Below are 454325 nucleotides of genomic sequence, written 5' to 3'. Positions count from 1 at the left end.
TGAAACCAGCGGCGAGCGCGACCAAGGAGCCGCTCCCAGGCCAGCGCAACTGAACATCCCCCACCCTTGTGGCGAGGGGATTTATTTATCCCCGCTGGGTTGCGAAGCGCCCCCATAGCTGACACCTCGAGGTGACTGAGCTGTTCTGGGGACTGCTGCGCAGTCCAACGGGGATAAATCCCCTCGCCACAATAACCTTCGCTCACCAGTCGCCGGGGGGCACGATTACTGCTGAGTCTCCTGCTCGGTGAACAGATCACTGAACAACATGCTCGACAGGTAGCGCTCACCCGAATCCGGCAGGATCACCACAATGGTCTTGCCTTGCATTTCCGGCTTTTCCGCCAGGCGCACGGCTACAGCCATCGCCGCGCCACAGGAAATGCCGCACAGGATTCCCTCCTCCTGCATCAGGCGCAGGGCCATGGCCTTGGACTCCTCATCCGTAACCCGCTCGACCTGATCGACGATCGACAGATCGAGGTTTTTCGGCACGAAACCGGCACCGATCCCCTGGATCTTGTGGGGGCTGGGCTTGATCTCGTCCCCCGCCATCGCCTGGGTGATCACCGGCGAAACCACAGGCTCCACCGCCACCGACAGAATCGGTTTGCCGCAGGTGTTCTTGATGTATCGCGAAACCCCGGTAATGGTCCCGCCGGTGCCGACGCCCGCCACCAGCACATCCACAGCGCCGTCGGTGTCGTTCCAGATTTCCGGGCCGGTGGTTTTTTCATGAATGGCCGGGTTGGCCGGGTTATCGAACTGCTGCGGCATGAAGTATTTGGCAGGGTCGCTGGCGAGGATTTCGGCCGCTTTTTCGATGGCACCCTTCATGCCCTTGGCCGGATCGGTGAGCACCAGCTCCGCGCCCAAGGCCTTGAGTACCTTGCGCCGCTCGATGCTCATGGAGGCCGGCATGGTCAACATCAGCTTATAGCCGCGGGCGGCGGCCACGAACGCCAGACCGATCCCGGTGTTGCCGGAAGTCGGCTCGACGATGGTCATGCCGGACTTGAGCTTGCCCGAGCTTTCGGCGTCCCAGATCATGCTGGCGCCGATCCGGCACTTGACCGAGTAACCTGGGTTGCGCCCTTCGATCTTGGCCAGGATGGTCACGCCACGCGGGGCAATGCGATTGATCTGCACCAGTGGCGTATTGCCGATGGAATGGGCGTTGTCAGCGAATATGCGGCTCATGACTGGGTCCTTAATGCAGCGGGGATTTAGCGCTTAAAGGTATGCCTGTTGCCCATGGGCGTCCAGTTGCACCGAACGTTCCAGTTGTTACAACAGTCAATGTTTTAACAACGCGGGAGACTGACTGAAATGAAGCGTCGATACAGCTGGCCACTGTGGACTTTCGCCGCCATCGTTGCGGTGCTGGTGGCCCTGCATTTCACCTTGCCGTTCCTGGTGCGCGACTACCTGAACGACAAACTGGCCGACATGGGTGACTACCGCGGCCAAGTGACCGATGTGGACCTGGCGCTCTGGCGCGGGGCCTACCGGATCAACGGCCTGGAGATCGTCAAGGTCGACGGCAAGGTTCCTGTGCCATTTGTCGAGGCGCCACTGATCGACCTGTCGGTCAGCTGGCATTCGCTGTGGTACGACCATGCGGTGGTGGCCGAGGCGGAGTTCGTCCGTCCCGAAGTGAATTTCGTCGACGGCGGAGCCGACCGGCAGAACTCCCAGACCGGTCGGGGCACCAACTGGCGCGAGCAACTGAGCAAGCTGCTGCCCATTACCTTCAACGAAGTGCGAATCCGGGACGGCAAGGTGACATTTCGCAACTTCAACTCCAAGCCGCCCGTTAACCTGCGGGCTACCGACGTCAATGCCAGCTTCTATAACCTGACCAACGTGGTCGACACCGAAGGCAAGCGCGACGCCCGTTTCGAGGGCAAGGCCCTGGTGGCCGAACATGCGCCGCTGGAGGTGCAGGCGACCTTCGACCCGTTGAGCGACTTCGAGGATTTCGACTTCCGCTTGCGCGCCAGGGACATCGAACTCAAGCGCCTCAACGATTTCGCCGCGGCCTATGGCAAATTCGATTTCAATGCCGGCCATGGCGATCTGGTGGTGGAGGCAGAAGCCGAGAACGCCCAGCTCAGCGGCTACATCAAACCGCTGTTGCGCGACGTTGACGTGTTCGACTGGCAGCAGGATGTGGAAAACGAAAAAAAGAACATCTTCCGTTCGGTCTGGGAGGCCTTGGTGGGCGCGGGCGAAACGGCCCTGAAGAACCAGCGCAAGAACCAGTTTGCCACCCGGGTGGAGCTCAGCGGCAATGTCCATCAGCAGGACATCAGCGCCTTCGAAGCCTTCCTGCAGATCCTGCGCAACGGTTTCGTCCAGGCCTTCAATGCCCGGTATGAGCAGCCGCCGCCGTCGGCCGACTGAGTCAACATGTGACGCTCCATTCAGAGACTGAATACAGCGTCTGCGTTCACAGTCGGCGGGGCACCGCGTTATAGTCGGGCACGACATTTATTTCGCGCGCCCCGCCTCGTCAGGCCGGCGTCACGTTCGAGGAAATTACAGATGAAGTTCGAAGGCACCAGCGCCTACGTGGCCACCGATGACCTGAAGCTGGCCGTCAACGCCGCCATCACTCTGGAACGTCCCTTGCTGGTCAAGGGCGAACCGGGCACCGGCAAGACCATGCTGGCCGAACAACTGGCTGAATCCTTCGGCGCGCGCCTGATCACCTGGCACATCAAGTCCACCACCAAGGCCCATCAAGGCCTCTACGAGTACGATGCGGTCAGCCGCCTGCGGGACTCGCAGTTGGGCGTGGACAAGGTGCACGACGTGCGCAACTACCTGAAGAAGGGCAAGCTCTGGGAAGCGTTCGAGTCCGAAGAGCGGGTGATTCTGCTGATCGACGAGATCGACAAGGCCGACATTGAATTCCCCAACGACCTGCTGCAAGAACTCGACAAGATGGAGTTCTACGTCTACGAGACCGATGAAACCATCAAGGCCAAACAGCGGCCGATCATCATCATTACCTCCAACAACGAAAAGGAACTGCCGGACGCCTTCCTGCGCCGCTGCTTCTTCCACTACATCGCCTTCCCCGACCGCGTCACCCTGCAGAAAATCGTCGACGTGCATTACCCGGATATCAAGAAAGACCTGGTCAGCGAAGCGCTCGACGTGTTCTTCGACGTGCGCAAGGTGCCGGGCCTGAAGAAAAAACCTTCCACCTCCGAACTGGTGGACTGGCTCAAGCTGCTGATGGCCGACAACATCGGCGAAGCGGTGCTGCGCGAGCGCGACCCAACCAAGGCCATTCCGCCTCTGGCCGGTGCCCTGGTCAAGAATGAACAGGACGTGCAACTGCTCGAGCGCCTGGCGTTCATGAGCCGCCGTGGCACCCGCTGAACCCTCTTCGTTTTAACAAGAGCGAGGGCGATTGCCATGCTGCTTAACCTGTTCAATGAAATGCGCGCCGCCAAGGTGCCGGTGTCGGTGCGTGAACTGCTGGACCTGATCAACGCCCTGAAACAGCGGGTGATCTTCGCCGACATGGACGAGTTCTATTACCTATCCCGGGCGATCCTGGTGAAGGATGAACGGCATTTCGATAAATTCGACCGGGCGTTCGCCGCCTACTTCAATGGCCTGGAGAAACTCGATGATCATCTCCAGGCGCTGATTCCCGAAGACTGGCTGCGCAAGGAGTTCGAGCGCTCGCTGACCGACGAAGAGCGGGCGCAGATCCAGTCCCTGGGCGGCCTGGACAAGCTGATCGAGGAGTTCAAGAAACGCCTGGAAGAACAGAAGGAACGCCATGCCGGCGGCAACAAATGGATCGGCACCGGCGGCACCAGCCCGTTCGGCTCCGGCGGTTTCAACCCCGAAGGTATCCGCGTCGGTGACGCCGGCAAGCGCCAGGGCAAAGCCGTAAAGGTCTGGGACCAGCGCGAGTACAAGAATCTGGACGACCAGGTGGAACTGGGCACCCGTAATATCAAGGTCGCCCTGCGCCGCCTGCGCAAGTTTGCCCGCCAGGGGGCCGCCGAAGAACTGGACATCGATGGCACTATCGACCACACCGCCCGGGACGCCGGCCTTCTGAATATCCAGATGCGCCCGGAGCGACGCAACACCGTCAAGTTGCTGTTGTTGTTCGACATCGGCGGCTCGATGGATGCCCACGTAAAAATCTGCGAAGAACTGTTCTCGGCCTGCAAGACCGAGTTCAAGCACCTGGAGTATTTCTACTTCCACAACTTCGTCTATGAATCAGTGTGGAAAAACAACCTGCGCCGCACTTCCGAACGCACCTCGACCCAAGACTTGCTGCACAAGTATGGCGCCGATTACAAAGTGATCTTCATCGGCGACGCCGCCATGGCCCCGTATGAAATCACCCAGGCCGGCGGCAGCGTCGAGCACTGGAACGAAGAACCGGGGTATGTCTGGATGCAGCGCTTTATGGAGAAGTACAAGAAGCTCATCTGGATCAATCCATACCCGAAGGACACCTGGGGCTACACTGCCTCGACCAACATCGTGCGCGAACTGGTGGAGGACCGCATGTTCCCGCTGACCTTGCGAGGGCTGGAAGAAGGGATGCGGTTTCTTTCCAAGTAAGATTTTTTCCGCCCTTTAGGGCCTCATCGCGAGCAGGCTCGCTCCCACAGGGTCTCGAGTCCAATGTGGGAGCGAGCCTGCTCGCGATGCTTTCAGCCTCCGAGCGATGTTACAGCCCGCGCAAATCGCGCTCTTCAATCGGCCGGCTCTGGCGCAGACGCCTGCCGCCCAGTACCACCCAGTCGATCAGGCGGAACAAGCACTCCAGGCCAAACGACAGCAACATGGCGCCACTGAGGCCCCAGATCATAGCCTCGGGGGTCAGGAGGATCTGGTAGCTGTAGCCGTTCCAGGTTTCCTTGCGAATTTCCGGGTCAGCGGCCAGGGCCACTTGCAGCAAACGGATGTACCACGGCCCCTGCATCGCCTGAAATTGCTTGTCCAACGCCTGCTGACGGACGAGCAAGGTGTTCAGGCTGTCGGCATCACTGCGAAAGATCGGGTCTTCGCTGGCACGGTAGTGAGCCACCAGCGCTTGCATGTCGCCCTTGAAAAACTGGTTGGCGGTGCCCTGGAAGCCTCGCAACCCGGTCTGCGCTTCGATCAGGTGCGCCTCGACCCGCTTGGCGTAATCGCTGATGAAACCAGGCACCTGCACCCCCACCAACAGGCCTACCGCGAACAACACCAGCCGTAGATAACTGAGCAACATAATCGTGACGTCCTTAATCGGTCTGGCCATGGCTGACGCATTCGCCGCGCCGCCACAGGCTCCATTGGCCCGGTTCGTAGCGGGTCCAGGTTTCGTTTTCAGTCAAGGGTTCGGTGGCAATTACCGTGACCACGTCATTGGGCGTGGTTTCGGCGTGGAAATCCACGATCACGTCCACATCCTTGAGCCGCGCCGGGCCGAACGGCGCGCGACGGGTGATATGGACCAGTTTGGTCGAGCAAAAGCAGAACAGCCAGTCACCATCGCTGAGCATGCAATTGAACACGCCCTTGCTGCGGTATTCGGTGCAGGCCTGGATCAACGACGGCAACAGTTGCTCCACCTCCACCGGTTCCGGGAACGCCTGGCGCACGCGATTGAGCAAATCGCAGAACGCCGCCTCGCTGTCGGTATCGCCCACCGGACGATAGAAGCTTGCGCCCGGCTGGAAATCGGCGAGCTGGCCATTGTGAGCGAAGCACCAGTTGCGGCCCCACAACTCACGTACGAACGGGTGGGTGTTGGACAGGCAGACCTTGCCGACATTGGCCTGGCGAATGTGCCCGATCACCACTTCGCTCTTGATGGGATAGCGCTGCACCAGGTTCGCCACTTCCGACTCGCTGCTGGCGGCCGGGTCCTGGAACAGGCGCAGGCCACGACCTTCATAGAAGGCAATGCCCCAGCCGTCCCGGTGCGGTCCGGTCTTGCCGCCACGCTGCATCAGCCCGGTGAAGCTGAACACGATATCGGTCGGCACGTTGGCGCTCATGCCCAGTAACTCACACATGCTCGGACCCTCGCTTCAATGGGACAAGCCTGGCTACAGCCGCGGTTCGATGCGCGAACGCTGAGGGTTGCTCGGTACTGGCGGGCGACCGTAACGGTCATCACCCGCCACGCCGAACGGCTGCTCATCCTGTAGTTCATCGGCCGCGGCGGCGGCTTTGGCGGCAGCGGCTTTTTCCTTGCGAGCGCTGGCTGCACGCTCGATGGGGAAGCGGATCAGCACGAAGATCAAATAAAGACCAAAGACGATCATGCCGTACATGAACAGATCGGATACCGCACGCCAGGCGTTGTTGCCGACCTTGAACAGCACGTCCAGGGCAACGATGGCCAGGGCCGGAGCAACCTGTTCCTTCACGGGGTCGACGATAGTGGGGCTGAACAGCAACACCGCCATCAACAGACGCAGCGGCTCGCGCAACCAGCGCCAGATCCAGCGGGTCATGCGCATCCATACCAGCAGGCAGCCCAGGGCGGCGAAGGCATAGAGGCCCCAGGCGATCAGATAGTCGTTCTCGGTCATGGTGTCCATGGCAAGGCAGGCAAATAGGCGCTTATAGTAACGGCTTTTCGCTCGTCAGGCTGCCCCGGCGTCTGTCGAGTGGTCTGTGCCGCAGTATCTGTCGGTTAATTTCTGCCGCCGCAGGTGGCTGACCGAACTAACCACACCGGCCATCAGTCCCTATTTCGTACAACGTTCGAGAGCCTTTCATGCCCCTATCTGCCCACGTTTGCAACGCCCCGATTGCCCGCAGGGACCCCGGTGTTGATCCCTACGCCTGGCTGCAGGAGCGCGACACCGACGCCGTGCTCGACTACCTCAAGGCTGAAAACAGCTATCAGGACGCGCAACTGGCTGACCAGGCCGAACTGCGCGAAACCCTGTTCCAGGAAATCAAGGGCCGGATCCTGGAGACGGATCTGTCCCTGCCTTCGCCTTGGGGTCCGTACCTGTATTACACCCGCACCACGGCCGGGGACGAATACCCACGTCACTACCGCTGCCCGCGTCCGGTGGACGACAGCCTGACGGTGGATGAAAGCCGCGAGCAATTGTTGCTGGACCCTAACGTGCTGGCTGGCGGCGGTTTCTTTTCCCTGGGTGCCTTCAGCATCAGCCCCGACCACCAGCGTCTGGCTTACAGCCTGGACACCACTGGCGACGAGATTTACACCCTGTTCGTCAAAGAGCTGGCCAATGATAAAGTCAGTGAACTGTCCTTTGAGGATTGCGACGGCAGCATGACCTGGGCCAATGACAGCCTGACGCTGTTCTTTGGTGAGCTGGATGACACCCATCGCCCGCACAAACTTTGGCGCTATCGCCTGGACGGAACGGCGGCCGAAGAAGTGTTTCATGAGCCGGACGGACGTTTTTTCCTGCATTGCTACCGTTCGAGCTCGGAAAAACAGTTGATCCTGTCCCTGGGCAGCAAAACCACCAGTGAAGTCTGGGTCCTGGACGCCACCCAGCCAGACCAGCCTTTCACCTGCCTGGCGCCACGGGTGGAAGACCATGAATACGACGTCGACCATGGTTTGCTCGACGGTCAGTGGAGCTGGTTGATCCGCAGCAACCGCGACGGGATCAACTTCGCGCTGTACCAGGCTGCCGACACGGGCCTGGCGCCGACCGAGGCCGACTGGCAGAACCTGATTCCCCACAGCGACACGGTGATGATCGACGGCCTGAGCCTGAACGCCGGCGCCATGACCCTGAGCCTGCGTGAAGGCGGCCTGCCCATCATCGAAGTTCACCCACAGGGTTTGCCAGCGTATCGGGTGCAACTGCCGGACGCGGCCTACAGCCTGCATGTGCAGAACAGCCTGGAGTTCGTCAGCCCCCGCATTCGCTTGCGCTACGAGGCGCTGAACCGTCCGGCACAGATTCGCCAGCTGGACCTGGCCAGCGGCGAACAGGTCGTACTCAAGCAAACCCCGGTCCTGGGTCCATTCGATGCCGATGACTACGTGAGCCAGCGGCTGTGGGCGACCGCACCGGACGGCACGCAGGTGCCCATCAGCCTGGTGGTCAAGCGCCAGGCCCTCGGCCAGCCGGTGCCGCTGTACCTGTATGGCTACGGCGCCTATGGCGAGAGCCTCGATCCGTGGTTTTCCCATGGGCGGCTGAGCCTGCTCGATCGCGGCGTGGCGTTTGCCATTGCCCATGTGCGTGGTGGCGGTGAGCTAGGGGAAGCCTGGTATCGCGCCGGCAAGCAGGAGCACAAACACAACACCTTCAGCGACTTCATCGCCTGCGCCGAGCATTTGATCGCCAATGGCGTCACCCGCGCCGATCAACTGGCGATCAGCGGCGGCAGTGCCGGTGGTTTGTTGATCGGTGCGGTGCTCAATCAACGCCCGGATCTGTTCAAGGTCGCGATTGCCGAAGTGCCGTTCGTCGATGTGCTTAACACCATGCTCGACCCGGACTTGCCGCTGACCGTCACCGAATACGACGAGTGGGGTAATCCCGAGGAGCCCGCCGTCTATGATCGGATCAGAGCCTATGCCCCGTACGAAAACGTCAGCGCCCAGGCGTATCCGGCGCTGCTGGTGATCGCCGGTTACAACGACAGCCGCGTGCAGTATTGGGAAGCAGCCAAATGGGTGGCGAAATTGCGCGCCACCAAGACCGATGACAACCCCTTGCTGCTCAAGACCGAACTGGGCGCCGGCCACGGCGGAATGAGCGGGCGCTACCAGGGGTTACGTGACGTAGCCCTCGAATATGCATTTGTTTTGAAGGTTTTGGGGTTGGTCTGAGGAACTCCGTGGGATGGCCGGGTCTTAGCTGCATGCGCAGGGCTCTGATACCACCATCCTTTGTGGGAGCGAGCCTTGCTCCCACAAAGGAATCGCCTTACATCCAAGCCCTTGCAACCGCCCCAGACACAAGAAAAAGACCGTGACAACATGTCAGAACCGACCTTACTGAACAACGAAATCCGCGACTGGCTGATGGACTGCGGCCTGTTCGACCAGTTGCAGCCTGTCGACTTCGCCGCGGCGTCGGGCTACTTCAGCATCAGCGCCATTGCCCAAGGGGAAGCGATTTTCCGCGAGGGCGATGCCGGCAGCTTCATGTGCATCATCCACTCAGGGCAAGTGGCCGTGCAGAAAACCGGCCCCGACGGTCAACCCGTCACCATCGCCACGCTGCGCAGCGGCCGGGCATTCGGGGAAATGGCGGTGCTGGACGGAGAACGGCGCTCGGCCAGTTGCATCGCCGCCAGTGATTGCCAATTGCTGAACCTGGGCAAGGATTCCCTGGAAAAAATGCTCAACGATGCACCGAAGATCGCCGCCAAGATCATCCGCGCCCTCGCCGTTTCCCTGTCCAAGCGCCTGCGCATGGCCGATGGGCAGTTGTTGTCGCAGCAGGTCTGACTCGCTCTATCAGTTGAAATGCAGAACCTGTGGGAGCGAGCTTGCTCGCGATAGCGTCGGATCAGCCAACATCAATGTTGACTGGTTTATCGCTATCGCGAGCAGGCTCGCTCCCACAAGTTTTTTGCCATTCAGTGATCTCATTAACAAGCATTGGGCCTACCCCCCCGGCGACTTGGCCTTCGGTGGTTTCGGCTCCATGCCCGGTATCGGCTGGTCCTTGGGTGGCTTGGGCATTTCGATTGGCGGCAGCAACGGCGGTCCGCTTCCGGGGCTGGGCGTGGGTACGCCGCTGGGCGTGACCGGCGGGTATGGCATCGGTGTAGGGGTGCCGGGCGAACCGGGAATGCTCGGTGGGCTCACCGGAATCGTGGGCTGCTGGGCCTGCACCCAACTTATCGAGAGCGCTGCCAGGGCAATGGCCGTTAGAATGGTGCGCTTCATCAATGGCTCCGTGGCGATTGTCTGTCTTCAGGCTAGTCCTTACCGCGCCGCTTTGCCCTTCCTTTGCATGAGACATCCATGAAACGTTTCGTTCTACTGGACACCACCCCCATCCCTGACAACGGCGGTGCCCTTTGCCTGTTCGAGTACGGCGACGACTTCGTCATCAAGATCCAGGGCGGTGACGGTGGGCAGTTGATGAATACGCGCATGCATGGCTCCGAAGACGCCCTGGCAGAGATCCCTTGCCGCAAGGTGGCCGGCCGTCCCGGCTCGCGCGTACTGATCGGTGGCCTCGGCATGGGTTTCACGCTGGCCTCGGCGCTCAAGCACCTGGGCAAAAATGCCGAAGTGGTGGTGGCCGAACTGGTGCCCGGCGTGGTGGAGTGGAACCGTGGCCCTTTGGGCGAAAAGGCCGGTCGCCCACTGTCGGACCCGCGTACCGTGATCCGCATGGAAGATGTGGCCAAGGTGCTGCAAGCCGAACCCCAGGGCTTCGACGCCATCATGCTGGACGTCGACAACGGCCCCGAAGGCCTGACGCAGAAAGCCAACAGCTGGCTGTATTCAGCCGGCGGCCTGGCCGCCTGCGCCAAGGCCCTGCGGTCCAAGGGTGTGCTGGCAGTATGGTCGGCCAGCGCCGACCGGCAGTTTTCCGACAAACTGAAAAAGGCCGGCTTCAAGGCCGAAGAGGTGCAAGTCTTCGCCCACGGCAACAAAGGCACCCGCCACACCATCTGGATTGCCGAGAAGCTCAAGGGCTGAGCTAAACTCTGTTCAACCGTCATCAGTCTTTTTTTCAAAGGTGAACCCATGAGTTCGTCAACGCCACCGTCCAACACCGCCAAGCTGGATCGCATCCTCGCCGATGCCCAGCGTGACCGGGAAATGGGTTACCGCGACAAAGCCCTGAAAATGTACCCCCACGTCTGTGGCCGCTGCGCCCGTGAGTTTTCCGGCAAGCGCCTGAGTGAACTGACTGTTCACCACCGCGACCACAACCATGACAACAACCCGCAGGACGGTTCCAACTGGGAACTGCTGTGTCTGTACTGCCACGACAACGAACACTCGCGTTACACCGACCAGCAATATTTCGGCGACGGCTCCCTGAGCACCCCGAAAATCGCCAAGGCGACCCACAACCCGTTCGCCGCACTGGCCGGGTTGATGAAAAAGGACGAGTAGCCAGCCATTTGTGGCGAGAGGATTTATGTGGGAGCGAGCCTGCTCGCGATGGCGATCAAACGATCACCATCAATCTACAAGCTGCCCCCCCTCTTCCAATCCCCGTATAATCGCGCCTTTTCCCCAAAGGCACCCCGCCCGTGGCCAACAAACGCTACAGCTGCATCGGTCTGTTCAACCCCAAGTCTCCGGAAAACGTCGGTTCGGTCATGCGCGCCGCCGGCTGCTACGGCGTGGCATCGGTGTTCTACACCGGCAAACGCTATGAGCGCGCCGCAGACTTCGTCACTGACACCAAGAAAGTCCACTACGACATCCCGTTGATCGGCATCGACGACCTGAAAAAAATCCTGCCCCTGGGCTGTGTGCCAGTGGCCGTGGAACTGGTCGACGGTGCTCGTCCCTTGCCCGAATACACTCACCCGGACCGGGCGCTGTATATCTTCGGCCCGGAAGATGGCTCGCTGGATAAAGACATCCGTGACTGGTGCGAAGACGTGGTGTACATCCCCACCACCGGTTGCATGAACCTGGCGGCCACGGTCAACGTCGTGTTGTACGACCGCATGGCCAAAGGCAATAACACCCGTTCGGGGCCGCAATTCCGCTGATCGGTGCGCAATTGGATTGAACAAGGGAATCGCTCGGGCAGTCAGTTTTATACCAACCCCACACTGGAGACAGATCATGAGCGATAACAACCCGTTCGAGCCGATTGAGACCACCCCTTTCCAATCTCATCCGCCGCAAAACGTGCATGGCTGGGAACGCATTGGCTCATTGGCCGGCGGAGTCCTGATGATGGGCAAGGGCTTGCGCCGTGGCGGCGTGATCGGTTTGGCCCAACTGGCGATCGGCGGCATGGCCCTGGCACGCGGCATCACCGGGCACTGCTCGGCCAAGACGTTGCTGGAAAAGAATCGTCAGAACCTGCACCACGCCCGTGCCCGCATCGAGCAGGCCGGTGATGAGCTGAGCCGCATGAAGGCCAGCGCCGAGGCCGCGACCAGCACGGCTACAGTGACGGGGAATGATTCGTTGAGTTCGCCGAAGGTTGGGCTTTGATTTTACTGGCTGATGGCCCCATCGCGGGCAAGCCTTGCTCCCACATTTTGAGTGCAACGCTGGTCAATGTGGGAGCGAGCCTGCTCGCGATAGCGGTATTACTGAAGTAACCGGGTATCCAGCACAGTAGAACTCTCCCCCAGAACGCTCTCGCTGAGCTGGACAAACTCCTGGGTATCAACCGTCTCCAGACGCATGGCGGCGTGCAGCACGTCATCGAGCGAGCGCTTGTTGCGGGTTTTCAAACGAATCTCGCGGTCCAGCTCCTGCAACAGCAACACCGCCTTGGCCACCGTCGCCGGGCGGACCTGCTCGCCACGCAAGGTGCTGACGCCTTTGCTGTCCCGAGCCAACCGGTCGTTCAGGCTCTGGTAGCGCTCATCACTCATGCCGCCCGCCCGACGCAGCAATTCGATGGCGTAATACTCGGCCAGCCCTTCGCTGATCCAGTCACTGCGCTCACGATCGTTGACCCGCGCCAGCATCTGCACCAACTCGCGCAACAACGGGCTATTGCCGCGTTCGCTGACCAGCGGCGGACGACTGTGCAGATAAATCGATTCATGCCCGGCCTGGGCGCCACGCCACATCGGATCTGACGCGCCGATGATCAGCAGCTTGCCGGGATGACGCGGCACCAGCGCCTGCACCTGCGGCCAGACGAACGTCAGCAGCGTCAGCACATCCATCCGGCGCATACCCTGGCCTTGGGGCGAAGCCACCGTCACCTCGGTCTCTCCCAGGCGTGTGCGACGGCTGCCGAGTTTGCCGGCGAGCATCCAGCCGGTGGGACGATCGAACAGCCGCGCGGGGTTGTCGATGCGAAAGCGTTGCTTGCCGATGCGCGGCCAGGCCGTTTCGATGCTTTTCCAGCCGTCGGGCAGTTCAAATTGCAAACGTGACACCAGCTCAGTGCCATCCTGCTGATCCAACTTGGCCGGCGGCACAAGATCGTCGCCACGCAGAAGCCCCCATCCCGGGGTCATACGGGTTTCAAACGTACCGTTCTTGCGAGTATTACTGATGCGCACGCGATAGCTCAGGCTCGCCTTGTCGGCACTGGGACGCCAAACGCCGCGTGTGTCCTTGCCCGGGATGAGCTGCCATTGACCGTCGGCCTTGAAGTGGCTGTAGCGGCTGCCATCGCCGAGGTCGAAGTCCAGGCTGCGCACTGCCGAACCCCGCGCCAGGGTCAGGCGCACTTCGGCCTGATCGCTTTGCGGCAACAGATGCACGTGATAATCCAGATCGACTTTCTGCGCCGCCCACAGCGGCCCGCACACCGCCCACAGCCCGGCTGCGAGCATCCTTTTCAATCCTGCTGCCATGGGTTCTCCCTGATGGTGCGATGCCCGGCATTCAGCCGGCGCGAAAAATCAGATGATCTTCCCAATCGTCCTCGGGCACGCTGCCTTCGGCCAGCATGCGCCCGGATTGGGAAATGCGTTCGTGGTGCACGGCATCGCGATCGCCACAGACCAGGTGGTGCCATAACGGCAGATCCTTGCCCTCACTGACCAGGCGATAACCGCAGGTCGGTGGCAACCATTTGAACTCATCGGCCTTGCCCGGTGTGAGCTGGATGCAATCGGGAACAAAGTCGCGGCGCCGGGAATAGTCGGTGCACTGGCAGGTTTTCAAGTCCAGCAATTTGCAAGCGATGCGCGTGTAGTAGACGCTGTTGTCGTCTTCGTCTTCGAGTTTTTGCAGGCAGCACAGGCCACAGCCGTCACACAGCGATTCCCATTCCTGCGCATCAAGCTGATCGAGGGTTTTACGTATCCAGAACGGTTCGACTTTGGCGGCCATGGCTCAAGCAATCAGCATCAGATGGTGAAAAGGCCGTCAGTCTAGTGCCGGGGCCTCTTCAGGCCAAGCATGGGCGACTGTCGGTAGGGCGTTGTGTTGGCGAAGTCCGTAAATGGATTGGCCGAGAACACCGATGGGGTGACCGCTGAAGATCACTGTGGGAGCGAGCCTGCTCGCGATAGCGCCGGATCAGCCAGCATTGATGCCGACTGGCAAACCGCTATCGCGAGCAGGCTCGCTCCCACAAGTTGATTGGCTCGGTCTAATATCCCCGATCGAAATCCACTTCCCCGCGCAAGGTTTCGCCGGCCTGGTAGGCCCGCAGGTTTTCCAGGAACAACTGCACCATCATCGCCGGCGACGTCGGTGCCGAGCTATGGCCGGTCAGCAGCAGGCCCCAGGCCGTCCAGAAAGGATGCCGCTGTGGCAACGGCTCCTGGCGGCAAACGTCAATGACCGCGCCGGCCAGATGCCCTTCCTTCAAGGCTTGCACCAGATCGGCATCGACCACGGCCACGCCGCGTCCGACATTGATGAACAGCCCGGTGGGTTTGAATTGCCTGAACAGCGTCGCGTCGTATATATCGTGGGTGTCCGGCGTGTTGGGCAGCAGGTTGATCACATAATCCACCTCCCCCACCATGCGCGGCAGATCCTTCAGCGCCCCGACCTCAATGAACGGCGCCAGCTCCCGGGCTTCGCTGGCAATGCCATACAGCTGCACACCAAACGGCAGCAGGAACTGCGCTACCCGCTGGCCGATATCGCCGGTCCCAACGATCAGTGCCTTGCGCCCGGCCAGACTCTGGCCCTGACGGTTGTCCCACTTGCGCTCGACCTGGCTGACCAGCCGCGCCAGCACCTCGCGCTCATGACCGAGCATATAGGTAAGGACGTACTCGGCCATCACCTGGCCGAAAATGCCCACCGCACGGGTCAGGCGATAATCACGCGTCAAGCCCTCGGCCAGCAGCGGCGTGATGCCCGCCCAGGTCGATTGCAGCCACTGGGGCTGATGGCCTTGACGCAACAGGGTGGCCAGCAGATCGGGCTGGCCCAGCCAGACCGGGCAGTCGGCGGCCAGTCGCGACAGTTCGGCGGAGTCGCCACTGGTCAGGACTTGGATATCGGGTGCAGCCTGTCGCAGAAGCTGGGCGTACACCGCGTGATCGTGTTCGGCAATCAGAACGCGCATGGATCAAACCTTTCAAAAACTATGCAGACGACCGCCGACAGAGTGTCGCTCCATCCTTGCGGCCATCGCCAATAAACCATTCCAGTGTTTCAAGAGGCCCGGGAAAGGTGCCTCGGGGTACCGTCAGACCGGGTCGTTGCGTCGCAGCAACTCTTCCGGCAGATGCTCGATGTATTCGTCTTCAGCCGGTGGCATCTGCAAGTGATAACCCTGGGTATCGAGGTTTTCCAGCACCAGGTTGATGTCCTCCCGGGACAGCTTGCGCTCGGGGCTCAGCACCAGGTCAAAGGCATGGATCGCCTTGCCAAAGGCAGCCATCAGGGGCTCGGGCACACGCTCCAGGGCATCGCTTTTGAGCACATACAGGTACATCTCGTTTTTCTTCGAGCTTCGGTAGATCGAGCAGATACGTTTCAAGGCTGTTCTCCGGCGGTGGCCAGGCTGTCGAGCAGCGCCTGGCCCATCAATTCGCGGCGCCAGCCACGCAGCGAATCGGGCAATTGGTAAGGGCCCTCGGGAAAGCCGCTCTTGATCAGCGCCTCGAGGGTTTTCTTGCGCAGCATCAGTTCAGGGGCGATTCCCAGGCGCTCGGCCTCAACCTGCCCCAGTGCCCGCAGACGCTTGACCAGCGCCGAAGCCTCAATGGGCAAGGGCTCGGCCACGGCTGGCGGCCATTGTTCGGGCGGCACGCTGGCGGCGCGTTTGATCAGCTCCAGCAGGAACTCGCCGTCCTGGCGCACGGTACGCGGGTGCATGTCTTCGATTTTCGCCAGCGCACCGAGGTTATCCGGCTGAGTGCGGGCCAGGGGCCACAGCGAATGCTCGCGAATGACCCGGTTACGCGGCAGGTCACGAGCCCGCGCTTCCCGCTCGCGCCAGGCGCATAGCTCGCGCAGCACGGCCAGTTGGGCACGGGAAAGTTTCCAGGCCAGCTTGGCCTCGCGATAAACCTCATAGGGGTCGACTTCGCGACGCAGGTTGGCCACCAGCTCGGCGCCATCCTCCAGGACCCAGGCGTATTTTTCGTCAGAAAGCTTCGGGCGTAGCTGTACGAAAACTTCCGCCAGATGCACTGCATCTTCAGCGGCGTAGCTGATCTGCGTTTCCGACAGGGGTCTTTGCAACCAATCAGAGCGGGTTTCGCCCTTGGGCAAGTCGATGCCCAACACGTCCTGTACCAGCCGGGAATAACCCATGGAAAAACCCAGGTTCAGGTAGGCGGCGGCCAATTGAGTGTCGAACAGCGGCGCAGGCAGGCTGCCGGTCAAGCGCAGCAGCACTTCAAGGTCTTCGCTGCAGGCGTGCAGCACCTTGAGCACTGCCGGGTTCTCCAGCAACGCGGCCAGGGGCTTCCAGTTGTCGATGGTCAAGGGGTCGATCAGATAGGCACGCTCGCCGTCGCCGATCTGCAACAAACCGGCAATGGGATAAAACGTGTCGACCCGCATGAATTCAGTGTCGAGGGCGACGAATGGCAACTGCTGCCATTGGGCGCAAAACTGACCGAGGCTATCGTTGTCGCGAATCCAGTGAATATCGATGGCCACACGGCTCTCCCTTGAAGAATGGCGCGCAGTATATATCGCCGTCAGCGATTGCGAGCATCCATAGAGCGGGAGCCTGAGAGAAATCGCCTGCGCGAAGGCAAGAATAGTCCTACATCGGGAATTAACCGGCCTTGCACAACGCATAAACCCGCGTCAGCGCAAACCCGGGCAGAAAATCCTGGTACCACAGCAGGGTGAAACCGGCCTGGCGGAACTCGGCTTCAACTTCAGCCTTGTCCGCCAGGCCGCGGTGCGGCGCAGGTCCGATGTTGAGGCGACCTTCAATTTGCACCGACACAATCACCGTGTCACGGCTGACCCGATGAAATTCGCGCAACAGCGCCAGCCGATGCTCACTGGCCTTGACGTGCCGAAACAGTTGCAGACACAAAATACAGTCCACAGCGTTAGCCGACAGGCCGAGGGTGAATGCCGAACTGGGAAAGGTCGTGACCCGCTCCAGCAACGCGCCGCCATGGTGGGTGCGGGCGTGATCGAGCATGTCTGGCGAGGGGTCCGCCGCCAGGATCACCCGGTTGGCATGTTCGGCCAGCACCGGCCAGAACCGGCCCGCGCCACAGGTCACATCCAGCACCAGCCCCGGTTCACCGGCGGCTTTCAAGGCATTGCGGACCAATTGCTCGTCACGCCAGAACGCCAGGCGCAGTCGCCTGGGCGCCGCTTGACGGCAAATGCGCGCGTGTTCCCGGTCATGATGCCTGGCGAACTCGATCTCTACGGGGGATGGGGGTTGCCCAGACATACCAACCGCTCTTGGGAAAGATGAATAGGAACAGGCTAACCACCCGTACGTGAAAAAAAAGTCGAGGCGCTCACTGCCGGGCCAATACCCCGTCAATGACCGCGCCACGGCAACCGGCAAACAGGTCCAGGTCCCGGTTGTAGACCTTGCTGTTGACTTCCAGCAGCCCGAGCATCGAATGAAACAGATTGTCCTGGCTCAAGGGCTTGTCCCGGCTCAGTTGCAGGCAATGGGTGTCGACGGAGAAGGACTTCTGATAGCTGTCGGAAAACCAGGCCAGCATCGCCACGTGTTTCTGTTGTTCCGGGGCGAGCATGTAGGGCGTGCCATGGAGAAACAGGTTGTACTCGCCCAGGGACTCGCCGTGGTCGGACAGGTACAGCATCGCTGTGTCGACCTTGTCCTGATTGGCCCGCAGCAGGTCGATCAGGGTCGATAACACATGGTCGGTGTACACCAGCGTGTTGTCGTAGCCGTTGACGATGCTCTGGCGGCTGCAATTGTTCAGCGCATTGCTTTGGCACACTGGGGTGAAATGTTCGTATTGCTTGGGATAGCGCTTGAAATACTCCGGCCCGTGACTGCCCATTTGGTGGAGCACCAGCACGGTGTCCTTGTCGAGGGTGTCGATGAAATGCTGCAGGCCCTGGAGCAGAATTTCGTCGCGACACTCACTGTTGGCGCACAGGGCCGGGTCTTTGAGATTGCTGACATCCTGCACAGTGACCCGGTCGCAAGTGCCTTTACAGCCCGACTGATTGTCACGCCAGATCACCTCCAGCCCGGCGCGCTTGAGCACATCGAGCAGGCCTTCTTCGTTCCTGGCCTTGCTGGCGTCGTAGTTCTTGCGGCCCATGTTGGAAAACATACACGGCACCGATACCGCGGTTTCCGTACCGCAGGAGTGCACATCAGTGAAGGCGATCAGGCCGGCTTCTTGATTGAGTTGCGGCGTGGTATCGCGGTTATAGCCCAGAATGCCGAAGTTCTCGGCACGGGCGCTCTCCCCCACCACCAGTACGGTCAGGGACTTGCGGGCATGTGTTTGCCAGACCGGATTACGACTCGCATCCTCACCCAAGGTGATGAAGGGCTGTTTGGCCGACGCGACCTGTTCACGCAAGTACCCGATCGACGCACCGATGTAGTTGCTCGGTACCACCATCAAATGCAATTCATGATGATTGCGAAACAATGAAGACAACCCTTGGTAATTGGCCAGGGCGACCATGCCGATCACCGCCGCCGACACCCCACTCACCACTAACTTGCTTAACAGTTCTTTGGGCCAGCGGCGATAGCTGATCGGCGTTTTAAATAACAACCAGGACGGCAACACGCCTAATAAACCGAGGTAGGCAAACAACTTTAACGACAGTAAATCACGCACCTCTGTGGCATTGGTTTCAGCAAAGTTACGAAACATCCCGGCATCGATCAGCACGCCATACTGAGCCATGAAGTACGCCACACCGGCGCTGATCAGAAAAAGCAACATCAGCACAGGCTTGAGCAGCCCACGGAACGCTACCAGTGTCAGCACCAGGTTGAAGGCGAACAACACCAGCACCGCAAACGCCACGCCGATCAGCACGCCCCCGCCGTCACCTGCCGTAATGGTATGCAGGTGCTGCCAGAGCACAACGTTGAAGCCCACTAATAAAAAGACACTGGCGACCAGCGTCACCCACTCGGGGCGCACGGGTTTAATGGTCAGCATGAGGTTTTAAAGTTTCCTGGAAGTTGCGCTAGGGAAAGCAAATACCGCAGGAAAGTTTGAAAAACTACTGTGCTACGGCAACACAAACTTTAGGCAGGGCACTATCAATTTTTCGTGAAAAAGTTGCCATTAAATAATTTTTCAAGTAGCAAGCCGCACGTCCGATCCGACGTGCAGCTTGTGGCTCAGTTCAAGCCTGATGGATGTACCAACGCCAGTCCTGCTCTCCGACCTCGCCCATGAACTGACGGTATTCGGCGCGTTTGACCGCCAGGTACACCCTGAGGAACTCATCGCCGAAGGCTTGCCTGGCCCAGGTCGAGGCTTCAAGCGTGCGCAAGGTGGTGAGCCAGTCGGTGGGCAGCAATTCGCTCGCCTGGGCATAGCCGTTGCCCGCCACTGGCGCACCGGGATCGCACTGTTCACGAATGCCGCGATGGATGCCGGCCAGTATCGCGGCGGCGGCCAGGTACGGGTTGGCGTCGGCACCACAAATACGATGTTCGATATGCCGCGAAAATGCTGGCCCGCCCGGTATCCTCAGGCTCACGGTGCGATTGTCCACGCCCCAGGTTGCCGCCAGCGGCGCGTAGCTGTTGCTCTGGAAGCGTCGGTAGGAATTGGCGTTCGGGCAGAACATCAGCAGTGAGTCGAGCAACGTGTCGAGCATCCCGCCCACCGCATGACGCAGCAGCGGCGTGCCATCGGCGGCTTCGCTGGCAAATAGGTTATGGCCCTCGCTATCCGCCAGGCTGACGTGCATGTGCATGCCCGAACCTGCCAGTTCCGCGAAAGGCTTGGCCATGAAACACGCCTGCATGCCGTGTTTATGCGCCACGCCTTTGACCAGACGTTTGTAGCGCACCGCCTCATCCATGGCCTGCAAGGCATCGGTGCGGTGTTCGAGGGTGATTTCCACCTGGCCCGGCGCGTATTCGGAAATGGCCGTTCGAGCCGGGATCCCCTGCGACTTGCAGGCGGAATAGAGGTCCGCCAGGAACGGTTCGATCTGTTCCAGCTCGCGCAAGCCATAGACCTGCGTGGCACCGGGTCGGCCGCCATCAGCGTCCCGCGCCGGTTGCGGCCGGCCCTGGCTGTCGCGCTGCGCGTCCAACAGATAGAACTCCAGCTCCGCCGCCATCACCGGGTAATAGCCATCGGCCTGCAAAGCGTCGATCACTTGGCTGAGCAAATAACGCGGATCGGCGATGGTCGCGGGCATGCCTTCCTGAGGATGCATGCTGACCTGCACTGCCGCAGTGGGGATCAGCCGCCAGGGCATTCGCTGCAAGCTGCCGCTGATGGGATAAGCCCGGCAATCGATGTCGCCAACATCCCACACCAGCCCGGAGTTTTCCACATCGTCGCCATTGATGGTCAACCCGAGAATGGTACTGGGCAAGGGCCGCCCACTTTCGTAAAGCGCCAGCAACTCATCCCGGTGCAGCAGTTTGCCCCGAGGCACACCGTTGCTGTCGAGAATAAACAGCTCGAACAGCTCAATATCCGGATTTTGCTCCAGGAACGCCTGGGCTTGATGCAGGGGGGCAAAAGAGAGGTGGGCAGAACTCATGAGAACGCTCGTATTTTCATGTCGGACGGGCGACAAAGCACCGTCAGCCTGTGCTCGCGATCAACGAACACTGTTTAGGATCAACAGGAAATACAAGTATCTGGAGGACGGGCGTGGCGACAATGCCAGAGTGCCCAAAAAGCCAGTTCAGAGGGTAGCGCACACAGCGTGGGAGAGACCCCGGACATAAACCTGCCCACCGGCCCCATTGCGGCGAATGAAGGGTATTGGATTGCTGCGGGCCAACCGTCCATAAAAGACATCACAGGAAACACACCCTGGCAGAGTCCCACGTCACCAAAGCCGGTTAAACCTTGATTTGATGGAGCTTGGATCGCAACGAGCTAAACAATCGGCCAGAGAATCGAATGCTGAACGATCCGTCGTGTTCATTACATTATCTGTCCCACTCGCGACCGTGAAACCGCTCGCCTGGCATTCTCCTGGGACGATCGTTCCGTTAGGATCAAAGGTCTGGTTTGCGCAAGATCCGCGCAAGGAGCACAGAGAGAGACAGAACGGATGCTGAACAGTAACTCCCTCAGAAAACTCGATATGCAAGACCTCATGGTGTTTAACGCTGTGTACGAGCAAAGCAGCGTCACCGGTGTATCCGAGGCGTTGTGTGTCAGCCAGTCAACGGTCAGCTACTGCCTCAAGAAACTGCGGACCTGTTTCGACGACGAGTTGTTCATCAACACCCGCACTGGCATGCGCCCCACTTATAAAGCCGAGGGCATGTACAAGCATGTGCGCGCCATCTTGCAGAGTATCAACCTGTGCCATGCCGGTGCGGCCACGGTTGATCCCACCCGGCAAACCATCAAGCGCCTGAAGGCTTGTCGGGATTCACCTTGAAACGCCGTGCAGCCAAGCCGCTGATAGCACCTGGCTGCGCGAGCGGATCGTCAAGACGCGAAGCACCTGCCCCTCAGGCGCCGACGACAGCCTTGGCATAGGGGCCTCGGTCGATGTCGAGGATTTCCACGCACAGTTGCACGGAAACGTCAGCCGGCCATTCGCCCACCTCCTGGATCACCTCCAACAGTTTTTCGGCCAACTGCTTCTTGACCTCTGGCGAACGGCCGCTCAACAAGGCCAGCTTCACGTGCACGAAACCGCGCTTTTCAAAAAGGGTGCCCACCAGGAAATTCTCGATTTTCACAGCCCGGCTTTTGATGTCCGACTCGGCAGCGAACTGACCGGAGGCCACCAGCGTATTATTCAGACGCAGCAGTACGACACCCTCGTCAAACTTGGGCAGGTTGGCGGTGTACTCCATGTGCAGGTGAGGCATGTGTTCGACTCCTGTTCGAAAATATAACGATGTGGTTTCAGCCGTCGCAACCATACCTCGACTTTACTTGGCTGACGCAGGTTTTTGTTTCGCGCAGCGGAATTTGCACCGCGCCGGCGCGCTCACGCATGAACGCTTCCAGCCGTATCAGCGTTTCGAAAAACAGCCTCAAATTGTGCATTCAGCGCTGCGCAAAAAACCTTGAAGCACACGATAAAGACGTCCGGCTTAATTCACCGTCAGAGACTTCAGCCCCAACGCCATGACTCGCTCGTCGCTCCCCAACCCCAGCGCCTTGGGACTGACCGCGTCGGGTAGATGAAACTGCACACGCACCTGCCCATCTGCGGCAATCGCTTCGCGGATGGCCGGGCTCAATGACAGCTCCAGGGTGTTCTCCTGCATGCGGGTCAGTTGCGTCGACAGGGCCGGAACGCCATTGATCGAGACCTCGATTCTCTGCCTGGTATGCAGGGGCTGTACGAACGCCGCCGCTTCGATCGAGAGGGCGCGGGCCTCAGGGGGTACACGCAATACAAGCTCTGCCTGAGCACCTTCCGACCAGGTACCCCAATCTTCGACGCGCCCCCAGCCGCTGACCAACATCGCGTTTATTCGGTTGAACACCTGGCGCTCACCTGGCTTGACCTGCACGTCCAGCGTCTCCTGCGCTATCGGTGGGCATTGAGTACAGGTCTTCCATCCCGGTGCCAGCACCACGAGGCCATCAAGACGGGTCAGCAGATCGGTCTGGCGATTAACGGTTTTGATCGCTTCGAGCGCGGTGCGGCTGTCGAGAATGTAGAGGGAATCCGCTTCATACTGACCGGTAGCGAGCATTTGGCCAGCGTGCCGTTGAGCGTGTTCGATCTCCCGAGTGCCCATCCGCCCCAAGTACACGCTATCGGTTTCCAGACCATGGTTCTGGGCGTATTGGCTGATCAACAGCCAGTTGTCCGGCTGATTCTGCGGCAACAACGACCGGACCTTGGCGTAGTGATTTGCCGCGCTGGCCCAAAACGGGTCGGCCAGGGGCGTCGGCCAGCTCGCGGCGGTCGGCATCATCCGGCTCTTGCGCAGGCCTGCCCACCCGCTGCGGGTATCCAGAACCTGCACCACCAGGGCCACGGCCAGCAGACACACCGCAGCTCGTGGCTTATTGCCTCGGACCACCAAAAAGATCAGCGTAAACACGAGAATGTAGAACACCGGCCAGAACATTCTACCGGCCGCGCGAAAGACGTTCGCCAACTGCTCGATGGTTTTCGGCAACCAGTAATGCACATCCAGCATGCCAATACCGAGCTTGTTGGTCAGTGAAAAAAGCGTCAGCCCGATCAGCGCCAACAGCAATAGAGGTCTGCGACGCACGGCCTCCGCCAGGCCGGTGTTGCCTTGCAGCAGTGCCACGCCGGCGCAGATGGCCAGCATCAGCACCCCCAACCCCAGGTAATTGAAACCCTCGTAGTCCCCGGGTCCCTGGGGCATGTCGCGCAATACGTATGACCAGCCACTGGGGTTCACCACCGACAAGAGATTCAGACGATACAAGCCAAAACCACCCGCCACGGTCCCGCCGCCCACACTGAAATAACCCGCTTGCCAGCAGCAGAATGCGACCAGCAGAAACAGACCGGCCAGCTCAATCAAGGCATTGCGCCGGGGTAACCGACCCTTGATGGCTTTGCTGGCCAGATCAGCCAGCCAGATCAATGCCACCATCGCCAACAGATAGGCATGCACCAGCGCCGTCGCGGCCAATAGCACGCCCCAGGCCAGGCGTCGCTTTTGCAGACCGGGCCGCAACGCCAGGTACAGCGCCGCCAGGATCAGGAAATGCCCGGACAAGGAAAGATGCCCTCCCATGCGCAGAAACATCGGGGGCGAAAACACGAACAACCCGGCCCCCAACAACCTGATCCAGACCGAAGGCGTCAGCAGCCCCACCAGCTTCCAGGCAAACCAGGCCTGCAGGACAAAACACGCCAGCAGCCACAGCCCGAAATACTGGAACGTCTCGGGAAGCCAAGCATTGAAGGGCTTGAATATGAACGCCAGCAGCGGGTTGGAATCGGAAAAAATGATCCCGTTGGCCAACTCCAAGCCATAGGAAGGGTTCATGCCCAACGGAAAGGTCCAGGGCGAATCACGGAAAAACGCCCATCCCAGATAATGAGTCGCCGCATCGCCCTCCCCCAGCCAGGCGATATTCGTCGGGTTCAACACCCGAGGGCCGATGACCATCAGAAACGCCAGCACGCCCAGCAATACGGGCAACAGGGAAACCAGATAACGCTCGCCACGAACGGTCATCGATACGTCCAGAAATTATGCAAGATGAAGGTAAACACCGGGATGATCAGCGCCACGGCAGCAATGCCCGCCAGGTAATTCAGCCCCGCGCTCTGCGCCACCCAGGCCACCAGCATCGCCAGCCAGAATCCGCCGATCGACACCACCACGAAACGGCCGAGCGTGCGGCCATGCAATCGGCTGGAGAAACTCCAAAGCGTGTTGATCAGGTAAGACACCACGGTTGCCACCACAAACGCAAAACCGTTGGCCAACGGCGGGCTGGCCAGGATCAGGTGCACAAACAACACGGCAGCCAACACATGCACAGCGGTCACGAACAAGCCCGTCATGGCGAACCGCAGCCCACGTCGCAGCAACGGCGACCGCGTCCAGATCATGGTTTTTGTGCCAGACAGAACACCGTCAGGCCGGCCACGCGATTGGCGCCCATAAACGCAAGCTCCAGGCTGCACAGCGACTTCAACACGCCATTGACCAGCGGATGATGCCGAGTGAGCGAGCTGGCCGGCGCGCCGGACGTGTTGCGTTGCAACAGGCGCACGGCGGCGGCGATTGGAAACACCAGGCCGAAATAGTAAGCGCTTTTGTGCACCTGCAAACCCGCCTGGGCCACGACCCCCTCCAGTTGCCCGAGGGTGTAACGACGCTTGTGTTCCAGAAACACATCATGCCCGCTCCAGAGAAACTGGAACGCCGGCACGGTGATCAGGAAGCGGGTGCCAGAGGGCACCTTGTCGACATAAGCCTTGAGCAGGCCCACGTCATCGTCCACGTGTTCCAACACATCCATCAACAACACCAGATCCGCGTCCAGCGCGTCGATGGCGCGCCGGTAGTGGACGGGTTTGCCGGCGGTGCTGGCATCGGAGTCGGCCGGGTAACTGATGTCCACGCACCAGGCCCGGGCCGTCTCGGTATGGGACAACAAGTGATGGGAAAAAAAGCCCGATCCGGCCCCCACATCCAGCAGTGTTTTGGCCGATGTGCCTTTGAGCATGTGGAGCATGGCGCGCGCCTTGGAACGATAGTACCAATGCTGCCCGATATCGGGCCCCAGGATGTCGGTTTCCTTGAGATCCATTGTCAGTCCTTGGCGTCATAGATGCGCCGTACCAGAAAAACCGGTCGGCGTTTGGATTCGATATAGGTCCGGCCCAGGTATTCACCCAGTACGCCGATGCCGATCAGTTGCAACCCGCCCAGGAACGTGACGGCCACCATCAGGGAGGCGTAGCCTGGCAGATCGACCCCGGAAATCAGCGTCCGTAGCACAATGAACACCGCAAACGAAAAGGACACCAGCGAGACGCTAAGCCCCAGGTAGGTCCAGATACGCAGCGGTTCGGTGCTGAAACTGGTGATGCCCTCCAGGGCAAAGTTCCACAGACGCCAGCCGTTGAATTTGCTTTCACCGGCCGCACGCTCGGGCCTGACGTAATCCACGACGGTGGTTCGAAATCCTACCCAGGCAAACAAGCCCTTCATGAAGCGTCGGGACTCGGGCAGGCTCTGCAGCGCATCGACCACACAACGATCCATCAGCCGAAAATCACCGACATTTTCCGGTAGCTTGTGGTCGGCGATTTTATTGTGCAGCCGATAGAACCCGTTGGCGGAAACCTGTTTGGCCCAAGAGTCGGAGTCACGGTTTATGCGATGGCCCAGTACCACCTCGGCACCGTTGCGCCAGTGGGCGATCATTTGCAGGATCACCTCGGGCGGGTCCTGCAGGTCGACGTCGATCGGCACCACCGCCTGGCCACGAGCCGCTTGCAGACCGGCACTCAGCGCCGCTTCCTTGCCGAAATTGCGGCTCAGGTCGACGATCCGGATGCGCGGGTCGGCTCGCTGTTTTTCCAGCAACAGCACCAATGTTTCGTCGACACTGCCGTCATTGACGAACACCAGTTCCAGGGTCACCAGCGGCTCGTTCGCAAAAACCCGATCGACTCTGGCGATAAACAAATCTATGGACTGGACTTCGTTGAAAACTGGAATGACAAGCGAAAGCGCTAGACATCCTTGCAGATCCGCTCCTGGATATTCAGTCACTTGATGGCTCTTTTTCTTATAGGTTTTTCCAGTCCCATCGGGCTCCCAGCCCCCGGGTTCCCCGGACCGGACGTCAATGACAAACGTCTGAATCGGAATGTATTAAGCAGGACCGCACAAGGCAACGCAAGAACGAAACCGGAACTTTATCCAGCCCCGCGCCCCCAAGATGACCTGTTTCCTGAAAAGGGTCGCCGGAGCAAATCCGAATCCACATCGGCAATATTTGATAACGAATGGAAACGAATTTCCCATAGCCAAAACTATCAGCTTGGCTAGGCTTGGAGCGACATGTGCAAAGCATGTCTTGAATGAATTAATCGCAGGGAGCGAACCGATGTATTTTGAGATCTACAGGCAGACCCGAGGCACCCAGAGCACTGGAAAAGGCCAATGGCGGTGGCGCTTGAGAGCCGGCAACCACGAAACCATCGCCAGCGGCGAATCCTATGTGAACAAGGCTGACTGCCTTCACGTCATCGGGCTGATCAAGAGTGCCCAGGGTGAGACACCCGTGAAAGAAATCTGAAACAGCGACGCACTGTACGACCAGTAAGCCGCCCTGCGTAACGAGCAGCTTTCTGCGTCCTGAAGAATCCGGGTCTCGCTTTTTACTGCGCCAAGGCATATCAGACAGGTATCGTGTGCAGACAAAAGCGAGAGGCCGGTCTAAATGACTCAATCGAATCGTGATCGCGACTGGCTGGTGCGGGCTCCTGAATCGCGGAAAATGGAACGCATCGAAGCCTATTTCAGTGGCCATGGTTACACCACCCACCGGCATGACACCTACGCCATCGGCGTCACGCTTTGCGGTGTTCAGAGCTTCAACTACCGCCATAGAAAACGCCATAGCCAGCCCGGCGGAACCATCGTCCTGCACCCGGACGAAGTTCACGATGGCGAAGCAGGCACGAGCGACGGCTTTCGTTACCGGATGTTCTATGTAGAGCCCTCCGTGATCCAGCAAGTGCTGGGCGGCAAACCCTTGCCCTTCATCGAAGGAGGTTTGTCGAACGATCCTCACCTCAATGTGGCTACGCGCAGATTGTTGCGCTGCATGGATCATCCACTCGATCCGCTGGAAGAGGAGGACGGCATCTACGATGTGGCCCAGGCACTGGACAGCGCAGCGGGTAACCGGCGTGGGCGGCGATTGATCGACTACTCGGCGGCAGAGCGCGCACGACTGTTCATTCATGATGCCCTTGACCAGCCCATCAGTCTGGATGATCTGGTCCAAGCCAGTGGCCGGGATCGATGGAGCCTGTCCCGGGACTTTCGAGCGCTGTACGGCACCAGCCCCTATCGGTATATCAACCAGCGACGCCTGAATAAAGCCCGTCGCCTGGTTATCCAGGGCATGCCATTGAGTGAAGCGGCCCTGGCGTGCGGTTTTTTCGATCAGAGCCACATGACCCGGTTACATAGCCAGGCTTTCGGCATTTCACCAGCACGCTGGCTGAAAATGCTGCGCTGACGTCGGGCGCCAGCCCCCACAAAAGCTGCACAATCATCCAATACCTGCTCAGGCTCAGGCAGTAAGGTCGCGCTCACCCCCTTCACAAGACGAGCATTCCCCATGAGCACTCACTACTCCCCCATCAATTTCGCTCAGAAATACACACTCTTCCAGGAACAGTGGGCCCCGAAAGTCGTGGCCGAAATGAACGACTACCAGTTCAAGATCGTCCGGCTCGAAGGTGACTTCGTCTGGCATACCCACGCCGATACCGATGAAACCTTCATCGTGCTGGAAGGCGAGCTTCGCATTGATTTTCGCGACGGCGCGGTGACGATTGGCCCAGGCGAGATGTACGTGGTGAAAAAAGGTGTCGAGCACAAGCCAAGCGCCGCACTGGAAGTGAAATTGCTGTTGATCGAACCTCGCGGTGTCATTAACACGGGCGATGAAACCAATGAGCGAACAGCGGTGAATGATGTCTGGATCTGACGTCGCCCCGTGACGTAACCGATGCCAGGAGGTCAATCGTACTCAGCCTCCTGATGATCACCCAACAGGCGCCGTTGGCGAGGTGTCGCGGCGGCCAGCACAGCAGGGTTGAATTGCCAGTACAGATAAGGCGAGAACTTCTGCGCGATCATCCGCCGGCCATAGTGAACCTGCAGCATATAACGTGAACGATCGACGCTGCGGTTCTCGCTGCCGGCATGCCACAACTCGCTACGCAGCACCAGCACATCCCCCGCCCGGCACAATACCGGTTGCGCGACGCGCCCTTGCCATTGCGTTTCGCCCGCCACGGGCGCCCGCCCCGCCCGATGACTGCCGGGAATGACGCAGGTGGGGCTCAGTTCGGCATTGATGTCATCGAGGTAAAACTGTGCGGTGAAAATCTGCATCGGCAACTCGAAAGCTGGATCGGCCAGAAGCTGAGGTGGCAATGCCATTGCCAGGTAATCCAGGTGCAACGGGGCGCCGACAAAACCGGGATGGCACCGCCAGGCAGTCTGCCCAATGATGTGGCAATCATCCCCCAGAGCCGCCTCGGCCAGCTCGATCACCCCTTCCATATCGAGAAACGGCAACCAGAACGGATCGCGATTGAACACGCATTTGTAGTGATCGATCACGCCGCTGTAGTCCCAGTGCTGAGGCTTGAGGCGATCGATTGCATGGCGCAGGTCGGTGATTTGCGCGGTGCTCAACACCGCAGGCATCAGGACGAAACCGTCCTGATGCAGGGCTCGCAAGCGCTCGCCGGTGAGCGCCGCCAAGGCTGGGAGGGTGGCCACCATCGCGCCTGGACTCAGGTGCGAAAACGGCCGGTCAACTCCGCCAATGTCCTCGACAGCCCGGAAAGCTGCTGGCTGGCATGCATGCTCTGGGCAGAGTTCTGCGCCGCTTCGTTGGACAGGTCGCGGATGTCGGAGATGTTGCGGGCGATTTCCTCAGTGACACTGCTCTGCTCTTCGCAAGCGTTGGCGATCTGCGCGGCCATATCGTTGATCCGCTGTATGGAACCGCCCGTGCCGCTGAGCACCTGATCGACACTCGCTGCCCGCTCGACGCTGTCACGGGCCTTGGTGCTACCGACGTGCATGGCTTGAACGGCCTTGGCGACACCCGACTGCAAGCGCTCGATACGGACCTGGATATCCTTGGTCGAATCCTGGGTCCGCGCCGCCAGCGCCCTGACTTCGTCAGCCACGACCGCAAAACCGCGGCCTTGCTCGCCGGCTCGCGCAGCCTCGATGGCGGCGTTCAGTGCAAGCAGATTGGTCTGTTCAGCGATGCCACGGATCACCTCGAGGACCGCGCCGATACTGGAGGTTTCCTGGGCCAAGGCCTCGATGGTTCCCGACGCGCTTTCCACTTCCTGGGCCAGTTGGCGGATCGATTCGATGGTGCTGCTGACAACGTCGGCACCATCACGGGACTGACTGGTGGCCTGTTGTGCAGCATCCGAGGCATTCAGCGCGTTGTGGGCGACTTCATGCACGGCGGCGCTCATCTGGGTCGCGGCGGTGCTGACCTGATCGAGTGCCGCATGCTCGCTGCTGATCAATTGGTCATTGGTCGCAGCCATGCTGGCCATGGCGCGTGCCGCGGCATCGACCTCTCCGGTCACCCGGCCCACCTCGGCGATCAGCGGCTGCAGTTTGTCGAGAAAGCGGTTGAATGCGCTGCCGAGCTGGCCCAGCTCGTCAGCCGAACGAACCTCAAGACGCGCCTTCAAATCACCGCCACCCTCTGCAATCTGCTCGACGCGGCTGAGCAAACGACGCATAGGACGCAGCACGACCATTGGCAAGGCAACAACGACCAGAATGCAGCCAAGCAGACCGATCAACAGAATGCCGCCCTGATGCACCCCCACTTCCTCGCCATTTTCTATCGCCGCGTCTCCCTCGCGGTGGGACGCCTGGTCTTCCAGCTCGCCAAGTTTGTCGATGGGATCACGCATGGCCTCGAACAGGCGTTCGCCGTCACCAAAACTCAGTTTGCTGGCCGCCTCCATATCCCCCACGGACAGCTCCATTACGCGCCTCGAAACCTGCTTCCACTTTACAAAAGCGTCATTGAACTGACTGACCAACGCCAGCGCCTCGGCACCGGGCTGCATCGCGGCATATTGCTGCACGCGATCATAAGCCTGCTTCGCATTCTCCTCATGACTGGCGCTCAGCGCTGTCAGATGCTCGTCCGCATGACCATCGAGCAGACTACGCTCGGCAACAAAAGCCTGGTAAAGATCGCGATCGGCATTGAGCAGCAAGCTGATGGCCGGCAAGTAACGCTTGGTCAGCTGTGTGCTGGACGCCGTCACCTGGTCGATGCCTCGCATGCCTGACCACCCCATCAACACCAACAACAGCGCCAGAAAAGCAATCGGCAGGGTAATTTTCCAGCGAAAGCCCAGGTCGGCAAAGAACCGCATCATGGGGGGCACTCCTTCTATGGGGGTTAGCCTTCTTATCGGCAGGCATGCCTTGAGCTATAGACCATTAGTCTGATTGACACAAAGCTTTCGGCCTGGAAGACACTGTGGTTATGCAGGTCGTGGAGGGGGTTGGCCGGGATCGAAAAAGGTGGGGAGACGCAATTGCTGCGGGGACTTTTCTGACATTTCCCGGCCACATAATTCAGGGAATCTTCTTACGCATCATCTGATTGATAATTTCTACAGAAGGGCCCTATAGTCCAAGCGTCGTTCGTAGGAGCGGCTTGGGTTTGGCGACCCATGACAAATATGCAGGAACCTCTCGCGGATTGCGGAACGCTACCGTGCGCAATATGCTGCTTTTCGGTAGCTGTGCGTGGGAGATCTTCGGATCTGCCGGTTTTTCTATTTGTCCGGTTCGCCAACCCGCGTACAGCTACCACCTTATTCGTTTGGCGACGATTAAGAAGGTCCTCAATCAAATGGAATTTAAAAAATGAATAGATACATGGCTCTTACCAGTAATGCCGACGATCAACCCCTCTTCGTCGATACCTCTGCGCCTTTGCACATACTGCTTGACACGGCGGGCTATAGAATTCGCGCAGTTACCCAGCTTTTAGAGAACCTCGCAATGCGCGGGGACATTCCCAGCGACTCGGTAATCCTTCAGGACTTTGCACAGCTGTGCTGTATCCCCTTGAGAGATGGCTGTGACGTGCTCGATGTCATAGCCCGACGATTGGATGCAGAGCCGGCCTAGTTCAAAGGGCCCCTGACGGGGCCCATTTCGTCGAAACGAGCATGGTTCGATGACACTGAAACCCTCCGGTTTGCCCGGACTCGATTAATCACATAAGCTGATCAGCATGAATACACACACCTCGGAGGCTCCGATGGCTACCACAAAAAAAGTCGAGAAAGCGCGCAGAAAAGTCACTCACGAAGAGCTGACATTTCTTGACGTTCGACAAGCTGCACGTGATGGTCAGAAAGTGTTCGATAATTTTGTAATCACTGGCAAGCTTCCTATTACAAAGTAGGCGTGGATGCCAGCCGTTAAAATTTCCGCACTTTTTGAACAAACACAGAACTGGAAAAATATTGCCGCACACTTTTATAACTACAAGGTGTGCGGCGAGCTTCCGGCTATCTTTGGCAGAGATGAACAGCTCGATCTGAGCGATATGTGTCACATCATTTGGCGAGCACTGCAGAAACACAAGCTCGTTGGACTCAAATCGGCCGCCAGTACTACCGCACAGCCCTAACAGAAGACCCTGACAACGACTTCTGGCTTATCTATGCCTATGATGATTTCAAAGATGCGTACCTAATGCTGACGATCATTGGACCAGATGCTCACAATCGGAAGGAATGGGGATCGTTTTTACGTACGGTTCATAGCGACATTGTGGAACCTTGGATCGTAGAAAAAATCATTTTTCCCGACCTAGATGAGTGACGCCGCATAGCTCTAATCAAAAATGGCTCACCATGAGTATTTGACCAGCCCTCGGACCTTTAGCATCGGACGACATCATAGCGAGCCTTTTGGCCCTAAAAATGCCCTACCCCCAGAAACGAAAAAGCCCCTGAAATGTTCAACCATTTCAGGGGCTTAGTCGTATTCAATAATGGCGGAGAGATAGGGATTTGAACCCTAGGTACTGTCGCCAGTACAACGGATTTCGAATCCGTCCCGTTCGGCCACTCCGGCATCTCTCCAGTGGCGCGCATCATACCAGCACATTCGCCGGAAGCGAACCCCCGGGCGAAATTTTTTCCGTGCTATCAGATGCTTGCGTCGATTACAGCGGCACGCCCAGACGCTGGGCAACTTCTTCGTAGGCTTCGATGACATCACCCAGACCCTGGCGGAAGCGGTCCTTGTCCATCTTCTTCTTGGTGTCCTTGTCCCAGAGGCGGCAGCCGTCCGGGCTGAATTCGTCACCCAGGACGATGGAGCCATCGCTGAACACACCGAATTCAAGCTTGAAGTCCACCAGCAGCAGACCGGCGTCGTCGAACAGCTTGGTCAGCACCTCGTTGACCTTGAGGGACAACTCCTTCATGCGCGCCAGTTGCTCGGCGGTGCCCCAACCGAACGCCACAACGTGGGATTCATTGATGAACGGGTCGCCCTTGGCGTCGTCCTTCAGGAACAGCTCGAAGGTGTATGGGTTGAGCTTCATGCCCTCTTCCACGCCCAGGCGCTTGACCAGGCTGCCGGCGGCGTAGTTACGCACGACGCATTCGACCGGGATCATGTCCAGCTTCTTGACCAGGCATTCGTTGTCGCCCAGCAACTTGTCGAACTGAGTCGGCACGCCAGCGGCTTCGAGCTTCTGCATGATGAAGGCGTTGAACTTGTTGTTCACCATGCCTTTGCGGTCCAGCTGTTCGATGCGCTTGCCGTCGAACGCCGAGGTGTCGTTGCGAAACAGCAGGATCAAGCGGTCTGCGTCGTCGGTCTTGTAAACCGATTTGGCTTTGCCGCGGTAGAGTTCTTCACGTTTTTCCATGATGGGCTCCGCTTGCTAAGTAGATGGGCTAGGCGATATGTCGCCAGTCGAGCCCTGAATCTTGATCGGCCAGTTGCAGCCAGTCCGGGTCGCACCCTAGGGTGTCGACGAAACATTGCCGGGCCAGCTGCGGCAGGTTGTTCTTGCTGCTCAGATGGGCCAGGACCAGGTGTTGCAGGCCTTGCCAGCCCAACTCGGCCACCAGGAACGCCGCCTGGTGGTTGTTCAAATGTCCGTGTTCCCCGCCTACCCGCTGCTTGAGAAAGTACGGGTAGTACCCGCGCGCCAGCATGTCACGGCAATGGTTGGACTCGATCATCAATGCATCGAGATCCCGGTAGCTGTCCATCACCCTGTCGCAATACGAACCCAGGTCGGTCAGCAACCCAAAGCGCCGCTCACCGTCGCTGAACACATACTGCGTTGGCTCCCGGGCGTCGTGCGCCACGCTGACCACACTGACTTCCAGAGCACCAATGCGCAGTTGCTCGCCACCGGCGACGAAGCCAGCAGGTTCGATGGGCTTACGCAGCCCCTCCAGTGTTCCACGGCTCAGGTACACCGGCAGATTGTAGCGCCGAGACAGCAAACCCACGCCATGCACGTGGTCGGCATGTTCGTGGGTTACGAGTATCGCGCTCAATTGCGCCGGGTGCACACCCAGGCGCAACAGGCGTTTCTCGGTTTCTCGCAAAGAGAAACCACAATCGACCAGCACATACGTGCCGGCGCTGGCTATCAGCGTGCCGTTCCCTTGGCTACCGCTGCCGAGAACGGCAAAACGCATCGGATCAGCCCAGGTTGTCCTGAATCACGCTCAATACCTTGCGGGCCACATCGGCCGGCGCCACGGTGTTGATGTTTTTCTCGACGGTCACCTGAACGTTGTCACCCACCTTGCTCAGGCGAACCTGATAACGCTCGGCACGGGCTTCAATTTCTTCCTTGTCCGGCGCGCTGCCGAACAGACCGCTGAAGAAGCCAGGCTTCTCATCTTTCTTCTCGGCCTTTTCGGCGAGGTTGATGTAGTACAGGCCCAGGCTGCGGTTGATGTCTTCAACCCGCCACTCACCTTGTTCCAGCGCACGACCTACGCTCGACCAGGCGCGATCCAGGTCGGAGCCGACGTTGAGCACCGGGTTGCCGCTGCCGTCTTCGCTCAGGCTGACGCGGCTCGGGACGTCGAAGTCCCGGGATGCAAGCATCGAAACCGAACCGCCCTGTTCTGCGGTACGGCTCATGCTGGCGAGCATGTCGTCCACCAGCGCAGCGTCCAGGCCGGTGTTGACCGAACGGTTGGTGAAGGCCACATCAGCGGTGCTGCCGGCAGGGCGTTCAGCGCTGACCACGTAGATTTCACTGGTGTTGCGCTGCACGCCCGGCTCGATGCGAACCCGCACGCGGCTTTCGCTGTCGGCACCGACACCGGCGGCGCTCAGGCGCTTGGCCATGGCGGCGGACAGCTCATCGGCACGTTGCCAGGTCGTGGTGAATTCGCCCGTTTGCGGGCGCTGCTCGTCCAGGCGGAAACCGTTGTCCTGGAAGAACTGGATCGCCACGGGCCAGACTTCGGCCGGTGGATGCTGGGCCATGACCCAGCTTGAATCGCCACTCTTCTGCAGGGTGTAGTCGCTGGCATCGGCCATGGCCGACAGCGGCTGCGGACGGGGGACGATGTATTCGCCCTTGACGCTGTCGTCGGCCACATTACGCGGGATCGGCAACAGCGGATCCAGACGTTTGGCGACATTGACATCGGGAGGCAGTTGCATCGGTGCAGTCTGTTGCGCTTCCAGGTAATCGCTACCACGGTCGCGGAAGTAACCTTCCGGGCCCCAGACCCATCCGCAGCCACTGGTGCTGGAGATAATCAAGGCAAGTGCGGAAAGTCCGGCCATTCGCTTCATGCGTTGTACTTCCTCAATTAAACCAGGACGCCCGACTGGCGCATGGCCTGCCGAAGCGGTTCGTGACAGGCTTCGCTCAGCCAGGTGAGCGGCAGGCGGATGCCTTGATGCATCAGGCCCATTTCAACCAAAGCCCACTTCACCGGAATCGGGTTGGCTTCGATGAACAGATCCTTGTGCAACGGCATCAGTTTTTCGTTGATTGCCCGCGCGGTCTCGGCGTCGCCCTTGAGCGCAGCCTCGCACAGGTCGGCCATTTCGCGCGGAGCGACGTTGGCGGTGACGGAGATATTGCCCTTGCCACCCAGCAGGATCAGCTCGACCGCGGTCGGATCATCGCCGGACAGCACGATGAAGTCATCACTCACGCCAGCGAGGATGGCCTTGGCGCGGTCCAGGTCGCCGGTGGCTTCCTTGATACCGATGATGTTCGGCACGGTGGAGAGGCGAATCACGGTCTCGGCCTGCATGTCGCAGGAAGTGCGGCCGGGAACGTTGTAGAGGATCTGCGGGATGTCGACCGCTTCGGCAATGTGCTTGAAGTGCTGGTACAAGCCTTCCTGGGTTGGCTTGTTGTAGTACGGCACGACCAGCAGGCACGCGTCGGCACCGGCTTCCTTGGCGTTGCGGGTCAGCTCGACGGCTTCGCGGGTCGAGTTGGCGCCGGTACCGGCGATAACAGGAATCTGGCCAGCGACCTGCTTGACCACGGCACGGATGACTTCGATGTGCTCGTTGACATCGAGGGTTGCCGATTCGCCAGTGGTACCGACGGCGACAATGGCATGGGTGCCGTTTTCAAGGTGGAAGTCCACGAGTTTGCTGAGGCTGGCCCAGTCAAGACGCCCTTGTGCATCCATGGGTGTGACCAGTGCCACCATACTGCCCGCAATCATGAAACCGCTCCTGCCGGAAAAAGAGAGCGGTAATGGTACTGGCGCCAAGATGCTTGTACAAGCGAACTACCATTCCCCTTGGCGATGGTTTTCGCTACCCTTCAGGCTTTGATCGGTACCGATAAGCTCATACGCCGGTTCCCAGCCTCCGTTATTCGTCGCCACAAGCCCCATTCCTGCGTTTGTCCTGCCGCATTCCCGCCGTCCCGGAATGCAGCGCAACCCCAGGCACAGGGCTTGAGTCGTTCGTTTATCCCGGTCTGTCGCCGTGCCGAGCTGCAAAAGTGCCGACCGCTCATCGCTTTAGGAATGCTGCATGTCCACCCCCACAGTCCGCGAACAATTCCTTGTTATCAGTGCCCTTGGCGCCAACCCCATGGAGCTGACTAACGTCCTGTGCCGCGCCAGCCATGAAAATCGCTGCGCCGTCGTAACTTCACGCCTGACCCGTCATGGCGAATGCAGTGCGCTCGTGCTTGAGATTTCCGGCAGCTGGGACGCCCTGGCCCGCCTGGAAGCGAGCCTGCCGGTGCTGGCCAAGAAACACGCCTTCACCGTCAACGTGGTGCGCAGCGCCGCCCTGGAGAACCGCCCCCAGGCCCTGCCCTACGTGGCGTATGTGAGTTCGGCCTATCGCCCGGACATCATCAACGAGCTGTGCCAGTTCTTCATGGACCACCATGTCGAGCTGGAAAACCTGACCTGCGACACCTACCAGGCCCCGCAGACGGGCGGCACCATGCTCAATGCCACGTTCACCGTGACACTGCCGGCCGGCACCCAGATCAGTTGGCTGCGCGATCAGTTCCTGGATTTCGCCGACGCGATGAACCTCGATGCCCTGATCGAACCGTGGCGCCCCCAAAACCCAATGTAAGGAAGCGTTCATGGCCGTTGCCATCGACCAACCGGTTACCGATTTCCAGGCGCCCGCCACCAGCGGGCACACCGTCAGCCTCGCGGCCCTTAAAGGCAAGCAGGTGGTGATTTACTTCTATCCCAAGGACAGCACCCCGGGGTGTACCACCGAAGGCCAGGGTTTTCGTGACCAGTACGCCCAGTTCCAGGCTGCCAACACCGAAGTGTTCGGCGTATCGCGCGATAGCCTCAAGTCCCACGAGAACTTCAAGTGCAAGCAGGAGTTTCCGTTCGAGCTGATCAGCGACAAGGACGAAGCCGTCTGCCAGCTGTTCGACGTGATCAAGCTGAAAAAGCTCTATGGCAAGGAATACCTGGGCGTTGATCGCAGCACGTTCCTGATCGACAAAGATGGCGTGCTACGCCAGGAATGGCGCGGCGTGAAGGTGCCCGGGCATGTGGATGCGGTGTTGGCGGCGGCGCAGGCTCTGAACAAGGCCTGAAGTTTTTTCTGTCTGTCCTGACGCTATCGCGAGCAAGCTCGCTCCCACAGGATTGATGAACACCATAAATCCCCTGTGGGAGCGAGCTTGCTCGCGATGGGGCCATCAGCATCACCTGATTAATCAAGCTAAAGCAACGGCGCCACCACCGGCTCACGGCTCGGCCACGCATCCAGCACAGCCTTGAACAGTGTTGCCAGGGGAATGGCAAAGAACACGCCCCAAAACCCCCACAGCCCGCCAAACAGCAATACCGCGCAGATGATCACCACCGGATGCAGGTTCACCGCCTCGGAGAACAGCAGCGGCACCAGCACGTTGCCATCAAGCGCCTGGATGATCCCGTAGACGGCCATCAGATAAATGAACTGATCGCTCCATCCCCATTGGAACAGCGCGATCAACGCCACGGGCACGGTCACCACCACGGTCCCGACATACGGCACCACCACCGAAATGCCCACCAGCAGCGCCAGCAATGCCGCGTAATTGAGCCCCAGGGCGACGAAGCCGATGTAGGTCACGCCGCCGCAGATGAAAATCTCGATGACTTTTCCGCGAATGTAGTTGGCGATCTGGCGATTCATTTCCTGGGCCACCCGGGTGATCAGCGCCCGCTCGCGAGGCAGATAGCCACGGACCCAGCGCCCGATCATTTCCCGATCCTTGAGAAAGAAAAACACCAGGATCGGCACCAGCACCAGGTAGATCATGATGTTCACCAGAAGCGGCAGGCTGGACAAAGAAAACGTCAGCGCCCACTGGCCGAACTTGCCGATCTGGCCGCGCACCACCTCTATGGCCTGCAGTACCTGTTCATCGGACACCAGATGCGGATAGCGCTCCGGCAACAGCAACAACAGCGACTGCCATTTGACGAGCATCCCGGGCAATTCGTTGAACAAGGTCACCAACTGATGCCAGAGCAGCGGCATGATCACGACGACGAACACCACCAACAACCCCATGAATAGGGCGAACACCAGCCCTACCGCCATGGCGCCAGGCAGCCGCATCCGTTCCAGTGTCATGACCAGCCCCTGCATCAGGTACGCCAGCACCATCCCTGCCAGCACCGGCGCGAGCATGCCGCCCAGCGTGAGGACTGCCGTGAAGGCCAGGAACAGCAACACTGCCAGCACCACCGCCTCTTCGTCGGAGAAGTAGCGCTGGATCCAGTCGCGTAACACTTTGAACATTAAAAATCCTTAAGGGCCGCTGTTGATTTTCAGGCTTTCTTCAGCCAATAACGGTATACGCCGTTGTCGTCTTCTTCACGCAGCAGCGTATGACCGGCCAGTCGGGCAAAGGTGCGAAAATCGCGCTGGGAGCCCGCATCCGTTGCGGTCACCTTGAGCACTGCGCCGCTGGCCAGGCGATTGAGTTCCAGCTTGGCCTTGAGCAGTGGTAACGGACAATTCAGGCCGCTGGCGTCCAGTTCGGCATCGGGGGCTACAGCATCGGTCATCGGTTCACTCCGCAACAGGTCGTTGAGCGACTTAGAATATCTGGTCCCGGGCCTGGTGTCCGGCTACAGTAGGGTCTTTGTCGACTAAGGCTTCGTGCATGACATTTCTGCGCCCCACCCTGCTGACGCTCGCTTGCCTGCTTGCCTCACCGGGCTTCGCCGACGACCTGCCGTCACTTGGCGACGCCAGTTCTGCCATCGTCTCGCCGCAACAGGAGCACCAGTTGGGTCGCGCCTGGCTGGCCTTGCTGCGCAGTCAGGTCTCACAGCTCAACGATCCACAGCTCAAGGACTACGTCGAGTCCAGCGTTTACAAACTGGTGGAGACCAGCCAGGTCAACGACCGACGCCTGGAATTCATCCTGATCAACAGCCCGCAGCTCAACGCTTTCGCCGCACCCGGCGGAATCGTCGGGGTCAACGGTGGACTGTTCCTCAATGCGCAGACCGAAGGTGAATACGCCTCGGTCATGGCCCACGAACTGGCGCACTTGTCGCAACGCCACTTTGCCCGGGGCGTCGAAGCCCAACAACGCATGCAGGTGCCGATGATGGCAGCGCTGCTGGCCGGCATCGTGATCGCCGCCGCCGGTGGGGGTGACGCCGGGATCGCGGCCATTGCCGGCACCCAGGCGGCAGCCATCCAGGAACAACGGCGTTTCTCTCGCCAGAACGAACAGGAAGCCGACCGCATCGGCATCCAGAACCTGGAAAAGGCCGGCTATGATCCGCGGTCCATGCCGACCATGTTCGAACGATTGATGCGCCAGTACCGTTTCGACGCCAGGCCCCCTGAATTCCTACTGACTCACCCAGTGACCGAGTCCCGAATCGCCGACACCCGCAACCGTGCCGAACAGGCAAGGCCAGGTGGCATCGAAGACAGCATGCGTTATCAATTGATTCGCGCACGGGTCAAGTTGATCTACGAAGAAACTCCGGGGCTGGGCGCCAAGCGCTTCCGGGCGCAGCTGGATGAAAATCCGAAGAACGACGTGGCCCGCTATGGCTTGGCGATCGCGCAGATCAAGGGTGGCCAGTTGAATGAGGCCCGGGAAAACCTCAAGCAGCTACTGGCCAAATCGCCCAACGAGATCATCTATAACCTGGCCCAGGTCGATCTGGATATCACCAGCAACAAGCTGCCAGACGCTCAGGCTCGCGTCGACCGGATGCTGACCCAGTACCCGGGCAACTATCCGCTGAATCAGGTGCGCGTCGACTTGCTGCTCAAGCAGAACCGCCCCGCCGACGCAGAGAAGGCTCTGGAGAACCTGCTCAAGACTCGTCCAGACGATCCGGATGTCTGGTACATGGTGGCAGAGACCCGCGGACTGTCGGGCAACATCATCGGCCTGCACCAGGCCCGCGCCGAATACTTCGCCCTGGTGGGCGACTACCGCCAGGCCATCCAGCAACTGGACTTCGCCAAACGGCGCGCGGGCAGCAATTTCCCGCTGTCGTCACGCATCGACGCCAGGCAGCGCGAGCTCATGGAACAGGAGCGCATGGTCAAGGACATGATGGGCTGAGTCTTTTCGGACACAAAAAAACCGCCTCTTTCGAGGCGGTTTTTTTTGGGGACAGCTAAGCGATCACTCGGCCAGCTTGAAGGTAATGAAACTCGCACGGCCCTGACGCAGAACCCGCATCGAGACTGAACGATTCTTCGGCAACGCCTTGGCGATGTCGGTGAACTCCTTGGCCGAACCGATTGCCTGGTTGTTCAGGTGAGTGATGATGTCGCCTGGTTGCAGGCCGATCATGGCCGCAGGCCCCTCCTGCACCTCCTTGATCACTACACCACCTTGCAGCTCCAGGGTCCGTTTTTGCTCTGGCGTAAGCTCCGCCACAGCCACGCCCAGACGATTGCTGCTACGTTCCACGCCTGACTTGGCCAGCGAGTCCAGCTCCTTGCCTTCCTCAGGGATGGCGCCGACGGTCAATTCGACGTTTGTGCGCTTGCCTTCGCGAATCACTTCCAGATTAGCCTTGGAACCGGCCTTGAGGGCGCCCACCAGATGTGGCAAGTCAGCGGACATGACGATCGGCTGGCCATTCATGCTCAGGATCACGTCGCCCACTTGCAGGCCACCCTTGGCAGCCGGACCACCCTCCTGAATCTGCGCCACCAGCGCACCGGCTGGTTTCTCCAGGCCGAACGACTCGGCCAGGTCCTTGTTCACTTCCTGAATGACCACGCCCAACCAGCCGCGGCTGACCTTGCCTTCGGTTTTCAGCTGATTGGACACGTCCATGGCGACGTCGATCGGAATCGCGAAGGACACGCCCATGAAGCCGCCCGAACGGGTATATATCTGGGAGTTGATCCCCACGACTTCACCGTCGAGGTTGAACAACGGCCCACCGGAGTTGCCTGGGTTGATCGGCACGTCGGTCTGGATGAACGGCACGTAGTTTTCGTTTGGCAGGCTGCGACCGATGGCGCTGACGATGCCCTGGGTTACGGTATGGTCGAAGCCAAACGGCGAACCGATGGCCACGACCCACTGGCCGGCTTTCAGGTTCTGGGATTTGCCCAGCTTGAGCACGGGCAGATCTTTCCCTTCGATCTTCAGCAACGCCACGTCAGAACGCGGGTCAGTGCCGATCAGCTTGGCCTTGAGCTCACTGCGGTCTGCCAGGCGCACCAGGATCTCGTCGGCATCGGCAATCACGTGGTTATTGGTCAGGATGTAACCGTCGGGCGAAATAATGAAACCCGAGCCCAGGGACTGCGCTTCACGCTGACGGCCACCGCCGGGCGAACGCGGTTGCGGCATCCCGCGTTCGAAGAACTCGCGCAACATCGGCGGCAAACCTTCCAGGTCCGGCATCTGCTGATCCATCACCCGGCGTTCCGGCAGTTTCTGGGTGGTACTGATGTTCACCACCGCAGGCGAGGCTTGCTCGACCAGCTCAGTGAAGTCAGGCAATTCGACCGCCATAGCGGGAACGGCCTGACCGAGCACAAGCACAGTGGCAAAGATGGAAAGATAGGTTTTCAAGCGTGGTATCGACATACGGCTCCCGTTACGACGAGCGTGGTTAAGCGATATGGAGCAAGAAATACCAGAGGAAGATACGCCGGTATTTTTGTTCCGCAAACAGGCAAGGCCAGAGCCGAGCGGCTCTGACCTATAGAAAAAAAATTGAAGTTTTGCAAATGAAAATACTGACAGAAAGTTTCGGCATTTCGATCAAGTCCCGACGCTGTAAGCCTCTTGCCCAATCGAACCACCCTGGCAGCTATTGAGTCGCCGTGGCATCGGAACGCATGGAGAGCGCGATCCGTTCCGCTGTGCCGATGGGAATTTCGCCGACCACCGTGACCATCATTTCGCCCTGGGGAGTCGTGAGTCGACGCGAAACAGCTGCTGTCGGGCCGAGCTGCGTACGCGTGTCGGTGACGGTCGCGCCGTTCAACGGTTCCAGAAACACCGAGAAACGAGCCAAGCCATCATCGTACATCAGGCTATTGACCTGAACGTTGGTTTCCGGATCCTTTCTCAGCGCACTGCTGGTCAGTTCGAAGCCCGGCGGAAGCCAGTCCGAACGCCATGCAGTTTTCGCCATGGCACTTTTAGCTGGGGTCTGCGCTACTACCTTGCATTCGGCAGTGGCTTGCAGATCAGCGTCGGACGGTGCCGTGATATTCAAACGTGTGAACTGGAAACGCTCGAGCAGCTGGCCCTTGTCATTGAGCAACAGAGACTTGAGCGGCAGGCCGGTCTCTCGGTCCAGATGCAGTTCGAAACCATAACGATGCTGGTCCTTGGGCGTCAGCGCCACAATCACCGCAGGGCGCCCGGCCACGCGCGACTTGCCAATGACGGCAAGATCATACCAATTCTTGAGTTTTTGCGGATCGAGCGCACGTGCCGTGCCTTCAGGCGTATTCCCCACCCCAGCGATCAAGGAGCCGCTTACGCATTGAGTACGTCCATCAATGCGCAGGACTTCCTGTGCCGACCCATCGAGCTGGAGTAACCGCTCGCGGACTTTGCCATCCTGGACACGATGCCAGATGTTATGGGTAGAAAAACTACCGTTACGCTCGTAAACGAAAGTGCCCTGGAAGCTTTGCTGTTGCTCGGCCTGACTCAGACGATTAAGCCAGTCCTGAGCTTCACCGGCATAGGCTGGGATAACGCACCAGCCACCCAACAGAAGCGAAAATAGAGGTATGGCGCGCAATGGTCCTCCTTAGCGGTTTTCCAGACTGGCTGCACGGGCGTAAGGCAGCGCGCTTTCAGTACCTTTCAGGGCTGCTTCCTGGGCATGCTGACGCAGGTAGTTGGGCAGACGCTGATCATGCCAGCCTGGTTGGCCTTGCAGCACACCGTTGGCCATTGGACCGGCGACTTCCGAGCTTTCGCTATAACCGGCCAACACTGCCGGGCCCTTGACCTGTGGAGCGGCCAAGCCAGGCTGATTGGACTGCTGGGCCATTTGCACACCGGCGATCTCATCCTGGTTGTAGAGGCGAACCCCGGCCAGCACGGCCACCGTAACCGAAGCGGCAACCGCAAGACGACCCAGGCTGCGCCAAGGGCTGCGGGAGGCTTTGGCCGGAACAGCTTCATCAGCCAGAGCAGCAGATACAGCCGCAGCGATGTCCAGACGCGGAAGCAGCAGGTCCTTGTGCATGACAGCCCGGGCGATCTGGTAACGAGCCCAGGTCTCACGGGTTTCAACATCGTCGAAGGCATTGAGTACCCGACGCAATTCCAATTCGTCCGCTTCGTTATCCATCACTGCGGACAGCGATTCCTGCAGGGCTTCACGACTCATGGCGTTCCTCTCTTGGCTGTCGCCGCTGTCTCAGTTTTCCTGCAACAAAGGTTGCAGGGCTTTATCGATGGCCTCCCGAGCGCGGAAAATCCGGGAGCGCACGGTACCCACCGGACACTGCATGACGCTGGCAATGTCCTCGTAACTCAGACCGTCGAATTCACGTAAAGTTAGAGCCGTACGCAAATCTTCGGGCAGTTGCTGGATGGTCCGATGGACAGTGCCTTCGATCTCATCCCGCAGCAACGCTCGTTCCGGTGATTCAAGATCCTTGAGGCCGTGATCGCCATCATAGAACTCTGCATCTTCAGAACTCACATCGCTATCCGGCGGCCGGCGGCCGCGTGAAACCAGATAGTTTTTCGCCGTGTTAATGGCGATGCGGTAAAGCCACGTGTAAAACGCGCTATCTCCGCGAAAATTACCAAGCGCACGGTAAGCCTTGATGAAGGCTTCCTGAGCAACATCCTGGGCTTCATGGGTGTCGTGCACAAAACGCACGATCAACCCGAGAATTTTGTGCTGGTATTTCAGCACTAGCAGATCGAAAGCTCGCTTGTCGCCGCGTTGAACGCGCTCGACCAGTTGCTGATCCTCTTCCTGGGTTAGCATGAACACTCCTCGATAAGCTCGAAGGAGGCTTGCATTACTAATCGACCGGGCTTGCAACCATAGACTCGGGCTTTTCGCAAAAGTTCTCCCCTCCAAGCAAGTTTCCGGCGCGCTCTGATCCGGCACGCACGAAAAACGCAGCACGAGATTCCCCGGCTGCGCGAATAATCTGTCGCCGGGCCTGTCGGCAAAGATTCAAATCCTAATCTTGCACCAACCCGACGCTGTTCCCTTTTGCAGACAACCGTCTATTGAACCCAGTCGCTCGGCAAAAGTTCCAACTATTTATAGCCTTGTGTGTGGAACATCGAGCAACCCTGACGAGATAAACAGCCTTTCATCCTCGAAACGGTCGCCTTGTCGCCCATCCACCAAAATCGTGATCCGACGAAGCGTCACCATTGTGTCATTCTGGTTTCACATTGCCATGAATACGCCGCTATTGTGCCGATCCCCCTCTCTATATACTAGTGGGCTGCATGGCTGCCTGACCCATTGAAATGGAAGTCTTGCGCCAACCCCGACCCGGGTCGTTTTGAGCGGAAACCTTTCAAATGAGCCAACAGTTCCAACACGATGTTCTGGTAATCGGCAGCGGCGCCGCCGGATTGAGCCTGGCGTTGACACTGCCTGAGCATCTGCGCATCGCAGTACTGAGCAAAGGCGACCTGGCCAACGGTTCGACATTCTGGGCCCAGGGTGGCGTCGCGGCCGTGCTGGATGACACCGACACTATTGAATCGCATGTCGATGACACCCTCAATGCCGGGGGCGGCCTGTGCAATCCAGAAGCCGTGCGTTTCACCGTCGAACACAGCAGGGAAGCCATACAGTGGCTGATCGACCAGGGCGTCCCCTTCACGCGTGACGAGCAATCCGGTACCGAAGACGGTGGTTTCGAGTTTCACCTGACCCGCGAGGGCGGTCACAGCCATCGGCGCATCATTCACGCTGCCGATGCCACCGGTGCGGCGATTTTCAAGACGTTGCTGGCCCAAGCCCGCCAGCGGCCCAATATCGAGCTTCTGGAACAACGCGTCGCGGTCGATCTGATTACCGAAAAACGCTTGGGTCTGGACGGTGATCGGTGCCTGGGTGCCTACGTGCTCAACCGTGGCACCGGGGAGGTCGACACCTACGGCGCCCGCTTCGTGATCCTGGCCTCCGGCGGTGCCGCGAAAGTCTACCTTTACACCAGCAACCCCGACGGCGCATGCGGGGACGGCATTGCCATGGCCTGGCGTTCAGGCTGCCGGGTGGCGAACCTGGAGTTCAATCAGTTCCACCCCACATGCCTCTACCATCCGTTGGCCAAGAGCTTCCTGATCACCGAGGCCCTGCGCGGCGAAGGTGCTCACCTGAAACTTCCTAACGGCGAGCGTTTCATGCAGCGCTTCGATTCCCGTGCCGAACTGGCGCCCCGGGATATCGTCGCCCGGGCCATTGACCACGAAATGAAGCGCCTGGGCATCGACTGCGTCTACCTGGACATCAGCCACAAGCCCGAAGCGTTCATCAAGAGCCATTTCCCCACGGTGTACGAGCGTTGCCTGGAATTTTCCATCGACATCACCAAGCAACCGATTCCGGTGGTACCAGCGGCGCATTACACCTGCGGCGGGGTGATGGTCGACCAACAGGGGCGCACTGACGTACCGGGCCTGTATGCCATTGGCGAAACCAGCTTCACCGGCCTGCATGGCGCCAACCGCATGGCCAGCAACTCGTTGCTGGAATGTTTCGTCTACGCCCGCTCGGCGGCAGCGGACATTCTTGAGCAATTGCCACAGATCGCCGCCCCATCCGCCCTGCCCTCGTGGGACGCCAGCCAGGTCACCGACTCGGACGAAGATGTGATCATCGCTCACAACTGGGACGAACTGCGGCGCTTCATGTGGGACTACGTCGGCATCGTGCGCACCAACAAACGCCTGCAACGGGCGCAGCATCGGGTGCGGCTGTTGCTGGATGAAATCGATGAGTTCTACAGCAACTACAAGGTCAGCCGCGACCTGATCGAGTTGCGCAACCTGGCCCAGGTCGCTGAACTGATGATCCGCTCAGCCATGGAACGCAAGGAAAGCCGCGGGCTGCACTACACGCTCGACTACCCGGGCCTGCTGCCCGAAGCGTTGGACACTATCCTGGTGCCGCCCACCTACGCCGGCTGAACTTGAGCCGAACCCGCAGGCGCCGATGCAGATCCGGCGCCAGCGCATCGCGAGGCACACACAGCGAGCGGACCCACCACTCCCCCCGCAGGCGAAAACGCAGCACGATAATCATCGGCAATGCCAGGCTGTCAGGGCGCAATTGCACCGCCTGCCAGCCAGATGCCCTGTTCCACAGCTGCCAGCCATCGGCGTCACGACGCAACCGGCAAAAAGCCTGCCGGTGGGTCAACAATAGATGCCGCGGTAGCGTCCAGGCACCATGGGCCAGGCACAGCAGCACGCCGAGGCTGATTAACCAGAACGGGACGGACAACAGCAACAACGAACCCAAGGCAAAGGCCTGGGCCAGGAGATAGGCCGCCAGCAGTTGCCCGGAAGCCTGCCAGCGGCATTCAAAGCGATTACTTGGGCTGGACACGGTCCAGAATCATCCGAACCATGCGCTGCAGCTCCGGGTCTTCGGATTCGCTGCGTTCCATGAACCAGCCGAACATGTCCTGATCCTCGCACTCGAGCAGACGCACGTAGCACGCACGGTCGACGTCGTTAAGGTGGGGATAAACTTCTTTCACGAACGGCACCAGCAACACGTCAAGCTCAAGCATGCCGCGGCGGCTGTGCCAGTAAAGGCGATTCAGTTCAACATCTTCGACCATGGAGCGCTCCTCAAATAGAGCGCAAGTATACAGGCCCCGCCGCGATGGAACAGACGGCTCGGGTCAGGCACCACCGATCCTTTGTGAACTACCCATTTCAAGGGCGCCCCCTTATGATGTCCACCAGACTTTTTACCCTGCGATGACCCATGGCTGATTCCGCTTTTTTCTGCACCCTGTCCCACGAAGGCGTTCTCGCGGTCCGCGGCGTGGACGCTGGCAAATTCCTGCAAGGCCAATTGACCTGCAACCTCAACTACCTGAGCGACAGCCGGGCCAGCCTCGGTGCCCGCTGCACCCAGAAGGGCCGGATGCAATCGAGTTTCCGCATCCTGCTCGAGGGCGATGGTGTACTGATGGCAATGGCCAGCGAATTGCTCGAACCGCAACTGGCGGACCTGAAAAAGTATGCCGTGTTCTCCAAATCCAGACTGACCGATGAAAGCACCGCCTGGGCTCGCTTCGGCCTGGAGAACGCCGACACGGCGCTCGCAGCCTTGGGCCTTGAGCTGCCGGCCGAGACCGACAGCGTCGTTCGTCATGATTGCCTGATTGCCATTCGCGTCTCTCCAAACCGCGCCGAACTTTGGGCGCCCGCCGAACAGGCCGACCCGCTGTCAGCCCGGCTGCGCGAACAGTTGACCGAGGGCGAGCTGAACCAGTGGCTGCTGGGTCAGATCCGCGCCGGGATCGGCCAGGTCATGCCGGCTACCCGCGAACTGTTCATTCCGCAGATGCTCAATCTGCAAGCCGTTGGCGGCGTGAGCTTCAAGAAAGGTTGCTACACCGGCCAGGAAATCGTCGCCCGCATGCAGTACCTGGGCAAACTCAAGCGGCGCCTGTATCGGCTGCAAATGGATGCCGGTGAACTGCCCGAGCCTGGCACCCCCTTATTTTCACCCACGCACGGCAGCTCTATCGGTGAAGTGGTGATGGCCGCTCACGCCGAACGAAACATTGAACTGCTGGCAGTGGTACAGGCCGAAGCTGCAGTAGATGACAATTTGCACCTCGGCGCGCTGGAAGGCCCGGGCCTGCAATTGCTCGACCTGCCTTACGAACTGGACCGCGACCGCGAAATCCAGCGCTGATCGCAGCATTTTGTCGTAATACCCTAGAGAAACGAAATGAGCGATTTGGCGGATAAGGTCCAACGGGATTTGGTGGAGGCCATCGATAACGATGACCTGGTTCTGCCAACATTACCGGAAGTGGCCCTGCAGATTCGCCGGGCCGCCGAAGACCCGGAAATCAGCGTCAGCAACCTGAGCAAGGTGATTGGTCGTGACACGGCGCTTTCGGCGCGCCTGATAAAAGTGGTCAACAGCCCACTGCTGCGTGCGACCCAGGAAGTCACTGACCTGCACACAGCCATCACCCGGCTGGGGGTCAACTACAGCAGCAACCTGGCCATCGGCCTGGTCATGGAGCAGATTTTCCATGCCCGTTCCGAAGTGGTGGAACAGAAGATGCGCGAAGTCTGGCGTAAAAGCCTGGAAATCGCCGGTGTCTGCTATGCGTTGTGCCGGATCTATACGCAACTCAAACCCGATCAGGCCGCGCTGGGTGGGCTGGTGCATCAGATCGGCGTACTGCCGATTCTCACCTACGCCGAAGACAACAATGAATTGCTGTCTGACCCGGTCAGTCTCAATCACGTTATCGAGACGATTCACCCGGTGCTGGGAGACAAGTTGCTCAGTGTTTGGGAGTTTCCAGAAAGACTGGTGAAGCTGCCGGGGCTGTATCTGGACTTCACCCGAGATTCGAAGCAACTCGATTACGTCGACCTGGTGCAGGTTGCTGCGTTGTATTGCTACAAGGACTCCGACCACCCCCTGGGCAGGATCGATGCCTTCGGGGTACCGGCCTTCAATAAGCTGGGCATCGACCCGGAAAACAAAGCCCGGTGCGCGGAGATCGAAGAAGCGCGGTCGATGTTTTACTAGAACGTCCGGAGGCAAGAAACGTTTTTGTGGCGAGGGAGCTTGCTCCCGCTGGGCCGCGAAGCGGCCCCATCAGCGTGCGACTGCTGCGCAGTCGAGCGGGAGCAAGCTCCCTCGCCACAAGATAGTGTTCGACTCTCAATCTGAACCGGGGATAAAGCTCACCCTAACTTTCAAACCACCCTCCTGCCCATCATGCAGCGTGATTTGCGCCAGGTGCGCACGGCAGATTTCACCGACGATCGCCAACCCCAGGCCCGAACCGGCCACTTGCTGATTGCGTCGATAGAAGCGCTCGAACACGCGGTCTCGCTCATGCGGCGGGATGCCCGGCCCATCGTCCTCGACCTCAAGCACCGCAGGCGCTGTGACCCGCAGGATCACATTGCCGCCCGATGGGGTATGGGCCAGGGCGTTGTCCACCAGGTTGCTCAACAACTCGTTCAACAAGGTCGGCTCACCTCGCAGCCATACCGGTTCGTCGGCTTCCAAAGCCAACGCCACGCCACGGGCATGGGCCAACGGGGCCATGGCCATACCCAGCTCCCGTGCCAATTGGCTGAGATCAAGCAACTGCGCGCCGCCCTCGGCGATGGCCCGGGCACCATTTTCGACACGTGCCAGGGACAGCAACTGATTCGCCAGATGGGTCAACCGATCCGTGCCCTGGGCCGCGGTTTCCAGGGTTTCACGCCAGATTGCCGGCTCGCTGGCGCGCAGCCCCAGCTCAAGCCGAGCCTTCAGCGCAGCCAAAGGCGTGCGCAGTTCATGGGCGGCGTCGGCGATGAATTGCGCCTGACGCTCGAATTGCCCGCGAAGACGCTCGGTGAAATGGTTGAGGGCCCGCACCAGTGGCCAGAGTTCATGCTGGACCTCCACCAGGGGCAATGGCCGCAAATCATCCGGCTGACGTTCCTCCACCGCCGTGCGCAAGCGCTCCAGGGGGCGCAAGGCGGCACTGACGGCGAACCACACCATCAGCAGCGCGCCCACCGCCAGCATACCCAGGCGCAACAGTGTGTCGGCCATCAAGCCGCGGGCCATGCTGATCCGAGCCTCTTCGGTTTCCGCCACGCGAATCTCCGCCATGCCATTCATGTTCGGTTCACTCACCGCCTTGAGCAGGCTCACCACCCGCACATCCTGCCCCTGATAGCTGGCGTTATAAAAGCGCGCCAGGGCCGGGTAATCGTCGGTACGCGGCGTACCGGGCGGTGGACCTGGGAGGTTTTCGTAGCCGGAAATCAGCTTCTGGTGGATGTCATTGACCTGGTAGTAAATACGCCCGGCGCTGTCGTAGGCAAAGGTATCCAGGGCCACGTAAGGCACATCCGCGCTGAGGCTGCCGTCGCGTTGCGACAGGCCGGCGGCGATGGTCCGGGCCGAGGCCAATAGCGTGCGATCGTAGGCCGTGTCCGCGGCTTCGCGACCGTTCCAATAGGCACTCAGGCCACTGGCGAGCATCAGTACCACCAACAGCAGTGCGAGGTTCCAGAGCAGCCGCCAACGCAAACTGTCGGGCTTATGCATCGCGGGTTTCCAGCAGGTAGCCCAGGCCACGGAATGTCACGATCGCCACGGCATGACCGTCGAGTTTCTTGCGCAGGCGGTGGACGTAGATTTCGATGGCATCGGGGCTGGCCTCTTCGTCCAGGCCGAACACCTGGGCCGCAAGCTGCTCCTTGCTCATCACCCGCCCTGGTCGGGCGATCAAGGCTTCCAGCACGGCCTGCTCGCGGGAAGTCAGGGTCAGCAATTCGTCGTCGAGGGTGAAGCGGCGGGTGTCCAGGTCATAAATCAACCCACCACAGCGCTGCTGGCGTTCGCCACCCAATACGCTACGGCGCAACAGTGCCTTTACCCGAGCTTCCAGCTCGGTGAGTTCGAACGGCTTGGCCAGGTAATCGTCAGCGCCCAGGTTCAGGCCATGGACCCGGTCCTTGACGTCGCTACGGGCGGTCAGCATCAACACCGGCAAGGTCTTGCCACGGGCCCGCAGCCGGGCCAGCACCTCGAAACCGTCCATGCGTGGCAGCCCTACATCGAGAATCGCGACCGCGTACTCCTCGCTGCTCAAAGCCAGGTCGGCCGCCACCCCGTCGTGCAGCACATCCACGGTCAAACCGGTGCTCTTGAGCGCCTGGGCTACACTTTCGGCCAGCTGGAGATGGTCTTCGACGAGCAGGACACGCATTGGATTTCACCTCGATTCAGGGATGGTCGGCACCATTCTGTGGCGCGGAGTTTACAGCCGCATCCACCTCTGTGAAGCCAAAAACATCGTGAAAGCTTTTGAAAGGTTAGCGAAAGGTTGGCCGGTTACAGTCCTCCAACGGCCAGTTTCGACTGCCGGTCGCGAGGCACCTCGCGAACGAAAAACGCCCCGAAGCGTTTTCGCCAAATAAGAACAATAGAGCGGAGTATTCACCATGCTGTCCATACAGCCCCAGGCCCCGACGCCTGCTCGCCCTTCCCGCCTCAACCAGATCGCCTTCACTTGCGCCACCGCTTTCGCCGGTCTTGCACCGTCGTCGCTGTGCGTCTACGCCACGTGACCTATCGCTCCTGATGGCCCGCTGTCGATTCCCGAAGGGTCCGGCAACGGCAAATGTGCAACACACAACAACAACTCCTGTGGAGACAAAAATGAACCTATCACTGCGTAAAGTAGCCCTGGCCGCTGGTTGCCTGATGTTCGCCGGGCAATTGCTCGCCGAACCCAAGCGTCCGGAATGCATCGCCCCGGCCGCGCCTGGCGGCGGTTTTGACCTGACGTGCAAACTGGCCCAAAGCGCCCTGGTGAACGAAAAACTGCTGACCAAACCGATGCGTGTGACCTACATGCCCGGCGGCGTCGGTGCAGTGGCCTACAACGCAGTGGTCGCTCAGCGCCCGGCCGACGCCGGCACGCTGGTGGCCTGGTCCAGTGGCTCGCTGCTGAACCTGGCCCAAGGCAAATTCGGGCGTTTCGACGAAAACGCCGTTCGCTGGTTGGCAGCCGTTGGCACCAGCTATGGCGCCATCGCGGTCAAGAGCGATTCGCCCTATAAGAACCTCGATGATCTGGTACAGGCACTGAAGAAAGATCCAGGTTCCGTGGTCATCGGTTCCGGCGGCACCGTGGGCAGCCAGGACTGGATGCAAACTGCGCTGATCGCCAAGGCCGCCGGTATCGATCCGCGCAAACTGCGCTACGTGGCGCTCGAAGGCGGTGGCGAGATCGCAACGGCCCTGCTGGGCGGCCATATTCAGGTAGGCAGTACGGACATCTCCGACTCCATGCCACACATCCAGAGCGGCGACATGCGCCTGCTGGCAGTGTTCGCCGAGAAGCGCCTGGATGAGCCGGAAATGAAAGACATCCCGACCGCTCGCGAACAAGGCTACGAGATCGTCTGGCCAGTGGTTCGTGGCTTCTACCTCGGGCCGAAGGTCAGTGATGAAGACTACGCCTGGTGGAAAAACGCATTCGACAAGCTGCTGGCTTCCGAAGACTTCGCCAAGCTGCGTGACCAGCGCGAACTGTTTCCGTTCGCCATGACCGGTCCGGAACTGGACACCTACGTGAAGAAGCAAGTGGCCGACTACAAGATGCTGGCCAAAGAGTTTGGCCTGGTCCAGTAATCGCCTCTGTTCTCGCGGCGGCGCCTGCATCACTGCGGCGCCGCCCAGGAGTTAGTCATGCTCATCCAACGTATTTTCGCTTCAGTGCTGCTGCTGGTTTGCGTCGGCCTCGCGCTGATGGCCTGGCCCTACCAGGCAGCCTTTTCCTATGAACCGGTCGGGCCGCGCGCCTTCCCCTTGCTGATGATCGGGCTGCTGAGCCTGGCCCTGCTTTATATGGTGTTTCGTCCGACGCCCATCGTGCACAGCGACGAAGATCCGCAACTGGATCGCGAGACCCTGCAGAAAATCGGCATCTGCGTAGTGCTGCTGCTGATATTCGCCGGGACCTTCGAACCCCTGGGTTTCATCCTCGCCAGCATTGTGGTCGGGGTTCCGATGGCGCGCCTGTATGGCGGTCGTTGGGTGCCGAGCGTGGTGATCATCAGCCTGATGGCCATCGGTCTCTATCTGTTGTTCGACAAGCTGATGGACGTGCCGCTGCCCCTGGGCCTGCTCGACGTCCTGGAGAATTGATATGGATACCCTGAATTATCTCGGCCAGGGTTTTGGCGTTGCACTGACCCCCTACAACCTCGTTACCGCCCTGAGCGGCACCCTGATCGGCACCGTGGTCGGCCTGCTGCCGGGCCTGGGCCCGATCAATGGCGTGGCGTTGCTGATCCCGATTGCATTCGCCCTCGGTCTGCCACCGGAGTCGGCCCTGATCCTGCTGGCGGCCGTATACCTGGGTTGCGAATACGGCGGACGAATCAGCTCGATCCTGCTCAACATCCCGGGTGAAGCCTCCACCGTCATGACCACCCTGGACGGTTACCCGATGGCCCGCAAAGGCATGGCCGGCGTCGCCCTTTCGCTGTCGGCATGGAGCTCGTTCATCGGTGCATTCATTGCCACCTGTGGCATGGTGCTGTTCGCCCCGCTGCTGGCCAAATGGGCGATTGCCTTCGGACCGGCGGAATATTTCGTGCTGATGGTGTTCGCCATTGTCTGTCTCGGCGGCATGGCCGGAGACCGCCCGCTCAAGACCTTCATTGCGGCGCTGATCGGGCTGTTCCTGTCCTGCGTCGGGATTGACGCCAACAGCGGCGTATACCGTTTCACCGGTGACAACATCCACTTGACCGACGGCATCCAGTTCGTCGTGCTGGTGCTGGGCCTGTTCTCCATCAGTGAAATTCTGTTGCTGCTGGAAAAGACCCATCGCGGCCAGGAAGCAGTGAAAGCCACCGGGCGGATGATGTTCAACGTCAAGGAAGCGGCATCGGTGTTCTGGGTGAACGTGCGATGCGGCGTGCTTGGCTTCGTCATGGGCGTGTTGCCAGGCGCTGGTGCGACCCTGGCCAGTGCCGTGGCGTACATGACGGAAAAACGCATCGCCGGTGCAGACGGTACGTTTGGCCAGGGCGACAAGCGAGGCCTCGCTGCTCCGGAAACCGCCATCGGCGGCGCCGCCTGCGGTGCGTTGGTACCGATGCTGACCCTGGGTGTTCCGGGTTCCGGCACCACGGCGGTGATGATCGGCGCACTGTCGCTGTACAACATCACTCCGGGTCCGCTGCTGTTCCAGCAACAACCTGACATCGTCTGGGGCCTGATCGCCTCGTTGTTCGTCGCCAACATCATGCTGGTGATCCTCAACATCCCGATGATCCGCGTCTTCACCCGTATCCTGGCCGTGCCGAACTGGGCATTGGTACCGGTCATCGCGATCATCACCGGGATCGGCGTCTACGCGGTGCATGCCACCACGTTCGACCTGTTCCTGATGATCGGCATCGGCATCTTCGGTTACATCCTGCGCAAGCTGGACTTCCCGTTGTCGCCGGTCCTGTTGGGCTTCATCCTCGGTGGCCTGATGGAACAGAACCTGCGTCGTGCGCTGTCGATTTCCAACGGTGCGCTGGAAATCCTCTGGTCGAGCCCGATCACCCTGGGTTGCTGGGTATTGACCGTCATCATGCTGCTGATGCCATTGCTGCGGATCTGGCGCCGTCGCTCGGCTCAACGTCGCGCCCTGGCCAATGTCTAAAGCAACACTCAGACAATGGTGGGGAACACCGCTGGTCGGTCTGGCCGGCGGTTATCTGGCCAGCCTGATCGGCTGGCCTTTGCCCTGGATGGTTGGCTCGTTACTGGCGATCATCCTGGTGCGCTGCCTCACACCGTGGCAACTGATGGAAATCCCTGGCGGCCGTAAATGCGGCCAGTGGGTGGTCGGCATCGGTATCGGCCTGCACTTCACCCCGGTGGTGATGGAGCAGGTGCTGAGCCATTTTGGCCTGATCTTCTTCGGCGCGCTGATCACCAGCGTGTCCAGCGTGGTGAGTGTGTGGCTGATGCGCCGCACCGGCGAAGACCGCGCCACCGCTTTTTTCTCCAGCATGCCGGGCGGTTCCGGCGAGATGGTCAACCTCGGTGCCCGCAATGGCGCCGACCTGAGCCGCGTCGCTGCCGGCCAGAGCCTGCGGGTACTGGTGGTGGTGCTGTGCGTACCGGCCGCTTTCAAATACTTGCTCGGCGAAGGCGCCCCGGTGCAGCACGCTGCCACGGTGGACTGGCTGTGGCTGGCGCTGCTGTTCCCGGCGGGCGCCCTGCTCGCCTGGGGCTGGGAGCGTTTGCGCCAACCCAACCCGTGGCTGTTCGGACCGTTGCTGGTGAGTGCGGCGGTGAGCATCGGCTGGGATCTGCACATCGGCCTGCCCGACGGTGGCAGCCAGATCGGCCAGTGGCTGATCGGCAGCGGATTGGGTTGTCATTTCAACCGGCAGTTCTTCCGCCGCGCGCCGTCGTTCATGGGACGTACGCTGATCGGCACGGTGTTGACGATGCTGATCGCAACCCTCGCGGCCCTGGGCCTGAGCACGCTGACCCACCTGGACTTGCGGTCACTGACCTTGGGCATGATGCCCGGCGGTATTGCGGAAATGAGCCTAACGGCGGAGACGCTGCAACTGTCGGTACCGCTGGTGACGGCGTTGCAGGTGATGCGACTGCTGTTTGTGCTGTTTCTGGCGGAGCCGTTGTTCAGGTATTGGATTCGCAAGCCGGGTTCGGTCTGATCGTCCGCGGCGCCTTCATCGCGAGCAGGCTCGCTCCCACAGGATATTGCGGCGTACACAAATCAGTGTGGGAGCGAGCCTGCTCGCGATGGGGCCCGTCAGTTGGGCGCATTAAACCGGCGGCAACCGCCAATCAATCGGCGCTTCGCCCTGTTGCTCAAGAAACTTGTTGGCCCGACTGAAATGCCCGCACCCCAGGAAACCGCGGTAAGCCGACAGCGGCGACGGGTGGACGGAGGTCAGCACCAAGTGTTTGGTGGCATCAATCAGCTTCTGCTTGCCTTGGGCATGAGCGCCCCACAGTAGAAAGACCAAATGCGGCTGGTGCTCACTGACCACTTCAATGACCCGATCAGTAAAGTGCTGCCATCCCTTGCCCGCGTGGGAATTGGCATTGGCACGCTCCACGGTCATGGTGGTGTTGAGCAGCAACACCCCCTGGTCGGCCCAACTTTGCAGGTAGCCGTGATTCGGGATGTCGATATTCAGGTCGCGCTTCAATTCCTTGTAGATGTTCACCAGCGAGGGCGGCGCCGGCACGCCCGGCTGCACTGAAAAGCACAAACCATGAGCCTGGCCTGGGCCGTGGTAAGGGTCCTGGCCGAGGATCACGACCTTGACCTTGTCCAGCGGCGTGGAGTTGAGGGCATTGAAAATCAACGATGCCGGTGGGTAAATTTCCTTGCCGGCGGCGTACTCCCGACGCAGAAATTCACGCAACTCTGCCATATAGGGCTGGTCGAACTCGGCACGCAGGGCGTGCTTCCAGCTCGGTTCGAGTTTGATACGGTCGTCAGCAGTCATGGTTGCACCCGGTAAAAACAATGGGCGCACCCTAGGAAAGCCTACATGGCTTGTCAATTGATCTGACGCAGAACCGGCACTTTCCTACGCAGCGGTCATACTGATCATTCAAATTTCTGATCGAGGTCACGATGAATCTGCACTTCGAAGAACTCACCGGCATCAATGGCGCCCGTATCGGCATCGCCACCTTGGATGCTGAAAAATCCCTGAATGCCCTCTCCTTGCCGATGATCAACGCCCTGCGCGATCGTCTCGACGCCTGGGCCAGAGAACCGCAAATCGTCTGTGTATTGTTGCGCGGCAACGGCGCCAAGGCGTTTTGCGCCGGCGGCGAAGTGCGCAGCCTGGTAGAGGCCTGCCGCGCTCAACCAGGTGAAGTACCGCCCTTGGCGGCGCAATTTTTTGCCGCGGAGTACCGACTGGACTTCAACCTGCACACTTTTCCCAAACCCTTGGTGTGCTGGGGCCATGGCTACGTGCTTGGCGGCGGCATGGGGCTGTTGCAAGGCGCGAATATTCGGATCGTCACACCGAGCACGCGCCTGGCGATGCCGGAAATCAGCATCGGCCTGTACCCGGATGTCGGCGCCAGTTGGTTCCTGTCGCGGCTGCCCGGCAAGCTTGGCCTGTTCCTGGGCCTGACGGGCGCCCATATGAATGCCCGGGACGCCATTGACCTGGGTCTGGCCGACCGTTTCCTGTTGGATGAACAACAGGACGATCTGATCGAAGGCCTGCTGCAACTCAATTGGCAGGAACAGACGCCCATGCAGCTCAACAGCTTGCTCAAGGCCTTGCAACAGGAAGCCGTCGCCCAATTACCCGAGGCGCAATGGCTACCGCGCCGGCAGAAAATCGACGAATGGCTGGATGTCAGCGATGTACGTTGCGCCTGGAAAACCCTCAGCCTGCTGGTGGACCATTCAGACCCATTGATCGCCCGGGCGGCCAAGACCATGACCGAAGGCTGCCCGCTGACTGCTCATCTGGTCTGGGAACAGATCGCCCGAGCCCGGCATTTGTCATTGGCAAGTGTGTTGCGCATGGAATACACCTTGAGCCTCAACTGCTGCCGACACCCTGAATTCAGCGAGGGCGTGCGGGCGCGGCTGATCGACAAAGACCACAAGCCCCGCTGGCACTGGCCGGACATCAACCATGTCCCCGCAGCAGCGGTCGAGGCGCATTTTCACAAGGCCTGGGAAGGGCGGCATCCGCTGGCGGATTTGTCTAACGAGTAAAGAACCTGGGTGGCACACCCGTGAGAGTGACATTCAGTGAGAGCCACATCTGTGGGAGCAAAGCTTGCTCGCGATAGCGGTATGCCAGTCACCGGGAAGCTAACTGATCCCCTGTCATCGCGAGCAAGCTTTGCTCCCACAAGTGTTATCCCATCGGGTTTGTTACAGGCACAAAAAAGCGGCGCTCAATGCGCCGCTTTTTGCTGCCGATGAATCAGCGGTGGTTACGCCGTCCATCATGATCACCGCGTCCCCGATGATCACGTCCGCCTCGACCACGACGGTCGTCATTCCAGCCGCCCCGGTTATGGCCGTCCCAGCCGCCCCGGTGTGGATGAGACCGGTATGCCGTGCGCGGTGGCGAGTAGTAGCGCGGGCCATGTTGGTAGTAGCGCGGCGCCGAGTAATAGCGTGGTGCCGAGTAATACCGCGGTGCGTAATAGCCGCGCGGTGCCGAGTAGTAGCTCCCGCCACCGTAATAGACCGGCGCCGGTGAGGTGTAGACCTCGGAACGGTAGTAGCTTGAGCCTCCGTCGTAAGGAACACATGCCGAAAGTGTCAAACCCAGAAACGCAATGAGCAGAAGTCGTCGATACATGGCGGCCTCCTGGACCGCTAATGAGCCACATCAGCGACGCTGGCGGGCGGCAGTCATCTATTGGGTGACTGACGATTAATCTGACAGCGAAATCCGAATCTGGTGCGCCACGGCAATAAGTTGAAACATGTGCTCCGTGCCTCATCCCGGTGCGGCAAAGCACCACAACCATGCACAAACCCACTGGCGACGCCGCGCTGTTCTCCCCCCACCCGCTTTGGACCGGGCCTTTACGCTACTTGGCACGGCTCTCGCTTTAACAAACTCCGTGCAGGAGTCATCACAGGTTCGCGGCACCACAATTTGCAATGGCTGACTAGGGTTCCGGCTCGCCTCTGGCGAGTGGCTGGTCCGAGAGTTGGCGACCTCCAGTTGAGGTTACACGGCGGGACAAAAGCCCGGGAGACAAGCCACCGTTCGCGGTGCCGCGTTGCTCCTGTCCGCCCTTGATCAACTGGAGAACCACCATGCTCAAGCTTCGTCTTTGCGCCCTGCTCCTCGCTACGTTCTCGGCCCTCGTAAGCCCCTCGTCCCCTGCCGCGCAAAAAGACCATTTCAGCGTCTGCTGGACCATTTACGCCGGATGGATGCCCTGGGAGTACGCCGGCAGCCAAGGCATTGTCGATAAATGGGCGAAAAAATACGGCATCACCATTGATGTCGTGCAGCTCAACGACTACGTCGAATCCATCAACCAATACACCGCCGGTCAGTTCGACGGCTGCACCATGACCAACATGGACGCCTTGACCATTCCCGCCGCCGGCGGCGTGGACAGCACCGCGCTGATCGTCAGCGATTTTTCCAACGGCAATGACGGCATCGTGCTCAAGGGTGACGGCAAGAAAGTCGCCGACCTCAAGGGCATGGACGTCAACCTGGTGGAGTTGTCGGTCTCCCATTACCTGCTGGCCCGCGCCCTGGACTCGGTCGGTCTGACCGAGAAAGACCTGAAAGTCGTCAACACCTCCGATGCCGATATCTCCGCGGCCTTCAATACCGACCAGGTCAAGGCCGTCACCACCTGGAACCCGATGCTCTCGGACATCAAGGCCCAGCCCGGCGTGAGCGAGGTGTTCAATTCCAGCCAGATCCCGGGGGAGATCATGGACATGATGGTGGTCAACACCCAGACCCTGCAGGACAACCCGGCCCTGGGCAAAGCATTGACCGGTGCCTGGTTTGAAGTGGTGGCGCTGATGGATGCAAAAAACGCCGCCAGCAAGACCGCACTCGAACACATGGCCAAAGCCTCGGGCACCGATCTGGCCGGATTCCAATCGCAACTGGACACCACCAAGCTGTTCGCCACGCCCAAGGAGGCCCTGAGCTTCGCCACCAGTGAGCAACTGCCTGCGACCATGCGCAAGGTCGCCGAGTTTTCGTTCCAGCACGGTTTGCTCGGCGAAGGCGCCAAGGACACCAACGCAGTCGGCATGACGTTTGCCAATGGCGTGACCAGCGGCGACAAGGCCAACCTCAAGCTGCGCTTTGACCCGACCTACGTGCAGCTGGCCGCCGACGCCAAGCTGTAAACCGGAGGAGCTGGCATGCGCCTGATCAACCGCTATCCGGATCGCCCCAGCCGCCTGTTGTTGGTGATCCTGCCCTTCGCGCTGGTGCTGTTCGCCTACTTCATGGGCTCGGCCGAACGGTTGACGGACAACCCCAACGACAAGCTGCTGCCCAGCGCAGTGCAGATGGCCGATGCAGTCAAACGCCTGGCCTTCACCGCTGACGTGCGCAGTGGCGATTACCTGCTCTGGCAAGACACCGCATCGAGCCTGCGCAGACTGGCAATCGGCCTGGGCATCAGCGCCTTGGCCGGCCTGTGCCTGGGCATCGCCGCCGGCACGCTGCCGCTGTTCGGCGCGCCGCTGTCGCCGTTGCTCACCGTGCTGTCGATGGTGCCTCCCTTGGCGATCCTGCCCATTCTGTTCATCGTCTTCGGTCTGGGAGAATTGTCGAAAGTGATGCTGATCGTCATTGGCATCACCCCGTGTCTGGCCCGGGACCTGGAACAGCGCGCCCGGGAAATTCCGCCCGAGCTGCTGATCAAGGCCCAGACCCTCGGCGCTTCGACCTGGACCCTGATGCTGCGGGTGGTGCTGCCGCAATTGCTGCCACGCCTGTTGATTTCCCTGCGGCTGATGCTCGGTTCGGCCTGGCTGTTTCTGATCGCCGCCGAAGCCATCGCCTCCACCGATGGGCTGGGCTATCGGATTTTCCTGGTGCGCCGGTACCTGGCGATGGATGTGATCTTGCCGTACGTGGTGTGGATCACCTTGCTCGCCTGGCTGATGGACTGGGGTCTCAAGCACCTGACCCGGCGAGCGTTCCCCTGGTATGAGGGGGCGAAGGCATGAGCTTCATCAAGGTCAATAACGTCTGGCAGCAGTACGCCGATCAGGTGGTGCTCGAACGCTTGAACCTGAGCGTCGCCGAAGGCGAGTTCTGCACGCTGGTGGGGGCGTCGGGTTGTGGCAAATCAACCTTTCTGCGGCTGCTCTTGGGCCAGGAGCGCGCCAGTCGCGGGCAGATTCTGCTGGACGGTGAGCCTCTGGCCGGTGAGCCGGATGCCAGCCGTGGCGTGGTGTTCCAGCGTTACTCAGTGTTCCCGCATCTGACGGTGCTGAACAACGTTGCCCTGGGCCTGGAACTGCCGCGCTCGCCGCTGCTGGGACGCCTGTTCGGCAGCGCCAAACGCCAGGCCCGTGAAGAGGCCGCGCATCTGCTGAACAAGGTCGGCCTCGGCCATGCACTGGACAAATACCCGGCGCAGTTGTCCGGGGGCATGCAGCAGCGGCTGGCCATCGCCCAGGCGCTGATCATGAAACCCCGTGTATTGCTGCTGGACGAGCCCTTCGGCGCACTCGATCCAGGCATTCGCAAAGACATGCACGCCCTGTTGCTGGAGCTGTGGCGCGAAACCCGCTTGACGGTGTTCATGGTCACCCATGACCTGTCCGAAGGATTCAGCCTCGGCACCCGCCTGCTGGTGTTCGACAAGGTTCGCGTCGATCCCCATGCCCCCGGCGCCTATGGCGCGCGCATCACCTACGACATTCCACTGAACAGCGACCGCCGCACCGCCCGTGCCGCCGTCGACGCCCTGCCCGCCGAACTGGCCGGCGCATTGCGTATCGCTTGAAAGGAGTTTTCCCATGACCGATTCAACCCAATTGTTTGCTCCCTTCGCCGAAGAGCTGCTGCCCGGTGGCGGCCACCGTTCCTTCGTGCTCAAGCGCGGTCAACTGCTGCGCCTGACCGATCTGCGCGGCGGGGCCAACGTGAGCCTGACGCTGCTCAATGCCAATGAGAAAACCGAGCGCCTGAACCTGCCCGACAGCCTCAAATGCCAACACACCGCCAAACTCACCACCGGCCATTGCCTGTACTCGGACATGGGCCGGGTGCTGGCGGCGATCACCGCCGACACGTGCGGCTGGAGCGATAGCCTAGGCGGTGTGCTCTGCGCCAAGGAAGTGGCTGAAAAATACGGCCAGGGCCGCTATCAGGAACTGCGTAACGGGTTCTTCCGCAACGGCACCGACAACCTGTTGGTGGAGCTGGGCAAATGGGGGTTGGGCCTGTCCGACCTGCTGATGACCCTCAACCTGTTCAGCCGGGTCGATGTCGACGAGGCCGGCAACTTTCACTTCGTTGAAGACCATTCCAAGGCCGGCGATTACATCGAGCTCTACGCGCCGATGGATACCCTGGTGGTGCTGACTGCGCTGCAACACCCAATGGACCCGAACCCGCAATACGCCCCGCAACCGCTCAAGCTCAGCTGGATGAACGCCGAGCCCAGCGTGGCCGAGCACTGCCGCAACTCGCGCCCGGAAAACCAGCGCGGCTTCATCAATACCGACCGCCTGTTCGCCTGAGGATCGCTGCCATGTCACTTGCCATCGCCACCCTGCAAAAGCAGCCCGACGCCGCCATCTACCGCGCCACCATCCCCGCCGGGGAACCCTGGCTGGTGGAGGTCAAGGCCGGCCAGACCCTGCGCATCCTCGACCTGGAAGGCAACCAGGCGGTCGATACGCTGTTCTACAGCCTGGCCAATCCCAAGGAACGCTACGACGTGCAGCGCACCCTGCGCCGGCAGAACGGCGTGTACCTGAGCACCGGGAGCGTGCTGTATTCCAACCTCGGCCGGCCCATGCTGACCATCGTTGAAGACACCTGCGGGCGCCACGACACCCTCGGTGGCGCCTGCGCCCAGGAAAGCAACACCGTGCGCTACGCCCTGGAAAAACGCTACATGCACAGCTGCCGCGACAACTACCTGCGGGCCTGCGCCCACGACGGTCGTCTGGGCAAGGGCGACATCGGACCGAACATCAACTTCTTCATGAACGTGCCGGTCACCGCCGACGGCGGCCTGACGTTCGAGGACGGGATTTCGGCGCCCGGCAAATACGTCGACCTGCGGGCCGAGATGGACGTGATCGTCCTGATCTCCAACTGCCCGCAACTGAACAACCCGTGCAACGCCTACAACCCCACGCCAGCGGAGCTTTTGATATGGAACTGAAACTCACCCGCCTGCGCCGCTGGCTGTTTGCCTTGTGCCAGAGCCGGTCGGGGCAGTGCATCAAATAACGCCCTGATCCCCTGTGGGAGCGAGCTTGCTCGCGATAGCGATCTGTCAGGTACATCAAGGTTGGATGAGCCGCCGCTATCGCGAGCAAGCTCGCTCCCACAGGGTCTAGCGGTGTTATTTAAGGAAGGTTTCGCTCACGGGGACGACCCCGGCGGCCATCGAAAACTGCGGGACGGCCCGCATCCCAGTTCAGGCTGACAGTCATGCCTGAGGGGGTTACGCCATGTTCAAAAAAATCCTCATCGCCAACCGTGGCGCCATTGCCTGCCGGATCCTGCGGACCCTGCGTGAGCTGAAGGTCGAAGGCGTCGCGGTGTATTCCCAGGCCGATGCGGCCAGCTTGCATATCCTGCAGGCCGACGAAGCCCACTGCCTGGGCGAAGGTGCGGCAGCGGGTACGTATCTGGCGGTGGACAAGCTGCTGGCAATCGCCAAAAGCAGCGGCGCGACGGCGATCCATCCCGGCTACGGCTTTCTCTCGGAAAACGCCGCCTTCGCGCAGGCCTGCGAGGCCGCCGGCATCGCTTTCATCGGCCCGACGCCAGAGCAACTGCGTGTGTTCGGCCTCAAGCACACCGCCCGCGACCTGGCTCGCCGGCACGGCGTGCCACTGCTCGAAGGCAGCGAACTGCTCGACAGCCTCGACGCCGCGCTACTGGCCGCCAACCAGGTCGGCTATCCGGTCATGCTCAAAAGCACCGCCGGGGGCGGTGGCATCGGCATGCGTGTCTGTCGCGATGCCGCCGAGTTGAGCGAGTCATTCGAAGCGGTCAAACGCCTGGGCCAGAACAACTTCAGCGATGCCGGCGTGTTCATCGAGAAGTACATCGAGCGGGCTCGACATCTTGAGGTTCAGGTATTCGGCGACGGCCAGGGCCAGGTGATCGCACTGGGCGTGCGCGACTGCTCGGTGCAGCGGCGCAACCAGAAAGTCATCGAAGAAACCCCTGCGCCCAACTTGCCCGAAGGTATGGCCGAGGAGCTCTGCGCAGCGGCGATCCAACTGGCCCAGGCGGTCAACTACCGCAGCGCCGGCACCGTGGAGTTCGTGTTCGACAGTGACGCCGGGCGCTTTTACTTTCTGGAAGTGAACACCCGCCTGCAAGTGGAGCACGGCGTCACCGAACAAGTGTGGAACATCGACCTGGTGCGCTGGATGGTGCAACTGGCCGCCGGGGACCTGCCACCCCTGAGCGAGTTGAGCCAGGGGTTGCGAGCCCAGGGCCATGCGATTCAGGCGCGCGTGTATGCCGAGGATCCAGGCCGGGACTTCCAGCCGAGCCCGGGGCTACTGACCGCTGTGCAATGGCCGCCAGCCGACGGCAGACAACTGCGCATCGACACCTGGGTCGAGGCCGGCTGCCAGATTCCATCCTACTTCGACCCGATGATCGCCAAAGTCATTCGTTGGGCGCCGACCCGTGAGCAGGCACGCCTGGGCTTGCATCAAGCGCTGAATGAAAGCCTGTTGTACGGCGTGGAAACCAACCGCGACTACCTGCAACAGATTCTCCTCGATTCACCCTTTGCCAGCGGCCAGCCCTGGACTCGCTGCCTTGAGGCGCTGGTCTATCGCGCCCACACTTTTGAAGTGCTCAGCCCCGGCACCCAGACCAGCATTCAGGACTACCCCGGCCGACTCGGCTATTGGGCGGTGGGTGTTCCGCCATCGGGACCGATGGACAGCCACTCGTTGCGCCTGGGCAATCGCCTGCTGGGCAATGAAGAAGGCGCCGCGGCGCTGGAAATCACCATGAGCGGACCGTTGCTGCGTTTCAACTGCGCTGCCAGGGTGGCCGTGACCGGCGCGGCCATTGCGCTGACCCTCGATGGCGAAGCTGTGCCGATGAACACTGCCCTGTCGATTCCTGCCGGTTCCACGTTGGCGATCGGCACCATCGCCGGCGCCGGGGCGCGCAGTTACTTGTGCCTGCAAGGCGGCGTGCAAGTGCCGGATTACCTGGGCAGTAAAAGCACCTTCACCCTCGGCCAGTTCGGCGGCCATGGGGGGCGGGCCTTGTGTACCGGCGACGTGTTGCACCTGGCGCCCCTGGATGAGCGCGCGACCGTGGCGCACACGAGCGAACCCACTCTGGAGCTGCCCGACGTGCGCCAGATCCGCGTGATTTACGGCCCCCATGGCGCGCCGGAATACTTCACCGAGCGCTACATCCACACCTTCTTCGACACGGCCTGGGAAGTGCATTTCAACTCCAGCCGAACCGGCGTGCGCCTGATCGGGCCGAAACCCGAATGGGTACGCGCCGACGGCGGCGAGGCCGGCCTGCACCCCTCCAACATCCATGACAACCCGTATGCCATCGGCGCCGTGGACTTCACCGGCGACATGCCCGTCATCCTCGGGCCCGACGGCCCGAGCCTGGGTGGTTTCGTCTGCCCGGTGACGGTGATCGAGGCGGATCTCTGGCAACTGGGGCAACTGAAGGCCGGGGACAGGGTGCGGTTCGTGCCGGTGGATATATCGACCGCCCGCTCACTGACCGTGAAATGGGATCAATGTGGGAGCGAGCCTGCTCGCGATGAAGTGGATGCGGTGTCTGATCTGGCCCCATCGCGAGCAGGCTCGCTCCCACAGGGGTTTGGGTCGCCAGTGGTGTTGGATATCGGTCAGGACGATACCCGTCTGGTGGCGAGATTGGCCGGCGACACGCACCTGCTGCTTGAGATAGGCGCTCCCGAACTGGATCTGGTGCTGCGTTTTCGCGCCCATGCCTTGATGCAGGCGCTGGAGCACAAACAGTTGCCCGGCGTAATCGACCTCACGCCGGGCATTCGTTCGTTGCAAGTGCATTACCAACCCGAACAACTGCCGCTGGCCGAACTACTGCAAATCCTCAGCGGTGAATGGGACGCGGTGTGCGCCGCGCAGGATCTGCAGGTGCCGTCACGCATCGTGCATCTGCCGCTGTCCTGGGACGATCCGGCTTGCCAGCTGGCCATCGAAAAATACATGACCACGGTGCGCAAGGACGCGCCCTGGTGCCCGAGCAATCTGGAGTTCATCCGCCGTATCAACGACCTGCCCAACCTCGACGCAGTGCAACGCACGGTGTTCGACGCCAGCTACCTGGTGATGGGCCTTGGGGATGTCTACCTCGGCGCGCCGGTCGCCACGCCACTGGACCCTCGGCATCGGCTGGTGACCACCAAATACAATCCGGCCCGCACCTGGACTGCGGAAAACTCGGTGGGCATCGGCGGCGCGTACATGTGTGTGTATGGCATGGAAGGCCCAGGTGGATATCAGTTCGTCGGGCGCACGTTGCAGATGTGGAATCGTTATCGCGAGGTCGCCGCATTCGACGGCAAACCCTGGCTGTTGCGGTTCTTCGACCAGATCCGCTTCTACCCGGTCAGCGCCGATGAACTGCTGCGCATCCGCCGGGACTTCCCGCTGGGCCGCTTCGACCTGAACATCGAACACGGTCAACTCAACCTTGCTGATTACCAGCGCTTCCTGGCGCAGGAGGCGGACAGCATCGCCGCGTTCCGAGCGCAGCAACAAGGCGCCTTCAATGCCGAGCGCGAGCGCTGGATCGCCAGTGGCCAGGCACACTTCGACAGCGAAGAACCGGCACCCGCGCCCAGCGAAGATTCGCTGCTGAGCGAAGATCAACTCAGTGTCGATAGCCACATCGCTGGCAATCTCTGGCAGGTCCAGGTGCAGGTGGATGCTCGGGTCAGCGCGGGTGACGTACTGGTGATTCTGGAGTCGATGAAGATGGAGATCCCACTCCTCGCCCCCGTGTCCGGAGTGGTGCGCCAGATTCGTGTACAGCCCGGCTCGGCGGTGCGCGCCGGACAACGTGTGGTGGTGCTGGAACGTGACTGAACTCAATCAAAGGATTAATGCCATGACCCCGTCTTTACGCCTGGACGATTTGCGCGACGCCTACCGCAGCGGCGAACTTATACCTCGGAATTTACTGTTGAGCCTGCGGGAAAAAGCCGCGGCGCTGAACCCTGACTACCACCTGTTCATCCACCTGCTGACGCCCGAGGAGCTGGAACCTTACCTCGTCGCGCTGGAGGGCCAGGATCTGGAAAACCTGCCGCTGTATGGCGTGCCGTTCGCGATCAAGGACAACATCGACCTGGCAGGTATTCCCACCACGGCCGCCTGCCCGGCGTTCAGCTACGTGCCGCAACGTTCGGCCACCCTTGTCGAGCAGCTACTGGCCTTGGGCGCGATTCCTCTGGGCAAGACCAATCTCGACCAGTTCGCCACCGGGCTCAACGGCACCCGCTCGCCTTACGGTGCCTGTCGCAATAGCGTGCTGCCCGACTATCCGGCCGGCGGTTCAAGCGCCGGCTCATCACTGGCGGTGGCCCTGGGTGTGGCAAGTTTTGCCCTGGGCACCGATACCGCTGGTTCGGGTCGGGTGCCGGCGGCGCTGAACAATCTGCTGGGTTTGAAGGCCACCAAAGGATTGATTTCCACGGCGGGTGTGGTGCCGGCCTGTCGCACGCTGGACTGCGTCACGACCTTCACCGCAACGGCGCGGGAAGCCAGCCAGTTACTGGCGCTGACAGCCCGTCTCGACCCACGCGATGAGTACAGCCGCCGCAACCCGCAGTGGAACGACGGCTCAGCGTTCGGCGCGCCACGCAGCTTTCGCTTCGGCGTGCCTCGTCGGCAAGACCTGGCTTTTTTCGGCTGCCACGAAGGTCCACAACTGTTTCAAGCGGCCATCGAGCGCCTCAAGGGCCTGGGCGGCGAAGCGGTGGAACTGGACCTGTCCCCGTTTCTGGAAGCCGCCCGGCTCCTTTATGAAGGGCCTTGGGTGGCTGAGCGCTACAGCGTTGCCGGGGAGTTGATGGAGCGCGAGCCCGACGCCGTACTGCCAGTTATCCGCGCCGTGTTGGCGAAAGCGCCTACCGTGGATGGCGTACAAACCTTCCGTGCCCAGTACCGTTTGCAAGTGCTCAAAGCCCAATGCGATCGCGTCATGGAAACGCTCGATTGCGTCCTCACCCCGACCATCGGTCGCCCGGTGACCCTCGCCGAACTGGCCGCCGAACCGGTGCTGCGCAACTCGGAGCTGGGTTACTACACCAACTTCATGAACCTGCTGGACTACGCTGCCGTCGCTGTTCCCAGCGCATTCATGGCTAACGGCTTGCCTTGGGGCGTGACGCTGTTCGGTCGGGCCTTCACCGATCAATACCTGTTAAGCGTCGCCGACGCCTTGCAGCGCCAGCAAGCGCCGGCCGTGCCAGCGCCGGCCAACCCGGCTCGCCATGACCGGGCGCGGCTGGTGGTGTGCGGGGCGCATCTGGACGGTTTGGCACTGAACTGGCAGCTCCAGCAACGCGGAGCCCGTCTGGTCGAGGCCACCCACAGCTCAGCCGATTACCGTCTCTACGCACTGGCCGGTGGCCCGCCTCTGCGCCCCGGCATGCTGCGGGTCAGTGAAGACGGCGTGGCCATCGAGGTGGAGGTTTGGGAATTGCCGAGCAGCGAACTCGGTTCGTTCCTGACCGGCATCCCCGCGCCGCTTGGGCTGGGCAAGGTACAACTGGCCGACGGCCGCTGGGAAAGCGGATTCATTTGTGAGCCGTATGGTTTGACGGACGCGCAGGACATCAGCCATTTGGGGGGATGGCGGGCTTACCTTAATACCCGTCAATAAACATAACCCTGTGGCGAGGGGATAAATCCTCTTGCCACAATTTACAAACCTGCAAATCCGAGCACCTTTTCCTACAAGGCCACTAAACTGATTTCATTGGGTCTGCGCCAAGGAAATCGCCATGTCGCTCCGTTCGCCGTTGTATTCCCAGCGCAAGCCGCTCCTGCTCGTGGTGGGGCTGCTCGGTACGGGTTTCCTGGTCATTGCATTGCTGGGCTATTACGCCGCCCATACCTCGGTACGCGACAACATTCTAAAAACGCTCTACTTGAATCTGCTGATCGGCGTACTCGTGACCCTGGCTGTCCTGGCAATCCTCTATCGGCTAATTGACAGCTACCAACGCCGCATCGACGCCCAGGCGACCCTCGACAGCCTGACTGAACTTCCCAACCGCCGTGGCTTCGACCTGTTGGCGGTACAAGCCCTGCACGAAGCCCAACGTGAACCCCAACCCCTGGCGGCGCTGCTGCTGGAACTGGACGAGTTCAAGCGACTGGACTCCACCCATGGTCACATCGCCAGCGACCAGTTGTTGACCGGGTTCGCTCGCGACTTGACCGACAGCCTGCGGCATTCGGACATCGTGTGTCGCTGGAGTGGCGAGACGTTTATTGTGCTGCTCAAGGACACCGACGGGCAGAACGGTCTGAAGATCGCTGAGAAAATTCGTCAACGGATCGAACAACAACGTTATTTCTGCAGTGGCAAAGAGCTGCGGGTCACCGTCAGCATCGGCCTCACCACCTTGCAGGACGAAGACACCTTGCACAGCCTACTGTCGCGGACCGATCATGCGCTGCAACGCGCCCGGCAAACCGGGAACAACCGAACCTGTGTACAGATGCCTCACTCCAGCTATGAATAAACCTGACCTGTGCCCGGCCTGTGGCGCCAGCAATGACTGCACCCTGGCCGACCCGCGAACCGCCGACCGCGCCTGCTGGTGTTACGGCGTGAGCATCGACCCGGCCGTGCTTGAAGCATTGCCGGCCGAGCTGCGCGATCAGTCCTGCCTGTGCCCACGTTGCGCCCAGGTCGAAACCCAGTTGCGGGCCAAGCCGCAGCCGATCGCGTAAGATGCCCGCCCTTCGCTCTCTTGCCTGACCTGCCCCATGCGCCTTGACCGCTTCCTCAGTAATCTGCCGCGTTTCAATCGCCAACAAGTCCGGTTATTGTTGGTGGAACGCCGAGTGCGGATCGACGGGCAGATCATCAGCGACCCTCATGCACAGGTGCGCGAATTCAGCCGGGTCGAAGTCGATGAACAGGTGCTGCAAGCCGGTCGCCCACCCCGATATTTCATGCTGCACAAACCGCCCGGTTGCGTCAGCGCCACCCGCGACCCGCAACACCCCACCGTGCTGGACCTGCTGGATGAGCCAGACAAGGACGACCTGCACATCGCCGGGCGGCTGGACTTCAACACCACCGGGCTGATGCTGATCACCAATGACGGCAGTTGGTCACGGCGCCTGACCCAACCGCAGACCAAACTGCCCAAGGTCTATTACGTCGAGACCGAGCAACTCATCACCGCCGAATACGCCGTTACCTTCGCGCGCGGGCTGTACTTCGCTTTCGAAAACCTCACCACCCAGCCTGCGGAACTGCTCCTGCTGGGGCCAAGATCGGCGCGACTGAGCATCGTTGAAGGCCGCTATCACCAGGTCAAACGCATGTTCGGCCACTTCGACAACAAGGTGTTGCGCCTGCACCGTGAACGCATGGGACCGCTGCTGCTGGACGCCGAGCTTGAGCCAGGCCAATACCGCGCCCTGAGCCCTGAAGAGATCCAGCTGATCTGATCGTATGACCGCTCGGCAGAAGTGTCGGACAATTGTCAAACAACACTTGCGCGACGGCCGGTCCACTGCTTGAATCAAACCGTCGGCCGAAATGTGACCGATGAGTCACCACATACTTCCAAGAAACTTTTTGCCGGCCGGAGCCTCCTCGGGTTCCTTCTTAACTCCGGCAAACTGCCCGCCATAACAATACCCGTCGACCGGCTTTCGTGGATCGACATGGGCCTTATCTTTCAGGCGTATGCCTACCTGTCACATTGCTCGTGCAATCTCATTGCGCGCATACCCGCTTGCCAGGAGTCTTATGACATGAGGCCAGAAATCGCTGTGCTGGATATACAGGGTCAGTATCGGGTTTACACGGAGTTCTATCGCGCAGACGCCGCGCAAAAGACCATCATCCTGGTCAACGGCTCGATGGCCACCACCGCGTCGTTCGCACAGACCGCCAAAAACCTCTACCCGCAATTCAACGTCGTGCTGTACGACCAACCCTATGCGGGCAAGTCCAAGCCCCACAACCGCCATGAAAAAATGCTGACCAAAGAGATCGAAGGCCAGATCCTCCTGGAGTTGATCGATCACTTTGCCGCAGAGCATGTGCTGTCTTTTTCCTGGGGCGGCGCCGCCACCCTCACCGCCTTGGCCCAGCGTCCACGGCGCATCGAAAAAGCGGTGATCAGCTCGTTCTCCCCAGTGCTCAATGCACCGATGCGCGACTACCTGGAACGCGGCGTGGATTACCTGGGCAGCCTGGACGGCGACCGCGTGGGACACCTGGTCAACAGCACCATCGGCAAACACTTGCCGCCGCTGTTCAAGCGCTTCAACTATCGCCACGTCAGCAGCCTGGCCGAGCACGAATATGGGCAGATGCATTTCCACATCAACGACGTGCTCCACAGCGACCGGTTGTGCTACGTCAACGCGGCGAAAAAAATCAACGTGCCGGTGCTGTTCCTGAACGGCGAATGGGACGAATACACCTCAGCCAGCGATGCCAAGGTTTTCGCCGACCACGTGCAGCACAGCACCTTCAGCACGCTGCAAGCCACGGGGCATTTCCTGGACATGGAACACAAAGCCGCCTGCCGCGACAGCCGTGATGCCCTGCTGGGTTTCCTCAAGCAGCCCCATCAAGAAAGCCGGCCGCGCTACAACTACGTGCAGGACTACCATGCCCTGGCTATGTGAAACCGAGTCCTCGCGAGCAAGCCCCGCTCTGCCCCAACAGACACGGGGCTTGCCCGCGAACGACCGCTCTGGTTTGAGGTTTGCGTAGACGCATCACCGCTGCGCCCGTAAAGAAAAACTTCAAATCCGCGTCCACATCTGGTACAAAGTCAGCCGCTCTGAGCGGGTGTCGTATAATGGCATTACTCCAGCTTCCCAAGCTGATAACGAGGGTTCGATTCCCTTCACCCGCTCCAATCGAATTCTGGTCTCACGTCGCGTGGTTTTGGCGGGGGATATGAAAAAACCGGCTCTTGGTGGCCGGTTTTTTTTCGTCCGCAGTTTGTTGGGCTCCGCCCTTAAAGCACAGTGCTTGCAGTAATACCGACCCAGGATGAGAGCGAAGAAAACTCGACCTGTTTAATTTTCGTAAACACATCCGGCGAAGACACGTTTAAATACATTCCACGTTACGCCCTAGAGGCTACGAGACCTTGCGTCCTTACTTACGCGTGCGTCAGAATCCGCCGGCTTGTGCGCTTTCCCCCCGGCCCCTATCGTTTACCTGCCACTGCCCATCAGTGGTCGGGTTTAGTCGCTCGGTCGGTTTTAGTAAAGTGCATGAGTACCATTCAGTCAGGTCATTCTATTCCTGTACTTGATGGTGGTTGTGCGCAGGGCGCCCTTGGGCGCGCCGGGTTTGCTAATTCCACCGGTCGACTAACCTGCGTACAGCCGCCACCCTCTTTTAGTCGAGAACGGTTGCGGCCCCAACTCTGGAATTAGACATATGTTCAAGGTTACCCCCAACCCCCCGGATATCGACTCGGTACTCTACGGCGACTCTCTCGACCCTGAAAAGTTGAAAGAGGCGGCAGACCGCGCACTCAAGCACTACCTGAACCCGGGGGCGCCGAAAACGCAGATACGGCCCCGCAAGCCCAGCACGATTTTCACCATCGACGCAGCGGTGGATGACGAAACGTTGCTCGTTGAGGCGTGCGAATCCTTGGCATCCGCCAGCGTGATGGTCAGCGACCTCACCGACTTGACGGACGGCCCACGACGCCAAACGATGCTGGTGCTGCAGCGGGTCATCATGTTGGGTGAGTTAGCGGTCAATCGAGTACTGGATAACCACAAGCCTGGCTAGTCGCCAGGGATTGTTGTGGGGGCACTTACGCCCCCCAACAGTTATTCAGTCCAGCAACGAAGCCTGTTTGAGCAATTCGAAAAGCCCTTCAGGAACTAGCGCAGACGTAGCGGTGAAGCTGGAACCCAGGCACCACGTGGCTTTGAACGAATCACCATTGGTTTCATGACCGTCTAACCAAGATCGCTCATAGACGTCTACATCATCAAACCTTGCATCGTAGACCTGGACTATTTCGTGTCCTGGCTTGCCTGCGTAGGTGAAAATGCTTTCCAAAGTGCCAATCAATCGAACATCACTGATCGAAAGAGCCAGTTCTTCCTGCACTTCACGAACGATGGCATCGATACCTCGTTCGCCGAACTCAATGCCGCCGCCAATAGGGCGAAAAAGGGTTCGCTGTTCAACGGAGTCATAGAATTGGTTAACCAGAATTTTTCCGTGATGATGAAAGATACAGAGCGCGAGGGCACGAATGCGTGGTTCTGACATGAGTAAAATTCCCTTTTGACTTGATGAGCTGACGGCACTGGATTCCCCCAACGTGACGCATGAAATCCAGTAGCAGTGAGATCGCGACCCACAATACTCAATGTGCGAACAGACATTCTAAGCGGAGCCTGGCTGCCAATTATGAGGAAGCAGCTCGCCCATTTCACTTGTCCCCGTGTGTAAGCGCGAAATCAATCGCTGGCTCGAACTGGCCGACAAAGCCAGTGGCTGATCAGCGTCACAACACCCACCACCAGACCCGCCAGCAACGCGCCACCCGCCGCAGGTTGCGCGCAGCAGGCACCTCAAAGCGTCGATAGGCTGGTGAGCGGTAATATGACGGGCGGACAGTTTGCCGATTTCCCTCTGCTATATAGTTTGTCGACGATGGCTGTCCGGCGCGAAAGGCCGTAATCGGCCAAGAGGAGCCCTTCGTGAGAATCCGCTTCCGACCCTAAGCGGGTAAATCGCTAGAACGGATGTTCGAATCGATTCGCTGAATTTCCGCCTCGCTCATCACTCGCCAATCATTTGGCAAAATACCGTACTCGAACTCAGCGCTTTCCAGTGCCTCATCCAATCCAAGTATCAAGTGGTCGCCTTCAATCTGGAGTTTTCCGTAGTCCTCAAAACGTATTAGCAGATACACCGGGTCATCGTCTTTTACCTCCAGGCCGAAAAGCACGATAGCGGTAACGTCAGGCCGGAAATCACTGACTGTCCTTACATAAGCAAACAGATGGCTTGTGGGCTGGGGCATGGCGTCGGCTGCATTTAATTGATGATGGGTTACGGCATTCTATACGACCGCTTCTGGCCGGTTAGCGACCGCTCTAGTTAGCCATCCTTGTCCTTCCACACATGGACGACATGTCATGAACATCATCGCTACCCGCAGCCGTCAGCCCTGGAACAAAGGAAAATTGGTCGGGCAAAAAACCCCACTCCGACTGAGAGATATCTGGGCCACCCGAGCAAGGCTTCAAATTGCAGAAAGAACTCGGGATCTGGCTCTCTTCGATCTGGCCATCGACAGCAAGCTTCGAGCCTGCGACTTAACCAAGCTCTGCGTGCGCGACGTCGCCCATGGCGACCACATATCATCACGAGCCATGGTGATGCAGCAGAAAACGCAGCGGCCAGTGCAGTTCGAGATCACTGAGCAAACACGGCCTGCTGTCGCGGCCTGGATACATCAGGCCCAGCTACGCAGCGAGGACTGCCTTTGTCCTAGCCGGCTGTATACCTCAGACCACCTATCCACTCGTCAATACTCTCGTATCGTGAAATGCTGGGTGAAAGCCGTTGGCCTTGATCCAGCCATGTATGGCACTCACACAATGAAACGTACGAAGGCATCACTGATTTATCGCAGGCCCAAGAACCTGCGGGCGGTTCAACTGCTGCTCGGCCATACGAAGCTGGAGAGCACCGTTCGATATCTGGGGATTGAGGTCGATGACGCCCTAGAGATGGCGGAACAGACCGCGGTTTGATCATGTATAGCGACGGTCGAAGTCAGACCGTCGCTCACCGGCCAGAAGCGATCACTGGACAGTTTGCCCCTGGAAAAGTAGCGTGCAATCTAAATGACACTAGTTGGAGTTCCCTCGTGGTTTCTATGGACGTTCTGGAAGAAGTTAGAGGCCGGCTACGCCGTGCAGAAGACGAGCACGATGTGAAAATACTTTTAGCTGTTGAATCAGGAAGTCGTGCTTGGGGGTTCGCCTCTCCCAACAGCGACTATGACGCACGCTTCATCTATGTGAATAAACCTGAGTGGTATCTCTCTGTCGGTCTTGAGGAGCAGCGCGACGTCATCGAATACCCCATCATTGACGACATGGACATCAATGGCTGGGATCTACGAAAGGCACTTAGGCTATTTTGGAAGTCCAATCCAGGCTTTGTTGAGTGGATACAATCGCCCATCATCTACGAGCATATCGGTTCCTTTCACAGTCGCGCCAAGGAGTTACTGCCGCAGGTGTATTCGGTAGAAAGCGGCATCTACCATTATCGCAGCATGGCTAAAACCAACTACAGGGGGTACTTGCAGGCACCTTATGTCCCTTTGAAAAAATACTTTTATGTACTGCGTCCTTTGTTATCGATACGGTGGCTAGAGCAGTTTGAAACGCCTGCTCCTATAGAGTTTGACAAGCTGCGCGGTGTCATCGAAAGGGAGCCCGAATTCCAGCGGACCATTGATGACTTGCTTGCCGTCAAGCGTGAGTCTCCAGAAATGGGGTTATCGCCTCAGATCACGCCCATCCAGCAATTCATTGAGCGTGAGCTCAATAGACTCGAATCCATTAAGCCGACCCGTAGCGAACGTAAAGAAGTTGAACCATTGCTTTCCGAACTTTTTCGCTCGGTGCTCAAAGAAACTTGGGGATGATATGTTGTGCAGGAACACCTTGTAGAAGCCAGGTGAGTCCGCCTACATAGATAAATGATGTCCGCTTTGGGTCGATTCTGTTGAAAAAGTCGGTTTGCCCAAAATGCTCGAATATTAATGGGTGAAAACACCTTTTTTGCACGCTGCTACGTGAAATCCGAGTCCTGAACCTTCTACGCAAAACACAGATTTCAATCTCAGGCGCGTACTTTTCTACCGTGGGAACCGAAGCCGACTTTTTCAACAGAATCGGCCGGTTAGCGACAACCTGACTTCGACCGTCGCCATGCATGGTCATATCTCAGTTTGTTCCGCCATCTCCAGGGCGTCATCGACCTCAATCCCCAGATATCGAACGGTGCTCTCCAGCTTCGTATGGCCGAGCAGCAGCTGAACCGCCCGCAAGTTCTTCGTCCTGCGATAGATGAGCGATGCCTTCGTACGTCTCATCGTGTGAGTGCCATACATGGCTGGTTCAAGGCCAACGGCTTTCACCCATTTTTTTTTGCCGATACGAGCGTATTGACGAGTGGATAGATGGTTTGAGGTATGTAGCCGGCTAGGAAAAAGGCAGTCTTCGCTGCGTAGATGGGCCTGATGTATCCAGGCCGTGAGAGCGGACCGTGTTTGCTCAGTGATCTCGAACTGCACTGGCCGCTGCGTTTTCTGCTGCATCACCATGGCTCGTGATGATACGTACTCGCCATGGGCAACGTCGCGCACGCCGAGCTTGGTTAAATCGCAAGCTCGAAGCTTGCTGTCGATGGCCAGATCGAAGAGAGCCAGATCCGGAGTTTTTTCTGCAATTTGAAGCCTTACTCGGATGGCCCAGATATCTCTCAGTCGTAGCGGGGTTTCTGCACGACCAATTTACCTTTGTTCCAGGGCTGACGGTTGCAGGTTGCAGGTTGCGATGATGGACGCAGGGTTTATTCAATTTCCGTCAATCAACACGCCGACTTCAGCAACACCCTCCCCCATTGAAATACCTTGCAACTCTTGCCTGATTGAGAAATCCCACGCGCTTTTCTAAATTTTTTCCCACAACGCCGGGCCCCTCTGACAGCGAATCGCTGCCATGTCGGAGTTGCAGTTTGTACAACTTCGACACTGAGAGGAGGGGCTTATGACTGCCCTGGAACCGTTCTTTTTTGCCGAGTTTCTCGGCACCGCTACTTGGTTGTGGCTCGTTTTTATCAGCATCGTTATCAGCCTGTTGGTCTTCGACCTCGGGGTGCTACACCGTGAGCATCGAGAAATCGGCGTTCGTGAAAGCCTGCTGCTGTCTGCTGGCTATATCACGGCCAGCTTGCTGTTTGGGCTCTGGGTCTGGCAGGTCAAGGGCGGTGATGCCGGGATGGATTTCTACACAGGCTTTCTGATCGAGAAATCGTTGTCGATGGACAACGTATTTCTTATGGCGATGATCTTCAGCTTTCTCTCAATCCCGCGTAAGTATCAGCACGAGGTGCTGTTCTGGGGCATTCTCGGTGTGATAGTGCTGCGCGCGATCATGATTGGCCTAGGTGCGGCGCTGATCGCCGAGTTCAGCTGGATTCTCTATGTGTTCGGCATCTTCCTGCTGTTGACCGGGGCCAAGATGCTGTTCAGCAAGATCGATGACCATCCGGACCTTAGTGAAAACCTGCTGGTGAAGTTCCTGCGCAAGCACATGCGGGTGACCGATCGCTTGCATGAAGGGCGCTTCTTCGTCCGCCAGGCGGATGCCAGTGGGAAGTCCGTGCTCTGGGTGACGCCGTTGTTCCTGGCCCTGGTGCTGATTGAATGTGCCGACTTGGTGTTCGCTGTGGACAGCGTGCCGGCGATCTTTGCCATCACCCAGGATCCCTTCATCGTCTACACCTCTAACATCTTCGCCATCCTTGGCCTGCGTGCGTTGTATTTCGCTCTGGCGGCGATGATTCACCGCTTCGCCTATCTCAAGTACGCCCTGGCGCTTGTGCTGGTGTTTATCGGCGGCAAGATCTTCCTGGTCGGCATCATCGGCAAGATTGCGCCGGTGATTTCCCTAAGCGTGACCCTGGCTTTGCTGCTGGGCGGTGTGCTGCTATCGCTTTGGAAAACCCGCGACCAGGCCTCTGCCCGCTCGCAGGTTTAGATCCAAACAGGTGGCGGCGCTACACGAAAACAATAAACCCGGCGCGAGGGCCGGGTTTGGGGAGTGCGTGCCAGTTACGCTTGCATGACAAATGCAGCTCCAACGTTACGTTCGCGAACGCGATGGGCGAGAATCCGAAAATATCAGCCTCCCGGTAAATGACCCGTTCACGTCAGCCCCCGCTAACAAGCAGAAAATGGGTTGACGAACGTGGCAATTCTCTCTAGATTCATCCCCATCGAAGCGACTGACCAGATGAGATTGAGCGCTTCCCAGCGACGTAAGTCGTAATCGCGCAAGGCGGTTCGTAAGTGGTGTCTGGATCTGCTTTACCGAATACGAAAAAGACGCCTGCGGCGTCTTTTTTCGTTTCTGTCTCTAACGTTTGGTCGATGTTGGCTGCCGCATGTGGATCTTGCCGCACAGCAATATAAAGCCCATCCGGCCCAGTAATCGAGGCGGTTTGTCGGTTTGGTGATAGGCGCTTTCAACGACAAGGTTCAGGTCCTGAGGCTTATCCTTGGCAGCCCGACGTATCTCAAAAAACACGTGATAGGGTCCGTTCGGGTCTACGATCGTCATTGAGTACGCCCAGTTGCGAAAATATCAACCGCCCCCCGGCAAATGCCCCAACGGCAGGGCCCCGGGAGTCTTCACCGTATGAATCGCAAAATTACTCCGGATGTCACTCACCCCCGGCAACTTCAGTAGCCGCCCAGTGAGAAAACGGTCGTAGGCCCGCAAGTCCGGCACCACCACTTGCAACAGAAAGTCCGATTCGCCTGAGACCAGAAACGCTGAAATCACCTCCGGCAACGCCGTGACCGCTTGGCGAAACGCTTCGGCCTGTTCGTCGTTGTGCCGTTCAACCTTGACGCCGACAAAGATCGTCAACCCAAGTCCTACTTCATCACGGTCGAGGATGGCTTGGTAACCGCGAATGACGCCGGCTTCTTCCAGCATCCGCACGCGGCGCAGGCATGGCGACGCGGACAGGCCGATTTCCTCCGCCAGTTGCACGTTGCTCAAGCGGCCGTCGCGTTGCAGCGCGGCGAGGATTTTGCGATCGAAGGCGTCCAGTTTCATGAATTGGTAGTTCCCGATTGAACTTCACGATTACTTGGCAGGTTATGCCAATTCCATAAGCTTTAGAAGCTGACTTCGCAACCACCTGCCCTGCCCGTCAGCCCTAGACTGGCCCTACCGAAATCGTCGATATGCAGGGGGATGGTGTGGCAGAGCTCTGGTTGTTTTTGATGGCGTTGATGGTGGTGTATCTGTTGCCCGGCCCGGACATGATCCTGCTGCTGCAAACCGGCGCTCGTCAGGGTAAAGGTGCGGCGCTGGCGACAGCAGTGGGTCTGGGGATCGCTCGGGGGTGTCACGTCGCGCTGGCAGCGTTGGGGCTTTCGGCGTTGTTCAAGACCGCGCCCTGGACCTTTGACGTGGTGCGCCTGGCCGGTGCCGCGTACTTGCTATGGATTGGTTTTCAATGCCTGCGCACTTCGTTGTTGCCCAGCTTTGAAGGGGCCGGCGTTGAGGCAGGAAGACGACAGTGGCACCAGGCGATTCGACGCGGGTTGTTGACCAACCTGCTCAATCCCAAAGCGCTGCTGTTTTGCTCGGTGTTGTTGCCGCAGTTCATCGACCCACAGGACGGGCCAGTGCTTGGGCAGTTTGCAACCCTCGGCCTGGTGTTGGTCTGCGTCGGCTTGCTGTTTGACAGCACCTATGCGCTGGTGGGCGTGGCGCTCGGTCGCTGGCTCCAGCGCTCTCCTTCGGCCCAGCGTATGCAGCAGTGGTTGTTCGGGAGTCTTTTGATTGGGTTTGCTGTGCGGCTGACGTTTGTGCAGCAGTCGTAGTGCGGATGCATTTCGTTGTTCTTCACATCCAGAAATAACCCTAACGCGGCTTCTAGACTGGATTGCGATGACTGCGCTTGCTTACACTCGGTGGTTATAGTGTTGATCATCAGAGCAAGGTGGGTATAGTACCCACCACGCACACCACGCGGAGGTGATGCCCTCCCGGAGAACGATTGACATGCTTTACCCGATTGCAATTTCCATGGGCGATGAGAAGCACGCCTGGGGTGTAGAAATACCGGATATTCCGGGTTGTTTTTCTGCTGGAGATGACCTGGACGATGCCATGGCGATGGCCCGCGAGGCGATTGAAGGGCACTTCGAGATTCTGGCTGAGGACGGCTCGCCGATTCCATCGGCCAATACAGTCACCTTGCATGCGGCCAATGCGAAATACGCAGGTTGCACCTGGGCGCTGGTGGATATTGATGTGACCAAATATCTGGGCAAGGCGCAGAAGCTCAACATCACCTTGCCTGGCTATCTGCTGAACCGTATTGACGAATACGTGCTGCACCATCCTGAAGAAAAAAGCCGTTCCGGGTTTCTGGCCTCGGCGGCGCTGAAGGTGTTGCAGCAAGGACGTTGAAAACCAACCTGCCCCAGACCCTAACCCCTTGTGGGAGCGAGCCTGCTCGCGATGGCGCCATGTCAGCCAAGAACAATCCTGCTGATCTGCCCATCGCGAGCAGGCTCGCTCCCACAATTTTTTTGCAATAAGCCGGTTATTTTTTCTCCGAACCGGACTCCTGCATCTGCACCGACGACTTGGTGCCATCGGTGTTGTCCTTGGTCTCGTTGTCAGAGTTGTCGAAGCAGCCCTGCAGGGCGAACAGGCAACAGGTGAGGAAAAAGGTGCGCGTGAGATTCATGGTGTACTCCGATTGAGGGCTTTAAGCAGTGACCTCTGAATACGGTGAATGGTTGCGATGACCTTGCAGCTCGCTGAACTTCAGGCTGCGCGGCAAATGTAAGTAGAATTTTCATCGCTTCATTGCTGTCACACCAGACAGGTAAGTCCCAGAAGGAAACGCAGCAATGAACTTCGCAAAAATCGCACAAAAACTGGCCCTGTGGGCAGGCAGTCCCAAGACGTTTTTGGGGGCGCTGGTGTTGTTGGTGCTCTGGGCAGTCAGCGGGCCGTTTTTCCAGTTCAACGATACCTGGCAACTGATCATCAACACCTCGACCACGATCATCACATTCCTGATGGTGTTCCTGATTCAGAACACACAGAACCGCGATACCGACATCTTGCATCTGAAGGTCGACGAATTGATCAGGGCGAACAAAAATGCACACGATGCAATGCTCGGGCTGGAGTCGCTGGACCTCAAGCAGTTGGAGGCGATGAGAAGGCACTACCAGGCCATGGGCGAGAAGGAGGCCAAGAACCTCGGTGCCGAGCAAGGCCTGGAGCCAAAAAACAAGATCGATCTGAATCAGTGCTGATACTGGCGCGCGAGCAGCCTTCGCCACTCGCGCGGCCAAGCGTGAAGTCAGGGCAGCGGATTACCACCCGTCACGCCAAACACTTCCCCGGTGATGTAGCTCGACTCCTGTGACGCCAGCAGCACATAGAGCGGTGCACACTCGGCCGGTTGGCCTGGGCGCTTCATCGGAACTTGAGAACCAAAGGTGGGGATTTTCTCCTGGGGTTGTCCGCCGCTGGGTTGCAGCACGGTCCAGATCGGCCCCGGCGCCACGGCATTGACCCGTATCCCCTTGCTGATCACCTGCCCCGCCAGCGCCTTAGTGAATGCGACGATGGCCGCTTTGGTGGTGGCGTAGTCCAGCAGGGTGGCAGACGGATCATAGGATTGGATCGACGCGGTATTGATAACCGTCGCCCCCGCCGGCATCAGCGGTAATGCGGCCTTGCAGATCCAGAACATCGCATAGATGTTGGTTTTCATGGTGTCATCGAATTGCGCGGTGGTGATATCGGCAATGTCTTTCTGTGCTTCCTGTTTACCCGCAACATTCACCAGGATATCCAGGCCACCCAGTTGCTCATGGGCGCTTTTCACCAGTTGGACGCAGAATTGCTCATCCTTCAGATCGCCCGGGATTGCAATCGCCTTGCGACCCTCGGCCTCGATCAGCTCGATGACTTGCCGTGCATCCCGCTCTTCGCTGGGCAGATAGTTGATCGCTACATCAGCGCCTTCCCGGGCGTAGGCAATGGCGGCGGCGCGACCGATGCCCGAGTCGCCACCGGTCACCAAGGCCTTACGCCCTTCGAGGCGCCCGAAACCCTGGTAACTTTTTTCACCGTGATCGGGCTTGGGCACCATGTCCTGATCGATACCCGGTGGCGACTGCGGCTGGTCGGGGAAAGGGGGACGGGGATACTGGGTCAACGGGTTCTGCATCGCGTATTGGTTGGGTTCTCGGCGTGTGGACATCGAGCTTCTCCTTTTCGGCGGGCAAGGTGAGCCGGGACGCAAGCGCCCTGGCCCTGAATGTTAAACGTGCGGCGAATCAGCGACTGGCCTGGAGCGCCCGGGCCATTTCGAGGTGGGTCTGCAACTTAGGCAGGGTTTCGTCGGCGAACGCCTTGATTTCCGGCACTTCCGTGGTCTTGGCCTGTTCCTGGATCTGCGCAATGGCTTCCTCGGTAGCCTTGACCTGGCTGGCGGCATAGGCAGCCTCGAACGACTCGCCTTCCGGCACTTGCGGCATCAGCGTCTTGGCCTTGTCTGCCACTTCTTCCCGTGGCGCGACAGGCAGGTCGAGTTTCTTCGCAATCTTGGCCAGATGCTGGTTGGCGGTGGTGCGGTCGTTGATCACCATGATGGTGTAATCCTTGACTTCCCTGGACTCGGCCTTGCCGTGGGCCATGCGGCTGGCCTCGATGTCGGCCATGCCTTTGGCCGAAGCATCATTGATAAACTCGGCAGGCGATTGTGCCCAGGCACTGTTAATCCCCAGGCCCATCAGCACGACGAGACTGGTGCTGCGTAAAAAGGTGGCCATCCGGCTCATGGTCACGCCCTCCTCTAAAAAGTTGCGGCAGATTTCTCGCCGCTGAATCAGAACCACCTGTAACGATGTGGACAAACGTCTGTCCCGAATACGGCCGATACCGGCTTCAACGGGTGCCTCTGGACGACGATGAAGTGGGTGGTTCTCCCACATGTGCGACCCGATCCAGACGCCTTCGTTCGATCCAGGGCAATGTTTCCGGCGAGCGGGCCCCACCTGATATTCGAAAGGGTCGCGAACTGAAAGGTTTGAAAAATCGTTGGGCGCCACGACGAACGGTGGCCCGTAGTCAAATATCGAACGCCTTGTGATTCTGGCGTTTAGCGGCGTACATCGCCTCATCGGCGTGGCGGAACAGTGCGACATCTTCCAGGCCATGCTCGGGGAAACAGGCCACCCCGATGCTCGGCTCGATGCTCAGGCAATGCCCGTCCAGGCGCAGCGGCTGGGTCAGTGCATGACGGATCTTTTCCTGCACATGGTGGGCATCTTCCAAGGCCTGGACACTATGGAGCAGCACAACGAACTCATCGCCGCCAATGCGCGCCACGGTATCGGTGTCGCGCACACAGCCCTGGAGCCGGCTGGCCACCGCCTGCAACAACATGTCGCCCACCGCGTGGCCGTAGGTATCGTTGATCTGCTTGAAGCGATCCAGGTCGATATACAGCAGCGCCATGCGCCCAGACGCCGTCCGGGCGGTGGCCAGTGCGGCCTTGAAGCGTTCGCGCAGCAATTCGCGGTTTGGCACCTGGGTCAACTGATCGTACTGAGCCATGCGCTGCAACCGGGCGTGCAATTGCTGGCGCTCGATGGCGATGGTGAGCTGCGCACAGACGTATTGCAGCAACTCCTTGTCTTGCTCGGTGTAGCGCTGGTTGTCTTGCGTGCTCTTGACGATCAACGCACCGATCGTGCCGTTTTGCGAGATCAGCGGTACACCCAGCCAGCAGGGAGCGTTCGGTTGCGCCACAAGGTCGCAAAACCCCGATGGCAACTGACTGCAACCGGGCGTCAGCAGGATTGGTTGGCCGCTGCGAATCACTTCGGCGCACAGGCGCTTGGTGACCGAGCTCGGCCCATCGGGCTGTCGTTCCAGGTCATCGACGTGATAGGCAAAGTTCAACTGCTCGCACTGCTCGTCATACAGCGCCACCGAAAAATTCAGCGCCGGCAGCCACTCGCCAATGATCAGGTGGATGCGCTTGAACAACGCCAGCAGGTCCGCAGCCGCATGGGCGGCCTCGGAGATCGCATACAACGCCGCCTGCCGAGACTCGGCCTGCTTGCGCTCGGTGATATCCCGGGCCACGGCGATCCGCAACTGGTCCGCCGGCGACCAGCGCGCCGACCACAGGATATGCACCACCCGACCGTCCTTGTGCAGGTAGCGGTTCTCGAAATTGAGCTTGGGTTCGCCGTCCATGATCTCCCGCGCCGCATCAAGAGTCCGCTGGCGGTCGGCAGGATGCACCAGGTCGATCATCGGCTGGCCGATCAGCTCCTGCGGGGTGTAACCGAAAATGCGTTCACAAGCGGCGCTGACAAACACGAAACGCCCCTGGCCGTCGACGGCACACACGGCGTCCAGCAAAAGATCCATGTAACTGGCCAGCGGCGCACGATTGCGAGTGTCCATGGGGCTGGTGGTCTTCCGATAATGCATCGTTGAAAAAAGCCTTGCCTGCGCAGCCGGCACGTCAGCCCTGCGCCTTGCTGGCCAACAACCGATTCGCGCCAACAATACCCATGAGGATAGCGTAGGCCAACGGGCCGCCCAAAAAACTGATTGTTATCAGCAATGGCAATATCGACCCATGCAGCAGCTCGGCACGGCTGCACAGGCGGGGCGAAGATTCAGGGAGCCGTAAAAAACTCCATGGCGGCGTAAGGCGCCTGTCGACAGGCCTGCAGGCGGGACGTCAGATCTCCCACATGGATTTCGAGTTTGTGCCCGTCCGGGTCGAGAAAGTAAAACGAGTCACCTTCGCTGCGGTTGTCGCGCCACGTCACCACCCGGGCCGCATTGAGCCGCGCCACCAGCACCGGGAAGTCCTCGGCACGGATACTGAATGCGTAATGGGTGTAGTCCGCCGCAGCCTCCTTTTTGCGCAACGGGTCAACAGACAGGCACAGCCATAGTCCGGGCAGCGACAAATAGGCCCCTTTGTCCCATCTGGCCTCAAGACGAAGCTGCAATAGCTCGCTATAAAAAACCACACTGGGGTCCAGCTCGGTGACGGCAAGTGTCAGATGATTGAAGCCTGAGAGCATCGACAAGCAACCTTTGGAAAAGAAACGGATGGGTCAAGTGCAGCAGGCTCAAGGGTGAAAGCATCGCTTTGCCCAGCTCCGACAGCGCAAATGGATTCCCCGCCCAGCCCCTTAGGCAAGATCCTACACAGAAGTCTCCGGTAACACTCAAACACGCCGGAAACGGCCGATTCAAAGCCCTGCATAACGATCTGTAAAGTCTGGAAACACACAGATATCGAAACCACCCACGGACAGCACCACTCAACCAAGGAATGTAAGCGCACCATGAACCAGACTGCACAGCCAACCCATCGCTACACCAACTACCGTAAGGTCATTTCCCTGGCGGACCAGGACTGGCAGAGCGCCGAAGTCGGAAAAATCTCAGGGCTGAATGTCGAGGTCAAGACACCCAATGTCCTGGTCGACCAGTACGGCCGAACCTTTCACCACTTCTGTACCACGTCCTATCTGGGCCTGGATCACCATCCGGCGTTGCTGGACGGGGCCATGACGGCCCTGTGGGAAACCGGGACCTTGCGCGTCGCTAACTCGAAAAACCGCTGCAAACTGGCGATCCTGGACCGATACGAAACCCAATTGTCGGAGTTGTTTGGCGCCAGTTGTCTCAGCGCCCTGTCATGCAGCGCAGCGAGCGCCGGGATCCTGCCGTTGCTGGCCAGCGGCGTGCTCACCGACAATCGGCCGCCGGTCATGGTGTTTGACAAACATGCCCATTACTCGATGAACCACGTCAAGGCTGCCTGCGCCGATGAAACCCAAGTCATCACCGGGCCCCACAACGACATGGACTTTCTCGAGGACGTGTGCAAACGACAGCGCAACGTGGCGTATGTGGCCGATGGGGCCTACAGCATGGGCGGGGTGACGGATATGGACAGCCTGCTGTACCTCAAACAGCGCTATGGCCTGTTTCTCTATCTGGATGACTCCCACGCGCTGTCCGCCGTAGGGCAATGCGGAGCGGGCCTGGTCCGGGCACGCTTGCACGCCGTGGACGAGCGCACGCTGATTGTCGCCTCGCTGGCCAAATCATTCGGGGCCAGTGGCGGCCTGGCGATGTTTGGCAGTGAACGGCAAAAAACACTGGTGCAGCGCTACGGCGGGCCGAGCAATTGGTCCCAGAGCCTGAACGCGGCGGCCATTGGCGCCGGCATTGCCTCGATCCGCCTGCACCGCAGTCGAGAATTCAGCGCCTTGCAGGAGCGTTTGCAGGCTAATATCCGCCTCTTCGACAGCCTCATCCGCACCGAACAGCTCGGCAATGCCATGGCGATCCGCCTGGTGACATGCGGTGAAGCAGCCCTGGCCAACAGCCTGGCGGTCGAATTGGCCGACCTGGGGTATTTCACTTCAGCGGTCTTTTTCCCCGTAGTGCCGCAAAACAAGGCCGCAATCCGCATCACCCTGCGCGCCGACATGGAGACGAACGTGATTCGCTCGTTCTGCGAACGGATCACCGATCTGCTGCTGGCACACGGGCGTGACATCCGTCCTTGAACGAGCGCCTTGATGAAGAACCGTACGACCCTGATCATCACCTGCACCACTGTCTTCCTGGCACAACTGGGCATGAGCATCTACTTGCCGGCCCTGCCCGACATTGCCCGGGATCTGGGGGCCGATGCGTCCCGGGTTTCCTGGGGCTTGTCGGTTTACCTGATCGGCATGGCGCTGCCAATGTTGCTGTGGGGCAGCGTGAGCCAGCGTCTGGGACGCAAACCGGTGTTGCTGGCGGCATTGGGGTTGTACGGCCTGAGTAACCTGGCCTTACCGCTGGGTACGACAGTCGAGGCGTTCCTGACGCTCAGGTTGATTCAGGGCATCGGCGCCAGCGGTATCTCGGTGATGGCCAGGGTATTGATCCGTGACAGTTTCAGCGGCGATCTGCTGGCCAAGGCCCTGTCATGGATCTCGATAGCCTTCGTGATTGCCCTTGGCATTGGCCAGTATCTGGGCTCCTTGATCCAGGTTGCCTTCGGCTGGGAAGCGATCTTCTACGGTTTGGGTGCGGTCAGCCTGGCCATGGCGGTGGCAGTGTCCCGGGTCGGTTTCCCAGTGCTGACAGAAAGCAGCCACGGGCAATCAGCGTGGCGCGTCTACGGCAGAATTCTCAGATACCGAGGTTTTTTACTGCCGGCATTGGCCGGTGGTCTGGGTTACGGCGTGATCGTCGCGTTCAACACCGCCGCGCCACTGATCCTGCAGGAAAGCTTTCATTGGTCAGCGATTGAGTACGGCCTGCTGGGCTGGCCGATCAGTGCGGCGTACCTGTTCGGCGCGCTGGCGGTAAACGCCTTTGTGCTGCGCACCGGTCAGCGACGGCTGATGAGCTGGGGCATTGCGCTGGTGCTGGGTGGCAGCGCAACCATGCTGCTGGGGAGCGTCGCGCTGAGCAGTGTTGCGCTGCTGTTCTGGTTACCGTACTGCTTAGCGGTGTTCGGCCAATCGTTGAATTACCCCATCAGCCTGTCCCTGGCCAACGAGGGTTCACCGGTGGCCGGTGCTTATGCCATGGCGTTGAGCGGTTTCCTGCATCAACTGATGGCATCGGCGATCGGCGCCATGGCCAGCCTGTTGTTGAGTCAACAGGCCTGGCCGCTGGCGGCATTGTGCACGTTGCTGGCGGTGGCAGCGATGCTGTGCGTGCGGTTCATGCCGCCACGGGTCGCTTAAAAGGCGCTGCGGAAAATCTCCTCGATCTGCCGTTGATCCCCCGCCCGTGGGTTGGTCAGACCACAAGCATCTTTCAATGCGTTGGTGGCCAGTACCGGCACGTCGTTGAGGCGTACGCCCAACTCACGCAGGCCGGCCGGAATGTCCACGTCCCGGGCCAGACTGCGGATCGCCTCAATGGCCACCCGCGCGCCCTCCTCCGGGCTGAGTCCGCGCGTATCGGCGCCCATGGCATGGGCCACGTCGGTCAGCCGAGCGGCACATACCGAGGCGTTGAAACTCTGCACATGGGGCAACAGCACGGCATTACACACGCCGTGGGGCAAGTCATAAAATCCGCCCAGTTGATGGGCCATCGCATGCACAAAACCCAGCGAAGCATTATTGAACGCCATCCCCGCGAGAAACTGCGCGTAGGCCATGTTCTCCCGCGCCGTCAGATCGTTGCCGTCGCGCACGGCCTGACGCAGATTGTTGCTGATCAACGTGACCGCTTTCAGCGCGCAGGCATCGGTGATCGGATTGGCGGCAGTGGATACGTAAGCTTCGATCGCATGGGTCAACGCATCCATGCCGGTGGCGGCCGTCAGCCCCTTGGGCATCGCCACCATCAACGCCGGATCGTTGACCGACATGAGCGGCGTCACGTTGCGGTCGACAATCGCCATTTTCACGTGGCGGGTCTCGTCGGTGATGATGCAAAAACGGGTCATCTCGCTGGCAGTACCTGCCGTGGTGTTGATGGCGATCAGCGGCAACTGCGGTTTACTCGAGCGATCAACGCCCTCGTAGTCACGAATTTCCCCGCCGTTGGTGGCACACAAGGCGATGCCCTTGGCGCAATCGTGGGGCGAGCCACCACCCAGCGACACCACGAAATCGCATTGGCTCTCCTTCAGCAACCCCAGCCCACGCTCGACATTGGCGATGCTGGGATTGGGTTTGGCACCGTCGAAAATCACCGAGTCGATGTCCTGTTGCGCCAGCAGGTCGGCCACCTTGCTGGCGACGCCGGCCTTGGCCAACCCTGTGTCAGTGACGATCAGGGCCTTGCGAAAGCCGTAGTTACGGATGGCGGTCATGGCCTCGTCGAGGCAACCCAGCCCCATGACGTTCACGGCGGGAATGAAAAAGGTGCTGCTCATGGGAGATGCTCCTGGAAGAGGCCGGGATTGGCAGGGCTACCAGAATGACCGACTGGTCACAGCGCATCTTGATCTGGCTCAAGACTGGGTCGTGATAAAGTCGCGCCCTGCCTTAACCACGTTTTGAGATAACTTTCGCAATGACCGACTTCCAGCAATACGACGCCCAGCTCGAAGACTGGGATGCCTTGCGCGCCAGCACCGCTTTCAGCGGCTTGCTGCTGGGTAACGGCGCCAGCCGCGCCGTTTGGGACGATTTCGGCTACGACTCGCTGTTCGAAAACGCTCGCACAGTCGAAGAAAAACCCTTGAGCCCGTCGGAAATGAGTGTGTTCGACGCGATGCAGACACGCAGTTTCGAACAGGTACTCGGCGCGCTGAAAACCACCAGCAGGGTCAACAAGGCTCTGGCCGTCAGTTCCGCTGCACCGCGCAACCGCTACTACGCAATCAAGGAAGCACTGATCAACACCGTGCACGCGGTGCATATCCCGTGGCGACTGGTCGAACCCTCGACCCTGGCGACGCTTAATCAGGAGCTGGGCCGCTATCGCACGGTGTTCACCACCAACTACGATCTGCTCAACTACTGGGCGATCCAGCATGCGCCCGAGACTGTCACCGACCTGTTCCTGGGCAACGATCACAGCTTTGATCTGAGCCAGGCAGACACGGACAAACCACGTCTGCTGTACCTGCACGGTGGCCTGCACCTGGTACGCAACCAGGACGGCACGGCACGCAAGCTGACCGCCACCGAAGGCACGCTGTTGGGCAGTTTCGCCATCAACAATACGATCAAGACCCTTGACGACGTGCCGCTGTTCGTCAATGAAGGCCCGAGCCAGGACAAGCTCAAGACCATTCGCAGCTCTGATTACCTATCGTTCTGCTACGACCAGTTGCTGCACCACGGCGACAACCTGTGCCTGTTCGGCCATGCCTTGGGCGAACAGGACAGTCACATCGTCCATGCCCTGCGCCAGGCCGCGCCGAAAACCGTGGCAATCTCGATCTACCCCCGCAGCCAGGCGTTCATTCAGCACCAGAAGCGCCATTACGCCAAGGTGTTCCAGGGGTTGGCGGTTGAACTGCGGTTCTTCGATGCCAAGACGCATCCGCTGGGCAACCCGAAACTGTCGGTGCCGGTGGAGGTTTAGAGCCAGGGCAGGCACGGCCCCGTAGCTTGTGGGGAAGGGATTTATCGGTGGGAGCAAAGCTTGCTCCCACATTGCCCCTCGGCTTTTGGCGTCCTGTCAAAGCGCCGCCAGCGTCTTGTCCTTGATCACCGTCGTCGGTCCGTTGGCCATGACGCTGGCAATGCCCTTGTCCCGGGCGGCGTCAGAGGAATAGCTTTCGCTGCTGCCGATCACTTCGTGATTGCCAGCCTTGAGGTTGAAGTAAGGATGGCCATCCTTGGTGCTCTTGAGTTCATAACGTTCGGCCAGTGGGCTGTTCTTCTGCACCGAAGCGATGCCACCGTCGGCACCGCTGCGGGTCGTGTACAGCTCGCTGGTCAAAATCGTTTCGGCGTTCGCCGCCTTGAGCACAAACTTAAACTGGCCGTTGCTGCTTTTGCTGACTTCGTACCATCCGGACATGTTTTTTCTCCTGGGCGGTTGAGGCATCCCCAAGAGTAAAGACCCGCTGCGCTTGTTCTGCCAGTGCCTTACAAGGTGATGGCCGTGCCCAGCAGCGTCAGGAACCCCGCCAGCCAGTTCGGATGTGCCGGCCAGGCGGGCGCGGTCGCCAGATTGCCTTGAACGTGGCCTTCGGTGACCGCGCACTCGATAAAGGTCCCTCCCGCCAGACGCACCTCCGGGGCACAGGCGGGATAGGCGCTGCATTCACGCCCTTCCAGGATACCCGCCGCTGCCAGCAATTGCGCACCGTGGCATACCGCTGCAATCGGCTTGCCCGCCTGGTCAAATTCGCGCACCAGTTGCAGGACTTTCTCATTCAGGCGCAGATATTCCGGCGCACGTCCGCCCGGCACCAGCAACGCATCGTAATCAGCGGCCTCGACACCGACGAAATCATGATTCAGTGCGAACAGATGCCCCGGTTTTTCGCTGTAGGTCTGGTCGCCCTCGAAGTCGTGGATCGCCGTGCGCACGGTCTGCCCGGCGCTTTTGTCCGGGCACACGGCATGAACGGTGTGGCCGATCATCTGCAAGGCCTGGAATGGCACCATGACTTCATAGTCTTCGACGTAATCGCCGACCAGCATGAGGATTTTCTTTGCGGCCATGGGGTGGACTCCTTGAAAAATGCGTAGGGGGTGAACGCATTAAAGGTAGACCGGTACGTCGGTAGATGAGGGATAAGCGGCGATTACCTGACGGGCTGCACATCGCTGGATGCTGAATGCAACGTGTGGGAGCGAGCCTGCTCGCGATTCAGGCGACGCGGTTTTTCAGGTACACCGCGTCATCGTTCAATCGCGAGCAGGCTCGCTCCCACAGGGTAATGTGTCAGTCACTCAGGCGAGGTAACCGTCAGCGCGCAGCAGGGTTTCGAGGCAGTGCTCGGTGATGTGGTAGAACGCCTTGAGTTCCTGGATCTTCGCCAGCAGCTCTGCCGGGTCCACCGGTTCGGCGCGTTTGACCGCCAGGATCATCTTGTTCTTGTTGGTGTGGTCCAGGGAAATGAACTCGAACACCTTGGTTTCGTAACCGCACGCCTCCAGAAACAGCGCCCGCAGACTGTCAGTGACCATTTCTGCCTGCTGGCCCAGGTGCAGCCCATATTGCAGCATCGGCTTGAGCAACGCCGGACTCTGGATTTGCAAGCGGATCTGCTTGTGGCAGCACGGCGAGCACATGATGATCGAAGCGCCCGAGCGAATGCCCATGTGGATCGCGTAATCGGTGGCGATATCACAGGCATGCAAGGCAATCATCACATCCACCGCGGCCGGCGCCACGCTGCGCACATCGCCGTGCTGGAAGCTCAGGCCCGGGTGCTCCAGCCGCGCGGCAGCTTCGTTGCACAGCTTGACCATGTCCTCTCGCAGTTCGACGCCGGTCACGATCCCTTCAGCCTGCAAGGTGTTGCGCAGGTAGTCATGGATGGCGAACGTCAGGTAGCCCTTGCCCGAGCCAAAGTCCGACACCCGCACCGGTTGATCCAAGGCCAGCGGCGAAGATGTCAGCGCGTGGCTGAAGACTTCGATGAACTTGTTGATCTGCTTCCACTTGCGCGACATCGCCGGGATCAGCTCGTGCTTATGGTTGGTCACGCCCAAATCCGCCAGGAACGGGCGGTTCAGGTCGAGGAAGCGGTTTTTCTCGCGATTGTGCTCGGCCGATGGCACTTCTCGCAGTTGCTGGGGCTTGCTCTTGAATAGCGAGCTTTTGCCCTTTTTGCTGTATTCCAGCTGCGCTTCGTCGGTGACAGCCAGCAGGTGCGCGTTCTTGAACGACATCGGCAACAACGCGGCGATGGTCGCCACGCCTTCGGCCAGCGGGAAATTCTTGGTGATGTCGCGGGTTTTGTAGCGGTAAACGAAGGACAGGCAGGGCTGATCCTTGACCGTCAACTGCTTGATGATCAGCCGTTGCAGGTCCGCTTCGTCACCGACGTACTTGGCCAGCACCAGTTTGATGAAGGCGTTCTGCTCAAGGCTGCTTTGCAGCAGCTCGATGAACTGGGCGTGGTGATCCGGCGCAGGACGGGCGGGGGTAGCGGTGACAGACATGGAAAAAGCGGCCTCGGGGCGGGCGGATCGGGAATGGCGGGTATTTTAGGGGGGATGGGCGGTGAGGGCACGGAAAAGTTCGTGTGGCGAGCAGTAGCCTCTGTGGAAGCAAGGCTTTGCTCCCACAGGCGTGTGCTGGCAAAAATTTTTCAGCCCAGCACCACCAACCGATTCGGCAGCTCATTGCGCGCGTGAGTCACGGGTACATGCTCCTTGAGCAATTCGCCGCAGGCCTCGATGCAGGTGACGAAGCCCTGCAACGTCTGTCCTTGGCGGACCTGCTGGGTGAAGGTGGCGACAATGGCCTCCCAGCGCGTGTTGTCGAGATGCTTGGAAATGCCTTCGTCCACCAGGATTTCCACATACCGCTCGGCCTCACAAACGAAAATCAACATTCCTGTGCCGCCGACGGTGTGGTGCAGGTTCTGCTCGAGAAACTGCCGGCGCGCCAGATTGGAGGCGCGCCAGTGGCGCACGGAACGGGGGATCAGGTGAGTGGTGATTGCAGGAATGCGAAACACCAGGCACAGCACGATAAACAGGACCCACTGCACCAGCAGCAGACTGTGCATGTTCAGCCAGCCCGTGAGGTAATGCACCATGCCGGGCACCACCAAGGCCAGCAGGCTGGCCCACAGCAGCGGGATGTAGGCGTAGTCGTCGGCGCGGGCAGCAAGCACGGTGACCAGCTCGGCGTCGGTATCGCGCTCCACCCGGGCAATGGCCTCGGCGACCTTGCGTTGTTCGTGTTCAGTCAGTAATGCCATGGTTAAAAGTGCCCACTCATTATTATTGTCACCAGCCGCCCGACGAACCGCCGCCCCCGAAACTGCCCCCACCACCACTGAAGCCGCCGCCACCGCCGCCGCCAAAACCGCCGCCACCGCCATAGCCGCCCCCGGAACCACCGCGTCCGGCCGGCAGGATACCGAGCATCTGGCACACGAACACCGTTACGATGAACAGCAGCACCAACAACACGAACAGCCCCGGATGGCGCCCGACGAAATCGCCCTCCTCCTGGCCGTCGGCACCGTACACCGCAGCCGGCTCATCCAGCGCATTGCCGCCCAGCACCATCAGCATCGCCGCTACGCCGTCGCTGATACCTTTGTTGAAATTGCCGGCCTTGAACGCCGGAGTGATCACCTGATTGATAATCACCGAACTCTGGGCGTCAGTCAGGCGGTCTTCCAGACCATAGCCCACTTCGATCCGCAGTTTACGGTCATCCCGGGCCACGATCAGTAGCGCGCCGTTGTTTTTATCCTTCTGCCCAATGCCCCAGTGACGCCCCAGTTGATAACCGAAGTCTTCGATGCTGCTGCCTTGCAGGTCCGCCAGCGTGACCACGACCACCTGTTCACCGGTGGCCTGTTCATGGGCCTTGAGCTGTGCATCCAGTTGCGTGCGCACCGAGGGTTCCAGCATCTGGGCAGTGTCCACCACCCGCCCGGTCAGTGCCGGAAAACTCAACTCGGCCTGGGCCGTGATGGCAAACATGCAGAGCAGCAGCAAGGCGCAGCTGCAAGCTGCAAGCTTCAAGCTATAAGCAAAAGCAGTGCGTATTGACTGTGCTTGAGGCTTGTAGCTTGAAGCTTGCAGCTGCTTTATCAAAACTTCACCTCAGGGGCTTTTTCGGCGTTGGGGCTGGTGGCTTCGAAGGTTTCGCGGATCGGCAGATCGCTGTACAGCACGCTGTGCCACAAACGACCGGGGAAAGTGCGGATTTCGGTGTTGTATTTCTGCACCGCCAGGATGAAGTCGCGACGAGCCACGGCGATGCGGTTCTCGGTGCCTTCGAGTTGTGATTGCAAGGCCAGGAAGTTCTGGTTGGCCTTGAGGTCCGGATAACGCTCGACCACCACCATCAGCCGGCTCAACGCACCACTCAACTGGTCCTGGGCCTGCTGGAACTGCTTGAGTTTTTCCGGGTTGTCCAGGGTGCCGGCATCGACCTGGATGGACGTGGCCTTGGCCCGCGCCTCGACCACCGCCGTCAGGGTTTCCTGTTCGTGCTGCGCATAGCCCTTGACGGTTTCCACCAGGTTGGGGATCAGGTCGGCTCGGCGCTGGTACTGGTTCTGCACCTGTCCCCAGGCGGCCTTGGCCTGTTCGTCCAGGGTTGGAATGTTGTTGATGCCGCAACCGGCCAGCAGCGTGGTGAACAGTATCAGCGCCAGTATTGGCAGGTGGCGAAGGTGATCGAGTCGTAGATTCATCGGTTGAAACTCCCCTATACAGTCCATTGAAGAAAACACAGCCACCTATCTCACCAGCGTCTGGGGCATAATCTGCCGCCGCCACGGGATTGAATCGGGTCGATGGGCTAAAAGATGCCCGGTGCGAAACTAAGTTCATCCGCGTGCGTTCGAAAACAGTGCTGCTCTTATTCAGACAATACTCGAACAACAATAGCCGCTCCTCACATTTTGCTGACCGGCGAGTCCTGATTACCGCCCTTAGGCTTGCGAGAAACCATTCATGAAGAAGCTGTGTTTGCTGGGCCTGTTCGTCACACTGGCCAGTCAATCCGTATTAGCCGACAACCTGCCAACCCCGATAGAGAACAAGAATGCCTTCATCAGCAACCTGATGAAGCAGATGACCCTCGAGGAAAAGATCGGCCAGTTGCGCCTGATCAGCATCGGCCCCGAGATGCCTCGGGAGATGATTCGCAAGGAAATCGCCGCCGGCAACATCGGCGGTACGTTCAACTCCATCACCCGGGATGAAAACCGCCCGATGCAGGACGCGGCCATGCGCAGCCGGCTGAAGATCCCGATGTTCTTCGCCTATGACGTGATCCACGGCCATCGCACGATTTTCCCGATCCCCCTGGCCCTGGCCTCCAGCTGGGACATGGACGCCATCTACCGCTCCGGCCGCGTCGCTGCCAAGGAAGCGGCGGCCGACAGCCTGGACATCACCTTCGCGCCGATGGTGGATATTTCCCGCGACCCCCGCTGGGGCCGGACCTCCGAGGGCTTTGGCGAGGACACTTACCTGGTGTCGCGCATCGCCGGGGTGATGGTCAAAGCGTTCCAGGGCAGTGGCGCCAACGCGGCCGACAGCATCATGGCCAGCGTCAAGCACTTCGCCCTGTACGGCGCGGTGGAAGGTGGCCGGGACTACAACATCGTGGACATGAGCCCGGTGAAAATGTACCAGGACTACCTGCCACCCTACCGCGCCGCCATCGATGCGGGTGCCGGCGGGGTGATGGTCGCGCTGAACTCCATCAACGGCGTGCCCGCCACCGCCAACACCTGGCTGATGCACGATCTGTTGCGCAAGGAATGGGGGTTCAAGGGCCTGGCGGTGAGTGACCACGGCGCCATCTTCGAACTGATCAAGCATGGCGTGGCCCGGGACGGTCGCGAAGCGGCGAAGCTGGCGATCAAGGCCGGCATCGACATGAGCATGAACGACTCGCTGTACGGCAAGGAGCTGCCTGGACTGCTCAAGGCCGGTGAAATCGAGCAGAGCGACATCGACAATGCGGTGCGCGAAGTCCTCGCCGCCAAATACGACATGGGCCTGTTCAAGGATCCGTACCTGCGCATCGGCAAGGCCGAGGACGACCCGGCCGACACCTACGCTGAAAGCCGCCTACACCGCGACGATGCCCGTGACGTGGCCCGCCGCAGCCTGGTCCTGCTGGAAAACCGCAACCAGACCCTGCCCCTGAACAAAAACGCAAAAATCGCCCTGGTCGGACCGCTCGCCAAGGCTCCGATCGACATGATGGGCAGTTGGGCCGCTGCCGGGCGCCCTGCGCAATCGGTGACCTTGTTCGACGGCATGACCCGCGCACTGGGCGCAGAATCGAAACTGATCTACGCCCGTGGCGCCAACATCACCGGCGACAAGAAGGTGCTCGACTACCTGAACTTCCTCAACTTCGACGCCCCGGAAGTGGTGGATGACCCGCGCCCTGCCCAAGTGCTGATCGACGAAGCCGTGAAGGCCGCCAAGCAAGCCGATGTGGTGGTGGCCGCCGTGGGTGAGTCGCGCGGCATGTCCCACGAATCCTCGAGCCGCACGGAACTGAGCATCCCCGCCAGCCAGCGCGAGTTGATCAAGGCCCTGAAGGCTACCGGCAAACCACTGGTGCTGGTGCTGATGAACGGCCGCCCGCTGGCGCTGGTGGATGAAAAGCAACAAGCCGATGCGATCCTGGAAACCTGGTTCAGCGGCACCGAAGGCGGCAACGCCATCGCCGACGTGTTGTTCGGCGACTACAACCCGTCGGGCAAACTGCCGATCTCCTTCCCGCGCTCGGTAGGACAGATTCCCACCTACTACAACCATCTGAGCATTGGTCGACCGTTTACGCCGGGCAAGCCGGGCAACTACACCTCGCAATACTTCGATGACACCACAGGCCCGCTCTACCCGTTCGGCTACGGCCTGAGCTACACCGAATTCAGCCTGACGGACATGGCCCTGTCGTCCACCACGCTGAACAAGACCGGCAAGCTCGATGCCAGCGTGACCCTGGAAAACACCGGCGAGCGTGACGGCGAAACCGTGGTGCAGCTGTACATCCAGGACGTGACCGGCTCGATCATCCGCCCAGTGAAGGAGCTGAAGAACTTCCGCAAGGTGATGCTCAAGGCTGGCGAGAAGAAAGTCATTCACTTCACCATCACCGAAGACGACTTGAAGTTCTACAACGCCCAGCTCAAATACGCCGCTGAACCGGGCAAGTTCAACGTCCAGATCGGCCTGGATTCCCAGGATGTGAAACAACAGAGTTTCGAGTTGCTCTGATTCATCAACAGCGCAAATAACCGTGGGAGCGAGCCTGCTCGCGATGAGGGCCTACCAGTCACCGCATCATTGACTGTCAGGCCGCCATCGCGAGCAGGCTCGCTCCCACATTGTTTTTGCTGAACCTTAACCCCGCCGCCCCAGCACATTCACCACCAACCGATCCACCAACCCCCACACCCGTTGCTTGACCCGTTTCCACAGCGGCCGGCGCTTCCAGGTGTCGAGACTGACCTCCAGGCTCTGGGCGAAGTCTCGCTCGAAACTCGCCGCCACTGCCGTGCTGAGTGCGGAGTCGAGGGCTTCGAGGTTGGCTTCCAGATTGAAGCGCAGGTTCCAGTGATCGAAATTACAGGAGCCGATGCTGACCCAGTCGTCCACCAGCACCATCTTCAGGTGCAGGAAACACGGCTGGTATTCGAAGATTTTCACCCCAGCCTTGAGCAGACGCGGGTAATAACGGTGCCCGGCGTAGCGCACGGACGGGTGATCGGTGCGCGGGCCGGTGAGCAGCAGGCGCACATCGATGCCCCGGGCGGCAGCCTTGCGCAAGGAGCGACGCACGTTCCAGGTCGGCAAAAAATACGGGGTCGCCATCCAGATCCGCTTCTGGCCGCTGTTGAGGGCCCGGGACAACGATTGCAGGATGTCGCGATTCTGGCGGGCATCGGCATAAGCCACTCGCCCCATGCCCTCACCCATCGGCGGAACCCGGGGCAAGCGCGGCAAGCCGAAGTTGGAAGCCGGTTTCCAGGCACGGCGATGGCGGTTGGCGAGCCATTGGCGGTCAAACAGCAACTGCCAGTCGAGCACCAAGGGGCCGACGATTTCCACCATGACCTCGTGCCACTCGCAGCGGTCATCCAGCGGGCTCCAGAACTCATCGGTGACCCCGGTGCCGCCAACCACCGCCAGGCGCTGGTCCACCAACAGCAGCTTGCGGTGGTCCCGATATAAATTCCGTACCCAGCGGCGCCAACTCAGCCGATTGTAAAAACGCAGCTCCACGCCCGCCTCGATCAGGCGGTGGCGCAGGTCCTGGGTAAACGCCAGGCTGCCGTAGTCATCGAACAGGCAACGCACGCGAACACCGCGCTCGGCAGCCTGGACGAGTGCCTGGACCATAGCCTCGGCGCAAGTTCCCGCCTCCACCAGGTACAGCTCCAGCTCGACCTGTTCCTGGGCGCGGGCAATTTCCACCAGCATGCGCGGGAAAAACTGCGGGCCATCGATCAACAGCTCGAAGCGATTGCCCTCGCGCCACGGAAATACCGGGCCTCCCATGTCAGCGCGCCGTGAAAATCAGCACCGCATTCACCGGCACTGCGAGGCTGATGGCCGACAGCCCGGCCTGTTTGCGCAACTTCTCCAATCCCGGCGCCAGATCGAAATCCGCCGCATTGAGCACCACCGGCTCCAGGGTCACGACCTGGAACCGTCGTTCATCCAGGCGCGTTGCCAGCAGTTCGGCCTGATACACATGTTGCTTGCCGTGCAGGTCAACGGTCAGCGGCAAACGCAGTTCCAGTTGAGCGCCGTTGGCCAGGTCCTGAATCGGTAACAGGTCGAGCTGCGCAGTAATGGAGGCGTCGGCAAATTGCTTGATCTCGAACAAATCGGCGCGCATGCGCTCGTCACGCAGGGGAATGCCACTGTTGACCGACTCCAGCTCCACTTCCAGCCGGACCATCCCCTTGGGCTGGACCTGACCATGAAGCACCAGGAAACGCTGGACCTCGGAAACGTTGCCATTTTTGCTGCTGATAAACGACAGCCGCGACGATTCGCCGTCCAGATACCAATTGGCTTGGACCGGCAGCGCGGCGCAGGCCAGCAGCAAGGTCGCGACAGCGTGAGAAAAAGACCGCTTGAACATACACACTCGGAGGGCAGATAAACCTGTGGCGAACCTTAACCGGGCCGAGGGCACTTGCAAACCTTCTGTTTCAATCCTCTATGGGAATACACAGGTCCGGTCAGGGCTCCAACCGACAGCCCTGCCGCTCCCCCAGCCATCGTGCGCTATTGCTTCGCCCCAGCCCGGCGACGGTGATGCGCTTGGCTTCAGGCGTTTCGAGAAAATCGCTGATGGGCACCGACTGCTTTACATAGCCACGGCAATAGTCAGCCGGTTGCTCCATCACGTAGCGACACGAGCAATATTCCTTGGCGGTGTAGGCGCTGATGATGTCGGGGAAGGCCCGCAGCGCCACCCGCTCGAGCCAGATCCAGCCGAGCAGCGCCACAACAAGCACCGACATCAGCGTGAGCAGCGGTCTGCGTCTCATGGCTGCACCGTCCCGGCGAACGCCGCCATGGCTCGCTTGAGCAACTCGTTGTGGCGGTAGCTGCCGTCGCGGTCATCAGCGTAGCGCACGATGACCAACCGGGCGCTGGGGATCACGTACAACGCCTGCCCCCAATGGCCCAGCGCGGCAAACGTATCCGGCGGCGCATCGGGCCACGGGTGGATGGCCGGGTCGACCGCGCGGTTGAGCCACCAATGCCCACCGGGCACCGCTTCGTCCTGGCCGGCCCGGAAGCGAGCGAAGGGCTCGCGATTGAACGCCACCCAGGCTTGCGGGATCAGTTGCCGCTCGCCCCAGCGTCCCTCGCGTTGCATCAACAGCCCCACACGCGCCAGGTCCCGCGCCGTAAGGTAGGCGTAGGAGGACCCGACAAACGTGCCGGCGGCGTCGGTTTCCCAGGTGGCGTGGCGGATACCCAGCGGCTCGAACAGGGCCGTCCAGGGATAATCGGCATACCGCGCCGGGCCAACGATATTTTTCAATGCCGCTGCCAGCAGGTTGCTGTCACCACTGGAGTAACGAAACACCTGCCCCGGCGGACTGTCGCGTTCATGCTGCGCAGTGAACGCCGCCATGTCATGACGCCCACGGGTATAAAGCATCGCCACCACCGAGGACTTGAGCGGTGCGTATTCGTAATCTTCCTGCCAATCCAGCCCCGAGGCCCAATGGAACAGATCGGCCAAGGTCATGTCCGGATGCTTGCTCAACGCCGGGTAATACCTGGCGGCAGGATCCTGCAGACTGAACAGCTTTTGCCCATAGGCCACGCCAAACACCGTCGCCATCAGGCTTTTGCTGATCGACCAGGTCAGGTGCGCAGTGTCGGCACGGGTGGGCCCGGCATAACGCTCGTAGACCAGCCGCCCGTCCAGGATCACCAGCAGCGCATCGGTACGGATGCCCTGGCGAGAGGCATCGTCGCGGGGTGGGAAGGCGTATTGCTCCAGGGCTTCGATGGCCAGCCCGGTGGGGGTCGGGCCACTTGGCCATTGCTCACCGGGCCAGTCTTCAGCCTGGGCGTACAGGTTGAGCAACAGCAGCGGGATCAGGAACCAGCCTTTGGACATGCTCGGGGCTCGCAGGATTGAACCTTCGGAGCCTATTCAGACTTGATGACAATTTGGGTATGGGTGGCATTTCCCTGTGGGAGCGAGCCTGCTCGCGATGGCGCTGGCTCAGCAGCATTGATGTCAACTGACACTCCGCTATCGCGAGCAGGCTCGCTCCCACAAAGGGTTATCCCAACGCCTTGGCCAACCGCTTGGCCCGCGCACCCGCCGCCATGTCCATCACGGCTTTATCTCGCGTCCACATCTCGCGCCACAACGCCGGGCCGGCGGCCAGGGCGTCGTTCAGTTCTTCATCGAGCCCGCTGAACTGAGCGAACAACCCACCCAGCAGCACATGCCCGGCCGCGCTGGACGGGTTGTGACGACTCACTTCAGCGCAACCGGCCAGCAATCCCAGCAGACGCAGCTGCAGGGCTTGGGGCCAAGCGCACTCCTGTCCCACGCCATACAGCCAGGCGGCCATGGCACTGAGCACATAAAGGTCTTCCAGGGTGCGGAACGGTTTGACGTAGGCGTCCCAACCGTCCCCGGCCAACAACTCGCACAGCGCGCCGTCCAACAGCACCCGGCCATGGCTGATGTCTGGCATCAGGGCGATGGCCGGGAGTTTTTCCAGGGTCACCCCCGGCTCTCCGGGATAAACCACCGCAAGATTCAACCGCGGCGGCTCGCCGGGTGCTTCGCTGCGGGCGGCGATCAGCAGCCACTCGGCCGCATCGCCCGCAGTAACGAAATCCTTGCGCCCGTTCAATCGCAGGTCGGTGATGCGAGTCTGCATGTCCGCCGGGCGCAGGCTGCGCTGCTCCGTGGCGCACAAGGCGCCCAGGCTCTGGGGCGCGCTCGGCCAAAGCACCCGCAGCGCCGCCTGATACCCCACCAGAAAAGCCAACCCCGGCGTTGCCATCAATCGCGCCCCCATGACGGCCAGTTCGAACGGCGTAACCGGCCCCAGGCGTTGCAGCAAGGCCGCATAACCCTCAGCCAGGTCCGGATGGGCGGGCAACCGTTCGCCGCGTTCGATCAGGTTTTGCCAGGGCATGGGAGGCTCCTCAATGGGCTGTCATATAAGCATCACCAAAGCTTCATGGCGATGACACCGGGGCTACATAGCCTGACTTTGCACAACATGGCTGCATAAAGAAAGTCGATCGGCTGCAACTGAACAGCCCGCACGGAGATTCGCTATGACTCAGATCGCCCGCATCAGCGACACTGGCAATGAACGCCGCCTGCAAGCCGAACGCCTGATTGGCGCCAAGGCTTTGCAAGAAGCCCAGGCCCTGCGCTTCAACGTCTTCAGCGGCGAATTCAACGCCAAGCTCAAAGGCGCGGAAATGGGTCTGGACATGGATGACTATGATGTTCACTGCGCCCACATCGGCGTACGCGACCTGAATACCGGCCGACTCGTGGCGACGACACGCCTGCTCGATCACCACGCTGCCAGCAGCCTGGGCCGGTTCTACAGCGAAGAAGAATTCAACCTTCACGGCCTGGTCCATCTCAAGGGCCCGATCCTGGAAATCGGCCGCACCTGCGTCGACCCGGCCTACCGCAACGGTGGCACCATCGCTGTATTGTGGGGCGAACTGGCCGAGGTGCTGAACGAGGGCGGCTACAGCTACCTGATGGGATGCGCGAGCATTCCAATGCAGGACGGCGGCGTCCAGGCCCAAGCGATCATGCAGCGTCTGCGCGAACGTTATCTGTGCACCGAACACCTGCGGGCGGTGCCGAAAAAACCGTTGCCGGCCCTGGACGTACCGTCCAACGTCATCGCCGAAATGCCGCCTCTGCTCAAGGCTTACATGCGCCTGGGCGCGAAGATTTGCGGTGAGCCGTGCTGGGATGAGGATTTCCAGGTGGCCGACGTGTTCATCCTGCTCAAGCGTGACGAACTCTGCCCACGCTACGCCCGCCACTTCAAGGCAGCGGTGTGATGAGTCGGTTGCGGGTGTACGCGCGAATCGCGCGAGTGTTGCTGGTGGTGACGCTGGGCCTGAGCATGGCCAGCGTATTCGGGCTGTTCGAACGGTTGGGTGTGGCCAACTCCATGGTGCGCCGCCAGCGCTGGTCGCGTTTTTTCATGGCGCGCCTGAGCAATGCCCTGCCCTTCTGCGTGACGGTGCACGGGCAAATGCCGCAACAGCCCATGCTGTGGGTCAGCAACCATGTGTCCTGGACCGATATCCCGCTGCTGGGCATGCTCACGCCAATGTCGTTCCTGTCCAAGGCCGAAGTACGCACCTGGCCAGTGGCCGGATGGTTGGCGGCCAAGGCTGGCAGCCTGTTTATCCGGCGCGGCTCGGGCGACAGCCAGTTGATCCGCAAGCAAATGAGCCGACACCTGGAACAGGCCCATCCGCTGCTGATGTTTCCCGAAGGCACCACCACCGATGGCCGCTCCCTGCGCACTTTCCACGGTCGTTTATTGTCGGCGGCCATCGATGCGGACGTGGCGCTGCAACCGGTGGCGATCCGCTACCTGCGCAACGGTGAACCGGACTCGCTGGCGCCGTTCGTTGGCGATGATGATTTGCTGTCGCACCTGATGCGCCTGTTCGCCAATGACCGGGGCGAGGTGCACATCCATCTGCTGGAACCGATTGCCTGCCACGGCCAGGAGCGAGCTGCCCTGGCCTTCCAGGCGCAACAGGCGGTGCACAAGGCATTGTTTGGCGAAATCCCACAAAAGCAGCAAGTGCCGATGCGGCCTGCGATCGCGGCCTGATCCGGCGGCCCTATGCAGAGCCCTTGTGGGAGCGAGCCTGCTCGCGATAGCGGTCAGTCAGTTGGTTCTTGACTGCCAGGCCTTCATCGCGAGCAGGCTCGCTCACACATTTGAACTTCAGTGACGGCAAGAACCGGCTCCAACATCACCCCTGCCGTGTTGTCTGGCTCAACGCAAAATCCTGCAACTGCGGGTAGAACAGCTGAAAGTCTTCGCTCAACGGTTCATAGAGCCTGATCAATTCTTCCATGGCCCCGGCCAGCTCCTCCGGCCGGGACAGGCGTCGGGAAATCCCCCGCAATACTTGCCCAAGCACATCGAATTCTCGATAAGACCCCAGCCAGTCATCCGCCGCCATGTAAGGCGCGATTTGCGCCAGACGCCCAGGCAACTGCGGCTCGGCGGCGAGCACTCGGTAGACCTGGGAGGTGAAATCCATCAACGGCCCTTCGCCATACAGCGCCCAGTCCCGGGCTAGGCAATGATCAAAAAACACGTCGAGCACAATTCCGGCATAGCGCCGCCGTACGGTGGAAAAGCGCGACAAAGCGATATCCACCACGGGGTGGCGATCGGTGTACATGTCGATGCGTCGATGCAGGGCAATCGCCGCTTCGATCTGCGGATCGTACAGCCCTTGCAACGGCCCTTTGACGAAGTCGCCGTAGAGGCTGCCGAGCAGTCGTTCCCGGCCGGGACCGCCGAGGTGCAGGTGTGCGAGATAGTTCATGGCGCGAAGCTTAGCACTGCCGCGCCAATATCGTTATAACCCGATATAGCGATTTATTCGGTTTTCAGATCAAATCCATATTGGTGTATCGCGAAATAACGATTTAAAGTTCGCCCCATCGCGATATAGCGTTTTACTCATTCCGAGCAACCAACCATGCCCCTCGACCTCGACGAAATAATAAAAGCCCTGGCACACCCAGTACGGCGAGACATCCTCAACTGGCTCAAAGACCCCAAGGTCCAGTTCCCCGAACAGTTGCACAACCACGAATTCGGCATTTGCGCCGGGCAGATCGACCAGCGTTGCGGCCTGTCGCAGTCCACGGTGTCCGCCCATCTGGCGGTGTTGCAACGGGCGGGGCTGATCACCAGCCAGAAGGTCGGTCAATGGCATTTCTTCAAACGCAACGAGGACGTGATCCAGCAGTTCCTCAAGCAAATGAGCCAAGAGCTCTGACCCGACAAGGATCCACCATGCCCCTCTCACTTCTCATCCTGGCCCTGAGCGCCTTCGCCATCGGCACCACCGAGTTCGTCATCATGGGCCTGTTGCCTGAGGTGGCGGCCGACCTGGGTGTATCGATTCCCGGCGCCGGCTGGCTGGTGACCGGCTACGCCCTGGGCGTGGCCATCGGGGCACCGTTCATGGCCCTGGCCACCGCACGGTTGCCGCGCAAGGCCGCCCTGGTCGCGCTGATGGGGATCTTCATCGTCGGCAACCTGCTCTGCGCCATCGCCAGTGATTACAACGTGCTGATGTTCGCCAGGGTCGTCACCGCCCTGTGCCATGGCGCGTTCTTCGGCATCGGTTCGGTGGTGGCCGCCGGCCTGGTGGCACCCAACAAGCGCGCCTCGGCCGTGGCCCTGATGTTCACCGGCCTGACCCTGGCCAACGTACTCGGCGTACCGCTGGGCACCGCGCTGGGTCAGGAAGCCGGCTGGCGCTCGACCTTCTGGGCCGTGACCGTCATCGGCGTGATTGCACTGATCGGCCTGATCCGCTTTCTGCCGGCCAAGCGCGATGAAGAAAAACTCGACATGCGCTCGGAACTCGTCGCCCTCAAGGGCGCAGGCCTGTGGCTGTCCCTGAGCATGACCGCGCTGTTCTCCGCCTCGGTGTTCACCCTGTTCACTTACGTCGCCCCGCTGCTGGGAGAAGTCACTGGCGTATCGCCCCGCGGCGTGACCTGGACCCTGGTGCTGATCGGCCTGGGCCTGACTCTGGGCAATATCATCGGCGGCAAGCTGGCGGACAAGAGCCTGGCGAACACGCTGATGGGGGTTTTCACCACCATGGCTGTGGTGTCCACCGTATTGAGCTGGACCAGCGTCGCGCTGATCCCCACTGAAATCACCCTGTTCCTCTGGGCCACCGCCTGCTTCGCCGCCGTGCCGGCCCTGCAAGTCAACGTGGTGACCTTCGGCAAAGACGCGCCAAACCTGGTTTCCACCCTGAACATCGGCGCCTTCAACATCGGCAACGCCTTGGGCGCCTGGGTCGGCGGCAGTGTCATCGACCACGGCCTGGGCCTGACCAGCGTGCCCCTGGCCGCCGGTGCGCTGGCCGTGCTGGCGCTGCTGGTCACCCTGATCACTTTCCGCCAGGGCGGCAATGCCGACCTGGCCCCTGCCACTCACTGACTTTTAACCCTTAACTTTCGAGGTTGTAATTGATGACGACTATTTTCGATCCAATCAAACTCGGCGACATCGAGCTGAAGAACCGCATCATCATGGCGCCGCTCACCCGCTGCCGTGCCGACGCCGGCCGTGTGCCCAACGCGCTGATGGCCGAGTACTACGTGCAGCGTGCCTCCGCTGGCCTGATCCTCAGCGAAGCCACCTCTGTCACGCCCATGGGCGTGGGCTACCCCGATACCCCCGGCATCTGGTCCAACGACCAGGTGCGCGGCTGGAGCAACGTGACCAAGGCCATCCACGGCGCCGGCGGCAAGATTTTCCTGCAACTGTGGCACGTGGGCCGGATCTCCCATCCGTCTTACCTGAACGGCGAATTGCCGGTGGCGCCCAGCGCCATCCAGCCCAAGGGCCATGTAAGTCTGGTGCGTCCGCTGGCCGACTACCCGACGCCACGCGCGCTGGAAACCGAGGAGATCGCCGATATCATTGAGGCTTACCGCGTAGGCGCCGAGAACGCCAAGGCCGCCGGTTTCGACGGCGTGGAAATCCATGGCGCCAACGGCTACCTGCTCGACCAGTTCCTGCAAAGCAGCACCAACCAGCGCACCGACAACTATGGCGGCTCCTTGGAAAACCGTGCCCGCCTGCTGCTGGAAGTGACCGACGCTGCCATTGAAGTCTGGGGCGCCGGCCGGGTTGGCGTGCACCTGGCGCCACGCGCCGACTCCCATGACATGGGCGACGAGAACCGCCTGGAAACCTTCAGCTATGTGGCCCGCGAGTTGGGCAAGCGTGGCATCGCCTTTATCTGCTCCCGTGAAAAGGAAGGCGAAGACAGCATCGGCCCGCAGCTCAAGCAAGCTTTCGGTGGCCCGTACATCGCCAACGAACGTTTCACCAAGGACAGCGCCAACGCCTGGCTGGCCGAGGGCAAAGCGGATGCCGTTGCCTTTGGTGTGCCGTTCATTGCCAACCCGGACCTGCCGGCGCGCTTGAAAGCTGACGCACCGCTGAACGAGCCGCATCCGGAAACGTTCTATGGGAAAGGCCCGGTGGGTTACATCGATTACCCCGTGATGTAAATAAAAAACCGGCCTTACAAAAAGCCCCGACTCGCAAGAGCCGGGGCTTTTTTACATCTGTTGACGGCTGACGCAATCAAACTCCGCAGACATCGAAACATCAAATAACAACACCACACTTACTCACTATGGATTAACACACCGGACAGCGCTAATAATAAGCCCGAACAACAACCCACTCAACCAATGGATTTAACCGACATCTATCAAACTTAATAAGCAACTTCAATTCTTGTAAAAAACAACACTAAACCGAGTAACTTCAATTACGCGCCATTATCTTACGCAGGCTTTAGCGCGCCTCGTAATACATGAGAGACACATTACAATGAACATGATGAAAAAATTAATCCTCGCTCTGCTACTGGGACCGGCAGCCGTCGCCACCAGCCTGGCCAACACCGGCATCACCGTGGAGCTGGTAAACAAAACTTCTCACGCCTTGGAAATGACCAACATTTTAAGTGAGCAACCCACGCCCCCGGACATGTCCTTGAGCGCTTATGATGTCCCCGCCAAAACAACCCGCGAATTCTATTTCGCCCATAACAGGAAATTCACTTATCCCGCTGCTGGCTGGCAACCGACGCTGAGAAAAATCAAACCGATTGAATTAGTTCTCTCCTATCAAATGAGCACCTTCAACTTCGGCTGCCAAATGCAAACCCGCTTTGAAGCCCCCATCGGTTTTGGCGTCCTGGAATCCAGTTACAGGCCAAACAGGAAAAGCAAAACTGCGTATACCGGCAATGGTGAATATACCTGCCGCTCGGAAATCTTCCAGAAGATGCTCGAACCCCCTTTCAACTATTCCGTGCGCCTCATTGTTGAATAAACCAGAGGGTCGGTAACAGGCCAGCACGACAAGTACAGGCGCCTCAATGGCGCCGGTACATCAACACGCCATAATCCTCCTGCACAATCGCGAATCGCGAGCGATCAACGTGTCTGCAGTTCGTCTATAAATGACTCTGCCGGGATCAAGGCCCGGCGGGGTCCTCGCCGTTCAGCTATTGACACAAACCGATGAAATTGAGCATTTTGTTTTATTTGCGCAGGTTGGGGCTCAGGTGCAGCATATCCAGCCCGATCTCCACCCAGCGCTCGGCCTCACCCGCCAGTGCGAAGCTGTCGGGAGCCAGTAGCCACTGGTACAAAATGCCGTCGATGTAGGCATGAATGGCGACTGCTGCCCTTTCGGGATCCAGATCGCCCGGCAACTGGCCACGCTTCATCGCATTGCGCAACGACAACGCGATACGCACGTTGCAATCGAGACTGACCTGGCGCCGCTGCTGGCGCAAATCGCACATTTCATCGGTGAATTCGCACTTATGAAACAAAATCTCATTAATGCGTCGGGTTTTCGGGTCCAGGGCCACCTGTTGGAACAACCGCACCAGCAGCTTGCGAACACAACCCAGGGGGTCAAGCTCCTCTTCACTTTCACTGGCGCGGGCCAGATCGTCGAGCGGCTCGTGCAACGTATCGAGCATGGCCTGGAGCAGGTCCGCCTTATTGCTGAAATGCCAGTAGATGGCACCGCGCGTTACACCGGCCAGCGTCGCGATGTCAGCCAGTGTCGTGCGGGCCACACCGCGCTCGAAAAAGGCTTTTTCGGCCGCTTCGAGTATCTGGCTGCGAGTCTCCAGAGCTTCCTCTTTGGTACGACGGACCATGGCAGTAAACACCTCAATCAGGATGCGTAAGCAATGCGTAAGGATCAACTGAACAAAATGTGAGGCGGCGTTCTTCACAACGCTTCTGCGACCTGCGCAGGCCTTTTGTCAGGCTTTTGTAAATACCGATGGTACGCAATTTGGGTGTTTACAAACAACCGTGTACGTAAGTATATTTCTTAGCATCCTACTAATTGTTTATCTCGCTCTTTTTCACCTTCCACTTTCTTGTGCGCCTCTTACGCGCCTGGACCCGAGGATTTCCATGCAATTCAAGCCAGCTGTTACCGCTCTGGTTACCGCCATCGCCCTGGCATCGCTGCTCAGCGGATGTAAAAAGGAAGAGGCGGCACCTGCCGCACCGGCTCCTCAGGTCGGCGTCGTAACCCTCAAGACCCAGCCGTTCACCCTGACGTCGGAGCTTCCCGGTCGCACCAGCGCGTTCCGCATCGCGGAAGTTCGTCCGCAAGTCAATGGCATCATCCTCAAGCGCCTGTTCAAGGAAGGTGCCGACGTCAAGGCCGGCCAGCAGCTGTATCAGATTGACCCGGCCATGTACGAAGCGACCCTCAAAAGCGCCGAAGCAAACCTGCGCTCAACCAAGTCCATTTCCGATCGCTATAAACAATTGGTGGACGAACAGGCCGTCAGCCGCCAGGAATACGACACCGCCGTGGCCAACCGCCTGGAGTCGGAAGCCAATCTGCAAACCGCCCGGATCAACGTGCGCTACACCAAGGTTTACGCGCCGATTTCCGGTCGCATAGGTCGCTCCTCGGTGACCGAGGGTGCGCTGGTCAGCAACGGTCAGGCCGATGCCCTGGCAACCATTCAGCAACTGGACCCGATTTACGTCGACGTGACGCAGAGTTCCGTGGAACTGCTGCAACTGCGCCGTGAACTGGAAAGCGGCCGCCTGCAGAAGGCTGGCGACAACGCCGCCATGGTCAAACTGACCCTGGAAGACGGCAGCCAATATGCCCATGAGGGCAAGCTGGAGTTCTCCGAAGTGTCGGTCGACCAAACCACCGGTTCGGTAACCCTGCGCGCGGTGTTCCCTAACCCTGACCACACCCTGCTGCCGGGCATGTTCGTCCACGCACAACTGCAGGCCGGTGTGGACAGCGCGGCGATTCTCGCGCCGCAGCAAGGCGTGACCCGCGACCTCAAAGGCATGCCGACCGCCCTGGTGGTGGGCCCGGACAACAAGGTCGAGCTGCGCCAGCTCAAGGCCAGCCGTACCGTCGGTAGCCAGTGGCTGATCGAAGACGGGCTCAAGGCTGGCGATCGCCTTATCACCGAAGGGTTGCAGTACGTACGGCCAGGGGTGGAAGTCAAAGCCACTGAGGCCACCAACGTTGGCGCAAAGAACCCGGCCCCCGCACAGGCAGCTGACAAAGCCGCCGGCGGCAAAGGGGAGTAAACCATGTCGAAATTTTTTATCGACCGTCCGATTTTCGCCTGGGTTATCGCCCTGGTGATCATGTTGGTCGGGGCCCTGTCGATCCTCAAATTGCCGATCAACCAATACCCCAGCATCGCGCCGCCGGCCATTGCGATCCAGGTCACCTACCCGGGCGCATCCGCGCAGACCGTGCAGGACACCGTGGTGCAGGTCATCGAGCAACAGCTCAACGGCATCGATAACCTGCGTTATGTCTCCTCGGAAAGTAACTCCGACGGCAGCATGACCATCACGGCGACCTTCGAACAAGGCACCAACTCCGATACCGCCCAGGTCCAGGTCCAGAACAAGTTGAACCTGGCCACTCCGCTGCTGCCGCAAGAAGTGCAGCAACAGGGCATCCGCGTGACCAAGTCAGTGAGAAACTTCCTGATGGTGATCGGCGTGGTGTCGCGCGACGGCAGCATGACCCGGGAAGACCTGTCCAACTACATCGTGTCCAACATGCAGGACCCGATCTCGCGCACAGCCGGTGTCGGTGACTTCCAGGTCTTCGGTGCCCAGTACGCAATGCGAATCTGGCTCGACCCAGCCAAGCTGAATAACTACAGCCTGACCCCGGTAGATGTGACCAACGCCATTTCCGCGCAGAACGTCCAGATCGCGTCCGGCCAACTCGGCGGCCTGCCTGCCCTGCCCGGTCAGCAACTGAACGCCACCATTATTGGCAAGACCCGCCTGCAGACCGCTGAACAGTTCAAGGCCATCTTGCTCAAGGTCAATCCGGATGGCTCGCAAGTGCGCGTCGGCGACGTGGCGGATGTCGCCCTGGGCGGCGAGAGCTACAGCATCAATGCCCAGTTCAACGGTGCCCCGGCCTCCGGTCTGGCAGTGAGACTGGCCACCGGTGCCAACGCCCTCGACACGGCCAAGGCCCTGCGCCAGACCGTCGAAGATCTCAAGCCGTTCTTCCCGCAAGGCCTGGAAGTGGTGTTCCCCTACGACACCACACCGGTGGTGAGCGAGTCGATCAAGGGTGTGGTTGAAACCCTGATCGAAGCGGTTGCCCTGGTGTTCCTGGTGATGTTCCTGTTCCTGCAGAACTTCCGCGCCACCATCATCACCACGATGACGGTTCCGGTGGTACTGCTCGGCACTTTCGGGATCCTCGCGGCATTCGGCTTCAGCATCAACACCCTGACTATGTTCGGCATGGTGCTGGCCATCGGTTTGCTGGTGGACGATGCCATCGTCGTGGTGGAGAACGTCGAACGGGTCATGAGTGAAGAAGGTCTGTCACCCAAGGAAGCCACCAAGAAATCCATGGGCCAGATCCAGGGCGCCCTGGTGGGTATCGCCCTGGTGCTCTCGGCGGTGCTGCTGCCGATGGCGTTTTTTGGTGGCTCCACCGGCGTGATCTACAAGCAGTTTTCCATCACCATCGTCTCGGCCATGGCCCTGTCGGTACTGGTGGCCCTGATCTTTACCCCGGCCCTGTGCGCCACCATGCTCAAGCCGATTCCCAAGGGTGAGCACGGCACGCCAAAACGCGGCTTCTTCGGCTGGTTCAACCGCACCTTCGACCGCGGCGTCAGAAGCTACGAGCGCGGCGTGGGCAACATGCTCAAGCACAAGGCGCCGTACCTGCTGGCCTATGTGATCATCGTGGTTGGCATGGTCTGGCTGTTCACCCGCATCCCGACGGCGTTCCTGCCGGAAGAAGACCAGGGCGTGCTGTTTGCCCAAGTGCAGACCCCGGCGGGTTCCAGCGCCGAACGGACCCAGGTGGTGGTGGACAACATGCGCGAGTTCCTGCTGCGTCCAAGCAAGGATGGCGGTGAAGGCGATGGCGTGGCCTCGGTGTTCACCGTGACCGGCTTCAACTTCGCTGGTCGTGGCCAGAGCTCCGGCCTGGCGTTCATCATGCTCAAGCCGTGGGAAGAGCGTGACGCTGAGAACACCGTGTTCAAAATCGCTGGCCGCGCCCAGCAACACTTCTTCACCTTCCGCGACGCAATGGTGTTTGCCTTCGCTCCGCCGGCGGTGATGGAACTGGGTAACGCCACCGGTTTCGACGTGTTCCTGCAGGACCGCGCCGGCATCGGCCATGAGAAGCTGATGGAAGCCCGCAACCAGTTCCTGGGCATGGCTTCCCAAAGCAAGATTCTCTCCCAGGTGCGTCCGAACGGCCTGAATGACGAGCCGCAGTACCAGTTGGAGATCGATGACGAGAAGGCCAGCGCCCTGGGCATTACCCTCTCGGACATCAACAACACCCTGTCGATTGCCCTGGGCAGTAGCTACGTGAACGACTTCATCGACCGTGGTCGGGTGAAGCGGGTGTACGTCCAGGGTCAGCCGAATGCACGCATGAGCCCCGAAGACCTGCAGAAGTGGTATGTGCGCAACAGCGCCGGGACTATGGTGCCGTTCAGCGCATTCGCCAAGGGCGAATGGGTCTACGGCTCGCCGAAACTGGCCCGTTACAACGGCGTGGAAGCAATGGAAATTCTGGGGTCGCCGGCCCCGGGTTACTCCACCGGTGAAGCCATGGCCGAAGTCGAGGCCATCGCCCAGAAACTGCCGGCCGGCGTCGGTATTTCCTGGACGGGTCTGTCCTACGAGGAACGTCTTTCCGGCTCCCAGGCGCCTGCGTTGTACGCCTTGTCGCTGCTGATGGTATTCCTCTGCCTGGCTGCGCTGTATGAAAGCTGGTCGATTCCGATCGCGGTCATGCTCGTGGTACCACTGGGGATCATCGGTGCCTTGATGGCGACCAGCCTGCGCGGCCTGTCCAACGACGTGTACTTCCAGGTGGGCTTGTTGACGACCATCGGTCTGGCGGCGAAAAACGCTATTCTGATCGTGGAATTCGCCAAGGAACTCCACGAGCAGGGCCGCACGCTGGTGGAAGCCGCCATTGAAGCCTGTAGGATGCGTCTAAGGCCGATCATCATGACCTCCCTGGCGTTCGTTCTCGGCGTGGTGCCGTTGGCGATTTCCACCGGCGCAGGTTCAGGCAGCCAGCACGCCATCGGCACCGGTGTGATCGGCGGTATGTTGACCGCCACCATCCTGGCGATTTTCTGGGTGCCATTGTTCTTCGTGACTGTGTCGTCGATAGGCCGTCGCAAAAATATCGACCAGGACGACACTCCTGAAACTTCTAAAGAGGCTGGCCAATGAGCAAGTCGCTCCTCTCTCTGACCATCGCCGCCGTCGTGCTCAGCGGCTGCTCGCTGATCCCCGATTATCAGCGGCCCGAAGCACCGGTCGCCACGCAGTACCCGCAAGGTCCGGCCTACGAGCCGGCCAAGGCGGCCAGCCAGGCCGCCGCCGAACAGGGCTGGAAACAGTTTTTCCATGACCCGGCCTTGCAACAGCTGATCCAGGTTGCCCTGGAAAACAACCGCGACCTGCGCGTCGCGGCGCTGAATATCGATGCTTACGCCGCGCAATACCGCATCCAGCGGGCGGACCTGTTCCCAGCGGTCTCGGCCACCGGTTCCGGTAGCCGTCAGCGAGTGCCGGCACGGGCGTCGCAAACCGGTGAGGCGGCCATCAGCAGCTCCTACTCCGCGACCCTGGGCATCAGTGCTTATGAACTGGACCTGTTCGGCCGGGTGCGCAGCCTGAGCGAGCAAGCGTTGCAAAGCTACTTCGCCACCGAAGAGGCCCGTCGCAGTACCCAGATCAGCCTGGTGGCCAGCGTTGCCAACGCCTACCTGACCTGGCAGGCCGACAAGGAACTGCTCAAGCTGACCCAGGAAACCCTGGGCACCTACGAGCAAAGCCTCAAGCTGACCTCCCGCAGCGCCGAAGTCGGCGTGGCCTCGGCCCTGGACCTGAGCCAGGCACGCACGGCGGTGGAAAACGCCCGCGTACAACTGGCGCGCTATACCCGCCAGGTGGCTCAGGATGAAAACAGCCTGACCCTGTTGCTGGGCACCGGTCTGCCATCCAACCTGAGCACCCAACCGCTGAGCGATGACCTGCTCAGCGAAGTGCCGGCGGGGTTGCCGTCAGACCTGTTGCAACGTCGCCCAGACATCCTCCAGGCCGAACGCAACCTGCTGGCCGCCAACGCCAACATCGGCGCCGCACGGGCCGCGTTCTTCCCCAGCATCAGCCTGACGGCCAACGCCGGCACCCTGAGCCCGGACCTGTCCGGCCTGTTCAAGGGCGGTTCGGGCACCTGGACCTTCGCTCCGCAAATCAACCTGCCGATCTTCAACGCCGGCAGCCTGCGGGCAAGCCTGGATTACGCCAAAATCCAGAAAGACATCAACGTCGCCAATTACGAGAAGTCGATTCAGACCGCGTTTCAGGAAGTCTCCGACGGCCTGGCCGCACGCCGGACCTACAATGAACAGTTGCAGGCCCAGACCGCCTTCGTCGCCGCCAACCAGGACTACTACAGCCTGGCCGAGCGTCGCTATCGCATCGGCGTCGACAGCAACCTGACCTTCCTCGACGCCCAACGTCAGTTGTTCAGCGCCCAACAATCGCTGATCACCGACCGCTTGGCGCAACTGACCAGCGAGGTCAATCTGTACAAGGCGTTGGGCGGTGGTTGGAATGCCGAACCCGGCAAGAACGAACCGGTGGCGGAGAAAGCACCGCCGTTGAAACTGTTCTGACTTGATGCCTGAACGCTGAAACACGAAGCCCACCGGAAGGTGGGCTTTTTGTTTGTGCACGCTGTGTGGGAGCAAGGCTTGCCCGCGATGGCGGCCTGACAGTCGGCCAGGGTTTTGTTGATTGCGTACATATCCGTTTCTGCGGTAACGGCCACTTAGGGTTCCGCCCTTACGGCGGCTCACTTTTGAGGAGCCCGGAAGCCGGCCCAGTCAAAAGTAAGCAAAACGCTTCTGCCCCACCACTCGGTGCCTCGCCTAGGCTCGGCATGCCCGCACTCCGGCATTGCTCCGTGGGCCCGCCGCGAAGGGCCATCCATGGCCCAGCGCGGCTACCTCAGCATCCATGCCGAGGTGCCCACTGCGCAATGCCTGCGTTCGGCCAGCGTGGTTAACGGGGCGCCCGAGATCAACGTCCACCGCGAGGCGGCCTGATAGCCGACCTGATTTTTTGGTGATCGCGTTCCTACTGTGGGAGCGAGCTTGCTCGCGAAGAGGCCAGCACATCCAACATCGCCGCAAACTGACCCTACGCTATCGCGAGCAGGCTCGCTCCCACATAGGTTTGCGGGTGTTCACAACATTCGCACACGATACAAAAACCTGTGGGAGCGAGCTTGTTCGCGATGACGCCAGCACATCCAACACCACCGCAAACTGTCCCTCCGCCATCGCGAGCAAGCTCGCTCCCACAGTTGGATCGGGGTATGGCCGGAGAGACAGGTCGGCTGTCATACAGCCTTCGCGAGCGGGCTCGCTCTCACAATGGGATCGGCGTACGACCGGGAGAGCCAGGTCGGCTACTAGGCCGCCTCGCTTTTGATTTTGATCTCGGGCGCCCCGTTAACCACGCTGGCCGAACGCAGCGTTGCGCAGTGGGCCCACGGAGCAATGCCGGAGTGAGGGCACACCGAGCCTAAGCGAGGTGCCGAGTGGTGGGGCAAAAGCGCTTTGCTTACTTTCGCCTGGGCCGGCTTCCGGATTTTCGAAAGTGAGTCGCTGTAAAAGCGAAACCATAAGCGGCCGTTACCGCAGAAACGGATATGTACGCAATCAACAAAACCCTGGCCGGCTGTCAGGCCGCCATCGCGAGCAGGCTCACTCCCACAGAGATCCAATCAGTTTTTGCCGTTCGATAATCGCCCAAAACCCGCAAACGGCAATTGAACCGATCCCAGCCGGCCCTTCACCATCGCTCGCACAAAACCAATAACAACAGGTTCGATGCCATGCCCATAGACCCCGCCTCATCCGGCTGATCCTTCGATCGCCTTACCGTCCAGCTCCACAGTGCCGACTGCAACCCAAGGTTGCGGCAGCGACCCGCTTTGCCCACAAAAACTAGAGACATGCCCATGAAACCTACACAGCATTTATTCCCCAGTCTTATCGCTATCGCCCTGTCTGGCGCCACCCTGCCCGTCCTGGCCGCAGAGTCGGGTTTTGTCGAGGACGCCAAGGTCAATCTCAACCTGCGCAACTTCTACATCAACCGCAACTTCACCAACCCGGCTAACGCCCAAGGCAAAGCCGAGGAATGGACCCAGAGTTTCATTCTCGACGCTAAGTCCGGCTTCACCCAGGGCACAGTCGGTTTCGGTATGGACGTGCTGGGCATGTACTCGCTCAAGCTCGACGGTGGTCGCGGCACTGCCAATACCGCCTTGTTGCCGGTGCATGACGATGGCCGTCCGGCCGATGACTTTGGTCGCCTGGGTGTCGCACTCAAGGCCAAGGTGTCGAAAACTGAGCTGAAAGTGGGCGAATGGATGCCGGTGCTGCCGATCCTGCGCTCTGACGACGGTCGCTCCCTGCCGCAGACTTTCCGCGGTGGTCAGGTCACTTCCACCGAGATCAACGGCCTGAGCCTGTACGGCGGCCAGTTCCGCGCCAACAGCCCGCGTAACGACGCGAGCATGGAAGACATGTCGATGAACGGCCGCGGCGCGTTCACGTCCGACCGCTTCAATTTCGGCGGCGGCGAATACGCCTTCAACGACAAGCGCACTCAGGTCGGCGTCTGGTACGCGGAACTCTCGGACATCTACCAGCAAAAATATTTCAACCTGACCCACAGCCAGCCCATCGGTGACTGGACCCTGGGCGCCAACCTGGGCTACTTCATCGGCAAGGAAGAAGGCAGTGCCCTGGCGGGCGACCTGGACAACAAGACCGCCTTCGCCATGCTCTCGGCCAAATACGGTGGCAACACCTTCTACGTCGGCCTGCAAAAACTCAGCGGCGACGATGGCTGGATGCGCGTCAACGGCACCAGCGGCGGCACCCTGGCCAACGACAGCTACAACTCCAGCTACGACAACGCCCAGGAAAAATCCTGGCAAGTGCGCCACGACTTCAACTTTGCCGCCGTCGGCGTACCGGGCCTGACCCTGATGAACCGCTACATCAGCGGTGACAACGTACACACAGGCACCATCACCGACGGTAAGGAATGGGGTCGCGAAAGCGAACTGGCCTACACCGTACAGAGCGGTGCGTTGAAGAGCCTCAATGTGAAATGGCGTAATTCGACGATGCGTCGGGATTACAGCACCAATGAGTTCGATGAGAACCGGCTGATCGTCAGCTATCCGATCAGCTTGTTGTAAAAGCCAAACATGGGTGGAGGCTGTACCGGCATCATCGCGAGCAGGCTCGCTCCCACAGGGGGATCAGTGTCGAGCAAAAAATTTGTGTTCACAGAAGATCCAGTGTGGGAGCGAGCCTGCTCGCGATGGCGTCATCACATTCAACATCGATGCAAGCTGACCCACCGCTTTCGCGAGCAGGCTCGCTCCCACAAGGGGATCAGTGTCGAGCAAAAAATTTTGTGATCACTGAAGATCCAGTGTGGGAGCGAGCCTGCTCGCGATGGCGTCATCACATTCAACATCGATGCAAGCTGACCCACCGCTTTCGCGAGCAGGCTCGCTCCCACAAAGGGATCAGTGTCGAGCATAAAATTTGTGTTCACTGAAGATCCAGTGTGGGAGCGAGCCTGCTCGCGATGGCGTCATCACATTCACCATCGATGCAAACTGACCCACCGCTATCGCGAGCAAGCTCGCTCCCACAGGGTTAGGGTGATGCTTAAGTCCGGGACTCGACACCCAGTTCATCCCACACCGACTCGGCCAGGTGGAAGGTGGCGTTGGCCGCAGGGATGCCGCAATAGATAGCACTCTGCATGATCACTTCCTTGATCTCGCTGCGGCTCACACCATTATTGGCAGCAGCGCGCAAGTGCAGTTTGAGTTCTTCGCTGCGGTTCATGCCGATCAGCATGGCGATGGTGATCAGGCTGCGGGTGTGGCGCGGCAGGCCGGGGCGGGTCCATATGTCGCCCCAGGCATGACGGGTGATCATCTCCTGGAATTCGCTGTTGAACTCGGTCAAGGCATTCAGGCTGCGGTCGACGTGGGCATCGCCCAGCACCGCGCGGCGTACTTGCATGCCTTCGTCGTAACGTTGTTTCTCGTCCACAGAATACTCCCTCAAGAACGACTGGAATCCAGCAGGAAAGCCAGCACCCGTTCGCTGAACGCAGCGCCGGCCTGGACGTTGGACAGATGCGCGGCATGGAATTCGGCGTATTCGGCGCCGTTGACCCGCTCCTGGATAAAGTGCCCGCCCGACGGTGGGGTCACGGCATCTTCGGTGCCGGCGACCACCAGCAGCGGCACGCGAATCGACGACAACTGCTCGCGGAAATCGGCATCGCGCACCGCCGCGCAGTTAGCCGCGTAGCCCTGGGGCGAAGTGGCAGCAAGCATGTCGGTGATTCTCCTGACCTTCTCTGGATGAGCCTGGGCAAAGTCCGGCGTGAACCAACGAGCAATCGAGGCATCCCGCAGCGCGACCATCGCCGCCTTGCCATCACGCAGTACGGTTTCGATCCGCGGGTCCCATACGGATGGGTCGCCGATCTTGGCGGCGGTGTTGCACACCACCAGTTTGTGCAGCCGCTCACCGGCATTGATCCCCAGCCATTGGCCGATCAATCCGCCCATGGACAACCCACAGAAATGCACCTTGTCGATGTTCAGCTGATCGAGCATCGCCAGCACGTCGCGGCCCAGTTGTTCGATGCTGTACGGCCCTTCAGTCACCAATGATTGACCGTGCCCGCGCGTGTCGAAACGCAGCACGCGAAAGTGTTCACTGAAGGCGGCGATCTGCTCGTCCCACATGTGCAGGTCGGTGCCCAGGGAGTTGGAGAGCACCAGCACCGGGGCATCTTGCGGCCCATCGAAGCAATAGTTCAGTTCGCCTTCGGCGAGTTTGACGAATCCCACAACAGTCTCCTTTCAGGCGTTCAAGGCAAGGTGTTCAGCCACCGCGCGCGCGACCCAGGTCTGGGCTTGGCCGAGGTAGTGGGCGGGGTCGAGCAAATGATCCAGCTCAGCGGCAGACAACCGCGCAGTGACTTGGGGCTCGTCCCCCAACACGCCCCGCAAATGACGCTGCTCCGCCACGGCGCGTTTGCAACATTGCTCCAACAGATGATGCGCGGTGTCGCGTCCGACCCGCTGGGCCAGGACGATGCTCACCGCCTCGGCCAGCACCAGCCCTTGGGTCAGTTCCAGATTGCGAGCCATGCGTGCCGCGTCCACTTCCAGACCTTCGGCCAGCAGCCGCGCCTGTTGCAGGGCGCCGGACACCAGGCAGCAGATCTCCGGCAAGGTTTCCCATTCGGCGTGCCACAGGCCCAGGCTGCGTTCGTGCTCCTGGGGCATGGCGCTGAACAGCGTCGACAACAGGCCAGGGACTCGGGTCGCCGCACCGATCAGCACCGCCGCGCCCACCGGGTTACGTTTGTGCGGCATGGTGGACGAACCGCCCTTGCCCGGCGCCGAGGGTTCGAACGCTTCACCGGCCTCGGTCTGCATCAACAAGCTGATGTCGCGGCCCAGTTTGCCCAGGCTGCCGGCGATCAACCCCAGTACCGAACCGAACTCAACCAGGCGATCGCGTTGGGTGTGCCACGGCTGCTCCGGCAAGCTCAGTTGCAGCTCGGCGGCCAGGGCTTCGGCGATGGGCAAGGCCTGCTCACCCAGTGCGGCAAGCGTTCCGGAGGCACCACCGAACTGCAACACCAGCAAGCGCGGCTTGAGCTCATTCAGGCGCTGGCGGCTACGGGTGATGGCTCCCAGCCAACCGGCGATTTTCATGCCCAGGGTCACCGGTGTTGCGTGTTGCAACCAAGTGCGCCCGGCCAATGGCGTGGCGGCGTAGCGTTCGGCTTGGCGGGCGAGAATCGTGGCCAGTTGCGCCAGTTCGCCTTCGATCAAACCCAATGCCTGGCGCAGTTGCAGCACCAACCCACTGTCCATCACGTCCTGACTGGTAGCCCCCAGGTGCACGTAGCGCTCAGCCTCGGCGTCTTGCGCGGCAATGCGCTTGCCGAGGGCCTTGACCAGTGGAATCGCCGAATTACCCGCCGTGGCAATCGCCTCGCTCAACGCCGAAAAATCGTACAACTGCGCGTCACAGGCCTTCTCGATCGGAGCCACTGCACTGACAGGGATCAAGCCCACCTTCGCTTCCGCCCGGGCCAGCGCCGCCTCGACATCGAGCATGGCCTGCACCCGGCCCGCATCACAAAACACCTCGCGCATGTGGCGGGTGGTGAAGTAGGCATCAAAGAGCTGATTACCCGGTCGTTCGCTCATAAAAAGTCCTTGGGTGTGCAGGTCTGCCGGCCTGACGCGGTTGGGTCAAAAGCTGCAACGTAAATACGTGGGTTGTCGCACATCCTATTCATCACCCGCGCAGGCCAACCCTACGCCTTCGGGTGGAACAGGGTCATCAGTATTTTGTACAACCCACGCCCCACCGTTGTTACAGGGCTGGGCCAAGAGCATTCGCCACACGGGTTTCAATCAGTAGTCGAAGAACACCGTCTCGGCATCCGTCCCCTGCAAAACCACGTTCCACTGATACACGCCCGAAGCATCGGGCTTGCTCACGATAGTGGCGCGACGTTCCTCGGGCACGCAGGCCAGCAGCGGGTCGGTTTCGTTGGCCTGCTCGCCATCGAAGTAGATTCGCGTCAGCAAATGCTTGACCAGACCGCGGGCGAACACCAGCACTACAAGGTGCGGCGCCTGGGTCGTGCCGCCAAGGCCCGGCACGGAGCCCGGCTTGATGGTGGTGAAACGAAAACGCCCTTCGGCATCCACCGGCACCCGGCCAAAGCCTTCGAAATTCGGGTCCAGGGGCTTGTCCTGGTCGTCTTCCGGGTGTGCATATTTGCCGGCGGCGTTGGCCTGCCAGACTTCCAGCATCGCGTCATTGACGAATTCGCCGTTGCCGTCGATCACCTGCCCGGTGATCGCCACGCGCTGGCCGAGGGTTTGGGCAACGGTCAGGTCTTCGCGGTTCAGCCAGGTCAGGCCGATGTGGTAGTAAGGACCAACGGTGTGGGAGGTGGTGGCAGTGAGCGTCATCTTATTTCTCCATCGGCGTGGCATCGCGGCCGCGCAATACGATGTCCCAGCGATAACCGAGGGCGTAGTGAGGAATGGTTTTTTCCAGGTCGAAACGGGCGATCAGACGTTCCTTGGCGCTGGTGTCCGGCACGCAGTTGTAGATCGGATCGTAGGCCAGCAGCGGGTCGCCGGGGAAATACATCTGCGTCACCAGCCGCGTCAGGATGCTCGGGCCGAACAGTGAGAAATGGATATGCGCCGGGCGCCAGGCATTGTGATGGTTGCCCCACGGGTAGGCGCCGGGCTTGATGGTCTGGAACTGGTACCAGCCATCGGCGTCGGTGACGGTGCGACCGGTGCCGGTGAAGTTCGGGTCCAGCGGTGCGTCGTGCAGGTCGCGGTCATGGTTGTAACGACCGGCGGCGTTGGCCTGCCAGATCTCCACCAGGATGCCAGGCACGGGTTGGCCATGCTCATCCAGCACGCGCCCGTGAATGATGATTCGCTCCCCCAGTGGCTCGCCGGCATGCTGGGCAGTCAGGTCGTTGTCCTTCTCCTGCAGGCGATCGGCACCTACGGTCGGACCGGTAATTTCCGACAGCGAATGAGGCAGGTACACCAACGGCTTTGAAGGCGAGCGCAGGTTGGTGGACTGGTACGGCGGGTGCAGGTACTCCGGTTGGGTGCCCGCTTGGGGGCGACGATAACCAGGCTTGTCAGTCATGAAGCATTCCTCGGTTTCTTATTAGTGGAACGACGTGTCAGACGCGTTCGATTGCCAACGCCAGACCCTGGCCGACGCCGACACACATGGTCGCCAGGCCTTTCTTGCCGCCGGTCTTTTCCAGATGATGCAACGCCGTCAGCACCAGCCGTGCTCCGCTCATACCCAGCGGATGACCGAGGGCGATGGCGCCGCCATTGGGGTTCACCTGCGGCGCGTCGTCCGCCAGACCCAGATCGCGCAGCACCGCCAGGCCCTGGCTGGCGAAGGCTTCGTTGAGTTCGATCACATCAAAGTCTGCGACCGCCAGGCCCAGGCGCTCAGTGAGTTTGCGCACCGCGGGCACCGGGCCGATGCCCATCACCCGTGGAGCCACGCCGGCACTGGCCATGCCCAACACTTTACCCCGAGGCGTCAGCCCGTGTTTCTTCACCGCTTCGGCCGAAGCCAGGATCATAGCCGCCGCGCCATCATTCACGCCCGAGGCGTTGCCGGCCGTGACGGTTTTGTCCGGACCGTTGACCGGCTTGAGTTTGCTCAAGGTCTCCAGCGTGGTGTCGGCGCGAGGATGCTCGTCCTGCTCGACCACGGTTTCGCCTTTCTTGTGGGCTACGCGCACCGGGACGATTTCCTCGGCGAAATACCCTGCGGCCTGGGCTGCTGCCGTGCGCTGTTGGCTGCGCAAGGCGAAAGCATCCTGGTCAGCGCGGGACACTGCGTATTCATCGGCCACGTTATCGGCGGTCTGGGGCATCGCGTCCACACCGTACTGGGCTTTCATCAACGGGTTGATGAAGCGCCAGCCGATGGTGGTGTCTTCCAGTTTCATGTTGCGGGAGAACGCGGCATCGGCCTTGCCCATCACGAACGGTGCGCGGGACATCGACTCCACGCCGCCGGCGATGGCCAATTCCATTTCGCCGCTGGCAATGGCGCGGAACGCCGTGCCGACGGCGTCCATGCCCGAGGCGCAGAGGCGGTTGAGGGTTACGCCGGGAATGCTCTGCGGCAGGCCAGCCAGCAGCAGCGCCATGCGCGCCACGTTGCGGTTGTCTTCCCCGGCCTGGTTGGCACAACCGAGAAACACTTCGTCCACGGCAGTCCAGTCCACCGATGGGTTGCGTTCCATCAGCGCCTTGATCGGCACGGCGGCCAGGTCATCGGCGCGCACCGCGGCCAAACCGCCACCGAAGCGACCGATGGGGGTTCGAATCGCATCACAGATATAAACGTCGCGCATCACGCTTCTCCCGGTGCCTGGCCGTGGGCCGCGGCAGTGCGAGCTTCCAGGTCGCGCAGTGCGCGCAGCTCTGTTTCGGTCGGCTCGGCGGTGGTTTGCACCTGGTCGGCAAAACGAATCGCCCAACCGGTGGCGGCAACGACTTGCTCGCGGGTCACGCCGGGGTGCAGCGCAGTGACCACGAACTCATGGCTGCCGGCTTCCGGCTCCATGATGCACAAGTCGGTGATGATACCGACCGGACCTGCGCCCGGCAGGCCCAGGCGTTTACGCGAATCCCCGCCCTCGCCGTGACCGACCGAGGTGATGAAATCCAGCTTGTCGACGAACGAGCGCGCCGACTGCTTGAGGATGATCAGCACGCTCTTGGCCGAACCGGCGATTTCCGGTGCACCACCGGCGCCCGGCAAGCGGACTTTCGGTTGATGGTAGTCGCCCACCACCGTGGTGTTGATGTTGCCGAACCGGTCGACCTGAGCTGCACCGAGAAAGCCGACGTCGATGCGTCCGCCCTGCAACCAGTAGCGAAAAATCTCACCGGTCGGCACGACAGTGTCCGCGGTTTCAGCCAGCTCACCATCACCGATAGACAGTGGCAATACGCTGGGTTTGGCCCCGATCGGACCGGACTCGTAGATCAGCACGACATCCGGCGACGAGGTCAGCCGCGCCAGGTTGGCTGCCTTCGATGGCAGGCCGATGCCCACGAAGCACACAGCCTTGTTCTGCAATCGACGGGCTGCGGCGACGGTCATCATTTCATTGGTGGAGTACGTCATTATTTCACCTGCGAAGTGGCAGCCAGTCGGGCCTGGAATTCACTGAAATCTTTCGTTGCGTGGATGTATTCATTGATCCATGCGGTAAAGGTCTCACGGTCCCGGGCGATCGGATCCCAAGCCTGGTAGAAGCGGTTGTCACGTTCGGTGTAGCCATGCGCGTAGGACGGATGAGCGCCGCCCGGTACGTGGCACACCGCGCTCAGCGCCCAGGTCGGCAGCACGCAGGCGTTCATCGGTGCGTTGAGGTCATCGACAATTTCTTCCACGGTGACGATGCAGCGCTTGGCGGCCAGGGCGGCTTCTTTCTGCACGCCGAGAATGCCCCACAACAGGACGTTGCCCTTGCGGTCGGCTTTTTGAGCGTGGATCACTGTAATGTCCGGACGCACGGATGGCACGGCGGCCAGCACTTCCCCGGTGAAGGGGCAGGTCACGGTTTTGATCAACGGATTGACCTTTGGCAGGTCGGAGCCGGCGTAGGCCCGCAGCACCGCGAATGGCAGGCCCGAGGCCCCGGCGACGTAGGCATTGGCCAGGTCGGCGTGGCTGTGCTCTTCGATCTCCAGCGGCTGCGGCCATTGTTTTTCCACGGCATCGCGCAGCCGGTGCAGGGAGCCCACCCCAGGATTGCCGCCCCAGGAGAAAATCAGCTTGCGAGCACAACCGGCGCCGATCAACTGGTCGTAGATCAGGTCGGGCGTCATCCGCACCAGGGTCAGGTCTTTCTTGCCCTGGCGAATGATTTCATGACCCGCCGCCGTCGGAATCAGGTGAGTGAAGCCTTCGAGCGCGACGGTATCGCCGTCATTGACGAATTGCTTCACTGCGTCGTGCAGCGAAAGGATTTCAGCCATGGGGCAGGCTCCCGTTTTTCAGTAGACCAAGATGAAGAAAAAGGCGCGAGGTTAAGCGCCGGAGTGACTGAAGATTAAGCTCGGGGTGACAGCCAAACAATCCGATAATCGACTGAGTGTTCGTTTATCGAACAGATTGTTGTTTGGCTATCGATTTCCCAGACACCCTGATCCTGTGGGAGCGAGCCTGCTCGCGATTGAGGTGGGTCAGTCAACACTTATGCAAGTTGACCCACCGCTATCGCGAGCAGGCTCGCTCCCACCGGTCTGTCGCAAGGTTCAGATCATTGGCTCACGTCGCATCCGCATGACTGACCATGCCCTTGATCACCACCGCCGCAGTCGCCAGGGCCGCTGGAATGACCAGGGCGGTCAGGACCTGTTCGAAGTTCCAGCCCAGGCCCAACAATGTCGCGCCCATCCAGGCGCCGAGGATCGCGCCGAACCGGCCGATGCCCAGCATCCATGAGACTCCGGTGGCCCGGCCTTGGGTCGGATAGAACCGCGCCGCCAGCGACGGCATCGCCGATTGCGCGCCGTTGACGCACATGCCGGCCACCAGCACCAACGTGGCAAGCAAGGTAATGTTGCCCAGACTCTGCCCTACCGCGTAGGCGAATATCCCGGCCATCAAGTAGAAAATGCCGATGACCTTGTGCGGATTGAACCGATCCATCGCCCAACCCACCCCAACCGCGCTCAATACGCCGCCGAACTGGAACAACGCCCCGATAAACGCCGCCTGCTCCATGCTCGCGCCGCTGTCGCGCATCAGCGTCGGCAACCAACTGGTCAGCAGGTAAACAATTACCAGCCCCATGAAATAGGTCAGCCACAACAAGAGCGTCCCGGCGCTGTAGGTGCCGGAGAAAATCACCGCCAGCACGTTGCGGGCTTTAACGATTTTTTGTTCCGGCACACTGAAACTCGCCGCCTGGGCGACGGTGTGCGGATCGATCGGGGCCAGGGTCTTGCGCACCTTGTCCGTGCCGCGATTGCGCACCACCAGATAACGTGCCGACTCCGGCAACCAGAACACCAGCACCACCGCCAGGATCAACGGCAGGATCCCGCCGATCAGCAGCAGACTGTGCCAACCGAACGCCGGTATCAACTTGGCCGAGATAAACCCGCCACCGGCCATTCCCAGGTTGAAGCCGCAGAACATGCTGGTCACCAGCAACGACTTTTTACGCTCCGGGGTGTATTCCGACAGCAAGGTAGTGGCGTTCGGCATACCGGCGCCCAACCCCAGGCCGGTCAGAAAGCGCAGCACCAGCAATTGATCGATGTTGGTGCTGTAAGCCGATGCCAGGCTGAACGCGCCGAACAGCACGACCGCGCCTACCAGCACAACTTTTCGGCCGAAACGGTCTGCCAACGGACCGGAACCAAGAGCACCGAAGACCATGCCGATCAGCGCCGCACTCATGACCGGACCGAGGCTGGCCCGATCAATGCCCCAGTCCTGGGAGAGCGCCGGAGCGATGAAGCCCATGGCCGCAGTGTCGAGGCCGTCGAGAAAAACAATCAGAAAGCACAGAATCACTACCCGCCATTGATAGCGCGAGATGGGTTGAGCGTTGATGAAGGACTGCACGTCGAGGCAATTGCCTACGGAGGTCTGGGGTTGGTTCATCTTGTTTTTATTCCACGCAAGAAAACGCAGGCGAACAGAGGCCCGGCAAATAAACCGCAAGGCTGCAAAAAAGGTGTTGGTTAGCGGGCGATCCGGGACAGACAGGTCGATCGATCGTCAAGGTGAAGGCCGAGGAAGGTATACATGGCAGGTGTGCCTCTCATTATTGTTGGGCCGCCATCCATCGGTCGAGCCAGGCTCGATCACGTCGGATGACGCTGCCGCGACATTAATGATCCGAGGCAAATACCGTCAATTCGTCAGAGGCGACTCTGTGCGTTTATCGAACAGCTTAAGTGAACAGTTGCGCGCTCAAGTCGCGGCTGGCTCCCAACAGCCCCGGCAGGAAGCGCTGTTCCAGTTCATTGCGGCTGACCCGCCCGGCATGGGTACTGACATTCAGCGCCGCCACCACCTGGCCGGAGGCGTCGTAGACTGGCACGGCAATCGAGCGCAGCCCCTGCTCCAGTTCCTGATCGACGATGCACCATCCCTGCTGCCGCACCTCTTGCAAACACTCCAGCAAAGCCTGGGGAGTGTGCAGGGTCCGGCTGGTCTTGGCCTGCAGGTCGGCATGGTCGAGGTAATCACGCAGGGAAGCGTCGTCCAGTGCCGCCAGAAGAATCCTGCCCATCGAGGTGCAATAGGCCGGCAGACGTCCACCGACGGACAGGTCCACGGATATCAGCCGCTGGGTGGTGGCCGAACGGGCGATATAAAGAATGTCGTCGCCTTCAAGCGTCGCCATATTACAGGCCTCATGCAACTGTTCGCTCATGCGATCCAGATACGGCTGCGCGGACACGGCCAGAGGCGTCGATGACAGATAGGCATGGCCCAGGGTCAATACTTTGGGCAGCAGCGAATAGGTTCGTCCGTCGGTGGTGGCGTAGCCGAGTTTGATCAAGGTATGCAGGCAACGTCTGACGGCGGCGCGGGGAATTTCCGTGCGGTGGCTGATCTGAGCGATGGTCAAGTGCCGCTTGCGCTCCTGGAACGCCTGGACCACGGCCAACCCTCGGGCCAGGGACGTCATGAAGTCCGGGTCACCGGTCAGGGCCTGGATGCGCTTGGCCGGCGAAGCAACGATGGGTGGCGCTACAGAAGCAAAGGCGTTGCGCAATTGGTCGTTCATATCTGGTCCTTCCCGGGGAATGGCGGCTATTACAAGCGGCTGCCCGCTGAGCAGACAAGGGCTGGCTGTCAGCACCGTTCGATTATCGAACCATCAACCGATAATCGCAATCAAGGCACCCTACCCCCCTCTTGCTTCTGTGTGAAGGGTTGATAAATAAGTAAGACGACACGAGTATTGAACGTAGTTCGCGCCAGCAGAGTGGATAGCGACATTGTCTGGCATTGCCTGAAACCTAATTGCCACAAGTTGCACATACAAATATTGATTCACACAACAACAGATTCTTTTAACTTTTCCCGATAGTGTTCTTCGGGCAGCCCGCTATAATGCACCACAGTGACGGTGCGGCAATCGACCGCTCCCGTCCGCAGGCATTGCAGGTTTCTATCCTGCGTGGTGCCGGCAGCCGGTGCCCGAAGCACCCGGATGGCGCTTCCCCGTATCGGCGGTATACGAAACTCCTGATGCTACGTCAGCTGTCAGCTCTGGTGCCGTGGCCGTCTGCATGTCTACATGCAGTGCGTATCACCAGATCCAATTCAATCCATTAGGTAATACTGTGACGAAAGACGAACTGCGCGCGGAACTTGAGCGCCAGGAACAACGTTACAAGGAAGTTTACGGCGGGGAAATCACCACCTACGCCGCGCAACCTGAACCGGAACGCAAACCCTGGCGTAAACGCGCCACCGTTCAGGACCAGGCCTTTACCCAGGAACTTCAGAAAATGGAACAGGAACTCAAAGCGGAAGAGCGGTAATGCTCAGCGCTTGATGTTCTTGTGAAGCGGTATCCGGCCGACACCCTGGCCGGCCCCGTACCGGACGCCCGCCATGAGCGGGCCGCCATTTCCCCGACAACGGTCGAGGAATGGCCCTGGCTTACCTTCTTTTCGGATTTTTCGCACAACCGCTTAAGGCTCTTACAACGACGAGCGGCCCCTTGCCTGGCGCGTTTTCCGTTCCCGAATCAATGGGTTGCGCAACCCGCTAAAAGCCAGGGTTCGAAGGGGTGCCTGCAAATTATTTCGTTGAAGAATGTTACCGATGAGCAGGCAATGCATCGATTACCGAGGTTTTCTGGCATAATCGCGCCCCCTTACGACCGGGTCAGAAAACCTTCATGATCGATTTATTTAGCGGACTGGATGCTTGGGTGCTTGTGAGCCTCTTGCTCGCCCTGGCCTTTGTCCTCGCCTTCGAGTTCATCAACGGCTTTCATGACACCGCAAACGCGGTGGCCACTGTTATCTACACCAAAGCCATGCCGCCTCATCTGGCGGTGTTCTTTTCCGGTGTGTTCAACTTCCTCGGCGTGCTGCTGGGCGGTGTGGGCGTGGCGTATGCCATCGTTCACCTGCTGCCGGTAGAGCTGCTGATCAATGTGAACACCGGACACGGGCTGGCCATGGTGTTTTCGCTGCTCGCAGCGGCCATCACCTGGAACCTGGGCACCTGGTATTTCGGTATCCCAGCCTCCAGCTCCCACACGCTGATTGGTTCGATCCTCGGCGTGGGCCTGGCCAACGCGCTGATCAACGATATCCCGTTGGCCGACGGAGTGAACTGGCAAAAGGCAATCGATATCGGTGCCTCCCTGGTGTTCTCGCCCATGGCGGGCTTCCTGATTGCCGCACTGGTATTGATCAGTCTGAAGTGGTGGCGTCCGCTGTCGAAGATGCACAAGACGCCGGAACAGCGCCGCAAGATCGATGACAAGAAACACCCCCCGTTCTGGAATCGCCTGGTGCTGGTCATTTCAGCCATGGCCGTCAGCTTCGTCCACGGCTCCAACGATGGCCAGAAAGGCATCGGCCTGATCATGCTGGTGCTGATCGGTATCGTACCGGCGCAGTTCGTGCTTGACCTGAACAGCACCACCTACCAGATCGAACGTACCCGCGACGCGACGTTGCACCTGAGCCAGTTCTACCAGCGCAACAGCGAATCGCTGGGTGAATATCTGGCGCTGGGCAAAAGCGTGAAGGGCGATCTGCCAGAGAAATTCCGCTGCAACCCGCAGCAGACCGAGCCCACCATTGCGGCGCTGCTCGACACCCTCAAAGGCGTGGCGGATTACCAATCGCTGCCGTCGGAAAGCCGCATCGAGGTTCGCCGCTACCTGCTCTGCCTGGATGACACGGCGAAGAAGGTTGGCAAGCTGCCAGGCCTGGCAGCTCGGGAAAAAGACGACCTGAACAAGCTGCGCAAGGACCTGACCGCCACCACCGAATACGCCCCGTTCTGGGTGATTCTGGCAGTCGCCCTGGCCCTGGGCCTGGGCACCATGGTCGGCTGGAAGCGTGTGGTGCTGACCATCGGTGAGAAGATCGGCAAGCAAGGCATGACCTACGCTCAAGGTATGTCGGCGCAAATCACCACGGCGTGCATGATCGGTGCGGCGAACATCTTCAGCCTGCCGGTTTCCACCACCCACGTACTGTCGTCCGGCGTGGCGGGCACCATGGTCGCCAACAAGAGCGGTCTGCAAGGTGGCACGGTACGGACCATCCTGCTGGCCTGGGTACTGACCCTGCCGGCGACAGTGGCCCTCTCGGCCGCGCTGTTCTGGCTGGCGTCCAAGGCCATCGGCAGCTGATATCAGCGGCTAATAAAAAAGGTGCGGTCCTGGCGGATCGCACCTTTTTTTATGCCCGGACACCTGACTACTGTGGGAGCGAGCTTGCTCGCGATGGCGCCGGGTCAGTCAACACATGTATCTACAGACATACCGCTATCGCGAGCAAGCTCGCTCCCACAATGGGCTTGTGTGGAACAGGGGAAATCTGCTCAAAAAAAAAGGGCGACCGAAGTCGCCCAAAATGCCTTGCGTGCTCGTTGTAGCTGGAAAGACCTACGGCTTTTTGCGCTTGTGTGCATCTTTCCAGATGAATAATCCGAAGCCGGCGAAAAACACGAACATGAGGCCGACGGTCAACACTCCGGCAAACACCACATTATCGAAAAACATGACTGGCCTCCTGGTCTTGCCCCTGTTGCGATGGGTGCAAGTTAACCAATCAGGCCTGGATGAAAATTGACCGGGGTCAATAACGCTCGCGACGCGGCGAAAAGGAAGGGAAATAACTGATCTGTATCAATGGATAGAGGGGGGAGTCAGCGCTTTTTGGGTTTTTTCTTCGGTTTTTTCTGGGCTTTGCCCAATGGCATGGCTTGCTCAAAAGCCTGGCGGACTTCGTTAAGGCGTTTTTCGTTGAGGTCGTGAACGCGCTTGGCGCGCTCAGCACTGAGGTCGATCAGTTTGTCGTCTTGGCTCATGGCGTGTCGGCATCGTACGGTGAACTGCGGATGCTCTCATGATGAAGGCTGTCGAGCGGGTTGACCAGCCTGCATGCGTCGACAAAAGCCTGGATCAGACCTGGATATCGACCCACAAGCCCTGACGCTCTTCCCCTTCCACCAACGGCACCACAGGCACGGTGTTATCGGCGTTCAGTTCAGTGCCCGGTACGGCCAGGTGCGCTTCGGGATCTTCGTCGGCTTCGCGGCGGCGCTTGTTGCGTTCCTGCTGGCGCTGTTGCTCCTCGCGCAGCAACAGAGCAGCCTCCTCAGGGTCGCGATTCTTCAGGTCGATGGTGCTTTCGTTGGAGCTTTGCTGCACCGGGACCACGGGCGGTATGTCCGGTCGCTGGCGGACCGGATCCTGTTGAGCGGTGATGGGTACGGCGCTCAAAGGGAGCATGGGTGGCAACATAAAGGTCTCCTGTCTTCAGGTTGTCGGCTGAGCGAGGAACAGCTTGAACCGCTGGTCTGAAACTTGTGACCCGGTTGGCATTATCACAATAGGCCGGGCCGAGCTTGTTTGATCACCCAGCACACTTAAGTTCCGCACCGCCGGTAAGTAATCAATGCCCATGGCGACCCGATGTCTACGTAAATCCTTTGGTCTGAGGGATCATTCCGTTAAGATAACCGGCTTTTTCAAGGCGGGAGTCAGGCAGCATGGCGCAGCAGTATCAACCGGGGCAACGCTGGATCAGTGACAGCGAAGCCGAGCTGGGTTTAGGCACCGTTCTGGCACAGGACGGCCGCTTGTTGACCGTGCTCTATCCGGCCACTGGCGACACTCGCCAGTACGCGCTACGGAATGCGCCCCTCACCCGCGTGCGGTTTTCGCCGGGCGATGTGATCACTCACTTCGAAGGCTGGAAAATGACCGTGCGCGAAGTCGACGATGTCGATGGACTGCTGGTCTACCACGGCCTCAATGGGCAGAACGAGGTTGTCACCCTGCCGGAAACCCAGCTGTCGAACTTTATCCAGTTCCGCCTGGCCAGTGACCGTCTGTTCGCCGGCCAGATTGACCCGCTGGCATGGTTTTCCCTGCGCTACCACACCCTGGAACACACCAGCCGCCAGTTGCAGTCGCCGCTCTGGGGCCTGGGTGGCGTACGTGCCCAGCCCATCGCCCACCAATTGCACATCGCCCGTGAAGTGGCCGACCGCATCGCGCCACGGGTATTGCTGGCAGACGAAGTGGGCCTGGGCAAGACCATCGAAGCCGGCCTGATCATCCACCGCCAACTGCTCTCCGGCCGCGCCAGCCGCGTGCTGATCCTGGTACCGGAAAACCTTCAGCATCAGTGGCTGGTGGAAATGCGCCGGCGTTTCAACCTGCAGGTCGCCTTGTTCGACGAAGAACGCTTCATCGAAAGCGATGCCAGCAACCCGTTCGAAGACACCCAACTGGCCCTGGTGGCGCTGGAGTGGCTGGTGGACGATGAGAAGGCCCAGGACGCGCTGTTTGCCGCCGGCTGGGACCTGATGGTGGTCGACGAAGCCCATCACCTGGTCTGGCACGAAGATCAGGTCAGCCCGCATTACGCTCTGGTCGAACAGCTTGCCGAAACGATTCCCGGCGTACTGCTGCTGACCGCGACCCCGGAACAGCTGGGCCAGGACAGCCACTTCGCCCGCCTGCGCCTGCTGGACCCGAACCGCTTCCATGACCTCAAGGCCTTCCGCGCCGAGAGCGAGAATTATCGCCCGGTGGCCGAGGCCGTGCAGGAGCTGCTGGACAAGGGCCGTCTCTCACCCGAGGCGCACAAGACCATTCACGGCTTCCTGGGTAACGAGGGCGAAGCGCTGCTGACCGCCGTCAATGATGGCGATGTAGAAGCCAGCGCCCGCCTGGTCCGCGAACTGCTGGACCGCCACGGCACCGGCCGCGTGCTGTTTCGCAATACGCGCGCCGCCGTACAGGGTTTCCCGGAGCGCAAACTGCACGCCTACCCGCTGCCGTGCCCGGACGAATACCTCGAGCTGCCGTTGGGTGATCACGCCGAGCTGTACCCGGAAGTCAGCTTCCAGGCTCAGCCGGACGCCAACGAAGAACAGCGCTGGTGGCGTTTCGACCCACGGGTCGAGTGGCTGATCGACACCCTGAAGATGCTCAAGCGCACCAAAGTGCTGGTGATCTGCGCCCACGCCGAAACCGCCATGGACCTGGAAGATGCCCTGCGCGTACGTTCCGGCATCCCGGCCACGGTGTTCCATGAAGGCATGAACATCCTGGAGCGCGACCGTGCGGCGGCTTATTTCGCCGACGAAGAGTTCGGCGCCCAGGTGCTGATCTGCTCGGAAATCGGCAGCGAAGGCCGCAACTTCCAGTTCGCCCACCATTTGGTGCTGTTCGACCTGCCCTCGCACCCGGACCTGCTGGAACAGCGTATTGGCCGTCTGGACCGGATCGGCCAGAAGCACACCATCGAGCTGCATGCGCCGTACCTGGAAACCAGCCCGCAAGCGCGGCTGTTCCAGTGGTATCACGAGGCCCTGAACGCGTTCCTCAATACCTGTCCGACCGGCAACGCCTTGCAGCATCAGTTCGGCCCGCGCCTGCTGCCATTGCTGGAAGAAGCCGATGACGGCCAGTGGCAAGCCTTGATCGACGAAGCCCGCACCGAACGCGAACGCTTGGAGGCCGAGCTGCACACCGGTCGCGACCGTCTGCTGGAGCTCAACTCTGGCGGCGCGGGTGAAGGCGATGCCTTGGTAGAGGCCATTCTCGAACAAGACGACCAGTTCGCCCTGCCGATCTACATGGAAACCCTGTTCGATGCGTTCGGCATCGACAGCGAGGACCATTCGGACAACGCGCTGATCCTCAAGCCGAGCGAAAAAATGCTCGACGCCAGCTTCCCGCTGGGCGACGACGAAGGCGTGACCATCACCTACGACCGCAACCAGGCGCTGTCTCGCGAAGACATGCAGTTCATTACCTGGGAGCACCCGATGGTGCAAGGCGGCATGGACCTGGTGCTGTCCGGCTCCATGGGCAATACCGCCGTAGCGCTGATCAAGAACAAGGCCCTCAAGCCCGGCACCGTGTTGCTGGAACTGCTCTATGTCAGTGAAGTGGTTGCCCCGCGCTCCCTGCAACTGGGCCGTTACCTGCCGCCGGCCGCCCTGCGCTGCCTGCTGGACGCCAACGGCAACGACCTCGCCGCCCGAGTCTCGTTCGAGACTTTGAACGATCAATTGGAAAGCGTGCCTCGGGCCAGCGCCAACAAGTTCATCCAGGCCCAGCGTGACCAGCTCTCGCCACGGATCAACGCCGGTGAAGAGAAGATCGCCCCGCGTCACGCCGAACGCGTGGCCGAAGCCCAGCGTCGCCTGGCAGCCGATACCGACGAAGAACTGGCGCGCCTGACCGCCCTGCAAGCGGTCAACCCGACGGTACGCGACAGCGAACTGGTGGCTCTGCGCCAACAGCGTGAGCAAGGTCTGGCGATGCTTGAGAAGGCGGCGCTGCGCCTGGAGGCCATACGGGTGTTGGTGGCGGGCTGAATTGCCGCCGTTACTCAACAAAAGGCCCGCAGCGATGCGGGCCTTTTTTTGTGCATTTGTCTGGTCCCACTTGCCGATCACCGCAAGGATCGGCAAGCCCACCGGTTTGCAGCGGCTGAACACTTTGCAAGCGCACGACTCACGATGTGGGAGCGAGCCTGCTCGCGATGGCGGTGGCACATCAGCCATTGATGCAAACTGACTGACCCACCGCTCGCGACTACAGCCTCGTCACTGAGCTCGGCTGCCAAGTTGCTGCTGCAGGTTGCGGATCTGCGCTTGCAGCGTGTTGATATTGCGGGTGACCTGGCCGCGGAAGGCGTCGAACTCGGCGGTGTTGTTGCCCCCGTTGTCCTGCTGGCTCTTGAGCACGATCACGTCCTGCTCCAGACGCTCGATGGCAGAGTTGGAAGTGGCGCGTTTCAGGGCGGTGATGTCGGCACCGATGCTCTTGAGCCGGGCATCGAGAGCACCATCCTCGCCCTGGTTTTTCAGGGCGGAAACTTCAGCCGCCAGCGCTTTGACCTGATCCTGGAGTTCCTTGTTGGAAGCTTGCAACTGAGTGCTGGCGTTCTGCTGCTCAGTGGTCTGGGCAATGATCTGGGCCAGCTCCTTGTCCAGGTCGGCGGACGGACCGAACGCGACCATCTGTTGTTTGTACTGCTCCTGCAGCTTGCTTTCGAATTGCTTGCCCTGCTCCTGAAGCTTGCCTTCCAGCTGTTTGATCTGCAACTTCAAGGCTTCACTGTCGCTCATGACACTGGACTGACCGGCTACCACCTTGCCGGAAATGTCCTGCAAGCGTCCCGCCGCATCTTCACTGATACGGGCGAAACTTTCCTGGGTGGCCACCAGTTGCTGTTCCATCAAGGAAATCTGCTGGAAGCTCCACCACGCCAGGAAGGCAAGCGCACACAACAGCGCACCGACCAGTGCCCACAGTGGCCCGGTACTGGCCCCCTTGACCTTGGCCGCCGCAACGGGTGCCGGGCGCGCTTGCACGTGGGGCGGGCGTTCGCGCTCAGGCAGAAAGTCATCGTCATCGGGAATGTCGGCCCGCATCCGCAAGCTCGGTATATCATCGAAGTCGTCGTTGGAATCGTTACGCATGGGCATTGGGTTCAACCTTTGGGAAACCGGTGTTGGCTTGATGCAGCGAGTATAACCCCCTCGCCCGCCGCACCGATTGACCCCGAACCTGGCACTCGGTTCATGACGGGGCGATCAGCGGGCATCCTGGGCTTTCCACCAGGCGCAGAACTCATCAAGAGCGGTCCACAGGCTGACCTGTGGATCGTAATCCAGATAATGCCGGGCCCGGCTGATGTCCAGGGTGAAATTCTTGTTCATGACCTGCATGCCCAGGCGCGACAACGTCGGTTCGGGACGGCCCGGCCATAACGTGCAAAAACCTTCATTCAGGGCGGCGACGCTGTAGGCCAGCCGGTAGGAACGATAACGCCGGACCTGTGGGACTTCCATCTGTCGCATCACATAATTGACCACATCCCACAACGGCACCGGCGTGCCGTTGCTGATGTTGTAAGCCTTGCCAAGGGCCGATTCGCCGGCCAAAAGACTGCTGAGCAGCGCTTCGTTGAGATTCTGCACGCTGGTGAAATCCACCTTGTTCAACCCGTTGCCGACAATGGCCAAGCGGCCCTTGCGTTGCATTTTCAACAGCCGGGGAAAAATGCTCATGTCGCCGGCGCCGGTGACAAAGCGCGGGCGCAGAGCCAGTACTTCGAGACCGAACTCCTGGGCCCCGAAGACTTTCTGTTCAGCCAGGTATTTGGTGGCGGCGTAGGGATGTTTGAAGCGTTTGGGCACCTGTTCTTCGGTCAGGTCCAGATGGTCCCGGCCGTCGAAGTAAATAGACGGCGATGACAGATGAACCAGACGCCGGACCTTCTGCTTGAGGCAGGCCTCGACAATATTTTCCGTGACCTGGACGTTGCCCTGGTGAAAATCCTGATAGCGGCCCCAAAGCCCCACGGAACCGGCGCAATGCACGACGCTGTCAACATCAAGGCACAGGTCGCGAGCCAGCAACGGGTCACTCAGATCCCCCTGAATGAACTGCGCCCCGCGACGCACCAGGTGCTCAACGCTCTCGGCCCGGCGACCGTTGACCCGCACATCCAGGCCCTGCTCCAGAGCGAAACGCGCAAAGCGCCCGCCAATGAAGCCACTTGCGCCGGTAACCAGAATTTTCATGAAGACTCCTAAAATCAGATTCGAGCTTCAAGCTACAAGCTTCAAGCCAATCGCTTTCAACTTACCGCTTGGAGCTTGCTGCTTGCCGCCTTGATCAATCGTTCAGTCAACAAACCCAGTAACTGCCCACCATTGCGCCAATGATGCCAGTACAACGGCACATCGATCGGTTTATCTGCCAGCAATTCCACCAACTCGCCCCGCTCCAGTTGCTCACGCATTTGCAACTCAGGCACCAGTCCCCAGCCAAGCCCCGCTTCGGCGAGCCGAATGAAACCTTCGGACGACGGGCAGAGATGATGTTCGAAACCGCCTTCGACCCCCAGGGAAGCAAGGTAGCGATGCTGCAGGAAATCATCCGGGCCGAACACCAGCGCCGGCGTGCGCGCCAGTTGATCGGCGCGCACCCCATCGGGGAAATGCCTGGCGATGAACGCCGGGCTGGCCAACGCCCGGTAGCGCATGGCCCCCAACAACACACTACGAGCACCAGCCACCGGACGTTCACTGGCGCAGACGCACGCCGCCACCTCACCGGCACGCATGCGTTTGAGGCCGACGGTCTGGTCTTCCACCACCAAGTCGAGCAACAGATGATGTTCGGCGCAGAAATCCCCAACGGCTACCGCCCACCAAGTGGCCAGGCTGTCGGCATTCAAGGCGATCCGCAGGCGCTCAGGCAGCCCCTCCTCATCCAGCGCTGGCACCAGGCTTTGCAGGTCGCGCTCCAACAGCCGCACCTGCTGCACATGGTTGAGCAAGCGGCGACCGATTTCGGTCGGTGCCGGCGGCGTGACGCGCACCAGCACCGGCTGGCCGACCCGCGCCTCCAGCAGTTTGATCCGCTGGGAAATCGCCGACTGCGACAAACCCAGCACTTGGGCGGCACGCTCGAATCCGGCCTGTTCGACAACCGCCGCCAGAGCGGAAAGCAATTTGTAATCGAACATCAGTTTTCCTAATGAGCAATCAGCAATATTGGTTTTTCTTATACCGCTTTGCACCAGAGAATGACACCCGCATTCATACCTACTCGGGGAGTAATTTATGTGGCAAAGCTACATGAACGGACTACTGGTGGCCCTCGGGCTGATCATGGCCATCGGCGCTCAGAACGCCTTCGTGCTGGCGCAAAGCCTGCGCCGCGAACATCACTTGCCGGTCGCCGCCCTGTGTGTAACTTGCGATGCGTTGCTGGTGGCCGCCGGGGTGTTCGGGCTGGCGACACTGCTGGCCCAAAGCCCGTTGCTGCTTTCAATAGCCCGCTGGGGCGGCGCCGGGTTCCTGCTCTGGTATGGCAGCCTGGCGTTGCGTCGGGCCTGTTCGAAACAAAGCCTGCAACAAGATGAAAAACAGGTCGTGCGCTCGTTACGGGCGGTGCTGCTCAGTGCGTTGGCGGTGACCCTGCTCAACCCCCACGTCTATCTCGACACCGTGTTGCTGATCGGTTCCCTCGGAGCCCAGCAAAGCGTGCCTGGCGCCTATGTCGTGGGAGCGGCCAGTGCCTCGTTGCTGTGGTTCTTCACACTGGCAATCGGTGCGGCATGGCTGGCACCGTGGCTGGCCCGGCCGAGTACCTGGCGGATACTGGATGTGCTGGTGGCAACGATGATGTTCAGCGTGGCCATACAGTTGATCGTCTCTGGCTGATTATTCCAAACCGCTCTGGAACCTCTATCCCACACAGTTGTTGCGTGGTTATGCCGTTCCCCCGGTGCTATGATCCGACTCCTGCGCCGCAATGAGTACAAACTCCCCGGCGCTAGTCTGGCCGCCCGTGATCGGCCTTGCGCTCACCGCAACTGACCTGATTAGGAGAATCACCATGGCTTTCGAATTGCCGCCGCTGCCTTATCCACACGATGCACTGCAGCCGCACATCTCCAAAGAGACTCTGGAATTCCACCACGACAAGCACCACAACACCTACGTCGTGAACCTGAACAACCTGGTACCTGGCACCGAGTTCGAAGGCAAGACCCTGGAAGAAATCGTCAAGACTTCCTCGGGCGGTATCTTCAACAACGCCGCTCAGGTCTGGAACCACACCTTCTACTGGAACTGCCTGGCGCCAAACGCCGGTGGTCAACCTACCGGCGCGCTGGCCGACGCCATCAACAGTGCGTTCGGCTCGTTCGACAAGTTCAAGGAAGAATTCACCAAGACTTCCGTCGGCACCTTCGGTTCCGGTTGGGGCTGGCTGGTGAAAAAGGCTGACGGTTCCCTGGCCCTGGCCAGCACCATCGGCGCCGGCAACCCGCTGACCAGCGGCGACACCCCGCTGCTGACCTGCGACGTTTGGGAACACGCCTACTACATCGACTACCGCAACCTTCGTCCGAAATACGTCGAAGCGTTCTGGAACCTGGTCAACTGGAAGTTCGTGGCCGAGCAGTTCGAAGGCAAGACCTTCACCGCTTGATCCGTAATGCCAGACAAAAGAACCCGGCGCTTTGCCGGGTTTTTTTTTAGCTGGCACAAAGCCCTCGGATCTTGTCCGGCCCCCTACCTCGTGTCTGAAATCCAACAAAAATCAAACCCAGGCCTCAAGTTGGGGGCCCTTCCATCCGACACAATGGTCGTAGAGCAATAACTCTGGAAACACCGTATAACGGCCAGGTTTCAGGCGAAGACCCTTGTGTTTGATTGTCCCTTTGACTGACATCACAGGATTGCCAATACTCATGGCAACTTGACGCTACTCGCACGGAACAAGGAACCCCCTCTTTGAAGCTGGAACTCAAGAACAGCTTGTCTGTGAAGTTGCTCCGGGTCGTGCTCCTTTCGGCATTGATCGTCGGCGTGGTATTGAGCTGCGCCCAGATCGTTTTCGATGCCTACAAAACCGACCATGCCGTCGCCAGCGATGCCCAACGAATTCTTGATATGTTCCGCGACCCTTCGACCCAGGCCGTCTATAGCCTTGACCGGGAGATGGGCATGCAAGTGATCGAGGGGCTGTTTCAGGACCAAGCGGTGCGCATGGCTTCTATCGGTCACCCTCACGAGACCATGCTCGCCGAAAAAACCCGGCCTTTGCAGCACTCTGGAAGTCGCTGGCTGACCGACCTGATCCTTGGCAAGGAACGCACATTCACCACGCAACTGGTGGGTCGCGGGCCTTATAGTGAATATTACGGTGACCTGAGCATTACTCTCGACACCGCCACCTACGGCCAGAGTTTCATCGTCAACTCTGTAATCATTTTTATATCGGGCATGTTGCGAGCCCTGGCGATGGGCCTGGTGTTGTACCTGGTCTATCACTGGCTGCTGACCAAACCACTGTCGCGGATCATCGAACACCTGACCGAAATCAACCCCGACCGGCCGAGTGAACACAAGATCCCGCAGCTACGCGGCCACGAACAAAATGAGTTGGGGCTCTGGATCAACACCGCCAACCAATTGCTCGCCTCCATCGAGCGCAATACACACCTGCGCCACGAGGCGGAAAACAGCCTGCTGCGCATGGCCCAATATGACTTCCTTACCGGCCTGCCCAATCGTCAACAGCTTCAACAGCAACTGGACAAGATCCTGGTGGATGCCGGGCGCTTGCAACGCCGGGTGGCCGTACTGTGTGTGGGGCTGGATGACTTCAAGGGCATCAACGAACAGTTCAGCTATCAAACCGGCGACCAGTTGCTGCTGGCCCTGGCAGATAGGCTGCGAGCCCACAGCGGCCGCCTTGGCGCGCTGGCGCGACTGGGGGGCGACCAGTTCGCCCTGGTCCAGGCCGATATCGAACAACCTTACGAAGCCGCCGAGTTGGCCCAGAGCATCCTCGATGACCTGGAGGCGCCGTTCGTCCTCGACGATCGGCAAATCCGCCTGCGGGCGACCATCGGCATCACCCTCTTTCCCGAGGACGGGGACAGCACCGAGAAGCTATTGCAGAAAGCCGAGCAGACCATGACCCTGGCCAAGGCCCGGTCGCGCAATCGCTACCAGTTCTACATCGCCAGCGTCGACAGTGAAATGCGCCGCCGTCGCGAGCTGGAAAAAGACCTGCGCGAGGCTCTGCTCCTCGAGCAGTTCAGCCTGGTGTACCAGCCGCAGGTCAGCTATCGCGACCTGCGAGTGGTGGGTACCGAGGCGCTGATTCGCTGGCATCACCCCGAACACGGCCTCGTGCCGCCGGACCTGTTCATTCCCCTGGCCGAACAGAACGGCACCATTATCGCCATCGGTGAATGGGTCCTGGATCAGGCTTGCAAACAGTTGCGCGAATGGCATGACCAGGGCTTCGTTGACCTGCGCATGGCGGTCAACCTGTCCACCGTACAATTGCACCATGCCGAACTACCGCGGGTGGTGAACAACTTGCTGCAGATGTACCGCCTGCCGCCGCGCAGCCTGGAGCTGGAGGTCACGGAAACCGGCCTGATGGAAGACATCACGACAGCCGCCCAGCACTTGCTCAGCCTGCGCCGCTCCGGCGCGCTGATTGCCATCGATGACTTCGGGACCGGTTATTCGTCCCTGAGTTATCTCAAGAGCCTGCCGCTGGACAAGATCAAGATCGACAAGAGCTTCGTCCAGGACCTGCTCGATGACGAGGATGACGCGACCATCGTCCGGGCCATCATCCAGTTGGGCAAGAGCCTGGGGATGCAGGTAATCGCCGAGGGGGTTGAGACGGTCGAGCAGGAAGCCTACATCATCTCCGAGGGCTGCCATGAAGGTCAGGGGTATTACTACAGCAAACCGCTGCCGGCACGGGAGTTGGGCATCTATCTCAAGCAGGCGCAGCGCAGCAAAGTCTCCATCATCTGATTCTTTCTCCTCGGGTAGTCATGCCTCTGCCGGAGTTGGCGAAGCCTGCGCTCTTTGGTTTGTTCGCTTGAGACTCAAGCGTCTGGGCAGAGATCGCCGCCTCGCTTCGCTCGGCGGCGCCTACGGAAGGCTGCCCGCGCCGCATCACAAATAAGAAATATTTACAGCTACAACCCTTTACACATAATGCAAATCTTTCGCATTATGTCGCAGCTTTGCGCACCTCGCGCCTGTCCCATCCATCACCGAAGCAGGATGTTCGCCATGATTCGTATGCCTCTGGCTACCGCCAGTTTGCTGGCCATCGCTATTTCCCTCGCCGGTTGCGGCGAAGGCAAAGACAAGGCCGCCGCGCCGCAAGCGCCCACGCCTGCAGCCAGCACCGCCGCCCCAGCCGCAGCCGGCAAAATCGACGAAGCCGCTGCCAAGGCCGTTGTCGCGCACTACGCCGACATCGTCCATGCGGTCTACAGCGATGCCGAATCCACCGCGAAAACCCTGCAAACCGCGATCGATGCGTTCCTGGCCAAACCGAACGACGAGACTCTCAACGCCGCCAAGGCCGCCTGGGTCGCTGCGCGCGTCCCTTACCTGCAAAGCGAAGTGTTCCGCTTCGGCAACACCATCATCGACGACTGGGAAGGCCAATTGAACGCCTGGCCGCTGGATGAAGGCCTGATCGACTACGTCGACACCTCCTACGCGCACGCATTGGGTAACCCGGGCGCCACCGCCAATATCATCGCCAATACCGAAGTCCAGGTAGGCGAAGACAAGGTCGACGTGAAAGACATCACCCCGGAGAAACTCGCCAGCCTGAACGAGCTGGGCGGTTCCGAGGCCAACGTCGCCACCGGCTACCACGCCATCGAATTCCTGCTGTGGGGCCAGGACCTCAACGGCACCGGCCCTGGTGCCGGCAAGCGTCCGGCTTCCGATTATCTGGAAGGCGCCGGTGCTACTGGCGGCCACAACGACCGTCGTCGCGCCTACCTCAAGGCCGTGACCCAACTGCTGGTCAGCGATCTGGAAGAAATGGTCGGCAACTGGAAGCCAAACGTGGCTGACAACTACCGCGCCACCCTGGAAGCCGAGCCTGCCGAAACCGGCCTGCGCAAGATGCTGTTCGGCATGGGCAGCCTGTCCCTCGGCGAACTGGCGGGCGAACGCATGAAGGTGTCCCTGGAAGCCAACTCGCCAGAAGACGAGCAGGACTGCTTCAGCGACAACACCCACAACTCGCACTTCTACGATGCCAAAGGCGTGCGCAACGTTTACCTGGGCGAATACACCCGCGTCGACGGCACCAAGATGACCGGCGCCAGCCTGTCGTCCCTGGTGGCCAAGGCTGACCCGGCCGCTGACAACGCCCTCAAGGCCGACCTGGCCGACACCGAAGCCAAGATCCAAGTCATGGTCGATCACGCCAACAAGGGTGAGCACTACGACCAACTGATCGCTGCGGGCAACACCGCTGGCAACCAGGTCGTGCGCGACGCCATTGCCGCACTGGTCAAGCAGACCGGCGCGATCGAACAGGCCGCGGGCAAACTGGGCATCAGCGACCTGAACCCGGACAGCGCTGATCACGAGTTCTGATCAAGGCTGGTTGACTGACGGGTTATGCCCGTCAGCCAAGCCATAAAACCCTGTGGGAGCGAGTCTGCTCGCGATAGCGATGTTTCAGCCAACAGCAATGTGACTGACATGACGCTATCGCGAGCAGGCTCGCTCCCACAGTGGTTTCGGCTGTTCATAAATACGATGCACACCACAACGCCCGCTCCCACAGGAAATTTCATCGCTTGTGGTCATCACTGCAACCCCGCAAGCCGCCCCTCGATAAACCGCCTCTCCGGCAATTGTTGAGTCAATTCAAGCGCGCGTCGATATGCCGCCCTCGCCTCCTCCACGCGTCCCAACTGCCGACAGAGTTCTGCCCGCGCCGAGTGGGCCAGGTGATAATCGAGCAACTCGCCCCGGTCCAGAATCGCGTCGATCCGCTGCAAGCCCGCTTGCGGTCCATCGCGTTTGGCCAGGGCCGCGGCGCGGTTGAGTTCGATCACCGGCGAAGGCACCGCACGCAGCAACACATCATAGAGGCCAACGATCTGCGGCCAGTCGGTCTCCTGCGCCGTGGGGGCTTCGGCATGCACTGCCGCAATCGCAGCTTGCAGGCAATAAGGCCCGAACCTTCGGGTATTGAGCGCGGCTTCCACCAGGGCGCAGCCTTCGGCGATCATGTCGGCGTCCCACAAGGATCGGTCCTGCTCATCCAGCAGGATCAGTTCACCGCTGGGAGAGGTTCGCGCTCGCCGCCGCGACTCGTGCAGCAGCATCAATGCCAGCAAACCCATGACTTCGGCTTCAGGCAACAGCTCCATCAACAGGCGGGCCAGGCGGATGGCTTCGCGGGTCAAATCTTCACGCGTCACCTCAGCCCCCATCGAGGCCGAATAGCCTTCGTTGAATACCAGGTAGATCACGCGCAACACACTGTCCAGCCGCTCGGGCAGTTCCGAGCGGGACGGCACCTGATAGGGGATCTTCGCATCGCGAATTTTTGCCTTGGCCCGCACGATGCGCTGGGCGATGGCCGCCGGGGCGGCGAGAAAAGCCCGGGCGATCTCTTCGGTGGTCAGGTCGCACACTTCCCGCAACGTCAGCGGCACCTGGGCATCAGCGGCCAGGGCCGGGTGGCAACAGGTGAAGATCAGCCGCAGGCGATCGTCTTCCACGTCCTCATCACTCCAGTCGCTCTGCTCCAGTTCTTCGAGCTGGGCAATCAGCATCGGCCGGCTCGCCGCGAAGCGAGCGCGCCGGCGCAAACTGTCGATGGCCTTGAAGCGCCCGGCCGACACCAGCCAGGCCCGAGGATTGTCCGGCACACCGTCGCGCTGCCAGCGCTCGACCGCGATGAAGAAGGCCTCGTGCAAGGCCTCTTCAGCAAGGTCGAAATCCCCCAGCAGGCGAATCAGCGTCGCCAGGATGCGCCGCGAGTCTTGCCGATAAACCTGCTCGACCCGTGCGCTGACTTCTTCGGCCGACATCAGTCGGGCATGCCCTGGGTCACCAGCGCTTCGAGCCGGTCAAGGCTCTGGCCCCAGCCGTCATGAAAGCCCATGGCTTCGTGGGCCTGGCGGTCTTCTTCGTTCCAGTGCAGGGCGCGGGCGGTGTAAAGGGTTTTATCGCCCATCTCCTCAAGCAACACTTCGCCGGTCATGAAGGCTTTGCCGGAGGGGATCCAGCCGGGCACAAACGCATCGGTGAAGACCAGCCGCTGCGGGGCGACGATTTCCAGGAACACGCCCATGGTCGGATACTCACTGCCGTCCGGGGCACGCATCAGGGTGCGAAACTGACCACCGACCCACAGCTCCATTTCGCACTCCGGCGTAGTCATGCCGTGGGGTCCCCACCATTGGACAAGCAGCGCCGGCTCGGTCCAGGCGCGGAAAATCTTCTGACGCGAGGCGTCGATCACCCGGCTGATGGATAACTCGAACGCGGCAGGTTTGAGGTTCATGAATGAAATCCTGTTTGTGATTGTTGTTCAGGGATTCAGTTGGCGTACCGGTCGGACCTCGACGCAGCCGACCCGGGCCGCCGGAATGTTGCCGGCGACCTGGAGGGCTTCGTTCAGGTCTTTGGCGTCGATCAGGTAGAAGCCCGCCAGTTGCTCCTTGGTCTCGGCAAACGGACCGTCCGTGATCGACAACTTGCCGCCGCGCATGCGCACCGTGGTAGCGGTCTGCACCGACTCCAGGGCCTCGGCGGCAATCATACGACCGCTGCCCTGGATCGACTCGGCGTAGGCCATGCATTCAGCGTCCTGCGGGCTGTCGGGTGAGTTGTGCAGCGCATGCTCGTTGCTATAGACCAGGCATAAGTACTTCATGGAAAGCTCCGTGATCGAACTGATCAACTATGGACCGCAGAAAAGCGCTCAGCGAAAAAACCGACGATCAGGGCTGCAGGTCGAACATCACCGTACCGGCCATCGGATCAAACGGCGCGGACCAGTGTTCGTGGACAATCTTCCATTGCCCGGCCACCCGTTGATAGCAAGCGGTCGTGCGCATCCAGCAAGCCTGCTCTTCACCTTTGTCGTTGGTGCCGCCGCAATAGGCCAGCCAGTGAGCGAAGGCGATCGTGTCAGCTGCGGTAATCTCGATCTGATGGAAGTCGAACTTGTGCGGTCCAGGGCACATCTCCATGCACGCCTGCCAATGGGCCCGGTAAGCGACTTTGCCCTTGAATTGCAGGGCCTGGATGGCATCGAACGAAACGATGTTGTCGTCATAGAGCGCCATGACTTTTTCAACATTTTTTTCCATGACAGCCTGGCGATAAGTCTCGATCAAGGCCTTGATTTCGGTTTCGGTGGTTTGGGTATTCATGGTGATTCTCCGCAGGTTTTTGTTGAAGACACCCTTTGTCGTTTAGAGAAACTGCGAATCGACAACCCAAACAAAAATAATTCAAAGAAAAAAATTCGCTAGAATCCCAGGCCCATTCTGTCGGCAAACAACGGATGCTTTTGTGACCGCTCAGCTCGTACCCTACGAAGACCTCACCGAGCTGCAGCGCACGCAGGTCGAAGCCATCGAAATCCACCCCGAACAGATCAAGTTCGCCGGCGATATCCACGGCGCACTGCACACGCTGTTGTCCAGGCCCGGCCCTGGCGTCAAAGGGTTTGCGTTGCTGGCTGGCGAGGTGCCCGTGGCGTTCCTGTTACTCAAGCGCCCGCCAGTACTGCCCGCCTGGGCCAACGAACACAGCGCCACCCTGCACGCCCTGCAAGTTGATTATCGGGCCCAGGGCAAGGGTTACGGCAGGGCCTGCCTGCAAGCGCTTCCTGCCGCGGCTCGGGCGGCATGGCCGCAAATCAGAGGACTGGAGCTTTCGGTCGACGCCGATAATGTCTCGGCCATCGGCCTGTATACCCGGCTGGGCTGGGTCGACAGTGGCGAAGCGTACAAGGGCCGCATCGGTTATGAGCGGCGGATGGGGCTGGTGTTTTGACCAGGAGATAACCTGTCTGTGGGCGCGAGCCTGTTCGCGATTGTGGTGGGCCAGCTTGCATTGATGTTGGATATGGCACCGCTATCGCGAGCAGGCTCGCTCCCACCGGTTTGCATTGCCGAGAGGATGGCAATCAGCTCGGTTTGAGAGGAATCCAGATTTCCAGAGAGCCTTCGCCGGTCCTGGGGTTGAAGTCTTCGCTGTAGCGTTCGAACTCCGGGGCCTCGGCAGCTGTGTGGCCGGATCGCGGCAGCCACTCTTTCCAGATGTAGTGGAACGTCTGCGGCAGGGCTTTCAACGGGCCTTTGTGTTCGAACACTGCGTAGTGCGCAGGCTGTATTTCGATCCAGCGCAACTGTTCAGGCAAATCATCGAGCCGGCTGACTTCCACGCCGGCAATGTATTCAAACCCACCCTTCCCGTCCGGGTTGCAACACACGCCATAGGTGACCTCGTCTTTCTGCCCTGGCACTTTACCGAGCCAGGGCAAAAACTTTTCCCAGAGCAGCGGGATATCCTCGGCGGTGTCCGGGGTAAAACAGCCACCAAAACCGGCGATAATCTGAAAGCGTCCGTGTTCGAAGCGTGGTTCGGCTGCGTTATCGGGTTCGTGCTTTTCCATGCGTCAACACTCCAGAAACGTGAGGTCGGGTGTTGCAGTATAGAAGCCTGATGAAGATTGCCAGGCCCGTTTCGCTTATCCGAGTCCAGGCACAACGGCCGGCACCACTTTCCCGATAAACTCGTTGTAGCCAGAAACAATCACGTACACCGCGAAATAGCAGAAGATGGCGGCCGATGCCCAATAGCAATAGCGCAACAGTTTATCCCCCAGCAACCTGCCACCCTGGGTTGCTGCCAGGCACAGGCCTGCACACCAGAGAAGTCCGGCACAGAGAAATCCACTCAGGAACAGCGCCGAGCTGAGGATCGTTCCGCCGCCCGAGCGAGCGATCAATGTACCGCCCACCGCCGCGAACCAGAGAATGGCACTGGGCGACGACATCGCCAGGAAAATCCCGCGAAAAAACTCCTGCCCGGATGAATGACTCCGCACCTCGCCAGCCTCGGCCAACGCCGCATGGTGATAGATCGCCGAATGAATCATCTTCGCTGCGAAATACAGCAGCACCACCGAGCCGCCGATCCACAGCACCCAGCGCACCGTTTCGTATTGCAGCAGCACCGTCATGCCGGCCAAGGCCAGGACCGCGTAGACCAGGTCCCCCACACATGTGCCCAGGCCCAGGGCGAAACCCTGGAAATAGCCACGTTGCATGGCCAGGGTAATCATCGCGATATTGGCCACGCCAATGTCCAGGCACAAAGAAAGGCTCAGCAGGAAACCGCTGGAAAATTCCATCATTCAGTCCATTCGTTTTTTGAACAGGGCGAGTCGTACAGTGCGCAGGTGTTACTGAAAGTCCCCTGAGCGGATCGACAGTGTCGTCGAAAATAGTTGCGCGCCGCTACTGGACAATTGGCCATCAGCCCCTTTATCTTGCGCCGCAGGCCACCGCAGTGGCCAACGTCGCTCGGACGGTTCCGGGCGCTCACGTATCTCGAGGCAACAATGGCCAACAAAGGTTCGCCGCGCCGCTTTGCGCGCATCGATCGACTCCCCCCGTATGTATTCAATATCACTGCCGAGCTGAAGATGGCTGCGCGTCGGCGCGGCGAAGACATCATTGACTTGAGCATGGGTAACCCCGACGGCGCCACACCTCCACACATCGTGGAAAAGCTGGTCACCGTCGCCCAGCGTGAAGACACCCACGGTTACTCCACCTCCAAAGGCATACCGCGCCTGCGCCGCGCCATTTCGCGCTGGTACAAGGACCGCTACGAGGTGGACATCGACCCGGAAACCGAAGCCATCGTCACCATCGGTTCCAAAGAAGGCCTGGCGCATCTGATGCTGGCGACCCTGGACCAGGGCGACACCGTGCTGGTGCCCAATCCCAGCTATCCGATCCACATCTACGGCGCGGTGATAGCCGGCGCCCAGGTGCGTTCGGTGCCACTGGTGCCGGGGGTGGATTTCTTCGACGAGCTGGAGCGCGCCATTCGCGGCTCGATTCCCAAGCCGAAAATGATGATCCTGGGCTTTCCGTCCAACCCTACCGCGCAATGCGTGGAGCTGGATTTCTTCGAACGGGTCATCGCCCTGGCCAAACAGTACGACGTGCTGGTGATTCACGACCTGGCCTACGCCGATATCGTCTACGACGGCTGGAAAGCCCCGTCGATCATGCAGGTACCGGGTGCAAAAGACATCGCCGTGGAATTCTTCACCCTGTCCAAAAGCTACAACATGGCTGGCTGGCGTATCGGCTTCATGGTGGGCAACCCGGAACTGGTCAACGCCCTGGCGCGGATCAAGAGCTACCACGACTACGGCACCTTCACACCGCTGCAAGTGGCGGCCATCGCCGCGCTTGAAGGCGATCAGCAGTGCGTGCGGGATATCGCCGAACAGTACCGCCAGCGCCGCAATGTGCTGGTCAAGGGCCTGCATGAACTGGGCTGGATGGTGGAAAACCCCAAGGCGTCGATGTACGTCTGGGCCAAGATCCCCGAGGCTTATGCACACTTGGGTTCGCTGGAGTTTGCCAAGAAACTGTTGGCCGAAGCCAAGGTCTGCGTCTCGCCGGGGGTGGGGTTCGGTGAGTATGGCGATGATCATGTGCGCTTTGCACTGATCGAAAACCAGGACCGGATTCGCCAGGCCGTTCGCGGCATTCGCGGGATGTTCCGGGCGGATGGGTTGGTCAGCAAACCGAACGCCTGACACCAAAATCAATGTGGGAGTTTGCTCCCACTCTGGATCTTCAGATCACCAGAAGCCAATGTGGGAGCGAGCCTGCTCGCGATAGCGGCATGACAGTCGACTTCGTTGCTGACGGTCAGTGAGCTATCGCGAGCAGGCTCGCTCCCACAATGGGTGATGCGTCGTCGCTTAGATCACCAGCGACAGCAACAGGATGAAGATCAGCGCTACCACGGACAGGATGGTTTCCATCGCGGTCCAGGTCTTGAAGGTTTCGGCCACGGTCATGTTGAAGTACTGCTTGACCAGCCAGAAGCCAGCATCGTTGACGTGAGACAGGATCAGCGAACCGGCACCGGTCGCCAGGACCAGCAGCTCACGGTTCACACCCGGAATCATCCCGACCACCGGTACCACGATCCCGGCACCCGTAATGGTTGCCACGGTCGCCGAGCCTGTGGCGATGCGAATCACCGCCGCCACCAGCCAGGCCAACAGGATCGGTGAAATCTGCGCACTCACCGCCATGTGACCGATCACATCACCCACACCGCTGGTGACCAGCATCTGCTTGAAGCCACCGCCTGCACCGATGATCAGAATGATCGCCGCAGTCGGTGCCAGACTCGCGTCCAGCCACTTGAGTATCTGGCTCGAACCGATGCCCTGCTTGTAGCCGAAGGTGTACAGCGACAGCAGTAATGCCAACAGAAGTGCAGAAATCGGATGCCCGATCAGGTCCATGAAGGTGCGGAAGAAATTGCCTTCAGGCAACACCACATCGGCAAAGGTCTTGAGCAGCATCAGGAACACCGGCGAGAGCACGGTGATCAGCGTGATGTTGAAGCTCGGCAGATCGGCAGAATCGGTCTCACGTGCCAGTTGGTCCACCAGCTCCTGATTCGGATGGCCGGGGATATGCTTGGCAATGAATGTACCGAAAATCGGCCCGGCAATAATGGCCGTCGGCAGCGCCACGATCAGGCCATAGAGAATGGTTTTACCGATGTCGGCACCGAATACGCCAATCGCCAGCAGCGGGCCCGGGTGCGGTGGCACCAGGCCGTGGACCGCGGAAAGACCGGCCAGCAGCGGGATACCGATCTTGATGATCGAGACACCGGTGCGACGCGCCACGATGAACACCAGCGGGATCAGCAGCACGAAACCGATTTCGAAGAACAGCGGAATGCCCACCAGGAAGGCGGCGAACATCATGGCCCACTGCACTTTATCCTTGCCGAAGGCGCGGATCAGGGTTTGGGCGATCTGATCGGCCCCGCCCGATTCGGCCATCATTTTACCGAGCATCGTACCCAACGCCAGAATGATGCCGACAAAGCCCAGCACGCCACCGAAGCCGTCCTGGAACGCCTTGATGATGGTGCCGATCGGCATGCCCGAGGTCAGGCCCAGAAAAGCGGCCGCGATGGTCAGTGCAATGAACGGGTGGAGTTTGAACTTGGTGATAAGGACGATAAGTCCGATCACCGTAACCACTGCATCAAGCAGCAGAAACGTCTCGTGGGACATGCCGAACATGGGAGGTGTCTCCTGATTTGTTGTTGTTATTGAAGCGGTTATTTGTAAGCCGTCGGGACAGCGCTATCTTTCTGACGCAAAATTTTTGCAACTCAACTGGCCAGCTTCAAACCGTGATCCACCCACCAGACGTAAGCCTGATGAGCCAGTTCATCGACACTGTGGCTGGATGCGTCCAGAGCCAGGGTCAGGGGCTCGCCAACAGGGGATTGAAGGGTGGCAAACTGGCTGTCGATCAGGGTCGACGGCATGAAATGCCCCGGACGATGGGACACGCGGTCGGCGGCCACTTCAGGGGTCAACTCAAGAAATACGAAGCCCAGGCCCGGCAAGGCACTGCGCAGACGCTCGCGATAACTGTGCTTGAGGGCCGAACAGGTCAGCACCGGACGCTCGCCCATCGCATCGACACGGCGCAACTCGTCGCACAGGCTGTCAAGCCAGCCGGCACGGTCGTCGTCGTTCAAGGGGATACCGGCGCTCATCTTCTGGATGTTGGCCGCAGGGTGGAAAGTGTCGCCTTCAATGGCGGTGGCGCCGCTCAACTGGCACAGGGCCTGGCTGACGCAAGTCTTGCCGCAACCGGCAACGCCCATGATGACCAGGGCGGTGATGGGATTATTCATGTAACACCTCAGCGCGCAGACAGCGCTACCTTTGCAAGTTGTGACACCAGAGCAAAAGCAGAAGTTGCCGACGCCTTCTTGTCATTTTTGTGGTTGCAGCATGTTCGTTCACAACGCTAACGGTCAGGGCTCAGGCAAACCCCGCTCACGCATTTGCAGCCGCGTCGAGACAGCGCTACCTTAGTGCCTTGATTTTTGTTTGGCAAGCCGCCCTGATGACCGTCACTAAAAACGATAAGAATACCCGCACCACCGGTCGCCCCACGCTCAACGAAGTCGCACGCCTGGCCGGTGTCAGTCCTATCACCGCCTCCCGTGCCCTGCGCGGCGTCAGCACCGTTGCCGAAAGCCTGGTGGAAAAAGTCCGCCAGGCCGCCCGCGACCTGAACTACGTGGTCAACCCCGCCGCCCGCGCCCTGGCTTCGGCCCAGAGCCATTCGGTGGTGGTGCTGGTGCCGTCGTTGTCCAACCTGTTGTTCATCGACACCCTGGAAGCCATTCATCGTGTGCTCAGGCCCAAGGGCTTCGAAGTGGTCATCGGCAACTATCACTATTCCCGGGACGAAGAAGAAGACCTGCTGCGCAACTACATGGCCTATCAGCCACGCGGTCTGCTGCTGACCGGCTTCGACCGTACCGAAAGCGCCCGGCGCATGATCGAGGCCAGCAACATTCCCTGCGTGTACATGATGGAACTGGACCCCGGTGCGGGCCTTAACTGCGTCGGCTTTTCGCAACTCAAGGCCGGCGAGACGGCGGCCGAGCACTTGATCTCCCGGGGTCGCAAGCGCCTGGCCTATGTCGGCGCGCAACTGGACCAGCGCACGTTGCTGCGTGGCGAAGGTTTTCGCCGTGCTTTGCAGAAAGCCGGCCTGTACGACCCGGATCTGGAACTGCTGACCCCACGGCCATCCTCGGTGGGCCTGGGCGGCGAACTGTTCCTGCAGTTACTCGCCAGCCATCCGGACGTCGATGCAATCTTCTTCGGCAACGACGACCTGGCCCACGGCGCGCTGTTCGAAGCCCTGCGCTGTGGCATCAAGATTCCCGAACAGGTTGCGGTCCTGGGCTTCAACGATTTGCCCGCCTCGGCCCACATGGTGCCGCGCCTGAGCAGCATCAGCACGCCACGGGAAGCCATCGGCCAGCGCGCCGCCGAACAGATGCTCACGTTGATGGCCGGCAACCGCATCGCTCAGCCGGTGGTGGACATGGGATTTGAACTCAAGGTTCGCGAAAGTACCTGAGCCCGACGGTCATGTGCGGTCGATCCATGCCGTCCGACGGCAAGGATTGGCCGCCATGATCGCCGACAGATGCTACACAGTCCTTTGGATCCAGGGCTCGCGACGGCGGCATGGGATTTGCTCCTGCACATGGCTCAGCCATAACCGCAGGTATCCATCATGTTGGTCAGTGCACAACAGCAAACGATGATTTTGCTGCCCAAGCGTCCGGGCGAGGATCCCACCGCAGAAGCCGCCAGCGGCCTGCAAAGCGCCGCGCTGCAGGCATTGCGCGATAACGTCCAGGCTCAGGCCAGCCAGGGCAGCACGCAGGTGCAGGCTTCGATCGCGCGACAAGCCACACAGCAGGTCAATGCCGCCACCGCCATCAGCGACAAGGTTGATGAAGCGTTTGCCAAGACCCGGGTTCAGTTGCAGACCGTTGCTTCATCAGCCTCCGATGAGGCCAAGGCACAGGGCAGCTCTGCTCTGGACGCATTCAAGGACTACATGAGCAAGACGCCTGAAGAGCGTCTGCGCGACAGCATTCTTGAAGAAATGGGCATCACCCAGGAAGAGTTCGAGGCGATGCCGCCCGAGAAGCAATTGGCGGTCAGTCAGGAGATTGCCCAGCGCATGCAGGACAAGACGGCGATGGCGCAGGTCGAGAAGGACCAGGAAAGTCGCACCTCCGGCAAAGACCCGGCTACGGACATGTTCCTCGCCTCGCTTTGATAGGCTGCTGGGGTCAGCGGGCCGATGGCCGGGATGCATCCCTGGCCCGTCGCCCGCTGGCGTCGATTCAATGACCGAACAGATTCACCTTCTTGGCCTTTTTGTCGGCGCGCTTTTCATCGGCGGTCTTCGCCGGTTTTTTCTTTGCCGCTTTTTTTGAATCCATGCCTTTGGCCATGATACGTACTCCACTCATACGGGATGTGAAGTCAGGTATACACCTATCGCCGCAGACATGTTCTTTTATAATCACCCTCCCCTTCACCGCCCCCTGACTTTGCCATGTCCCAAATCCACTACACGCGGCTCGACGAACCCTTGTGGCCGCTGATGAACAAGTTTTATCGCGCCCACCAATCTTCAATGAAAGCGGTGCGTGAAGCGCAGTTGTGGGTGGCGCGGCAGGATGAAATCATCGCGGCCCTGTGCTTGCGAGCGGTGTCGGGTGGGCATTGGCTGACGGGGTTGTTTGTCGACCCGACGTATCGCATGCAGGGGATCGCGGCGCGCTTGATCGACGAAGCGGTGAAAGGCGTGGAAGGACCGGTCTGGTTGTTCTGCCATCCTGATTTGCGCGGCTTTTATGAGCGGCTGGGGTTCAGCTTCGACCCCGTGCTGCCTTATGCGATGGCCGAGCGCCTGAGTCGCTATGCGCGCAGCAAGCCGATGATTGCGATGGGGATGGAGCCTAAAACACTCTCCTGAAGCGCATCACAATCCAATGTGGGAGCGAGCCTGCTCGCGATAGCGGCGTGTCAGTCAACAGCTTCATAGCTGACTCACCGCTATCGCGAGCAGGCTCGCTCCCACAGAGGGTTTGCGTAGGCTAGTCGTCCGCCGCCGGGTCCAGGTCCGGAAACATGACCTCGGTAAAGCCGAACTTACTGAAATCGGTGATGCGCGAGGGGTACAGCCGCCCGATCAGGTGGTCGCACTCATGCTGCACTACCCGCGCATGAAAGCCCGAGGCCGTGCGCACAATGGCTTCGCCTTTGGGGTCAAAGCCTTCGTAGCGAATGTGTTGATAGCGATCGACCGCACCGCGCAGGCCCGGCACCGACAAGCAGCCCTCGAACCCCTCCTCCATCAGTGGGCCCAACGGCGTAATCAGCGGGTTGATCAGGATCGTCTGGGGCACCGCCTCGGCGTCCGGGTAACGCTCGCTGTGCTCGAAGCCAAAGATCACCAGTTGCAGGTCGACACCGATCTGCGGCGCGGCCAGGCCGACGCCGCCCACACTTTCCATGGTCTGGAACATGTCGTCGATCAACTGCCACAACTCTGGGCTGTCGAACATTTCCGGCGGCACCGGCGGGGCAATACGCAGTAGGCGTTCGTCGCCCATTTTCAGGATTTCACGAATCATGGTCAGGTTTCGTCAGTGTGGGGGTGAGGAATGGAATGGTCACGGCCCAGGCCCGACACATGCTGTTTTTCGTGCTCGCCCGGGCTCTTTTCACCACGGTCCTTGCCCTCGGCGGACATGTGCTCGATCACCGCGTTCATCTCCGCACCGAGCAACAGCACCGCCGAAGAAATGTAGAAGTACAGCAACAGCACGATGATCGCGCCGATACTGCCATACATGGCGTTGTAGTTGGCGAAGGTCTTGACGTAAAACGCAAAGCCCAGGGACGCGATGATCCACACCACCACCGCCAGCACCGACCCCGGTGTAATAAAGCGAAACTCCTGTTTGACGTCAGGCATCACGTAATAGATCAACGCCACGGCCACCATCAGCAAAAACACGATCACCGGCCAGCGCACGATGGTCCAGAGTGTGACGATGAACTCCTCCAGCCCGACCTGGGCCGCGATCCAGCCCATCACCTGCGGCCCGAGCACCATCAGCGCCGCGGCGGCCAACAACATGCCGGCGATGCCGATGGTGTAGAAAATCGACAGCGGGAAGCGCTTCCAGATCGGACGGCCCTCTACCACATCGTAGGCGGCGTTCATCGCACTCATCATCAACCGGACACCGGCCGAGGCAGTCCACAACGCAATGACGATACCCACCGACAACAACCCCCCCTTGGATTGCTGAAGCTGGTCGATCACCGGGTTGACCTGCTCCAGGGCCTGGGGTGGCAACACCAGCTCCGATTGCAGGCGCAGCCAGGAGAAGAAGTCCGGCAAATGCAGGAAACCGATCAGTGCGATCAGGAACAGAATGAAGGGGAACAGCGAAAACAGCATCTGGTAGGCCAATGCCGAGGCGTAGGTCGACATCTCGTCGTCGAGAAACTCGGTCACGGTGCGCATCATCACACGATGCAAGGGCAAGCCTTTCAAGGCCGGGAACATCATGTGCGTCTCCTTTCGCCGCAAAAAAGGAAGGTCGCCTGGCGACTCTCGGGGTTGCTATCCAAGACAAAAGTAACCTGTTTGGCGACTTTGGAACAATTTCCCCGGTGCAAGTTCGAGCAGACATGACAACGGCCACCCGCGGATGGCCGTTCCAATCGGTTATTCAACAGGCCGGTTATGCCTCGTCAACGCCTTTCTTGACTGCGTCCTTGGCCTTGCCCACGTTTTGCTGAACCTCACCTTTTTTCTCCTGGACCACGCCCTCAGCGCGCATGCGGTCATTGTCGGTGGCCTTGCCGACGCCTTGCTTGATGTTGCCGACGGCTTCGTTGGCAACGCCCTTCACTTTATCGCTCGTGCTACCCATGATGTCTCTCCTGTGAACAACTGTACGAAAAGTCATTACATAAGGGTTGACCGAGGCCGTTTGCGGGGAGTTTCATTTTTTCAGCAGCGCATTTCATCGTCAGATGCAGGTTGCGCTTTATGTTTGCCGATCCACCCCCGAGAATGCCCCACGTATTCAGGCTGCGACCTGAAGCTCCAATCTCGTAGGAACGTTATGAAACTCGATAAAAAGCAGGCCATCGCCCGCAGAAACCAGGAACTGGGCGGCGCCGTACTGGGCGTCAATAACTGCCACTTCAGCGAATTGAACCGCAACCGCAACATCTTCTGGTTCGATATCCCGGTGGCACGCCTGGCCATCGGTCAGTACGAATGGATTCACCTGCTGCTGCACACGCCGGCCACCGATGAGCTGCTGCACCTGAAGGTGCCGACCGTGTTCCTGCGCGAAAAAATGGAAGGCCTGGAAGTACGCAACCAGGGCAAGCGCAAGGCGGCCCTGAGCCTGGAGCTGAGCGCCGACAAGGATTCGTACCTGCAGGACATGCGCCCGGGTGGCACTAACCTGGATTTTGCGCAGTTTCGGTTGTAACGCTCTACACAGGTGGGTGGCGCAGAGGCGCTATTGTGGCGAGGGAGCTTGCTCCCGCTGGACGCGTAGCGGCCCCTTGCAGTGGATCAGTTGGATCGGAGGGGCTGCTGCGCAGCCCAGCGGGAGCAAGCTCCCTCGCCACAACAGCTGCCACGCCCCAGAATTGCCGCGTAATAGAAAGCCCCGCACTGGCGGGGCTTTTTATTGGCAGCGGTTTTACTTCTTCAGACCCAACTTCTTCAGTTCTTCATCACGCAACTCGCGTCGCAGGATCTTGCCCACGTTGGTGGTCGGCAGCGCGTCGCGGAATTCCACCGCCTTGGGCACTTTGTAGCCCGTGACGTTGGCGCGCATGTGTTCCATCACCTGCTCTTTGGTCAGCGTGACACCCGGGCGGGGCACAATGAAAATCTTGATTGCCTCGCCGGATTTTTCGTCCGGTACACCGATGGCCGCGCACTGCAGGACGCCCGGCAAGGTCGCCAGCACGTCTTCCAGCTCGTTGGGGTATACGTTGAAACCGGAGATCAGGATCATGTCTTTCTTGCGATCGACGATGCGCATGTAGCCGTCCGGCTGGATCAGCGCGATATCGCCGGTCTTGAGCCAGCCTTCGCTGTCGAGGATCTCGTCGGTGGCGTCCTGGCGCTGCCAGTAGCCCTTCATGACCTGTGGACCTTTCACACACAGTTCACCGATTTCGCCCAATGGCAGTTCTTCGCCGGCGTCATTGATAATCTTGCACAGCGTCGACGGCACCGGAATGCCGATGGTGCCAATCTGGATTTTCTGGATCGGGTTGACCGTGGCGACCGGACTGGTTTCGGTCATGCCGTAACCTTCGCAGATCGGGCAGCCGGTAACCGCTTTCCAGCGCTCGGCCGCCGCCAGTTGCAGGGCCATGCCACCGGACAACGTCACCTTCATTGCCGAGAAATCCAGGTTGCGGAAGGCTTCGTTGTTGCACAGGGCCACGAACAACGTGTTGAGGCCGACAAAACCGCTGAACTTCCACTTCGACAGTTCCTTGACCATCGCCGGGAGGTCGCGCGGGTTGCTGATCAGGATATTGTGGTTGCCGATCAGCATCATCGCCATGCAATGGAAGGTGAAAGCGTAGATGTGATACAGCGGCAGCGGTGTGATCAGGACCTCGCAACCTTCGTTGAGGTTGGACCCCATCAGTGCCTTGCACTGCAACATGTTCGCCACCAGGTTGCGATGGGTCAGCATCGCGCCCTTGGCCACGCCAGTGGTGCCGCCGGTGTACTGCAACACGGCCACGTCGTCACTGGTGGGGTTGGCTTCGGTCACTGGCTGGCCGTGGCCCTTGCTCAGCACATCGTTGAACTTGATGGCCTTGGGCAAGTGATAAGCGGGGACCATCTTCTTGACGTACTTGATCACGCTGTTGATCAGCAGACGCTTGAGTGGCGGCAGCAGATCGGCAACTTCGGTGACGATCACATGCTTGACGCCCGTCTTGGGCACCACAGCCTCGGCCAGGTGCGCCATGTTCGCCAGGCACACCAGCGCCTTGGCGCCGGAGTCGTTGAACTGGTGTTCCATTTCCCGCGCGGTGTACAGCGGGTTGGTGTTGACCACGATCAGGCCGGCGCGAATCGCACCGAACACGGCAACCGGGTACTGGAGAACGTTGGGCAGTTGCACGGCGATTCGATCGCCAGGCTGCAAGTCGGTATGCTGTTGCAGATACGCAGCAAAGGCACCGGACAATTCATACAGTTCCCCGTAGGTAATTGTCTTGCCCAGGTTGCTGAATGCCGGCTTGTCGGCGAAGCGTTGGCAGGACTGCTTCAACACCGCCTGAATATTCGGATACTCGTCTGGATTGATGTCGGCAGCAATCCCAGCTGGGTACTTATCCTTCCAAAAGTCTTCGATCATGGAAGCCCACTCCTCAGCAACGCGAATTCTCACCGCATTTGATGCGATTATTATTGGTGTGTGTTTATTGGTGAATCTGGCCTAATTCAACGCCGAGAAGTCACAAAAGCGCGCCGAGAGTAGCAGCTTTGCCAAGGGTCGCCTAGAGCCAAAAGTGGCCCCTACAGTCATAAATATGACTCAAGAATATTCAGTGGTCATTTTTAGAGTAAAAATACTAGGCACTGGTTAATCACTGCGAATACATAAAAACCGTGGGAGCGAGCCTGCTCGCGATGGCGGCGCCTCAGTCGACATCTCTGTCACTGATACACCGCCATCGCGAGCAGGCTCGCTCCCACAGGGTTTATTCCAAAGGATGGCTGGCCTCAGGCGATATCCCGCAACTCCCGCCGCAATATCTTGCCCACTGGCGTCATCGGCAACGACTCTCGCAGCACGATGTGCTTGGGTATCTTGTAGCCGGTGAAGTTCTCCTTGCAGTAAGCCTTGAGCTCTTCAAGGCTGACGCCCGTCTCGCGTGGCACCACGAACAGTTTCACCGCCTCCCCCGAACGTTCGTCCGGCACACCGATCACCGCGCAGTTGGCAACTTTCGGATGGGCCATCACCACGTCTTCGATTTCGTTGGGGTATACGTTGAAACCCGAGACGATGATCATGTCTTTCTTGCGATCGACGATGCGCACGAAACCGTCCGGGTCGATCACCGCGATGTCACCGGATTTGAACCAGCCTTCGCTGTCCAGCACCTCGGCGGTGGCTTCGGGTTTGTTCCAGTAGCCTTTCATGATTTGCGGGCCCTTGATGCACAACTCACCGCGCTCACCCAATGGCTGTTCGGCGCCGTCGTCGCTGACCACTTTCATGAGCGTGCCCGGCACCGGCAGCCCCACCGTGCCCAGCCGGGACTTGGTGCCGTAGGGGTTGGTGCAGGCCACCGGCGAGGTTTCGGTCAGGCCATAGCCTTCGGTGATCCGGCAGCCGGTGAGCTGTTCCCAACGCTCGGCGGTGGCCTTGACCAGCGCAGTGCCACCGGAGTTGGTGAGTTTGAGGCTGGAGAAATCCAGGGTCTTGAAATCCGGATGGTCCATCAGCGCCACGAACAGCGTGTTGAGCCCCAGCAGCGCCGAAAAACGCCAATTCTTCAGCTCCTTGATAAAGCCACCGATGTCCCGCGGGTTGGTGATCAGCACGTTGTGGTTGCCGGTGACCATCATGCACATGCAATTCGCCGTGAAGGCATAGATGTGGTACAGCGGCAGCGGCGCGATCATCACCTCCTGGCCTTCGCGCAGCAACGGTTGGCCGTCGTCGCCGAACTGGCCCAGGCATGCCCGGGCCTGCTGCATGTTCGCTACCAGGTTGCCATGGGTCAGCATCGCTCCCTTGGCAAGGCCGGTGGTGCCGCCGGTGTATTGCAGCACCGCGATGTCCTCGAGGCTGACTTTCAGCGGTTTGATGCCATGGCCCCGCCCCAGGCGCAACGTGCTCTTGAAGGAAACGGCCTGGGGCAGCGAATAGTCAGGGACCATCTTCTTGACCTTGCTCACCAGCGTATTGACCAGCCAGCCCTTGGCAGTGGGCATCAGGTCGCCCATCTTCGCCTCGATGAGATACTGCAGATCGGTGTCAGGCAGCACCTCCTGGACTTTCTGTCCGAACAGGTTCATGTACACCAGTGCCCGGGCGCCGGAGTCCTTGAACTGGTGGCGCATTTCCCGCGGGGTATACAACGGGTTGGTGTTGACCACGATCAGCCCGGCGCGCAAGGCACCGAACACGGCGATGGGGTATTGCAGGACATTGGGCATCTGCACCGCGATACGATCGCCAGGCGCCAGGTCGGTATGGGCTTGCAGGTAGCCGGCGAAGGCAGCGCTGTAGCGCTCGAGTTCGGCATAGGTCAGGGTAACCCCCATGTTGCTGAACGCCGGACGGTCGGCGAATTTCTTGCAGGAACGCTCGAACACCTCGATCACCGATTTGTAGGCCCCCACGTCAATGTCCAGGGGCACGCCGGCCGGGCGTTTGTCATTCCAGAAATCAGGCTGCATTGTTTTTATCCTCTTTACCTGAACGTGTCCGGGCCGCTTCTGTGGCTCTTGCACAGGCGGTGCTCTTGGGACACTAGCAGCTATGGCCAATCAGGCAAATATGGCAACCTGCTTCATAGATTGTGTGAATCTACCTGCCACGACGTAACGTAACGTGACTTGATCAGGCGAGACGCAACGGATGCGCTATACAATGCAGCGACGCTGTGTTTGCCCTTGTGTATGCCCGTGAGTAAAGGAATGACCATGATCCACCAAACGTTCATGCTCACCGCCACCGACCACACCCGCCTGTTCGTCAATCAGTGGCTGCCTGAAACCGCCCCTGAAGCGGTGATCATGCTGGCCCACGGCATGGCCGAACACAGCGGCCGCTACGCGCGTCTGGCCCGGGCGCTGTGCGATGCAGGCTACGGTGTCTACGCGCCGGACCTGCGCGGCCATGGCAAAACCGGCGAAGCAGCGACGCTTGGCCATTTTGCCGACGAGGATGGCTGGGCCAAGGTGGTCGGCGACCTGGCCAGCCTCAATCAACACATCGGCCAGCAACACCCCGATGTTCCCATTGTATTGCTGGGTCACAGCATGGGCAGCTACATCGCCCAGGGTTACCTGTTGCATCACAGTGCCAGTCTGCACGGGGCGATTCTCAGCGGTTCGAATTTCCAGCCCGTGGCGCTCTATCGTGCCGCGCGCCTGATCGCCTGTTTCGAGCGCATGCGCCAGGGCCCAAAGGGCCGCAGCGCCCTGATCGAGTGGCTGTCCTTCGGCAGTTTCAATAAGAAATTCAAACCCACGCGTACCCCCTTCGACTGGCTCAGCCGCGACCCGGCCGAGGTCGACAAGTACCTCCACGACCCGCTGTGCGGCTTTCGTTGCACCAATCAGTTGTGGGTCGACCTGCTCGGCGGGTTGCAGCAGATCAGCAAAGCGTCCAATCTCGCCCAGATCGATCCGGGCCTGCCCCTGCTGGTGATCGGCGGTGAATGTGATCCGGTGAGTGAAGGCAAACGTCTCAAGGATCTGGCCGACGCCCTGCGCGGCGCCGGCAGCCAGCACTTGCAATTGACGATTTACCCGCAAGCCCGGCACGAACTGTTCAATGAAACCAACCGCGATGAAGTGACGGCCGACGTGCTGGCCTGGATTGCCCAGGCCCTGAGTCACAAGCGACCGCCACGCAGCGAATAGGTTTGCAGCGTTTTCCTTTACTCGTCACAGGATTTGATAGATGACCCAGGTTACCAACATCCCCTACGAAGCCCTCGAAGTCGGTCAGACCGCCAGCTACAGCAAGACCGTCGAAGAGCGCGACATCCAGCTGTTCGCCGCCATGTCGGGCGATCACAACCCGGTGCACCTGGATGCCGAATTCGCTGCGGCGAGCATGTTCAAGGAGCGCATCGCCCATGGCATGTTCAGCGGTGCGCTGATCAGCGCGGCGGTGGCCTGCGAGCTGCCTGGGCCGGGCACCATCTATATCGGCCAGCAGATGAGTTTCCAGAAGCCGGTGAAGATTGGCGACACCCTGACCGTGCGCCTGGAGATCCTAGAGAAACTGCCGAAGTTTCGCGTACGCATTGCCACTCGCGTGTTCAATCAGCGCGACGAGCTGGTGGTGGACGGCGAAGCGGAAATCCTCGCGCCACGCAAGCAACAGACCGTGACCTTGCCGACGCTGCCGGCGATCACCGTCGGCTGATTACCACTATCTAAAGTGAATGACCTGTGGCGAGGGGATTTATCCCCGCTGGGCTGCGAAGCAGCCCCCTGCGCTCGGGCAGACACACCTCAGAGGTCTTGAGATATTGGGGCCGCTTCGCGCCCCAGCGGGGCGGTGCGACGTTTCGATAAATCCCCTCGCCACAAAGGTTATTGCGGGTCTTCACGCACCTGCACGCTCGCCGTCATCCCCGCGCTCAGGTTTACCCCTTCTGGCACCTTGTCCAGCTTGATCCGCACCGGAATCCGCTGGGCCAGGCGCACCCAATTGAAGGTCGGCTCGACCTCCGCCAGCAACTGCGCATCGGGATTGGTATTGCGGTCGGTGATGCCGCGGCTGATGCTTTCGACGTGGCCTTGCAGGGCATGACCGGCGCTCATCAACCAGACCTTGACCGGATCGCCCACGCGGATCCTGGGCAGTTTGGTTTCTTCGAAATAGGCCTGCACATAAAACGTTGAATCGTCGATCAGCGCCATGACCGGTTGCCCGGCATTCACGTAGTTGCCCTCGGCCAGGCGCAGGTTGGTGATATGGCCACCCCGTGGGGCCAGGACCTGGCTGCGGGCCAGGTTGAGTTCGGCGACCTTGGCCTCGGCCTGGGCCTCGCGCAGTTCGCCCCGGGCGATGCCGGCGTTGATCTGGGCGTTTTCCCGCAACTCGGCGCTGATAGCCTGGGGCCCCAGAGCGGCGCGTCGACTGGCTTCGTGTTCACGCAAACTCAGTTGCTGCTGCCGGGTCTGGACCACCGCCCGAGCTTTCTCCAGCGCGGCCTCGAAACGTTCGCGGTCGATGCTCAGCAATACATCGCCGGCCTTGACCTGCTGGTTATCCACCGCCTTGAGCTCGCGCACCCAACCTGACACGTCGGGGGCGATCACCACCACGTCGGCGCGAATCCGCGCATCCCGGGTCCAGGGCGTGAGCATGTAGTACTGCCACAGATGAAACCCGGCGAAGATCGCCACGGCCACCACGCTCAGCGTGACGGCAACACGTACGGAAGTACGCATGTTCAACTCCTTATAGCGGTCCGAGGACCACGGTAATAACAGTCAGGACACAGACATACAGGGCGCAGTCGAACAAGGCTTCATGCCAGATCCAGCGCCCGGCCGGCACGAGGCTGAGCAACAGGCGAAGCCCACCGGTCACCAGCAAGGCCAGCACCACATAAATCAAGAACGGGCTGAGCAATACCCCGCCTATCGACCACTCACGCAAGCCCATGGCTCTGCTCCCGTTGTTCAGGTTCGTGCTGACGGCACCAGGCGCGCCAGCTGTTCTGCAATTGCACCACCGCACCCTGGGCCAGTTTCAGCGCATCGCCGGGCGGTTGCGTCGACAACACCTTCAGGAACTCGTCGCTCGCCGGGGCCAGTGCTTCGGCCTGATCAACTGCCGGACCGCGCTCAAGCACCTGCTCCAGCGCATCGAAGTAACGGCGCTGGGCCCGGTTGTCGGGCATTTGGGCGACGGCCAGACTCAAACGCAGGTGCAGCAACTCGTCACCCATGTCCAGGCCAAGCAATCCGTCATCCCAACGGCTACGCGCCGGCACCGGCAGTTCGGGATAATGCCGCGCCAGTTGCAACAGCCGATCAGCCATGCGTCCGCCGAACCAGCTCTCGGCGCCCCGCAGGCTACGGCGCGTCAGGCGAACCAGATCATCCAGCGTGGCGGCCAGCAGGCGCCGGCTATGCCAGGCCGGATCGCGCAGAATCAGCAGGTTGAATGCCAACACCGCCGCACCCACACCGATCATCATCGCTTGAGCATTGTTGAAGAACGCCGCCACGTCATATTTCATGGCATTGAGCGGCGATATCAGCACCACGAAATGCAGACAGAACGAGGTGGCCGTGGCGAAAATCTGCGGCTTGGCCATACCCAGCGCTCCCAGGAACAGCGGCACGCCCATGGCCATGCACAACATCGCAAAACTGCTCCACTGCGGCAGCAAAATCTCACCGATGACAAACGCCGTCGGCACCGCCAACAGAATTCCCCGAAGAAAACTCATGCCGATCTGCGCGCCGTTTTCGCGACTGGCGAACAGACTGCACACCACGCAGGTGAGCACCAGCGCGCCTGAGGCGGCGGGCCAGGCAGTCGCCAGCCAGAAACAGGCGACCGCCAGAAACGCCAGGGCGCTACGCGCACCAAAGACCATGGCCAGGGGCAGGTCACGATGGGGCGCCAGGGTGCGCGGCGGATCCACCGCCTCCCTGCCCTCTTGCACCGCCTTCAAGGCTGCGCAGGCAGCCAGGGCGGTATCGAGCAACAAGGCGAAGCGGGCCAGGCAATAACTTTGCGCCGGGCTGATCAGTGGATCGTGGGATGCATCCAGCACCCGTGGTCGCAAGGCTTGCAGAGTCGCGCTGTCGGCGTCGAGGGCTCGTTGCACCTCGCTCATCCACGGCTTGAGGGCCTCGGCTTCCTCAGGATCGAGTTGTTTCCATTGCCGCCGAACCGAGCGGGAGATGCGCAGCAGCATCAACAGTTTCTGGCTCAGAGCGCTGATGGCCCGAGCCCGTTGCCGACCCAGGCTGCCTTCGAACCAGGCGTGTTCACGCTGGGCGTCCACGGCGACGATCTTGCCGAGGATTTCCAGCAGTCCTTTACGGGCCTGGGCGTCGCCCGTCAGGGTGGCACGGGCCGCCTGCATGCCGCTCTGCCAGGCGACACGGGCCTGATCGGCCAATTGCCGCTCGACCCGCAACGGCCAGAGCAACGCGCTGGCCGCCGTGGCGCAGACAATGCCCAGACTGATCTCCGTACAGCGCGCCACGGCCTGATCGAACACCCCCAGCGGATGGGAGATAGCCGGCAAGGCAATGATTGCCACTGTGTACCCGGCCAGCACGAACGAATAGGACCAGGCGCTGCGCAGCAGTGTGGAGCAAGCCGTGCACAAGCCCAGCCACACGGCCAGCGCCAGTAGGAACAACCAGGGTGCCTGAGCAAACAGCCCCATGAACACCACCGACATGACGGTGCCCACCAGGGTGCCGACCAATCGCGCCAAGCCTTTCTGCACCACCATCCCGGACAGCGGTTGCGCCACGATGATCGCGGTCATCAACGCCCATGAAGGCTGCTCCAAGCCCCAGCGCAAGGCCAGCCAAAGCGCCAAGCCGCCACCAAGCACGGTCTTGATGGCGAATTGCACAGCGAGGCGGTCGGGAGCGAACAGGGCCTGGAAAGTAATGGGCACGCGAAAAACTCTTATGGGGACGCAGTAACGATAGATGCAATAAAGGGTGATGGAGGGTGCAATTATTAGCTGGCTATGTATTTGAGTCCAGAGCCACCGTTACATGATCGGCATAAAAAAACGCCAGACAGGCTGGCGTTTTTTTGTACAGCGCGCTTGTTTAGCTGGCGCGCGCCTGGTTACGCAGGGCTTTTACCTGGTCATGGTTGCGCTGCACGCCATGGTACTGACGCTCAACTAGATCGCGAATACCAACCAGGTTGTGCTTGCTGATTTTCTCCATGGCTTCTTTGTAAGCCTTAAGGGCATGGTCTTCACCGCGCTCGGCTTCGTTGAGCACTGCTTCTTCGTCCTTGCCAGTGAACATGGATTTCACGTCCACCCAACGGCGATGCATATCACCGGCAACGCTGGTGGAAGTTTCCGGATCGCCACCCAGGGCCCGTACGGCAGCTTGCAGCTCAGCCGCGGCGGCAGCGCAGTCTGCGGCGCGCTGGACGAACAAATCCTTGAGTTGTGGATGCTTGATGTCTTCAGCGCAAGTCTTGAAACCTTCCTGACCATCTTTGCTGGTCTCGATCAGGTCGTTCAGGACGGAGATGGATTCTTTGTTGATGTCGGTCATTTTTCAATTCCTTTGCTTGGTGAATAAAAAACCTACAAGGAATATTGCATCGGTCGTGCCAGCCGCAATCACAAATAAAAACATTAAAAATCAATAAGTTAATCAATCGCTCGATAACTGTATCCGTGTTCTTTGCATGATCTGTCATTTGGCCTGCATGCAGAATGCCTGTATTTTCCAGGCTGACTGAATCAAGACCCCTGCCATGAACCCGGAAAAGCTCGAACTGCTGGTGACACGCCAGATGCCCTTCGGCAAATACAAAGGCCGAATCCTGGCCGACCTGCCCGGGCAGTACCTGAACTGGTTCGCTCGCGAGGGTTTTCCTCACGGGGAACTGGGCGGTTTGCTGGCGCTGATGCAGGAGATCGACCACAACGGTCTGTCGGATCTGCTTGACCCCCTGCGTGCCAAACACGGCAAACCCAAGCCCCAACATTGATTGAGCCACGCCATGCCCGAGAACACCCTGCGCGCCCACGATGAAGCTTTCTGGGAAACTTTTGTGGGTCGCTACGATGTCGACCCCAATGGGCCGCTCAATCTGGAAAACGGCTACTTCGGCCGCATGTCCCGGACCGTGGTCGAGGAGTACCAACGCAATATTGAGTTCGTCAATCGCGGTAACTCGGTGTACGTGCGCCAGCATTTCGACCGGGACCATGGCGAAGCGATTCGCCAGCAAGTGGCGCAACTGATCCACGCGTCCCCCGCTAGCGTAGCGCTGGCCAACAGTGCCGGCGACGCCCTGCAAACGCTGATTCGCAACTACAACGGTCTCAAGCCTGGCGATCAGGTGCTGATCTGTGATCTGGAATACGCGTCGGTCAAAAGCGCAATGCGCTGGCTGGCCCGGCAGCGTGGCGTAGAGGTGATTGAACTCGTCCACCCGCACCCCGCCAGTTTCGAAAGCCTGGTGGGCACTTATCGCCAAGCGTTCATTCGTTACCCGCGCCTCAAGCTGATGGCGCTGACCTACGTCAACCACCTCACTGGGCTGGTGATGCCGGTCCAGGCCATTGCCGAGACCGCCCGTGAGTTTGGCGTCGATATCATTCTCGACGGTGCCCACGCCCTGGGCCAGATCGATTTCGATCTGAAGAAGCTCGGTATCGAATTCGCCGGGTTCAACCTGCAGAAGTGGATCGGCGGGCCGCTGGCCCTGGGCTTTTTATACATCGCACCGCAACGGCTGGCCGACATCGACCCGGACATGGACGAAGATCATTATCCAGCCGCAGACGTGCGCTCGCGAACGCCCCACAGCACGCCCAATATCCCGGCTTTGCTCACCCTGCCCTTGGTCCTGGAGGAGCACCGCTCATTGGGTGGCGCATCGGCCAAGGGCGTGCGGCTCAGTTATCTGCGCGACCTGTGGGTGAACGCCGTGCGTGATGTACCGGGGATCGAAATCATGACGCCGGACGATCCGCGCCTGTACTGTGGCATCACGTCGATGCGCTTCAGCGCCCAGCCCGATCAACAGGCGATGGCCGATCGACTGCTCAATGACTACGGGATCTTCACCGTGGTGCGCAACACCAGTGTCGGGCCGTGTATTCGCATTACCCCAGGGTTGATCACCTTGGCGAAGGATATCGAGCGGTTGACTGCGGCGCTGATTAACCTGAGCCGAATGTAGTTGTGGCGAGGGGATTTATCCCCGCAGGGCGGCGCAGCAGCCCAGCAAGGAGGACTTAACCTATCTGACGCACCGAGATGTCAGGTTTCGGGGCCGCTGCGCGCCCCAGCGGGGATAATTCCCTCGCCACAAATCCAGCGTTCATCCAGCGCGGTACGATAAAACCCAGGCAAAAAAAAACGGCGCGCCGACCAAGCGCACCGTAAAACCGTAGAACACCCAACGAAGGTTCGGTAAGACAATCAGTCCAGCAGCGCCAGCGCCTCGGCGGTGCACTCCTGGATGCGGGCCCAGTCGCCGTTCTTGATCCACTCAGGATCAAGCATCCAGCTACCGCCCACGCACATCACGTTTTTCAACGCCATGTAGCTCTTGATATTGGCCGGGCTTACGCCGCCGGTCGGGCAGAATTTCACTTCGCCGAACGGGCCGCCCAGGGCCTTGATGGCCGCGACACCGCCGCTGACTTCCGCCGGGAACAGTTTGAAGCGGCGATAACCCAGGCCGTAGCCTTCCATGATGCCGGAGGCGTTGCTGATGCCCGGCAGCAACGGGATCGGGCTGTCGACGCTGGCTTCCAGCAGATCACGGGTGATGCCTGGGGTGACGATGAACTGCGAACCGGCAGCCTCGGCAGCGGCCAGCATATGACGGTCCAGCACCGTACCGGCTCCGGTCACCAGTTCCGGACGTTGCTCGCGCAACACCTGGATGGCCTTTAGGCCGTACTGGGAACGCAAGGTCACTTCCAGCGCCGTCAGGCCGCCGGCGGCCAGGGCATCGGCCAGCGGCAGGATGTCCTGCTCACGGGCGATGGTGATCACCGGCAGGATCCGCGCCTTGGCGCAGAGGCTGTCGATCAGGGTAACTTTGTCCGCCATGGAAACGGTCGGGGATGGGTTTGTCATAGCGGCTGATCCTTGGTTCATGGGCACCAGTAAATCTCTAACGTAGGTTGCAAAAACGCGCGGATCGGCATTTCGGCGACATTGTCACCGGCCACCGCAGCGTTCAGGGTGGTCAATTTCGACTGACCGGAAATCGACAGCACTTTGTGTTTCGCCGAGGCCAGCAAAGCGCGACTCATGGTCAGGCGCTGGTGCGGCACGGTGGGCGCCAGCATCGGCCAGCAGCGGCGAGCACCATTGGCATCCAAGGCTTGAGCCAGGTTCGGACTGTCGGGGAACAACGAGGCGGTGTGCCCGTCATCGCCCATGCCCAATATCAGTACGTCGATGGGCGGCAGCTCGGCCAGCAAACGATCGGCCTGCTCGGCTGCGGCTTCCAGGTCGGCGCTGGCGCTGTAGAGGCTCAGGAACTGGGCCTTGGCCGCCGCACCTTGGAGCAGGTAACGCTTGAGCAGACCGGCGTTGCTGTCAGCGTGCTCAACCGGCACCCAACGCTCGTCGGCCAGGCTCACCACCACGCTCGACCAGTCCAGCGCCTGTTTGGCCAGGCTCTGGAAAAACGCCACGGGGCTGCGACCGCCGGAGACCACCAGGGTCGCCGTGCCGCGCGCCTCGATGGCCTCGCGTAATTGCTCGGCAACCTTCAACGCCAAGCCCTCGGCCAGCAGCACCGGGGTTTTGAATTCGTGGGCGCTGACACCCTGCGGCAGTTTCACTTCAGATATCGCCATACCATGACCTCCCATCCCGCGTGATCAGTGCAATGGAGCTCATTGGCCCCCAGGACCCGGCCGCATACGGCTTGGGCGCATCGCCGGATTTCTTCCATCCGGCAATCAACTGGTCACACCACGTCCACGCGGCTTCAATTTCATCTTTACGGACAAACAGGTTCTGATTGCCGTTCATGACTTCCAGCAACAACCGCTCGTAGGCATCGGGAATCCGCGCGCTGCGATAGGTGTCGGAAAAGTTGAGTTGCAACGGACCGCTGCGCAATTGCATGCCCTTGTCCAGGCCTTGCTCCTTGGTCATCACTCGCAAGGAAATCCCTTCGTCCGGCTGCAGGCGGATGATCAGTTTGTTGCTGATCTGCAAGCGCTGCTCGGGGGCGAAGATGTAGTGGGACGGTTCCTTGAAGTGAATGACGATCTGCGACAGTTTCTGCGGCATACGCTTGCCGGTGCGCAGGTAAAACGGAACCCCGGCCCAGCGCCAGTTGCGAATGTCGGCGCGCAGGGCCACGAAGGTTTCGGTATCGCTCTGGGTGTTGGAGTTGGGCTCTTCCAGGTAACCCGGCACCGACTTGCCCTCGCTGTGGCCGGCGATGTACTGGCCGCGCACCACCTGGGTGGTCAGGCCTTCCGGGCTGATGGGCGCCAGGGCCTTGAGCACTTTGACCTTCTCGTCACGGATGCTGTCGGCGGACAGGTCGGCCGGCGGGTCCATGGCAATCAGGCAGAGCAACTGCAACAGGTGATTCTGGATCATGTCGCGCAGTTGGCCGGCTTTGTCGAAATAGCCCCAGCGGCCTTCGATGCCGACCTTCTCGGCGACGGTGATTTCCACATGGGAAATGTAATTCTGGTTCCACTGGGTTTCGAACAGGCTGTTGGCGAACCGCAGCGCGATCAGGTTCTGGACCGTCTCTTTACCCAGGTAGTGGTCGATGCGATAGGTGCGGTTTTCCGGGAAGAACTGCGCCACGGCGTCGTTGACCTTGCGCGACGATTCCAGGTCCGAGCCGATGGGTTTTTCCAGCACGACGCGGGTGTTTTCGCACAAGCCGACCTTCGCCAGGTTCTCGCAGATCGCTCCATACACCGCCGCTGGGGTGGCAAAATAGGCAATGACTTGCTGGGCTGAACCGGCCTGCTCGGCCAGGGCGACATAGTCCTCGGCCTTGAGGAAATCCACGTGCAGATAAGTCAGGCGCCCCAGGAAGCGTTCAACCACGGTCTCGTTCAGATCCTTGTCGCCCACGTAACGGCGCAACTCCGCGGCGATGAACGCCAGGTGTTGCTGTTCGCTACCCGGCTCCCGGGCCAGGGCAATGATCCGCGTGTCCTCGTGCAGCAGGTCCGCGCCATCGAGCTGATAAAGGGCAGGAAACAGCTTGCGCAAGGCCAGGTCGCCCAACGCGCCGAACAAGGCGAAGGTGCACGGTTCAACCGTAATCGAATGCATGATGTTTGTTCTTTTATCAAGTTAAGCTACAAATACCTTTTTTCAAGGCATCACTCAAGGAAAAATGTAGTAATAACCACAACATTTTTCGAAAATACCGATTCCGAGTGGTGGTACACCGGAGCCATCAGTAGGATAGGCCACCGCAAAGGGTCGTATCAAAGACCCGTCTTTCTAGGAATCTTGTATGGACCGCGTGCGAAATTTACTGGAACAGATCCAGAGTCGCCTTGAAGACCTGAACAAGGCAGAACGCAAAGTGGCCGAAGTGATCCTGCTCAACCCACAGCAGGCCACCCGCTTCAGCATCGCCGCCCTCGCCCAGGCCGCTTCGGTCAGCGAACCCACCGTCAACCGCTTCTGCCGTTCATTCGGCGTCAGCGGCTACCCGGAACTCAAGCTGCAACTGGCCCAAAGCCTGGCCAGCGGCGCCGCTTACGTCAGTCGCGCAGTGGAGGCCGACGACAACCCGGAAGCCTACACCCGGAAAATCTTTGGCAGTGCCATTGCCTCATTGGACAGCGCCTGCCAGGCCCTTGATCCCAATTTGATCAGTCGTGCCGTGGATCTGCTGATCCAGGCCCGGCAGATTCACTTCTTCGGCCTCGGTGCCTCGGCACCGGTGGCGCTGGATGCCCAGCACAAATTCTTCCGCTTCAACCTGGCGGTGACCGCCCACGCCGATGTGCTGATGCAGCGGATGATCGCGTCAGTGGCCCACACGGGCGAGCTGTTCGTGATCATTTCCTACACCGGCCGTACCCGCGAGCTGGTGGAAGTCGCACGCATCGCCCGGGAGAACGGCGCGTCGGTACTGGGGCTGACCGCCGAAGGCTCGCCCCTGGCCAAGGCCAGCACCCTGAGCCTGAACATCCCGCTGCCCGAAGACACCGACATCTACATGCCGATGACCTCGCGGATCATCCAGCTCACTGTGCTGGACGTGCTCGCCACCGGCATGACCTTGCGCCGCGGTGTGGACTTCCAGCCGCATCTGCGCAAGATCAAGGAAAGCCTCAATGCCAGCCGGTATCCGGTGGGGGATGAGTTCAACTGATTCGACCTTGGGTATCTTGTCGCCTGATAAACCGCTATCGCGAGCAAGCTCGCTCCCACACTGGATCTTTGGCGTTCACAAGCCCCCTGTGGGAGCGAGCTTGCTCGCGATGGGGCCAGCAGCAACACTCCAGATCCCGAACTAAGCCCCCACCCGCGCCTGCAAACTCAAATGCGCCCGCTCCCCCGGCGCCAGGCAGAGGCTGTCAGTGCCACCGCTGGCCGCTTCGACGCAGACGAACTCCGACACCTCATCCCAGCTCACCCCCAGCAAAGGCCGGGCACCGGGATGCCACACCACGGTATCGGCACTGGCGCCGGTGTCGATGCACAGCTCACGCTGCCAGGCGTGGTCTTTAAGCTGCAGTTCACCCTCATGCTGGAACACCCGCTGACAACCGCCCTCGACCCGCAAATCGCCTTCCTGCTGGCAGGCTGCACGGTTCAACTGGTCGTAGCCCAGCGCGCCTTCAAGCCCAGACAGCGCTATCTCACCCACGTCACCAATACGCCAATAGGCGTGCAGAGCCTGGCTCAATTGGCACGGCAGGCTGTCTTGATGCTCGGTGCTCAAGCGTAATTCCATGCGTTCGCCCAGATCGGCGTACAGATCGACCTGCCAGTCGCACAACTGGAGCTGCCAGTGCAGGTGCACACCGTCTTCATCGCTGCGGCTGTCGAGCAGTTTCCAGTCGATCAACCGTGCCCAGCCATGGGACGGCCAGGCGTTTTCGCTGGGATGACGGCCATACCACGGCCAGCACACCGGCACACCGCCGCGGATCGCACCGACTTGTGGCCACCTGGCCGCACACCACAACCAGGGTTTCTGACCCCGCGGCTGAAAGTGCAACAGCTGCGCGCCCTGGCGACTGAACACCGCCTGGCACAGAGGATGATCGATCACCAACACATCACGTTGCTGATAGCGCTCCCACGCAAACACCGGGCGCTCGCGCAAGGATCTGAAAAAGCGTTGTAGCGGATGCTCATGCATGAGCTGCGGTCCTGGAAATCATTGAGTTACTCATCTGTTTGCAACGCATTTTTTGTGGCGAGGGAGCTTGCTCCCGCTCGGCTGCGAAGCAGTCGTAAACAAGGCAAATGCGGCCTGGCTGAGGCACCGCAGTGAATGGCTTTGGGGTCGCTTCGCAACCCAGCGGGAGCAAGCTCCCTCGCCACAAGCCCAGCGTCAACCAAGCACACTCCGCAAAAAAAAGCGGACAGCCTTGGCCATCCGCAAATATGCGCACATAGAGAGGAGCTTATCGCAACAGCGTTAGAACACCGACTGAATTTTCAGACCGGCGACCAGCGCGTCGTCGACTTCATTCACACCACCCGGATGAGTGATGTATTGCAGGTTAGGGCGTACGGTCAGCCAGTTGGTCACGTGGAAACCGTAGTTGATTTCGTAGTTGTATTCGGTGCCACGCAACGGCGAGAACAACGGATCGTCGTAGTCGCTGACACCATTGGCCGCGTTGACCAGCTCGGCGTTTTTCTTCACATCTTCGTTGACATGGATGCGGGAGAAACCAATCCCGACGTCATCTTTAGGACGCGCATTGAACGGCCCCTTGTACACGAACATCAGCGACTGGTAGTTGTCGACGACGTTGGTTTCCTTGTCATGGAAGGTGGCGTTGGCCGCAATGTTCAGACCGCGCGATGCATCACCGTTGTGGGTGGTGAGCTGTTGCTGCACCACGAACCAGTAGCCATCCTTGCTGCTGTGGCTGCGGTAGGCGTTACCGGTTGTCGCGGCATCCTGGCCATTGTCGTCTTCGCGCACGTCGTCAGCCTTGGCCGTACTTTTGTAGTAACCGATACGGTATTCGCCTGGCAGGCCATTGAGCTTGGGCGACCAGACCAACTCGACCGGAATGAGCGTGCCCTTGGTGCCACTGCCGCTGAGCTTGTAGCGGTTTCCGTTTTCCAGCTGCGAAGGGTTCTGGTTGTAAGCACCGATCTGCGCATAGAGTTCGGGCGTGAGGTTGTACTTGACGCGAATCGCCGCCTGCATGATCGGCCAGTTGTACCAGATGCCGGTTGCCCAGTTACCCGCTTGCGAACCGCAGAACGCCAGGTTCTGGAACTCGCACGGGAAACTGTTGAAATCTTCACCGACCCCGTAATAACCGGCTTTGACATCCAGCTTACTGTCGAAATACTGCTGCTTGATCCACAACTGCGTCAGACGGGTGGTTTGCCCACGGCCCCAGACTTCCTGGGAAGAGCTGAGGGTGCCGGCACGTGGATCACCGATACGGTCGTTGGAGATGTTGCGACCGTCACGGCGAGTGAATTGAATCTTGGCCGTGGTATCACCCCAACCTGCCAGTTTCTCCAGGTCGAGGGCTACACCCAAGCCAAACTGCTGGGACCAACGCGCAGTCTTGTCATCGTTGTAACCGCCGTCGAGATTGGCCCCCATCTCACCGACGAAATCAGCCTTGATATCGATACCTTGCTCGATCAGCCTGGTCCGCTCGCCGCCCCAGTCGCCCGTCATCCACTGCGAATCGGCGCTGAAAGCCTCGGCCGCGTGCGCACTACCGGCCAGCATCATCGCCGCAACAGCGGACAATTGGCAGACACGCCGGGCGTTGTTGTTCTTCTTCATCCCTACATCCTCGTCTTTATTGTTATTAACTGTTTTTATCTAACGCGGTTTACAACGATTGCGGCGAATGGTCCCCCACTCACCGCATACTCCCTTGTGGGAGAGAGCTTGTTTGGGAGCAAAGCCCCCTCCCCCATTTGTTCTTCATCGGCCTTTGAACTGCGCTACGTTTGCGGTCCGGGCATCTGTCTGCACTTGGCCGGCCACGCCCAGGCGTTCGCCGGACTTGGCGTCGAACAGCAGCACTTTCGAAGGATCGAATTGCAGCGTCAGGGTCTCCCCCACCTGCGGCGCCACGTCCGGCGCCAGGCGGCAGCAGACCTTGGTGTCGTTCAGGTTGACGAACACCAGCGTGTCCGGTCCGGTGGGTTCGGTGACCTGGACTTCGGCGCGAATGGTCGGCAAACCATTGGGCTCGTTGCCCGCCAGCATGATCTGTTCCGGGCGCAGGCCGAGGATCACTTCACGGTCTTCCAGACCCGCATCCTGCATGCCCATCGGCAGCTCGCAACGAGCCTGGCCGCTGTCGAGCAAGGCCAGCAGACGGCCGTCCTTGCGTTGCAGGCGCAGGGGGATGAAGTTCATCGGTGGCGAACCGATGAAGCTCGCCACGAACAGGTTGGCCGGGTTGGTGTAGATGTCTTTCGGCGTGCCGAACTGCTGGATGATGCCGTCCTTCATCACCGCCACTTTGTCGCCCAGGGTCATGGCTTCGATCTGGTCGTGGGTGACGTAGACCGTGGTGGTCTTCAGGCGCTGGTGCATCAGTTTCATTTCGGTGCGCATCTCGACCCGCAGCTTGGCGTCGAGGTTGGACAGCGGTTCGTCGAACAGGTAGATCTTCGGCCGCCGCGCCAGCGCCCGGCCCATGGCCACGCGCTGTTGCTGGCCACCGGACAACTGGCCGGGCTTACGGTTGAGCAGGTGTTCGATCTGCAACAGCTTGGCCACGCGGGTGACTTCTTCGTCGATGGCCGGCTGGCTCATCTTGCGAATCTTCAGACCGAACTCGATGTTCTCCCGCACGCTCATGGTCGGGTACAGCGCGTAGGACTGGAACACCATGGCGATGTCGCGATCCTTCGGACTCATGCCGCTGACATCCTGGTCACCGATCATGATCGCGCCGCCGGTAATGGTTTCAAGGCCGGCGATGCAGTTCATCAGCGTCGACTTGCCGCAGCCCGAAGGGCCGACGAGGATCAGGAACTCACCGTCCTTGATCGACAACTCGATGTTCTTCAGGGTGTCCGGCAGGCCGGCACCATAGGTCTTGTTTACATTGCGAAGTTCGAGCGTTGCCATGATTACCCCTTGACTGCGCCGGCCGTCAGACCGCGCACGAAATACTTGCCTGCCACTACATAGACCAGCAGGGTCGGCAGCCCGGCGATCATCGCCGCCGCCATATCAACGTTGTATTCCTTGGCACCGGTACTGGTGTTGACCAAGTTGTTCAGCGCCACCGTGATGGGCTGCGAATCGCCGCTGGAGAACACCACGCCGAACAGGAAGTCGTTCCAGATCTGGGTGAACTGCCAGATCAGGCAGACCATGATGATCGGGGTGGACATCGGCAGGATGATCCGCCGGAAGATGGTGAAGAAACCCGCACCGTCCAGTCGCGCCGCTTTCACCAGCGCATCGGGAATGCTCACGTAGTAGTTACGGAAGAACAGCGTGGTGAACGCCAGGCCGTAGACGACATGTATGAACACCAGCCCCGTGGTGGTACTGGCCAGGCCCATCTTGCCGAGCGTGAACGAAGCCGGCAGCAGGACGGTCTGGAACGGCAGGAAGCAGCCGAACAGCAGCAGGCCGAAGAACAACTGCGAACCGCGAAAGCGCCACATCGACAACACGTAGCCGTTCAATGCACCGATCGCGGTGGAGATCAGCACCGCCGGGACGGTGATCTTGATCGAGTTCCAGAAATACCCGTCAACCGTGGCCCAGGCCTTGACCCAGCCGATGCCGGTGACCACGGTCGGCCAGCTCAGCAGGTTGCCGGTGCTGATGTCTTCCGGGGTCTTGAAGCTGGTCAACAGCATGACCACCAACGGCACCAGGTAAAGCAATACAGCAAGGATCAATACCGCGTAGATCGCGATGCGACTCAGGCTGATGGAAGGTTTGGCAGCGAGACTAGTCATGACGCTTGGTCCTCAGCTCGGAGTACAGGTAAGGCACGATGATTGCGAGAATCGCACCGAGCATCAGAATCGCACTGGCCGAGCCCATGCCCATCTGGCCGCGACTGAATGTGAAGGAGTACATGAACATGGCAGGCAGGTCAGAGGAGTAACCCGGGCCGCCGGCTGTCATCGCCGCCACCAGGTCAAAGCTCTTGATCGCGATGTGCGCCAGGATCATTACGGCGCTGAAGAACACCGGACGCAGGCTCGGCAGCACCACTTTCCAGTAGATGCGCGGCATGCTCGCGCCATCGATCTGCGCAGCCCGGATGATCGATTGATCCACCCCACGCAGGCCGGCCAGGAACATCGCCATGATGAAACCCGAGGCCTGCCACACTGCGGCGATCACCAGGCAATACACCACACGGTCCGGGTCGATCAGCCAGTCCAGGCGAAAACCTTCCCAGCCCCAGTCACGCAACAATTTGTCCAGGCCCATGCCCGGGTTGAGCAACCACTTCCAGGCCGTACCGGTGACGATCATCGAGAGCGCCATCGGATACAGGTAAATGGTGCGGATGAAACCTTCACGACGAATGCGCTGGTCAAGAAACACCGCCAGCAGCACGCCGATCACCAGGGTGATGCCGATGAACATGCCGCCAAAGAGCGCCAGGTTCTTGCTCGCCACCCACCAGCGGTCGTTGTCCCACAGCCGCGCGTATTGCGCCAGGCCCGCCCACTTGTAGTTCGGCAGAAAGGTCGAGGTGGTGAACGACAGAACAAACGTCCACAAGATATAACCGTAGAAGCCCACCAGAACGATGAACATGCTCGGCGCCAGCACCAGTTTTGGGAGCCAGCGCTGCAATGCATCGAACGGCGAGGCCTTGCTGAACACAGCAACAGAACTCATGGGAAGATCCAGTACTTGAGAAAAAGACTACTCGCATCCCTTGTGGGAGCGGGCTTGTGTGGGAGCTGAGCTTGCTCCCACAGGCTCGCTCCCACAGGGGGTCGCGGTGCTAACGGTTACTTGGCCGACTGAACCGCTGCGCCAAGCTTCTTGGCGGCGTCGGCTGGGTCGGCTTTCGGGTCGTTGATGAAGTTGGTCACCACGTCAAAGAACGCGCCCTGTACTGCCAACGTGGTCGCCATGTTGTGCGCCATGCTCGGCTGCAGGCCGCCGGACTTGGCGTCCGCCAGGAAGTCCTTGGCAGCGGTCTGGGCGCAGGAATCGAAACCGTACTTGGCCATGTCGGCCAGCATGTCGTTGCGCACCGGGATCGAACCCTTGTTGATGCTGAAGACTTTCTGGAAGTTCTCACCCAGCACGACCTTGGCGATGTCCTTCTGACCGGCCGCGGTGCCTTCGTCTTTCTGCTTGAACACCGCCAGGGAGTCGATGTTGTAGGTGAAGGCCTTGTCGGTCCCCGGGAAAGCTACGCACTCGTAGTCCTTGCCGGCGACTTTCTTCGCAGCGGTCCATTCGCTCTTGGCCCAGTCACCCATGATCTGCATGCCGGCCTTGCCGTTGATGACCTTGGCCGCTTCCAGGTTCCAGTCCTGCCCCTTGCCGTCCACGTCCATGTAGGTCGCGACTTTCTTGAGCTCGGTCAACGCCTTGACCATGTCCGGACCGGTCAGGGCTTTGTTGTCCAGATCGACCAGGGCTTTCTTGTAGCCATCGACACCCATGACCGAGAGCACCACGGCTTCGAACACCGTGCTGTCCTGCCAAGGCTGGCCGCCGTGGGCCAGTGCAATGAAGCCTGCTGCCTTGAGCTTGTCGCCGGCGGCGTAGAATTCTTCGAGGGTGGTGGGGTTTTTGGTGATGCCGGCTTTCTTGAAGACTTCCGGGTTGATCCACAGCCAGTTGACGCGGTGGATGTTCACCGGCACGGCAACGTAGTCACCTTCGTACTTCACGGTATCGGAGACTTTCTTGTCGAGCAGGCTGTCCCACTTCTCTTCTTTGGCAACGTCTTTCAGGACGTCGGTGTCGAGCAGTCCGGTAGACGCCCACTCCTGGATGTCCGGGCCTTTGATCTGGGCCACACCCGGTGGGTTACCGGCCACGGCACGACTCTTGAGCACGGTCATGGCAGTTGAGCCGCCACCACCGGCAACAGCGCCATCCTTCCAGGTAAAGCCGTCTTTCTCTACCTGGGCCTTGAGCACATCGACCGCGGCTTTTTCGCCACCGGACGTCCACCAGTGAACGACTTCCACGCTGCCTTTGGATTCGGCGGCAAGGGCGCTGACAGGGAATGCTGCGACGGGAAGCAGGGAAGCAAGAGAAATGACAGTAGCGAGGCGAGAAATCGCATTCATCTAGAAGTACCTTTCTTGTTGTTATGCATGCAAGTCTGGTGCTTGCGCTGCATGGATTCTAAACAGGGGAAATCCCTTCGCAGGTAACGAAGGGACGCGTAAATGTCACGGTATGGTTACACAGGCGCGGGACTGGAGAGTTTCGCCAACGCCGTCGCCATGCTGGGGGCGAGGGGCAAACGCGGGATCAGCACGGCCTGCCAGGTGTGATACAGGTCCGGCTTGCCCGGCCAGATGTCGGCGCTGGGGCGATTTTGCGGATCGAGCTCGTGGTGCCAGCTGCCGTTGCAACGGTCGATGAAATGTTTGTCACAAAACTCCCAGAACCGCCGGTACCAGGCTTCGTATTGCGCCTCGTCGGTGCGTTTGAGCAAGGCACTGGCGGCGGCGGCTGCTTCGGCATGCACCCAATGCAAGCGATGGCGAACCACCGCGCGATTGTCCCAATCCAGGGTATAGACAAGGCCTGGGGCGCCGTCGACCTCCCAACCGTGGCGGCAATTCTGGTCAAAAAGTTTCTGCGCATCCTGGGCCAGCCAGCCCGGGGTCAACATGCCAATCTGCACCCGTGCAGCCTCAAGGTGCAACAGCAGCCGCGCCCATTCGAAACCATGGCCGGGCGTGGTGCCGTAAGGGCGAAAACCGTCGGCGGGGTTGTCGTGGTTGTACTCGCGCAACGGTTGCCAATCGTGGTCGAAATGCTCCACCACCAGGTAGTCATTGGCGGCGGCGTGGCCGTGGATTACCCGCTCAACGATACGCAGCGCGCGGACCAGCCAGCGGGGCTCGTCCGTGGCATCGGCCAGGGCCAGGAAGGCTTCGGTGGCGTGCATGTTGCTGTTGGCGCCGCGATAGGCTTCTTCGTCGCTCCAGTCGCGGTTGAAGGACTCGCGCAGGGCGCCCTCCTCTTCGCTCCAGAAGTGCGCATCGATCACCCGCACGGCTTCATCCAGCAACGCCTGGGCGCCAGGACGTTGGGCCACCACCGCGGAACTGGCCGCCAAGGCGACAAATGCGTGCAGGTAGGCGGCCTTGCCGGTGTCGTTCTCATGGGGTTGCGCCGTGGCGAACCAGCCGCCGTGCTCAGCGTCCCGAAGAGGGCCGCTGAGGGCCTGGACACCGTGGTCCACCAGCTCGGAGAACCCCGGCAGCCCCTGGATATGGGCCATGGCGAAGCTATGGGTCATGCGTGCGGTGTTCATGGTTTCAGCCCGGGCATCGTCCGGCAGGCGACCCTGCTCGTCCAGGTTGCCAAAGCCGTCCGGCAGCTTCGAAGCCTTGGCGAACGCCAGCAGACGCAAGCCTTCGGCGGCAAGCCATTGCTGGTGGGCAGGCGCATTCAGCCAACTGCTGAAGGCCGGTTGGAAGGTGTCCATGGGAGTACCTTTTTTTGTTGTTTTGACGCAGGGAGTCTAAACAAGGGATGGCGGGTGGCAGGTAACGAAAGGGGCGAGTTATGTCACCGACTTGTGACATTCACTTGAGCGATGTGCTGAAGCTGACGGCATCATCGCGAGCAGGCTCGCTCGCACATTTGCGCCAGGGAATAAACAATTTTTGTGGCCACCACCGAGCCCTGTGGGAGCGAGCCTGCTCGCGATCAACGATAACGCGGTCCGGCTAATCCACACTGCGAGGCAACTGCAACGTCACCCGCAACCCACCCTCGCGCAGGTTCTGCAGGCTGACTTCGCCGCCATGGCTATGGGCGATGTTGCGGGCGATGCCCAGGCCCAGGCCATAGCCCTGCTGCTGCCCGGCCAGGCGAAAGTGCGGTTCGAAGACTTGCTCCAGACGTTGCTCCGGCACACCTGGCCCCTCGTCGTCGACGTGCAGGATGAACGCGGTGTCATCGTCATCGATGTGCAGGTGGGCGTTTTGCCCGTACTTCAGCGCATTGTCGATCAGGTTACCGATGCAGCGCTTGAGGGCCAGCGGCTTGCCGGGATACGGCGCCAACGCGCGGCCATCCTGGGTTACCCGGCCATTGCCGTTGGGCGCCAGGTACGGTTCGACCAGGCAATCGAGCACATGGTTGAGGTCCACCGGCTCGATGTTTTCGTGAATGTCGGTGTCCTTGACACATTGCAACGCACCTTTGACCAATAACTCCAGTTCGTCCAGGTCGCGGCCGAACTTGGCCTGCAGGTTTTCGTCCTCCAGCAGTTCGACCCGCAAGCGCAGCCGCGTGATCGGCGTGCGCAGGTCATGGGAAATCGCGCTGAACAATTGGCTGCGTTCGGTCAGGTAACGGCTGATGCGTTCACGCATGGCATTGAATGCCCTGCCCACTTCCACCACTTCGCTGCCGCCGCCTTCAGCTACCGGTTCCACTTCGGCGCCCAGGGACATGTCGCGTGCCGCGCGGGCCAGGCGTTTGAGGGGCCGGCTCTGCCAATGCACCAGCAAACCGATGAACAGCAACAACAGGCTGCTGGTCAGCACGATGAAACCGACCTGCTGCGTCGGCAGGCTCTGCTCTTCAAGGCTGGTGTAGGGCTCGGGCAGCAGCGAAGCGATGTACAGCCATTCGCCCGGCGCCATCTGGATTTGCGTGACCAGCACTGGCGGGTTCACCGGTTCCAGGGTCAAGGCGTAGTGGGCCCAGGAGCGCGGCAATTCATCAAGCTTCAGGCCGCCGTTGAAAATCCGCAGGTCTTCGGGACTGACAAACTTCACCGAGATGTCGGCGCTGTTGCCCAGGGATTTTCGCAGTACGTCGTCCACCGCCTTGAGCACCGCCAACTTGCGCGGCGTAACCGGCAGCACGTCCATGCCCAGGGGTTTGTCGTTGAGCGTGACGACAAACCGCGTGCCGCCCATGCTGCGCAATTGATCCAGCACCAATGGCCGGTAAGCCACCGGCAACGAGCGCAGATAGCTGACACTGGCGGTCATCGAATGGGCCAGGCTACGGGCGCTGGTGACCAGGCCTTCGAGCTGGGTGGCGCGCAGTTGCGAGACCCAGATCAGGCTGGACAAGGTCTGGGCGAACAGCACCACCAGCAGGGTCAGCAGCAGCATTCTTCCAAGCAACGAACGCGGCACCGGCACCCGGCGGGCTATTTTCTTGATCCAATCAATGACCATTGCTGGCAATCACACTGGCCGCCAGTTGATAACCACTGCCGCGCACCGTGCGGATCAACCGTGGTGGCTTGTCGGTGTCACGCAGGCGCTGGCGCAGACGACTGACCGCCATGTCGACGATTCGGTCCAGGGGCATCAACTCCCGACCGCGAGTGGCGTTGCCAATGGTGTCGCGGTCGAGGATTTCCTGGGGATGGTCAAGAAACAGCTTGAGCAAGGCGAAATCGGCGCCGGAGAGGATCACTTCTTCGCCGTCGGTGTGGAACAGCCGATGGCTGACCATGTCCAGCCGCCACTCGTCGAAGGCCAACACTTCGCCGCCGGAGCGTTCCTGGCCAAACTGCGCACGACGCAACAGCGCCTTGATGCGCGCCTGGAGTTCACGCGGACTGAAAGGTTTGCCCAGATAATCATCGGCCCCCAGCTCAAGGCCGATAACCCGGTCGGCCTCGTCGGAACTGGCCGTGAGCATGATGATTGGTACGTGGGCCTGGCGCGGGTGCTGGCGAACCCAGCGGCAAAGGCTGAAGCCGTCCTCGTCGGGCAACATCACGTCGAGGATCACCAGATCGCTGGCTGCTTCGTTAAGTGCCTGGCGAAACCCGGCGCCATCAGGGGTAGTACGTACCTGAAAACCCGCGCGACTGAGGTAAGTGTCCAGCAGTTCGCGAATCTCCTGGTCGTCGTCGACCAACAAAATCGATTTGTTCACTGAACTCACGGGGCCTCGTCCTTGTTGTTTGGGTTGGGCGGATTATGCCTGAAGGACGGAATCTACAAACACTGCAAAACCCTGTGGGAGCGAGCCTGCTCGCGATAGCAGTGTTTCAGTCGCCACGAATGTTGGCTGATACACCGCTATCGCGAGCAGGCTCGCTCCCACAGGGGGAGGCCACACTTCAACTTTAAACCGGGTTCGACTGCTCCAACGCCACACCCGCGCCCATCAGCCCGGAATACGGCGCCGTCACCAGCCAGACTGGAATACCCTTGAAATAATCGCTCATGCAGCCCTTGTCGGCGAAGCAACGGGCGAAACCGCTTTCAAGGAAAAAATCAGCGAATCGCGGGACCACCCCGCCGACGATGTATACACCGCCACGCCCACCCACCGTCAGCACATTGTTACCGGCCACCCGCCCCAGCCAGCGGCAGAATTGCTCGAGCACTTCCAGGGCAATGGGGTCTCCGGCCAGGCCGGCGGCGGTGATGGATTCGGGCGTGTCGAGCACCGGCGTATGGCCATCCACCGCGCAGATGGCGCGGTACACCCGAGGTAACCCGCTGCCGCTCAGGGCGGTTTCGGCACTGACATGACCGATCTCGTTGTAGATGTGCTGCCACAGCTGGGTTTCCCGCGGGCTGCTCATGGGCAGGTCGACATGGCCACCCTCCCCCGGCAATGCCGCGAAACGACCGCCGCCCAAATCCAGCAACGTGCCCACACCCAGCCCGGTGCCAGGACCGATCACCACCGCCGGACGCAACGGCTCCGGCGTGCCCTCGCAGACAACCCGGTATTCATCGGGACGCAAGCACGTCATGCCCAGGGCCATGGCCGAAAAGTCATTGACCAGCAGCAGCTTCTCGACCTCAAGGGTCTTGCAAAAGGCCAGATTGCTCAGGCGCCAGTGATTGTTGGTGAAGCGAAACTCATCGCCGCTGACCGGCCCCGCCACGGACAGGCAAACCGAACCGATCGAACCCGGCTTCAGGCCCACGCCGCTCAGGTAAACCTTGATGGCATCTTCGGGGCAGGCGTAATCCGCGGTCGCCAGCACCTGGATATTTTCCAGGTTGTGGTTCTTCCACAAGGCGAACCGCGCATTGGTCCCACCGATGTCACCGACCAAAGCCAGTTTCAATTAAGCGTCTCCAGGGCAGAAGTGAAGGCGCTGGCGCCCTGCTCTGCCGAGCTGAAGGCCATGCGCATGAAACCAAACAGCTCGCGACCGGTGCCAATGTTGTTGCCCAACAAACCCTTGGCCGGTGTGCGTGCGGCGAATTCCTCGGCGTCCACCTTCAACTCCAAGGTGCCTTTGACGCCATCGACGCGGATGATATCGCCCTCCTGCACGCGGGCCAATGCGCCGCCAACGTAGGCTTCGGGGCTGACGTGGATAGCCGCCGGAATTTTCCCCGACGCGCCGGACATGCGTCCGTCCGTCACCAACGCCACTTTGAAACCGCGATCCTGCAATACACCGAGGAACGGTGTCATCTTGTGCAGCTCCGGCATGCCATTGGAGCGCGGGCCCTGGAAGCGCATCACCGCGACAAAATCTTTTTCCAGCAGGCCGGCCTTGAACGCATCGGCCAGGTCCTGTTGATCCTGAAAGACCATGGCCGGGGCTTCGACGACCTGGTTTTCCAGGGCCACCGCCGAGACTTTCATCACGCCGCGCCCCAGGTTGCCTTCCATCACCCGCAACCCGCCCTCGGCCGAGAACGCGCGGGCCACCGGGCGCAGGATGTTTTCATCGAGGCTTTCGATCGGGCCTTCGCGCCATACCAGCTCGCCGTCTTCGAGAAACGGTTCCTGGGTGTAGCGGCTCAGGCCGTGACCCAGCACGGTGTTGACGTTTTCGTGGAGCAAGCCGGCTTCCAGCAGTTCACGGATCAGGAACGACATGCCGCCCGCCGCCTGGAAGTGGTTGATGTCGGCCTTGCCGTTCGGATAGACGTGACTCAGGGTCGGCACCACCTCGGAGAGGTCGGCCATGTCCTGCCAGGTCAGCTGGATGCCTGCGGCCATGGCAATGGCCGGCATGTGCAAGGTGTGATTGGTGGAACCGCCGGTGGCGTGCAGCGCGACAACGGAATTGACCAGCGACCGCTCGTCGACGATTTCGCCGATGGGCATGAAGTTGCCGCTCTGCTTGGTCAGGCGCGTGACCTGGAACGCCGCTTCGCGAGTCAGCGCATCACGCAACGGCGTGTTCGGGTTGACGAACGAGGCACCCGGCAAGTGCAGGCCCATTACCTCCATCAACAACTGGTTGGTGTTGGCCGTGCCGTAGAAGGTGCAGGTGCCGGGGCTGTGGTAGGACTTCATCTCCGACTCCAGCAGCTCTTCGCGGGTGGCCTTGCCCTCGGCATAGCGCTGACGCACATCGGCTTTCTGCTTGTTGGAAATGCCTGAGACCATGGGCCCGCCTGGCACGAAAATCGTCGGCAAATGACCGAAACGCAGCGCGCCCATCATCAGGCCTGGCACGATCTTGTCGCAGATGCCGAGCATCAGTGCGCCGTCGAACATGTTGTGGGACAACGCGACCGCCGTCGACAGTGCGATCACTTCGCGGCTCGGCAGGCTCAGTTCCATCCCCGCCTCACCTTGGGTCACGCCATCGCACATGGCCGGCGTGCCACCGGCGAACTGGCCGACCGAGCCGATCTCGCGCAAGGCTTTCTTGATCTGTTCCGGGAAGGTTTCGTAGGGCTGGTGGGCCGAGAGCATGTCGTTGTAGGAAGACACGATGGCGATGTTGGCGGCGTTCATCATCCGCAGGTGATGCTTGTCTTCGGTGCCGCAACCGGCCACGCCGTGGGCGAAGTTGGCGCATTGCAACTTACCGCGCATCGGACCGTCGCTGGCTGCACCGCGGATCAATGCAAGGTAAGCCTGACGCGTGGCGCGGCTGCGGGCGATAAGCCGTTCGGTGACCTCAAGTACGCGGGGATGCATGTGTAGAACTCCAGGCTAACGGGTGTGGCGACCTGATTGTCTATGCTGGTCAAAACCCCGCCACGCATTGGGCAACAGCGGATTTCTTGACCATTCGGACCAGTTGATTCAGGTCACTCGTTGTAGATAAAACAAAATATTGCCACTAAAAAGGCTTGTTTTCTATTTTTATGCGAATAATCTTGTAATTCCAACAACAAATCGACGGCGGCGCAGTTAATGACTCTTCGAATCGCAATCAATGGTTTTGGCCGCATCGGCCGCAACGTCCTCCGTGCACTGTATACCCAAGGTTATCGTCGCGACTTGCAGATCGTCGCCATCAACGACCTGGGCGACAGCGCAATCAATGCTCATCTGCTCAAGTTCGACACGGTTCACGGCACCTTCGATGCCGACGTGCAGCACGATCACGAAAGCCTGACGGTCAATGGTGACCGTATCTCGGTCAGCGCTATCCGCAACCCGGCCGAACTGCCCTGGGCCGCCGAAAAAATCGACGTCGTGTTCGAATGCACCGGTTTGTTCACCGACCGCGCCAAGGCCGCCGCCCATATCAGCGCCGGCGCCCGCAAGGTGATCATTTCGGCCCCGGCCAAGGGTGCCGACGCCACCGTGGTGTACGGCGTGAACCACGATATTTTGCGCCAGTCCCACCAGATCATCTCCAACGCTTCGTGCACCACCAACTGCCTGGCCCCGGTGGCTCAGGTGCTGCACCGCGAGCTGGGCATCGAAAGCGGCCTGATGACCACGATCCATGCCTACACCAATGACCAGAACCTGACCGACGTCTACCACAGCGACCCATACCGCGCCCGTTCGGCCACGCAGAACATGATCCCGAGCAAGACCGGTGCCGCCGAGGCGGTGGGCCTGGTGCTGCCGGAACTGGCGGGCAAGCTGACCGGCATGGCCGTGCGCGTGCCGGTGATCAACGTGTCGCTGGTGGATTTGACCGTGCAGCTCAAGCGTGAAGCGTCGGCCGAAGAAGTCAACGAACTGCTGCGCCAGGCCAGCCAGCATTCGAAAATTCTCGGCTACAACACCCTGCCGCTGGTCTCCAGCGATTTCAACCACAACCCGCTGTCGTCGATCTTCGACGCCAACCACACCAAGGCCAGCGGCAAGCTGCTCAAGGTACTGGCCTGGTATGACAACGAATGGGGCTTCTCCAACCGCATGCTGGATAACTGCCTGGCGTTGTGTAACGCCGAGTAACTCACCGCGCAGCCGGTAATGTGGGAGCAAGCTTTGCTCCCACAGGTTTGCTTCCGCAGGCCTGCTTCCCAGGCTTGCTCCCCACATGGAATCGGGGTGGTGAAATGAGGGCTTGACCCATCAACTAGATGATAAGCATTATCATCTAGTCAAATCGAATCGGGCCCTACCGTGAGTCAATCGCGCTTTCATCACGTCTTCCTTGCCCAGCGCACGCCACTGCTGCGCACCCTCCAGCGCATGGTCAACAACCCCAGCACCGCCGAAGACCTGCTTCAGGAAACCTACCTGCGTGTCACTCGCGCCTTGGGCGAGCGCACGGTCGAGCACCTCGAACCCTTCGTTTTCCAGACCGCCCGCAACCTGGCGCTGGACCACTTGCGTGCGCGGCGTATTCAGTCCCGGACCCTGCTGGACGACGTGCCGCAGGAAGTTGTCCACAACGTGGCCGCCCCCCAAAGCAGCGCCGAAGACGCGGCCCATGCCGAGCAGATGCTCGAACGCCTCAATCTCCGCCTGCAAGCGCTGAGCCCGCGACAGCAGCAGATTTTTATCCTCAGCCGGCTGCATGGCCACAGTTACCAGGACATCGCTAAACGGCTGGACGTGTCGCTGAGCACCGTGCAGAAGGAACTGAAGCTGATCATGGCGATCTGTGTGGGCGTGGCCGAACGCCTTGGTGGCGACTGAACCTGTAAGGATTTTCTCTAAGAGGCCGTCGCCGATTGCGCTGGCCTGCGACCCTGCTAGGCTTGGTCGCTGACGCTAAATAGCCGTGCAAAAGACACTGCGAGGAACCACCGTGACAGACAAACAACGTGCCCCTGAGCACGCTGCGGCGCAGGACACCGCCCATGCCATGGAACAGGCGCTGGACTGGCTCATTCTGCTGGACAACCCCAGCGAGGAGCAGACCCGGCAGTTCCAGGCCTGGCTGGCGGCCGATCCGCGCCATGGTCAGGCATTCAAGCGGGCCCAGGCGATCTGGAACGGCCCGCAAGTGATGCAAAGCGCCCGGCAACTCAAAGGCCGCCCCCAAGCCAGTGCACTGTCACGCTTGCGCGCCCATTGGAAACCCTTGGCCACCGCTGCCGTGCTGTTTCTGGGCCTGTTCAACTTCAGCGACTTGCCCCTGCGTCTGCAGGCCGATCACCTGACCGTGGTCGGTGAACGCCAGCGCCTGCAACTGGAGGATGGCTCCAAGGTCCTGCTCAACACCGATTCGGCCTTTTCCAGCACGTTCAACGACCAACGGCACATAGCCCGGTTGTACAAAGGCGAGGCGTTTTTCGAAGTCCCGGACACACGCACCCTGCCTCTGCAAATCGACGCCGGGCCGGTCATCGCCAGCGTCAGCAACACCACCTTCGCGGTGCGCTACCTCGATGGCGTGACGCAAGTGCAGGTGCAGCGCGGTGATGTGGATTTGCGGGCCACGCGTTATGACGCCCATGTCAGGCTGTCGGCCGGGGAAAGCATCCGCATCGGCCCCAACGGCTTCGATCGCCCTGCCCGGATGGATGCCAGCACCGATCTGGCGTGGGTCCAGGGACGACTGGTGTTCGAGAATCGACCGCTGAACCAGGTACTGGCCGAGCTGCGACGCTACTACCCTGGCTGGATCATCAACAACAACGAACAGTTGGCCCAGGTCGCAGTGACCGGCAATTATCGCCTCGACCAGCCGCTGGACGTGGTCCGTTCTCTGGCCCACATCACCTCTGCGCGCCTCCAGGAATTCCCGGCGCTGGTGATCCTGAACTAAATGAGAATTATTTTTACTCGATAGGCTTCGCTGGTTCGTCTCGTTATAGCCAATGCAATTGATTCGCATCCAGCGACATCATCTGCACCTATAACAGATGCGACACGGAGCGCTATCGATGTCCTCTCGCCTTACCCGCCGGTCCCTTGCCCCTGCGTGCACGCTGTCATTGCTGACCGCCGCCATCCTGATCGCCGGCACCGCGCCGACCGCCCTCGCCGCCACCACCGTGCAGCCGCCTGCGCGCAATCTTGGTGATTACACTTTTGCCATTGCCCAGCAACCGCTGGTCTCGGCACTGAATGCGTTCACCGCCGTCACGGGCTGGCAGGTCGGCTTGCCCGCAGAACTGGCCGAAGGCGTCGCGTCGCCTGGCGTCAACGGCTCGCTGCCAGCGGAAAAAGCCCTGGAGCGCCTGTTGGTGGGGACCAACCTGAGCTACCGCAAACTGGGCAACACCAGCATTGTTCTGCAAAAGCACAGCACCAGCAGCGTACTGAACCTGCAGCAGGTGACGATCAGCGCCACCCGCCAGGAACAGGACATCGTCAGCGTACCCAGCAGCGTCAGCGTCCACGACCGGCAGGAACTGGACCGCAACAACGTCAACACCCTCAAGGATCTGGTGCGCTATGAACCCGGCGTTTCAGTGGGTGGGGCAGGCCAGCGCGGCGGCATCAGCGGCTACAACATTCGCGGAATCGACGGCAACCGGGTGCTGACGCAGGTCGACGGTGTGGAAATTCCCGGGGGTTTCTTCAACGGCCCGTACGCCAAGACCCAGCGCAATTACGTGGACCCGGAAATCGTCAAGCGCGTGGAGATCCTCCGCGGCCCGGCCTCGGTGCTGTACGGCAGCAATGCCATCGGCGGCGCTGTCAGCTATTTCACCCTTGATCCGGACGACATCATCAAACCGGGTAACGACGTCGGCGCCCGCCTGAAGACCGGCTACAGCTCCGCCGACGAAAGCTGGCTCAAATCCGCCACCCTCGCAGGTCGCAGTGGGCCGTTCGACGGCCTGTTGCATTACAGCCAGCGCGACGGTCATGAAACCCAATCCTACGGCAATAACAACGGCACCGGCCTAGACCGCACCGCGGCCAACCCCGAAGACGTGCGCACCCACAATGTGCTGGCCAAGCTCGGCTGGAACTACAACGATGATTCGCGCCTGGGTCTGGTCTACGAGAAGTACAAGGATGACCGGGACACCGATCTGAAAAGTGCCTATGGCGGCCCCTACTCCGACGGCCAGCCGGCAATTCCTGACTTTGTATTGCCCGGCGGCATGTATCAGTGGCGCACCGGTAACGACACCATCAGCCGCGAGCGCTTCGGCCTGGAGCACAGCTTCGCCCTCGACAGCCTGCTCGCCGACCACGTGAAGTGGAGCCTGAACCATCAGATCGCCAAGACCGACCAGAGCACCGCCGAGTTTTACTTCCCCATCACCCGCCAGGTGCTACGCACACGAGAGACCCTCTACGAAGAAAAACAGTGGGTTCTCGACGCCCAGTTGGACAAGGCCTTCAGCCTCGCCGACACCGATCACGCGCTGACCTACGGCACCACGATCAAGCAGCAGAAAGTCACCGGTTCGCGCAGTGGCAATGGCGTCTGTCTGGCCGTCGGCGTGGGTTGCTCAGCCGTCGGTGCCATCAGCACCCGGGACGTGCTGGAAAAAGCCAGCGACTTCCCGGACCCGACCATCAACACCTACAGCCTGTTCGCCCAGGATCAGATCCGTTGGAACCGATGGACTTTCACGCCGGCCCTGCGTTACGACTACACGCGGCTCAAGCCTCACCTGACCGAGGCATTCCTCAACACCGTGGACCCCACCAGCGGCGGTGAAGTCAGCGACAAGAACAAGACCTGGCATCGCGTCTCGCCCAAATTCGGCCTGACCTACGCCCTTAGCGACCAGTACACCTGGTACGGCCAGTACGCCGAAGGCTTCCGCACGCCAACCGCCAAGGCGTTGTATGGTCGCTTTGACAATCCCGGCGCCGGCTACAGCGTGGAACCCAACCCCGATCTGGAACCGGAAAAAAGCAAAAGCTATGAGACTGGCCTGCGGGGCCGTTTCGACTCCGGTTCGTTCGATGTGGCGGTGTTCTACAACAAGTATCGCGACTTCATCAACGAAGATGCGATCACGCCCGGGGCCGATGCGCTGACCTTCCAGAGCAACAACATCAAGCACGCCACCATCAAGGGCGCCGAGGTCAAGGGACGCCTGAACCTGGATCTGTTCGGCGCACCGCAAGGCCTGTACACCCAAGGCTCGGTGGCCTATGCCTACGGTCGCAATAACGACACAGGCGAGCCGATCAACAGCGTCAACCCGCTCACCGGCGTGTTCGGCCTGGGTTACGAGCAGGACCGGTTCGGCACGTTGCTCAGCTGGACCCTGGTCAAGAAAAAAGACCGCGTCGACGACAGCAACTTCAACTCGCCCGATGGCGTCAGCAGCCAGTTCAAGACCCCGGGCTTCGGCATCCTCGACCTGACCGGTTTCTACAAGGTGACCCACGACGTCACCGTCAGCGGTGGTCTCTACAACCTCACCGACAAGAAGTACTGGCTGTGGGATGACGTGCGTGGCTACGACAGCGTTGGCGAAGCAGCGGTGCTGAGCCCCGCCAACCTCGACCGTCTGACCCAGCCCGGGCGTAATTTCGCGGTCAATCTGATCTGGGATATCTGACTCGGTTGCCAGGCAAAACAAATACCTGTGGCGAGGAGCGTCATGTGGGAGCAAGGCTTGCCCGCGATGAAGGTGATGCGGTCTTCCAGGAATCGAGGCGCCTGTTCGCGAGCAAGCTTTGCTCCCACAGCCCCTCGCCACAATGTGCTCATTCGAAGGAGTTTTTCATGACTACCCAACACCCCGTTTTACGCTCCCAACGCTTGAACCAGATCACCCACGAGCCCCACAGCAGGCTCGATGCACTGGTCAAGGCCCACGCCCCGTTCGAAACCAAGGCCAACTTCGCCCGCTTCGTCGTGGCCCAGTACCTGTTCCAATCGGAACTGGTGGCGCTGTACAACGACGCCGAACTGTCCACCCTGATCCCCGACCTGCCGGCCCGTTGCCGGGCAGAAGCGGCCAAGGCAGATCTTGCGGACCTGGACACCGACGTCCCCGCGCCAGTAGCCGGCGCGGTAAAAAATCCGACCCAGGCCGAGGCTCTGGGTTGGCTGTTTGTCTCCGAAGGCTCCAAGCTCGGTGCTGCATTTTTGATCAAGCGCGCCGTCGGACTGGGCCTGAGCGAAACCTTCGGCGCTCGGCACCTGGCAGAACCTGCCGGCAGTCGTGCTGAAGGCTGGAAAACCTTCATCCGCACCCTCGACGGCCTGGCCTTCACTGAACAGCAGGAAGCCGAAGCGGACAAAGGCGCGCTGGATGCCTTCAATCGGTTTACGGTGTTGCTCGAGCACGCCTATGAAGCTGAACTGGCCTGAAATTCACCACCACTGCCTGTGGGAGCGAGCCTGCTCGCGATTGCGGTGTGTCAGCCTCCAATGATGGCGCCTGGCACACAGCTATCGCGAGCAGGCTCGCTCCCACAAGGAAATGCGTAGGCCTGAAAGAAGTTCATGAACTGTCCAGCCTCGAAAACCGCCCAACTACTCTTCGCCCTGCTCGCCTACACCAGCCTGGCCATCGGCCTGGTCGCCATCGTCGTGCCCGGCCTGCCGACCACCGAGTTCATCCTGTTGGCAGCCTGGGCCGCCACCCGCAGTTCGCCGCGACTGAGCGCCTGGCTGGAAAATCACCGGCTGTTCGGGCCGATGCTGCACAACTGGCGCAACGGCAAGGTCATCCCGCGCCGGACCAAGGTCGGTGCCACCGCCAGCATGCTGTTCTGCGCCGGGCTGATGCTGGTGATGCTCGACCACGGCTGGCCGGTGTATCTGGCCTTGGCCGGCATGGTCCTGGGTAACCTGTGGATCTGGTTCCGCCCGGAACAAGTGCGGGAGCTTGCTCCCGCTGGGCCGCAAAGCGGCCCCCAAACGCGATTTTGAACTATGATCGCCCTCTCGTTCCGGAGGGCTTTCGATGTCAGATCTGCTCACGTCCATGCAAGCCGCGCTTGGTTTGCCCACGACCCCGATCACCTTCACCGGCGTCGGCGCCCTGCCGTCGGCGTTCGCCGTCACGGAGCTGGCCTGCGCCAGTATCGCCGCAGCCGGCCAAGCCGCCGCCGAGCTCATCCACCAGCAAACCGGCCGTCTGCCGGCCCTGGAGGTCGACCGACGGCTGGCGTCGTTCTGGTTCTCCACCTCCTTGCGCCCCATCGGCTGGAGCGTACCGCCGATGTGGGATCCGGTAGCCGGCGACTACCCAACCACCGACGGCTGGATTCGCCTGCACACCAATGCGCCGCATCATCGCCTTGCTGCGGAAAAAGTCCTCGGCACCTGCACCGACCGCGCCGACATGGCGGCCAGGGTGGCCCGCTGGAACAAGGCCGAGCTGGAGCAGTCGGTGGTCGAGGCGGGCGGTTGCGCCGCCGAGATGCGTTCATGGCAAGCGTGGCAAACCCACCCTCAAGGCTTGGCAGTCAATGCCGAGCCGCTGGTGCACCTGAGTGAAACGACTGGAGAGCAGCGCAAGCCCTGGCTCGGCTCCGTGACCCAGCCACTGGCGGGCCTCAAGGTACTGGATCTGACCCGCGTACTGGCAGGCCCCATCGCCAGCCGGTTCCTCGCAGGCCTGGGAGCCGACGTGCTGCGCATCGACCCACCGACCTGGAACGAGCCCGGCGTGGTGCCGGAGGTCACCCTCGGCAAACGCTGCGCGCGCCTGGATTTGCACCGAGCTGAAGATCGCGTGGCCTTCGAGGCTCTGCTCAAGGACACCGACATCCTCCTGCATGGCTACCGCGCCGACGCCCTGGAACGTTTGGGCTACGGTGCAGAACAACGCCAGCGAATCGCCCCGGGCCTGATCGATGTCAGCCTCAACGCGTACGGCTGGAGCGGCCCCTGGCAGAACCGGCGCGGCTTCGACAGCCTGGTGCAAATGAGCAGCGGCATCGCCGAAGCCGGCATGGGCTGGAAACACACAGACAAGCCAACCCCGCTGCCGGTGCAAGCCCTGGACCACGGCACCGGATACCTGATGGCCGCCAGCGCGATTGTGTTGCTGTCCCGACGATTGATGAGCGGCCAGGGCGGCTCGGCACGCTTGTCACTGGCGCGCACGGCGAAGCTGTTGATCGAGCGTGGCGCGGGGGATCCGACCTCATTGCGGGCCGAGGCCGAGGATGATCAGGGACTGGTGGTCGAACAGACGCCGTGGGGACCGGCCCATCGCCTGCAGGTGCCCTTGAAAATCACCGGAACACCCCTGCAATGGACCTTGCCGGCGGCGGAATTGGGCGCGCATCGGGCCCGGTGGTGACGACCGTCCGTGTGGCGAGGGGATTTATGTGGGAGCAAGGCTCGCTCCCATAGCCCCCCTCAACTCCCCCAAAACAGTGACCTTCGCCTCAAAGCGCCAAAAACCCACTGTACAACCCATAAGCCGCCATGCCCGCCCCGGCCATCACGCACGCAAAGACCCCCTTCTCAACGTGAGTGAACAAGGGCTGCCCCTGTTCGCGCTTGGCCTGGGCAAACAGAATCACCCCGGGGGCATACAACAGCGCCGACAACAGCAGGTATTTCACGCCACCGGCATACAACAACCACACCGCGTAGCACAGGGCAACGCCACCGATGCACAGGTCTTTCATGCGCCGAGCCGAGGCCTGTTCATAGGTTTCCCCACGGGCGCACAGCAGCACCGCATAGGCCGCCGACCACAGATACGGCACCAGAATCATCGACGAGGCGAGATAGATCAGGCTGGTATAGGTGCCTGCGGAAAACAGGGTGATCAACAAAAACAGCTGGATCATGCCATTGGTCAGCCACAGCGCATTGACCGGCGCATGGTTGGCGTTTTCCCTGGTCAGGAATGCCGGCATGGTCTTGTCCCGGGCGGTGGCGTAAAGAATTTCCGCGCACAACAACGCCCAGGACAGCAGCGCGCCGAGCAGTGACACCGCCAGTCCCACACTGATCAGCAACGCGCCCCACGGCCCGACGATATGCTCCAGGACGCCGGCCAAGGATGGGTTCTGCAACTGCGCCAGTTCAGGCTGGCTCATGACCCCCAGGGACAGCACATTCACCAGCACCAGCAACGCCAACACCCCGAGGAATCCGATCACTGTCGCACGCCCTACGTCCGCGCGTTTTTCTGCCCGCGCCGAATACACACTGGCGCCTTCGATACCGATGAACACGAACACCGTGACCAGCATCATGTGCCGCACCTGGTCCATCACACTGCCCAGGTCCGGGCTCAGTGTGCCCCAGATATCGCGGGTGAAAATCTCGGCCTCGAAGGCCACCCCGGCCATTACAACGAACATCAACAGAGGCACGATCTTGGCCACGGTGGTCACCAGGTTGATGAACGCCGCTTCTCTGATGCCCCGCAGCACCAGGAAATGCACCGCCCACAGCAGCAACGATGCACAGCCGATGGCCACCGGCGTATTGCCTTGGCCGAACACCGGGAAGAAATAGCCCAAGGTACTGAACAGCAGCACGAAGTAACCGACGTTGCCCATCCAGGCGCTGATCCAGTACCCCCAGGCGGACGAAAAACCCATGTAGTCACCGAACCCGGCCTTGGCATAGGCATACACGCCCGAGTCCAGTTCCGGCTTGCGATTGGCCAGGGTCTGGAACACAAAGGCCAGGGTCAGCATGCCGACGGCGGTAATGGCCCAGCCAATGAGCACCGCTCCGACATCCGCCCGAGCCGCCATGTTTTGCGGCAGGGAAAAGATCCCTCCACCGATCATCGACCCCACCACCAATGCGATCAGGGCGCCGAGGGGTAACTTTTCGATGGGCTGCGGCATGTTCTCTCACTATTTAAATAAGTAAATAAAGCGACATAACGTTTTTGAATAACGCCATCCACGAAAATTCCAAATACTTATGGACCGACCATTGTCCAATGGCATCAATTAAAAAGTCCATGTGGCAAGATTATTTTTGTCATGTCAGCAGCCTACAAAATAGTTGCGACTCATTGAAAATCAACTAGCGTGAATAATCCCGAGGGAAGGAAACTTTATATTCCCCTGCCGAACGCCCCATAGAGTGGGCCTTTCGCACAACTACAGACGCCTACGGACGCCGTTAACGCCTTCATTAACAATGGAATGTTGTCATGCACTGATCCAGATCAGCTATTCAACTTTCAAATCGACTTAGTCTGTTGATTCTCTTCTCCTGCGCTGGAGTCTCGCAAATGTCTGATACCCCCGCAAAACTTCGATTGGGTGCACTGGTCGCCCTGGTCGTCGGTTCGATGATCGGCGGCGGAATCTTTTCCTTGCCGCAAAATATGGCGGCCAGTGCCGATGTCGGCGCCGTGCTCATCGGCTGGGCCATTACCGCCGTCGGCATGCTGACCCTGGCTTTCGTATTCCAGACCCTGGCCAACCGTAAACCCGATCTGGACGGCGGTGTATATGCCTATGCCAAGGCCGGGTTCGGTGACTACATGGGCTTCTCGTCGGCCTGGGGTTACTGGATCAGCGCCTGGCTGGGCAACGTCGGTTACTTCGTGCTGTTGTTCAGCACCCTGGGCTACTTCTTCCCGGTGTTTGGCGAGGGTAATACCGTCGCGGCGGTGATCGGTGCATCAGTGCTGCTCTGGGCGGTGCATTGGCTGGTCCTGCGGGGCATCAGAGAAGCGGCGTTCATCAACTTGGTGACCACCATCGCCAAGGTGGTGCCGCTGTTGCTGTTCGTGCTGATCGCGGTGTTCGCCTTCAGGCTCGATATCTTCACCGCCGATATCTGGGGCTTGAAGAACCCGGACCTGGGCAGCGTGATGAATCAGGTGCGCAACATGATGCTGGTCACCGTGTGGGTGTTCATCGGCATTGAAGGGGCAAGCATATTTTCCGCCCGTGCCGAGAAACGCACAGACGTAGGCAAGGCGACCGTGATCGGTTTCATCACCGTGCTGCTGTTCCTGGTACTGGTGAACGTGCTGTCCCTGGGCATCATGACCCAGCCTGAACTTGCAAAGTTGCAGAACCCGTCCATGGCCGCCGTGCTGGAGCACGTCGTCGGCCATTGGGGCGCGGTACTGATCAGCGTCGGCCTGATCATCTCGCTGCTCGGTGCCCTGCTGTCCTGGGTGCTGCTGTGCGCCGAGATCATGTTCGCCGCGGCCAAGGACCACACCATGCCCGAGTTCCTGCGCCGGGAGAACGCCAACCACGTACCGGCCAACGCCCTGTGGCTGACCAATGCGATGGTCCAGCTGTTCCTGATCATCACTTTGTTCTCGGCCAGCACTTACCTGTCACTGATCTACCTCGCCACCTCGATGATCCTGGTGCCCTACCTGTGGTCGGCGGCTTACGCCGTGCTGTTGGCGGTGCGCGGCGAGACCTACGAAAACGCCCTGGCCGACCGCCGCAAGGATCTGACTGTGGCGGCTATCGCCCTGATCTACGCGGTGTGGCTGCTGTATGCCGGCGGGATCAAATACCTGCTGCTCTCCGCCCTGCTCTACGCCCCCGGCGCGATCCTGTTCGCCAAGGCCAAGCGCGAGCTGGGCAAACCGATTTTCACCTCTGTCGAGAAGCTGATTTTCGCCGCAGTGATCGCAGGCGCCCTGGTGGCCGCCTATGGGCTCTACGACGGCTTCCTGACCTTGTAGCTGGCTGATTGTCTTAACTGGAGGATTTGTAATGACCACGGAAAAAGTGAAATACGGCGTTCATTCCGAAGCCGGTAAATTACGTAAAGTCATGGTGTGTTCCCCAGGCCTGGCCCATCAGCGGCTGACCCCGAACAACTGCGACGAGCTGCTTTTCGACGACGTGATCTGGGTCAACCAGGCCAAGCGCGATCATTTCGATTTCGTCACCAAGATGCGCGAGCGTGACATCGACGTGCTGGAAATGCACAACCTGCTGACCGACATCGTCGCCATCCCCGAGGCCCTCGACTGGATCCTGCAGCGCAAGATCACCGCCAACTCGGTGGGCCTGGGCCTGGTGAATGAAGTCGGTTCCTGGCTGCGCAGCCTGGAGCCACGCCATATCGCCGAATTCCTGATCGGCGGCGTCTCGGCCGATGACCTGCCGGACAGCTTCGGCGGCAAAACCATCCAGATGTTCCGCGACTTTCTCGGGCACTCAAGTTTCATCCTGCCGCCGCTGCCCAACACCCAGTTCACCCGCGACACCACTTGCTGGATCTATGGCGGCGTGACGCTGAACCCGATGTACTGGCCGGCACGCCGCCAGGAAACCCTGCTGGCCAGCGCCATCTACAAATTCCACCCCGAGTTCACCCAGGCCGACTTCCAGATCTGGTACGGCGACCCGGACCAGGATCACGGCAACGCGACCCTCGAAGGCGGCGACGTGATGCCCATTGGCAACGGGGTCGTGCTGATTGGCATGGGCGAACGCTCGTCGCGCCAGGCCATCGGTCAACTGGCGCTGAACCTGTTCAAGCACAAGGCCGTGGAACGGGTGATCGTCGCCGGCTTGCCGAAATCCCGCGCCGCCATGCACCTGGACACCGTGTTCAGCTTCTGCGATCGCGACCTGGTGACGGTTTTCCCGGAAGTGGTGAGCCAGATCGTCGCCTTCTCCCTGCGCCCAGACGAGAGCAAGCCCGGCGGCATCGATGTACGTCGCGAAGAAGGCAGCTTCCTCGACACCGTCGCCGCGGCCCTCAAGCTGCCGGCGCTGCGGGTGGTGGAAACCGGCGGCAACAGCTTTGCCGCCGAACGCGAACAATGGGACGACGGCAATAACGTGGTGGCCCTGGAACCGGGCGTGGTGATCGGCTACGACCGCAACACCTACACCAACACCCTGCTGCGCAAGGCCGGGGTGGAAGTCATCACCATCAGCGCCAGCGAACTGGGCCGCGGCCGCGGCGGTGGTCACTGCATGACCTGCCCGATCATTCGCGACCCGATCGACTACTGACCTTTGAGCCTGGGCCGGTATTCACCCAATACCGGCCCAGGGGATAACCGAAACCCAAGGAGATCCAAATCATGGCTTTCAACATGCGCAACCGCAGCCTGCTGAGCTTGATGCACCACACCAACCGCGAACTGCACTATCTGCTGGACCTGTCCCGCGACCTCAAGCGTGCCAAGTACACCGGCACCGAGCAGCCACACCTCAAGGGCAAGAACATCGCGCTGATCTTCGAGAAAACCTCGACCCGCACCCGCTGCGCCTTCGAAGTCGCGGCCCATGACCAGGGCGCCCACGTCACCTACATCGACCCGGTGTCGTCGCAGATCGGCCACAAGGAAAGCATGAAAGACACCGCCCGGGTGCTGGGACGGATGTTCGACGCCATCGAGTATCGCGGCTTCGAGCAGGAGATCGTCGAGGAGCTGGCCAAATTCGCCGGCGTGCCGGTGTTCAACGGCCTGACCGCTGAATTCCACCCCACTCAAATGATCGCCGACACCCTGACCATGCGCGAGCACAGCGACAAGCCGCTGCACGACATCAGCTACGCCTACTTGGGCGATGCCCGCTATAACATGGGCAATTCGCTGCTGATGATCGGCGCCAAACTGGGCATGGACGTACGCATCGGTGCGCCAAAGGCCCTGTGGCCGCACCAGGATTTCATCGACCAGTGCCAGGCCTTCGCCGCCGAAAGCGGCGCACGCATCACCATCACCGAGGACCCGAAGGAAGCCGTCAAGGGTGTGGACTTCATCCACACTGACATCTGGGTCTCCATGGGCGAGCCGGTGGAAGCCTGGGACGAGCGCATCGAGCAACTGCTGCCCTACCAGGTCAACGCGCAAATGATGAAGGCCTCGGGCAACCCGCGGGTGAAATTCATGCACTGCCTGCCGGCGTTCCATAACAGCGAGACCAAGGTCGGCAAGGACATCGCCGCGCGCTATCCGAACCTGGCCAACGGCGTGGAAGTGACTGAGGAGGTGTTCGAATCCCCGGCCAACATCGCCTTCGAGCAAGCGGAAAACCGCATGCATACCATCAAGGCGATCCTGGTGTCGGCGCTGGCGGATATCTAGAACCTCAGGCAACTCGCGCGTTCTGGAGCAGAACTGTGGGAGCAAGGCTTGCCCGCGATACAGACACCTGGGTGTAGCTGATGGACCAGGCGATGCCATCGCGGGCAAGCCATGCTCCCACAGGCCAGCTCCCACAAGGGGGCCGAGTCGTCCATTATTTCTCTGTCAGAGGACAGCATTATGCGCATCGTCGTAGCCCTGGGCGGCAACGCCCTTCTGCGTCGGGGTGAACCCATGACCGCCGACAACCAACGCAGCAACATCCGCACGGCGACCGAACAGATCGCCAAAATCCACCCCGGCAACGAGCTGGTCATCGCCCACGGCAATGGCCCCCAGGTCGGCCTGTTGTCGCTGCAGGCCGCGGCCTACACCTCGGTCTCGCCGTATCCGCTGGACGTGCTCGGCGCCGAGACCGAGGGCATGATCGGTTACATCATCGAACAGGAACTGGGCAACCTGTTGGACTTCGAAGTGCCGTTCGCCACGTTGTTGACCCAGGTCGAAGTGGACGCCAACGACCCAGGCTTCCAGAACCCCACCAAGCCCATTGGCCCGGTCTACACAAAGGCTGAGGCGGAAAAACTCGCGGCTGAAAAAGGCTGGTCCATCGCCCCGGATGGTGACAAGTTCCGCCGCGTGGTCGCCAGCCCTCGCCCCAAGCGCATCTTCGAAATCCGCCCGATCAAGTGGCTGCTGGAAAAAGGCAGCATCGTGATCTGCGCTGGCGGGGGTGGTATCCCGACGATGTACGACGCCGACGGCAAGCTACGGGGCGTGGAAGCGGTGATCGACAAAGACTTGTGCTCGGCGCTGCTGGCTGAACAACTGGAAAGCGATCTGTTGGTGATTGCCACCGATGTCAACGCCGCGTTCGTCGATTTCGGCAAGCCGACCCAGAAAGCCATTGCCCAGGCCCACCCCGATGAAATGGACAAGCTGGGGTTCGCCGCCGGTTCCATGGGGCCGAAAGTCCAGGCCGCCTGCGAATTTGCCCGCAACACTGGCAAGGTCGCGGTGATCGGCTCACTCTCGGACATCGAAGCGATCGTCCAAGGCACCGCCGGCACCCGCATCAGCACGGCCCAACTTGGCATCGCTTATCGATAACAGGAAACTTGCGGGGCAGATTCACGGTCTGCCCTACACCCACGCCTTCGAAGGAGAGTCGTTTATGGCCATGTTCGAACCCGGTCACCTGCACATGGAACGCCATGCACTGAACAAGGATGATTTCAGCTATAACCTGTGCATCGACTATAAGGTCGACCAGAACAAAAAAGAGGGCACGGGCATGTCGTTCCGGGTGCATGGCACCGTTGAAGACAAGCCTGTGGACGAAGAATTTTTCCTGGCCAAGGACCAAGCCTTCGACTTCGCCCGCCATGCCACGCGCATCGCCCAGAAATACGGCCTGCCCAAGACCGCCAGCATCGGCTCGATGCACAAGTACTACGACGAGATGTTCGAAGACGTACGCAAGCAACTGGACGTCAAGCCGGGCGACCCGATGAAGCCTGAACACCTGGAGTAACCTGGTTCAAAGCCCCCCAATTCCCGGTGGGAGCGAGCCTGCTCGCGATAGCGGTGCAACAGTCAACATCAATGGGGGCTGACCCACCGCATTCGCGAGCAAGCCCGCTCCCACAAAGGGTTATCAGCGTCCTGAATATCGGTTACATCAAACCACTGACTGGCTGGCAACCCTCTACGGCTGACCTATGCTGAAAGTAGTACCCACGGGTATTCGTTCAGAGGTCATCGCCATGAACATTAAAACAAGAAGACGCCTCGCCATTTTTATCACCTGCACCGCCACGCTTGCGCTGTATGGCACGGCGGCCTATCGGGTCGAACAGACTAGGCAGTTGCCGCGTGAATACGCCAGTTGCAACTTCGAACGCTGCATTCCTCACACCGCGACCCTGAACGCCTTGCGCTGAGGCGTGTTCAGTCGTCCGGTTGATCGGTCTTGAGCCGGTCCCGGAATGCCTTGGGAGAGATGCCAACCCGCCGGCGAAACAACCGGGTGAAATTGGTCGGGTCGGAAAAGCCGAGCATTTCAGAGATCTCGTAGATGGTCATGCCGGTGTACGTCAGCAGCCGTTTGGCCTCCAGCAGTTGGCGCTCATGCATGATCTGCAGGGCCGGCTGCCCCGCCAGTTCCCGACAGGTGCCGTTGAGGTGCGACACGGAGATGCCCAGACGATGGGCCAGGTCTTCGACCTTGACATGCTGGCGATAGGTTTCTTCCACCAACTGAATGAACCCGTTGAGGTACTCCCGCGCGCGTTGTGGGCGCTGGGCCTGCGTACGCCGCTGCATCACCTGACGACTGACCCAGACCATGATCACGCTGACCAAGGCATGCATCAGCATTTCCCGGGCCGGCTGATGCCCACCGTATTCAGCCTGCAGGGCGCTGAACAGGCTATTGAGGTACTCGGCATCTTCCAGGGCCGGGTAGCTTTCGGCCTGGGCCAGCACGTTGACCGAATGACCCAGCTGCGATTGCAGGTGCGTCACCAGCGGTGCGGCCAGGGTCACCACGTAACCCTGCACATCCTCGGAAAAACGGAAGCCATGCACCGACAACGGCGGCAGGATCTGCACCGCCGGCTCGTCGAGCTGTGTGCGCTGGCCTTCGATTTCCAGCTCCGCCTGGCCCTTGAAGACAAACAACAACTGACAGAGATCGGCGTGCCGATGGGGTTTGATCTCCCATTGGTGCTCTCGGCTGCGCTTGGAAATGGTTTCACAGTGCAGCAGGTCCGGGGTCGGCCAATCCTGGCTCTCGCCGTAGAGCTTGAATACCGGGATTGAAGGCAGGTCTGTTTTTTTCATCACGAGGATCGGCCTGGGTTGCGGGCGATAATCGCACCGATTGGTAGAAAGTACAGGTATCGGCTCAGTTTTCCCCTTCAATTGACAGGTCCGCAAGCGAAAAATGCAAGCACCCCAATCAACACCGACCCTGGTCAGGTGCTTCGTGCGAGTCATAACAACAATGAAAACCCTCAAGACCCAAGTTGCCATTATCGGTGCCGGCCCTTCTGGGCTGCTGCTCGGCCAGTTGTTGCACAACGCTGGAATTGACACGGTGATCCTCGAACGCCAGACCCCGGACTATGTGCTGAGCCGCATCCGCGCCGGTGTGCTGGAGCAAGGCATGGCCCAACTGCTGCGCCAGGCCGGCGTCGGCCAGCGCATGGACGCCGAGGGACTGCCCCATGACGGCTTTGAGCTGGCGCTCAACGGCCGTCGGGTGCACATCGACCTGAAGGGGCTGACTGGCGGTAAAAACGTCATGATCTACGGCCAGACTGAAGTCACCCGCGACCTGATGGCCGCCCGAGAAGCCGCCGGCGCCCGCACGCTTTATCAGGTCGGCAATGCCCAGCCCCACGACATGCAAACCGAGAGCCCCTTCGTGACCTTCGAGCACCAAGGGCAAACCTGGCGCCTGGACTGCGATTACATTGCCGGTTGTGACGGTTTCCATGGTGTGGCGCGCCAGTCGATCCCCGCGGAAAAACTCAAGGTTTTCGAGCGGGTCTACCCGTTTGGCTGGCTCGGCATCCTGGCCGACACCCCACCGGTTCACGAGGAGTTGGTCTACGCCCGTCACGAACGTGGTTTTGCCCTGTGCAGCATGCGTTCCAAGACGCGCACCCGTTATTACCTGCAAGTGCCCGCCGAGGAGCAAGTGGCCGATTGGCCGGACGAGCGCTTCTGGTCTGAACTGAAAAACCGCCTGCCAGCCGACCTGGCCCAAGCCCTGGTGACAGGTCCCTCCATCGAGAAAAGCATCGCGCCGCTGCGCAGCTTCGTGGTCGAGCCAATGCAGTATGGACGGATGTTCCTGGTGGGGGACGCGGCCCACATCGTTCCGCCCACCGGCGCCAAGGGGCTGAACCTGGCCGCCAGCGACGTCAGCACGCTGTTCAACATTCTGCTCAAGGTCTATCGCGACGGCCGTACGGACTTGCTGGAAAAGTATTCCGCCATTTGCCTGCGGCGGGTGTGGAAAGCCGAGCGTTTCTCCTGGTGGATGACGTCCATGCTGCACCGCTTCGACGACGACGCCTTCAACCAGCGCATCAGCGAAGCGGAGCTGGAATATTTCGTCGACTCCGAGGCGGGTCGAAAAACCATCGCGGAAAACTACGTCGGACTTCCTTACGAGGCTATCGAATAGCCGGCTATCGACTTAAACTGCGGGCTCAGTCCTATTCGCCCCCCAGGCGTGATGCCCGCAGGTTCTGCCTTGACTCAACTCCATACCTCCCACGCCCCACAGCCTGCCGTCCGTAGTGTGCTGGTGGCCCTGATGCTGGCGATTTTTCTCGGCGCACTGGATCAAACCATCGTCGCCGTCTCGATGCCGGCCATTTCCGCCCAATTGGGTGATGTCGGCCTGCTGGCCTGGGTGATTTCCGGCTACATGGTCGCCATGACCGTGGCGGTGCCGATCTACGGCAAGCTCGGTGACCTCTACGGTCGGCGGCCGTTGATGCTGTTCGGCATGGGGCTGTTCACCCTGGCCTCACTGTTCTGTGGGCTGGCGCAAAACATGGAACAACTGGTGCTGGCGCGCATATTCCAGGGCATCGGCGCCGGCGGGATGATCTCGGTGAGCCAGGCGATCATCGGCGACATCGTGCCGCCCCGCGAACGTGGCCGTTATCAGGGCTATTTCAGCAGCATGTATGCGCTGGCCAGTGTGGCGGGGCCGGTATTGGGCGGCTACATGACCGAGTACCTGTCGTGGCGCTGGGTGTTCCTGATCAACCTGCCCTTGGGCCTGGGGGCCTGGCTGATTGCCCGGCGCACCCTCGTCGGGTTGCCGGTGCCGCACCGTAAGCCGATCATCGATTACCTGGGCACCGTGCTGTTGATCATCGGCCTGACCGCGCTGCTGCTAGGCATCACCGAGGTTGGCCAGGGCCACGCCTGGCACAGCCGCGACGTACTGGGGCTGCTGGGTTGCGCCGTGGTGGCGCTGGGATTATTCATCTGGCAGGAGCGCCGGTCCCGGGAACCGTTGTTACCGATGCACCTGTTCGTCAACCGCAACGCGGTGTTGTGCTGGTGCACGGTGTTTTTCACCAGTTTCCAGGCGATTTCCCTGACCGTGCTGGTGCCGTTGCGCTATCAGAGCGTGACCGGGGCTGGCGCCGACAGCGCAGCGTTGCACTTGTTGCCGCTGGCGATGGGGTTGCCCATAGGTGCTTATTTCGCCGGACGCCGTACCTCGATCACTGGCTACTACCAACCGATGATCCTCAGCGGCGCCCTGCTCTTCCCGTTTGCCATCCTCGGCATGGCCTTCACCCCGCCCGACGCGTTCTGGCTCAGCAGCCTGTTCATGCTGCTCAGCGGCATCGCCTCCGGCATGCAGTTCCCGACTTCGCTGGTGGGGTCGCAAAACTCGGTGCAACAGCAGGACATCGGGGTCGCCACCAGCACCACCAACCTGTTCCGCTCCCTCGGCGGCGCCGTGGGCGTGGCGCTGATGTCGGCGTTGCTGCTGGCCTTGCTGCAGGATTCAAACGTTGCCCAATTCGCCGGTTCGTCGCCGTTGGGTGAAGGGCATTCCGGCAATGTTTTGCTGGATGGCTTGAACGCTGCCCCCGGCGAAGCACAACACGCCTTGCGTCAGCAATTGCAGACGACGTTCCGGCATTTGTTGCTGATCAGCGCCGCGGTGTCGTTGTTGGGGCTGGCGGCGGCAGTGGCGATGCCCAATCGCGTGTTGCGTGGGCGGGATGACAAGGCTCAATAACCTGTAACACACGTTCTCTGTGGCGAGGGAGCTTGCTCCCGCTCGGTTGCGCAGCGACCGCAACATTTTTGGGGCCGCTTCGCAGCCCAGCGGGAGCAAGCTCCCTCGCCACAAAAGCATCATTGCCACAAAATCTCTTCAAGCCGGCGCCACCACTCCCTCCAGCGGCGCCACCGCGCTCATCCCATCCTTCATCCGCTTGGCATCGCGCACGAAACAGCGCGACGCCAGGAACAGGAACACCATGGTCAGGAACAGCGCCACCGGAATCAGGAACATCGCGTCATGCAAACCAATGGCCTTGAACGCCTCGGTCATCTGCGAGGCGCCGGTCGCGGCCATGGCCGCATGGGCAAAGTAGTCAGACAAGCCGCCTACCACCACCGGCCCCATGCCGCCACCCAACAGATACAACCCGGCAAAGAACAACGCCATCGCCGTGGCCCGCAGACGCGGTTCGACTACGTCCTGGATCGCCGTGTATACGCACGTATAAAAGGTATAGGCAAACAGCCAGCCGACACTGAACACCGCAACGAACACACCAATTTCAATCCGTCCGGCATACAACGCCCAAGCGGTGGTGGCCGTGGAGATCACCAGGCTGAACGCGGCGAATAGCAGGCGTCCGTTGGGCACCCGTTGATGAATCTTGTCGGCAATCCAGCCACCCAGAGTCAAGCCGAACAGCCCGGTCACGCCCACCATGATCCCGGTGGCAACCGCCGCGTCGTGCAGCGGCATCAGGAAATAGCGCTGTAACATGGGTACCAGGAACGAGTTGCAGGCATAGGTGGCGAAGTTGAAACACAGCCCCGCCAACACCAGCCACAGAAAAGTAGGAATCGCCAGCACCCGTCGGATCGGCTTGTCGATTTTTTCCTGGGAGATCTGCACCGCTTCCGCCGCGCCGCGCTTGGGCTCCTTGATGAAAAACATGAACACCGCCAGCACCAACCCCGGCACCGCCGCGATAAAGAACGGCGCGCGCCAGCTGTCGAAGGCCTTGACCATCGCCCCGATGGTGAAGAACGCCAGCAGCAGACCGATCGGCAGGCCGAGCATGAAGATGCCCATGGCCCGCGCCCGACGGTGGGCCGGAAACAGGTCGCCGATCAGCGAGTTGGCCGCTGGCGCGTAACTGGCTTCGCCGATCCCCACGCCCATGCGTACCACCAGAAACGCCCAGAAACTGCCCACCAAGCCATTGACCGCCGTCAGCCCGCTCCAGGTCGCCAGGCCCCAGCCCATCAACTTGCTGCGCGAACCGGTATCGGCCATGCGCCCCAGCGGCAGCCCGGCGATGGCGTAAACGATGGTGAAGGCGGTGCCGATGATGCCGATCTGGAAGTCGCTGAGGCTCCACTCCATACGGATCGGCTCGATGATGATCGCCGGGATGGTGCGGTCAAAGAAGTTGAACAGGTTGGCCAGGAACAGCAGGAACAGAATGCGCCAGGCATTCGCCGCTTGGGTCGAGTTCTGCATGGGTCCGTCTCTTTATTGTTATGGGGCACGGCGAGGCATCCGAACCCGGAGTCTGCAATCTAGACAGCGGCGCGCAGGCTGTCTCCAATCATTCGCATGACTGATACCCGGCCATGGCGGGCGGCGTGTTTAGTGACTATGGTCAATTCCCTGAAGCAATTGACATCATTTTGCCTTATTTCGACTAAAGATCGCCTTCTGATGGCCGATTCAACCTATCAGGAAAGATTTTCCCGAGCGCTGCTCAGGCTGCCCCCCCTGAACGCTTGGGCCGACCTTCGCGCCGTCAAGGACGCGAGCTCCCATCCGCGATGGTTTGATGACAGTGGTCATCGAACCGACCAGTTCAGGCATATGGCGCACAATGACCTCTAAAAAAACAGCCACTGCAGTATCCGATCTTACGTTGAGCCCGGCCGCCAACGGTCCTGAAACCCCGAAGCCGCCGAGGCGCTCACGTTCCCTGTCGACTCAGCAGTATCTGTATTTCACCGAAACCAACACCGACCGCATCCTCGACAACCTCGACGGCCTGCGTGACAGCGTGTTCCCGCGCCCGCCGCACCTGGTGGACGACGAAAGCGAACGCGATCAGCAGGAGTTCCCGTCCGTATGCCTGATCGGCCTGGGTCGCTGTGGCTCCAACATCGCCCTGGACGTAGCCGAGCTGGTGTACAACGCCCGCAAGTTCTACCTCAACGAGTTCAATGCCGAAGACAAGGGCTACAGCGACAAGGGTTACAGCCCGGCGCAGTGGATCCGCAACAATTTGCGCCTGGGCACCAGCAAGGTGAGCAAGCCGGTGTTTTTGGTCGAGCCGTTGGTGATGCTCGGCGACCTGGACAAGGACATCGCCGGACGCATCCGTTTTTCGCGCAAAGGCGAAAAAAGCGGCTTTTTGCGCGACTACAGCAAAATGAAAATCATGGACCTGTCGGAAGTCCATGCCGGCGGCGCCGGTAACGCGCCGATCCTGGGCCAGTACCTGGCCAAGATCATCCTGAACAAGGACACCCAGCGTTTCTCCAGCCCCGACTGGAAAATGATCCACTCGTACCTGATCGACAGCTGCGGCATCAAGGCCAACCAGTCGCGCCTGTACTTCTCGATCTTCAGTGCCGGTGGCGGTACCGGTTCGGGCATGGCCTCGGAGTTCGGCCTGGCTCAGCAGTACTCGTACATGAACAAGACGTTCGACACCAAGCCGATGGACGAACACGACAGCAAGAGCGGTCATTCCTTCGTCTTCGAGCCGATCTTCACCAGCGGCATTTGCGTACTGCCGAATATTTCCGATCACCGCAGCGAAATGTCCGAGGCGCTGCACATCAACGCCGGACGCCTGCTGTGCAAGTACCTGTCGGAAGAATGGGATTTCTCGTACAACTTCGCCAACGAAGACAGCAGCGAAGCCAGCGTGATGGGCCGCATCCGCCCCTGGAACGCGATGATGCTGATCTCCAACGACATCATGCGCTACGCCGAAGAGAGCGATGACGGCAACATCCAGAACATCGATGTCAATGCCATGGAGAAGCACGCCAACCAGTACATCTCCCAGCAGATCTTCAACATCCTGACCGCCCAGGCGGTGACCACCGACTACGACCAGAACTATTTCCGTCGTGCCGGCATCGACATTGGCGAAACCATTCGCCTGGACGCCAACGACCTGTTCATGAGCCTGGCCGGCCCGGTGGCGATTGCCTACGCCGAGTCCGTCGTTCCGGAAACCCCAGCGCCCAGCGGCGACAAGTTCAAGGTGTTCGAGAAGGAGCCGCCGCGCCTGAACATCGACGACCTGTTCTTCCGCTCCATCGACCTGCCGCACTTCAACAAAGTCACCCAGGCCATTGAAGGCATCAGCCTGTTGCCGATCGAATCCAAGCGCTACCGCGCCTCGCTGGAGCAGTACAAGAATTCCGGCTACGACGCCGCGGCCCTGCATGACCTGCACTTCTTCAAGAACTGCTCGTCGGTGGTGTCGATCGTCTCGTTGCCCAAGGACTACAAGCTGTCCTACATGGACCTGAACCGGCTCAAGACCCACCTCAACAGCCTGTTCCCCAACACCACCCTCAAGCGTTACGCGCTGGTGATCGGTGCCTCGGCCAACCTGTCGCTGACCACCCTGATCGCCAAGAGCCCCTGCCTGTCGGATGACTTCCTGACCCTGATCGTGGCGTTCATCAAGCGCTGTTTTGCCCGCACCCCGTATCGCTTCGATGACACCCTGGACAACTCGATCCTGGACTTCATCATCAACGAAGACTTCGACGAAGAGCGCATCGACGATCTGCTCAACGAGTTCGAAAATCCGGCGAAGATCCTCGACACCAACTGGTACGCGATCAAGCCGATGTACGAGAAGAAATACCGCGAGCTGATCAGCGATAAAGACAAGTTCGTCTCGATCAACGACATCCGCCTGTCCCGCGACTGCGTGAAAAAGGCGATCAAGTATTTGCGTGAGATCTACCGTCACCGCATCGGCAAGACCAAGGTTATTTCCCTGAATAACCATACGGGCAAGACTTATTGAGGTAGGCGCAGGACCGCGTCGCGCCAATCGCGAGCAGGCTCGCTCCCACATTAATCGCGTTCTTTCTGAAGAAACGCGGTTCACTGTGGGAGCGAGCCTGCTCGCGATTGGCAGCCTTGACCAAAACACAAAATCAACATTCAGAAACAATTAAGCAGCCCAACGGCTGCCCAATAAACTGTTCCCGTTACGTATACGTCACCCTCCGCTGTGGCGTTTCACCACGGCAGGATGCCATCACGCTACTCACCTACACACTTTTACTCCGCAGAAAATACGAACCAACTTGGTGCGAGCATCAAACCGATGCCCTTTCCTGGATCATAATCCACGGTGAAACCACCACCGCCCATAGCTGCGGATCGCGTTCGAAAAAGTCCAGCGCCCGCGTTTCAGACAGCTTGGCCAACTGGTCGGCAGCCAGCCAGGCGGCGACTTTGGTACCTTCGTCCTGGGCAACGGCCTCGGCCGCGGCGATCAGATCCAGGGCCGGGTCGACCCACAATAGGGCACCCTTGGCAAAGAACGGCTCCAGCTCCTTCCAGGTGATGGATGCGGTTTCACCAAGCAGTTTGGCATAGAGGGTGCTAGGTTCTTGATTCATGGGAGCTGTCCGGAAAAGAAATCGGCGCGAATGATAACGTCGGTGGTCTGGCAGAAAAACCCGGTAGCAATTGGAGTACCGATTGGAAAGCGCAGGAAAGCCAGGGATTGCCGATTTGTCCGGACGAACCCCGCCGCCATTCTGTCTTTTTCTTTCAATTAAGCGACACCCTCAGGTTTTGCCCCCAAGCGCCAGCTTCCCTTGCCAACAATCGGCGCTCTACACTGTACCGGTACAGTTGCCGGGGGCATTTTCCGCGAGGATATCCAAGATATCTGACCCGGTTCTGCTGCTTCGGCGCCAGGACTATAAAAACTACAACAGCATGAGTGGAGCACTATGACTAAGGCTACTAAGCAGATTTCCAAACTGTTTGCCGCTATGGTTCTGGCCGGGGTTGCCAGCCATTCGTTCGCCGCCGACACCATCAAGATCGGCATCGCCGGCCCAAAGACCGGCCCCGTAGCCCAATACGGCGACATGCAATTCAGTGGCTCCAAAATGGCCATCGAGCAGATCAACGCCAAGGGCGGCGTCAACGGCAAACAACTGGTCGCCGTTGAATACGATGACGCCTGTGATCCAAAACAAGCGGTCGCGGTGGCGAACAAAGTCGTCAACGACGGCGTCAAGTTCGTGGTCGGCCACCTGTGCTCCAGCTCCACCCAACCGGCTTCGGACATCTATGAAGACGAAGGCGTGATCATGATCACGCCAGCCGCTACCAGCCCGGACATCACCGCTCGCGGCTACAAGATGATCTTCCGCACCATCGGCCTGGACAGCGCCCAGGGCCCTGCCGCCGGTAACTACATTGCCGACCACGTCAAGCCGAAAGTCGTTGCGGTCCTGCACGACAAGCAGCAATACGGCGAAGGTATCGCCAGTGCCGTGAAAACGACCCTTGAGAAGAAAGGCGTGAAAGTCGCCGTGTTCGAAGGCGTGAACGCCGGCGACAAAGACTTCTCCTCGATGATCGCCAAGCTCAAGCAAGCCAACGTCGACTTCGTCTACTACGGCGGCTACCACCCGGAGCTGGGCCTGATCCTGCGTCAATCCCAGGAAAAAGGCCTGAACGCCAAGTTCATGGGTCCGGAAGGCGTGGGTAACGACTCGATCTCGCAGATCGCCAAGGAAGCTTCCGAAGGTTTGCTGGTGACCCTGCCGAAATCCTTCGACCAGGATCCGGCCAACATCGCCCTGGCTGACGCGTTCAAAGCCAAGAAGGAAGACCCGAGCGGTCCGTTCGTGTTCCCGTCCTACTCGGCCGTTCAAGTGATTGCCCAGGCCATCACCGAAACCAAGAGCGAAGACCCGGAAAAAGTGGCTGAAGCCATCCACGCCGGTACTTTCAAGACTCCGACCGGTGACCTGAGCTTCGACGACAAGGGCGACCTGAAGGACTTCAAGTTTGTGGTTTACCAGTGGCATTTCGGCAAACCTAAAACCGAAGCTTCGCCTCAGTAAGGCCTGGCCTGACTGACTGCCAATAAAGCCCACGGCGTGCCGTGGGCTTTGTTTTAAATGTATTGGGCCGCGCTGGCGTGATCCGCCAGTCTCCCCACCTGAAAATCTCAAAACCGTCATCAGCGGTTCGCTGGCAAACCTCGTGCTCGAAGTGGATGCAGATCCACGGGGCCGGGCGGGAAAATGACTCCACCAGTGAAATGCGTATCAGGTTTTTAGGAGCGCTGTAATGCCTGACATCTATCACTTCTTCCAACAGCTGGTTAACGGCCTGACCGTTGGCAGCACGTATGCCCTGATCGCCATCGGCTATACGATGGTTTACGGCATCATTGGAATGATCAACTTCGCCCACGGCGAGGTGTACATGATCGGCTCCTACGTGGCGTTCATCGCCATCGCCGGGCTGGCCATGATGGGACTCGACAGTGTCCCGCTGTTAATGACCGCGGCGTTCATCGCGAGCATCGTGGTGACCAGTTCCTATGGCTACAGCATCGAACGGATCGCCTACCGCCCCTTGCGCGGCAGCAACCGTCTGATCCCGCTGATTTCGGCCATCGGCATGTCGATCTTCCTGCAGAACACCGTTCTGCTGTCGCAAGACTCCAAGGACAAATCCATTCCCAACCTGATTCCGGGTAACTTTACCTTCGGGCCAGGGGGGGCACAGGAAGTGCTGATTTCCTACATGCAAATCGTGGTGTTCGTGGTGACCCTGGTCGCCATGCTCGGCCTGACGCTGTTCATCTCCCGTTCCCGCCTGGGCCGCGCCTGCCGTGCCTGCGCCGAGGACATCAAGATGGCCAACCTGCTGGGCATCAACACCAACAACATCATTGCCCTGACCTTCGTCATCGGCGCGGCCCTGGCGGCCATCGCCGCCGTGCTGCTGAGCATGCAATACGGTGTGATCAACCCCAACGCCGGTTTCCTCGTGGGCCTGAAGGCCTTCACCGCCGCGGTACTGGGCGGCATCGGCAGCATCCCCGGAGCCATGCTCGGCGGGTTGGTGCTGGGCGTGGCGGAAGCCTTTGGTGCCGACATCTTCGGCGATCAATACAAGGACGTCGTGGCGTTCGGCTTGTTGGTTCTGGTGCTGCTGTTCCGGCCGACCGGCATCCTGGGCCGTCCGGAGGTTGAGAAGGTATGACTAAACATCTTAAATCGGCGCTCTTCAGCGCGCTGTTGGTCTGGGCGGTCGCGTACCCGGTACTCGGCCTGAAACTGACCATCGTGGGCATCGATCTTGAAGTGCACGGCACCAGCCCCGCCATCCTGGCGACCATCGCCGCGTGTTCGGTGCTGATGTTCCTGCGGGTGCTGTTCAGCACGCAGATCAGCGCCGCCTGGAAGGCCTCGCCCGGCCTGCCGATAGTCCCGGCCAAGGCCAGCAACTTCCTGACCCTGCCGACTACCCAGCGCTGGATCATCCTGGCCCTGATCGTCATCGCGTTGGTCTGGCCGTTTTTCGGCTCTCGCGGTGCGGTGGACATCGCCACCCTGATCCTGATCTACGTGATGCTGGGCCTGGGCCTGAACATCGTGGTAGGGCTGGCCGGTCTGCTGGACCTGGGTTACGTCGGCTTCTATGCCGTCGGCGCCTACAGCTACGCGCTGCTGTCCCATTACTTCGGCTTGAGCTTCTGGATCTGCCTGCCAATTGCCGGGATGATGGCCGCCACCTTCGGTTTCCTGCTGGGTTTCCCGGTGCTGCGCTTGCGCGGTGACTACCTGGCAATCGTGACCCTGGGTTTCGGCGAGATCATCCGTCTGTTCCTGCGCAACCTGACCGACATCACCGGTGGCCCGAACGGCATCAGCAATATCGAGAAACCGACGTTCTTCGGCCTGACCTTCGAACGCAAAGCCGCCGAAGGCCTGCAGACCTTCCACGAATACTTCGGACTGCCCTACAACTCGATCAACAAGGTGATTTTCCTCTACCTGGTTGCGCTGTTGCTGGCCCTGGCTGCGCTGTTCGTCATCAACCGCCTGCTGCGCATGCCTATCGGCCGTGCGTGGGAAGCGCTGCGTGAAGACGAGATCGCCTGCCGTGCCCTGGGTCTGAACCCGACCGTGATCAAGCTTTCGGCTTTCACCCTCGGTGCCGCCTTCGCCGGTTTCGCCGGTAGCTTCTTTGCTGCCCGTCAGGGCCTGGTGACGCCGGAATCCTTCACCTTCATCGAGTCGGCGATCATCCTCGCCATCGTGGTGCTGGGTGGGATGGGCTCGCAGCTGGGTGTGATCCTGGCGGCAATCGTGATGATCCTGTTGCCTGAAATGATGCGTGAATTCAGCGAATACCGCATGTTGATGTTCGGCGCCTTGATGGTGCTGATGATGATCTGGCGTCCTCAAGGTCTGCTGCCTATGCAACGCCCGCACATGGAGCTGCGCAAATGAGCCGCGAGATCCTGAAAGTCGAAAACTTGAGCATGCGCTTCGGCGGCTTGCTGGCGGTCAATGGCGTGGCCCTGACCGTGAAAGAGAAACAGGTCGTTGCATTGATCGGGCCGAACGGCGCGGGCAAGACCACCGTGTTCAACTGCCTGACCGGCTTCTATCAGCCTACCGGCGGCACCATCCTGCTGGACGGCGAGCCGATCCAGGGCCTGCCTGGTCACCACATCGCCCGCAAGGGTGTGGTGCGCACCTTCCAGAACGTGCGGCTGTTCAAGGACATGACGGCGGTCGAGAACCTGTTGATCGCCCAGCATCGTCACCTGAACACCAACTTCTTTGCCGGTCTGTTCAAGACCCCGGCGTTTCGCAAGAGCGAACGCGAGGCCATGGAGTTCGCCGAGTACTGGCTGGAGAAGGTCAATCTCAAGGAGTTCGCCAACCGTACCGCCGGCACCCTGGCCTACGGCCAGCAACGGCGCCTGGAAATCGCCCGCTGCATGATGACCCGCCCGCGGATCCTCATGCTCGACGAACCGGCCGCCGGCCTGAACCCGAAGGAAACCGAAGACCTCAAAGCGCTGATCGGCGTGCTGCGCGAGGAGCACGATGTCACCGTGTTGCTGATCGAGCACGACATGAAGCTGGTCATGAGCATTTCCGACCATATCGTCGTGATCAACCAGGGCACGCCGCTGGCCGACGGTTCGCCGGAACAGATCCGCGACAATCCTGAAGTGATCAAAGCCTACCTGGGGGAAGCGTAAATGCTGCAGTTCGAAAACGTTTCCACCTTCTATGGCAAGATCCAGGCCCTGCACAGCGTCAACGTCGAAGTCCGCCAGGGCGAAATCGTGACGCTGATCGGTGCCAACGGTGCCGGCAAATCCACCCTGCTGATGACGCTCTGCGGTTCGCCCCAGGCCCACAGTGGCAGCATCCGCTACATGGGTGAGGAACTGGTGGGCCAGGACTCTTCGCAAATCATGCGCAAGAGCATCGCCGTGGTGCCGGAAGGCCGTCGGGTATTTGCCCGACTGACCGTGGAAGAAAACCTCGCCATGGGCGGTTTTTTCACCGAAAAGGGTGATTTTCAGGAGCAAATGGACAAGGTGCTGCACCTTTTCCCCCGCCTGAAAGAACGCTTTAGCCAGCGCGGCGGCACCATGTCCGGCGGCGAACAGCAAATGCTCGCCATCGGCCGTGCGCTGATGAGCAAGCCCAAGTTGTTGCTGCTCGACGAACCGTCCCTGGGCCTGGCGCCGATCATCATCCAGCAGATCTTCGACATCATCGAACAACTGCGCAAGGATGGCGTGACGGTATTCCTGGTGGAGCAGAACGCCAACCAGGCGCTGAAAATCGCTGACCGGGCGTACGTGCTGGAGAACGGCCGCGTGGTGATGCAAGGCACGGGTGAGGCGCTGTTGACCGACCCGAAAGTACGCGAGGCGTATCTGGGCGGTTGAGTCTGTTGCTGCATGAGAAAACGGCCTTCGGGCCGTTTTTTTTTGCCCAGTTCTCAAGTGAATGCTGTTGTGGCGAGGGGATTTATCCCCGCTGGGCTGCGAAGCAGCCCCTAAGGCAGGCAACTCAATCTTCCTGACTCACTGTGGAGCTGGTTTTAGGACTGCTTCGCAGCCCAACGGGGCGGTGCGACGTTTCGCTAAATCCCCTCGCCACAATGGATTTCGAAACAAACAAAAAAAAATCGAGAACCTGCTGTAACGCATTCCCCCACCCCCTCTCTAGTTCAGCAGACCGGCGCTAACGCCGGTTCATTTCCTGAAACTGGAGAATCATCATGACTGCTTCGACCCGCACCCTGTCCGCCGCCGCCCTGGCCCTGGCACTTGGCTCTGCCTTGAGCATGACAGGCGTCTCGACTGTCCATGCCGCCGACGACACCATGGAAAAATGCTTCGGTGTCGCTCTCAAAGGCAAGAACGACTGCGCCGCCGGCGCTGGCACCACCTGTGCCGGCACCGCGAAAATGGACTATCAGGCCAACGCCTGGAAATCGGTCCCCAAGGGCACCTGCACCACCCTCAAAAGCGAAACCTCGCCCACCGGCTTCGGCCAGCTTGAAGCCTATAAAGCCAAGTCCTGATCGCACCGCCTGAGGCCTGCCGCCATGTCGAACACCGCTTCCCTCGCCTTCGATACCCGGCTACCGCCGCGGGCGGGGCTGGGGCTCAAGACCGAGCATTTTCGTGAAGTGCTCCAGACCCGACCGGATCTGGGTTTCTTCGAAGTGCACGCGGAAAACTACATGGTGGCCGGCGGGCCGTTTCATTACTTCCTGGGGCGGATACGCGAACAGTATCCGCTGTCATTGCACGGCGTCGGTTTGTCGATCGGTGGAGAGGGGCCGCTGGATGTTGCGCATTTGCAGCGCCTGGCCACACTGATCGAACGCTATCAGCCCCAGTCTTTTTCCGAACACCTGGCCTGGTCCAGCCATGGCCCGGTGTTTCTCAACGATCTGCTGCCCCTGGCCTACGATGAAACGACGCTCAGGCGCGTCTGCGAACACGTCGATCAGGTCCAGTCCAGCCTCAAATGCACACTGCTGCTGGAAAACCCGGCCACTTATCTGGCGTTCGAGGACTCGACCCTCGACGAGCCTGACTTCATCAGTGAAGTCATCCGTCGCACCGGCTGCGGACTACTGCTGGATGTGAACAACGTCTACGTTTCATGCATCAACCATTGCCGTGATCCCCAGGCTTACCTCGACGCCCTGCCCCTGCAGGCCACCGGCGAAATTCATCTGGCCGGGTTTGCCGAAGACTCCGACAGCCTGGGCGAGCGTTTGCTGATCGATGACCACGGTGCGCCAATCGATAACGAGGTCTGGCGCTTGTATCGCACGGCGCTGGCGCGGACCGGGCCAGTCGCCACGCTGATCGAGCGCGACAACCGCATCCCGGCGTTGGCAGTGCTGTTGGCCGAAGCCGGTCAGGCCGACCAACTATTAAACGCCGCCAGGGTCCAGCCATGAGCCGCTACAGCGAATTCGCCGCCGCCCTGCTCGACCCGCGCAAAGCTTGTCCGCAGGGTTTGACCTGCGCCACCGGCGCCGATCCAGAGAGCCGGTTCGCGGTGTATCGCAACAACGTGCTCAGCTCATTGATCAACGCCCTGGCCGACAACTATCCGGTGGTGGCACAACTGGTGGGCGAGGAGTTCTTCGGCGCGATGGCCGGAATGTACGCCCAGTGCGCCGCACCGCGAAGCCCAGTCATGAGTGACTATGGTGCTGACTTTGCCGGGTTCATCGAACATTTCGAACCCGCCGCCAGCGTGCCGTATCTGGCGGATGTCGCCCGACTGGAGCGCCTGCAGGTGCAAGCCTGGCACGCCGCCGACGCCCGGCCCATGGACGCAGAACAGGTCATGCAAGTGCTGTCATCGCCGGCATCCCATGATCATCTGAGGGTCGGTCTTCACCCGTCACTGCACCTGTTGCAATCGCCCTTCGCCGTGGTGGCGATCTGGGCCGCCCATCAGCAAGAGCCCGTCATGCCGGTCGACCCCTTCACGCCGCAATGCGCCCTGGTCCTGCGCAACAACCTGGACGTGGAGGTGTTTGCGATCAGTCCCGGCGCCCATGATTTCCTCAAGGACCTGCTGCAAGGTTGTTTCCTGGGCGCGGCCATTGATGCTGCAACCAGGCGCGACAGCGATCTGGAACTGGAGCACACCCTGGCGCAGCTCATCAGCCATCAAGCCGTCACCCATCTGTTAGCCGAGCAGGTATTGCCATGAACGCCCCGATCACTCGCTCCATTGAATGGCTGGATAAAATCCCTCACAGCCTGATCGCCTTCGTTGGGCGCTTTTGCATCGCGGCGGTGTTCTGGAAATCCGGCCAGACCAAAATCGAAGGCCTGGCCATCGACCTGATCGACGGCACCTTCCAGCTCGGCCTGCCGCGATTGGCCGATTCAACCATTCCCCTGTTCAAAAGCGAATACGCCTTGCCGCTGTTGTCGCCAGAACTGGCAGCGCATCTGGCGGCAGCGGCCGAGCATGTGTTCCCGATCCTGATCCTGTTTGGCCTGGCGACACGCTTCTCGGCCCTGGCCCTGCTGGGCATGACCTTGACCATTCAACTGTTCGTCTACCCCGACGCCTATCCGACCCATGGCACCTGGGCGGCGGTACTGCTTTATCTGATGGCGCGCGGGCCGGGCAAGCTGTCGCTCGACCACCTGATCGCCAGGCACTACGCTCGCTGATCAAGATCGGGACTCCTGTGGGAGCGAGCCTGCTCGCGATAGCAGTGTCAGCTTCAGCACAATTGTTGCCTGACCCACCGCTATCGCGAGCAGGCTCGCTCCCACAAGGTTCGTGTGATGCCTTGCTATCGCTGAAGCCGATCCAGCGCCTCGCCACTGCGCTTGAACCAGTCGATCAGATAATCGGCCAGCACCTGGGTGCGCTTGGGCAAACCGCCCTGGTACGGGTGCACGAGGTACATCGGCATGCGACGGGTCTGAAAATCCCTGAGTAACCAGCGCAAACGTCCGTCAGCCAATTCCTCATGCAACAGATAGGACGGCAACCGGGCGATCCCGGCGTTGGCCAGGGCGGCTTTTTTCAGCAGGCTGTAGTGATTGCTGGCGAACGGTCCCGATACCCGCACCCGCAACAATTCGTGTTGCTGGTGATAGAGCCATTCTTCGCGGCCGCTGTAATGACTGTTGAGCAGGCAACGATGTTCGACCAGGCCCTGGGGCGTCAGGGGTTCGCCGTAGTGTTCGAGGTAGGCCGGGCTGGCGCAGGTCAGTTCATGCCAGGCCAGCAACGGACGCGCCACCAGGCGCTCATCGAGGGCAGCGTCGGAGCGGATCGCCAGGTCGAAACCATCACGGGACAGATCCCGGTAGCCATTGTTGAGTTCCAGTTCAATCTGCACGTCGGGGTAGCGCTGGGCGAACTCCGTCAGCAAACCCTCAAAGAAGGTTTCGCCCAACGACACCGGAACCGTCATACGCACCGGCCCGGAAATGTCATCCTTCAGGCGAGCCAGGGCCTGACGCGCCCTTTGCACCTGCACCAATAACGCCTGGGCCTGGGGCAATAACGCCGCCCCCGCTGCCGTGAGACTCAAGCGCCGCGTGGTGCGCTGTAGCAACACCACCGAAAACCGACTCTCCAGCAGGCTGATGCGCTTGGACAACTGGCCCTTGCTGCAGCCCAATTGCTGGGCCGCCAGGGTGAAACTACCGGCCTCGATCAACACGGCGAACGCCGCCAGGTCGTCCATTTCGCTCATCGGATTGTTTCCAATTGAAAACCAAAGGTTGCCTATTACCACGATTATCAAGAGAAAGAACCTCTCTAGACTGCAATCTCATCCAGCCCATTGAGGAACAGCTAATGAAAATCCTGTTGATCGGCGCCAGCGGCACCATCGGTTCGGCCATTGATAAAGAACTGTCGCCGCGTCACGAGATTGTCCGCATCGGCCGTCACAGCGGCGACCTGCACGTGGATATCAGTGACAGCTCTTCGATCCGTGCCCTGTTCGAGAAAACCGGTCGCTTCGATGCACTGGTCTGCGCCGCGGGCAACGTCACCTTTGCGCCCTTGGACGAGATGACGCAGGACAGCTTCGCCCTGGGTTTGAAAGACAAACTGATGGGCCAGGTCAACCTGCTGCTGATCGGCCGCGAATTCGCCAATGACGGTGCGTCCTTCACCTTCACCACTGGCGTGCTCAGCCACGATCCGATCAGAAGCGGTGCGTCGGCGGCGCTGGTCAACGGTGCCCTGGACAGTTTCGTGCGTGCCGCGGCAATCGAATTGCCCCGGGGCTTGCGGGTCAACTCGGTCAGTCCGAACGTGCTGCTCGAAGCCATGGACAACTATGCCCCGTACTTCCGTGGCTATAAGCCGGTACCAGCCGCCGATGTCGCATTGGCCTACGCCAAGAGTGTCGAAGGCCTGCAGACTGGCCAGACCTTTCACGTCGGTTGACCTCTTGTGATGCAGGATCAGTCTGCGTAACGTGGCGGCACTTGTCTGGAGACTCAATGATGCGTGCCGCCCGTTCCCTGCTGTTTGTCGCCCTCCTGCCGCTTTTCGCCGGCTGCCAGTTGCTCGACGCTCCACCCCAGAGCGTTTCCCATGCCGGCCAGATGCGCATGCAGGGCGAACTTACGGCGGCCGATGGCAAGCTGGTGTTCCAGCCCTGCCAGGAGCAGCGTCGCTACATCGTCAACGACAGCGGCGGCACCAGCGTACTGCAACAGGCCGCCAGCCTGGCCGATGATCAGGGCAAACTGTTTGCCGATGTGCGCGGCCATATCGTCACCAGCGCAGCGGCCGGTACCGACAGCCAGTTGAATCTTGAGCAGCTGTATCGCCTGGAGCGTTCGGGCAGCGCTTGCGACGACGCCGACTTCAAGCGGCTGCTCCTGCGCGCCACCGGCCATGGCCCCGAGTGGAATCTGAACGCCAGCGGCAAAGGCCTGGTGCTCGAACGTGAGGGCCAGCCGCCTCTGGCAGTGCCTTTCGTTGAAGAACAACTGGGCGATGGCCGCTTCAATCTCGGCACCGAAGCCAACGGCCAGAAGGTCGAGCTTTGGGTCACTCCCCAGCGCTGCGTCGACAGCGTGACCGGCAGCGTGCAGCACATGAGTGCCGAGCTGCGGGTCAACGGTCAGGTCCAGCGCGGATGCGCTTACTTCGGCGGTGCGCGTAACGACTGATTCGAAGTTTTTTGGCTTATAATCGCCGGCTCACGCCCTGGCGCAGTTGTGCGTCCCGCGAACCGGATCCTGTCATGTTACGAATCACCGAACTCAAGCTGCCGATCGACCATCCCGAAGAAGACCTGCGCCCAGCCATCGTGCAGCGCCTGGGCATCGCCAGCGATGACCTGCTCGACTTCACCCTGTTCAAACGCAGCTACGACGCGCGTAAGAAGTCCTCCGAACTGTGCTTCATCTACACCATCGACCTGACGGTGCGCGATGAAGCCGGCTTGCTGCGCAAGTTCGCCGATGACCGTAACGTCAACCAGGCGCCGGATGTCAGTTATAAAGTGGTGGGCCAGGCACCGGCTGACCTGAGCGAACGGCCGATCGTGGTCGGCTTCGGCCCGTGCGGGATCTTCGCCGCCATGTTGCTGGCACAGATGGGCTTCAAACCGATCATCCTCGAGCGCGGCCCCGAAGTGCGGCAGCGCACCAAGGACACCTGGGGCCTGTGGCGCAAAAGCGTGCTCAACCCCGAATCCAACGTGCAGTTCGGCGAAGGCGGTGCGGGGACGTTCTCCGACGGCAAGCTCTACAGCCAGATCAAGGATCCCAAGTTCCTGGGTCGCAAAGTCCTGCACGAATTCGTCAAGGCCGGCGCGCCGGAAGAAATCCTCTACGTCAGCAAGCCGCACATCGGTACGTTCCGTCTGACAGGCGTCGTGGAAAACATGCGTGAGCAGATTCGCGCCCTGGGCGGCGAAGTTCGCTTCCAGCAGCGGGTCACGGATGTGTTGATCGAGGACGGCCAGTTGGTCGGTGTTGAACTGGCCAGTGGCGAACGTATTCATTCAAAACATGTGATTCTGGCCCTGGGCCACAGCGCCCGGGACACGTTCCGCATGCTCCACGGCCGCGGCGTGTACATGGAAGCCAAGCCGTTCTCGGTGGGTTTCCGCATCGAACACCCGCAATCGCTGATCGACAGCGCGCGCCTGGGCAAATATGCCGGCCACCCGAAGCTTGGCGCCGCCGATTACAAACTGGTGCACCACGCCAAGAACGGTCGCTCGGTGTACAGCTTCTGCATGTGCCCGGGCGGCACCGTAGTGGCGGCCACCTCCGAGCCGAACCGCGTCGTGACCAACGGCATGAGCCAGTATTCACGTAACGAGCGCAACGCCAACTCCGGCATCGTGGTGGGCATTACGCCTGAAGTGGATTACCCGGGCGGCCCCTTGGCGGGCATCGAATTGCAGGAGCGTCTGGAATCCCACGCTTTCGTGCTCGGTGGCAGCAACTACGAAGCCCCGGCACAACTGGTGGGCGATTTCATTGCCGGCAAACCGTCTACGGCGCTGGGCAGCGTCGAGCCGTCCTACAAACCGGGAGTGTCTTTGGGCGACCTGGCCTTGGCCCTGCCCGACTTCGCCATCGAAGCCATCCGTGAAGCCCTGCCGGCGTTCGAAAAGCAGATTCGCGGCTACTCGCTGCATGACGCCGTGCTGACCGGCATTGAAACCCGCACCTCGTCGCCGCTGCGCATCACCCGCGACGAAACGTTGCAAAGCCTGAACGTCAAGGGCTTGTTCCCGGCTGGTGAAGGCGCCGGCTACGCGGGCGGGATTCTCTCGGCGGGCGTGGACGGAATCCGGATTGCCGAGGCGGTGGCGCGGGATATCCTGGGCCTCAAGGCCTGACCCCTACCCACTGCGGGAGAAGCTTTGTGGGAGCTGGGCTTGCCCGCGATGCAGGCAGCTCGGTCTATCAGGTGAACCGAGGTGATGCTATCGCGGGCAAGCCCAGCTCCCACACAAGCTCGCTGCCACAAGGAAATTCAGTGTTTTCCAGTGTTCAGATATTGGCTCGGAGCACACTTTCCGGCAGCGCCTCACCCCGCTCCACACTCGCCGCCACGGCGTCCATCAATCCACTCAGCTCATAGCCCTGGGCCTTGAGCCACGCCGGATCGTAATAGGTCGTGGCATAGCGCTCACCGCCGTCACACAAGATTGCCACGATCGAGCCCGTCTCACCTGCTTGCACCATCTGCCTGGCGGCGATCAGCGCGCCGATCAGGTTGGTGCCGCTGGATCCGCCGACCCGTCGGCCCAATCGCTGGGCCAGGTAGTGCATGGCCGCCAGCGACAGGGCATCCGGCACTTTGACCATCGCATCGATCACCTTGGGCAAAAACGACGCTTCGACCCTTGGCCGGCCGATACCTTCGATCCGCGAACCACAATCCAGGCGCAGGCTCGCATCGCCGCTGCGGTAATAGTCGAAAAACACCGAACGCTCGGCGTCGGCACACAGCACACGGGTACAGTGCTGGCGGTAGCGTACGTAACGACCCAGGGTCGCGGTGGTGCCGCCGGTGCCGGGGCTGGAAATCAGCCAGCTCGGCTCCGGATGCCGCTCGAAACGCATCTGCTGGAAGATCGATTCGGCAATGTTGTTATTGGCGCGCCAGTCCGTGGCGCGCTCGGCGTAGGTGAACTGGTCGATGAAGTGGCCGTCATGCTCACGGGCCAAACGCTCGGACTCGGCGTAGATCTGCGTAGGATCGTCCACCAGGTGACTCTGGCCACCATAGAAGGCGATCTGTGCGATTTTTTCCCGGGAGGTGGTCGCCGGCATCACCGCAATAAAGGGCAAGCCCAAAAGCCTCGCGAAGTAAGCCTCGGAAATAGCCGTCGATCCGCTTGAAGCCTCGATCACCGGGGCGCCAGGCTTGAGCCAGCCATTACACAGCGCGTAGAGAAACAGCGAGCGGGCGAGTCGATGCTTGAGGCTGCCGGTGGGGTGGCTGGACTCATCCTTGAAGTACAACTCGATACCCGGCAGCCCTGGCAGCGCCAGTGGAATCAGATGGGTGTCGGCGCTGCGCTGGAAGTCAGCCTCGATGATACGGATCGCTTCACGCGCCCACTGGCGGTGGTCATTCATGATGTCTTCTCACTGGATCAATGCGACGCGAGGAACCTGACGTACAGGCAGGCACGACTTGTCTCGGAAAAACCAGTCGCAAGCTTAGGAAAAAACCGACATCGCGCACAGGTACAGCTAAGGTCCAATATGGCCTGTCACTGCCTGACCACGCGTTGCATGCGTTGTAACGACATATAACAAAAAAGAATATAACTTTTGTTTTAACAACTAACAGTACCGGTTAGGGTGGACCATCTTTTTGATTTGATCCATGGAGAGCAACCGTGCCTCTACGTAATACTTTGACCCGTTTCCTTCAGTTGGAAGCTGCCAGCGGCCTGCTATTGATCGCCGCCGCCGTGCTGGCCCTGATACTCAATAACTCACCGCTGTCGTGGCTCTATACGGACTTTCTGGACACCCCTGTGGTGGCCCAGATCGGGGCGCTGAAAATCGCCAAACCGGCGTTGTTGTGGATCAACGACGGCCTGATGGCCATGTTCTTTCTGCTCATCGGCCTCGAAGTCAAACGTGAGGTTCTCGACGGGCAGCTGTCGAAACCCTCGCAGATCGTCTTGCCGGGTGCGGCAGCGATCGGTGGCATGGTCGTCCCCGCCCTGATCTACTGGTTCCTCAACCGCGACAATCCGGCCGCCCTCGCAGGCTGGGCGATTCCAACGGCCACCGACATCGCCTTCGCCCTTGGCGTGCTGGCCCTACTGGGCAAACGGGTACCCGTGTCGCTCAAGCTGTTTTTGATGACCCTGGCGATCATCGACGACCTGGGCGCCATTATCATCATTGCCATCTTCTACTCGGGCGCCCTGTCGACCTTGTCACTGGTATTGGCAGCCGCCTGCATCGCCGCGCTGGTGGCGATGAACCGCGCGGGAGTGGTCAAGCTCGGCCCCTACATGGTTGTCGGCCTGATTCTCTGGGTCTGCGTACTCAAGAGCGGCGTCCATGCCACCCTGGCCGGGGTGACCCTGGCATTCTGCATTCCGCTGCGCACAAAAAATGCCGAGACCTCGCCGCTGCTGACCCTGGAACATGCCCTGCACCCCTGGGTGGCCTATGGCATCCTGCCGCTCTTCGCCTTCGCCAACGCCGGCTTGTCCCTGAGCGGCGTCACCGTCGAGAGCTTCACCCATCACGTGCCGATGGGCATCGCCATCGGCCTGTTGCTGGGCAAGACCGTCGGCGTTTTCGGCCTGACCTGGCTGGCGGTCAAGATCGGTATCGCCAGCCTGCCCGCCGGCGCCAACTGGGGGCAGATACTGGGCGTGGCAATCCTGTGCGGCATCGGCTTCACCATGAGCCTGTTCGTCGGCTCCCTGGCGTTCGCGCCCGGCACCAGCGAGTATGCCGGTATGGACCGGATGGGTATTCTCACTGGCTCGATCCTGGCGGCGTTGCTGGGTTATGCGGTGACAGCGGCGGCTAGTCGTAAGCAGACAGCATTTAAAGCCAACTAAAATTACCTGATCGGGGTGATGTTTGTTGTGTGTTTATTGGTGTGTATTGGTGTGTATATCCGTTTCTTCGGTGACGGCCACTGGCGGTTCCGCTCTTACGGCGGGTCACTTTTGAACAGCGCAAAAGTAACCAAAACGCTTCTGCCGGTATGACTCACCCACATGGGTTACAAATGAGTTCACGCACATAGGTAACAGTTTTTAACTGGCAGGGTCGATTTCGCGAGGATCTGACCATGCCCTGGAGAGAGCTGAAACCTATGGACCTCAAAGTGATGTTCATCGCTGAGTATCTGTCTGAAAAGCACAGCTTTAGCCAGCTGTGCCAGGACTATCAGATCAGCCGAAAGACTGGCTACAAATGGGTCGAGCGCTATGAACTGGAGGGTCCCAGTGGGCTCGACGAACGTAGCCGCCGACGGCACAACCAAACCTATGTGGTGCCATTGGTTGTGAGGCAGGCAATCATTGAGTTTCGCTCTACTGGCGAAACGGTTCCGGGTCCTAAAAAGATCCAGAACGACCTGATGAAACGCTTTCCGGGGCAGGATCCGCCGTCGAAAACGACCATCTACAACATCCTTAAGGCAGCGGACTTGATTCTGTCTCGACCGTTACGCCAGCGTGTTGCTGTCTACCCCAAGCCTTTGCGTAAGGCAGAAACGCCTAATCAGCTCTTCAGCGCAGATTACAAAGGCCAATTTCTCACCGGGACGGGCGTTTGGTGCTATCCACTGACGATCATGGATCATGCCAGTCGCTTCTTGCTTGCCTGCGAGAGCATGGCCAATACCAATCTCAAGGAGACCCAGCAAACCTTCGAGCGCGTTTTTCGTGAATACGGGATGCCTGAACGTATCCGCACCGATAACGGCGTGCCGTTTGCCAGTACGGGTCGTGCAGGGTTATCGCAGTTGTCGATCTGGTGGTTGCGCCTTGGGATTATTCCTGAGCGAATTGAGCCCGGTCGGCCAGATCAAAATGGGCGTCATGAGCGCATGCACCGAACATTGAAAAGTACTTTTCCCAAACCGCCAGCCATTGCCTGGGAGGCTCAGCAAAAACACTTTGATCGATTTATGCAGCACTACAATCACGAGCGGGGACACGAGGCGCTCGGTCAGAAAACCGGCCTCCTGCTATACACCCTCAACCCGAGCTTACCCGGAAAAACTACCGGAAATGGGCTATGCGAGCCACGTTGAGTGTTACCTGGCTGATAGTTGCGGAATCATTAATCGAGCGGGTCTGCGGATATACGTGGGGAATCTGCTCAGGCATCAAAACATTGGAATGGAGATGATCAAAGATGGGGTATGGAATGTGATCTTCGGTCCGGTGATCCTAGGTCACGTCAACGCTAGGGACGCAAAGAATGGCTATGTTTCAATCAAAGTGTCACCTATGTGAATGCACTTTTTTGTAACCCATGTGGTTGTCCCGTACATGCCCCACCACTCGGCACCTCGCCTAGGCTCGGTGTGCCCTCACTCCGGCATTGCTCCGTGGGCCCGCCGCGAAGGGCCATCCATGGCCCAGCGCGGCTATCCCGGCATCCATGCCGGGATGCCCACTCCACAATGCCTGCGTTCGGCCAGCGTGGTTAACGGGGCGTCCAAGATCAACGTCCACCGCGAGGCGGCCTGATAGCCGGCCTGTTTTTTTTTGATGATCGCGTTTTTCCTGTGGGAGCGAGCCTGCTCGCGAAGAGGTCGACACATGCAACATCTTCGTCAACTGTGTAGCCGCCTTCTCAGTCTTGCGATAGTTCAGTTACATAGCGATTGAATTGGATGCCGTCATCGCGAGCAGGCTCGCTCCCACATTCGATCTTTCAGTGAGCACAAATTTATATCCAACACAGAACCACTGAGGGAGCGGGCTTGTTCGCGAAAAGGCCAACACACCCAACATCTTCATCGACTGTGATACCGCTTGCGTGAGCAAGCCCGCTCCCACAGGAGAAACGCGGTCCCACCAAGAATCAGGCCGGCTATAAGGCCGCCTCGCGGTGGACGTTGATCTTGGACGCCCCGTTAACCACGCTGGCTGAACGAAGGTATTGCGCAGTGGGCAACCCGGCATGGATGCCGGGTTAGCCGCGCTGGGCCATGGATGGCCCTTCGCGGCGGCCCACGGAGCAATGCCTTCGTTCAGGCACACCGAGCCTAAGCGAGGTGCCGAGTGGTGGGGCAGAAGCGTTTTGCTTACTTTTGCGCTCTTCAAAAGTGAGCCGCTGTAAGAGCGGAACCATAAGCAGCCGTTACCGAAGAAACGGATATACACGCCGCGCGCCCCCCGAAACGAAGCCATAAAAAAAATCGCGCCTCCCCGTTCAGGAAAAAGCGCGATTTTCTCTTAGCGATTCCAGCTTAGTGCGATACGCGGCTCGTACCATCCACAGTGGAAATACGAACCCGCTCACCCACACGGAACACTTCGTTTTCCTGAACCTGCTGCACATAGGCGCGCATGCTGCCGTCGTCTTCGCGAACGGTGATTTCCACACCCTGGGTACGGGTCAGGCCTTCTTCGGTCGCGGAGCCGATCAGGCCGCCGGCCACGGCGCCGATCACGGCAGCAACGATACTGCCACGGCCACCACCGATGGCGCTGCCACCCACACCACCTACCACCGCACCCGCCGCGCCGCCGATCGGGGTCTTGGTGCCTTCGATCTTGACCGGACGCAAGGCTTCAATGGTCCCCATGCGAATCGTCTGCACGCGACGCGCTTCGTCACGGGAATAGGAGTCACCGGTCAGGCTCGACTGACAGCCAGTGAGCAACATCGCCATCGTGGAAAAGGAAGCAACCAGCAAAACAGACTTACGCATAGCATCAAACTCCAAAAGACAGGTATTCATTAAACTCCGCAGCTTGACGCCTGTCACGGCCTCGCCGGGATAAAATTGTTTTCATTCAGGTGGGATACAGACTCGCCCGAAAAATTCACCCAAACAGTAGCGCCAATTTCCGCTATCCGCGTCACTGGCCTGAGGATTTCTCATGGATTATTTCATCATAGCCGCTACCACCGTCGCCGGTTTGTACTTTCATTGGTGGCTGTACGTGCGGATCAAACGCTGGATGGACCGCGATCTGGCGCTGTCTTTGGCGGGGCAGGATGAGCTGAAAAAAACTTACATGCTGCAACAATTGGCCCACGCCCAGAAGCAAGGGATCAAGCGGCGCGACCTGCCGCAATGGCTTCAGGCCGCGGCGGCAGGGTATACCCAGGGCTAAGGCGCCAGACGCTCGCGGATCCAGCTCGCCTCTTGCAGGCGGTAGTTGAGGCGATCATGCAGACGGCTGGCCCGTCCCTGCCAGAATTCGATACGCTCGGGCAGCAGACGATAGCCCCCCCAATGCTCCGGGCAGTGAGGCTGGCTGTCACTGAAGCGTTGTTCGGTGGCCTTGAGCAAGTCTTCCAGCTCACCTCGACCCGCAATCACCCGGCTTTGAGGTGAAGCCCAGGCCCCGAGGCGACTGCCCAATGGCCGTACCTGATAATAGGCGTCCGACTCTTGCGCCGTGACCTTCTGCACCTTGCCTTCGATACGCACCTGACGCTCCAGCGTCGGCCAGAAAAATGTCATGGCCGCGAACGGGTTCGCGGCCAGTTGCTGCCCCTTGGCGCTCTCGTAGTTGGTGAAGAACGTGAAGCCTTGGGCATCGAGCCCCTTGAGCAGCAGGATCCGGCAGTGCGGGCGCCCATCGGCATCCACGGTCGCCAAGGTCATGGCGTTGGCCTCCACCGGCGCCTGTTCGGTTTTCACCGCGTCGGCGAACCACTGGTGGAACAGCGCGAACGGCTCGGCCGGGGCCTGCGCCTCGGTCAGGCCATCGCGGGTGTAGTCGCGGCGCATATCAGCCAGCGTCTGGGTCATGGCGCGTTCCTTGTAGTTAGCCCATCACTGCTTGGATGCATCGGCAGCCGCGACTTTCTTGGCATCGGTAGCGGCTTTGGTCGGTTGCGGCTTCTTCGCCACCGGCGCTTTCTTGGCCGGGGCTTTTTTGGCAGGAGCCTTGGCGGCGGCCTTCTTGGCCGGCGCTTTTTTGCTGGCAACGGCCTTGGATTTTTTAGCCGCCGGCGCGGGCGCTGGCGCCAAAGCCGCAGGTTTCACGTCCTGGACCGCCACCAACCTTACTGGCGCCGGGGCCGGCATGTTGTACTTGCTCAGCAGCGCAACCATGGTGTTTTGCGGCGTGACCAGCAGCTCGACACGACGATTCAAAGCGCGACCTTCAACGCTGTCATTGGCGGCACGGGGCGCAACCGAACCCATGCCACGCAGCATCAGGCGATCACGCTGCAAGCCGCTGAGACGGAAAATCGCCGCCACGGATTGGGCGCGTTCCTGGCTGAGCTTCAGGTTGACCGGCGCGGCGCCCGACGTGTCGGCGTGGCCGAGGATCAGCACGGCTGTTTTCGGATCAGCTTCCAGAATTTTCGCAACGCGGGTGAACGGGCCGAGGCTCACCGGCAGCAGCATGGCCGGACGATCCGGGTTGAAGGAGCCGTCCACCGGTGCGGTGACCACCAGCACGTCGTCGCGGCGTTCAAGTTCGAGCTTGCTGTCCTTGATGGCCGTGCGCAATTTCGGCTCGTAGTCGTCGAGCCAAGCCTGGGTGACTTTCGGATCCGGCATCGGCACCGTCTTGGCGGTTTCCTGATCTTTACCGCCGAATGGCCACCACCACTTGCCGTTGCTTTCAGCTTCAGCCTTGGCGACGGTAACCGGCGTCTTGACTTCAGGTTTGGCGTCGACTTTTTTGGCGACGCCGTCGGCGGCGTCATCGGAAGAAAACGGCCACCACCAGTGAGTGGCACCCTCGGCCTTGGCTTGTGGCGCGACGGCAGCCGGTTTCAGCGGCGCCGCTGACGTCGGTTCTTTGGCCGCGACCTTGTCGGAGGCGCCGAACGGCCACCAGCCACTGCCGCCCTCGGCATCATTTTGTGGGGTTTGTGCGCAACCGGTGATAGCGAAGCACAGCGCCAGAGCGAAAGATTTATTCAATGACATTGGATATCCACAAAATGATGTAAAAAAAAACAAAGGCCATGTTCGGGCCGCATAAACAGACGGTTGGAAACTGAAAGGAACACGAGGTTCCTGTGCCCGCCGCCTTCGCTAACGTTTTATAGACAAGTGGCAAGTACCCGCGCAAGGTTCTGCGCCCGCGGATCCATCAAAACGTATGGCCCGAGGGTGTTTGTCACAAAGCCAAAAGCCACATCGTGCTCCGGGTCGGCAAAACCGATGGAGCCCCCTGCCCCAGGATGACCGAATGCCCGAGGGCCGAGGCCGTAGGTCGCGTTCGGTACATCCGGCTGATCGAGCATGCAACCCAGGCCGAAACGGGTCTGGGTCAACAATGTCTTGTCCTCGCCGAAGCTGTGCTGGCGAGTCAGTTCGTCGAGCATTTCGCCCTCCAGCAGGCTGCCGTCCAGCAGGCCGGCATAGAACCCGGCCAGGCTGCGGGCGTTACCATGGCCGTTGGCCGCCGGTTGCTCCATGCGCCGCCACTCTGGCTTATTGGTGCTGGTCATGATCGAGGGCGGGTTAGTAAAGGCCCGGGTAGTCATGGCCGTGGGTTCGCGCATCGTCACTTGTAAAAGGCGCTGGGCCGCCGCGTCCCCCACATTGCCTTTGCCGCGAGCGATGTGGGCCACGCGATGAGACTCTTCATCAGCCAGGCCGACGTGGAAATCCAGGCCCAACGGCTTGGCAATACGGGCCACGATGGATGCCCCCGGCCCACGACCGTCAGCCCTGCGCAGCAGTTCGCCGACCAGCCAGCCATAAGTGATCGCCGCGTAGCCGTGACCGTCTCCCGGCGTCCACCAGGGCGCTTCAGCGGCCAGAGCATCGACCATGGTCTGCCAGTTATAAAGTGCTTCGGGCGCCAGCAATTCACGTAACGCCGGCAACCCGGCCTGGTGGCAAAGCAACTGACGGAGCGTGACGGCTTGCTTGCCGGCTGCCGCGAACTCAGGCCAGTAGCGGGCGACAGGGGCGTCCAGCTGCAGCTTGCCTTCGGCCACCAGTTGCAGGGCGGTGACGGCGGTGAACGTCTTGGTGCAGGAAAACAGATTGGCGATGGTGTCGCTGTGCCAGGCCTCACTGCCATCCTTGTCGGCCGTGCCGGCCCACAGATCGATGACCGTGCGGCCACCAACCTGAATGCACAACGCCGCGCCGCGCTCCTGAGGATCGTCGAACAGCGCGGCGAAGGCTTCACGCACCGCCTCGAATTGAAGCTCATAATGGCCTTGAATCTGCACCCGCAACTCCCTTGAAACAAACACTTTTTTGAAGTGGCCTGCATTGTTTCAGCCATTGAGGTTTTTGGGAACCGCCGCAAGACGGCTGACCGGACTGGCACAGCCCCTCGCCACAGAGACCTCCTCAGTCAAAAATCACCGGGAGGCTAGGATATCTCCCGCCGAAACGGTGGCAGGGCGTTGAGGATCGCCTTGCCGTAGCGCTGGGTCACCAGTCGGCGGTCGAGCAAGGTGATGGTGCCGCGGTCTTCTTCGGTGCGCAGCAATCGACCACAGGCCTGGACCAGTTTCAGCGAGGCGTCCGGCACGGAGATCTCCATGAACGGGTTACCACCGCGGGCCTCGATCCATTCGGCCAACGCGGCTTCCACCGGGTCGTCCGGAACCGAAAACGGGATCTTGGCGATCACCACATGCTCACAGTAGGCACCGGGCAAATCCACGCCTTCGGCAAAACTCGCCAGGCCGAACAGCACGCTGGAATCGCCGCCATCGACCCGCGCTTTGTGCTTGTTCAGGGTTTCCTGCTTGGACAGGTTGCCTTGGATGAACACTTGCTTGCGCCAGTCGCGGTCGAGGCCGTCGAACACGTCCTGCATCTGTTTGCGCGAGGAAAACAGCACCAGGGTGCCCCGCGAGCCTTCCACCAGTTCCGGCAGGTCGCGAATGATTGCCGCAGTGTGGGCGGCGGCATCCCGCGGATCAGCCTTGAGGTCCGGGACCCGCAGCACGCCGGCGTCGGCATGATGGAAGGGGCTCGGAACCACGGCGGTCACGGCTTTTTTCGGCAGGCCGGCGCGCATGCGGAAACGGTCGAACGTGCCCAGGGCCGTCAGCGTGGCGGAAGTCACCAGCGCGCCGTAGGCGACATTCCACAGGTTGCGACGCAGCATTTCCGCCGCCAGGATCGGGCTGGCATTGACCTCGATGTCGAACAGCGAGCCGCTTTCGGCCAGGGTCAACCAACGCGCCATCGGCGGGTTGTCTTCCGGGTCTTCAGTCGTGAACGCGGTCCACAACTCCCAGTTACCCTGAGAGCGGGACAGCAGACTGCCGAACAACGGGTACCACTCCTCGGCCTGGTTGCTGGCGATACCGATATTGACCTCGCCATCCATGCCTTCCTTGAGCAGGTCGGTCAGACGGGTGAACAGGTCGGTCAGGCGGGCAAAGCCTTTCTTGAGCTCGATGCCCATCTCGCGCATGTGCTCGGGAATGACGCCGCCGACAAAGCGATGGCGAGGTCGATCACGACCCTCGACGTCTTCGCCGGGCTTGAAATCCGCCACTTGTTCGCAGGCACTGAACATGAACTGCTGGTTCGTCTTGATTTCCCGGGCCAGCTCGGGCACCTGCTCGATGAACTTGCCCAGGTCACCCGGCAGCGGGTGTTGGGCCAACAGCTTGGTGAGGTTCTTGGCGGTGGTTTCCAGCCAGTCAGCGGTGGAACGCAGCCGGGTGTAATGGGCGAAATGGCCGATGGCCTTGTCCGGCAGGTGGTGACCTTCGTCGAACACATAGATCGTGTCACGCGGATCCGGCAGCACCGCGCCACCGCCCAGGGCCAGGTCGGCCAGGACCATGTCGTGGTTGGTGACAATGACATCGACCTTGCCCATGCCTTCGCGGGCCTTGTAGAAGGCGCACTGGCCAAAGTTCGGGCAATGACGGTTGGTGCACTGGCTATGATCGGTAGTCAGGCGTGACCAGTCGGCGTCTTCCAGGGCGGTGGACCAGCTGTCGCGGTCGCCGTCCCATTTATTGCCGGCCAGTTTTTCGATCATGCTGGTAAACAGCTTCTGACTGGCCTCATCGACTTCGATCTTGAAGCCTTCTTCCTCGAACAACTGGGCCGTGGCGGTCTGCGCCTGGCCTTCCTGAAGCAACATGTCGAGCTTGGACAGGCACATGTAGCGCCCACGACCCTTGGCCAGGGCGAAGCTGAAATTCAGCCCGCTGTTGCGCATCAGGTCAGGCAGGTCCTTGAAAACGATCTGCTCCTGCAAGGCGATCGTGGCCGTGGCGATCACCAGGCGTTTGCCGGCGGCCTTGGCGGTGGGGATTGCCGCCAGGCTGTAGGCCACGGTCTTGCCGGTGCCGGTGCCGGCCTCCACCGCCACGACGGCAGGCTCGCCACTGCGCCGGCCTTCGTCGTCGGTGTCGATGTCACCCAGGACTTTTGCCACTTCGGCAATCATCAGGCGCTGGCCATATCGCGGCTTGAGGCTCTTGGCTTCGAGAAAACGCGAATAGGCGCCCTGGATCGTGGTTTTGAGTTCGGTGCTGATCATGAATGGTCGGGCGCTAAAAACGCTGGATAAATTTTCAGTGGTTCGGATCGGCGGCTATCATACCCCGCTAATCAATCCTGCGCAGAACGGAGTAACTCAATGACACCCTTTGCCCTCGTCTACACCCTGCATTTACTGGCGGCCCTGGTCTGGGTCGGCGGTATGTTCTTCGCCTGGATGATCCTGCGCCCCGCCGCAATCGCGGCCCTTGAGGGGCCGGCCCGGCTCAAATTATGGACAGAAGTGTTTCAGCGTTTTTTCGTTTGGGTCTGGGTCGCAGTGGTGCTTTTGCCGATCAGCGGCGTGGGCCTGATCCACATGCGCTTTGCCGGCTTCGAGACCGCGCCACGGTATGTGCAGATCATGATCGGCTTGTATGTGGTGATGACGGCGCTGTTTATCCGCATCCAGGGATTGCAATTGCCGGCCCTGCGCAAGGCCGTAGCAGCCCAGGACTGGCCGACGGGCGCGGCGGTACTGGGGAAAATCCGGCAGTTGGTGGGGATTAATCTGTTGATCGGGTTGCTGGTGGTGGCGATTGGCGCGGCGCGGCCGATGTTCTGAACTTAGCGTATCCCCTGGTGGGAGCGAGCCTGCTCGCGATAACGGTGGGTCAGTCACATCAAGGTTGACTGATACCCTGCCATCGCGAGCAGGCTCGCTCCCACAGTTCTCGAGCTCAGTCCTCTTAGAATCGCTGCACCGTCACCGCCCCCGCTGCTCCGGCTGGTCCCGGCTGGCCATCGGCACCAGGGCGACCGCTTTTGCCACCGTCGGCGGTATAGACGAAGCACCCCTTGGCCTTGCCGCCAGCGCCGGGTTTACCTCCGGCTCCAGCGGCGCCGCCCGCGCCACCCTCCACCGTAACCTTGATCTGCTCATCGGGATAATCACGGGGCAATTCGAGACGCACCTGCGCACCCGCCGCACCCGGCTGGCCGTCACTGCCATTGCTGCCGTCGGCACCGCGACCGGCTGCCCCCCACGTACAACCCGGCGCCTGGCCGTTGGCGCCGTCGAGGCCCACGTAACCTGGCGCACCGGTTCCACCGCGGGCATCCACCGACAACAATGGCGCATTCAAGGCATTGAAGCGCAGATTGAGATCACGTCCCGCTCGTGCCGCTTTGGTATAGGTTCCGGGCGCGCCCCGAGCCGTGATCTGACTGCCGTCGGCCAGTTCGCCCTCGGCAACTTTTATCTGCAGTGTCTGTTGCCCAGGCACGATGGCGATCCGTGCTTCGCGCCCCAGGTGCAGTTGGCCAATGGTCAATTCAGTGACGTTGGCAGGCACCAGCAACGTGCCGTAATCGGCCACCTCCAGCCGTTCCAGTGTCAGGGCGCTGGTGGTATTGGGCAGACGCATCAAGGAATGGGTTTCGACCTGGATCACTTGGGCACTGGCCCAGGGGCACACGAGTGCGACAAGCAGACACAATTTACGCATGGGAAGCCTCGGCGGCGATCGGGAGGGTTTGCAGGTGGAAGATGCCGAACAGCAGCACTCGCAGGCGATCACGGCCTGAAGCTGGCCGGCCGCGCAAGCTGGCTCGAAACAACACCAGTTCCAGCAAATGGATCGCCAGCAATATCGCTGCGCCAAAATTGACCAGCAGATGCAGCGGATGAACGAACGGCATGACCAGGTTGACCAGCACCACCAGCCAGAACAGCAGGGTCAACAAGCGCCCCAGCGCCCATAACAGCTTCATACATCCCCCCGGTAAGTATTATTCTTTGCACGCACAGTAACGGCTTGCGCGCAGAATAAGCCAGAGGCCAGGGCAAATTTAATCTGACGCAAACCTCGACTCGTCGGGTCGCCCCACTGGCGACCCGACGGCTCTGGCACGCGGCTCAGCGCTGGATATGCAACTCAACCCGACGATTCTGCGCCCGCCCCTCATCGGTCTCGTTGTCGGCCACCGGCTCGCTTTCACCCTTGCCTTCACTGGTGAGCTTGTCCGGTGAAAGCCCCTGAGTAAGCAGATATTCCACCACGCTGCTTGCTCGGCGCTCGGACAGCCCCTGGTTGTAGGCATCAGTGCCGACGCTGTCGGTGTGCCCCACCACGCGGATGCTGGCGACATTGGCATGACCCAATTTGCTCATCAGCCCATCGAGTTGGCTTCGCGCGTCTTGAGTGAGATCGGATTTATCGAAGTCGAACAGCACCTTGCCGGCATCGTTGAGGGTGATCACTTCCGTGGCCGGTGCCTGAGGTTCAACCGGCGGAGCGCTGGCCGGGTATTGCGGCAACGGACAACCATGATGTTCAACCGGGGTATTGGCCGGCGTGTCGGGACAACGGTCACGGCGGTCGAACACGCCGTCATCGTCCTCGTCGCCATCCTGGGCGTAGCAGATCAGGCCGCCGGTCAACAGCCCCAGCGCAGCACCGCCCGCCGCCCAACCGCTGCTTTCGAGGGCCCCCAGGCCGCCGCCAACCAGACCGCCGATCAAGCTACAGACTGGCCAGGTGCGTTGATTGAGCGGTGCGCCGCCATCGCTGTGAGTGGCACAACCTGACAACAGACTGCCCGCCAGCAGTACCGGTAAGGCGGCCCTGAGTAGAACGTTCATGGTGAATGCTCCTGTGTTACCGGCCCATACCGGTCACACAGGAGTAAAGACCCGCATCCGCGACTGTACAAGCCGCGGATGACGGGGGCTTCAGCGATTTATCTTGATCTCCGTGCGGCGGTTCATGGCCCGACCATCGGCGGTGCTGTTGTCCGCCACCGGCTGGCTCTCACCGGCACCCTCCACCGAAACGAAGCTGGAACGGGGCACGCCGCTCTCAACCAGGTATTGCACCACCGCGTTGGCCCGTTGTTCAGACAGGCGCTGGTTATAGGCATCGCTGCCGACGCTGTCAGTGTGGCCGGTGACGCGCAGTTGCGCGGTGGACGTTTCCTGTTTGAGTCGGGTTGCAATCGTGCTCAGGACCTCCTTGTCTGCCGCCGTCAGCGTGGCCTTGTCGAATTCGAAATGCACGTCACGGATCACAATGGTTTCTTCCTGGACCACCACGACTTCTTCAACCATCGGCGCCGGTGCCGGTGGCGGGCAGCCGTCGGCATCGACTTGCACGCCCTTAGGCGTGCCCGGGCATTTGTCGCGGCTGTCCGGCACGCCATCGCCATCCTCATCGCCGTCGCCATGCACCCAGCAATAAGCCGCCGCCATGGTGCCGACAAACAATGCACCACCGCCGGCCCAGGAGGTGCTTTCGATGGCGCCCAATCCAGCGCCCGTCACACCGCCAACCGCCGCGCAGGTCGGCCAATCGGTTTTCTGCAAACCTGCGCAACCAGTCAACACACCGGTCAGCAGAACCAAGGGTAACGCTGTGCGAACTATGCTCATTGGGTTTTCTCCTTGTGGGATCGGCTTTGCGCCGATTCAGGGGAGTAAAGACCCGACTCCGCATCCGCGCCAGCATCACGCTATCGCGGTTTTTGCCCCCTATTTGCCGTAGATCGATACGTTTAAGCACAAACCGCTCTAGGCCATGGGGTCCGCGCAGGCTATCGTGGCGGCTCTGACAGAGGAACTTCGATGACCGTTGCCATTTCTTCCCGTACGCCCCAGCAAGCCCTGGCTGCCGTGCTGGACCGTTATGCCCCGAAAAAACTGCTGTTGATCGGGGCCAGCAGCTTCCCTGCCCTTGAGGCGTTCCAGCAAGCGCATCCTGATACTGAAGTGGTCCACGCCGCCCCTGGCGCCCTTGCGGCGGACGTGGCGGCGCGGCGTTTCGACCTGGCCTTGGCGCTTGATTGCCTGGAGCATTTGCCCAAACGCGACGGTCTGAATCTGTTGGGGGGCATCCGCAATCTCAACGCCAGCCGTATCGCCGTGCTGGCGGACCTCAATGCCTGCGGCTGGCAAGAAACTGATTTCTTTTCCCTGGCCCTGCAGGCCAGTGAGCGATTCCAGCGCGAGGAACAGGTGCTGACCCTGTTTACCTACGATCTGCTTGAATACAAACAAGTCCCTGACTGGCTCAACTCACGCTTTTGGGCCAACCCGGAAAACTTTGGAAAATACTGGTGGTAGCCGTGAACACAAGCATGCACACAACCATTTGCCCGTGCGGCAGTGGCAACCCACTGGACGCCTGCTGCGGCCATTACCACGATGGTCACCCGGCGCCCTGCGCCGAAGCCTTGATGCGTTCGCGTTATAGTGCCTACGTGCTGGGATTGGTGGACTATCTGGTAGCCACGACCTTGCCCGCCCAGCAGGACGGCCTGGATCGCCAATCCATCAGCGAGTGGAGCGCCAAAAGCACATGGCTCGGACTGGAGGTGGAAAGCAGCGAAGTATTCGGTGGCCAACCCGAACACGCCTTTGTCACCTTCACCGCGCGCTGGCACGACGGCCAGGGGGAACACAGCCACCGCGAACAGTCATCCTTCGTACAGAACGGCGCACGCTGGTACTTCATCGACCCGACAGTGCCAGTCAAGACCGGACGCAACGACACCTGCCCGTGCGGCAGTGGGCACAAATTCAAGAAGTGCTGCGCAGGCTACTTTAATCGCTGATATCGGAATCGTCCGACACTGCTGCGCTCGCCAGCAGGCTAGACTGGGATAAACCAGAGGCACGGACATGACCTTTTCATCACATCTGCTGCGCATCACCTGCCTGCTGCTGTTCATCGGGCTCGGCAGTTGTGCGTCCTGGCGAGGTGATGAGGCCCCTGAACCGCAGGTGCATCTGACCAAGGTCGAGGTGGTACGGGCGCGGCTGGTGGAGCAGAAGTTCATGCTGCACTTTCGTGTGGACAACCCCGACGACAGTGATTTGACCGTGCGCGGCATAACCTACCGCATTCATCTGGGCGACCTGTTGCTGACCGAAGGAGAGCACGAGCACTGGTTCACGGTGCGTCCCGGGCATAGCCGCTACTTCAGGGTTCCGATCCGCACCAACCTGTGGCCGCAGGTACGCAAGCTGGTGAAAATGCTCGAAAAACCCCGCCAGCAGATCCCCTATCGCCTGGAGGGTGAGCTGGAAACCGGTTTATTCATCGCCCACTACGTGCACCTGAGGCGCAATGGCGTGATAATCGCCGCCGATTTTATTGCGGAGTAACCCCGATGACCCAGCAACCCCACGTCCATGGCCCTGACTGCAACCACGATCATGACCATCACCACGATCATGATCACGGACATGTCCATGGCCCCAACTGTGGCCACGCCCACCAGGAACCGGTGCGCAACACCCTGAAGGATGTCGGCCGCAACGACCCTTGCCCATGCGGCAATGGCAAGAAATTCAAGAAGTGCCACGGCGCTTGATGATCCGGGCGAAGATAATCTTCGCCTATTGAATCGTCCTCGCGAGCAGGCTCGCTCCCACAGGGGCCTGCGGCGAACACAAAATCTGGATTCACTACTGAGCCCTGTGGGAGCCTGCTCGCGATGGGGCGTTTGAGGCTAATCCATACCGGCTGGGGCAACCCCACACACTCGGTTTCAACCCGCCCCAAGAATCTGCTTCACGCTGACCACCGTCGCATACTCGCCATGCAAGTTGCCCAGCGACATGGCATGGACCTCGCTAGCCGAACGGGCATGGCCGAAATAGTCAGCCTTGTCGAAGGTAAAACACGCGTCTTCGGCCACCCAAGTGTCGAATCCCAGATTGCCGGCCGTACGCGCCGTGGACTCCACCGAGTTGTTCGTCGCCACGCCCACGATCACCAATTGCCCAATCCCCGCTTCCCGCAAGTCTGTCTCCAGGCGCGTGCCGCAGAACGCATCCGGCACCTGCTTTTGAACCAGCCTTTCCCCGGCTAACGGCTCGAACCGCTCCTGAACCTCCACGCCCGACTGCCCGGGCCAGAACACTGAGTCCGGTGAGCGGGACAGGTGGTGGACATGAATCACCGGCCGTGCCGATTGTCGCCAGAAATCGAGCAACTGGAGCATGCGCAGCTCCGCATCGGGGTTGTTGCGAGGGCCTAGCCTGGGGTGAAGGATGCCTTTTTGTTGGTCGATAAGAATCAACGCTGCGTTTTTCTGTAACTCCATGCCGGTTTTCTCGTGCTCGGTCATTGAATTTTCCACACTTGAGCATCACCTCTTCCTACAGGCAAGCCTTTCGGCAATCAGGACGACCTCCCGCCGTCATGTGTTGTCCATCCATCACGCTGTCTTATCTGGAGCCCTCCATGATCGACCTGTATTACTGGACCACGCCCAACGGCCATAAAATCTCGTTGTTCCTTGAAGAAGCCGGCATGCCTTACAAGGTGCACCCGATCAACATCGGCCAGGCAGAGCAGTTCAAGCCCGACTTCCTGAAAATCGCTCCCAACAACCGCATTCCGGCGATCATCGACCACGAACCCGCCGATGGCGGCGAGCCGATTTCGCTGTTCGAGTCGGGCGCGATCCTGCTGTACCTGGCGGAAAAAACCGGCCGGTTCATTCCAGAGAATTTGCGCGGCCGGCAAGAAGCGTTGCAGTGGCTGTTCTGGCAGATGGGCGGCCTGGGGCCGATGGCCGGGCAGAATCATCACTTCAGCCGGTTCGCCCCGGAAAAAATCCCCTACGCGATCAAACGCTATGTCGACGAAACCGCTCGTCTGTATGGTGTGCTGGATCGCCGCCTGGCGGACCGTGAATTCGTGGCGGGCAACGACTACAGCATTGCCGACATGGCGATTTATCCCTGGACCGTTTCACACCAATGGCAAAGCCAGCGGCTGGAAGACTTCCCGAACGTGCAGCGCTGGTTCAATCGCATCAAGGAGCGCCCGGCCACTGCCAAGGCCTATGCCCTGGTGGACAAGGTCAACCCGCCCAAGCCCTGAGCCCTCCTGATACACCCAAAACCCTGCTGTGGGTAAGCCTCACAGCAGGCTTTCATCGCCAAATCAACAAATAACCCCTGCCCCCGCTTGCGCGCCCTCCTCCTGCTCACTAACGTAGCGCCTTTATCGGTGCCCCCCCCTCCCGCAGGAGCTTTGCCATGGCCTCGCCAGCCTCTATTTTTCCCTTCCCCCGGCTCGGCGTTGCCGCCGCAGTGGCCAGTGTGCTCGGTCTGAGCGGTTGCCAGACCTGGAACGCCCAGGACACGGTTCCTCCGACGTCCGGCGTGCAACCGCTCAAGGGGCTGGCGCAGAACGTCTCGGTTCGACGCAATGCCATGGGCATGCCACTGATCGAGAGCAACAATTTCCATGACGCCCTGTTCAGCCTCGGCTACGTCCATGCCAGCGACCGCATCAGCCAGATGGTGACCATGCGCCTGCTGGCTCAGGGTCGTCTGGCAGAAATGTCCGGCGCCGAACGACTGGACGTCGATCGCTACATGCGTGCGGTCAACCTGAAGAAAAGCGCCGACGAGCTGTACAAAGCCTCCTCGCCGCGGCTCAAACGCTTCTTCGAAGTCTATGCCCGCGGCGTCAACGCGTACCTGTTCCGCTATCGCGACAAGTTGCCGCCGGATCTGGCCGCCAACGGCTACAAACCCGAATACTGGAAACCGCAAGATTCGGCGCTGATGTTTTGCCTGCTCAATTTCAGCCAATCGGCCAACCTGCCGGAAGAAATCGCCGCCTTGGTGCTGGCCCAGACGGTCACCCAGGACAAGCTGGCCTGGCTGAGCCCCTCGTACCCGGATGAACAACTGCCGATGGCCGAGGCCGATAAGCTCCAGGGCCTGCGGCTCAGCGGTCAGGTCCCGGGCCTCAACGAAGTCAGCAAGGCCAGCGCTCAGTTGTCCGAACTGAATTTGCTGAATATTGCTTCCTCCAGCAACTGGGCCATCGCCCCGCAGCGCAGCCGCAACGGCAAGAGTCTGTTGGCCAGCGACAGCCATGGCCCATTGAGCGTGCCGTCACTGTGGGTTCCTGTGCAGATTCGTGCGCCCAAGTATCAGGCCGCCGGGGTTTCCGTGGCGGGCATCCCGATGATTCTGGCGGGGTTCAACGGCAAAGTGGCCTGGAGCATGAGCAGCGTGTTGGGCGACAACCAGGACCTGTTCCTGGAAAAAATCCGACGCCAGGGCAATGGTCTGTCCTACGAGGTCAACGGCAAATGGCAGCCGGTGATGGTCCGCAACGAGACCTACTTCATCAAAGGCCAGCGACCGATTCGCGAAGCGGTGTATGAGACCCGCCACGGCCCGCTGCTCAACAGTGTCCAGGGCTCGGCCATGGCCAACGGTCTTGGCCTGGCCTTACAGACGCCGAGCTTTAGCGACGACAAAACCCTGGACGCGTTCTTTGACTTGTCCCGAGCGCAGAATGTCGAGAAAGCCTCCGATGCCAGCCGTGAAATCCGCGCCATCGCGGTGAACATGATCTTTGCCGACGCCAGCCACATTGGTTGGCAAGTTACCGGGCGCTATCCGAACCGCCGCGAAGGCGAAGGCCTGTTGCCATCGCCCGGTTGGGAAGGTCGCTACGATTGGGATGGCTACGCCGACCCGATGCTGCACCCCTACGATCAGGATCCGGCCCAGGGCTGGCTCGGCGCCGCCAACCAGCGAGTCATTCCCGACGGCTACGGCATGCAGTTGTCCAATTCCTGGGGCGCACCGGAGCGCGGCGAGCGTATAGCCGAGCTGGCCGGGGCCGGCAAGCACGACAGCCGCAGCCTGACTGCCATGCAATATGACCAGACCACGACCTTTGCCGCCAAGCTCAAGAAAGTCTTCGAAGCCCCGGGCATGGCCCAACCGCTCAAGCAGGCGATCGATGCGCTAACAGTGGCGGACCGGGCCAAGGCTCGCGAGGCCTATACCCGGCTGATGGCTTTCGATGGCCGGCTCAGCCCAAGCTCCGCCGACGCCGCGATTTATGAACTGTTTCTGCAGGAAAGCATGAAGCAGATCTTCCTCGACGAACTGGGTCCGGACAGCAGCCCGGCGTGGAAAGCGCTGCTCGCCAACGGTCAGTTGTCCTACTCGGCCCAGGCCGATCACTTGCTCGGTCGCGAAGACAGCCCGTTCTGGGATGACGTGCGCACACCGCAGAAGGAAGACAAATCCGTGATCCTGGCCCGCAGCCTGGCAGCGGCCATCACTGCTGGCGACAGCCAGTTGGGCGGTGACCACAAGGCTTGGCAGTGGGGCAAGCTGCATCGCTACGAATGGAAGAACAGCAGCGGCCAAATCGTGCGCGGCCCCCTGCCCGCCGGCGGCGATGCCTCCACGCTCAACAGCTCGGCATTCGCCTGGGGCGAGAGTTTCAACACCACCCTGGCGCCGGCCATGCGGTTCATCGTCGACTTCGGCCAGCCCGAGCCGTTGATGATCCAGGGCGGCACCGGCCAGTCTGGCAACCCCGCCAGCCCGAACTACATCAATGGCATTGATCCGTGGATCAAGGGGAACTATCAGAACCTGCCATTGCAGCCGCAGAACTTTGAGCGGGCGTACGGCAAGGCGCGCTTGACCCTGGTGCCCGGTAAGTAGGCTGTCCTGTGTGGCGAGGGAATTTATCCCCGCTGGGCTAAACCCCCTCGCCACATTTGTCCGCCCTGCCACCTGATCCTGCCGCACCAAACCCGATAGAACTTCTCCTCCCGCCCCCGCCTCTACCAGACAAGCCCATCTTCCCGGTGAATGCATGGATCTTGTCATTGCCCGCCCCGAAGGCCTGTACTGCCCGCCCGGAGATTTCTACATCGACCCCTGGCGCCCGGTGGAACATTCGGTCATCACCCACGCCCACGGCGATCACGCCCGTGGTGGCAACCAACACTACTTGGCAGCGGCCCCCGGCGAAGGCATTTTGCGTTCGCGATTGGGCCAGGACATCAACCTGCAAACCCTGGCCTACGGCGAGCGCTTGCTGCACCACGGCGTGAGCTTGAGTTTTCATCCTGCCGGCCACGTGCTGGGTTCGGCCCAGGTGCGCCTGGAATATAAAGGCGAGGTCTGGGTGGCGTCCGGGGACTACAAGGTCGAACCCGACGGCACCTGCGCGCCGTTCGAACCGGTGAAGTGTCATACGTTCATTACCGAATCCACCTTCGGCCTGCCGATCTATCGCTGGCAGCCTCAAGCGCAGGTCTTCGACGAAATCAATCAGTGGTGGCGCGGCAACATTGCCGTCGGCCGGGCCAGCGTGCTGTTCTGCTATTCCTTCGGCAAAGCCCAGCGGATTCTCCACGGAATTGACGCGAGCCTGGGTCCGATCCTGGCCCACGGTGCGGTAGAACCCCTGAACCGGGTCTATCGCGAGGCCGGGATCCGTTTGCCAGCGACGGTCTATGCCGGCGACATCAAAAAGAACGACCCGATCATGAACCAGGCGCTGATCATCGCTCCCCCCTCTGCCGGTGGGAGCACCTGGATGCGCCGTTTCGGTGACTACAGCGACGCCTTCGCCAGCGGCTGGATGCGCCTGCGGGGCACCCGTCGGCGACGCGGCGTGGATCGCGGCTTTGTGCTGTCCGACCACGCCGATTGGCCCGGCTTGCTCTGGGCCATCGAACAGACCGGCGCCGAGCGGGTGATGGTCACCCACGGTTCAGTGGGCGTACTGGTGCGCCATTTGTGCGAGCAAGGCCTGGATGCCCAAGGCTTCAGCACCGAATACGGTGACGATGAAGAAGACTCAGGCAGCGCCACCGACGAGGACGCGTCATGAAAGCCTTCGCCCAGTTGTATGCCGAACTGGACGCCACCACCTCCAGCAATGCCAAGCTCGCCGCCATGCAGGATTACTTCACCAAGGCCCCGCCCCAGGACGCAGCGTGGGCCGTGTATTTCCTGTCTGGAGGGCGCCCGCGACAACTGGTACCGGTCAAGACCTTGAGGGAACTGGCGGTGCAGATATCCGGGTTGTCGCTGTGGCTGTTCGAAGAAAGCTATCAAGCCGTGGGTGATCTGGCTGAAACCATCTCACTGGTCCTGCCAGAATCACCTCAGCGTTCCGACGAAGGCCTGGCGCTGTGGATCGAAGAGAAACTCCTGCCGCTGCGCGGTGAATCGCCCGAGGTGCTGGCGGTGCGGTTGCCGGCGTTGTGGGCGCAACTCGACCGAGCCAGCCTGATGCTGTGCATCAAACTCATCACCGGCAGTTTCCGCGTGGGCGTGTCCAAGTTGCTGGTCACGCGCGCGCTGGCGGCCATGGCCGGGCTGGACAGCAAACGGGTCGCCCAGCGGCTGGTGGGGTATACCGACCTGTCCCATCGTCCGACCGCTGCAGGCTACCTCAAGCTCATCGCTGCCGAATCCGCTGATGAGCACGCCCAGCGCGGCGGCCAGCCTTATCCGTTCTTCCTGGCTCATGCGTTATCGCAAGCGGTGGAGCAATTCGACACGACGCTGGGACCGGCCAGTGACTGGCAGGTGGAATGGAAGTGGGACGGAATCCGCGCCCAGGTGGTCAAGCGCGATGGCCATTTGTGGGTCTGGTCCCGGGGCGAAGAGCTGGTCACCGAGCGCTTCCCCGAATTGCACAGCCTGGCGCAGGCGTTGCCCGACGGCACGGTGATCGACGGCGAAATCGTGGTATGGAAAGCCGCGCCGCCATCCACCGCGGATGCCTTCGATCCGGATACGCCGCTGGAACCGAGGGTGCAGCCCTTTGCCCTGCTGCAACAACGCATCGGCCGCAAAACCCTGGGCAAGAAAGTCCTCGAAGACGCCCCCGTGGTGGTGATGGCCTACGACCTGCTGGAATGGCAAGGCGAGGACTGGCGCAGTCGTGTGCAGACCGAGCGCCGCGAACAACTGCAGACCCTGATTGCCCACTGCCGCAGCGCGGTGCTGTTGCCCTCCCCGATCATCACCGGCAAGGATTGGTTCGACCTCGCCCGGCAGCGCGAAGCGTCCCGCAGCCTCGGCGTCGAAGGCATGATGCTCAAGGCCCGCGACGCGCTGTACGGCGTTGGCCGGACCAAGGACATGGGCGTGTGGTGGAAGTGGAAGATCGACCCGTTCAGTGTCGACGCGGTACTGATCTATGCGCAACGCGGGCATGGCCGCCGCGCCAGCTTGTACAGCGACTACACCTTCGCCGTCTGGGACAACCCGCCGGGCAGCCGCGAACGCACACTGGTGCCGTTCGCCAAGGCGTATTCGGGGCTGACCGATGAACAAATGCGTCAGGTCGACAGCATCGTGCGCAAGACCACCGTGGAGAAGTTCGGCCCGGTGAGCAGCGTCACGCCGACCCTGGTTTTTGAGCTGGGCTTCGAAGGTATAGCCTTGTCCAAACGCCACAAGAGTGGGATCGCCGTGCGCTTCCCGCGGATGCTGCGCTGGCGCCAGGACAAAAGCGTCGAGGAGGCTGACACGCTGGCGACGCTTCAGGATCTGTTGAAAGGTTGACCGTTCCCCTCCGAACAGGGCCAGCGTCGGCCCGTGTCATGACGCCCTCCACATCAAGGCGAAAATACTTTCACCCGGTACTTCAAAACGTATGCGTCCATCCCGGCACTGGACAGGGGCATCGCGCTGGCGGCTATCAGGACCGAAAAGGGCGAGGGATGGGCAGGCAGTGCCTGCGCCCTGCAGGCTGATCCGTTGCAGACGGTCGCCCTTGTTTACCCCCAGCACGCTGCGTTCGTTGCCGCGGGCCATCGCCAGGGCATCGACCTCGAACGCGCTGTTGTCCATACGCAGAACCTGATCGAGCCAGTGCGACTGGATGAATTGCTGCGCCAAGCCTACCGGTTTGAGCTCGAAGCGATCGGGTCCTGGCAGGCGGATCATGCCTTTGAGGTGGTGCGGATCGTCAGCGGCCTGAAACCAATTGAGCACGTCGAGCAAACCATCCTGGGCTGAGTTGATCGCAACCGAGGCCCACCAGAGCGATGCGAAGTGCGTCTCCTGTTCGTAGGGGCTCACGCTTGAGCCACTGGAGATATTGGTCTGGTCCAGCAACAGCGCCTTGCGTGGCCGGCCATTGGCTTGCAGGCCGACGACTTCGGCAGCCCGGCGCACGGAGTCGCGGTAGACCCGGGTGGCCAGCAGGTCGCGAATCATCCACTCGTGCCAGGCCAAGGCATCGATTTGTGCTGCCGATTCGTCGAGCATCCGCCGAGCCCAGTCGATGCCACGGTGCTGGGCGCCTCGTCGCGTAAACGGTCCGTTGACGAAACGCGAGCTGGCGGGCATGGCGATGCGCACACCGGCCTCCCGCGCCCCCGGGTAGTCGAGCACCTGACGATACATGGCGTCGAAGAAGTGCTTGTACGTCGCATAGTCGGGATAGTTGTAATTGGGTTCGTCGGCAAACGAGAGGTAGTGCGTGCCGCTACCCAGGGCTACGGTGGCCGCCAGCCAGGCGTTCAGGCCGGCGTTGCTCTGGCTGTTGGCCTTCAGGTCGGCCTTACGCCCAGTGGCGGCCAGCAAGGTGATGTTCGTATCAATGCCACCGCGTTCCAGGTAAAAACGCCTGAAGGCATCTTCGTAATGGGGGTCAGCGGCCATGATGTCGACGGCGCTGTAAAAACTGCCCGCACGGGGCTTGAGCGCGTCGAGCGCGCTGTAGCTTGCCGGCGGTGGAAGCAGGTAGGGCAAGGCCAAGCCCAGGCGCGGCGTGGGGCCCAGCATGTCGGGGTGCAGGGCCAGTTCGGTGCGGCCACTGTCCTGCCGCAGCGGCTGCAGGTGCTGCGGGCGCTGGGCGAACAGGTTGGCGGTGCCGTCCAGCCAGAAGGCCGCTTTACCTCTACCTTGCAGGCGCAGGCGCCAGTCTTGATCCCTATCGCTGACGGGTAAGGCAACCTGGTCGAACTTCGGGTACTCCTGGTAGGGCTTGAGCCTCAGTTCGACTGTTTTGCCATCGCCCAGGCGCTCGGCATTCAGAGCCCTGACGCCGCCGAAATACTTGCCTGCCAAGATCGCCTGCTCGCCACCGCGGACCTTGAAATACAACTCGACGTTGGCGGCGGTCTCGACGCTGAAGTGCACTTTCGTCGGCGCGAACAGGGCGACGGTCTTGTCGTCGTGCTCGAAGCGATAGCGCCTGAAGCTATAGCCCGGGACTTCGACACGGTAACTGGCGGCGCTGGCGGGCAATGCCCAGTCTTGTTTGCCGCTCCCTTCGCTGGCGGGAATAAAACGCTCGTCGCGCAGTTGCCCCTGGCCGTCGAGCAAGTAGATGCGTTCTTCATTAGCGTCGGTTTGCCAGGCCGGCATCCAACTGACGCGCAAGGTGTCGTCGCGCCCTGCCTGCAAATAGAGGCTGCCGTCACGCACATCGCCCCAGCGCATTGGTGCGGCCTGGGCCAGGCTGCTGAACGCCAGCGTTAATATCACGGCGATGCGTTTCATAATGTCCTTTTCACCATCTAACTGAGGCGCGCTAGCGCTCTGCCATCATCGCTTTATACAGTAGTCGCTGTGTAACAGGCGTGAGAAAAATAGTGTGAATCGTCGATGAACGGCATTTGAAGATATGTATTCAGATGGCGTTTTATGCGTTTCTAAAAAAACTATTGATGCCCCGCCCACTAGCAGTTTTTCTGACGCCGTAATTGCGTCATCAGGGTATCTATCACGACAATAAAAAACCGACTTGCTCTTTTAAAGAGCAATGCTAACGTGACATCAGAGCCCACTATTTATTTAAGTGTCTTAAACCGTCCAGATCCTGCGCCAGGCCCTTCATGCACAGTGACGGGGATACCCTCATTCAGGGAGTGGGCAGCCGCCCTCCCAGGGTGCTGCCCCAATGACGTGGCGACCGGAGTGAAACCCAAGACGTGCCAATCGTACAAGCAAGGGAGCCTGACATGCGCGCAGAGCAGCGGTTTCATTCACTGGACAGTTTCAGGGGGTTGATGGCCATTTCAGTAATGCTCTATCACTTGCGCGTCAGCGGTAGTTTCACCGAATGGTTGTTATTCCGTCACGCTGAAGTATTTGTATCTTTCTTTTTTGTATTGAGTGGCTTTGTATTGACGCACGCCTATGGCAGCTCGGTAAAATTTAACTTTAGAAAGTTCTTCATTTCACGAACCTTCCGCTTGCTTCCCTTGCACCTCTTTATGTTGGGCGTCTTTATACTGTTAGAGTGCGGTCGATATTGGGCTGCGCAAAAAGGCATGGACTTCAACAATGCGCCATTCTCAGGAAAGTTCGCCCCTTCTGAAATCCTGCCGAATGCACTGCTGTTGCAATCCTGGACGCATTTGACTAACCCACTGTCATTCAACTATCCGTCCTGGAGCATCAGTATCGAGTATTACACCTACATGATCTTCGCCCTGATCGTGTGTATCGCTTTCGGCATCAGAACATGGATATGGGCGACGGTGGTGCTCGTGGCCTTGGCGCTGATGTATGCCGGTAATACCTTCTTCACCATCGAGTCGCTGCGCGGCCTCGCTTACTTTTTCACTGGCTGTCTGGCTTACGCCGTGTACCTGAGGCTCCCTCAGCCCAGCCGGGCCCAGACCTGGTTATTGAGCACGCTTGAAGTGGCGGCTGTGACAGTGGCGCTGATTTTCGTGATCAACGATTTTGCAGGCAAGCAGTTGTGGGCCAGTCCGTTGTTCGCTGTCATCGTTGTGATATTCGCCTTTGATCGTGGAGCCGTGTCGCGGCTGTTGGCGGGCCGTGGCTTCGGTTTTCTCGGCAAGTTGTCTTATTCCATCTACCTGACCCACGCGGCCGTTCTGTTTTGCGTAGTGTCGGCATTCATGGTGGCGAAGAAAATCGTTGGCGTTGACATTGCACCGGTGATCGACGGGACTCGCTACCTGGACCTCGGTAATGTACTGCTCAACAACCTCATCGCTTTGCTGGTAGCGGGATCGGTAGTCCTGGTGTCGATGTTCACCTACCGATATGTCGAAATGACCGGGCAATCCCTTGGCCGAGCGCTTAGCAACACCCCCTCGCACAGCGGTCCGGTATTGAGACCTGATACCGAGGCGTGAAAAAACAGCAGCGTCCGCGCCATCCTGGTGCATCTTTTAATGCCTGCTCATCCCCGCGCACCATCACGTCCCGCTGGCTGCCGCCAAAGTTTTTAAAACGCTTGTTCGGCACTCTGGTTCGGAAATTGCTACCTTTATGCCGTCATACCGTTCTCGCCTTCACCGGTAACAATACTTACGCGCCACAAGCGCTCATATTGGTTTTAGGGATTGAATAATGAAAAAAGCACTGCTGACCCTTTCTGCACTGGCGTTGTGCATGGCCGCCGGCGTCGCCACGGCCAAGGAATACAAGGAACTGCGTTTTGGTGTCGACCCGTCCTATGCCCCGTTTGAATCCAAGGCCGCCGACGGTAGCCTGGTAGGTTTCGATATCGACCTGGGCAATGCAATCTGCGAAGAATTGAAGGTCAAGTGCCGCTGGGTCGAAAGCGATTTCGACGGCATGATCCCTGGCCTGAAGGCCAATAAGTTCGACGGCGTGATCTCGTCCATGACCGTGACCCCGGCCCGGGAAAAAGTCATCGACTTCTCCAACGAGCTGTTCTCCGGCCCGACCTCGTATGTGTTCAAGAAGGGTTCCGGCCTGAGCGAAGATGTCGCGTCCCTCAAAGGCAAGACCGTCGGTTACGAGCAAGGCACCATCCAGGAAACCTATGCCAAAACCGTGCTGGACAAGGCTGGGGTCAAGACCCAGGCCTACCAGAACCAGGACCAGGTTTATGCCGACCTGACCTCCGGCCGCCTCGATGCGTCGATCCAGGACATGCTGCAGGCCGAACTGGGCTTCTTGAAATCGCCAAAAGGTGGTGACTATGAAGTCAGCAAACCCGTGGACAGCGAACTGCTGCCTTCCAAGACCGCCATCGGTATCAAGAAAGGTAACAAAGAGCTGAAGGCTCTTTTGGATAAAGGTATCAAAGCGTTACACGAAGACGGCAAGTACGCCGAGATCCAGAAGAAACACTTTGGCGATCTGAATCTGTACAGCGGCAAATAATGCGCAGCGCCCATCCGGCCTCGGATGGGCGCTTTTTTTCTGCCAAAGGCCTCTTCCATGTTCGAACAACTCCTACAAAATCTGGGGCTCAGCGCCTTCAGCCTGCAGGGCTTCGGCCCGCTGCTGATGCAGGGCACCTGGATGACCATCAAGCTGGCGGTCCTGTCTTTGTTACTGAGCGTTTTGCTCGGCCTGCTGGGGGCCAGCGCCAAGCTGTCCAGCGTCAAACTGCTGCGTATCCCGGCCCAGCTCTACACCACGCTGATTCGCGGCGTGCCGGACCTGGTGCTGATGCTGCTGATCTTCTACAGCCTGCAAACCTGGCTGACCTCTTTTACCGACTTCATGGAATGGGAATACATCGAGATCAACCCATTCGGCGCCGGGGTCATCACCCTGGGCTTCATTTATGGCGCGTACTTCACCGAGACCTTTCGCGGGGCGATTCTCGCGGTGCCCCGGGGTCAGGTCGAAGCCGCCACGGCGTATGGCCTAAAGCGCGGCCAGCGTTTCCGGTTCGTGGTGTTTCCGCAAATGATGCGCTTTGCCCTGCCGGGCATCGGCAATAACTGGATGGTGATGCTCAAGGCCACCGCGCTGGTGTCGATCATCGGCCTGGCCGATTTGGTCAAGGCCGCCCAGGATGCCGGCAAAAGCACCTACCAACTGTTTTACTTCCTCGTGCTCGCGGCGCTGATCTATCTGCTGATCACCAGCGCGTCCAATGTCGTGCTGCGCTGGCTTGAACGCCGTTACGCCGCCGGTGCACGGGAGGCGGTGCGATGATCGAACTTCTTCAGGAATACTGGCGACCGTTCCTCTACAGCGACGGCAATCACATCACTGGCCTGGCCATGACGATGTGGCTGCTCAGCGCCTCGCTGCTGATCGGCTTCGTGATCTCGATCCCGCTGTCCATCGCCCGGGTCTCCCCCAAAGTCTACGTACGCTGGCCAGTGCAGTTCTACACGTACCTGTTCCGCGGCACGCCGCTCTACATACAGCTATTGATCTGCTACACCGGCATCTACAGCCTCGAAGCCGTGCGCGCCCAGCCCCTGCTCGACAGCTTCTTTCGCGATGCGATGAACTGCACGATCCTGGCCTTCGCCCTGAACACCTGCGCCTACACCACGGAAATCTTCGCCGGGGCGATTCGCAGCATGAACCATGGCGAAGTCGAAGCGGCCAAGGCTTATGGCTTGACGGGCTGGAAGCTGTACGCGTACGTGATCATGCCGTCGGCGTTGCGACGTTCGCTGCCGTACTACAGCAACGAAGTCATCCTGATGTTGCACTCGACGACCGTGGCGTTCACCGCTACCGTTCCAGACGTGCTCAAAGTCGCCCGGGACGCCAACTCGGCCACCTTCCTGACCTTCCAGTCGTTCGGTATCGCCGCGTTGATCTACCTGACCGTGACCTTTGCACTGGTGGGCCTTTTCCGCCTCGCCGAACGCCGCTGGCTGGCCTTTCTCGGGCCGACTCACTAGGGCTTCTGTTCCAGGACATACACGCAAATGCGCCACCAGATTCATGACCTGCTGGCCCCACTGCCGGGGACCGCACGCAAGATCCACAGCTTTCACTTCGGCCCGGAAGAAGCCGTCGGCAAAATCTACATCCAGTCGTCCCTGCACGCTGATGAGTTGCCCGGCATGCTGGTGGCCTGGCACCTCAAGCAGCGTCTGGCCGAGCTTGAGGCATCCGGTCACCTGCGGCACGAAATCGTGCTGGTGCCCGTGGCCAACCCCATCGGCCTGGAACAAGTGCTGATGGACGTGCCGCTGGGCCGCTACGAAATGGAGAGCGGGCAGAATTTCAACCGCCGGTTCGTCGACCTGAGCGAAGAGATCGGCAACCAGATCGAAGGCCAGCTCACGGATGATCCACAGCACAACCTGATGCTGATCCGCGAACACCTGCGCGACGCCCTCGCCCGCCAGACCGCCAGCACGCAATTGCAATCCCAGCGCCTGGTTCTGCAACGGCTGGCCTGCGACGCCGACATGGTGCTGGACCTGCATTGTGATTTCGAAGCGGTCGCTCATCTCTACACCACCCCCGAAGCCTGGCCTCAGGTCGAGCCGCTGGCCCGCTACATCGGCGCCGAAGCGAGCCTGCTGGCAACGGATTCGGGCGGTCAGTCGTTCGATGAATGCTTCACCCTGCTCTGGTGGCAACTCAAGGAGCGCTTCGGCGAACAATTCGAGATTCCCCTGGGCAGTTTTTCGGTCACCGTCGAACTGCGCGGCCAGGGCGACGTCACCCACGACCTGGCGAGTCTCGACTGCCAGGCCCTGATCGAATACCTGATCCGCTTCGGTGCCATTGACGGCGAACCGATGCCCTTGCCCGACCTGCCCTACCCGGCTACGCCGCTGGCCGGCGTGGAGCCGGTGGCGACACCGGTCGGCGGCCTGCTGGTCTACAGCGCCGTGCCCGGGGAGTACCTGGAGGCGGGGCAACTGGTGGCGCAAATCATCGACCCCATCAACGACACCGTCACCCCCGTTCATTGCTGCAATGCCGGGCTGCTGTACGCCCGCTCGCTGCGTCGCATGGCCACTGCCGGCATGGTGATCGCCCATGTCGCCGGCGCCGAAGCCTACCGCAGCGGCTACCTACTTTCGCCTTGAGGATGCATGCCCCATGTACAAACTGACCATCGAAGGCCTGCATAAGAGCTATGGCGAACATCAGGTGCTCAAAGGCGTTTCGCTCAAGGCCAGGACCGGCGACGTCATCAGCCTGATCGGCGCCAGCGGCTCGGGCAAAAGTACCTTTTTGCGCTGCATCAACTTTCTGGAACAACCCAACGACGGCGCAATGAGCCTGGACGGCCAGGCGATCCGCATGATCAACGACCGCCACGGCATGCGCGTGGCCGACGAAAAGGAACTGCAGCGCCTGCGCACCCGCCTGGCCATGGTTTTCCAGCACTTCAACCTGTGGAGCCACATGAGCGTACTGGAAAACATCACCATGGCGCCGCGCCGGGTGTTGGGCGTCAGTCAGCAGGAAGCCGAAGACCGTGCCCGTCGTTATCTCGACAAGGTCGGCCTGCCGGCGCGAGTGGCCGAACAGTACCCGGCGTTCCTCTCCGGTGGTCAGCAACAGCGCGTGGCCATCGCCCGCGCACTGGCGATGGAGCCGGAGGTGATGCTGTTCGACGAACCCACCTCGGCCCTTGACCCGGAGTTGGTGGGAGAAGTCTTGAAGGTGATTCAGGGCCTGGCCGAAGAAGGCCGGACCATGATCATGGTGACCCACGAAATGAGCTTCGCTCGCAAGGTGTCTGATCAGGTGCTGTTTCTGCACCAGGGCCTGGTGGAAGAAGAAGGCGCGCCGGAAGACGTGCTGGGCAATCCCAAAAGCGAGCGGCTCCAGCAGTTTCTCAGTGGCAACCTGAAATAAACCCGACAAACCTGAAAGACTGCTTCTGCGGCGAGGGAGCTTGCTCCCGCTGGGCTGCGAAGCAGCCCCCAGGCGCTGGATGACACACTGCTGGGGACGCTGCGCGTCCAGCGGGAGCAAGCTCCCTCGCCACAAAAGCGCCCTCGCCACGATTTTCTTCATTAAACCTTTCATCCCTCACCGCGGTCACTGAAAGAGGACTTTCAGGGCGCACGCGGCGGGTATGGCGACATCCAACAACTACGCAAACCAGTGGTTCAGCGCCCGCGGCTGGAAGCCGTTCGCCTTTCAAAAACAAGTGTGGGCTGCCGTCAAACGCGGCGAATCCGGGCTGTTGCACGCCAACACCGGGGCCGGCAAGACCTACGCCGTGTGGTTCGCGGCGCTCAACCGGTTCGCCCGCGCGGCGCCACCGCCGGATAAACCCCGTAAACGCAAACCAGTGACCGAACCGCTGACGGTCCTGTGGATCACGCCGATGCGCGCGCTGGCCGCCGATACAGGCAAAGCCCTCGAGGCACCACTGGCAGAGCTGCAGATTCCATGGAGCGTCGGCCTGCGCACCGGCGACACCAGCGCCAGCGAACGCGCCCGCCAGGGTCGGCGTCTGCCCACCGCGCTGATCACCACGCCCGAAAGCCTGACCCTGATGCTCGCCCGTGCCGATGCGCAAACGGCCACCTCGACGCTGCGCATGGTCGTGGTGGATGAATGGCACGAGTTGCTCGGCAACAAACGGGGGGTGCAGTTGCAATTGGCATTGGCGCGCTTGCGGCGCTGGCATCCCCAACTCATCGTCTGGGGTGTGTCCGCCACCTTGGGTAACCAGGCCCACGCCGAACAGGTATTAATCCCGCAAGGCAATGGCATCAGCGTGCAGGGGGCCAACGGCAAGGCGCTACGGGTCGATACGCTGCTCCCCCCGGCCCTCGAACGTTTTCCGTGGGCCGGCCACATCGGCCTGAAGATGCTGCCCCAGGTCATTGCTGAAATAGACGCCAGCAGCAGTTGCCTGGTTTTCACCAACACCCGGGCGCAATCGGAAATCTGGTATCAGGCCATTCTCCAAGCCAGGCCGGACTGGGCCGGGCTGATCGCGCTGCATCACAGTTCATTGTCCCGGGAAACTCGCGACTGGGTAGAGCAGGCCCTCAAGGAAGGGCAGCTCAAGGCGGTGGTCTGCACCTCCAGCCTGGATCTGGGGGTGGACTTCTTGCCAGTCGAACGGGTCCTGCAGATTGGCTCGGCCAAAGGCGTGGCGCGGCTGATGCAGCGCGCCGGGCGTTCTGGTCATGCGCCGGGGCGGACCTCGCGGGTCACGCTGGTGCCGACCCACAGCCTGGAGCTGATCGAAGCCGCCGCCGCACAAGACGCCCTGGCTCAACGGCGCATCGAACCCCGGGAATCGCCCCACAAGCCGCTGGATGTATTGGTCCAGCATCTGGTCAGCATGGCCCTGGGCGGCGGTTTCCTGCCTGACGAGCTGTTTGAGGAAGTGCGCGGCGCCTGGGCCTATCGGGACCTCAACGAAGCCGAATGGGCCTGGGCCCTGGCCTTCGTGCGCCATGGTGGGCTGTCATTGACCGCCTATCCCGACTACCGGCGGGTCGAGCCGGACGAACACGGCGTGTGGCGAGTCCCCGATGCGCGACTGGCCCGACGACATCGCATGAGCATCGGCACCATCGTCAGCGACGCCAGCCTGCAATTGAAGTTCTGGAGCAAAGGCGGTGGCGGCAAGACCTTGGGCAGCGTGGAAGAAGGCTTCATCGCTCGCCTGCGGCCTGGAGATGGTTTTCTGTTTGCCGGACGCTTGCTGGAATTGGTCCGCGTCGAAGACATGACCGCCTACGTGCGACGCAGCCAGGCCAAAAAAGCCGCCGTGCCGCGCTGGAACGGCGGGCGGATGCCGCTTTCCAGCGAGCTGGCCGGCGCCGTCGTGGCCCGTCTGAGCGAGGCCGCCACAGACCGCTTCGAGGGCCCGGAGATGAGCACCGTGCAGCCCTTGTTATCGATTCAACAACGCTGGTCCGGTTTACCCACGCAAGAAACATTGTTGGCCGAGCGCCTCAAATCCCGCGAGGGCTGGCATCTGTTTCTATATCCCTTTGCCGGGCGCCAGGTTCATCTGGGGTTGGCGAGCCTGCTGGCCTGGCGCGTCAGCCAACAACAGCCGGTGACGTTTTCCATCGCGGTGAACGATTACGGCCTGGAACTGCTCAGTGCCACGGCACTGGACTGGACGCAGCACCTGGGGCCGGAACTCCTGAGCGTCGACAACCTGCTGGCCGATGTGCTGGCGAGCCTGAACGCCGGAGAGCTGGCGCTTCGACGCTTTCGCGAAATCGCCCGGATCGCCGGACTGGTATTTGCCGGCTATCCCGGCGCGCCAAAAAGTACCCGTCAAGTCCAGGCGTCCAGCGGGTTGTTCTTTCAGGTGTTCAAGCAATACGACACCGACAACCTCTTGCTGGCCCAGGCCGGGGAAGAGGTCCTGCGTGAAGAACTGGATATACGTCGACTGGAGCAGACCTTGGAACGCCTCAATACTTTGAAGCTCGACCTGCATGCCATTAAACGCCCCACCCCACTGGGTTTTCCCTTGCTGGTGGAGCGATTCAGGGAAAGCATGAGTTCGGAGAAGCTCGCTGATCGCATCCGGCGGATGGTCAGCGAACTGGAAACGACCGCTGATCGTGGTGACGCCTGATGCCGGCGCCCTATCCCGTCAGCCTGGCCGGCGAAGAACTCTGGCTATTGCCGGAAAAAGCCCTGTACTGGCCTGCCCAGCAAACCCTGATGGTCGCCGATGTGCATTTCGGCAAGGCCGCTGCTTATCGCAGCCTTGGCCAACCGGTGCCCCATGGTACGACGGCCAGCAACATCGCCGTGCTCGACGGGCTACTGGCGAGCCTGCCATGTCGCCAACTGATCTTTCTAGGCGACTTTCTCCACGGTCCAGGTTCCCATGCCCCAGGCACCTTGAAGGCCCTTTGTAGCTGGCGTGAACGACATCAGCACCTGGCCATGACGCTGATTCGCGGCAATCACGACAAACGTGCCGGCGACCCGCCGCCAGCGCTGAACATCCGGGTCGTGCCGGAGCCTTTGTTGCTCGGACCTTTCGCCGTACAACATGAGCCCAATCCGCATCCCTGCCGCCACGTCCTGGCGGGCCATGTCCATCCCGTCTACCACCTGAGCGGCAAAGGACGGCAACGGCTGCGCCTGGCCTGCTTCCGGCTCGCCAGCGACATCAGCCTGCTACCGGCCTTTGGCGCATTCACAGGGGGTCATCGGGTCGAACAGGACAATGACTGCAGGATCTTTGTCATTGGGGATAACGAAATATGGCCCGTCAGTTGAAGCACACGTGCTTTCCACTGACGGGCCATTTTGCGATCAGGCAACAGGCGCAGGAGGCGGCTCATCCGGCAGGGTGGGTTCACCGGGTTCGCTGGGTTCTAGGGGCTGTTCGTTGGGGGTATCGGGATCAGGCTGGCCTGGAATACCGCCCGCCGCTTCGGCAGGGTGGGCCAGCAATGACCAAGCCATGACACCGATCTGATTGGGCTCAAGCTTTGCCAGTTCGGCACTGATTCGCGGATCGATCTTCATAGAGCAACTCCTGGGCGAAGGCCCGCTGCGCTGAGGCAAAAAAACGGGCAGTACACCCCATAGAGTGCCTGCCCGCCCAGGAATTCAAACTGTTCGTCAGAATCAGGTACGCGGCAGCGTTACGCCGCGCTGGCCCTGATATTTACCACCACGATCCTTGTAGGACACTTCACATTCCTCATCGGACTCAAGGAACAGCATCTGCGCCACACCCTCGTTGGCATAGATTTTTGCCGGCAAGGTCGTGGTGTTGGAGAACTCCAGGGTCACATGGCCTTCCCACTCAGGCTCCAGCGGCGTGACGTTGACGATGATGCCGCAGCGCGCGTACGTGCTTTTACCCAGGCAGATGGTCAGCACGTTGCGCGGGATACGGAAATACTCGACGGTGCGTGCCAGGGCAAATGAGTTCGGTGGAATGATGCAGACGTCGCTCTTGACGTCGACGAAGCTCTTCTCGTCGAAGTTCTTCGGGTCCACGGTGGCCGAGTTGATGTTGGTGAACACCTTGAATTCATCGGCGCAGCGCACATCGTAGCCGTAGCTGGAGACGCCGAAGGAAATCAGCCGATCGGCGCCTTCGCCACGCATCTGGCGCTCGACGAAGGGCTCGATCATGCCGTGCTCTTGCGCCATGCGGCGAATCCACTTGTCCGATTTGATGCTCATGGCGGTTTCCTGAAATAGCGAGGTGGAAAAAATACGTCCGGCATCTTACCGGGGCGCGAGGCCGGGTTCAAAGTGCGGGACGTAAATCTCGCCGATCCACCTTGATTTCCTGGTCCTGACGGCAATACCGCTGGCCGTCAGTCACCAAAACCGAGAAACCTTCGCAAAGACCATTGGCACATTCAGGAAAAAGGGTTAAGGTGACGTCACTGTGTTGCTTGTGTCACTGAGAATCTCTACACGATATGTTGAATTTCGATCCAACCATCTACAAGAATTTTTCCTGCTCTTTGCACTCAGTCTCGGCCAGGGTTCTTCCTGAGTCGCAGTTATCTTTGTTCAAGGAGTTACACCATGTCTAATCGCCAAACTGGTACCGTTAAGTGGTTCAACGATGAAAAAGGCTTCGGCTTCATCACTCCACAATCCGGTGACGACCTGTTTGTTCACTTCAAAGCAATCCAATCCGACGGCTTCAAAAGCCTGAAAGAAGGCCAACAGGTTTCTTTCATCGCTACCCGCGGTCAGAAAGGCATGCAAGCTGAAGAAGTTCAAGTTATCTAACTTGTCCTTGCTTTAGTAAAAAGCCCCGCCCTCAAAAGCGGGGCTTTTTTGTGCCTGTGTGTTTTTGCCCACGCACAAAAAAAATGTGGGAGCGAGCCTGCTCGCGATAGCGGCGTGTCAGTCAACGTTGATGTGCTGATCCGCCGCTATCGCGAGCAGGCTCGCTCCCACACGGGTTGGTTGCTAGCCCGGGATTACCAGGTCACGCCAAACCCTGCGGTGTAGCGCGTCTTGCTCAAGTCGCTGTCTTCGGTGCCCTCAATGACATCTTTCTCGGCCTTGAGGTTGAGCGAAGCCCAGTCGGTAACTTTGTAGCGCAGCCCCACCTCGGCGTCGTAGGCATATTCGGCAACACTGGACAGCGGCTTGCCGACTTCGCCATTGGTGAAGAACTCGACGCGCTTGCCAATCAGGTAGCGGTTGTAGTCCCACTTCATGGCGATGGAATAGAAGTTGTCGGTGCCACCGTCGCGGTATTCGTAATCGGTGCGGTTGAACAGCGAACCCAACGAGAAAGCCCCCAGTTCGTCATCCCAGAACTGATAGCCCGGACCGGTACCCACCACGCGCTGGCGAGCCAGCTCTTCGACTTTGTCGCGCTTGTAATTCAGGCGCCCTTGCCAGAACCATTTTTCCGTCAGGAAGCGGTCGAGGGAATACTCCATGGCCCAGTTGTCGGTGGAAACCACGTCATCCTGGAATTCACGGTTGTATTCGCCTTCAGCGGTATGCCGCCATCTGCCGTGGCGTGCCGATGTCTTGAAATCGATGTCGTAATCATCGGTATCGTTTTCCGCGCGCTGATAATCCAGGGCAGCATCGATATTGCCCTTCCACACCAGATCCTCGACCACCGGTTTGGGTTTGAGGATTTGCTGGATACTGGCCAACTCGACGGTTTTGGGTCCGTCGCCGTTGGCCAGGGTCACCTTGCCGTCCTCGGCAGCCTGCAGCGCCTTGGCTTTTTCGCCGGTGTAGGCATCCTGCTTGACCAGCAATTGCTGGTCGCTCTCAAGGGTCTTGACCTGTTTCCAGTCGATGGGAATCGCGCCGGCGTAATCGGTCTGGATCAGCAACTTGCCGCCATCGAAAACGGTGATCTTGCCGCTGAGCTTGTCGCCGTTCTTCAACCAAACGGTATCGGCAAGCAATGGCATGGAGGCGCTGGTGACAGCTAGGCATAGCAGGGTTCTAGACAACATAAGCGTATAAAGAGCTCAAGTTTGCGGTAAAAAGGCGGCATTATCCCCCGGGACGACACCTTAGCAAGGACTGACCGAAGTATTTGTAATGAGTTCATTTCTCAACCAACCTTGTGGGATTTAATCTACAAACGGCAATACGCCCTTGCCCAGGACACCTGAACGTGACTGATGCTCCCGCGGCCCCCGAGAACGCCGCCCAGATCCGCCGCACCACCCTGTACCTGACCCTGGCACAAGTGCCGGCCGGCAAGGTCGTGACCTATGGTCAGCTCGCCGAGATGGCCGGTCTGGGCCGAGCGGCGCGCTGGGTAGGGCGTACCCTCAGTCAGTTGCCGAACGACACAAAGCTGCCATGGCATCGAGTATTGGCTGCCGGCGGTCGGATCAGCCTGCCGGCCGGCAGCGCTTCAGGGGATGAACAACGCGCGCGCCTGCGCACGGAAGGGGTGAGTGTCCTGAATAATCGTGTTGATATTCAGCGCCATGGCTGGCGCCCGGTAGAGCACAGCGGTTAGAGTGCGCGCTTTGTTTTCGCAATTTTTGAGGCAGACTCCAGCCCATGCCCCGTAAAACCTGGCGCGCCGCCCTCGCCGCCTATGCCAGTCCCTCGACGCTCGTGCTGTTGCTGCTTGGCTTCGCCGCCGGCCTGCCCTACATGCTGGTGTTTTCCACGCTTTCGGTCTGGTTGCGCGAAGCTGGCGTGGCCCGCGAGACTATTGGCTACGCGAGCCTCATCGGCCTGGCCTATGCCTTTAAATGGGTCTGGTCGCCCCTGCTCGACCAATGGCGCCTGCCGCTGCTGGGCAAACTCGGCCGTCGGCGTTCATGGTTGGTGCTCTCCCAGGCTCTGGTGATCCTCGGCCTGATCGGCATGGGCTTCTGCGACCCGCAAAAGCACCTGTCATGGTTGATCGCCATCGCCGTGATCGTGGCTTTCGCGTCGGCCACCCAGGACATTGCCGTCGATGCCTATCGCCTGGAGATCGCCGACGACACCCGCCAGGCGGCCCTCGCCGCCAGCTACATGTCCGGGTACCGGATCGCGGCATTGCTGGCCACCGCGGGCGCACTGTTCTTCGCCGAAGGGTTCGGCTCCACCGGTTTCAGTTATAAGCACTCGGCCTGGGCAGGCACCTATCTGTTGTTCGGCGTGCTGATGGTCCCTGCGCTGCTCACCTCGCTATTCATGCGCGAACCGCCGGTGCCGCTACGCACCCAGCTGCAGGCCGGTCGCTATAGCTTCGTCCACCAGTTGGCCTCGGTGTTCGTACTCATCGTGCTGCTGGTGTCGGTACCGGCGATGTTCACCCAGCTCTATAACACCGACTTTGCCAGTGTCCTGTTCGAAGGCGTCAGCCTGCTGGACCTGCTGCTCGAAGACCGCGCCTTCCTGCGGGCCATCCTCTATATCACCCTGACCGCCCTGTGCCTGTCGGCCATGGGGCGTCGCGGGCTGGCACCGGTGCTGACACCGGTCAACGATTTCATCCTGCGTTACCGCTGGCAGGCCCTGTTGCTGCTTGGGCTGATTGCCACCTACCGGATGTCCGACACGGTCATGGGCGTCATGGCCAACGTGTTCTACATCGACCAAGGCTTCACCAAGGACCAGATCGCCAGCGTCAGCAAGATTTTCGGGCTGATCATGACGCTCGTCGGCGCCGGCATGGGCGGCTTGTTGATCGTGCGTTTCGGTATCCTGCCGATCCTGTTTATCGGCGGCGTTGCCTCCGCCGGCACCAATATCCTGTTTTTGATGCTCGCCGACATGGGCGCCAACCTGCAGATGCTGGTTGTCACCATCTCCCTGGACAACTTCAGCTCCGGCCTGGCCACTTCGGCGTTCGTCGCCTACTTGTCGAGCCTGACCAACCTGAAGTTCTCGGCCACCCAATACGCCCTGCTGAGTTCGATCATGCTGTTGCTGCCGCGCTTGATCGGCGGGTACTCAGGGGTGATGGTGGAGAAATTCGGCTATCACGACTTCTTCCTGATCACCGCCTTGCTGGGGGTTCCGACCCTGTTACTGATTGCCTTGCACTGGTATCAGGAAAACCGCCGCCAGGGTTCAGGCTCGGCTTCGGAGCCGGAGCCGACACCCACGCGACCTGCGCAAGAATCGTAGGAAACTTCCAGCAAGCGCCGGCGAAACCGGCGCTCATGCCTGGCGACCGGCCACGCGCCTGTACGCCAAGGCATCTCGCCCGTACAATGCTCCGTCACTTCTCGTCATCAGCAACCGACAACGGCCAACCATGCGCACCAGTCAATTTTTGCTCGCCACACAGAAAGAAACGCCTTCCGACGCCGTCGTGATCAGCCACCAGCTGATGCTGCGCGCCGGCATGATCCGCAAACTCGCCTCGGGCCTGTACACCTGGCTGCCGATGGGTCTGCGTGTGATGCGCAAGGTAGAAGCCATCGTTCGCGAAGAAATGAACGCCGCCGGCTCTCTGGAAGTGTTGATGCCGGGCACCCAGCCGGCCGAACTGTGGCAGGAATCGGGGCGCTGGGAAGAGTACGGCCCGGAGTTGCTGCGTATCAAAGACCGTCACGGTCGTGACTTCTGCGCAGGCCCGACTCACGAAGAAGTGATCACCGACCTGATGCGCAACGAGTTGAGCAGCTACAAGCAGCTGCCTATCAACCTGTATCAGATCCAGACCAAATTCCGTGATGAAATCCGTCCACGCTTCGGCCTGATGCGCGGCCGCGAATTCATCATGAAGGACGCCTACTCGTTCCACACCGACCTGGCCTCGCTGCAAGTCACCTACGATCGCATGCATCAGGCGTATTGCAACGTATTCACCCGCCTGGGCCTGAAATTCCGTCCGGTTGAAGCCGACAACGGTTCCATCGGAGGCGCCGGCTCCCACGAGTTCCACGTACTGGCCGAGTCCGGCGAAGACGACATCGTCTTCAGCAACGGCTCCGACTACGCCGCCAACATCGAGAAAGCCGAGGCCGTGCCACGGGAAACCTCCCGCCCTGCACCGACCGAAGAACTGCGCCTGGTGGACACGCCAAACGCCAAGACCATCGCTCAACTGGTGGAAGGCTACAACCTACCGATCGAACGCACCATCAAGACCCTGATCGTGCGCGCCGAAGAAGAAGGCAAGCTGATCGCCCTGATCATCCGCGGCGATCACGAGCTGAACGAAATCAAGGCCGGCAACCAGCCTGGTGTTGCCAGCCCCCTGGTCATGGCCACCGACGCCGAGCTGCGCGATGCCATCGGCGCCGGTGCCGGCTCCCTCGGCCCGCTGAACCTGCCGCTGCCGATCATCATCGACCGCTCGGTGGAGCTGATGAGCGATTTTGCCATCGGCGCCAACATCGATGACAAGCACTACTTCGGTGTGAACTGGGAGCGCGACCTGCCGGTTCCGGCCGTGGCCGACCTGCGCAACGTTGTGGCCGGCGATCCGAGCCCGGACGGCAAAGGTGTCCTGGAAATCAAGCGCGGCATTGAAGTCGGGCACATCTTCCAGCTGGGCAACAAGTACAGCAAAGCCATGAAGTGCGAAGTGCTGGGCGAGAATGGCAAGCCGGTGACCCTGGAAATGGGTTGCTACGGGATCGGCGTATCCCGCGTGGTCGCCGCGGCCATCGAGCAGAACAACGACGAGAAAGGGATCATCTGGAGCGACGCCCTGGCGCCATTCCAGATTGCCCTGGTGCCGCTGCGCTACGAGACCGAACTGGTTCGCGAAGCCACCGACAAGCTCTACGCCGAACTGACGGCGGCCGGCTTCGAAGTGCTGCTGGACGACCGCGACAAAAAAACCAGCCCCGGCATCAAGTTCGCAGACATGGAGCTGATCGGCATCCCGCATCGGATCGTCGTCAGTGACCGCAGCCTGGCCGAAGGCAACCTGGAATACAAAAGTCGCACCGAGGCCGAGCCGCAAGCGCTGCCGGTCGCTGACGTGCTGTCGTTCCTCCAGGCCCGTATCCGCCGCTGACACCAGATAGAGACGTCATGTTCAAGCGAAACACCTTAGGCCTCGGGGGCGCCGCGCTGTGCGGCGCCCTGCTGGTCAGCGGCTGTGCCAACCAAATGTCGCAACGCAGCGAGCACGAAGAGCGGGTCGAGCGCAAACTGCTCGACCATAGCCTGCATATCGAAGTGGGCGAGCCCAAAGTACTCGAACTGCCGCAACGTCGGGTGCGGATCAATGAGCAGAAGACCTTCGAAGTCACCGAATTCGAAGTCACCCGCCATTATGATCGCTATACGCCGTATCAGCCCTGGCGCGAAGTTTACGAAATTCCGCTGGGCGCGGTGGCAGTGGTGGCGGGTGTCGGCGCCAATGTGGTCAATGTGTTCGCTCTTGGCAACCTCCCAGAGAGCGCGACTCGAGACTGGATCAGCTACGGCTTCGCCGGGCTCAATCCATTCATGAACGTGCCGTCCCATGGCCGCGCCCAGCAGAACCTGGCCGGAATCGACGAAGTGCAACGCGACAAACGCGTCGAACACACGAGCCTGCCCTGGAGCGAACGCCCGGTACAGGTCAAGGCTGCCCGGCAAACCTTCGAACTGAGCACCGACCGCAATGGCGTGTTGCGTTTGAATCTGCTGGAAAGCCCGTTCGCCGAGCATGATCTGAGCCACTTCGGCAAGTTGCAGATCAGCGTGACGGACGCCCTGGATGAGGTACACACCGACTCGTCCCTGAGCATCAGCAGCACGTTGCGCAGCAAGCTGGTGGAAGCCCATGGGTTGATCTACGACGATCTGGAAGATGACGAGGTGAGCCAGTGGGTTCATCGGGTCAAGCGGCTGTCGGAGTTGGGGCTTGAAGAAGAGGCCAGCGAGCTGGAACAGAGCCTGATCGAACTGACCCGCAATGATCCGGAGTTACAGACCGAATTCCTCAAAGCCCTGACCAATGATGGCGGGCGCTTGGTGGCGGATCCAGGAGCGAACTAGCAGCAAAACCTTGTAGCGAGGGAGCTTGCTCCCGCTGGGGCGCGCAGCGGCCCTCAAACCTGCCACCTCGGTGTGCCAGATAAGTTGAATCAACTGTTTCTGGGGCTGCTGCGCAGCCCAGCGGGAGCAAGCTCCCTCGCCACAAGAGCCGGCAAAGCCTTCATGTAAGTGGCAGCCTCACCGCTCAAACAATTCCAACTGCTCAAACCCGCCTCGCAGATCCTCCAGCCGTACCCCTATCCCCAACAAACGCACCGGCTTGCCGCCGCGGTTGAATGCCTGGGTCAATAGCAACTGGTAGCTGCCCAGATCGCGCCCTGCCCCGGCCTGCTCCAAGGTGGTCTGAGTGAAGTCGTGGAATTTCACTTTGACGAACGGCTTGCCCGGTCGATAACTACTGTCGATCCGGGCGATGCGCCCACTCAGGGACTGCATCAGCTCCGGCAGTTTATCGAGGCAGCTTGTCAGATCAGGCAGATCGACGTCGTAGGTATTTTCCACACTGATGGACTGTCTACGGCTGTCATTGTGCACCAGACGTTCATCAATCCCACGGGCCAGGCTCCAGAGGCGCTCACCGAAACTGCCGAATTCGCGCACCAGCGCCAGCTTGTCCCATTGACGCAACTGCAGGCAATCGACAATGCCGAGCCTGTTCAGTTTGTCGGCGGTCACTTTACCCACCCCATGCAGCTTGCTCACCGGCAGGGCCGAAACGAAGTCTTCGACCTGATCCGGGGTAATGACGAACAAGCCGTTGGGCTTTTTCCAATCGCTGGCGATCTTGGCCAGAAACTTGTTGGGGGCGACGCCGGCGGACACCGTGATGTGCAGTTGATTGGAAACCCGCCGCCGAATGTCCTGGGCGATGCGGGTGGCGCTCCCACCGAAATGGGTACTGGCGGAGACATCCAGGTAGGCCTCATCCAGGGACAGCGGCTCGATCAAGTCAGTGTAATCGCTGAAGATCGTATGAATTTCCTTCGACGCCTCCCGATAGGCGTCCATCCGCGGCTTGACGATGGTCAAGTCGGGGCAGAGCTTCAAGGCGTGTCCGGATGACATGGCCGAGCGCACACCGTAGGCCCGAGCCTCGTAGTTACAAGTCGCGATGACCCCGCGCCGGTCCGCCGAACCACCGACCGCCAGGGGTTTGCCGGCCAGCCGCGGGTCATCGCGCATCTCGATAGCGGCGTAGAAGCAGTCACAGTCGACGTGGATGATTTTGCGTTGCGTCATAAGAGAAGCGGATGTGCGACAAGTCGGGACGCCAGTATCGCACCGACAACTGTATATAGCACCAGTAGTTGAAAAGATCCTTCACTGCGGCTGGAAAAAGCCTACGTGAATTTATTTCTTCAATCGTTGCGAAGCGTCCAATAGAGCGCCAGCCCTTGCCAGGCTTGCGTCACAGCGCTGTCACAATGCCCAGGACTTAGGCTAAGCAATTGAAGCGGAACAGATTTTCCTGGCGTCAGGGTTGACAGCCAGCCGATCCTCTGTAGAATGCCGCCACACAGACGCGGGATGGAGCAGTCTGGTAGCTCGTCGGGCTCATAACCCGAAGGTCGTCGGTTCAAATCCGGCTCCCGCAACCAAACATCAAGAAAGGCTACTCGAAAGAGTGGCCTTTTTTGTGGCCGTTTGTTTTTGAGCAGGGCGCCGTGAAGAGAAGACCTGCGAACCTCGCCCAACCCCACGGCGACGCAATGCAGACTGCCTGCTTGTAGGACAATTTCCTTTTGATTTCTTGTGTTTAGCTCGGTTGGCGACGAATTGGCCGTTTATTTGACCTCACCACCTTTTAACGGTTGACACTCAGGCGTTCGCCTGTAGAATGCCGCCACACAGACGCGGGATGGAGCAGTCTGGTAGCTCGTCGGGCTCATAACCCGAAGGTCGTCGGTTCAAATCCGGCTCCCGCAACCAAACATCAAGAAAGGCTACTCGAAAGAGTGGCCTTTTTTGTGCCTGTCGAAAAAAGTTTTCATGACAAATATTTTGTAATTATTTTTTTCAGCAGGGATTGGTAACTGAGCGGGTTGCCCCCATCCTGTCGCGCATAGCTCAAGAGGTGATTGATGCGCGCTCACTCGTCTGCCCCACAAGACACTGTTACTGCGGTACAACCGATCAAGGCCGGGCGCTTGCGCTGGCTGGAGCGTATCAGTCAGTACCGTCAGCCTATCGGCCTCGCCGTCACACTGTTGTTGTTCGCCCTTGCATTGATTGCCTGTCGCCACCTGCTGAGCGAGCTCGATCTGTACGCTCTGCACGACTCGATCATGCAGGTGCCGCGCTCAGCCCTGCTCGGTGCAGTCGCCGCGACGGTCGTCGGATTCGTCATCTTGCTGGGCTATGAATGGTCCGCCAGCCGTTATGCCGGTGTGAAATTGCCCGCGAAAACGCTGATCCTGGGCGGATTCAGCGCTTTTGCCATCGGCAACGCCATCGGGCTCTCGTTATTGTCGGGGGGCTCGGTTCGCTACCGGCTGTATGCCCGCCATGGCCTGGGCGCGACAGATGTCGCCCACATGACCCTGTTCGCCAGCCTGTCCCTGGGCTGTGCACTGCCGCCGCTGGCAGCCCTGGCAACCCTCAGTGATCTGCCCGCCGCTTCCGCCGCCCTGCACTTGCCGGCCACCTGGCTGGGAGCGATCTGCGTGGCGGTGCTGCTACTCACCTGTGCGCTGGCTATCGGCATCTATCGTCGGCGCCTGCCAGAACAGCCCTATCGGGACAGCCTGCTGATCAAGGCCGGGCGCCGCACCCTGCGCCTGCCGGGCCGACGCTTGACGCTCCTGCAACTGATCATCACCACGCTGGATGTCGCGGCGGCCGCCACGGTGCTGTACTTGTTGTTGCCCGAAACACCACCGTTCGGCGCCTTCCTGCTGGTGTACCTGTTGGCGTTGGCAGCCGGCGTACTCAGTCATGTACCGGGCGGGGTCGGGGTGTTCGAAGCGATCCTGCTGGCGGCCTTCGCCGACACACTAGGGGCCGCGCCTTTGGCCGCCGCCCTGCTTTTATATCGCTTGATCTATGTCCTGCTGCCGATGCTGGTGGCCTGTGTGTTGTTGCTGATCAATGAGGCGCAACGGCTGTTCCAGGCCCGCCAGTCCCTGCGGGTAGCGTCGGGCCTGGCGGCGCCGATCCTGGCGGTGCTGGTGTTCCTCTCGGGCGTGGTGCTGCTGTTTTCCGGCGTGACCCCGGAAATCGATACTCGCCTGGAGCACATTGGTTTCCTGATCCCTCATCGGCTGGTGGACGCCTCGCACCTGGGCGCCAGCCTTGTGGGCGTGTTGTGCCTATTGCTCGCCCAGGGTCTGCGCCGTCGCTTGTCCGCCGCCTGGATGCTGACCACCGTTTTACTGTTGGTGGGCGCCCTGCTCTCACTGCTCAAGGGCTTCGATTGGGAAGAGGCCACGCTGCTGACGCTGACGGCCAGTTTGTTGGCGGTGTTCCGGCGTTCGTTTTATCGTCCGAGTCGCCTGACCGAGTTGCCATTTTCGCCGCTGTTTCTGATTGCCAGCCTATGCGTGCTCGGCGCGTCAATCTGGCTGCTGCTGTTTGCATACCAGGACGTGCCCTACAGCCATGAACTGTGGTGGCAATTCACCCTCGATGCCGACGCCCCTCGTGGTCTGCGCTCACTGCTGGGCGCGGCGGTGCTGCTGGTGGTGGTGTCCCTTACCTGGCTGCTGCGTACCGCCCGCCCGGTGATCCAGCTGCCGGCGGCAGAAGAACTGGAGCGAGCCAAAAAGATTCTCATGGCCTCTTCACAAGCCGATGGCGGCCTGGCCCTGACCGGTGACAAGGCATTGCTGTTTCATCCCAACGACGAAGCATTTCTGATGTATGCCCGCCGTGGCCGCAGTCTGGTGGCATTGTACGACCCGATCGGCCCTACCCAGCAACGCGCAGAAATGATCTGGCAGTTCCGCGACCTGTGCGATATCCATCATGCGCGCCCGGTGTTCTATCAGGTTCGCGCCGAGAACCTGCCGTATTACATGGACATCGGCCTGACCGCGATCAAGCTGGGTGAAGAAGCACGGGTCGACCTCAAGCATTTCGATCTCGAAGCCAAGGGCAAAGAGATGAAGGACTTGCGCTACACCTGGAACCGCGGTACCCGGGACGGCCTGTCGCTGGAGATCCACGAACCGGGCCAGGCGCCGATGGATGAGCTGAAGGTCATTTCCGACGCCTGGCTGACCGGCAAGAACGTGCGGGAAAAGGGCTTTTCACTTGGCCGGTTCAGTGATGACTACCTCAAGCATTTTCGCATCGCCGTGATTCGTTTCGAAGGCCGCCCGGTGGCGTTCGCCAATCTGCTGGAGACGCACAGCCATGAATTGGCCAGCCTCGACCTGATGCGCGCCCACCCCGACGCCCCCAAACTGACCATGGAATTCATGATGGTCGGGCTGATTCAGCATTACAAAGCCCATGACTATGCCCGCTTCAGCCTCGGAATGGTCCCCCTGTCGGGCCTGCAACCGCGACGCGGCGCACCGCTGACCCAGCGTCTGGGTTCGATGGTGTTCCGCCGTGGCGAACAGCTCTATAACTTCCAGGGCCTGCGCCGTTTCAAAGATAAATTCCAGCCTGACTGGGAACCTCGTTACATGGCCGTGCCCGCCGGACTCGATCCGCTGGTAGCCCTGGCCGATACCGCCGCCCTGATTGCAGGCGGCCTGACTGGATTGGTGAAACGCTGATGATGCAACGCTCCTGGCGATACGTAGTGGCCACCCTGTTGGTGGTGGCGGTAATTCTCGGTGGCGGTTACTGGTACTGGAACCGCCCTGCCCCGCAACCGACCCTTGAACAGCTGACGCCGGTCGACGGTGCCCCCATGACCCGGATCATTCCCGGCACCCCGCCCCGCGCCCAAGTGCTGGTGGCGGTCAACGAAGAGCAAAAACTCAGCGACACGCAATTGCTGACCCTCAGCCGCAGCGGCTCGGCGCAAATCGTCCAGGTGATCCTGCCCAAGGACTGCATGCTGCAAGGCCGTGCCCTGCAGGCCGGCCTGAAGCAGCTCCAGGGGCCGGCAACGCTGGTCAGCGGTATCGGCCCCGGAGCCGTGCTGGCCTGGCGCTGGCTGGCGGAGCAGAAGAACGACAAGGCCCAGGCCGTCTCGGTGGACCTGGCCCTGGAAAAACCCGGCTGCACCCACCTGCTGCCTAAAAGCGCGGCCCACGGCCACTGGCTGGTGGCCTGGAATGACAACCCCGACGACACCAGCGCCGGTTTCGTACGGGATCAACCGAACGCTGAAACCAGCATCAGCAACTACGACATCAACCTGCCACAGGTGCTGAACAACGAACTGCACAAGATCCTGGTAGGCACCGACCAGGGCGGCCTGAGCATTCCCGTAGTGGAAGTGCCGGCCAGCCAGGCCCGGGACACCGTGACGCTGTTTCTCTCCGGAGACGGCGGCTGGCGGGATCTGGATCGGGACGTGGCCGAAGAAATGGCCAAGATCGGTTACCCGGTCGTCGGCATCGACACCCTGCGCTACTACTGGCAGCACAAGAGCCCGGAACAAAGCGCCCAGGACCTCACCGAACTGATGCAGCACTACCGTCAGGTCTGGGGCACCAAGCACTTCATCCTGACCGGTTATTCCTTTGGCGCCGACGTACTGCCGGCAATCTACAATCGCCTTCCGGCCAGCGAGCAGCAAGGGGTCGACGCAATCATCCTGCTGGCCTTCGCGCGCACCGGCAGCTTCGAGATCGAAGTCGAAGGCTGGCTCGGCAATGCCGGCACCGAAGCTGCCACGGGCCCGGAAATGGCCAAGCTGCCCGCCGACAAAGTGGTGTGCATCTACGGCGTAGAAGAAGCGGCTGAAAGTGGCTGCACCGACAAGACCGCGGTGGGCGAAGCCATCCAGCTGCCTGGTGGCCATCATTTCGACGAGAACTATCCGGCGCTGGCCAAGCGCCTGGTGGACGAAATCAACAAACGTCAGAACAAGGCGACCCAACCGTGAGCAGATGGGTTTATTTGATCCACCCAGGTGGGAGCGAGCCTGCTCGCGATATCGACAGCACAGTCAACATCGCCATCAACTGATCCACCGCTATCGCGAGCAGGCTCGCTCCCACAAGGGTTTAGCGTAGGTATCGGTATTGTGTGATCCACCAAAAAGCCCCCGCTGCCACAAGGCAACGGGGGCTTTTTTGTTTGGGCTACATTTCCACCTGGGTCCCCAGTTCAATCACCCGGTTCAGCGGCAAATTGAAAAAGCGCAAATTGCCGTTGGCGTTTTTCAGCATGAAGGCGAATAGCACTTCGCGCCATCGGGCCATGCTTTCAAGCTTGGAAGCGATGACTGTTTCGCGGCTGAGGAAGTAGGTGGTGCGCATCGGGCTGAAGTCCAGCTCATCCAGATGACACAGCCTGAGCGCCTGTGGCACGTCCGGTTCGTCAGTGAAACCAAAGTGCAGGATCACCCGGAAGAAACCTTCGCCGTAGGAATCCACCTCGAAGCGCCGTTGCGGCGGCACCCGGGGGATGTCTTCGTACACCACCGTCAGCAGCACCACTTGCTCGTGCAGCACCTGGTTGTGCAACAGGTTATGGAGCAACGCGTGAGGCACGGCATCCGGGCGGGCAGTGAGAAAAACCGCCGTGCCCTTGACCCGGTGGGGAGGTTCGACGCGGATGCTGCTGATAAATACCGGCAACGGCAGAGCGCCTTCATCCAACCGATCTACCAACAGTTCCTTCCCGCGCTTCCACGTGGTCATCAGAATGAACAACACGATCCCCGCCAACACCGGAAATGCGCCGCCCTGCAGGATTTTCGGGACATTGGCGGCAAAGAACAGGCCGTCCACCAATAGAAAACCGACCAGCAACGGCACCGTCAGCAGAGGTGGCCATTTCCACAGCAGCAACGCCACCGCCGACACCAGGATGCTGGTGATCAGCATGGTGCCGGTCACTGCCACGCCATAGGCAGAGGCCAACGCGCCGGACGACTCGAAGCCAAGCACCAGCAGGATCACGCCAACCATCAACGCCCAGTTCACCGCGCCGATGTAGATCTGCCCTTGTTCGGCGCTGGAGGTGTGCTGGATGTACATGCGCGGGATATAGCCGAGCTGGATGGCTTGGCGTGTGAGGGAAAACGCGCCGGAAATCACCGCTTGGGATGCGATCACCGTGGCGAGGGTCGAGAGCACCACCAGCGGCACCAGCGCCCAGCCTGGGGCCAACAGATAAAACGGGTTACGAGCGGCCTCCGGGTTCTCCAACAGCAAGGCGCCCTGACCGAAATAGTTGAGCACCAGTCCTGGCAACACCAGGACGAACCAGGCCCGGGCAATCGGTTTGCGGCCGAAATGCCCCATGTCCGCATACAAGGCTTCGGCGCCGGTCAAGGCCAGTACTACGGCCCCCAGGATCGCAACGCCAACCCCCGGATGCACCATGAAAAAGCGCACGCCCCAGGCCGGGTTCAACGCCTCGAGCACCTGCGGATGCTGGACAATGCCATGAATGCCCAGGCCGCCAAGGACCACGAACCACAGCACCATGACCGGCCCGAACAATTTACCGATCCGATCGGTCCCGTGTTTCTGAATCAGGAAAAGCGCCACCAGAATCACCAGCGCCATCGGCACAACCCAATGATCCAGCCCATCAAAGGCCACTTCCAGACCCTCCACGGCCGACAATACGGAAATGGCCGGGGTGATCATGCTGTCACCGTAAAACAACGAGGCGCCGATCAGCCCGAGAATCACCAGCACCGAACGCAACCGGGGATAAGGGGTGGACGCCCGCCGGGCCAGCGCGGTCAACGACATGATGCCGCCTTCGCCCTGGTTGTCGGCGCGCAGGATAAACAACACGTATTTGATCGAGACGACCCAGACCAGCGACCAGAAGATCAGCGCCAGAATCCCGAACACTCCGTCATGGTTGACCTGCACACCATATTGACCGGAAAACACTTCCTTGATGGTGTACAAGGGACTGGTGCCGATGTCGCCATAGACCACCCCCGCGGCGGCCACCAACATTCCCACGGGCCTGGCCGCTGCATGCCCGGCACCCGACACCTGACTCTCTGCCTGCTCCATCCAACACTCCCACTACCTGATCCGCGCCGCTGGAAAGAAGCACCCTGATTGACCTTGCGCCCACGCCACCTTACTTCCTGTTACAGACAAATGATTGACTGTAGAGATTCAGTTGCGCTGGACGGCGCGAAGCATAGCGCAGCACTCGTCGTTTTTCCCCGTATAAAGCTGGTCAAGCGCTTCCAGCACCGCTAGAATTGCGCACTTTTTGATCAGAGGCGCGTCAAGCGTCCTGTCTCCACAAGAGACGATCTCCCCTACACCGAGGTTAGACATGTCCACCACTACCGCGCCGGCCAACCCCAAGGTTGGCTTCGTATCCCTGGGTTGCCCGAAGGCTCTGGTCGACTCCGAGCGCATCCTGACCCAGCTGCGCATGGAAGGTTATGACGTCGTATCCACGTACCAGGACGCCGACGTGGTAGTGGTCAACACCTGCGGCTTCATCGATTCGGCCAAGGCCGAGTCCCTGGAAGTGATCGGCGAAGCCATCAAGGAAAACGGCAAGGTCATCGTGACCGGCTGCATGGGTGTGGAAGAAGGCAATATCCGCGACGTGCACCCCAGCGTGCTGGCCGTGACCGGTCCGCAGCAGTACGAGCAGGTCGTCAATGCCGTGCACGACGTAGTGCCGCCCCGCCAGGACCACAACCCGCTGATCGACCTGGTGCCGCCGCAAGGCATCAAGCTGACCCCGCGCCACTACGCTTACCTGAAGATTTCCGAAGGCTGCAACCACAGTTGCAGCTTCTGCATCATCCCCTCGATGCGCGGCAAACTGGTAAGCCGCCCGGTGGGTGATGTGCTCGATGAGGCCCAGCGCCTGGTCAAGGCCGGCGTCAAAGAGCTGCTGGTGATCTCCCAGGACACCAGCGCTTATGGCGTCGACGTGAAATACCGCACTGGCTTCTGGAACGGCGCGCCGGTGAAAACCCGCATGACCGAACTGTGCGAAGCCCTCAGCACCCTCGGCGTGTGGGTCCGCCTGCATTACGTCTACCCGTATCCGCATGTCGACGAACTGATCCCGCTGATGGCCGCCGGCAAGATCCTGCCGTACCTGGACATCCCGTTCCAGCACGCCAGCCCGAAAGTCCTCAAGGCCATGAAGCGCCCGGCTTTCGAAGACAAGACCCTGGCCCGCATCAAGAACTGGCGCCAGATCTGCCCGGACCTGATCATCCGCTCGACCTTCATCGTCGGCTTCCCTGGCGAAACCGAGGAGGACTTCCAGTACCTGCTGGATTGGCTGACCGAAGCCCAGCTCGACCGCGTCGGTTGCTTCCAGTATTCGCCCGTTGAAGGCGCACCGGCCAACGACCTGAACCTGGATGTGGTGCCGGACGAGGTCAAGCAGGACCGTTGGGAGCGTTTCATGGCGCACCAGCAGGCCATCAGCTCGGCGCGCCTGCAAATGCGCATCGGCCGTGAAATCGAAGTACTGGTGGATGAAGTGGACGAGCAAGGCGCCGTGGGCCGCTGCTTCTTCGACGCCCCGGAAATCGATGGCAACGTATTCATCGACAACGGCAGCAATCTCAAGCCGGGCGACAAGGTCTGGTGCAAGGTGACTGACGCCGACGAATACGACTTGTGGGCTGAACAGATCGGTTGAGCTGCTGCTTAACAGACTCAATGTGATACCTGTGGGAGCCGAGCTCCCACAGGTTCTTTCACAGGCCGAAAAATTGAAGAGCCTCGCTATCCTCACAAGATGCGAGGCTTTTTTGCAGCTATCGTATGGAGATATCCAGCACAAGGAGCAGGCGGGCATGCGTCAGCATTCGGTCATCCACACACCGAAATCCAGCGACTATCAGGAACTGACCCGGGTCTGGGAGGCCTCGGTACGCGCCACCCACGATTTTCTGCCGGACAGCTACATCGAACTGTTGAAGAACCTGGTGCTCACCCGTTATCTGGACGCGGTCATGCTCATCTGCACCCGGGACACTCGCCAGCGCATCACCGGTTTCGCCGGCGTCGCAGCCGGCAAGATCGAGATGCTTTTCATCGACCCGCAACACCGTGGCCAGGGCCTGGGCAAACAGCTGTTGCGTTATGCCATGGAGCACATGAACGCCGATCAACTGGATGTCAACGAACAGAACCCGCAAGCCTTGGGTTTTTACCTCAAGCAAGGCTTCGAAGTGGTCGGCCGTTCGGCAAAGGACGGCATGAACCAGCCGTACCCGTTGCTGCACATGCGCTACAAACAGCCCGACCTGAAGGTCCAACGCGGCTAAAAGGCAAATGGACCCGCGATTAACCGGCGCCAGGCAGGTACAATGCCCACCCTCTTTTTGTTACGGCCCTGTCATGACTGACCCGATTCGTCTCTCCAAACGCCTCATCGAACTCGTCGGCTGTTCCCGTCGGGAGGCTGAGCTGTTCATCGAGGGCGGCTGGGTCACCGTGGACGGCGAAGTGATCGACGAACCGCAGTTCAAGGTCACTACCCAGAAAGTCGAACTCGACCCCGAGGCCAAGGCCACCGCGCCAGAGCCGGTCACCCTTCTGTTGAACGCCCCGGCGGGCATGGATGCAGACACGGCGATGGCGTCCCTTGGACCACAGACCCTGAGCGAAGAACACCGCTTCGGCAAGCGCCCCCTCAAGGGCCATTTTCTGCGTCTGACCGCCAGTGCCGACCTGCAGGCCAACGCCAGTGGGTTGCTGGTGTTCACCCAGGACTGGAAGATTCTGCGCAAGCTCACCGCCGACGCCGCCAAGATCGAGCAGGAATACGTGGTGGAAGTCGAAGGCGAAATGGTCGCCCATGGCCTCAATCGCCTGAACCATGGCCTGACCTACAAAGGCAAGGAGTTGCCGGCGGTCAAGGCCAGCTGGCAGAACGAGAACCGCTTGCGCTTTGCCATGAAGAACCCGCAACCGGGGGTGATCGCGCTGTTTTGCCAGGCGGTCGGCCTCAAGGTGGTGGCCATTCGGCGCATCCGCATTGGCGGCGTGTCCATCGGTAAGGTGCCCCTGGGCCAGTGGCGTTACCTGTCCACCAAAGAGAAGTTCTAGTTTCTTTTTCCGGCGCCGCACCGAGCTGCGGTGCCCACTGCCGATTGATCAGGATTGCACACATGGTTCACAACGACGTACTTCGCAGCGTGCGCTACATGCTCGACATCAGCGACAAAAAAGTCATCGAGATCATCAAACTGGGTGGCCTGGAAGTGCCCATGGCGGATCTGGTGGGTTACCTCAAGAAAGACGAGGAAGAAGGCTTCGTGTTCTGCCCTGACGAAGTCATGGCGCATTTTCTCGACGGCCTGGTGATCTTCAAGCGCGGCAAGGACGAAAGCCGTCCACCGCAGCCAATCGAAGTGCCGGTCACCAACAACATCATCCTCAAGAAGCTGCGGGTGGCCTTCGAACTGAAGGAAGACGACATGCACGCCATCCTCAAGGCCGCGGAGTTCCCGGTGTCCAAGCCGGAACTGAGCGCATTGTTCCGCAAGTTCGGCCACACCAACTACCGCCCGTGCGGTGACCAGTTACTGCGCAACTTCCTCAAGGGGCTGACGCTGCGCGTCAGAGCTTAAACAACCGCTAAAAGCTTCAAGCGACAAGTTCATAACTTGCAGCTTGCAGCTTGCAACTTGAAGCTCTTGAAATGGCCTACAACGTCTCCCCCATCGGCTACGTCCGCTCCTGCTTCAAGGAGAAGTTCGCCATTCCCCGTCAACCGCAACTGGCCCCGGCCGCCCGCGGTGTGCTGGAGTTGGTGGCGCCATTCGATCAGGGCGATGCGGTGCAGGGCCTGGAGCAGGTCAGCCATGTCTGGCTGCTGTTTCTGTTCCACCAGGCCCTGGAAGACAAGCCACGGCTGAAAGTGCGCCCGCCGCGTCTGGGCGGCAATAAGTCCATGGGGGTGTTCGCCACTCGCGCCACCCATCGCCCCAACGGCATCGGCCAGTCGGTGGTGAAACTGGAGCGGGTCGAAGCCGGGCGCCTGTGGATCTCGGGCATCGACTTGCTGGACGGCACCCCAGTGCTGGATATCAAACCCTACGTGCCCTACGCAGACATCATCGGCTCGGCGCACAACAACATCGCCAGCGCAGCGCCTGAGCTGATTGCGGTGCGATGGGCCAGCTCTGCCCTGCATCAGGCCCGCGACCACGCCAAGCGCCTGGAAGAACCCCTGGTGGAGCTGATCGAACAGTGCCTGGCCCAAGACCCACGTCCGGCGTACCAGATTCCTACGCCCGAACGGGAATATGGTGCGCAGTTCTGGGATCTGGATGTGCGTTGGCACTATCCGCAGCCCGGGGTGATCAAGGTGCTGGAAGTGATTCCGGCGAAATCGTAACAGCCAGAAACGAAAAAGCCCGCGCTGCCTTCTTCAGGTAGCGCGGGCTTTTTCATGGGTAACTGCAGACCGGGTTGCGGCTATCGCGAGCAGGCTCGCTCCCACCTTTGAACTTCAGTGGCCACAAGATTTGTGTTCCCACATATTCCATTGTGGGAGCGAGCCTGCTCGCGATGGCGATCGATCAACACCGCATAAACCGAGGTTTACTTCTCTACAAACGCCCGCTCGATCAGGTAATCACCCGGCTCACGCATGCGTGGCGAAACAGTCAGGCCGAAACTGTTGAGCACTTCGCTGGTCTCGTCGAGCATGCTCGGGCTACCGCACAGCATGGCGCGGTCGTCCTGCGGGTTGATCGGCGGCAGGCCGATGTCGCGGAACAGCTTGCCGCTGCGCATCAGGTCGGTCAGGCGGCCTTCGTTCTCGAATGGTTCGCGAGTAACGGTCGGGTAGTAGATCAGTTTGTCACGCAGCGCTTCGCCGAAGAATTCGTTCTGCGGCAGGTGTTCGGTAATGAACTCGCGGTAGGCAACTTCATTGACGTAACGTACGCCGTGGCACAGGATCACTTTTTCGAAACGCTCGTAGGTTTCCGGATCCTGGATCACGCTCATGAATGGCGCCAGCCCGGTGCCGGTGCTCAGCAGGTACAAATGCTTGCCAGGCTTGAGATCGTCCAGCACCAGGGTGCCGGTGGGCTTCTTGCTGATGATGATCTCGTCGCCTTCCTTCAGATGCTGCAACTGGGAAGTCAACGGGCCGTCAGGCACCTTGATGCTGAAAAATTCGAGATGCTCTTCCCAGTTCGGACTGGCGATCGAGTAAGCGCGCATAAGCGGGCGGCCGTTGGGCTGCTGCAGGCCGATCATCACGAACTGACCGTTCTCGAAGCGCAGGCCCGGATCACGGGTGCACTTGAAGCTGAACAGAGTGTCGTTCCAGTGATGAACACTGAGGACACGCTCGTGGTTCATGTTGCTCATGTACGGGGACTCCTGGGAATGATGCCTGCGTCGTTAATTTGCGCAATTGCATCGCATTCTAATGGCGGCGACAATATCTGTTAAATGAATTATTAAGATAAGGGTTATCGGTTATATCGATATGCGATTTACTCTACGTCAACTTCAAGTCTTCGTCGCCGTCGCCCAGCAAGAGAGCGTGTCCCGTGCCGCGGGCCTGCTCAATCTTTCGCAGTCGGCGGCCAGCACCTCCATCACCGAACTGGAGCGCCAGTCCAGCTGCCAATTGTTCGACCGCGCCGGCAAACGCCTGAGTCTCAATGCCTTGGGCAAACAACTGCTGCCCCAGGCGGTGGCGCTGCTGGACCAATCCAAGGAGATCGAAGACCTGCTCAACGGCAAGTCCGGTTTCGGCTCACTGGCGGTGGGCGCCACCCTGACCATCGGCAATTACCTGGCGACCTTGCTGATCGGCAGTTTCATGCAGCGTCATCCGGAAAGCCAGGTGAAGCTGCATGTGCAAAACACTGCCAATATCGTGCACCAGGTTGCTCACTATGAAATTGATCTGGGTCTAATCGAAGGCGACTGCAGCCATCCGGACATCGAGGTCCAGAGCTGGGTCGAGGATGAACTGGTGGTGTTTTGCGCCCCTCAACATCCGCTGGCCAAACGCGGCCAGGCGAACATGGAGGAACTGACCCATGAGGCGTGGATTCTGCGGGAGCAAGGTTCCGGCACCCGCCTGACCTTCGACCAGGCCATGCGTCACCATCGCAGTGCGCTGAACGTACGTCTGGAACTGGAACACACCGAAGCCATCAAGCGAGCCGTGGAATCAGGCCTGGGGATTGGCTGCATTTCACGCCTGGCCCTGCGTGACGCCTTCCGGCGCGGCAGTCTCGTAGCCGTGGAAACCCCGGACATGGACCTGGCCCGGCAGTTTTATTTCATCTGGCACAAACAAAAATACCAGACGTCGGCCATGCGCGAATTCCTCGAGCTGTGCCGGGCATTCACCGCTGGCGTGCAGCGCAGCGACGAAATCGTCCTGCCCCCCATTGCCTGAGCGCCGGGGCACTAGAGCAAAATCAGGCCCCACACCAAGGCAATCATGCTCAAAGCAACGAACTGAGCGGCACTGCCCATGTCCTTGGCATTTTTCGACAACGGGTGCAGCTCCAGGGAAATGCGGTCGATGGCCGCCTCCACCGCCGAGTTGAGCAACTCCACGATCAATGCCAGCAGGCAGACCGCAATCAGCAGCGCCTGCTCGACACGGCTGACATTCAGGAAGAACGACAACGGAATCAGGATGACGTTGAGCAAGACCAACTGACGAAACGCGGCTTCACCAACGAAGGCCGCGCGCAGGCCGTCCAGAGAATAGCCGGAGGCGTTGAGGATGCGTTTCAGGCCGGTTTGGCCTTTAAAAGGCGACATAAGTGGGCAACTGATCAAAAGGGGTGGAGAAGCTAATTCAAACCCGGTCAAAAAAGCGTGAACAAAACGCTACGATTGCGGTGAAATGGACTCAAGTTGCTGCAGCAGCAAGGCCGCCTGGGTCCGGGTGCGCACATTCAGTTTACGAAAGATTGCAGTGACATGGGCCTTGATGGTGGCTTCGGACACGTTCAACTCATAGGCAATCTGCTTGTTCAGCAGGCCTTCACACACCATGGTCAACACGCGGAACTGCTGCGGAGTGAGGCTGGCCAGCCCTTCGCTGGCGGCCTTGGCTTCGTCGGACACGCTCACAGCTTCGAATGCCTGGGGAGGCCAGGACACATCGCCATCCAGGACCGCCTTGACGGCTACCTGGATCATCTCAAGGGAACTGGATTTAGGAATGAAGCCACTGGCGCCGAACTCCCGGGCCTTGACCATCACCGAAGCTTCTTCCTGGGCCGATACCATCACCACAGGAATTTGCGGGTATTGGCCGCGCAGCAAGACCAGCCCGGAAAAACCATAAGCGCCCGGCATGTTCAGATCCAGCAGCACAAGATCCCAATCGGCCTTTTCAGTCAGCCGGGCCTCCAGTTCCGCAATACTGGCCACTTCCGTGAGTCGGACATCGGGGCCCAGCCCCATGGTCACCGCCTGATGTAACGCGCTGCGAAAGAGCGGATGGTCATCGGCTATCAGGATTTCGTATGTGGCCATTTTTCAAATGATCCTGTTTTTAATGGCAGGCCTGATGCACTCACGCCTTGCCCAAGCAACTCAAGATACCGACATGCCGCGGCATCAAAGGGGTACGTTCAACGCCAACACGTAAAAACACGGCGTTTCAAACCTTGGCCGTACCCTAATCGGCGCCAAGCATGCCCAGCGAAACCGGGGTGGTCAAGCAGCACGGCCGCTACCGTGTTCAGTATGGGCCACTATTAAGCCAACACTGGCTGCGCCGTACGAATAAAGGGCTGCAACTCAGCGTGGGCCGCAGTGGACACATCCACCTCCTGCTGTCGTTTGGCACCCAGGTAATGCTGGCTGAACACATCGAAATAGGCATCCAGGGCCGAGGCAGCGTCACTGTCCCCAGCCAGTTCCAGACATAACGCCGCCACTTCGGCGGTGCACAGATGGTCGCTGCGAGTCGAGCGGCGCAAGCGGTAGCGCGACAGCCTGTCGGGCAGCAGGCTCAGAATCGGCAAACGGTCGAAATACGGGCTTTTACGGAAAATCTTGCGCGCCTCGGTCCAGGTCGCATCCAGCAGAATGAACAACGGACGCTTGCCCTGATCGAGGTTGACGGTATGTGTGACCCGCGATGGTTCGACATACTCACCGGGAAACACCAGATATGGCTGCCATTGCGGGTCGTTGAGCAGCGCCAGCAGTTGTTCGTCGACGTCGGTGCGTGACCAGATGAACGCGTGATTGTCGCGCACTACGTCAGCAATCAGCCAACCCGTGTTGCTCGGCTTGAACACTTCCTTGTTGGTCATGATCAGGCAGACACCCGAATGAGCCTCGACGCTCGGACGCCAGGCGCACAGGCAATGGCTCTCGATCACCCGGCAGGCGCTGCAACGGGGCGCGCGCCAGCCACGGGCCTGAATCGGCTTGATACCTTCATCGATGCGCAGGTCGCGCAGACGGGCTACGGCGTTAGGGGCATGGTTCATCGCAGGCGACGCCGACAGGCAGGGAAAATCGACACGAACAAGACTCGGCAGGATAAAGGCCGGCAGTCTACCAGAGCGCGCAAACCTGTACCGTCCACCCGGCCTACCCTATAATTCGCCACCACTGAACGCACAGCCATGTGACCGGTCGAACCACCAGTCACTGAACCAGGAGAGTTTCATGCTGCGCCTTATCGTCCCCACCGTTGCCGTGCTACTGGCGACGTCCGTCACCGCACAGGCCGCTTCGCTGAAAGAACTCGAACTGAACAAGATGCTGCGCAATGTAGCCGCGCAAAGCAGCGCCGGCACGCCCCGGGCAATCAACGAGGACATTCTCGACCAGGGCTACACCGTAGAAGGCACTGAGCTGATCAATCATCTGAGCGTGCAAAGCAGCCACGCCCAGAAAATGCGGGCCGACCCCAAGGCCGTCTATTTCCAGCTGGGTGCCACCGTGTGTACCAACCCAGGCTTGCGCAAATTGATGGCCCAAGGCGCGACCATGCGCTACGAGTTCACCGAAGTTAAGACCAATCGCCCCATTGCGACTGAGCGCTTCCAGGAATCCGACTGCCCGAAACCGGCCAAGACCAAAAAATAATCAACCCGAACTGGCGCGCCGCTGCTCATCGTCGGCGCGCAGTTCCGCCACCAGCGCCTGCAGGTAGCGCGAGCGCCATGCTCGGCCTTCCAACCGGCGACAGCACTCCTCCTCGAGGCTTACCCGATTAGCATGAGCCGCTTTCAACAGCGTCAGGTATAACTGCTTGTCGAGCTCCAAAGTTACTCTGGTCATCAGTCCCGCCTCCATGCCCGATCCACTTCAATCCATCGCGCAGCGTCCAGTCCTGGACGCGCCATAGCATTGAATGCTTGCTAATCAGTTAATCAGAGCGGCACGCACCTAGTTGGCAATCTGACGAGCGGCATGACATTTGAGCGGTTGCCAACGATATTTTTTGAGCGCCATGATCAAGACAGCGAAGATCCGCGCGAGGGACTAGATTCAAAAGTATCTCTTTGCTTAAGGCAGAACGAGGCTGCCCTACCGACACCTTTGCGCGTGACAGTTCTTTCATACAAGGGAAACGCAGAACCCGCAGGATGGCTTGGTCGCCTGTCGCACGCCGCGTCGAACCAGGTCGAACGTCCAGGCACGGTCCTGGGCTGACAACGACACACGGAGTGTCGTGGCCCTGACGAATCTCTCGTTCGGGCTGGGGTTTTGCCAAGAAGGAGAAGCTGAATGCCTTACAAACCGAATGACTTGCTGAGTCGTCATTTTGAGAACCATGGACACGACCTCACCCGCAAGGTCGAAGAGCAACTCAACCTGGTCTCCCCCAACAGCCCGAACCTCCCCATCTACCGAGACATGATCCTGACCGTCCTGCGCATGGCCCAGGAAGATCACAACCGCTGGAATGCCAAGATCACGCTGCAGGCCTTGCGAGAACTGGAGCACGCTTTTCGCACGCTCGAACAATTCAAGGGCCGACGCAAGGTCACGGTCTTCGGTTCGGCCCGAACGCCCATCGAACATCCGCTGTACGGCCTGGCCCGGGAACTGGGGGCGGAGTTGGCACGCTCGGACATGATGGTCATCACTGGCGCCGGCGGTGGCATCATGGCGGCCGCCCATGAAGGCGCTGGCCGGGACCACAGCCTGGGTTTCAACATCACCTTGCCTTTCGAACAGCATGCGAATCCGACCGTTGACGGCACGCAGAATCTGCTGCCGTTCCACTTTTTCTTCACCCGGAAGCTGTTCTTCGTCAAAGAGGCCGACGCACTGGTGCTCTGCCCGGGCGGTTTCGGCACCCTCGATGAAGCGTTGGAAGTCCTGACGTTGGTGCAAACCGGTAAAAGCCCGCTGGTGCCGGTGGTGCTGCTGGATGTACCGGGAGGCAAGTTCTGGCAAGGCGCCCTGCACTTCATCCGTGAGCAACTGGAAGAAAACCGCTACATCCTGCCCACCGATATGAAGTTGATGCGCCTGGTGTACAGCGCTCAAGAGGCAGTAGAGGAGATCAATCAGTTTTACAGCAACTTCCACTCCAGCCGCTGGCTCAAACATCAATTCGTGATCCGTATGAATCACAAGCTGAACGAGCAGGCCCTTGGGCATTTGCAGGCGGAGTTTGCCGACCTGTGCCTCAACGATTGTTTTCATCAACACGCCTACGCCGGCGAGGAACACGACGAGGCCCGTTTCAGCCATCTGACCCGACTGGCCTTTACCTTCAATGCCCGCGATCACGGTCGTTTGAGGGAACTGGTGGATTACATCAACCTGTCGGAAAACTGGGCCCAGCCCGCCACCAAGGCCCAACCCCTCACCTGGGAGCCGATCAAGGTGACCTGAGTCCATAAAAAAACGGCCCGCTATCAAAATAGCGGGCCGTTGTTGTTTAGTCGTCCATGCCGCGACCGCTGAATAAACGGTTGATCATTTCCATGGAATATCCTCGATATGCCAGGAAACGTCCTTGCTTGGCTCGCTCCCTAGCATCGATGGGCAGATGCCCTGAGAACTTGCGACGCCAGGTGTCCGTCAGTTGCGCCTGCCAATCGATACCGCTTTCGCGCAAGGCCAGTTCGATATCCGGGCGCTGCAAGCCACGCTGACCGAGTTCCTCACGAATTCGCAAGGGGCCGTATCCAGAGCGAGCGCGATAAGAGACAAAGCTCTCAAGGTAACGAGACTCCGACAACAAGCCCTCTTCCGTCAAACGGTCGAGGGCCGTGTCGATCAACTCATCTGGAGCGCCGCGCTGACGCAGCTTACGCGTCAGCTCGACTCGACCGTGCTCGCGCCTGGCGAGCAGGTCCATCGCGGTTCGCCGCACCGCGACGAGGTTATCGAGTACGACGGTCATCGAATCGATCAGATGTCAGCGTCAGCCAGGTCGTCTGCAGTCTCGCGGTTAGCCACCGACTTGACGTCCGCAACTGGGCTCAGAAGCTTGTCACGCAGTTGCTTCTCGAGGGTTGCTGCAATTTCCGGGTTATCCGCCAGGAACTTGGCCGAGTTGGCCTTGCCCTGACCGATCTTGGTGCCGTTGTAGGCATACCAGGCGCCGGATTTTTCGACGAAACCGTGCAACACACCCAGGTCGATCATCTCGCCATTAAGGTAGATACCCTTGCCGTAAAGAATCTGGAACTCCGCCTGACGGAACGGCGAAGCGACCTTGTTCTTCACAACCTTGACGCGGGTTTCGCTGCCGACAACCTCGTCGCCTTCTTTCACGGCGCCAGTGCGGCGGATATCCAGACGAACCGAAGCGTAGAACTTCAGCGCGTTACCACCGGTGGTGGTTTCCGGGCTACCGAACATCACGCCGATCTTCATGCGGATCTGGTTGATGAAGATCACCAGGCAGTTGGCGTTCTTGATGTTACCGGTGATCTTGCGCAGGGCCTGGGACATCAGACGAGCCTGGAGGCCCACATGCATGTCGCCCATTTCACCTTCGATTTCCGCTTTTGGTACCAGTGCAGCCACGGAGTCGACGATGATCACGTCAACGGCATTGGAACGCACCAGCATGTCGGTGATTTCCAGGGCCTGCTCACCGGTGTCCGGCTGGGAAACCAGCAGGTCATCGACGTTAACGCCCAACTTGCCGGCATATTCCGGGTCCAGGGCGTGTTCGGCATCGACGAAGGCGCAGGTCGCACCGGCTTTTTGAGCCTGGGCGATCACGGACAGGGTCAGCGTGGTTTTACCGGAAGATTCAGGACCATAGATTTCAACGATACGGCCTTTTGGCAGGCCGCCGATGCCAAGCGCAATGTCCAGGCCCAGGGAGCCGGTGGAGATGGAAGGAATAGCCTGACGGTCCTGATCGCCCATACGCATTACGGCACCCTTGCCGAATTGACGTTCGATCTGACCCAAGGCCGCAGCCAAGGCTTTCTTCTTGTTGTCGTCCATTAAAGTCCTCACGTAATCAATAAGGCCTGACGGCCAACACCTGTATAAGTAGCCAGTATTATTCCACAGCGATTACAGATCGCCTACCCCTGATTTGAGATTTCTACAGCGGCATGTTGCAACAGCCCCTCTAGCGCGGCCTTCACCGTTTGTCGGCGGACCTCGTCGCGGTTACCCGGGAAGAATCGCTGCTCACTGATGACCGTCTCGCCAACGCCCCAGGCCAGCCATACAGTGCCCACTGGTTTGTTCGGCGTACCACCATCGGGGCCGGCCACGCCGCTGACCGCCACGGCAAAACGCGCCAGGCTTTTTTGCTGCGCGCCCCGCACCATTGCCTCGACCACCTCGCGACTGACCGCCCCCACCGTTGCGAACAGCTCGGCAGGCACACCCAGCTGCTGAGTCTTCTGGCGGTTGGAATAGGTGACATAACCCGCCTCGAACCACGCCGAACTCCCGGGAATGCGGGTAATCGCCTCGGCAATCCCGCCTCCGGTACAGGATTCGGCCGTGCTCACATGGGCATTGACCCGCTGCAGGCGTCGGCCCAGTTCAGCGGCCAATTCGGTAATGTCGTCCATGATGCTCTCCTGATTCGATGCAAGGGCCCTACCGTACACGAGCATTCCAGGCTTGCAAGGCTCGCCGGATCAGCGCCCCAATGCCCTGACGTACGCCTGACAGGCTTGCAGAGCGATCAATCCACGATCCCCTGCGTCGGTGATGGCGATAACTCGTTGAGCATGCGCCGGGTCAAGTCGGGCGCGTGGGGGGCCATGATCCACGCCGCCGGCGCCGGCGGTGGCAGGCACTGCACAACCGGCGGCAACATCGTCGGCGTCGAGGAGGACTGACAGCCGGACATCGGCAGTAGCAAGGCGATCGCGCAAGCGATCCTGATCACGTTGGGCATCGCTCAAGGCTCGGTAATGGGATTGTTCGCTGGCGGAGAGTTGTTGTTCCAGGGCTAGGCGCTTGTCTCTTTCGTTCTGCTGCGCAGTAGCGGCCGACAAGGTCAACTGACGCAGCGTTTCGGCCTGGAGCTTGGCCTGCGCCGTCAAAGCCTTGCCATAACGCCAATCCTGAACTTTCCACGTCACACCGGCCGCCGACAGCAGAAACGCCAGCACAAGCACCGGGACGAACCTCATGACGACGGGGTTCATCCCAGCACCTTCAAAGCCTGTGCATAAAGAACCCGACGCTCCGTCGCGCCGTTCTGGCCGCCGTTGATCCTTTGCGTGATCTTGTCGAAAAGTCCTGCGTCAGCCAGGGCATTGAGCCCATGGACCGCCCAGAACCAAGCCGCAGAATGAGCGGCCCAATGTGGCTCCTCCAATAACTCTGGTGCACTGACCAGGTCCAGGCCCAGGGATTCGCCGCATGCTTGGTAGTTGGCCCGGCCGGTAATCTGAATCAAACCCCGGCCCCGGTACTTCTGGCCGTCACCATCGGCTTGCGGTGTGTTACCCAGGCGTAGGGCCAATGGGCCGGTGTCATATTTCGACAGATAGCCATCATTGCCCAACTCGCGCACGTAGCGCAGCTGACCGGATTCATGACCCACCTGGGCAATGAACGCGGCAACACGTTTCAATCCGATGACCTTATAACGCCCCATGGCTACGTTCAGCTCAGGTGCAAAAACGCTGGCATTGGCACCGGCGTTCGGGAGGATCTGCAGCAGTTGTGCCTGCGTGATTGGCATGGCGCTCTCCTTAAAGCGATTGATGGACATTCTTGGGATCCATTAAATGGGCTACGGACATTGGTGAAACATCGTAATTATCAGCCGCTCATAGCGTCCGGAACGATTAGATGAAACCCAGGGATATCAGCAAACTGTCGGTTGATGCAGTGTTCGGTATCAGCCTCAAAGATCGACAGGACCGTAGAGACCTGTTGATCAAGGTTGCTCGGTCAACAACCTGCTCACCTGGCATCTAGCGACATATAAAAATGCGGTTTTCCATGACGATGCACTCTGGAGAGGAAACTGGAACAGTCATATCAAGTCAGCTATTAAATTTTATACACGCCTCTTCCCCTAATAAACTTTTAGACTTTCCATCACTCACTCTTAAATGAATTTCCAGTTATGCGCCCCCCATCAGAGGGGCGAATTTCGTTTATTAGTATTTAATTACATACAACATCGCTACGTTCCTGGGACGCGCCTCATTACCACCAGAAGCGGCCACAGCGATAGTATGTGAGTGATCTCCGGCAGAGGCTGCTGTACCGGAAATGGTGTGGGTGTGATCCCCCGCTGACACCGCCGCCCCCGACACAGTATGAGTATGGGCTCCAGCCGATGCTGCTGTACCGCTAATAGTATGGGTATGTGCTCCACCCGGGTTAGTTGGAGCGGTTACACCACTTTGCAAGTTGGCGGTTGTAAAATTGGGGCTGCCACCACCCACGTCGTTATTTTGGGCTCGCGGAGCGGTATGAGTATGTTCTCCCGCACTTGCTGCAGTACCACTGATTGTATGTGTGTGCGCTCCATTAGAAGCAGCCGAAGCGCTCAGCGTATGAGTATGTGCCCCAGTGGTCGCCGCAGTGGCACTTAATACATGAGTATGCGCCCCAGCGTCAGCAGCCGTTGCCGTATGGATATGTGACGCGTTCTGCCCGGTTTGGCCTGTACCCAGAACCCTTCCTGAATCAACCCCCCGCCCGTCATCCCAGCCTCGAATGAACTCGCCACGCAGATCCGGCAAGGCAAAGGTCGTGCTGCCATCACCCGTACCGAACCGCGTACTTATCGCCGCAAACAGCGCCGCATATTGTGCACGTGAAACCAAAGCACCGTTGCATTTGAGCCAGCCTTGGGGCGGTTCCGCGGTCGCTACAACTTTGATGTCACCTACATCACTGCCCGTATCCTTGGTCATCCCAGTGCTGGCGATCATGACCCACGCGCCGCTTCCGATGGAGCTATTCCACTGCACCCAAACATCGCCACCGACAGTAATTTCCCCGCTTTGAATGGCGTTATGGTCAAGCCCCACAATTGACTTGGCCGGCAGCCCATTTGGGGCGAAAGTGCTGGCACCGGTATTGGCATGGGCTGCTTTGAAACGCAATATCAAACCATCAACCAGAACTGACGGCGCAGGTTTGTAAGTAGCACTGTAAGCATTGACGGTACCAGTATCCAATGCGTAATCGACCAATCCCGACTGGTTGATTTTGCGCACAGCCAAGAGCAACTGCCCAAGGTCGCCTTCATCAGGAACCATCCCTGCCCCGGTAATTACCCCCAATAGCTCTTGAGTAACAGAGTTGCCCCAAGCCGCCGGAATCAATGAGCCTGGTGCGCCAGTAACTGGATTTTCATCGACAAACTTGCCATTAACCAACCCAACACTGGGCACGCTCTTTGGATAATCCATTTTCTACTCCTTAGTCATAATTGATGTGCACCTGCGCATGAGCCGGTGCGCTACGATGGATCAGGCATTCCAAGGCAGAGCCTGGGTTCATGCCGAAGCGTTCACCCCAATAGCTGGCGCCAAAACGGCGGCCGAGCGAGAGGCGTCCGCCAGTGTTAAGCGTCCACATGAACTGCACTTGCCAGGTTCCGAAATGCGTTACGCCAAACCGCGAAAGTCCCATCCGGGGTGCCCGATGCTCAGTCACGGTCGCGTCGGGGTACCCTTGGCTGCGCGCGATATTGATGAAGTACGCCGCCGTCTGACTGCCCACCGCCAACAACCGCCGACGCACCGCCAAACGACGATCGTCATACAGCGGTGTAGCGCCGAGGCACGGGTCGGGCAGGTTCATCACCCGCTCCCAATCCGGCACCAGCTCACTCACCCCCGCCGGGTCCATTTCGTGGAGCAGGTCGGCGGCGCGGGCGTCGAGACGCGCCAGTTCCTGGGCGATGCCTTCGAGCACCTCTTCCAGTTCCGGCACACGCTCCGGGTCCCACGCCGGGCCGCTGGGCAGCAGGCTGCGCAGTTGGGCCTGGTACTGCTCGGCGGTTCTTATTCCAGCCATACGCAGCCTCCGAAGGTCAGCAACTGATTGCTGGCAGCGACCACGTCAGCGATGGGTGCGGTGAGTTTGTGGTCGGTTTCGCCGGTGGCGCTGCTGATGGCTTCGGCGATGTGGGTCAGCAACAGGGTTTCGCCGAGGCCAGCTTCGCGGTTATGCAGGTCGCGCAGTTGCGCTTCGATGGCGGCGCGCACGGCGCTGGTGTCCGGGGTAATGCGCAGCCGGTAGGTCACCGGCACCTGGGTTGGCGCCAGCACATGCACCTCGGCGGTGACCGGGCGCAGCGGCTCGATATAGGCCCGGACCTCTTCCAGTTGTTCGGCGTTGGGAATCGGCAGTGGATCGTCGTCACGCATGACGAACACGCCAACGGTGCCGGGCCCAAGGTAGCTGCCGCGACACCAGGCGCGGGTGATGCCAGGGCATTCCAGGGCCCAGGTTTCATAGTCCTGCGCGGAACCGCCGTGGGGAATGATGCGGTAGGAGCGGATCACCCTGGCTCGCAGGGATTCGAGGCTTTCCCGGGCGAGACCGCCGGTCAGCCCGGGCGCGAGCACGGTGAAGCTGTTGCCGATCCCAAGGATCGGCTGCACCGGCGTCAACACCAGGCCGGCATCGGCATTCCCCAGGCTACCGGCGTCCAACGCGGCGACAGTGGTGCTGTTCAGGCCATTGCTGGTGGTGCGGGCGCTGGTCACTTTGTAGGTGCGCCCATCGCTGGATTGCAGCAGCGTGTCGACATCCAGCACCGCACCAGTGGTGGCGGTGAAACTGACACTGCCGCTGGCCACCTGGGCCGCTTTGCGCGCCTGGTTCAGGCGCAGGGCGGCGATGCGCTCCAGGGTGGATTCGTCGGCCTTGTCCGGGAGGATCTGCTCAGCGATCCAATCCAGGTAGCCATACAGGCCATAGGCGGCGCCACCCAGGGTGCGGGCCAACACTTGGGCATCGGACTGGCGCAGCGAATCGCTGGCCAGGTCGCTTTGGGCGCGCTTGATCAGCACCGGCAGCGAAGGGGTTTCAAACGGCATAGGTCACCTGCCAACTGTTATCGGGGTTGATGTCCAGGCGCTCGCCGTCGGCCAGGGTCAAAACCGTGCGCAGATTCAGGCGCTGGGCGTCGAGGCGTTCGCTGATGATGTCGATGGCGCTGCAATGGCCGTCGTCGATCAGCCATTGCAAGGCTTCGCGGGCATAGAATTCGGCGTCGAGCTGGGTCTGCCGGGTCAGCTTGACCCGGCGCAACAGCCACAGCCGCGAACCGATGCGGTCGTCGGCGACGGTGGGAAAAGTGTCGCCCCACCAGCCGAAACGTTGCTCGTCATCCACGGCATCGTCGTCAGCGGCGCGGCGCCAGGTGAACAGGCTGATCAGCACCGAGCGGGTCAGCGCGGCGTGCAGGTTCTGGCTGATGAACATCATTGGCCTCCCGCCGGCACGCCGGTCTGGCCGTTACCGGCCTGCACGCCGACGTGCACATGCTTGATCTGGCTGATGCCGCCGGCGATCTGGTCGCCCTGGGAAACGAACTTGCCGGTGTGGTTGATGACCGGGCTGTCGATATTCACCGCGCTGCTGGCGCGGATGTTCAAGGTCGCGGTGTCGATGTCGATGACCCGACCGCGCTTGAAGTGGATCTTGTCGCCTTCATCGGTGTAGATCGCCACTTCGCCAGGGGCCAGGGCCTTGAGGCGGAAACGACGGTCGGCGACCACCAGCACCACGGCATGGGAACGGTCACCGCCCAGGAACGTGGCGATGCCCTCGGCACCCGCCAACGGGTTGCTGGTGAAGCCGTAGGGTTCGAAGTGCTCCATGTCGTCGTTCACTTCACCGGCGGTGAGGCGCATTTGCAGCGATTGCAACTTGGTGGCCGAATTGGCGAGCACGACAGTGCCGCGCGCCAGGAGGCGGGTCAGTAGGCTCATTGAGGTTTCCTTCGGAATCGGAAGTTTGAAAGCGGTGTTTATTGGCCATAACTTCTGTTGGCTGTACCGACGCCATCGCGAGCAGGCTCGCTCCCACAAGAGATATCCAGTGGATCAAGTTTTGTATTCGGCAAAGATCCCCCTGTGGGAGCGAGCCTGCTCGCGATGGCCTGGGCTCATTCAACATTGAGGCAAGCTGACCCACCGCTTTCGCGAGCAAGCCCGCTCCCACAAGGAGTTTTGCGTTGGGCTCAGGTTTTGGGCGGCACCGGGTTCGCGTCGAACGTATGGGGCGGGGCGACCTGCAGGGTGGTGACGGAGCCTTGGGCGGAGAGTGAATACGTCACTTTGGAGATCAGCATGTCGCCGTCAAACCCCAGCACCGGGTCGATCACTCGCACCAGAGTGTTATGTCGCCACAAATCACCATTGGCCTGACGCCAGCCCTGCACGCGGTAGGTCGTGGTCAGGGCCTTGCCAGTGCGGATGGCGCTTTCCCAATCGGCCCGTTGCTGGGCCAGCTCGAAGGTCAATTGCGCGCTTTCGCTGATCACCGTGACCCGCTTGCGCTTGAAGCCCAGGTCGGTCGCGGTGCCGCAGACTTCGCTCACCGCCGCCCCGCTCTGCTGGTCATTGCCTTTGTGCTGGCCGATGACCCGGTATTCGGAGAACACCTGGCTGTAGTCCATCGGTGCATTGCCCGAGAGAATGTTTTTACCCAGTTCCAGCACATCACTGGCTCGCCCGCCACTCCCGGGTTTGGCCAGCAACACGCGGCCTTCGGCGTCGTCAGTGGAAAACACCCGGAACAACGTCAGCAGACGGTCGATGGATTGAAAGACCGTTTCCCCCGGCACGATGCTGTGTTCGCTCAACCGAGCGGTTTCAGGGATCTCGCTGATCACTCCCACGCCATATTGCGAGGCCAGGGCCTGGACAATGCTCAGCACCGTTTGCCCGCGCCATTGGCTCGGGCGATTGATCGCCGCGCAGTCCACCAAGTCCTGGGTCCTGGAACCACCCTCGATGCTCAGGCTGATCTGGCGCCCGTCATAACTGACCGGGGCTTTGAACACGTAGCCGCTGAGCACCAGGTCGGCACCGATGCGCACCTGACATTCATCCCCAGGTCGAATCGGCACCGACTGAGTCTGCCCCGGCCATTGCCAGGTGATGTCGAGTTTGAAGGTGCGGAACTGCCGCTCCAGGTCCGCACTGATTTCCACGCTTTTCCAGCCGCCGTAATCCAGCCCGCCGACGGTGAGCGAGACAGCGTTGTCGAGCTCGTTCATGGTTTATTCCCCCGAGACTTTCAGGTCGTTGGGCGGCAGGAAACCAGGGTGAGCCACGCCATTGCGCTGGGTCACTTCGGTGACCCGGGTAGCATCGGCAAATTGCTGATACGCCACCACCAACGCCGGCAGGCTTTGCTTGAACGACAGGTTGATCAGCCTTACGCCCGACGACGCTACCGCCGTCAGGTGCGCGGCCATCTGCTGACGCAAATTGTTCATTGCCTGGTAGTGATCCGGATCGGCCTTGAGCGAGGCTTGCCAGATGGCCTCGTTGAGGGCATCGCGCAGGGCCAGCACATCGTCGGCCACCGGCACGTCACGACGCTGGACCGGCTGCACCGCCTGCTGCGCCACCGATGGGGTGGCGCCCAACTTGACCGCCGGTGCGGCCACCGGCATCGCCGCAATCCATTGCGCGGCCTGCACCAACAGCGTGTCCTGGACCAGATCGGCCACGGCCTGGGCCGCCGCCGTGGTGTCCTTGCCAGTGGTGAGTTTGGGGGCGTCCGCCTTGCGAATCGCCTCGACCTGTTGCGACACGCTGGCAATCACGCCGCGATAGCCGTCACGGGCAAAGTCCTTCAATTCCCGGATGTCCCCCAGCAACCCTTTGAACTCGGCCGCCACTTCCTTGGGTAGCTCCTTCACCGCCTTGACCAGATCGCTGAGTTGCCGATAAGTCTCGATCAACGGTTTGAGTTCCTGCTCGATGACGCCGTAGACATCCTTGAGGCTGTTGCGCAGGTCAGCGATGCCGATCCGCGCGGCCTTGATCAGCGTCATGGCCTCTTCGAAGCGCCGCACCGCCGCCCCCAGAAAACTGTCAGCCGACACCAGCAACAGTTTCTGGCTGTTGATCGCGGCCGACGGGAATTGCAGCGGCTGGTCGGGGTAGAACTTCAGGGCGAAGGTCACCAGGCCACCGTCCTGGCGGGTGTGGGTCATGTCGCATTCACCGACCTTGACCTGCAGGCGCCCCAACCACGGATGCACCAGTTCGCCGCTGCCCTGCTCCAGGGCCTTGAGCAACTTGTCGCGCTGCTCCAGGCAATCGGGGCCGACGATGAACGCGGTCAGCTCATGAATCTTCGCTTGCTGACCGAGACCTTCGAAGAACGGCTGGTCACGCTGGGGATATTCATGCAACTGACCCTTGTGGCCGACCGGGGTTTTCGCCTGATCGACCCAGAACCCGACACCACGAAACGACGCCGGCAACAAACGATCACGCCAGCTCATTGGAACCTCCTGTGGAAAGTGAGCGATAGCCGATGCGCGAACTCACCGCCAGGGCCGGTTGATTGGTCTGTGGTGGATCGGCGCGCAAACCGGCCGGCGCGTTTTCGAAGCGCACGGTCAGGCCGCCTTCGAGCTGCGTGCGATTGTTGGCGGCGCTTTGTTGCACCAGGGCGCTGGAGGTTTGCGGCAATGCGCCTGGCGTCAATGAGGTTTTCATCGGCAGGTTGCCGGACGCCGGCGCAAGACTGGAAGACAGGCCCGCTGGCGACTCACTGGCCCCACCAAAAAACGCCGGCGCCAGCTCGCCCTTGCCTTCGGCATTGGTCTGGCGCTGCGCCTCGGTCAACCCTTCGACCTTGCCGGTGAACGAGGTGATGATTTCGCCGAAGCCGCCGTTGAAGAACGCCTTGATCGGTGCAATCACGCCCTGCAGTTCGTCCCACCACTGGCTGAACCAATCGCCCACCGGCCCCCACTGTTTGGTCAGGCCCTCGATGGGCGACCAGTCGAACAGGCCGCTGAATACCGCCAGCATGATCGACACCTGATTGCGAATGCCTTCCCAAATGCCGGCGAAGACTTCCCCGATCGTGCCCCAGTTGGCCATGATCAGCCCCAGCGGCGTCCAGTCGAACAGACCTTTCAGCGCGTCCATTACCGGCACCGTCAACGCCTTGAGCAGATCCCAGATCGCTGCGAACAACCCGCTCAGGGGCGCCCAGTTGCTGATGATCAAACCCAACGGTGACCAGGCGAACAGCGTCTGCATGAAACCGATGACCGGCGTTGCCGCCGCCACGATCACATTCCAGAGCGCACCAAAAAAACTGCTGATCGGGCCCCAGTTGCTGATCACCAACCCCATCGGGGTGAAGGCGAACATCGTCTTGAAGAACTCGACCATCGGCATGACGATCGGCGCTAGCTTCTGCCAAAGCCCGGCGAAGAACGCCGAGATCGGTGTCCAGTGGGCGATGATCATCCCGGCCGCCAAGGCGATGCCCATGGCAATCAAGCCGATGGGATTCATCTTCAAGGCCAGGTTGACCACTTCCAGCGCCTGGCTTGCACCACTGACCGCCGTTTGAATCGCATTGAACGCCACGACGCCAGTCGCCAGGCCCTGCACCAATTGCGGGTTATCCTGCAGCACCTGGGCCACACCCGTGACCATCGGCTGCAAGTTGGCTGCCGCCGCGTTGACCGCCGGCCCCAGGGCCGAACCGAACTGCACCGACACATTGCTGATGGAAGTCTTCAATCCATCCAGGCTTTGTGCCGCCACACGCGGCGCTTCAGGTGCCTTCAAGCTGCTGGCCGCCGCGTTCGCCGCGCCCACTTCACCTTTGAAAGCCTCTGCTGACGTGAGCCCCTCCATGAACGGTTTGGCCAGGCCGCCCTCGGGGAGCAGAGCGGAAATATCCAGGCTGCCAAGGCCCGTGGCATCGAGGTTCTGCTTGAAGCTGGCGACCTTCGCTCGAAGACTGGCAAGCTTGGGCGACAGCTCATCGATGCCGGTCAGCAGCACCGCTTTTTTCTCTACCTTTTGTGTCTCTGCCATCACTGCACCTGCTGCATCGCATTGATCCGTTGCGCGTGCTCCAGGGACTCGCGGAGCACATCCAGTGGCCTGGCCATCATCTGTTCGGGGTCAACCTTCCAGAACCAGGCCAGGTCATAGGCGGCTGCGATCAGGTCGCCGATGGCTGCGACGCCGCACTCATGAAAAAACTCGCGACGGCCCAGCTCAATGCGTTGAGGTCAGCCAGGTCCAACTGGTTGACCGACGACGGCGGGATGCCGGCGCAGACCGCGATGTATTTGGCCGCGACGTCCATGTCCAGGCTCACCTCCTCGCTCTTGTCGATCTTGTACGGCAGCGCCTTGATCGCCCGGACCTCCTGCACCGTCGGACGGCGCAGGGTCAGTTCGCTCAGCGGCTCGCCGTGGGCCTCGATGGCCACGCGCAGCGTCACGACATCGCTCATTGCCAGGTCCCCTTGATGCCTTCGAATTTCAGTTCGATGGTGGCGTCGTCGCCCTTGGACACCGGCTCTTCCACCAGATAGGCGCCGGCCAGTACGTAAACCTTGCCGTTGTTGAATTCGCAGGTGACGGTCATGTCGGTGCCGGCGACCAGTTGCTTGAGCGGGAAGTCCGCGGTGTGCAGCGCCGTCACCTTGAAGGACGGGGCAATGTCGGTTTCCTTGTAGAAACCCGGTACGACGGTTTCGCGTTTGGTGAACATCAGTGGCGCTTCGCAACCGCCGTTGATGGTCAGTTGAGCGCCGTCCACTTTGACGTAGCAGGTGCCCGCAATCAGTTGACCCATGGTGTTTCTCCCTTCAAATAAAAAGCCCACACGAGGTGGGCGCAGTTCATACGTTCAAACGCGACTTTCAGGCGGCGTCGTCGTATTGCAGACGGAACTGGTTGAGCAGTGCGAACACCCGCAAACCATTGATGTAGTCCGGCGGGAACAGCACATTGACCCGGCTCGGGTCCTGACTGTCACGCTCGACAACCAGGTGCTCGGCGAACAGCTCGGCGTTTTCCACGTGGCCTTCCAGCTCCAGCTTGGCGTACTGGGCGATCAACTCGCCGCGAATGGTGCTCGGCGTCACGATGGGCTGGCCGGCGCCGAAACGGGTGCCGTCGGCAGCCAGTTTGTGGCGCCCATATTTGCTGGTGATCACACTTTGCAGGCGACGCACGATGAACGCCGACTGGTGCATGGTTTCGCTGTCCAGGTAGGAATTGTCAGCCTGGCCAAAAGCGTTCTTCTGATAGGTGGTGATCGAACGCTGGATGCGCACGTAGCCACCTTCGTAGTACGCCGTGGCGATACCGTAGTTGAGCAGCGACTGACGCTCGGTCAGGGTGAAACGTTCGCTGGCCGGCGCCGGATCCAGGCCTGGCAGACTGCCGCTCTGGGTCGGACGGCTGGCGTCGGCGGAAATGAACACCGCAGTACGGGCGGCCAATGCAGCGGCCTGGACCCAGAACGGTTGCGGCACACCCAATTCCAGGGCCTGGATAGTCATGTGCTGGTCGTTGCGCGCCTGACCGGCCGCCACCAGGGTGCCGATGGTGCCGCGCTTGGCGCTGTAGACATGGCCGAACAACTGCTTGGCCCAGGACCAGCGACCAGTGCTGTCGTCCATGACCGCTTGCCAGGTGTTGAGGCTTGCCACATCGGACCACGGCATCGCGATGAATTCGAACGGCTCGTCACCCAGCGCCGCGACGGCGGCGGTCTGGTCCGGCACACCGGCCCCACCGGTCATTGCCGTGATCGCTGTGGTCAGGCCGGCAGGGGTGTCTTCACCATTGCTCTTGCCCAGGCGATTGAATTGCAGGCTGATGTCGTTACCGCTGTCGCCGGTCCATTTGGCGCTCAGGGTCACAACACCCTCGGCAGCCGCAGCAATCACCGGCAGATCGGCCGCCGCGTTGATCTTCAAGGCCAGCGCAGTGGCGGCTTGAGCGGCCGTCGCTCCATTGACGATAGCCGCTTGAACACGCACGCCACCCACATACAGATTGAGCATGCCGCTTTGAGTGGCGGCGCCGGTCAGGGTCAGCACGCCCTGGGCAATGGCACCTTCGACGTTGTGCAGCGGCAGGCACCAGATCTCGCCCAGCGGGTCGGTCTTGCGCCAGGTTTCGTACATCGAGGCAAGCATCGAACCTTGACCGCCGATGTTTTTGGCCAGCGCAACGCTGGACACCAGCACCAGTTTACCGACCTCGGCCGGGGCCACGTTGTCGTTGACCTGGGCCACGATCAAACGGCGCATGGCCGACGACGCGCTATTGGCCGCCGAGTTGTCCATTTCGGCGTAGAACAGCGGAACACGAATGTCCGCGGGAATGTTGCTGAATCCGATCGCCATTATTTGGCTCCCTGTGGTTTTGCCGCTTTCACGGTTTTGGTAGTGATATCGCCATCGGCCAGACGTCGACGCCACCAGGCGCTGTCCGGTACTTCACGGCCCTCGAGGGGCAACAGATCGCCCGCTTCCGGGTCCGGTACGGCACGGCCCGGGGCCGGCAGCACGGTGATGCGTTTGCTCATGGGGTTACGTCTCCAGAGAAGGTCAGTTCCACGCGCCCATCAGGGCCGGGACGTTTCAGGTTGGGGTCCGCCGGGTCGATGGCATCGACCCGCACGGTGGCCCCGGTAAAGGACGACAAGCCGTCCAGTTCACGCTCGTGCCAGCTTTCGGCAGGCTGGCTCGCCAGATTGCGGCCCAGCTGGAACTCGGCGAAAAAGTGCAGCCGGTACAACACGCGGCTGCTGTTGATGGAAACCAGTTCACTGCCGTCGTACTCGATGCCGGTGTAGTCACCACCGGGCTTGAACCCCACCAGCGCCCGCCACAGTTCGGCGCGCAGGTCGTGCAACAGATCCAGCGCTTTTGTCGCATCGGTGGCGTCGAGCACCAGTACGGTGTCGAAACGGTCACGCACCGCTTGCAGCGTGGCGTTCTGGGCGGCGTTCTTGCCGGCAATGTCGGCGCTTGGCAGGACATAGGCGCAGGGTGTTTGCAGCGGCGTGTCGGCTTGCAACGTGGCGAGGTCAAACCCTGCTGCCGCGCGATTGCCGAGCGTCGGACATTGCTCACGCAGTTGCGTGAGGATCGGAGTGATCTTCATGGAGGTGCTCCAGTTGTATGGAAGGCGCAGTCAGAACTGTGGGAGCGAGCCTGCTCGCGATGGCGGTGTGTCAGGCAACATCAATGCTGGCTATGACGGCCTCATCGCGAGCAGGCTCGCTCCCACAGGGGAGTGGTGTTTAGGCCCTGGCATCCAGGCAGGTTGCATCAATCCTGCTGCGATAGCTTTTTTCCCGGTCGCCGCTGGCGGTGACTTTGTCGATCGACCAGCGCCCGCGCATGAAGTCCGGCCAGGAGGCGTCCAGCAGCACGATGCCTTCGGCGCACAAGCCTGGATTGCCGGGGCATTCGATCGCCACCTTGAGTGCTTCGCGCATCATCCGGCGTACCTCGCCTTCACCGGCGGCGCGAGCATCGTTGGCGCTTTGAAAGCGCTGGCGAAGGGTCTTGAACGGCGCGATGCCGCTCTCCTCGACCCGCATTTTCCCTGCCGCCGCATCCCACCAACTGGCCTTGCAGCCCTGGTATTTCGCCCGGGCGGTGTCATCCAGGACGGCGGAGATAAAGGCGTTGTCGCCCGGGCGGTTATTCGTCGTCACCGACAGTTTTGTCTCGGGCAGGACTTTGCCCGACAAAGACTTCGCCTGCCCCCGGCGCGCCAGCACATACAGCTCGTTGACCGGCTTGGCGACGGCGTCATAACGGTGAGCCAGTCGCGTCAGAAAACCCATGTCGGTTTCGTTGGACTGATCGATGTGCTCGATTTTTATCAGCGCCAGGTCCGGCGCCACACGCGGGGAAAACCCGTGTCTGGAGGTCAACTGACGAAACAGCGCGCCCAGGGTCGTCGGGCCATGACTGACGGATCGGCGCTGCTTGAAACCGGTCTGATCGGCCGCACTGAACGGCGCCGCCGTCGCGACAAGCGTCAGGCGCAGGGGAAACAGCGTCGGTGTGCGCCGGGTCACGACGAACTCGCCTTTATCCACCAGCCCCGACTCCAGATAACCGACCCGCAGGCCGATTTTCCCGCCCAGGCTGGGCAATCCTTCAAGCCCTTCCAGGCTGATGGTGAGCGTCAGTTGATCGGACTCAATCCCCGCCGCGTCGATGTGCGTCCAACTGAGCAAGCGTTCGTTGAGCAGCGCCGCGTTCGCACCGTAGATTTCCACCGCTGGCGTGAAACCCAGTGACATATTGCCTCCTTAATCCCAGGCCGAAACCGGTGTGGGTGCGACGGGTTGTAGATCCACTTCCGGCAGGACAATCCATACACCCGCCGGCAATACCGGCCCCCACTCGGCCAGCTTCGGATTGAGTCGCCAGAGCGCCTCTTCGGCGGCATCGTCACAACGCTCCAGCTCGCGGTACAGCAACAGATTCACCGAATCACCGGCGATACTTCGAACCCTACGCATTGGCGAACTCCGTCAATTCAATCACCCAGCCGACCACCATCGCGGTGCCGTCATCAATGACCTCGGTCTGGGTTTCCGACACCTTGTTGATCTGCCACAGCCCCCAGTTGCGGCCGATGCCGTCAACCAACGGCACCGGAGCGCGTCGGGCCTGTAATGCACGCAGCTCATCGAGTCGGTCCATGGCAGTGGCGTACATCGACTTGCCGGTGATCGTCAGCGCTTGCAGCCCTTGACCGACCTGACTGGATTTGGGTTTGCTGGTGAGGATGTCGATGCTTTTCCAACCGCCATCCGAGGTGCGGACCAAGGAGTGGTAGGCGAAGTTTCTGGACAGACCGAAAATGAAACTGCCCAGTGCCATTTGCTGACGCATCACGTACCTCCGTCAGTCAGCGCCGCGTCACTGCGCATGGCGAGTGAGTTGGGCATGGTTGTCAGGCCGAACTGGCCCGAGAGCTGTTGCACAACCAGGTTGGCCAACTGACTGGCGCTGGCCTGGTCCTGGCCGTTGATGTAGATGTTTGCGGTCATGGTGTTCTGATGAGTGGTTGTCGGGGTGCTGGTCAGGTCTTTGCTGACCTGCTCTGGAGCGGCGAGTCTGTCGGTGGGTGCGACGAGTTTTTCGCCCAGAGACGCCCCGGCATCGCTCCCCAACCAACCGCCCAGCAGTCCGCCGATCAGCCCACCAATGGCAGTGCCGATCACCGGAACGACGCTGCCCAAAGCGGCACCGGCCGCGGAACCTGCGGCAGCGCCTGCCCAGCCGCCACCTGCGGCTCCCAGGCCTGCGCCCATCATCCGTTTGTCGCCGGTGAGCACTCCCTCGGCTACATCAGCGACGGCGCCGACGACTTTCAACGGGCCGGGCGCCTTGCGAGTCATCGAGCGCAATGAGGCCGTTGGCGCGAGTGAAAAACGCCCTGCGCCTCCCTGTGAGCCTCGTGGCCTTCTCGTGGATTCGGGACGCTGGTTGGCATTGCTTGTATCCAGCTTGCCCACACGAGGATTTCTGAAATCTTCGGAGATCACCTCACCCAATCGGCCGGGAAGGTGCGGGGCGGCCCTACCTAACACCCGCTTGGCCACCTGACTGGACATCTCATCCACTACGGCCTTGAGCAGCACACCCACCAGCGGTTTGATCGCCGCGGCAACAAGCACAATTGCAGCGGTGGCTTTAGGTGAGGATTCAGCCAATTCACTCATGCCATCGGCCAACGAACCCAGCCACTGGAAGGAGGTATCCGCCGAAGGCATCAGGGCATTTCCCGTAGCCACCGACAAACGCTCGCTACGGGCGTTGAGGATGTTCAGCTGGCCTTGTTGGGTTTTCGACAGCGCCAACGCGTCCTGCCGCACCGAGCCGTCGTTGCCCAATTGCGACGTGGCATATTGGCCTGGGTCTTTCACCTGCAAGAAGGCTGCGTTCACATCAGGCAGTTTCTGCGCCATGCGCAGCACCGCCTCATCGCCATTGCCGAAGAGCGTGGCGGAAAGGGCCGAGCGCTTGTCGGCCGGTTGCGCGTTCAAGGCCGCCAGCACCGTCATCACCGTGCCAGACGCCGTGTCCTTGTCACGCAAGCCGCTCGCCACCGCCGTGGGCGCCAGACCCAGCTGTTTCCAGGCCGTTTGCTCGGTGGCGGAGGCCTGGTCACCCTTGCCCAGGGCCGTCGTGAAACTATCCAGCGCCACCCCGGCTTCAGCTTGTTGGGTACCGGTATTGAGCAATGCCGCCGTCAACGCGGCGGCTTGTGCAGGGGCCAGGCCCGCCGTCGTCGCAGCGGCACCTTCACGCTGCAAGACCGCACCGATCTCAGCCGCTTTCGCACCGTTGGGTAATTTGCCCAATTGGTTAGCGGCATCCGCCAGGTCAAAGGCTTGCGCGCCGCTGAGCTTCATGGAGATGCGCCAGTCGGCCAGCATTTCGGCGGCCTTCATGGCCGGCATCTCGAACGCCGCCGCGGTGACGCCAGCATCCGAGGCGAAGTTCGACAGGACCAACTGTCGCTCCGAGGCATCGTGCACGTCGCTACCGATGCCTTTCCTGGCCGCCAGGCTTTGCATCCTCACCACTTCAACCGCCGTGGTGCCCCCGGCCGCCACCAGCGGTGCGGTGGCGATCTGCTGGGTTGACTCAGCCACCTGCTGAATCTGACGCGGCCCGAATTGGCTGGCCTTTTTCAGATCGGCCATGGCCGAATCCATCGCTATCGCAGGTTCGAGCAGTGCTGGTGGTTCGATACCGCCACCCGACTTCCCCTTGGGCTCACTGGCCGACTCGCCCTTGGCGCCGGCGCCCATCGTTTGGGAGAACAATCGTTGCGCCGACAGTTTCACGGTCAGCGACTCGATCGCCGTAGTCAGCAACCCGAGTTTGAGCCCGAGCTTGTCCAGCACCAGATCGAGGCTCGACAGCTGATCCCCGGCGAACGCACCTTGCGCTGCCACACCACTCGTGAGGCTGGTATTACCGAACGCCAGCCCGCTCTCATTGAAGGCTGCGTATTTGAGCGAATATTTATCGTCCGCCATCCGGCCCTACTCCTTTTTCACGCCAAGGCGAGTCATCGCGATGTCGTAACGACGTAATGCCTTGCCGACGTCCCACTCCAGAATTTCCGCTTCACTTACCGGGTAAATGAGCGGCACCACATCGAGGATCACCTCGATGTCGCGCTCCGAAAGAAGTCCGCCGGTTTGTTTAAAAAATCGTCGATGCGTACCTGAAGCTGTGTCCAGTCGGGCACGGTCAGCAGGTCCAGATCGGGAATCATCAGGCCGGTGCAATGGGCGGTGATGAACTCGGCGCGTTCCTTGGCCGTCTTCAGTTTTTTCATCGCCTTGGTCGCTCGCAGCACGGGCATTTCCAGGGTCAGCGAGGTCAGGCTGCGGCCAGCGACGTTGAGCGTTTGGAGCAGTTGCACCTGGTCGGGGTCGACTGCTGCGCCTTCCGTCGATTCCAGAAAGTGGGACGTCGGGCGAGTGGACATTTCGTGCACGTATTGCGCAATGCTCACGTAGTCCGGGCGCTTGAGCTGATCCAGCTCCTTGACCGACAGGCCAGTGGCCAATTTGGCCAGTTCGAAAAACTGATCGTCCTCATCGTCGCCGGCACGGGCCAGGGCGTCTTTCTGTGCGGCGTAGTGCAGCGGCTTGAGCTGAAGCTGCTCGATTTGCGCCCCGTCATCACCGGTGATCGGCGACAGCAAGACGTGAACAGGAGGTGTCCAGGACATGAAGTGAATTCCTTGGTGGATACTGGGGAGGGGGTGCGCAACGCCGGTCAGTCAAGATGTGCCCCTGTGGGAGCGAGCTTGCTCGCGATAGCATCGGATCAGTCAGCATTGATGTTGGCTGACTCACCGCTATCGCGAGCAAGCTCGCTCCCACAGGGGTTTTGTTCAGCCGGCTGAGGGGTGGTTAAGGCAACAACACCGCACGACGGGCATCGCCGAGGATGTCGACGCCGTTGAGCACGAACTTCTGGGTGCGCACGTCGATGTCGATCACAGGGACACCGTTTTCGAGACGGTTGTAGGTGCGGCAGGCCAGTTCAAGTGTCGTGGTGGGTTTGTCGCCCATCTTCAGCTTGGCCTCTTCCAGGGATTTGAGCTTGCCGCCGACGGTGTGGTAGGTGAACCAGGTGTTGCCATCCTGATCCTGACCGGCTTCACGCACGTTCAGCAGAATGTCATCGCCTAGTTGCACACCCAGGGCGAGCATGATTTCCGGCCCGGCTCCTTGCAGTACGAGGGTAGCGTTCAGCACCTTGCCGCTCTTGGCCATTTCTTCGGCAATGAAGCGTCCACCGACCATCGCCTCCATGTCGAACTCGATCTTCGGCGGCGTGAACTCTTCCACTGTCGCCGACAACGGCAGGCCTTGCAGGGTGGCCGCGATGGCCTGTCTTACGCGGTTGGTAAACATTAGAGAACGTCCTCCAGGAACTGCTCGATGATTTCATCGCGGGCATTGAGTTGATAAATCATGTGTTCGTTCGGCGCGTAGCGGCCGTAGTCGATGACCACGTACCAGGTGCCGTTCTTGTACTTCTCGACGCTGTTCAATTCCGGGTGCAGGTACACGCTGCCGCCGGGGATGGTTTCGTCGGCGACCAGGGTTTGCAGCCAGTCGTTGATGCGCTTGACCTCCTGGTCCATGAAAGATTTGGTCAGGTTCTTGGCCATGGCTTTCTGACCGGCTTTCACCAGCTTGCGGCTGATGGCATCTTCCAGGCCGACGTAGCTGATGAACTTGCCGGTGACGGAGCGGTTACCCAGCAGCGAGAAGCCGCCGAGAATGGTCCGGGCGTAGTAGCAAACGCCGTAGCGGTTGAGCAGATCGCCTTCGGTGGAGGTGTCGAGGATGTTGTATTCCACGGTGCGCGAGACGTCTTCGGCATAGGTCACCTGGTTGCCCGGACTCTCCCATTGCTTGACCTTGGCCAGCGCGGCGATGGCCAGGCTCGACGGCGCCAGGAAGACGTTTTTCTTCGCCGCTTTCGAGTACACCGCCGGCATGTTGTGCACCACCAGGCAACGATCGAAACCGAGTTCCGCGCCGCCCAATTCCTGGCTGTAGGTCACTTGATCAGCAACCGCAGCGTCCTTGCCGTCGAGCACCACACGCGCCTTGATGCGCTTGCCGAACGAGGCGAACTCGCTCGCCACCGCCTTGGTGCCGGTGAAGCCTGGCGCGCCGATGATGGTCAGGTCTTCAGCGACCCCACTGAGCGCCGCCAGACCGAGTTTGCGCCCGGTCTCGGCCTCGATGCCGCCAATCACGTTGTTCTGCGTGTCGGCCGGTGTGGCGCCCTCTTCGACGATGACCACGTAGACCGGCACCTTGACCACTTTGAGGATCTGGTAAACCGCCTGAAACAGCGTCCCCGCCTCAGCACCGGTCGGGTCCAACTGGGCCTGAGTGGTGAAGCTGTTGATGCGAAATGGGGTGTTTTTCGGAATCAGCAGGTTGGCATTCGGCGCGGTGCCGACCAGCCCGATGACGTTGTCACCCAGGCCACCCATGGCCTCGGGAGATTCAGTGGCATTGACGGTAATGCCGTTGTGCTCGAAGTTCAAAACCTCAGCCATGGTTATTCAGCCTTTTTGGTTGTGGCCTTTTTGGCCGGGGTGGATGCAGAAGCCGGTTCGACGGCTTCGGTTTTTTTCAGCTCCAGGCGACCAGCGCTGCGCAAGGCGTTGGCCTCGACGTCGAGCAGGTCGAGTTCCTGGCCGACGCTTGACCAATGGCCGCCGCCGGTGGGGAATGGGAGGAGTACGGTGTAGGTTTGGCGTGGTGCCATTTGGGGTTCTCCAGATACGAAAAAGCCCCGTGTGTGCGGGGCTTTTGTCAGGTTTTTGATGTTGCGGAAAAGAAAACGCCCCATCGGTGCGGGGCGTTTTATTGGGGTTGGTCAGCGAGCCAAGGGGGTGCAATCGGCCGCGACTCAGTACTTGGGAAAGTAACTGTTTGCGGCCAATCCCGAAGTGCCTGCCGGTAGCCAAGTAATTCAGAGTATTGAGCGGCCGTAAGCGTGGTCTCGTGCTCAATGTCCTGTTCATCGCGGTGTCGTGTTACAAGCCATTCCGTGCTTTGCAATTCATAGTTACGCCATACCCGCTCGGTATCGACCTGCTCGGAAGTAGAAATTGCCGGTGGCGGAGAAAACTCGCCGTCCGTTAACGTCCAGTCCGGCCGAACATCCTCGGGACAAGCCCGCCACAACAGATCCGGGTGGAAGCGTTCCGTTGGATCAACGTCGGTAGTTTCGACTACCGTCCCGTTTTCGATTCTTGCCCACATGCTGATCACCACTGAATAATTACGTTGCCGGCGGCACCTGCACCGCCGTTGTAACCGAAGTACGCTCCCGAGCCACCACCTCCAGGCCCTACGCCCGTATTACCCGGATACAATCCTTGCGTACATCGAGCACCGGGGCCTCCACCTGAACCGCCAACAGGTCCGTAGCTGACATGCCCAACTCCAAGAGAAGTATTGAAGTCCCCTCCTGTACCAAGCCCACCACTACCAGGTCCATTTGCATAGCCGGACGGCGCGCTGCCCATGCCTCCGAACCCTCCGGTTGCGGATAGATAGGCCCCAAAGGACGACGTTGCTCCAGTATCACCGGATACCCCTTCCACGATAGCCCCGGCGCCACCAGCGCCTACAGTCACCGTAACGCTGGTTACGTTCGAGAGATCGACTAGCTTTTGCGCCCAACCACCGCCACCACCGCCACCTGATCCTGCCCCGGAGACTCCTGCACGACCACCGCCTCCCCCGCCGCCGATGACCGTAACCCATGCCTTCTTAACCCCGGCTGGCACCGCCCAGGTAAACACCCCTGCGGCCTTGTAGGTCTGAGTCGCCTTGAAAGGGCCGTGTCGACTGGTTGTGATTTCCTCCCAGTCTTTCCACTGGCCATCCTCACGACGTGCACGGATCGCCATACCAACCTCATCCCCCGACATTCCCGAGATCAGCGTTTGCGTCAGACGCTCGCCAACATTGGAAAGGCCAGAAACCTTGAGACCGTAGCGTCTGGTAGGACTCCAACCAGGTGGGAGGTTGAGCTGGCCAGCCGCGGCTGTCAGGTAATCACCAGGCACTGTGTAGTCATTCAAATCCTGTGCTGTACCGACGATTGCCCGGCCGACCCCAAACGACCCTGTGCCGAGCATGGCGCCCGGAGTTAAATCGAGCGGGTTAGCCTGTTTTGGCGTGTTGCCGCTACTCCATATCTGCGTCCAGGGAGTCCAGACACCGTTAGCAGTACGCGTGCGCATGCAGGTGATCGGCAGAATGGAGTTCACCAATGAATCCCAAAATTGCGTAGCCATGTTGCTATTGCCGCGCTCCATGTGAAAAACAGTACCGTTCGGGATTGCCCCCGTGCCTTGCGGCTCTGGATAAACTGGCTTGGTACCGGTTGTACTGGTGGTGACCATGTACACGCCAGTCAGCGAGAGAGTGTCGAGGTTCCCGGCATAGTTGAATGCGGAAGCACCCAAACCAAACTGAGCCATGATGGCCCGAACCGCCGCTGACGTAGCAATCTGGGAGCTGTTGTCGGTTCCCGCTACTGTCGGGGCCGTTGGTGTGCCCGACAAGGCCGGGGAATTAAGAGGCGCAAACCCCTGCGTCACATTCTGAAAACTCAACGCCGTAGTGCCCAGAACAATCCCACCATCCGTAACCAACTGCCAAATCGTATTAGCAAGCGTCGCCCCCTCTTCGACCGGAACACTCAATCCCGAAGTAACCTTGGCGTTCGCATCAGCATCCTTTGCCCGAACCCAATCGCCGTTCGCAGCAACGTAGATACCGTTGTCTTTCGCCAAGGTCTGGGATTTAACAAGCACCCGATTCCCGGCAACCACGGCAACACCGTCAATCGCCTGGGCACCACTCAAAACAATGTTAGCCGTCGTCGCCACCCGCACAGACTGCTTCCTGTCGAGCTTGGCCAGCTCATCAGCGACGTAGCTGGCAACCCAAGCCCGCGTCGCCTTGACCACCGTGTCATCAATCAGCAGCGTCACCAACTCAGCATTACTGGTCTCGAAAATAGACCGGATATAAAACTCTTTCCCCGAACCCGACGTCGCCAACACCGGCTTGAACGACTCCGGATATTTGACGATCGCATACAGAATCCCGGTATCGGTCCAGATCCCGGCCTCACGTACATACCAGCCGCCCACGTCGGGCGGGATGGTGACTTCAGCGAGCAACCAGCTCGGGTTTTTCTCATCCTGGAACAGCGCATTGAGTGGCCCGCGCCACACTTCGCGTTTGAGCGCCGTGGCAGTTGCGGCCGGGTTGTAAACTTCGCCGCCGCCGTCACCGACAGAAATCTGCGACAGCTTGATCGGTGTGCCCGCCGCCTTGCAGGCGGTTTCGTAGGCGATCCCCGCATCGGTGAGCAGGGTGTAGTAGTCGGCCATTTAGGACCCCTGTGGATAAATAGTGGAGGTTTCGACGGTGTAGAGCGCGGCGGCCATGAAGGCCCGGCCCGAGGCTTCTAGCCCTTCGATGACAATCGGATAAACCGTGGTGAGTTCGCCGCACACCGTGGCGGCGCCGATGACATGACGGCCGAACGCACTCAAGCCGACAGAGACCGTCAAGGTGTCGCGCTCGCTTTTGGCGTCGGCCAGACGGCGGTCGAGACGGGCGTCGATGGCTTCGCTGTAGGGCTGTTCGGTAAACGCCCTGACGGAAAAGCTGTAGGGCGGGCCGGGTGGCGTTTGCTCATGCCAAGCGCGCACCTCAGGCATCAGTTGCAAACCCTTGGCGGCGTTTTCCAGCGCCTTTCGCGTCCCGGCTTGCCGTGCGGTGGGCCAGGCCAGTTCAACCGTCAGGCGCTTTTCAGCTTCGGGCGCTGAGGAACTCCATTCACTGACCCCGCGATCCGCCGCGAGATAGGGCAGGAAAGCCAAAGGCGTGGCTGCCGGATTCATCAACTCGGGAAACGGCGGATCGATACGCTCCAGCAGCCGGGCGAACCCCAGATCGAGCGCCCTTTCCAGCGGCGAACTGTTGGCCGGCAGCAGGCTTGGGCGAGGTGTGTCGTCACTCATAACGTATCCACCTCGACCTCGACACCCATGCAGTACGGGGCTTGAAAAGCCGTTGTCACAATCGGCTCGAGCGGTTCGAGAATCTGCAACTGAACCGCCCCCGCGCTGTGCAGCGTGTAGTCGATCCAGCTCGGGTCCACCCGGCCCTCCAAGTGATGACAGGCCTCGGCGTACGCCTGCAGCTGCTGTTGTGCCGCAACCTGGGTCAAGCCCGAATCCGGGCCGGCATTGATCTTCGCCACGACGCGGATTTTGTAGGGTTTGATTTGCGCAGCCTGGACGATGACGTGATCCGTCTCCGGTCGCACATCAGGACGAGCGAAGTGCTGACGAACACCCTCAAGGAGTGTCTCGGACGGTGTGCCATCGCCTTCCCGGGACAGCACCGTGACCGTGACTTCACCCGGCGCGGTGCGGCGTGCGTTGCCGTCCTTGACCTGCGCCGCATAGCCATCCGGGTTGAAGGTGTAGGTAACCGTCACGACACCGGCCGAGGCGTTTTCCACCTTCACGACGGGCCGTTCACCCAGGGTAAAAATCTCCCGCCGATACTGCATGCGCGAGCCGGCCGCCGGGGCATGGGGCGCAAGGTAATAGCGCAAGCGGGCGTCATCATCGCTCTCGTAAACCGGAGGGATGGGCGGGAATGCTGCCGGGTCGCCAGGATCGAGCAACTGGCGTTCGAGACCCATGTCCGCGAGGCGGGCATCGAGGTTGGTCCCCGTGGCCCACCACGCCAGCATCTGCTTGATGCGGGCGTTGTATTTGCGTTCGTGGGTTTGCAGGCGGACGCAGAACGCCTCCAGGGCCAGGGTCAGCAATTCGCTTTCGTTTTCGAGGCTGTCCACCAGCTTCGCCGCGCTGGCGGGAGAGCGTGCGGCGACGTACTCGACCACGAAGGTCTTGAACTCTGCGAGCAAGTCTTCGAACGCTTCGACAGTGACGATTGCCGGTTCGGCCAATTGGTTCTGGCCGGGTATCAACATGCTCATGTCACCACCTCGAAAGTCTGTTTGCGGTTTTTCCAGGTGCCGGCGAAGCGCAACAACAAGCCGGCGCCGTGTCGGCTGGCGACAATGACCTGCGGCTCGAAGTCGCCAATGCCGTTGTCCGGGTTGTAGAACGCTTGGGCCGCGTGGCTCTGGGCAAGGATCAGCAAGTCGTCGCCGAGGTTCTGCCCGAGCAACTGCGTGAGGGCGCAGCCATACAGAGGGCGCTTCTGGCGAGTGCCCAGCGGCGTGGTCAATGCTCGAGTGGCGCGCTGCACGAACTGCAGCCAGTCGTCGACCGTGGCGCCGGTATTTCGATCGATTCCAATCATGAGGAAATCTCTTATGCGGTACTGATGACGCGCCCCTGGTGATCCACCACCGGGCCGCTCAGGTGCACACCAGACGCGTCGAGCCGTATGCCGACGGCGCCCAGTTGCAATTCGATGGCCTGCGGCGTCATCGCCAACCTCGCCGGGCCAATGCTTAAGTCGATGGACTCACGGGAACCGGTGAATGCCGTCGGGCCGTTTTGCCAGTGCAGGACATGGCTGGCGTGGTCGTAGCCGTTTTCCGTACCGTCCTGATAGCGGCGGCGCGTCAGTGATGCCTGTGTGGAGACGGGCGGGAATTGACCGCCGTTGAGACCGAACAACGCCACTGACTGCCCACCGCCCTCGCCGCCGCCATGATTGAGCAACAAACACTGCTCGCCCACCGAGGGAATCCGCGACTCGCTCTGTTCGCCAGCACTGGGATTGAAAAAACGGATCGCCGGGGTCAGCAATTCGCCATGGCTGACCTTGCAGGTGTTGCTGGCCGCATCGACCTCCTGACAAACGCCGATGCGACAGAAACTGTCGGCGCGCCGATGCAGGTCCTCAAGCTCGGTTTCCATCTCGGCCAGACGCTCGATGAGCGGCCCCAGATGCATCCGTAACAGCGCATCAAACATGGGTTAGCCCTCAAGTGCGGTGTATTGAGCCGGGTCGTCGATGTTCGAGACTTCCCAGGTCCGGGCGAATTTCGGGATGCCCAGCGGGTCCTCCAGCAGCGTCGGGCCGAGGTAGAGAGTTTGGGTAAATGAAAGGGTCCAGGCGGTGTACGCCCCAGCTTCATGGGTGAACGTGGATGCAAGGCCATCGATCTCCGTGGGCAGATCACATTGATCGCCCGACAGTCCCCAGCGGTTATCCACCACCAGATGTTTCAGCTCACCGGCGAGATCGCACGCCTCCCATCCCGCAACGGCCATGACCACTTGCAGGGAAACCGTCAGGACATGGGCAATACGTCCGTCATTGGCGCGGTTGCCTGACGCATCACGCTCGAGGGCAATCAGCACCCAGGGTTGGTCGTCGGTGCCATCGAACTCCTGGGGGCTGCCGATTTTCAAGGTGGGGTAAGTGGCGCGTAGCGTCTGGGCAATGGCGAAGAGCAGCTGCGACGGTTTTTCGAGGACGGCAGGCATCAAGGCCTCCTGTTTTTTATGGCGGCACGAAGATCAGCAGCGAGGGATCAATGTTGGTCGGAACGGGAATCACGCGGCGGCAGCTCACTGACGCCCATCCGCTTGGCGGCCCAGCGTTCGTAAAGCCCGATGGCCACGTCCGCCCCGGCCATCGCCGTCAGGCAACCGAAGGCTCCTGCGGCCCAGATCGACAGGCCCATGGCGTACAACAGCATGATCGCCGAGACGCCGCAGACCATGCAGGCGCCGGAACGCAGGGCCAGGCGACGCAGTAGCGACCAGCCGCGGGCGCCCTCTTTGTCGGCACGCCACATCTCGCCGGTCACGCCGCCCACCAGGGCGAGCACGATGACCAGCCAGATCGGCATGTCCAGCAACGCTTGTTGCTCGTTTGTCATGTCACGCCTCCTGGGGTGATGGATGAGAAATGTGTGTTGGGTTCAAACGATGTCTCTTGAGGTAGGCATTCCAAAAAGCCCGGGATGAACCGGGCTTTTCAGTAATGCGGTCCTTCGCCTTCCCTGGCCGATGGCCAGAAGGAAGTTGATCTTTCGGCGCGACTGGCGCGGTACGGATCCATTCAAATTGTTTTTCCGACCGCGGTCCCTGCCCGCCGGATAACTGCTTCTGGTGCTTTACGCTGCACACCCGGGTCAGTTGCCAACCCTCTGAACCGTTAAGGCCGGTTCATCGCTGCCTGTTGGTGGAACTAAAGAGCTTCGTTGCCAGCCGCTTTGTCGAGCGGCTTGGACACAGAATATGCATGAATGCATATACAGTCAATGCGTAAATGCATTTATTTATGCGCGATGAATGCATAGACGCATAAAGCCCAGCAAACACAGGGGTCAGGGGATTTTCACAGGCGTAAAAAAACCCGCACGATGGCGGGTTTTATCTGACAGCGGAGGGGTTAACGGGCGTACATGCCCCACCAGAAGACGTGGCCGAGGATGACGATTTGCTCATCCTGCATGTCCTGGAAGGTGTAGTCCTCATCCGGATGCTCGTCGCGGTTGAAGCTGCGCAGACGGATGCCGGTGGGCAGACGGTAAAGCTGCTTCACCCGCAGTTGACCGTTGTGGTTGATGGCATAGAGGTCGCCGTCGACGATGTCGCCGATCCCGCACTTGCCTGCGTTCACCCCGACCGTTGCGCCATCGCGCAGCACCGGCAACATGCTGTTGCCGCGTACCGTCACGCATTTGGCCTGATCGAACTGCACGCCGTTATGACGCAGGCTGCGCTTGCCAAAGCGCAGGCTTGAGCGCTCGCTCTCCTCGATGACGAATCTTCCTGATCCAGCAGCCAATTCAACCTCACGCAGAAAAGGGACCGACACCTCGTCTTCTTCGACGGGGGTGTCGTCATCCCACAGGCTTATGTCCTTGAGTTCGGAATGCGGCTCGTCGCGGCGCGGATGGCCGGCAGACGCAATGTCCGCGCGCCCGCGCAACTGATCGGTACTCACGGCAAAGTATTCGGCGATCCGGGAGATGTGTTTATCCGAAGGATCGACGATCTTGCCGCTGAGAATCCGCGACAGGGTTGACTGAGGCACGCCGGTACGACGGTGAAGCTCCGTGGGGGAGATCCCGTGCTGATCGAGCAATGCTCTTAATACGGTAGAAACGTTGCGTTTTTGCATAACGCGCATGATGCGTGTTCTTTTTGCAGAAGACAAATGCTGTTTTGCATAAGTGTGCATATCGATGGTGAAGTGTTTCCGTCCAACATCAACGCAAGCTGAACCACCGCTATCGCGAGCAAGCTCGCTCCCACAATTGGATCGGAGTACGACCGGAAGAACCAGGCCGGCTGTCAGGCCGCCTCGCGAGCAAGCTTTGCTCCCACAGATATGATGGGTATACAACCGGGAGAATCAGACCGGCTTCAGGCCGCCTCGCGAGCAAGCTTTGCTCCCACAGATATGATGGGTGTACGACCGGAAGAACCAGGCCGGCTGTCAGGCCGCCTCGCGGTGGACGTTGATCTCGGCGCCCCATTAACCACGCTGGCTGAACGAAGGCATTGCGCAGTGGGCAACCCGGCATGGATGCCGGGTTAGCCGCGCTGGGCCATGGATGGCCCTTCGCGGCGGCCCACGGAGCAATGCCTTCGTTCAGGCATGCCGAGCCTAAGCGAGGCACCGAGTGGTGGGGCAGAAGCGCTTTGGTTACTTTCGCGCTTTTCGAAAGTGACCCGCCGTAAGGGCGGAACCATAAGCGGCCGTTACCGCAGCAACGGATATACATACGATCCCAACAACACTCATCCCTGGGTCCCCCCCGACCGCCCATGTTAACCTTGCGCCCATCGCGGAAAAGCCGGACCAATGCCCCTCCTTTTGCCCCACACCTTTCAACGAGCCTCCCTGAGACCCATGAATACAGCCGTAAACGACCTCTCCAGCCACACGCCAATGATGCAGCAATACTGGCGCCTGAAGAATCAGCACCCCGATCAGCTGATGTTCTACCGCATGGGCGACTTCTACGAGATCTTCTACGAGGACGCGAAGAAAGCCGCCAAGCTATTGGACATCACCCTGACGGCGCGTGGGCAATCGGCGGGCATGGCGATTCCGATGTGTGGGATTCCTTACCACGCGGCGGAAGGTTACCTGGCGAAGCTGGTCAAGCTCGGCGAGTCGGTGGTGATCTGCGAGCAGGTCGGCGACCCGGCCACCAGTAAAGGACCGGTGGAACGCCAAGTCGTACGGATCATCACGCCGGGTACGGTCAGTGATGAAGCCTTGCTGGATGAACGCCGGGACAACCTGATCGCCGCCGTGCTGGGCGATGAGCGCCTGTTCGGCCTGGCGGTGCTGGACATCACCAGCGGCAATTTCTCGGTGCTAGAGATCAAGGGCTGGGAAAACCTCCTGGCGGAGCTGGAGCGGGTCAATCCGGTGGAGTTGCTGATCCCGGATGACTGGCCCAAAGACCTGCCGGCGGAAAAACGCCGTGGCGTGCGGCGCCGGGCGCCGTGGGATTTTGAGCGCGACTCGGCGCTGAAAAGTCTCTGCCAGCAGTTCTCCACTCAGGACCTTAAAGGCTTCGGTTGCGAAAACCTGACCCTGGCCATTGGCGCTGCCGGCTGCCTGCTGGCTTACGCCAAGGAAACCCAGCGCACCGCCCTGCCCCACTTGCGCAGCCTGCGTCATGAGCGCCTGGATGACACCGTGGTGCTGGACGGCGCGAGCCGACGCAACCTGGAGCTGGACACCAACCTGGCCGGCGGGCGCGACAACACCCTGCAATCGGTGGTCGATCGCTGCCAGACCGCCATGGGCAGCCGTCTGCTGACCCGTTGGCTGAACCGTCCGCTGCGAGACCTGACGGTGCTGCTGGCGCGTCAGAGCTCCATTACCTGCCTGCTGGATCGTTATCGCTTCGAGCAGTTGCAACCGCAGCTCAAGGAAATCGGGGACATCGAGCGGATCCTGGCGCGTATCGGCCTGCGCAACGCCCGCCCCCGTGACCTGGCGCGCCTGCGCGATGCCCTCGGCGCCCTGCCCGAGCTTCAGGTGGCGATGACCGACCTGGAAGCGCCGCACCTGCAACAACTGGCGCGCACCACCAGCACTTACCCGGAGCTGGCCGCGCTGCTGGAAAAAGCCATTATCGACAACCCGCCAGCGGTGATCCGTGACGGCGGTGTGCTGAAAACCGGCTACGACGCCGAACTCGACGAGTTGCAATCGCTGAGCGAGAACGCCGGGCAGTTCCTGATCGACCTCGAAGCCCGGGAAAAAGCCCGTACCGGCCTGGCCAACCTCAAGGTCGGTTACAACCGTATCCACGGTTACTTCATCGAATTGCCGAGCAAACAGGCCGAACAGGCGCCGGCTGACTACATTCGTCGCCAGACGCTGAAAGGCGCCGAGCGTTTCATCACCCCGGAACTCAAGGCGTTCGAAGACAAGGCGTTGTCGGCCAAGAGCCGTGCCCTGGCCCGGGAAAAGATGCTCTATGAGGCGCTGCTCGAAGACTTGATCAGCCAACTGCCGCCGCTGCAGGACACCGCCGGCGCCTTGGCGGAGCTGGACGTGCTGAGCAACCTGGCCGAACGCGCGCTGAACCTGGACCTCAACTGCCCGCGGTTTGTCAGCGAGCCGTGCATGCGCATCACCCAGGGTCGTCACCCGGTGGTTGAGCAGGTATTGACCACGCCGTTCGTGGCCAACGACCTGAGCCTGGATGACAACACCCGCATGCTGGTGATCACCGGTCCGAACATGGGCGGTAAATCCACCTACATGCGTCAGACCGCCTTGATCGTGCTGCTGGCCCACATTGGCAGTTTCGTGCCGGCAGCCAGTTGCGAATTGTCCCTGGTGGACCGGATCTTTACCCGCATCGGTTCCAGCGATGACCTGGCCGGCGGGCGTTCGACCTTCATGGTGGAAATGAGCGAAACCGCGAACATCCTGCACAACGCCACCGAACGGAGCCTGGTGCTGATGGACGAGGTCGGACGCGGCACCAGCACCTTCGACGGCCTGTCCCTGGCTTGGGCAGCGGCCGAACGGCTGGCGCACCTGCGGGCGTACACGCTGTTTGCCACCCACTATTTCGAACTCACCGTACTGCCGGAAAGCCAGCCACTGGTGGCTAACGTGCATCTCAATGCCACCGAGCACAACGAGCGCATCGTATTCCTGCACCATGTGCTGCCCGGCCCGGCCAGCCAGAGCTACGGCCTGGCGGTGGCGCAACTGGCCGGCGTCCCCAGCGAAGTGATCAGCCGTGCGCGCGAGCACCTGAGCCGTCTGGAAACCACCAGCCTGCCCCACGAAACACCGCGCCCGAGCAAAGGCAAACCGGCGGCTCCGCAGCAGAGCGACCTGTTCGCCAGCCTGCCGCATCCGGTGCTTGATGAACTGGCCAAAGTGGATCTGGACGACCTGACGCCACGTCGGGCACTTGAATTGCTTTATTCATTGAAGACACGGATCTAACGCACTGGCGTTCAAGCTGGTAGAATCTCGCGCGGTTTGGGATGCTGCGGACTATTAGCCTGGTCCGCAGACTATCGCTCCCGAACCTGGCGAGCCCACCGTGAAGGGGTTCCGCTGCCGCCGCCTGAGGAGAGAATTAGAAATGACCTTCGTCGTCACCGACAACTGCATCAAGTGCAAGTACACCGACTGCGTAGAAGTCTGTCCGGTGGACTGCTTTTACGAAGGGCCGAACTTCCTGGTCATTCACCCGGACGAGTGCATCGATTGCGCCCTGTGTGAACCGGAATGCCCGGCGAATGCCATCTTCTCGGAAGACGAAGTGCCGGCCGGCATGGAGAACTTCATCGAGCTGAACGCTGAACTGGCGGACATCTGGCCAAACATCACCGAAAAGAAAGACGAGTTGCCAGACGCCAAAGAGTGGGATGGCAAACCAGACAAGCTCAAAGACCTCGAACGCTGATATCACCCTGCGCTCGTTGAAAAAGGCCCCTTGCGGGCCTTTTTGTTTTCTCGGATTCAATAAATCGCAGGCAAAAAAAAGGGGCGGTTTGACCCGCCCACATTTTTTCCCTAATCCCTTTGATCCTTTTCATCGTCCTGATGAATCGCATCCTGCGATGTCCTTCCTTCCCCATCGTCCGTGACAGGTGTGTCTGTCCGTCGACACAGGACTGATATTAGTATTTTCCCCAGCGAGTGCAATTGGCCAAACGCCGTCGCCGGGCCTCGTCACAGGATTGAAATACATAAAAATATAGTTATATATCAATAAGATACGAAAAATACGACGGCCTTTATAGTCGTCTATCCCTTCGACGGGAAACCAAACGCTTACGCAACACTAGGCAAAAGCTTACACGCCAACCCGGCAAACAGAGTAAGCGCTGCAACAGCCGCCACAGAAACGAAAAAGCCCCGAACCAGTCGGGGCTTTTCTTATTACGCGTGCGTTCCCGTTATTGGAACAACGACTCGCTCGACAGGCCGTTCTTCTCCAGGATCTCCCGAAGACGCTTGAGGCCTTCGACCTGAATCTGCCTGACCCGCTCACGGGTCAGCCCAATTTCCAGGCCCACATCTTCAAGGGTGCTGCTTTCATGACCGCGCAAGCCGAAGCGGCGAATCACCACTTCCCGTTGCTTGTCCGTGAGCTCCGAGAGCCACTGGTCGATGCTCTGGGACAAGTCATCGTCCTGGAGCAGCTCGCACGGGTCGGTAGGTCGGTCATCGGTGAGCGTGTCCAGCAGGGTCTTATCCGAGTCCGGACCCAGCGAGACATCAACCGAAGAAACCCGCTCGTTGAGCCCAAGCATGCGCTTGACCTCGCCCACCGGTTTCTCCAGCAGGTTGGCGATCTCTTCGGGTGAGGGTTCGTGGTCGAGCTTTTGGGTGAGTTCACGGGCAGCCCGCAGGTAGACGTTCAGCTCCTTGACCACATGGATCGGCAACCGGATGGTCCGGGTCTGATTCATGATCGCCCGCTCGATGGTTTGACGAATCCACCAGGTCGCGTAGGTCGAGAAACGGAAGCCTCGCTCGGGGTCGAATTTCTCGACAGCGCGAATCAGCCCCAGGTTACCCTCTTCGATCAGGTCCAGCAGCGATAGGCCACGATTGACGTAGCGTCGGGCGATTTTCACCACCAGGCGCAGGTTGCTTTCAATCATGCGTTTTCGCCCGGCCGGGTCGCCACTTTGCGACAGACGCGCAAAATGAACTTCTTCCTCGGGGGAGAGCAGCGGCGAGAAGCCGATTTCGTTGAGGTACAGCTGAGTGGCGTCCAGCGCCCGTGTGTAGTCGATGTACTTATGTTGTTTAAGCGAAGCGGAGTGTCTGGATTTGGCACGAACGGAAGGTGGAGTCGCCCCTTCATCATTCGACATCGAATCCATAGCGATGCCGGTCTCCATAAGGAGAACCTCATCGTCGATGTCAAACTCCGGCACTTCTTTACTGAGAGCCATTGTTATAGTCCTTTGGTGAGTTCGACCTCAAGCTCAAGCGACGCCTTTATCCTTGGCAACGCTGGAGCCTGTTCCCTCTACGTGACGGAACAGGCTGACAATCAAATCAACGACGTGGCAGGAATTGCAGCGGATCGACTGGCTTACCTTGTCGGCGAATCTCAAAATGCAGTTTCACCCGGTCCGTTCCCGTTGATCCCATTTCGGCAATTTTTTGCCCGACCTTGACCTGCTGCCCCTCCCGAACCAACAGCCTGCGGTTGTGACCGTAGGCACTGACGTAGGTATCGCTGTGTTTGATGATCACGAGTTCGCCGTAGCCCCTTAAACCACTCCCGGCGTACACAACCGTGCCATCAGACGCGGCTAAAACAGGCTGTCCCAAATCCCCGGCGATATCAATTCCTTTATTCAAACTACCGTTTGAAGAGAATTTTCCAATAAGAACGCCATTAGAAGGCCATCCCCAGCCGCTCGGGCTGGGGCCTGGCGCGGGGGTAGGAGCAGGTGTCGGTTTGCTCGCGACGGACGGTACTGTTGCCGTTGCGGCACCGACCGGACGTTGAATCACCGTGGTTCTACTCGACGACGAAGCCGTCGAACCGGACTGAGTCACCACCGCGGTAGGCGTTGAACCACTACGCCCATCAAAGCGAATTCTCTGACCCGGATGAATCGTATAAGGCGCAGGAATATTGTTTCGCGCAGCGAGGGCTTTGTAGTCCCAGCCATAGCGAAAAGCGATGGAAAACAGCGTATCACCGCGACGGACTACATACTGACCGGTCGTTACTGTAGGACGTTGAGGCGTCGCGTTGGTGCGATCGACAACCCGGACGTTACCCGACGGGGTACTGGAGCAACCGACCAGCAAGGTACTCAAGACAAGGCCAGTCACCAGGCGCTGAAAGCTCGTGATACCCATACGCTGCGCAATGACTGTGAGACTCACCCGCCGCTCCCTTTGTGGTGGTTGAAAAATTGGAAACTGCCTGTGCAGGCAACGGTATTACAAATACAACTGGCCGCAACCCCACCTCTATTAATGAAGCGCGAGGCGCTGCCGCACACGTTTGCTCGACGCCGTTGCAATCCGTTTAACCAATCAACGGTTAATTGATCAGCGCCGGTGTAAGACACAACCCACGCCACGGAATTCAGCGTCTGTTTATAAATGCTCAGGCCAATGGCCCGTTAAGCAACGGAACGAACCGAACCGCCCCCAGCACGTGACGTGAAAAACCCTGTTCTTCGCGCACGATCAGCATCAACTGCTGGACTTCACCAGCCCCCACCGGAATGACCAACCGGCCGCCGGGGGCCAGTTGATCCAGCAAGGCCTGGGGCACATCAGTGGCAACGGCGGTCACGATGATGCCGTTATAAGGTGCCAGGGCCGGCCAGCCTTCCCAGCCATCGCCCCAGCGAAACACCACATTGCGCAGGTTCAGTTCCACCAGGCGTTCCTTGGCGCGATCCTGCAGCACCTTGATCCGCTCCACGGAAAACACCCGCTCCACCAGCTGCGACAACACCGCCGTCTGGTAACCCGAACCGGTGCCAATCTCCAGCACCTTGTCCAGCGGCCCCGCCTCCAGCAGCAACTCGCTCATGCGGGCCACCATATAAGGCTGGGAAATGGTCTGGTTGTGGCCGATCGGCAATGCGGTGTCTTCGTAGGCGCGATGGGCCAAGGCTTCATCGACGAACAAATGCCGTGGGGTGCGGCGAATCACTTCCAGCACCTGAGCGTTGGAAAGGCCTTCTTCATAGAGCCGTTGAATCAGGCGCTCCCGGGTACGCTGGGAGGTCATGCCGATTCCGCGGCGCAGTATATCGTCTTGCTCGCGAGCCATCAGCGCAGCCCCTCCAGCCAGCCATCGAGCGTTCGAAAAGCATCGTTGAAGGTCCGATCCAGCTGCAACGGCGTTATCGAGACATAGCCTTGCATCACTGCATGAAAATCGGTGCCCGGCCCGCCATCCTCGGCATCACCGGCGGCGGCGATCCAGTAACCAGCCTTGCCCCGGGGATCGACCACCTGCATGGGTTTGGCCGCGCGGGCACGATGACCCAGGCGAGTGAGCTGGATGCCTCGGATGTGATCCAGTGGCAGGTTCGGAATATTCACGTTCAGCACCGTGCGCGGTGGCAGGTCCAGCTCGCCATGGGCCTCGACCAACTTGCGAGCGAAGTAGGCGGCAGTAGGCAGATTATCGACTTGCCGCGAAACAAACGAAAAGGCAAACGACGGATGCCCGAGGAAACGGCCCTCAAGGGCGGCGGCCACGGTGCCGGAATAAAGCACGTCATCCCCCAGGTTGGCCCCCAGGTTGATGCCCGAAACCACCATGTCCGGCTCGCGCTCCAGCAAGCCGTTGAGGCCCAGGTGCACGCAGTCGGTGGGGGTGCCGTTGAGGCTGATGAAACCATTATCCAGATAGCACGGGTGCAATGGTCGGTCGAGCGTCAGCGAACTGCTGGCGCCGCTTTTGTCCTGGTCCGGGGCGATGACCACGCATTCGGCAAAATCCGCCAGCGCAGCATAAAGCGCGGCAAGGCCGGGTGCTGTCACCCCGTCGTCGTTAGAAATCAGAATACGCATGGGCTGTCCGTCTGCCCCACCGGCACCAGATCGACGAGTTCGCGCACCAAGACAGTGGCGAAACATCCGGCCGGCAGGACGAATTCCAGTTGCAGAATGTCAGGCGAGGGATAATGCCACGACAGGCCGCCAATGGGCAGTCGCAGGATGCGACGTTCGTGACTCATTCCCGCGTTTATCAACCAGTCGCGCAGATCGGCCTCCGCCTCGGCGATGGCCTGCTCCAGATCATGGACCGCGCCGGCGGCAGGCGAAGGTCCCTCGCCCCACTGCGGCCCGGTGGGGTGCAGGTCGAGAATCGCTAGGCGTGGGTCACTGCACTCGGCCTCGCCGGCGGGGAAAAAACTGCGGCTGTCGGTGAAGGCCAGCAAGTCGCCCACCTGCGCGTGCTGCCAGGTGCCATCGGCCACCCGAGCCGCCAACACCCGGTTGAAGAGAAAACTGCGGGCGGTGGACAACAGCCGCGAACGCACATTGCGCTGTTCCGGCAAAGCCTTGCGCGCCGCCCAGGCGCGGGCATCGACGAGGTTACCGCCGTCATGCCCGAAGCGCTGGGCGCCGAAATAATTGGGAATGCCCAGACGGGCGATCTGTTGCAGACGCGCATCGATCGCCGCTGGATCGCCCTTGAACTGGGTCAGGCGCAAAGTAAAGCCATTGGCCGAGTGCGCGCCGCGTTGCAGCTTGCGTTTATGGCGACCGGTCTTGAGGATCTTCAGCGTTTCGTTTTCCGCCGCCGACAGGTCCGGGTCGGCCTTGCCCGGCAACTGGACGCTGAACCACTGGCGGGTCAGCGCCTGGCGGTCCTTGAGACCGGCATAACTGACGGTGCGCAACGATACGCCGGCGGCCTTGGCAATTCGCCGGGCCGCCTCTTCAGTGTTCAAACCGCGTTTTTCAACCCAGATCCATAAGTGCTCGCCTTCGCCCGTGAGCGGGATGTCGAGCACTTCGTCGACCTGAAAATCTTCAGCAGTGGCCTTGAGTACTGCGCTGCCCAGCGACTCGCCGTAGGCACGGGGGCCTAATAGTTCCAGTTCGGTCATGGGCGCAGCAACAAGGCAACGCTATGAACGGCAATGCCTTCTTCGCGACCGACGAAACCAAGTTTCTCGGTGGTGGTGGCTTTCACGTTGACCTGGTCCAGCTCAACTTGCAGGTCCTCGGCAATCAACCGACGCATCGTTTCGATGTGTGGCGCCATTTTTGGCGCCTGGGCGACGATGGTGTTATCGACATTGCCGACTTTCCAGCCCTTGGCGTGGATCAGCGAGACCACGTGGCGCAGCAGCACCCGGCTGTCGGCGCCCTTGAACTGCGGGTCGGTGTCGGGGAAATGTCTGCCAATATCCCCCAGCGCAGCCGCGCCAAGCAAGGCGTCGCTCAAGGCGTGCAGCAGGACGTCACCGTCAGAATGCGCGAGCAGCCCGAAGCTGTGTGCAATACGCACGCCGCCCAGAGTAATGAAGTCGCCTTCAGCGAAACGGTGAACATCGTAGCCGTGGCCAATACGCATAAAAAAACGCCCCGATTTTTGTCAGGGCGTGATTCTACCTGCATTCAGCGTGGGGAGCGCCCTCAATTAGCTCCCTCGCCAAGGGGAAACAGACTAAGAGCCCCCTAAAGCGTGGGCATGATGTTGCAAGTGATCCTCAATGAAGCTGGCGATGAAGAAGTAGCTGTGGTCGTAGCCCGGTTGCAGGCGCAGCTCCAACGGATGACCGGCAGCCTTGGCCGCTTGCTGCAAGGCTTCGGGCTTGAGCTGGTTGGCCAGGAAATCATCGCGATCGCCCTGATCCACCAGCAACGGCAGCTTTTCGCCAGCTTCGGCGATCAATGCACAGGCATCCCACTCACGCCACTTCGAGCGGTCTTCCCCCAGATAACGAGAAAACGCCTTCTGGCCCCACGGGCAATCCATCGGATTGTTGATCGGCGAAAATGCCGACACCGAGCGGTAACGCCCTGGGTTACGCAAAGCGCAGACCAGCGCGCCGTGGCCACCCATGGAGTGACCACTGATGCCGCGCTTATCCGAGGCCGGGAAATGCGCTTCGACCAAGGCCGGCAATTCCTGCACCACGTAGTCATGCATCCGATAGTGCCGCGCCCACGGTTCCTGCGTGGCGTTCAGATAAAACCCCGCACCCAGGCCAAAGTCCCAGGCACCGTCCGGATCGCCCGGCACGTCGGCGCCGCGCGGGCTGGTGTCCGGCGCGACAATAATCAGGCCCAGTTCGGCAGCCATGCGCTGGGCGCCGGCCTTTTGCATGAAGTTCTCGTCGGTGCAGGTCAACCCGGACAACCAATACACCACAGGCAACTTGCCGCCCTGCTCGGCCTGGGGCGGCAGGTACACGGCAAACACCATGTCACAACCAAGCACTTCGGAACGATGCCGGTAACGCTTGTGCCAGCCGCCGAAGCTTTTCTGGCAGGAAATGTTTTCAAGACTCATGACCGACCTCAGAAATGAATAACGGTACGGATGCTCTTGCCTTCATGCATCAGGTCGAACGCCTTGTTGATATCTTCCAGGCCCATGGTATGGGTGATGAAGGTATCCAGCGGAATCTCGCCCTTCTCGGCCATTTCCACGTAGCTTGGCAATTCGCTGCGCCCGCGCACACCGCCAAACGCCGAACCGCGCCAGACGCGCCCGGTCACCAACTGGAATGGACGGGTGGCGATTTCCTGGCCGGCCCCGGCCACACCGATGATCACCGACTCGCCCCAGCCCTTGTGGCAGCATTCCAATGCGGCGCGCATCAGTTGCACATTGCCGATGCACTCAAAGGAAAAATCCACGCCGCCGTCCGTCATGTCGACGATGACTTCCTGGATCGGACGGTCGAAATCTTTTGGGTTGACGCAATCGGTGGCGCCCAGTTGCTTGGCGATTTCGAACTTGGCCGGGTTGATGTCGATGGCAATGATGCGCGATGCCTTGGCTTTCACCGCACCAATCACCGCCGACAGGCCAATGCCGCCCAGGCCGAAGATCGCCACGGTGTCACCTGGCTTGACCTTGGCGGTGTTGAGGACCGCGCCGATACCGGTGGTGACGCCGCAACCCAGCAGGCAGACTTTTTCCAGCGGCGCTTCTTTGGGGATTTTCGCCACGGAAATTTCTGGCAATACGGTGTATTCGGAGAACGTCGAGGTCCCCATGTAGTGGAAAATCGTCTCACCCTTGTAGGAAAAGCGCGAGGTGCCATCTGGCATCAGGCCTTTGCCTTGGGTGGCGCGAATCGCCTGACACAGGTTGGTCTTGCCCGACTTACAGAATTTGCACTGCCCGCACTCCGGCGTATACAGCGGAATGACGTGATCGCCCACCGCAACCGACGTCACGCCTTCGCCGATGGCCTCGACAATAGCGCCGCCTTCATGGCCGAGGATCGACGGGAAGATCCCTTCCGGGTCGGCGCCCGACAAGGTGTAGGCATCGGTGTGGCAGACACCCGAGGCCACCACGCGCAGCAACACTTCGCCCGCCTTGGGCATGGCGACGTCGACTTCAACGATTTCCAGGGGTTTCTTGGCCTCGAAGGCAACGGCCGCGCGTGACTTGATCATGGGGAGTCTCCAGCAAATAAAAACAAGACAGGGAGTGTAATCCCTCACCGGACGATGAATAATCCAACCAAAAGCAAAACATTATTGCTGCACAGGGATAATCATTCATGTCCGATAACCGCTGGGAGGGCATTGACGAATTCGTCGCCGTGGCCGAATGCAGCCAATTCACCGCCGCCGCCGAACGCCTGGGGGTTTCGTCTTCCCACATCAGTCGACAAATCGTACGGCTTGAAGAGCGTCTGCAGACACGACTGCTGTATCGCAGTACCCGCCGGGTCACTCTGACCGAGGCCGGCCAGACGTTCTTGCAGCATTGCCAGCGCCTGCAGGACGGACGCGAAGAAGCACTGCGGGCGGTGGGCGACCTCACCAGCGAACCCAAGGGCATGTTGCGCATGACCTGTGCCGTGGCCTACGGCGAGCGGTTCATTGTGCCGCTGGTGACACGGTTCATGACGCTTTATCCGCAATTGCGGGTGGACATCGAACTGAGCAACCGCCCCCTCGATCTGGTTCACGAAGGCCTGGACCTGGCGATTCGCCTGGGCCGTTTGCAGGACTCACGCCTGGTTGCCACGCGCCTGGCGCCACGGCGCATGTACCTGTGCGCATCGGCGTCCTACCTGGAGCGCTACGGTCGCCCCCATAGCTTGTCGGAATTGAGCCGCCACAATTGCCTGATCGGCAGCTCCGACCTCTGGCAACTGGAGCAGAACGGGCGGGAATTTTCCCAACGAGTGCAGGGAAACTGGCGTTGTAACAGCGGGCAGGCGGTGCTGGATGCGGCTTTGCAAGGGGTGGGATTGTGTCAGTTGCCGGATTACTACGTGTTGGAACATTTGCACAGCGGGGCGTTGATATCGCTGTTAGAGGCTCACCAGCCGCCGAATACAGCGGTGTGGGCGTTGTATCCGCAGCAACGGCATTTGTCGCCGAAGGTGCGCAAGTTGGTGGATTACTTGAAGGAGGGGTTGGCGCAGCGGCCGGAGTATCGGGGGTAACACTGGTTTTCATGTGACCTGAGCGATTGCTATCGCGAGCAGGCTCGCTCCCACACTGGATCTTCAGCGGCTACAAATTTTGTGTACAGCCAAAGTCCCTTGTGGGAGCGAGCCTGCTCGCGATGGCGATTCCACTTAATGGCGATTCGCCCAACGCTGGCGCAACCACTCCAGATCTTCAGGGCGTGTGACCTTGAGGTTATCGGCCCGCCCTTCGATCAGGCGTGGCGCTTGACCTGCCCATTCCATGGCGGACGCTTCATCGGTAATCACGGCATCGGCCACCAGGCTGTCAGCCAGGGCCCGGTGCAGGGCACCGAGACGAAACATTTGCGGTGTATAGGCTTGCCAGATGACGCTGCGGTCAACGGTTTCCACTACACGGCCGTGCTTGTCGACTCGCTTGAGGGTGTCACGCGCCGGCACAGCCAGGAGGCCGCCGACCGGATCATTCGCCAGTTCCCTGAGCAATGTGTCCAGATCGTCCCGGGCCAGGTTGGGCCGGGCGGCGTCGTGCACCAAGACCCAGTCGTGATCATCGGCACCCTGTCCGTGAAGATGCAGCAAGGCATTGAGCACCGAATCCGAACGTTGTTCGCCACCGTCCACGCGCTGGATGCGTGTATCGCTGGCGCAGGCCAGGGTCGGCCAATAAGGGTCATCGTGGGCAACACTGACCACCACGCCTTTTACGGTCGGATGATCGAGGAAACAGCCAAGGCTGTGTTCGAGAATTGTGCGTCCGCCCAGTTGCAGGTATTGCTTGGGACGGTCCGCAGCCATACGGGCTCCAACGCCCGCGGCAGGAATCACGGCCCAGAAGGCCGGCAAACGGATACTCATTGGGCCAACTGGTAGAGGGTTTCGCCCTCTTTAACCATGCCCAGTTCATGGCGAGCCCGCTCTTCAACGGTCTCCATGCCTTTTTTCAGTTCACTGACTTCGGCGTCCATCACCCGGTTACGCTCCAGCAACGCCTCGTTTTCGGCATGCTGTTCGGCAATCTGCTGAGTCAGGTCCGCCACTTGCGCCAGGCTGCCATTACCCACCCAAAGGCGGTACTGCAGGCCAGCCAGCAACAGGAGCAAGACAAGAAACAACCAATTGGGACTGCGCATCGAATCTCAGGTTTCCAGTGAAAAAGACAGCCATGCCACACTTTGAAGCGTCTGATAGCACGAAGCCTGGAAAAACCAGGCTTGTGCTTGATAAGGCATCAGATTAGAGGCAAAACCGCCGCTATTGCGACTTTTTCGACATCATCCGGTGTCTTTTTACCATCTACCGCTTAACCGCGAAACTCGGCACGACCGTTGTACTTGGCCTTGCCGTTCAACTGCTCTTCAATACGCAGCAGTTGGTTGTACTTGGAGACGCGATCGGAACGGCACAGCGAACCGGTCTTGATCTGGCCTGCCGCAGTGCCCACGGCCAGGTCGGCAATGGTCGAATCTTCGGTTTCGCCGGAGCGGTGGGAGATCACGGCAGTGTAGCCGGCGGCCTTGGCCATCTGGATGGCTTCCAGGGTTTCGGTCAGGGTGCCGATCTGGTTGAACTTGATCAGGATCGAGTTGGCGATCTTCTTGTCGATGCCTTCTTTCAGGATCTTGGTGTTGGTTACGAACAGGTCGTCGCCTACCAGCTGGGTTTTTTCGCCGATCTTGTCGGTGAGGATTTTCCAGCCGGCCCAGTCGGACTCGTCCAGGCCATCTTCGATGGAGATGATCGGGTAGCGCTCGGTCAGGCCCTTGAGGTAGTCGGCAAAACCTTCGGCGGTGAATACCTGGCCTTCACCGGACAGGTTGTACTTGCCGTCTTCGAAGAACTCACTGGCCGCGCAGTCCAGGGCCAGGGTCACGTCGGTGCCCAGCTTGTAACCGGCGTTGGCCACGGCTTCGGAGATCACTTTCAGCGCGTCTTCGTTGGACGCCAGGTTCGGTGCGAAACCGCCTTCGTCGCCAACGGCAGTGCTCAGGCCACGGGCCTTCAGCACAGCCTTGAGGTGATGGAAAATCTCGGTGCCCATGCGCAGGCCTTCGGAGAAGGACTTGGCGCCCACTGGCTGGACCATGAATTCCTGGATGTCGACGTTGTTATCGGCGTGCTCGCCACCGTTGATGATGTTCATCATCGGCACCGGCATCGAGTAGACACCCGGGGTACCGTTGAGGTTGGCGATGTGTGCGTACAGCGGCAGGTCCTGATCCTGGGCGGCAGCCTTGGCAGCGGCCAGGGACACGGCGAGGATCGCGTTGGCGCCCAGGGTGGCTTTGTTTTCGGTACCGTCGAGCTTGATCATCGCGTGATCGAGGGCTTTCTGGTCGGCAGGATCCTTGCCCAGCAACAGGTCACGGATCGGACCATTGATGTTGGCGACGGCTTTGAGCACGCCCTTGCCCAGGTAACGACTCTTGTCGCCATCACGCAGCTCCAGCGCTTCGCGCGAGCCAGTGGAAGCACCGGACGGCGCGCAGGCGCTGCCGATGATACCGTTGTCGAGAAGCACGTCCGCTTCAACAGTGGGGTTGCCACGGGAGTCGAGAACTTCACGACCTTTGATGTCGACGATTTTTGCCATTGTTGTAAACACTCCAAAGTTGACGAAACGCTGTAACAGTAAGGCTTGCCGACGACGGTCCCGAAGGACGTCATCGCTGGCAAGCCATGCTCCCACAAAAGCAGTGCGGCCAGCGGGCCAGAGCGATAATCGAGCGGTACTTTACCGGAGAAAACCGCGTTACGCGGTTTCTATCGTCGGAAAACTCTTGACCAGTTCGTCCAACGCCTTGAGCTGAGACAAGAAGGGTTCCAGCTTGTTCAAGCGCAAGGCACAAGGGCCATCACACTTGGCATTGTCCGGGTCCGGGTGGGCCTCGAGGAACAGACCTGCCAGGGACTGGCTCATGCCGGCCTTGGCCAGGTCGGTGACCTGGGCGCGCCGCCCCCCTGCGGAATCGGAACGACCACCGGGCATTTGCAGCGCGTGGGTCACGTCGAAGAACACCGGGTATTCGAACTGCTTCATGATGCCGAAGCCAAGCATGTCCACCACCAGGTTGTTGTAGCCGAAGCTCGAACCACGCTCGCAGAGGATCAACTGGTCATTGCCGGCCTCTTCGCATTTGCTCAGGATGTGTTTCATCTCCTGGGGCGCGAGAAACTGGGCTTTCTTGATGTTGATCACCGCACCGGTCTTGGCCATCGCGACCACCAGGTCGGTCTGGCGCGACAGGAAGGCCGGCAACTGAATGATGTCGCAGACCTCGGCGACCACCGCGGCCTGCTCAGGCTCGTGGACGTCGGTGATGATCGGCACGCCGAAGGCTTGTTTGATGTCCTGGAAGATGCGCATGCCCTCTTCCAGGCCAGGGCCACGGTAAGAGGTCACGGACGAGCGATTGGCCTTGTCGAAACTGGCCTTGAAGACATAAGGGATGCCCAGCTTCTGGGTGACCTTCACGTACTCCTCGCAGACCTGCATCGCCATGTCACGGCTTTCCAGTACGTTCATGCCGCCGAACAGCACCATGGGCTTGTCGTTGGCAATCTCGATGTCGCCGACGCGAATGATCTTCTGGGCCATCGTTTTATGCCTTCTTCTGGTGTTGAGCCAATGCGGCTTTCACGAAACCACTGAACAGCGGGTGGCCGTCCCGTGGCGTCGAGGTGAACTCGGGGTGAAACTGGCAAGCAACGAACCATGGATGATCCGGGGCTTCGACCACCTCCACCAGCGCGCCGTCACCGGAACGACCGGAGATTTTCAGGCCGGCCTCGATCAGTTGCGGCAGCAGGTTGTTGTTCACTTCGTAGCGATGGCGGTGACGCTCGACGATCACATCCTTGGCGTAGCAATCGTGCACCTTGGAGCCGGCTTCAAGCAGGCATTCCTGGGCACCGAGACGCATGGTGCCGCCCAGGTCGGAGGCTTCGGTGCGTACTTCCACAGCGCCGGTGGCATCTTCCCACTCGGTGATCAGGCCCACGACCGGGTGACCGCTGGCGCGATCGAATTCGGTGGAGTTGGCGTCCTTCCAGCCCATCACGTTACGGGCGAACTCAATGACCGCCACTTGCATGCCCAGGCAGATGCCCAGGTAAGGCACCTTGTTTTCGCGAGCGTATTGAACAGCGGTGATCTTGCCTTCCACGCCCCGCAGGCCAAAGCCGCCCGGCACGAGGATCGCATCGGCGCCTTCGAGCAGACCGGTGCCCTGGTTCTCGATGTCTTCAGAGTCGATATAGCGCAGGTTGACCTTGGTACGGTTGCTGATACCGGCGTGACTCATCGCCTCGATCAGCGACTTGTAGGCATCCAGCAGCTCCATGTACTTGCCGACCATGGCGATGGTGACTTCGTGTTCCGGGTTGAGCTTGGCATCGACCACCGCTTCCCATTCGGACAGGTCGGCGCTGGCGCACTGCAAGCCGAAACGCTCGACGACGAAATCGTCCAGGCCCTGGGAGTGCAGGATGCCCGGGATCTTGTAGATGGTGTCAGCGTCTTCCAGGCCGATCACCGCACGCTCTTCAACGTTGGTGAACTGGGCGATCTTGCGCCGCGAAGAAATATCGATCGGGTGGTCGGAGCGGCAGATCAGCACATCCGGCTGCAGACCGATGGAGCGCAGTTCCTTGACCGAGTGCTGGGTGGGCTTGGTCTTGGTTTCGCCAGCGGTGGCGATGTACGGAACCAGGGTCAGGTGCATCAGCATCGCGCGCTTGGCGCCGATTTCGAAACGCAACTGGCGGATGGCTTCGAGGAACGGCTGGGACTCGATGTCACCCACAGTGCCGCCGATTTCGACCATCGCCACGTCGGCGTCGCCGGCACCCTTGATGATGCGGCGCTTGATTTCGTCGGTGATGTGCGGGATGACCTGGATGGTCGCCCCCAGGTAATCACCACGGCGCTCTTTGCGCAGCACGTGCTCGTAGACACGGCCGGTGGTGAAGTTGTTGTTCTGGGTCATGGTCGTGCGGATGAACCGCTCGTAGTGGCCCAGGTCCAGGTCGGTCTCGGCGCCGTCGTGGGTGACGAACACTTCACCGTGCTGGAACGGGCTCATGGTGCCCGGGTCGACGTTGATGTACGGGTCCAGCTTGAGCATGGTGACCTTAAGTCCCCGCGCCTCCAGGATGGCCGCCAATGAAGCCGAGGCAATGCCTTTCCCCAATGAAGAAACAACACCGCCCGTGACGAATATGTAGCGCGTCATGAAAAACCCTAGAAGTCTGCGTTAAAGCGGTCCGAGCCGCCGGGGAAAGCGAAGGAAGGCCGAAGCCCCCGATCACCTGCATTAATCACAGTGCACCTTTCAAAAAAACCGCCGCGTTGGGACAGACCGGAAGTGAAATCACCGGTACGTTGCTCGCTACACATTTTTTGGAATCGCCCAGCAAAGACTGCTTGGTAATCGGCAACTCCTGCAATTCAGGCGAATCCACAGAAGTTGTATCAAGAAGGGAGCGTAGTCTACCGGAAAGCCCCTTTCAGCTCAAACCCAGATCTTGGTTTCATGGCTGCCAGATCAGTTGCCAGTTGCCATCAATGCCGCTGTCGAGTCCTGGTAAGCCAGCCACTGCCAGCAATTGCTCGTCCCGATACAGCAGCGGCAATCGACCGCGCGCAAACGCCGGCACGCCTCTTTCGTTGAGCAAACGCTTGAGGTCCCGGTGACCACGACCAGGCAACATCATGGCTTCACCTCCCTGACGATAGCGGACGCAGAGCGGTCCGTCGGGCATTTTACCGTCGAGGGTCACCGTGCCGTTGTCTGGCAGGGTCAATGCTTGAGCAGTCAGCGTCCATTCTACGGGGCCTGCAGCCGGTCGCAGCCAGCGGTCGGATAACCACCAGACGCGCCCGCCGGCGCGGTGCAGTTCACCACCGGCCAGCCGCCAGATCGGCCGGGCATCGTCCGCTGCATCGCGCAACGAGTCCCAGCCAGACCAATGATCGCTGTCGGGCAGCGTTGTCATCGAAACCAGCCAATGACTCAACGCATTACGCTGACGGGCCGGCGACAAGGCTCGCAACGGGGCCAACTCAAGCGACCGCAACCCAAGCCAGTCGAACGCGCTGGGCGTGATGGCTCGGTGCAGATCGATTCGCGCCAGGTCATCCAGCAAGCCTTGGGCCTCACTCAGGTGCGCAGCGCTGCGGGCGAAGGTCGTCGAGGCTTGGGGCCACTGCTCGGTCAATACCGGGAAAACTCGCTGGCGCAGGAAATTGCGCGCGTACCGGTGATCGTCGTTGGAAGGGTCTTCGATCCAGTTCAAGCCCTGTTGCGTCGCGTAGGCTTCCAGCTCCGCCCGGGACACATCGAGCAAGGGTCGCAGCAAGTACCCCTGGCCCAGAGGACGCTGCCGAGGCATCGCCGACAAGCCCCTCACCCCTGCCCCACGCAACAAACGAAACAACAGGGTTTCAGCCTGATCGTCGCGATGTTGACCGGTGAGCAGCACTTCATTGCTGTGAAGCAGCGCCTCGAAGGCAGCATAACGCGCCTCCCGGGCGGCACGCTCGACGCTGGCGCCGGCCGGGACTTGCACGTTCACTACTTCAAGCGGCACCCCAAGGGCCTTGCAGACCGAGTGACAATGGTCCGGCCATGCATCGGCCACAGCCTGAAGGCCATGATGGACGTGGACAGCACGTAACGGTGGCAGGGCTTCATTTTTGGAGAGAGACGCGAGCAGGTGCAGCAGGACGGTGGAATCGAGGCCACCGGAGAAGGCGATGCGCCAGGTGACGGCGTTGCGCCAGGGGGATAGCTGTGTGAGGAGCCGGGTTGGCAGATCCGCGCTTGAGTTCATAGGAGTCAGCCTTGGCACAAACAACTGTGGGAGCGAGCCTGCTCGCGATGGCGGTATATCAGTCAACTCATTTGTTGAATGTTAAACCGTATCGCGAGCAGGCTCGCTCCCACATGGGTATTGCGGTCGGATCAGAGACCGTAGCTCATCAGCCGCTCATAGCGACGGGCCAGCAGCGCCTCGTTGTCGAACTTCTTGAGCATCGACAGTTGCGAGCTCAGCTCGGCACGAATCAGCGCCGCAGCCGCGGCCGGATCACGATGAGCGCCGCCTACAGGCTCGCTGATCACTTTATCCACGATACCCAGGCCTTTGAGACGCTCAGCGGTGATGCCCATGGCTTCGGCGGCATCCGGCGCCTTCTCGGCGGTTTTCCACAGAATCGAGGCGCAGCCTTCCGGCGAGATCACCGCGTAGGTGGAGTATTGCAGCATGTTCAGCTGATCGCAGACACCAATGGCCAGCGCACCGCCGGAACCGCCTTCGCCGATCACGGTGGCGATGATCGGGGTTTTCAGTCGTGCCATTACGCGCAGGTTCCAGGCGATCGCTTCGCTCTGGTTGCGCTCTTCGGCGTCGATGCCCGGATAAGCGCCCGGCGTGTCGATGAAGGTCAGGATCGGCATCTTGAAGCGCTCGGCCATTTCCATCAGGCGGCACGCCTTGCGATAGCCTTCCGGACGCGGCATGCCGAAGTTGCGGCGCACCTTTTCGCGGACTTCGCGGCCTTTCTGATGGCCGATGACCATCACTGGCTGGTCGTCCAGACGGGCGACGCCACCCACGATCGCGGCGTCGTCGGAGAAATGCCGATCGCCGTGCAGCTCATCGAACTCAGTGAAGATGTGCTCGATATAGTCCAGGGTGTAGGGACGACGCGGATGACGCGCCAGGCGGGCGATCTGCCAGCTGGTCAGCTTGCCAAAGATGTCTTCGGTCAGCGTGCGGCTTTTGTCCTGCAGACGAGAGATTTCATCGCCGATATTCAGCGAATTGTCATTACCGACCAAGCGCAACTCTTCGATCTTGGCTTGCAGGTCGGCGATCGGCTGTTCGAAATCTAGAAAATTCGGGTTCATAGGCGTCCGTCTTGGGTCGACGTCCAAGAGAGCTTGGGCCGGCCGGTTGTCTATTCGCGCCCTACCTTAAGGGAGAGGCGCGTTCAGGTCGAGATTAAAAATTCGGGTCGAGATCAGGGCCGCTCCAAGGTTCAGGAGTGGCACCTGGCCGTCAACGGTATTGGAGGAAGACGTTGTCTTTGCCGAACTGGTCACGCAAGGCTTGAATCAACGCATCCGCCGGATCGATCCGCCAGCCTTCGCCGAACTGCAGCACAGCCTTGGCGTCGGGGCGCACGTACTCCATGGTAATCGGGCAAGCACCGCGATGGCGCTTGAACAACTCCCCCAGCCAGCGTAGCTGATCGCCCTTGAGATCCTGGGTCTGCAATTTCAGGCGCAGGCTCTCGGCCAGGTTGGTCCGGGCATCTTCCATGCTCATCACCCGTTTGACCCGCAGCCGCAGGCCACCGGAAAAATCGTCGTTGCTGACTTCGCCTTCCACCACAACCATCGCGTCAGTCTGCAACAGCGACTGGGCCGAATGGAACGCATCGGCAAACAACGACGCCTCGATGCGCCCGGAGCGGTCGTCGAGGGTGATAAAGCCCATCTTGTCGCCCTTTTTGTTTTTCATTACCCGCAGGGCAATGATCATACCGGCGACGGTCTGCGTGTCACGCGCCGGCTTCAGATCAATGATGCGCTGGCGGGCGAACCGGCGGATCTCGCCTTCGTACTCGTCGATCGGGTGACCCGTGAGGTACAGGCCCAAGGTGTCTTTCTCACCCTTGAGACGCTCCTTGAGCGTCAGCTCCTTGGCCTTGCGGTGATTACCGTAGACATCGGCATCTTCCTCGACAAACAACCCGCCAAACAGGTCGGCGTGACCACTGTCATGGGTCCGGGCGGTTTGCTCGGCGGCCTTGATCGCTTCTTCCATGGCCGCCAGCAGCACCGCGCGGTTGCGGTCGATGTTGGCCTGGTAGGCCTTGGGTTCATCCTGGAAGTACGGGCCCAGACGGTCCAATGCACCGCTGCGGATCAAACCGTCGAGGGTACGCTTGTTGATGCGTTTGAGATCGACCCGGGCGCAAAAATCGAACAGGTCCTTGAACGGTCCATCCTGACGGGCTTCGGTGATGGCTTCCACCGGCCCTTCACCCACGCCCTTGATCGCCCCCAGTCCATAAATGATGCGGCCTTCGTCGTTCACCGTGAACTTGAACTCCGAAGCGTTCACGTCCGGCGCGTCGAGGCGCAACTTCATGGTCCGCACTTCTTCGATCAAGGTCACGACCTTGTCGGTGTTGTGCATATCCGCCGACAGTACCGCGGCCATGAATGGCGCCGGGTAGTGGGCCTTCAGCCACGCGGTCTGGTACGACACCAGGCCATAGGCGGCCGAGTGGGATTTGTTGAAGCCGTAACCGGCGAATTTTTCCACCAAGTCGAAGATGTTACCGGCCAGGTCCGCATCGATGCCGTTGTTCGCACAACCCTCGATGAAACCACCGCGCTGCTTGGCCATCTCCTCAGGCTTTTTCTTACCCATCGCCCGACGCAGCATGTCCGCGCCGCCGAGGGTGTAACCGGCCATCACCTGGGCAATCTGCATCACCTGTTCCTGGTACAGGATGATGCCGTAGGTCGGCGCCAGTACCGGCTTGAGGCCGTCGTACTGATAATCCGGGTGCGGGTACGCCAGCTCGGCGCGCCCGTGCTTACGGTTGATAAAGTCATCCACCATGCCCGATTGCAGCGGGCCCGGACGGAACAGGGCCACCAGTGCGATCAGGTCTTCGAGGCAGTCGGGCTTGAGCTTTTTGATCAGCTCCTTCATACCCCGGGATTCAAGCTGGAACACCGCCGTGGTTTCGGCTTTTTGCAACAAGCTGTAGGTCGGCTTGTCATCCAGCGGAATAAACGCGATGTCCAGCGGCGCTTCGCCGACCTTGGCCCGATCACGGTTGATGGTTTTCAGCGCCCAGTCGATGATCGTCAGTGTCCGCAGGCCGAGGAAGTCGAACTTCACCAGGCCCGCCGCCTCGACGTCATCCTTGTCGAACTGGGTCACCAGGCCGTCGCCCTCTTCATCGCAATAGATCGGCGAGAAGTCAGTCAGCTTGGTCGGCGCGATCACCACGCCCCCGGCGTGCTTGCCAACGTTACGCACCACGCCTTCAAGCTTGCGGGCCATCTCCCAGATTTCCGCGGCTTCTTCATCGACCTTGATGAAGTCCCGCAGGATTTCTTCCTGCTCGTAGGCTTTTTCCAGGGTCATGCCGACTTCGAACGGGATCATCTTCGACAGACGATCCGCCAAACCGTAGGACTTGCCCTGCACCCGCGCCACGTCACGCACCACAGCCTTGGCGGCCATGGAACCGAAGGTGATGATCTGGCTCACCGCATTGCGACCGTACTTCTCGGCCACGTAATCAATCACCCGGTCGCGACCGTCCATGCAGAAGTCGACGTCGAAGTCGGGCATGGACACCCGTTCCGGGTTGAGGAAACGTTCGAACAGCAGGTCATATTCCAGCGGGTCGAGGTCGGTGATCTTCTGCACGTAAGCCACCAGGGAGCCTGCACCCGACCCCCGGCCTGGCCCCACCGGCACGCCGTTGCTCTTGGCCCACTGGATGAAGTCCATCACGATCAGGAAGTAACCGGGGAAGCCCATCTGGATGATGATATCCAGCTCGAAATTCAACCGGTCGACATAGACCTGGCGCTTGGCCTCGTAATCTTCGGTGGTGTCCTTGGGCAAGAGAACGCTGAGACGTTCGTCCAGGCCATCGAAGGACACCTTGCGGAAATACTCGTCGATGGTCATGCCATCGGGGATCGGGAAGTTGGGCAGGAAGTGCTTGCCCAGCTTCACTTCGATGTTGCAGCGCTTGGCAATCTCGACGGTGTTTTCCAGCGCTTCCGGCAGGTCGCTGAACAACTCGGCCATTTCCTCGGCGCTTTTGAGGTATTGCTGATCGCTGTAGTTTTTCGGACGACGCGGATCATCGAGCGCCCGGCCTTCACCGATACAGACGCGGGTTTCGTGAGCTTCGAAATCTTCCTGTTTGATGAAGCGCACGTCGTTGGTCGCCACCAGCGGCGCGCCGATCCGGTCGGCCAGGGCCACGGCGGCATGCAGGTGTTCTTCGTCGTTAGGGCGATTGGTGCGTTGCACTTCAATGTAGAAGCGGTCCGGGAACACCGCCATCCAATCGCGGGCCAGCACTTCGGCTTCTTCTGGATTGCCACTGAGCAGGGCCAGGCCGATTTCACCTTCCTTGGCCGCCGACAGCATGATCAAACCTTCATTGGCCTCAGCTACCCATTCGCGCTCGATGATGATCGAGCCGTTGCGCTGGCCATCGATAAAACCGCGGGAGATCAACTCGGTGAGGTTGCGGTAACCCACGGCGTTCATCACCAGCAGGCTGATGCGGCTCAGCGGCGCGTCCGGGTCTTTGTTCGACAGCCACAGGTCGGCCCCGCAGATCGGTTTGATCCCGGCGCCCATGGCATTTTTGTAGAACTTGACCAGCGAACACATGTTGTTCTGGTCGGTGACCGCCACAGCAGGCATGTTCATGCCCACCAGGGTCTTGACCAGTGGCTTGATCCGCACCAGGCCATCGACCAGGGAGTATTCAGTGTGCAGGCGTAGATGAACGAATGAAGCCGGCATAGTGATCCTGCGTTAAGTCATGAAAACAACAAGGCCCGGATTGTACCGAGCCTTGGGTAAAACATCAGCATGATTGCCTTGTCACAAAAGCCTGCATCAAGAGACCGTAGTCTGATGACTTACGATCAAACCCTCACGGGCTTCATAAGCCAGCCGCACCGGCGCGAACGAGCGCCGATGGATCGGCGTTGGCCCAAGGCGCGCCAGCGCTTCCAGATGAACGGGCGTCGGGTAGCCCTTGTGGCCGCCGATGCCGTAGCCTGGGTAAATCAATTCAAAGGCACTCATTTCCCGATCACGGCTGACCTTGGCCAGAATCGATGCCGCCGCAATGGCCGGCACCTTGCCGTCCCCCTGAACGACTGCTTCGGCGCGCATAGACAGCTTCGGGCACCGATTGCCATCGATCATCGCCAGTTTCGGGGTGATGTGCAGGCCTTCCACGGCACGCTGCATCGCAAGCATGGTGGCGTGCAGGATATTCAGCTCGTCGATCTCTTCCACTTCAGCCCGGGCAATGCACCAGCTCAGGGCTTTCTCACAGATTTCGTCGTAGAGCTTTTCACGACGGGCTTCGGTGAGCTTCTTGGAGTCGTTGAGGCCCAGAATGGGCCGGTTCGGGTCGAGAATCACCGCTGCCGTCACCACTGCGCCGCACAACGGCCCACGACCGACCTCATCAACACCGGCCACCAGTTCTTCAACTTCAGCCACCAGATTGAAGTCCAGGCCCATCTGCAATTTCACGTTACTCATGGTTTGGCGCCGATCAGGGTCAATACTGCGTCGGCGGCCTGGTTGGAGGCATCACGGCGCAAGGTACGGTGAATGTCATCAAAGCCCCGGGTCTGCTCCTGGCCACCGTCGATCAAGGGCGACAGCGTACGGGCCAGCGCATCGGCGGTTGCCTCGTCCTGCAGCAATTCAGGCACCAGCAAGCGCTGGGCCAACAGATTGGGCAAGGAGATGTAAGGGCTCTTGACCATGCGTTTGAGGATCCAGAACGTCAACGGCGCCAAGCGATAGGCGACCACCATCGGGCGTTTGTACAGCAACGCCTCAAGGGTAGCAGTGCCGGACGCAATCAACACGGCGTCACACGCAGCCAGTGCGAGATGAGAGCGGCCATCGAGCAATGTGACAGGCAGATCGCGCCCGGCCAGCAGTGCTTCAAGCTGAGCCCGTCGTTGCGGGCTGGCACAGGGCAGAACAAAACGCACGCCGGGACGCATCGCTCGCAGACGCTCGGCGGCGTCGAAGAACAAGCCTCCCAGGCGACTGACCTCGCCGCCACGGCTACCGGGCATCAAGGCCACCAGCGGGCCGTCGGGCAGGCCCAAGGTCTGACGCGCCGCGCCACGATCCGCTTCCAGGGGAATGGTATCGGCCAGGGTATGACCGACAAACCGCACCGGCACGCCCTTCTCTTCGTAGAATCGGGCTTCGAACGGCAGCAGCGTGAGCATCAGGTCGCAGCCTTCGCGGATTTTCAACACGCGCTTCTGCCGCCAGGCCCAGACCGAAGGGCTGACGTAGTGCACCGTCTTGATACCGGCCTGACGCAACTTGAGTTCGATATTAAGAGTGAAATCCGGCGCATCGATGCCGATGAACACATCCGGTTTTTCGTCGATCAGGGTGGCGATCAGCTTCTTGCGGCGAGCCAGCAGTTCGCGCAGCCGTCCGAGCACTTCAACCAGCCCCATCACCGACAGGCGCTCCATGGGGAAATATGACGTCAGCCCTTCGGCCTGCATCAAGGGGCCACCGACACCGATGAACTCCACTGCTGGGTGCTGCGCCTTGAGCGCGCGCATCAGACCGGCACCCAGAATGTCACCGGAAGCCTCTCCCGCCACCAGTGCTATACGCAAGTTAGCCATGGTTAGCGAGTGATGCCGCGAGTCGAGGACTGGATGGAGTCACGGAATATCGCGACTTCCGGGAACTGCGCCGAAGCCTCGGCCAGCTCGACAAGGGCCTGTTCGACGGTCAACCCCTGGCGGTACACAACCTTGTAGGCGCGCCGCAATGCCGTGATCGCCTCTTCGCTGAAACCACGACGGCGCATGCCTTCGAAATTCATACTGCGGGCTTCGGCCGGGTTACCGAACACAGTGACATAGGCCGGTACGTCCTTGCCGATGGCGGTGCCCATGCCCGAGAAGCTGTGGGCGCCGATATGACAATATTGATGGACCAAGGTGAAACCGGACAGGATCGCCCAGTCGTCCACATGCACGTGGCCAGCCAACGCGGTGTTATTGACCAGGATGCAATGGTTGCCAATGACGCTGTCATGACCGATATGGGCGTAGGCCATGATCAGGTTATGGTTGCCCAGAGTCGTTTCGGAACGATCCTGAACGGTGCCACGGTGAATCGTCACGCCTTCGCGGATCACGTTGTGATCGCCAATGACCAGCCGGGTTTCTTCACCTTTGTACTTGAGATCGGGCGTGTCCTCGCCTACCGAAGAAAACTGGTAGATGCGGTTGTGCCGACCGATCCGGGTCGGACCCTTGAGAACTACATGGGGCCCGATCACCGTACCCTCGCCGATTTCCACACCTGGGCCGATGATCGACCATGGGCCGACCTCGACATCGGCGGCCAGGACTGCCGCCGGATCGATGATTGCGCGAGGGTCAATCAAACTCATAGTTTGCGTTCCGCACAGATGATTTCAGCGGAGCAGACTGGCTTGCCGTCGACCGAAGCCTGGCATTCGAACTTCCAGATCTGGCGCTTGCAACTGATGAATGTGGCTTCGAGGATCAGCTGATCGCCCGGGGTGACCGGCTGGCGAAAACGCAGCTTGTCGGAGCCCACGAAGTAGTAAAGCGTGCCGTCGGCAGGCTTCACGTCGAGCATTTTGAAACCAAGGATCCCGGCAGCCTGAGCCATTGCCTCGATGATCAGCACGCCGGGCATGATTGGATGCGCGGGAAAGTGACCATTGAAGAACGGTTCGTTGATGCTGACATTCTTGTAGGCGCGAATCCGCTTGCCTTCAACGTCAAGTTCCACCACCCGGTCCACCAGCAGGAACGGGTAACGGTGAGGCAGGTATTCGCGAATCTCGTTGATGTCCATCATTTCGGGGGGAAGCCTATGTAAAGATTGGAAGCGCACGATCGACGCGCGCCCCTCTAGCAAATCAAGGAGGCAGTCTAGCGGCTGTGCACACTTGATATGGAAATGGTATCAGCCATCTGATGAAGCATTACCGTCAGGGGTCACGTCCCCTACACGCTTTTCCAACTGACGCAAACGCCGCGCGATGTCATCGAGCTGGCGGATTCGGGCCGCGCTCTTGCGCCATTCGGCCGCCGGTTGCATCGCCGTGCCGGAAGAATAAGCACCCGGCTCGGTGATCGAATGGGTCACCATGGTCATTCCGGTGAGGAATACGTTGTCACAAATATCAATGTGCCCCACCAGCCCCACACCACCGGCGAGCATGCAATGCTTGCCGATCCGGGTGCTGCCGGAAATGCCTACGCAGGCGGCCATGGCGGTGTGATCACCGACCTGGACGTTGTGAGCGATCTGAATCTGGTTGTCGAGCTTGACGCCATTGCCGATGACCGTATCAGACAGGGCACCACGGTCGATCGCGGTGTTGACACCGATTTCCACGTCATCACCGATGGTCACGCCGCCGATCTGGGCGATCTTTTGCCAGATCCCCTTCTCCTTGGCAAAACCGAAACCCTCACCGCCCAGTACCGCGCCCGACTGGATCACCACCCGCTTTCCGATACGCACGTCGTGATACAACGTGACCCGCGGAGCAAGCCAGCCACCCTCACCGATCTCGCAGCGCGCACCGATGAAGCAATGGGCGCCCAGCGTGACGCCCGGGCCGACCCGGGCGGCGCTTTCAATGACGACAAAAGGACCGATGCTGGCCGTGGGATCAACCACCGCATCCGCCGCGATGACCGCGCTGGGATGAATGCCGGGGGCCGACTTGGGCTTGGGGTCGAACAGGTGGGAAATCCGCGCATACGCCAGATAGGGATCCGGCACGATCAGCGCATCGCCTGCAAACCCGTCGGCATCGGCAGGCTTGAGCAACAGCGCTGCGGCCCGGCTGTCGGCCAAGTATTTGCGATATTGAGGATTTGCCAGGAAGCTCAACTGAGCTGGGCCAGCCTCTTGTAAAGTGGCTAGCCCAGTGATGACCTTCTCCGGGTCGCCACGCAGGGTGGCGCCGAGGAACTCAGCCAGTTGGCCGAGCTTGATAATCGCTGTCATGGATTACTTCAGCTGATTCATGCGCTCGATAACCTGGCGCGTGATGTCGTACTGGGGTTTGACGTCAATCACTGCACCACGCTCGAACACCAGGTCAAAACCACCTTTCTTGATGACTTCTTCCACCGCCCGGTCGAGCTTTGGCTTGAGCTGCTTGAGCATCTCGCGGTCGGCAACGGCTTTCGCTTCGTTCAGCTCCTTGGACTGGAACTGGAAGTCACGAGCCTTTTGCTTGAACTCAAGCTCCAGACGCTCACGCTCGCCCTGGGCCATTTTGTCGCCACCGGAGACCAGACGATCCTGGATACCCTTGGCGCTGCTCTCCAGGCTCTTGAGCTTGGTCAGTTGCGGGCCGAACTTCTTCTCGGCATCCACGGCGTATTTCTTCGCCGCGTCGGATTCCAGCAGGGCCATCTGATAGTTCAGTACGGCAATCTTCATGTCGGCAAAAGCCGGACCTGCGACCATCAAGGTCGCCAGGAGAACCAATTGAGTCAACTTACGCACGATGTACTCCTACAAAATCCATTGTCGTTATCTTGGGTCAGACGCTTAGAACGTCTGGCCGAGGGAGAATTGGAACACTTGGGTTTCAGCGTCATCCGGTTTCTTGATCGGCATCGCCAGGGCGAAGCTCAATGGACCGAGCGCGGTGACCCAGGTCACACCCACGCCCACGGAACTTGCCATGTTGCTCAGGCTGATGTCGTTGCACTTGGTATTGGACCTGGTGCCGTCGGCGTTGGTGGTGTCCTCGCACGAAGAGTCGAATACGTTACCCACGTCCCAGAATACCGAGGTACGCAAGGAGCGTTGATCCTTGACGAACGGCATCGGGAACAACAGCTCGACACCGCCCTGGATCAGGACATTACCACCGAACGGCAGCGGATCCTGGTCCGGATCACGTATGGTTCCCGGGTTGGTGCCCTTGCTTGGCGTACTGCGCGGGCCAAGGGTGCTGTCCTTGAAGCCACGGACCGAGTTGAAACCACCAGCATAGTAGTTCTCGTAGAACGGCAAGCCGTCGGTGGAACCATAACCGTCGCCATAACCCAGCTCAGTGTGCAGGCGCATGGTGTAATTATCAGACAGCGGCTGGAACAGTTGGCCACGATAGTCGAGCTTGAAGAACGAGAGGTCGCTGCCAGGGGTGGTAGTTTCCAATACCAGGCTCTGGGAACGACCACGGGTCGCCAGCACACCTTTGTTCAGGGTCGATTCGGACCAACCGACAGACGCCTTGAAGTTCAGGTACTTGTCGCCTTCCTTTTCAACGAAGTCAAAAATCTCGTCAACGGTATAACGCCCGGTGCTGATCTCGTCCTGCTGTGCGGTGAGACCGAACGTCAGACGCGAAGTCTCGCTGATTGGATAACCCACGTTTACGCCTGCACCCAGGCTATCCACGGCATAGCTGGAGATGTCGGAGTCGAGCTCATCATAGTCAGTGGTGCGATAGAAGGCGTTGTAGCCCAGGCTCACACCGTCAGCAGTCCAGTAGGGGTCCACGAAACCGAAGTTGTAGCGGGTCTGGTATTCGCTGCGGGTCAAGCCAACGCTGACCCGGTTACCGGTACCCAGGAAGTTGTTCTGGGTGATCGAACCACCGAGGATCAGGCCGGCGCTCTGGGCGAAACCGACGCTGGCGGTGATCGAGCCGGACGCCTGCTCTTCAACGCTGTAGTTCACATCGACCTGGTCATCGACGCCCGGTACTGCCGGGGTCTCGACGTTGACTTCCTTGAAGAAGCCCAGGCGCTCCAGACGGGTCTTGGACTGGTCGATCAGGTAGGTCGACGCCCAGCCACCTTCCATCTGGCGCATTTCACGGCGCAGCACCTCATCCTCGGACTTGGTGTTGCCACGGAAGTTGATGCGGTTGACGTAGGCACGCTTGCCCGGATCCACGGCGAAGGTGATGTCGACGGTATGGTCTTCATCGTGCGGTTGCGGCACGCCGTTGACGTTGGCGAAGGTGTAGCCCTCGTTACCCAGACGACGGGTGATCAGTTCGGAAGTGGTGGTCATCAGCTTGCGCGAGAACACCTGGCCCTTCTGCACCAGCAGCAGCGAGGTGACCTGGTCTTCCGGCACCTTCAGGTCGCCGCTGAGCTTGACGTCACGAACGGTGTACTTGTCGCCTTCGTTGACGTTGACGGTGATGTAGACGTGCTTCTTGTCCGGGGTGATGGACACCTGGGTCGAAGCGATATCCATGTTGATATAGCCGCGGTCCAGGTAGTAGGAACGCAGACGTTCCAGGTCACCGGAGAGCTTTTCACGGGCGTACTTGTCGTCGTTCTTGAAGAACGACAGCCAGTTGGTGGTCTTGAGTTCGAACAGGTCGATCAGGTCTTCATCAGGGAAAACGGTGTTGCCCACCACGTTGATGTGCTGGATCGCCGCCACCGTGCCTTCATTGATGTTGACCTTCAGGCCTACGCGGTTGCGCGGCTGCGGCACCACTTCGGTGTCGACGGTGGCCGAGTAACGGCCCTGGGCAACGTACTGGCGTTGCAGCTCGTTACGAACACCTTCGAGGGTGGCGCGCTGGAAGATCTCGCCTTCGGCCAGGCCGGACTGTTTGAGGCCCTTCATCAGGTCTTCAGTGGAGATCGCCTTGTTGCCTTCGATCTCGATACTGGCAACCGATGGACGCTCAACTACCGTGATGACCAGTACATTGCCATCACGACCCAGCTGGATATCCTGAAAGAAGCCGGTTTTGAACAGCGCGCGAGTGGATTCCACCAGACGCCGATCATCCGCCTGCTCGCCGACGTTTAACGGCAAGGCACCAAAGACACTACCCGCGGAGACCCGCTGGAGGCCATTGACGCGAATATCAGAGATAGTGAAGGACTCGGCGTGAACTTCGGCGATCATCAATACGGTGAGAACCGCAGTTAGCAGCAGACGTTTCATGAAGTCCTTTCTTATTCCAACTGGCAATAAACAAACTGCCGCAAAATGCGGCAGATTCGCAATTCAGCGAAGCGTTACAGACGACCCAGATCGTTGACCAAGGCAAGCAACATCACCCCGACCACCAAGCTGATACCGATCTGTATCCCCCAACCTTGCACCCTATCCGACAAGGGACGACCACGCGCCCACTCGATCAGATAAAACAACAAATGCCCCCCATCCAGTACCGGAATGGGCAGCAAATTCAGAACCCCCAGGCTAATGCTCAGATAAGCAAGGAAATTCAGGAAATCAGCGACGCCCGACTGGGCAGAAGCGCCCGCCACTTTAGCAATGGTTATCGGTCCACTCAAGTTTTTTACCGAGAGCTCGCCGAACAACATTTTCTTGAGCGAATCGAGGGTCAGGATGCTCATGGTCCAGGTACGACGCGCGCCCTCGCCAATCGCCGCCACAGGGCCGAAACTGACCTCGCGGATCATTTCCGGCGGCCAGTCGACAGCCTTGACGCCGGCACCCAGATAGCCGGTCGGCGCCTTGCTCTCGCCACGGGCGCCCAGGGTTACCGGGACGTCGATCGGCGCACCATCGCGCTCGACGCGCAGCACTATCTTGCTGTCCGGACGTACACGAACCGAATCGACCACCTGCTGCCAGTCACTGACCGGCAGGCCATCGAGCGCCAGCAGCCGATCACCGGTCTTCAGGCCTGCAGCCTGGGCCGGGCCTTTCGGGTCGAGTTCGGCGAGTATCGGCGGCAAGGCCGGACGCCATGGCTTGATCCCCAGGGAACGGATCGGATCCGGCTCGTCGGCGCCCTTGAGCCAGTTGTCCAGGATCAGTTCGCGAGGCGAATCCACCGTGGAACCCTGCTCGCGCACCATCAATTGCAACGAACCGCTCTCACCCAGGCGACGCACCAGTTGCAGGTTGACCGCCGCCCAGCCCGATGTCGGCTCCCCATCGATGGCAACGATTTCCTGCCCGACACCCAGCCCGGCACGGGCGGCGACGCTGCCGGCCTCCACCCCACCGATGACCGGACGCACCTGCTCGCTGCCCAGCATGGCCAGGGCCCAGAAAAAAACCATGGCCAGCAAAAAGTTGGCTATCGGCCCCGCCGCCACGATGGCAATACGCTGACGGACGGTCTTGCGGTTGAAGGATTGGTCGACCTGATCGGCCGGCACTTCACCTTCGCGCTCGTCGAGCATCTTCACGTAGCCGCCCAGCGGAATGGCGGCCACAACGAATTCGGTGCCCTTTTTGTCATGCCAGCGCAGCAGCGGCATGCCGAAACCGACGGAAAAACGCAGAACCTTGACGCCACAGCGCCGCGCGACCCAGAAATGACCGAATTCGTGAAAAGTGACCAACACCCCCAATGCAACCAGGGTGCCGACAATCATATAGAGCGCGCTCATCTGTTTTCTCCGCAATCCTGCCCAGGACAACCCTGGCTAACGTACCGCAGCCTCAACGCCCGTGGCGCTTCAACCATTGGCCCGCCAGCTCACGAGCCCTGGCGTCCGCCGTGAATACCGCATCGAGGTCATCGAGCGAAACCACAGCCTCGAGGTTCAAGACCTCCTCGATGATACTCGCGATCTCGAGGTAACGGACACGTCCGTCGAGAAACGCTGCAACCGCCACTTCATTGGCAGCATTGAGCATGGCCGGAGCACTGTTGCCTGCCTCAGCCGCTTGTCGCGCCAGACGCAGGCATGGAAAGCGCTGCTCATCAGGCGCCTGGAAATCCAGGCGGGCAATGGCGAACAGGTCCAGCGGCGCCACGCCCGAATCAATCCGCGCAGGCCAGGCCAGTGCATTGGCGATCGGAGTACGCATATCCGGGTTGCCCAATTGAGCCAGCACCGAACCGTCTATGTAATCCACCAGGGAGTGAATCACGCTCTGCGGGTGAATCACCACTTCCACCTGGGACGGCTTGGCATCGAACAACCAGCAGGCCTCGATCAGTTCCAGGCCCTTGTTCATCATGCTGGCCGAATCCACGGAAATCTTGCGCCCCATGGACCAGTTCGGGTGAGCACAAGCCTGCTCGGGTGAAACATGCACCAACTCTTCCAGCGGAGTCTGCCGGAACGGACCGCCGGAAGCCGTCAGCAAAATCCGCCGGACCCCCACTGCGCCCAGGCCGCGGGAAAAGTCCTGCGGCATGCATTGAAAAATCGCATTGTGCTCGCTGTCGATGGGCAGCAGCACCGAACCGCTTTTGCGCACGGCCTGCATGAACAGCGCGCCGGACATGACCAGTGCTTCTTTATTGGCCAGCAGGATTTTTTTACCTGCCTCTACCGCCGCTAGCGTTGGACGCAAACCCGCCGCGCCGACAATCGCCGCCATCACCGCGTCGACTTCAGGATCGGAGGCGACCTGACACAACCCTTCCTCCCCCACCAGCACACGGGTAGGCAAGCCTGCCGCGCGCAAGTCGTCCTGCAAGGCTCGGGCAACGCCAGCCTCAGGCACCACGGCGAAACGCGGGGTATGGCGTATGCACAGCGCCAGCAGCTCACTCAAGCGAGTAAAACCACTGAGGGCAAATACCTGATAGCGCTCCGGGTGACGGCCGATGACATCAAGCGTACTCAGGCCGATCGAACCGGTAGCACCCAGGACGGTAATTTGTTGAGGGCGACTCACGATGCCGCCATCCATAGCAACACGGCAAAGATCGGAATCGCAGCGGTCAGGCTGTCGATGCGATCCAGCACGCCACCATGGCCGGGCAGCAGATTGCTGCTGTCCTTGATGCCGGACTGACGCTTGAACATGCTTTCGGTCAGGTCGCCGACCACCGATACAAATACGATGAGAGCAGCCCCAAACAGGCCCATCAGCAACTGCCCGGCACTCCACTCCCGCACGACGCCGACCACCGCTGTGATCACCAGGCTCAAGGCCAGGCCTCCATAGACCCCTTCCCAGCTCTTGCCGGGACTGACCTTGGGAGCAAGCTTGCGCTTGCCAAACGCCCGTCCGGAGAAATAGGCACCGACATCCGCCCCCCAGACCAACACCATCACAGCCATGATCTGCCAGTTGCCCAACGGGCCTTGCTTGATCCAGATCAGCCCTTGCCAGGCCGGCAGCAGGATAAGCAGGCCAATCACCAGCTTCGCGGCAGCACCTGCCCAATGATGCGTGGTCCGCGGATAGGTCAACACCAGGAAGGTCGCCGTGGCCCACCACAATACCGCTGCCCCCAGAACCCAGGGCGCGATACCCGGCACCAGGTACATGACGAACAGCATCGCCGCCACGGCCACGGCATAGGCCACGCGCGCAGACTGCGCCGGGAAGCCCGCCAAGCGCGCCCACTCCCATGCCCCCAAGGTCACGACCAACCCGATGAACAGCGCGAAACTGGCACCTTCAAGCAGGAAGAATCCACCCAGGGCGATGGGCAACAGGATCAGAGCGGTGATGATTCGTTGTTTAAGCATTAAACCCGGGCTCCAGCTTCGATCTGCTCGCTCGTTTTACCGAAACGACGCTGACGGGAAGCGAAATCGGCCAGCGCCGTGCGCATGGCTTCGTGTTTGAAGTCCGGCCAGAACAGGTCGGAGAAATACAGCTCGGCGTAAGCCAGCTGCCAGAGCAGGAAGTTACTGATGCGATGCTCGCCACCGGTACGAATGCACAGGTCCGGCAACGGCAAGTCGCCAGTGGCCAGACAGGTCTGCAGCAGCTCAGGCGTGATGTCTTCCGGCCGCAAATGCCCGGCCTGGACCTCCCGCGCCAGCCGCTGGGCTGCCTGGGCGATGTCCCATTGGCCGCCATAGTTGGCGGCAATTTGCAGGACGAACCGATTGGCACCCGCCGTGGCGGCCTCGGCTTCGCGCATCGCAGCCTGCAACTCGGGATGAAAGCGCGAGCGGTCACCAATGATGCGCAGGCTGATGCTGTTGTCGTTGAGGCGCTTGGCCTCACGCCGCAGAGCCTTGAGGAACAGATCCATCAAGGCGCTGACTTCATCGGCCGGACGCTGCCAGTTCTCGCTGGAGAAGGCGAACAGGGTCAGCACCTCGACCCCGGCCTCGGCACACACCTCGATGACCGCGCGAACTGCATCGACCCCCGCCTTGTGCCCGGCCACGCCAGGCATAAAGCGCTTCTTGGCCCAGCGATTATTGCCATCCATGATGATCGCCACGTGACGCGGAATCGCAAACGGCACGGCCTGTTTGGTCTTTTCCATGAAAACGAGACCCTTATACGGCCATCAGGTCTTTTTCTTTCTGCGCCAAATCCGCATCGATCTTAGCCACGTACTTCTTGGTCAGATCATCAATCTCGCCAGCGGCGCGACGCTCTTCGTCTTCACTGATTTCCTTTTCCTTGACCAGATCCTTGAGCTGGCTGTTGGCATCACGACGGATGTTGCGCACGGCGACGCGAGCGTCTTCAGCCACATCACGGGCCTGCTTGGTGAAGCCCTTACGGGTTTCCTCGGTCAGGGCCGGCATGGAAATCAGCAGCAACTCACCCAGGTTGGTCGGGTTCAGGTTCAGGCCGGCACTGCCGATGGCCTTGTCGACCGCGCCCAGCATGTTGCGCTCAAAGGCAACGACTTGCAGGGTCCGGGCATCCTTGACGGTGATGTTGGCCACTTGCTTGATCGGCGTATCAGCGCCGTAGTACGGCACCATCACGCCTTCGAGAATGCTTGGGTGCGCCTGGCCGGTACGAATGCGACCGAAGTTGTGTGCCAGCGATTCCACGGATTTCTGCATGCGCTCTTGAGCGTCTTTCTTGATTTCGTTGATCATTGTTGTACTTCCTCGATCAGTGTTCCTTCGGCGCCGCCATGCACGATATTCAGCAGGGCGCCGGGCTTGTTCATGTTAAAGACGCGCAGCGGCATCTTGTGGTCGCGACACAGACAGATAGCCGTCAGGTCCATGACACCCAGCTTGCGATCCAGTACTTCATCGTAGGTCAGATGATCGAACTTCTCGGCATGCGGATCTTTGAACGGGTCAGCGGTATAGACGCCATCGACCTTGGTTGCCTTGAGCACGACATCGGCATCGATCTCGATCGCTCGCAGGCAGGCGGCCGAATCCGTGGTGAAGAACGGATTGCCGGTGCCGGCGGCAAAAATCACCACTTCCTTGGCATTGAGGTGGCGCATGGCTTTGCGGCGGTCGTAGTGATCGGTCACGCCGACCATGGAAATGGCCGACATTACGATGGCCGAGATATTGGCACGCTCCAGCGCATCGCGCATAGCCAGGGCGTTCATCACAGTGGCCAGCATGCCCATGTGGTCGCCCGTAACCCGATCCATGCCGGCCGCGCTCAGCGCTGCGCCGCGGAACAGGTTGCCGCCGCCGATGACTAGGCCGACCTGAACGCCAATTCCGACCAACTGGCCGACTTCCAGCGCCATGCGATCCAGCACTTTCGGATCGATCCCGAACTCTTCCGAGCCCATCAGGGCCTCGCCGCTAAGCTTGAGTAGAATGCGTTTATAGCGAGCCTGATAACCACTGCCCTGCTGAGCCATTGCGAATCTCTCCTGCGGCGTATTTTCAAAAATTCTTTCAGGCTGTTTGCAGCCTGCGTTCACTCTAGCTTGACGCTGACACAGCGCCATCGAAACACGGCTTTGTAAGCCAGTTCCGACAGGAAACCAATAAAAATCGGCATCCCATCCAAAAAGAGGCTGCGCGCGTAAGCGGGCAGCCTCTTCAGGGCGACAGTTAAAAAAACCGTCTTATTGCTTGGAAGCAGCCGCTACCTGAGCAGCAACTTCGTCAGCGAAGTTGTCGACTGGCTTCTCGATGCCTTCACCTACCGCAAAGCGAGTGAAGGAAACGATTTCAGCGCCGCCTTTCTTGGCCAGGGCACCCACGGTGATTTCCGGGTCCTTGACGAAAGCTTGCTCGACCAGGCTAGCTTCAGCCAGGAATTTGCTGATGCGGCCGCCGATCATTTTTTCAACGATTTCAGCTGGCTTGCCTTTCATCTTGTCTTCGTTGAGGCTCATGAACACGGCTTTTTCGCGTTCGATGGCTTCAGCGGAAACTTGCGATGGCAGCAGGAACTCAGGGTTGCTGGCCGCTACATGCATGGCGATGTCCTTGGCCAGTTCAACGGAACCGCCCTTGAGGACAACAGCAACACCGATCTTGTTACCGTGCAGGTAAGTACCGACCACGTCACCTTCAACGCGAGCCAGACGACGGATGTTGACGTTCTCGCCAGTTTTGCCGACCAGAACCAGACGATCAGCTTCACGAGCTTCGATCAGCGGAGCGACATCAGTCAGTTTGTCAGCAAAGGCTTTTTCGACGCTGGCAGCGACGAATGCCTTGAAGTCATCCTGCAGAGCCAGGAAGTCGGTCTGGGAGTTGACTTCCAGCAGAACGGCGACCTTGCCGTCGTCCTTGATGGCGATGGCGCCTTCAGCGGCGACGTTGCCAGCTTTCTTGGCAGCCTTGATGGCGCCCGAAGCACGCATGTCATCAATGGCTTTCTCGATGTCGCCGCCGGCCTTGGTCAAGGCCTTCTTGCAGTCCATCATGCCTTCGCCGGTACGCTCGCGCAGTTCTTTGACCAACGCTGCAGTAATCTCTGCCATTTCAAAATCCTCTTGGATAGGTTTTCAACCATTCCACCCGATTGAACGGGCGTGCAATTCTTCCCGAACCACCCTTGTTAGCCGCTGCACGTTACAGATGCTGTAGCTGCGCTGCTGACAAATGGTTTTCGAGGTGGCAAAAAGGGGGCCAAGCCCCCTTTTTGCTTACTGAGTCAACGCCAGGGCGTCAATTACTCAGCGGCTGCTGCCGGAGCTTCTTCAGCGAAGACTTCGGTGCCGCCATTAACATTGTTGCGACCACGGATAACAGCGTCAGCCATCGAACCCATGTACAGCTGGATGGCGCGGATGGCGTCATCGTTGCCTGGGATGATGTAGTCAACGCCTTCCGGGCTGCTGTTGGTATCGACAACGCCGATGACCGGGATACCCAGCTTGTTGGCTTCGGTGATCGCGATGCGCTCGTGGTCAACGTCGATCACGAACAGTGCGTCAGGCAGACCGCCCATGTCCTTGATACCGCCCAGGGAGCGGTCCAGCTTCTCAAGATCGCGAGTGCGCATCAGCGCTTCTTTCTTGGTCAGCTTGGCGAAAGTACCGTCTTCGGACTGCACTTCAAGGTCACGCAGACGCTTGATGGAAGCGCGAATGGTCTTGAAGTTGGTCAGCATGCCGCCCAACCAGCGGTGATCGACGTACGGCGAACCGCAACGTGCTGCTTCTTCAGCAACGATCTTGCCAGCGGAACGCTTGGTGCCGACGAACAGAATCTTGTTTTTGCCCTGGGCCAGGCGCTCTACGAAGGTCAGTGCTTCGTTGAACATCGGCAGGGTTTTTTCAAGGTTGATGATGTGGATCTTGTTACGCGCGCCGAAAATGTACTTACCCATTTTCGGGTTCCAGTAACGGGTCTGGTGACCGAAGTGCACACCGGCCTTCAGCATATCGCGCATGTTGACTTGGGACATGATAGTTCCTTGATAAGTCGGGTTTGGCCTCCACGTATCCCAATGACCAACCAGCGGCCTATATAAGCCGAAGGCACCCAGGTCATCGTGTCGACACGTGTGTGGATTTAAGCTTGCGGGGTCATCCCCGGAAAGCGGCGCATTTTATACCACAGCAAGGGCGAAAACGGAACACGGATTCTGAAACCCCTGTGGAAGGGGTTTTATCCCCTCGCCACAGAGTTCCATCCAGGCGATAGGGTTCATTGCGCTGATCGTCTGTTAGAATCGCCTCTTTCAGGGCCGCGCTGCTCATCATCCGCCGCCTATTTCGTTTTGAACAGCGCCGCCGGGCGCAGAGAGAGCCTGTATGACCGTCACCCTCAAGACCCCCGAGGACATCGCAAAAATGCGTGTCGCCGGCAAACTCGCCGCCGACGTGCTGGAAATGATTGCCGAACACGTCAAGCCGGGCGTTACCACCGAAGAACTGGACCGGATCTGCCACGACTACATCGTCAACGAGCAGAAAGCCATCCCTGCCCCGCTCAACTATAAAGGCTTCCCCAAGTCGATCTGCACCTCGATCAACCACGTGGTCTGCCACGGCATCCCCAACGAAAAACCGTTGAAGGATGGCGACACCCTGAACATCGACGTTACCGTCATCAAGGATGGCTACCACGGTGACACCAGCCGCATGTTCCATGTCGGCAACGTGCCGGAATGGGCCCAGCGCCTGTCGAAAGTCACCCAGGAATGCATGTACATGGCCATCGAACTGGTGAAACCGGGCTGCCGCCTGGGAGACATCGGTGAGGTGATCCAGAAACACGCGCAGAAGAACGGCTTTTCGGTGGTGCGCGAATTCTGCGGCCACGGTATCGGCAAAGTGTTCCATGAAGAACCGCAGATCCTGCACTACGGCCGTGCCGGCACCGGCATGGAGCTGCAAGCGGGCATGACCTTCACCATCGAGCCAATGATCAACCAGGGTCGCGCCGACACCAAGGTACTGGGCGACGGCTGGACCGCCATCACCAAGGACCGCAAGCTGTCGGCCCAGTGGGAACATACCTTGCTGGTTACCGAGACTGGGTACGAGATCTTCACCCTGCGCAGCGATGACACCATCGCTCGCGTTTCCGCCTGATCCACAACCCAGCTATAGATAGAAAGAAAGGAAAGCCATTCGATGCCGCAGGTGGATCCCGAACTCTTCGACCGCGGCCAGTTCCAGGCTGAACTGGCCCTGAAGGCAAGCCCCATATCGGCCTTCAAGAAGGCGATCCGCCAGGCTCATGAAGTGCTCGACCAGCGCTTTCGCAGTGGCCGGGATATTCGCCGGCTGATCGAAGACCGTGCCTGGTTCGTCGATAACATCCTGCAAAAGGCCTGGGAGCAGTTCAACTGGAGCGAAGATGCCGACATTGCCCTGGTGGCGGTGGGCGGCTATGGGCGCGGTGAGCTGCACCCTTACTCCGACATCGATCTGCTGATCCTGCTGGACAGCGCCGACCATGAAGTTTTCCGCGACTCCATCGAGCGTTTCCTGACACTGCTGTGGGACATCGGCCTGGAAGTCGGTCAGAGCGTGCGCTCGGTGCAGGAATGCGCCGACGAGGCCCGCGCCGACCTGACGGTGATCACCAACCTAATGGAAAGCCGCACCATCGCCGGTCCCGAGCGCCTTCGCCAGCGTATGCTCGAAGTCACCAGCACCGCGCACATGTGGCCCAGCAAGGACTTTTTCCTGGCCAAGCACGCCGAACAAAAGGCCCGCCACCATAAGTACAACGACACCGAATACAACCTGGAACCCAACGTCAAAGGCTCCCCTGGCGGATTGCGGGACATCCAGACCATCCTGTGGGTTGCCCGTCGCCAGTACGGCACCCTGAACCTGCGCGCCCTGGCTGGCGAAGGCTTCCTGGTGGAAAGCGAAAATGCCCTGCTGGCCTCGTCCCAGGAATTCCTGTGGAAAGTGCGATACGCCTTGCACATGCTTGCCGGGCGCTCCGAAGACCGCTTGCTGTTCGATCACCAGCGCTCCATCGCGGGCTTGCTGGGTTTCGAGGGCCAGGATGCCAAGCAGTCCATCGAAAACTTCATGCAGCAGTACTACCGGGTGGTGATGAGCATCGCCCAGCTCAGCGAACTGATCATCCAGCACTTCGAAGAGGTCATCCTCGCCCCCGAAGACGAAGAACCGCCGCAGCCGATCAACTCACGCTTCCAGCTCCACGATGGTTACATCGAAGCGCGCAACGCCAATGTATTCCGCCGTACGCCGTTCGCCATGCTGGAGATTTTCGTGCTCATGGCCCAGCAGCCGGAAATCAAGGGGGTGCGCGCCGACACCATTCGCCTGCTGCGGGAAAACCGTCATCTGATCGATGACGACTTCCGCCACGATATCCGCAACACCAGCCTGTTCATCGAGCTGTTCAAGTGCAGGATCGGGGTGCATCGCAATCTGCGGCGGATGAACCGCTACGGCATTCTGGGGCGCTACCTGCCGGAGTTCGGTTTCATCGTCGGTCAGATGCAGCACGACCTGTTCCACATCTATACGGTCGATGCCCACACGCTGAACCTGATCAAGCACCTGCGGAAGTTGCAATACACCCAGGTATCGGAAAAATTCCCGCTGGCCAGCAAGCTCATGGGCAAGCTGCCCAAGCCCGAACTGATCTACATGGCGGGGCTTTACCACGACATCGGCAAGGGTCGCCAGGGCGACCACTCCGAGATCGGCGCGGTGGATGCCGAGGCGTTCTGCCAGCGCCATCAACTGCCGGTATGGGACAGCCGGCTGATCGTCTGGCTGGTGCAGAATCACCTGGTGATGTCGACCACCGCCCAGCGCAAGGACCTGTCCGACCCGCAGGTGATCCACGACTTCGCCCAGATCGTCGGTGATGAAACACGTCTGGATTACCTCTACGTGCTGACCGTGGCCGATATCAATGCCACCAACCCGAGCCTGTGGAATTCCTGGCGCGCCAGCCTGTTGCGCCAGCTCTACACCGAGACCAAGCGTGCCCTGCGCCGCGGCCTGGAAAACCCGGTGGACCGCGAAGAGCAGATCCGTCGCACCCAAACTGCCGCCCTGGACATCCTGGTGCGCGGCGGCACCGATCCGGACGACGTCGAACAGCTCTGGTCGCAGTTGGGCGATGACTATTTCCTGCGCCACACTGCCGGCGACGTCGCCTGGCACAGCGACGCGATTCTGCAGCAACCGGCCGATGGCGGGCCGTTGGTGCTGATCAAGGAAACCACCCAGCGCGAGTTCGAGGGCGGCACGCAGATTTTCATCTACGCCCCGGACCAGCACGACTTCTTCGCCGTGACTGTGGCGGCGATGGACCAGCTCAACCTCAACATTCACGACGCCCGGGTCATTACCTCCAGCAGCCAGTTCACCCTCGACACCTACATTGTGCTCGACACCGATGGCGATTCGATTGGCGACAACCCGACGCGGGTCAAACAGATCCGCGACGGTCTCACCGAGGCCCTGCGCAACCCGGCGGATTACCCGACCATCATCCAGCGCCGGGTCCCGCGCCAGCTCAAGCACTTCGCCTTCGCTCCCCAGGTAACGATCCACAACGACGCCCAGCGTCAGGTCACGGTGCTGGAGCTCAGCGCCCCGGACCGCCCTGGCCTGCTGGCGCGGGTCGGGCATATATTCCTGGAGTTCGACCTGTCGTTGCAGAACGCCAAGATCGCCACCTTGGGCGAACGGGTGGAAGACGTGTTCTTCATCACTGACGCGCATAACCAGCCGCTGTCCGATCCGCAGCTGTGCAGCCGCTTGCAGGACGCGATTGTCCGGCAGTTGAGCGTCAACCAGGAACCTGATGCCAACCTGACGCGTATCAATATCTGAATCAACGCTCCCCCTGTGGGAGCGAGCTTGCTCGCGATAGCGACGGAACATCCGGCATCGATTCTGCTGACCCACCGCTATCGCGAGCAAGCTCGCTCCCACAAGGACCGCGCCCACATTGACGAGGCCCCCGATGAACAACGCTCTGAACCAGTTGCAGCCCTACCCGTTCGAAAAGCTCCGCGCCCTGCTGGGCAGCGTCACGCCCAACCCGGACAAACGCCCGATCGCGCTGTCCATCGGCGAGCCCAAGCACCGCTCGCCAAGCTTTGTGGCTGAAGCCCTGGCCAGCAATCTGGAAAAAATGGCCGTGTACCCGACCACCCTCGGCATCCCGGAATTGCGTGAAGCCATCACCGGCTGGTGCGAGCGCCGCTTCAACGTGCCGAACGGCTGGCTGGACCCGGCGCGCCACGTGCTGCCGGTCAATGGCACCCGTGAAGCGCTGTTTGCCTTCACCCAGACCGTGGTCAACCGTGGCGACGACGCCCTGGTGGTCAGCCCGAATCCGTTCTATCAGATCTATGAAGGCGCCGCGTTCCTGGCCGGAGCCAAGCCACACTACCTGCCGTGCCTGGACGAAAACGGCTTCAATCCGGATTTCGATGCGGTCTCGCCGGACATCTGGAAACGCTGCCAGATCCTGTTCCTGTGCTCCCCGGGCAACCCGACCGGTGCGCTGATCCCGGTGGATGTGCTGAAGAGGCTCATTGCCCTGGCCGACGAGCACGACTTCGTGATTGCCGCGGACGAGTGCTACAGCGAGCTGTACTTCGACGAACAGACCCCGCCACCAGGGCTGCTCAGCGCCTGCGTCGAGCTCGGTCGCCAGGATTTCAAGCGCTGCGTGGTGTTCCACAGCCTGTCCAAACGCTCCAACCTGCCAGGCCTGCGCTCCGGTTTCGTGGCCGGCGATGCGGACATCCTCAAGGGCTTCTTGCTGTATCGCACCTACCACGGCTGCGCGATGCCGGTTCAGACCCAACTGGCGAGCATCGCCGCATGGAACGACGAAGTGCACGTACGGGCCAACCGCGCGCTGTACCGGGAAAAGTTCGACGCGGTACTGGAAATCCTCAGCCCGGTACTGGACGTGCAACGCCCCGACGGTAGCTTCTACCTGTGGCCGAACGTAGCGGGCGATGATGCGGCGTTCTGCCATGACCTGTTCGAACAGGAACACGTGACCGTGGTACCGGGCTCGTACCTGTCCCGCGAAGTGGATGGCGTCAACCCAGGCGCCGGACGCGTGCGCATGGCCCTGGTCGCGCCATTGGCTGAATGTGTGGAAGCGGCGGAGCGGATTCGCGCGTTCATTCAGCGTCGGGGTTGATGGCTATATCCCGCCGAAGCGGACGCTGTTGTGGCGAGGGAGCTTGCTCCCGCTGGGCTGCGCAGCGGCCCCAAAGCAGTCAACTCAATCTGCCTGACATACCGAGTTGTGCGGTTTCAGGGCCGCTTCGCGCCCCAGCGGGAGCAAGCTCCCTCGCCACAGGTTTAGTGCTCTGCCGGGATTTTTGTGTTTGCCTTTCGATTTATCGCGAGCAAGCTTTGCTCCCACAGTGGTTTGGTGTTGTTCACAAAGTTTGTGATCGATACCGGATCCTGTGGGAGCAAAGCTTGCTCGCGATTAGGCCGGCACTATTACATCAAGCCCGAAGCTCTACCCGATCCAGGCACTTGTTCGCCAACAACATCCCCAACTCAATCATCTGGGCCACTCCCAATGCTACATGTCGTCGCGAGCCGTCCTGATCGAAGGCAAGGTCATTGAGCATTGCATTGGCCGAAGCCAGGGTTTCGCTGAGATTGGCCAGCAACACTTCGGTGTCGATACCGTCAGCCACAGTGAATAACTGCACTGAGGGCTTGGGTTCTGACTTGCTGTCGTCAGGTTTGAGATAGTGATCCAGCACACGATCAGCGGCTTCTTGCAGTTTTTCGGGTGCGTAATCGCCGTAGGGGAAAGTGGATGCGGGCGTTGGTGCGTTTTGAGTCTCTTTGTGGTCCATCAAAATTGCTCCCTAGAGCTGAAGTATGTAAAGCCCCGCGCTTGGATAGCGCAGAAGCCCGTGCTCCTAGAGGTTTTGTTCGGATTCTCACGTCCGGTCGCTGAATTGGCAGCGACACCCAGAGGCTAGAGCCCTCGCTTCCGAGGGACAACCTTAAAAACTTGTCGGAAACTTCGGCGCGTCTGACGGACCACGGTCTGTCTGCTCAGACAAGAAAAGACATAAAACGTACCGCGAACGCCAAGCCGTTGATTTCGCTTACTTTGTACACCGAAAGATCTCATTCAACCCTGTTACGAGGGTTCAAGCTGGCTTGAATTCGCTATCCCCTGTAGCCATAATCCTCCCCGTCACCAGCGAAAGCTGGCAGGAGTCTGGGTCCCTCTCGAGGTTGACCCAGCGGCGCAGAAAGGGCGAAGCAAGCTCAACTGCGTGTCGATTGAAGCCGCCTTCGGGCGGCTTTGCTTTTTTATGAGGATAAGGAATGCCTCTTTATTACCATCCCAAGCAAGGCGATGTTCTTCTTTGCGACTTCACGCGGGGCTTTGTTGCGCCTGAGATGCTGAAGATCCGCAAGGTGGTGGTGATCTCTCCTACTGCCACACACAGTCGCAAGCTCTGCACTGTGGTGCCGATTTCCTCCACAACTCCACAAACTCAGCAGGACTGGCACCACCTGCTCCGCACCAACCCCCTCCAGTCCGATGGCTACAAAGAGCTGTGGGTGAAGTGCGACATGATTTATACCGTGAGTTTTGAACGTCTGGACAAGCTGCATAAAAAGACTCGATCCAAGGGCCGAGAGTACTTCGTTCCTCGCCTGGGCTCTGAAGACATGCAAGGCGTGATCGCCGGTGTGAAGGCCTACCTTCCGCTCTAACCCCAACCGTTATTTACCCAACCCCAAATTCGCCTCCGCCAGATCCAACTCCCCCAGCACCTCTCGCAGCACATCATCCCCAATCTGGTGATGACGGCTGAGGCGATACAACTCCAGCCGCTGCGCCCGATAGGCCTTCAAGCGCAGCCGGCGTTCCAGCAGGTCCATTTCGAACGCCAGCGCCTGGGCTTCGGCGGAGTCGTTGAACACCTCCAACTGGTGGCGATATTCAGACATCAACCGCGCCTTGACCTCGGTCGCCAGCGCCGCTTGGGTCGCGTCGGGCGCGCTGGCAGCCTCGCTCGTTTCGTCCACTTCCAATGCATGGATCGCCGCTTCAGCAGTTTTGCGCCAGGCATCGCGCACTTCGTTGCGGCGCTTGTCATCGGGGCTTTTCTCGACACCTCGCAGCAGCAATGGCAGCGCGATGCAGGCGGCGATCAATGACAGCAGAATGACCCCGGCGGCAATGAAGATCAGCAAGTCTCGCTCGGGAAACACCTCGCCCGCCGCCAACAGCATCGGCACCGACAGCACGCCCGCCAGTGTCACCGCTCCGCGCACCCCGCCGAAGGTCAGCAACCAGCAGGAGCGCGCAGTCGGCACGAGGGTCAGCTCGCCCTTGCCACGCCAGCGGCGCAATAGCCCGGACAGGCGCCAGGTGCTTTGCACCCAGACAAACCGCAGCACCAGCAACACCAGGAAAATCGCCACCACGTCCAGGCAGCGGTAGAACAGCGTCGGCCACAATGTGGTTTCGTGGCTGGTCACCGCCTTGGCGATGTCCGGCAATTGCAGGCCCAGCAGTAGGAAGATCAAGCCGTTGAAGGCGAACTCCAGCAGTGACCAGACGCTGCGGTTGAGCAACCGTGTGCCGGTCTGGCGCGGCAGCAGGTCGAGCCAGCTCTGCATCATGCCGGCCGCCACTGCCGAGAGAATCCCCGAAGCGCCCAAACGTTCAGCCAGCACATAGGCCGCGAATGGCAACAGCAACATGAACACTACGTGGGTGGCCGGGTCGTCCCAGCCGCGCCCGATCATCCAGGCCCGCATACGGCCCACCAGCCAACTCAAGGCCACGCCGACCAGCAGTCCGCCGATCGCCACCAGCATGAAGGTCAGGCTCGCGTTGGCCAGGGAAAACACCCCGGTGATGGCCGCCGCCAGGGCGAACTTGAAGGTGACCAGGCCCGAGGCGTCGTTCATCAGCGCTTCGCCCTGGAGCATGTGCATCAGGGGGCCGGGTAAGCGGTCGCGAGCAATTGCCGACACCGCCACCGCGTCGGTCGGCGACAGGACCGCCGCCAGGGCAAACGCCACCGGTAGCGGGATGCTCGGCAGCAGCCAGTGAATGAAATAACCGGCGCCCACCACCGTAAACAGCACCAGCCCCACCGCCAGCGTCAGGATCGGCCCGCGCAGGCGCCAGAATTCGCGCTTGGGCATACGCCAGCCGTCGGAGAACAGCAGCGGTGGCAGGAATAAAAACAGGAACAATTCTGGATTGAGCGTTACATGCAAACCCAGGGATGGCCAGGCCAGCAACGCCCCTGCGCCGATCTGCACCAAGGGCAACGGCAGCGGGATCAACCGTCCGATCAGCCGTGAAACACCCACCAGCGTCAACAGGATCAGCACGGTATAAGCGCTTTGCATAACGAGTTTCCATTTACAGCGACACACATCCGGCAACAGCTTGCCGTTGAAGTGCCATATTAACCGCCTAGCATTAACTTGGCCGTTACACCTATGTCGCAGCCCACCTCCTGTGGGAGCGAGCCTGCTCCGGGCGGCGATCCGACGATAGCGGTGTATCAGTCGATATCAATGCAAGCTGATCGGACGCCATCGCGAGCAAGCTCGCTCCCACAGGTTTTGCTGCACATCAACCTGGGCCGTCGCGAAACCGTCCGGTCATGGCATAATCCTTGACCTTTTATTTCCAGCACCTGCAAAGGGGGCAATTCCTTGACCGATTCAAGTAAAACGTTGCACCTTTTCGGTATCAAAGCCTGTGACACGATGAAAAAGGCGCGCACCTGGCTCGATGAACACGCTGTCAACTATGACTTTCACGATTACAAGACCGCCGGCATCGACCGTGAGCACCTGACCCAATGGTGCAACGAGCATGGCTGGCAAGTGGTGTTGAACCGTGCCGGTACGACCTTTCGCAAACTCGACGACGAACGCAAAGCCGATCTCGACCAGACGAAAGCCATCGAACTGATGCTCGGCCAACCCTCGATGATCAAGCGCCCGGTGCTTGATCTCGGTGACCGAACCCTGATTGGCTTCAAGCCAGATATTTATGCGGCAGAGATCAAGTAAGCCTGCCCAGTCCATTTTGTAGAGGTAATTTCATGTCCAATACTCTGTTCAGCCTGGCCTTCGGTGTCGGCACGCAAAACCGTCAAGGTAGCTGGCTGGAAGTGTTCTACGCCCAACCGTTGCTCAACCCTTCGGCCGAGATCGTCAAGGCCATCGCGCCGATTCTGGGCTATAGCGAAGGCAACCAGGCCATCACCTTCACCACCGCACAGGCTTCGCAACTGGCTGACGCGCTCAAGGGCGTCGATGCCGCGCAAGCCGCGCTGCTGACCCGTCTGGCCGAGAGCCACAAGCCGCTGGTCGCCACTCTGCTGGCTGAAGACGCTCCACTGAGCTCCACGCCCGAGGCCTACCTCAAGCTGCATCTGTTGTCGCACCGTCTGGTCAAGCCTCACGGCCTGAACCTGACCGGTATTTTCCCGCTGCTGCCGAACGTGGCCTGGACCAGCCAGGGCGCAATCGACCTGGGCGAATTGGCCGAGCACCAGCTCGAAGCCCGTCTGCGCGGCGAGCTGCTGGAAGTGTTCTCGGTGGACAAGTTCCCGAAAATGACTGACTACGTGGTCCCGGCTGGCGTGCGTATCGCCGATGCCGCGCGGATCCGCCTGGGCGCCTACGTAGGCGAAGGCACCACAGTGATGCACGAAGGTTTCGTCAACTTCAACGCCGGCACCGAAGGCCCGGGCATGATCGAAGGCCGTGTATCGGCTGGCGTATTCGTTGGCAAGGGGTCTGACCTGGGCGGCGGTTGCTCGACCATGGGCACCCTGTCGGGCGGCGGCAACATCGTGATCAAGGTCGGTGAAGGCTGCCTGATCGGTGCCAACGCCGGCATCGGCATTCCGCTGGGCGACCGCAACACCGTGGAGTCGGGCCTGTACGTGACCGCCGGCACCAAGGTGGCGCTGCTGGACGAGAACAACCAACTGGTCAAGGTGGTCAAGGCCCGCGAGCTGGCCGGCCAGCCCGATCTGCTGTTCCGCCGCAACTCCGAGACCGGCGCGGTGGAATGCAAAACCCATAAATCGGCCATCGAGCTGAACGAAGCACTGCACGCCCACAACTAAGCCGCTTCACACCATCACCTGTGGGAGCAACTTTGCTCCCACAGGGTCCGGCGTAACTCCAGCAGGGCCCGAAAGCATGTTGATTCCCTCTCCCTGGCGCGCCGACTTCCCGGCCATCGCCGCCTTGCAACGGCAAGGCCAGACTTACCTGGACAACGCCGCCACCACGCAAAAACCCCAAGCCCTGCTGGACGCCCTGGCGCATTACTACGCCAATGGCGCGGCCAACGTGCACCGCGCACAGCATCTGCCGGGCGCCCATGCGACCCAAGCATTCGAAGACAGCCGACTCAAAGTGTCGCAATGGCTCAATGCCGGGGATTGCGGGCAAATCGTCTTCACCCATGGCGCCACTTCGGCGCTGAATCTTCTGGCCTATGGGTTGGAACATCTTTTCAATCCGGGCGATGAAATCGTCATCAGCGCCCTGGAACACCACGCCAACCTGCTGCCGTGGCAGCAACTGGCCGAGCGCCGTTCGTTGACCCTGGTGGTGTTGCCACTGGATGCCGACGGGGTGATCGATATCAGCGCCGCCGCCGAACTGATCGGCCCACGTACGCGCCTGCTGGCGGTGAGCCAGCTGTCCAACGTGCTGGGCACCTGGCAGCCCTTGCCAGAGCTATTGGCCCTGGCCAAGGTCCAAGGCGCGCTGACGGTGATCGATGGCGCCCAGGGTGTGGTTCATGGCCGTCACGATATGGAGGCACTGGGCTGCGACTTTTATGTATTTTCCAGCCACAAGCTCTATGGCCCCGAAGGACTGGGCGTGTTGTTCGGCCGCACCGAAGCGCTTCATCAACTGCGTCATTGGCAGTTCGGCGGCGAGATGGTGCAACAGGCCGACTACCACAGCGCCACGTTCCGTCCGGCGCCACTGGGCTTCGAAGCCGGCACGCCGCCGATTGCCAGTGTGATCGGCCTGGGCGCGACCCTCGACTACCTGTCCGGCCTCGACCCGCAGGCAGTCAGCGACCATGAAACTGCACTGCATGACTACCTGCTTCACGGGCTGCTGGCGCGCAATGGCGTCCGCCTGGTGGGCAATCCGAGCCTGGCCCTGGTCAGCTTCGTGGTCGAAGGCGTGCACAACGCCGACCTGGCCCACTTGCTGACCGAACAAGGCATCGCTGTACGCGCCGGGCATCACTGCGCCATGCCGCTGTTCAAACATCTGAAGCTGTCGGGGGCGATTCGCGTGTCGCTGGCGCTGTACAACGACTCCGCCGATATCGAACGCTTCTTCGAAGCCCTGGACCAGGCCTTGGAGCTGCTCCGATGAGCCTGCCGTTCGAGGCCGCCGAGGCGCTGCAGATTTTCCAGGACGCATCGAGCTGGGAGCAACGCGCCCGGCTGCTGATGCAATGGGGCGAGCGCCTGCCGCCCTTGAGCGATGCGGATAAGTGCGACGCCAATCTCGTCCATGGTTGTGAAAGTCAGGTGTGGTTGGTGGGAGGGCTGCAGGACGGACATTGGCAGTTTGCCGCCAGCAGCGATGCGCGGTTGATTCGTGGGCTGGTGGCGTTGCTGCTGGCGCGGGTCAACGGTTTGTCGGCTGACGAGTTGCAACAGGTGGATTTGCCGGATTGGTTCAATCAGTTGGGATTGTCGCGGCAGTTGTCGCCGTCGCGCAGCAATGGTTTGAATGCGGTGTTGAAGCGGATGCTTGAGTTGACTGAATGATCGCCATCGCGAGCAGGCTCGCTCCCACAGGGGATCCGTGTCGTACACAAAACTTGTGTTCCATGAGATCCAATGTGGGAGCGAGCCTGCTCGCGATGAGGCCATCAGCCCCAGTGCTCAAACCTGAGGCTTAACCCGGTCCGCCGGCCGCCGCACACCCGCCACAATCTTATCCACAGCCTTGGTCGCCGCGACCATGCCGAACGTCGCCGTGACCATCATCACCGCACCAAACCCGCCAGCACAGTCGAGCTTGACGCCATCGCCGACAAAGCTCTTCTGCAAGCAAATGCTGCCGTCCGGTTTCGGGTAGCGCAGTTGCTCGGTGGAGAACACACAAGGCACGCTGTAGTGGCGGGTCACGGTACGGGAAAAACCGTAATCGCGGCGCAAGGTAGAACGCACTTTCGAGGCCAGCGGATCATTGAACGTGCGGTTCAGGTCGCACACCTGGATCAACGTCGGGTCGATCTGCCCACCCGCGCCGCCGGTGGTGATGATCTGGATCTTGCGGCGTTTGCACCAGGCGATCAGCGCCGCCTTGGCGTTGACGCTGTCGATACAGTCGATCACGCAGTCGATGTTCGGCGTGATGTATTCGGCCATGGTGTCGCGGGTGACGAAATCCGCCACGGCATGCACCGTGCAGTCGGGGTTGATGCCGCGCAGGCGCTCGGCCATCACCTCGACCTTGGGTTTGCCGACGGTGCTGTCCAGGGCGTGCAGTTGGCGGTTGGCATTGCTGACGCAGACATCATCCAGGTCGAACAGCGAAATCTCGCCCACGCCGCACCGGGCGATGGCTTCCGCCGCCCAGGAACCAACACCGCCCACCCCGACAATCGCCACATGGGCCGCCCGCAGGCGCTCCAGGCCTTCGATGCCATACAAACGGGCGATACCGGCAAACCGTGGATCTTCTGTACTCATGACCATTACCCCAAAAACCGGCGCGCATTATAGGGCTTTGCTGCGGCAATTCGAGCCGGTCGCGAAATGAATCCGACCAATTTCCCTTGTGGGAGCGAGCTTGCTCGCGATAGCGGTGTGTCAGTCAATATTGATGCGGCTGATCCGACGCCATCGCGAGCAAGCTCGCTCCCACAGGTTTCGTGGTCCAACTGACCAGCACCAGGGGCCCACCGGGGTCGTTTTGCTATAAGATAACCGCCATTTTGTAAGCCTCGACCGAATACAATCCAACGGTCGAACTCAGGACCTGTGGGAGCGGGCTTGCTCGCGAAGGCGTCATCACTGACGCTAAAAGCTTCGCGAGCAAGCCGGCTCCCACATGGACTGTGATCTCCTTTCCAGCTTTCGGAGTTTTCCATGACGGCCCACGCCGACCTCTCGCCGACCCTGCAACTCGCCTGCGACCTGATCCGCCGTCCGTCCGTGACGCCGGTGGATGCCGATTGCCAGAAACTGATGATGCAGCGCCTGGGCAGCGCGGGCTTTACGCTCGAACCGATGCGCATCGAGGATGTGGATAACTTCTGGGCCAGCCATGGCAAGCATGACGGCCCGGTGCTGTGTTTCGCCGGGCACACCGACGTGGTGCCGACCGGTCCGGTGCAAGCCTGGCAGCTCGACCCGTTCGATGCGGTCATCGATGAACACGGCATGCTCTGTGGCCGTGGCGCGGCGGACATGAAAGGCAGCCTGGCGGCGATGGTGGTGGCAGCGGAACGGTTTGTCGCCGACTACCCGGACCACAAAGGCTCGATCACCTTTCTGATCACCAGCGACGAAGAAGGCCCGGCCCACCACGGCACCAAGGCCGTGGTCGAGCGCCTCAAGGCCCGCCAGGAACGCCTGGACTGGTGCATCGTCGGCGAGCCGTCGAGCACCACCCTGGTGGGTGACGTGGTCAAGAACGGCCGCCGCGGCTCCCTCGGCGCAAAACTAACGGTGCGCGGCAAGCAAGGCCACGTGGCCTATCCGCACCTGGCGAAGAACCCCATCCACCTGGCCGCGCCGGCCCTGGCAGAGTTGGCCGCCGAGCATTGGGACCACGGCAACGACTTCTTCCCGCCCACCAGTTTCCAGATTTCCAACCTCAACGCCGGCACTGGCGCGACCAACGTGATCCCTGGCGATCTGGTGGCGATGTTCAACTTCCGCTTCTCTACCGAGTCCACCGTCGAAGGCTTGCAAAAACGCGTCGCCGATATCCTCGACAAGCATCAACTGGACTGGCACATCGATTGGGCGTTGTCGGGCCTGCCATTCCTCACCGAACCAGGCGCTTTGCTGGATGCCGTGTCTTCGAGCATCAAGGATGTCACCGGTCGCGAGACAAAAGCCTCCACCAGCGGTGGCACCTCCGATGGTCGCTTCATCGCCACCATGGGCACCCAAGTGGTGGAACTGGGGCCGGTCAACGCGACCATCCACCAGGTCAACGAGCGCGTGCTGGCGGCCGACCTCGACGTGCTGACCGAGATCTACTACAAGACGCTGATCAAGTTGCTCGCCTGATGCTCGCCTGCCCGATCTGCAGTGAACCGCTGAACGCGGTGGACAACGGCGTGGTGTGCCCGGCCGGCCATCGCTTTGACCGCGCGCGGCAGGGTTACCTGAACCTGCTGCCGGTGCAGCACAAGAACAGCCGCGATCCCGGCGACAACCAGGCGATGGTCGAAGCCCGCCGCGACTTCCTCAACGCCGGGCATTACGCCCCTGTCGCCCGGCGCCTGGCCGAACTGGCCGCCGAGCGCGCGCCCGGTCGCTGGCTGGACATCGGCTGTGGCGAGGGTTACTACACCGCGCAGATCGCGAAAGCCTTGCCGGATGCCGATGGCTACGCCCTGGACATCTCCCGCGAGGCGGTCAAACGCGCCTGCAAACGCGATCCACGGCTGACCTGGTTGATCGCCAGCATGGCCCGCGTACCGCTGGCGGACGGCTGCTGCCAGTTTCTGGCCAGCGTGTTCAGCCCGCTGGACTGGCAGGAGGCCAAACGCCTGCTCAGCCCCGGTGGCGGCCTGATGAAGGTCGGCCCGACCAGCGGCCACCTGATGGAATTGCGCGAGCGACTGTACGACGAAGTGCGCCAGTACACGGATGACAAACACCTGGCCCTGGTGCCGTCGGGCATGGTGCTCGATCACAGCGAAACCCTCGAGTTCAAGCTCATGCTCACAAGTGGCCAGGACCGCGCCAACCTGTTGGCGATGACGCCCCACGGCTGGCGCGCCAGTGCCGAACGCCGCGCCAGCGTGATCGAGCAGGCCGAGCCGTTCGAGGTCACGGTGTCGATGCGCTACGATTATTTCGTTCTTCAATAACTTTTAATTCCCGGCCTCGGGCAACCGCCAGAGGCCAGTTAAATCCGCGAATGGATTTTTCAAGACCGCAGTGAGGACATCCATGCGCCAACCCGATATCGAGATTTACCTCAAAGACGCCGACGTCGATCACAAGGCCATTGCCGCGTGGCTCGGCCAGGCCCTGGGCCCGTGCAGCGACTGGGTCCAGAAAGGCCAGACCTACAAGTGCAAGGCCGGCGATATCCCGGTGACCTGGCTACCCAAGGCTGTGGGCAAATGGAACAGCCTGTACCTGGAAAGCGACCAGACCCCGTGGGAAGACGACATCGCCTGCGCCCGTGCAGCCTTTGCCGCGCTGAACGTCGAAGTGCGCTGCGCACCTGGGTCGTGGGTGGAGGAAGAAGGTGAAGAGTCGGCGGATCGCTGGATTCGCATCAGCGCCGATGGGGAAGAAGAGATTACCTGGAAGACGGCGTGACTATCTGAGGGCCACCCTCGCGATGCCCGCCGCAGATACAAAGGTAAAAGCACAACCCATGTGGGAGCGAGCCTGCTCGCGATAGCGGTGTGACAGTCAATGATGCATTGCCTGATACACCGCTATCGCGAGCAAGCTCGCTCCCACAATGGGTTTTGTGTAGCCAGTGAATGCGGGTTACAACCCCACCACATCCTCAGCCTGCAAGCCCTTCTGCCCTTCCACCACCGCGTACTCGACCTGCTGGCCTTCAGTCAGAGAACGATGGCCTTCGCCACGGATCGCGCGGTAATGCACGAATACATCCGCCCCGCCTTCACGCTGGATGAAGCCGTAGCCTTTGGCGTCGTTGAACCACTTCACATTGCCGGTTTCGCGTGCTGCCATGATTGCTCACTCCCATTTTTATTTTTAAGTCGGCCTTTCGATAGAAAGCCGTACGATCTTCGCCGCCGTCCGGCCGTCCACGAGGAAGGCAGAGGCAGTCAGCCGCCCGAGTATATGACAGACGTAAAAACTCTCAACTGACTTTACTTCGGCGCTTTTTTGCCGATTTTCGACGAATCCGGCACACTAGCCGCCGCTTTATCTTATCCACTCATGCAGAAGCCGTATGACCCGTTCCCCGTTCCGCCGTCTTGTGTTTGGCACCCTGCGCCGACTGTTGTACCTCTGGGTTCGCTCCGAGACGATCAATCAGTCGTCCTTCACCCTCAACCTCGACCGCAGTCGTCCGGTGTTCTACGTCCTGCAAAACCCTTCGCTCACCGACCTGGCGGTGCTCGACACCGAGTGCACCAAGGCTGGCCTGCCCCGCCCGGTACTGCCGGTGTCCGTGGGCAACCTGTTGGAACCGGCGGCGTTTTTCTACCTGACCCCGGAGCCGGACTGGCTCGGCCGGCAGGACAAACGCGGCGCGCCGCCGACCCTGACGCGACTGGTCAATGCCCTGACCCACAACGCCGCCGAAGACGCACAAATCATCCCGGTCAGCGTGTTCTGGGGGCAGTCGCCCGACAGCGAATCCAGCCCGTGGAAACTGTTGTTCGCCGACAGCTGGGCCGTCACTGGCCGGCTGCGGCGCTTGCTGAGCATCATGATCCTGGGGCGCAAGACCCGCGTGCAGTTTTCCGCGCCGATCCATTTGCGCGAACTGATCGAGCACGACAAGGGCCACGAACGCACCGTGCGCATGGCCCAGCGGATCCTGCGGATACATTTTCGCAACTTGAAAGCGGCGGTCATTGGCCCGGACATTTCCCACCGACGCAACCTGGTCAAGGGGCTGCTGAACCAGCCTCTGGTCAAACAGGCGATTGCCGACGAGGCCGAGCGGGAAAAAATCACCCCGGAAAAAGCCAAGGCCCAGGCGCTGCGTTACGGCAACGAAATCGCCTCGGACTACACCTACACCGCGATCCGTTTCCTGGAAGTGGTGCTGAGCTGGTTCTGGAACAAGATCTACGACGGCATCAAGGTCAACCACATCGAAGGCGTGCAGAAGGTCGCTCAGGGCCACGAAGTCATCTACGTGCCGTGCCACCGCAGCCATATCGACTACCTGCTGCTGTCGTACCTGCTGTTTCGCAACGGCCTGACCCCGCCGCACATCGCCGCCGGCATCAACCTCAACATGCCGGTGATCGGCGGCCTGCTGCGTCGGGGCGGGGCGTTTTTCATGCGTCGCACCTTCAAGGGCAACCCGCTCTATACCGCGGTGTTCAACGAGTACCTGCACACACTGTTCACCAAAGGCTTTCCGGTGGAGTATTTCGTCGAGGGCGGTCGCTCGCGCACCGGACGCATGCTGCAACCCAAGACCGGCATGCTCGCCATCACCTTACGCAGCTTCCTGCGCTCATCGCGCATGCCCATCGTGTTCGTGCCGGTCTACATCGGCTATGAGCGCGTCCTGGAAGGCCGCACCTACCTGGGTGAACTGCGTGGGGCGAGCAAGAAGAAAGAATCGATCTTCGACATTTTCAAGGTCATCGGCGCCCTCAAGCAGCGCTTCGGCCAAGTAGCGGTGAACTTCGGTGAGCCGATCAAACTGGCGGAGTTTCTCGACGGCGAACAGCCGGGTTGGCGCCAACAGGAGCTGGGCCCGCAATTCAAACCGGCCTGGCTCAACGCAACCACCCATCGCCTCGGCGAGCGGGTGGCCCGGCACCTGAACGAAGCGGCGGCCATCAACCCGGTCAACCTGGTCGCCCTGGCACTGCTGTCCACCAGCCGCCTGGCCCTGGACGACCGGGCCATGGCCCGGGTGCTGGACCTGTACCTGGCGTTGTTGCGCAAAGTGCCGTACTCGCCTCACACCACGTTGCCCGAGGGCGATGGGCGTGCGCTGATCGAGCACGTCAAAGGCATGGACCTGCTGTCGGAACAGAGCGATGCCCTGGGCAAGATTCTGTATCTGGACGAGCAGAATGCCGTCCTGATGACCTACTACCGCAACAACGTGCTGCACATCTTCGCCCTGCCGGCGTTGCTGGCGAGTTTCTTCCAGAGCACCTCGCGCATGAGCCGCGAACAGATCCTGCGCTACACCCGCGCCTTGTACCCCTACCTGCAATCGGAACTGTTCATTCGCTGGTCACTGGAAGAACTGGACGTCGTGATCGACCAATGGCTCGAAGCGTTCGTCGAACAAGGGCTGCTGCGTTTCGAAAAAGACCTGTACCTGCGCCCAGCCCCGAGTTCGCGGCATTTCGTGCTGCTGACCCTGTTGTCCAAAAGCATCGCGCAGACCTTGCAGCGCTTCTACATGACCGTCTCCCTGCTGCTCAACAGCGGCCAGAACAGCATCAGCGCCGAAGAACTGGAAGACCTCTGCACGGTCATGGCCCAGCGCCTGTCGATCCTGCATGGCCTGAACGCACCGGAATTCTTCGACAAGAGCCTGTTCCGGCATTTCATCCAGACAATGCTGGACCTGGACGTGCTGCGCCGGGACGAAGCGGGCAAGCTAAGCTATCACGAGCTGCTGGGTGAACTGGCCGAAGGTGCGGCCAAGCGAGTCCTGCCGGCGGAGATCCGTTTGTCGATCCGTCAGGTGGCGTTGCATCGCAGTGAAGATGCGGCAGATCAGGTCATCCCGGTGGTTGCGGACTGACCCCACAGGCGCCAGGTTCTCTCTGGCGCCCTCAATATGGAAATGCCCCCAATGAAAAAGCTTCTTCTCGTCGCCGTTGCCACGTTACTCAGTGCCTGCTCCAGCGCACCGCTGGCGAGCAAAAACAGTCTCGACGGTGAAGTGTTCTACCTGCAGCGCATCGCCCTGCCGCCCACCGCTGTCTTAAGCGTGAGCCTGCAGGATGTGTCCCTGGCCGACGCCCCCGCGGTGGTGCTCGATGAACAGAGCGGTCCGGTCAAGGGCCAGGTCCCGCTGCCGTTTCACCTCAGCTATGATCCGGCCCAGGTCAAACCCGGCCATCGTTATGCCGTGAGCGCGCGCATTGAAGTGGACGGCCAGTTGATGTTCATCACCACCGAACAACACACCGTGCAGCTCGATGGCAAAGATCCACAGCCGCTGAAGATCCGCGTCAACGCCGCCCGCTGATTTCTCTTTCTAATTTTTTCAAGGAAGCTGCCATGCTCCGCTCTACGCTCCGTTTCACCAGCCTGTGCGCCGGCCTGTTGTTCTGCGCCAACACCATGGCCTTGTCCCTGGCCGACCTCTCGCAGAAGGACGCCACCGGCGGCCTCAAGGACGCACTGACCCAGGGCGCCCAAGTAGCCGTCAAGCAGTTGGGCACACCCGGTGGCTTCAGCAACAATCCCGAGGTGAAGATCGAACTGCCGGGCAAGCTCGGTAAAGTCGCCAGCAAGATGAAAGCCTTTGGCATGGGCGATCAGGTCGAACAACTGGAAGCCAGCATGAACCAGGCCGCTGAAGCCGCTGTGGTCCAGGCCCAGCCGATCCTGGTCAATGCCGTGAAGAACATGAGTGTGAGCGATGCCAAGGGGATCCTGAGCGGCGGCAACGATTCCGCCACGCAGTACCTGAACAAGAGCAGCCGCGAGCAGATCCGCGCCAAGTTCCTGCCCATCGTCAAGCAAGCCACCGACAAGGTTGGCCTGGCGCAGAAATACAACACGTTCGCAGGCCAAGCGGCGACCTTCGGCGTGCTGGACGCCAAAAGCGCCAACATCGAAAACTACGTGACCGAACAAGCGCTGGACGGTTTGTTCGAGATGATCGGCAAACAGGAAGCCACCATCCGCCAGAACCCTGCGGCGGCGGCGAGCAGTTTGGCCAAGAAGGTGTTTGGTACGCTCTGAGATTCAGCGCAAAAACACTGTGGGAGCGAGCCTGCTCGCGATAGCGGTATCAGCCATAACATCTGTGTTGACTGATATTCCGCCATCGCGATATTCCGCCATCGCGAGCAAGCTCGCTCCCACATTCGATCTTCAGTGTTATCAAAATCGTGTCAGGTCTTCTTGACCCTGAACCACGCCGCATACAACGCCGGCAGGAACAACAGCGTCAACGCCGTCGCCACGATCAGCCCGCCCATGATCGCCACCGCCATCGGGCCAAAGAACAGGCTGCGTGACAGCGGAATCATCGCCAGCACCGCCGCCAGCGCGGTGAGCACAATCGGGCGGAACCGTCGCACAGTGGCTTCGATGATCGCCTGCCACGGGGCGAGCCCCGCCTTGATGTCCTGTTCGATCTGGTCCACCAGAATCACCGAGTTGCGCATGATCATCCCCGACAAGGCGATGGTGCCCAGCATGGCGACGAAACCGAACGGCTGGCGGAACACCAGCAGGAACAGCGTGACACCGATCAGTCCCAGGGGCGCGGTGAGAAACACCATGGCCGTGCGGGAAAAACTGCGCAATTGCAGCATCAGCAACGTCAGCACCACGACGATGAACAGCGGCACGCCGGCGTTCACCGATTGCTGGCCACGGGCGGCATCCTCTACCGTACCGCCCACTTCCAGCAGATAACCGTCCGGCAGCTCGGCACGAATCGGGGCCAGGGTCGGGAAGATCTGCTGCACCAGGGTCGCCGGTTGTTCCTTGCCATAGATATCAGCCCGCACGGTCACACTTGGCAGGCGATTGCGGTGCCAGATCACGCCTTCTTCGAAGCCGTATTCCAGCGTCGCGATCTGCGACAGCGCAACGCTTGTGCCATTGTCGGTCGGCACCGCCAGGCTCGGCAGCAGCGACAATTCGGTGCGCTCATGCACCGTGCCGCGCAGCAGAATCTCGATCAGTTCGTTGTCTTCCCGGTATTGGCTGACGCTGGAGCCGGTGAGGGAACTGCGCAAAAAGCTCGACAGGTTAGCCGTACTCACGCCCAACGCTCGGGCGCGGTCCTGATCGACGTTCAGGTACACCACCTTGCTCGGCTCTTCCCAATCCAGATGCACGTTGGCCACGTAGGGATTTTCACGAACCTTGGTCGCCACTTTCCGGGCCAGGGCCCGGACTTGTTCGATGTGCTCACCGGTCACGCGAAACTGCACCGGATAACCCACTGGCGGGCCATTTTCCAGGCGCGTGACCCGCGAGCGCAGGGCCGGGAACTGTTCGTTCAACGTGGTGATCAACCAGCTGCGCAGGGGCTCGCGGTCTTCGATGGTCTTGGCCAGCACCACGAACTGGGCGAAGCTGGGTGCCGGCAGTTGTTGATCCAGCGGCAGGTAGAAACGCGGTGAACCGGTGCCGACATAAGCCACGTAGTTGTCGATGCCCGCGTGGTCCTTGAGCAGCGCTTCAAGGCGCTTGACCTGCTCGGCGGTGTTGCTCAGGGACGCGCCTTCGGCCAGCTTCAGGTCGACCATCAGCTCAAGTCGCCCCGAGGCCGGGAAGAACTGTTGTGGCACGAAACGGAACAGCGCCACCGAGCCCACAAATAACAGCACGGTCAGCACGATGACGGTTTTGCGCCGCCGCACGCACCACTCCACCAAGCGCCGGACACGCTGGTAGAACGGCGTGCCGTAGGGGTCGAACTGGCCATCAGCGGTGCCGTGTTTGGCGGCATGAATTTTCGCCAGGTCCGGCAACAGTTTCTCCCCCAGGTACGGCACGAACACCACCGCGGCCACCCAGGAGGCCAGCAGCGCCAGGGTGACGACCTGGAAAATCGAACGGGTGTACTCGCCGGTGCCTGACTGCGCCGTGGCGATCGGCAGGAAACCCGCAGCGGTGATCAGCGTACCGGTGAGCATCGGGAATGCGGTGCTGGTCCAGGCATAGCTGGCGGCCTTGATCCGGTCGAAGCCCTGCTCCATTTTGATCGCCATCATCTCGACCGCGATGATCGCGTCATCCACCAGCAGACCCAACGCCAACACCAGCGCGCCAAGGGAAATCTTGTGCAGGCCGATGCCCAAGTAATACATCGCGGCGAAGGTCATCGCCAGCACCAGCGGAATCGCCAGGGCGACCACCATCCCGGTCCGCAGCCCGAGGGAGAAGAAGCTCACCAGCAACACGATCGTCAGGGCCTCCACCAGCACCTGGACGAACTCGCCAACACCGGTTTTCACCGCCGCCGGCTGGTCCGAGACCTTACGCAATTGCATGCCGGCCGGCAGGTTGTTCTGGATACGGGCAAACTCCGCCTCCAGGGCCTTGCCCAGAATCAGAATGTCGCCGCCGTCCTTCATCGCCACGGCCAGACCAATGGCATCTTCGGCCATGAAGCGCATGCGCGGGGCTGGCGGATCGTTGAAACCGCGATGCACATCCGCGACATCGCCGATACGGAACGTGCGATCAGCGACACGAATGGGAAAGTCGCGGATCTCTTCTACTGTCTGAAAATTTCCCGATACCCGTAGTTGGACCCGCTCGCTGCCGGTTTCGAAAAAACCTGCGGTCGATATTGCGTTCTGCTCTTCCAACGCCTGCTGGACTGCCGCCAGCGGCACGCCGAGGGTCGCCAGCTTCACGTTCGACAGTTCGATCCAGATTTTCTCGTCCTGCAAACCCAGCAGTTCGACCTTGCCCACATCCTTGACCCGTTGCAGTTGGATCTGGATGCGATCGGCGTAATCCTTGAGCACGCCGTAGTCAAAACCATCACCGGTCAGCGCATAGATATTGCCGAAGGTGGTGCCAAACTCATCGTTGAAAAACGGCCCCTGGATGCCCGGCGGCAAGGTGTGACGGATGTCACTGACCTTCTTGCGGATCTGGTACCACAACTCGGGAATCTGCGCCGAATGCAGGGAATCGCGAGCCATGAAAGTCACCTGGGATTCGCCCGGGCGGGAGAACGAGACGATTCTTTCGTAATCGCCGGTTTCCATCAGTTTCTTTTCGATGCGTTCGGTGACCTGGCGAGAAACCTCCTCGGCCGTAGCCCCCGGCCAGTTGGTGCGAATAACCATGGCCTTGAAGGTAAACGGCGGGTCTTCGCTCTGGCCGAGCTTGGTGTAGGAAAGCGCGCCGACGATTGCCAGCAACAACATCAGGAACAGGACGATCTGGCGGTTACGCAGCGCCCATTCGGAAAGATTGAAGCCCATCGGGGATTACTCCTTGGCCGCCAGATTGACCACGCGGTTGGAGCGATCCACCGGCCGCACCTGCTGGCCGTCGAGGAGCACGTGCACACCGGCTGCGACGACCCAGTCAGTGGGGCTCAGCCCTTCAAGCACCGGAACGGTTTTTTCGCCAAACGGGCCGACGCGCACCGGGACTTTTTTCAGGGTGTTATTGCCGTTGACTACCCACACGTAAGTGGCGCCGTTCTCGGCGGTGAGTGCAGACAGCGGCACCGACAGCGACACCTGGTCGCCGGTCTGGATAAACACTCGGGCACTCTGGCCCAACTCAGCCGGAACACTGCCGGCGGTGAAGGCAACGCGAGCGGCGAAGGTGCGGGATCTGGGATCGGCGGCTGGCGACAGTTCGCGGATGCGTCCGCTGAAACGCTGATCGGGCTGGCTCCATAACTCCACCGAGACCGGCTGACCAATCTTGAACCGGCCAAAGCCCTGCTCCGGCAGGCTGATCAGCACTTCACGCTCGCCGTCAGTGGCGAGGGTGAAGACCGTTTGACCGGCCGATACCACCTGCCCGACCTCCACGGAACGCCGGGCAACCACGCCATCCTGAGGCGCACGCAGCACCGAGTAACTGGCCTGGTTGCTGGCGACATCGAATTCAGCCTTGATCTGCTTGAGCCGCGCGGCACCGGAGCGGTAGAGGTTTTCTGCGTTGTCGTACTGGGAGCGGCTGACCATCTGCCGCTCCATCAAGGTTTTGTAGCGATCACGTTCAGCGCGCACCAGGTTCAGGTTGGCTTCGGCGGCGGCGACTTGGGCACGGGTGGCTTCCAGCTGCAGGCGCACGTCCTGGGGATCGAGCTCGGCCAGGGCCTGGTTGGCCTTGACTCGCTGGCCCTCTTCGACCAGTCGTCGGCTTACTTTGCCGCCGATGCGAAAGGCCAGGTCTGGCTCGAATCGCGCCCTGACTTCCCCCGGATAACTTTCCATCGCCTGGCCCGAAGGCTCTGGCTGCACCACCATGGCGGGGCGCACGGCAAGGGACACGGGTTCGTCCTGACCACACGCAGACAATAAAAAAACCAGGCTCACTGGCAGGGCGAGGGGCAAGGCATAGCGGAACATGGCGAGTGACCTTTCGCTAATGGTGCTTGGAATAATTATACTGACGAGTATGTTATTAATAGCAAACTCACCAGTCCAGTATTAAAAGCGAATAATGTCGAACAATCTTTCACCTCCCAACGGCCCAGGCCGTCCGAAGGATCTGGCCAAGCGCCAGGCCATTCTCGACGCGGCAAAAAAACTCTTCGTCAGCCTGGGGTATGCCAACACCAGCATGGACGCGGTCGCCACCGAGGCCGGTGTGTCGAAGCTGACGGTCTACAGCCACTTCAACGACAAGGAAACGCTGTTTTCCGCTGCCGTGGTGGCCAAGTGTGAAGAGCAAGTGCCGCCGCTTTTCTTCGAATGGCCTGACGGCGTGCCGATCGAACATGTGTTGCTGAACATTGCCCGTGGTTTTCACCAACTGATCAACAGCGACGAATCGGTGAACCTGCATCGGTTGATCATGGCCTTGGGCAGTCAGGACCCGCAGCTGTCGACGATCTTCTTCGAAGCAGGCCCGCAACGGATGCTCTCAGGCATGGAAAGGCTGCTGAACAAGGTCAACCAGAGCGGCGCCCTGAGCATCGACAAACCGCGCAATGCGGCGGAACACTTCTTCTGCCTCATCAAGGGTGCGGCGAATTTCCGCTTGCTGTATGGCTGCGGCGCACCGCTGGAAGCCGCAGCGGCCGAGGCTCATGTCGAGGAAGTGGTGGGGTTGTTTATGCGCGCTTATCGGCCGCAGATCATCTGATAGATTCTCGCCGACTGGGCGGGCCTCATCGCGAGCAGGCTCGCTCCCACAGGGTAAGGTGTAGTTAACACAACACACATCTGTGGGAGCGAGCCTGCTCGCGATGGAGGCGACGCGGTCTCAGGCCTTGAGCGCCTTCTTGGGATAGATGTCGTAGCGGCTGGATTTACCCTCAAGCCCGTGGCTGGGTTTTGGCCCTTCGATGCACGGTGCCTTGCGCGGACGCTTGACCACGACGCGGTGAGTCGCCAGGGCCAGGGCCGCGGCCAACAACGCCGGAGCGTCCAGGTCGTCGCCCACCAGCGGCCGGAACAGGCGCATTTCCTTCTTCACCAGGGCCGTTTTCTCACGATGAGGGAACATCGGGTCCAGGTAGATCACCTGGGGCGGCTCGCCTTGCCAGTTGCGCATCACCTCGATGGAATTGCCCTTGAGCAACCGCATGCGGGCGACGATCGGCGCCACATCGAAGTCCTCCGCGCCTCGGGCCAGGCCATCCTCGAGCAATGCGCCGATCAGCGGCTGGCGCTCGATCAGGCTCATTTCACAGCCCAGGCTGGCCAGCACAAACGCATCCTTGCCCAACCCGGCCGTGGCATCCAGCACACGCGGACGTACGCCCTGGGCCACACCGACGGCCTTGGCGATCATCTGGCCGCTACCGCCGCCGTACAAGCGGCGATGGGCCGCGCCGCCTTCGACGAAGTCCACCCGCACCGGTCCCGGCGCATCCGGCCCCAGTTGCTGCAACTGCAACCCCTGCTCACCGACCTGCAAGGCAAACTCGCCATCGTCCACCTGCAACGGCAGGTCAAGGCGCTGTGCCCAGTGCTCGGCCTGCGGCTGGAAGGCCGGGGCCAGGGCCTCAACATGGATGCGGCAGGCCGCGGGTTGATCACTCATGGAAGTTGTTCATTCTTGGAAACATGCTCAAAAAATTAAGGATCGGCAAAAGCGGCCGATAACAACGGTGAACGGCATTTTGCCAGAGCTGAGCGTCGACCGAGAAAAATGTCAGACATTCAATCCACATCGATAGGCGTCATCTCCCCTTACGGCGATTACAGCCTGCGCAACACCCAAGCCCTGAGCGGCGTCAGTCACCTGTGGCAGGATTTTTTTGCCCGGGCCCTGGCCGATCAACTGGGTGATAACGCACCGGCGCCTGGCAGCTACCAGCCAGTTGCCCTCGATGAGGCTGTTGAACCGACCCTCGGCGCCGAATTGCTCGAGCACATTGTCAGCCAGCGCAACTGCCAAGTGACTGAAACCCAAGTCAAACCGCCTGAGCCGCTGTTCCTGCCAATCGCTGAATTTGAACTCGACCTGCTGGACAAACCCTTCCCGCCGTTCCCGCCGGAAGAAATCGCCACCCAGCAAAAACAGCAGACCTTCGAAAGCAACTGGGTTCGCCCTCTGGTGCTTGCCGCCGGCCAACCGCTGCCAGAACCGGGACCTGCGCCTCAGCCACGTCCACTGCACCTGCCGATTGCCGAATTCGAACTGGACCTGCTGGACAAGCCGTTCCCGCCGTTCCCGGAAGAGGAACTGGTGGCACAGCAGAAGCAACTGGACTTCGATACCCGCTGGGCGCGCCCGATCGTGTTGCAGAACCTGCGCATCGCCGCCTGAATCAACGGCAAATCCACCACGGCCCGACATCCAGATGAAAATGGTTGCGGTGCGCCGCGTTGTAATCCGGACTCAAGACCACATTGAACACGTCACAGGCACCGTCGCGCACCTGGCGCAGGAATTGGGCGTGGGTGTTGTCCTTCGGCCAGTCCTTGAGCACGTTCACGCGACGGCCGTCCGCCAGGCGAAACCCGGCGATATCCAGCGCACTGGCCGTGGCATGCTGGCTGCGCGCCCCGCTCTCCCGACCGTACATATTGCGACAGGCGAAACTGCCCAGATGATCGACCTGCACCACTTTCTGCCCATAGGTCGCCTGCGCCGCCGGCTGCAGCGCGTGACGTTCAAACAAGGCGAACGCCACCGCCAGCGGGCAACTGGCCAGGAAGCTGCTGCTCAACGCCACCTCGCCGCCCTGCACCCTCAGCACATTGCTCAGCGGGCAACTGGCCTGGGGACTGCTGTCGGCCTGGCGGGTGGCACGCAGCCCCGAGGTCGCGAGCGCCTGGTCGCATAACTGCGGATCGTTGCGCAGGGCCATGAGTTTGTAACGGGTCAGCAGGTTCGGCGGCGCATTGACGTCCAGGGGCGCCCAGGGATTCCATTGTGGCGGCACCGACAGCCAACCGCGCCATACCCCCAGCACTGCGACGCCAACAACCAGCACCAATAGCGTAAAACCTTTCAAAACCCGCACGACAATGCCTCGGGCCTCAACCCTTGAATAGTTGGTTGGCCTGGTTGAAGGGCATCGAACGACGGGTGAAGGTGAACGAACCCTGTTCGCGGATTTCCTCGGCGGCGCGGAAAAACTCGCCATACGCCGCCAGGGCCAGCGCGGACCCGACACTGATGCGCTTGACGCCCATCTCGCTCAACTGCGCAACCGTCAGGTCCAGCGCCCCGGACATCAACACATTCACCGGTTTCGGCGCCACCGCCCGGACCACCGCCAGCACCTGCTCGGCCGAGCTCAAGCCTGGGGCATAGAGCACGTCGGCACCGGCATCGGCGAACGCCTTCAGGCGGGCAATGGTGTCATCCAGGTCGGGCTTGCCGTGCAGAAAATTCTCCGCCCGGGCGGTCAGCACAAAGGGATACGGCAGACTGCGCACCGCGTCAGCCGCAGCTTTAACCCGCGCCACGGCATGCTCGAAGCCATAGATCGGGCTGTCTTCGCGCCCTGTGGCATCTTCGATCGAGCCACCCACCGCGCCGGCCTGCGCCGCGCGGATCAGGCTGCTGGCGCACGCCTCGGGGGCATCGGCGAAGCCGTTCTCCAGATCGACCGCCACTGGCAAGTCAGTGGCCGCCACAATCGCCCGGACATTGGCCAGGGTGTCATCCAGCCCCGCGGCACCATCGGGCCGTCCCAAGGAAAAAGCGTAACCGGCACTGGTGGTGGCCAGGGCCTCGAAGCCGAGACTGGCAAGCATCTTTGCCGAACCGGCGTCCCACGGGTTGGGAATGACGAACGCGCCTTCGCGTTCATGCAAGGCTTTGAAGGCCTGGGCTCGACGGGTTTGCGCATCCATGGAAATCACTCCTGGGCAGAGGAAATTTTCGCCTCAGAGCAAACCCAGTTGCTCGGCGGCGGGCTCTCTGTATAGCTCAGGCAGGGCCGGCAAGCCAGGCAAACGGCTCATCAATCGGCGATGAAAGTGTTGCGCGAGTTTGGCCGCCAGCACGTTGTCGGCGGTGTGCAGAAAGATATAAGGCGTGCGCCCCTCTTCGATCCACCCGGCGATTTTTTCCACCCAGGGGGTCAGGAACGGTTCGTTGGCCTCCAGCACTGGATGGCCGATGAAACGCACCTGCGGGCAGTCGGTGAACGCGGTCGGCCGGGGCGGTACACGCGGTTTCTTCGATTGAGCATGGAGCACGGCAGGATCGGTCGAGGTGCAACTGAACAATGCCCGGGGATCCAGACAGATGCGTTCTACCCCGCGATCAAGGAGCAGGCGGTTGAGCTGTCGTTCGGCATCGCCCTTGGCAAAGAAGTCACCGTGACGGACCTCCACGGCCAAGGGGCGCTCGAAGGCATCAATGAAGCCCGCCAACTCCGGCAAGCGATTCGGGGTAAAGGCCTTGGATAACTGCAACCAGAACGGTGAAACCCGTTCGCCCAGGGGGCTGAGCAATTGCACGAAGGTTTCGATGGCCGTCAGGTGCTCACGCAAATCGCCATTGTGGCTGATCTCACCGGGCAACTTGGCGGTGAAGCGAAACTGCTCGGGCATGGTCTGCGCCCAGCGCTGAACGATGGCCGCAGAGGGGCTGGCGTAGAAGGTCGTATTGCCTTCCACGGCATTGAACACTTGAGAATAGAGGTTCAGGAAATCGGAGCTTTTGGCGTCTTGCGGATAAAGATAATCGCGCCAGGCGTTTTCGCTCCAGGACGGGCAGCCCAGGTAGTAAGGCAACCCCATCAGATGTAGAGGTCGAGTCCCAGCACTTCCATATCCCAGTCAACGAAACCGGCAGTGCTCAGGTAGCTGGCCAGGGCCGCGGATACACTGCGGCTCATGGCGCGGTGATACAGCATGTCTTGCTGACGGGCCGGAAGATTGCTCAGGCGTTGCGCCGAGGCTTTGGCAGCGCGAGCGGCCAACTGCTCTTCGGACGGAAATTCCAGTTCGCCATCGATGTCATCGAAGGACTCATCCGCAGCAACTTTGCCTGCACGAGGCCTGCGTTTGATGGGGTAGGACTGGGATGAAACGCCGTCTATACGCATAACAGAATGCTCGGTATCAATGATGGCAATTTAGCGGCACTTTCACAGCCGCGCAAATGCGCAAGTGATAACTAGAGCACATAAAGTCAAAAAGGTTTAAAACCGGCTCGAAAAAATGACGACTGGTAATATTGGGCGTGACTTTTGGGGGAGCAAATGACTTTGTAGGAGCAAGGCTTGCCCGCGATGAAGATGACGCGGTCCGCCAGAGAACAGAGCCCCCCGGTATCGCGAGCAACTTTGCTCTCACAAAGCCTGTGCCTACCGTTCGGATTTGGGCGTTGCAACCTTGTCCCGCAAATACACTGGTTGTGCATCGTCGGCCGGAATGGCTTCGCCGCGCTCCCAGGCGAAGCGGGCCAGGGTCAGCAGGTCTTCGGCATGGGGCAGCATCGAGGCGTCCTGGCCGCTGAGGGGGACGGCAATCCGCTCGCCGTAGCCCCAACCGGTCCCGGCGCCGAACCAGTCGCCGCTGGCGTTGGCAGGCAACGCCGCCACTTCGGGGGGGAGCACCGCTTCGGCGCCCACCAGGCGCATCTCACCCTCGGACTCGCGGTAGCAGCCCCAATACACCTCATCCATGCGCGCATCGATGGCCGCCGCGACTTGGCTGACGCCCTGTTCACGCAAGGCGCGCTGGGCGAGTACCGCCAGGTTGGACACCGGCAACACCGGCCGCTCCAGGGCAAACGCCAGGCCCTGCACCACGCCGACGGCAATGCGCACGCCGGTGAACGCTCCCGGCCCACGACCAAAGGCAATCGCATCCACCGCCTGCAAGGTGGTCCCTGCATCGCTGAGCAATTGCTGGATCATCGGCAACAGCTTCTGGGCGTGCAAGCGCGGGATCACCTCGTAATGGCTCGTGACCTTGCCGTCGTGCAGCAAGGCAACGGAGCAAGCTTCAGTCGCGGTATCCAGGGCCAGCAAGGTGCTCATCGGTGTGTCCGTAAATCAGATAGGGAAAAGTGCGCCAGTATAAACAACAACGGCCCGCAAGCGGGCCGTTGTTATTTGCTGCACAGCAGACTTGTCAGCTCAGTGCTTCAAGCACCTTGCCGGTGATCGCTTCAACCGAACCAACGCCGGCGATGTAGCTGTACTTGGGCTTGCCTTGGGTCTTGGCGGACAGCTTCTGGTAGAACTCCACCAGCGGCTTGGTCTGGGAGTGGTAGACCGACAGGCGATGGCGCACGGTTTCTTCGGTGTCGTCCTTGCGCTGCACCAGTGCTTCACCGGTGATGTCGTCCTTGCCGGCGAGTTTCGGCGGGTTATAGACGGTGTGGTAGACACGGCCGGACGGCTCGTGGACACGACGACCAGCAATACGTTGAACGATCTCCTCGTCGTCGACGGCGATTTCGACAACGTGATCCAGCTCCACGCCAGCCGTAACCAAGGCTTCGGCCTGCGGAATGGTGCGCGGGAAACCGTCGAACAGGAAGCCGTTGGCGCAATCGGCTTGAGCGATGCGATCCTGGACCAGCGCGATGATCAGGTCATCCGACACCAGGCCGCCGGCATCCATGATGCTCTTGGCCTTGACGCCCAGCTCGGTGCCGGCCTTGACCGCGGCACGCAGCATGTCGCCAGTGGAGATTTGCGGGATACCGAATTTTTCGGTGATGAACTTTGCCTGAGTACCTTTACCGGCCCCGGGAGCTCCCAGCAGAATGACGCGCATCGATGTGCTCCTCAATTTTTTTATGTAAACGCTCGGATTCGCCTCGTGGGGCCAATCTCGGAAAACAGGATCGTGACCGCCCAAACGGCCAAAGGCTGATCAAGATACACAGCAGGCCCGACCCACACAAGCCGCCGAAAGTCGAAGGAACCCGCGCCTGACGCGACCTTGGGAGGAGGTGGCGATCGTCGCAACCGGACAACAAACTGTCGCCCGACCGACCTCTTCCCTGCCCACCCGGCCTCCGCCCGGGGGATACCGGGCGGGCCGTTTCGGTACGCCGCTTAACCTTAGCCGGTGTTGCGCAAACCGGCGGCAATCCCCGCCACAGACACCAGAAGCGCCTGTTCCACGGGGCTGCCCTGGGCAACGTCCTGCTGCCGCGAACGGGCAAGCAGTTCAGCCTGCAACAGGTGCAACGGGTCGAGGTAGGTGTTGCGCAGGCGAATGAATTCCAGGGTGTCAGGGCTATGTGCCAGTAGCTGCGACTGGCCGGTCAACCCCAGGACCACCGCGCACGCCTGCGACAATAGGTCGCGTAAATGCTCGCCCAACGGTAGCAGCCCAGGTTCGACCAAACGCTCATCGTAGGAGCGCGCAATGTCCGCGTCGGCCTTGGCCAGCACCATCTCTAGCATGTCGATGCGGGTGCGGAAAAACGGCCATTGTTCGCGCATCTGCCCCAGCAACTCGCCCTCGCCGCGCTCCAGCGCCTTGCCCAGGGCGGTTTCCCAGCCGAGCCAGGCCGGCAGCATCAGGCGCGTCTGGGTCCAGCCGAAGATCCACGGGATCGCCCGCAGGCTTTCGATGCCTCCGGCCCGGCGCTTGGCCGGCCGGCTGCCCAGCGGCAGACGGCCCAGTTCCTGCTCCGGTGTGGACTGGCGGAAATACTCGACGAATTGCGGATTTTCCCGCACCACGGCGCGGTAAGCCTTGACCCCGTCGGCCGCCAGTTCATCCATCAGATGACGCCACTGAGGAGTGGGCGGCGGCGGTGGCAGCAGCGTCGCTTCCAGCACGGCGGCGAGGTACAGATTGAGATTCTGTTCGGCGATGTCCGGCAGGCCAAATTTGAAACGAATCATTTCACCCTGCTCAGTGGTACGGAAACGCCCGGCCACCGAACCCGGCGGTTGCGACAGAATCGCCGCGTGAGCCGGACCGCCGCCACGCCCCACAGTGCCTCCGCGGCCATGGAACAACAGCAGTTCGACTTGCTGTTCGCGACAAATGTCCACCAGCCGTTCCTGGGCTCGATACTGTGCCCAGGCCGCCGCTGTCGTGCCGGCATCCTTGGCCGAATCGGAATAGCCGATCATCACCTCCTGAGGCCCTTGCAGCCGCGAGCGATAGCCCGGCAGCAGCAACAATTGCTCGATCACCGGCCCGGCGTTGTCCAGGTCGGCCAGGGTCTCGAACAGCGGCACCACCCGCATGGGTCGCAACACGCCGGCCTCTTTCAACAAGAGCTGCACCGCGAGCACATCGGAAGCGGCGCCCGCCATCGAGATCACGTACGAGCCCAGGGACGCCGCCGGCGCCGCCGCCACTTCCCGGCACGTGGCCAGGACTTCCGCGGTATCGGCCGACGGTTTGAAATGAGCGGGCAAAAGCGGACGCCGGTTGTTCAGCTCCTCCAGCAGAAAGCTGATGCGCTGCTCCTCGCTCCAGTCCTCATAGCGGCCCAGGCCCAGGTAGTCAGTGATTTCAGTCATGGCTGCGCTGTGGCGCGTGGAGTCCTGGCGCACATCGAGGCGCACCAGGAACAACCCGAACGTCACCGCCCGGCGCAAGCAGTCGAGCAGCGGTCCGTCGGCGATCACGCCCATGCCGCACTCGTGCAGGGACTGGTAGCAAAGCTCCAGCGGGTCCAGCAGTTCGCGGTTGTTCTGCAGCACATCGGCAGAGGCTGGGGTGGTGACTTTCAGGGACGCGTGCGCCCAATTGCGCGTGGCGCGCAGGCGTTCACGCAATTGCTTGAGCACGGCACGGTAGGGTTCAGCGCTATCACCGGCCTGGGCGCGCAAAGCCTCGCTGGCTTTTTGCATGGACAGCTCAGCCGCCAGGTGATCAACGTCGCGCAGGTACAGATCCGCCGCCATCCACCGCGCCAGCAACAGCACTTCGCGGGTTACCGCAGCGGTGACATTGGGGTTGCCATCCCGGTCGCCGCCCATCCACGAGGCAAAGCGGATCGGTGCAGCCTCCAGCGGCAGGCGCAAGCCGGTGGCGGCATGCAGGGCCTGATCGGCCTTGCGCAGGTAATTGGGAATGGCTTGCCACAGCGAATGTTCGATCACCGCAAAGCCCCACTTGGCCTCGTCCACCGGGGTCGGCCGGGTGCGGCGTATTTCTTCGGTGTGCCAGGCTTCGGCGATCAGCCGTTGCAGACGCTCGTGGATCTGCGCGCGCTCGGCGCTGGTGAGATCGCGGTGGTCCTGGGCCGCCAGTTGCGCGGCGATGGCATCGTATTTCTGGATCAGCGTGCGCCGGGCCACTTCCGTGGGGTGGGCGGTGAGCACCAGTTCGATTTCCAGCCGTCCCAATTGCCGCGCCAGGGACTCGGCGCCATGACCCTCGGCCCGCAATCGAGCAAGCAGTTCGGGCAACACCCGCGCCTCGAACGGTGCCGGTTTGGACTCTTCGCGTCGGTGGATAAGTTGATACTGCTCGGCGATGTTGGCCAGGTTGAGGAACTGATTGAACGCCCGCGCCACCGGCAGCAGTTCGTCCTCGCCCAACTGATTGAGGCTGGCGCTCAGTTCGGCGTCCATGGAGCCGCGTCGATCGGCCTTGGCACCCTTGCGGATCTGCTCGATCTTGTCGAGAAACCTGTCCCCGTACTGTTCGCGGATGGTGTTGCCCAGCAGCTCGCCGAGCAGGTGAACATCCTCGCGCAAGCGTGCATCGATATCGGTCATCAGCAGTTCTCCAGCAAAAGGTCCGGACAGCTCTTGGGTTAGACGTTTTACAGAGAGTGCCGACGCAAGACGTTTATGACAAGCGACGAGGGGACATTAAACCTTGTCGGACAAAGCTAGTCTTAACAGTAAGCCACACAACGGCTTGTCACTCTGCGCGCCTGCCATCCGCGGGCTATTGAGGCCATCATGAAAATCCGTGAACTCGCCCAACACTGGGAAGAAAACGCCAAAGGTTGCCTGACCCAGACCGGCTACACCATTCACCTGGACGTGGAGGCCGCCGCACGACTGGCGGCGATCTGCGAGATGTACCCCAAGCGCCAACCCGAGGAACTGCTCGGCGAATTGATCGGGGCGGCGCTGGAAGAACTGGAAGCCAGCTTCCCTTACATCAAGGGCTCGCAAGTGGTGGCCACCGATGAAGAGGGTGACCCGCTCTACGAAGACGTCGGCCCGACCCCGCGTTTTCTCGCTCTGTCGCGGCGTCATCTGCATCAACTCTCCTCGCAGAACGACAAGTCCAAGCACTAATTTTCTTTAGGAGCGGGGCTGCGATCTTTCCTAGACGCCAGGTCAAAAGATCGCAACCTTCGCCAGTTCCTACACGCGCCCCCAAAAAAACCCACGCCTCCTACGCCGGGAATACCGCTGCGCGCCTTGAAAGTTCAGCTTTTCTGCTGTTGACCAATCAGTCAGTAAAACTTTTGGCGATTGGCCATCCTCGCTGAACTTTTGAAAAACGCCTCAGGTCACACCGAGTAACCATACTGGAACGGTCGTTTAAATAAACGCGCCCCGGCGCCAGCGCCGAAACAGACGTCCCGGCTTCGGTCCCAGCATGGATCTGTAGTTTTTTCAGGAGTTTTCCAATGGAGTTGAAGCCTATGAATACCTGCACTGCCAAACCCTCATCCACTGGCCTGCGCGGCCTGAAGTTGGCTGCCCTGGCAATCGGTAGCAGCTTCATCCTCGCCGGTTGCGCCGGCAACCCGCCTTCGGAGCAGTACGCGGTGACCCAATCGGCGGTCAACAGCGCCGTCAGCGCCGGCGGTACCGAATTCGCCGCCGTGGAAATGAAGTCGGCCCAGGACAAGCTCAAGCAGGCCGAGATCGCGATGCACGACAAGAACTACGAAGAAGCCAAGCGTCTGGCCGAGCAGGCCGAGTGGGACGCCCGCGTCGCTGAGCGCAAGGCCCAGGCCGCCAAGGCCGAACAGGCTCTCAAGGACTCCCAGAAAGGGGTTCAGGAACTGCGTCAGGAAGGCATGAACAAGCTTCAGTAAGCCGTTCACGCCGCGACGTACTTCTCATTGATAAAAGGACGACAGACTATGATGCACAAACACTTGATGATCCCCGCCCTGCTGGCCGCCTGCGTCTCGCTGGCCGCGTGTTCCACAGATCCGAACGCTAATCTGGAACAGGCCCGTACCAACTACAACGGTCTGCAGGCTGACCCGGCGGCGACCAAGGTTGCAGCTCTGGAAACCAAGGACGCCGCCGACTTCCTGGCCAAAGCCGAAAAGGCTTACATGGACAAGGAAGATGAAGCCAAGGTCGACCAGTTGGCCTATCTGACCAACCAGCGCGTGGAGGTGGCCAAGCAGACCATCGCCCTGCGCACCGCCGAAGCCGAGCTGAAAAACGCCGGTGATGAACGCGCCCGCGCATTGCTCGAGGCCCGTAACGCGCAGATCAAGCAGCTGCAAGACAGCCTCAACGCCAAGCAGACCGAACGCGGCACGCTGGTGACCTTCGGTGACGTGCTGTTTGCCACCAACAAGTCCGAGCTGCGTTCCAGCGGCCTGGTCAACGTGAATAAACTGGCCCAGTTCCTCCAGGAAAATCCCGACCGCAAGGTGATTGTCGAAGGCTACACCGACAGCACCGGTTCGGACTCCTACAACCAGTCGCTGTCCGAGCGCCGCGCCAGCTCCGTGCGTATGGCTCTGGTGAAAATGGGCGTCGACCCGGCGCGCATCGTGACCCAGGGTTACGGCAAGGAATTCCCGGTAGCGGACAACACCAGCGTCTCGGGCCGTGCCATGAACCGTCGGGTCGAGGTGACCATCTCCAACGACAACCAGCCAGTCGCCCCGCGCTCGACCATGAGTGCCAACTGATCGGCTGACTGCAACTGAAAGCCCCGCCTGACGTGATCAGGCGGGGCTTTTTCATGGCCAACACATTTCCCTTGTGGGAGCGAGCCTGCTCGCGATAGCGGTGGGTCAGTCAATGCAGTTGCAACTGGTCCACCGCTATCGCGAGCAGGCTCGCTCCCACAGGGAAATTGAGGCTGGGTTATGGCTCAAGCTTCTGCGGCGTCTCCTGTCCCATGCAGCGCACCGCGCGCTTCTTCTCGTTGATCAGCACGCCGGTCAGGCCTTTCTGTTCGGTGTCGAACAGCACCAGCACACCATCGATGCACTGGGCGACCTGGGGGGCAGGCTCCAGGGCGACCTTGTAGTCTTCGCCCGGCACGGTCTTGAGCATGGTGAACTCGTTGAGCAGCAACGCATCCTCGGGCTTGGCGAAGTGCAGGTAGCCGTAGTACCAGAGCACCGCGACGGTGCCGAGGATGCTGCAGATACCGGTGATGATCAGGGGGATGGCGTTACGTTCTTCGCTCATTGCGGGCTCTCTGAAGATTCAACGGATGATTTCGGATAATTCGGGATCTCGCCCAGGCGGCGCAGGCCGTCGAAGTGCCAGGGGTCGTCGAGATAGCGCAGCATCACCGTTCGCCAGACCGGGTCGGCGAATGTCTGCACATGCCCACCGCGAGTCAGTTGCAGGACCCGGGGCGGCGGCGCAGCTTGATACAGACGGATGCCGTTGGAAAGAGGCACGATCGGGTCATCGAGGCTGTGGTAGATCAATTTCGGTACGCCCTTCAATTGCGCCACCGAACCGATTGCACTGTCACCGTCGGGCACCAGCCAGGACAGCGGCACCTGCAATGCCCAGGTCAGCCATGAAGTACTCAGGGCGAAACGCCCCACGTCGCGATAACTGGCGGGCACGCCATCGAGCACCAAGGCCTTGAGTTGCGGCTGACGCTCGGGATGATCGGCCAGGTAATGCACCGCCAGCGCGCCGCCCAGGCTCTGGCCGAGCAGCACCAGTGGCTTGCCTTGAACCTGTGGCGCCTGGTCGAGCCATTTGAACGCCGCGTCGATGTCCTGATAGATCGCCGGCAGGCTCGGCTCGCCTTCGGACCGGCCGTAACCGCGGTAATCCACCATCAATACCTGGTAACCCTGCTCGGGCAACCACCAGCTCCCCCCCAGATGCCAGGCCAGGTTGCCGCCGTTGCCGTGCAAGTGCAGTACCGTGCCCTTGACCTCCACCCCTTGTTTGACCGGCAGCCACCAGCCGTGGAGCCTGACACCGTCGGCGGTGGTCAGGGTGACGTCGCGGTAGTCGAGCTTGGCCCGTTCCGGGGTAAAGGGCAGGCCGCGTTCGGGGTAGAACAGCAGGGAACTGCAACCGCTCAGGGTCAGCAGCAGGCATAAGATGCCGAGGGTTCGCATCCGGTGAAACCTCGCAAGTCAGAAGTGAAACGCAGTCCCCCCTGTGGGAGCGAGCTTGCTCGCGATAGCGTCAGTACAGTCAATACGGCTGTGACTGGCCCGCCGCTATCGCGAGCAAGCTCGCTCCCACAGGGTGCTCAAAGGATATTGGAATAATCCGCTTCGATCCGGTCCAGGCTCAGGTGGTTGAGGAAGTTGGAGAAACACATCCAGGCCGACAGCGCGTTCATGTCGCGGAACTGTTCCGGCAGGTATTTGGGCGGCACGACCAAGCCTTCGTCCACGAGTTGGCGCATCGTGCGCATGTCTTCAAGGGTGGTTTTACCGCAGAACAACAGCGGCACCTGCTCCAGCTTGCCTTTGCGTACGGCCAGCTGAATGTAGTTGTAAACCATGATGAAGCCCTTGAGGTAGGACAAGTCTTTGGTGAATGGCAGACCCGTCGGCACCGAACCACGGAAAACCCGGCTGGCGTTGCCGTAGCTTTCGCCCATCTCAAAGCCCTGCTCACGGAAGAACTCGTATATCTGCAGAAAGTCCGCCCCCTCCTCCACCATGTGAATGGCCCTGGTGCGATTGGTCAGCTTGCGCAGGCGACTTGGGTAAGAGGCGAAGGTGATGATCTCCATCAGGATCGCCAGGCCTTCCTGGGTCACCGTGGACGAGGGTGGCCCCTTGGACAGGAAGGTGCAGATCGGCTGATTCAGGCCGTTGAGGGTGGTGCCGACGTGCACCAGACCTTCATGGACCTCCAGGGCCCGAACGTCACGGTCGTTGAACATCGCATCAGTGCGAATCTTGATGTAATCGGCGCCAGCCGCCGCATCGGCCACGATCCCGTCGGACTCGAACACCCGGATGGTTTCCTCGGCCTCGCCAAAAACCCGGTTGAGCCGATGCTGCAGCAGGCTGACAGCGTCCTGGGCGGTCAGAATCTTCGGCTCGTCCTTCAGGTCGCCACGGCCATCAATGTTGTTCAGGTAATCGGACAGCATCAAGCCCAGGTCAGCCAGGGTCGGGTCGCCGGCATGGAACGCATCGGAAGCGGCCCCGTACAACTCCTGGGAGATCAGCCCGAAATCCTCGGTGCCGCGTGCTTCGAGCATGCGCACCACCATGCGGTATTCCTTGCACATGCGACGCATGATCTGGCCGACCGGGTTGAACTGCCCGAGTTGACGGGTGATGTCGCGTTCGATGTTCTGGAATTCCAGCTTCACTTTGCTGGAATCGAACGACAGGGGCCGGTTGAGGTAATAGTCGCGGTCCACGGCGGGCATTTCCTTGCCCTTGGCCTTGAGGAAACCCTTGCGGATGCTTTCGTCCCACTTTACTGCGTCGAGAATGCGAATCGGCGTTTGCGCCAGCACAATGCGATCGGACAAGGTGCGTATCGTCTGCTGGTAATCGTCCACCCGGAACTCCTGTGAAAAAACGTCCGCTTGTTGCAATTATTGGGATTTGACCAGCCGCTGGTAGCGCACAGCCTCCGAGAACACATCGGAGTTGGCCGGGTCGTCGAGGTAACGGAAAACCGTCCCCATGTCGCTGTCCACCAGCACGCCGTCACCTTCTTCGCTCTGGTTCGGCTGGCCACTGAGGATCTTATGGCTGATGGCCTGGTTGATCTGATCCATATCCAGGTTGTAGATCACCAGTTCCTGCTTGTCGGTCAGTTCAAAACCGGCGATCACGAAATGCCCTCCAAAGCGGGCCGGCACCTTGGCCGACAGATACCAGCGGCTGCCGTGACGGGAGACGGTCACCGGGATGGCTTCGCGCTCCAGAGGCCTGGCCCTGAAGTAGGTGACGGCTTGATAACGGCGCGGGCCCACTTCGACCAACTCCAGATTGAGCGGCTCGCCCCAGGCGTTGGTACTGGTCCAGTGGCCGACCAGCCCTTGGGGCGCGGCTTCGCTGTCGGGCAACGGCGCCTTGAAGGACACCAGGCAGCCACTGAGCAGCAGCAACGACACGGCCATTACAACGGCACGCCAGGCTTTCATTTGAACTCCCTATGGCATACGGCGCCTAGTCTTTGTGAGGAGCCTTTGTGGCGAGGGAGCTTGCTCCCGCTTGAGTGCGCAGCGCTCACAAAAGGGGCCGCTACGCAGCCCAGCGGGAGCAAGCTCCCTCGCCACATGTGGTGCTCCTGAAAAACTAAACCGACGCCAATACCAGATGCATGTAGCGGGTCAGGATGCCGAGCATTTCTTCTGCCGCTACCGGCTCGGCGCCATTGAGCAAGCCTTGATATTCCATCCGTCCGATAATCGCCGTCAACACTTTGGCATCCTGCTGGGGTTCACGCGAGCCCAAAACCTGGAAAAACTGACAAGTGCCGTGCAACAGGATCTGCTGGTGAGAGCGCACCAGCTCCGCCAGGCGCGGGTTGAGCAGCGCTTCCTGACGAAAAGCCTGTTCCGCCATCAGGTATTCGCGCCGGCTGTGCAATTGATGCTGCACGTAGTCGGCAGTCATCCGGGCGATGTCATCCGCCAGCTGCGAGCGGGATTCGGCGCTGCCGTCTCCGTAGGCAACCATCTCCCGCAGCAGGCCTTCATTGTTGGTCCACAACTTGGCCATGAACGCCGCGCTGCGCTCCACGTACTGGGCGAAGGTATCGGTCAACAGGTCATCGATGTCCTTGAAATAATAAGTCGTGGCCGACAGCGGCACACCCGCTTCGGCGGCCACGGCTCGGTGGCGTACCGCCCGCACACCATCACGCACCACAATGCGCATGGCCGCATCGAGAATCTCCTGGCGACGCTGTTCACTGCCCTGCCGGCTGGCCTTGCGACCCTGGTACTGAACACTTTCAGCGACAGCAGTGGCGACGCCCGCCGCACCTTCTGGAGCCATTACACGATTCACGACAGGTCTTTCCTCGCTATTTCAAAATCAACCAATTGATACGTTTGTACCAGACAGGCAATAAAAAGCCGCCTGTTCGAGGCGGCTTTTTAATTGAAACACTTACGCTTGGGGCCGCATGTGCGGGAAAAGAATGACATCCCGGATCGACGGTGAGTTGGTCAGCAACATCACCAGGCGATCGATGCCGATGCCTTCGCCGGCCGTCGGCGGCATGCCGTACTCAAGGGCGCGAACGAAGTCGGCATCGTAGTGCATGGCCTCGTCGTCGCCGGCGTCCTTGTCGGCCACCTGGGCCATGAAACGCTCTGCCTGATCTTCTGCGTCGTTGAGCTCGGAGTAGGCGTTGGCGATTTCGCGACCACCGATGAACAGCTCGAAACGGTCGGTCACGCTTGGGTTCTCGTCATTGCGACGGGCCAGCGGCGACACTTCGAACGGGTACTGGGTGATGAAATGCGGCTGCTCCAGCTTGTGCTCGACCAACTCTTCGAAAATCATCACTTGCAGCTTGCCCAGACCCTCGAAGCCGAGCACCTTGGCGCCGGCCTTCTTGGCGATGGCGCGGGCCTTTTCGATGTCCTGCAGGTCGGCCGCGGTGATGTCCGGGTTGTACTTGAGGATCGAGTCGAACACCGACAGGCGCACGAACGGTTCGCCGAAATGGAACACCTTGTCGCCGTACGGCACGTCGGTGGTCCCGAGCACCAGCTGCGCCAGTTCGCGGAACAGCTCCTCGGTCAGGTCCATGTTGTCTTCGTAGTCGGCGTAGGCCTGGTAGAACTCGAGCATGGTGAACTCGGGGTTGTGCCGGGTCGAAACGCCTTCGTTACGGAAGTTGCGGTTGATCTCGAAGACTTTCTCGAAGCCACCCACCACCAGGCGCTTGAGGTACAGCTCCGGCGCGATACGCAGGAACATTTCCATGTCCAGAGCGTTGTGGTGGGTTTCGAACGGCTTGGCCGCCGCACCGCCGGGGATGGTCTGCAGCATCGGCGTTTCGACTTCAAGGAAGTCACGCTTCATCAGGAAGCTGCGGATGTGGGCGATGACCTGCGAGCGCACGCGGAAGGTCTGGCGCACGTCTTCGTTGACGATCAGGTCGACGTAACGCTGACGATAGCGTTGCTCGGTGTCGGTCAGGCCGTGGTGCTTGTCCGGCAGTGGGCGCAGGGACTTGGTCAGCAGGCGCACGCTGGTCATTTCGACGTACAGGTCGCCCTTGCCGGAACGGGCCAGGGTGCCTTCGGCGGCAATGATGTCGCCCAGGTCCCAGGTCTTGACGGCGGCCAGGGTTTCTTCCGGCAGCGTCTTGCGGTTGACGTAGACCTGGATGCGCCCGGTCATGTCCTGGATCACCATGAACGAACCACGGTTGAGCATGATACGACCGGCCACCTTGACTGGAATCGCCGCCTCGGCCAGCTCTTCCTTGGTCTTGTCCGCATACTGCTTCTGCAAGACGTCGCAGTAGGCGTCGCGGCGGAAGTCGTTGGGGAAGGCCTGGCCCTTGGCGCGCTCGGCAGCAAGCTTTTCCTTGCGCAGGGCGATCAGGGAGTTTTCTTCCTGTTGCAGGGCTTGCGGGTCGAGTTCTAGGTCGCTCATGTCTTTAAAGATTCCATCACAGGTTCGTTGCCCCCGGCCCCGGGCCGGAGTTTGCGGCCAGGCCTCGCTCCTGGGTGGAAGCGCGCCTGCCCGCCGCATGGGTGTCGCGTTACAGCCCTTGTTTGAGGCTGGCGATCAGGTATTCGTCGATGTCGCCATCGAGCACCTTGTCACAGTCGCTGCGTTCGATGCTGGTGCGCAGGTCCTTGATGCGCGAGGCGTCAAGTACATACGAACGGATCTGGTGACCCCAGCCGATGTCCGACTTGGTGTCTTCCAGGGCCTGGGACGCCGCGTTGCGCTTCTGCACTTCCTGCTCGTACAAACGGGCCCGCAGCATTTTCATCGCGGTGTCTTTGTTCGCGTGCTGGGAGCGTTCGTTCTGGCAACTGACCACAGTGTTGGTCGGTACGTGGGTAATCCGTACGGCCGAGTCGGTGGTGTTAACGTGCTGGCCACCGGCCCCGGAGGAACGGTAGGTGTCGATGCGCAGGTCCGACGGGTTGATGTCGATTTCGATGTTGTCATCGATTTCCGGCGAAACGAACACCGCCGAGAACGACGTGTGACGACGGTTACCGGAGTCGAACGGGCTTTTGCGCACCAGGCGATGCACGCCGATCTCGGTGCGCAGCCAGCCAAAGGCGTATTCGCCCTTGATGTGCACGGTGGCACCCTTGATTCCGGCGACTTCACCGGCCGACAGTTCCATGATGGTCGCGTCGAAACCGCGTTTGTCGGCCCAGCGCAGGTACATGCGCAGCAGGATGTTGGCCCAGTCCTGGGCTTCGGTGCCGCCGGAACCGGCCTGGATGTCCAGGTAGGCGTTGTTGGCATCCATCTCGCCACTGAACATGCGCCGGAATTCCAGCTTGGCCAACGCCTCCTCGAGGCGTGTCAGCTCGGCGACGACATCACCGACGGCACCTTCATCGTTTTCTTCGACAGCCATGTCCAACAGGTCGCGGCAGTCGGCCAGGCCGCTGGACATTTCATCCAGGGTCTCGACGATCTGCGCCAGCGCAGCGCGCTCGCGGCCCAGCTCCTGGGCGTACGACGGGTTATTCCAGACATTCGGATCTTCAAGCTCGCGATTGACTTCGGTCAGACGCTCATGCTTTTGATCGTAGTCAAAGATACCCCCGAATAGTTTCGGAGCGCTCGGACAGGTCCTTGATGGTGTTCAGGATCGGGTTGATTTCCATGGCGGGCAGCACTCGTTGGCGAACTTTTGAAAGCCGGCGAGTATAACGTAATCAAGCGCCAGCGGCAGCCCGCCTGGCGGCTTTAGGGACACCAATTCTTGTGGCGAGGGAGCTTGCTCCCGCTGGGCTGCGCAGCAGCCCTAAAAAACAGCTCAGTCAACCTGACTCACCGAGTTATCTGGTTTAGGGGCCGCTACGCGCCCCAGCGGGAGCAAGCTCCCTCGCCACAAGAACTCTCCAGCCGGCCGGACGCACTACTCGATACCCACCCGATTACGCCCATTGTGCTTGGCCGTGTACAGCCCTTTGTCCGCCGCCGAAATCAGCTGGCGGCAATCGCCACCTTGCTGTGGCGTGAAGGTCGAGACGCCAACGCTGACAGTCAGGTTCGCCCCCTCATGAGGCGTGATGTGGGGGATGTTCAGGGCAACGACGCTCTGGCGCAGCTTTTCGGCCATCAACCGCGCGCCGCCAGCCGAGGTGCTGGGCAAGACCAGGGCGAACTCCTCGCCGCCGTAACGGGCCGGCAGGTCGGACGGACGACTGCACGCATCACGGATCGCCGTGGCGACCTTGCGCAGTGCTTCGTCCCCCTCCAGGTGGCCGAAATTGTCGTTGAAGGACTTGAAGTAATCCACGTCGATCATCAACAGCGAGAGCTGGGACTGGTCCCGCAGCGCCCTTCTCCACTCCAGCTCCAGGTATTCATCGAAGTGCCGGCGGTTGGACAGCCCGGTCAGACCGTCGGAATTCATCAGCCGTTGCAGCACCAGATTGGTGTCGAGCAGTTGCTGCTGGCTGACCCGCAGGGCGCGATAGGCCGCATCGCGTTGCAGCAGCATCATGTAGGACCGCGAGTGGTAGCGGATGCGCGCCACCAGTTCGATGTTGTCCGGCAACTTGACCAGGTAATCGTTGGCCCCGGCGGCGAACGCCGCGCTTTTGACCAGCGGGTCCTCCTTGGTGGACAGGACAATGATCGGAATATCCCGGGTCGCCGGATGGTTACGGTATTCGCGCACCAGGCTCAAGCCATCAAGACCGGGCATCACCAGGTCCTGGAGGATCACCGTTGGCTTGATGCGGACCGCATGGGCGATGGCCTGGTGTGGGTCGGCGCAGAAGTGAACGTCGATGTTCTCTTCATTGGCCAGCCCGCGCCGCACCGCCTCGCCGATCATCGCCTGGTCGTCGACGAGCAAGACCATGGCCGCGTTCTCGTCACGCTTGAAATCGTCGAGCTGTAAATCACTCATGGGAACTCACCTGAATACGGCTGGTGGACAAGGCTGCCGGGGTTCTTCATTGGGTAAAAATCTCCACTAACCGTGGCGCTATATGGTCCAGCGCAAGAATCTGCGCAGCCGCGTCGATGGCCGCGGCCGCTTTGGGCATGCCGTACACCGCGCTGCTCTGCTGGTCCTGGGCGATGGTCAGATAGCCCTGCTGGCGCATGAGTTTAAGCCCTTGGGCACCGTCGCGGCCCATGCCAGTGAGCAAAACGCCCACCGCGTCACCGCTCCAGAAGTGGGCGACGCTCTCGAAAAACACGTCGATGGACGGCCGGTAGATCTCGTTGACCGGCTCGGCGGTGTAGGCCAGGGTGCCGTTTTTCAATAGGCGCAGATGGTGGTTGGTGCCGGCCAGCAGCACCGTACCGCTTTGCGGCGGCTCGCCGTGCCGGGCCAGGCGCACCTGGTGGCCTGACGCACTGCTCAGCCATTGGGCCATGCCCGCAGCAAACACCTCGTCCACATGCTGGACCAGCACAATGGCCGGGGCGAAATGACGGGGCAGGCCCTTGAGCAGGATCTCCAGCGCGGCCGGCCCACCCGCCGACGACCCGATGGCAATCAGGCTATTGCGTGACACCGACATCCGCTGCGCAGCCGGCGCAGCGCGCTCACGGTGATTGCGCTCACCGATCAGCCAGCCGATGTTGGTGATCTTGCGCAGCAGCGGTGCCGCCGCATCCGCGGGGTTGCCCACCCCCAAGGTAGGGGTATCAACCACATCCAGCGCGCCATACCCCATGGCTTCGAACACCCGGTGAACGTTCTGCTGGCTGTCACCGGTGACAATCACAATGGCGCACGGGGTTTCGGCCATGATCCGCCGGGTCGCCTCCACGCCATCCATGATGGGCATGAGCAGGTCCATCAGAATCAGGTCCGGGGTGTATTCGGCGCAACGCTGAACCGCCTCGGCACCGTTGGCGGCCACCCAGACCAACTGGTGCGCCGGCTCGAAAGCCAGGGCACGGCGCAGGGCTTCGACCGCCAGGGGCATGTCATTGACGATGGCGATCTTCAAGCCCGTGCTCCTCCGATCAATTCGACGACGGCATCGAGCAAGGCGTCGTCATGGAAACTGGCCTTGGCTAGATAATAGTCAGCGCCGGCATCCAGGCCACGGCGACGATCTTCTTCACGATCCTTGTAGGACACCACCATCACCGGCAGAGACTGCAGACGGTTATCGCGCCGCAACAGCGACACCAGCTCGATGCCGTCCATGCGCGGCATGTCGATGTCGGTGATCAGCAGGTCGAAATCCTCCGCTCGCAGCGCGTTCCAGCCGTCCATACCGTCCACGGCCACCGCCACGTCATAACCACGATTGAGCAACAGCTTGCGTTGCAGCTCGCGCACGGTCAGGGAGTCGTCCACCACCAGGATCCGCTTGCGCGGTGTCTGCGTCTGGTTCTGGCGAGCGATGCGTTCCAGGCGCCCGGTGTCGAGCAACTTGTCCACCGAGCGCAGCAGGTCTTCGACATCGACGATCAGCACCACCGAACCATCGTCCAGCAAGGCCCCGGCGGAGATGTCCTGGATCTTGCCCAGGCGTTCGTCCAGGGGCAGGACCACCAGCGTGCGCTCGCCGATGAACCGTTCGACCGCCACGCCGTAGATGGCCTCGCGCTCACGGATCACCACGACCTTGAGCGCCTGGCTGCTGTTCTGTGATGCCGGACGATTGAGCAACTGACTGGCGGCGACCAGCCCGACATGCCGCCCTTCGTGCCAGAAGTGCTGGCGCCCTTCGACCTGCACAATGTCCTCAGGAGCGAGATCGCACATGCGCTCGATGTGAGCCAGGGGAAAGGCGTAGGCTTCACCGCCGACTTCCACCACCAGGCTGCGCACCACTGAGAGCGTCAGCGGCACCTCAAGATGGAAGCGGCTGCCCTCGCCCGCTGTCTGCTCCAGCACCACCGCGCCGCGCAACTGCCGGACCATATGCTGAACGGCGTCCAGGCCGACGCCGCGCCCGGACACCTCAGTGACGGTGTCGCGCAGGCTGAAGCCGGGCAGGAACAGGAACGTCAGCAGTTCCTCTTCGCTCAAATTGGCTGCGGTCTGCTCAGGGGAAAGCCCTCGTTCGACGACGCTACGCCGCACCCGCTCCAGGTCCACACCGGCGCCGTCGTCCGCCAGTTCCAGCACCAGCAGGCCAGCCTGATGGGAGGCGCGCAAGCGGATCAGGCCTTCGGCGGGCTTGCCGGCCAGCACCCGTTGCTCTGGAGATTCGATGCCATGGTCCACGGCGTTGCGCAGCAGATGGGTCAGCGGCGCTTCGAGTCTTTCCAGCACGTCGCGGTCGACCTGGGTTTTATCGCCCTCAATCTCCAGGCGCACCTGCTTGCCCAGGCTGCGCCCCAGGTCACGGACCATCCGGGCCTGGCCGGAGAGCACATCGGCAAACGGTCGCATGCGACAGGCCAGCGCCGTGTCGTACAACACCTGTGCTCGCTGACCGGCCTGCCAGGCGAACTCGTCCATCTCCGCGGTTTTCTGCGCCAGCAATTGCTGGGTTTCGGCCAGCAAGCGGCGGGCGTCGTTGAGCGCTTCCTCGGCCTGCAAACTCAACGCATGTTCCTTGAGGTGCACATTCAGCTCTTCCAAGGCCCGCAAGCCGTTGCTCTGTTGGCGCTTGAGCCGTTGCATCGTCGCCAGCCAGGGCTTGAGGCGCTGGGTTTCCACCAAGGATTTACTGGACAGGTCCAACAGGCTATTGAGGCGCTCGGCGGTGACCCGCAACACCCGCTCGCCCCCTTCGGTAACACGCTTACCCTTGGGCAGCGGTTCCGTTGCCGCGAGCGGTTCTGCCTCGGCCGGCTCAACGCGAAAAGTCTCGGTTTGCATCTCGACTCGCGGCGACCCGGCAGGCGTGTGCGCAGCGGCAGGATCGAGCAGTTGCCCCATCAACGCCACATACGCATCGACGTCCTGGGCTCCGATGCTGTTGCCTGGCGTGGCAATTCGCGTCAACAGGTCGGTGCCTTGCAGCAAGGCGTCGATGTGCTCGGCGCGCAGGACCAGACGGCGCTCCTGGGCGCTGACCAGGCAATCCTCCATGACATGGGCCACGCTGACCCCGGCGTTCACTCCAACGATCCGCGCCGCGCCCTTGAGGGAATGGGCCGCGCGCATGCACGATTCAAGATAATCGGCCTGGGTCGGGTCGCGTTCCAGGGCCAGCAGGCCGGCGCTGAGCACCTGAGTCTGGGCTTCGGCTTCCAGGCTGAACAACTCCAGCAACGAGGCGTCACGCATTTGATCAGGGGTCATGACAGGCTCCGGGTCATGGCGGACAACAACTGTTCTTCGTCCAGCCAGCGCAGGCTGCGGCCCTTGAACTTCAATACGCCACGGGTGTACTTGGCCACCGATTGCGAGGCCGCGCCCAGGACGCGCTCATCGATGGCGTGAATGCCGTCCACCTCGTCCACCGGCACCACCACCGGACCGCCCTGGGCCGCGACGATCAACATGCGCGGCATGACCCGTGCGCCGGCCACCACCGCCCCGCCGGGTTCCAGGTCCAACAGTTCCACCAGCGACAGGCAGGCCACCAAGGCCCCGCGCACATTCGCCACGCCCAACAAGGCCCGCGAGCGCTGGTGGGGCAGCGAATGAATCGGCTGCAACGGCGCCACTTCCACCAGACTGCGGGTGGTCAGGCCCAGCCACTCTTCGCCCAGTCGGAACATCAACAGCGATCGTGTGACGATATCGGTGTCCAGCGGCGCGTGGGCCAGATCCCGGTCGTCGTGCTGCAAGGTGTAGCGATCGAGCAAACGGGTGGCAGCCGCCGAATACACCGCGCAGTTGCGGCAGTGAATATGCTCGGCCAGCAACGGACAGGATTTGTCGCCATGCACCCCGATGCGATTCCAGCAATCGTCGATGGCCAGGGCATCGTCATGGGTCAGGTTGTCATTAGCCGAACCACTCATTGTTTACGCTCACTGTCAGCCATGCGCCCGCTGCGAGCGGCGCGGTCCTGCAATCGACGGGCACCGGCCGCGTCTCCCTGGGAAGCCAGCAGCGCCGCCAGATGCACCAGGGCCTCGGCGTGTTGCGGTTCAAGATAGAGCGCCTTGCGATAAAAACCCTGGGCCTCAAGCGCGCTACCGGCCATGTCACTGAGCAGCCCCAGCCAGTAGAACACTTGGGCCGCCGGCGCATGATTGCGCAGGTACTGCTGGCAGGCCGCACGGGCTTCGGCGCTTTTGCCAGCATTGGCCAGCGCCGCGATATTGGCCAGTAAGGTAGTGGCGTCGCTGTTTTTCGGCTCAGTGATCGGAGCCACGCTGGCTGCGAACGGCCGGGGCCGGACCACCGGTGGAATGACTCGAGGCGCGACCTGGCCAAGCGGCAGCGGGGCCGGCAGAGGCGTCGACATCAAGGCGGGCAGCGGCTGTGGCTGCGGGGCACCTTGGCGACTGAAAGCGAACGACTGGGCAATCCCGATTGAACGCATGCCCAACCGCCCCAGCAAACTGCCCTCGGCGGGGCCGATAAACAGCACGCCGTCCTGGTGGGTCAGGCGCTTGAGCACCTCGAACACCTGCTGCTGGGTCGGCTGGTCGAAATAGATCAGCAGATTGCGGCAGAACACAAAATCGTAAGGGGCCTCGTTCACCAGCAGGGTCGGATCCAGCAGGTTGCCCACTTGCAGACGCACCTGTTCACTCACCCGCTCGCTGAGGCGATAACCCTCTGCCTCGGCGCTGAAATATCGCTCGCGAAAGCCGAGGTCGGCGCCACGGAAAGAGTTCCTGCCGTAAAGCGCTTGCCTGGCACGTTCTATCGACAGCGGACTGACGTCCAGCGCGTCCACCTTGAACTGATGCGGCCCCAGGCCCGCGTCGAGCAACGCCATGGCAATGGAGTAAGGCTCTTCGCCAGTGGAGCAGGGCAAGCTGAGGATGCGCAGCGCACGCAGGTGCTTGATCTCGGCCAGACGCTTGATGGCCAGCCTGGCGAGGGTGGCGAAGGACTCGGGATAACGGAAGAACCAGGTCTCCGGGACAATCACCGCTTCGATCAGCGCCTGTTGCTCCTGGGCAGAATGTTGCAGGCATTGCCAGTACTCATCTGCCGCACGCCCAGGCACGGCAATGATGCGCTGGCGCACGGCCCGCTCGATGATGGCGGTGCCGACGGAGGTGACATCCAGGCCGATGCGCACCTTGAGAAAATCGAAAAACCGCTGGTCGCTGTTCATGCCCGTCCCTCGAGGTCATCGAAGTTCAAGGGCGGCGTGGGAAACAGCACGGCACGGACCGACTCGTCGAGCAGGTCATTGACCCGCACCCATTGCAACAGGCCTTGCGCGTCTTCGCGCACCGGGCCCAGGTACGGCGCCTGTGGGTTATCCAAGCCATAAGGTCGGAAATCCGCCGGATCGTAACGCAAGGTGTCGGTGGCCTGTTCCAGAATCAGCCCCAGAACCTGCCCCGCCTGCTGCGCGTCGGGTCGGTAATGCACCAGCACCAGCCGCGTACTGGTACGCGCCTGGGCGCTCTGACCGAAGGTCAGCGTGCACAGATCGATCACGGGCACCACCGCGCCACGCCAGGCAAACACCCCCGCCACCCAGGACGGTGCCTGGGCAATCGGTTTGAGGGGCAAGCGCGGCAGCACTTCCACCACATCGATGGCTTGCAGGGCGTAGCGTTCGTTGCCGATGCAAAACACCAGGAACAACGACTGACGGGCCGCCGACACGGCGCCACGTCTGGCCTCGAACTCGCTCATCAGACTTTGAAACGCGAGACGCCGCTGCGCAGCCCCACGGCCACCTGGCTCAGTTCATCGATGGCAGAACTGGCCTGGCGCAGGGACTCCACCGTCTGACTGCTGGCATCGCCCAATTGCACCAGGGCATGGTTGATCTGCTCGGCGCCGGTGGCCTGGGCCTGCATGCCTTCGTTGACCATCAACACCCGCGGCGCCAGCGCCTGTACCTGGTGGATGATCTGCGACAGTTGCTCGCCGACCTGCTGCACCTCGGCCATGCCACGGCGCACTTCTTCGGAAAACTTGTCCATGCCCATCACTCCAGCGGATACGGCGGACTGGATCTCGCGCACCATCTGCTCGATGTCGTAGGTCGCCACGGCTGTCTGATCCGCCAGGCGCCGAACCTCAGTGGCGACCACGGCAAAACCGCGGCCATACTCTCCCGCCTTCTCGGCCTCGATGGCGGCATTGAGGGACAACAGGTTGGTCTGGTCGGCCACCTTGACGATGGTCACCACCACCTGGTTGATGTTGCCGGCCTTCTCGTTGAGGATCGCCAGCTTCGCGTTCACCAGATCCGCCGCGCCCATCACCGAGTGCATGGTTTCTTCCATGCGCGCCAGGCCTTGCTGGCCGGAACCGGCCGCCACCGAGGCCTGGTCGGCGGCGCTGGAAACTTCGGTCATGGTGCGCACCAGATCCCGGGACGTGGCGGCAATTTCCCGAGAGGTCGCGCCGATCTCCGTAGTGGTAGCGGCGGTTTCGGTGGCCGTGGCCTGTTGCTCGCGGGAGGTGGCGGCGATCTCGGTGACCGAGGTGGTGACCTGTACCGAAGAGCGCTGGGCCTGGGACACCAGCGATGTCAGCTCGGCCATCATGTCGTTGAAGCCGGTTTCCACCGCACCGAACTCGTCTTTACGCGCAAGGTTCAGGCGCCCGCTCAGGTCGCCGCTGCGCATGATGCCGAGGATTTCCACAATGCGGTTCATCGGCGCCATGATCGCGCGCATCAACAACAGGCCACAAAGCATGGCAATGAGCACCGCCACGAGAAACGACAGCCCCATGGCAACTTCAGCGGCGGTTACCGACTGACTGATGGTCAGGGCGGCTTTTTCCGCCAGCTCCCGGTTGCGTTCGATGATCTGGTTCAAATGTCCGCGACCGTCGAGCCATGCCGGCGTCAGCTCCTTCTCCAGCGCCAGCTGTGCCCCTTCGAAATCCTTGCGTTCATACAGGTCCAGAACCTTCGCCAGGGCCTTGTTGAAGTCCTGATGATTGACCTCGAATTCGTCGAAGGAGACTTGATCGGCAGGGTCCTGGATCAGCTTTTGATAGTGCTGGATTTCCTCGCGCAGATGCTGCTCGTAGCCCTGGTAGAGGGCCTTGTCCTCGGCAGTGATTTCCCGCTGGCCGGAGAGGCCGACGATCTGCTGGGTCTTGACGTAGCTGTCGACCCAGCCACCGCGAATCATGGAACTGTAATACACCCCCGGCACCGCGTAGACGCGTACTTTTTCTTCGCTGGCCTCGATCCTCAATAACCGCGAATACGTGACGACCACCATCAGCAGCATGATGGCGATGATCACCGCAAAACTCGCCAGGATGCGTTGGCGCAACGTCCAGTTCTTCACAGTACAACCTCGGGCATTTTGAAATGCTGGGGAGTATAGCCGAGGGCGACGTTGCGGCTGTATGGCGGTGAGGAAGGAGTTTGGTGATTCGCTCAGCTGTTCAAACAGCTCAAGCCAGGCATCAATGTGGCAGTCGATGCAAAAGTTCTATGGGAGCGAGCCTGCTCGCGATTGCGGTGCATCAGTCAATAATAGTGTCGACTGACATACCGCTATCGCGAGCAGGCTCGCTCCCACAAGAGGTGATGTTTACCCAGGGGTCAGGCCTGACTCAAAGAGACGCCTGACGTACCTGCTTCTCCAACTCAGTCTTCAACCCCGGCTCCAGTTTGAGCTGGCGCGCCAGTTCATCGAGGTAGGATTTCTCCATGAAGTTTTCCTCATCCACCAGCATCACACTGGCGATGTACATCTCGGCGGCCATTTCCGGCGTGCTGGCGGCCCGGGCGACATCGGCGGGGTCCAGGGGTTTGTTGAGCTCGGCGTGCAGCCAGTGTTGCAGCTCCTGATCGTTGTCGAGCTTGGTGAACTCGCCTTCGATCAACTGCTTTTCACGCTCGTCGACGTGGCCATCGGCCTTGGCCGCCGCCACCAGGGCCGTGAGGATCGCCTGGCTGTGCTGCTCGACCTGGGCCGGGGGAAGACGATCCAGCGTCTGCGGTTCAGTTTTCGGCGCACTGCCCTGCTGGGCTTGCCAATTGCCATAGGCCTTGTAGGCGATCACGCCCAATGCCGCCAGACCACCATAGGTCAGGGCCTTGCCGCCAAACTGGCGAGCCTTCTTGTTGCCCAGCAACAGGCCCATGGCTCCGGCGGCCAGCGCCCCGCCACCCGCGCCGGAGAGCATCCCGCCCAAATTGCCAGCACCACCGCCGAGCAAACCGCCCAGGCCGCCGGATGACTTGCCTTGGGAGCCGCCAGCCTTGTTCTGCAACATTTCCTGACCGGACTTGAGAAGCTGATCGAGCAATCCACGGGTGTTCATTTGCTGCCTCCACGCATTCGGGTAACCGGATCATTAAGGCAATCAGCCTAGTTCGAAAGTGCCCGAGTCTGTCGGTGAGAGTGCTTCGAGATGTTGCTTGCCAATTTTCCTGTGGCTGCGGCGAACCCGATAAAACGATATAGACTCGAATCAACTGAAAAACCGCAGCAAAAACAGCTTTGACGAGGGCTTGGACATGCAAACCAAACTGCTGATCAATGGTCACCTGGTGAACGGCGACGGGCCCGGCCAGGCCGTGTTCAACCCCGCGCTGGGCCGGGTGCTGGTGGAAATCAACGAAGCCAGCGAAGCTCAGGTCGATGCCGCCGTGCGCGCGGCCGACAGTGCCTTCCAAAGCTGGTCCCAGGTATCGCCCAAGGACCGCTCCCTGCTCCTGCTCAAGCTGGCCGACACCATCGAAGCCCACGGCGAAGAACTGGCCAGGCTCGAATCGGACAATTGCGGCAAACCTTTGAACGCCGTGCTGAACGACGAGATCCCGGCAATTGCCGACGTGTTCCGTTTCTTTGCCGGCGCCAGCCGTTGCATGAGCGGCTCGGCGGGTGGCGAATACCTGCCGGGGCACACGTCGATGATCCGCCGCGATCCGGTGGGCGTGATCGCCTCCATCGCGCCGTGGAATTACCCGTTGATGATGGTCGCCTGGAAAATCGCCCCAGCCCTGGCCGCCGGTAACACCGTAGTGCTCAAACCCTCGGAGCAGACCCCACTGACGGCGTTGCGGCTGGCGGAACTGGCGTCGGAAATTTTCCCCGCGGGTGTACTCAACGTGCTGTTCGGTCGTGGTCAGACGGTCGGGCAACCGTTGGTCACTCACGCAAAGGTGCGCATGGTTTCGCTGACCGGCTCCATCGCCACAGGCGCGAACATCATTTCCAGCACCGCCGACAGCGTCAAACGCACCCACATGGAACTGGGCGGCAAGGCCCCGGTGATCATTTTCGACGATGCCGACATTGACGCAGCCGTGGAAGGCATCCGCACCTTCGGTTTCTACAATGCCGGCCAGGACTGCACCGCTGCCTGCCGCATTTACGCCCAACAAGGCATCTACGACAGGTTCGTCGAGAAACTCGGTGCGGCGGTGGCCAGCATCAAATACGGCCTGCAAACCGCCCCGGACACCGAGATGGGGCCGCTGATCACTGCCCAGCACCGCGACCGCGTGGCCGGCTTTGTCGAACGGGCCATCGCCCAGTCGCATATTCGCCTGATTACCGGTGGCAAGGCCGTGGACGGCAACGGATTCTTCTTTGAACCAACGGTATTGGCCGACGCCCAGCAGGACGACGAAATCGTGCGCCGCGAGGTTTTTGGGCCGGTGGTGTCCGTCACACCGTTCATCGACGAAGCGCAGGTGCTGGCCTGGGCCAACGACTCGGACTACGGCCTGGCGTCTTCAGTCTGGACCGCTGACATCGGCCGCGCCCATCGCTTGGCGGCACGCCTGCAATATGGCTGCACCTGGGTGAACACCCACTTCATGCTCGTCAGCGAAATGCCCCATGGCGGTCAGAAACGTTCCGGTTATGGCAAGGACATGTCGATGTATGGACTGGAGGACTACACAGTAGTGCGGCATGTGATGTTCAAGCATTGAACCAAAGAACGACTACCACGGCCGGACGGCAGAGTCTGGTCGTGGCGGTTCAAGTGTCATGACGGCACTACCAACGCCACTGAGGGAAAATAACTTCGGTAGCGTTTGGCATCACGAGTGAGCAAAGGCAGGCCATTCACAGCCGCATGGGCACCGATAAAAAAATCGGCCAGCACGTTATTTTTCCCGCCTCCTACTGGCTGATGTGAAACCAGAAAGATGGATAAAGGCGCAATCCGAGCTCTCTACGAGCAGATCCGCACTCATTCAAAACCTCGAAACACTGCGCATCGCATCCATCAGGCAACGCATGGCGATCCGGTCGTTTTCCGACAGTTCGCGATAGCGTTCCACCAGTCTTAGTTCGTCCATGCTGAGCGGCCGGGTCCGGCGCGCGCTCGTCAAGCATGGAAGGATCCCCAGCAATTGGGTGATGCCCTGTATTTTTGTCATTGAGCCTTGTCCTTCTGTACGTCGAATTGACCGATAGCACCTGCTGAATCCGCGGGTTCAACCTCTATCACGCTAAAGGATAGGGAGGATTCACACCGTGAACAGGGAGTTTTAGAGTAATTAGTCAAAAAATGCAGAGTTACCCGTTAAAAAAGGAAATATCTGTAAGGAAATTTAACTAAACCACGCTTTCCTCTCTCTCCCGTGCCACGTATCCCCTATGATTTTGCGCCTCGGTGAACCGATCCAGCTCTCAGGTATCTGTTCTAACGTCCGTCGCGTTTGGCCAAAGGCATGTCCGAACTTCTTTACCAGTCTCTGTTGCCAGGAAAGGCTCGGGATTGTTTCCAGAAAGGTTGTATTTATGCACCGCAGGAATCTGCTCAAGGCGTCCATGGCTTTCGCTGCCTACACCGGGCTTTCGGCCTCAGGGCTTATGGCCGCACGCGCCTGGGCTGCTGACCGGACCGCCGACGGCGAGGCCCGTCCTTTCGATTTCAATGGGTTGAAAGAACAGGCCCGGGAACTGGCCAAGAGCCGTTACGTCGACACCAAGCAAGTTTTGCCGCCGACACTGGCGATGATGTCCCCGCTGCAATTCAACGCCATCCGCTACGACGCCAACCACTCGCTGTGGAAGGAGCTGGACGGTCAACTGGACGTGCAGTTTTTCCACGTCGGCATGGGCTTCAAGCAACCGGTGCGCATGTACAGTGTCGATGCCAAGACCCGCATGGCCCGTGAAGTGCACTTCCGCCCGGAGTTGTTCAACTATGAGAAAACCACGGTCAACACTTCGCAGTTGACCGGTGACCTGGGCTTCTCAGGGTTCAGGGTGTTCAAGGCGCCGGAGCTGGACCGGCACGATATCGTTTCGTTTCTGGGGGCCAGTTATTTCCGCGCCGTGGACAACACCGGCCAGTACGGATTGTCGGCCCGGGGCCTGGCCATCGACACTTACGCCAAGAAGCGTGAGGAATTCCCGGACTTCACCAAGTTCTGGTTCGAAATCCCGGACAAGAACAGTACCCGTTTCGTGGTCTACGCCCTGCTCGACTCGCCCAGCGCCACCGGCGCCTATCGTTTTGACATCGATTGTCAGCCCACCCGCGTCGTGATGGAAATCGATGCGCACATCAATGCCCGTACCGCCATCGAGCAATTGGGCATCGCGCCGATGACCAGCATGTTCAGCTGCGGCACCGTTGAGCGGCGCATGTGCGACACCATCCACCCGCAAATTCACGACTCCGACCGGCTGGCGATGTGGCGCGGCAATGGCGAGTGGGTTTGTCGCCCACTGAACAACCCCGCCACCCTGCAGTTCAACGCCTTCGCCGACAACAACCCCAAAGGCTTCGGCCTGGTGCAGACCGATCACGACTTCGCCAGCTATCAGGACACCGTGGACTGGTACAGCAAGCGCCCGAGCCTGTGGGTCGAACCGACAACGGCCTGGGGCGAAGGCTCGGTGGATCTGCTGGAAATTCCTACGACCGGTGAAACCCTGGACAACATCGTCGCCTTCTGGACGCCGAAGAAGCCGGTCGCTGCCGGTGAATCGCTGAACTACGGCTACAAGCTCTATTGGAGCGCCTTACCACCGGTGAGCACCGAGCTGGCCCAGGTCAACGCGACCCGTTCAGGCATGGGCGGCTTCATCGAAGGCTGGGCACCGGGCGAGCACTACCCCACCGTCTGGGCCCGACGTTTTGCCGTGGACTTTAACGGCGGCGGCCTCGATCAGCTCCCCCCTGGCACCGGTATCGAACCGGTAGTGACCTGCTCCCACGGCGAGGTGAAGGACTTCAACGTGCTGGTGCTCGATGCGATCAAGGGTTACCGCATCACCTTCGACTGGTACCCGACCGACGATCGCGTGGACCCGGTGGAGATGCGCCTGTTCCTGCGCACCAATGACCGGACCTTGAGCGAGACCTGGCTGTACCAGTACTTCCCGCCGGCGCCGGATAAGCGTAAATACCCTTGATCCTTGCGCGTCAGGGATGACGCCATCGCGAGCAGGCTCGCTCCCACAGGGTAGGGTGTGGATCACAAATTCTGTGAGCAACACCAATCCACTGTGGGAGCGAGCCTGCTCGCGATGAGGCAAGTACAGACGCCGAACCATCCAGCCCAATAAACAAAAGCCCCGGCCAAAACGACCGGGGCTTTTGGTTTCAAGCTAACCCTTAATCGCGCAAATCCGACTCATGAATCGGCTGGTCCCGATGCGTGGCTCTCTGATACTGCGCCGGCCACGTGGCCTTGCGGCCCCCCAGGTCATCATCGGCATGCAACGCCCAGTACGGATCACGCAACAGTTCGCGGGCCAGGAAAATGATGTCGGCCTGGCAGGTCCGCAAGATGTGCTCGGCCTGGGCCGGTTCGGTAATCATGCCGACAGTGCCGGTGGCGATTTCCGACTCCTTGCGCACCCGTTCGGCAAAGCGCGTCTGATACCCCGGACCGGTGGGAATTTCCGCATTCACAGCGGTGCCGCCCGATGACACATCGATCAGGTCCACCCCCAGCGCCCTGAATCGCCGCGCCAGCTCCACGGTTTCATCCGGGTTCCAGCCATCCTCGACCCAGTCGGTGGCCGATACGCGCACGAACACCGGCAATTCCTCAGGCCATACCGCCCGGACCGCTTCGGTCACTTGCAGCACCAGCCGGATGCGATTCTCGAACGAGCCGCCGTATTGATCGCGCCGCTGATTGCTCAAGGGAGACAGGAATTGATGCAGCAGATAGCCGTGGGCTGCGTGGACTTCCACGACTTTGAATCCGGCCGTCAGGCTACGTTTGGCCGCCTCCACGAACGCCTGGATGACACCGGCGATCTGCCCCTCGTCCAGTTGGATCGGCTGGGTGTGCTGCGGATCGAAGGCAATCGGCGACGGGCCGACCGGGACCCAGCCGCCCTCTTCCGGTTTTACGCTGCCATGCTTGCCGAGCCAGGGTCGCCAGGTGCTGGCCTTGCGTCCGGCGTGGGCCAGTTGAATGCCGGGCACGGCCCCTTGGGCGGTGATGAAGCGGGTGATGCGTTGCAGGGGGCCGATCTGTTCATCGTTCCACAACCCCAGGTCCTGATCAGTAATGCGGCCGTCGGCAGTGACGGCAGTGGCTTCGGTGAACACCAGGCCGGCACCGCCCACGGCGCGGCTGCCGAGGTGTACCAGGTGCCAGTCATTGGCCAGGCCATCGGCGCTCGAGTACTGGCACATCGGCGACACCGCGATACGATTGGGCAGGGTCAATTGGCGAAGGGTATAGGGTTCCAGCAGCAGACTCATGGGGCACCTCTCGAATCAGTGGGCAGGCTCCAGGGTTCTGTTTGAAAAGTCGACGAGTGACAAAAGGTGCAACACCCGCCCCCGCGGGCAAAGAAATCCGACAAGACGTCACAAGGGCTATCAAGCAGTGCTTAGAGCCTAGTCGACAACCTGGGAGGCGGGAGGGTTCAGAACTTAAAAATCGACGGTGTGACGCAATGGTGTACCCCTGTGGCGAGGGAGCTTGCTCCCGCTGGGCTGCGAAGCAGCCCCGGCATTGCAGCCATCACATCGCAAGGGGACGCTGGCGCGTCCAGCGGGAGCAAGCTCCCTCGCCACAGAGTACGAACGCAAGATGGCGGCGTGTCTACCGCGGTTCGATATGGGCAATCATCAACTGCACCGTTTCCTGGCCGCGAAACTCGTTGAGGTCGAGTTTGTAGGCCAGTTCCACCCAGCGCACGGTGGGGTTTGGCCAGATATCGCGGTCGATGCCGAAGGCGATACCGTCGAGTTTCACCGAGCCGCATTCGCTCTTGAGGACGACCTTGAGGTGCCGTTCGCCCACCACGCGCTGTTCGACCAACTGGAACACACCGTGAAACATCGGCTCTGGGAAATGCTGCCCCCAGGGCCCGGCGTGACGCAGCGCCCGAGCCAGCTCCAGGTGGAACTCTTCCACCGCCAGGGTGCCGTCCGACAACAGGCGTCCGGTCAGGTCTTCTTCGCGCAATTGGCGGCGCACTTCAGCGTCGAACGCCTCGGCGAACAGTGGAAAATTCTCTTGCGCCAACGTCAGGCCCGCCGCCATGGCGTGACCGCCATACTTGCTGATCAGCGTTGGATGTTGCGCCGCCACCACACTCAGGGCATCACGAATATGAAAACCCGGCACCGAGCGCCCCGAGCCCTTGAGCAGGCCGTCTCCGGCATCGGCAAAAGCAATGGTCGGGCGGAAATACCGCTCCTTCATCCGCGAGGCGAGGATCCCGATAACGCCCTGGTGCCACTGAGGATCGAACAGACATAGACCGAACGGCATGGACTCCACCGGCAAGTCCTTGAGCTGGGCCAGCGCTTCACGCTGCATGCCCTGTTCGATGGATTTGCGATCCTGGTTCATGCCGTCCAGTTGCGCCGCCATCTCCCGCGCCAAGGCCGGATCGTCAGTGAGCAGGCATTCGATGCCCAGGCTCATGTCGTCCAGACGCCCGGCTGCGTTCAGGCGCGGGCCGAGGATAAATCCGAGGTCCGTGGAAGTGATACGAGAATGATCGCGCCTGGCCACTTCCAGGATCGCCTTGATGCCGGGTCGGGCGCGCCCTGCACGAATGCGTTCCAGGCCCTGATGCACCAGGATCCGGTTGTTGGCGTCCAGAGGCACCACATCCGCCACGCTGCCCAGTGCCACCAGATCCAGCAGTTCGCCGATGTTTGGCTGGGGGCTGCTGGCATACCGGCCCAGGCTGCGCAGACGCGCCCGCAAGGCCATCAGCACATAAAAGATCACACCGACACCGGCCAATGCCTTGCTCGGGAACTCACAGCCCGGCTGGTTCGGGTTGACGATGGCATCCGCCGCCGGCAGTTCGAGGCCCGGCAAATGGTGGTCGGTAACCAGCACCTTGAGCCCCGCCGCTTTCGCTGCTGCCACACCTTCGACACTGGAAATGCCGTTGTCCACGGTGATCAGCAACTGCGGCTCACGGGTCAGGGCGACCTCGACAATTTCCGGGGTCAGTCCGTAGCCATACTCGAAGCGATTGGGTACCAGATAATCGACATGGGCCGCACCGAGCAAACGCAGGCCCAACATGCCCACCGTGCTGGCTGTCGCCCCGTCGGCATCGAAGTCGCCGACGATCAGGATGCGCTGGCGCTGCTCCAGCGCCACCACCAACAGATCCACGGCCGCGTCGATACCCTTGAGTTGCTGATAAGGAATCAAGCGCGCCAGGCTCTTGTCCAGTTCAGCCTCGGACTGCACGCCACGGGCCGCATACAGGCGCGTCAACAGGGGTGGCAAGTCACCGAGGAATGGCAGGGTGTCGGGTAGCTGGCGGGGTTCTATGCGCATGGGGTGACAAAGTTTTCTCTGGAAATCGTGAAGGTTGTGGCAAGGAAAGCTTGGGTGGGAGTGGGCTTGCTCGCGAAAGCGGCGGCACATTCAACATCAATGCAAACTGATCTGCCGCCTTCGCGAGCAAGCCCGCTCCCACAATGGCTCACTCAATACCGGGTCAATGGCTCAGCCTCGCTCACCCAGCAACCATTGCAACTGGACTTCATGCTGGCCGCGATCATCGGTCACGAAAATCGTCCCCTCGCTGATCATCACATCCCACTTGATCACGCGGGGCATGTCCTTAGCGAGCGTCTCCAGCACTTCCTGGGGCACGGCGGCGATGTTGACGTTCTTGAGGTTCTTTACCGCCGGGATCACCTTGCCTTCCCAGACTCGCAGGCTGCCGTAGGCCAGCAGGCTGGTGCGTTCAGTGCGGCGCGAGCACCAGGTCAGGCGGTCGGCGTCGGGCTGGCCCACTTCGATCCAGTGCAGCACACGGTCATCCAGGCTTTTTTCCCACAGCGCAGGTTCATCGACATCCGACAGACCTCGGCCAAATGCCAGCAGCTCGTTGTACCAGAAAGCGTAGGCCAACAGGCGCACGGTCATGCGTTCTTCGGTTTCCGAAGGATGACGGGCGATGGTCTGCTTCACGTTCTCGTACACACTGCGGTCGAGGTCGGTGAGGTTCAGTTCAAACTTATAGGTCGTGGACGGCTGGGCCATGAACGGGCTTCTTGATACGAGGAAAGGCGGCAAGTCTAACCGATGAGGCGAGCATTCCACGAATTGCCGACCATCAACCTGCGGCGACTGACGCCGGCCTATGATAAAACGCTCTTTCGTTCTGCCTTTGTTCTACAGGATCCGTCATGTCGCTTACTGCCAAACCCCTTGCGGGCGTCAAAGTCATCGAACTCGGCACCTTGATCGCCGGACCTTTTGCCTCGCGGATCTGCGGTGAATTCGGTGCCGAAGTGATCAAGGTCGAATCGCCCGATGGCGGCGACCCGTTACGTAAATGGCGCAAGCTGTATGAAGGCACGTCCTTGTGGTGGTTCGTCCAGGCGCGGAACAAGAAATCCCTGACCCTGAACCTCAAGCACCCCGAAGGTCTGGCGATTCTGAAAAAGCTGATCGGCGAAGCCGACATCCTGATCGAGAATTTTCGCCCCGGCGTGTTGGAAAAGCTCGGCCTGGGTTGGGAAGTCCTACATGCGCTGAACCCGAAACTGGTCATGGTGCGGCTCTCGGGCTTCGGTCAGACCGGTCCGATGAAAGATCAGCCCGGGTTTGGCGCAGTGGGCGAGTCCATGGGCGGCCTGCGTTACATCACCGGGTTCGAAGATCGGCCACCGGTGCGCACCGGCATATCCATCGGCGATTCGATTGCCGCCCTCTGGGGCGTGATTGGCGCACTGATGGCGCTGCGTCATCGCGAGGTCAACGGCGGAACCGGGCAAGTGGTGGATGTGGCGCTGTACGAGGCGATTTTCGCCATGATGGAAAGCATGGTGCCGGAGTTCGACGTGTTCGGTTTCATCCGTGAGCGCACCGGCAACATCATGCCCGGCATCACCCCGTCGTCGATCCACACCAGTGCTGATGGCAAGCACGTGCAGATTGGCGCCAACGGCGACGCGATCTTCAAGCGCTTCATGCAGGTCATCGGTCGTGAGGATCTGGCCAATGACCCGCAACTGGCCAGCAATGACGGGCGCGACAGCCGCCGCGATGAGCTGTACGGGGTCATTGATCGCTGGGTCAATTCACTCCCGCTCGATACCGTTATCGAGCACTTGAACCAGGCGGGAGTGCCGGCCAGTCGGATTTTCAGCGCCGAAGATATGTTCAGCGATCCGCAGTTCCTGGCCCGGGAAATGTTTCTCCAGGCCAAGCTGCCGGACGGCAAGGCGTTCAAGATGCCGGGCATCGTCCCCAAACTCTCCGACACCCCGGGCAGCTCTGAATGGGTGGGACCGACGCTGGGTGAGCACAACGCCCAAGTGCTAGGCGAGCTTGGCTACGATGCACAGCAGATCGCCCAACTGCGCATCGACGGCGCCATTTGATGCGGTGAACGAAAGTCTGTGGCCACTGAAGATCAACTGTGGGAGCGGCATCGCTCAGCGCCAGAGCACGCTAAAACCTTAAACGCCGGGCAAAAAGAAACCCCGAGAAGTGGGGAGACAACTCGGGGTTAAACGTGACCATTCAGGTCCGTACAACAAGCGACAAGCACCGGAGCACAATGCTTGATCTTGCTGGTAAAGGGTCTGACTCATCAGGACGTAGGAAGGTTCCCACGAAATAGTGTTCAATTCGGGAGAGCCATCACCTTGTCACGTGCCAGATTACGCAGCGCCGCGATCACACAAGGCTCAAGCCGGCCCTCGGCAATCAGCACGTCGCGGTGCAGGCCATCGACCACGTCCGTCAGTTGGCGTCTGTCGGTCAATTGCGCTTGGTTGAACATACGTTCGACCATGATGGCCCCGGAGGCATTCTTCAGCGTTACCAGACACTCGCCCCTGGCGCCAGAGGGAGTCAGCGTCACCTGATACGGGCTCAAAGCCTCACCCAGCAATAGGCTGATACTTTCCATTCGCTCACCCTTCAATAGTCCGAAAACAACTGCGTATTCACAGTAAATGACCGTGGGCCGCAGCAGAAAGTTCGTTCGCATACCGAGCCGGTACACCTCGACGTCGTTCAACCGAGCATGCGCGTCCAATATGACAGGCAAACAACAGCTACCGCTTGAAGAAATTTCCTCACGAGCAGCCTGCATCAAGCCAGCAATGGCTCAGCGCGGTTCCACCGGCGCCCGACATCGATCCAGCCTCCCAGCAAACCGCGCAACTGCCCATCGGCCCCATAAAAAGGCACCGACCAATGATAGATTTTGCGTAATCCACTCCTGAACATCAGTTGACGATCGACGAACCGGGACTGGCCGGTTCGCAGTTGCTCCATGACCTCTCCATGCAGCAGCTCGGCAGTCGCCGGCGGGAACACCGCGGAATCCGTCAGCCGGGTCCCCCGCAACTTTTCAAAGCGCGTCGCGAACTGCTCTTCGTAACTCTTGTTGCACATGATCAGGCGCCCTTCCAGGTCACGAATGAAGATCGGATCGGGAATGGCATCCATCAAGGCCCTCTGGAGCATCAACTGATCATTGAGGACAGCCTCGGCCTTGAGGCGCTGGTCGATTTGTATCTGCAGGCGGCGGTTCCAGAGCAGGGACAGCAGAGCGAACAACACGACCACCGTCACACACCAATAACCCCAGCGGGAAATCCGCAACCAGACCGATGGCGCCTGGCCAGGGGCGATACCGGCCATCCATTTGGAACGCAGCGCCCGCATTTCTTCGGCCGGAAAAGCTTCCAGCGCCTTGTTCAAAATACTCAGTAATGGAAGCAGATCCTGACGCACGGCCAGATAGTCCGGTTCCCACTTGCCCTCCAGACTTCTTCCTACGCGCAATTGTCCCGCCGGATAAAGGTGCACCCCGGTTTCGTTTTCAATGGTGGCGTGGGCCTCCCGGCTCTCCACCAGGGCCCTCGCTTCCCCGTAAGTCTTGACCGTGCGCAACTCGATGGCAGGGTAGTCGCGCCGGATCTGCGCCTCCAATGCATGCCGTGCCGGCAATGCCAGGATCTTGCCATTGAGCTGCTCCAGCGAATCGGGGACGGACTCCCCGTCGCGCCCGACGAATACCCAGCCGGAACCGCCAAAGGCGTGGCTGAAGCTCAGAAAATCCCTGCGTTCGTCGTTCATCGCCAGCGTGGTCGTCATGTCGGCCTCTGCGTTTTCCAGCATCGCCAGCAATTGTTCAGGGGAGAACGACTCCCGATGCACAAACTCAAGGCCTGTCATGCGCGCAATACGCTGGAGAATGTCGTTGTTCAGGCCGTTCCACTGCCCATGCTCATTCTTGAACAGGTACAACGGAAACTGCATCGAGGCCACGATGACCTGCGGGTTTTGCTCGATCCATTTCAATTCCTGCGGATCCAGCACCAACCGTTCGCCGGGGCCGAACGGTGGCGTTTCGTAGGTCGCCAACTGTGCGGCGTCCACCCCCAGTGCCCAATACACCAGGACCAGGCCCATCATCCAGCCCAGGGCTGGTTTGCGTCTGATAAAAAACAACATCTGCATATCCTTCGAGATTACTCGCCCGTCCCTCCAAGGGCGAAAACCCGATCAGTTTGGCATGCAGAAACAAGAAAGCCCGTCAGGAGACGGGCTTCAAAATGTGACAGGTTTCAGCGCTCAGAGAGGCTTGCCGCGGTTGCCATGCTGACTGACAAAGGCCTGCACGGCTTTCAAGTCATTGGGCAACACGGTGCAACGCTCATCTCGCTCAAACAAATCAGAAAGATGTGCGGGTAGTTCGAGCGCTTTTCCTACACCGGCCTTCTCCACCGCTTCCGGAAACTTGACCGGATGAGCAGTGCCCAGGATCACCATCGGAATGTCCAGACTGCGACGGCACTCACGAGCGGCTCTCACACCGATGGCCGTATGTGGATCGAGCAATTCACCGCTCTGCTCGAACACCTCGGCAATGGTCTCGCAGGTTTGCGCATCATCCACCGCCAGGGAGTCAAACAGCTTGCGCGCTTCGGTCCAGCGCTCAGGCTCGACGCTGAAACCACCGCCCTGCCGGAAGCTGTCCATCAGGCCGGCAATTGCCGCGCCATTGCGACCGTGCAGGTCGAACAGCAAGCGCTCGAAGTTCGACGACACCATGATGTCCATGGACGGCGACAGCGTAGCGTGCAGGGTTTCCTTGACGTACTGGTTGCCGCTCATGAAGCGGTGCAGGATGTCGTTGCGGTTGGTGGCGACGATCAACTGGTTGATCGGCAGCCCCATGTTGCGCGCCAGATAACCGGCAAAGATATCGCCGAAGTTACCCGTAGGCACCGAGAACGATACCGAACGGGCCGGGCCGCCCAGTTGCAGGGCCCCGTGGAAGTAATAAACGATCTGGGCCATGATCCGCGCCCAGTTGATCGAGTTCACTGCGACCAGCCGCGTACCTTTGAGGAAGCTCTGGTCGGCAAAACTGGCCTTGACCATTTCCTGGCAGTCATCGAAGTTGCCTTCGATGGCGATGTTATGGATGTTATCGCCGAAAATCGTCGTCATCTGCCGACGCTGCACTTCCGAGACACGGTTGTGCGGGTGCAGGATGAAGATGTCGACGTTCTCGCAATGCTTGCAGCCTTCGATGGCGGCCGAACCGGTATCGCCGGAAGTGGCACCGACAATCACGACACGCTCGCCACGCTTTTGCAGCACGTAGTCCAGCAGACGACCGAGCAATTGCAGGGCGAAGTCCTTGAAAGCCAGGGTCGGGCCGTGGAACAGCTCCATCACCCATTCGTTACCGTTGAGCTGACGCAACGGCGCGATGGCGTTGTGGGAAAAGACGCCATAGGTCTCTTCCAGGATTTTCTTGAAGTCGGCGTCCGGGATGCTGCCGGTGACAAACGGGCGCATGACCCGGAAGGCCAGCTCGTGATACGGCAAGCCGGCCCAGGAGGCGATCTCTTCCTGAGTGAAACGCGGCAGGTTTTCCGGCACATAGAGGCCGCCGTCCGTGGCCAGGCCGGCCAGCAGGACATCTTCGAAATTCAGGGCCGGTGCCTGGCCGCGGGTGCTGATATAGCGCATGGGGGCAAACCTTTGGTTTGAGCTTCGAGCGTCAAGCTGCAAGCTACAAGTTAAAAGCAGCCGGGCTTTTATTTGTAGCTTGCAGCTCATGGCTTGCAGCTGTATTGATTTAACTTGCAGCTTTTAGCTTGGAGCTTGTAGCTGCTTCAATTCAAATGCTCGACGCGGATACGGACCACCGGCCCGACGACGCCCTGGAGAGCCTCCAACGCGGTGATCGCGTCGTTGATGCGCTGCTCGACCACTCGGTGGGTCAGCAGGATCATCGGCACCAGGCCATCGTGTTCCTCGACTTCCTTCTGCATGATCGACTCGATGTTGATGCCGCGCTCCGAAAGGATGCTCGCCACCTGAGCCAGTACCCCTGGGTGGTCCTTGGCCTGGATACGCAGGTAGTAGGCACTTTCGCATGCTTCGATCGGAAGAATCGGATGATCCGACAGCGAGTCCGGCTGGAAAGCCAGGTGCGGCACACGGTTCTCCGGGTCGGAGGTCATCGCACGCACCACATCCACCAGGTCGGCCACCACCGAGGAAGCGGTCGGTTCCATGCCGGCGCCAGCACCGTAGAACAGCGTGGAGCCCGCGGCGTCGCCGTTGACCATCACAGCGTTCATCACGCCGTTGACGTTGGCGATCAGGCGATCGGCCGGGATCAAGGTCGGGTGCACGCGCAGCTCAATGCCACTGGCCGTGCTACGGGCTACGCCCAGGTGCTTGATGCGGTAGCCCAAGGCTTCAGCGTAGTTCACGTCAGCGGTGGTCAGCTTGGTGATGCCTTCGGTGTAGGCCTTGTCGAATTGCAGCGGAATACCAAAGGCGATGGACGCCAGGATCGTCAGCTTGTGCGCCGCGTCGATGCCTTCCACGTCAAAGGTCGGATCGGCTTCTGCGTAACCCAGGGCCTGGGCCTCGGCGAGCACGTCTTCGAAGGTGCGACCCTTTTCGCGCATCTCGGTGAGAATGAAGTTCCCGGTGCCGTTGATGATCCCGGCGACCCAGTTGATGCGGTTGGCCGAAAGGCCTTCACGAATCGCCTTGATCACCGGAATGCCACCGGCCACGGCGGCTTCAAACGCAACGATCACGCCCTTTTCCCGCGCCTTGGCGAAAATCTCATTACCGTGAACAGCGATAAGCGCCTTGTTCGCGGTGACCACATGCTTGCCATTCTCGATGGCCTTGAGTACCAGCTCGCGGGCAACGGTATAGCCGCCCATCAGCTCTATGACGATGTCGATCTCAGGGTTCGTGGCCACTTCGAAGACATCGTTGGTAATCGCAATACCGGTCGTCTGGAACTGAGGCTTTGGCGTGCGCATGGCAATTTGTGCCACTTCGATTCCACGCCCGGCACGACGAGCAATTTCCTCGGCGTTGCGCTGAAGTACGTTGAAGGTGCCGCCACCGACGGTACCTAACCCACAGATGCCTACTTTGACCGGATTCACTCTTGACTCCCCATGAAACGGCCGACGCAAGGTCGGCCGTGAAATACAGCCGCGCAGCAACGCGACTTTGTGTTTAACGGCCCGACGAAGGTTTTCGCCGAGCCGTGATCTTCATAAACGCACTGCCCATGATCATTTGGCACCAAGGGCCAGTTTGGCGACTTGTGGCGCCGGCTGGTAGCCCGGAATCACCTGGCCGTCCGCCAAAACGATGGCCGGCGTACCGTTCACACCGATGGACTGACCGAGGGCGAACTGCTTGGAAACCGGGTTTTCGCACTTGGCGGCCTTGATTTCCTTGCCATCGACCATCTTGTCCATGGCCGCTTTTTTGTCCTTGGAGCACCAGACCGCCTGCAACTGCTCATCACCCGGTGAACCCAGGCCCTGGCGCGGAAACGCCACATAGCGCACTTCGATGCCGCGCTTGTTCAGCTCCGGCACTTCGGCGTGCAGCTTGTGGCAATACGGGCAGGTGGTGTCGGTGAAAACGGTGATGTGGGACTTGGTTTCGCCGACCGCCGGGTAAACCACGGTTTCGGCAACAGGAATACCGTTGATCAGCTTGGAAATGCCCTGGCGCTCGGTCTTCTCGGTGAGGTTGACCGGCTTGCCACCCTTGAGCTCGAACAGGTTGCCCTGGACGATGTACTGACCGTCGGCGCTGGCGTAGAGCACGCGGCTGCCCTGGAGCTTGACTTCATACAGGCCGGACATGGGGCTGGCGGTGATGGTTTCGATCGGCACCTCCATCTGAAGGTTTTCCAGGCTCTTGCGGATAGCCTTGTCGGCCGCGTCGTCGGCGATGGCAACAGTACTGGCCAACGCAATGGCGGCGGCGGTGAACATCTGGATCAAACGCATGGGAGCTCCTGAGACGGACAAATGGGACGGGGAACGCCGACCGGCAGATTCGGGTTCCAACCGCCCACTGTGCAAACCGGCAAAGCCTACCACATAAGGCCCGCATGGCCGAATGCCGGTGATACAAGGCATATGGATGCCTTTTTTCTGTGTGCTGGCGTGGGTTCACATATCTGGCGCTCACCACAACTCCCTGTGGGAGCGAGCCTGCTCGCGATAGCGGTGGGTCAGCTTGCATTGATTTTGAATGCGCCACCGTCATCGCGAGCAGGCTCGCTCCCGCATGGGCTATCGGGTACTCATCAATCCAGGGATCTTCATTCAGCCTCGGGGGTGATGCTTGGCGTGCAGATCCTGCAACCGCGCCCGAGCCACATGGGTGTAGATCTGAGTGGTGGACAGGTCGCTATGACCCAGCAGCATCTGCACCACACGCAAGTCGGCGCCGTGGTTGAGCAGGTGCGTGGCGAAGGCATGGCGCAAGGTGTGTGGGGACAGTGACTTGCCGATCCCAGCCACCTTGGCCTGGTGCTTGATGCGGTGCCAGAAGGTCTGGCGAGTCATCTGCTCGCCGCGCAGGCTGGGAAACAGCACGTCACTGGGACGCCCGCCCAGCAGTTCATGACGCGCATCGCGCATGTAGCGCTCGACCCAGACGATTGCCTCTTCGCCCATCGGCACCAGACGCTCCTTGCTGCCTTTGCCCATCACCCGCAGCACGCCTTGACGCAGGTTGACCTGCTCCAGCGTGAGACTGATCAGCTCGGTGACCCGCAGGCCGCACGCGTACAAAACCTCCAGCATGGCCCGGTCGCGCTGACCGATGGCTTCGCTGAGATCCGGCGCCGCCAGCAGCGCCTCTACATCGGCTTCAGACAGGGACTTGGGTAACGGTCGCCCCAGCTGCGGCATCTCCACGCGCAAGGTCGGATCCACCGCAATCAGCTTTTCCCGCAGTAAATAACGATAAAACCCACGCAAACCCGAGAGAAACCGTGCGGTCGAGCGCGGCTTGTAGTTCTGCTCCAGGCGCCACGCCAGGTGATCGAGGATCAACTCTCGCCCGGCGTTGGCCAGCTCCAGGCCTTGTTCCTGCAACCAGCCATTGAACAGCGCCAAGTCGCTGCGATAGGCATCGCGGGTGTTGTCGGACAGCCCCTTCTCCAGCCATAGGGCGTCGAGAAACTGGTCTATCAGCGGGTGATCAATGGCTGGCATAAAAACTCATGAGGGATGCGTGCGTACGCGGCATCGAAATGGAAATGATGAGATGCAGGGTGCTCAAAGACCAAATCGCAGGCAACAAAAAAGCAGCCCGCAGGCTGCTTTTTTTGCATCGGAAGCTGGACTTAAGCCAGTTTTTCCTTGATGCGAGCTGCTTTACCGGACAGGTCACGCAGGTAGTAAAGCTTGGCTTTACGTACGTCACCGCGACGCTTGACAGCCATGCTGTCGATTTGCGGGCTGTAGGTCTGGAAAGTACGCTCTACGCCAACACCGTTGGAGATTTTACGAACGGTGAATGCACTGTTTACGCCGCGGTTACGCTTGGCGATAACAACGCCTTCGAACGCTTGCAGACGCGAACGGTCGCCTTCCTTCACTTTCACCTGAACGACAATGGTGTCGCCCGGGGCAAAGGTAGGGATTTCTTTGGTCATCTGCTCTGCTTCGAGTGCAAGAATGATTTTGTTAGTCATGCTGTGCTCCTAAGGCAAGTCGTCGGACTTACCATCGATACGTTGTGAACTATCGTCCCGCTCGCGGATATATTCCTCGAGCAGCTTCTTCTCTTCTCCAGAAAGCGAGCGGCTTTCCAGAAGATCGGCGCGTCGTTCATAGGTCCGACCAAGGGACTGCTGTAAACGCCAACGCCGGATGTGCGCGTGGTTGCCACTTAGCAACACGTCGGGAACACGCTGATCCGCATACACCTCCGGTCGGGTGTAGTGCGGGCAATCCAGCAGACCATCCGTAAAGGAATCTTCCTCGGCGGAATCTGCATGCCCTAAAGCTCCAGGCAGCAGTCGTGTAACCGCATCGATCAGGACCATCGCCGGCAGCTCGCCGCCAGACAGTACATAGTCGCCAATCGACCACTCTTCATCGACATGAGCTTCAATAAAACGCTCGTCAATGCCTTCATAACGGCCGGCAATCAGGATCAATGCATCCGAATTTGCCAGCTCGCGTACCGCCGACTGAGTCAGCTGACGGCCTTGGGGCGACAGGTAAATCACCTTCGCGCCCTCCCCGGCTGCGGTTCTGGCCTGAACCAGAGCGTCTTCCAGGGGCTTGATCTTCATCACCATGCCCGGACCACCGCCAAACGGGCGATCGTCCACAGTGTGATGCCGATCCGTGGTGTAGTCCCGCGGATTCCAACAGGTAAGCTGCAACAGCTCCTGTTTCACCGCGCGGCTGGTTATGCCGTACTCGCTGATGGCGGAAAACATCTCGGGAAACAACGTGATGACTTCAACGCGCAAATTAGCCACGTTTAGAAATCCGCATCCCATTCCACCTTCATCTCGCCTGCTGCAAGGTCGACGGCCAACACGCATTGCTCGGTATAGGGCAACAGGCGTTCGCGATCATCCAGGCTGCCGACGCAAGGCTTGACCACCATGACATCGTTCGAACCGGTCTCGAGCAGGTGATCGATTTTCCCGAGCAATTGCCCGAGGTGGTCGATGACCTTCAGACCCACCAGCTGGTACCAGTAGTACTCGCCGTCGGTCAGTTCAGGGAACAGGTTGCGTGGCACGCAGATCTCAAAACCGGCCAGAAGACGCGCTTCTTCACGATCATCGAGATCCTTGAGCTTTGCGACCAGGAACTTGTCGTTCCCACGTCCGCTGACCAGCTCAACCTGTTTCACGCTACCTTCGCGCTTGAGCGTCCAGGTTTTGTAGTCCAACAGGTTTTTGATCGGATCAGTAAAGGAATACACCTTCACTTCGCCGCGAACGCCATGAACAGAATAGATTTTGCCGACAACGATCAAATCATCAGCATCTTTTGGCGTCGCGTTCATATTGCTCAGGCCGCAGCCTTAGCCGATTCCTTCAACAACTGAGCAACACGCTCAGAAGGTTGTGCACCAACGCTCAGCCAGTAGGCTACGCGCTCTTGGTTCACGGACAGACGAACTTCCTGACCACGGGCAACAGGGTTGAAGAAACCAACCTGCTCCTTGTGGGAACCGTCACGCGGGTTGCGGCTGTCGGTTACGGTCAGGTGGTAAAACGGGCGCTTTTTGGAGCCGCCAAGGGCAAGACGGATTGTTAGCATGTGAACATCGTTCCTGTAGTCGGTGCTGCAAATCTAAATGCACAGCGGGCATAGGTGCCCGAAAGGCCGCATATTCTAAGGAATATCCGGACTTTTGCAAATGTCTTTTTCCGGCGCCTGGCGCCATGCGATCAAGATTTGCCATAGAGCCGTCATGAAAAACGGCAGGTCAGCTCCCGTGCAGCACGGGTTTGCTGGAGATCCCCGCATCCGTGCGGGGCAACGCCGGCATGACAGCCGGCGCAGATTCTTTACATTTTCGGCATGCCGCCGCCGGGCAACATACCGCCCATGCCGCGCATCATCTTGGCCATCCCGCCCTTGGCGGAGAATTTCTTCATCATCTTCTGCATCTGCTTGTGCTGCTTGATCAAGCGACCGATGTCCTGCACCTGGGTACCGGACCCCATGGCGATGCGGCGTTTGCGCGAACCGCTGATCAGCTCAGGGTCGCGGCGCTCGGCCGGGGTCATGGAGTTGATGATGGCTTCCATCTGCTTGAACTGCTTTTCAGCCGCGCCCTGGGCATTGCCCATCTGCGCCAGGTTCACGCCACCGATGCTCGGCAGTTTGTCCATGAGGCCGCCGAGGCCGCCCATGTTCTTCATTTGTTGCAGCTGATCGCGGAAGTCTTCGAGGTCGAAGCCCTTGCCCTTCTTCAGCTTCTTGGCCAGTTTGTCGGCCTTGTCCTTGTCGAGGGTCTGCTCGGCCTGCTCGATGAGGCTGAGCACGTCGCCCATGCCGAGGATCCGCGAGGCAATACGCTCGGGATGGAACGGCTCGAGCGCTTCGCTCTTCTCGCCCATACCGATGAACTTGATCGGCTTGCCAGTGATGGCACGGACCGACAGCGCGGCACCGCCACGGGCATCACCGTCGACCTTGGTCAGGATCACGCCGGTCAGCGGCAGCGCATCACCGAACGCCTTGGCGGTGTTGGCCGCGTCCTGGCCGGTCATGGCATCGACCACGAACAGGGTTTCCACCGGGTTGATCGCGGCATGCAACGCCTTGATCTCGCCCATCATCTCTTCGTCGATGTGCAGGCGACCGGCGGTATCGACGATGACCACGTCGATGAATTTCAGTTTTGCTTCTTTAATAGCCGCCTGGGCGATGTCCACCGGCTTCTGGCTCAGGTCGGACGGGAAGAACGTCACGCCGATGTCGTTGGCCAGGGTTTCGAGCTGTTTGATCGCCGCCGGGCGATAGATGTCCGCGGACACCACCATCACCGACTTCTTCTTGCGCTCTTTAAGGAAGCGCGCCAGCTTGCCGGCCGTGGTGGTCTTGCCCGCGCCCTGCAGGCCGGCCATCAGCACCACCGCTGGCGGCACGGCGCTCAGGTTCAGGTCTTCGTTGGCAGCGCCCATCAGGCTTTCGAGTTCGGCCTGGACGATCTTCACGAACGCCTGGCCCGGCGTCAGGCTGCGCGACACCTCGGCGCCGACGGCGCGTTCCTTGACCGAATTGACGAAGTCCTTGACCACCGGCAGGGCGACGTCGGCTTCGAGCAACGCCATGCGCACTTCGCGCAGGGTGTCTTTGATGTTGTCCTCGGTCAGCTTCGCCTTGCCGGTAACATGGCGCAGCGTCTGCGAGAGACGGTCGGTTAGGTTTTCAAACATGCGCGATCCTTTCAGGCCCAGATAAGACCGGGATAATGGCGGCCCAGACCGTAAAAAATGTGCTCGGCGAGCCTGCGGCGTGGGCAGGTCGCGGATTATAGCGAAGACTGCGCCCGGCGCACACCTCGCCGTCAGTTGCGCTGGTCTTTCGTGCGATGGGGATTCTATGCCAAACTCAGCGCCTTTCGGGCCTGCCTAACAGGATTTATGCTCCCCTTGTCACCCAGTTTGCTTGCCTCCCTCGCCGCCGCTTGTCTTTACGCCGCTGCGACCTTCTATCAAGGCTCCCGCCTGGCCACCGGCGCCAAGGCGAACAAACGCCTGCTGGTCATGCTTGGCGTGCTGGCGGTGCTCGGCCACGCGGCCAGCCTTTATACCCACCTGATGACGCCCATTGGCCTGGGCCTGGACTTCTTCAACGCCGCCAGCCTCATTGCCGTGGCCGTGATCGCCCTGACGCTGCTGGCCTGTTCACGCATCCCGGTGGAAAACCTGCTGGTGCTGCTTTTCCCGCTGGGCCTGGCCACGGTGCTGCTGGCGCAATTCGCGCCGTCGGGCACGGTGCAGATCATCGATGAAGAACCGGGCATCCTGGCCCATATCCTGCTCTCGATCCTCGCCTACGGCCTGTTCACCATCGCGGTGTTCCAGGCCTTGCTGCTGCTGGTGCAGGATCACCAGCTCAAGCACAAGCACCCCTCCGGGCTGATCCGCAACTTCCCGCCCTTGCAGACCATGGAAAGCCTGCTGTTCGGCTTCCTCTGGGCCGGCTGGACACTGCTGTCGCTGTCGCTGATCTCTGGCTGGCTGTTCGTCGAAAACCTGTTCGCCCAGCACCTGGTGCACAAAACCCTGCTGGCGTGCCTGGCGTGGGTGGTGTTCAGCGTACTGCTGTGGGGCCGAAATCGTCTGGGCTGGCGCGGCCATAAAGCCATTCGCTGGACCCTGGCCGGTTTCTGCCTGCTGATGCTGGCGTACTTCGGCAGCAAGCTGGTTCGTGAATACATTCTGCATGTCTGACGGACGCCTCTGATGGATATGTTGCCCGTGGGCCCGCTGTTCGCTGTACTGGTCGTGCTGATCCTCTGGTCCGCCCTGTTCACGGCCATCGAAGCCGCCCAGCAACATTTGCTGGCCCAACGCAAAGCTTCGCGCGCCGGTGACAAACCGCTGGCGAAGCTGAGTTTCCCCCGGGACAGTCTGATTCTGTGCAATACCCTCTGCCGCGCCCTCGCGGTGGTGATCGGAACACTGCTGGCGATTTTTACCTGGCTGCAACACGGCCCCTTGGTAGCGTGGCTCGGTACCAGTGCGGCCTTGCTGGTCTTTGCCGATTACCTGCCGCGCACCCTGGCCACCCGCCATCCCGATGCGGTGCTGGCATTGGGCAACGCCTTGCTTGGCGTACCCTTGAAGATTCTTTATCCATTTGCCTGGCTGTTGAATGGCATCAGTCAATTGCTGCTGCGTCCGTTTGCCCGCCAGGCAAGCGTGGTACAGCAAAACGACGATGAAATGCCCACACCCGCGCGCAACGATCACGAACCCGAACACAACAGCGGTCGGCCGCATCCGGTTTCCGGCATCCATGCCCTGGACAACATTACCGTCAACGATATTCTCGTGCCCCGCAGTGAGGTCGATGGCATTAACCTCGACGACCCCATCGGCGACATCATTGAACAGTTGCGCCTGAACCGCCGTACTCGCCTGCCGGTGTTTCACAGCGACATCAACCAGGTCGAAGCGGTGCTCAACACCCGCCAGATCCGCCACCTGCTCAAGGATGCGAGCCTGACCCAGGAAGCGCTGCTGGCTGCCTGCCACGAACCCTACTTCGTTCCCGAAAGCACGCCGCTGCAGCTGCAATTGCTGAATTTCCACAAGCAGCAACGGCGCCTGGGCATGGTGGTGGACGAATATGGCGAAGTGCTGGGCATTGTCACCCTGGAAGACATCCTTGAAGAAATCGTCGGGGAGTTCGAAAGCGAGCACAGCCTCGACAACCCCCACGTCCATCCCCAGCCTGATGGACGCCTCATGATCGATGGCGCCGCGTCGATCCGCGAACTGAACAGGACCCTGGGCTGGCACCTGCCTTGCGAAGGCCCCAAGACCCTCAACGGCCTGGTGACCGAAGCACTGGAGACCATTCCCGAAAGCCCGGTCTGCCTGAAGATCGGCCGCTATCGGCTGGAAATCATCGAAACCGTGGATAACCGCGTCAGCCAGGTGCTGGTGTGGCACAACAGTTCGGTGCCGCTGGCGTCCTAAGCCCTCGCCACAGGGTTGTGCGCAAGCGCCACTATTGTGTACGGGCTCTCTTGTTGAATCGTTAGCCCCCTTCCTATACTCAACCCGCTTATCCAGCGCGCGCCAGCGAGCCGAGGGAGTTCGACCATAATAATTAGCTCCAACGGAGCATATGACTGTCAGGGATAACCGCATGACAACGACCACTTGCAACGAAGCTGTGTCTGCCCCGCCGACGAACTCCGCCACCCGCGTGGCGACCGCAAGCTTCATCGGCACGGCCATCGAGTTCTATGACTTCTACGTCTACGCCACGGCTGCGGCCCTGGTGATCGGGCCGGTGTTCTTCCCGCAAACCTCAGGCACGGCACAGATGCTCTCGTCCTTCCTGACGTTCGGCATCGCATTCCTCGCTCGCCCGCTGGGTTCGGCGCTGTTCGGCCACTTCGGCGACCGGATCGGGCGCAAGTCCACGCTGGTGGCGTCCCTGCTGCTGATGGGTGTGTGTACCACGCTGATCGGCGTACTGCCCGGTTACGCCAGTATTGGCGCCTGGGCGCCGATCCTGTTGTGCGTGCTGCGTTTTGGCCAGGGGTTGGGCCTGGGCGGTGAATGGGGTGGCGCAGCGTTGCTTGCCACCGAGAACGCGCCCAAGGGCAAACGCGCTTGGTTCGGTATGTTTCCCCAACTGGGGCCCTCGATCGGCTTTCTGGCGGCCAACGGATTGTTCCTGACCCTGGCCATGACCCTGGACGACGAGCAGTTCCGTTCCTGGGGCTGGCGCATCCCGTTCCTGCTCAGTGCGGTGCTGGTGATCGTCGGCCTCTATGTGCGCCTCAAGCTTCATGAAACACCCGTCTTCGCCGATGCCATGGCCCGCCAGGAACGGGTGAAAGTTCCGCTGATCGAGCTGTTCAGCCAGTACTGGGCGCCGACATTGCTGGGTGCCGCGGCGATGGTGGTGTGTTATGCGCTGTTCTACATCTCGACCGTGTTTTCCCTGAGCTACGGTGTGTCCACCCTCGGCTACAGCCGCGAAACCTTCCTCGGCCTGCTGTGCTTTGCGGTGCTGTTCATGGCCGCCGCGACGCCGCTGTCGGCCTGGGCCAGCGACCGCTACGGGCGCAAACCGATCCTGCTCATCGGGGGAGTGCTGGCGATTGCCTCGGGTTTCCTCATGGAACCGCTGCTGACCCACGGCACGACTTGGGGCGTGGCGCTGTTCCTGTGCATCGAGCTGTTTCTGATGGGCGTGACCTTCGCCCCCATGGGCGCCCTGCTACCGGAGCTGTTTCCCACCCATGTGCGCTATACCGGCGCCTCGGCCGCCTACAACCTGGGCGGCATCGTCGGCGCTTCGGCCGCCCCGTTCTTTGCCCAGAAACTGGTGGCAATGGGCGGTTTGAGCTACGTCGGTGGTTATGTCTCGGGGGCCGCGGTGCTCAGCGTGATCGCGGTACTGTGCCTGAAAGAGACGCGCCATAACGATTTGAACAGGGTCGCCTGAACCCTCGGTGCGGGCCCGGCAACAGGCCCGCACCGAACCTGTCACAAGGCTGAATGCCTTGCAATGAAATAACAGCTAACAATCATCCACCATTGAAACCACCCCTCGCCTGCCCCATCTAAGACCCATACTCCATTGCGCAGGTGCCCCATGAGCGACCAGCACTCTACTGAAGCCACGAACGATTACGCCGACTCCGAACACATCGAACACACCTCCTCCGGCACCGGCCTGGCCCTGCCCGGCCAAAACCTGCCGGACAAGGTCTACATCATTCCAATCCACAATCGCCCGTTCTTCCCGGCCCAGGTGCTGCCGGTCATTGTCAATGAGGAACCTTGGGCTGAAACCCTGGAATTAGTCGCCAAATCCGAACACCATTCCCTGGCGCTGTTTTTCATGGACACGCCCCAGGAAGATCCGCGCCACTTCGACACCTCAGCGCTGCCGCTGTATGGCACGCTGGTCAAGGTGCACCACGCCAGTCGCGAAGGCGGCAAACTGCAGTTCGTTGCCCAGGGTCTGACCCGCGTGCGCATCCGCACCTGGCTCAAGCACCATCGCCCACCGTACCTGGTGGAAGTCGAATACCCGCACCAGCCAAGCGAGCCGACCGACGAGGTCAAGGCCTATGGCATGGCGTTGATCAATGCGATCAAGGAGCTGCTTCCACTCAATCCGCTGTACAGCGAAGAGCTGAAGAATTACCTCAACCGCTTCAGCCCCAACGACCCGTCGCCCCTGACTGACTTTGCCGCCGCACTAACCTCGGCCACCGGCAGTGAGTTGCAGGAAGTGCTCGATTGCGTCCCCATGCTCAAGCGCATGGAAAAAGTGCTGCCGATGCTGCGCAAGGAAGTTGAAGTCGCGCGGCTGCAGAAGGAGATTTCTGCCGAGGTCAACAACAAGATTGGCGAGCATCAGCGCGAATTCTTCCTCAAGGAGCAGTTGAAGGTCATCCAGCAGGAGCTGGGGCTGACCAAGGACGATCGCAGCGCCGATATCGAACAATTCGAGCAGCGGCTGGAGGGCAAGGACTTGCCGGCCCAGGCGCAAAAGCGCATCGAAGAGGAAATGAACAAGCTCTCGATCCTGGAAACCGGCTCGCCGGAATACGCGGTCACCCGCAATTACCTCGATTGGGCGACGTCGGTGCCGTGGGGCGTGTATGGCCAGGACAAACTCGACCTCAAGCACGCGCGCAAGGTGCTCGACCAGCACCATGCCGGGCTGGGGGATATCAAGGACCGCATCCTCGAGTTTCTCGCCGTGGGTGCCTATAAAGGCGAAATCAGCGGCTCCATCGTGCTGCTGGTGGGGCCGCCGGGGGTGGGCAAGACCAGTGTTGGCAAGTCCATCGCCGAAACCCTGGGTCGGCCGTTCTACCGTTTCAGCGTCGGCGGCATGCGCGATGAAGCCGAAATCAAGGGCCATCGGCGCACCTACATCGGTGCTCAACCGGGCAAGCTGGTGCAGGCGCTTAAAGATGTCGAAGTGATGAACCCGGTGATCATGCTCGACGAGATCGACAAGATGGGTCAGAGCTACCAGGGCGATCCGGCCTCGGCCTTGCTGGAAACCCTCGACCCGGAGCAGAACGTCGAATTCCTCGATCACTACCTGGACCTGCGCCTGGACCTGTCGAAAGTGCTCTTCGTGTGCACCGCCAACACCCTGGACTCGATCCCTGGCCCGCTGCTGGACCGGATGGAAGTGATTCGCCTGTCCGGCTATATCACCGAAGAGAAGGTCGCCATCGCCAAGCGCCATTTGTGGCCCAAACAACTGGCCAAGGCCGGCGTGTCCAAAGGCAGCCTGAATATCACCGACAGCGCCCTCAAGGCCCTGATCGACGGTTATGCCCGTGAGGCCGGGGTGCGGCAGCTGGAGAAACAGCTGGGCAAGCTGGTGCGCAAGGCGGTGATGAAACTGATCGATGACCCGAAAGCCGTGATCAAGCTCGGGCCCAAGGACCTTGAGGCATCGCTGGGCAAGCCGGTGTTCCGCAACGAGCAAGTGCTGTCCGGCATCGGTGTGATTACCGGCCTGGCCTGGACCAGCATGGGCGGCGCGACGCTGCCGATCGAAGCGACGCGCATCCACACGCTCAATCGCGGCTTCAAGCTCACCGGGCAACTGGGGGAGGTGATGAAAGAGTCAGCGGAAATCGCCCACAGCTACGTCAGCTCGCATTTGAAGCAGTTTGGCGGCGATCCGAAGTTCTTCGACGAAGCCTTCGTTCACTTGCACGTACCGGAAGGCGCCACCCCCAAGGACGGTCCGAGTGCCGGGGTGACCATGGCCAGCGCCTTGCTGTCCCTGGCTCGCAACCAGGCGCCGAAAAAAGGCGTGGCCATGACCGGCGAACTGACCCTCACCGGGCACGTGCTGCCCATTGGTGGGGTGCGCGAGAAAGTGATCGCGGCGCGACGGCAGAAAATCAATGAGCTGATCCTGCCGGAAGCCAACCGGGGCAACTTCGAAGAACTGCCGGACTACCTCAAGGAAGGCGTCACCGTGCACTTCGCCAAGCGGTTTGCCGATGTGGCCAAGGTGTTGTTCTGATAGTCCTGTAGCGCTTGTGCGGGCCTCATCGCGAGCAGGCTCGCTCCCACAGTGGCTTTGTGTTGTTCACAACATGTGTGATCCACACCAAACCCTTGTGGGAGCGAGCCTGCTCGCGATAAGGCCATGAGATCCAACGCATGCCCCGCTGACACACCCAGTAGCATCTTCGGTTATGCTCGCCGTTCGTCGTGAATGCCGGAGCCCTTATGTCCCTCACCCGCCTGCTCGTCCCTTTCAGCCTCGCCCTGCTGAGTGCCTGCGCCACGCAACCGAAACACAACGTGACCGTGGAAAAACTGAGCCAGTGCCCGGTGCAGCTCACTAACGGCCAGAACCTGATCCTGAATTTGCCCAGCAACCCCAGCACCGGTTATCGCTGGGCGGTCCAGGATTCGGCTGGCGGCGTGCTGAAGGCCTTGGGGCCTGAGGTTTACCGCAACCCGGAAGACGCCGGCATCGTCGGCGCGGCCGGGGTATCAACCTGGCGTTTCCAGGCATTTGCTGCCGGAACCGGTCGCTTGCGCCTGACTTATCAACAGCCCTGGGCACCTGAAGTACCGCCGGTGGAAACCTTCGACTGCGCCATTTCGGTGAATTGACCATGGGTTGGCTGATCCTTGCATTGATGGGCGCGGCCACCTATGTGTACGGGCTCACTGTGCATGCCACCCTGCTGTGCCTGCTGGTCAAGCCGATGCCGGTGCTGGCCCTGCTCGGCTGGCTGCACGATGCGCCACCCAGCGAATATCGACGCTGGATCAGCCTGGGCCTGATTTTCTCGCTGGTGGGCGATGTGCTGCTGGCGTGGCCCGGGGATCTGTTCGTGTTCGGCCTTGGCGCGTTTCTGCTGGCGCACCTGGCCTATCTGAAAGCCTACCTCAGCGACTGTCGCCGTCCGGCGTTGCTATCGCTGGCCCTGGCATTGGGGCTTGGCGCAACGCTGCTGGGGATTCTGATATCGAGCGGTCTGGGGCCTTTGCTCGTCCCGGTGATTGTCTACGGCCTGGCCATCAGCGCCATGCTCTGGCGTGCGCTGGCGCGATTGGGCACTGCAGTCCCCGAGCGCTCGGCCTGGCTGGCCGCTGCCGGGGCTCTGGCGTTTGTGTTTTCCGACAGCGTCATTGGCATAAACCGGTTCGTGGCGCCCTTTCATGCCGCGCCTTACCTGATCATCATCAGTTATTGGCTGGGCCAGTGGGGCATTGCGGCGTCGGCCTTCACCCAAAAAAACCACTGAACCAGAGAGCAAGCCCGGCGCTCACAAAGGCTCGCTCCCAGAGGTTTTTTGGTTAAAATGCCGGCCTTTTCACCACCCATGCCGCTGGAACTGCCGTGAGCAAAGAACCCGATCGTCTATTCGCCCAGCCCCTGGCCCAGGTGCCTGACTTCGCCTTTAACGAGGACGTGGTGCGGGTGTTTCCGGACATGATCAAGCGTTCGGTGCCGGGTTACCCGACCATCGTCGAGAACCTGGGCGTGCTCGCCGCGCAATTTGCCCAGCCGGGCAGCGTCCTCTACGACCTGGGCTCGTCCCTGGGCGCGGTGACTCAGGCCCTGCGCCGCCATGTGCGCACCGACGGTTGCCGGGTGATTGCGGTGGATAACTCGGCGGCCATGGTCGAGCGCTGCCGCGAGTACCTTAACGGCCAGGACTCGATGTTCCAGGAGTTGCTGCCGGTTGAAGTGATCGAAGGCGACATCCTCGCCCTGACGTTCCAGCCGGCCTCGGTGGTAGCGCTGAACTTCACCCTGCAATTCATCGCGCCGGATCAGCGTACCGCCTTGTTGAGCCGCATTCGCCAGTCCCTGCTGCCCGGCGGTGCGTTGATCCTCTCGGAGAAGCTGCGCTTTAACGATGAACAAGAGCACGCGCTGCTCAACGACCTGCATGTGGCGTTCAAGCGCGCCAACGGCTACAGCGAGCTGGAAATCGCCCAGAAGCGCAGCGCCATCGAAAACGTCATGAAGCCCGACAGCCTCGAAGAACACCGCGAACGCCTGCTGGCGGCCGGGTTCTCGAAAGTCGTGCCGTGGTTCCAGTGTCTTAATTTTGCCTCGTTGATTGCCCTGCCATGATTGATCTGTCTCCCCTGGCCCGCCATCTGGCCGGCACCCCTCTGGCCGATTGGGCCGCGACGCTGCAAACGCAACTGGACAGCAAAATGGAAAAGGGTCATGGCGACCTGGAGCGTTGGCAGAGCGCCCTCGATGCCTTGCCGGTGCTGCAACCGACCCGGATCGACCTGCTGAACGGCCTGACCCTCGACACCGATTGCTCCGACGAAACCCGAGCACAAATGCGTACGGCGCTGATGGGCCTGTCGCCATGGCGCAAAGGGCCTTTCGACCTGTTTGGCGTGCACGTTGACACCGAATGGCGTTCGGACTGGAAGTGGTCGCGGGTCGCCCCGCACCTGGACCTGGTGGGCAAGCGCATTCTCGATGTGGGCTGCGGCAATGGTTATTACATGTGGCGGATGCTCGGCGCTGGCGCCGACACGGTGATCGGCGTCGATCCCAACTGGCTGTTCTTCTGCCAGTTCCAGGCCGTGCAGCGTTACCTCGCGCAGCCCAACGCCTGGCACCTGCCATTTCCATTCGAGGCGCTGCCGCCGGAGCTGGAAGGCTTCGACACAGTGTTTTCCATGGGTGTGTTCTACCACCGTCGCTCGCCAATCGAGCATTTGCTGGCGCTCAAGGATTGCCTGGTCAAGGGCGGCGAACTGGTCCTGGAAACCCTGGTGATCGAGGGCGATGAACATCAGGTTCTGGTGCCCGAGGACCGTTACGCACAGATGCGCAACGTCTGGTTCCTGCCTTCAGTCCCAGCCCTGGAACGCTGGCTGCGCCGCGCCGGGTTCAGCGATGTGCGCTGTGTGGACGTGAGCTTGACCACCGTGGAAGAACAGCGCAGCACCGAGTGGATGAAGTATCAGTCGCTTAGCGACTTTCTCGATCCCGCCGACCACAGCAAAACCATCGAAGGACTGCCGGCGCCAATGCGGGCGGTGATTGTGGCGCGGAAATAAATCGCCCAGGTACCACAAACCCCTCTGTGGGAGCGGGCTTGCTCGCGAAGGCGGCAGCACATTCAACATGAATGCAAGCTGACCCACCGCTATCGCGAGCAAGCTCAGCTCCCACAGGGATTGTGGTGAACGCAGGATCTGTGGACACCCGGGACCCCATGTGGGAGCTGAGCTTGCTCGCGATGGCGGCGGACCATTCAACATCTATGTGACTGACACGCCGCTTTCGCGAGCAAGCCCGCTCCCACAGGGTACAGCGTCAGTCTTGGGATTTGGCTCTGCGGGCCTTGAAGAACTCGCTCAACACCGCACTGCACTCTTCAGCCAACACCCCGCCCTCGAACATCACTCGATGATTGAGAAACCCCTGGCTGAAAAACTGCCCCTGGCTCTGCACAATGCCGGCCTTGGGCTCCAGGGCGCCGTAGACGACCCGGGCGATGCGCGAGTGAACGATGAGGCCGGCGCACATGCTGCACGGCTCCAGCGTCACATAGAGGGTGCTGCCGGGCAGGCGATAGTTGCTCACGGCCTGGGCGGCGGCGCGGATGGCGACCATTTCCGCATGGGCGCTGGGGTCGTGGCCGCTGATCGGGCAGTTGAAGCCGCGGCCGATGATCTCACCGTCCTGCACCAGCACCGCGCCCACCGGCACTTCACCCAAAGCCGCGCCTTGTGCGGCGAGGCTCAGGGCTTCGCGCATGAAATCCTGGTCACGGCTGCGGTCGATGATTTTGGCGGGGCGAATCTGGCGCATCACGCCACCTCGATGGCGGCCATCAGGCCGGTTTCCATGTGGTCGATCACATGGCAATGGAACATCCACACCCCCGGGTTATCCGCCACCAGCGCGACCTGCGCTCGCTCGTTCTTGCCCAGCAGGTAAGTGTCGGTGAAATATGGGATGACCTTGTGCCGGTTGGACGCAATCACTTTGAAGCTCATGCCGTGCAAATGGATCGGATGCTGGTACTGAGTCATGTTCTTCAATTCAAAAATGTAACTCTGGCCTTTTTTCAGCGTGGCGATTGGCCGGTCGGCGCAGGTCTTGTCGGTGATGTCCCAGGCCTTGCCGTTGATCTGCCACAAACTCGGTGGTTTGCCGTTGTCGACATTGACCGACACCGAACCGACCCACTCGAAATTGAAGTTGAGTTTCTCGGCATTGGCCAGGTCTGGCTCGGCCACCGGGTTAGGTGGCAACGCAGGCGGCCACTGGGCCGGCGCCTCGTTGTTGGGCACGGAGCGCAAAGTGCCCAGCCGCACCGGACCATTGCGCAATGACAACTCCTCCCCGGCCGCCGGCGCCTTGATCGCCAGACAAATGCGCATGCCCGGACCCAGCCAGTATTCCTTGCCCAGCGGGCGCGGCTCGATAGGGTTGCCGTCCAACGCATAGATCTGCGCTTCAACGCCGGGGATGTTGATGCGGTAAGTCAGAGTGTTGTCGAGATTGAGCAAACGCACCCGGGTGATCTGTCCGGCCGGCAGATCAATCACCGGCAGCGGCACGCCGTTGATGGTCGACAAACGCCCGGCCGTCCCTCCACGCGCCGCTTCACGGGGAATGCTGAAGGCGACGAACTCGCCTTGCTCATCCACATGCCAGTTCTTGAGGCTGAGGGTTTGTTCGTATTTGAAGCCGGTGGGCTCACGCTCCTCGACAATCAAAGGCCCAACGAGCCCGCGACCGAGCTCTTCGCTGCTGTTGACGTGGGGGTGATACCAATAGCTGCCGGCGTCCGGCACGCGGAATTTGTAATCGAAGTATTCACCCGGCAGCACCGGCAATTGCGAGACATACGGCACACCGTCCATCTCCAGCGGCAGACGGATACCGTGCCAGTGAATGGTGGTCGCAACCGGCAGGTGATTAATGAAGCGCACCCGCAACCATTCGCCCTGACGCACCCGCAATTCAGTACCCGGTGCCGACGGACCAAAGGCCCAAGCCTGGGTCTTGTGCCCGGCCACCAGCTCCACGTCCAGGGGCGCGGCGATCAACTCATAGTCGTGACCGGCCTCGGCATCGGCCATCTTGCCCAACCAATACCGTGACGCGCCCCCCGCCCCTACGCCAACGACAACAAGACCGGCCAGGCCACCGAGTATTTGGCGACGGGTAAAGGACATGGAGCTACCACCTCTTGAATCTGCGACGGACCCTGGGGCCCGCAAAAGGCGAATACGATACACCTGCAATTGAGAAATATTAAGTGAAGGATTGTCGCGCCACCCGGTCGAGCCATGATCGTCAGATGCGACAAGGGCGCCTAATGGCGCCCCAAGCGGTTCAGACCGTCACCCAACCAAAGCTTCCAACTCTCTGGCAGCCAAGCCAGGTAACCGCCGCCCCTCTTTCGCAACGTTGACCTGCAAAGCCACCTGCGCCAGATCCAGCACGTGCTTGGGAAGTGAATAGCTGCCCTTGGCCTGCAGCCAGGTCAGGATGTCTGCCAAGTGCCAGATAGACGAACTCCCTTCGTGCACAGGCGTCGGGAAGCTGCCAGGATGAGCCAACATCAGCTTGCGCATGTTCTGTCGAGATACGCCTACGATTTCGGCTACGTCGGTCAGCCCGACCCAGTCAGGAGCAACCTCGATCAGTTTGGCCGACGGCACCGCGCGGCGGACATCGCCCAGGGCGCTAAGCACGGCCTTGATCGCATCCGCAGCCTCGCGAGTGAACTCAAGCGCCAGCCGCCCCGGTTGCCCAATGCCTACCAGAGCGTCGTCACAGCCAGCCTCACCCAGCCGCTCGACCAGTTCATCCGCGGGACAGTCATCACCAGCGAGCTGATATTTCAAGGTAAAGGTGTATTCCATTTCCTAGTCCTCAGCACCACGCCACCCCTGCGCTTCGGCAAGAAAGCGTAAAGCCAGCGAAAATGAAAAAAGCCCTGGGAAAGTTATCCACAGGGCTTTTCTTCCATACAGCTCAGGTCATCAAGGCCTGGTCAGGATCACTCCCACTCAATCGTCGCCGGCGGCTTGCTCGACACGTCATACGTCACGCGAGAAATACCTTCGATTTCATTGATGATGCGACCGGAAACGGTTTCCAGCAGCTCGTACGGCAGGTGCGCCCAGCGAGCGGTCATGAAGTCGATGGTTTCCACGGCGCGCAGGGCCACGACCCAGGCGTAGCGACGGCCATCGCCGACCACGCCCACCGATTTCACCGGTTGGAACACCACGAACGCCTGGCTGACCTTGTGGTACCAGTCGGCCTTGCGCAGTTCTTCGATGAAGATGTGGTCGGCGCGACGCAGCAGGTCGGCGTATTCCTTCTTCACTTCACCAAGGATCCGCACGCCCAGGCCCGGGCCTGGGAACGGGTGGCGGTAGACCATATCGTACGGCAGGCCCAGTTCCAGGCCGAGGCGACGTACCTCATCCTTGAACAGCTCGCGCAGCGGCTCGACCAGCTTGAGGTTCATTTCTTCCGGCAGGCCACCGACGTTGTGGTGGGACTTGATCACGTGGGCCTTGCCGCTCTTGGCGCCGGCCGACTCGATCACGTCGGGGTAGATGGTGCCTTGGGCCAGGTACTTGATGTTGTCCAGCTTGCAGGATTCGGCATCGAATACGTCGATGAAGGTGCGGCCGATGATCTTGCGCTTCTTCTCCGGGTCGGACTCGCCGGCCAGGTTGTTCAGGAACTGCTCTTCGGCGTTGGCGCGGATCACCTTGACGCCCATGTTCTCGGCGAACATAGCCATCACTTGCTCGCCTTCGTGCAGGCGCAGCAGGCCGTTGTCGACGAAGACGCAGGTCAGTTGATCGCCGATAGCCTTGTGCAGCAACGCGGCAACCACCGAGGAGTCCACGCCGCCGGACAAGCCGAGCAGTACGTTGTCGGTGCCAACTTGGGCGCGAACCTGGGCAATGGCGTCTTCAGCGATTTTCGATGGCGTCCACAGGGCTTCGCACTCGCAGATATCGAGGATGAAGCGCGACAGGATGCGACCGCCTTGCTTGGTATGGGTCACTTCCGGGTGGAACTGCACGCCGTAGTAACGGCGATCATCGTTGAACATGCCGGCAATCGGGCAGCTCGGGGTGCTGGCCAGGATGTGGAAGTCTTCCGGCATCTTGGTGACCTTGTCACCGTGGCTCATCCACACGTCGAGACCGAACAGGCCGTCGGCATCGATATGGTCTTCGATGCCGTCCAACAGGCGGCTCTTGCCGACCACGTCGACGCGGGCGTAACCGAACTCACGCAGGTCGGAGCCTTCTACCTTGCCGCCCAGCTGTTCAGCCATGGTCTGCATGCCGTAGCAGATACCGAAGACCGGCACGCCCAGGTCGAACACCGCTTGCGGGCAACGCGGGCTATCGGCTTCGTGCACAGACTCGGGGCCGCCGGCGAGGATGACGCCTTTAGGCGCGAATTCGCGAATCGCTTCGTCATCCATGTCGAACGGATGCAATTCGCAGTACACGCCGATTTCACGCACGCGGCGGGCGATCAGCTGGGTGTACTGGGAACCGAAGTCGAGGATCAGGATGCGGTGAGCGTGAATGTCGAGGGCCATGACTCATTCTCATGTAGTGAATCAGAAACAACTCGGGGCTGAATGAACAGCCCCGGTGATTAACGTTTTGCTGAAGGCCTTAACCTACGCGGTAGTTCGGCGCTTCCTTGGTGATCTGTACGTCGTGGACATGGGACTCGGCCATGCCGGCGCCGGTGATGCGGACGAACTCCGGCTTGGTGCGCATCTCTTCAATGTTGGCGCTGCCGGTGTAGCCCATGGAAGAACGCAGGCCGCCCATCAGTTGATGGATGATGGCGCTCAGGGTGCCTTTGTATGGCACGCGACCTTCGATGCCTTCGGGCACCAGCTTCTCGGCACCCGCGGAGGAGTCCTGGAAGTAACGGTCGGAGGAGCCCTGGGCCTGGGACATGGCACCCAGCGAGCCCATGCCGCGGTAAGCCTTGTAGCTACGGCCCTGGAACAGCTCGATCTCGCCCGGCGCTTCTTCAGTACCGGCAAACATCGACCCCATCATCACGCAGGAGGCCCCGGCGACGATGGCCTTGGACAGGTCACCGGAGAAGCGGATGCCGCCGTCGGCGATCAACGGTACGCCAGTGCCTTCAAGGGCTGCGGCGACGTTGGCGATGGCGCTGATCTGCGGCACGCCGACACCGGCAACGATGCGGGTGGTGCAGATCGAGCCTGGGCCGATACCGACCTTGACCGCATCGGCGCCAGCTTCGGCCAGGGCCTTGGCGGCAGCGCCGGTGGCGATGTTGCCGCCGATCACCTGCACTTCAGGGAAGTTCTGCTTGACCCAGCGAACGCGGTCAATCACGCCTTTGGAGTGACCGTGGGCGGTGTCGACCACCACCACGTCGACGCCGGCATTGACCAGGGCCGCGACGCGGTCGCCAGTGTCCTTGCCGGTGCCGACCGCAGCGCCTACGCGCAGACGACCCTGGTCGTCCTTGCTGGCCAGCGGATAAGCCTTGGCTTTTTCGATGTCATTGACGGTCATCATGCCCTTGAGGGCGAACTTGTCGTCGACGATCAGCACGCGCTCGATGCGGTGCTTGTGCAGCAACTCGCGAACTTCGTCCTTGCCGATGCCTTCCTTGACCGTGACCAGACGCTCTTTAGGCGTCATCACTTGACGGACGGTGGCGTCCAGGCGGTTCTCGAAACGCACGTCGCGGGAGGTGACGATGCCGACCAGGTCACCATCGTGCAGCACCGGAACGCCGGAGATGTTGTGCATGCGGGTCAGTTCGAACAGATCGCGAACCGTGGCGTCAGCCTCGATGGTGATCGGGTCCTTGACCACGCCAGCCTCGAACCGCTTGACCTTGCGCACTTCGGCGGCCTGCTGTTCGATGGTCATGTTCTTGTGGATGATACCGATACCGCCTTCCTGGGCCATGGCAATGGCCAGACGGGCTTCGGTCACGGTGTCCATGGCGGCGGAAACCAACGGGATATTCAGTTCGATGCCACGGGTAAGACGGGTTTTGAGACTGACTTCGTTAGGCAGTACCTCGGAATAACCGGGCACTAGGAGAATGTCGTCGAAGGTCAGAGCTTCTTGGCTGATACGCAGCATCGCGGGGGCTCCCGAGCGGGAAAATGGAAGCGCGCCATTATATACATGCACCCCCTCTGGCTCAATGTAAAACTCTGTCTATTATTGCCGGGGTGATCGATGGGCTAAATCAATGCCTGACTGCCAACGCATTTCCCTGTGGGAGCGAGCTTGCTCGCGATGGCGGGGTGTCATTCACTTATATGTAGCTGACCCACCGCTTTCGCGAGCAAGCTCGCTCCCACACCGGTTACCGCGTCGCCTCTATAGCTCCACCTTCACCCAACTCACCGGCTGATCCAGCCAATCGGCGAATTCATCCAGAAACACCTGCTTGAAACCCGCTTCCAGCCAGTTATTGAAAATGAAACCCAAATTCGAGAAGCCGCAGGGCTGCAGGAACAGAAAGCCATTGATGTCGTCTTCATGACCGCATTCGGGGCAGGTGAAGTTGTCGGTGCGCGCCGGCATCCAGTCTTCCAGGCTTTCGAACAACGCTTCGCCAACCTCCCGGCGACACTCGGCACAACCGGCTTCTTCGAGAAAGCCCTTGGCCGGTGTATAGATGCAGCGCTTGGTGATGATCTCCAGGCCGTTGATCGATTCGCCGAACGGCAAGGCTTCGGGGTGCATGACCACGTCGCGAGCACCGGGGGCGATGGCGTGGGCCATGCGATTGCCGGTACGCCCGCAGGTGGTCAGTTGTTCTTCTACGATATTCTTGCGCACCAGCCAGCGCACAACCGCCCGGGCCCGAGGCTCGTGGACCGGCAGGGTAGAAATTTTCGGGACGATGATGCTTTGCGAATTCATGGCGAGGCCTGGCTGTTTCCCTGGCAGGGTCTGATCAAAGGCCGGCAGCTTAATCCCTGGCGGGGCCAGGTCAAGCACTCAGGTAACGCCCGATCAAGGCAATGCCGCTGGCGAGCACCAGCCAGGTCACCAATCGCACGAATGCCTCGCGCGACAACCTCATGGTCAAGCGACGCCCTACCCACAACCCCAGCGCCATGGCCGGCAACAAACACAGCGCCAGTACCAGCAAGGGTAGCTCGGCATACACACCGGCGACGATAAACAAGCTCAAGCGCACCACGGTGCTGCAACTGATCAAGGCACTTTGCGTGGCTCGGGCCGGATCTTTAGGTAGGCGGCTGTTCAGGTAGATTGCATATAAAAAGCCGCCACTGCCGAACAATGCCCCGAACATCCCGCCCACCGTGCCCATCGGAAACGCCCACAGCGATGACAACTGCGTGGGCCGGGTCTTTATCAACAGGCTGTAGATGGCATAGCTGCAGATGAACAGCCCCATCAACAGCAACAACAGGTCGGACTTGAGGTTGAGCAGGAAAATCACCCCCAGGGTGCAGCCCACTGCCATGCACGGCAGCAACCGCAGCAGCTCCGGTCGGGACACGTCCCGACGCGATGGCAACAGGTTGCCAAAGGCTGCGACAAAATCGAGCAAGACCAACAGCGGGACGATCTTCGACAGCGGCATGAACAGCAGCAGGATGGGCGCGGCCACCAGCGCCGTGCCGAAGCCGGCGATGCCGAACACGATGTAAGCCAGGGCGATGGCCAGGCCGATCAGCAGCCACTCCATAGGGGCAAATGCCCACTGGCCTAACCACGACAGAAGATTCATCCGGCACTTCCTTGATGAGGAGAGCGGGGACTTTAGCCAGATGTGTCGGGGCATATCCAACATTTGTGGTGATTGGGCTACCGCTATCGCGAGCAAGCTCGCTCCCACACTGGATCTATGCCGCACTGAAGATCAACTGTGGGAGCGAGCTTGCTCGCGATGCAGACGACTCGGTCTGATTTGTCTGCACACATGGAGATTCATCGGCGAATGCCCTTATCATGCTGCCCATGATTAAAGATCCCTTTGCCCGACTGGGCCTGGACCGCGAGGTCCTGACTGTCAGCCAGCTCAACGGCCGTGCGCGGGTGCTGCTTGAAGACGTGTTCAGCAACATCTGGGTCGAGGGCGAAATTTCCAACCTTGCCCGCCCTGCCTCCGGCCATGTGTATTTCACCCTCAAGGACAGCGGCGCCCAGGTACGTTGCGCACTGTTCCGGCAAAATGCCGCGCGGGTGCGTCAAGCCCTCAAAGATGGACTGGCGGTGAAAGTACGCGGCAAGGTCTCACTGTTCGAGGGGCGCGGCGACTATCAGCTGATTCTCGACACCGTGGAACCGGCCGGCGATGGCGCCCTGCGCCTGGCCTTCGATGCGCTCAAGGAAAAGCTCAGCGCCGAAGGCCTGTTCAGCGCCGAGCGCAAGGTGCCGCTGCCGGCCCATCCGCAACGCATCGGCATCATCAGTTCGCCCACCGGCGCGGTGATCCGCGACATCATCAGCGTCTTCCGCCGCCGTGCGCCGCAGATTTCCCTGACGCTGATCCCCACCGCCGTACAGGGCCGCGAAGCCACGGCGCAAATCGTCCGCGCGCTGAAACTGGCGGATGCCCGGGGGTTCGATGCGCTGATCCTGGCCCGAGGCGGCGGCTCGCTGGAAGACTTGTGGTGCTTCAACGAAGAAGCCGTGGCCAGGGCGGTGGACGCCTGCGTCACGCCGATCGTCAGCGCCGTCGGCCATGAAACCGACGTGTCCATCAGCGATTTCGTCGCTGACGTGCGCGCCCCGACCCCGTCCGCCGCTGCCGAACTGCTGGCCCCCGATGCCGGCGACCTGGTGCGCCGGGTCGAAAGCCTGCACCGGCGGCTGGTGATGCGCATGCGCGACCGCCTGATGCGCGATCAACTGCGCCTTGAAGGCCTGACCCGACGCCTGCGCCACCCCGGTGAGCGCCTGCGCCAGCAAGCCCAGCGCCTCGACGACCTGGACATGCGCATGCGCCGGGCCTTCGAGCGCAGCCTCAATACCCGCCGCGAACGCCTGATCCGCCTGGAAACCCGCCTGGCCGGGCAACATCCGGGGCGGCACCTGGCACTGCTGCGCCAACGCCTGGACAGCCTCGCCGCGCGCTTGCCCCGGGCCATGCGCGAGGGCCTGAAGGCGCGACGCCTGCAACTGCAAAACCAGATGCAGACGCTGCACATCGTCAGCCCCCTGGCGACCCTCGGCCGCGGCTACAGTATTTTGCTGGACGAACGCGGCCAGGCGATCCGCAACGCCGCGCAGACCCAAACCGGCCAGCGCCTGACCGCGCGGCTCGGTGAAGGCGAACTGCTGGTGCGGGTCGAAGACAATCACCTGACGCCGGTCACCCTTTCTCTATTGGATTGATTCATGTCGCGATATCTCGCCCCATTGCTCTTGCTGTGCCTGACCTTCAACGCCAACGCCGACAGTTACATCACCCGCCTGCTGAACAAACCGGTGCCCGGCGGCGTGGCCGTGGTGGACCTGGGCAGCGCGGCCCAGGCGCCAAAAGCCAGTTACCAGGGCAAACCGGTGCTGGTGGTCAAGGAAAAGGACAACTGGCTGGCGATTGTCGGCATCCCGCTGACGGTCAAGCCCGGCACCCAGCAGATCAGCAGTGGCGGCAGCACCCAGCCGTTCGTGGTCGGCTATAAAAAGTACCCCGAGCAACACATCACCCTGAAGAACAAGCGCCAGGTCAATCCGAATCCGGCGGACCTCAAACGCATCAACGCCGAACTGGCCGTGCAACTGAAGGCGTACCGCAGCTTCAGCCCGAACATCCCCAGCAACCTGCTGCTGGACAAGCCGGTCAATGGGCCGATGTCGAGCAAGTTCGGCGTGCGGCGCTTCTTCAACGGCGAAGAACGCAACCCCCACGCCGGCCTGGACTTCGCCGTGCCCGCCGGCACACCCATCAAGACTCCGGCCGCTGGCAAGGTGATCCTCACCGGCAATTACTTCTTCAATGGCAACACCGTGTTTGTCGATCACGGCCAGGGTTTCATCAGCATGTTCTGCCACATGTCGAAGATCGACGTGAAGGTCGGCCAGCAGCTCAAGCGCGGCACGGTCGTCGGCAAAGTCGGCTCCACGGGCCGGGCAACTGGCCCGCACATGCACTGGAATATCAGCCTGAACGATGCGCGGGTGGATCCGGCGATTTTTATCGGGGCATTCCAGCCCTGATTTTTGCGGTGAAGCTGCCGGCCTGATCGCGAGCAGGCTCGCTCCCACACTTGGATCTCTTGTGAACACAACATTTGTGACCAACAGAAAATCCCTGTGGGAGCGAGGCTACTCGCGATGACGGCAGCCACATCACCACCATCCAGCGAATTGCCAAGCTCAAAACATCGACGCAATTTCCAAGATCAACACTTCGAACCTGCGCGATTAAATCGCGCAAACCCGCCTAAAAACAGAACTTATCTCAATTTTTCCCGACTGCTTGCGATCCGCCCTCCGCGCGGTTAGGGTTGAAGGCATGAAAACCTCTCACACCCTCATTCAGCTTCGCCAGCACCGCAGCCTGTGCCTCGTCAGCGCACGACTGCCGGGCTGAATCGCGGCACCTCGTTCCGGCTGTAAAGCCACCCCGTTCGAACCACCGGCAGGCCGCCTTTTCCCGGCCACGACAATAAAAGGATTCTGCGATGAGCATGCTCAAAGACCCGTCTTTCAAGTACCGCGCCTTCCCGACCATCAACCTGCCGGATCGCACCTGGCCGTCGAAGACCATCACCGCCGCGCCGATCTGGTGCAGCTCCGACCTGCGTGACGGCAATCAGTCGCTGATCGAGCCGATGGACGCCGCCAAGAAGCTGCGTTTCTGGAAAACCCTGGTCGCCGTGGGCGTGAAGGAAATCGAAGCGTCGTTCCCGGCGGCTTCGCAGACCGACTTCGACTTCGTGCGTACCCTCATCGAAGAAGGCCACATCCCGGACGACACCACCATCCAGGTGCTGACCCAGGCCCGTGAAGACCTGATCGCCCGCACGTTCGAATCCCTGCGCGGCGCGAAAAAAGCCATCGTCCACCTGTACAACGCCACCAGCCCTTCGTTCCGCCGCATCGTGTTCAACCAGGACAAGGAAGGCGTGAAGGAAATCGCGGTGAATGCGGCCAAGCTGTTCGTCAAATACGCCGCGCAGCAGCCAGAAACCCAGTGGCAGTTCGAATACTCGCCAGAAACCTTCAGCGCCACCGAGCTGGAATTCGCCAAGGAAGTCTGCGACGCAGTGATCGAGGTCTGGAACCCGACGCCTGAGCGAAAGGTCATCCTCAACCTGCCGGCCACCGTGGAAGTCGCGACTCCGAACGTCTACGCCGACCAGATCGAGTGGTTCGGTCGCAACATCACCCGTCGCGACAGCGTGCTCATCAGCCTGCACACCCATAACGACCGTGGCACCGGCGTAGCCGCCACCGAACTGGGCCTTATGGCCGGCGCCGACCGTGTCGAAGGCTGCCTGTTCGGCAACGGCGAACGCACCGGTAACGTCGACCTGGTGACCGTCGCGCTGAACCTCTACACCCAGGGCATCAACCCTGAGCTGGATTTCTCCGACATCGACGGCGTGCGCAAAGTGGTCGAAGAGTGCAATCAGATCCCGGTGCATCCGCGCCATCCGTACGTGGGCGACCTGGTTCACACTGCATTCTCCGGCTCGCACCAGGATGCCATTCGCAAAGGTTTTGCCCAGCAGAAACCGGACACCCTGTGGGAAGTGCCGTACCTGCCGATCGACCCGGCCGACATTGGCCGCAGCTACGAGGCGGTGATCCGCGTCAACAGCCAGTCGGGCAAGGGCGGTATCGCCTACCTGCTGGAACAGGAATACGGCATCAGCCTGCCGCGTCGCATGCAGATCGAGTTCAGCCAGGTGGTTCAGCGCGAAACCGATCGCCTGGGCCTGGAAATGACCGCCCAGCAGATCCATGCCCTGCTCCACAGCGAATACCTGCAAGCCAACACCCCGTACGCGCTGGTCAGCCATCGTCTGCAGGAAGAAAACGGCAACAGCGCCGTGGAAGTCGAAGTGGCCAGCAAGGGCCAGGGCGAGACCAACCTGCACTGGCGCGGCAAGGGCAACGGCGCGCTGGAAGCGCTGGTGGCCGGGCTGCCGATTCCGGTGGAGATCATGGACTACAACGAACACGCCATCGGCGCCGGCACCAACGCCAAGGCTGCGGCGTACATCGAGCTGCGGGTCAACGGTGAGCGTGCGGTGCATGGCGTGGGTATCGATGAGAACATCACCACGGCCAGCTTCAAGGCGCTGTTCAGTGCGCTGAACCGGTCGCTGAGCCAGCCGGAGGCCAAGGCGGCCTGATCCACCGATGAAATGCGAAAGGCCCCGGGGTGTGAACCCTGGGGCCTTTTTGTTTGGCGGGTGGTTTTGTACTGCCTGTCAGGGCCTCATCGCGAGCAAGCTCGCTCCCACACGGGATCTTCAGTGGGGCCGAAATCCTGTGCCCGCCTCAGCTCCCCTGTGGGAGCGAGCTTGCTCGCGATGGCGGCCTGTCAGACAACCCAAATATCAGGCATGGGTATCGATCGAAATTGTCATCGCCTGCAACAGCGCGGCCTGCAAGGTCTGCAAGGTCGCTTGGGTCGCCATGATCTGGGTCTGAATCGCCATGGTTTCCTGGGCTTTCTGCTCCTCATCAGCCCGGCTTTTTTGCACCCGAGCCAGCTGGGCTTGCTGTTCGGCCAGCAACTTCTCGGTCTGTTCGATCTGCTTCTTCAGTTGTTCGATGACATCGCCGCTGCCGCTGCTGCCGCCCGCTCCTGCGATATTCGCGCCGCTGGTGTCGACTTTCAGTTTCTTGTCTTTGTCTTCGCTGCTGTCAGTCGATGCCACTGGACTGACCGCTTTCTCTTCTTCAGCCCCACGAATGGAGACTTTAGGGGCTGACAACGGATAAGGATTTACGGTGGTTGCGCTGATGCTGGTCATAGGGACTTCTCCTTGGCTGACCGGTTATCGGCACGCAACACCGTTCCTTGAGGCTGAATCGTTTCAATTTGTGAATTCAAAACGATCGGCATCCAGGTTCGCCGGAAAGCGAGTGCGATATGCCGCCAGCTCCGCCGCACTCAGACACACAGTGAATACCCCGTCGGCCTCACCGGTGCTGAGCAGGGTTTCACCCTGGAAGTCCAGCACCTGACTGTCACCGGTATAGGCAAAGCCCTTACCGTCGTGGCCGATGCGGTTTACCGCGGCCACGTAGCACAGGTTCTCGATTGCTCGGGCCGGCAGCAGACGGTTCCAATGCTGGCGCCGAGCGCCGGGCCAGTTGGCGGTGTACAGCAACAGGTCGGTGTCCTCGGCGTCGCGGCTCCACACCGGGAAACGCAGGTCATAGCAAATCAGCGGGCGGATCCGCCAGCCGTTGAGTTCGAACAGCACCTGGCGCTCGCCCGGCGTGTAGTGATTATGCTCACCGGCCATGCGGAACAGATGACGCTTGTCGTAATGCAGCACTTCGCCGTCCGGTCGTGCCCAGAGCAGACGATTGCGATGGCTGCCGTCGGCGGCCTGGATAATCACACTGCCGGTGATCACCGCTCCGAGCTTCGCAGCCTGAGCCTGGAGCCACTTGTGCGAAGGACCGTTTTCCGGCTCAGCCTGGGTCTCGGACTCCATGGAAAAACCCGTGGTGAACATTTCCGGCAGGATAATCAGGTCCGCCCCGCGCGCCTGCGCAAGCAAGCCCTCGAAATGTTCCAGGTTGGCCTGGCGATCGTGCCAGGCCAGGGTGGTCTGGATCAGCGCAACATTGAGATTGGGCAAGGTACTCAGATCACGCATAGTTTTTCCGCCGCTTCGCGCAGCGTCTCCTCGCGTTTGGCAAAGCACAGGCGCACCAGGCGCTGGCCTTCGGGTGGGTTCTGGTAGAACACCGAGACAGGGATCGTCGCCACGCCGTGCTCACGGGTCATCCAGACTGCCATGTCGACGTCATTGAGGTCCGGGCGGATCTGCGAGTAATCCACCAGTTGGAAATAGGTGCCGGGTACTCGCTTGAAACTGAAGCGCGAGGGGGCCAGCAAATCGCAGAACAGGTCACGCTTGGCCTGGTAGAAGTCCGGCAGTTCTTCGACGTGCTCCGGGTGATCGGCCATGTAGTCAGCCAGGGCGTACTGCAACGGCGTCACGCCGCAGAAGCTGACGTACTGATGCACCTTGCGCAGTTCCGCCGTCAGGGCGGGTGGCGCCACCACATAGCCGGTTTTCCAGCCGGTGACGTGGTAGGTCTTGCCAAACGAACTGACCACAAAGGCCCGCCGGTACAGTTCTTCATGGGCCAGGACACTGGCGTGGGCGACGCCGTCGAACACCAGGTGTTCGTAAACTTCGTCACTGATCAGGTAAATATCGCGGTCACGAATCAGCGCCGCCAACTGGTCGAGTTCGGCGCGGCTGATCAGCGCGCCACTGGGATTGTGCGGTGTGTTGAGAATGATCATGCGCGTACGCGGGCTCAGGGCTTCAGCGAGCTTCTGGAAATCGATGGCGAAATCATCCAGGCCCAATTGCACATGCACACAACGGCCACCGGCCAACTCGACGGCGGGCTCATAGCTGTCGTAGCAAGGGTCGAACACGATCACTTCGTCGCCGCTGTGAACCACTGCCGCGATGGCGCAGAAAATCGCCTGGGTCGCACCGGGGGTCACGGTCACTTCCTGGTCGGCATCGACGGTGACGCCATAGCTGCGGGCGATCTTCGCCGCGATCTGCTGGCGCAGCGCCGGCAAACCGGTCATGGGCGAGTATTGGTTATGCCCTTGGGCGACATGCCGGCCGACTGCATCGCGCAGGGCCTGCGGACCATCGAAATCGGGAAACCCCTGGGACAGATTGAGCGCGCCGGTCTGCGCGGCGAGCTGGGACATCTGGGTGAAGATAGTGATGCCGACATTCGGCAACTTGCTGGTGATCATTGGGGGTTCCCTGCGTCTACACCCGGCTCTGGTGCGGCGCGGGAGAGGTCGAGGATAGCCCAATCGCCGGGCATGAAAAAGGGTGCCACCAAGGGCACCCTTCTTACGCTGACACAACTCATACCCTGTGGGAGCGAGCTTGCTCGCGATGGCGGTGGATCAGCATGCATCCCTGTTGATGTACTGCCGCTATCGCGAGCAAGCTCGCTCCCACAGTGGAACTGCGGTGACTATCGATCAGCGTTTATCACGACGCTTCTTGTCAGCCTTCTTGTGGTGCGACATCAAGCGGCGCTTCTTGTTGACCTGACGGTCGGTGAGCGTGTTCTTGTTGCCTTCGTACGGGTTCTCGCCGCCCTTGAACTCGATGCGGATCGGCGTGCCGACCAGCTTCAGGACGCGGCGATAAGTGTTTTCCAGATACCGGACGTACGACTTGGGCACCTTCTCGATCTGGTTACCGTGAATCACGATGATCGGCGGGTTGGCGCCACCCAGGTGAGCGTAACGCAGCTTGATCCGGCGGTTGTTGACCATCGGTGGCGCGTGCTCGCCGACGGCGTCTTCGAGGATCTGGGTCAGACGATTGGTCGGCCAGCGGGTGACCGCCGACTTGAACGAGTTCTGCACCGACGCGTAGAGGTTGCCCACGCCCGTACCGTGCAAGGCCGAAATGAAGTGGATGTCGGCGAAGTCAACGAAGAACAGGCGACGCTGCAGTTCAACCTTGACGAAATCCCGTTCGCTAGGCGTCATGCCGTCCCACTTGTTGATCGCGATGACCAACGCACGGCCGGCTTCCAGGGCGAAGCCCAGCAGGTTCAGGTCGTGATCGACCACGCCTTCGCGGGCGTCCATCACGAAGATCACCACGTTGGCGTCTTTGATCGCCTGCAGGGTTTTGACCACGGAGAATTTTTCGACTTCTTCGTGGATCTTGCCGCGCTTGCGCACACCGGCCGTGTCGATCAGCGTGTACTTCTCTTCGTTACGCTCGAACGGGATGTAGATACTGTCGCGGGTGGTGCCGGGCTGGTCGTACACGATGACCCGGTCTTCGCCGAGCATGCGGTTGACCAGCGTCGACTTGCCGACGTTCGGGCGGCCGATGATGGCGATCTTGATCCCGTCTTTTTCGCTAGGGCCAGGAATGCGCTTGGCTTCCTCGCCTTCGGCAACGATTTCTTCTTCACCGTCTTCCGGTTCGTCTTCGTCGTCTTTGGGGAAATCAGCCAGGGCGATTTCCAGCATCTGGGTGATGCCACGACCGTGGGCGCCGGCGATCGGGATCGCCTGGCCCATGCCCAACGGCGCGAATTCGGCGCGGGCCATGTCCGGGTCGATGTTGTCGACCTTGTTGGCCACCACATAGGAACGCTTGTTACGTTTGCGCAGATGCTCGGCGATCATCTGGTCGGCGGCGGTAAAACCGGCCTTGGCGTCTACCAGGAACAGCACCACATCCGCTTCTTCGATGGCGAGCAGCGACTGCTCGGCCATTTTTTCGTCCATGCCGTGTTCATCACCGGAGATGCCACCGGTGTCGACCAGAATATAGGTACGCCCTTGCCACTTGGCCTCACCGTATTGGCGATCACGGGTCAGACCGGACAAGTCGCCGACAATGGCGTCGCGAGTCCTGGTCAGGCGGTTGAACAAGGTGGACTTGCCGACGTTCGGTCGGCCCACCAGGGCGATTACGGGAACCATGCGGCTCTCCACTTCGTTATTTCAGAAAATACAAAAGCCGCTGCGAGGCAGCGGCTGGTGCTCGGGGGCCATCCTGTGGGAGCGAGCCTGCTCGCGAAAGCGTTGGATCAGTCGACATCCATGCCACTGGACCACCGCATTCGCGAGCAGGCTCGCGCCCACAAAAATGAAGCCGCTTGGGATTAACCCAAGCATAGTCTTACTTGATGGTCAGGGCTTCCAGTTTGCCGCTGTTGCCATACACATAAATCATGTTGCCCACCACCAGCGGACGGGCACGCAGGCCGTCGCTGTCGATGCGCTCACGGCCGACGAAGCGACCGTCCACCTGGCTGAGCAGGTGCAGGTAACCTTCCAGGTCACCGACTGCAACGTAGCTGGAGAACACTTCCGGGGCCGACAGTTGACGACGGGCCAGGGAGTCGTTGCTCCACAATGCGGTGGTGGAACGCTCGTCGACGCCTTCAACCGTGCCCGAGGACAGGCTCACGTAGACACTGCCCAAACCCTCGGCGACGCCGGCGTAGCTGGAGGCATCGCGCTGCCACAGCGGGCGACCGCTTTCCAGGTCCAGCGCCGCAACGCGTCCCTGGTAGCTGGCAACGTACAGCGTACTGCCAGACAACAGCAGGCCGCCGTCGATGTCGACCACGCGCTCCAGCTCCGAACGGCCCTGCGGGATGGCCACGCGCTGTTCCCAGACCGGCACGCCGTTGGAAATATCCAGGGCCACCACTTTACCGGTCGACAACCCGGCCACCGCGAGGCGGTTGGTGACGATCGGCGCACTGGTGCCGCGCAGGGTCAGTACCGCCGGGGTGCTGTCGTACAACCAGCGCTGCTCGCCAGTGGCGGCATCCAGACCGATCAGGCTGTCATCCTGTGTCTGTACCACGACCACGTCACCGTTGGTGGCCGGCGGTGCGAGGACTTCACTGGTCACGCGAGCGCGCCATTTCTCTTCACCGCTGCTGGCGTCCAGGGCCACGATTTCGCCCTTGAGCGTGCCGATCATGACCAACCCGTAACCCACGCCAACGGCGCCGGAAACGGGCAGTTCGAGATCCTGCTCCCACTTGACGTCGCCATTGGTGCGATCCATCGCCATCACCACGCCAGTGACGTCGGAGGCATAGATAGTGTCGCCATCGATGGCTGGCACCAGCATGTTGTAGGTTTCACCCTGGCCGTCACCGATGGAGCGACTCCATTGCTTCTGCAGCACGACTTCTTCTTTGAAGTCGGTCAGTTCGGCCGGTGGCAGTTCTTTCTTGCTGTTGCTGCTGCAACCCGCGGCCAGAATGGCCAGAGCCAGCAATGCTGCATGTTTCCAACGGATCACGTCACGCATCCCCTTTGGCCAGGTCGTCCAGCTTGATTTGCAGGCCACCGACCGCGGCTTCATCCGACAGCGCAGCCTTGGCTTTTTGGTAGGCCGCATGGGCCTCATCAGCACGACCAAGCTGTACCAGCAGGTCGCCCTTGAGTTCTTCGCGGGTCGCCAGGAACGCCTTGTCGGCATCACCGTCGAGCAGCTTCAACGCCTCTTCGGCCTTGTTCTGCGCCGCCAGCACCTGCGCCAGGCGCTGACGCGCCACTTCGCCCAGGGTCGGGTTGACCGGCTTGTCGACAATGGCCTTCAGCTCGGTGGCGGCGTCGTCCAGCTTGCCGGTGTCTACCGCGACCTTGGCCACGAACAGACGGCCATATTGCGCGTAGGCCGTGCCGCCGAATTCGTTGTCGAGCTTGCCGGCCAACTCCGCCACGCGGGCAGCGTCAGGCTTGCCGTCCGGGGTCAGGGTGGTTTCCAGCAACTGCTGATAGAGCATCGAAGCGCCTTGCGCCTGGTTGCTCTGGTATTTCTGCCAGGCCTGCCAGCCGAACACGATGACCAGCGCCAACAGGCCGCCAGTGACCAGCGGCTTGCCGTTGCGCGTCCACCAGTCCTTCAAATCCGCCAGCTGTTCATCTTCGGTACTCGACACCCCAATACTCCTTAATCGCTAAATCGGCTGTTTGACAGCTTCAACCCTGCACGACGCAGGTGGCCAGGTGTGCGGCAAGCGCATCCCAGGCAATGCTTTGTTGTTCGCCCTGGCCACGCAGGGGTTTGAAACCTACCACTTGCTGGGCCAATTCGTCGTCACCGAGAATCAGTGCATACAGCGCACCACTCTTGTCGGCCTTCTTGAACTGGCTCTTGAAGCTGCCGCCGCCGGCGTTGGTCTGCAGGCGCAGGTTGGGCAACTGGTCGCGGACTCGCTCGCTCAGCGCCAGGGCCGCCAGTTCGGCTGCTTCGCCGAAGGCGCACAGGTAAACGTCGACCTGACGGGCGATTTCCTGCGGGATCTTGTCCAGCGTCTCAAGCATCAACACCAGACGTTCGATGCCCATGGCAAAACCCACGCCCGAGGTCGGCTTTCCGCCCATCTGTTCCACCAGCCCGTCGTAACGGCCGCCGGCACACACAGTTCCCTGGGCGCCCAACTTGTCGGTGACCCATTCAAAGACGGTCTTGCTGTAGTAATCCAGCCCGCGGACCAGCTTCGGGTTAATGACATAGGGAATACCGACGGCATCCAGACGCGCCTTCAGCCCCTCGAAGTGCGCACGAGATTCATCGTCGAGGTAGTCAGCCATTTTCGGCGCATCGACCAGGATCGCCTGCGTGTCGGCGTTCTTGGTATCCAACACCCGCAGCGGATTGGTCTTGAGGCGGCGCTGACTGTCTTCGTCCAGCTTGTCCAGGTGAGCGGACAGGAACTCCACCAGCGCTTCGCGGTAGCGCCCACGGGACTCGCTGGTGCCCAGACTGTTGAGTTCGAGCTTGACCGCATCACGAATGCCCAGCTCGCCCCACAGGCGCCAGGTCAATACGATCAGCTCGGCGTCGATGTCCGGACCGTCGAGGTTGAATACCTCCAGGCCTATCTGGTGGAACTGGCGATAACGACCTTTCTGTGGACGCTCGTGGCGAAACATCGGGCCGATGTACCAGAGTTTCTGCACCTGGCCACCACCGGTAATGCCGTGCTCGAGCACCGCACGCACGCACGCCGCCGTGCCTTCGGGGCGCAAGGTCAGCGAATCGCCGTTGCGGTCTTCGAAGGTGTACATCTCTTTTTCGACGATGTCGGTCACTTCGCCGATGGAACGCTTGAACAGTTCGGTGAACTCGACGATCGGCATGCGGATCTGCCGGTAACCGTAGTTATCCAGCAAACGCGCAACGGTGCCCTCGAAATAGCGCCACAGGGGCGTCTGCTCGGGCAGGATGTCGTTCATGCCACGAATGGCTTGCAGGGACTTGCTCACAGGTAATCCTTAAATTCGTTCGACTCAACCACGCGCGATTACAGCAGCGTCGGCTTCGACCTTTTCGGCCGCTTTCTGGCGGATCAACCGTTCCAGTTCATCCACCAGATTGTCATTCGTCAGTTTCTGCGACGGCTTGCCGTCGATGTAAATCAGGTTCGGTGTACCGCCGGTGAGGCCGATATGGGCTTCCTTGGCTTCACCCGGCCCGTTGACCACGCAACCAATCACCGCGACATCCAGCGGCACCAGCAGGTCTTCCAGGCGCCCTTCCAGCTCGTTCATGGTCTTGACCACATCAAAGTTCTGCCGCGAGCAGCTTGGGCAGGCGATGAAGTTGATGCCACGGGAACGCAGGTGCAGGGACTTGAGAATGTCGTAGCCGACTTTCACTTCCTCCACTGGATCGGCCGCCAACGAGATGCG

431 protein-coding genes, 4 tRNA genes, 8 pseudogenes and 1 riboswitch (2 of these 444 only partly in view) are annotated in these 454325 nt (G+C 60.5%); of the genes and pseudogenes, 181 read left to right on the top strand and 262 right to left on the bottom strand.

Translation table 11 applies throughout. The features are described from left to right. Window positions 1-53, top strand: the end of a protein-coding gene (locus tag GKKCFE_RS05775; RefSeq protein ID WP_047227928.1) for a DMT family transporter. The gene continues 865 nt to the left of window position 1, outside the view; 53 of the gene's 918 nt are visible here — the last part of the coding sequence; the start codon falls outside the window, past its left edge; the stop codon is at window positions 51-53. Between the two features lie 172 nt (window positions 54-225). Here GKKCFE_RS05775 and cysK read toward each other — a convergent pair whose 3' ends face one another. After that, on the bottom strand, window positions 226-1200 hold the full coding sequence (gene cysK, locus GKKCFE_RS05770) for a cysteine synthase A (protein ID WP_047227929.1): 975 nt from the start codon (window positions 1198-1200) through the stop codon (window positions 226-228). A gap of 129 nt (window positions 1201-1329) precedes the next feature. Here cysK and GKKCFE_RS05765 point away from each other — a divergent pair, with 129 nt between their 5' ends. The 3 genes from GKKCFE_RS05765 (at window position 1330) to GKKCFE_RS05755 (ending at window position 4608) form a co-directional block, all read left to right on the top strand. Next, on the top strand, window positions 1330-2406 hold the full coding sequence (locus tag GKKCFE_RS05765; protein WP_047227930.1) for a DUF748 domain-containing protein: 1077 nt from the start codon (window positions 1330-1332) through the stop codon (window positions 2404-2406). 141 nt (window positions 2407-2547) lie between these two features. Then, a complete protein-coding gene (locus GKKCFE_RS05760; protein ID WP_003184225.1) occupies window positions 2548-3393 on the top strand; it encodes an AAA family ATPase in 846 nt (281 codons plus the stop codon). Window positions 3394-3429: 36 nt separating this feature from the next. After that, window positions 3430-4608: a vWA domain-containing protein gene (locus GKKCFE_RS05755; protein ID WP_076385924.1), complete on the top strand. Its 1179-nt coding sequence runs from the start codon at window positions 3430-3432 to the stop codon at window positions 4606-4608. Window positions 4609-4717: 109 nt separating this feature from the next. Here GKKCFE_RS05755 and GKKCFE_RS05750 read toward each other — a convergent pair whose 3' ends face one another. Genes GKKCFE_RS05750 through GKKCFE_RS05740 form a run of 3 tightly spaced genes read right to left on the bottom strand, consistent with a single transcriptional unit; the run spans window position 4718 to window position 6581 of the window. Then, window positions 4718-5260, bottom strand: coding sequence for a DUF2937 family protein (locus tag GKKCFE_RS05750; protein WP_092397387.1), 543 nt, complete (start codon window positions 5258-5260; stop codon window positions 4718-4720). 13 nt (window positions 5261-5273) lie between these two features. Next, entirely contained in the window at window positions 5274-6050 is a 777-nt protein-coding gene (locus tag GKKCFE_RS05745; protein WP_417697311.1) for a class II glutamine amidotransferase, read from the bottom strand. 33 nt (window positions 6051-6083) lie between these two features. Next, window positions 6084-6581 (bottom strand): hypothetical protein, encoded by a 498-nt coding sequence (locus tag GKKCFE_RS05740; RefSeq protein ID WP_047227934.1) that lies wholly within the window; start codon window positions 6579-6581, stop codon window positions 6084-6086. A 179-nt stretch (window positions 6582-6760) separates the two neighbouring features. Between GKKCFE_RS05740 and GKKCFE_RS05735 the strand changes: the two genes are divergently transcribed. Together GKKCFE_RS05735 and GKKCFE_RS05730 are read left to right on the top strand one after the other, a co-directional pair. Next, window positions 6761-8815: a S9 family peptidase gene (locus GKKCFE_RS05735; protein WP_076385926.1), complete on the top strand. Its 2055-nt coding sequence runs from the start codon at window positions 6761-6763 to the stop codon at window positions 8813-8815. 150 nt (window positions 8816-8965) lie between these two features. Then, window positions 8966-9439: a cyclic nucleotide-binding domain-containing protein gene (locus GKKCFE_RS05730; protein WP_047228036.1), complete on the top strand. Its 474-nt coding sequence runs from the start codon at window positions 8966-8968 to the stop codon at window positions 9437-9439. A gap of 159 nt (window positions 9440-9598) precedes the next feature. On the opposite strand, the gene GKKCFE_RS05725 is transcribed toward GKKCFE_RS05730, so the two are convergent. Continuing rightward, entirely contained in the window at window positions 9599-9883 is a 285-nt protein-coding gene (locus tag GKKCFE_RS05725) for a hypothetical protein (protein WP_076385928.1), read from the bottom strand. Between the two features lie 78 nt (window positions 9884-9961). On the opposite strand from GKKCFE_RS05725, the gene GKKCFE_RS05720 reads away from it, so the two are divergent. The 4 genes from GKKCFE_RS05720 to GKKCFE_RS05705 all read left to right on the top strand — a co-directional run bounded on the left by GKKCFE_RS05720 (window position 9962) and on the right by GKKCFE_RS05705 (window position 12136). Then, entirely contained in the window at window positions 9962-10648 is a 687-nt protein-coding gene (locus GKKCFE_RS05720; protein WP_047227938.1) for a spermidine synthase, read from the top strand. 48 nt (window positions 10649-10696) lie between these two features. After that, entirely contained in the window at window positions 10697-11071 is a 375-nt protein-coding gene (locus tag GKKCFE_RS05715) for a YajD family HNH nuclease (protein ID WP_003184246.1), read from the top strand. A gap of 140 nt (window positions 11072-11211) precedes the next feature. After that, window positions 11212-11682: an RNA methyltransferase gene (locus GKKCFE_RS05710; protein ID WP_003184248.1), complete on the top strand. Its 471-nt coding sequence runs from the start codon at window positions 11212-11214 to the stop codon at window positions 11680-11682. A 76-nt stretch (window positions 11683-11758) separates the two neighbouring features. Further along, the gene (locus GKKCFE_RS05705) at window positions 11759-12136 is read left to right on the top strand and encodes a YgaP family membrane protein (RefSeq protein WP_047227940.1); all 378 of its coding nucleotides are present in this window, start codon (window positions 11759-11761) and stop codon (window positions 12134-12136) included. Between the two features lie 98 nt (window positions 12137-12234). Here GKKCFE_RS05705 and GKKCFE_RS05700 read toward each other — a convergent pair whose 3' ends face one another. From GKKCFE_RS05700 to GKKCFE_RS05665, 8 genes are all read right to left on the bottom strand, one after another. Continuing rightward, window positions 12235-13464, bottom strand: coding sequence for a hypothetical protein (locus tag GKKCFE_RS05700; protein ID WP_281459454.1), 1230 nt, complete (start codon window positions 13462-13464; stop codon window positions 12235-12237). 31 nt (window positions 13465-13495) lie between these two features. Beyond that, window positions 13496-13945 (bottom strand): YcgN family cysteine cluster protein, encoded by a 450-nt coding sequence (locus GKKCFE_RS05695; protein ID WP_047227942.1) that lies wholly within the window; start codon window positions 13943-13945, stop codon window positions 13496-13498. 262 nt (window positions 13946-14207) lie between these two features. Next, window positions 14208-15140 carry a D-2-hydroxyacid dehydrogenase gene (locus GKKCFE_RS05690; RefSeq protein WP_047227943.1) on the bottom strand — a complete coding sequence of 311 codons (933 nt, stop codon included), beginning with the start codon at window positions 15138-15140 and terminating at the stop codon, window positions 14208-14210. Window positions 15141-15263: 123 nt separating this feature from the next. After that, a complete protein-coding gene (locus tag GKKCFE_RS05685) occupies window positions 15264-15557 on the bottom strand; it encodes a YcgL domain-containing protein (RefSeq protein ID WP_047227944.1) in 294 nt (97 codons plus the stop codon). Beyond that, window positions 15554-16687, bottom strand: a complete 1134-nt coding sequence (gene rnd / locus GKKCFE_RS05680; RefSeq protein ID WP_139050906.1) for a ribonuclease D — start codon at window positions 16685-16687, stop codon at window positions 15554-15556. Before rnd ends, GKKCFE_RS05685 begins: the two co-directional genes overlap by 4 nt. A gap of 121 nt (window positions 16688-16808) precedes the next feature. Next, window positions 16809-17450, bottom strand: coding sequence for a class I SAM-dependent methyltransferase (locus GKKCFE_RS05675; RefSeq protein WP_047227946.1), 642 nt, complete (start codon window positions 17448-17450; stop codon window positions 16809-16811). Window positions 17451-17520: 70 nt separating this feature from the next. Further along, window positions 17521-19170, bottom strand: a complete 1650-nt coding sequence (locus tag GKKCFE_RS05670; RefSeq protein WP_445577576.1) for a phosphoethanolamine transferase — start codon at window positions 19168-19170, stop codon at window positions 17521-17523. 190 nt (window positions 19171-19360) lie between these two features. Continuing rightward, window positions 19361-20743, bottom strand: coding sequence for a glutamine synthetase family protein (locus GKKCFE_RS05665; protein WP_139050908.1), 1383 nt, complete (start codon window positions 20741-20743; stop codon window positions 19361-19363). Between the two features lie 522 nt (window positions 20744-21265). Here GKKCFE_RS05665 and GKKCFE_RS05660 point away from each other — a divergent pair. Then, a pseudogene (locus GKKCFE_RS05660) lies at window positions 21266-21568 on the top strand (LysR family transcriptional regulator); the annotation flags it as partial. A 106-nt stretch (window positions 21569-21674) separates the two neighbouring features. Here GKKCFE_RS05660 and GKKCFE_RS05655 read toward each other — a convergent pair. The 5 genes from GKKCFE_RS05655 to GKKCFE_RS05635 form a co-directional block, all read right to left on the bottom strand. Continuing rightward, window positions 21675-22040, bottom strand: coding sequence for a 5-carboxymethyl-2-hydroxymuconate Delta-isomerase (locus GKKCFE_RS05655; RefSeq protein ID WP_047227950.1), 366 nt, complete (start codon window positions 22038-22040; stop codon window positions 21675-21677). A 228-nt stretch (window positions 22041-22268) separates the two neighbouring features. After that, on the bottom strand, window positions 22269-24353 hold the full coding sequence (locus tag GKKCFE_RS05650) for a DUF6311 domain-containing protein (protein ID WP_445577575.1): 2085 nt from the start codon (window positions 24351-24353) through the stop codon (window positions 22269-22271). Next, window positions 24350-24733 (bottom strand): GtrA family protein, encoded by a 384-nt coding sequence (locus tag GKKCFE_RS05645; protein ID WP_076385942.1) that lies wholly within the window; start codon window positions 24731-24733, stop codon window positions 24350-24352. Before GKKCFE_RS05645 ends, GKKCFE_RS05650 begins: the two co-directional genes overlap by 4 nt. Further along, window positions 24730-25437, bottom strand: coding sequence for a class I SAM-dependent methyltransferase (locus GKKCFE_RS05640; RefSeq protein ID WP_047227953.1), 708 nt, complete (start codon window positions 25435-25437; stop codon window positions 24730-24732). Before GKKCFE_RS05640 ends, GKKCFE_RS05645 begins: the two co-directional genes overlap by 4 nt. 2 nt (window positions 25438-25439) lie before the next feature. Then, window positions 25440-26408, bottom strand: coding sequence for a glycosyltransferase family 2 protein (locus GKKCFE_RS05635; protein ID WP_139050911.1), 969 nt, complete (start codon window positions 26406-26408; stop codon window positions 25440-25442). A 337-nt stretch (window positions 26409-26745) separates the two neighbouring features. Here GKKCFE_RS05635 and GKKCFE_RS05630 point away from each other — a divergent pair, with 337 nt between their 5' ends. From GKKCFE_RS05630 to GKKCFE_RS05620, 3 genes are all read left to right on the top strand, one after another. Further along, a complete protein-coding gene (locus GKKCFE_RS05630) occupies window positions 26746-26937 on the top strand; it encodes a YegP family protein (RefSeq protein WP_047227955.1) in 192 nt (63 codons plus the stop codon). A gap of 144 nt (window positions 26938-27081) precedes the next feature. Then, on the top strand, window positions 27082-27888 hold the full coding sequence (locus GKKCFE_RS05625) for an AraC family transcriptional regulator (protein ID WP_316912748.1): 807 nt from the start codon (window positions 27082-27084) through the stop codon (window positions 27886-27888). 102 nt (window positions 27889-27990) lie between these two features. Then, window positions 27991-28362: a cupin domain-containing protein gene (locus GKKCFE_RS05620; RefSeq protein ID WP_076385948.1), complete on the top strand. Its 372-nt coding sequence runs from the start codon at window positions 27991-27993 to the stop codon at window positions 28360-28362. A gap of 32 nt (window positions 28363-28394) precedes the next feature. Here the strand turns inward: GKKCFE_RS05620 and GKKCFE_RS05615 are convergent, their stop codons facing one another. The 3 genes and pseudogenes from GKKCFE_RS05615 to GKKCFE_RS05605 form a co-directional block, all read right to left on the bottom strand. Next, a complete protein-coding gene (locus GKKCFE_RS05615) occupies window positions 28395-29090 on the bottom strand; it encodes a phytanoyl-CoA dioxygenase family protein (RefSeq protein WP_445578028.1) in 696 nt (231 codons plus the stop codon). An 89-nt stretch (window positions 29091-29179) separates the two neighbouring features. Beyond that, window positions 29180-29779, bottom strand: a pseudogene (locus GKKCFE_RS05610) (methyl-accepting chemotaxis protein); the annotation flags it as partial. A gap of 306 nt (window positions 29780-30085) precedes the next feature. Beyond that, window positions 30086-30718: pseudogene (locus GKKCFE_RS05605) on the bottom strand (MCP four helix bundle domain-containing protein); the annotation flags it as partial. A 592-nt stretch (window positions 30719-31310) separates the two neighbouring features. Here GKKCFE_RS05605 and GKKCFE_RS05600 point away from each other — a divergent pair. Then, window positions 31311-31577 carry a hypothetical protein gene (locus GKKCFE_RS05600; RefSeq protein WP_047227960.1) on the top strand — a complete coding sequence of 89 codons (267 nt, stop codon included), beginning with the start codon at window positions 31311-31313 and terminating at the stop codon, window positions 31575-31577. A gap of 286 nt (window positions 31578-31863) precedes the next feature. Continuing rightward, a complete protein-coding gene (locus GKKCFE_RS05595; RefSeq protein WP_445577574.1) occupies window positions 31864-32085 on the top strand; it encodes a hypothetical protein in 222 nt (73 codons plus the stop codon). Between the two features lie 367 nt (window positions 32086-32452). Here the strand turns inward: GKKCFE_RS05595 and GKKCFE_RS05590 are convergent. From GKKCFE_RS05590 to dapA, 5 genes are all read right to left on the bottom strand, one after another. Beyond that, a tRNA-Ser gene (locus GKKCFE_RS05590) sits at window positions 32453-32542 on the bottom strand. Between the two features lie 83 nt (window positions 32543-32625). Further along, on the bottom strand, window positions 32626-33339 hold the full coding sequence (purC, locus tag GKKCFE_RS05585; protein WP_025212375.1) for a phosphoribosylaminoimidazolesuccinocarboxamide synthase: 714 nt from the start codon (window positions 33337-33339) through the stop codon (window positions 32626-32628). Window positions 33340-33367: 28 nt separating this feature from the next. Further along, entirely contained in the window at window positions 33368-34126 is a 759-nt protein-coding gene (locus GKKCFE_RS05580) for an MBL fold metallo-hydrolase (protein WP_047227962.1), read from the bottom strand. A 4-nt stretch (window positions 34127-34130) separates the two neighbouring features. Further along, window positions 34131-35246: an outer membrane protein assembly factor BamC gene (gene bamC, locus GKKCFE_RS05575; protein WP_047227963.1), complete on the bottom strand. Its 1116-nt coding sequence runs from the start codon at window positions 35244-35246 to the stop codon at window positions 34131-34133. 17 nt (window positions 35247-35263) lie between these two features. Beyond that, window positions 35264-36142 (bottom strand): 4-hydroxy-tetrahydrodipicolinate synthase, encoded by an 879-nt coding sequence (gene dapA, locus GKKCFE_RS05570; protein ID WP_076385956.1) that lies wholly within the window; start codon window positions 36140-36142, stop codon window positions 35264-35266. A 316-nt stretch (window positions 36143-36458) separates the two neighbouring features. Here dapA and GKKCFE_RS05565 point away from each other — a divergent pair, with 316 nt between their 5' ends. Both GKKCFE_RS05565 and GKKCFE_RS05560 read left to right on the top strand, forming a co-directional pair. Next, on the top strand, window positions 36459-37019 hold the full coding sequence (locus GKKCFE_RS05565) for a glycine cleavage system protein R (RefSeq protein WP_047227965.1): 561 nt from the start codon (window positions 36459-36461) through the stop codon (window positions 37017-37019). Window positions 37020-37029: 10 nt separating this feature from the next. Beyond that, window positions 37030-37503 carry a peroxiredoxin gene (locus GKKCFE_RS05560; RefSeq protein WP_047227966.1) on the top strand — a complete coding sequence of 158 codons (474 nt, stop codon included), beginning with the start codon at window positions 37030-37032 and terminating at the stop codon, window positions 37501-37503. A gap of 128 nt (window positions 37504-37631) precedes the next feature. On the opposite strand, the gene GKKCFE_RS05555 is transcribed toward GKKCFE_RS05560, so the two are convergent. Then, complete coding sequence (locus GKKCFE_RS05555; RefSeq protein ID WP_139050916.1) at window positions 37632-38702, bottom strand: AI-2E family transporter; 1071 nt, start codon at window positions 38700-38702, stop codon at window positions 37632-37634. Window positions 38703-38731: 29 nt separating this feature from the next. After that, a complete protein-coding gene (locus tag GKKCFE_RS05550) occupies window positions 38732-38971 on the bottom strand; it encodes a sulfurtransferase TusA family protein (RefSeq protein ID WP_047227968.1) in 240 nt (79 codons plus the stop codon). A gap of 98 nt (window positions 38972-39069) precedes the next feature. Here GKKCFE_RS05550 and GKKCFE_RS05545 point away from each other — a divergent pair, with 98 nt between their 5' ends. Next, window positions 39070-40503 (top strand): M48 family metalloprotease, encoded by a 1434-nt coding sequence (locus GKKCFE_RS05545; RefSeq protein WP_076385958.1) that lies wholly within the window; start codon window positions 39070-39072, stop codon window positions 40501-40503. 63 nt (window positions 40504-40566) lie between these two features. On the opposite strand, the gene GKKCFE_RS05540 is transcribed toward GKKCFE_RS05545, so the two are convergent. The 4 genes from GKKCFE_RS05540 to rpoE all read right to left on the bottom strand — a co-directional run bounded on the left by GKKCFE_RS05540 (window position 40567) and on the right by rpoE (window position 44377). Further along, complete coding sequence (locus tag GKKCFE_RS05540) at window positions 40567-41994, bottom strand: DegQ family serine endoprotease (protein WP_047227970.1); 1428 nt, start codon at window positions 41992-41994, stop codon at window positions 40567-40569. 226 nt (window positions 41995-42220) lie between these two features. After that, window positions 42221-43168 (bottom strand): MucB/RseB C-terminal domain-containing protein, encoded by a 948-nt coding sequence (locus GKKCFE_RS05535; RefSeq protein ID WP_139050917.1) that lies wholly within the window; start codon window positions 43166-43168, stop codon window positions 42221-42223. A gap of 9 nt (window positions 43169-43177) precedes the next feature. Beyond that, window positions 43178-43765 carry a sigma-E factor negative regulatory protein gene (locus GKKCFE_RS05530; RefSeq protein ID WP_047227972.1) on the bottom strand — a complete coding sequence of 196 codons (588 nt, stop codon included), beginning with the start codon at window positions 43763-43765 and terminating at the stop codon, window positions 43178-43180. A gap of 30 nt (window positions 43766-43795) precedes the next feature. Then, the gene (rpoE, locus tag GKKCFE_RS05525; RefSeq protein WP_003172477.1) at window positions 43796-44377 is read right to left on the bottom strand and encodes an RNA polymerase sigma factor RpoE; all 582 of its coding nucleotides are present in this window, start codon (window positions 44375-44377) and stop codon (window positions 43796-43798) included. Between the two features lie 554 nt (window positions 44378-44931). Between rpoE and nadB the strand changes: the two genes are divergently transcribed. Next, on the top strand, window positions 44932-46548 hold the full coding sequence (nadB, locus tag GKKCFE_RS05520; RefSeq protein WP_047227973.1) for an L-aspartate oxidase: 1617 nt from the start codon (window positions 44932-44934) through the stop codon (window positions 46546-46548). Here nadB and GKKCFE_RS05515 read toward each other — a convergent pair. Then, a complete protein-coding gene (locus tag GKKCFE_RS05515) occupies window positions 46517-46969 on the bottom strand; it encodes a protein YgfX (protein WP_305467692.1) in 453 nt (150 codons plus the stop codon). The genes nadB and GKKCFE_RS05515 overlap by 32 nt on opposite strands. Next, on the bottom strand, window positions 46953-47207 hold the full coding sequence (locus GKKCFE_RS05510; protein ID WP_007930227.1) for an FAD assembly factor SdhE: 255 nt from the start codon (window positions 47205-47207) through the stop codon (window positions 46953-46955). The genes GKKCFE_RS05515 and GKKCFE_RS05510 overlap by 17 nt, the downstream gene beginning before the upstream one ends. Before the next feature lie 149 nt (window positions 47208-47356). Here GKKCFE_RS05510 and ygfZ point away from each other — a divergent pair, with 149 nt between their 5' ends. Then, the gene (gene ygfZ / locus GKKCFE_RS05505; RefSeq protein ID WP_445577573.1) at window positions 47357-48298 is read left to right on the top strand and encodes a CAF17-like 4Fe-4S cluster assembly/insertion protein YgfZ; all 942 of its coding nucleotides are present in this window, start codon (window positions 47357-47359) and stop codon (window positions 48296-48298) included. Between the two features lie 36 nt (window positions 48299-48334). Then, on the top strand, window positions 48335-49156 hold the full coding sequence (locus tag GKKCFE_RS05500; RefSeq protein ID WP_047227976.1) for an HDOD domain-containing protein: 822 nt from the start codon (window positions 48335-48337) through the stop codon (window positions 49154-49156). Window positions 49157-49291: 135 nt separating this feature from the next. Here the strand turns inward: GKKCFE_RS05500 and GKKCFE_RS05495 are convergent, their stop codons facing one another. Continuing rightward, on the bottom strand, window positions 49292-50683 hold the full coding sequence (locus GKKCFE_RS05495; protein ID WP_047227977.1) for a sensor histidine kinase: 1392 nt from the start codon (window positions 50681-50683) through the stop codon (window positions 49292-49294). Further along, window positions 50676-51347 carry a response regulator gene (locus GKKCFE_RS05490; RefSeq protein WP_047227978.1) on the bottom strand — a complete coding sequence of 224 codons (672 nt, stop codon included), beginning with the start codon at window positions 51345-51347 and terminating at the stop codon, window positions 50676-50678. The genes GKKCFE_RS05495 and GKKCFE_RS05490 overlap by 8 nt, the downstream gene beginning before the upstream one ends. 235 nt (window positions 51348-51582) lie before the next feature. On the opposite strand from GKKCFE_RS05490, the gene GKKCFE_RS05485 reads away from it, so the two are divergent. The 5 genes from GKKCFE_RS05485 to GKKCFE_RS05465 all read left to right on the top strand — a co-directional run bounded on the left by GKKCFE_RS05485 (window position 51583) and on the right by GKKCFE_RS05465 (window position 55839). Continuing rightward, the gene (locus GKKCFE_RS05485; protein WP_445577572.1) at window positions 51583-51708 is read left to right on the top strand and encodes a hypothetical protein; all 126 of its coding nucleotides are present in this window, start codon (window positions 51583-51585) and stop codon (window positions 51706-51708) included. A 91-nt stretch (window positions 51709-51799) separates the two neighbouring features. Further along, the gene (locus GKKCFE_RS05480) at window positions 51800-52777 is read left to right on the top strand and encodes a Bug family tripartite tricarboxylate transporter substrate binding protein (RefSeq protein WP_047227979.1); all 978 of its coding nucleotides are present in this window, start codon (window positions 51800-51802) and stop codon (window positions 52775-52777) included. 57 nt (window positions 52778-52834) lie between these two features. Continuing rightward, window positions 52835-53293 (top strand): tripartite tricarboxylate transporter TctB family protein, encoded by a 459-nt coding sequence (locus GKKCFE_RS05475; protein ID WP_092397315.1) that lies wholly within the window; start codon window positions 52835-52837, stop codon window positions 53291-53293. A gap of 1 nt (window position 53294) precedes the next feature. Next, on the top strand, window positions 53295-54809 hold the full coding sequence (locus GKKCFE_RS05470) for a tripartite tricarboxylate transporter permease (RefSeq protein ID WP_445577571.1): 1515 nt from the start codon (window positions 53295-53297) through the stop codon (window positions 54807-54809). Beyond that, a complete protein-coding gene (locus tag GKKCFE_RS05465; protein WP_047227982.1) occupies window positions 54802-55839 on the top strand; it encodes an AbrB family transcriptional regulator in 1038 nt (345 codons plus the stop codon). Before GKKCFE_RS05470 ends, GKKCFE_RS05465 begins: the two co-directional genes overlap by 8 nt. A 111-nt stretch (window positions 55840-55950) precedes the next feature. On the opposite strand, the gene ung is transcribed toward GKKCFE_RS05465, so the two are convergent. After that, window positions 55951-56643: a uracil-DNA glycosylase gene (gene ung, locus GKKCFE_RS05460; protein ID WP_445577570.1), complete on the bottom strand. Its 693-nt coding sequence runs from the start codon at window positions 56641-56643 to the stop codon at window positions 55951-55953. Between the two features lie 131 nt (window positions 56644-56774). On the opposite strand from ung, the gene GKKCFE_RS05455 reads away from it, so the two are divergent. After that, window positions 56775-57887 carry an enoyl-CoA hydratase/isomerase family protein gene (locus GKKCFE_RS05455; RefSeq protein ID WP_047227984.1) on the top strand — a complete coding sequence of 371 codons (1113 nt, stop codon included), beginning with the start codon at window positions 56775-56777 and terminating at the stop codon, window positions 57885-57887. Window positions 57888-58101: 214 nt separating this feature from the next. Here GKKCFE_RS05455 and GKKCFE_RS05450 read toward each other — a convergent pair whose 3' ends face one another. After that, window positions 58102-58485, bottom strand: a complete 384-nt coding sequence (locus tag GKKCFE_RS05450) for a hypothetical protein (RefSeq protein WP_445577569.1) — start codon at window positions 58483-58485, stop codon at window positions 58102-58104. Between the two features lie 305 nt (window positions 58486-58790). Next, window positions 58791-58892: riboswitch (guanidine-I (ykkC/yxkD leader) on the top strand. Between the two features lie 60 nt (window positions 58893-58952). Between GKKCFE_RS05450 and GKKCFE_RS05445 the strand changes: the two genes are divergently transcribed. The 13 genes and pseudogenes from GKKCFE_RS05445 (at window position 58953) to GKKCFE_RS05385 (ending at window position 72885) form a co-directional block, all read left to right on the top strand. Further along, entirely contained in the window at window positions 58953-60020 is a 1068-nt protein-coding gene (locus GKKCFE_RS05445; protein WP_076385971.1) for a putative urea ABC transporter substrate-binding protein, read from the top strand. 15 nt (window positions 60021-60035) lie between these two features. Beyond that, complete coding sequence (locus tag GKKCFE_RS05440; protein WP_047227986.1) at window positions 60036-60851, top strand: ABC transporter permease; 816 nt, start codon at window positions 60036-60038, stop codon at window positions 60849-60851. Further along, window positions 60848-61636, top strand: coding sequence for an ABC transporter ATP-binding protein (locus GKKCFE_RS05435; RefSeq protein WP_047227987.1), 789 nt, complete (start codon window positions 60848-60850; stop codon window positions 61634-61636). Before GKKCFE_RS05440 ends, GKKCFE_RS05435 begins: the two co-directional genes overlap by 4 nt. A 13-nt stretch (window positions 61637-61649) precedes the next feature. Then, window positions 61650-62375, top strand: coding sequence for an urea amidolyase associated protein UAAP1 (locus GKKCFE_RS05430; RefSeq protein WP_445577568.1), 726 nt, complete (start codon window positions 61650-61652; stop codon window positions 62373-62375). Window positions 62376-62386: 11 nt separating this feature from the next. Next, complete coding sequence (locus GKKCFE_RS05425) at window positions 62387-63028, top strand: urea amidolyase associated protein UAAP2 (protein WP_445577567.1); 642 nt, start codon at window positions 62387-62389, stop codon at window positions 63026-63028. Window positions 63029-63320: 292 nt separating this feature from the next. Continuing rightward, window positions 63321-66950 carry an urea carboxylase gene (gene uca / locus GKKCFE_RS05420; protein ID WP_445577566.1) on the top strand — a complete coding sequence of 1210 codons (3630 nt, stop codon included), beginning with the start codon at window positions 63321-63323 and terminating at the stop codon, window positions 66948-66950. 22 nt (window positions 66951-66972) lie between these two features. Beyond that, window positions 66973-68751 carry an allophanate hydrolase gene (gene atzF, locus GKKCFE_RS05415; protein ID WP_445577565.1) on the top strand — a complete coding sequence of 593 codons (1779 nt, stop codon included), beginning with the start codon at window positions 66973-66975 and terminating at the stop codon, window positions 68749-68751. Window positions 68752-69001: 250 nt separating this feature from the next. Then, a pseudogene (locus GKKCFE_RS05410) lies at window positions 69002-69619 on the top strand (GGDEF domain-containing protein); the annotation flags it as partial. After that, the gene (locus tag GKKCFE_RS05405; protein WP_047227993.1) at window positions 69612-69830 is read left to right on the top strand and encodes a cysteine-rich CWC family protein; all 219 of its coding nucleotides are present in this window, start codon (window positions 69612-69614) and stop codon (window positions 69828-69830) included. The pseudogene GKKCFE_RS05410 and the gene GKKCFE_RS05405, both read left to right, overlap by 8 nt. Before the next feature lie 36 nt (window positions 69831-69866). Beyond that, window positions 69867-70559, top strand: a complete 693-nt coding sequence (locus GKKCFE_RS05400) for a pseudouridine synthase (RefSeq protein WP_139050925.1) — start codon at window positions 69867-69869, stop codon at window positions 70557-70559. Window positions 70560-70868: 309 nt separating this feature from the next. Further along, on the top strand, window positions 70869-71753 hold the full coding sequence (locus GKKCFE_RS05395) for an alpha/beta fold hydrolase (protein ID WP_281459465.1): 885 nt from the start codon (window positions 70869-70871) through the stop codon (window positions 71751-71753). Window positions 71754-71915: 162 nt separating this feature from the next. Continuing rightward, window positions 71916-71989, top strand: a tRNA-Gly gene (locus tag GKKCFE_RS05390). A 533-nt stretch (window positions 71990-72522) separates the two neighbouring features. After that, a complete protein-coding gene (locus GKKCFE_RS05385; protein WP_173407270.1) occupies window positions 72523-72885 on the top strand; it encodes a DUF6124 family protein in 363 nt (120 codons plus the stop codon). A gap of 45 nt (window positions 72886-72930) precedes the next feature. Here the strand turns inward: GKKCFE_RS05385 and GKKCFE_RS05380 are convergent, their stop codons facing one another. After that, entirely contained in the window at window positions 72931-73377 is a 447-nt protein-coding gene (locus tag GKKCFE_RS05380) for an NUDIX hydrolase (RefSeq protein ID WP_160891804.1), read from the bottom strand. 454 nt (window positions 73378-73831) lie between these two features. Beyond that, window positions 73832-74137, bottom strand: coding sequence for a hypothetical protein (locus tag GKKCFE_RS05375; RefSeq protein WP_053129460.1), 306 nt, complete (start codon window positions 74135-74137; stop codon window positions 73832-73834). A gap of 115 nt (window positions 74138-74252) precedes the next feature. Here GKKCFE_RS05375 and GKKCFE_RS05370 point away from each other — a divergent pair, with 115 nt between their 5' ends. Continuing rightward, complete coding sequence (locus GKKCFE_RS05370) at window positions 74253-74873, top strand: tyrosine-type recombinase/integrase (protein ID WP_322834829.1); 621 nt, start codon at window positions 74253-74255, stop codon at window positions 74871-74873. A 125-nt stretch (window positions 74874-74998) separates the two neighbouring features. Beyond that, window positions 74999-75778, top strand: a complete 780-nt coding sequence (locus tag GKKCFE_RS05365; protein WP_445577564.1) for a nucleotidyltransferase domain-containing protein — start codon at window positions 74999-75001, stop codon at window positions 75776-75778. Between the two features lie 294 nt (window positions 75779-76072). Here the strand turns inward: GKKCFE_RS05365 and GKKCFE_RS05360 are convergent. Then, window positions 76073-76704: pseudogene (locus tag GKKCFE_RS05360) on the bottom strand (tyrosine-type recombinase/integrase). A gap of 200 nt (window positions 76705-76904) precedes the next feature. Here GKKCFE_RS05360 and GKKCFE_RS05355 point away from each other — a divergent pair. Next, complete coding sequence (locus GKKCFE_RS05355; protein ID WP_076385991.1) at window positions 76905-77897, top strand: TerC family protein; 993 nt, start codon at window positions 76905-76907, stop codon at window positions 77895-77897. A gap of 378 nt (window positions 77898-78275) precedes the next feature. Here the strand turns inward: GKKCFE_RS05355 and GKKCFE_RS05350 are convergent. Together GKKCFE_RS05350 and GKKCFE_RS05345 are read right to left on the bottom strand one after the other, a co-directional pair. Continuing rightward, a pseudogene (locus GKKCFE_RS05350) lies at window positions 78276-78497 on the bottom strand (hypothetical protein); the annotation flags it as partial. Between the two features lie 6 nt (window positions 78498-78503). Next, window positions 78504-78983, bottom strand: a complete 480-nt coding sequence (locus GKKCFE_RS05345; protein WP_047228001.1) for an Lrp/AsnC family transcriptional regulator — start codon at window positions 78981-78983, stop codon at window positions 78504-78506. Between the two features lie 146 nt (window positions 78984-79129). Between GKKCFE_RS05345 and GKKCFE_RS05340 the strand changes: the two genes are divergently transcribed. Together GKKCFE_RS05340 and GKKCFE_RS05335 are read left to right on the top strand one after the other, a co-directional pair. After that, window positions 79130-79759, top strand: a complete 630-nt coding sequence (locus GKKCFE_RS05340; protein ID WP_439125545.1) for a LysE family translocator — start codon at window positions 79130-79132, stop codon at window positions 79757-79759. A 181-nt stretch (window positions 79760-79940) separates the two neighbouring features. Beyond that, on the top strand, window positions 79941-80351 hold the full coding sequence (locus GKKCFE_RS05335) for a type II toxin-antitoxin system HicB family antitoxin (RefSeq protein WP_445577563.1): 411 nt from the start codon (window positions 79941-79943) through the stop codon (window positions 80349-80351). A gap of 136 nt (window positions 80352-80487) precedes the next feature. Here GKKCFE_RS05335 and GKKCFE_RS05330 read toward each other — a convergent pair whose 3' ends face one another. Beyond that, window positions 80488-80634: a hypothetical protein gene (locus GKKCFE_RS05330; protein WP_171061408.1), complete on the bottom strand. Its 147-nt coding sequence runs from the start codon at window positions 80632-80634 to the stop codon at window positions 80488-80490. 166 nt (window positions 80635-80800) lie between these two features. Between GKKCFE_RS05330 and GKKCFE_RS05325 the strand changes: the two genes are divergently transcribed. Beyond that, window positions 80801-81214, top strand: a complete 414-nt coding sequence (locus GKKCFE_RS05325) for a low affinity iron permease family protein (RefSeq protein ID WP_047228003.1) — start codon at window positions 80801-80803, stop codon at window positions 81212-81214. A gap of 47 nt (window positions 81215-81261) precedes the next feature. Here the strand turns inward: GKKCFE_RS05325 and GKKCFE_RS05320 are convergent, their stop codons facing one another. From GKKCFE_RS05320 to GKKCFE_RS05300, 5 genes and pseudogenes are all read right to left on the bottom strand, one after another. Then, entirely contained in the window at window positions 81262-82170 is a 909-nt protein-coding gene (locus tag GKKCFE_RS05320) for an SDR family oxidoreductase (RefSeq protein ID WP_107322066.1), read from the bottom strand. Window positions 82171-82246: 76 nt separating this feature from the next. Further along, the gene (locus GKKCFE_RS05315) at window positions 82247-82750 is read right to left on the bottom strand and encodes a DUF4142 domain-containing protein (protein WP_288912355.1); all 504 of its coding nucleotides are present in this window, start codon (window positions 82748-82750) and stop codon (window positions 82247-82249) included. A 289-nt stretch (window positions 82751-83039) separates the two neighbouring features. Next, a complete protein-coding gene (locus GKKCFE_RS05310; protein WP_139050936.1) occupies window positions 83040-84389 on the bottom strand; it encodes a sensor domain-containing protein in 1350 nt (449 codons plus the stop codon). 85 nt (window positions 84390-84474) lie between these two features. Continuing rightward, window positions 84475-84594: pseudogene (locus GKKCFE_RS05305) on the bottom strand (LysE family translocator); the annotation flags it as partial. 13 nt (window positions 84595-84607) lie between these two features. Further along, window positions 84608-85024: a VOC family protein gene (locus GKKCFE_RS05300; RefSeq protein ID WP_445577562.1), complete on the bottom strand. Its 417-nt coding sequence runs from the start codon at window positions 85022-85024 to the stop codon at window positions 84608-84610. 267 nt (window positions 85025-85291) lie between these two features. On the opposite strand from GKKCFE_RS05300, the gene GKKCFE_RS05295 reads away from it, so the two are divergent. Together GKKCFE_RS05295 and GKKCFE_RS05290 are read left to right on the top strand one after the other, a co-directional pair. Beyond that, window positions 85292-86527 (top strand): aminotransferase class I/II-fold pyridoxal phosphate-dependent enzyme, encoded by a 1236-nt coding sequence (locus GKKCFE_RS05295; protein WP_445577561.1) that lies wholly within the window; start codon window positions 85292-85294, stop codon window positions 86525-86527. A gap of 12 nt (window positions 86528-86539) precedes the next feature. Beyond that, on the top strand, window positions 86540-87703 hold the full coding sequence (locus tag GKKCFE_RS05290) for an MFS transporter (RefSeq protein WP_445577560.1): 1164 nt from the start codon (window positions 86540-86542) through the stop codon (window positions 87701-87703). Here the strand turns inward: GKKCFE_RS05290 and yiaY are convergent. Beyond that, complete coding sequence (gene yiaY / locus GKKCFE_RS05285) at window positions 87700-88848, bottom strand: L-threonine dehydrogenase (RefSeq protein WP_047228009.1); 1149 nt, start codon at window positions 88846-88848, stop codon at window positions 87700-87702. The genes GKKCFE_RS05290 and yiaY overlap by 4 nt on opposite strands. Before the next feature lie 140 nt (window positions 88849-88988). Here yiaY and GKKCFE_RS05280 point away from each other — a divergent pair, with 140 nt between their 5' ends. Beyond that, window positions 88989-90008 (top strand): DUF4917 family protein, encoded by a 1020-nt coding sequence (locus GKKCFE_RS05280; protein ID WP_047228010.1) that lies wholly within the window; start codon window positions 88989-88991, stop codon window positions 90006-90008. A gap of 96 nt (window positions 90009-90104) precedes the next feature. On the opposite strand, the gene GKKCFE_RS05275 is transcribed toward GKKCFE_RS05280, so the two are convergent. The 6 genes from GKKCFE_RS05275 to GKKCFE_RS05250 all read right to left on the bottom strand — a co-directional run bounded on the left by GKKCFE_RS05275 (window position 90105) and on the right by GKKCFE_RS05250 (window position 94770). Beyond that, complete coding sequence (locus GKKCFE_RS05275; protein WP_047228011.1) at window positions 90105-90449, bottom strand: YegP family protein; 345 nt, start codon at window positions 90447-90449, stop codon at window positions 90105-90107. A 68-nt stretch (window positions 90450-90517) separates the two neighbouring features. Then, window positions 90518-91099, bottom strand: coding sequence for a DJ-1/PfpI family protein (locus GKKCFE_RS05270; RefSeq protein WP_047228012.1), 582 nt, complete (start codon window positions 91097-91099; stop codon window positions 90518-90520). Window positions 91100-91330: 231 nt separating this feature from the next. Next, a complete protein-coding gene (locus GKKCFE_RS05265; protein ID WP_076386003.1) occupies window positions 91331-92548 on the bottom strand; it encodes a class I SAM-dependent methyltransferase in 1218 nt (405 codons plus the stop codon). 149 nt (window positions 92549-92697) lie between these two features. Continuing rightward, window positions 92698-93315, bottom strand: coding sequence for a TPM domain-containing protein (locus tag GKKCFE_RS05260; protein ID WP_445577559.1), 618 nt, complete (start codon window positions 93313-93315; stop codon window positions 92698-92700). A 28-nt stretch (window positions 93316-93343) separates the two neighbouring features. Then, window positions 93344-94051, bottom strand: coding sequence for a TPM domain-containing protein (locus GKKCFE_RS05255; RefSeq protein ID WP_171061409.1), 708 nt, complete (start codon window positions 94049-94051; stop codon window positions 93344-93346). Window positions 94052-94161: 110 nt separating this feature from the next. Continuing rightward, a complete protein-coding gene (locus tag GKKCFE_RS05250) occupies window positions 94162-94770 on the bottom strand; it encodes a LemA family protein (RefSeq protein ID WP_281459469.1) in 609 nt (202 codons plus the stop codon). A gap of 262 nt (window positions 94771-95032) precedes the next feature. Here GKKCFE_RS05250 and bglX point away from each other — a divergent pair, with 262 nt between their 5' ends. Next, on the top strand, window positions 95033-97324 hold the full coding sequence (gene bglX / locus GKKCFE_RS05245) for a beta-glucosidase BglX (RefSeq protein WP_047228017.1): 2292 nt from the start codon (window positions 95033-95035) through the stop codon (window positions 97322-97324). A gap of 126 nt (window positions 97325-97450) precedes the next feature. Here the strand turns inward: bglX and GKKCFE_RS05240 are convergent, their stop codons facing one another. From GKKCFE_RS05240 to GKKCFE_RS05220, 5 genes are all read right to left on the bottom strand, one after another. Further along, window positions 97451-98608, bottom strand: coding sequence for a phospholipase D-like domain-containing protein (locus GKKCFE_RS05240; protein ID WP_047228018.1), 1158 nt, complete (start codon window positions 98606-98608; stop codon window positions 97451-97453). Window position 98609: 1 nt separating this feature from the next. Next, a complete protein-coding gene (locus GKKCFE_RS05235) occupies window positions 98610-99200 on the bottom strand; it encodes a YceI family protein (protein WP_445577558.1) in 591 nt (196 codons plus the stop codon). Window positions 99201-99300: 100 nt separating this feature from the next. Next, complete coding sequence (locus GKKCFE_RS05230) at window positions 99301-99612, bottom strand: hypothetical protein (RefSeq protein WP_047228020.1); 312 nt, start codon at window positions 99610-99612, stop codon at window positions 99301-99303. Continuing rightward, entirely contained in the window at window positions 99609-100703 is a 1095-nt protein-coding gene (locus GKKCFE_RS05225) for a serine hydrolase domain-containing protein (protein WP_445577557.1), read from the bottom strand. The genes GKKCFE_RS05230 and GKKCFE_RS05225 overlap by 4 nt, the downstream gene beginning before the upstream one ends. A gap of 169 nt (window positions 100704-100872) precedes the next feature. Continuing rightward, the gene (locus GKKCFE_RS05220; RefSeq protein WP_445577556.1) at window positions 100873-101745 is read right to left on the bottom strand and encodes an acyl-CoA dehydrogenase; all 873 of its coding nucleotides are present in this window, start codon (window positions 101743-101745) and stop codon (window positions 100873-100875) included. A gap of 145 nt (window positions 101746-101890) precedes the next feature. Here GKKCFE_RS05220 and olsB point away from each other — a divergent pair, with 145 nt between their 5' ends. Together olsB and GKKCFE_RS05210 are read left to right on the top strand one after the other, a co-directional pair. Further along, on the top strand, window positions 101891-102646 hold the full coding sequence (olsB, locus tag GKKCFE_RS05215) for an L-ornithine N(alpha)-acyltransferase (protein WP_047228023.1): 756 nt from the start codon (window positions 101891-101893) through the stop codon (window positions 102644-102646). Next, a complete protein-coding gene (locus tag GKKCFE_RS05210) occupies window positions 102646-103437 on the top strand; it encodes a lysophospholipid acyltransferase family protein (RefSeq protein ID WP_047228024.1) in 792 nt (263 codons plus the stop codon). The genes olsB and GKKCFE_RS05210 overlap by 1 nt, the downstream gene beginning before the upstream one ends. A 145-nt stretch (window positions 103438-103582) precedes the next feature. Here GKKCFE_RS05210 and GKKCFE_RS05205 read toward each other — a convergent pair whose 3' ends face one another. Next, a complete protein-coding gene (locus GKKCFE_RS05205; protein WP_047228025.1) occupies window positions 103583-104167 on the bottom strand; it encodes an acyl carrier protein phosphodiesterase in 585 nt (194 codons plus the stop codon). 156 nt (window positions 104168-104323) lie between these two features. On the opposite strand from GKKCFE_RS05205, the gene GKKCFE_RS05200 reads away from it, so the two are divergent. The 4 genes from GKKCFE_RS05200 to GKKCFE_RS05185 all read left to right on the top strand — a co-directional run bounded on the left by GKKCFE_RS05200 (window position 104324) and on the right by GKKCFE_RS05185 (window position 107727). Further along, window positions 104324-104626, top strand: coding sequence for an ArsR/SmtB family transcription factor (locus GKKCFE_RS05200; RefSeq protein WP_047228026.1), 303 nt, complete (start codon window positions 104324-104326; stop codon window positions 104624-104626). A 17-nt stretch (window positions 104627-104643) separates the two neighbouring features. Then, a complete protein-coding gene (locus GKKCFE_RS05195; RefSeq protein ID WP_047228027.1) occupies window positions 104644-105810 on the top strand; it encodes an MFS transporter in 1167 nt (388 codons plus the stop codon). 32 nt (window positions 105811-105842) lie between these two features. Then, window positions 105843-106892, top strand: coding sequence for an alkene reductase (locus GKKCFE_RS05190; RefSeq protein WP_076386007.1), 1050 nt, complete (start codon window positions 105843-105845; stop codon window positions 106890-106892). 328 nt (window positions 106893-107220) lie between these two features. Next, window positions 107221-107727 (top strand): hypothetical protein, encoded by a 507-nt coding sequence (locus GKKCFE_RS05185; protein WP_076386009.1) that lies wholly within the window; start codon window positions 107221-107223, stop codon window positions 107725-107727. Between the two features lie 211 nt (window positions 107728-107938). On the opposite strand, the gene GKKCFE_RS05180 is transcribed toward GKKCFE_RS05185, so the two are convergent. Next, window positions 107939-108571, bottom strand: a complete 633-nt coding sequence (locus tag GKKCFE_RS05180; protein WP_139050948.1) for a TetR family transcriptional regulator — start codon at window positions 108569-108571, stop codon at window positions 107939-107941. 265 nt (window positions 108572-108836) lie between these two features. On the opposite strand from GKKCFE_RS05180, the gene GKKCFE_RS05175 reads away from it, so the two are divergent. The 4 genes from GKKCFE_RS05175 (at window position 108837) to GKKCFE_RS05160 (ending at window position 117222) form a co-directional block, all read left to right on the top strand. After that, complete coding sequence (locus GKKCFE_RS05175) at window positions 108837-109994, top strand: efflux RND transporter periplasmic adaptor subunit (protein WP_188252078.1); 1158 nt, start codon at window positions 108837-108839, stop codon at window positions 109992-109994. A 3-nt stretch (window positions 109995-109997) separates the two neighbouring features. Next, on the top strand, window positions 109998-113162 hold the full coding sequence (emhB, locus tag GKKCFE_RS05170; protein ID WP_139050950.1) for an efflux RND transporter permease subunit EmhB: 3165 nt from the start codon (window positions 109998-110000) through the stop codon (window positions 113160-113162). Then, window positions 113159-114616, top strand: coding sequence for an AdeC/AdeK/OprM family multidrug efflux complex outer membrane factor (gene adeC / locus GKKCFE_RS05165; protein ID WP_047228033.1), 1458 nt, complete (start codon window positions 113159-113161; stop codon window positions 114614-114616). The genes emhB and adeC overlap by 4 nt, the downstream gene beginning before the upstream one ends. Before the next feature lie 1352 nt (window positions 114617-115968). Then, window positions 115969-117222 carry an OprD family porin gene (locus GKKCFE_RS05160; RefSeq protein WP_076386014.1) on the top strand — a complete coding sequence of 418 codons (1254 nt, stop codon included), beginning with the start codon at window positions 115969-115971 and terminating at the stop codon, window positions 117220-117222. Between the two features lie 481 nt (window positions 117223-117703). On the opposite strand, the gene pcaC is transcribed toward GKKCFE_RS05160, so the two are convergent. From pcaC to pcaR, 10 genes are all read right to left on the bottom strand, one after another. Continuing rightward, the gene (pcaC, locus tag GKKCFE_RS05155) at window positions 117704-118096 is read right to left on the bottom strand and encodes a 4-carboxymuconolactone decarboxylase (protein ID WP_139050959.1); all 393 of its coding nucleotides are present in this window, start codon (window positions 118094-118096) and stop codon (window positions 117704-117706) included. Window positions 118097-118107: 11 nt separating this feature from the next. Beyond that, window positions 118108-118908, bottom strand: a complete 801-nt coding sequence (gene pcaD, locus GKKCFE_RS05150) for a 3-oxoadipate enol-lactonase (RefSeq protein WP_445577555.1) — start codon at window positions 118906-118908, stop codon at window positions 118108-118110. Window positions 118909-118920: 12 nt separating this feature from the next. Continuing rightward, window positions 118921-120285, bottom strand: a complete 1365-nt coding sequence (locus tag GKKCFE_RS05145) for a 3-carboxy-cis,cis-muconate cycloisomerase (RefSeq protein WP_445577554.1) — start codon at window positions 120283-120285, stop codon at window positions 118921-118923. Between the two features lie 210 nt (window positions 120286-120495). Then, the gene (gene pcaG / locus GKKCFE_RS05140; RefSeq protein WP_047228311.1) at window positions 120496-121062 is read right to left on the bottom strand and encodes a protocatechuate 3,4-dioxygenase subunit alpha; all 567 of its coding nucleotides are present in this window, start codon (window positions 121060-121062) and stop codon (window positions 120496-120498) included. Between the two features lies 1 nt (window position 121063). Further along, window positions 121064-121768, bottom strand: a complete 705-nt coding sequence (gene pcaH / locus GKKCFE_RS05135; RefSeq protein ID WP_076386020.1) for a protocatechuate 3,4-dioxygenase subunit beta — start codon at window positions 121766-121768, stop codon at window positions 121064-121066. 37 nt (window positions 121769-121805) lie between these two features. After that, complete coding sequence (gene pcaF / locus GKKCFE_RS05130) at window positions 121806-123011, bottom strand: 3-oxoadipyl-CoA thiolase (protein ID WP_445577553.1); 1206 nt, start codon at window positions 123009-123011, stop codon at window positions 121806-121808. Continuing rightward, entirely contained in the window at window positions 123008-123790 is a 783-nt protein-coding gene (locus tag GKKCFE_RS05125) for a CoA-transferase subunit beta (RefSeq protein ID WP_178129663.1), read from the bottom strand. The genes pcaF and GKKCFE_RS05125 overlap by 4 nt, the downstream gene beginning before the upstream one ends. After that, window positions 123787-124644 carry a CoA transferase subunit A gene (locus tag GKKCFE_RS05120; protein WP_047228315.1) on the bottom strand — a complete coding sequence of 286 codons (858 nt, stop codon included), beginning with the start codon at window positions 124642-124644 and terminating at the stop codon, window positions 123787-123789. Before GKKCFE_RS05120 ends, GKKCFE_RS05125 begins: the two co-directional genes overlap by 4 nt. 292 nt (window positions 124645-124936) lie before the next feature. Further along, window positions 124937-126283 (bottom strand): MFS transporter, encoded by a 1347-nt coding sequence (locus GKKCFE_RS05115; protein ID WP_047228316.1) that lies wholly within the window; start codon window positions 126281-126283, stop codon window positions 124937-124939. A gap of 292 nt (window positions 126284-126575) precedes the next feature. Beyond that, entirely contained in the window at window positions 126576-127418 is an 843-nt protein-coding gene (gene pcaR / locus GKKCFE_RS05110) for a pca regulon transcriptional regulator PcaR (RefSeq protein ID WP_092397150.1), read from the bottom strand. 562 nt (window positions 127419-127980) lie between these two features. On the opposite strand from pcaR, the gene GKKCFE_RS05105 reads away from it, so the two are divergent. After that, window positions 127981-128181, top strand: coding sequence for a hypothetical protein (locus GKKCFE_RS05105; RefSeq protein WP_047228318.1), 201 nt, complete (start codon window positions 127981-127983; stop codon window positions 128179-128181). A gap of 362 nt (window positions 128182-128543) precedes the next feature. Next, entirely contained in the window at window positions 128544-130019 is a 1476-nt protein-coding gene (locus GKKCFE_RS05100; RefSeq protein WP_047228319.1) for an inorganic phosphate transporter, read from the top strand. Between the two features lie 255 nt (window positions 130020-130274). Here the strand turns inward: GKKCFE_RS05100 and ccoM are convergent, their stop codons facing one another. The 3 genes from ccoM to GKKCFE_RS05085 form a co-directional block, all read right to left on the bottom strand. After that, complete coding sequence (ccoM, locus tag GKKCFE_RS05095) at window positions 130275-130391, bottom strand: cytochrome c oxidase subunit CcoM (protein ID WP_025212288.1); 117 nt, start codon at window positions 130389-130391, stop codon at window positions 130275-130277. 146 nt (window positions 130392-130537) lie between these two features. Continuing rightward, window positions 130538-130699: a hypothetical protein gene (locus GKKCFE_RS05090; protein WP_171061412.1), complete on the bottom strand. Its 162-nt coding sequence runs from the start codon at window positions 130697-130699 to the stop codon at window positions 130538-130540. A 94-nt stretch (window positions 130700-130793) separates the two neighbouring features. After that, a complete protein-coding gene (locus GKKCFE_RS05085) occupies window positions 130794-131135 on the bottom strand; it encodes a hypothetical protein (RefSeq protein ID WP_047228320.1) in 342 nt (113 codons plus the stop codon). A gap of 248 nt (window positions 131136-131383) precedes the next feature. Between GKKCFE_RS05085 and rapA the strand changes: the two genes are divergently transcribed. After that, on the top strand, window positions 131384-134230 hold the full coding sequence (gene rapA, locus GKKCFE_RS05080; protein WP_047228321.1) for an RNA polymerase-associated protein RapA: 2847 nt from the start codon (window positions 131384-131386) through the stop codon (window positions 134228-134230). A gap of 231 nt (window positions 134231-134461) precedes the next feature. Here the strand turns inward: rapA and GKKCFE_RS05075 are convergent, their stop codons facing one another. The 3 genes from GKKCFE_RS05075 to GKKCFE_RS05065 form a co-directional block, all read right to left on the bottom strand. Next, complete coding sequence (locus GKKCFE_RS05075) at window positions 134462-135346, bottom strand: ATPase (protein WP_445577552.1); 885 nt, start codon at window positions 135344-135346, stop codon at window positions 134462-134464. 108 nt (window positions 135347-135454) lie between these two features. Beyond that, a complete protein-coding gene (locus GKKCFE_RS05070) occupies window positions 135455-136447 on the bottom strand; it encodes an NAD-dependent epimerase/dehydratase family protein (RefSeq protein WP_139050964.1) in 993 nt (330 codons plus the stop codon). Window positions 136448-136503: 56 nt separating this feature from the next. Then, window positions 136504-137397, bottom strand: a complete 894-nt coding sequence (locus GKKCFE_RS05065) for a LysR family transcriptional regulator ArgP (protein ID WP_047228324.1) — start codon at window positions 137395-137397, stop codon at window positions 136504-136506. A gap of 97 nt (window positions 137398-137494) precedes the next feature. Between GKKCFE_RS05065 and GKKCFE_RS05060 the strand changes: the two genes are divergently transcribed. From GKKCFE_RS05060 to GKKCFE_RS05045, 4 genes are all read left to right on the top strand, one after another. Next, window positions 137495-138097 (top strand): LysE/ArgO family amino acid transporter, encoded by a 603-nt coding sequence (locus GKKCFE_RS05060; protein WP_047228325.1) that lies wholly within the window; start codon window positions 137495-137497, stop codon window positions 138095-138097. A 175-nt stretch (window positions 138098-138272) separates the two neighbouring features. Beyond that, a complete protein-coding gene (locus GKKCFE_RS05055) occupies window positions 138273-138869 on the top strand; it encodes a superoxide dismutase (RefSeq protein WP_047228326.1) in 597 nt (198 codons plus the stop codon). Between the two features lie 305 nt (window positions 138870-139174). Next, the gene (locus GKKCFE_RS05050; RefSeq protein WP_076386027.1) at window positions 139175-141226 is read left to right on the top strand and encodes a putative bifunctional diguanylate cyclase/phosphodiesterase; all 2052 of its coding nucleotides are present in this window, start codon (window positions 139175-139177) and stop codon (window positions 141224-141226) included. Window positions 141227-141490: 264 nt separating this feature from the next. Beyond that, window positions 141491-142825, top strand: a complete 1335-nt coding sequence (locus GKKCFE_RS05045) for an imelysin family protein (RefSeq protein ID WP_047228328.1) — start codon at window positions 141491-141493, stop codon at window positions 142823-142825. Window positions 142826-143040: 215 nt separating this feature from the next. Here GKKCFE_RS05045 and GKKCFE_RS05040 read toward each other — a convergent pair whose 3' ends face one another. The 4 genes from GKKCFE_RS05040 to GKKCFE_RS05025 form a co-directional block, all read right to left on the bottom strand. Continuing rightward, window positions 143041-144276, bottom strand: coding sequence for an RNA polymerase sigma factor (locus GKKCFE_RS05040; protein WP_305467639.1), 1236 nt, complete (start codon window positions 144274-144276; stop codon window positions 143041-143043). Then, a complete protein-coding gene (locus tag GKKCFE_RS05035; RefSeq protein WP_047228330.1) occupies window positions 144276-144752 on the bottom strand; it encodes an SRPBCC family protein in 477 nt (158 codons plus the stop codon). Before GKKCFE_RS05035 ends, GKKCFE_RS05040 begins: the two co-directional genes overlap by 1 nt. Before the next feature lie 27 nt (window positions 144753-144779). Continuing rightward, window positions 144780-145124, bottom strand: a complete 345-nt coding sequence (locus GKKCFE_RS05030) for a YciI family protein (protein ID WP_092397118.1) — start codon at window positions 145122-145124, stop codon at window positions 144780-144782. A gap of 67 nt (window positions 145125-145191) precedes the next feature. Continuing rightward, the gene (locus GKKCFE_RS05025) at window positions 145192-145626 is read right to left on the bottom strand and encodes a YybH family protein (RefSeq protein ID WP_445577551.1); all 435 of its coding nucleotides are present in this window, start codon (window positions 145624-145626) and stop codon (window positions 145192-145194) included. A gap of 142 nt (window positions 145627-145768) precedes the next feature. Between GKKCFE_RS05025 and GKKCFE_RS05020 the strand changes: the two genes are divergently transcribed. After that, window positions 145769-146254 carry a GNAT family N-acetyltransferase gene (locus tag GKKCFE_RS05020; RefSeq protein ID WP_160891760.1) on the top strand — a complete coding sequence of 162 codons (486 nt, stop codon included), beginning with the start codon at window positions 145769-145771 and terminating at the stop codon, window positions 146252-146254. A 133-nt stretch (window positions 146255-146387) separates the two neighbouring features. On the opposite strand, the gene GKKCFE_RS05015 is transcribed toward GKKCFE_RS05020, so the two are convergent. Further along, on the bottom strand, window positions 146388-146876 hold the full coding sequence (locus tag GKKCFE_RS05015; protein ID WP_047228334.1) for a GyrI-like domain-containing protein: 489 nt from the start codon (window positions 146874-146876) through the stop codon (window positions 146388-146390). A gap of 75 nt (window positions 146877-146951) precedes the next feature. Further along, window positions 146952-147617 carry a LysE family translocator gene (locus GKKCFE_RS05010; RefSeq protein ID WP_445577550.1) on the bottom strand — a complete coding sequence of 222 codons (666 nt, stop codon included), beginning with the start codon at window positions 147615-147617 and terminating at the stop codon, window positions 146952-146954. Between the two features lie 210 nt (window positions 147618-147827). On the opposite strand from GKKCFE_RS05010, the gene alaC reads away from it, so the two are divergent. Continuing rightward, window positions 147828-149045, top strand: a complete 1218-nt coding sequence (gene alaC, locus GKKCFE_RS05005) for an alanine transaminase (protein ID WP_445577549.1) — start codon at window positions 147828-147830, stop codon at window positions 149043-149045. A gap of 168 nt (window positions 149046-149213) precedes the next feature. On the opposite strand, the gene GKKCFE_RS05000 is transcribed toward alaC, so the two are convergent. Both GKKCFE_RS05000 and GKKCFE_RS04995 read right to left on the bottom strand, forming a co-directional pair. Next, window positions 149214-150566 (bottom strand): GntP family permease, encoded by a 1353-nt coding sequence (locus GKKCFE_RS05000; protein WP_047228337.1) that lies wholly within the window; start codon window positions 150564-150566, stop codon window positions 149214-149216. 92 nt (window positions 150567-150658) lie between these two features. Continuing rightward, on the bottom strand, window positions 150659-151192 hold the full coding sequence (locus GKKCFE_RS04995) for a gluconokinase (RefSeq protein ID WP_076386036.1): 534 nt from the start codon (window positions 151190-151192) through the stop codon (window positions 150659-150661). 215 nt (window positions 151193-151407) lie between these two features. On the opposite strand from GKKCFE_RS04995, the gene GKKCFE_RS04990 reads away from it, so the two are divergent. The 3 genes from GKKCFE_RS04990 to GKKCFE_RS04980 all read left to right on the top strand — a co-directional run bounded on the left by GKKCFE_RS04990 (window position 151408) and on the right by GKKCFE_RS04980 (window position 153858). Then, window positions 151408-152439, top strand: a complete 1032-nt coding sequence (locus GKKCFE_RS04990; RefSeq protein WP_047228339.1) for a LacI family DNA-binding transcriptional regulator — start codon at window positions 151408-151410, stop codon at window positions 152437-152439. Between the two features lie 159 nt (window positions 152440-152598). Continuing rightward, window positions 152599-153153, top strand: a complete 555-nt coding sequence (locus GKKCFE_RS04985) for a hypothetical protein (RefSeq protein WP_047228340.1) — start codon at window positions 152599-152601, stop codon at window positions 153151-153153. A gap of 282 nt (window positions 153154-153435) precedes the next feature. Next, window positions 153436-153858, top strand: a complete 423-nt coding sequence (locus GKKCFE_RS04980; RefSeq protein ID WP_047228341.1) for a GNAT family N-acetyltransferase — start codon at window positions 153436-153438, stop codon at window positions 153856-153858. Window positions 153859-153979: 121 nt separating this feature from the next. Here GKKCFE_RS04980 and def read toward each other — a convergent pair whose 3' ends face one another. The 3 genes from def to GKKCFE_RS04965 form a co-directional block, all read right to left on the bottom strand. Continuing rightward, complete coding sequence (gene def, locus GKKCFE_RS04975; RefSeq protein WP_047228342.1) at window positions 153980-154519, bottom strand: peptide deformylase; 540 nt, start codon at window positions 154517-154519, stop codon at window positions 153980-153982. A gap of 2 nt (window positions 154520-154521) precedes the next feature. After that, entirely contained in the window at window positions 154522-155466 is a 945-nt protein-coding gene (locus GKKCFE_RS04970; protein ID WP_047228343.1) for a YihY/virulence factor BrkB family protein, read from the bottom strand. A 175-nt stretch (window positions 155467-155641) separates the two neighbouring features. Next, the gene (locus tag GKKCFE_RS04965) at window positions 155642-155833 is read right to left on the bottom strand and encodes a CsbD family protein (RefSeq protein WP_047228344.1); all 192 of its coding nucleotides are present in this window, start codon (window positions 155831-155833) and stop codon (window positions 155642-155644) included. A gap of 195 nt (window positions 155834-156028) precedes the next feature. On the opposite strand from GKKCFE_RS04965, the gene GKKCFE_RS04960 reads away from it, so the two are divergent. After that, on the top strand, window positions 156029-156406 hold the full coding sequence (locus GKKCFE_RS04960) for a hypothetical protein (RefSeq protein WP_030139341.1): 378 nt from the start codon (window positions 156029-156031) through the stop codon (window positions 156404-156406). Window positions 156407-156622: 216 nt separating this feature from the next. On the opposite strand, the gene fadD1 is transcribed toward GKKCFE_RS04960, so the two are convergent. Together fadD1 and fadD2 are read right to left on the bottom strand one after the other, a co-directional pair. Next, entirely contained in the window at window positions 156623-158314 is a 1692-nt protein-coding gene (gene fadD1 / locus GKKCFE_RS04955) for a long-chain-fatty-acid--CoA ligase FadD1 (protein WP_173407301.1), read from the bottom strand. Window positions 158315-158682: 368 nt separating this feature from the next. Continuing rightward, the gene (fadD2, locus tag GKKCFE_RS04950) at window positions 158683-160371 is read right to left on the bottom strand and encodes a long-chain-fatty-acid--CoA ligase FadD2 (RefSeq protein WP_047228346.1); all 1689 of its coding nucleotides are present in this window, start codon (window positions 160369-160371) and stop codon (window positions 158683-158685) included. A 246-nt stretch (window positions 160372-160617) separates the two neighbouring features. Here fadD2 and GKKCFE_RS04945 point away from each other — a divergent pair, with 246 nt between their 5' ends. Further along, window positions 160618-161562, top strand: a complete 945-nt coding sequence (locus tag GKKCFE_RS04945) for an alpha/beta hydrolase (protein WP_445577548.1) — start codon at window positions 160618-160620, stop codon at window positions 161560-161562. A 40-nt stretch (window positions 161563-161602) separates the two neighbouring features. Continuing rightward, the gene (locus GKKCFE_RS04940; RefSeq protein ID WP_003184579.1) at window positions 161603-162073 is read left to right on the top strand and encodes a MaoC family dehydratase; all 471 of its coding nucleotides are present in this window, start codon (window positions 161603-161605) and stop codon (window positions 162071-162073) included. Between the two features lie 170 nt (window positions 162074-162243). Here GKKCFE_RS04940 and GKKCFE_RS04935 read toward each other — a convergent pair whose 3' ends face one another. From GKKCFE_RS04935 to GKKCFE_RS04920, 4 genes are all read right to left on the bottom strand, one after another. Beyond that, complete coding sequence (locus GKKCFE_RS04935; protein ID WP_173407302.1) at window positions 162244-163107, bottom strand: efflux RND transporter periplasmic adaptor subunit; 864 nt, start codon at window positions 163105-163107, stop codon at window positions 162244-162246. Window positions 163108-163117: 10 nt separating this feature from the next. Beyond that, window positions 163118-163324 carry a DUF1656 domain-containing protein gene (locus tag GKKCFE_RS04930; RefSeq protein WP_047228349.1) on the bottom strand — a complete coding sequence of 69 codons (207 nt, stop codon included), beginning with the start codon at window positions 163322-163324 and terminating at the stop codon, window positions 163118-163120. Continuing rightward, window positions 163311-165311, bottom strand: a complete 2001-nt coding sequence (locus GKKCFE_RS04925; RefSeq protein WP_445577547.1) for an FUSC family protein — start codon at window positions 165309-165311, stop codon at window positions 163311-163313. Before GKKCFE_RS04925 ends, GKKCFE_RS04930 begins: the two co-directional genes overlap by 14 nt. 160 nt (window positions 165312-165471) lie before the next feature. Continuing rightward, window positions 165472-165936 carry a ferritin-like domain-containing protein gene (locus GKKCFE_RS04920; protein WP_047228351.1) on the bottom strand — a complete coding sequence of 155 codons (465 nt, stop codon included), beginning with the start codon at window positions 165934-165936 and terminating at the stop codon, window positions 165472-165474. Between the two features lie 205 nt (window positions 165937-166141). Here GKKCFE_RS04920 and GKKCFE_RS04915 point away from each other — a divergent pair, with 205 nt between their 5' ends. Together GKKCFE_RS04915 and GKKCFE_RS04910 are read left to right on the top strand one after the other, a co-directional pair. After that, the gene (locus tag GKKCFE_RS04915) at window positions 166142-166378 is read left to right on the top strand and encodes a DUF3820 family protein (protein WP_047228352.1); all 237 of its coding nucleotides are present in this window, start codon (window positions 166142-166144) and stop codon (window positions 166376-166378) included. A gap of 12 nt (window positions 166379-166390) precedes the next feature. Beyond that, window positions 166391-167578 (top strand): aminotransferase class V-fold PLP-dependent enzyme, encoded by a 1188-nt coding sequence (locus GKKCFE_RS04910; RefSeq protein WP_281459479.1) that lies wholly within the window; start codon window positions 166391-166393, stop codon window positions 167576-167578. Between the two features lie 242 nt (window positions 167579-167820). Here the strand turns inward: GKKCFE_RS04910 and GKKCFE_RS04905 are convergent, their stop codons facing one another. Genes GKKCFE_RS04905 through zwf form a run of 3 tightly spaced genes read right to left on the bottom strand, consistent with a single transcriptional unit; the run spans window position 167821 to window position 170673 of the window. Continuing rightward, window positions 167821-168486 carry a bifunctional 4-hydroxy-2-oxoglutarate aldolase/2-dehydro-3-deoxy-phosphogluconate aldolase gene (locus GKKCFE_RS04905; protein ID WP_047228354.1) on the bottom strand — a complete coding sequence of 222 codons (666 nt, stop codon included), beginning with the start codon at window positions 168484-168486 and terminating at the stop codon, window positions 167821-167823. Window positions 168487-168503: 17 nt separating this feature from the next. Further along, a complete protein-coding gene (pgl, locus tag GKKCFE_RS04900; protein WP_274090910.1) occupies window positions 168504-169217 on the bottom strand; it encodes a 6-phosphogluconolactonase in 714 nt (237 codons plus the stop codon). Then, window positions 169204-170673, bottom strand: a complete 1470-nt coding sequence (zwf, locus tag GKKCFE_RS04895; RefSeq protein ID WP_047228356.1) for a glucose-6-phosphate dehydrogenase — start codon at window positions 170671-170673, stop codon at window positions 169204-169206. Before zwf ends, pgl begins: the two co-directional genes overlap by 14 nt. A gap of 196 nt (window positions 170674-170869) precedes the next feature. Between zwf and GKKCFE_RS04890 the strand changes: the two genes are divergently transcribed. Beyond that, entirely contained in the window at window positions 170870-171730 is an 861-nt protein-coding gene (locus tag GKKCFE_RS04890; RefSeq protein WP_171061416.1) for a MurR/RpiR family transcriptional regulator, read from the top strand. A gap of 141 nt (window positions 171731-171871) precedes the next feature. On the opposite strand, the gene GKKCFE_RS04885 is transcribed toward GKKCFE_RS04890, so the two are convergent. From GKKCFE_RS04885 to edd, 11 genes are all read right to left on the bottom strand, one after another. Then, entirely contained in the window at window positions 171872-172726 is an 855-nt protein-coding gene (locus GKKCFE_RS04885) for a D-hexose-6-phosphate mutarotase (protein WP_445577546.1), read from the bottom strand. A gap of 282 nt (window positions 172727-173008) precedes the next feature. Continuing rightward, window positions 173009-174355, bottom strand: a complete 1347-nt coding sequence (locus GKKCFE_RS04880; RefSeq protein WP_173407306.1) for a carbohydrate porin — start codon at window positions 174353-174355, stop codon at window positions 173009-173011. Between the two features lie 144 nt (window positions 174356-174499). After that, complete coding sequence (locus tag GKKCFE_RS04875) at window positions 174500-175660, bottom strand: ABC transporter ATP-binding protein (RefSeq protein ID WP_047228359.1); 1161 nt, start codon at window positions 175658-175660, stop codon at window positions 174500-174502. A gap of 2 nt (window positions 175661-175662) precedes the next feature. Next, entirely contained in the window at window positions 175663-176508 is an 846-nt protein-coding gene (locus tag GKKCFE_RS04870; protein ID WP_047228360.1) for a carbohydrate ABC transporter permease, read from the bottom strand. Then, entirely contained in the window at window positions 176501-177409 is a 909-nt protein-coding gene (locus tag GKKCFE_RS04865) for a carbohydrate ABC transporter permease (RefSeq protein ID WP_047228361.1), read from the bottom strand. Before GKKCFE_RS04865 ends, GKKCFE_RS04870 begins: the two co-directional genes overlap by 8 nt. Window positions 177410-177525: 116 nt before the next feature. Then, on the bottom strand, window positions 177526-178827 hold the full coding sequence (locus tag GKKCFE_RS04860; RefSeq protein WP_047228362.1) for an ABC transporter substrate-binding protein: 1302 nt from the start codon (window positions 178825-178827) through the stop codon (window positions 177526-177528). Window positions 178828-178943: 116 nt separating this feature from the next. Next, window positions 178944-180203, bottom strand: coding sequence for a D-mannose isomerase (locus GKKCFE_RS04855; RefSeq protein ID WP_445577545.1), 1260 nt, complete (start codon window positions 180201-180203; stop codon window positions 178944-178946). 244 nt (window positions 180204-180447) lie between these two features. Then, window positions 180448-181917 (bottom strand): ATP-binding protein, encoded by a 1470-nt coding sequence (locus GKKCFE_RS04850; RefSeq protein ID WP_047228364.1) that lies wholly within the window; start codon window positions 181915-181917, stop codon window positions 180448-180450. Beyond that, on the bottom strand, window positions 181907-182638 hold the full coding sequence (locus GKKCFE_RS04845; protein ID WP_047228365.1) for a response regulator: 732 nt from the start codon (window positions 182636-182638) through the stop codon (window positions 181907-181909). Before GKKCFE_RS04845 ends, GKKCFE_RS04850 begins: the two co-directional genes overlap by 11 nt. A 184-nt stretch (window positions 182639-182822) precedes the next feature. Next, complete coding sequence (locus tag GKKCFE_RS04840; RefSeq protein WP_047228366.1) at window positions 182823-183782, bottom strand: glucokinase; 960 nt, start codon at window positions 183780-183782, stop codon at window positions 182823-182825. Continuing rightward, window positions 183779-185605 (bottom strand): phosphogluconate dehydratase, encoded by a 1827-nt coding sequence (edd, locus tag GKKCFE_RS04835; RefSeq protein ID WP_047228367.1) that lies wholly within the window; start codon window positions 185603-185605, stop codon window positions 183779-183781. The genes GKKCFE_RS04840 and edd overlap by 4 nt, the downstream gene beginning before the upstream one ends. Before the next feature lie 219 nt (window positions 185606-185824). Here edd and gap point away from each other — a divergent pair, with 219 nt between their 5' ends. From gap to GKKCFE_RS04800, 7 genes are all read left to right on the top strand, one after another. Beyond that, window positions 185825-186826 carry a type I glyceraldehyde-3-phosphate dehydrogenase gene (gene gap / locus GKKCFE_RS04830; RefSeq protein ID WP_047228368.1) on the top strand — a complete coding sequence of 334 codons (1002 nt, stop codon included), beginning with the start codon at window positions 185825-185827 and terminating at the stop codon, window positions 186824-186826. 171 nt (window positions 186827-186997) lie between these two features. Beyond that, window positions 186998-187516 (top strand): RNA polymerase sigma factor, encoded by a 519-nt coding sequence (locus GKKCFE_RS04825; protein WP_188252316.1) that lies wholly within the window; start codon window positions 186998-187000, stop codon window positions 187514-187516. Between the two features lie 169 nt (window positions 187517-187685). Beyond that, window positions 187686-188591: a FecR family protein gene (locus tag GKKCFE_RS04820; protein WP_218575611.1), complete on the top strand. Its 906-nt coding sequence runs from the start codon at window positions 187686-187688 to the stop codon at window positions 188589-188591. A gap of 118 nt (window positions 188592-188709) precedes the next feature. Next, complete coding sequence (locus GKKCFE_RS04815; RefSeq protein WP_445577544.1) at window positions 188710-191304, top strand: TonB-dependent receptor; 2595 nt, start codon at window positions 188710-188712, stop codon at window positions 191302-191304. Between the two features lie 167 nt (window positions 191305-191471). Further along, on the top strand, window positions 191472-192062 hold the full coding sequence (locus GKKCFE_RS04810; protein ID WP_445577543.1) for a biliverdin-producing heme oxygenase: 591 nt from the start codon (window positions 191472-191474) through the stop codon (window positions 192060-192062). Between the two features lie 135 nt (window positions 192063-192197). Further along, on the top strand, window positions 192198-192626 hold the full coding sequence (locus GKKCFE_RS04805) for a YbaN family protein (RefSeq protein ID WP_188252314.1): 429 nt from the start codon (window positions 192198-192200) through the stop codon (window positions 192624-192626). A 34-nt stretch (window positions 192627-192660) separates the two neighbouring features. After that, a complete protein-coding gene (locus GKKCFE_RS04800; RefSeq protein ID WP_316912714.1) occupies window positions 192661-194007 on the top strand; it encodes a CoA transferase in 1347 nt (448 codons plus the stop codon). 88 nt (window positions 194008-194095) lie between these two features. On the opposite strand, the gene arcD (GKKCFE_RS04795) is transcribed toward GKKCFE_RS04800, so the two are convergent. Continuing rightward, window positions 194096-195523: an arginine-ornithine antiporter gene (arcD, locus tag GKKCFE_RS04795; RefSeq protein WP_047228375.1), complete on the bottom strand. Its 1428-nt coding sequence runs from the start codon at window positions 195521-195523 to the stop codon at window positions 194096-194098. 395 nt (window positions 195524-195918) lie between these two features. Here arcD (GKKCFE_RS04795) and arcD (GKKCFE_RS04790) point away from each other — a divergent pair, with 395 nt between their 5' ends. The 6 genes from arcD (GKKCFE_RS04790) (at window position 195919) to GKKCFE_RS04765 (ending at window position 201659) form a co-directional block, all read left to right on the top strand. Continuing rightward, window positions 195919-197346, top strand: a complete 1428-nt coding sequence (gene arcD, locus GKKCFE_RS04790) for an arginine-ornithine antiporter (protein ID WP_047228376.1) — start codon at window positions 195919-195921, stop codon at window positions 197344-197346. 31 nt (window positions 197347-197377) lie between these two features. Next, window positions 197378-198634 carry an arginine deiminase gene (gene arcA / locus GKKCFE_RS04785; protein ID WP_076386060.1) on the top strand — a complete coding sequence of 419 codons (1257 nt, stop codon included), beginning with the start codon at window positions 197378-197380 and terminating at the stop codon, window positions 198632-198634. A gap of 71 nt (window positions 198635-198705) precedes the next feature. After that, entirely contained in the window at window positions 198706-199716 is a 1011-nt protein-coding gene (locus GKKCFE_RS04780; protein WP_047228378.1) for an ornithine carbamoyltransferase, read from the top strand. A 180-nt stretch (window positions 199717-199896) separates the two neighbouring features. Next, a complete protein-coding gene (gene arcC, locus GKKCFE_RS04775; RefSeq protein WP_047228379.1) occupies window positions 199897-200826 on the top strand; it encodes a carbamate kinase in 930 nt (309 codons plus the stop codon). Between the two features lie 64 nt (window positions 200827-200890). After that, window positions 200891-201250, top strand: a complete 360-nt coding sequence (locus tag GKKCFE_RS04770) for a DUF5064 family protein (RefSeq protein WP_047228380.1) — start codon at window positions 200891-200893, stop codon at window positions 201248-201250. 232 nt (window positions 201251-201482) lie between these two features. Continuing rightward, window positions 201483-201659, top strand: a complete 177-nt coding sequence (locus GKKCFE_RS04765; RefSeq protein WP_172833804.1) for a hypothetical protein — start codon at window positions 201483-201485, stop codon at window positions 201657-201659. Between the two features lie 7 nt (window positions 201660-201666). Here GKKCFE_RS04765 and GKKCFE_RS04760 read toward each other — a convergent pair whose 3' ends face one another. Then, window positions 201667-202560: a helix-turn-helix domain-containing protein gene (locus GKKCFE_RS04760; RefSeq protein WP_076386064.1), complete on the bottom strand. Its 894-nt coding sequence runs from the start codon at window positions 202558-202560 to the stop codon at window positions 201667-201669. 163 nt (window positions 202561-202723) lie between these two features. On the opposite strand from GKKCFE_RS04760, the gene pobA reads away from it, so the two are divergent. Beyond that, complete coding sequence (gene pobA, locus GKKCFE_RS04755; protein ID WP_076386066.1) at window positions 202724-203914, top strand: 4-hydroxybenzoate 3-monooxygenase; 1191 nt, start codon at window positions 202724-202726, stop codon at window positions 203912-203914. 51 nt (window positions 203915-203965) lie between these two features. Next, a complete protein-coding gene (locus GKKCFE_RS04750; protein ID WP_445577542.1) occupies window positions 203966-205501 on the top strand; it encodes an MDR family MFS transporter in 1536 nt (511 codons plus the stop codon). A gap of 138 nt (window positions 205502-205639) precedes the next feature. Here the strand turns inward: GKKCFE_RS04750 and GKKCFE_RS04745 are convergent, their stop codons facing one another. Beyond that, window positions 205640-206989 carry a spinster family MFS transporter gene (locus tag GKKCFE_RS04745; RefSeq protein WP_047228383.1) on the bottom strand — a complete coding sequence of 450 codons (1350 nt, stop codon included), beginning with the start codon at window positions 206987-206989 and terminating at the stop codon, window positions 205640-205642. 364 nt (window positions 206990-207353) lie between these two features. On the opposite strand from GKKCFE_RS04745, the gene GKKCFE_RS04740 reads away from it, so the two are divergent. After that, the gene (locus GKKCFE_RS04740; RefSeq protein WP_047228435.1) at window positions 207354-209531 is read left to right on the top strand and encodes a hypothetical protein; all 2178 of its coding nucleotides are present in this window, start codon (window positions 207354-207356) and stop codon (window positions 209529-209531) included. A gap of 298 nt (window positions 209532-209829) precedes the next feature. On the opposite strand, the gene GKKCFE_RS04735 is transcribed toward GKKCFE_RS04740, so the two are convergent. Next, on the bottom strand, window positions 209830-210135 hold the full coding sequence (locus GKKCFE_RS04735; RefSeq protein ID WP_419417955.1) for a DUF2288 domain-containing protein: 306 nt from the start codon (window positions 210133-210135) through the stop codon (window positions 209830-209832). 339 nt (window positions 210136-210474) lie between these two features. Between GKKCFE_RS04735 and GKKCFE_RS04730 the strand changes: the two genes are divergently transcribed. The 9 genes from GKKCFE_RS04730 to GKKCFE_RS04690 all read left to right on the top strand — a co-directional run bounded on the left by GKKCFE_RS04730 (window position 210475) and on the right by GKKCFE_RS04690 (window position 218249). Continuing rightward, entirely contained in the window at window positions 210475-211602 is a 1128-nt protein-coding gene (locus GKKCFE_RS04730; RefSeq protein ID WP_047228385.1) for a branched-chain amino acid ABC transporter substrate-binding protein, read from the top strand. Between the two features lie 229 nt (window positions 211603-211831). Further along, window positions 211832-212755 carry a high-affinity branched-chain amino acid ABC transporter permease LivH gene (gene livH / locus GKKCFE_RS04725; RefSeq protein WP_047228386.1) on the top strand — a complete coding sequence of 308 codons (924 nt, stop codon included), beginning with the start codon at window positions 211832-211834 and terminating at the stop codon, window positions 212753-212755. After that, entirely contained in the window at window positions 212752-214008 is a 1257-nt protein-coding gene (locus GKKCFE_RS04720) for a high-affinity branched-chain amino acid ABC transporter permease LivM (protein ID WP_047228387.1), read from the top strand. Before livH ends, GKKCFE_RS04720 begins: the two co-directional genes overlap by 4 nt. After that, entirely contained in the window at window positions 214005-214772 is a 768-nt protein-coding gene (gene livG, locus GKKCFE_RS04715) for a high-affinity branched-chain amino acid ABC transporter ATP-binding protein LivG (protein ID WP_047228388.1), read from the top strand. Before GKKCFE_RS04720 ends, livG begins: the two co-directional genes overlap by 4 nt. Then, a complete protein-coding gene (locus GKKCFE_RS04710) occupies window positions 214773-215474 on the top strand; it encodes an ABC transporter ATP-binding protein (RefSeq protein ID WP_047228389.1) in 702 nt (233 codons plus the stop codon). A 335-nt stretch (window positions 215475-215809) separates the two neighbouring features. Beyond that, the gene (locus tag GKKCFE_RS04705) at window positions 215810-216115 is read left to right on the top strand and encodes a BufA1 family periplasmic bufferin-type metallophore (protein ID WP_047228390.1); all 306 of its coding nucleotides are present in this window, start codon (window positions 215810-215812) and stop codon (window positions 216113-216115) included. 24 nt (window positions 216116-216139) lie between these two features. Then, complete coding sequence (gene bufB / locus GKKCFE_RS04700) at window positions 216140-217009, top strand: MNIO family bufferin maturase (protein ID WP_339492347.1); 870 nt, start codon at window positions 216140-216142, stop codon at window positions 217007-217009. Beyond that, window positions 217006-217776 carry an HvfC/BufC N-terminal domain-containing protein gene (locus GKKCFE_RS04695; protein WP_445577541.1) on the top strand — a complete coding sequence of 257 codons (771 nt, stop codon included), beginning with the start codon at window positions 217006-217008 and terminating at the stop codon, window positions 217774-217776. Before bufB ends, GKKCFE_RS04695 begins: the two co-directional genes overlap by 4 nt. Then, window positions 217773-218249 (top strand): DoxX family protein, encoded by a 477-nt coding sequence (locus GKKCFE_RS04690; RefSeq protein ID WP_445577540.1) that lies wholly within the window; start codon window positions 217773-217775, stop codon window positions 218247-218249. Before GKKCFE_RS04695 ends, GKKCFE_RS04690 begins: the two co-directional genes overlap by 4 nt. A gap of 125 nt (window positions 218250-218374) precedes the next feature. On the opposite strand, the gene GKKCFE_RS04685 is transcribed toward GKKCFE_RS04690, so the two are convergent. Beyond that, complete coding sequence (locus GKKCFE_RS04685; protein WP_322834813.1) at window positions 218375-219289, bottom strand: LysR family transcriptional regulator; 915 nt, start codon at window positions 219287-219289, stop codon at window positions 218375-218377. Between the two features lie 104 nt (window positions 219290-219393). On the opposite strand from GKKCFE_RS04685, the gene GKKCFE_RS04680 reads away from it, so the two are divergent. From GKKCFE_RS04680 to GKKCFE_RS04670, 3 genes are all read left to right on the top strand, one after another. Further along, window positions 219394-219993, top strand: coding sequence for a short chain dehydrogenase (locus tag GKKCFE_RS04680; RefSeq protein WP_173407314.1), 600 nt, complete (start codon window positions 219394-219396; stop codon window positions 219991-219993). A 59-nt stretch (window positions 219994-220052) separates the two neighbouring features. Next, a complete protein-coding gene (locus GKKCFE_RS04675) occupies window positions 220053-220727 on the top strand; it encodes a COG3650 family protein (RefSeq protein ID WP_047228436.1) in 675 nt (224 codons plus the stop codon). Between the two features lie 74 nt (window positions 220728-220801). Then, entirely contained in the window at window positions 220802-222415 is a 1614-nt protein-coding gene (locus GKKCFE_RS04670) for an NAD(P)/FAD-dependent oxidoreductase (protein WP_047228396.1), read from the top strand. Between the two features lie 154 nt (window positions 222416-222569). Here GKKCFE_RS04670 and GKKCFE_RS04665 read toward each other — a convergent pair whose 3' ends face one another. Then, window positions 222570-223667: a PLP-dependent cysteine synthase family protein gene (locus GKKCFE_RS04665; protein WP_173407562.1), complete on the bottom strand. Its 1098-nt coding sequence runs from the start codon at window positions 223665-223667 to the stop codon at window positions 222570-222572. 263 nt (window positions 223668-223930) lie between these two features. Here GKKCFE_RS04665 and nhaA point away from each other — a divergent pair, with 263 nt between their 5' ends. The 3 genes and pseudogenes from nhaA to GKKCFE_RS04650 all read left to right on the top strand — a co-directional run bounded on the left by nhaA (window position 223931) and on the right by GKKCFE_RS04650 (window position 226768). Further along, entirely contained in the window at window positions 223931-225121 is a 1191-nt protein-coding gene (gene nhaA, locus GKKCFE_RS04660) for a Na+/H+ antiporter NhaA (RefSeq protein WP_047228398.1), read from the top strand. A 236-nt stretch (window positions 225122-225357) separates the two neighbouring features. Then, window positions 225358-226531, top strand: a pseudogene (locus tag GKKCFE_RS04655) (integrase core domain-containing protein). Next, on the top strand, window positions 226532-226768 hold the full coding sequence (locus GKKCFE_RS04650; RefSeq protein WP_445578082.1) for a nucleoid-structuring protein H-NS: 237 nt from the start codon (window positions 226532-226534) through the stop codon (window positions 226766-226768). A gap of 725 nt (window positions 226769-227493) precedes the next feature. On the opposite strand, the gene GKKCFE_RS04645 is transcribed toward GKKCFE_RS04650, so the two are convergent. After that, entirely contained in the window at window positions 227494-227958 is a 465-nt protein-coding gene (locus GKKCFE_RS04645; protein WP_047228399.1) for an outer membrane lipoprotein, read from the bottom strand. Window positions 227959-228130: 172 nt separating this feature from the next. Between GKKCFE_RS04645 and GKKCFE_RS04640 the strand changes: the two genes are divergently transcribed. Then, window positions 228131-228367 (top strand): hypothetical protein, encoded by a 237-nt coding sequence (locus GKKCFE_RS04640; protein WP_107321608.1) that lies wholly within the window; start codon window positions 228131-228133, stop codon window positions 228365-228367. On the opposite strand, the gene pdxH is transcribed toward GKKCFE_RS04640, so the two are convergent. From pdxH to dinG, 4 genes are all read right to left on the bottom strand, one after another. Beyond that, window positions 228364-229011 carry a pyridoxamine 5'-phosphate oxidase gene (pdxH, locus tag GKKCFE_RS04635; protein ID WP_047228401.1) on the bottom strand — a complete coding sequence of 216 codons (648 nt, stop codon included), beginning with the start codon at window positions 229009-229011 and terminating at the stop codon, window positions 228364-228366. The genes GKKCFE_RS04640 and pdxH overlap by 4 nt on opposite strands. Window positions 229012-229035: 24 nt before the next feature. Beyond that, a complete protein-coding gene (locus GKKCFE_RS04630) occupies window positions 229036-230148 on the bottom strand; it encodes an OmpA family protein (RefSeq protein WP_316912711.1) in 1113 nt (370 codons plus the stop codon). Window positions 230149-230264: 116 nt separating this feature from the next. After that, complete coding sequence (locus GKKCFE_RS04625) at window positions 230265-231410, bottom strand: serine hydrolase domain-containing protein (protein WP_445577539.1); 1146 nt, start codon at window positions 231408-231410, stop codon at window positions 230265-230267. Between the two features lie 146 nt (window positions 231411-231556). Then, entirely contained in the window at window positions 231557-233701 is a 2145-nt protein-coding gene (dinG, locus tag GKKCFE_RS04620; protein ID WP_047228404.1) for an ATP-dependent DNA helicase DinG, read from the bottom strand. Window positions 233702-233800: 99 nt separating this feature from the next. Between dinG and GKKCFE_RS04615 the strand changes: the two genes are divergently transcribed. Further along, complete coding sequence (locus GKKCFE_RS04615) at window positions 233801-234265, top strand: CopD family protein (protein WP_047228405.1); 465 nt, start codon at window positions 233801-233803, stop codon at window positions 234263-234265. A gap of 124 nt (window positions 234266-234389) precedes the next feature. Here the strand turns inward: GKKCFE_RS04615 and GKKCFE_RS04610 are convergent, their stop codons facing one another. The 4 genes from GKKCFE_RS04610 to GKKCFE_RS04595 all read right to left on the bottom strand — a co-directional run bounded on the left by GKKCFE_RS04610 (window position 234390) and on the right by GKKCFE_RS04595 (window position 237070). Next, window positions 234390-235148, bottom strand: coding sequence for a collagen-like protein (locus GKKCFE_RS04610; protein ID WP_139051002.1), 759 nt, complete (start codon window positions 235146-235148; stop codon window positions 234390-234392). Beyond that, window positions 235141-235413, bottom strand: coding sequence for a DUF1145 domain-containing protein (locus GKKCFE_RS04605; protein WP_139051003.1), 273 nt, complete (start codon window positions 235411-235413; stop codon window positions 235141-235143). Before GKKCFE_RS04605 ends, GKKCFE_RS04610 begins: the two co-directional genes overlap by 8 nt. A gap of 145 nt (window positions 235414-235558) precedes the next feature. Then, complete coding sequence (locus GKKCFE_RS04600; RefSeq protein ID WP_445577538.1) at window positions 235559-236284, bottom strand: OmpA family protein; 726 nt, start codon at window positions 236282-236284, stop codon at window positions 235559-235561. 90 nt (window positions 236285-236374) lie between these two features. Continuing rightward, the gene (locus GKKCFE_RS04595) at window positions 236375-237070 is read right to left on the bottom strand and encodes an OmpA family protein (RefSeq protein WP_047228409.1); all 696 of its coding nucleotides are present in this window, start codon (window positions 237068-237070) and stop codon (window positions 236375-236377) included. A gap of 192 nt (window positions 237071-237262) precedes the next feature. Here GKKCFE_RS04595 and GKKCFE_RS04590 point away from each other — a divergent pair, with 192 nt between their 5' ends. The 4 genes from GKKCFE_RS04590 (at window position 237263) to GKKCFE_RS04575 (ending at window position 239013) form a co-directional block, all read left to right on the top strand. Then, window positions 237263-237760, top strand: coding sequence for a DUF6231 family protein (locus GKKCFE_RS04590; RefSeq protein ID WP_047228410.1), 498 nt, complete (start codon window positions 237263-237265; stop codon window positions 237758-237760). Between the two features lie 14 nt (window positions 237761-237774). After that, window positions 237775-238251: a YchJ family protein gene (locus tag GKKCFE_RS04585; protein ID WP_047228411.1), complete on the top strand. Its 477-nt coding sequence runs from the start codon at window positions 237775-237777 to the stop codon at window positions 238249-238251. 67 nt (window positions 238252-238318) lie between these two features. Then, on the top strand, window positions 238319-238804 hold the full coding sequence (locus GKKCFE_RS04580; RefSeq protein WP_445577537.1) for an LEA type 2 family protein: 486 nt from the start codon (window positions 238319-238321) through the stop codon (window positions 238802-238804). Window positions 238805-238809: 5 nt separating this feature from the next. Continuing rightward, window positions 238810-239013, top strand: a complete 204-nt coding sequence (locus GKKCFE_RS04575) for an SEC-C metal-binding domain-containing protein (RefSeq protein ID WP_047228413.1) — start codon at window positions 238810-238812, stop codon at window positions 239011-239013. Window positions 239014-239190: 177 nt separating this feature from the next. Here GKKCFE_RS04575 and GKKCFE_RS04570 read toward each other — a convergent pair whose 3' ends face one another. Next, on the bottom strand, window positions 239191-239748 hold the full coding sequence (locus tag GKKCFE_RS04570; protein ID WP_445578027.1) for a cysteine hydrolase family protein: 558 nt from the start codon (window positions 239746-239748) through the stop codon (window positions 239191-239193). A gap of 140 nt (window positions 239749-239888) precedes the next feature. Between GKKCFE_RS04570 and GKKCFE_RS04565 the strand changes: the two genes are divergently transcribed. The 4 genes from GKKCFE_RS04565 (at window position 239889) to GKKCFE_RS04550 (ending at window position 246010) form a co-directional block, all read left to right on the top strand. Further along, window positions 239889-240533, top strand: a complete 645-nt coding sequence (locus GKKCFE_RS04565) for a glutathione binding-like protein (protein WP_445577536.1) — start codon at window positions 239889-239891, stop codon at window positions 240531-240533. 158 nt (window positions 240534-240691) lie between these two features. Further along, window positions 240692-243142 (top strand): penicillin acylase family protein, encoded by a 2451-nt coding sequence (locus GKKCFE_RS04560; protein WP_310662819.1) that lies wholly within the window; start codon window positions 240692-240694, stop codon window positions 243140-243142. Between the two features lie 154 nt (window positions 243143-243296). Then, window positions 243297-244322: a ligase-associated DNA damage response exonuclease gene (locus tag GKKCFE_RS04555; protein ID WP_316912708.1), complete on the top strand. Its 1026-nt coding sequence runs from the start codon at window positions 243297-243299 to the stop codon at window positions 244320-244322. After that, a complete protein-coding gene (locus tag GKKCFE_RS04550) occupies window positions 244319-246010 on the top strand; it encodes an ATP-dependent DNA ligase (RefSeq protein ID WP_160891699.1) in 1692 nt (563 codons plus the stop codon). The genes GKKCFE_RS04555 and GKKCFE_RS04550 overlap by 4 nt, the downstream gene beginning before the upstream one ends. A gap of 36 nt (window positions 246011-246046) precedes the next feature. Here GKKCFE_RS04550 and GKKCFE_RS04545 read toward each other — a convergent pair whose 3' ends face one another. Then, window positions 246047-247957 (bottom strand): hypothetical protein, encoded by a 1911-nt coding sequence (locus GKKCFE_RS04545; RefSeq protein WP_445577535.1) that lies wholly within the window; start codon window positions 247955-247957, stop codon window positions 246047-246049. A 461-nt stretch (window positions 247958-248418) separates the two neighbouring features. On the opposite strand from GKKCFE_RS04545, the gene GKKCFE_RS04540 reads away from it, so the two are divergent. The 8 genes from GKKCFE_RS04540 (at window position 248419) to pdeM (ending at window position 257350) form a co-directional block, all read left to right on the top strand. Next, entirely contained in the window at window positions 248419-249567 is a 1149-nt protein-coding gene (locus tag GKKCFE_RS04540) for an acyltransferase family protein (protein ID WP_445577534.1), read from the top strand. A gap of 217 nt (window positions 249568-249784) precedes the next feature. Beyond that, on the top strand, window positions 249785-250567 hold the full coding sequence (locus GKKCFE_RS04535; protein WP_047228420.1) for a transporter substrate-binding domain-containing protein: 783 nt from the start codon (window positions 249785-249787) through the stop codon (window positions 250565-250567). 57 nt (window positions 250568-250624) lie between these two features. Next, window positions 250625-251353, top strand: a complete 729-nt coding sequence (locus tag GKKCFE_RS04530; RefSeq protein ID WP_047228421.1) for an ABC transporter permease — start codon at window positions 250625-250627, stop codon at window positions 251351-251353. Further along, window positions 251350-252060 (top strand): ABC transporter permease, encoded by a 711-nt coding sequence (locus GKKCFE_RS04525; protein WP_047228422.1) that lies wholly within the window; start codon window positions 251350-251352, stop codon window positions 252058-252060. The genes GKKCFE_RS04530 and GKKCFE_RS04525 overlap by 4 nt, the downstream gene beginning before the upstream one ends. A 27-nt stretch (window positions 252061-252087) precedes the next feature. Next, window positions 252088-253206, top strand: coding sequence for a succinylglutamate desuccinylase/aspartoacylase family protein (locus tag GKKCFE_RS04520; RefSeq protein ID WP_047228423.1), 1119 nt, complete (start codon window positions 252088-252090; stop codon window positions 253204-253206). A gap of 13 nt (window positions 253207-253219) precedes the next feature. Then, entirely contained in the window at window positions 253220-253984 is a 765-nt protein-coding gene (locus tag GKKCFE_RS04515) for an ABC transporter ATP-binding protein (RefSeq protein ID WP_047228424.1), read from the top strand. Window positions 253985-254207: 223 nt separating this feature from the next. Next, entirely contained in the window at window positions 254208-256694 is a 2487-nt protein-coding gene (locus tag GKKCFE_RS04510) for a ligase-associated DNA damage response DEXH box helicase (RefSeq protein WP_445577533.1), read from the top strand. After that, the gene (pdeM, locus tag GKKCFE_RS04505; RefSeq protein WP_107321600.1) at window positions 256694-257350 is read left to right on the top strand and encodes a ligase-associated DNA damage response endonuclease PdeM; all 657 of its coding nucleotides are present in this window, start codon (window positions 256694-256696) and stop codon (window positions 257348-257350) included. The genes GKKCFE_RS04510 and pdeM overlap by 1 nt, the downstream gene beginning before the upstream one ends. A 36-nt stretch (window positions 257351-257386) precedes the next feature. On the opposite strand, the gene GKKCFE_RS04500 is transcribed toward pdeM, so the two are convergent. Next, entirely contained in the window at window positions 257387-257602 is a 216-nt protein-coding gene (locus GKKCFE_RS04500) for a hypothetical protein (protein WP_047228427.1), read from the bottom strand. A gap of 102 nt (window positions 257603-257704) precedes the next feature. Further along, entirely contained in the window at window positions 257705-258271 is a 567-nt protein-coding gene (gene dcd, locus GKKCFE_RS04495; protein WP_003184751.1) for a dCTP deaminase, read from the bottom strand. A 354-nt stretch (window positions 258272-258625) separates the two neighbouring features. Here dcd and GKKCFE_RS04490 point away from each other — a divergent pair, with 354 nt between their 5' ends. After that, window positions 258626-258835, top strand: a complete 210-nt coding sequence (locus tag GKKCFE_RS04490; protein WP_002554837.1) for a cold-shock protein — start codon at window positions 258626-258628, stop codon at window positions 258833-258835. 194 nt (window positions 258836-259029) lie between these two features. Here the strand turns inward: GKKCFE_RS04490 and GKKCFE_RS04485 are convergent, their stop codons facing one another. After that, window positions 259030-260037, bottom strand: a complete 1008-nt coding sequence (locus tag GKKCFE_RS04485; protein ID WP_316912704.1) for a DUF481 domain-containing protein — start codon at window positions 260035-260037, stop codon at window positions 259030-259032. A gap of 137 nt (window positions 260038-260174) precedes the next feature. Between GKKCFE_RS04485 and GKKCFE_RS04480 the strand changes: the two genes are divergently transcribed. The 4 genes from GKKCFE_RS04480 (at window position 260175) to GKKCFE_RS04465 (ending at window position 264982) form a co-directional block, all read left to right on the top strand. Beyond that, a complete protein-coding gene (locus GKKCFE_RS04480) occupies window positions 260175-260555 on the top strand; it encodes an MGMT family protein (protein WP_171061418.1) in 381 nt (126 codons plus the stop codon). A 44-nt stretch (window positions 260556-260599) separates the two neighbouring features. Then, window positions 260600-262165, top strand: a complete 1566-nt coding sequence (locus GKKCFE_RS04475) for an AmpG family muropeptide MFS transporter (protein ID WP_047228430.1) — start codon at window positions 260600-260602, stop codon at window positions 262163-262165. Between the two features lie 130 nt (window positions 262166-262295). After that, entirely contained in the window at window positions 262296-264011 is a 1716-nt protein-coding gene (locus GKKCFE_RS04470) for a proline--tRNA ligase (RefSeq protein WP_047228431.1), read from the top strand. A gap of 17 nt (window positions 264012-264028) precedes the next feature. Further along, window positions 264029-264982 (top strand): hypothetical protein, encoded by a 954-nt coding sequence (locus GKKCFE_RS04465; protein ID WP_139051015.1) that lies wholly within the window; start codon window positions 264029-264031, stop codon window positions 264980-264982. Between the two features lie 177 nt (window positions 264983-265159). Here GKKCFE_RS04465 and dinB read toward each other — a convergent pair whose 3' ends face one another. Beyond that, on the bottom strand, window positions 265160-266221 hold the full coding sequence (gene dinB, locus GKKCFE_RS04460) for a DNA polymerase IV (protein ID WP_139051016.1): 1062 nt from the start codon (window positions 266219-266221) through the stop codon (window positions 265160-265162). A 282-nt stretch (window positions 266222-266503) separates the two neighbouring features. On the opposite strand from dinB, the gene GKKCFE_RS04455 reads away from it, so the two are divergent. The 4 genes from GKKCFE_RS04455 to GKKCFE_RS04440 all read left to right on the top strand — a co-directional run bounded on the left by GKKCFE_RS04455 (window position 266504) and on the right by GKKCFE_RS04440 (window position 270989). Then, a tRNA-Met gene (locus GKKCFE_RS04455) sits at window positions 266504-266580 on the top strand. A gap of 254 nt (window positions 266581-266834) precedes the next feature. Next, window positions 266835-266911, top strand: a tRNA-Met gene (locus tag GKKCFE_RS04450). Between the two features lie 152 nt (window positions 266912-267063). Next, window positions 267064-269706: a bifunctional lysylphosphatidylglycerol flippase/synthetase MprF gene (mprF, locus tag GKKCFE_RS04445; RefSeq protein ID WP_445577532.1), complete on the top strand. Its 2643-nt coding sequence runs from the start codon at window positions 267064-267066 to the stop codon at window positions 269704-269706. Then, window positions 269706-270989, top strand: coding sequence for a virulence factor family protein (locus GKKCFE_RS04440; RefSeq protein WP_445577531.1), 1284 nt, complete (start codon window positions 269706-269708; stop codon window positions 270987-270989). Before mprF ends, GKKCFE_RS04440 begins: the two co-directional genes overlap by 1 nt. A gap of 199 nt (window positions 270990-271188) precedes the next feature. On the opposite strand, the gene GKKCFE_RS04435 is transcribed toward GKKCFE_RS04440, so the two are convergent. Then, complete coding sequence (locus tag GKKCFE_RS04435) at window positions 271189-273030, bottom strand: potassium transporter Kup (protein WP_410479136.1); 1842 nt, start codon at window positions 273028-273030, stop codon at window positions 271189-271191. Between the two features lie 334 nt (window positions 273031-273364). On the opposite strand from GKKCFE_RS04435, the gene rimO reads away from it, so the two are divergent. The 5 genes from rimO to tsaA all read left to right on the top strand — a co-directional run bounded on the left by rimO (window position 273365) and on the right by tsaA (window position 277414). Continuing rightward, window positions 273365-274705, top strand: coding sequence for a 30S ribosomal protein S12 methylthiotransferase RimO (gene rimO / locus GKKCFE_RS04430; RefSeq protein ID WP_445577530.1), 1341 nt, complete (start codon window positions 273365-273367; stop codon window positions 274703-274705). 157 nt (window positions 274706-274862) lie between these two features. Next, window positions 274863-275336 (top strand): GNAT family N-acetyltransferase, encoded by a 474-nt coding sequence (locus tag GKKCFE_RS04425; protein ID WP_047230035.1) that lies wholly within the window; start codon window positions 274863-274865, stop codon window positions 275334-275336. A gap of 73 nt (window positions 275337-275409) precedes the next feature. Further along, complete coding sequence (locus tag GKKCFE_RS04420; RefSeq protein WP_047230034.1) at window positions 275410-276120, top strand: rRNA pseudouridine synthase; 711 nt, start codon at window positions 275410-275412, stop codon at window positions 276118-276120. 62 nt (window positions 276121-276182) lie between these two features. After that, window positions 276183-276644, top strand: a complete 462-nt coding sequence (locus GKKCFE_RS04415; protein WP_092401030.1) for a YehS family protein — start codon at window positions 276183-276185, stop codon at window positions 276642-276644. 71 nt (window positions 276645-276715) lie between these two features. Next, on the top strand, window positions 276716-277414 hold the full coding sequence (tsaA, locus tag GKKCFE_RS04410) for a tRNA (N6-threonylcarbamoyladenosine(37)-N6)-methyltransferase TrmO (protein ID WP_139051066.1): 699 nt from the start codon (window positions 276716-276718) through the stop codon (window positions 277412-277414). Window positions 277415-277620: 206 nt separating this feature from the next. Here the strand turns inward: tsaA and fpr are convergent, their stop codons facing one another. Then, entirely contained in the window at window positions 277621-278400 is a 780-nt protein-coding gene (gene fpr / locus GKKCFE_RS04405) for a ferredoxin-NADP reductase (protein ID WP_003184787.1), read from the bottom strand. A 121-nt stretch (window positions 278401-278521) separates the two neighbouring features. Here fpr and GKKCFE_RS04400 point away from each other — a divergent pair, with 121 nt between their 5' ends. Beyond that, window positions 278522-279448: a LysR family transcriptional regulator gene (locus GKKCFE_RS04400; RefSeq protein ID WP_445577529.1), complete on the top strand. Its 927-nt coding sequence runs from the start codon at window positions 278522-278524 to the stop codon at window positions 279446-279448. Between the two features lie 11 nt (window positions 279449-279459). Here GKKCFE_RS04400 and GKKCFE_RS04395 read toward each other — a convergent pair whose 3' ends face one another. From GKKCFE_RS04395 to GKKCFE_RS04385, 3 genes are all read right to left on the bottom strand, one after another. Then, on the bottom strand, window positions 279460-279822 hold the full coding sequence (locus tag GKKCFE_RS04395) for a diacylglycerol kinase (protein WP_139051022.1): 363 nt from the start codon (window positions 279820-279822) through the stop codon (window positions 279460-279462). A gap of 69 nt (window positions 279823-279891) precedes the next feature. Beyond that, entirely contained in the window at window positions 279892-280545 is a 654-nt protein-coding gene (gene erdR, locus GKKCFE_RS04390; protein ID WP_047230029.1) for a response regulator transcription factor ErdR, read from the bottom strand. Between the two features lie 224 nt (window positions 280546-280769). Then, on the bottom strand, window positions 280770-281513 hold the full coding sequence (locus tag GKKCFE_RS04385) for a tRNA-uridine aminocarboxypropyltransferase (RefSeq protein WP_445577528.1): 744 nt from the start codon (window positions 281511-281513) through the stop codon (window positions 280770-280772). Between the two features lie 181 nt (window positions 281514-281694). Here GKKCFE_RS04385 and GKKCFE_RS04380 point away from each other — a divergent pair, with 181 nt between their 5' ends. Further along, the gene (locus GKKCFE_RS04380; protein WP_047230027.1) at window positions 281695-282117 is read left to right on the top strand and encodes a PA3611 family quorum-sensing-regulated virulence factor; all 423 of its coding nucleotides are present in this window, start codon (window positions 281695-281697) and stop codon (window positions 282115-282117) included. Here GKKCFE_RS04380 and GKKCFE_RS04375 read toward each other — a convergent pair whose 3' ends face one another. Beyond that, window positions 282118-282312 (bottom strand): hypothetical protein, encoded by a 195-nt coding sequence (locus GKKCFE_RS04375; RefSeq protein ID WP_160891688.1) that lies wholly within the window; start codon window positions 282310-282312, stop codon window positions 282118-282120. A gap of 450 nt (window positions 282313-282762) precedes the next feature. On the opposite strand from GKKCFE_RS04375, the gene GKKCFE_RS04370 reads away from it, so the two are divergent. Further along, a complete protein-coding gene (locus GKKCFE_RS04370; protein WP_139051024.1) occupies window positions 282763-283881 on the top strand; it encodes an LOG family protein in 1119 nt (372 codons plus the stop codon). A gap of 46 nt (window positions 283882-283927) precedes the next feature. Here GKKCFE_RS04370 and recX read toward each other — a convergent pair whose 3' ends face one another. The 35 genes from recX to GKKCFE_RS04195 form a co-directional block, all read right to left on the bottom strand. Then, window positions 283928-284395 (bottom strand): recombination regulator RecX, encoded by a 468-nt coding sequence (gene recX, locus GKKCFE_RS04365; protein WP_047230024.1) that lies wholly within the window; start codon window positions 284393-284395, stop codon window positions 283928-283930. Window positions 284396-284403: 8 nt separating this feature from the next. After that, the gene (gene recA, locus GKKCFE_RS04360) at window positions 284404-285456 is read right to left on the bottom strand and encodes a recombinase RecA (RefSeq protein WP_047230023.1); all 1053 of its coding nucleotides are present in this window, start codon (window positions 285454-285456) and stop codon (window positions 284404-284406) included. 83 nt (window positions 285457-285539) lie between these two features. Then, window positions 285540-286040: a CinA family protein gene (locus GKKCFE_RS04355; RefSeq protein WP_047230022.1), complete on the bottom strand. Its 501-nt coding sequence runs from the start codon at window positions 286038-286040 to the stop codon at window positions 285540-285542. A 69-nt stretch (window positions 286041-286109) separates the two neighbouring features. Next, window positions 286110-286625, bottom strand: a complete 516-nt coding sequence (locus GKKCFE_RS04350; protein WP_445577527.1) for a lysis system i-spanin subunit Rz — start codon at window positions 286623-286625, stop codon at window positions 286110-286112. Next, window positions 286622-287167, bottom strand: coding sequence for a glycoside hydrolase family 19 protein (locus GKKCFE_RS04345; RefSeq protein ID WP_445577526.1), 546 nt, complete (start codon window positions 287165-287167; stop codon window positions 286622-286624). The genes GKKCFE_RS04350 and GKKCFE_RS04345 overlap by 4 nt, the downstream gene beginning before the upstream one ends. A gap of 424 nt (window positions 287168-287591) precedes the next feature. Further along, on the bottom strand, window positions 287592-288857 hold the full coding sequence (locus tag GKKCFE_RS04340) for a phage tail protein (RefSeq protein ID WP_445577525.1): 1266 nt from the start codon (window positions 288855-288857) through the stop codon (window positions 287592-287594). A 10-nt stretch (window positions 288858-288867) separates the two neighbouring features. Further along, entirely contained in the window at window positions 288868-289467 is a 600-nt protein-coding gene (locus tag GKKCFE_RS04335) for a YmfQ family protein (RefSeq protein ID WP_322834803.1), read from the bottom strand. Next, window positions 289455-290495 (bottom strand): baseplate J/gp47 family protein, encoded by a 1041-nt coding sequence (locus tag GKKCFE_RS04330; RefSeq protein ID WP_419417656.1) that lies wholly within the window; start codon window positions 290493-290495, stop codon window positions 289455-289457. The genes GKKCFE_RS04335 and GKKCFE_RS04330 overlap by 13 nt, the downstream gene beginning before the upstream one ends. Beyond that, window positions 290485-290883 carry a phage GP46 family protein gene (locus tag GKKCFE_RS04325; RefSeq protein WP_047230011.1) on the bottom strand — a complete coding sequence of 133 codons (399 nt, stop codon included), beginning with the start codon at window positions 290881-290883 and terminating at the stop codon, window positions 290485-290487. Before GKKCFE_RS04325 ends, GKKCFE_RS04330 begins: the two co-directional genes overlap by 11 nt. Then, window positions 290883-291392, bottom strand: coding sequence for a phage baseplate assembly protein V (locus GKKCFE_RS04320; protein WP_047230010.1), 510 nt, complete (start codon window positions 291390-291392; stop codon window positions 290883-290885). Before GKKCFE_RS04320 ends, GKKCFE_RS04325 begins: the two co-directional genes overlap by 1 nt. A 251-nt stretch (window positions 291393-291643) precedes the next feature. Further along, window positions 291644-292684 carry a phage baseplate assembly protein gene (locus tag GKKCFE_RS04315; RefSeq protein ID WP_417693658.1) on the bottom strand — a complete coding sequence of 347 codons (1041 nt, stop codon included), beginning with the start codon at window positions 292682-292684 and terminating at the stop codon, window positions 291644-291646. Between the two features lie 3 nt (window positions 292685-292687). Continuing rightward, window positions 292688-293926: a DNA circularization protein gene (locus GKKCFE_RS04310; RefSeq protein ID WP_173407328.1), complete on the bottom strand. Its 1239-nt coding sequence runs from the start codon at window positions 293924-293926 to the stop codon at window positions 292688-292690. Further along, window positions 293913-295487, bottom strand: coding sequence for a phage tail protein (locus GKKCFE_RS04305; RefSeq protein ID WP_445577524.1), 1575 nt, complete (start codon window positions 295485-295487; stop codon window positions 293913-293915). Before GKKCFE_RS04305 ends, GKKCFE_RS04310 begins: the two co-directional genes overlap by 14 nt. Before the next feature lie 130 nt (window positions 295488-295617). Next, complete coding sequence (locus tag GKKCFE_RS04300) at window positions 295618-295914, bottom strand: phage tail assembly protein (protein ID WP_047230006.1); 297 nt, start codon at window positions 295912-295914, stop codon at window positions 295618-295620. Continuing rightward, window positions 295911-296258, bottom strand: coding sequence for a phage tail tube protein (locus GKKCFE_RS04295; RefSeq protein WP_003198314.1), 348 nt, complete (start codon window positions 296256-296258; stop codon window positions 295911-295913). The genes GKKCFE_RS04300 and GKKCFE_RS04295 overlap by 4 nt, the downstream gene beginning before the upstream one ends. 67 nt (window positions 296259-296325) lie before the next feature. After that, window positions 296326-297822 (bottom strand): phage tail sheath subtilisin-like domain-containing protein, encoded by a 1497-nt coding sequence (locus tag GKKCFE_RS04290; RefSeq protein WP_047230005.1) that lies wholly within the window; start codon window positions 297820-297822, stop codon window positions 296326-296328. Next, entirely contained in the window at window positions 297822-298004 is a 183-nt protein-coding gene (locus tag GKKCFE_RS04285) for a DUF2635 domain-containing protein (RefSeq protein WP_047230004.1), read from the bottom strand. Before GKKCFE_RS04285 ends, GKKCFE_RS04290 begins: the two co-directional genes overlap by 1 nt. After that, on the bottom strand, window positions 298001-298585 hold the full coding sequence (locus tag GKKCFE_RS04280; RefSeq protein WP_445577523.1) for a phage tail terminator protein: 585 nt from the start codon (window positions 298583-298585) through the stop codon (window positions 298001-298003). The genes GKKCFE_RS04285 and GKKCFE_RS04280 overlap by 4 nt, the downstream gene beginning before the upstream one ends. 139 nt (window positions 298586-298724) lie before the next feature. Further along, window positions 298725-299741, bottom strand: coding sequence for a contractile injection system protein, VgrG/Pvc8 family (locus GKKCFE_RS04275; protein ID WP_076386145.1), 1017 nt, complete (start codon window positions 299739-299741; stop codon window positions 298725-298727). A gap of 9 nt (window positions 299742-299750) precedes the next feature. Continuing rightward, a complete protein-coding gene (locus GKKCFE_RS04270; RefSeq protein WP_047230001.1) occupies window positions 299751-299963 on the bottom strand; it encodes a tail protein X in 213 nt (70 codons plus the stop codon). After that, the gene (locus GKKCFE_RS04265) at window positions 299956-300339 is read right to left on the bottom strand and encodes a phage tail protein (RefSeq protein WP_076386147.1); all 384 of its coding nucleotides are present in this window, start codon (window positions 300337-300339) and stop codon (window positions 299956-299958) included. Before GKKCFE_RS04265 ends, GKKCFE_RS04270 begins: the two co-directional genes overlap by 8 nt. After that, window positions 300339-302498 carry a phage tail tape measure protein gene (locus tag GKKCFE_RS04260; protein ID WP_445577522.1) on the bottom strand — a complete coding sequence of 720 codons (2160 nt, stop codon included), beginning with the start codon at window positions 302496-302498 and terminating at the stop codon, window positions 300339-300341. The genes GKKCFE_RS04265 and GKKCFE_RS04260 overlap by 1 nt, the downstream gene beginning before the upstream one ends. A 128-nt stretch (window positions 302499-302626) precedes the next feature. Further along, on the bottom strand, window positions 302627-303202 hold the full coding sequence (locus GKKCFE_RS04255; RefSeq protein WP_445577521.1) for a phage tail assembly protein: 576 nt from the start codon (window positions 303200-303202) through the stop codon (window positions 302627-302629). Window positions 303203-303386: 184 nt separating this feature from the next. Beyond that, window positions 303387-303893, bottom strand: coding sequence for a phage major tail tube protein (locus GKKCFE_RS04250; RefSeq protein ID WP_076386151.1), 507 nt, complete (start codon window positions 303891-303893; stop codon window positions 303387-303389). Next, on the bottom strand, window positions 303893-305059 hold the full coding sequence (locus GKKCFE_RS04245; RefSeq protein ID WP_139051039.1) for a phage tail protein: 1167 nt from the start codon (window positions 305057-305059) through the stop codon (window positions 303893-303895). Before GKKCFE_RS04245 ends, GKKCFE_RS04250 begins: the two co-directional genes overlap by 1 nt. 2 nt (window positions 305060-305061) lie before the next feature. Continuing rightward, window positions 305062-305271, bottom strand: coding sequence for a hypothetical protein (locus GKKCFE_RS04240; protein WP_445577520.1), 210 nt, complete (start codon window positions 305269-305271; stop codon window positions 305062-305064). A gap of 98 nt (window positions 305272-305369) precedes the next feature. Next, window positions 305370-305771: a phage tail assembly chaperone gene (locus GKKCFE_RS04235; protein ID WP_139051041.1), complete on the bottom strand. Its 402-nt coding sequence runs from the start codon at window positions 305769-305771 to the stop codon at window positions 305370-305372. Between the two features lie 5 nt (window positions 305772-305776). Further along, on the bottom strand, window positions 305777-307921 hold the full coding sequence (locus GKKCFE_RS04230) for a phage tail-collar fiber domain-containing protein (RefSeq protein WP_445577519.1): 2145 nt from the start codon (window positions 307919-307921) through the stop codon (window positions 305777-305779). Then, a complete protein-coding gene (locus GKKCFE_RS04225) occupies window positions 307922-308557 on the bottom strand; it encodes a phage tail protein I (protein ID WP_445577518.1) in 636 nt (211 codons plus the stop codon). It lies immediately after the preceding gene. Then, the gene (locus GKKCFE_RS04220) at window positions 308554-309549 is read right to left on the bottom strand and encodes a baseplate J/gp47 family protein (protein ID WP_445577517.1); all 996 of its coding nucleotides are present in this window, start codon (window positions 309547-309549) and stop codon (window positions 308554-308556) included. The genes GKKCFE_RS04225 and GKKCFE_RS04220 overlap by 4 nt, the downstream gene beginning before the upstream one ends. Then, the gene (locus tag GKKCFE_RS04215) at window positions 309546-309878 is read right to left on the bottom strand and encodes a phage baseplate protein (RefSeq protein WP_047229990.1); all 333 of its coding nucleotides are present in this window, start codon (window positions 309876-309878) and stop codon (window positions 309546-309548) included. Before GKKCFE_RS04215 ends, GKKCFE_RS04220 begins: the two co-directional genes overlap by 4 nt. An 11-nt stretch (window positions 309879-309889) precedes the next feature. Continuing rightward, entirely contained in the window at window positions 309890-310501 is a 612-nt protein-coding gene (locus GKKCFE_RS04210) for a phage baseplate assembly protein V (RefSeq protein ID WP_445577516.1), read from the bottom strand. A 3-nt stretch (window positions 310502-310504) separates the two neighbouring features. Beyond that, on the bottom strand, window positions 310505-311017 hold the full coding sequence (locus GKKCFE_RS04205) for a hypothetical protein (protein ID WP_445577515.1): 513 nt from the start codon (window positions 311015-311017) through the stop codon (window positions 310505-310507). A gap of 47 nt (window positions 311018-311064) precedes the next feature. Next, window positions 311065-311415 carry a phage holin family protein gene (locus GKKCFE_RS04200; protein ID WP_047229987.1) on the bottom strand — a complete coding sequence of 117 codons (351 nt, stop codon included), beginning with the start codon at window positions 311413-311415 and terminating at the stop codon, window positions 311065-311067. Window positions 311416-311930: 515 nt separating this feature from the next. After that, on the bottom strand, window positions 311931-312665 hold the full coding sequence (locus GKKCFE_RS04195; RefSeq protein ID WP_445578026.1) for a LexA family transcriptional regulator: 735 nt from the start codon (window positions 312663-312665) through the stop codon (window positions 311931-311933). Between the two features lie 735 nt (window positions 312666-313400). Between GKKCFE_RS04195 and mutS the strand changes: the two genes are divergently transcribed. Together mutS and fdxA are read left to right on the top strand one after the other, a co-directional pair. Continuing rightward, window positions 313401-315980, top strand: coding sequence for a DNA mismatch repair protein MutS (gene mutS, locus GKKCFE_RS04190; RefSeq protein WP_076386171.1), 2580 nt, complete (start codon window positions 313401-313403; stop codon window positions 315978-315980). 142 nt (window positions 315981-316122) lie between these two features. Beyond that, complete coding sequence (gene fdxA / locus GKKCFE_RS04185; protein ID WP_076386173.1) at window positions 316123-316446, top strand: ferredoxin FdxA; 324 nt, start codon at window positions 316123-316125, stop codon at window positions 316444-316446. A gap of 496 nt (window positions 316447-316942) precedes the next feature. On the opposite strand, the gene rpoS is transcribed toward fdxA, so the two are convergent. The 8 genes from rpoS to GKKCFE_RS04145 form a co-directional block, all read right to left on the bottom strand. Next, entirely contained in the window at window positions 316943-317950 is a 1008-nt protein-coding gene (gene rpoS / locus GKKCFE_RS04180; RefSeq protein WP_047227588.1) for an RNA polymerase sigma factor RpoS, read from the bottom strand. 106 nt (window positions 317951-318056) lie between these two features. After that, window positions 318057-318902, bottom strand: a complete 846-nt coding sequence (locus tag GKKCFE_RS04175; RefSeq protein WP_047227587.1) for a peptidoglycan DD-metalloendopeptidase family protein — start codon at window positions 318900-318902, stop codon at window positions 318057-318059. A 226-nt stretch (window positions 318903-319128) separates the two neighbouring features. Further along, window positions 319129-319764: a protein-L-isoaspartate(D-aspartate) O-methyltransferase gene (locus tag GKKCFE_RS04170; protein WP_171061419.1), complete on the bottom strand. Its 636-nt coding sequence runs from the start codon at window positions 319762-319764 to the stop codon at window positions 319129-319131. 41 nt (window positions 319765-319805) lie between these two features. Next, window positions 319806-320555, bottom strand: a complete 750-nt coding sequence (surE, locus tag GKKCFE_RS04165; RefSeq protein WP_047227585.1) for a 5'/3'-nucleotidase SurE — start codon at window positions 320553-320555, stop codon at window positions 319806-319808. Then, entirely contained in the window at window positions 320543-321601 is a 1059-nt protein-coding gene (gene truD, locus GKKCFE_RS04160; protein WP_047227584.1) for a tRNA pseudouridine(13) synthase TruD, read from the bottom strand. Before truD ends, surE begins: the two co-directional genes overlap by 13 nt. After that, on the bottom strand, window positions 321598-322071 hold the full coding sequence (gene ispF, locus GKKCFE_RS04155; protein WP_047227583.1) for a 2-C-methyl-D-erythritol 2,4-cyclodiphosphate synthase: 474 nt from the start codon (window positions 322069-322071) through the stop codon (window positions 321598-321600). Before ispF ends, truD begins: the two co-directional genes overlap by 4 nt. A 93-nt stretch (window positions 322072-322164) precedes the next feature. Then, the gene (gene fghA / locus GKKCFE_RS04150; RefSeq protein WP_047227582.1) at window positions 322165-323013 is read right to left on the bottom strand and encodes an S-formylglutathione hydrolase; all 849 of its coding nucleotides are present in this window, start codon (window positions 323011-323013) and stop codon (window positions 322165-322167) included. Between the two features lie 8 nt (window positions 323014-323021). Then, window positions 323022-324134, bottom strand: coding sequence for an S-(hydroxymethyl)glutathione dehydrogenase/class III alcohol dehydrogenase (locus GKKCFE_RS04145; RefSeq protein ID WP_025212132.1), 1113 nt, complete (start codon window positions 324132-324134; stop codon window positions 323022-323024). A gap of 107 nt (window positions 324135-324241) precedes the next feature. On the opposite strand from GKKCFE_RS04145, the gene GKKCFE_RS04140 reads away from it, so the two are divergent. Next, the gene (locus GKKCFE_RS04140) at window positions 324242-325138 is read left to right on the top strand and encodes a LysR substrate-binding domain-containing protein (protein ID WP_047227581.1); all 897 of its coding nucleotides are present in this window, start codon (window positions 324242-324244) and stop codon (window positions 325136-325138) included. Between the two features lie 135 nt (window positions 325139-325273). Here GKKCFE_RS04140 and ispD read toward each other — a convergent pair whose 3' ends face one another. The 23 genes from ispD to rpsB form a co-directional block, all read right to left on the bottom strand. Next, the gene (gene ispD, locus GKKCFE_RS04135; RefSeq protein WP_316912674.1) at window positions 325274-325981 is read right to left on the bottom strand and encodes a 2-C-methyl-D-erythritol 4-phosphate cytidylyltransferase; all 708 of its coding nucleotides are present in this window, start codon (window positions 325979-325981) and stop codon (window positions 325274-325276) included. Next, the gene (ftsB, locus tag GKKCFE_RS04130; RefSeq protein ID WP_047227579.1) at window positions 325978-326256 is read right to left on the bottom strand and encodes a cell division protein FtsB; all 279 of its coding nucleotides are present in this window, start codon (window positions 326254-326256) and stop codon (window positions 325978-325980) included. Before ftsB ends, ispD begins: the two co-directional genes overlap by 4 nt. Window positions 326257-326426: 170 nt before the next feature. Then, the gene (gene eno / locus GKKCFE_RS04125; protein ID WP_047227578.1) at window positions 326427-327716 is read right to left on the bottom strand and encodes a phosphopyruvate hydratase; all 1290 of its coding nucleotides are present in this window, start codon (window positions 327714-327716) and stop codon (window positions 326427-326429) included. Window positions 327717-327875: 159 nt separating this feature from the next. Beyond that, window positions 327876-328721 carry a 3-deoxy-8-phosphooctulonate synthase gene (gene kdsA, locus GKKCFE_RS04120; RefSeq protein ID WP_188251265.1) on the bottom strand — a complete coding sequence of 282 codons (846 nt, stop codon included), beginning with the start codon at window positions 328719-328721 and terminating at the stop codon, window positions 327876-327878. A 4-nt stretch (window positions 328722-328725) separates the two neighbouring features. Next, window positions 328726-330357 carry a CTP synthase gene (locus tag GKKCFE_RS04115; protein WP_047227576.1) on the bottom strand — a complete coding sequence of 544 codons (1632 nt, stop codon included), beginning with the start codon at window positions 330355-330357 and terminating at the stop codon, window positions 328726-328728. A 298-nt stretch (window positions 330358-330655) separates the two neighbouring features. Continuing rightward, complete coding sequence (gene tilS / locus GKKCFE_RS04110) at window positions 330656-331957, bottom strand: tRNA lysidine(34) synthetase TilS (protein WP_445577514.1); 1302 nt, start codon at window positions 331955-331957, stop codon at window positions 330656-330658. A 131-nt stretch (window positions 331958-332088) separates the two neighbouring features. Beyond that, window positions 332089-333036, bottom strand: coding sequence for an acetyl-CoA carboxylase carboxyltransferase subunit alpha (locus GKKCFE_RS04105; RefSeq protein ID WP_047227574.1), 948 nt, complete (start codon window positions 333034-333036; stop codon window positions 332089-332091). A 151-nt stretch (window positions 333037-333187) separates the two neighbouring features. Next, complete coding sequence (gene dnaE / locus GKKCFE_RS04100) at window positions 333188-336709, bottom strand: DNA polymerase III subunit alpha (RefSeq protein ID WP_445577513.1); 3522 nt, start codon at window positions 336707-336709, stop codon at window positions 333188-333190. 96 nt (window positions 336710-336805) lie between these two features. Next, a complete protein-coding gene (gene rnhB, locus GKKCFE_RS04095) occupies window positions 336806-337450 on the bottom strand; it encodes a ribonuclease HII (RefSeq protein WP_417694108.1) in 645 nt (214 codons plus the stop codon). An 11-nt stretch (window positions 337451-337461) separates the two neighbouring features. Beyond that, window positions 337462-338592, bottom strand: coding sequence for a lipid-A-disaccharide synthase (lpxB, locus tag GKKCFE_RS04090; protein ID WP_417693776.1), 1131 nt, complete (start codon window positions 338590-338592; stop codon window positions 337462-337464). A 2-nt stretch (window positions 338593-338594) separates the two neighbouring features. Continuing rightward, a complete protein-coding gene (gene lpxA / locus GKKCFE_RS04085) occupies window positions 338595-339371 on the bottom strand; it encodes an acyl-ACP--UDP-N-acetylglucosamine O-acyltransferase (RefSeq protein ID WP_047227570.1) in 777 nt (258 codons plus the stop codon). Further along, a complete protein-coding gene (fabZ, locus tag GKKCFE_RS04080) occupies window positions 339368-339808 on the bottom strand; it encodes a 3-hydroxyacyl-ACP dehydratase FabZ (protein ID WP_047227569.1) in 441 nt (146 codons plus the stop codon). Before fabZ ends, lpxA begins: the two co-directional genes overlap by 4 nt. A gap of 108 nt (window positions 339809-339916) precedes the next feature. Continuing rightward, the gene (gene lpxD, locus GKKCFE_RS04075; protein WP_139051055.1) at window positions 339917-340972 is read right to left on the bottom strand and encodes a UDP-3-O-(3-hydroxymyristoyl)glucosamine N-acyltransferase; all 1056 of its coding nucleotides are present in this window, start codon (window positions 340970-340972) and stop codon (window positions 339917-339919) included. Between the two features lie 3 nt (window positions 340973-340975). Beyond that, the gene (locus GKKCFE_RS04070) at window positions 340976-341479 is read right to left on the bottom strand and encodes an OmpH family outer membrane protein (RefSeq protein WP_047227567.1); all 504 of its coding nucleotides are present in this window, start codon (window positions 341477-341479) and stop codon (window positions 340976-340978) included. 45 nt (window positions 341480-341524) lie between these two features. Next, on the bottom strand, window positions 341525-343900 hold the full coding sequence (gene bamA / locus GKKCFE_RS04065; RefSeq protein ID WP_139051056.1) for an outer membrane protein assembly factor BamA: 2376 nt from the start codon (window positions 343898-343900) through the stop codon (window positions 341525-341527). Between the two features lie 74 nt (window positions 343901-343974). After that, window positions 343975-345327, bottom strand: coding sequence for an RIP metalloprotease RseP (gene rseP, locus GKKCFE_RS04060; RefSeq protein WP_316912671.1), 1353 nt, complete (start codon window positions 345325-345327; stop codon window positions 343975-343977). Between the two features lie 52 nt (window positions 345328-345379). Then, window positions 345380-346570, bottom strand: coding sequence for a 1-deoxy-D-xylulose-5-phosphate reductoisomerase (gene ispC / locus GKKCFE_RS04055; protein ID WP_076386735.1), 1191 nt, complete (start codon window positions 346568-346570; stop codon window positions 345380-345382). Beyond that, complete coding sequence (locus GKKCFE_RS04050) at window positions 346567-347373, bottom strand: phosphatidate cytidylyltransferase (protein WP_047227564.1); 807 nt, start codon at window positions 347371-347373, stop codon at window positions 346567-346569. The genes ispC and GKKCFE_RS04050 overlap by 4 nt, the downstream gene beginning before the upstream one ends. Then, on the bottom strand, window positions 347373-348128 hold the full coding sequence (gene uppS / locus GKKCFE_RS04045; protein WP_047227563.1) for a polyprenyl diphosphate synthase: 756 nt from the start codon (window positions 348126-348128) through the stop codon (window positions 347373-347375). The genes GKKCFE_RS04050 and uppS overlap by 1 nt, the downstream gene beginning before the upstream one ends. Before the next feature lie 13 nt (window positions 348129-348141). After that, window positions 348142-348699, bottom strand: coding sequence for a ribosome recycling factor (frr, locus tag GKKCFE_RS04040; protein ID WP_047227562.1), 558 nt, complete (start codon window positions 348697-348699; stop codon window positions 348142-348144). Next, complete coding sequence (gene pyrH / locus GKKCFE_RS04035) at window positions 348696-349439, bottom strand: UMP kinase (protein ID WP_024779012.1); 744 nt, start codon at window positions 349437-349439, stop codon at window positions 348696-348698. The genes frr and pyrH overlap by 4 nt, the downstream gene beginning before the upstream one ends. A 210-nt stretch (window positions 349440-349649) precedes the next feature. Further along, window positions 349650-350516 (bottom strand): translation elongation factor Ts, encoded by an 867-nt coding sequence (tsf, locus tag GKKCFE_RS04030; RefSeq protein ID WP_047227561.1) that lies wholly within the window; start codon window positions 350514-350516, stop codon window positions 349650-349652. 191 nt (window positions 350517-350707) lie between these two features. Next, on the bottom strand, window positions 350708-351445 hold the full coding sequence (gene rpsB, locus GKKCFE_RS04025) for a 30S ribosomal protein S2 (RefSeq protein ID WP_003198231.1): 738 nt from the start codon (window positions 351443-351445) through the stop codon (window positions 350708-350710). A 349-nt stretch (window positions 351446-351794) separates the two neighbouring features. On the opposite strand from rpsB, the gene map reads away from it, so the two are divergent. The 3 genes from map to dapC all read left to right on the top strand — a co-directional run bounded on the left by map (window position 351795) and on the right by dapC (window position 356655). Beyond that, window positions 351795-352577 carry a type I methionyl aminopeptidase gene (gene map, locus GKKCFE_RS04020; protein WP_047227560.1) on the top strand — a complete coding sequence of 261 codons (783 nt, stop codon included), beginning with the start codon at window positions 351795-351797 and terminating at the stop codon, window positions 352575-352577. A 42-nt stretch (window positions 352578-352619) separates the two neighbouring features. Beyond that, window positions 352620-355322 (top strand): [protein-PII] uridylyltransferase, encoded by a 2703-nt coding sequence (locus tag GKKCFE_RS04015; RefSeq protein ID WP_316912670.1) that lies wholly within the window; start codon window positions 352620-352622, stop codon window positions 355320-355322. 133 nt (window positions 355323-355455) lie between these two features. Next, window positions 355456-356655, top strand: coding sequence for a succinyldiaminopimelate transaminase (dapC, locus tag GKKCFE_RS04010; protein ID WP_445577512.1), 1200 nt, complete (start codon window positions 355456-355458; stop codon window positions 356653-356655). A gap of 316 nt (window positions 356656-356971) precedes the next feature. Here dapC and GKKCFE_RS04005 read toward each other — a convergent pair whose 3' ends face one another. Continuing rightward, entirely contained in the window at window positions 356972-357334 is a 363-nt protein-coding gene (locus tag GKKCFE_RS04005) for a DUF6124 family protein (RefSeq protein ID WP_445577511.1), read from the bottom strand. 484 nt (window positions 357335-357818) lie between these two features. Here GKKCFE_RS04005 and GKKCFE_RS04000 point away from each other — a divergent pair, with 484 nt between their 5' ends. Next, the gene (locus GKKCFE_RS04000) at window positions 357819-358214 is read left to right on the top strand and encodes a type II toxin-antitoxin system PemK/MazF family toxin (protein ID WP_210643046.1); all 396 of its coding nucleotides are present in this window, start codon (window positions 357819-357821) and stop codon (window positions 358212-358214) included. A gap of 9 nt (window positions 358215-358223) precedes the next feature. Here GKKCFE_RS04000 and GKKCFE_RS03995 read toward each other — a convergent pair whose 3' ends face one another. Then, window positions 358224-359870: a Na+/H+ antiporter gene (locus tag GKKCFE_RS03995; RefSeq protein WP_445577510.1), complete on the bottom strand. Its 1647-nt coding sequence runs from the start codon at window positions 359868-359870 to the stop codon at window positions 358224-358226. A 366-nt stretch (window positions 359871-360236) separates the two neighbouring features. Between GKKCFE_RS03995 and GKKCFE_RS03990 the strand changes: the two genes are divergently transcribed. From GKKCFE_RS03990 to GKKCFE_RS03975, 4 genes are all read left to right on the top strand, one after another. Next, complete coding sequence (locus GKKCFE_RS03990; RefSeq protein WP_230682619.1) at window positions 360237-360545, top strand: arsenate reductase; 309 nt, start codon at window positions 360237-360239, stop codon at window positions 360543-360545. A 32-nt stretch (window positions 360546-360577) separates the two neighbouring features. Beyond that, window positions 360578-361612, top strand: coding sequence for a 2,3,4,5-tetrahydropyridine-2,6-dicarboxylate N-succinyltransferase (dapD, locus tag GKKCFE_RS03985; RefSeq protein ID WP_047227554.1), 1035 nt, complete (start codon window positions 360578-360580; stop codon window positions 361610-361612). Between the two features lie 76 nt (window positions 361613-361688). Beyond that, window positions 361689-362894: an aminotransferase class V-fold PLP-dependent enzyme gene (locus GKKCFE_RS03980; protein ID WP_445577509.1), complete on the top strand. Its 1206-nt coding sequence runs from the start codon at window positions 361689-361691 to the stop codon at window positions 362892-362894. Beyond that, window positions 362891-363295: a SufE family protein gene (locus GKKCFE_RS03975; protein WP_445577508.1), complete on the top strand. Its 405-nt coding sequence runs from the start codon at window positions 362891-362893 to the stop codon at window positions 363293-363295. The genes GKKCFE_RS03980 and GKKCFE_RS03975 overlap by 4 nt, the downstream gene beginning before the upstream one ends. A 117-nt stretch (window positions 363296-363412) precedes the next feature. Here the strand turns inward: GKKCFE_RS03975 and tcdA are convergent, their stop codons facing one another. Continuing rightward, window positions 363413-364225 (bottom strand): tRNA cyclic N6-threonylcarbamoyladenosine(37) synthase TcdA, encoded by an 813-nt coding sequence (tcdA, locus tag GKKCFE_RS03970; RefSeq protein WP_003198205.1) that lies wholly within the window; start codon window positions 364223-364225, stop codon window positions 363413-363415. A gap of 399 nt (window positions 364226-364624) precedes the next feature. On the opposite strand from tcdA, the gene dapE reads away from it, so the two are divergent. The 3 genes from dapE (at window position 364625) to GKKCFE_RS03955 (ending at window position 367045) form a co-directional block, all read left to right on the top strand. Beyond that, entirely contained in the window at window positions 364625-365776 is a 1152-nt protein-coding gene (gene dapE, locus GKKCFE_RS03965; RefSeq protein WP_339489991.1) for a succinyl-diaminopimelate desuccinylase, read from the top strand. Beyond that, window positions 365776-366585, top strand: coding sequence for a putative RNA methyltransferase (locus tag GKKCFE_RS03960; protein ID WP_445577507.1), 810 nt, complete (start codon window positions 365776-365778; stop codon window positions 366583-366585). The genes dapE and GKKCFE_RS03960 overlap by 1 nt, the downstream gene beginning before the upstream one ends. 82 nt (window positions 366586-366667) lie before the next feature. Next, window positions 366668-367045 carry a hypothetical protein gene (locus GKKCFE_RS03955; RefSeq protein WP_047227549.1) on the top strand — a complete coding sequence of 126 codons (378 nt, stop codon included), beginning with the start codon at window positions 366668-366670 and terminating at the stop codon, window positions 367043-367045. Window positions 367046-367222: 177 nt separating this feature from the next. On the opposite strand, the gene GKKCFE_RS03950 is transcribed toward GKKCFE_RS03955, so the two are convergent. Beyond that, on the bottom strand, window positions 367223-367432 hold the full coding sequence (locus GKKCFE_RS03950) for a cold-shock protein (RefSeq protein ID WP_003184959.1): 210 nt from the start codon (window positions 367430-367432) through the stop codon (window positions 367223-367225). A gap of 226 nt (window positions 367433-367658) precedes the next feature. On the opposite strand from GKKCFE_RS03950, the gene plsB reads away from it, so the two are divergent. From plsB to GKKCFE_RS03935, 3 genes are read left to right on the top strand one after another with little or no spacing between them, the layout of a single operon-like run. Further along, a complete protein-coding gene (gene plsB, locus GKKCFE_RS03945; protein ID WP_445577506.1) occupies window positions 367659-370160 on the top strand; it encodes a glycerol-3-phosphate 1-O-acyltransferase PlsB in 2502 nt (833 codons plus the stop codon). Between the two features lie 51 nt (window positions 370161-370211). Further along, window positions 370212-370610 (top strand): YbaY family lipoprotein, encoded by a 399-nt coding sequence (locus tag GKKCFE_RS03940; RefSeq protein WP_047227547.1) that lies wholly within the window; start codon window positions 370212-370214, stop codon window positions 370608-370610. A gap of 32 nt (window positions 370611-370642) precedes the next feature. After that, complete coding sequence (locus tag GKKCFE_RS03935; protein WP_076386199.1) at window positions 370643-371332, top strand: DUF4197 domain-containing protein; 690 nt, start codon at window positions 370643-370645, stop codon at window positions 371330-371332. 152 nt (window positions 371333-371484) lie between these two features. Here the strand turns inward: GKKCFE_RS03935 and GKKCFE_RS03930 are convergent, their stop codons facing one another. Together GKKCFE_RS03930 and GKKCFE_RS03925 are read right to left on the bottom strand one after the other, a co-directional pair. Next, window positions 371485-374550: an efflux RND transporter permease subunit gene (locus tag GKKCFE_RS03930; protein WP_047227545.1), complete on the bottom strand. Its 3066-nt coding sequence runs from the start codon at window positions 374548-374550 to the stop codon at window positions 371485-371487. 6 nt (window positions 374551-374556) lie between these two features. Then, a complete protein-coding gene (locus tag GKKCFE_RS03925) occupies window positions 374557-375657 on the bottom strand; it encodes an efflux RND transporter periplasmic adaptor subunit (protein WP_445577505.1) in 1101 nt (366 codons plus the stop codon). A gap of 94 nt (window positions 375658-375751) precedes the next feature. Here GKKCFE_RS03925 and GKKCFE_RS03920 point away from each other — a divergent pair, with 94 nt between their 5' ends. Beyond that, window positions 375752-376396 carry a TetR/AcrR family transcriptional regulator gene (locus tag GKKCFE_RS03920; protein ID WP_047227543.1) on the top strand — a complete coding sequence of 215 codons (645 nt, stop codon included), beginning with the start codon at window positions 375752-375754 and terminating at the stop codon, window positions 376394-376396. 120 nt (window positions 376397-376516) lie between these two features. Here GKKCFE_RS03920 and GKKCFE_RS03915 read toward each other — a convergent pair whose 3' ends face one another. Further along, window positions 376517-377299: a class I SAM-dependent methyltransferase gene (locus tag GKKCFE_RS03915; RefSeq protein WP_047227542.1), complete on the bottom strand. Its 783-nt coding sequence runs from the start codon at window positions 377297-377299 to the stop codon at window positions 376517-376519. Between the two features lie 108 nt (window positions 377300-377407). Here GKKCFE_RS03915 and GKKCFE_RS03910 point away from each other — a divergent pair, with 108 nt between their 5' ends. After that, window positions 377408-378028 carry an energy transducer TonB gene (locus GKKCFE_RS03910; protein ID WP_107321564.1) on the top strand — a complete coding sequence of 207 codons (621 nt, stop codon included), beginning with the start codon at window positions 377408-377410 and terminating at the stop codon, window positions 378026-378028. Between the two features lies 1 nt (window position 378029). Here GKKCFE_RS03910 and GKKCFE_RS03905 read toward each other — a convergent pair whose 3' ends face one another. From GKKCFE_RS03905 to ppc, 7 genes are all read right to left on the bottom strand, one after another. Next, a complete protein-coding gene (locus GKKCFE_RS03905) occupies window positions 378030-378728 on the bottom strand; it encodes an extensin-like domain-containing protein (protein WP_445577504.1) in 699 nt (232 codons plus the stop codon). A gap of 16 nt (window positions 378729-378744) precedes the next feature. Continuing rightward, window positions 378745-379566, bottom strand: a complete 822-nt coding sequence (locus GKKCFE_RS03900; protein ID WP_160891638.1) for an isocitrate lyase/PEP mutase family protein — start codon at window positions 379564-379566, stop codon at window positions 378745-378747. Between the two features lie 33 nt (window positions 379567-379599). After that, window positions 379600-380460: a DUF72 domain-containing protein gene (locus GKKCFE_RS03895; protein ID WP_419417676.1), complete on the bottom strand. Its 861-nt coding sequence runs from the start codon at window positions 380458-380460 to the stop codon at window positions 379600-379602. After that, window positions 380460-380768, bottom strand: coding sequence for a hypothetical protein (locus GKKCFE_RS03890; RefSeq protein ID WP_047227537.1), 309 nt, complete (start codon window positions 380766-380768; stop codon window positions 380460-380462). The genes GKKCFE_RS03895 and GKKCFE_RS03890 overlap by 1 nt, the downstream gene beginning before the upstream one ends. Window positions 380769-381029: 261 nt before the next feature. After that, the gene (gene tsaB / locus GKKCFE_RS03885; RefSeq protein WP_445577503.1) at window positions 381030-381707 is read right to left on the bottom strand and encodes a tRNA (adenosine(37)-N6)-threonylcarbamoyltransferase complex dimerization subunit type 1 TsaB; all 678 of its coding nucleotides are present in this window, start codon (window positions 381705-381707) and stop codon (window positions 381030-381032) included. A 94-nt stretch (window positions 381708-381801) separates the two neighbouring features. Next, window positions 381802-382452, bottom strand: a complete 651-nt coding sequence (adk, locus tag GKKCFE_RS03880; protein ID WP_047227535.1) for an adenylate kinase — start codon at window positions 382450-382452, stop codon at window positions 381802-381804. A gap of 290 nt (window positions 382453-382742) precedes the next feature. Continuing rightward, window positions 382743-385373 carry a phosphoenolpyruvate carboxylase gene (gene ppc / locus GKKCFE_RS03875; protein WP_047227534.1) on the bottom strand — a complete coding sequence of 877 codons (2631 nt, stop codon included), beginning with the start codon at window positions 385371-385373 and terminating at the stop codon, window positions 382743-382745. 189 nt (window positions 385374-385562) lie between these two features. Between ppc and GKKCFE_RS03870 the strand changes: the two genes are divergently transcribed. The 3 genes from GKKCFE_RS03870 to GKKCFE_RS03860 all read left to right on the top strand — a co-directional run bounded on the left by GKKCFE_RS03870 (window position 385563) and on the right by GKKCFE_RS03860 (window position 387499). Continuing rightward, complete coding sequence (locus GKKCFE_RS03870) at window positions 385563-385907, top strand: hypothetical protein (RefSeq protein WP_047227533.1); 345 nt, start codon at window positions 385563-385565, stop codon at window positions 385905-385907. Window positions 385908-386245: 338 nt separating this feature from the next. Further along, complete coding sequence (locus tag GKKCFE_RS03865; protein ID WP_047227532.1) at window positions 386246-386659, top strand: DUF4398 domain-containing protein; 414 nt, start codon at window positions 386246-386248, stop codon at window positions 386657-386659. Window positions 386660-386710: 51 nt separating this feature from the next. After that, on the top strand, window positions 386711-387499 hold the full coding sequence (locus tag GKKCFE_RS03860) for an OmpA family protein (RefSeq protein ID WP_047227595.1): 789 nt from the start codon (window positions 386711-386713) through the stop codon (window positions 387497-387499). Window positions 387500-387677: 178 nt separating this feature from the next. On the opposite strand, the gene GKKCFE_RS03855 is transcribed toward GKKCFE_RS03860, so the two are convergent. From GKKCFE_RS03855 to GKKCFE_RS03785, 15 genes are all read right to left on the bottom strand, one after another. Beyond that, window positions 387678-388007: a hypothetical protein gene (locus GKKCFE_RS03855; RefSeq protein ID WP_047227531.1), complete on the bottom strand. Its 330-nt coding sequence runs from the start codon at window positions 388005-388007 to the stop codon at window positions 387678-387680. Then, a complete protein-coding gene (locus GKKCFE_RS03850) occupies window positions 388004-388909 on the bottom strand; it encodes an alpha/beta hydrolase (RefSeq protein ID WP_139051075.1) in 906 nt (301 codons plus the stop codon). Before GKKCFE_RS03850 ends, GKKCFE_RS03855 begins: the two co-directional genes overlap by 4 nt. 137 nt (window positions 388910-389046) lie before the next feature. Beyond that, complete coding sequence (locus GKKCFE_RS03845; protein ID WP_047227529.1) at window positions 389047-390324, bottom strand: flavohemoglobin expression-modulating QEGLA motif protein; 1278 nt, start codon at window positions 390322-390324, stop codon at window positions 389047-389049. Between the two features lie 36 nt (window positions 390325-390360). Then, window positions 390361-390915 (bottom strand): hypothetical protein, encoded by a 555-nt coding sequence (locus tag GKKCFE_RS03840; protein ID WP_445577502.1) that lies wholly within the window; start codon window positions 390913-390915, stop codon window positions 390361-390363. Between the two features lie 154 nt (window positions 390916-391069). Then, window positions 391070-391786 (bottom strand): TetR/AcrR family transcriptional regulator, encoded by a 717-nt coding sequence (locus tag GKKCFE_RS03835; RefSeq protein WP_047227527.1) that lies wholly within the window; start codon window positions 391784-391786, stop codon window positions 391070-391072. A gap of 102 nt (window positions 391787-391888) precedes the next feature. Continuing rightward, a complete protein-coding gene (gene lysS / locus GKKCFE_RS03830; RefSeq protein ID WP_047227526.1) occupies window positions 391889-393391 on the bottom strand; it encodes a lysine--tRNA ligase in 1503 nt (500 codons plus the stop codon). A gap of 109 nt (window positions 393392-393500) precedes the next feature. Continuing rightward, window positions 393501-394596, bottom strand: a protein-coding gene (prfB, locus tag GKKCFE_RS03825; protein WP_107321555.1) for a peptide chain release factor 2 whose coding sequence is annotated in 2 segments (ribosomal slippage) — window positions 393501-394523 and window positions 394525-394596 — 1095 coding nt in all. Because the reading frame shifts where the segments join, the coding sequence is not laid out codon by codon here. Window positions 394597-394850: 254 nt separating this feature from the next. Next, complete coding sequence (locus GKKCFE_RS03820; RefSeq protein WP_047227524.1) at window positions 394851-395852, bottom strand: diguanylate cyclase domain-containing protein; 1002 nt, start codon at window positions 395850-395852, stop codon at window positions 394851-394853. Between the two features lie 46 nt (window positions 395853-395898). Then, window positions 395899-396909, bottom strand: a complete 1011-nt coding sequence (locus GKKCFE_RS03815; RefSeq protein WP_047227523.1) for a chemotaxis response regulator protein-glutamate methylesterase — start codon at window positions 396907-396909, stop codon at window positions 395899-395901. Further along, window positions 396906-399167, bottom strand: a complete 2262-nt coding sequence (locus GKKCFE_RS03810) for a hybrid sensor histidine kinase/response regulator (RefSeq protein ID WP_445577501.1) — start codon at window positions 399165-399167, stop codon at window positions 396906-396908. The genes GKKCFE_RS03815 and GKKCFE_RS03810 overlap by 4 nt, the downstream gene beginning before the upstream one ends. Beyond that, a complete protein-coding gene (locus GKKCFE_RS03805) occupies window positions 399164-399835 on the bottom strand; it encodes a chemotaxis protein CheW (protein ID WP_445577500.1) in 672 nt (223 codons plus the stop codon). The genes GKKCFE_RS03810 and GKKCFE_RS03805 overlap by 4 nt, the downstream gene beginning before the upstream one ends. Next, on the bottom strand, window positions 399832-401109 hold the full coding sequence (locus GKKCFE_RS03800; protein WP_322834791.1) for a protein-glutamate O-methyltransferase CheR: 1278 nt from the start codon (window positions 401107-401109) through the stop codon (window positions 399832-399834). Before GKKCFE_RS03800 ends, GKKCFE_RS03805 begins: the two co-directional genes overlap by 4 nt. Continuing rightward, window positions 401106-401642 (bottom strand): chemotaxis protein CheW, encoded by a 537-nt coding sequence (locus GKKCFE_RS03795; protein WP_445577499.1) that lies wholly within the window; start codon window positions 401640-401642, stop codon window positions 401106-401108. The genes GKKCFE_RS03800 and GKKCFE_RS03795 overlap by 4 nt, the downstream gene beginning before the upstream one ends. After that, window positions 401642-403264: a methyl-accepting chemotaxis protein gene (locus tag GKKCFE_RS03790; RefSeq protein WP_076386211.1), complete on the bottom strand. Its 1623-nt coding sequence runs from the start codon at window positions 403262-403264 to the stop codon at window positions 401642-401644. Before GKKCFE_RS03790 ends, GKKCFE_RS03795 begins: the two co-directional genes overlap by 1 nt. A gap of 271 nt (window positions 403265-403535) precedes the next feature. Beyond that, complete coding sequence (locus GKKCFE_RS03785; RefSeq protein ID WP_047227517.1) at window positions 403536-404249, bottom strand: tellurite resistance TerB family protein; 714 nt, start codon at window positions 404247-404249, stop codon at window positions 403536-403538. 196 nt (window positions 404250-404445) lie between these two features. Between GKKCFE_RS03785 and GKKCFE_RS03780 the strand changes: the two genes are divergently transcribed. Next, on the top strand, window positions 404446-405870 hold the full coding sequence (locus GKKCFE_RS03780; RefSeq protein ID WP_047227516.1) for a gamma-aminobutyraldehyde dehydrogenase: 1425 nt from the start codon (window positions 404446-404448) through the stop codon (window positions 405868-405870). A gap of 267 nt (window positions 405871-406137) precedes the next feature. Here GKKCFE_RS03780 and GKKCFE_RS03775 read toward each other — a convergent pair whose 3' ends face one another. Beyond that, on the bottom strand, window positions 406138-406323 hold the full coding sequence (locus GKKCFE_RS03775) for a hypothetical protein (protein WP_047227515.1): 186 nt from the start codon (window positions 406321-406323) through the stop codon (window positions 406138-406140). 364 nt (window positions 406324-406687) lie between these two features. Here GKKCFE_RS03775 and GKKCFE_RS03770 point away from each other — a divergent pair, with 364 nt between their 5' ends. Continuing rightward, window positions 406688-408313, top strand: coding sequence for a glucan biosynthesis protein D (locus GKKCFE_RS03770; RefSeq protein ID WP_047227514.1), 1626 nt, complete (start codon window positions 406688-406690; stop codon window positions 408311-408313). 202 nt (window positions 408314-408515) lie between these two features. On the opposite strand, the gene GKKCFE_RS03765 is transcribed toward GKKCFE_RS03770, so the two are convergent. The 3 genes from GKKCFE_RS03765 to GKKCFE_RS03755 all read right to left on the bottom strand — a co-directional run bounded on the left by GKKCFE_RS03765 (window position 408516) and on the right by GKKCFE_RS03755 (window position 412392). Continuing rightward, window positions 408516-409622, bottom strand: coding sequence for an NADH:flavin oxidoreductase/NADH oxidase (locus GKKCFE_RS03765; protein WP_047227513.1), 1107 nt, complete (start codon window positions 409620-409622; stop codon window positions 408516-408518). Window positions 409623-409968: 346 nt separating this feature from the next. Continuing rightward, window positions 409969-411678: a single-stranded-DNA-specific exonuclease RecJ gene (recJ, locus tag GKKCFE_RS03760; RefSeq protein WP_047227512.1), complete on the bottom strand. Its 1710-nt coding sequence runs from the start codon at window positions 411676-411678 to the stop codon at window positions 409969-409971. 171 nt (window positions 411679-411849) lie between these two features. Further along, the gene (locus tag GKKCFE_RS03755) at window positions 411850-412392 is read right to left on the bottom strand and encodes a YaeQ family protein (RefSeq protein WP_047227511.1); all 543 of its coding nucleotides are present in this window, start codon (window positions 412390-412392) and stop codon (window positions 411850-411852) included. 146 nt (window positions 412393-412538) lie between these two features. On the opposite strand from GKKCFE_RS03755, the gene GKKCFE_RS03750 reads away from it, so the two are divergent. Continuing rightward, entirely contained in the window at window positions 412539-413738 is a 1200-nt protein-coding gene (locus GKKCFE_RS03750; protein ID WP_316912659.1) for a CaiB/BaiF CoA transferase family protein, read from the top strand. Between the two features lie 245 nt (window positions 413739-413983). On the opposite strand, the gene GKKCFE_RS03745 is transcribed toward GKKCFE_RS03750, so the two are convergent. The 11 genes from GKKCFE_RS03745 to ffh all read right to left on the bottom strand — a co-directional run bounded on the left by GKKCFE_RS03745 (window position 413984) and on the right by ffh (window position 424594). Next, window positions 413984-414271 carry a DUF3509 domain-containing protein gene (locus tag GKKCFE_RS03745; protein ID WP_047227509.1) on the bottom strand — a complete coding sequence of 96 codons (288 nt, stop codon included), beginning with the start codon at window positions 414269-414271 and terminating at the stop codon, window positions 413984-413986. 185 nt (window positions 414272-414456) lie between these two features. Next, window positions 414457-415827 carry a transporter substrate-binding domain-containing protein gene (locus GKKCFE_RS03740; protein ID WP_139051085.1) on the bottom strand — a complete coding sequence of 457 codons (1371 nt, stop codon included), beginning with the start codon at window positions 415825-415827 and terminating at the stop codon, window positions 414457-414459. Window positions 415828-415947: 120 nt separating this feature from the next. Then, the gene (gene thrC, locus GKKCFE_RS03735; RefSeq protein ID WP_445577498.1) at window positions 415948-417357 is read right to left on the bottom strand and encodes a threonine synthase; all 1410 of its coding nucleotides are present in this window, start codon (window positions 417355-417357) and stop codon (window positions 415948-415950) included. Between the two features lie 146 nt (window positions 417358-417503). Then, window positions 417504-418808: a homoserine dehydrogenase gene (locus GKKCFE_RS03730; RefSeq protein WP_047227506.1), complete on the bottom strand. Its 1305-nt coding sequence runs from the start codon at window positions 418806-418808 to the stop codon at window positions 417504-417506. A gap of 132 nt (window positions 418809-418940) precedes the next feature. After that, window positions 418941-419672 carry a bifunctional protein-disulfide isomerase/oxidoreductase DsbC gene (gene dsbC, locus GKKCFE_RS03725; protein ID WP_092402674.1) on the bottom strand — a complete coding sequence of 244 codons (732 nt, stop codon included), beginning with the start codon at window positions 419670-419672 and terminating at the stop codon, window positions 418941-418943. Window positions 419673-419993: 321 nt separating this feature from the next. Continuing rightward, the gene (xerD, locus tag GKKCFE_RS03720; protein ID WP_047227504.1) at window positions 419994-420890 is read right to left on the bottom strand and encodes a site-specific tyrosine recombinase XerD; all 897 of its coding nucleotides are present in this window, start codon (window positions 420888-420890) and stop codon (window positions 419994-419996) included. A 131-nt stretch (window positions 420891-421021) separates the two neighbouring features. Continuing rightward, window positions 421022-421372, bottom strand: coding sequence for a 50S ribosomal protein L19 (rplS, locus tag GKKCFE_RS03715; protein WP_003175895.1), 351 nt, complete (start codon window positions 421370-421372; stop codon window positions 421022-421024). Between the two features lie 9 nt (window positions 421373-421381). Continuing rightward, a complete protein-coding gene (gene trmD, locus GKKCFE_RS03710) occupies window positions 421382-422191 on the bottom strand; it encodes a tRNA (guanosine(37)-N1)-methyltransferase TrmD (RefSeq protein WP_171061421.1) in 810 nt (269 codons plus the stop codon). Beyond that, window positions 422173-422709, bottom strand: coding sequence for a ribosome maturation factor RimM (gene rimM / locus GKKCFE_RS03705; RefSeq protein ID WP_047227502.1), 537 nt, complete (start codon window positions 422707-422709; stop codon window positions 422173-422175). Before rimM ends, trmD begins: the two co-directional genes overlap by 19 nt. A gap of 5 nt (window positions 422710-422714) precedes the next feature. Next, the gene (rpsP, locus tag GKKCFE_RS03700) at window positions 422715-422966 is read right to left on the bottom strand and encodes a 30S ribosomal protein S16 (RefSeq protein WP_003198088.1); all 252 of its coding nucleotides are present in this window, start codon (window positions 422964-422966) and stop codon (window positions 422715-422717) included. 251 nt (window positions 422967-423217) lie between these two features. Continuing rightward, window positions 423218-424594 (bottom strand): signal recognition particle protein, encoded by a 1377-nt coding sequence (gene ffh / locus GKKCFE_RS03695; RefSeq protein ID WP_047227501.1) that lies wholly within the window; start codon window positions 424592-424594, stop codon window positions 423218-423220. Window positions 424595-424801: 207 nt separating this feature from the next. Between ffh and GKKCFE_RS03690 the strand changes: the two genes are divergently transcribed. From GKKCFE_RS03690 to cmoB, 8 genes are all read left to right on the top strand, one after another. Further along, window positions 424802-425614, top strand: coding sequence for a cytochrome C assembly family protein (locus tag GKKCFE_RS03690; protein ID WP_214915688.1), 813 nt, complete (start codon window positions 424802-424804; stop codon window positions 425612-425614). Between the two features lie 12 nt (window positions 425615-425626). Then, the gene (locus tag GKKCFE_RS03685; RefSeq protein WP_160891612.1) at window positions 425627-426868 is read left to right on the top strand and encodes an HlyC/CorC family transporter; all 1242 of its coding nucleotides are present in this window, start codon (window positions 425627-425629) and stop codon (window positions 426866-426868) included. Window positions 426869-427040: 172 nt separating this feature from the next. Continuing rightward, window positions 427041-428354: an MFS transporter gene (locus GKKCFE_RS03680; protein ID WP_445577497.1), complete on the top strand. Its 1314-nt coding sequence runs from the start codon at window positions 427041-427043 to the stop codon at window positions 428352-428354. 150 nt (window positions 428355-428504) lie between these two features. Further along, on the top strand, window positions 428505-430919 hold the full coding sequence (gene lon / locus GKKCFE_RS03675; RefSeq protein ID WP_047227497.1) for an endopeptidase La: 2415 nt from the start codon (window positions 428505-428507) through the stop codon (window positions 430917-430919). 209 nt (window positions 430920-431128) lie between these two features. Next, window positions 431129-431521 carry a protease inhibitor I42 family protein gene (locus GKKCFE_RS03670; protein ID WP_107321546.1) on the top strand — a complete coding sequence of 131 codons (393 nt, stop codon included), beginning with the start codon at window positions 431129-431131 and terminating at the stop codon, window positions 431519-431521. Window positions 431522-431523: 2 nt separating this feature from the next. Continuing rightward, on the top strand, window positions 431524-432159 hold the full coding sequence (locus GKKCFE_RS03665; RefSeq protein ID WP_445577496.1) for a lysoplasmalogenase: 636 nt from the start codon (window positions 431524-431526) through the stop codon (window positions 432157-432159). A 95-nt stretch (window positions 432160-432254) separates the two neighbouring features. Next, window positions 432255-432998 (top strand): carboxy-S-adenosyl-L-methionine synthase CmoA, encoded by a 744-nt coding sequence (gene cmoA / locus GKKCFE_RS03660; protein WP_139051087.1) that lies wholly within the window; start codon window positions 432255-432257, stop codon window positions 432996-432998. Then, a complete protein-coding gene (cmoB, locus tag GKKCFE_RS03655) occupies window positions 432995-433951 on the top strand; it encodes a tRNA 5-methoxyuridine(34)/uridine 5-oxyacetic acid(34) synthase CmoB (protein WP_188251286.1) in 957 nt (318 codons plus the stop codon). Before cmoA ends, cmoB begins: the two co-directional genes overlap by 4 nt. 259 nt (window positions 433952-434210) lie before the next feature. On the opposite strand, the gene tadA is transcribed toward cmoB, so the two are convergent. The 7 genes from tadA to GKKCFE_RS03620 form a co-directional block, all read right to left on the bottom strand. Continuing rightward, window positions 434211-434708, bottom strand: a complete 498-nt coding sequence (gene tadA, locus GKKCFE_RS03650) for a tRNA adenosine(34) deaminase TadA (protein ID WP_339489945.1) — start codon at window positions 434706-434708, stop codon at window positions 434211-434213. Next, a complete protein-coding gene (locus GKKCFE_RS03645; RefSeq protein ID WP_445577495.1) occupies window positions 434708-436084 on the bottom strand; it encodes a multicopper oxidase family protein in 1377 nt (458 codons plus the stop codon). The genes tadA and GKKCFE_RS03645 overlap by 1 nt, the downstream gene beginning before the upstream one ends. Window positions 436085-436252: 168 nt before the next feature. Next, window positions 436253-436777, bottom strand: coding sequence for a helix-turn-helix transcriptional regulator (locus GKKCFE_RS03640; protein WP_288914163.1), 525 nt, complete (start codon window positions 436775-436777; stop codon window positions 436253-436255). Window positions 436778-436914: 137 nt separating this feature from the next. Then, the gene (gene guaA, locus GKKCFE_RS03635) at window positions 436915-438492 is read right to left on the bottom strand and encodes a glutamine-hydrolyzing GMP synthase (RefSeq protein ID WP_047227488.1); all 1578 of its coding nucleotides are present in this window, start codon (window positions 438490-438492) and stop codon (window positions 436915-436917) included. A 79-nt stretch (window positions 438493-438571) separates the two neighbouring features. Further along, window positions 438572-440041: an IMP dehydrogenase gene (guaB, locus tag GKKCFE_RS03630; RefSeq protein WP_047227487.1), complete on the bottom strand. Its 1470-nt coding sequence runs from the start codon at window positions 440039-440041 to the stop codon at window positions 438572-438574. A gap of 243 nt (window positions 440042-440284) precedes the next feature. Then, window positions 440285-440833 (bottom strand): sugar ABC transporter ATPase, encoded by a 549-nt coding sequence (locus GKKCFE_RS03625; RefSeq protein WP_445577494.1) that lies wholly within the window; start codon window positions 440831-440833, stop codon window positions 440285-440287. Between the two features lie 70 nt (window positions 440834-440903). After that, complete coding sequence (locus GKKCFE_RS03620; protein ID WP_139051092.1) at window positions 440904-441671, bottom strand: sulfite exporter TauE/SafE family protein; 768 nt, start codon at window positions 441669-441671, stop codon at window positions 440904-440906. A gap of 230 nt (window positions 441672-441901) precedes the next feature. On the opposite strand from GKKCFE_RS03620, the gene xseA reads away from it, so the two are divergent. The 3 genes from xseA (at window position 441902) to leuA (ending at window position 446253) form a co-directional block, all read left to right on the top strand. Beyond that, window positions 441902-443281: an exodeoxyribonuclease VII large subunit gene (gene xseA / locus GKKCFE_RS03615; protein WP_139051124.1), complete on the top strand. Its 1380-nt coding sequence runs from the start codon at window positions 441902-441904 to the stop codon at window positions 443279-443281. Window positions 443282-443284: 3 nt separating this feature from the next. Next, window positions 443285-444106, top strand: a complete 822-nt coding sequence (locus GKKCFE_RS03610) for a peptidoglycan DD-metalloendopeptidase family protein (RefSeq protein WP_445577493.1) — start codon at window positions 443285-443287, stop codon at window positions 444104-444106. 467 nt (window positions 444107-444573) lie between these two features. Then, window positions 444574-446253, top strand: a complete 1680-nt coding sequence (gene leuA, locus GKKCFE_RS03605; RefSeq protein WP_445577492.1) for a 2-isopropylmalate synthase — start codon at window positions 444574-444576, stop codon at window positions 446251-446253. 207 nt (window positions 446254-446460) lie between these two features. Here the strand turns inward: leuA and GKKCFE_RS03600 are convergent, their stop codons facing one another. From GKKCFE_RS03600 to ispG, 8 genes are all read right to left on the bottom strand, one after another. Further along, the gene (locus GKKCFE_RS03600; protein WP_445577491.1) at window positions 446461-446880 is read right to left on the bottom strand and encodes a hypothetical protein; all 420 of its coding nucleotides are present in this window, start codon (window positions 446878-446880) and stop codon (window positions 446461-446463) included. Window positions 446881-446943: 63 nt separating this feature from the next. Further along, window positions 446944-447738, bottom strand: a complete 795-nt coding sequence (locus tag GKKCFE_RS03595; protein ID WP_445577490.1) for an amidohydrolase — start codon at window positions 447736-447738, stop codon at window positions 446944-446946. After that, window positions 447726-448874: a pyridoxal phosphate-dependent aminotransferase gene (locus GKKCFE_RS03590; RefSeq protein ID WP_139051094.1), complete on the bottom strand. Its 1149-nt coding sequence runs from the start codon at window positions 448872-448874 to the stop codon at window positions 447726-447728. The genes GKKCFE_RS03595 and GKKCFE_RS03590 overlap by 13 nt, the downstream gene beginning before the upstream one ends. A gap of 237 nt (window positions 448875-449111) precedes the next feature. Beyond that, window positions 449112-450584 (bottom strand): ribosome biogenesis GTPase Der, encoded by a 1473-nt coding sequence (gene der / locus GKKCFE_RS03585; RefSeq protein WP_076386232.1) that lies wholly within the window; start codon window positions 450582-450584, stop codon window positions 449112-449114. Between the two features lie 199 nt (window positions 450585-450783). After that, window positions 450784-451935 (bottom strand): outer membrane protein assembly factor BamB, encoded by a 1152-nt coding sequence (gene bamB, locus GKKCFE_RS03580; RefSeq protein ID WP_047227480.1) that lies wholly within the window; start codon window positions 451933-451935, stop codon window positions 450784-450786. Next, window positions 451928-452569 carry a YfgM family protein gene (locus GKKCFE_RS03575; RefSeq protein WP_076386234.1) on the bottom strand — a complete coding sequence of 214 codons (642 nt, stop codon included), beginning with the start codon at window positions 452567-452569 and terminating at the stop codon, window positions 451928-451930. Before GKKCFE_RS03575 ends, bamB begins: the two co-directional genes overlap by 8 nt. A gap of 40 nt (window positions 452570-452609) precedes the next feature. Beyond that, window positions 452610-453899, bottom strand: coding sequence for a histidine--tRNA ligase (hisS, locus tag GKKCFE_RS03570; RefSeq protein WP_445577489.1), 1290 nt, complete (start codon window positions 453897-453899; stop codon window positions 452610-452612). A 24-nt stretch (window positions 453900-453923) separates the two neighbouring features. Continuing rightward, on the bottom strand, window positions 453924-454325 hold the 3' portion of the coding sequence (gene ispG / locus GKKCFE_RS03565; RefSeq protein ID WP_003185136.1) for a flavodoxin-dependent (E)-4-hydroxy-3-methylbut-2-enyl-diphosphate synthase. 708 nt of this gene lie beyond the right edge of the window; the window shows 402 of its 1110 coding nt (coding positions 709-1110); its start codon lies beyond the right edge, outside the window; its stop codon occupies window positions 453924-453926.

The sequence above is a fragment of the Pseudomonas sp. E141 genome, from assembly GCF_052659885.1.
Note: the sequence above shows the minus strand (reverse complement) of the source record. Positions and strands in the feature narration are given on the sequence as shown.

Coding starts and splice junctions, on each gene's coding strand:
- map (WP_047227560.1), top strand. CDS start 351,795: ATGACCGTCACCCTCAAGACCCCCGAGGACATCGCAAAAATGCGTGTC.
- GKKCFE_RS04300 (WP_047230006.1), bottom strand. CDS start 295,914: ATGAGCGATGTCGTGACGCTGCGCGTGGCCATCGAGGCCCACGGCGAG.
- tilS (WP_445577514.1), bottom strand. CDS start 331,957: ATGAACTCAAGCGCGGATCTGCCAACCCGGCTCCTCACACAGCTATCC.
- GKKCFE_RS04545 (WP_445577535.1), bottom strand. CDS start 247,957: ATGAAACGCATCGCCGTGATATTAACGCTGGCGTTCAGCAGCCTGGCC.
- GKKCFE_RS04610 (WP_139051002.1), bottom strand. CDS start 235,148: ATGCGTAAATTGTGTCTGCTTGTCGCACTCGTGTGCCCCTGGGCCAGT.
- GKKCFE_RS04750 (WP_445577542.1), top strand. CDS start 203,966: ATGCCCGCAGGTTCTGCCTTGACTCAACTCCATACCTCCCACGCCCCA.
- dapE (WP_339489991.1), top strand. CDS start 364,625: ATGACGGCCCACGCCGACCTCTCGCCGACCCTGCAACTCGCCTGCGAC.
- GKKCFE_RS05595 (WP_445577574.1), top strand. CDS start 31,864: ATGCCAGCCGTTAAAATTTCCGCACTTTTTGAACAAACACAGAACTGG.
- GKKCFE_RS04215 (WP_047229990.1), bottom strand. CDS start 309,878: ATGATTGGAATCGATCGAAATACCGGCGCCACGGTCGACGACTGGCTG.
- GKKCFE_RS05300 (WP_445577562.1), bottom strand. CDS start 85,024: ATGCTCTCAGGCTTCAATCATCTGACACTTGCCGTCACCGAGCTGGAC.
- GKKCFE_RS05645 (WP_076385942.1), bottom strand. CDS start 24,733: ATGATCTGGACGCGGTCGCCGTTGCTGCGACGTGGGCTGCGGTTCGCC.
- GKKCFE_RS05385 (WP_173407270.1), top strand. CDS start 72,523: ATGTTCAAGGTTACCCCCAACCCCCCGGATATCGACTCGGTACTCTAC.
- GKKCFE_RS04615 (WP_047228405.1), top strand. CDS start 233,801: ATGACACCCTTTGCCCTCGTCTACACCCTGCATTTACTGGCGGCCCTG.
- GKKCFE_RS04345 (WP_445577526.1), bottom strand. CDS start 287,167: ATGCCAATCACGCAGGCACAACTGCTGCAGATCCTCCCGAACGCCGGT.
- dnaE (WP_445577513.1), bottom strand. CDS start 336,709: ATGCCGGCTTCATTCGTTCATCTACGCCTGCACACTGAATACTCCCTG.
- GKKCFE_RS05445 (WP_076385971.1), top strand. CDS start 58,953: ATGCTCAAGCTTCGTCTTTGCGCCCTGCTCCTCGCTACGTTCTCGGCC.
- fabZ (WP_047227569.1), bottom strand. CDS start 339,808: ATGATGGACATCAACGAGATTCGCGAATACCTGCCTCACCGTTACCCG.
- GKKCFE_RS04530 (WP_047228421.1), top strand. CDS start 250,625: ATGTTCGAACAACTCCTACAAAATCTGGGGCTCAGCGCCTTCAGCCTG.
- zwf (WP_047228356.1), bottom strand. CDS start 170,673: ATGCATTCGATTACGGTTGAACCGTGCACCTTCGCCTTGTTCGGCGCG.
- leuA (WP_445577492.1), top strand. CDS start 444,574: ATGAGCATGCTCAAAGACCCGTCTTTCAAGTACCGCGCCTTCCCGACC.
- GKKCFE_RS03935 (WP_076386199.1), top strand. CDS start 370,643: ATGCTCCGCTCTACGCTCCGTTTCACCAGCCTGTGCGCCGGCCTGTTG.
- GKKCFE_RS04355 (WP_047230022.1), bottom strand. CDS start 286,040: ATGGACGACATTACCGAATTGGCCGCTGAACTGGGCCGACGCCTGCAG.
- GKKCFE_RS03920 (WP_047227543.1), top strand. CDS start 375,752: ATGTCGAACAATCTTTCACCTCCCAACGGCCCAGGCCGTCCGAAGGAT.
- GKKCFE_RS05295 (WP_445577561.1), top strand. CDS start 85,292: ATGAACCAGACTGCACAGCCAACCCATCGCTACACCAACTACCGTAAG.
- GKKCFE_RS03930 (WP_047227545.1), bottom strand. CDS start 374,550: ATGGGCTTCAATCTTTCCGAATGGGCGCTGCGTAACCGCCAGATCGTC.
- GKKCFE_RS03980 (WP_445577509.1), top strand. CDS start 361,689: ATGTTGATTCCCTCTCCCTGGCGCGCCGACTTCCCGGCCATCGCCGCC.
- ispD (WP_316912674.1), bottom strand. CDS start 325,981: ATGAGTATCCGTTTGCCGGCCTTCTGGGCCGTGATTCCTGCCGCGGGC.
- rpsB (WP_003198231.1), bottom strand. CDS start 351,445: ATGTCCCAAGTCAACATGCGCGATATGCTGAAGGCCGGTGTGCACTTC.
- dsbC (WP_092402674.1), bottom strand. CDS start 419,672: ATGCGTTTGATCCAGATGTTCACCGCCGCCGCCATTGCGTTGGCCAGT.
- GKKCFE_RS04370 (WP_139051024.1), top strand. CDS start 282,763: ATGCCTTACAAACCGAATGACTTGCTGAGTCGTCATTTTGAGAACCAT.
- GKKCFE_RS03785 (WP_047227517.1), bottom strand. CDS start 404,249: ATGAACACCCGTGGATTGCTCGATCAGCTTCTCAAGTCCGGTCAGGAA.
- GKKCFE_RS04815 (WP_445577544.1), top strand. CDS start 188,710: ATGTCCTCTCGCCTTACCCGCCGGTCCCTTGCCCCTGCGTGCACGCTG.
- GKKCFE_RS05330 (WP_171061408.1), bottom strand. CDS start 80,634: ATGAATCTCACGCGCACCTTTTTCCTCACCTGTTGCCTGTTCGCCCTG.
- GKKCFE_RS05200 (WP_047228026.1), top strand. CDS start 104,324: ATGCCCCTCGACCTCGACGAAATAATAAAAGCCCTGGCACACCCAGTA.
- GKKCFE_RS05580 (WP_047227962.1), bottom strand. CDS start 34,126: ATGCGTTTTGCCGTTCTCGGCAGCGGTAGCCAAGGGAACGGCACGCTG.
- GKKCFE_RS03745 (WP_047227509.1), bottom strand. CDS start 414,271: ATGGAAAGTATCAGCCTATTGCTGGGTGAGGCTTTGAGCCCGTATCAG.
- GKKCFE_RS03940 (WP_047227547.1), top strand. CDS start 370,212: ATGAAAAAGCTTCTTCTCGTCGCCGTTGCCACGTTACTCAGTGCCTGC.
- GKKCFE_RS04400 (WP_445577529.1), top strand. CDS start 278,522: ATGCGATTTACTCTACGTCAACTTCAAGTCTTCGTCGCCGTCGCCCAG.
- GKKCFE_RS05720 (WP_047227938.1), top strand. CDS start 9,962: ATGAAACGTTTCGTTCTACTGGACACCACCCCCATCCCTGACAACGGC.
- dinG (WP_047228404.1), bottom strand. CDS start 233,701: ATGATCAGCACCGAACTCAAAACCACGATCCAGGGCGCCTATTCGCGT.
- GKKCFE_RS05670 (WP_445577576.1), bottom strand. CDS start 19,170: ATGCTGACCATTAAACCCGTGCGCCCCGAGTGGGTGACGCTGGTCGCC.
- GKKCFE_RS04200 (WP_047229987.1), bottom strand. CDS start 311,415: ATGACAAACGAGCAACAAGCGTTGCTGGACATGCCGATCTGGCTGGTC.
- purC (WP_025212375.1), bottom strand. CDS start 33,339: ATGGAAAAACGTGAAGAACTCTACCGCGGCAAAGCCAAATCGGTTTAC.
- dapC (WP_445577512.1), top strand. CDS start 355,456: ATGAACAACGCTCTGAACCAGTTGCAGCCCTACCCGTTCGAAAAGCTC.
- GKKCFE_RS05715 (WP_003184246.1), top strand. CDS start 10,697: ATGAGTTCGTCAACGCCACCGTCCAACACCGCCAAGCTGGATCGCATC.
- xseA (WP_139051124.1), top strand. CDS start 441,902: ATGATTAAAGATCCCTTTGCCCGACTGGGCCTGGACCGCGAGGTCCTG.
- tcdA (WP_003198205.1), bottom strand. CDS start 364,225: ATGAGTACAGAAGATCCACGGTTTGCCGGTATCGCCCGTTTGTATGGC.
- GKKCFE_RS05435 (WP_047227987.1), top strand. CDS start 60,848: ATGAGCTTCATCAAGGTCAATAACGTCTGGCAGCAGTACGCCGATCAG.
- GKKCFE_RS04855 (WP_445577545.1), bottom strand. CDS start 180,203: ATGGACACCTTCCAACCGGCCTTCAGCAGTTGGCTGAATGCGCCTGCC.
- uca (WP_445577566.1), top strand. CDS start 63,321: ATGTTCAAAAAAATCCTCATCGCCAACCGTGGCGCCATTGCCTGCCGG.
- rseP (WP_316912671.1), bottom strand. CDS start 345,327: ATGAGCGCGCTCTATATGATTGTCGGCACCCTGGTTGCATTGGGGGTG.
- GKKCFE_RS03925 (WP_445577505.1), bottom strand. CDS start 375,657: ATGTTCCGCTATGCCTTGCCCCTCGCCCTGCCAGTGAGCCTGGTTTTT.
- GKKCFE_RS04315 (WP_417693658.1), bottom strand. CDS start 292,684: ATGAACGAGCTCGACAACGCTGTCTCGCTCACCGTCGGCGGGCTGGAT.
- GKKCFE_RS04515 (WP_047228424.1), top strand. CDS start 253,220: ATGTACAAACTGACCATCGAAGGCCTGCATAAGAGCTATGGCGAACAT.
- GKKCFE_RS04145 (WP_025212132.1), bottom strand. CDS start 324,134: ATGATCAAGTCACGCGCGGCCGTTGCCTTCGAGGCCAAGAAACCCCTG.
- erdR (WP_047230029.1), bottom strand. CDS start 280,545: ATGGCCACATACGAAATCCTGATAGCCGATGACCATCCGCTCTTTCGC.
- GKKCFE_RS05380 (WP_160891804.1), bottom strand. CDS start 73,377: ATGTCAGAACCACGCATTCGTGCCCTCGCGCTCTGTATCTTTCATCAT.
- GKKCFE_RS05085 (WP_047228320.1), bottom strand. CDS start 131,135: ATGTTGCCACCCATGCTCCCTTTGAGCGCCGTACCCATCACCGCTCAA.
- GKKCFE_RS05315 (WP_288912355.1), bottom strand. CDS start 82,750: ATGAGCCGGATGGCCACCTTTTTACGCAGCACCAGTCTCGTCGTGCTG.
- GKKCFE_RS05495 (WP_047227977.1), bottom strand. CDS start 50,683: ATGCATAAGCCCGACAGTTTGCGTTGGCGGCTGCTCTGGAACCTCGCA.
- GKKCFE_RS05060 (WP_047228325.1), top strand. CDS start 137,495: ATGTGGCAAAGCTACATGAACGGACTACTGGTGGCCCTCGGGCTGATC.
- fadD1 (WP_173407301.1), bottom strand. CDS start 158,314: ATGATCGAAGACTTTTGGAAGGATAAGTACCCAGCTGGGATTGCTGCC.
- mprF (WP_445577532.1), top strand. CDS start 267,064: ATGCGCGCTCACTCGTCTGCCCCACAAGACACTGTTACTGCGGTACAA.
- GKKCFE_RS05540 (WP_047227970.1), bottom strand. CDS start 41,994: ATGTCGATACCACGCTTGAAAACCTATCTTTCCATCTTTGCCACTGTG.
- GKKCFE_RS04115 (WP_047227576.1), bottom strand. CDS start 330,357: ATGACGCGCTACATATTCGTCACGGGCGGTGTTGTTTCTTCATTGGGG.
- GKKCFE_RS04535 (WP_047228420.1), top strand. CDS start 249,785: ATGAAAAAAGCACTGCTGACCCTTTCTGCACTGGCGTTGTGCATGGCC.
- GKKCFE_RS05115 (WP_047228316.1), bottom strand. CDS start 126,283: ATGAACCAACCCCAGACCTCCGTAGGCAATTGCCTCGACGTGCAGTCC.
- GKKCFE_RS04245 (WP_139051039.1), bottom strand. CDS start 305,059: ATGGCTGAGGTTTTGAACTTCGAGCACAACGGCATTACCGTCAATGCC.
- GKKCFE_RS05545 (WP_076385958.1), top strand. CDS start 39,070: ATGACATTTCTGCGCCCCACCCTGCTGACGCTCGCTTGCCTGCTTGCC.
- GKKCFE_RS05475 (WP_092397315.1), top strand. CDS start 52,835: ATGCTCATCCAACGTATTTTCGCTTCAGTGCTGCTGCTGGTTTGCGTC.
- GKKCFE_RS03780 (WP_047227516.1), top strand. CDS start 404,446: ATGCAAACCAAACTGCTGATCAATGGTCACCTGGTGAACGGCGACGGG.
- GKKCFE_RS05185 (WP_076386009.1), top strand. CDS start 107,221: ATGAACATGATGAAAAAATTAATCCTCGCTCTGCTACTGGGACCGGCA.
- GKKCFE_RS03680 (WP_445577497.1), top strand. CDS start 427,041: ATGACAACGACCACTTGCAACGAAGCTGTGTCTGCCCCGCCGACGAAC.
- atzF (WP_445577565.1), top strand. CDS start 66,973: ATGACCCCGTCTTTACGCCTGGACGATTTGCGCGACGCCTACCGCAGC.
- GKKCFE_RS04540 (WP_445577534.1), top strand. CDS start 248,419: ATGCGCGCAGAGCAGCGGTTTCATTCACTGGACAGTTTCAGGGGGTTG.
- GKKCFE_RS05180 (WP_139050948.1), bottom strand. CDS start 108,571: ATGGTCCGTCGTACCAAAGAGGAAGCTCTGGAGACTCGCAGCCAGATA.
- GKKCFE_RS05280 (WP_047228010.1), top strand. CDS start 88,989: ATGACCGACTTCCAGCAATACGACGCCCAGCTCGAAGACTGGGATGCC.
- GKKCFE_RS05025 (WP_445577551.1), bottom strand. CDS start 145,626: ATGAATACCCAAACCACCGAAACCGAAATCAAGGCCTTGATCGAGACT.
- GKKCFE_RS05395 (WP_281459465.1), top strand. CDS start 70,869: ATGAGGCCAGAAATCGCTGTGCTGGATATACAGGGTCAGTATCGGGTT.
- GKKCFE_RS05250 (WP_281459469.1), bottom strand. CDS start 94,770: ATGAATCTACGACTCGATCACCTTCGCCACCTGCCAATACTGGCGCTG.
- GKKCFE_RS04565 (WP_445577536.1), top strand. CDS start 239,889: ATGATCGACCTGTATTACTGGACCACGCCCAACGGCCATAAAATCTCG.
- rapA (WP_047228321.1), top strand. CDS start 131,384: ATGGCGCAGCAGTATCAACCGGGGCAACGCTGGATCAGTGACAGCGAA.
- GKKCFE_RS05075 (WP_445577552.1), bottom strand. CDS start 135,346: ATGCCCATGCGTAACGATTCCAACGACGACTTCGATGATATACCGAGC.
- GKKCFE_RS05145 (WP_445577554.1), bottom strand. CDS start 120,285: ATGAGCGAACGACCGGGTAATCAGCTCTTTGATGCCTACTTCACCACC.
- recJ (WP_047227512.1), bottom strand. CDS start 411,678: ATGCGCATAGAACCCCGCCAGCTACCCGACACCCTGCCATTCCTCGGT.
- GKKCFE_RS03805 (WP_445577500.1), bottom strand. CDS start 399,835: ATGAGTGGTTCGGCTAATGACAACCTGACCCATGACGATGCCCTGGCC.
- GKKCFE_RS05320 (WP_107322066.1), bottom strand. CDS start 82,170: ATGTCCACACGCCGAGAACCCAACCAATACGCGATGCAGAACCCGTTG.
- GKKCFE_RS05705 (WP_047227940.1), top strand. CDS start 11,759: ATGAGCGATAACAACCCGTTCGAGCCGATTGAGACCACCCCTTTCCAA.
- fpr (WP_003184787.1), bottom strand. CDS start 278,400: ATGAGCAACATGAACCACGAGCGTGTCCTCAGTGTTCATCACTGGAAC.
- GKKCFE_RS04590 (WP_047228410.1), top strand. CDS start 237,263: ATGACCGTTGCCATTTCTTCCCGTACGCCCCAGCAAGCCCTGGCTGCC.
- GKKCFE_RS03600 (WP_445577491.1), bottom strand. CDS start 446,880: ATGACCAGCATCAGCGCAACCACCGTAAATCCTTATCCGTTGTCAGCC.
- GKKCFE_RS05255 (WP_171061409.1), bottom strand. CDS start 94,051: ATGTTTGCCATCACGGCCCAGGCCGAGTTGAGTTTTCCGGCACTGACC.
- GKKCFE_RS04765 (WP_172833804.1), top strand. CDS start 201,483: ATGAACATTAAAACAAGAAGACGCCTCGCCATTTTTATCACCTGCACC.
- GKKCFE_RS05600 (WP_047227960.1), top strand. CDS start 31,311: ATGAATAGATACATGGCTCTTACCAGTAATGCCGACGATCAACCCCTC.
- GKKCFE_RS04210 (WP_445577516.1), bottom strand. CDS start 310,501: ATGTTTGATGCGCTGTTACGGATGCATCTGGGGCCGCTCATCGAGCGT.
- GKKCFE_RS05355 (WP_076385991.1), top strand. CDS start 76,905: ATGACTGCCCTGGAACCGTTCTTTTTTGCCGAGTTTCTCGGCACCGCT.
- GKKCFE_RS05325 (WP_047228003.1), top strand. CDS start 80,801: ATGAACTTCGCAAAAATCGCACAAAAACTGGCCCTGTGGGCAGGCAGT.
- surE (WP_047227585.1), bottom strand. CDS start 320,555: ATGCGTATTCTGATTTCTAACGACGACGGGGTGACAGCACCCGGCCTT.
- GKKCFE_RS03855 (WP_047227531.1), bottom strand. CDS start 388,007: ATGAGCGAAGAACGTAACGCCATCCCCCTGATCATCACCGGTATCTGC.
- GKKCFE_RS04570 (WP_445578027.1), bottom strand. CDS start 239,748: ATGGAGTTACAGAAAAACGCAGCGTTGATTCTTATCGACCAACAAAAA.
- GKKCFE_RS05725 (WP_076385928.1), bottom strand. CDS start 9,883: ATGAAGCGCACCATTCTAACGGCCATTGCCCTGGCAGCGCTCTCGATA.
- GKKCFE_RS04380 (WP_047230027.1), top strand. CDS start 281,695: ATGCTGCGCCTTATCGTCCCCACCGTTGCCGTGCTACTGGCGACGTCC.
- GKKCFE_RS04595 (WP_047228409.1), bottom strand. CDS start 237,070: ATGAGCATAGTTCGCACAGCGTTACCCTTGGTTCTGCTGACCGGTGTG.
- rimO (WP_445577530.1), top strand. CDS start 273,365: ATGTCCACCACTACCGCGCCGGCCAACCCCAAGGTTGGCTTCGTATCC.
- GKKCFE_RS04265 (WP_076386147.1), bottom strand. CDS start 300,339: ATGCGTCAGCAAATGGCACTGGGCAGTTTCATTTTCGGTCTGTCCAGA.
- GKKCFE_RS04675 (WP_047228436.1), top strand. CDS start 220,053: ATGCGTGCCGCCCGTTCCCTGCTGTTTGTCGCCCTCCTGCCGCTTTTC.
- GKKCFE_RS04290 (WP_047230005.1), bottom strand. CDS start 297,822: ATGGCGATCGGATTCAGCAACATTCCCGCGGACATTCGTGTTCCGCTG.
- GKKCFE_RS04640 (WP_107321608.1), top strand. CDS start 228,131: ATGGATTATTTCATCATAGCCGCTACCACCGTCGCCGGTTTGTACTTT.
- trmD (WP_171061421.1), bottom strand. CDS start 422,191: ATGGGATGCGGATTTCTAAACGTGGCTAATTTGCGCGTTGAAGTCATC.
- thrC (WP_445577498.1), bottom strand. CDS start 417,357: ATGCGCTATATCAGCACCCGCGGCCAGGCACCGGCCCTGAATTTCGAA.
- GKKCFE_RS05190 (WP_076386007.1), top strand. CDS start 105,843: ATGACGACTATTTTCGATCCAATCAAACTCGGCGACATCGAGCTGAAG.
- GKKCFE_RS04015 (WP_316912670.1), top strand. CDS start 352,620: ATGCCGCAGGTGGATCCCGAACTCTTCGACCGCGGCCAGTTCCAGGCT.
- GKKCFE_RS04695 (WP_445577541.1), top strand. CDS start 217,006: ATGAGCCGCTACAGCGAATTCGCCGCCGCCCTGCTCGACCCGCGCAAA.
- GKKCFE_RS05625 (WP_316912748.1), top strand. CDS start 27,082: ATGACTCAATCGAATCGTGATCGCGACTGGCTGGTGCGGGCTCCTGAA.
- GKKCFE_RS05100 (WP_047228319.1), top strand. CDS start 128,544: ATGATCGATTTATTTAGCGGACTGGATGCTTGGGTGCTTGTGAGCCTC.
- dapA (WP_076385956.1), bottom strand. CDS start 36,142: ATGATTGCGGGCAGTATGGTGGCACTGGTCACACCCATGGATGCACAA.
- GKKCFE_RS04720 (WP_047228387.1), top strand. CDS start 212,752: ATGACTAAACATCTTAAATCGGCGCTCTTCAGCGCGCTGTTGGTCTGG.
- ygfZ (WP_445577573.1), top strand. CDS start 47,357: ATGGCTGATTCCGCTTTTTTCTGCACCCTGTCCCACGAAGGCGTTCTC.
- GKKCFE_RS04270 (WP_047230001.1), bottom strand. CDS start 299,963: ATGCGTAGGGTTCGAAGTATCGCCGGTGATTCGGTGAATCTGTTGCTG.
- GKKCFE_RS05265 (WP_076386003.1), bottom strand. CDS start 92,548: ATGTCTGTCACCGCTACCCCCGCCCGTCCTGCGCCGGATCACCACGCC.
- GKKCFE_RS04340 (WP_445577525.1), bottom strand. CDS start 288,857: ATGGATTATCCAAAGAGCGTGCCCAGTGTTGGGTTGGTTAATGGCAAG.
- GKKCFE_RS05195 (WP_047228027.1), top strand. CDS start 104,644: ATGCCCCTCTCACTTCTCATCCTGGCCCTGAGCGCCTTCGCCATCGGC.
- GKKCFE_RS04705 (WP_047228390.1), top strand. CDS start 215,810: ATGACTGCTTCGACCCGCACCCTGTCCGCCGCCGCCCTGGCCCTGGCA.
- pcaH (WP_076386020.1), bottom strand. CDS start 121,768: ATGACTGACAAGCCTGGTTATCGTCGCCCCCAAGCGGGCACCCAACCG.
- GKKCFE_RS04255 (WP_445577521.1), bottom strand. CDS start 303,202: ATGTCCTGGACACCTCCTGTTCACGTCTTGCTGTCGCCGATCACCGGT.
- GKKCFE_RS04650 (WP_445578082.1), top strand. CDS start 226,532: ATGCACTTTTTTGTAACCCATGTGGTTGTCCCGTACATGCCCCACCAC.
- GKKCFE_RS04800 (WP_316912714.1), top strand. CDS start 192,661: ATGTCAGATCTGCTCACGTCCATGCAAGCCGCGCTTGGTTTGCCCACG.
- GKKCFE_RS03950 (WP_003184959.1), bottom strand. CDS start 367,432: ATGGCAGCACGCGAAACCGGCAATGTGAAGTGGTTCAACGACGCCAAA.
- GKKCFE_RS04440 (WP_445577531.1), top strand. CDS start 269,706: ATGATGCAACGCTCCTGGCGATACGTAGTGGCCACCCTGTTGGTGGTG.
- GKKCFE_RS04940 (WP_003184579.1), top strand. CDS start 161,603: ATGACCCAGGTTACCAACATCCCCTACGAAGCCCTCGAAGTCGGTCAG.
- GKKCFE_RS05270 (WP_047228012.1), bottom strand. CDS start 91,099: ATGGCCGCAAAGAAAATCCTCATGCTGGTCGGCGATTACGTCGAAGAC.
- pdxH (WP_047228401.1), bottom strand. CDS start 229,011: ATGACCCAGACGCTGGCTGATATGCGCCGCGACTACACCCGCGATGGC.
- arcD (WP_047228375.1), bottom strand. CDS start 195,523: ATGCCGCAGCCCATCGAAAAGTTACCCCTCGGCGCCCTGATCGCATTG.
- GKKCFE_RS03610 (WP_445577493.1), top strand. CDS start 443,285: ATGTCGCGATATCTCGCCCCATTGCTCTTGCTGTGCCTGACCTTCAAC.
- GKKCFE_RS04630 (WP_316912711.1), bottom strand. CDS start 230,148: ATGTCATTGAATAAATCTTTCGCTCTGGCGCTGTGCTTCGCTATCACC.
- GKKCFE_RS05400 (WP_139050925.1), top strand. CDS start 69,867: ATGCGCCTTGACCGCTTCCTCAGTAATCTGCCGCGTTTCAATCGCCAA.
- GKKCFE_RS04985 (WP_047228340.1), top strand. CDS start 152,599: ATGTTGGTCAGTGCACAACAGCAAACGATGATTTTGCTGCCCAAGCGT.
- rpoE (WP_003172477.1), bottom strand. CDS start 44,377: ATGCTAACCCAGGAAGAGGATCAGCAACTGGTCGAGCGCGTTCAACGC.
- GKKCFE_RS05620 (WP_076385948.1), top strand. CDS start 27,991: ATGAGCACTCACTACTCCCCCATCAATTTCGCTCAGAAATACACACTC.
- GKKCFE_RS04395 (WP_139051022.1), bottom strand. CDS start 279,822: ATGTCGCCTTTTAAAGGCCAAACCGGCCTGAAACGCATCCTCAACGCC.
- GKKCFE_RS05565 (WP_047227965.1), top strand. CDS start 36,459: ATGTCCACCCCCACAGTCCGCGAACAATTCCTTGTTATCAGTGCCCTT.
- GKKCFE_RS05035 (WP_047228330.1), bottom strand. CDS start 144,752: ATGAACCTCAAACCTGCCGCGTTCGAGTTATCCATCAGCCGGGTGATC.
- GKKCFE_RS05650 (WP_445577575.1), bottom strand. CDS start 24,353: ATGACCGTTCGTGGCGAGCGTTATCTGGTTTCCCTGTTGCCCGTATTG.
- rimM (WP_047227502.1), bottom strand. CDS start 422,709: ATGAACGCGACGCCAAAAGATGCTGATGATTTGATCGTTGTCGGCAAA.
- dcd (WP_003184751.1), bottom strand. CDS start 258,271: ATGAGCATCAAATCGGACAAGTGGATTCGCCGCATGGCGCAAGAGCAC.
- bufB (WP_339492347.1), top strand. CDS start 216,140: ATGTCGAACACCGCTTCCCTCGCCTTCGATACCCGGCTACCGCCGCGG.
- GKKCFE_RS04000 (WP_210643046.1), top strand. CDS start 357,819: ATGCCTCTTTATTACCATCCCAAGCAAGGCGATGTTCTTCTTTGCGAC.
- ccoM (WP_025212288.1), bottom strand. CDS start 130,391: ATGTTTTTCGATAATGTGGTGTTTGCCGGAGTGTTGACCGTCGGCCTC.
- GKKCFE_RS04730 (WP_047228385.1), top strand. CDS start 210,475: ATGACTAAGGCTACTAAGCAGATTTCCAAACTGTTTGCCGCTATGGTT.
- GKKCFE_RS04220 (WP_445577517.1), bottom strand. CDS start 309,549: ATGAGCATGTTGATACCCGGCCAGAACCAATTGGCCGAACCGGCAATC.
- GKKCFE_RS05480 (WP_047227979.1), top strand. CDS start 51,800: ATGAACCTATCACTGCGTAAAGTAGCCCTGGCCGCTGGTTGCCTGATG.
- GKKCFE_RS04425 (WP_047230035.1), top strand. CDS start 274,863: ATGCGTCAGCATTCGGTCATCCACACACCGAAATCCAGCGACTATCAG.
- fdxA (WP_076386173.1), top strand. CDS start 316,123: ATGACCTTCGTCGTCACCGACAACTGCATCAAGTGCAAGTACACCGAC.
- GKKCFE_RS05065 (WP_047228324.1), bottom strand. CDS start 137,397: ATGTTCGATTACAAATTGCTTTCCGCTCTGGCGGCGGTTGTCGAACAG.
- der (WP_076386232.1), bottom strand. CDS start 450,584: ATGGTTCCCGTAATCGCCCTGGTGGGCCGACCGAACGTCGGCAAGTCC.
- GKKCFE_RS04850 (WP_047228364.1), bottom strand. CDS start 181,917: ATGGTCATTGATTGGATCAAGAAAATAGCCCGCCGGGTGCCGGTGCCG.
- GKKCFE_RS03915 (WP_047227542.1), bottom strand. CDS start 377,299: ATGAGTGATCAACCCGCGGCCTGCCGCATCCATGTTGAGGCCCTGGCC.
- GKKCFE_RS04945 (WP_445577548.1), top strand. CDS start 160,618: ATGATCCACCAAACGTTCATGCTCACCGCCACCGACCACACCCGCCTG.
- GKKCFE_RS05335 (WP_445577563.1), top strand. CDS start 79,941: ATGCTTTACCCGATTGCAATTTCCATGGGCGATGAGAAGCACGCCTGG.
- GKKCFE_RS04770 (WP_047228380.1), top strand. CDS start 200,891: ATGGCCATGTTCGAACCCGGTCACCTGCACATGGAACGCCATGCACTG.
- GKKCFE_RS04740 (WP_047228435.1), top strand. CDS start 207,354: ATGACCTCTAAAAAAACAGCCACTGCAGTATCCGATCTTACGTTGAGC.
- GKKCFE_RS04235 (WP_139051041.1), bottom strand. CDS start 305,771: ATGTGGGCAAGAATCGAAAACGGGACGGTAGTCGAAACTACCGACGTT.
- edd (WP_047228367.1), bottom strand. CDS start 185,605: ATGCATCCCCGCGTACTTGAGGTCACCGAACGGCTTATCGCCCGCAGC.
- GKKCFE_RS04555 (WP_316912708.1), top strand. CDS start 243,297: ATGGATCTTGTCATTGCCCGCCCCGAAGGCCTGTACTGCCCGCCCGGA.
- GKKCFE_RS05225 (WP_445577557.1), bottom strand. CDS start 100,703: ATGTCCAAAGGCTGGTTCCTGATCCCGCTGCTGTTGCTCAACCTGTAC.
- GKKCFE_RS04415 (WP_092401030.1), top strand. CDS start 276,183: ATGGTTCACAACGACGTACTTCGCAGCGTGCGCTACATGCTCGACATC.
- GKKCFE_RS04385 (WP_445577528.1), bottom strand. CDS start 281,513: ATGAACCATGCCCCTAACGCCGTAGCCCGTCTGCGCGACCTGCGCATC.
- GKKCFE_RS03690 (WP_214915688.1), top strand. CDS start 424,802: ATGCTCCCCTTGTCACCCAGTTTGCTTGCCTCCCTCGCCGCCGCTTGT.
- uppS (WP_047227563.1), bottom strand. CDS start 348,128: ATGGAAAAGACCAAACAGGCCGTGCCGTTTGCGATTCCGCGTCACGTG.
- GKKCFE_RS04310 (WP_173407328.1), bottom strand. CDS start 293,926: ATGAGCTGGCGTGATCGTTTGTTGCCGGCGTCGTTTCGTGGTGTCGGG.
- yiaY (WP_047228009.1), bottom strand. CDS start 88,848: ATGAGCAGCACCTTTTTCATTCCCGCCGTGAACGTCATGGGGCTGGGT.
- GKKCFE_RS03900 (WP_160891638.1), bottom strand. CDS start 379,566: ATGGATGCGCAAACCCGTCGAGCCCAGGCCTTCAAAGCCTTGCATGAA.
- pyrH (WP_024779012.1), bottom strand. CDS start 349,439: ATGGCTCAGCAGGGCAGTGGTTATCAGGCTCGCTATAAACGCATTCTA.
- tsf (WP_047227561.1), bottom strand. CDS start 350,516: ATGGCAGAGATTACTGCAGCGTTGGTCAAAGAACTGCGCGAGCGTACC.
- GKKCFE_RS05240 (WP_047228018.1), bottom strand. CDS start 98,608: ATGGGAGGCCCGGTATTTCCGTGGCGCGAGGGCAATCGCTTCGAGCTG.
- bglX (WP_047228017.1), top strand. CDS start 95,033: ATGAAGAAGCTGTGTTTGCTGGGCCTGTTCGTCACACTGGCCAGTCAA.
- GKKCFE_RS04225 (WP_445577518.1), bottom strand. CDS start 308,557: ATGAGTGACGACACACCTCGCCCAAGCCTGCTGCCGGCCAACAGTTCG.
- GKKCFE_RS04820 (WP_218575611.1), top strand. CDS start 187,686: ATGGAACAGGCGCTGGACTGGCTCATTCTGCTGGACAACCCCAGCGAG.
- GKKCFE_RS04550 (WP_160891699.1), top strand. CDS start 244,319: ATGAAAGCCTTCGCCCAGTTGTATGCCGAACTGGACGCCACCACCTCC.
- GKKCFE_RS03895 (WP_419417676.1), bottom strand. CDS start 380,460: ATGGGGTTGCCTTACTACCTGGGCTGCCCGTCCTGGAGCGAAAACGCC.
- GKKCFE_RS05370 (WP_322834829.1), top strand. CDS start 74,253: ATGAACATCATCGCTACCCGCAGCCGTCAGCCCTGGAACAAAGGAAAA.
- GKKCFE_RS04475 (WP_047228430.1), top strand. CDS start 260,600: ATGCCCCGTAAAACCTGGCGCGCCGCCCTCGCCGCCTATGCCAGTCCC.
- xerD (WP_047227504.1), bottom strand. CDS start 420,890: ATGCCAGCCATTGATCACCCGCTGATAGACCAGTTTCTCGACGCCCTA.
- GKKCFE_RS03960 (WP_445577507.1), top strand. CDS start 365,776: ATGCTCGCCTGCCCGATCTGCAGTGAACCGCTGAACGCGGTGGACAAC.
- tadA (WP_339489945.1), bottom strand. CDS start 434,708: ATGCGCCAGATTCGCCCCGCCAAAATCATCGACCGCAGCCGTGACCAG.
- GKKCFE_RS04690 (WP_445577540.1), top strand. CDS start 217,773: ATGAACGCCCCGATCACTCGCTCCATTGAATGGCTGGATAAAATCCCT.
- GKKCFE_RS03955 (WP_047227549.1), top strand. CDS start 366,668: ATGCGCCAACCCGATATCGAGATTTACCTCAAAGACGCCGACGTCGAT.
- GKKCFE_RS05210 (WP_047228024.1), top strand. CDS start 102,646: ATGAGTCGGTTGCGGGTGTACGCGCGAATCGCGCGAGTGTTGCTGGTG.
- GKKCFE_RS05485 (WP_445577572.1), top strand. CDS start 51,583: ATGCTGTCCATACAGCCCCAGGCCCCGACGCCTGCTCGCCCTTCCCGC.
- GKKCFE_RS05500 (WP_047227976.1), top strand. CDS start 48,335: ATGAGCGATTTGGCGGATAAGGTCCAACGGGATTTGGTGGAGGCCATC.
- GKKCFE_RS05375 (WP_053129460.1), bottom strand. CDS start 74,137: ATGCCCCAGCCCACAAGCCATCTGTTTGCTTATGTAAGGACAGTCAGT.
- GKKCFE_RS04605 (WP_139051003.1), bottom strand. CDS start 235,413: ATGAAGCTGTTATGGGCGCTGGGGCGCTTGTTGACCCTGCTGTTCTGG.
- GKKCFE_RS05235 (WP_445577558.1), bottom strand. CDS start 99,200: ATGTTCAAGCGGTCTTTTTCTCACGCTGTCGCGACCTTGCTGCTGGCC.
- frr (WP_047227562.1), bottom strand. CDS start 348,699: ATGATCAACGAAATCAAGAAAGACGCTCAAGAGCGCATGCAGAAATCC.
- GKKCFE_RS05760 (WP_003184225.1), top strand. CDS start 2,548: ATGAAGTTCGAAGGCACCAGCGCCTACGTGGCCACCGATGACCTGAAG.
- lpxA (WP_047227570.1), bottom strand. CDS start 339,371: ATGAGTTTGATTGACCCTCGCGCAATCATCGATCCGGCGGCAGTCCTG.
- def (WP_047228342.1), bottom strand. CDS start 154,519: ATGATTCGTGAAATCCTGAAAATGGGCGACGAACGCCTACTGCGTATT.
- GKKCFE_RS03590 (WP_139051094.1), bottom strand. CDS start 448,874: ATGATCACCAGCAAGTTGCCGAATGTCGGCATCACTATCTTCACCCAG.
- GKKCFE_RS05010 (WP_445577550.1), bottom strand. CDS start 147,617: ATGGAATTTTCCAGCGGTTTCCTGCTGAGCCTTTCTTTGTGCCTGGAC.
- GKKCFE_RS03625 (WP_445577494.1), bottom strand. CDS start 440,833: ATGAATTCGCAAAGCATCATCGTCCCGAAAATTTCTACCCTGCCGGTC.
- GKKCFE_RS05015 (WP_047228334.1), bottom strand. CDS start 146,876: ATGGAAAAGCACGAACCCGATAACGCAGCCGAACCACGCTTCGAACAC.
- tsaB (WP_445577503.1), bottom strand. CDS start 381,707: ATGAGCACCTTGCTGGCCCTGGATACCGCGACTGAAGCTTGCTCCGTT.
- GKKCFE_RS04195 (WP_445578026.1), bottom strand. CDS start 312,665: ATGCAAAAACGCAACGTTTCTACCGTATTAAGAGCATTGCTCGATCAG.
- GKKCFE_RS05365 (WP_445577564.1), top strand. CDS start 74,999: ATGGACGTTCTGGAAGAAGTTAGAGGCCGGCTACGCCGTGCAGAAGAC.
- GKKCFE_RS05700 (WP_281459454.1), bottom strand. CDS start 13,464: ATGGCAGCAGGATTGAAAAGGATGCTCGCAGCCGGGCTGTGGGCGGTG.
- ispF (WP_047227583.1), bottom strand. CDS start 322,071: ATGCGTATTGGCCACGGCTACGATGTTCACCGTTTCGCTGAAGGCGAC.
- GKKCFE_RS03865 (WP_047227532.1), top strand. CDS start 386,246: ATGGAGTTGAAGCCTATGAATACCTGCACTGCCAAACCCTCATCCACT.
- GKKCFE_RS05090 (WP_171061412.1), bottom strand. CDS start 130,699: ATGAGCCAAGACGACAAACTGATCGACCTCAGTGCTGAGCGCGCCAAG.
- gap (WP_047228368.1), top strand. CDS start 185,825: ATGACTCTTCGAATCGCAATCAATGGTTTTGGCCGCATCGGCCGCAAC.
- GKKCFE_RS05455 (WP_047227984.1), top strand. CDS start 56,775: ATGAATCTGCACTTCGAAGAACTCACCGGCATCAATGGCGCCCGTATC.
- GKKCFE_RS04485 (WP_316912704.1), bottom strand. CDS start 260,037: ATGTTGTCTAGAACCCTGCTATGCCTAGCTGTCACCAGCGCCTCCATG.
- rplS (WP_003175895.1), bottom strand. CDS start 421,372: ATGACTAACAAAATCATTCTTGCACTCGAAGCAGAGCAGATGACCAAA.
- GKKCFE_RS04995 (WP_076386036.1), bottom strand. CDS start 151,192: ATGAATAATCCCATCACCGCCCTGGTCATCATGGGCGTTGCCGGTTGC.
- GKKCFE_RS04970 (WP_047228343.1), bottom strand. CDS start 155,466: ATGATGTTCCCGGCCTTGAAAGGCTTGCCCTTGCATCGTGTGATGATG.
- GKKCFE_RS04580 (WP_445577537.1), top strand. CDS start 238,319: ATGACCTTTTCATCACATCTGCTGCGCATCACCTGCCTGCTGCTGTTC.
- livG (WP_047228388.1), top strand. CDS start 214,005: ATGAGCCGCGAGATCCTGAAAGTCGAAAACTTGAGCATGCGCTTCGGC.
- fghA (WP_047227582.1), bottom strand. CDS start 323,013: ATGAGTCTTGAAAACATTTCCTGCCAGAAAAGCTTCGGCGGCTGGCAC.
- GKKCFE_RS05755 (WP_076385924.1), top strand. CDS start 3,430: ATGCTGCTTAACCTGTTCAATGAAATGCGCGCCGCCAAGGTGCCGGTG.
- GKKCFE_RS04250 (WP_076386151.1), bottom strand. CDS start 303,893: ATGTTTACCAACCGCGTAAGACAGGCCATCGCGGCCACCCTGCAAGGC.
- GKKCFE_RS04685 (WP_322834813.1), bottom strand. CDS start 219,289: ATGAGCGAAATGGACGACCTGGCGGCGTTCGCCGTGTTGATCGAGGCC.
- GKKCFE_RS04560 (WP_310662819.1), top strand. CDS start 240,692: ATGGCCTCGCCAGCCTCTATTTTTCCCTTCCCCCGGCTCGGCGTTGCC.
- GKKCFE_RS05040 (WP_305467639.1), bottom strand. CDS start 144,276: ATGTCGGCCGAAGAAGTCAGCGCACGGGTCGAGCAGGTTTATCGGCAA.
- GKKCFE_RS05765 (WP_047227930.1), top strand. CDS start 1,330: ATGAAGCGTCGATACAGCTGGCCACTGTGGACTTTCGCCGCCATCGTT.
- GKKCFE_RS04910 (WP_281459479.1), top strand. CDS start 166,391: ATGCCCGAGAACACCCTGCGCGCCCACGATGAAGCTTTCTGGGAAACT.
- GKKCFE_RS05675 (WP_047227946.1), bottom strand. CDS start 17,450: ATGTCTGGGCAACCCCCATCCCCCGTAGAGATCGAGTTCGCCAGGCAT.
- GKKCFE_RS04105 (WP_047227574.1), bottom strand. CDS start 333,036: ATGAACCCGAATTTTCTAGATTTCGAACAGCCGATCGCCGACCTGCAA.
- GKKCFE_RS04920 (WP_047228351.1), bottom strand. CDS start 165,936: ATGACCGACATCAACAAAGAATCCATCTCCGTCCTGAACGACCTGATC.
- GKKCFE_RS05425 (WP_445577567.1), top strand. CDS start 62,387: ATGTCACTTGCCATCGCCACCCTGCAAAAGCAGCCCGACGCCGCCATC.
- GKKCFE_RS05750 (WP_092397387.1), bottom strand. CDS start 5,260: ATGTTGCTCAGTTATCTACGGCTGGTGTTGTTCGCGGTAGGCCTGTTG.
- GKKCFE_RS04325 (WP_047230011.1), bottom strand. CDS start 290,883: ATGTTCATCAGCCAGAACCTGCACGCCGCGCTGACCCGCTCGGTGCTG.
- GKKCFE_RS04600 (WP_445577538.1), bottom strand. CDS start 236,284: ATGAACGTTCTACTCAGGGCCGCCTTACCGGTACTGCTGGCGGGCAGT.
- GKKCFE_RS03685 (WP_160891612.1), top strand. CDS start 425,627: ATGGATATGTTGCCCGTGGGCCCGCTGTTCGCTGTACTGGTCGTGCTG.
- GKKCFE_RS05310 (WP_139050936.1), bottom strand. CDS start 84,389: ATGGACACTCGCAATCGTGCGCCGCTGGCCAGTTACATGGATCTTTTG.
- nadB (WP_047227973.1), top strand. CDS start 44,932: ATGAGCCAACAGTTCCAACACGATGTTCTGGTAATCGGCAGCGGCGCC.
- GKKCFE_RS03755 (WP_047227511.1), bottom strand. CDS start 412,392: ATGGCCCAGCCGTCCACGACCTATAAGTTTGAACTGAACCTCACCGAC.
- GKKCFE_RS04525 (WP_047228422.1), top strand. CDS start 251,350: ATGATCGAACTTCTTCAGGAATACTGGCGACCGTTCCTCTACAGCGAC.
- GKKCFE_RS05220 (WP_445577556.1), bottom strand. CDS start 101,745: ATGCCCTGGCAAAACCTGATCGAACGCGGCGAACGGTTGCCCGCCCAT.
- GKKCFE_RS03795 (WP_445577499.1), bottom strand. CDS start 401,642: ATGAGCGAGTTCGAGGCCAGACGTGGCGCCGTGTCGGCGGCCCGTCAG.
- GKKCFE_RS05490 (WP_047227978.1), bottom strand. CDS start 51,347: ATGCGTGTCCTGCTCGTCGAAGACCATCTCCAGCTGGCCGAAAGTGTA.
- rpoS (WP_047227588.1), bottom strand. CDS start 317,950: ATGGCTCTCAGTAAAGAAGTGCCGGAGTTTGACATCGACGATGAGGTT.
- GKKCFE_RS05030 (WP_092397118.1), bottom strand. CDS start 145,124: ATGAAGTACTTATGCCTGGTCTATAGCAACGAGCATGCGCTGCACAAC.
- GKKCFE_RS04585 (WP_047228411.1), top strand. CDS start 237,775: ATGCACACAACCATTTGCCCGTGCGGCAGTGGCAACCCACTGGACGCC.
- GKKCFE_RS05450 (WP_445577569.1), bottom strand. CDS start 58,485: ATGTATCGACGACTTCTGCTCATTGCGTTTCTGGGTTTGACACTTTCG.
- GKKCFE_RS05205 (WP_047228025.1), bottom strand. CDS start 104,167: ATGAACTATCTCGCACACCTGCACCTCGGCGGTCCCGGCCGGGAACGA.
- GKKCFE_RS05260 (WP_445577559.1), bottom strand. CDS start 93,315: ATGGCATTACTGACTGAACACGAACAACGCAAGGTCGCCGAGGCCATT.
- GKKCFE_RS05745 (WP_417697311.1), bottom strand. CDS start 6,050: ATGTGTGAGTTACTGGGCATGAGCGCCAACGTGCCGACCGATATCGTG.
- GKKCFE_RS05070 (WP_139050964.1), bottom strand. CDS start 136,447: ATGAAAATTCTGGTTACCGGCGCAAGTGGCTTCATTGGCGGGCGCTTT.
- GKKCFE_RS04320 (WP_047230010.1), bottom strand. CDS start 291,392: ATGAGCCTACTGACCCGCCTCCTGGCGCGCGGCACTGTCGTGCTCGCC.
- GKKCFE_RS04710 (WP_047228389.1), top strand. CDS start 214,773: ATGCTGCAGTTCGAAAACGTTTCCACCTTCTATGGCAAGATCCAGGCC.
- GKKCFE_RS04005 (WP_445577511.1), bottom strand. CDS start 357,334: ATGGACCACAAAGAGACTCAAAACGCACCAACGCCCGCATCCACTTTC.
- eno (WP_047227578.1), bottom strand. CDS start 327,716: ATGGCAAAAATCGTCGACATCAAAGGTCGTGAAGTTCTCGACTCCCGT.
- GKKCFE_RS05465 (WP_047227982.1), top strand. CDS start 54,802: ATGTCTAAAGCAACACTCAGACAATGGTGGGGAACACCGCTGGTCGGT.
- lpxB (WP_417693776.1), bottom strand. CDS start 338,592: ATGGCTAACTTGCGTATAGCACTGGTGGCGGGAGAGGCTTCCGGTGAC.
- GKKCFE_RS04735 (WP_419417955.1), bottom strand. CDS start 210,135: ATGAATCAAGAACCTAGCACCCTCTATGCCAAACTGCTTGGTGAAACC.
- guaB (WP_047227487.1), bottom strand. CDS start 440,041: ATGCTGCGTATCAGCCAAGAAGCTCTGACCTTCGACGACATTCTCCTA.
- GKKCFE_RS05290 (WP_445577560.1), top strand. CDS start 86,540: ATGAAGAACCGTACGACCCTGATCATCACCTGCACCACTGTCTTCCTG.
- GKKCFE_RS05175 (WP_188252078.1), top strand. CDS start 108,837: ATGCAATTCAAGCCAGCTGTTACCGCTCTGGTTACCGCCATCGCCCTG.
- GKKCFE_RS03775 (WP_047227515.1), bottom strand. CDS start 406,323: ATGACAAAAATACAGGGCATCACCCAATTGCTGGGGATCCTTCCATGC.
- cmoB (WP_188251286.1), top strand. CDS start 432,995: ATGATTGATCTGTCTCCCCTGGCCCGCCATCTGGCCGGCACCCCTCTG.
- bamB (WP_047227480.1), bottom strand. CDS start 451,935: ATGCGTGACGTGATCCGTTGGAAACATGCAGCATTGCTGGCTCTGGCC.
- arcD (WP_047228376.1), top strand. CDS start 195,919: ATGTCTGATACCCCCGCAAAACTTCGATTGGGTGCACTGGTCGCCCTG.
- GKKCFE_RS05550 (WP_047227968.1), bottom strand. CDS start 38,971: ATGACCGATGCTGTAGCCCCCGATGCCGAACTGGACGCCAGCGGCCTG.
- bamA (WP_139051056.1), bottom strand. CDS start 343,900: ATGAAACGTCTGCTGCTAACTGCGGTTCTCACCGTATTGATGATCGCC.
- GKKCFE_RS03810 (WP_445577501.1), bottom strand. CDS start 399,167: ATGACCCCTGATCAAATGCGTGACGCCTCGTTGCTGGAGTTGTTCAGC.
- GKKCFE_RS04330 (WP_419417656.1), bottom strand. CDS start 290,495: ATGCCGTTTGAAACCCCTTCGCTGCCGGTGCTGATCAAGCGCGCCCAA.
- emhB (WP_139050950.1), top strand. CDS start 109,998: ATGTCGAAATTTTTTATCGACCGTCCGATTTTCGCCTGGGTTATCGCC.
- GKKCFE_RS05695 (WP_047227942.1), bottom strand. CDS start 13,945: ATGGCCGCCAAAGTCGAACCGTTCTGGATACGTAAAACCCTCGATCAG.
- arcC (WP_047228379.1), top strand. CDS start 199,897: ATGCGCATCGTCGTAGCCCTGGGCGGCAACGCCCTTCTGCGTCGGGGT.
- GKKCFE_RS04375 (WP_160891688.1), bottom strand. CDS start 282,312: ATGACCAGAGTAACTTTGGAGCTCGACAAGCAGTTATACCTGACGCTG.
- GKKCFE_RS04810 (WP_445577543.1), top strand. CDS start 191,472: ATGACTACCCAACACCCCGTTTTACGCTCCCAACGCTTGAACCAGATC.
- GKKCFE_RS04575 (WP_047228413.1), top strand. CDS start 238,810: ATGACCCAGCAACCCCACGTCCATGGCCCTGACTGCAACCACGATCAT.
- GKKCFE_RS04490 (WP_002554837.1), top strand. CDS start 258,626: ATGTCTAATCGCCAAACTGGTACCGTTAAGTGGTTCAACGATGAAAAA.
- GKKCFE_RS03870 (WP_047227533.1), top strand. CDS start 385,563: ATGAAAATCCGTGAACTCGCCCAACACTGGGAAGAAAACGCCAAAGGT.
- recA (WP_047230023.1), bottom strand. CDS start 285,456: ATGGACGACAACAAGAAGAAAGCCTTGGCTGCGGCCTTGGGTCAGATC.
- ppc (WP_047227534.1), bottom strand. CDS start 385,373: ATGACCGATATCGATGCACGCTTGCGCGAGGATGTTCACCTGCTCGGC.
- GKKCFE_RS04980 (WP_047228341.1), top strand. CDS start 153,436: ATGTCCCAAATCCACTACACGCGGCTCGACGAACCCTTGTGGCCGCTG.
- GKKCFE_RS04865 (WP_047228361.1), bottom strand. CDS start 177,409: ATGAGTTCTGTTGCTGTGTTCAGCAAGGCCTCGCCGTTCGATGCATTG.
- GKKCFE_RS05430 (WP_445577568.1), top strand. CDS start 61,650: ATGACCGATTCAACCCAATTGTTTGCTCCCTTCGCCGAAGAGCTGCTG.
- pobA (WP_076386066.1), top strand. CDS start 202,724: ATGAAAACCCTCAAGACCCAAGTTGCCATTATCGGTGCCGGCCCTTCT.
- GKKCFE_RS03645 (WP_445577495.1), bottom strand. CDS start 436,084: ATGTCCTTTACCCGTCGCCAAATACTCGGTGGCCTGGCCGGTCTTGTT.
- GKKCFE_RS03850 (WP_139051075.1), bottom strand. CDS start 388,909: ATGCGAACCCTCGGCATCTTATGCCTGCTGCTGACCCTGAGCGGTTGC.
- GKKCFE_RS05470 (WP_445577571.1), top strand. CDS start 53,295: ATGGATACCCTGAATTATCTCGGCCAGGGTTTTGGCGTTGCACTGACC.
- GKKCFE_RS05345 (WP_047228001.1), bottom strand. CDS start 78,983: ATGAAACTGGACGCCTTCGATCGCAAAATCCTCGCCGCGCTGCAACGC.
- GKKCFE_RS04230 (WP_445577519.1), bottom strand. CDS start 307,921: ATGGCCGACTACTACACCCTGCTCACCGATGCGGGGATCGCCTACGAA.
- GKKCFE_RS04930 (WP_047228349.1), bottom strand. CDS start 163,324: ATGGGCTTGCGTGAGTGGTCGATAGGCGGGGTATTGCTCAGCCCGTTC.
- GKKCFE_RS04465 (WP_139051015.1), top strand. CDS start 264,029: ATGTTCAAGCGAAACACCTTAGGCCTCGGGGGCGCCGCGCTGTGCGGC.
- recX (WP_047230024.1), bottom strand. CDS start 284,395: ATGACCGTCGTACTCGATAACCTCGTCGCGGTGCGGCGAACCGCGATG.
- GKKCFE_RS05655 (WP_047227950.1), bottom strand. CDS start 22,040: ATGCCTCACCTGCACATGGAGTACACCGCCAACCTGCCCAAGTTTGAC.
- GKKCFE_RS04760 (WP_076386064.1), bottom strand. CDS start 202,560: ATGAAAAAAACAGACCTGCCTTCAATCCCGGTATTCAAGCTCTACGGC.
- pcaR (WP_092397150.1), bottom strand. CDS start 127,418: ATGAACGACCAATTGCGCAACGCCTTTGCTTCTGTAGCGCCACCCATC.
- GKKCFE_RS05440 (WP_047227986.1), top strand. CDS start 60,036: ATGCGCCTGATCAACCGCTATCCGGATCGCCCCAGCCGCCTGTTGTTG.
- GKKCFE_RS03800 (WP_322834791.1), bottom strand. CDS start 401,109: ATGAACAGCGACCAGCGGTTTTTCGATTTTCTCAAGGTGCGCATCGGC.
- GKKCFE_RS05630 (WP_047227955.1), top strand. CDS start 26,746: ATGTATTTTGAGATCTACAGGCAGACCCGAGGCACCCAGAGCACTGGA.
- GKKCFE_RS03765 (WP_047227513.1), bottom strand. CDS start 409,622: ATGAGTCTGCTGCTGGAACCCTATACCCTTCGCCAATTGACCCTGCCC.
- GKKCFE_RS05735 (WP_076385926.1), top strand. CDS start 6,761: ATGCCCCTATCTGCCCACGTTTGCAACGCCCCGATTGCCCGCAGGGAC.
- pcaG (WP_047228311.1), bottom strand. CDS start 121,062: ATGACGCTCACTGCCACCACCTCCCACACCGTTGGTCCTTACTACCAC.
- pdeM (WP_107321600.1), top strand. CDS start 256,694: ATGCCGGCGCCCTATCCCGTCAGCCTGGCCGGCGAAGAACTCTGGCTA.
- GKKCFE_RS05275 (WP_047228011.1), bottom strand. CDS start 90,449: ATGTCCGGATGGTACGAAGTCAGCAAAAGCAGCAACGGCCAGTTTAAG.
- GKKCFE_RS04805 (WP_188252314.1), top strand. CDS start 192,198: ATGAACTGTCCAGCCTCGAAAACCGCCCAACTACTCTTCGCCCTGCTC.
- GKKCFE_RS04935 (WP_173407302.1), bottom strand. CDS start 163,107: ATGCGTACTTCCGTACGTGTTGCCGTCACGCTGAGCGTGGTGGCCGTG.
- cysK (WP_047227929.1), bottom strand. CDS start 1,200: ATGAGCCGCATATTCGCTGACAACGCCCATTCCATCGGCAATACGCCA.
- GKKCFE_RS04350 (WP_445577527.1), bottom strand. CDS start 286,625: ATGAACCCCGTCGTCATGAGGTTCGTCCCGGTGCTTGTGCTGGCGTTT.
- guaA (WP_047227488.1), bottom strand. CDS start 438,492: ATGGCCCTCGACATTCACGCTCACCGCATCCTGATCCTCGACTTCGGT.
- GKKCFE_RS03740 (WP_139051085.1), bottom strand. CDS start 415,827: ATGTTGTTTTTTATCAGACGCAAACCAGCCCTGGGCTGGATGATGGGC.
- GKKCFE_RS04670 (WP_047228396.1), top strand. CDS start 220,802: ATGTTACGAATCACCGAACTCAAGCTGCCGATCGACCATCCCGAAGAA.
- GKKCFE_RS04470 (WP_047228431.1), top strand. CDS start 262,296: ATGCGCACCAGTCAATTTTTGCTCGCCACACAGAAAGAAACGCCTTCC.
- GKKCFE_RS04280 (WP_445577523.1), bottom strand. CDS start 298,585: ATGAAGATCACTCCGATCCTCACGCAACTGCGTGAGCAATGTCCGACG.
- GKKCFE_RS04680 (WP_173407314.1), top strand. CDS start 219,394: ATGAAAATCCTGTTGATCGGCGCCAGCGGCACCATCGGTTCGGCCATT.
- GKKCFE_RS05530 (WP_047227972.1), bottom strand. CDS start 43,765: ATGAGTCGTGAAGCCCTGCAGGAATCGCTGTCCGCAGTGATGGATAAC.
- GKKCFE_RS04885 (WP_445577546.1), bottom strand. CDS start 172,726: ATGCATGAGCATCCGCTACAACGCTTTTTCAGATCCTTGCGCGAGCGC.
- GKKCFE_RS03890 (WP_047227537.1), bottom strand. CDS start 380,768: ATGCGTATAGACGGCGTTTCATCCCAGTCCTACCCCATCAAACGCAGG.
- GKKCFE_RS04050 (WP_047227564.1), bottom strand. CDS start 347,373: ATGCTTAAACAACGAATCATCACCGCTCTGATCCTGTTGCCCATCGCC.
- arcA (WP_076386060.1), top strand. CDS start 197,378: ATGACCACGGAAAAAGTGAAATACGGCGTTCATTCCGAAGCCGGTAAA.
- GKKCFE_RS05640 (WP_047227953.1), bottom strand. CDS start 25,437: ATGGATCTCAAGGAAACCGACATCCTGGGGCCCGATATCGGGCAGCAT.
- dinB (WP_139051016.1), bottom strand. CDS start 266,221: ATGACGCAACGCAAAATCATCCACGTCGACTGTGACTGCTTCTACGCC.
- tsaA (WP_139051066.1), top strand. CDS start 276,716: ATGGCCTACAACGTCTCCCCCATCGGCTACGTCCGCTCCTGCTTCAAG.
- GKKCFE_RS05120 (WP_047228315.1), bottom strand. CDS start 124,644: ATGGCTGAAATCCTTTCGCTGCACGACGCAGTGAAGCAATTCGTCAAT.
- GKKCFE_RS04965 (WP_047228344.1), bottom strand. CDS start 155,833: ATGGGTAGCACGAGCGATAAAGTGAAGGGCGTTGCCAACGAAGCCGTC.
- GKKCFE_RS04170 (WP_171061419.1), bottom strand. CDS start 319,764: ATGACCTCCCAGCGTACCCGGGAGCGCCTGATTCAACGGCTCTATGAA.
- GKKCFE_RS05740 (WP_047227934.1), bottom strand. CDS start 6,581: ATGGACACCATGACCGAGAACGACTATCTGATCGCCTGGGGCCTCTAT.
- GKKCFE_RS04295 (WP_003198314.1), bottom strand. CDS start 296,258: ATGGGTCAACTGATTGCGGGCACCTGCTACGTCAAAGTGGACGGCGCT.
- GKKCFE_RS03975 (WP_445577508.1), top strand. CDS start 362,891: ATGAGCCTGCCGTTCGAGGCCGCCGAGGCGCTGCAGATTTTCCAGGAC.
- GKKCFE_RS04140 (WP_047227581.1), top strand. CDS start 324,242: ATGTCCGATAACCGCTGGGAGGGCATTGACGAATTCGTCGCCGTGGCC.
- lpxD (WP_139051055.1), bottom strand. CDS start 340,972: ATGACAGCGATTATCAAGCTCGGCCAACTGGCTGAGTTCCTCGGCGCC.
- GKKCFE_RS04870 (WP_047228360.1), bottom strand. CDS start 176,508: ATGACTAGTCTCGCTGCCAAACCTTCCATCAGCCTGAGTCGCATCGCG.
- GKKCFE_RS05045 (WP_047228328.1), top strand. CDS start 141,491: ATGATTCGTATGCCTCTGGCTACCGCCAGTTTGCTGGCCATCGCTATT.
- GKKCFE_RS05690 (WP_047227943.1), bottom strand. CDS start 15,140: ATGCGCGTTCTGATTGCCGAACACGATCACGCGGTGTACGCCCAGCTT.
- lon (WP_047227497.1), top strand. CDS start 428,505: ATGAGCGACCAGCACTCTACTGAAGCCACGAACGATTACGCCGACTCC.
- GKKCFE_RS03910 (WP_107321564.1), top strand. CDS start 377,408: ATGTCAGACATTCAATCCACATCGATAGGCGTCATCTCCCCTTACGGC.
- GKKCFE_RS04780 (WP_047228378.1), top strand. CDS start 198,706: ATGGCTTTCAACATGCGCAACCGCAGCCTGCTGAGCTTGATGCACCAC.
- GKKCFE_RS03820 (WP_047227524.1), bottom strand. CDS start 395,852: ATGAGTGATTTACAGCTCGACGATTTCAAGCGTGACGAGAACGCGGCC.
- livH (WP_047228386.1), top strand. CDS start 211,832: ATGCCTGACATCTATCACTTCTTCCAACAGCTGGTTAACGGCCTGACC.
- GKKCFE_RS05615 (WP_445578028.1), bottom strand. CDS start 29,090: ATGCCTGCGGTGTTGAGCACCGCGCAAATCACCGACCTGCGCCATGCA.
- GKKCFE_RS03750 (WP_316912659.1), top strand. CDS start 412,539: ATGTCGCTTACTGCCAAACCCCTTGCGGGCGTCAAAGTCATCGAACTC.
- GKKCFE_RS04305 (WP_445577524.1), bottom strand. CDS start 295,487: ATGGCAGAGACACAAAAGGTAGAGAAAAAAGCGGTGCTGCTGACCGGC.
- truD (WP_047227584.1), bottom strand. CDS start 321,601: ATGACCGAACTGGAACTATTAGGCCCCCGTGCCTACGGCGAGTCGCTG.
- adeC (WP_047228033.1), top strand. CDS start 113,159: ATGAGCAAGTCGCTCCTCTCTCTGACCATCGCCGCCGTCGTGCTCAGC.
- kdsA (WP_188251265.1), bottom strand. CDS start 328,721: ATGGCCCAGAAGATCATTCGCGTCGGCGACATCGAGATTGCCAACGAC.
- GKKCFE_RS03595 (WP_445577490.1), bottom strand. CDS start 447,738: ATGCGTGATCTGAGTACCTTGCCCAATCTCAATGTTGCGCTGATCCAG.
- GKKCFE_RS03995 (WP_445577510.1), bottom strand. CDS start 359,870: ATGCAAAGCGCTTATACCGTGCTGATCCTGTTGACGCTGGTGGGTGTT.
- GKKCFE_RS05665 (WP_139050908.1), bottom strand. CDS start 20,743: ATGAGTTCTGCCCACCTCTCTTTTGCCCCCCTGCATCAAGCCCAGGCG.
- GKKCFE_RS04875 (WP_047228359.1), bottom strand. CDS start 175,660: ATGGCAACGCTCGAACTTCGCAATGTAAACAAGACCTATGGTGCCGGC.
- GKKCFE_RS04905 (WP_047228354.1), bottom strand. CDS start 168,486: ATGACAAACCCATCCCCGACCGTTTCCATGGCGGACAAAGTTACCCTG.
- GKKCFE_RS05230 (WP_047228020.1), bottom strand. CDS start 99,612: ATGAGACGCAGACCGCTGCTCACGCTGATGTCGGTGCTTGTTGTGGCG.
- GKKCFE_RS03770 (WP_047227514.1), top strand. CDS start 406,688: ATGCACCGCAGGAATCTGCTCAAGGCGTCCATGGCTTTCGCTGCCTAC.
- GKKCFE_RS05555 (WP_139050916.1), bottom strand. CDS start 38,702: ATGTTCAAAGTGTTACGCGACTGGATCCAGCGCTACTTCTCCGACGAA.
- GKKCFE_RS04880 (WP_173407306.1), bottom strand. CDS start 174,355: ATGAAGAAGAACAACAACGCCCGGCGTGTCTGCCAATTGTCCGCTGTT.
- GKKCFE_RS03860 (WP_047227595.1), top strand. CDS start 386,711: ATGCACAAACACTTGATGATCCCCGCCCTGCTGGCCGCCTGCGTCTCG.
- dapD (WP_047227554.1), top strand. CDS start 360,578: ATGTCCAATACTCTGTTCAGCCTGGCCTTCGGTGTCGGCACGCAAAAC.
- fadD2 (WP_047228346.1), bottom strand. CDS start 160,371: ATGCAGCCTGATTTCTGGAATGACAAACGCCCGGCCGGCGTGCCCCTG.
- GKKCFE_RS04420 (WP_047230034.1), top strand. CDS start 275,410: ATGACTGACCCGATTCGTCTCTCCAAACGCCTCATCGAACTCGTCGGC.
- lysS (WP_047227526.1), bottom strand. CDS start 393,391: ATGAGCGACCTAGAACTCGACCCGCAAGCCCTGCAACAGGAAGAAAAC.
- GKKCFE_RS03640 (WP_288914163.1), bottom strand. CDS start 436,777: ATGGAATACACCTTTACCTTGAAATATCAGCTCGCTGGTGATGACTGT.
- GKKCFE_RS03665 (WP_445577496.1), top strand. CDS start 431,524: ATGGGTTGGCTGATCCTTGCATTGATGGGCGCGGCCACCTATGTGTAC.
- GKKCFE_RS04275 (WP_076386145.1), bottom strand. CDS start 299,741: ATGTCACTGGGTTTCACGCCAGCGGTGGAAATCTACGGTGCGAACGCG.
- GKKCFE_RS04520 (WP_047228423.1), top strand. CDS start 252,088: ATGCGCCACCAGATTCATGACCTGCTGGCCCCACTGCCGGGGACCGCA.
- GKKCFE_RS04860 (WP_047228362.1), bottom strand. CDS start 178,827: ATGAATGCGATTTCTCGCCTCGCTACTGTCATTTCTCTTGCTTCCCTG.
- GKKCFE_RS04915 (WP_047228352.1), top strand. CDS start 166,142: ATGAACCCGGAAAAGCTCGAACTGCTGGTGACACGCCAGATGCCCTTC.
- GKKCFE_RS05510 (WP_007930227.1), bottom strand. CDS start 47,207: ATGGTCGAAGATGTTGAACTGAATCGCCTTTACTGGCACAGCCGCCGC.
- GKKCFE_RS04435 (WP_410479136.1), bottom strand. CDS start 273,030: ATGTTGGTGGCCGCCGCGGGGGTGGTCTATGGCGACATCGGCACCAGT.
- GKKCFE_RS05160 (WP_076386014.1), top strand. CDS start 115,969: ATGAAACCTACACAGCATTTATTCCCCAGTCTTATCGCTATCGCCCTG.
- GKKCFE_RS05000 (WP_047228337.1), bottom strand. CDS start 150,566: ATGTTCGGCATGTCCCACGAGACGTTTCTGCTGCTTGATGCAGTGGTT.
- alaC (WP_445577549.1), top strand. CDS start 147,828: ATGGCCAACAAAGGTTCGCCGCGCCGCTTTGCGCGCATCGATCGACTC.
- GKKCFE_RS04240 (WP_445577520.1), bottom strand. CDS start 305,271: ATGGCACCACGCCAAACCTACACCGTACTCCTCCCATTCCCCACCGGC.
- GKKCFE_RS03990 (WP_230682619.1), top strand. CDS start 360,237: ATGAAAAAGGCGCGCACCTGGCTCGATGAACACGCTGTCAACTATGAC.
- GKKCFE_RS04285 (WP_047230004.1), bottom strand. CDS start 298,004: ATGAGCAAACGCATCACCGTGCTGCCGGCCCCGGGCCGTGCCGTACCG.
- GKKCFE_RS04990 (WP_047228339.1), top strand. CDS start 151,408: ATGACCGTCACTAAAAACGATAAGAATACCCGCACCACCGGTCGCCCC.
- ftsB (WP_047227579.1), bottom strand. CDS start 326,256: ATGCGCAGTCCCAATTGGTTGTTTCTTGTCTTGCTCCTGTTGCTGGCT.
- plsB (WP_445577506.1), top strand. CDS start 367,659: ATGACCCGTTCCCCGTTCCGCCGTCTTGTGTTTGGCACCCTGCGCCGA.
- GKKCFE_RS04645 (WP_047228399.1), bottom strand. CDS start 227,958: ATGCGTAAGTCTGTTTTGCTGGTTGCTTCCTTTTCCACGATGGCGATG.
- GKKCFE_RS03670 (WP_107321546.1), top strand. CDS start 431,129: ATGTCCCTCACCCGCCTGCTCGTCCCTTTCAGCCTCGCCCTGCTGAGT.
- GKKCFE_RS03620 (WP_139051092.1), bottom strand. CDS start 441,671: ATGAATCTTCTGTCGTGGTTAGGCCAGTGGGCATTTGCCCCTATGGAG.
- pgl (WP_274090910.1), bottom strand. CDS start 169,217: ATGGCGATATCTGAAGTGAAACTGCCGCAGGGTGTCAGCGCCCACGAA.
- GKKCFE_RS05055 (WP_047228326.1), top strand. CDS start 138,273: ATGGCTTTCGAATTGCCGCCGCTGCCTTATCCACACGATGCACTGCAG.
- GKKCFE_RS05730 (WP_047228036.1), top strand. CDS start 8,966: ATGTCAGAACCGACCTTACTGAACAACGAAATCCGCGACTGGCTGATG.
- GKKCFE_RS04510 (WP_445577533.1), top strand. CDS start 254,208: ATGGCGACATCCAACAACTACGCAAACCAGTGGTTCAGCGCCCGCGGC.
- ffh (WP_047227501.1), bottom strand. CDS start 424,594: ATGTTTGAAAACCTAACCGACCGTCTCTCGCAGACGCTGCGCCATGTT.
- GKKCFE_RS03840 (WP_445577502.1), bottom strand. CDS start 390,915: ATGAAAGCCTGGCGTGCCGTTGTAATGGCCGTGTCGTTGCTGCTGCTC.
- GKKCFE_RS04205 (WP_445577515.1), bottom strand. CDS start 311,017: ATGCCTGCCGTCCTCGAAAAACCGTCGCAGCTGCTCTTCGCCATTGCC.
- GKKCFE_RS04335 (WP_322834803.1), bottom strand. CDS start 289,467: ATGGCTGGAATAAGAACCGCCGAGCAGTACCAGGCCCAACTGCGCAGC.
- GKKCFE_RS05405 (WP_047227993.1), top strand. CDS start 69,612: ATGAATAAACCTGACCTGTGCCCGGCCTGTGGCGCCAGCAATGACTGC.
- bamC (WP_047227963.1), bottom strand. CDS start 35,246: ATGAAGCGAATGGCCGGACTTTCCGCACTTGCCTTGATTATCTCCAGC.
- adk (WP_047227535.1), bottom strand. CDS start 382,452: ATGCGCGTCATTCTGCTGGGAGCTCCCGGGGCCGGTAAAGGTACTCAG.
- GKKCFE_RS05560 (WP_047227966.1), top strand. CDS start 37,030: ATGGCCGTTGCCATCGACCAACCGGTTACCGATTTCCAGGCGCCCGCC.
- GKKCFE_RS04500 (WP_047228427.1), bottom strand. CDS start 257,602: ATGAAGATCGATCCGCGAATCAGTGCCGAACTGGCAAAGCTTGAGCCC.
- olsB (WP_047228023.1), top strand. CDS start 101,891: ATGACTCAGATCGCCCGCATCAGCGACACTGGCAATGAACGCCGCCTG.
- rpsP (WP_003198088.1), bottom strand. CDS start 422,966: ATGCTAACAATCCGTCTTGCCCTTGGCGGCTCCAAAAAGCGCCCGTTT.
- mutS (WP_076386171.1), top strand. CDS start 313,401: ATGAATACAGCCGTAAACGACCTCTCCAGCCACACGCCAATGATGCAG.
- GKKCFE_RS04960 (WP_030139341.1), top strand. CDS start 156,029: ATGAAACTCGATAAAAAGCAGGCCATCGCCCGCAGAAACCAGGAACTG.
- ung (WP_445577570.1), bottom strand. CDS start 56,643: ATGACTGCTGACGACCGTATCAAACTCGAACCGAGCTGGAAGCACGCC.
- GKKCFE_RS04260 (WP_445577522.1), bottom strand. CDS start 302,498: ATGGCGGACGATAAATATTCGCTCAAATACGCAGCCTTCAATGAGAGC.
- GKKCFE_RS04745 (WP_047228383.1), bottom strand. CDS start 206,989: ATGCAGAACTCGACCCAAGCGGCGAATGCCTGGCGCATTCTGTTCCTG.